This is a genomic window from Corallococcus macrosporus (genome assembly GCF_017302985.1).
Taxonomy (GTDB): domain Bacteria; phylum Myxococcota; class Myxococcia; order Myxococcales; family Myxococcaceae; genus Corallococcus; species Corallococcus macrosporus_A.
Map to the genome: position 1 here is coordinate 1310463 of NZ_JAFIMU010000007.1, position 458198 is coordinate 1768660.

Annotated in this window: 390 protein-coding genes, 1 tRNA gene and 2 pseudogenes (2 of these 393 cut by a window edge); 185 read left to right on the forward strand and 208 right to left on the reverse strand. The window is 70.7% G+C overall.

Features of this window, described 5'->3' with window-relative positions; genetic code table 11:
* The 6 genes in view from JYK02_RS17570 to JYK02_RS17595 are tightly spaced (at most 1 nt apart) and all read left to right on the forward strand, a layout consistent with a single transcriptional unit that may run on beyond the window.
* Positions 1-396: the 3' portion of a RidA family protein gene (locus JYK02_RS17570; RefSeq protein ID WP_014393721.1), read on the forward strand. 33 nt of this gene lie to the left of the window's left edge; only the last 396 of its 429 coding nucleotides appear in the window; its start codon lies beyond the left edge, outside the window; the stop codon is at positions 394-396.
* Between the two features lies 1 nt (position 397).
* Entirely contained in the window at positions 398-922 is a 525-nt protein-coding gene (nbaC, locus tag JYK02_RS17575) for a 3-hydroxyanthranilate 3,4-dioxygenase (RefSeq protein WP_207052496.1), read from the forward strand.
* Positions 919-1935: an amidohydrolase family protein gene (locus tag JYK02_RS17580; protein ID WP_207052497.1), complete on the forward strand. Its 1017-nt coding sequence runs from the start codon at positions 919-921 to the stop codon at positions 1933-1935. The genes nbaC and JYK02_RS17580 overlap by 4 nt, the downstream gene beginning before the upstream one ends.
* The gene (gene kynU / locus JYK02_RS17585; RefSeq protein ID WP_207052498.1) at positions 1932-3209 is read left to right on the forward strand and encodes a kynureninase; all 1278 of its coding nucleotides are present in this window, start codon (positions 1932-1934) and stop codon (positions 3207-3209) included. The genes JYK02_RS17580 and kynU overlap by 4 nt, the downstream gene beginning before the upstream one ends.
* Positions 3196-4587 carry an FAD-dependent oxidoreductase gene (locus tag JYK02_RS17590; RefSeq protein WP_207052499.1) on the forward strand — a complete coding sequence of 464 codons (1392 nt, stop codon included), beginning with the start codon at positions 3196-3198 and terminating at the stop codon, positions 4585-4587. The genes kynU and JYK02_RS17590 overlap by 14 nt, the downstream gene beginning before the upstream one ends.
* Positions 4565-5302: an SDR family oxidoreductase gene (locus JYK02_RS17595; RefSeq protein ID WP_207052500.1), complete on the forward strand. Its 738-nt coding sequence runs from the start codon at positions 4565-4567 to the stop codon at positions 5300-5302. The genes JYK02_RS17590 and JYK02_RS17595 overlap by 23 nt, the downstream gene beginning before the upstream one ends.
* Here the strand turns inward: JYK02_RS17595 and JYK02_RS17600 are convergent.
* A complete protein-coding gene (locus JYK02_RS17600) occupies positions 5299-5808 on the reverse strand; it encodes a hypothetical protein (protein ID WP_207052501.1) in 510 nt (169 codons plus the stop codon). The two genes, JYK02_RS17595 and JYK02_RS17600, sit on opposite strands and share 4 nt — an antisense overlap.
* Before the next feature lie 584 nt (positions 5809-6392).
* On the opposite strand from JYK02_RS17600, the gene JYK02_RS17605 reads away from it, so the two are divergent.
* Positions 6393-6974, forward strand: a complete 582-nt coding sequence (locus tag JYK02_RS17605) for a hypothetical protein (protein ID WP_207055366.1) — start codon at positions 6393-6395, stop codon at positions 6972-6974.
* Position 6975: 1 nt separating this feature from the next.
* On the opposite strand, the gene JYK02_RS17610 is transcribed toward JYK02_RS17605, so the two are convergent.
* Both JYK02_RS17610 and JYK02_RS17615 read right to left on the reverse strand, forming a co-directional pair.
* Positions 6976-7230: a hypothetical protein gene (locus JYK02_RS17610; protein ID WP_207052502.1), complete on the reverse strand. Its 255-nt coding sequence runs from the start codon at positions 7228-7230 to the stop codon at positions 6976-6978.
* Complete coding sequence (locus JYK02_RS17615) at positions 7212-7469, reverse strand: hypothetical protein (RefSeq protein ID WP_207052503.1); 258 nt, start codon at positions 7467-7469, stop codon at positions 7212-7214. The genes JYK02_RS17610 and JYK02_RS17615 overlap by 19 nt, the downstream gene beginning before the upstream one ends.
* Positions 7470-7694: 225 nt before the next feature.
* On the opposite strand from JYK02_RS17615, the gene JYK02_RS17620 reads away from it, so the two are divergent.
* Positions 7695-10859, forward strand: coding sequence for a TonB-dependent receptor (locus JYK02_RS17620; RefSeq protein WP_207055169.1), 3165 nt, complete (start codon positions 7695-7697; stop codon positions 10857-10859).
* A gap of 63 nt (positions 10860-10922) precedes the next feature.
* Positions 10923-11651, forward strand: a complete 729-nt coding sequence (locus JYK02_RS17625; RefSeq protein ID WP_347402516.1) for a hypothetical protein — start codon at positions 10923-10925, stop codon at positions 11649-11651.
* Here the strand turns inward: JYK02_RS17625 and JYK02_RS17630 are convergent.
* A complete protein-coding gene (locus JYK02_RS17630) occupies positions 11623-12336 on the reverse strand; it encodes an HAD family hydrolase (protein ID WP_207052507.1) in 714 nt (237 codons plus the stop codon). The genes JYK02_RS17625 and JYK02_RS17630 overlap by 29 nt on opposite strands.
* 213 nt (positions 12337-12549) lie before the next feature.
* Between JYK02_RS17630 and JYK02_RS17635 the strand changes: the two genes are divergently transcribed.
* From JYK02_RS17635 to JYK02_RS17650, 4 genes are all read left to right on the forward strand, one after another.
* Positions 12550-14190, forward strand: a complete 1641-nt coding sequence (locus JYK02_RS17635) for a sigma 54-interacting transcriptional regulator (RefSeq protein WP_207052508.1) — start codon at positions 12550-12552, stop codon at positions 14188-14190.
* 34 nt (positions 14191-14224) lie between these two features.
* The gene (locus tag JYK02_RS17640) at positions 14225-14584 is read left to right on the forward strand and encodes a hypothetical protein (protein WP_207052510.1); all 360 of its coding nucleotides are present in this window, start codon (positions 14225-14227) and stop codon (positions 14582-14584) included.
* Positions 14585-14722: 138 nt separating this feature from the next.
* Complete coding sequence (locus tag JYK02_RS17645) at positions 14723-15088, forward strand: hypothetical protein (protein WP_242588786.1); 366 nt, start codon at positions 14723-14725, stop codon at positions 15086-15088.
* Positions 15089-15176: 88 nt separating this feature from the next.
* Positions 15177-15524, forward strand: coding sequence for a hypothetical protein (locus JYK02_RS17650; RefSeq protein ID WP_207052514.1), 348 nt, complete (start codon positions 15177-15179; stop codon positions 15522-15524).
* Here JYK02_RS17650 and JYK02_RS17655 read toward each other — a convergent pair.
* The 11 genes from JYK02_RS17655 to JYK02_RS17705 form a co-directional block, all read right to left on the reverse strand.
* Complete coding sequence (locus tag JYK02_RS17655; RefSeq protein ID WP_207052516.1) at positions 15493-19023, reverse strand: protein kinase domain-containing protein; 3531 nt, start codon at positions 19021-19023, stop codon at positions 15493-15495. The two genes, JYK02_RS17650 and JYK02_RS17655, sit on opposite strands and share 32 nt — an antisense overlap.
* Before the next feature lie 129 nt (positions 19024-19152).
* Entirely contained in the window at positions 19153-22374 is a 3222-nt protein-coding gene (locus JYK02_RS17660) for a DUF4215 domain-containing protein (RefSeq protein ID WP_431603497.1), read from the reverse strand.
* A gap of 27 nt (positions 22375-22401) precedes the next feature.
* Positions 22402-24180 (reverse strand): OmpA family protein, encoded by a 1779-nt coding sequence (locus JYK02_RS17665; protein WP_207052520.1) that lies wholly within the window; start codon positions 24178-24180, stop codon positions 22402-22404.
* Between the two features lie 213 nt (positions 24181-24393).
* A complete protein-coding gene (rnk, locus tag JYK02_RS17670) occupies positions 24394-24810 on the reverse strand; it encodes a nucleoside diphosphate kinase regulator (protein ID WP_207052522.1) in 417 nt (138 codons plus the stop codon).
* Between the two features lie 364 nt (positions 24811-25174).
* Positions 25175-25756, reverse strand: a complete 582-nt coding sequence (locus JYK02_RS17675; protein ID WP_207052524.1) for an imm11 family protein — start codon at positions 25754-25756, stop codon at positions 25175-25177.
* A gap of 17 nt (positions 25757-25773) precedes the next feature.
* A complete protein-coding gene (locus JYK02_RS17680) occupies positions 25774-27069 on the reverse strand; it encodes an AHH domain-containing protein (protein WP_207052525.1) in 1296 nt (431 codons plus the stop codon).
* Between the two features lie 43 nt (positions 27070-27112).
* Positions 27113-28189, reverse strand: a complete 1077-nt coding sequence (locus JYK02_RS17685; RefSeq protein ID WP_207052527.1) for an NAD(P)H-dependent flavin oxidoreductase — start codon at positions 28187-28189, stop codon at positions 27113-27115.
* A gap of 16 nt (positions 28190-28205) precedes the next feature.
* Positions 28206-28625, reverse strand: coding sequence for a hypothetical protein (locus JYK02_RS17690; RefSeq protein ID WP_207052529.1), 420 nt, complete (start codon positions 28623-28625; stop codon positions 28206-28208).
* Between the two features lie 63 nt (positions 28626-28688).
* Entirely contained in the window at positions 28689-29633 is a 945-nt protein-coding gene (locus JYK02_RS17695; protein ID WP_207052531.1) for a serine hydrolase, read from the reverse strand.
* A 12-nt stretch (positions 29634-29645) separates the two neighbouring features.
* On the reverse strand, positions 29646-30848 hold the full coding sequence (locus tag JYK02_RS17700) for a DUF819 domain-containing protein (RefSeq protein ID WP_347402517.1): 1203 nt from the start codon (positions 30846-30848) through the stop codon (positions 29646-29648).
* Positions 30845-31864 carry a dipeptide epimerase gene (locus JYK02_RS17705; protein ID WP_207052533.1) on the reverse strand — a complete coding sequence of 340 codons (1020 nt, stop codon included), beginning with the start codon at positions 31862-31864 and terminating at the stop codon, positions 30845-30847. The genes JYK02_RS17700 and JYK02_RS17705 overlap by 4 nt, the downstream gene beginning before the upstream one ends.
* A 97-nt stretch (positions 31865-31961) precedes the next feature.
* On the opposite strand from JYK02_RS17705, the gene JYK02_RS17710 reads away from it, so the two are divergent.
* Positions 31962-33356, forward strand: coding sequence for a M20/M25/M40 family metallo-hydrolase (locus JYK02_RS17710; protein ID WP_207052535.1), 1395 nt, complete (start codon positions 31962-31964; stop codon positions 33354-33356).
* A 47-nt stretch (positions 33357-33403) separates the two neighbouring features.
* Here the strand turns inward: JYK02_RS17710 and JYK02_RS17715 are convergent, their stop codons facing one another.
* On the reverse strand, positions 33404-34021 hold the full coding sequence (locus JYK02_RS17715) for a TetR/AcrR family transcriptional regulator (RefSeq protein ID WP_207052536.1): 618 nt from the start codon (positions 34019-34021) through the stop codon (positions 33404-33406).
* 50 nt (positions 34022-34071) lie between these two features.
* Positions 34072-34845, reverse strand: a complete 774-nt coding sequence (locus JYK02_RS17720; protein ID WP_242588788.1) for a class I SAM-dependent methyltransferase — start codon at positions 34843-34845, stop codon at positions 34072-34074.
* A gap of 243 nt (positions 34846-35088) precedes the next feature.
* On the opposite strand from JYK02_RS17720, the gene JYK02_RS17725 reads away from it, so the two are divergent.
* Positions 35089-36117, forward strand: a complete 1029-nt coding sequence (locus JYK02_RS17725; RefSeq protein ID WP_207052538.1) for a linear amide C-N hydrolase — start codon at positions 35089-35091, stop codon at positions 36115-36117.
* Positions 36118-36121: 4 nt separating this feature from the next.
* Here JYK02_RS17725 and JYK02_RS17730 read toward each other — a convergent pair whose 3' ends face one another.
* The 5 genes from JYK02_RS17730 to JYK02_RS17750 all read right to left on the reverse strand — a co-directional run bounded on the left by JYK02_RS17730 (position 36122) and on the right by JYK02_RS17750 (position 44112).
* Entirely contained in the window at positions 36122-38998 is a 2877-nt protein-coding gene (locus JYK02_RS17730; RefSeq protein ID WP_207052540.1) for a HEAT repeat domain-containing protein, read from the reverse strand.
* Positions 38991-40208, reverse strand: a complete 1218-nt coding sequence (locus JYK02_RS17735; protein ID WP_207052541.1) for a VWA domain-containing protein — start codon at positions 40206-40208, stop codon at positions 38991-38993. Before JYK02_RS17735 ends, JYK02_RS17730 begins: the two co-directional genes overlap by 8 nt.
* Positions 40205-42523 carry a DUF5682 family protein gene (locus tag JYK02_RS17740; protein WP_207052542.1) on the reverse strand — a complete coding sequence of 773 codons (2319 nt, stop codon included), beginning with the start codon at positions 42521-42523 and terminating at the stop codon, positions 40205-40207. Before JYK02_RS17740 ends, JYK02_RS17735 begins: the two co-directional genes overlap by 4 nt.
* Complete coding sequence (locus JYK02_RS17745) at positions 42523-43608, reverse strand: ATP-binding protein (protein ID WP_207052543.1); 1086 nt, start codon at positions 43606-43608, stop codon at positions 42523-42525. Before JYK02_RS17745 ends, JYK02_RS17740 begins: the two co-directional genes overlap by 1 nt.
* A 105-nt stretch (positions 43609-43713) precedes the next feature.
* Positions 43714-44112 (reverse strand): VOC family protein, encoded by a 399-nt coding sequence (locus tag JYK02_RS17750; protein ID WP_207052544.1) that lies wholly within the window; start codon positions 44110-44112, stop codon positions 43714-43716.
* Between the two features lie 92 nt (positions 44113-44204).
* Between JYK02_RS17750 and JYK02_RS17755 the strand changes: the two genes are divergently transcribed.
* From JYK02_RS17755 to JYK02_RS17765, 3 genes are all read left to right on the forward strand, one after another.
* A complete protein-coding gene (locus JYK02_RS17755; protein ID WP_242588789.1) occupies positions 44205-45017 on the forward strand; it encodes a TetR/AcrR family transcriptional regulator C-terminal domain-containing protein in 813 nt (270 codons plus the stop codon).
* Between the two features lie 130 nt (positions 45018-45147).
* On the forward strand, positions 45148-46476 hold the full coding sequence (locus JYK02_RS17760; protein WP_207052545.1) for a ferritin-like domain-containing protein: 1329 nt from the start codon (positions 45148-45150) through the stop codon (positions 46474-46476).
* Positions 46477-46601: 125 nt separating this feature from the next.
* Positions 46602-47858 carry a hypothetical protein gene (locus tag JYK02_RS17765; protein ID WP_207052546.1) on the forward strand — a complete coding sequence of 419 codons (1257 nt, stop codon included), beginning with the start codon at positions 46602-46604 and terminating at the stop codon, positions 47856-47858.
* Positions 47859-47880: 22 nt separating this feature from the next.
* Here the strand turns inward: JYK02_RS17765 and JYK02_RS17770 are convergent, their stop codons facing one another.
* Positions 47881-48525 carry a hypothetical protein gene (locus tag JYK02_RS17770; RefSeq protein ID WP_207052547.1) on the reverse strand — a complete coding sequence of 215 codons (645 nt, stop codon included), beginning with the start codon at positions 48523-48525 and terminating at the stop codon, positions 47881-47883.
* Between the two features lie 173 nt (positions 48526-48698).
* Between JYK02_RS17770 and JYK02_RS17775 the strand changes: the two genes are divergently transcribed.
* Positions 48699-49958, forward strand: coding sequence for a C39 family peptidase (locus JYK02_RS17775; RefSeq protein ID WP_207052548.1), 1260 nt, complete (start codon positions 48699-48701; stop codon positions 49956-49958).
* Positions 49959-50197: 239 nt separating this feature from the next.
* Positions 50198-51637, forward strand: a complete 1440-nt coding sequence (locus JYK02_RS17780; protein ID WP_207052550.1) for a glutamine synthetase family protein — start codon at positions 50198-50200, stop codon at positions 51635-51637.
* Here the strand turns inward: JYK02_RS17780 and JYK02_RS17785 are convergent.
* The 4 genes from JYK02_RS17785 to JYK02_RS17800 all read right to left on the reverse strand — a co-directional run bounded on the left by JYK02_RS17785 (position 51634) and on the right by JYK02_RS17800 (position 55002).
* Positions 51634-52482, reverse strand: coding sequence for a DUF1206 domain-containing protein (locus JYK02_RS17785; RefSeq protein ID WP_207052552.1), 849 nt, complete (start codon positions 52480-52482; stop codon positions 51634-51636). The two genes, JYK02_RS17780 and JYK02_RS17785, sit on opposite strands and share 4 nt — an antisense overlap.
* A gap of 125 nt (positions 52483-52607) precedes the next feature.
* Positions 52608-53450, reverse strand: a complete 843-nt coding sequence (locus tag JYK02_RS17790) for an SDR family oxidoreductase (protein WP_207052554.1) — start codon at positions 53448-53450, stop codon at positions 52608-52610.
* 103 nt (positions 53451-53553) lie between these two features.
* Positions 53554-54183 carry a TetR/AcrR family transcriptional regulator gene (locus JYK02_RS17795; protein ID WP_120525593.1) on the reverse strand — a complete coding sequence of 210 codons (630 nt, stop codon included), beginning with the start codon at positions 54181-54183 and terminating at the stop codon, positions 53554-53556.
* Positions 54184-54195: 12 nt separating this feature from the next.
* A complete protein-coding gene (locus tag JYK02_RS17800; RefSeq protein ID WP_207052556.1) occupies positions 54196-55002 on the reverse strand; it encodes an alpha/beta hydrolase family protein in 807 nt (268 codons plus the stop codon).
* 88 nt (positions 55003-55090) lie between these two features.
* Here JYK02_RS17800 and JYK02_RS17805 point away from each other — a divergent pair, with 88 nt between their 5' ends.
* Complete coding sequence (locus tag JYK02_RS17805) at positions 55091-58585, forward strand: protein kinase domain-containing protein (protein ID WP_347402518.1); 3495 nt, start codon at positions 55091-55093, stop codon at positions 58583-58585.
* A gap of 337 nt (positions 58586-58922) precedes the next feature.
* Positions 58923-59402 carry a PaaI family thioesterase gene (locus JYK02_RS17810; protein ID WP_207052558.1) on the forward strand — a complete coding sequence of 160 codons (480 nt, stop codon included), beginning with the start codon at positions 58923-58925 and terminating at the stop codon, positions 59400-59402.
* Between the two features lie 48 nt (positions 59403-59450).
* Here JYK02_RS17810 and JYK02_RS17815 read toward each other — a convergent pair whose 3' ends face one another.
* On the reverse strand, positions 59451-59984 hold the full coding sequence (locus JYK02_RS17815; RefSeq protein WP_207052560.1) for a GrpB family protein: 534 nt from the start codon (positions 59982-59984) through the stop codon (positions 59451-59453).
* A gap of 52 nt (positions 59985-60036) precedes the next feature.
* On the reverse strand, positions 60037-60939 hold the full coding sequence (locus JYK02_RS17820; RefSeq protein WP_207052562.1) for an SDR family oxidoreductase: 903 nt from the start codon (positions 60937-60939) through the stop codon (positions 60037-60039).
* Between the two features lie 81 nt (positions 60940-61020).
* On the opposite strand from JYK02_RS17820, the gene JYK02_RS17825 reads away from it, so the two are divergent.
* Positions 61021-61650, forward strand: coding sequence for a TetR family transcriptional regulator (locus JYK02_RS17825; RefSeq protein ID WP_207052563.1), 630 nt, complete (start codon positions 61021-61023; stop codon positions 61648-61650).
* A gap of 11 nt (positions 61651-61661) precedes the next feature.
* On the opposite strand, the gene JYK02_RS17830 is transcribed toward JYK02_RS17825, so the two are convergent.
* From JYK02_RS17830 to JYK02_RS17840, 3 genes are all read right to left on the reverse strand, one after another.
* Positions 61662-62153, reverse strand: coding sequence for a hypothetical protein (locus JYK02_RS17830; RefSeq protein WP_207052565.1), 492 nt, complete (start codon positions 62151-62153; stop codon positions 61662-61664).
* Between the two features lie 78 nt (positions 62154-62231).
* The gene (locus tag JYK02_RS17835; RefSeq protein ID WP_207052567.1) at positions 62232-63962 is read right to left on the reverse strand and encodes a sigma 54-interacting transcriptional regulator; all 1731 of its coding nucleotides are present in this window, start codon (positions 63960-63962) and stop codon (positions 62232-62234) included.
* Positions 63963-63995: 33 nt separating this feature from the next.
* Positions 63996-64379, reverse strand: a complete 384-nt coding sequence (locus tag JYK02_RS17840) for a hypothetical protein (protein WP_207052569.1) — start codon at positions 64377-64379, stop codon at positions 63996-63998.
* 234 nt (positions 64380-64613) lie between these two features.
* Here JYK02_RS17840 and JYK02_RS17845 point away from each other — a divergent pair, with 234 nt between their 5' ends.
* Together JYK02_RS17845 and JYK02_RS17850 are read left to right on the forward strand one after the other, a co-directional pair.
* The gene (locus tag JYK02_RS17845) at positions 64614-65225 is read left to right on the forward strand and encodes a DUF2378 family protein (RefSeq protein WP_207052571.1); all 612 of its coding nucleotides are present in this window, start codon (positions 64614-64616) and stop codon (positions 65223-65225) included.
* A 20-nt stretch (positions 65226-65245) separates the two neighbouring features.
* Positions 65246-65647 carry a TonB family protein gene (locus JYK02_RS17850; protein WP_207052573.1) on the forward strand — a complete coding sequence of 134 codons (402 nt, stop codon included), beginning with the start codon at positions 65246-65248 and terminating at the stop codon, positions 65645-65647.
* Here the strand turns inward: JYK02_RS17850 and JYK02_RS17855 are convergent.
* The gene (locus JYK02_RS17855; RefSeq protein WP_207052575.1) at positions 65634-66647 is read right to left on the reverse strand and encodes a zinc-dependent alcohol dehydrogenase family protein; all 1014 of its coding nucleotides are present in this window, start codon (positions 66645-66647) and stop codon (positions 65634-65636) included. The two genes, JYK02_RS17850 and JYK02_RS17855, sit on opposite strands and share 14 nt — an antisense overlap.
* A gap of 47 nt (positions 66648-66694) precedes the next feature.
* Between JYK02_RS17855 and JYK02_RS17860 the strand changes: the two genes are divergently transcribed.
* Together JYK02_RS17860 and JYK02_RS17865 are read left to right on the forward strand one after the other, a co-directional pair.
* Positions 66695-67327, forward strand: coding sequence for a hypothetical protein (locus JYK02_RS17860; protein ID WP_207052578.1), 633 nt, complete (start codon positions 66695-66697; stop codon positions 67325-67327).
* A gap of 88 nt (positions 67328-67415) precedes the next feature.
* Positions 67416-68891, forward strand: coding sequence for a S28 family serine protease (locus tag JYK02_RS17865; protein WP_207052580.1), 1476 nt, complete (start codon positions 67416-67418; stop codon positions 68889-68891).
* Between the two features lie 3 nt (positions 68892-68894).
* Here the strand turns inward: JYK02_RS17865 and JYK02_RS17870 are convergent, their stop codons facing one another.
* A complete protein-coding gene (locus JYK02_RS17870; protein WP_207052582.1) occupies positions 68895-69800 on the reverse strand; it encodes a LysR family transcriptional regulator in 906 nt (301 codons plus the stop codon).
* 106 nt (positions 69801-69906) lie between these two features.
* Here JYK02_RS17870 and JYK02_RS17875 point away from each other — a divergent pair, with 106 nt between their 5' ends.
* On the forward strand, positions 69907-70953 hold the full coding sequence (locus JYK02_RS17875; RefSeq protein ID WP_207052584.1) for an NAD(P)-dependent alcohol dehydrogenase: 1047 nt from the start codon (positions 69907-69909) through the stop codon (positions 70951-70953).
* Positions 70954-71718: 765 nt separating this feature from the next.
* On the opposite strand, the pseudogene JYK02_RS40765 reads toward JYK02_RS17875, so the two are convergent.
* From JYK02_RS40765 to poxB, 5 genes and pseudogenes are all read right to left on the reverse strand, one after another.
* Positions 71719-71955, reverse strand: a pseudogene (locus JYK02_RS40765) (winged helix-turn-helix domain-containing protein); the annotation flags it as partial.
* A 161-nt stretch (positions 71956-72116) separates the two neighbouring features.
* On the reverse strand, positions 72117-72578 hold the full coding sequence (locus JYK02_RS17885; protein WP_207052586.1) for a DoxX family membrane protein: 462 nt from the start codon (positions 72576-72578) through the stop codon (positions 72117-72119).
* Positions 72579-72662: 84 nt separating this feature from the next.
* Positions 72663-73178, reverse strand: a complete 516-nt coding sequence (locus tag JYK02_RS17890) for a hypothetical protein (protein WP_207052588.1) — start codon at positions 73176-73178, stop codon at positions 72663-72665.
* A gap of 29 nt (positions 73179-73207) precedes the next feature.
* On the reverse strand, positions 73208-73726 hold the full coding sequence (locus JYK02_RS17895; RefSeq protein ID WP_207052590.1) for an RNA polymerase sigma factor: 519 nt from the start codon (positions 73724-73726) through the stop codon (positions 73208-73210).
* 92 nt (positions 73727-73818) lie between these two features.
* Positions 73819-75555, reverse strand: coding sequence for a ubiquinone-dependent pyruvate dehydrogenase (gene poxB / locus JYK02_RS17900; RefSeq protein ID WP_207052592.1), 1737 nt, complete (start codon positions 75553-75555; stop codon positions 73819-73821).
* Between the two features lie 218 nt (positions 75556-75773).
* Between poxB and JYK02_RS17905 the strand changes: the two genes are divergently transcribed.
* Positions 75774-77291 (forward strand): MBL fold metallo-hydrolase, encoded by a 1518-nt coding sequence (locus tag JYK02_RS17905; protein WP_207052594.1) that lies wholly within the window; start codon positions 75774-75776, stop codon positions 77289-77291.
* A gap of 998 nt (positions 77292-78289) precedes the next feature.
* The gene (locus tag JYK02_RS17910; protein WP_207052596.1) at positions 78290-79420 is read left to right on the forward strand and encodes a kelch repeat-containing protein; all 1131 of its coding nucleotides are present in this window, start codon (positions 78290-78292) and stop codon (positions 79418-79420) included.
* Positions 79421-79730: 310 nt separating this feature from the next.
* Here JYK02_RS17910 and JYK02_RS17915 read toward each other — a convergent pair whose 3' ends face one another.
* Genes JYK02_RS17915 through JYK02_RS17925 form a run of 3 tightly spaced genes read right to left on the reverse strand, consistent with a single transcriptional unit; the run spans position 79731 to position 82709 of the window.
* Positions 79731-80513 carry a LytR/AlgR family response regulator transcription factor gene (locus JYK02_RS17915; protein ID WP_207052598.1) on the reverse strand — a complete coding sequence of 261 codons (783 nt, stop codon included), beginning with the start codon at positions 80511-80513 and terminating at the stop codon, positions 79731-79733.
* A complete protein-coding gene (locus JYK02_RS40770) occupies positions 80506-81672 on the reverse strand; it encodes a histidine kinase (protein WP_207052600.1) in 1167 nt (388 codons plus the stop codon). Before JYK02_RS40770 ends, JYK02_RS17915 begins: the two co-directional genes overlap by 8 nt.
* A gap of 17 nt (positions 81673-81689) precedes the next feature.
* Positions 81690-82709: a zinc-binding alcohol dehydrogenase family protein gene (locus JYK02_RS17925; RefSeq protein WP_207052602.1), complete on the reverse strand. Its 1020-nt coding sequence runs from the start codon at positions 82707-82709 to the stop codon at positions 81690-81692.
* 87 nt (positions 82710-82796) lie between these two features.
* Between JYK02_RS17925 and JYK02_RS17930 the strand changes: the two genes are divergently transcribed.
* Positions 82797-83180, forward strand: a complete 384-nt coding sequence (locus tag JYK02_RS17930) for a winged helix-turn-helix transcriptional regulator (RefSeq protein WP_207052604.1) — start codon at positions 82797-82799, stop codon at positions 83178-83180.
* Positions 83181-83196: 16 nt separating this feature from the next.
* Here the strand turns inward: JYK02_RS17930 and JYK02_RS17935 are convergent, their stop codons facing one another.
* Positions 83197-83598 (reverse strand): hypothetical protein, encoded by a 402-nt coding sequence (locus JYK02_RS17935; protein ID WP_207052606.1) that lies wholly within the window; start codon positions 83596-83598, stop codon positions 83197-83199.
* A gap of 58 nt (positions 83599-83656) precedes the next feature.
* Complete coding sequence (trhA, locus tag JYK02_RS17940) at positions 83657-84319, reverse strand: PAQR family membrane homeostasis protein TrhA (protein WP_347402519.1); 663 nt, start codon at positions 84317-84319, stop codon at positions 83657-83659.
* A 122-nt stretch (positions 84320-84441) separates the two neighbouring features.
* Between trhA and JYK02_RS17945 the strand changes: the two genes are divergently transcribed.
* Together JYK02_RS17945 and JYK02_RS17950 are read left to right on the forward strand one after the other, a co-directional pair.
* Positions 84442-85080, forward strand: a complete 639-nt coding sequence (locus JYK02_RS17945) for a TetR/AcrR family transcriptional regulator (protein WP_242588790.1) — start codon at positions 84442-84444, stop codon at positions 85078-85080.
* A gap of 166 nt (positions 85081-85246) precedes the next feature.
* The gene (locus JYK02_RS17950; RefSeq protein WP_207052608.1) at positions 85247-87040 is read left to right on the forward strand and encodes a M4 family metallopeptidase; all 1794 of its coding nucleotides are present in this window, start codon (positions 85247-85249) and stop codon (positions 87038-87040) included.
* Positions 87041-87109: 69 nt separating this feature from the next.
* On the opposite strand, the gene JYK02_RS17955 is transcribed toward JYK02_RS17950, so the two are convergent.
* A complete protein-coding gene (locus tag JYK02_RS17955) occupies positions 87110-89023 on the reverse strand; it encodes a propionate--CoA ligase (RefSeq protein ID WP_207052610.1) in 1914 nt (637 codons plus the stop codon).
* Between the two features lie 145 nt (positions 89024-89168).
* Between JYK02_RS17955 and JYK02_RS17960 the strand changes: the two genes are divergently transcribed.
* Together JYK02_RS17960 and JYK02_RS17965 are read left to right on the forward strand one after the other, a co-directional pair.
* Positions 89169-89567 (forward strand): hypothetical protein, encoded by a 399-nt coding sequence (locus JYK02_RS17960; RefSeq protein WP_207052613.1) that lies wholly within the window; start codon positions 89169-89171, stop codon positions 89565-89567.
* A 34-nt stretch (positions 89568-89601) separates the two neighbouring features.
* Positions 89602-90126: a hypothetical protein gene (locus tag JYK02_RS17965; protein WP_207052615.1), complete on the forward strand. Its 525-nt coding sequence runs from the start codon at positions 89602-89604 to the stop codon at positions 90124-90126.
* A 3-nt stretch (positions 90127-90129) separates the two neighbouring features.
* On the opposite strand, the gene JYK02_RS17970 is transcribed toward JYK02_RS17965, so the two are convergent.
* A complete protein-coding gene (locus JYK02_RS17970) occupies positions 90130-90939 on the reverse strand; it encodes a hypothetical protein (RefSeq protein WP_207052617.1) in 810 nt (269 codons plus the stop codon).
* 154 nt (positions 90940-91093) lie between these two features.
* On the opposite strand from JYK02_RS17970, the gene JYK02_RS17975 reads away from it, so the two are divergent.
* The 12 genes from JYK02_RS17975 (at position 91094) to JYK02_RS18030 (ending at position 106394) form a co-directional block, all read left to right on the forward strand.
* Positions 91094-92443 carry a cytochrome P450 gene (locus tag JYK02_RS17975; RefSeq protein ID WP_207052619.1) on the forward strand — a complete coding sequence of 450 codons (1350 nt, stop codon included), beginning with the start codon at positions 91094-91096 and terminating at the stop codon, positions 92441-92443.
* A gap of 67 nt (positions 92444-92510) precedes the next feature.
* The gene (locus JYK02_RS17980) at positions 92511-93386 is read left to right on the forward strand and encodes an alpha/beta fold hydrolase (protein ID WP_207052621.1); all 876 of its coding nucleotides are present in this window, start codon (positions 92511-92513) and stop codon (positions 93384-93386) included.
* A gap of 171 nt (positions 93387-93557) precedes the next feature.
* A complete protein-coding gene (locus JYK02_RS17985) occupies positions 93558-94985 on the forward strand; it encodes a DUF2252 family protein (protein ID WP_207052623.1) in 1428 nt (475 codons plus the stop codon).
* Between the two features lie 79 nt (positions 94986-95064).
* Positions 95065-96303, forward strand: coding sequence for an AHH domain-containing protein (locus JYK02_RS17990; protein ID WP_207052625.1), 1239 nt, complete (start codon positions 95065-95067; stop codon positions 96301-96303).
* A 9-nt stretch (positions 96304-96312) separates the two neighbouring features.
* Positions 96313-96885: an imm11 family protein gene (locus tag JYK02_RS17995; RefSeq protein ID WP_207052627.1), complete on the forward strand. Its 573-nt coding sequence runs from the start codon at positions 96313-96315 to the stop codon at positions 96883-96885.
* Positions 96886-97114: 229 nt separating this feature from the next.
* Positions 97115-97588: a hypothetical protein gene (locus JYK02_RS18000; protein WP_207052629.1), complete on the forward strand. Its 474-nt coding sequence runs from the start codon at positions 97115-97117 to the stop codon at positions 97586-97588.
* A 148-nt stretch (positions 97589-97736) separates the two neighbouring features.
* Positions 97737-98984 (forward strand): AHH domain-containing protein, encoded by a 1248-nt coding sequence (locus tag JYK02_RS18005; RefSeq protein WP_207055177.1) that lies wholly within the window; start codon positions 97737-97739, stop codon positions 98982-98984.
* A gap of 1 nt (position 98985) precedes the next feature.
* Positions 98986-99567 (forward strand): imm11 family protein, encoded by a 582-nt coding sequence (locus JYK02_RS18010; RefSeq protein ID WP_207052631.1) that lies wholly within the window; start codon positions 98986-98988, stop codon positions 99565-99567.
* A 151-nt stretch (positions 99568-99718) separates the two neighbouring features.
* Positions 99719-101461 (forward strand): type I restriction-modification system subunit M, encoded by a 1743-nt coding sequence (locus JYK02_RS18015; protein WP_207052633.1) that lies wholly within the window; start codon positions 99719-99721, stop codon positions 101459-101461.
* A complete protein-coding gene (locus JYK02_RS18020) occupies positions 101458-102804 on the forward strand; it encodes a restriction endonuclease subunit S (protein ID WP_207052635.1) in 1347 nt (448 codons plus the stop codon). Before JYK02_RS18015 ends, JYK02_RS18020 begins: the two co-directional genes overlap by 4 nt.
* Positions 102801-105935, forward strand: a complete 3135-nt coding sequence (locus JYK02_RS18025) for a type I restriction endonuclease (protein WP_207052637.1) — start codon at positions 102801-102803, stop codon at positions 105933-105935. The genes JYK02_RS18020 and JYK02_RS18025 overlap by 4 nt, the downstream gene beginning before the upstream one ends.
* Positions 105936-106016: 81 nt before the next feature.
* Complete coding sequence (locus JYK02_RS18030) at positions 106017-106394, forward strand: DUF2019 domain-containing protein (protein ID WP_207052638.1); 378 nt, start codon at positions 106017-106019, stop codon at positions 106392-106394.
* Between the two features lie 6 nt (positions 106395-106400).
* Here JYK02_RS18030 and JYK02_RS18035 read toward each other — a convergent pair whose 3' ends face one another.
* From JYK02_RS18035 to JYK02_RS18085, 11 genes are read right to left on the reverse strand one after another with little or no spacing between them, the layout of a single operon-like run.
* Positions 106401-107294 carry a MerR family transcriptional regulator gene (locus JYK02_RS18035; protein ID WP_207052640.1) on the reverse strand — a complete coding sequence of 298 codons (894 nt, stop codon included), beginning with the start codon at positions 107292-107294 and terminating at the stop codon, positions 106401-106403.
* 12 nt (positions 107295-107306) lie between these two features.
* A complete protein-coding gene (locus JYK02_RS18040; protein WP_207052642.1) occupies positions 107307-108167 on the reverse strand; it encodes a MerR family transcriptional regulator in 861 nt (286 codons plus the stop codon).
* On the reverse strand, positions 108164-108841 hold the full coding sequence (locus tag JYK02_RS18045) for a lysophospholipid acyltransferase family protein (RefSeq protein WP_207052644.1): 678 nt from the start codon (positions 108839-108841) through the stop codon (positions 108164-108166). Before JYK02_RS18045 ends, JYK02_RS18040 begins: the two co-directional genes overlap by 4 nt.
* Positions 108838-109185 (reverse strand): lycopene cyclase domain-containing protein, encoded by a 348-nt coding sequence (locus JYK02_RS18050; RefSeq protein WP_207052645.1) that lies wholly within the window; start codon positions 109183-109185, stop codon positions 108838-108840. The genes JYK02_RS18045 and JYK02_RS18050 overlap by 4 nt, the downstream gene beginning before the upstream one ends.
* Complete coding sequence (locus JYK02_RS18055) at positions 109182-109565, reverse strand: lycopene cyclase domain-containing protein (protein ID WP_207052648.1); 384 nt, start codon at positions 109563-109565, stop codon at positions 109182-109184. The genes JYK02_RS18050 and JYK02_RS18055 overlap by 4 nt, the downstream gene beginning before the upstream one ends.
* Positions 109562-110680: a glycosyltransferase gene (locus JYK02_RS18060; protein WP_207052649.1), complete on the reverse strand. Its 1119-nt coding sequence runs from the start codon at positions 110678-110680 to the stop codon at positions 109562-109564. The genes JYK02_RS18055 and JYK02_RS18060 overlap by 4 nt, the downstream gene beginning before the upstream one ends.
* A complete protein-coding gene (locus JYK02_RS18065; RefSeq protein WP_207052650.1) occupies positions 110677-111636 on the reverse strand; it encodes a carotenoid 1,2-hydratase in 960 nt (319 codons plus the stop codon). Before JYK02_RS18065 ends, JYK02_RS18060 begins: the two co-directional genes overlap by 4 nt.
* Positions 111633-113084, reverse strand: coding sequence for a phytoene desaturase family protein (locus JYK02_RS18070; protein WP_207052651.1), 1452 nt, complete (start codon positions 113082-113084; stop codon positions 111633-111635). Before JYK02_RS18070 ends, JYK02_RS18065 begins: the two co-directional genes overlap by 4 nt.
* Positions 113081-114121 carry a phytoene/squalene synthase family protein gene (locus tag JYK02_RS18075; RefSeq protein WP_207052652.1) on the reverse strand — a complete coding sequence of 347 codons (1041 nt, stop codon included), beginning with the start codon at positions 114119-114121 and terminating at the stop codon, positions 113081-113083. Before JYK02_RS18075 ends, JYK02_RS18070 begins: the two co-directional genes overlap by 4 nt.
* A complete protein-coding gene (locus JYK02_RS18080) occupies positions 114118-115662 on the reverse strand; it encodes a phytoene desaturase family protein (RefSeq protein ID WP_207052653.1) in 1545 nt (514 codons plus the stop codon). Before JYK02_RS18080 ends, JYK02_RS18075 begins: the two co-directional genes overlap by 4 nt.
* A gap of 10 nt (positions 115663-115672) precedes the next feature.
* The gene (locus tag JYK02_RS18085; RefSeq protein ID WP_207052654.1) at positions 115673-116761 is read right to left on the reverse strand and encodes a polyprenyl synthetase family protein; all 1089 of its coding nucleotides are present in this window, start codon (positions 116759-116761) and stop codon (positions 115673-115675) included.
* A gap of 123 nt (positions 116762-116884) precedes the next feature.
* Between JYK02_RS18085 and JYK02_RS18090 the strand changes: the two genes are divergently transcribed.
* From JYK02_RS18090 to JYK02_RS18115, 6 genes are all read left to right on the forward strand, one after another.
* Positions 116885-117448: a peroxiredoxin family protein gene (locus tag JYK02_RS18090; protein WP_207052656.1), complete on the forward strand. Its 564-nt coding sequence runs from the start codon at positions 116885-116887 to the stop codon at positions 117446-117448.
* Complete coding sequence (locus JYK02_RS18095; RefSeq protein WP_207052658.1) at positions 117445-118353, forward strand: TIGR01777 family oxidoreductase; 909 nt, start codon at positions 117445-117447, stop codon at positions 118351-118353. Before JYK02_RS18090 ends, JYK02_RS18095 begins: the two co-directional genes overlap by 4 nt.
* Before the next feature lie 77 nt (positions 118354-118430).
* Positions 118431-119483 carry an alpha/beta hydrolase-fold protein gene (locus JYK02_RS18100; RefSeq protein WP_207052660.1) on the forward strand — a complete coding sequence of 351 codons (1053 nt, stop codon included), beginning with the start codon at positions 118431-118433 and terminating at the stop codon, positions 119481-119483.
* Between the two features lie 259 nt (positions 119484-119742).
* Entirely contained in the window at positions 119743-120345 is a 603-nt protein-coding gene (locus tag JYK02_RS18105) for a hypothetical protein (RefSeq protein ID WP_207052661.1), read from the forward strand.
* 99 nt (positions 120346-120444) lie between these two features.
* Positions 120445-121713 carry a metallophosphoesterase gene (locus JYK02_RS18110; RefSeq protein WP_207052663.1) on the forward strand — a complete coding sequence of 423 codons (1269 nt, stop codon included), beginning with the start codon at positions 120445-120447 and terminating at the stop codon, positions 121711-121713.
* 19 nt (positions 121714-121732) lie between these two features.
* Positions 121733-122377: a TetR/AcrR family transcriptional regulator gene (locus tag JYK02_RS18115; protein ID WP_207052664.1), complete on the forward strand. Its 645-nt coding sequence runs from the start codon at positions 121733-121735 to the stop codon at positions 122375-122377.
* Positions 122378-122474: 97 nt separating this feature from the next.
* Here JYK02_RS18115 and JYK02_RS18120 read toward each other — a convergent pair whose 3' ends face one another.
* On the reverse strand, positions 122475-127088 hold the full coding sequence (locus tag JYK02_RS18120; protein ID WP_207052665.1) for an amidohydrolase family protein: 4614 nt from the start codon (positions 127086-127088) through the stop codon (positions 122475-122477).
* 238 nt (positions 127089-127326) lie between these two features.
* Here JYK02_RS18120 and JYK02_RS18125 point away from each other — a divergent pair, with 238 nt between their 5' ends.
* The 3 genes from JYK02_RS18125 (at position 127327) to JYK02_RS18135 (ending at position 130493) form a co-directional block, all read left to right on the forward strand.
* Positions 127327-128934 (forward strand): serine/threonine-protein kinase, encoded by a 1608-nt coding sequence (locus tag JYK02_RS18125; protein WP_207052666.1) that lies wholly within the window; start codon positions 127327-127329, stop codon positions 128932-128934.
* Positions 128935-129012: 78 nt separating this feature from the next.
* On the forward strand, positions 129013-129867 hold the full coding sequence (locus tag JYK02_RS18130; RefSeq protein WP_207052667.1) for an ATP-grasp domain-containing protein: 855 nt from the start codon (positions 129013-129015) through the stop codon (positions 129865-129867).
* Between the two features lie 89 nt (positions 129868-129956).
* Positions 129957-130493, forward strand: coding sequence for an FHA domain-containing protein (locus tag JYK02_RS18135; RefSeq protein WP_207052668.1), 537 nt, complete (start codon positions 129957-129959; stop codon positions 130491-130493).
* A gap of 91 nt (positions 130494-130584) precedes the next feature.
* Here the strand turns inward: JYK02_RS18135 and JYK02_RS18140 are convergent, their stop codons facing one another.
* Positions 130585-131313 carry a tetratricopeptide repeat protein gene (locus tag JYK02_RS18140; RefSeq protein WP_207052669.1) on the reverse strand — a complete coding sequence of 243 codons (729 nt, stop codon included), beginning with the start codon at positions 131311-131313 and terminating at the stop codon, positions 130585-130587.
* Positions 131291-132811, reverse strand: a complete 1521-nt coding sequence (locus JYK02_RS18145; RefSeq protein WP_207052670.1) for a serine/threonine-protein kinase — start codon at positions 132809-132811, stop codon at positions 131291-131293. Before JYK02_RS18145 ends, JYK02_RS18140 begins: the two co-directional genes overlap by 23 nt.
* Before the next feature lie 404 nt (positions 132812-133215).
* Between JYK02_RS18145 and JYK02_RS18150 the strand changes: the two genes are divergently transcribed.
* The 3 genes from JYK02_RS18150 (at position 133216) to JYK02_RS18160 (ending at position 136250) form a co-directional block, all read left to right on the forward strand.
* Positions 133216-133653: a host attachment protein gene (locus JYK02_RS18150; RefSeq protein ID WP_207052672.1), complete on the forward strand. Its 438-nt coding sequence runs from the start codon at positions 133216-133218 to the stop codon at positions 133651-133653.
* 77 nt (positions 133654-133730) lie between these two features.
* On the forward strand, positions 133731-135623 hold the full coding sequence (locus tag JYK02_RS18155) for a methyl-accepting chemotaxis protein (RefSeq protein ID WP_207052673.1): 1893 nt from the start codon (positions 133731-133733) through the stop codon (positions 135621-135623).
* Positions 135624-135641: 18 nt separating this feature from the next.
* The gene (locus JYK02_RS18160; protein ID WP_207052675.1) at positions 135642-136250 is read left to right on the forward strand and encodes an HAD-IA family hydrolase; all 609 of its coding nucleotides are present in this window, start codon (positions 135642-135644) and stop codon (positions 136248-136250) included.
* A 1-nt stretch (position 136251) separates the two neighbouring features.
* On the opposite strand, the gene JYK02_RS18165 is transcribed toward JYK02_RS18160, so the two are convergent.
* A complete protein-coding gene (locus tag JYK02_RS18165) occupies positions 136252-136902 on the reverse strand; it encodes a glutathione S-transferase family protein (protein WP_207052678.1) in 651 nt (216 codons plus the stop codon).
* 38 nt (positions 136903-136940) lie between these two features.
* Positions 136941-137552: an adenylate/guanylate cyclase domain-containing protein gene (locus JYK02_RS18170; protein WP_207052680.1), complete on the reverse strand. Its 612-nt coding sequence runs from the start codon at positions 137550-137552 to the stop codon at positions 136941-136943.
* 306 nt (positions 137553-137858) lie between these two features.
* Here JYK02_RS18170 and JYK02_RS18175 point away from each other — a divergent pair, with 306 nt between their 5' ends.
* Positions 137859-138707 (forward strand): hypothetical protein, encoded by an 849-nt coding sequence (locus JYK02_RS18175; protein WP_207052682.1) that lies wholly within the window; start codon positions 137859-137861, stop codon positions 138705-138707.
* The gene (locus tag JYK02_RS18180; protein WP_207052684.1) at positions 138704-139576 is read left to right on the forward strand and encodes a hypothetical protein; all 873 of its coding nucleotides are present in this window, start codon (positions 138704-138706) and stop codon (positions 139574-139576) included. Before JYK02_RS18175 ends, JYK02_RS18180 begins: the two co-directional genes overlap by 4 nt.
* A gap of 96 nt (positions 139577-139672) precedes the next feature.
* Here JYK02_RS18180 and JYK02_RS18185 read toward each other — a convergent pair whose 3' ends face one another.
* A complete protein-coding gene (locus JYK02_RS18185; protein ID WP_207052686.1) occupies positions 139673-141751 on the reverse strand; it encodes a S46 family peptidase in 2079 nt (692 codons plus the stop codon).
* A gap of 130 nt (positions 141752-141881) precedes the next feature.
* On the opposite strand from JYK02_RS18185, the gene JYK02_RS18190 reads away from it, so the two are divergent.
* The 3 genes from JYK02_RS18190 to JYK02_RS18200 all read left to right on the forward strand — a co-directional run bounded on the left by JYK02_RS18190 (position 141882) and on the right by JYK02_RS18200 (position 144576).
* The gene (locus JYK02_RS18190; protein ID WP_207052688.1) at positions 141882-143024 is read left to right on the forward strand and encodes an esterase/lipase family protein; all 1143 of its coding nucleotides are present in this window, start codon (positions 141882-141884) and stop codon (positions 143022-143024) included.
* Positions 143025-143034: 10 nt separating this feature from the next.
* Positions 143035-143898: an N-acyl homoserine lactonase family protein gene (locus JYK02_RS18195; protein WP_207052691.1), complete on the forward strand. Its 864-nt coding sequence runs from the start codon at positions 143035-143037 to the stop codon at positions 143896-143898.
* A gap of 390 nt (positions 143899-144288) precedes the next feature.
* Complete coding sequence (locus JYK02_RS18200; protein ID WP_207052693.1) at positions 144289-144576, forward strand: hypothetical protein; 288 nt, start codon at positions 144289-144291, stop codon at positions 144574-144576.
* Positions 144577-144579: 3 nt separating this feature from the next.
* Here the strand turns inward: JYK02_RS18200 and JYK02_RS18205 are convergent, their stop codons facing one another.
* Positions 144580-146721: a BTAD domain-containing putative transcriptional regulator gene (locus JYK02_RS18205; protein WP_347402520.1), complete on the reverse strand. Its 2142-nt coding sequence runs from the start codon at positions 146719-146721 to the stop codon at positions 144580-144582.
* A 216-nt stretch (positions 146722-146937) separates the two neighbouring features.
* A complete protein-coding gene (locus tag JYK02_RS18210; protein WP_207052696.1) occupies positions 146938-147429 on the reverse strand; it encodes a DUF4442 domain-containing protein in 492 nt (163 codons plus the stop codon).
* A 79-nt stretch (positions 147430-147508) separates the two neighbouring features.
* Between JYK02_RS18210 and JYK02_RS18215 the strand changes: the two genes are divergently transcribed.
* The 10 genes from JYK02_RS18215 to JYK02_RS18260 all read left to right on the forward strand — a co-directional run bounded on the left by JYK02_RS18215 (position 147509) and on the right by JYK02_RS18260 (position 157984).
* Complete coding sequence (locus tag JYK02_RS18215) at positions 147509-148879, forward strand: flavin monoamine oxidase family protein (protein WP_207052698.1); 1371 nt, start codon at positions 147509-147511, stop codon at positions 148877-148879.
* Positions 148880-149033: 154 nt separating this feature from the next.
* Positions 149034-149597 carry a DNA starvation/stationary phase protection protein Dps gene (gene dps, locus JYK02_RS18220; protein WP_207052700.1) on the forward strand — a complete coding sequence of 188 codons (564 nt, stop codon included), beginning with the start codon at positions 149034-149036 and terminating at the stop codon, positions 149595-149597.
* A 101-nt stretch (positions 149598-149698) separates the two neighbouring features.
* Positions 149699-150571 (forward strand): SDR family oxidoreductase, encoded by an 873-nt coding sequence (locus JYK02_RS18225; RefSeq protein ID WP_207052702.1) that lies wholly within the window; start codon positions 149699-149701, stop codon positions 150569-150571.
* On the forward strand, positions 150568-151191 hold the full coding sequence (locus JYK02_RS18230) for a glutathione S-transferase family protein (RefSeq protein ID WP_207052704.1): 624 nt from the start codon (positions 150568-150570) through the stop codon (positions 151189-151191). The genes JYK02_RS18225 and JYK02_RS18230 overlap by 4 nt, the downstream gene beginning before the upstream one ends.
* An 18-nt stretch (positions 151192-151209) precedes the next feature.
* Positions 151210-152676 carry a protein adenylyltransferase SelO gene (locus JYK02_RS18235; protein ID WP_207052706.1) on the forward strand — a complete coding sequence of 489 codons (1467 nt, stop codon included), beginning with the start codon at positions 151210-151212 and terminating at the stop codon, positions 152674-152676.
* A gap of 84 nt (positions 152677-152760) precedes the next feature.
* Positions 152761-153261 carry a hypothetical protein gene (locus JYK02_RS18240; RefSeq protein ID WP_242588791.1) on the forward strand — a complete coding sequence of 167 codons (501 nt, stop codon included), beginning with the start codon at positions 152761-152763 and terminating at the stop codon, positions 153259-153261.
* A gap of 49 nt (positions 153262-153310) precedes the next feature.
* Complete coding sequence (locus tag JYK02_RS18245) at positions 153311-154264, forward strand: hypothetical protein (protein WP_207052707.1); 954 nt, start codon at positions 153311-153313, stop codon at positions 154262-154264.
* 87 nt (positions 154265-154351) lie between these two features.
* Entirely contained in the window at positions 154352-154891 is a 540-nt protein-coding gene (locus JYK02_RS18250; RefSeq protein ID WP_207052709.1) for an inorganic diphosphatase, read from the forward strand.
* Between the two features lie 6 nt (positions 154892-154897).
* A complete protein-coding gene (locus JYK02_RS18255; RefSeq protein WP_207052711.1) occupies positions 154898-155785 on the forward strand; it encodes a CHAD domain-containing protein in 888 nt (295 codons plus the stop codon).
* A gap of 75 nt (positions 155786-155860) precedes the next feature.
* Positions 155861-157984, forward strand: coding sequence for a DUF4114 domain-containing protein (locus JYK02_RS18260; RefSeq protein WP_207052713.1), 2124 nt, complete (start codon positions 155861-155863; stop codon positions 157982-157984).
* Here JYK02_RS18260 and JYK02_RS18265 read toward each other — a convergent pair.
* Positions 157981-158310, reverse strand: coding sequence for a hypothetical protein (locus tag JYK02_RS18265; RefSeq protein WP_207052715.1), 330 nt, complete (start codon positions 158308-158310; stop codon positions 157981-157983). The genes JYK02_RS18260 and JYK02_RS18265 overlap by 4 nt on opposite strands.
* Positions 158311-158646: 336 nt before the next feature.
* Here JYK02_RS18265 and JYK02_RS18270 point away from each other — a divergent pair, with 336 nt between their 5' ends.
* Positions 158647-159537, forward strand: coding sequence for an RNA polymerase factor sigma-32 (locus tag JYK02_RS18270; protein WP_207052718.1), 891 nt, complete (start codon positions 158647-158649; stop codon positions 159535-159537).
* A 104-nt stretch (positions 159538-159641) separates the two neighbouring features.
* On the opposite strand, the gene JYK02_RS18275 is transcribed toward JYK02_RS18270, so the two are convergent.
* The gene (locus tag JYK02_RS18275; protein WP_207052722.1) at positions 159642-160508 is read right to left on the reverse strand and encodes a hypothetical protein; all 867 of its coding nucleotides are present in this window, start codon (positions 160506-160508) and stop codon (positions 159642-159644) included.
* 159 nt (positions 160509-160667) lie between these two features.
* On the opposite strand from JYK02_RS18275, the gene JYK02_RS18280 reads away from it, so the two are divergent.
* The gene (locus JYK02_RS18280; RefSeq protein WP_207052724.1) at positions 160668-161924 is read left to right on the forward strand and encodes an Hsp70 family protein; all 1257 of its coding nucleotides are present in this window, start codon (positions 160668-160670) and stop codon (positions 161922-161924) included.
* 6 nt (positions 161925-161930) lie between these two features.
* Here the strand turns inward: JYK02_RS18280 and JYK02_RS18285 are convergent, their stop codons facing one another.
* The 7 genes from JYK02_RS18285 to JYK02_RS40435 all read right to left on the reverse strand — a co-directional run bounded on the left by JYK02_RS18285 (position 161931) and on the right by JYK02_RS40435 (position 171360).
* A complete protein-coding gene (locus JYK02_RS18285; RefSeq protein WP_207052726.1) occupies positions 161931-162446 on the reverse strand; it encodes a hypothetical protein in 516 nt (171 codons plus the stop codon).
* Between the two features lie 15 nt (positions 162447-162461).
* Positions 162462-163070: a hypothetical protein gene (locus JYK02_RS18290; RefSeq protein WP_207052728.1), complete on the reverse strand. Its 609-nt coding sequence runs from the start codon at positions 163068-163070 to the stop codon at positions 162462-162464.
* A 121-nt stretch (positions 163071-163191) separates the two neighbouring features.
* The gene (locus JYK02_RS18295; RefSeq protein WP_207052730.1) at positions 163192-164085 is read right to left on the reverse strand and encodes a hypothetical protein; all 894 of its coding nucleotides are present in this window, start codon (positions 164083-164085) and stop codon (positions 163192-163194) included.
* A 4-nt stretch (positions 164086-164089) separates the two neighbouring features.
* Entirely contained in the window at positions 164090-166711 is a 2622-nt protein-coding gene (locus JYK02_RS18300; RefSeq protein WP_207052732.1) for a TonB-dependent receptor domain-containing protein, read from the reverse strand.
* 30 nt (positions 166712-166741) lie between these two features.
* The gene (locus JYK02_RS18305) at positions 166742-167554 is read right to left on the reverse strand and encodes an OmpA/MotB family protein (protein ID WP_207052734.1); all 813 of its coding nucleotides are present in this window, start codon (positions 167552-167554) and stop codon (positions 166742-166744) included.
* A 117-nt stretch (positions 167555-167671) separates the two neighbouring features.
* Positions 167672-168268 carry a chalcone isomerase family protein gene (locus JYK02_RS18310; protein WP_242588792.1) on the reverse strand — a complete coding sequence of 199 codons (597 nt, stop codon included), beginning with the start codon at positions 168266-168268 and terminating at the stop codon, positions 167672-167674.
* Positions 168269-168354: 86 nt separating this feature from the next.
* Complete coding sequence (locus JYK02_RS40435) at positions 168355-171360, reverse strand: ATP-binding response regulator (protein WP_207052736.1); 3006 nt, start codon at positions 171358-171360, stop codon at positions 168355-168357.
* Between the two features lie 583 nt (positions 171361-171943).
* On the opposite strand from JYK02_RS40435, the gene JYK02_RS39720 reads away from it, so the two are divergent.
* Positions 171944-172360, forward strand: a complete 417-nt coding sequence (locus tag JYK02_RS39720; RefSeq protein ID WP_347402521.1) for an IS5 family transposase — start codon at positions 171944-171946, stop codon at positions 172358-172360.
* A complete protein-coding gene (locus JYK02_RS40910) occupies positions 172279-172755 on the forward strand; it encodes a transposase (RefSeq protein ID WP_431603498.1) in 477 nt (158 codons plus the stop codon). Before JYK02_RS39720 ends, JYK02_RS40910 begins: the two co-directional genes overlap by 82 nt.
* Here the strand turns inward: JYK02_RS40910 and JYK02_RS18325 are convergent.
* Positions 172743-175859: a DEAD/DEAH box helicase gene (locus JYK02_RS18325; RefSeq protein WP_207052738.1), complete on the reverse strand. Its 3117-nt coding sequence runs from the start codon at positions 175857-175859 to the stop codon at positions 172743-172745. The genes JYK02_RS40910 and JYK02_RS18325 overlap by 13 nt on opposite strands.
* On the reverse strand, positions 175849-176673 hold the full coding sequence (locus tag JYK02_RS18330) for a hypothetical protein (RefSeq protein ID WP_207052740.1): 825 nt from the start codon (positions 176671-176673) through the stop codon (positions 175849-175851). Before JYK02_RS18330 ends, JYK02_RS18325 begins: the two co-directional genes overlap by 11 nt.
* Before the next feature lie 282 nt (positions 176674-176955).
* Between JYK02_RS18330 and JYK02_RS18335 the strand changes: the two genes are divergently transcribed.
* The gene (locus JYK02_RS18335; RefSeq protein WP_207052742.1) at positions 176956-179142 is read left to right on the forward strand and encodes a molybdopterin oxidoreductase family protein; all 2187 of its coding nucleotides are present in this window, start codon (positions 176956-176958) and stop codon (positions 179140-179142) included.
* Between the two features lie 6 nt (positions 179143-179148).
* On the opposite strand, the gene JYK02_RS18340 is transcribed toward JYK02_RS18335, so the two are convergent.
* A complete protein-coding gene (locus JYK02_RS18340; protein ID WP_207052744.1) occupies positions 179149-180225 on the reverse strand; it encodes a lysylphosphatidylglycerol synthase domain-containing protein in 1077 nt (358 codons plus the stop codon).
* 280 nt (positions 180226-180505) lie between these two features.
* On the opposite strand from JYK02_RS18340, the gene JYK02_RS18345 reads away from it, so the two are divergent.
* Positions 180506-181492, forward strand: a complete 987-nt coding sequence (locus JYK02_RS18345; RefSeq protein WP_207052746.1) for a zinc-dependent alcohol dehydrogenase family protein — start codon at positions 180506-180508, stop codon at positions 181490-181492.
* A 33-nt stretch (positions 181493-181525) separates the two neighbouring features.
* Positions 181526-182293 carry a glucose 1-dehydrogenase gene (locus JYK02_RS18350; RefSeq protein WP_207052748.1) on the forward strand — a complete coding sequence of 256 codons (768 nt, stop codon included), beginning with the start codon at positions 181526-181528 and terminating at the stop codon, positions 182291-182293.
* Positions 182294-182326: 33 nt separating this feature from the next.
* On the opposite strand, the gene JYK02_RS18355 is transcribed toward JYK02_RS18350, so the two are convergent.
* Complete coding sequence (locus JYK02_RS18355; protein WP_207052750.1) at positions 182327-184876, reverse strand: hypothetical protein; 2550 nt, start codon at positions 184874-184876, stop codon at positions 182327-182329.
* A gap of 112 nt (positions 184877-184988) precedes the next feature.
* Here JYK02_RS18355 and JYK02_RS18360 point away from each other — a divergent pair, with 112 nt between their 5' ends.
* Positions 184989-185717, forward strand: coding sequence for an SDR family NAD(P)-dependent oxidoreductase (locus JYK02_RS18360; protein ID WP_207052751.1), 729 nt, complete (start codon positions 184989-184991; stop codon positions 185715-185717).
* Between the two features lie 153 nt (positions 185718-185870).
* Here JYK02_RS18360 and JYK02_RS18365 read toward each other — a convergent pair whose 3' ends face one another.
* Positions 185871-187982, reverse strand: coding sequence for a DUF4038 domain-containing protein (locus JYK02_RS18365; RefSeq protein ID WP_207052753.1), 2112 nt, complete (start codon positions 187980-187982; stop codon positions 185871-185873).
* Between the two features lie 165 nt (positions 187983-188147).
* Here JYK02_RS18365 and JYK02_RS18370 point away from each other — a divergent pair, with 165 nt between their 5' ends.
* The 3 genes from JYK02_RS18370 (at position 188148) to JYK02_RS18380 (ending at position 189482) form a co-directional block, all read left to right on the forward strand.
* On the forward strand, positions 188148-188417 hold the full coding sequence (locus tag JYK02_RS18370) for a hypothetical protein (RefSeq protein ID WP_242588793.1): 270 nt from the start codon (positions 188148-188150) through the stop codon (positions 188415-188417).
* A 97-nt stretch (positions 188418-188514) separates the two neighbouring features.
* Entirely contained in the window at positions 188515-188895 is a 381-nt protein-coding gene (locus tag JYK02_RS18375; RefSeq protein ID WP_207052755.1) for a hypothetical protein, read from the forward strand.
* Between the two features lie 29 nt (positions 188896-188924).
* Positions 188925-189482: a hypothetical protein gene (locus JYK02_RS18380; protein WP_207052757.1), complete on the forward strand. Its 558-nt coding sequence runs from the start codon at positions 188925-188927 to the stop codon at positions 189480-189482.
* A gap of 13 nt (positions 189483-189495) precedes the next feature.
* On the opposite strand, the gene JYK02_RS18385 is transcribed toward JYK02_RS18380, so the two are convergent.
* From JYK02_RS18385 to JYK02_RS39725, 3 genes are all read right to left on the reverse strand, one after another.
* Positions 189496-189981 carry a VOC family protein gene (locus JYK02_RS18385; protein ID WP_207052759.1) on the reverse strand — a complete coding sequence of 162 codons (486 nt, stop codon included), beginning with the start codon at positions 189979-189981 and terminating at the stop codon, positions 189496-189498.
* Between the two features lie 97 nt (positions 189982-190078).
* A complete protein-coding gene (locus JYK02_RS18390; RefSeq protein WP_242588794.1) occupies positions 190079-191179 on the reverse strand; it encodes a BMP family lipoprotein in 1101 nt (366 codons plus the stop codon).
* Between the two features lie 42 nt (positions 191180-191221).
* Positions 191222-191335 (reverse strand): immunity 70 family protein, encoded by a 114-nt coding sequence (locus JYK02_RS39725; RefSeq protein WP_242588795.1) that lies wholly within the window; start codon positions 191333-191335, stop codon positions 191222-191224.
* A gap of 168 nt (positions 191336-191503) precedes the next feature.
* On the opposite strand from JYK02_RS39725, the gene JYK02_RS18400 reads away from it, so the two are divergent.
* A complete protein-coding gene (locus JYK02_RS18400) occupies positions 191504-193180 on the forward strand; it encodes an amidase (protein ID WP_207052761.1) in 1677 nt (558 codons plus the stop codon).
* An 11-nt stretch (positions 193181-193191) separates the two neighbouring features.
* Here JYK02_RS18400 and JYK02_RS18405 read toward each other — a convergent pair whose 3' ends face one another.
* From JYK02_RS18405 to JYK02_RS18415, 3 genes are all read right to left on the reverse strand, one after another.
* Positions 193192-193602, reverse strand: a complete 411-nt coding sequence (locus JYK02_RS18405; protein WP_207052763.1) for an SET domain-containing protein — start codon at positions 193600-193602, stop codon at positions 193192-193194.
* Between the two features lie 54 nt (positions 193603-193656).
* Positions 193657-194058 carry a hypothetical protein gene (locus JYK02_RS18410; protein ID WP_207052765.1) on the reverse strand — a complete coding sequence of 134 codons (402 nt, stop codon included), beginning with the start codon at positions 194056-194058 and terminating at the stop codon, positions 193657-193659.
* Positions 194059-194193: 135 nt separating this feature from the next.
* The gene (locus tag JYK02_RS18415; RefSeq protein ID WP_207052767.1) at positions 194194-194727 is read right to left on the reverse strand and encodes a nuclear transport factor 2 family protein; all 534 of its coding nucleotides are present in this window, start codon (positions 194725-194727) and stop codon (positions 194194-194196) included.
* Positions 194728-194815: 88 nt separating this feature from the next.
* Here JYK02_RS18415 and JYK02_RS18420 point away from each other — a divergent pair, with 88 nt between their 5' ends.
* The 3 genes from JYK02_RS18420 to JYK02_RS18430 are packed head-to-tail and all read left to right on the forward strand — an operon-like array spanning position 194816 to position 197212.
* Positions 194816-195595, forward strand: coding sequence for an alpha/beta fold hydrolase (locus tag JYK02_RS18420; protein ID WP_207052769.1), 780 nt, complete (start codon positions 194816-194818; stop codon positions 195593-195595).
* Entirely contained in the window at positions 195595-196383 is a 789-nt protein-coding gene (locus JYK02_RS18425; RefSeq protein ID WP_207052771.1) for a ZIP family metal transporter, read from the forward strand. The genes JYK02_RS18420 and JYK02_RS18425 overlap by 1 nt, the downstream gene beginning before the upstream one ends.
* A 28-nt stretch (positions 196384-196411) precedes the next feature.
* A complete protein-coding gene (locus JYK02_RS18430) occupies positions 196412-197212 on the forward strand; it encodes an SDR family oxidoreductase (protein ID WP_207052773.1) in 801 nt (266 codons plus the stop codon).
* A gap of 2 nt (positions 197213-197214) precedes the next feature.
* Here the strand turns inward: JYK02_RS18430 and JYK02_RS18435 are convergent, their stop codons facing one another.
* The 4 genes from JYK02_RS18435 to JYK02_RS18450 form a co-directional block, all read right to left on the reverse strand.
* Positions 197215-199548 carry a hypothetical protein gene (locus JYK02_RS18435; protein ID WP_207052776.1) on the reverse strand — a complete coding sequence of 778 codons (2334 nt, stop codon included), beginning with the start codon at positions 199546-199548 and terminating at the stop codon, positions 197215-197217.
* Between the two features lie 147 nt (positions 199549-199695).
* Entirely contained in the window at positions 199696-200733 is a 1038-nt protein-coding gene (locus JYK02_RS18440) for a trypsin-like peptidase domain-containing protein (protein ID WP_207052778.1), read from the reverse strand.
* Between the two features lie 209 nt (positions 200734-200942).
* Complete coding sequence (locus JYK02_RS18445) at positions 200943-203306, reverse strand: alpha-2-macroglobulin family protein (protein WP_207052780.1); 2364 nt, start codon at positions 203304-203306, stop codon at positions 200943-200945.
* Complete coding sequence (locus JYK02_RS18450; protein ID WP_207052782.1) at positions 203303-206413, reverse strand: MG2 domain-containing protein; 3111 nt, start codon at positions 206411-206413, stop codon at positions 203303-203305. Before JYK02_RS18450 ends, JYK02_RS18445 begins: the two co-directional genes overlap by 4 nt.
* A gap of 104 nt (positions 206414-206517) precedes the next feature.
* Here JYK02_RS18450 and JYK02_RS40440 point away from each other — a divergent pair, with 104 nt between their 5' ends.
* Entirely contained in the window at positions 206518-207708 is a 1191-nt protein-coding gene (locus JYK02_RS40440; protein WP_207052784.1) for a hypothetical protein, read from the forward strand.
* A gap of 39 nt (positions 207709-207747) precedes the next feature.
* Here JYK02_RS40440 and JYK02_RS18460 read toward each other — a convergent pair whose 3' ends face one another.
* Together JYK02_RS18460 and JYK02_RS18465 are read right to left on the reverse strand one after the other, a co-directional pair.
* Positions 207748-208044, reverse strand: coding sequence for a hypothetical protein (locus JYK02_RS18460; protein ID WP_207052786.1), 297 nt, complete (start codon positions 208042-208044; stop codon positions 207748-207750).
* Entirely contained in the window at positions 208037-208279 is a 243-nt protein-coding gene (locus JYK02_RS18465) for a hypothetical protein (RefSeq protein ID WP_207052787.1), read from the reverse strand. Before JYK02_RS18465 ends, JYK02_RS18460 begins: the two co-directional genes overlap by 8 nt.
* Before the next feature lie 240 nt (positions 208280-208519).
* On the opposite strand from JYK02_RS18465, the gene JYK02_RS18470 reads away from it, so the two are divergent.
* Complete coding sequence (locus tag JYK02_RS18470; protein WP_207052788.1) at positions 208520-208729, forward strand: hypothetical protein; 210 nt, start codon at positions 208520-208522, stop codon at positions 208727-208729.
* A 33-nt stretch (positions 208730-208762) separates the two neighbouring features.
* Here JYK02_RS18470 and JYK02_RS18475 read toward each other — a convergent pair whose 3' ends face one another.
* Entirely contained in the window at positions 208763-209668 is a 906-nt protein-coding gene (locus JYK02_RS18475; protein WP_207055185.1) for an AEC family transporter, read from the reverse strand.
* 240 nt (positions 209669-209908) lie between these two features.
* On the opposite strand from JYK02_RS18475, the gene JYK02_RS18480 reads away from it, so the two are divergent.
* Entirely contained in the window at positions 209909-211162 is a 1254-nt protein-coding gene (locus JYK02_RS18480; protein WP_207052789.1) for an MDR family MFS transporter, read from the forward strand.
* Positions 211163-211172: 10 nt separating this feature from the next.
* Here JYK02_RS18480 and traC read toward each other — a convergent pair whose 3' ends face one another.
* The gene (gene traC, locus JYK02_RS18485) at positions 211173-212987 is read right to left on the reverse strand and encodes an outer membrane exchange accessory lipoprotein TraC (RefSeq protein ID WP_207052790.1); all 1815 of its coding nucleotides are present in this window, start codon (positions 212985-212987) and stop codon (positions 211173-211175) included.
* Positions 212988-213261: 274 nt separating this feature from the next.
* On the opposite strand from traC, the gene JYK02_RS18490 reads away from it, so the two are divergent.
* The gene (locus JYK02_RS18490; protein WP_120530553.1) at positions 213262-213498 is read left to right on the forward strand and encodes a hypothetical protein; all 237 of its coding nucleotides are present in this window, start codon (positions 213262-213264) and stop codon (positions 213496-213498) included.
* Positions 213499-213680: 182 nt separating this feature from the next.
* Positions 213681-214472, forward strand: a complete 792-nt coding sequence (locus JYK02_RS18495; protein ID WP_207052791.1) for an FRG domain-containing protein — start codon at positions 213681-213683, stop codon at positions 214470-214472.
* A gap of 510 nt (positions 214473-214982) precedes the next feature.
* Here JYK02_RS18495 and JYK02_RS18500 read toward each other — a convergent pair.
* Together JYK02_RS18500 and JYK02_RS18505 are read right to left on the reverse strand one after the other, a co-directional pair.
* Positions 214983-215606: a hypothetical protein gene (locus JYK02_RS18500; protein WP_207052792.1), complete on the reverse strand. Its 624-nt coding sequence runs from the start codon at positions 215604-215606 to the stop codon at positions 214983-214985.
* A 219-nt stretch (positions 215607-215825) separates the two neighbouring features.
* Positions 215826-216023, reverse strand: a complete 198-nt coding sequence (locus JYK02_RS18505) for a hypothetical protein (RefSeq protein WP_207052794.1) — start codon at positions 216021-216023, stop codon at positions 215826-215828.
* A gap of 359 nt (positions 216024-216382) precedes the next feature.
* Here JYK02_RS18505 and JYK02_RS18510 point away from each other — a divergent pair, with 359 nt between their 5' ends.
* The 3 genes from JYK02_RS18510 (at position 216383) to JYK02_RS18520 (ending at position 219924) form a co-directional block, all read left to right on the forward strand.
* A complete protein-coding gene (locus tag JYK02_RS18510) occupies positions 216383-218194 on the forward strand; it encodes an acyl-CoA dehydrogenase (RefSeq protein WP_207052796.1) in 1812 nt (603 codons plus the stop codon).
* Positions 218195-218197: 3 nt separating this feature from the next.
* Positions 218198-219007 (forward strand): hypothetical protein, encoded by an 810-nt coding sequence (locus JYK02_RS18515; RefSeq protein WP_207052798.1) that lies wholly within the window; start codon positions 218198-218200, stop codon positions 219005-219007.
* A 92-nt stretch (positions 219008-219099) separates the two neighbouring features.
* On the forward strand, positions 219100-219924 hold the full coding sequence (locus JYK02_RS18520) for a hypothetical protein (protein ID WP_242588796.1): 825 nt from the start codon (positions 219100-219102) through the stop codon (positions 219922-219924).
* Positions 219925-220043: 119 nt separating this feature from the next.
* On the opposite strand, the gene JYK02_RS18525 is transcribed toward JYK02_RS18520, so the two are convergent.
* A complete protein-coding gene (locus tag JYK02_RS18525) occupies positions 220044-222263 on the reverse strand; it encodes a M4 family metallopeptidase (protein WP_242588797.1) in 2220 nt (739 codons plus the stop codon).
* 258 nt (positions 222264-222521) lie between these two features.
* Between JYK02_RS18525 and JYK02_RS18530 the strand changes: the two genes are divergently transcribed.
* The gene (locus JYK02_RS18530; RefSeq protein WP_207052802.1) at positions 222522-223718 is read left to right on the forward strand and encodes a DUF1615 domain-containing protein; all 1197 of its coding nucleotides are present in this window, start codon (positions 222522-222524) and stop codon (positions 223716-223718) included.
* A gap of 22 nt (positions 223719-223740) precedes the next feature.
* Here JYK02_RS18530 and JYK02_RS18535 read toward each other — a convergent pair whose 3' ends face one another.
* The 4 genes from JYK02_RS18535 to JYK02_RS18550 all read right to left on the reverse strand — a co-directional run bounded on the left by JYK02_RS18535 (position 223741) and on the right by JYK02_RS18550 (position 229071).
* A complete protein-coding gene (locus JYK02_RS18535; RefSeq protein ID WP_207052804.1) occupies positions 223741-225363 on the reverse strand; it encodes a fibronectin type III domain-containing protein in 1623 nt (540 codons plus the stop codon).
* Between the two features lie 161 nt (positions 225364-225524).
* Positions 225525-227045, reverse strand: coding sequence for a M16 family metallopeptidase (locus JYK02_RS18540; protein ID WP_207052806.1), 1521 nt, complete (start codon positions 227043-227045; stop codon positions 225525-225527).
* Positions 227046-227056: 11 nt separating this feature from the next.
* On the reverse strand, positions 227057-228424 hold the full coding sequence (locus JYK02_RS18545; protein WP_207052808.1) for a M16 family metallopeptidase: 1368 nt from the start codon (positions 228422-228424) through the stop codon (positions 227057-227059).
* A 104-nt stretch (positions 228425-228528) separates the two neighbouring features.
* The gene (locus JYK02_RS18550) at positions 228529-229071 is read right to left on the reverse strand and encodes a hypothetical protein (RefSeq protein ID WP_207052810.1); all 543 of its coding nucleotides are present in this window, start codon (positions 229069-229071) and stop codon (positions 228529-228531) included.
* Positions 229072-229183: 112 nt separating this feature from the next.
* On the opposite strand from JYK02_RS18550, the gene JYK02_RS18555 reads away from it, so the two are divergent.
* Positions 229184-229525: a hypothetical protein gene (locus JYK02_RS18555; protein WP_207052812.1), complete on the forward strand. Its 342-nt coding sequence runs from the start codon at positions 229184-229186 to the stop codon at positions 229523-229525.
* 74 nt (positions 229526-229599) lie between these two features.
* Positions 229600-229851 (forward strand): hypothetical protein, encoded by a 252-nt coding sequence (locus JYK02_RS18560; RefSeq protein WP_207052814.1) that lies wholly within the window; start codon positions 229600-229602, stop codon positions 229849-229851.
* Between the two features lie 64 nt (positions 229852-229915).
* Here the strand turns inward: JYK02_RS18560 and JYK02_RS18565 are convergent.
* Together JYK02_RS18565 and JYK02_RS18570 are read right to left on the reverse strand one after the other, a co-directional pair.
* Positions 229916-229988: transfer RNA gene (locus tag JYK02_RS18565), tRNA-Phe, on the reverse strand.
* Between the two features lie 91 nt (positions 229989-230079).
* Positions 230080-230880 (reverse strand): sigma-70 family RNA polymerase sigma factor, encoded by an 801-nt coding sequence (locus tag JYK02_RS18570; protein ID WP_207052816.1) that lies wholly within the window; start codon positions 230878-230880, stop codon positions 230080-230082.
* 123 nt (positions 230881-231003) lie between these two features.
* Between JYK02_RS18570 and nhaR the strand changes: the two genes are divergently transcribed.
* Positions 231004-231903, forward strand: coding sequence for a transcriptional activator NhaR (gene nhaR / locus JYK02_RS18575; RefSeq protein ID WP_014393518.1), 900 nt, complete (start codon positions 231004-231006; stop codon positions 231901-231903).
* A gap of 3 nt (positions 231904-231906) precedes the next feature.
* Here nhaR and JYK02_RS18580 read toward each other — a convergent pair whose 3' ends face one another.
* Together JYK02_RS18580 and JYK02_RS18585 are read right to left on the reverse strand one after the other, a co-directional pair.
* Entirely contained in the window at positions 231907-233505 is a 1599-nt protein-coding gene (locus JYK02_RS18580) for an amidohydrolase (RefSeq protein ID WP_207052818.1), read from the reverse strand.
* 11 nt (positions 233506-233516) lie between these two features.
* The gene (locus JYK02_RS18585; protein ID WP_207052819.1) at positions 233517-233738 is read right to left on the reverse strand and encodes a hypothetical protein; all 222 of its coding nucleotides are present in this window, start codon (positions 233736-233738) and stop codon (positions 233517-233519) included.
* Between the two features lie 224 nt (positions 233739-233962).
* Between JYK02_RS18585 and JYK02_RS18590 the strand changes: the two genes are divergently transcribed.
* Positions 233963-235318 carry an NfeD family protein gene (locus JYK02_RS18590; protein WP_207052820.1) on the forward strand — a complete coding sequence of 452 codons (1356 nt, stop codon included), beginning with the start codon at positions 233963-233965 and terminating at the stop codon, positions 235316-235318.
* Positions 235315-236136 (forward strand): slipin family protein, encoded by an 822-nt coding sequence (locus tag JYK02_RS18595; protein ID WP_207052821.1) that lies wholly within the window; start codon positions 235315-235317, stop codon positions 236134-236136. Before JYK02_RS18590 ends, JYK02_RS18595 begins: the two co-directional genes overlap by 4 nt.
* Positions 236137-236202: 66 nt before the next feature.
* Here the strand turns inward: JYK02_RS18595 and JYK02_RS18600 are convergent, their stop codons facing one another.
* Both JYK02_RS18600 and JYK02_RS18605 read right to left on the reverse strand, forming a co-directional pair.
* Complete coding sequence (locus tag JYK02_RS18600) at positions 236203-236718, reverse strand: peptidylprolyl isomerase (RefSeq protein WP_207052822.1); 516 nt, start codon at positions 236716-236718, stop codon at positions 236203-236205.
* Positions 236719-236814: 96 nt separating this feature from the next.
* Complete coding sequence (locus JYK02_RS18605; RefSeq protein WP_207052823.1) at positions 236815-237306, reverse strand: DUF2721 domain-containing protein; 492 nt, start codon at positions 237304-237306, stop codon at positions 236815-236817.
* A gap of 117 nt (positions 237307-237423) precedes the next feature.
* On the opposite strand from JYK02_RS18605, the gene JYK02_RS18610 reads away from it, so the two are divergent.
* From JYK02_RS18610 to JYK02_RS18625, 4 genes are all read left to right on the forward strand, one after another.
* Positions 237424-237906, forward strand: a complete 483-nt coding sequence (locus JYK02_RS18610) for a MerR family transcriptional regulator (RefSeq protein ID WP_207052824.1) — start codon at positions 237424-237426, stop codon at positions 237904-237906.
* On the forward strand, positions 237903-240611 hold the full coding sequence (locus JYK02_RS18615; RefSeq protein WP_207052825.1) for a VIT domain-containing protein: 2709 nt from the start codon (positions 237903-237905) through the stop codon (positions 240609-240611). Before JYK02_RS18610 ends, JYK02_RS18615 begins: the two co-directional genes overlap by 4 nt.
* 101 nt (positions 240612-240712) lie before the next feature.
* Entirely contained in the window at positions 240713-241837 is a 1125-nt protein-coding gene (locus tag JYK02_RS18620) for a hypothetical protein (RefSeq protein ID WP_207052827.1), read from the forward strand.
* A gap of 41 nt (positions 241838-241878) precedes the next feature.
* Positions 241879-242514 carry a phospholipid scramblase-related protein gene (locus JYK02_RS18625; protein ID WP_207052829.1) on the forward strand — a complete coding sequence of 212 codons (636 nt, stop codon included), beginning with the start codon at positions 241879-241881 and terminating at the stop codon, positions 242512-242514.
* A gap of 3 nt (positions 242515-242517) precedes the next feature.
* On the opposite strand, the gene JYK02_RS18630 is transcribed toward JYK02_RS18625, so the two are convergent.
* Together JYK02_RS18630 and JYK02_RS18635 are read right to left on the reverse strand one after the other, a co-directional pair.
* Positions 242518-242811, reverse strand: a complete 294-nt coding sequence (locus tag JYK02_RS18630; RefSeq protein WP_207052831.1) for a YkvA family protein — start codon at positions 242809-242811, stop codon at positions 242518-242520.
* A gap of 93 nt (positions 242812-242904) precedes the next feature.
* Positions 242905-243960 carry an ABC transporter ATP-binding protein gene (locus tag JYK02_RS18635; RefSeq protein ID WP_207052833.1) on the reverse strand — a complete coding sequence of 352 codons (1056 nt, stop codon included), beginning with the start codon at positions 243958-243960 and terminating at the stop codon, positions 242905-242907.
* A gap of 500 nt (positions 243961-244460) precedes the next feature.
* On the opposite strand from JYK02_RS18635, the gene JYK02_RS18640 reads away from it, so the two are divergent.
* Positions 244461-245102: a nuclear transport factor 2 family protein gene (locus JYK02_RS18640; protein WP_207052835.1), complete on the forward strand. Its 642-nt coding sequence runs from the start codon at positions 244461-244463 to the stop codon at positions 245100-245102.
* Between the two features lie 70 nt (positions 245103-245172).
* On the opposite strand, the gene gyrA is transcribed toward JYK02_RS18640, so the two are convergent.
* From gyrA to JYK02_RS18655, 3 genes are all read right to left on the reverse strand, one after another.
* Positions 245173-247977, reverse strand: a complete 2805-nt coding sequence (gene gyrA / locus JYK02_RS18645; protein ID WP_207052837.1) for a DNA gyrase subunit A — start codon at positions 247975-247977, stop codon at positions 245173-245175.
* A 204-nt stretch (positions 247978-248181) separates the two neighbouring features.
* Positions 248182-248922: a tetratricopeptide repeat protein gene (locus JYK02_RS18650; RefSeq protein ID WP_207052839.1), complete on the reverse strand. Its 741-nt coding sequence runs from the start codon at positions 248920-248922 to the stop codon at positions 248182-248184.
* A 60-nt stretch (positions 248923-248982) separates the two neighbouring features.
* Positions 248983-249828, reverse strand: a complete 846-nt coding sequence (locus JYK02_RS18655) for a class I SAM-dependent methyltransferase (RefSeq protein WP_207052841.1) — start codon at positions 249826-249828, stop codon at positions 248983-248985.
* A 275-nt stretch (positions 249829-250103) separates the two neighbouring features.
* Here JYK02_RS18655 and JYK02_RS18660 point away from each other — a divergent pair, with 275 nt between their 5' ends.
* Positions 250104-251450 carry a M24 family metallopeptidase gene (locus JYK02_RS18660; protein WP_207052843.1) on the forward strand — a complete coding sequence of 449 codons (1347 nt, stop codon included), beginning with the start codon at positions 250104-250106 and terminating at the stop codon, positions 251448-251450.
* 138 nt (positions 251451-251588) lie between these two features.
* On the forward strand, positions 251589-251948 hold the full coding sequence (locus JYK02_RS18665; RefSeq protein ID WP_207052844.1) for a response regulator: 360 nt from the start codon (positions 251589-251591) through the stop codon (positions 251946-251948).
* Between the two features lie 21 nt (positions 251949-251969).
* On the opposite strand, the gene JYK02_RS18670 is transcribed toward JYK02_RS18665, so the two are convergent.
* The gene (locus JYK02_RS18670) at positions 251970-253172 is read right to left on the reverse strand and encodes a tetratricopeptide repeat protein (RefSeq protein WP_347402522.1); all 1203 of its coding nucleotides are present in this window, start codon (positions 253170-253172) and stop codon (positions 251970-251972) included.
* Between the two features lie 189 nt (positions 253173-253361).
* Here JYK02_RS18670 and JYK02_RS18675 point away from each other — a divergent pair, with 189 nt between their 5' ends.
* On the forward strand, positions 253362-254108 hold the full coding sequence (locus tag JYK02_RS18675) for an endonuclease/exonuclease/phosphatase family protein (RefSeq protein ID WP_207052846.1): 747 nt from the start codon (positions 253362-253364) through the stop codon (positions 254106-254108).
* Here JYK02_RS18675 and JYK02_RS18680 read toward each other — a convergent pair.
* Genes JYK02_RS18680 through JYK02_RS40445 form a run of 3 tightly spaced genes read right to left on the reverse strand, consistent with a single transcriptional unit; the run spans position 254084 to position 257522 of the window.
* Complete coding sequence (locus tag JYK02_RS18680; RefSeq protein WP_207052849.1) at positions 254084-254887, reverse strand: acyl-CoA thioesterase; 804 nt, start codon at positions 254885-254887, stop codon at positions 254084-254086. The genes JYK02_RS18675 and JYK02_RS18680 overlap by 25 nt on opposite strands.
* A gap of 60 nt (positions 254888-254947) precedes the next feature.
* Positions 254948-256159: a hypothetical protein gene (locus tag JYK02_RS18685; RefSeq protein ID WP_207052850.1), complete on the reverse strand. Its 1212-nt coding sequence runs from the start codon at positions 256157-256159 to the stop codon at positions 254948-254950.
* A gap of 13 nt (positions 256160-256172) precedes the next feature.
* Entirely contained in the window at positions 256173-257522 is a 1350-nt protein-coding gene (locus JYK02_RS40445; protein WP_207052852.1) for a TIM44-like domain-containing protein, read from the reverse strand.
* 34 nt (positions 257523-257556) lie between these two features.
* Between JYK02_RS40445 and JYK02_RS18695 the strand changes: the two genes are divergently transcribed.
* Positions 257557-257718: a hypothetical protein gene (locus tag JYK02_RS18695; RefSeq protein ID WP_207052854.1), complete on the forward strand. Its 162-nt coding sequence runs from the start codon at positions 257557-257559 to the stop codon at positions 257716-257718.
* 103 nt (positions 257719-257821) lie between these two features.
* Here JYK02_RS18695 and JYK02_RS18700 read toward each other — a convergent pair whose 3' ends face one another.
* Positions 257822-258451 (reverse strand): hypothetical protein, encoded by a 630-nt coding sequence (locus tag JYK02_RS18700; RefSeq protein WP_207052856.1) that lies wholly within the window; start codon positions 258449-258451, stop codon positions 257822-257824.
* A 40-nt stretch (positions 258452-258491) separates the two neighbouring features.
* On the reverse strand, positions 258492-259172 hold the full coding sequence (locus tag JYK02_RS18705; protein ID WP_207052858.1) for a uracil-DNA glycosylase: 681 nt from the start codon (positions 259170-259172) through the stop codon (positions 258492-258494).
* A 133-nt stretch (positions 259173-259305) separates the two neighbouring features.
* Between JYK02_RS18705 and JYK02_RS18710 the strand changes: the two genes are divergently transcribed.
* From JYK02_RS18710 to JYK02_RS18730, 5 genes are all read left to right on the forward strand, one after another.
* Positions 259306-261036, forward strand: a complete 1731-nt coding sequence (locus tag JYK02_RS18710) for a CpaF family protein (protein ID WP_207052860.1) — start codon at positions 259306-259308, stop codon at positions 261034-261036.
* A gap of 178 nt (positions 261037-261214) precedes the next feature.
* Positions 261215-262186, forward strand: a complete 972-nt coding sequence (locus JYK02_RS18715; RefSeq protein ID WP_207052861.1) for a hypothetical protein — start codon at positions 261215-261217, stop codon at positions 262184-262186.
* Positions 262187-262200: 14 nt separating this feature from the next.
* Positions 262201-263967, forward strand: coding sequence for a hypothetical protein (locus JYK02_RS40450; protein ID WP_207052863.1), 1767 nt, complete (start codon positions 262201-262203; stop codon positions 263965-263967).
* A gap of 139 nt (positions 263968-264106) precedes the next feature.
* Positions 264107-265798, forward strand: a complete 1692-nt coding sequence (locus JYK02_RS18725; protein WP_207052865.1) for a serine/threonine-protein kinase — start codon at positions 264107-264109, stop codon at positions 265796-265798.
* A gap of 13 nt (positions 265799-265811) precedes the next feature.
* A complete protein-coding gene (locus tag JYK02_RS18730) occupies positions 265812-266294 on the forward strand; it encodes a hypothetical protein (RefSeq protein ID WP_207052867.1) in 483 nt (160 codons plus the stop codon).
* 10 nt (positions 266295-266304) lie between these two features.
* Here the strand turns inward: JYK02_RS18730 and JYK02_RS18735 are convergent, their stop codons facing one another.
* The gene (locus JYK02_RS18735; protein ID WP_207052869.1) at positions 266305-267090 is read right to left on the reverse strand and encodes a transglycosylase domain-containing protein; all 786 of its coding nucleotides are present in this window, start codon (positions 267088-267090) and stop codon (positions 266305-266307) included.
* A 57-nt stretch (positions 267091-267147) separates the two neighbouring features.
* Here JYK02_RS18735 and JYK02_RS18740 point away from each other — a divergent pair, with 57 nt between their 5' ends.
* The gene (locus tag JYK02_RS18740; protein WP_207052871.1) at positions 267148-267840 is read left to right on the forward strand and encodes an NAD-binding oxidoreductase; all 693 of its coding nucleotides are present in this window, start codon (positions 267148-267150) and stop codon (positions 267838-267840) included.
* On the opposite strand, the gene JYK02_RS18745 is transcribed toward JYK02_RS18740, so the two are convergent.
* The 4 genes from JYK02_RS18745 to JYK02_RS18760 all read right to left on the reverse strand — a co-directional run bounded on the left by JYK02_RS18745 (position 267834) and on the right by JYK02_RS18760 (position 273510).
* Complete coding sequence (locus JYK02_RS18745) at positions 267834-269492, reverse strand: WD40 repeat domain-containing protein (RefSeq protein ID WP_207052872.1); 1659 nt, start codon at positions 269490-269492, stop codon at positions 267834-267836. The genes JYK02_RS18740 and JYK02_RS18745 overlap by 7 nt on opposite strands.
* Positions 269489-271633 carry a penicillin-binding protein activator gene (locus tag JYK02_RS18750; RefSeq protein ID WP_242588799.1) on the reverse strand — a complete coding sequence of 715 codons (2145 nt, stop codon included), beginning with the start codon at positions 271631-271633 and terminating at the stop codon, positions 269489-269491. Before JYK02_RS18750 ends, JYK02_RS18745 begins: the two co-directional genes overlap by 4 nt.
* 189 nt (positions 271634-271822) lie before the next feature.
* Positions 271823-272944 (reverse strand): molecular chaperone DnaJ, encoded by a 1122-nt coding sequence (gene dnaJ, locus JYK02_RS18755; RefSeq protein WP_207052874.1) that lies wholly within the window; start codon positions 272942-272944, stop codon positions 271823-271825.
* Between the two features lie 125 nt (positions 272945-273069).
* Positions 273070-273510, reverse strand: a complete 441-nt coding sequence (locus JYK02_RS18760) for a hypothetical protein (protein WP_120523638.1) — start codon at positions 273508-273510, stop codon at positions 273070-273072.
* 159 nt (positions 273511-273669) lie between these two features.
* On the opposite strand from JYK02_RS18760, the gene JYK02_RS18765 reads away from it, so the two are divergent.
* The 3 genes from JYK02_RS18765 to JYK02_RS18775 all read left to right on the forward strand — a co-directional run bounded on the left by JYK02_RS18765 (position 273670) and on the right by JYK02_RS18775 (position 277403).
* Positions 273670-275433, forward strand: a complete 1764-nt coding sequence (locus JYK02_RS18765; protein WP_207052875.1) for an ABC transporter transmembrane domain-containing protein — start codon at positions 273670-273672, stop codon at positions 275431-275433.
* A gap of 553 nt (positions 275434-275986) precedes the next feature.
* On the forward strand, positions 275987-276382 hold the full coding sequence (locus JYK02_RS18770) for a hypothetical protein (RefSeq protein ID WP_207052876.1): 396 nt from the start codon (positions 275987-275989) through the stop codon (positions 276380-276382).
* Positions 276383-276431: 49 nt separating this feature from the next.
* Positions 276432-277403 carry a hypothetical protein gene (locus JYK02_RS18775; protein ID WP_207052877.1) on the forward strand — a complete coding sequence of 324 codons (972 nt, stop codon included), beginning with the start codon at positions 276432-276434 and terminating at the stop codon, positions 277401-277403.
* On the opposite strand, the gene JYK02_RS18780 is transcribed toward JYK02_RS18775, so the two are convergent.
* On the reverse strand, positions 277372-278064 hold the full coding sequence (locus tag JYK02_RS18780; protein WP_242588800.1) for a hypothetical protein: 693 nt from the start codon (positions 278062-278064) through the stop codon (positions 277372-277374). The two genes, JYK02_RS18775 and JYK02_RS18780, sit on opposite strands and share 32 nt — an antisense overlap.
* A 143-nt stretch (positions 278065-278207) precedes the next feature.
* Here JYK02_RS18780 and JYK02_RS18785 point away from each other — a divergent pair, with 143 nt between their 5' ends.
* A complete protein-coding gene (locus JYK02_RS18785) occupies positions 278208-278969 on the forward strand; it encodes a hypothetical protein (protein ID WP_207052879.1) in 762 nt (253 codons plus the stop codon).
* 2 nt (positions 278970-278971) lie between these two features.
* Positions 278972-279526 (forward strand): hypothetical protein, encoded by a 555-nt coding sequence (locus JYK02_RS18790; protein WP_171435580.1) that lies wholly within the window; start codon positions 278972-278974, stop codon positions 279524-279526.
* On the opposite strand, the gene JYK02_RS18795 is transcribed toward JYK02_RS18790, so the two are convergent.
* The 5 genes from JYK02_RS18795 to JYK02_RS18815 form a co-directional block, all read right to left on the reverse strand.
* A complete protein-coding gene (locus JYK02_RS18795; protein WP_242588801.1) occupies positions 279527-280264 on the reverse strand; it encodes a hypothetical protein in 738 nt (245 codons plus the stop codon).
* A complete protein-coding gene (locus tag JYK02_RS18800) occupies positions 280261-281244 on the reverse strand; it encodes a hypothetical protein (protein WP_207052881.1) in 984 nt (327 codons plus the stop codon). Before JYK02_RS18800 ends, JYK02_RS18795 begins: the two co-directional genes overlap by 4 nt.
* Positions 281244-282785 carry a pilus assembly protein TadG-related protein gene (locus tag JYK02_RS18805; RefSeq protein ID WP_207052882.1) on the reverse strand — a complete coding sequence of 514 codons (1542 nt, stop codon included), beginning with the start codon at positions 282783-282785 and terminating at the stop codon, positions 281244-281246. Before JYK02_RS18805 ends, JYK02_RS18800 begins: the two co-directional genes overlap by 1 nt.
* Positions 282764-283510 carry a TadE/TadG family type IV pilus assembly protein gene (locus JYK02_RS18810; protein ID WP_431603484.1) on the reverse strand — a complete coding sequence of 249 codons (747 nt, stop codon included), beginning with the start codon at positions 283508-283510 and terminating at the stop codon, positions 282764-282766. The genes JYK02_RS18805 and JYK02_RS18810 overlap by 22 nt, the downstream gene beginning before the upstream one ends.
* Positions 283511-283663: 153 nt before the next feature.
* Entirely contained in the window at positions 283664-286711 is a 3048-nt protein-coding gene (locus JYK02_RS18815) for a helicase-related protein (protein ID WP_207052886.1), read from the reverse strand.
* Positions 286712-286998: 287 nt separating this feature from the next.
* Here JYK02_RS18815 and JYK02_RS18820 point away from each other — a divergent pair, with 287 nt between their 5' ends.
* From JYK02_RS18820 to JYK02_RS18860, 9 genes are all read left to right on the forward strand, one after another.
* The gene (locus JYK02_RS18820; RefSeq protein WP_207052888.1) at positions 286999-288855 is read left to right on the forward strand and encodes a sensor histidine kinase; all 1857 of its coding nucleotides are present in this window, start codon (positions 286999-287001) and stop codon (positions 288853-288855) included.
* 268 nt (positions 288856-289123) lie between these two features.
* Complete coding sequence (locus tag JYK02_RS18825; protein ID WP_207052890.1) at positions 289124-290992, forward strand: cytochrome c family protein; 1869 nt, start codon at positions 289124-289126, stop codon at positions 290990-290992.
* 27 nt (positions 290993-291019) lie between these two features.
* Positions 291020-292180, forward strand: a complete 1161-nt coding sequence (locus JYK02_RS18830) for an FIST signal transduction protein (protein WP_207052891.1) — start codon at positions 291020-291022, stop codon at positions 292178-292180.
* Between the two features lie 10 nt (positions 292181-292190).
* Complete coding sequence (locus JYK02_RS18835; RefSeq protein WP_207052892.1) at positions 292191-295157, forward strand: response regulator; 2967 nt, start codon at positions 292191-292193, stop codon at positions 295155-295157.
* Entirely contained in the window at positions 295150-295569 is a 420-nt protein-coding gene (locus JYK02_RS18840) for a response regulator (protein WP_207052893.1), read from the forward strand. Before JYK02_RS18835 ends, JYK02_RS18840 begins: the two co-directional genes overlap by 8 nt.
* 213 nt (positions 295570-295782) lie before the next feature.
* Positions 295783-297339: a tryptophan 2,3-dioxygenase family protein gene (locus tag JYK02_RS18845; protein WP_207052894.1), complete on the forward strand. Its 1557-nt coding sequence runs from the start codon at positions 295783-295785 to the stop codon at positions 297337-297339.
* A 2-nt stretch (positions 297340-297341) separates the two neighbouring features.
* Positions 297342-298481 carry an aminotransferase class V-fold PLP-dependent enzyme gene (locus JYK02_RS18850; protein ID WP_347402523.1) on the forward strand — a complete coding sequence of 380 codons (1140 nt, stop codon included), beginning with the start codon at positions 297342-297344 and terminating at the stop codon, positions 298479-298481.
* On the forward strand, positions 298478-299518 hold the full coding sequence (locus JYK02_RS18855) for a methyltransferase (RefSeq protein ID WP_207052896.1): 1041 nt from the start codon (positions 298478-298480) through the stop codon (positions 299516-299518). The genes JYK02_RS18850 and JYK02_RS18855 overlap by 4 nt, the downstream gene beginning before the upstream one ends.
* Positions 299519-299821: 303 nt before the next feature.
* Positions 299822-300484 carry a dienelactone hydrolase family protein gene (locus JYK02_RS18860; protein WP_207052897.1) on the forward strand — a complete coding sequence of 221 codons (663 nt, stop codon included), beginning with the start codon at positions 299822-299824 and terminating at the stop codon, positions 300482-300484.
* Positions 300485-300493: 9 nt separating this feature from the next.
* Here the strand turns inward: JYK02_RS18860 and JYK02_RS18865 are convergent, their stop codons facing one another.
* Entirely contained in the window at positions 300494-301183 is a 690-nt protein-coding gene (locus JYK02_RS18865) for a response regulator transcription factor (RefSeq protein ID WP_242588802.1), read from the reverse strand.
* 647 nt (positions 301184-301830) lie between these two features.
* Here JYK02_RS18865 and JYK02_RS18870 point away from each other — a divergent pair.
* Both JYK02_RS18870 and JYK02_RS18875 read left to right on the forward strand, forming a co-directional pair.
* On the forward strand, positions 301831-303768 hold the full coding sequence (locus JYK02_RS18870; protein ID WP_207052898.1) for a CheR family methyltransferase: 1938 nt from the start codon (positions 301831-301833) through the stop codon (positions 303766-303768).
* A complete protein-coding gene (locus JYK02_RS18875) occupies positions 303765-305042 on the forward strand; it encodes a sensor histidine kinase (RefSeq protein ID WP_207052900.1) in 1278 nt (425 codons plus the stop codon). Before JYK02_RS18870 ends, JYK02_RS18875 begins: the two co-directional genes overlap by 4 nt.
* A gap of 15 nt (positions 305043-305057) precedes the next feature.
* On the opposite strand, the gene JYK02_RS18880 is transcribed toward JYK02_RS18875, so the two are convergent.
* Positions 305058-306116 carry a chemotaxis protein CheB gene (locus JYK02_RS18880; protein ID WP_207052902.1) on the reverse strand — a complete coding sequence of 353 codons (1059 nt, stop codon included), beginning with the start codon at positions 306114-306116 and terminating at the stop codon, positions 305058-305060.
* A gap of 312 nt (positions 306117-306428) precedes the next feature.
* On the opposite strand from JYK02_RS18880, the gene JYK02_RS18885 reads away from it, so the two are divergent.
* Positions 306429-306824 carry a response regulator gene (locus tag JYK02_RS18885; RefSeq protein WP_207052904.1) on the forward strand — a complete coding sequence of 132 codons (396 nt, stop codon included), beginning with the start codon at positions 306429-306431 and terminating at the stop codon, positions 306822-306824.
* A gap of 23 nt (positions 306825-306847) precedes the next feature.
* Here the strand turns inward: JYK02_RS18885 and JYK02_RS18890 are convergent, their stop codons facing one another.
* The 4 genes from JYK02_RS18890 to JYK02_RS18905 form a co-directional block, all read right to left on the reverse strand.
* Positions 306848-308158 carry an ABC1 kinase family protein gene (locus JYK02_RS18890; RefSeq protein WP_207052906.1) on the reverse strand — a complete coding sequence of 437 codons (1311 nt, stop codon included), beginning with the start codon at positions 308156-308158 and terminating at the stop codon, positions 306848-306850.
* Between the two features lie 74 nt (positions 308159-308232).
* Positions 308233-310161 (reverse strand): protein kinase domain-containing protein, encoded by a 1929-nt coding sequence (locus JYK02_RS18895; RefSeq protein ID WP_207052908.1) that lies wholly within the window; start codon positions 310159-310161, stop codon positions 308233-308235.
* Between the two features lie 589 nt (positions 310162-310750).
* Positions 310751-311233, reverse strand: a complete 483-nt coding sequence (locus tag JYK02_RS18900) for an SMI1/KNR4 family protein (protein ID WP_207052910.1) — start codon at positions 311231-311233, stop codon at positions 310751-310753.
* A gap of 4 nt (positions 311234-311237) precedes the next feature.
* Positions 311238-311882 (reverse strand): hypothetical protein, encoded by a 645-nt coding sequence (locus tag JYK02_RS18905; protein WP_242588803.1) that lies wholly within the window; start codon positions 311880-311882, stop codon positions 311238-311240.
* A gap of 68 nt (positions 311883-311950) precedes the next feature.
* Here JYK02_RS18905 and JYK02_RS18910 point away from each other — a divergent pair, with 68 nt between their 5' ends.
* From JYK02_RS18910 to JYK02_RS18920, 3 genes are all read left to right on the forward strand, one after another.
* Positions 311951-312319, forward strand: a complete 369-nt coding sequence (locus tag JYK02_RS18910) for a hypothetical protein (protein ID WP_207052912.1) — start codon at positions 311951-311953, stop codon at positions 312317-312319.
* A gap of 170 nt (positions 312320-312489) precedes the next feature.
* The gene (gene adh / locus JYK02_RS18915) at positions 312490-314016 is read left to right on the forward strand and encodes an aldehyde dehydrogenase (RefSeq protein WP_207052914.1); all 1527 of its coding nucleotides are present in this window, start codon (positions 312490-312492) and stop codon (positions 314014-314016) included.
* A gap of 11 nt (positions 314017-314027) precedes the next feature.
* Entirely contained in the window at positions 314028-314417 is a 390-nt protein-coding gene (locus tag JYK02_RS18920) for a DUF779 domain-containing protein (RefSeq protein WP_207052915.1), read from the forward strand.
* Here the strand turns inward: JYK02_RS18920 and JYK02_RS18925 are convergent.
* The 8 genes from JYK02_RS18925 to JYK02_RS18960 form a co-directional block, all read right to left on the reverse strand.
* Complete coding sequence (locus JYK02_RS18925) at positions 314398-317358, reverse strand: GAF domain-containing protein (protein WP_242588804.1); 2961 nt, start codon at positions 317356-317358, stop codon at positions 314398-314400. The genes JYK02_RS18920 and JYK02_RS18925 overlap by 20 nt on opposite strands.
* Before the next feature lie 142 nt (positions 317359-317500).
* Positions 317501-318451 carry an aldo/keto reductase gene (locus tag JYK02_RS18930; RefSeq protein ID WP_207052916.1) on the reverse strand — a complete coding sequence of 317 codons (951 nt, stop codon included), beginning with the start codon at positions 318449-318451 and terminating at the stop codon, positions 317501-317503.
* 40 nt (positions 318452-318491) lie between these two features.
* Complete coding sequence (locus JYK02_RS18935) at positions 318492-318767, reverse strand: DUF5985 family protein (protein ID WP_207052917.1); 276 nt, start codon at positions 318765-318767, stop codon at positions 318492-318494.
* 12 nt (positions 318768-318779) lie between these two features.
* A complete protein-coding gene (locus JYK02_RS18940; protein ID WP_207052918.1) occupies positions 318780-319037 on the reverse strand; it encodes a DUF5985 family protein in 258 nt (85 codons plus the stop codon).
* Positions 319030-319440: a hypothetical protein gene (locus JYK02_RS18945; RefSeq protein WP_207052919.1), complete on the reverse strand. Its 411-nt coding sequence runs from the start codon at positions 319438-319440 to the stop codon at positions 319030-319032. Before JYK02_RS18945 ends, JYK02_RS18940 begins: the two co-directional genes overlap by 8 nt.
* Before the next feature lie 127 nt (positions 319441-319567).
* Positions 319568-320389, reverse strand: coding sequence for a hypothetical protein (locus JYK02_RS18950; RefSeq protein ID WP_207052920.1), 822 nt, complete (start codon positions 320387-320389; stop codon positions 319568-319570).
* A 28-nt stretch (positions 320390-320417) separates the two neighbouring features.
* Complete coding sequence (locus JYK02_RS18955; protein ID WP_207052922.1) at positions 320418-320807, reverse strand: response regulator; 390 nt, start codon at positions 320805-320807, stop codon at positions 320418-320420.
* A gap of 14 nt (positions 320808-320821) precedes the next feature.
* Entirely contained in the window at positions 320822-322294 is a 1473-nt protein-coding gene (locus JYK02_RS18960; protein WP_207052924.1) for an ATPase domain-containing protein, read from the reverse strand.
* A gap of 82 nt (positions 322295-322376) precedes the next feature.
* On the opposite strand from JYK02_RS18960, the gene JYK02_RS18965 reads away from it, so the two are divergent.
* From JYK02_RS18965 to JYK02_RS18980, 4 genes are all read left to right on the forward strand, one after another.
* Positions 322377-323723: a TIGR00366 family protein gene (locus JYK02_RS18965; RefSeq protein ID WP_207052926.1), complete on the forward strand. Its 1347-nt coding sequence runs from the start codon at positions 322377-322379 to the stop codon at positions 323721-323723.
* 125 nt (positions 323724-323848) lie between these two features.
* On the forward strand, positions 323849-324352 hold the full coding sequence (locus JYK02_RS18970) for a hypothetical protein (RefSeq protein WP_207052927.1): 504 nt from the start codon (positions 323849-323851) through the stop codon (positions 324350-324352).
* Positions 324353-324596: 244 nt separating this feature from the next.
* On the forward strand, positions 324597-326006 hold the full coding sequence (locus JYK02_RS18975; RefSeq protein WP_347402524.1) for a hypothetical protein: 1410 nt from the start codon (positions 324597-324599) through the stop codon (positions 326004-326006).
* A gap of 113 nt (positions 326007-326119) precedes the next feature.
* The gene (locus JYK02_RS18980) at positions 326120-328576 is read left to right on the forward strand and encodes a sodium-translocating pyrophosphatase (protein ID WP_431603499.1); all 2457 of its coding nucleotides are present in this window, start codon (positions 326120-326122) and stop codon (positions 328574-328576) included.
* Between the two features lie 9 nt (positions 328577-328585).
* Here the strand turns inward: JYK02_RS18980 and JYK02_RS18985 are convergent, their stop codons facing one another.
* Positions 328586-329140 carry a hypothetical protein gene (locus JYK02_RS18985; RefSeq protein ID WP_207052929.1) on the reverse strand — a complete coding sequence of 185 codons (555 nt, stop codon included), beginning with the start codon at positions 329138-329140 and terminating at the stop codon, positions 328586-328588.
* A gap of 281 nt (positions 329141-329421) precedes the next feature.
* Between JYK02_RS18985 and JYK02_RS18990 the strand changes: the two genes are divergently transcribed.
* Both JYK02_RS18990 and JYK02_RS18995 read left to right on the forward strand, forming a co-directional pair.
* Positions 329422-329628, forward strand: a complete 207-nt coding sequence (locus JYK02_RS18990; RefSeq protein WP_120526528.1) for a cold-shock protein — start codon at positions 329422-329424, stop codon at positions 329626-329628.
* Between the two features lie 263 nt (positions 329629-329891).
* A complete protein-coding gene (locus tag JYK02_RS18995) occupies positions 329892-330245 on the forward strand; it encodes a hypothetical protein (RefSeq protein WP_242588805.1) in 354 nt (117 codons plus the stop codon).
* A gap of 93 nt (positions 330246-330338) precedes the next feature.
* On the opposite strand, the gene JYK02_RS19000 is transcribed toward JYK02_RS18995, so the two are convergent.
* The 4 genes from JYK02_RS19000 to JYK02_RS19015 all read right to left on the reverse strand — a co-directional run bounded on the left by JYK02_RS19000 (position 330339) and on the right by JYK02_RS19015 (position 336148).
* Positions 330339-333458, reverse strand: a complete 3120-nt coding sequence (locus tag JYK02_RS19000) for an efflux RND transporter permease subunit (protein ID WP_207052930.1) — start codon at positions 333456-333458, stop codon at positions 330339-330341.
* A 65-nt stretch (positions 333459-333523) separates the two neighbouring features.
* A complete protein-coding gene (locus tag JYK02_RS19005) occupies positions 333524-334633 on the reverse strand; it encodes an efflux RND transporter periplasmic adaptor subunit (protein ID WP_207052931.1) in 1110 nt (369 codons plus the stop codon).
* Entirely contained in the window at positions 334630-335388 is a 759-nt protein-coding gene (locus tag JYK02_RS19010; protein ID WP_207052932.1) for a TetR/AcrR family transcriptional regulator, read from the reverse strand. Before JYK02_RS19010 ends, JYK02_RS19005 begins: the two co-directional genes overlap by 4 nt.
* 58 nt (positions 335389-335446) lie before the next feature.
* Positions 335447-336148, reverse strand: a complete 702-nt coding sequence (locus tag JYK02_RS19015) for a DUF2293 domain-containing protein (protein ID WP_207052933.1) — start codon at positions 336146-336148, stop codon at positions 335447-335449.
* A gap of 129 nt (positions 336149-336277) precedes the next feature.
* On the opposite strand from JYK02_RS19015, the gene rnz reads away from it, so the two are divergent.
* Entirely contained in the window at positions 336278-337201 is a 924-nt protein-coding gene (gene rnz, locus JYK02_RS19020; protein WP_207052934.1) for a ribonuclease Z, read from the forward strand.
* A gap of 38 nt (positions 337202-337239) precedes the next feature.
* On the opposite strand, the gene JYK02_RS19025 is transcribed toward rnz, so the two are convergent.
* Positions 337240-337764 (reverse strand): hypothetical protein, encoded by a 525-nt coding sequence (locus JYK02_RS19025; protein ID WP_207052936.1) that lies wholly within the window; start codon positions 337762-337764, stop codon positions 337240-337242.
* A gap of 217 nt (positions 337765-337981) precedes the next feature.
* Here JYK02_RS19025 and JYK02_RS19030 point away from each other — a divergent pair, with 217 nt between their 5' ends.
* Both JYK02_RS19030 and JYK02_RS19035 read left to right on the forward strand, forming a co-directional pair.
* Entirely contained in the window at positions 337982-338755 is a 774-nt protein-coding gene (locus JYK02_RS19030) for a rhomboid family intramembrane serine protease (RefSeq protein ID WP_207052938.1), read from the forward strand.
* 108 nt (positions 338756-338863) lie between these two features.
* Positions 338864-340267: an NAD(P)/FAD-dependent oxidoreductase gene (locus tag JYK02_RS19035; RefSeq protein ID WP_207052939.1), complete on the forward strand. Its 1404-nt coding sequence runs from the start codon at positions 338864-338866 to the stop codon at positions 340265-340267.
* Positions 340268-340280: 13 nt separating this feature from the next.
* Here JYK02_RS19035 and JYK02_RS19040 read toward each other — a convergent pair whose 3' ends face one another.
* A complete protein-coding gene (locus JYK02_RS19040) occupies positions 340281-340937 on the reverse strand; it encodes an HAD family hydrolase (RefSeq protein WP_242588806.1) in 657 nt (218 codons plus the stop codon).
* Between the two features lie 82 nt (positions 340938-341019).
* On the opposite strand from JYK02_RS19040, the gene JYK02_RS19045 reads away from it, so the two are divergent.
* The 3 genes from JYK02_RS19045 (at position 341020) to JYK02_RS19055 (ending at position 344484) form a co-directional block, all read left to right on the forward strand.
* Positions 341020-341901, forward strand: coding sequence for an AraC family transcriptional regulator (locus tag JYK02_RS19045; RefSeq protein ID WP_207052941.1), 882 nt, complete (start codon positions 341020-341022; stop codon positions 341899-341901).
* A 34-nt stretch (positions 341902-341935) separates the two neighbouring features.
* Positions 341936-342682, forward strand: coding sequence for a hypothetical protein (locus JYK02_RS19050; RefSeq protein ID WP_207052942.1), 747 nt, complete (start codon positions 341936-341938; stop codon positions 342680-342682).
* Between the two features lie 98 nt (positions 342683-342780).
* Complete coding sequence (locus JYK02_RS19055) at positions 342781-344484, forward strand: amidohydrolase (protein WP_207055200.1); 1704 nt, start codon at positions 342781-342783, stop codon at positions 344482-344484.
* Here JYK02_RS19055 and JYK02_RS19060 read toward each other — a convergent pair whose 3' ends face one another.
* The gene (locus JYK02_RS19060; RefSeq protein ID WP_207052943.1) at positions 344485-346506 is read right to left on the reverse strand and encodes a hypothetical protein; all 2022 of its coding nucleotides are present in this window, start codon (positions 346504-346506) and stop codon (positions 344485-344487) included. It abuts the gene before it with no gap.
* 125 nt (positions 346507-346631) lie between these two features.
* Here JYK02_RS19060 and sitA6 point away from each other — a divergent pair, with 125 nt between their 5' ends.
* From sitA6 to JYK02_RS19080, 4 genes are all read left to right on the forward strand, one after another.
* On the forward strand, positions 346632-347333 hold the full coding sequence (gene sitA6, locus JYK02_RS19065; protein WP_207052944.1) for a SitA6 family polymorphic toxin lipoprotein: 702 nt from the start codon (positions 346632-346634) through the stop codon (positions 347331-347333).
* A 3-nt stretch (positions 347334-347336) separates the two neighbouring features.
* The gene (gene sitI6, locus JYK02_RS19070; protein ID WP_207052945.1) at positions 347337-348056 is read left to right on the forward strand and encodes a SitI6 family double-CXXCG motif immunity protein; all 720 of its coding nucleotides are present in this window, start codon (positions 347337-347339) and stop codon (positions 348054-348056) included.
* Positions 348057-348094: 38 nt separating this feature from the next.
* Entirely contained in the window at positions 348095-349264 is a 1170-nt protein-coding gene (locus JYK02_RS19075; RefSeq protein ID WP_207052947.1) for a DUF6068 family protein, read from the forward strand.
* A gap of 62 nt (positions 349265-349326) precedes the next feature.
* Entirely contained in the window at positions 349327-350571 is a 1245-nt protein-coding gene (locus tag JYK02_RS19080) for a DUF6068 family protein (protein WP_207052949.1), read from the forward strand.
* Positions 350572-350573: 2 nt separating this feature from the next.
* On the opposite strand, the gene JYK02_RS19085 is transcribed toward JYK02_RS19080, so the two are convergent.
* On the reverse strand, positions 350574-352406 hold the full coding sequence (locus JYK02_RS19085; RefSeq protein ID WP_207052951.1) for a patatin-like phospholipase family protein: 1833 nt from the start codon (positions 352404-352406) through the stop codon (positions 350574-350576).
* A gap of 170 nt (positions 352407-352576) precedes the next feature.
* Between JYK02_RS19085 and JYK02_RS19090 the strand changes: the two genes are divergently transcribed.
* Positions 352577-353467, forward strand: a complete 891-nt coding sequence (locus tag JYK02_RS19090; RefSeq protein ID WP_207052953.1) for a bestrophin family protein — start codon at positions 352577-352579, stop codon at positions 353465-353467.
* Positions 353468-353471: 4 nt separating this feature from the next.
* Here JYK02_RS19090 and JYK02_RS19095 read toward each other — a convergent pair whose 3' ends face one another.
* Positions 353472-353915: an organic hydroperoxide resistance protein gene (locus JYK02_RS19095; protein WP_207052956.1), complete on the reverse strand. Its 444-nt coding sequence runs from the start codon at positions 353913-353915 to the stop codon at positions 353472-353474.
* Positions 353916-353964: 49 nt separating this feature from the next.
* The gene (locus JYK02_RS19100; protein ID WP_207052957.1) at positions 353965-354399 is read right to left on the reverse strand and encodes a MarR family winged helix-turn-helix transcriptional regulator; all 435 of its coding nucleotides are present in this window, start codon (positions 354397-354399) and stop codon (positions 353965-353967) included.
* 153 nt (positions 354400-354552) lie between these two features.
* Between JYK02_RS19100 and JYK02_RS19105 the strand changes: the two genes are divergently transcribed.
* The 3 genes from JYK02_RS19105 to JYK02_RS19115 all read left to right on the forward strand — a co-directional run bounded on the left by JYK02_RS19105 (position 354553) and on the right by JYK02_RS19115 (position 356832).
* Entirely contained in the window at positions 354553-355335 is a 783-nt protein-coding gene (locus tag JYK02_RS19105; RefSeq protein ID WP_207052959.1) for a HipA family kinase, read from the forward strand.
* Positions 355313-355711 (forward strand): DUF3037 domain-containing protein, encoded by a 399-nt coding sequence (locus tag JYK02_RS19110; protein WP_207052961.1) that lies wholly within the window; start codon positions 355313-355315, stop codon positions 355709-355711. The genes JYK02_RS19105 and JYK02_RS19110 overlap by 23 nt, the downstream gene beginning before the upstream one ends.
* A gap of 149 nt (positions 355712-355860) precedes the next feature.
* Positions 355861-356832, forward strand: coding sequence for an endonuclease/exonuclease/phosphatase family protein (locus JYK02_RS19115; protein ID WP_207052963.1), 972 nt, complete (start codon positions 355861-355863; stop codon positions 356830-356832).
* Here the strand turns inward: JYK02_RS19115 and JYK02_RS19120 are convergent.
* On the reverse strand, positions 356829-357578 hold the full coding sequence (locus JYK02_RS19120) for a DnaJ domain-containing protein (protein ID WP_207052965.1): 750 nt from the start codon (positions 357576-357578) through the stop codon (positions 356829-356831). The two genes, JYK02_RS19115 and JYK02_RS19120, sit on opposite strands and share 4 nt — an antisense overlap.
* A gap of 146 nt (positions 357579-357724) precedes the next feature.
* Between JYK02_RS19120 and JYK02_RS19125 the strand changes: the two genes are divergently transcribed.
* On the forward strand, positions 357725-360337 hold the full coding sequence (locus JYK02_RS19125; protein ID WP_207052967.1) for a M1 family aminopeptidase: 2613 nt from the start codon (positions 357725-357727) through the stop codon (positions 360335-360337).
* A 12-nt stretch (positions 360338-360349) separates the two neighbouring features.
* Here JYK02_RS19125 and JYK02_RS19130 read toward each other — a convergent pair whose 3' ends face one another.
* Complete coding sequence (locus JYK02_RS19130) at positions 360350-361063, reverse strand: alpha/beta hydrolase (RefSeq protein WP_207052969.1); 714 nt, start codon at positions 361061-361063, stop codon at positions 360350-360352.
* A gap of 224 nt (positions 361064-361287) precedes the next feature.
* Here JYK02_RS19130 and JYK02_RS19135 point away from each other — a divergent pair, with 224 nt between their 5' ends.
* Both JYK02_RS19135 and JYK02_RS19140 read left to right on the forward strand, forming a co-directional pair.
* Entirely contained in the window at positions 361288-363234 is a 1947-nt protein-coding gene (locus tag JYK02_RS19135) for a PAS domain-containing sensor histidine kinase (RefSeq protein ID WP_207052970.1), read from the forward strand.
* A 144-nt stretch (positions 363235-363378) separates the two neighbouring features.
* Complete coding sequence (locus tag JYK02_RS19140) at positions 363379-363561, forward strand: hypothetical protein (protein ID WP_207052972.1); 183 nt, start codon at positions 363379-363381, stop codon at positions 363559-363561.
* Positions 363562-363614: 53 nt separating this feature from the next.
* On the opposite strand, the gene JYK02_RS19145 is transcribed toward JYK02_RS19140, so the two are convergent.
* From JYK02_RS19145 to JYK02_RS19155, 3 genes are all read right to left on the reverse strand, one after another.
* Positions 363615-364145: a TspO/MBR family protein gene (locus JYK02_RS19145; RefSeq protein ID WP_207052973.1), complete on the reverse strand. Its 531-nt coding sequence runs from the start codon at positions 364143-364145 to the stop codon at positions 363615-363617.
* Between the two features lie 94 nt (positions 364146-364239).
* Positions 364240-365010 carry a ferritin-like domain-containing protein gene (locus tag JYK02_RS19150; protein WP_207052974.1) on the reverse strand — a complete coding sequence of 257 codons (771 nt, stop codon included), beginning with the start codon at positions 365008-365010 and terminating at the stop codon, positions 364240-364242.
* Complete coding sequence (locus JYK02_RS19155) at positions 365007-366212, reverse strand: hypothetical protein (RefSeq protein WP_207052975.1); 1206 nt, start codon at positions 366210-366212, stop codon at positions 365007-365009. The genes JYK02_RS19150 and JYK02_RS19155 overlap by 4 nt, the downstream gene beginning before the upstream one ends.
* A gap of 283 nt (positions 366213-366495) precedes the next feature.
* Between JYK02_RS19155 and JYK02_RS19160 the strand changes: the two genes are divergently transcribed.
* The 3 genes from JYK02_RS19160 to JYK02_RS19170 are packed head-to-tail and all read left to right on the forward strand — an operon-like array spanning position 366496 to position 370401.
* Entirely contained in the window at positions 366496-368835 is a 2340-nt protein-coding gene (locus tag JYK02_RS19160; protein WP_207052976.1) for a CHASE2 domain-containing protein, read from the forward strand.
* A gap of 28 nt (positions 368836-368863) precedes the next feature.
* Positions 368864-369421 carry an SH3 domain-containing protein gene (locus JYK02_RS19165; protein ID WP_207052977.1) on the forward strand — a complete coding sequence of 186 codons (558 nt, stop codon included), beginning with the start codon at positions 368864-368866 and terminating at the stop codon, positions 369419-369421.
* The gene (locus tag JYK02_RS19170; RefSeq protein ID WP_242588807.1) at positions 369421-370401 is read left to right on the forward strand and encodes a M48 family metallopeptidase; all 981 of its coding nucleotides are present in this window, start codon (positions 369421-369423) and stop codon (positions 370399-370401) included. Before JYK02_RS19165 ends, JYK02_RS19170 begins: the two co-directional genes overlap by 1 nt.
* A 9-nt stretch (positions 370402-370410) precedes the next feature.
* On the opposite strand, the gene JYK02_RS39745 is transcribed toward JYK02_RS19170, so the two are convergent.
* From JYK02_RS39745 to JYK02_RS19185, 3 genes are read right to left on the reverse strand one after another with little or no spacing between them, the layout of a single operon-like run.
* A complete protein-coding gene (locus JYK02_RS39745) occupies positions 370411-372129 on the reverse strand; it encodes a hypothetical protein (RefSeq protein WP_242588808.1) in 1719 nt (572 codons plus the stop codon).
* 9 nt (positions 372130-372138) lie between these two features.
* Positions 372139-373101, reverse strand: coding sequence for a ParA family protein (locus JYK02_RS19180; protein WP_207052979.1), 963 nt, complete (start codon positions 373099-373101; stop codon positions 372139-372141).
* 49 nt (positions 373102-373150) lie between these two features.
* Positions 373151-375334, reverse strand: a complete 2184-nt coding sequence (locus tag JYK02_RS19185) for a HEAT repeat domain-containing protein (RefSeq protein ID WP_207052980.1) — start codon at positions 375332-375334, stop codon at positions 373151-373153.
* A gap of 239 nt (positions 375335-375573) precedes the next feature.
* Here JYK02_RS19185 and JYK02_RS19190 point away from each other — a divergent pair, with 239 nt between their 5' ends.
* Both JYK02_RS19190 and JYK02_RS19195 read left to right on the forward strand, forming a co-directional pair.
* On the forward strand, positions 375574-376455 hold the full coding sequence (locus JYK02_RS19190) for an NAD(P)H-dependent flavin oxidoreductase (RefSeq protein WP_242588809.1): 882 nt from the start codon (positions 375574-375576) through the stop codon (positions 376453-376455).
* A gap of 440 nt (positions 376456-376895) precedes the next feature.
* Positions 376896-377270: a helix-turn-helix transcriptional regulator gene (locus JYK02_RS19195; RefSeq protein WP_014393392.1), complete on the forward strand. Its 375-nt coding sequence runs from the start codon at positions 376896-376898 to the stop codon at positions 377268-377270.
* Positions 377271-377274: 4 nt separating this feature from the next.
* Here the strand turns inward: JYK02_RS19195 and JYK02_RS19200 are convergent, their stop codons facing one another.
* Both JYK02_RS19200 and JYK02_RS19205 read right to left on the reverse strand, forming a co-directional pair.
* Positions 377275-378666: a sensor histidine kinase gene (locus tag JYK02_RS19200; protein ID WP_347402525.1), complete on the reverse strand. Its 1392-nt coding sequence runs from the start codon at positions 378664-378666 to the stop codon at positions 377275-377277.
* Positions 378667-378712: 46 nt separating this feature from the next.
* A complete protein-coding gene (locus tag JYK02_RS19205) occupies positions 378713-379342 on the reverse strand; it encodes a phospholipase D-like domain-containing protein (RefSeq protein WP_207052983.1) in 630 nt (209 codons plus the stop codon).
* Between the two features lie 122 nt (positions 379343-379464).
* Between JYK02_RS19205 and JYK02_RS19210 the strand changes: the two genes are divergently transcribed.
* The 4 genes from JYK02_RS19210 to JYK02_RS19225 are packed head-to-tail and all read left to right on the forward strand — an operon-like array spanning position 379465 to position 383417.
* Positions 379465-380139 carry a TetR/AcrR family transcriptional regulator gene (locus JYK02_RS19210; protein ID WP_207052985.1) on the forward strand — a complete coding sequence of 225 codons (675 nt, stop codon included), beginning with the start codon at positions 379465-379467 and terminating at the stop codon, positions 380137-380139.
* Between the two features lie 33 nt (positions 380140-380172).
* Positions 380173-381624 carry an aldehyde dehydrogenase family protein gene (locus JYK02_RS19215; protein WP_207052987.1) on the forward strand — a complete coding sequence of 484 codons (1452 nt, stop codon included), beginning with the start codon at positions 380173-380175 and terminating at the stop codon, positions 381622-381624.
* 27 nt (positions 381625-381651) lie between these two features.
* The gene (locus JYK02_RS19220; protein ID WP_207052989.1) at positions 381652-383091 is read left to right on the forward strand and encodes an aldehyde dehydrogenase family protein; all 1440 of its coding nucleotides are present in this window, start codon (positions 381652-381654) and stop codon (positions 383089-383091) included.
* A gap of 11 nt (positions 383092-383102) precedes the next feature.
* Complete coding sequence (locus JYK02_RS19225; protein ID WP_207052990.1) at positions 383103-383417, forward strand: hypothetical protein; 315 nt, start codon at positions 383103-383105, stop codon at positions 383415-383417.
* Between the two features lie 59 nt (positions 383418-383476).
* Here the strand turns inward: JYK02_RS19225 and JYK02_RS19230 are convergent, their stop codons facing one another.
* Both JYK02_RS19230 and JYK02_RS19235 read right to left on the reverse strand, forming a co-directional pair.
* Positions 383477-385099, reverse strand: coding sequence for an ABC-F family ATP-binding cassette domain-containing protein (locus tag JYK02_RS19230; RefSeq protein WP_207052992.1), 1623 nt, complete (start codon positions 385097-385099; stop codon positions 383477-383479).
* 170 nt (positions 385100-385269) lie between these two features.
* On the reverse strand, positions 385270-385632 hold the full coding sequence (locus JYK02_RS19235; RefSeq protein WP_207052994.1) for a cupin domain-containing protein: 363 nt from the start codon (positions 385630-385632) through the stop codon (positions 385270-385272).
* A gap of 75 nt (positions 385633-385707) precedes the next feature.
* Here JYK02_RS19235 and JYK02_RS19240 point away from each other — a divergent pair, with 75 nt between their 5' ends.
* On the forward strand, positions 385708-386334 hold the full coding sequence (locus JYK02_RS19240) for a phenylalanine--tRNA ligase beta subunit-related protein (RefSeq protein ID WP_207052996.1): 627 nt from the start codon (positions 385708-385710) through the stop codon (positions 386332-386334).
* 6 nt (positions 386335-386340) lie between these two features.
* Here JYK02_RS19240 and JYK02_RS19245 read toward each other — a convergent pair whose 3' ends face one another.
* Positions 386341-386835 (reverse strand): gluconokinase, encoded by a 495-nt coding sequence (locus JYK02_RS19245; RefSeq protein ID WP_207052998.1) that lies wholly within the window; start codon positions 386833-386835, stop codon positions 386341-386343.
* A 209-nt stretch (positions 386836-387044) separates the two neighbouring features.
* Between JYK02_RS19245 and JYK02_RS19250 the strand changes: the two genes are divergently transcribed.
* Positions 387045-387887, forward strand: a complete 843-nt coding sequence (locus tag JYK02_RS19250; RefSeq protein WP_347402526.1) for a hypothetical protein — start codon at positions 387045-387047, stop codon at positions 387885-387887.
* Positions 387888-387896: 9 nt separating this feature from the next.
* Here JYK02_RS19250 and JYK02_RS19255 read toward each other — a convergent pair whose 3' ends face one another.
* The 8 genes from JYK02_RS19255 to JYK02_RS19290 all read right to left on the reverse strand — a co-directional run bounded on the left by JYK02_RS19255 (position 387897) and on the right by JYK02_RS19290 (position 397297).
* Positions 387897-389981 (reverse strand): neutral/alkaline ceramidase, encoded by a 2085-nt coding sequence (locus JYK02_RS19255; RefSeq protein ID WP_207053001.1) that lies wholly within the window; start codon positions 389979-389981, stop codon positions 387897-387899.
* A gap of 217 nt (positions 389982-390198) precedes the next feature.
* Complete coding sequence (locus JYK02_RS19260; RefSeq protein ID WP_242588810.1) at positions 390199-392334, reverse strand: ATP-binding protein; 2136 nt, start codon at positions 392332-392334, stop codon at positions 390199-390201.
* 112 nt (positions 392335-392446) lie between these two features.
* Positions 392447-393115, reverse strand: coding sequence for a DapH/DapD/GlmU-related protein (locus JYK02_RS19265; protein ID WP_207053002.1), 669 nt, complete (start codon positions 393113-393115; stop codon positions 392447-392449).
* A 26-nt stretch (positions 393116-393141) separates the two neighbouring features.
* A complete protein-coding gene (locus JYK02_RS19270) occupies positions 393142-394911 on the reverse strand; it encodes a histone deacetylase family protein (RefSeq protein ID WP_207053003.1) in 1770 nt (589 codons plus the stop codon).
* A 103-nt stretch (positions 394912-395014) separates the two neighbouring features.
* Entirely contained in the window at positions 395015-395743 is a 729-nt protein-coding gene (locus JYK02_RS19275; RefSeq protein WP_207053004.1) for a phosphatase PAP2 family protein, read from the reverse strand.
* Positions 395744-395819: 76 nt separating this feature from the next.
* Entirely contained in the window at positions 395820-396251 is a 432-nt protein-coding gene (locus JYK02_RS19280) for an ExbD/TolR family protein (RefSeq protein ID WP_207053005.1), read from the reverse strand.
* A gap of 14 nt (positions 396252-396265) precedes the next feature.
* Positions 396266-396679 carry an ExbD/TolR family protein gene (locus tag JYK02_RS19285; RefSeq protein ID WP_207053006.1) on the reverse strand — a complete coding sequence of 138 codons (414 nt, stop codon included), beginning with the start codon at positions 396677-396679 and terminating at the stop codon, positions 396266-396268.
* 105 nt (positions 396680-396784) lie between these two features.
* Entirely contained in the window at positions 396785-397297 is a 513-nt protein-coding gene (locus tag JYK02_RS19290; protein WP_207053008.1) for a hypothetical protein, read from the reverse strand.
* 144 nt (positions 397298-397441) lie between these two features.
* On the opposite strand from JYK02_RS19290, the gene JYK02_RS19295 reads away from it, so the two are divergent.
* Positions 397442-398848: an NAD-dependent succinate-semialdehyde dehydrogenase gene (locus JYK02_RS19295; protein WP_207053009.1), complete on the forward strand. Its 1407-nt coding sequence runs from the start codon at positions 397442-397444 to the stop codon at positions 398846-398848.
* Between the two features lie 7 nt (positions 398849-398855).
* On the opposite strand, the gene JYK02_RS19300 is transcribed toward JYK02_RS19295, so the two are convergent.
* Positions 398856-399980, reverse strand: coding sequence for a hypothetical protein (locus JYK02_RS19300; protein ID WP_207053010.1), 1125 nt, complete (start codon positions 399978-399980; stop codon positions 398856-398858).
* A 147-nt stretch (positions 399981-400127) separates the two neighbouring features.
* Here JYK02_RS19300 and JYK02_RS19305 point away from each other — a divergent pair, with 147 nt between their 5' ends.
* The gene (locus JYK02_RS19305) at positions 400128-401102 is read left to right on the forward strand and encodes a COX15/CtaA family protein (protein ID WP_207053011.1); all 975 of its coding nucleotides are present in this window, start codon (positions 400128-400130) and stop codon (positions 401100-401102) included.
* 7 nt (positions 401103-401109) lie between these two features.
* On the opposite strand, the gene JYK02_RS19310 is transcribed toward JYK02_RS19305, so the two are convergent.
* The 11 genes from JYK02_RS19310 to JYK02_RS19360 form a co-directional block, all read right to left on the reverse strand.
* Positions 401110-402597, reverse strand: coding sequence for a glycine betaine ABC transporter substrate-binding protein (locus tag JYK02_RS19310; RefSeq protein ID WP_207053012.1), 1488 nt, complete (start codon positions 402595-402597; stop codon positions 401110-401112).
* Positions 402597-403346 (reverse strand): ATP-binding cassette domain-containing protein, encoded by a 750-nt coding sequence (locus tag JYK02_RS19315; RefSeq protein WP_207055205.1) that lies wholly within the window; start codon positions 403344-403346, stop codon positions 402597-402599. Before JYK02_RS19315 ends, JYK02_RS19310 begins: the two co-directional genes overlap by 1 nt.
* Before the next feature lie 15 nt (positions 403347-403361).
* Complete coding sequence (locus tag JYK02_RS19320) at positions 403362-404336, reverse strand: hypothetical protein (RefSeq protein ID WP_207053013.1); 975 nt, start codon at positions 404334-404336, stop codon at positions 403362-403364.
* Between the two features lie 79 nt (positions 404337-404415).
* Entirely contained in the window at positions 404416-405090 is a 675-nt protein-coding gene (locus JYK02_RS19325) for a DUF4142 domain-containing protein (RefSeq protein ID WP_207053014.1), read from the reverse strand.
* A 130-nt stretch (positions 405091-405220) separates the two neighbouring features.
* Positions 405221-406246, reverse strand: a complete 1026-nt coding sequence (locus JYK02_RS19330) for a hypothetical protein (protein WP_207053016.1) — start codon at positions 406244-406246, stop codon at positions 405221-405223.
* 227 nt (positions 406247-406473) lie between these two features.
* Positions 406474-408729, reverse strand: a complete 2256-nt coding sequence (locus tag JYK02_RS19335) for a hypothetical protein (protein WP_207053017.1) — start codon at positions 408727-408729, stop codon at positions 406474-406476.
* 3 nt (positions 408730-408732) lie between these two features.
* Positions 408733-413448 carry an MG2 domain-containing protein gene (locus JYK02_RS19340; RefSeq protein ID WP_207053018.1) on the reverse strand — a complete coding sequence of 1572 codons (4716 nt, stop codon included), beginning with the start codon at positions 413446-413448 and terminating at the stop codon, positions 408733-408735.
* On the reverse strand, positions 413445-415025 hold the full coding sequence (locus JYK02_RS19345; RefSeq protein ID WP_207053019.1) for a hypothetical protein: 1581 nt from the start codon (positions 415023-415025) through the stop codon (positions 413445-413447). Before JYK02_RS19345 ends, JYK02_RS19340 begins: the two co-directional genes overlap by 4 nt.
* The gene (locus tag JYK02_RS19350; protein WP_207055207.1) at positions 415022-415663 is read right to left on the reverse strand and encodes a DUF1175 family protein; all 642 of its coding nucleotides are present in this window, start codon (positions 415661-415663) and stop codon (positions 415022-415024) included. Before JYK02_RS19350 ends, JYK02_RS19345 begins: the two co-directional genes overlap by 4 nt.
* Before the next feature lie 22 nt (positions 415664-415685).
* Positions 415686-416591 carry a DUF2135 domain-containing protein gene (locus JYK02_RS19355; protein ID WP_207055209.1) on the reverse strand — a complete coding sequence of 302 codons (906 nt, stop codon included), beginning with the start codon at positions 416589-416591 and terminating at the stop codon, positions 415686-415688.
* A 249-nt stretch (positions 416592-416840) separates the two neighbouring features.
* The gene (locus tag JYK02_RS19360; RefSeq protein WP_207053020.1) at positions 416841-417251 is read right to left on the reverse strand and encodes a low molecular weight phosphatase family protein; all 411 of its coding nucleotides are present in this window, start codon (positions 417249-417251) and stop codon (positions 416841-416843) included.
* A gap of 210 nt (positions 417252-417461) precedes the next feature.
* Between JYK02_RS19360 and JYK02_RS19365 the strand changes: the two genes are divergently transcribed.
* Complete coding sequence (locus JYK02_RS19365; RefSeq protein WP_207053021.1) at positions 417462-418385, forward strand: TerC/Alx family metal homeostasis membrane protein; 924 nt, start codon at positions 417462-417464, stop codon at positions 418383-418385.
* A 5-nt stretch (positions 418386-418390) separates the two neighbouring features.
* Here the strand turns inward: JYK02_RS19365 and JYK02_RS19370 are convergent, their stop codons facing one another.
* Positions 418391-419206, reverse strand: a complete 816-nt coding sequence (locus JYK02_RS19370) for a hypothetical protein (RefSeq protein WP_207053022.1) — start codon at positions 419204-419206, stop codon at positions 418391-418393.
* Between the two features lie 98 nt (positions 419207-419304).
* Complete coding sequence (locus JYK02_RS19375; protein WP_242589069.1) at positions 419305-421599, reverse strand: PAS domain-containing sensor histidine kinase; 2295 nt, start codon at positions 421597-421599, stop codon at positions 419305-419307.
* A gap of 366 nt (positions 421600-421965) precedes the next feature.
* On the opposite strand from JYK02_RS19375, the gene JYK02_RS19380 reads away from it, so the two are divergent.
* Positions 421966-422673: a hypothetical protein gene (locus JYK02_RS19380; RefSeq protein ID WP_207055368.1), complete on the forward strand. Its 708-nt coding sequence runs from the start codon at positions 421966-421968 to the stop codon at positions 422671-422673.
* A 63-nt stretch (positions 422674-422736) separates the two neighbouring features.
* Here JYK02_RS19380 and JYK02_RS19385 read toward each other — a convergent pair.
* The 3 genes and pseudogenes from JYK02_RS19385 to JYK02_RS19395 all read right to left on the reverse strand — a co-directional run.
* Positions 422737-423177 (reverse strand): annotated as a pseudogene (locus JYK02_RS19385) (thermonuclease family protein); the annotation flags it as partial.
* On the reverse strand, positions 423174-424886 hold the full coding sequence (locus tag JYK02_RS19390; RefSeq protein ID WP_347402527.1) for a lamin tail domain-containing protein: 1713 nt from the start codon (positions 424884-424886) through the stop codon (positions 423174-423176). The gene JYK02_RS19390 and the pseudogene JYK02_RS19385, both read right to left, overlap by 4 nt.
* Before the next feature lie 42 nt (positions 424887-424928).
* The gene (locus JYK02_RS19395; RefSeq protein WP_207053023.1) at positions 424929-426947 is read right to left on the reverse strand and encodes a hypothetical protein; all 2019 of its coding nucleotides are present in this window, start codon (positions 426945-426947) and stop codon (positions 424929-424931) included.
* A gap of 195 nt (positions 426948-427142) precedes the next feature.
* On the opposite strand from JYK02_RS19395, the gene JYK02_RS19400 reads away from it, so the two are divergent.
* Complete coding sequence (locus tag JYK02_RS19400) at positions 427143-427916, forward strand: alpha/beta hydrolase (RefSeq protein ID WP_207053026.1); 774 nt, start codon at positions 427143-427145, stop codon at positions 427914-427916.
* Between the two features lie 10 nt (positions 427917-427926).
* The gene (locus tag JYK02_RS19405) at positions 427927-428505 is read left to right on the forward strand and encodes a DUF2378 family protein (RefSeq protein WP_347402528.1); all 579 of its coding nucleotides are present in this window, start codon (positions 427927-427929) and stop codon (positions 428503-428505) included.
* A 3-nt stretch (positions 428506-428508) separates the two neighbouring features.
* On the opposite strand, the gene JYK02_RS19410 is transcribed toward JYK02_RS19405, so the two are convergent.
* Positions 428509-429669 carry an ATP-grasp domain-containing protein gene (locus JYK02_RS19410; protein WP_207053027.1) on the reverse strand — a complete coding sequence of 387 codons (1161 nt, stop codon included), beginning with the start codon at positions 429667-429669 and terminating at the stop codon, positions 428509-428511.
* Positions 429670-429799: 130 nt separating this feature from the next.
* Between JYK02_RS19410 and JYK02_RS19415 the strand changes: the two genes are divergently transcribed.
* Positions 429800-429946: a hypothetical protein gene (locus JYK02_RS19415; protein WP_171414161.1), complete on the forward strand. Its 147-nt coding sequence runs from the start codon at positions 429800-429802 to the stop codon at positions 429944-429946.
* Between the two features lie 125 nt (positions 429947-430071).
* Here the strand turns inward: JYK02_RS19415 and JYK02_RS19420 are convergent, their stop codons facing one another.
* The 5 genes from JYK02_RS19420 to ettA form a co-directional block, all read right to left on the reverse strand.
* Entirely contained in the window at positions 430072-430368 is a 297-nt protein-coding gene (locus JYK02_RS19420; RefSeq protein WP_207053029.1) for a hypothetical protein, read from the reverse strand.
* 249 nt (positions 430369-430617) lie between these two features.
* Positions 430618-432102 (reverse strand): PLP-dependent aminotransferase family protein, encoded by a 1485-nt coding sequence (locus JYK02_RS19425; RefSeq protein WP_207053031.1) that lies wholly within the window; start codon positions 432100-432102, stop codon positions 430618-430620.
* 3 nt (positions 432103-432105) lie between these two features.
* Entirely contained in the window at positions 432106-432858 is a 753-nt protein-coding gene (locus JYK02_RS19430; protein ID WP_207053033.1) for a hypothetical protein, read from the reverse strand.
* Positions 432851-433936 (reverse strand): AAA family ATPase, encoded by a 1086-nt coding sequence (locus JYK02_RS19435; RefSeq protein ID WP_207053035.1) that lies wholly within the window; start codon positions 433934-433936, stop codon positions 432851-432853. The genes JYK02_RS19430 and JYK02_RS19435 overlap by 8 nt, the downstream gene beginning before the upstream one ends.
* Before the next feature lie 72 nt (positions 433937-434008).
* Positions 434009-435688, reverse strand: a complete 1680-nt coding sequence (ettA, locus tag JYK02_RS19440) for an energy-dependent translational throttle protein EttA (RefSeq protein ID WP_207053037.1) — start codon at positions 435686-435688, stop codon at positions 434009-434011.
* Positions 435689-435872: 184 nt separating this feature from the next.
* Here ettA and JYK02_RS19445 point away from each other — a divergent pair, with 184 nt between their 5' ends.
* From JYK02_RS19445 to JYK02_RS19460, 4 genes are all read left to right on the forward strand, one after another.
* Positions 435873-436814 (forward strand): ABC transporter ATP-binding protein, encoded by a 942-nt coding sequence (locus JYK02_RS19445; protein ID WP_207053039.1) that lies wholly within the window; start codon positions 435873-435875, stop codon positions 436812-436814.
* A gap of 27 nt (positions 436815-436841) precedes the next feature.
* Positions 436842-437603 (forward strand): ABC transporter permease, encoded by a 762-nt coding sequence (locus tag JYK02_RS19450; RefSeq protein ID WP_207053041.1) that lies wholly within the window; start codon positions 436842-436844, stop codon positions 437601-437603.
* A 130-nt stretch (positions 437604-437733) separates the two neighbouring features.
* Positions 437734-439356 carry a serine/threonine protein kinase gene (locus tag JYK02_RS19455; protein ID WP_207053042.1) on the forward strand — a complete coding sequence of 541 codons (1623 nt, stop codon included), beginning with the start codon at positions 437734-437736 and terminating at the stop codon, positions 439354-439356.
* A gap of 426 nt (positions 439357-439782) precedes the next feature.
* Positions 439783-440127, forward strand: coding sequence for a GNAT family N-acetyltransferase (locus JYK02_RS19460; protein WP_207053043.1), 345 nt, complete (start codon positions 439783-439785; stop codon positions 440125-440127).
* On the opposite strand, the gene JYK02_RS19465 is transcribed toward JYK02_RS19460, so the two are convergent.
* The 4 genes from JYK02_RS19465 to treZ all read right to left on the reverse strand — a co-directional run bounded on the left by JYK02_RS19465 (position 440082) and on the right by treZ (position 445391).
* Positions 440082-440501, reverse strand: coding sequence for a VOC family protein (locus JYK02_RS19465; protein WP_207053044.1), 420 nt, complete (start codon positions 440499-440501; stop codon positions 440082-440084). The genes JYK02_RS19460 and JYK02_RS19465 overlap by 46 nt on opposite strands.
* 63 nt (positions 440502-440564) lie before the next feature.
* Complete coding sequence (locus JYK02_RS19470; RefSeq protein WP_207053045.1) at positions 440565-441995, reverse strand: M20 family metallopeptidase; 1431 nt, start codon at positions 441993-441995, stop codon at positions 440565-440567.
* Between the two features lie 137 nt (positions 441996-442132).
* Positions 442133-443395, reverse strand: coding sequence for a discoidin domain-containing protein (locus tag JYK02_RS19475; protein WP_207053046.1), 1263 nt, complete (start codon positions 443393-443395; stop codon positions 442133-442135).
* A 148-nt stretch (positions 443396-443543) separates the two neighbouring features.
* A complete protein-coding gene (gene treZ, locus JYK02_RS19480; RefSeq protein ID WP_207053047.1) occupies positions 443544-445391 on the reverse strand; it encodes a malto-oligosyltrehalose trehalohydrolase in 1848 nt (615 codons plus the stop codon).
* A gap of 221 nt (positions 445392-445612) precedes the next feature.
* Between treZ and JYK02_RS19485 the strand changes: the two genes are divergently transcribed.
* Positions 445613-446761, forward strand: a complete 1149-nt coding sequence (locus JYK02_RS19485; RefSeq protein WP_207053048.1) for an AAA family ATPase — start codon at positions 445613-445615, stop codon at positions 446759-446761.
* A gap of 132 nt (positions 446762-446893) precedes the next feature.
* Positions 446894-447271: a DUF5335 family protein gene (locus JYK02_RS19490; protein WP_207053049.1), complete on the forward strand. Its 378-nt coding sequence runs from the start codon at positions 446894-446896 to the stop codon at positions 447269-447271.
* A gap of 72 nt (positions 447272-447343) precedes the next feature.
* Here the strand turns inward: JYK02_RS19490 and JYK02_RS19495 are convergent, their stop codons facing one another.
* From JYK02_RS19495 to JYK02_RS19525, 7 genes are all read right to left on the reverse strand, one after another.
* The gene (locus JYK02_RS19495) at positions 447344-448159 is read right to left on the reverse strand and encodes a matrixin family metalloprotease (protein WP_207053051.1); all 816 of its coding nucleotides are present in this window, start codon (positions 448157-448159) and stop codon (positions 447344-447346) included.
* A 287-nt stretch (positions 448160-448446) separates the two neighbouring features.
* The gene (locus tag JYK02_RS19500) at positions 448447-449841 is read right to left on the reverse strand and encodes an MBL fold metallo-hydrolase (protein WP_207053054.1); all 1395 of its coding nucleotides are present in this window, start codon (positions 449839-449841) and stop codon (positions 448447-448449) included.
* Positions 449842-450053: 212 nt separating this feature from the next.
* The gene (locus JYK02_RS19505) at positions 450054-454952 is read right to left on the reverse strand and encodes a DNA topoisomerase 3 (protein WP_207053056.1); all 4899 of its coding nucleotides are present in this window, start codon (positions 454950-454952) and stop codon (positions 450054-450056) included.
* Positions 454953-455204: 252 nt separating this feature from the next.
* A complete protein-coding gene (locus JYK02_RS19510; protein ID WP_347402529.1) occupies positions 455205-456533 on the reverse strand; it encodes an NAD(P)/FAD-dependent oxidoreductase in 1329 nt (442 codons plus the stop codon).
* Positions 456534-456664: 131 nt separating this feature from the next.
* Positions 456665-457099: a hypothetical protein gene (locus JYK02_RS19515; RefSeq protein ID WP_207053059.1), complete on the reverse strand. Its 435-nt coding sequence runs from the start codon at positions 457097-457099 to the stop codon at positions 456665-456667.
* 42 nt (positions 457100-457141) lie between these two features.
* Positions 457142-457633, reverse strand: a complete 492-nt coding sequence (locus tag JYK02_RS19520; protein ID WP_207053061.1) for a hypothetical protein — start codon at positions 457631-457633, stop codon at positions 457142-457144.
* 50 nt (positions 457634-457683) lie between these two features.
* Positions 457684-458198: the end of an NAD-dependent epimerase/dehydratase family protein gene (locus tag JYK02_RS19525; RefSeq protein ID WP_207053063.1), read on the reverse strand. It continues 655 nt past the right edge of the window; only the last 515 of its 1170 coding nucleotides appear in the window; the start codon falls outside the window, past its right edge; its stop codon occupies positions 457684-457686.

Genomic DNA, 458198 nt, shown 5'->3' on the forward strand with positions numbered 1-458198 from the left:
GCCCCGGAGCCGGTGGGGCTCTACCCCCACGCGCGCCGGGTGGGAAACCTCCTGTTCCTCTCCGGCGTGGGCCCGCGCGAGCGCGGCAGCAAGGCCATCCCGGGCGTGGAGCTGGACGCGGCGGGCAACATCGTCTCCTACGACATCGAGACGCAGTGCCACTCCGTGTTCCGCAACGTGCGCTACATCCTGGAGGACGCGGGCTCCTCGTGGGAGCGGCTGGTGGACGTGACGGTGTACCTCACGGACATGAAGCGGGACTTCCCCACGTACAACCGGCTGTGGGCGGAGTACTTCAAGGACAACCCGCCGTGCCGCACCACGCTCGAAATCAACGCGCTGCCCACGCCCATCGCCATCGAACTGAAGTGCATCGCCACCATTGGAGACGAGTGACATGGGACGACTGACCCCCATCAACTTCAAGAAGTGGATCGACGAGCACCGCCACCTGCTCAAGCCGCCCGTGGGCAACCAGCAGGTCTGGGCGGACCGGGACTTCATGGTCACCGTGGTGGGCGGGCCCAACTCGCGCACGGACTTCCACGTCAACGAGGGCGAGGAGTTCTTCTACCAGCTGGAGGGCGACATCACCCTGCGCGTCATCGACGAGGGGCAGGTGCAGGACGTCCCCATCCGCGAGGGCGAAATCTTCCTCCTGCCGCCCAAGGTGCCGCACTCGCCGCAGCGGCCCCCCAACACCATCGGGCTGGTGCTGGAGCGCCGCCGCCAGCCGCAGGAGCTGGACTCCTTCCTGTGGCTGTGCCCGAAGTGCGGCGAGAAGCTCTATGAGGAATCGCTGCACGTCACGAATCTGGTGACGCAGCTGCCGCCGGTGTTCGAGCACTTCTATGGCAACCCCGACAACTGCACGTGCAAGAAGTGCGGCACGAAGGTGGCGCGGGGTGGTGCGCCCAAGTGAAGGTCGACATCCACACGCACCTGCTCCCCCCGGAGTTTCCCCGCTTCGCCGAGCGCTTCGGCTACGGCGGCTTCATCACGCTGGACCACCACGCGCCCTGCCGCGCGCGGATGCTGCGGGATGACGGGAAGTTCTTCCGCGAGATTGAAAGCAACTGCTGGGACCCGAAGCAGCGCGTGACGGAGTGCGACGCGCACGGCGTCCAGGTGCAGGTGCTGTCCACGGTGCCGGTGCTGTTCAGCTACTGGGCCAAGCCGCAGGACGGCCTGGAGGTGGCGCGCTTCCTCAACGACCACCTGGCCGGCGCGGTGGCCTCCGCGCCGAAGCGCTTCGTGGGGCTGGGCACGGTGCCGCTCCAATCCACCGACCTGGCGGTCAAGGAATTGGAGCGCTGCGTGCGCACGCTCGGGTTCGCGGGCGTGCAGATTGGCAGCCACGTCAACGACCTGAACCTCTCCGACCCGGCCCTCTTCCCCTTCTTCCAGGCCGCGAGCGACCTGGGCGCGGCCGTCTTCGTGCACCCGTGGGACATGATGGGTGAGGCGAAGATGACGAAGTACTGGCTGCCGTGGCTGGTGGGGATGCCGGCGGAGGTGTCGCTGGCCATCTGCTCGCTCATCTTCGGCGGGGTGATGGAGCGGCTGCCGAAGCTGCGGCTCGCCTTCGCGCACGGCGGCGGCGCGTTCCCCGGCACGCTGGGCCGCATCCAGCACGGCTTCGAGGTGCGCCCGGACCTGGTGGCGGTGGACAACAAGGTCGCGCCGCGCGACTACCTGGGACGGTTCTGGGTGGACTCGCTGGTGCATGACGCGGAGACGCTGCGCGCCATCGTGAAGCTGTTCGGCGCGGACAAGGTCGCGCTGGGCAGTGACTACCCCTTCCCGCTGGGCGAGGAGCGGCCCGGCACGCTCATCGAGTCGCTGACGGACCTGGCGCCTTCCGTGCGCGAGCAACTGCTCTACCGCAACGCCCTGGAGTGGCTGGGGCGCTCGCACGAGGACTTCGCACCATGACGGCCCCTGTCTACGAGAACACCGACGCGTTCGCCTACGGCCTGGATGCGAAGGATCCGCTGCGCCCCCTGCGCGACGAGTTCCTCTTTCCCCCGGCCGCATCCGGCGCGCCGACCATCTACCTGGCGGGCAACTCGCTGGGATTGCAGCCGCGCAAGGCGCGCAAGTACGTGCAGATGGAGATGGAGGACTGGGAGCGGCTGGGCGTGGAGGGCCACGTGCACGGCCGCCACCCGTGGCTGCCCTACCACGAGCTGCTCACGGAGCAGGTGGCGCGCGTCGTGGGCGCGCAGCCCGTGGAAGTCGTGGTGATGAACACCCTGTCGGTGAACCTGCACCTGATGATGGTGTCGTTCTACCGGCCCACGCGCGAGCGCTTCAAAATCCTCATCGAAGGCGGCGCCTTCCCGTCGGACCAGTACGCGGTGGCGTCGCAGGCGCGCTTCCACGGCTACGACCCGAAGGAGGCCATCCTCCGGCTGACGCCCCGCGAGGGCGAGGACACGCTGCGCCCCGAGGACATCCTCGAGACCATCGAGCGGCACGGGAAGGAGATCGCGCTCGTCATGCTGGGCAGCGTGAACTACCTCACCGGCCAGGCGTTCGACCTGCGCGAGATCACGCGCGTGGCGCACGCGCAGGGCTGCAAGGTGGGCTTCGACCTGGCGCACGGCGCGGGCAACCTGAAGCTGTCGCTGCACGACGACGGGCCGGACTTCGCGGTGTGGTGCTCGTACAAGTACCTCAACGGCGGACCGGGCAGCCTGGGCGGCGTGTTCGTGCACGAGCGGCACGCGCACTCCCCGGAGCTGCCGCGCTTCGAGGGCTGGTGGGGCCACAACAAGGCCACGCGCTTCGAGATGGGCCCGACGTTCGACCCGCTGCCGGGCGCGGAGGGGTGGCAGCTGTCCAACCCGCCCATCTTCCAGTTGGCGGCGCTGCGCTCGTCGCTGGAGCTGTTCGACAAGGCGACCATGGCGGCCCTGCGCGCCAAGAGCGACCAGCTCACGGGCTACATGGAGTTCCTGCTGGACCGGCTGCCCGCGGGGTTCGTCACCATCACCACGCCGCGCGACCTGAAGCAGCGCGGCGCGCAGCTGTCCCTGCGCTTCAAGGGCGAGCCGAAGCGGCTGCTGCACCGGCTGGCCGCGGCCGGAATCATCTGCGACTTCCGCGAGCCGGACATCATCCGCGCCGCGCCCGCGCCCCTCTACAACACCTACCTGGACGTCTTCCGCTTCGTGAAGGCGCTGGAAGCCCATGCCCTCGAATGAGTCGAAGCTGACGGTGGTGGGAGCGGGCCTCGTGGGCTCGCTCCTGGCGCTGTACCTGGCCCGCCGGGGCCACACGGTGGAGGTGCTGGAGCGCCGGCCGGACATGCGCCGCGAGACGCTGGACGCGGGGCGCTCCATCAACCTGGCCATCTCCACGCGCGGCCTGCACGCCCTGCGGCAGGTGGGCCTGGAGGAGGAGGCGCTGAAGCACGCCATCCCCATGCGCGGGCGGGTCATCCACCCGGTGAAGGGCGAGCTGGCCTTCCAGCCGTATGGCAAGGACGACTCGCAGCACATCAACTCCCTGTCGCGCGGCTGGCTGAACAAGTTCCTGATGACGCGCGCGGAAGAGACGGGCCGCGTGTCCATCCGCTTCCGCCAGCGCGTGACGCACGCGGATCCGGCCGCGGGGGCGCTCACCGTGCTGGACGAGGCCACGGGCGAGACGCGCGAGCTGCGCGACGCGGTGGTGTTCGGCACGGATGGCTCCGGCTCGGCGGTGCGGCAGGCGCTGCAATCCCAGCCGGACTTCCGGGCGGACTCGGAGACGCTGGGGCACGGCTACAAGGAGCTGACCATTCCGCCGGGCGAGGGCGGGCGCTTCCAGATGGAGAAGCACGCGCTGCACATCTGGCCGCGCGGCACGTACATGCTCATCGCGCTGCCCAATGAAGACGGCAGCTTCACCTGCACGCTGTTCCTGCCGTGGGAGGGACCGGTGAGCTTCGCGTCGCTCCAGACGCCCGAGGCGCTGGAGGCGTTCTTCCAGGAGCAGTTCCCGGACGCGAAGGCGCTGATTCCCGGGCTGGTGGAGGAGTTCTTCTCCCGGCCCACCGGGCACATGGTGACGGTGAAGTGCGCGCCATGGCACGCGGGCGGGCGCACGCTGCTCCTGGGTGACGCGGCGCACGCCATCGTGCCGTTCTACGGGCAGGGGATGAACTGCGGCTTCGAGGACTGCGTGGCGCTGGACGCGCTCCTGGCGAAGCAGCCGGACCTGGGCCAGGCGTTCCGCGAGTTCGAGCGGCTGCGCAAGACGAACGCGGACGCCATCGCGGACATGGCGGTGGAGAACTTCATCGAGATGCGCGACAGCACGGCGGATCCGCGCTTCCTCTTGGAGAAGGGCGTGGAGAAGGTGCTGCTCAACGCCTTCCCGGGCGAGTTCGTCAGCCGCTACACGCTGGTGAGCTTCAGCCGCGTGCCCTACCGGCTGGCGTACGGCGTGGGCGCCATCGCGGGCGGCATCGTGTCCGAGCTGGCGAAGGACCTGAAGCGTCCGGAGGACGTGGACCTGGACCGGGCGGCGAAGCTGATTCGCGGCCGGCTGACCCCTTTCATGGAGGAGCACGCGGATGGATTTCGGCTTGAAGGGTAGGCGGGCGCTGGTGACGGGTGCGTCATCGGGGCTGGGGCGCGCCATCGCGGACACGCTGGTGAAGGAGCGCGCGACGGTGGCGGTGTCCTCGCGAGGCGGGGAGAAGCTCGAGAAGGCGGCGAAGGAGCTGGGCGCGGCGCTCGCGGTCCCGTGTGATTTGACCCAAGCCGGGGCCGCGCGCGGGCTGGTGCGCGAGGTGACGCAGAAGCTGGGCGGCCTGGACGTGCTGGTGGTGAACGCGGGAGGCCCGCCGTCCGGAGGCTTCGAGGCCATCACGGTGGAGCAATGGCAGACCGGGTTCCAGAGCCTGTGGCTGGCCACGGTGGATGCGATTCAAGAAGCGCTGCCGGGCATGAAGGCGCAGGGCTGGGGCCGCATCGTGCTGGTGACGTCCACGGCGGCGCGCGAGGCGATGAACAACCTCACGGTGTCCAACGGCCTGCGCGCGGGGTTGCTGGGGCTGGTGAAGAGCCTGAGCAATGAAGTGGCGCCCTACGGCATCACGGTGAACGCGGCGCTGCCGGGCTACCATGCGACGGACCGGATGAAGGACCTGGGCCTGTCGGACGAGAAGGTCGCGCCGAACATCCCCGCGAGGCGGCTGGGAAGGCCGGAGGAGTTCGCGGCGCTGGTGACGTTCCTCGCGTCGGAGCCGGCCGCGTACATCAGCGGCCAGTCCATCGCCTGTGACGGTGGAGCGCTGAAGGGTTTCTAGGACCCGGCGAACACCGCCAGCACGACCAGGAACGTGAGGACGGGCACGGAGACAACGATGCCCCACACGGCCTTCGAAGAGATGGCTCGCAGCAGTCCGTAGGCGCCCAGCAGCGCCGCGGACAGGAGCCATCCGCCGAGGAAGCTGGCCACGAACACGAGCGGTGCAATCGCGTAGGACACCTCGCAGCTCGAGCCCAGGCACTCGCCGATTGGCAGTGGCAGGTGGAGTTCGTCGAGGACGACAGCCGTCGTGCCAAGCCCCGAGAGCAGTGCCACCGCCAACGACAGCCACCGCCAGGCCGCTCCGGAGAGCGTGAAGGTGCCCTCGGTCCGCCAGCGCGGCGCACGGCGCAAGGTGACGATGACGAAGACCAGCAGCACCAGGCCCAGCCCCAGGGACACCGGGAGCGCGGCACCGCGGCTGAGCGCCGCCGCCAGCATCGACAGACCGAAGAGGACGGAGCCAAGAATCAGGGCCGCGAAGAGCGCGAGACGTGAGGTCATCAAGGGCTGTTTATATGCCGGTTCCGCCGCGTCTCTCATCGGACAGCCCATCCCCTGAGACGATGGAGCGTTGAGAGTGCCTTGCAGTGACGTCGGTGGCCTTCCGGGGGGAAGGCCATGGACGCGATAAAGCGGGCGGTATGCCTGGGGCTGCTCACGGGCTGCGCGACAGGCAGTGGAACCGTGGTGGAGGGAAGCCTCCAGCCCCGGCACTTCCGGTTCGTTACGGTCGTGAGCAAGACGGAACCAGGAGCCGGAGGCTGGCGGGAGGCCTGTCTTCATGTTCCGCTACGGCGTGACACGGGGGAGGTCTTCAGATGCACACTGGGTGTTGGGATGCCTGTGCATTCCACACGTTTTGGCGACATCCCGCTGGATCTGGCCCAGCGCATCTCAGCGGACTGCGCGAACCTGGCAGCCCAAACAGTATTCAGCTCTACCGCTCCGGTCACGGCGCTTGGATTGGCATGCACCGAGTTCAGGGATGCATTCTCGCTTGCGCTCGGCGGAGCCATTGAGGGCTCGCGGGTGAATCAGGCGTGCCACGCGGAGACCACACCTGTACGGCCTCGGATCCAGAAGCCATGACACCTTCAGCCGAGGAGTTGCTCACGATTGCTCGTCTCTACTGGGGTGCCGACGAAGCCTATCGCTTCCGTCAGGATCCCTCTCCCGAAGACCTCCGTTACGAGGCACTCTGGGCTGAGAAGACCAAGGAAAGGCCTCATTGGGGAGCCTTCGTCAGGAAGCTTCGCGAAGCGATCCCCAGCTGCGATGTCTGGGACTACGCGCCGGGCCTGGCGAACCCCAGCTTCGGCGCGCTCGTCTATCCCCACCACGAGAAGATCATGCGCCGTCCCCAGAAGGTATGGGTGGTCGCCGGGTATCTCAGCATCCTGGCCCCGGTCTACACGGTGCACTGCGTCCGCAAGGAGTACCTGGGGAATCAGCTCCGCAGTGCGAAGGCCTTCCTCGGCCCCATCCCACTGGAACTGCAAGGCATCACGGACACGGTCGCCCGGCACATCGAAGCCGAGTTCGGCGCCACCGCGCTGCCTCTTGAAGTCGCGCAGACGCCTGTTCCGCTCTACGTCAACCTCATGAAGCCGCCGGAGACCACGCTCTTCCACGCACTCTTCACTTCGGAACCCGGGAACATCCTCTGACTCAGCCCCCCAGCAGCATGAAGAGCACGAACCCGAAGACGGCCGTGCCCGCGAGCACGCCCTGCACGGCCACCGGCTTCAAGCCCTTCACCATGCCGACCGCCCCCAGCACCGCGGACGACACCAGCATCCCCAGCAGCAGCCCGGCCACGAAGGCCGCGGGCACGTAGAAGATGAGCAGCGCACAGCCGCCCTTGCCGCAGGTCGCCGGCGTGGAGAAGTACGCGAAGACCTGCATCACCGCCCAGAGGGCCACAGCAGCCCTCCACCAATCGATCCGCTCCACCAGGCCCCCGAGGAGAGCTGGAACACTCCCTGCCGCCGCCATTGAGACACCTGCTGGCGGACCGCGATGAGCAGCCCCAGCAAAGCCGCGGCCGGCACCAGTCCCAGCACGAACGCCCCACCCACGCCGCGCAGCCCCGCCAGGGCGCACGCCATGAGTGCGACAGCACAGGAGAGCAGGGCCGCGAACAGGACGAGTCGTGAAGTCATTCTGCGCAGCGTGACAAAGCCACCCCGTCCAGGACCACCCCGCCCCTGCCCCTCCGTGCCGACACAGTCCGCTGACGCAGCGGGTCGGGCGTTTTCCGCTCTGGCGGCAAGCCCTTTTTGATTTGGGCTGGCGGATTTCTCACGTTTTGCGACAAAGTTCGCCCCCTTCGCCGGAGGGGCGCGGACGTGCTCAGACGAATCTGTTTCATCCGTGGGCTGTGGCTCATGGTCGTGTTGTGGGGAGCCGGGGCGTGGGCCCAGGGCAACTCGGTCATCACCGGGACGGTCATCAGCGCGGATGACCGGCGGGCCCTGGCGGACGTGGTCGTCACCGCGACCTCGCCCCAGTTGCAGGGCGAGCGCACCGTCCTCACCGACAAGAGCGGCCTGTACCGCATCCCTCAACTGCCGCCGGGCACGTACATGCTCCGCTTCGACGCGAACGGCTTCACGCCCTACGCCCGGCCGGACATCCTGCTGCGCATCGACCGCACCATCCGCTTCAACGCGGAGCTGGTCCCGGACACGATGAACATCGACTACACGGTCGTCGGCTCGCCGCCCAGCGTGGACGTGGGCTCCAGCGCCGCGGGCGTCACCGTGGACCAGGAGTTCATCCGCAACATCGCCGTCATCCGCCCCGGCACCAAGGGCTCCGCGTCCCGCTCCTTCGAGGGCCTGGCCGAGCTGGCCCCCGGCGCCACCGAGGACCGCTACGGCGTGAGCATCAGCGGCAGCTCGTCCCCGGAGAGCCAGTACGTGGTGGACGGCCTGTCCGTGAACGACCCCGGCGTGGGCACCCTGGGCACGCCCCTGTCCGTGGAGTTCGTCAAGGAGGTCAACATCATCACCGGCGGCTACATGCCGGAGTACGGCCGCTCCACCGGCGGCGTGCTCAACGTCGTCACCAAGTCCGGCTCCAACGAGTTCCACGGCTCCGTGTTCGCGAACTACGCGCCCGGCGCGTTCCAGACGTCCGGCAAGGAAATCCTCCGCGAGGGCAGCGTCATCTCCGCGCAGGGCAGCGCCCACAACCTGGGCGACTTCGGCTTCGACCTGGGCGGCCCGCTGCTCAAGGACAAGCTCTGGTTCTACGTGGGCGTCGCGCCGTCCTTCAATCGCATCCAGGTGGACCGCCAGCTCAGCAGCTACGAGCTGTGCTCGGAGGTGGACCCCGCCAACGGCTGCACCGCCGTGGGCGCGCGCCGCAAGGACCCCACCACCGGCTTCTCCCAGGTGTCCCCCATCGAAGGCAGCCGCGTGTCCCGCTTCGCGGACGAGCGCAGCGTGCAGTACCTGGGCAAGCTCACCTACAACTTCAACCCGGACCACAGCCTGTCCGTGTCCGTGTTCGGCACGCCGCGCTCGTCCGGCGGCAGCGGCAAGTACTCCTTCAGCGACGACGGCGAGCCGGAGGTGTGCTCCAGCCTGTCGTGCACCAGCTACGTGCAGGGCGCGTATGAGGCCATCGCCACCCGCCGCAGCAACAGCGCCATGGACATCGTGGCGAAGCAGGCCTCGTCCTTCTTCGACAAGAAGCTGCTCGTGGACGCGACGCTCGGCTGGCACCACCAGGCGGACTCCATCCTCCCGTCGGACGGCTCGGGCCTGGGCTCCGGCGAGGGCCTGTCCGCGAAGTCCAACATCGCCTGGCGCCGCACCCGCAACCCGGGCCCCCACACCATCAACGAGTTCGAGACGCTCCCGAACGCGAACGACTGTGGCAGCACGCCCGAGGAGCAGCGGCTGCGCTGTCCGGTGACGGCCTACTCCACCGGCGGCCCCGGCACCATCAGCATCCAGCGGCTGGACCGCGTGCAGGGCAAGGTGATGGGCACGTACCTGCTGGAGGCCCTGGGCCACCACATCCTCAAGGCCGGCGCGGACATCGAGCGCATGAGCTTCTACAACAACCGCGCGCGCACGGGCCTCACGCCCTGGCAGGAGTGCACCGGCGGCGACTGCTTCTTCAGCCTCAACCAGTACGGCTACCTGGAGGGCCCGGACCAGCCGGTGTTCCTGGACAACAAGGAGGGCACCTCCACGTCCACCACCGTGGGCGGCTTCATCCAGGACAGCTGGTCCGTGCTGGACAAGGTCACCGTCAACGTGGGCCTGCGCTACGACGTGCAGACGCTCTACGGCCTGGACGGCGAGGTGGGCCTGCACCTGCCCAACCAGTGGTCCCCGCGCCTGGGCGTCATCTACGACCCGACGCAGAGCGGGCGCGCCAAGGTCTTCGCCAACTACGCGCGCTTCTTCGAGAACGTCCCCCTGGACATGGCGGACCTGTCCTTCCCGCAGCAGCAGCTGCTGTCCGCCACCTACGACGCGCCCCCGTGCAACCCGTCGCGCGAGGGCTCGCTGCTGGTGGACTGCACGCTGGACGCGAACCGACAGCCCATTGGCAACCGCGAGAGCCCCAACCAGCTCTGGGACGCGCAGGGCGGTGACCGCGTGCCGGTGGACCCCAAGATCCGCGCGCAGTCCGCGGACGAGTTCGTGGTGGGCGGTGAGTACGAGCTGTTCGCCGCGAGCCGCGTGGGCGCCACGTACACCCGGCGCTACCTCAACGACGTCATCGAGGACATGAGCCGCGACGACGGCAGCACCTTCTTCCTGGGCAACCCGGGCAAGGGCTACTCGACGGACTTCCCGCTGGCGAAGCGCGAGTACGACGCGGTCAACGTCTACTTCCAGCGTGCCTTCACCAGCGGCTGGCTGGCCCAGGCCAGCTACACCTGGTCCACGCTGCGCGGGAACTACTCCGGCCTGTTCCGCGCGGACACCGGCCAGCTGTCCCCCAACCTCACGCGCGACTTCGACCTGGTGTCGCTCACCATCAACCGCGAGGGCCAGCTGCCCGGGGACCGCACGCACGCGTTCAAGGTGTTCGCCGCGAAGGAGTTCATGCTGGGGTCGCGCACCAGCATCAACGTGGGCGGCAACTACCGCGCCCGCTCCGGCACGCCGCTCAACTACCTGGGCGCGCACCCGCGCCGCAGCGGTTCGGAGACGTTCATCCTGCCGCGCGGCAGCGCGGGCCGGCTGCCCTGGGTGCACGGCGTGGACGGGCACGTGGGCGTCAACCAGCGGCTGGTGAAGGACTACGTCCTCACGGTGTCCCTGGACGTGTTCAACCTCTTCAACTTCCAGCAGTACACGGACGTGGACCAGACCTTCAGCACCGCGCGCGTGTACGCCATCGAGCAGGGCGGCAAGCCGGACGACCTCACCGCCTGCCTCACCGCGAACAACCCCAACTGCAAGGTCATCTCCACCGCCACGGGGCTGCCCATCGCCGTGACGGACATCAACCCCAACTTCAAGCGGCCCACCGCCTACCAGGCCCCGCGCTCCATCCGCCTGGGCGCGAAGCTCAGCTTCTAGGCCACCGCCATGAGGACCCCCGCGATGAAGCTTCGTTGGATGGCAGTGAGTGCAGGAATCGCCGTGGCGGCCGTCGCCGTGGGCGCGTGCGGCAGCGAACCGGAAGCCGAGTGCGTGGTGGCGCGCGCCGTGTCGGACGGCTCCACCGGCTCGTTCGCCGCGAGCTACCAGCTCAAGCCCGGGCAGAACCCGGACACCGTCTGCGCGCGGCTCAAGCCGGAGCCGCTGGGCCTGCAGAAGTTCTTCAGCCCGGACCCGGCCGCGCCCGACACCGTGGGCGTGCGCAGCGCACGGCTGGGCAAGCTGCTGGAGGACTTCGCGTCCCGGCTGTCGGACGCGTCGAAGGACTCCGCCACGGCGGTGGGCCCCTTCGCGTCCGTGACGCCGGGGGCGGACCACTTCTGCTCGGTGCCGGAGCTCACGCCCACGCACCTGGAGGTGGCCGCGGGCCAGGCGCCCGACGGCGGCGCGCTGCCCGCGCAGGACTACGGCTATGCGTGGAGCAACCTGCGCATCTACAACACGCCGGAGATTCCGGGCACGCAGTTCACCGCGGACCTCGTCTACACGGAGAACGGCTGCGCCGCCGAGTACGCCGTGAAGGGCATCTGGCCGGTGGTGAAGTGCCAGAACACCAAGACGAAGCTGCCGGACGACACGCTGTGCGACCCGTACGCGGACTACGACGCGGGACGGCTGCGCGGCTCCGGCATCAACCCGCTGTTCCCCGTGAAGTGCGACCCGGACGCGCTCATCTGCGTGCTCACGGGTGAGGTGCCGTCGGCGCCGTGAGGCCGTGACTTCCGGGACGCAGCGCCTGCGGCAGGTCCCGGAAGTCCTTCACCAGCCAGTCCGGCCGCTCGCGCACCAGGACCTCGCGCGGGAACGACGTGGCGACGGCGACACACGCCGCGCCCGCGGCCCGCGCGGCCCTCAGCCCCACCACCGCGTCCTCGAACACCACGCACGCGTGCGGTGGCACGCCCAGCGCGGCGGCGGCCTTGAGGTAGACCTCCGGATCCGGCTTGCCCTGGGCGACGTCCGTGGACGTCACGCGCACGGGGAACAGGTGCTCCAGCCCCACGCGCTCCAGGGCCCGCTCCGCGTTCTGGGCCAGCGCGCTCGTGCCCAGGGCCCAGGGCACGCCCGCCTGCTTCAGGGACAGCAGGTAGGCGCCCACGCCAGGGACGGCGGACACCGGCTCGTGGTCGAGCAGCCGGTGGAACGCCAGCTCGCGGTCATCCGTGAGCGCGGCCACCTGCTCGTCGTCCAGCTCCGGGCCGAACCACGCCCGCAGCGTCTCTCCAGCCCGCCGGCCGTTGGTGGCCAGCAGCTCCTCCCGTGTGGGCACATAGCCCCGCTCACGGGCGAACTCCTCCCAGACGCGGTAGTGCAGCTCCGTCGTGTCGATGACGACGCCGTCCAGGTCGAAGAGGACGGCGCCGAAGGAAGTGATGTTCGAGGTCGATGGGGACATGAAGGTCGGGCTCTCTCGAAGATCCACACGGCACGCCTCTCAACACTATTCACGGGGTGGGGCGCGGGCGTGGCTTCTGGCCCCACTGTCGCCGCTCACCGTGCGAGCAGCCGTGGGACTGATTCCCGGCCAGGGGGATGGGAGGTAAGGAGGGGGTCCGCCTGTCAGGCCCAGGTGGGAGCCGCTTGCTGTAGGCTTTCTCAGAGATCCAAGATGACCAAGAACTCCACGGATTTCTCCACGACCGCCGTCCGTACGCAGGGGACGCCCTCGCAGGCCGCCCAGGTGATGCCGGCGCTGACGCTTCTCAGTCATGCCCAGCCCCAGCGCATCGGGGAGCGGCTGTTGCTGGAGGGGCTGCTGTCCGGTGAGCGCGCGGTGGCGCTGTCGCGCAACGCCCCGGACTTCAGCCGCCCGGGCGGCGTGCTGGCGCTGCCCCTGGGGGACCCGTTCCTCAGCCGCACGCCGGTGCGCTTCGAGGCGGGGGAGCGCGGCGGGGTGCGGCTGATGGTGCCGGAGGGCGGGACGCCGGTGTGGGTGGGCAGCGAGCCGGTGCGCGGCGGGCGCGAGTTCCCCGCGGCGGCGCTGATGGCCGGCGTGCCGCTGGTGCTCGCCGGGCGCGTGGCGCTGCTGCTGCACCAGGCCACCGTGCGCGGCGGTGGGGCTCCGGCGGAGCTGGCGGCGCTGGGCATGGTGGGCGACAGCGAGGGCGTCATCCGCGTGCGGGAGGACGTGCTGCGCGTGGCCGACCTCCAGGTCCCCGTGCTGGTGCGCGGCGAGACGGGCACGGGCAAGGAGCTGGTGGCGCGCGCGCTTCATGCGCGAAGCCCCCGCCGCGCGGGCCCCTTCGTCAGCGTCAACCTGGGCGCCCTGTCGAAGGACCTCATCGCGTCCGAGCTGTTCGGCGCCACGCGGGGCTCGTTCACCGGCGCCACGCGCGACCGGGAGGGCTTCTTCCGCGCCGCGCACGGCGGCACCCTCTTCCTGGACGAGGTGGCGGAGGCGCCCCCGGAGGTCCAGGCGGCGCTGCTGCGCGTGCTGGAGACGAGCGAGGTCTACCCCGTGGGTGCGCAGACCCCCGTGCGCGTGGACGTGCGGCTCGTCACCGCCACGGACGCGGACCTGGAGGCGCGCATCCGCGACGGCCACTTCAAGGCCCCGCTGCTGCACCGGCTGGCGGGCTTTGAAATCACCGTGCCGCCGCTGCGCGAGCGCCGCGAGGACATCGCGCCGCTGTTCCTCCACTTCGCCCGCCAGGAGCTGGAGTCCACGGGCGAGGCGGGGCGGCTGAGTTCCTCGGACGCGCGCGCGGAGCCGTGGCTGCCGGCGTCGCTCGCCGCGCGGCTGGTGCGCGCCGCGTGGCCGGGCAACGTGCGCCAGCTTCGCAACGTCGCGCGGCAGCTCGTCATTGGAAGCCGGGGCCTGCCCGGGCTGCGCGTGGATGCGCGGCTGGAGCAGTCGCTGGACGAAGGCGCGCTGCCCATCCCGGGCCAGCCCCTGACGGCGCAGGCGCCCTCCCCTGCCTCGGAGGACACCCCCGCGCCGTCGGAGGTCCGCGCCCCCGCGCGGCGCAAGCCCTCGGACGTGAGCGAGCAGGAGGTGCTGGAGGCCCTGCGCGCCTGCGCGTGGGACCTGAAGGCCACGGCGGACTGGCTGGGCATCCCGCGCTCGTCCGTGTACGTGCTCATCGACAAGAGCTCACTGTTGCGCACCGCGCGGGACCTGAGCCCGGAGGAGATCACCCGCTGCTTCCATGAGTGCGAGGGCGACCTGGACCGCATGGTGCAGAAGCTGGAGGTGTCCCGCCGCGCGCTCCAGCGCCGCGTGCGGGAGCTGGGGCTGGAAGCGAGCTGACGCTGGTACGGCGCCTGCAAATCCTCACGGCACCATGGCCAATCCCCCCATCACCATCGACGTCTCGACGACCCCCGTCAGCTACGACCCCAGCCCGGATGTGAAGCACGGCGATACGGTCGTGTTCACGTTGGGCGCCGCCATCCACGCGACGGCGACCATCTCGTTCACCCACGGCACCTGCCTCACGACGTCTGGCCCGTACACGCTGGGAGGCCCCACGCTGGCGACTGCGCCCCTGGTCGTGTCCCTGACGGCGGCGAAGGGGGTCTATGCCTTCGACGTGGACTTCAACAGCGGCCAGGAGTCCCAGGCTCGCAAGGGTCACGAGTGGGACCGGAAGAACGGTGGCATCGACGTGACCAGCGACCCGCCGGAAGAGGCCCGCCGGTAGGCCCCGGACACGTCAGCTCCCGGACGTGACACGCCATTGACGCGTCCGGGATGCGGTTCCTGTCGCCTCCGTGAAACCTCCAAGGCGTGCGTTCAGGACATGCGCTCTGGCCCGGGGGCTGCAATGCTGTGGGGACCTATGGCCTCCATCACAGTCAACCTCTCCACGGATCCCATCAGCTACGACCCCGGCCCGGAAGTGAAGCACGGCGACACGGTCGTCTTCTCGATGGGCAGCTACCCTTCGTCCTACACCGCCACCATCACGTTCCCGGACGGGACCTGCCTCACCACGTCCGGTCCGTACACGCTCGGGGGCGGCACGCTGACGACCTCCCCGAAGACCGTCTCGATGACGGCGCCGAAGGGCGTCTACGACTTCAACGCGCTCATCGACGATGGGACGCGCCCCAAGGAGGGCGCCGACCCTCGCGGTCCGGTGGAGCGCGACCGCAAGAACGGCGGCATCGACGTGACCAGCGACCCGCCGGAGGATCCGGTCTAGCGGTCGTCTGACGTCAGCCCCGGACCGTGACACGCCATTGACGCGTCCGGGGCGCGTTGGTCCAGGGCCTGCAATGACATGCGGGCCCATGGCCAACGTCACGGTGAACGTCGTCGCGATGCGGGGCGGATACAACCTCCGGAAGCAGGTGAACCACGGAGACACCGTGGTCTTCACGCTGGGCACCGCGTCCGTCGTCCCGAGTGCCTCCATCACGTTTCCCAAGGGGACCTGCTTCACCGAGTCGGGCCCGTTCCAGCTGGGCCTCGATAACGTGATGACCCACGAGCTGACCGTCTCCGACACCGCGAACAAGGGGGTCTATCTCTTCGAGGTGCGCATCCCCGGCGACAGTCCGTCCGAGGAGCCCCCGTCGGGCCGCAAGAACGGCGGCATCGAGGTGATCAGCGCTCCGCCGGTGGAGGGCCGCCCGTAGGAAGCTGCCCGGGCAGCAGTCCTTCCTTCACCTCGCGAGCCCGGATCCACCGGGGACGGGCCGCCACCACCGCGTCGGCCAGCTCCAGTCCGCGCTTCACGCTCGCCGTCGCGTCCTGCCCTTCATGCAGGCGCCACCGCGCCCAGGCACCGTGGAGGTCCGCCGCCGCGAGCCGGTACTCCAGCCTGGGGTCGAGCTTCATCGCTTCCTCGAAGGCCTGCGCCGCGCGCGTGAAGCCGCCCTCCGCCGCGCCATGCCCCTGCGCCAGCCAGCGCGCCCGGAGGCCCGTGGCTTCCGCCAGGTAGCGCCAGGCGTTGCCCAGCTTGGGGTTGAGCTCCCGTGCCCGGTTCAGCGCCGCCTCCGCCTTCGCGAGGTCCGCCGCCGGGTCGTGTGCCCGCGACAGCGTCCACGTCGCCTGGCGCACCCAGGCCTTGCCCAGGTTCGCCAGGAGGTCCGCGTCGTCCGGCAGCCGCTTCAGCGCCTCCGTGTAGTCGTCCACCGCGGCTCGCAGCGCGGCGCTGGGGTCCTCGCCCTTCTGAAGCTGGAGCTCGGCGCGGAAGACCTCCCACTCGCCCAGGTTGTTGAAGGCGAAGCCCTGCGCGGGCGCCAGCTCCCGGGCCTTCTCGAAGGACGCCCTCGCCTCGTCGAGCAGGGCCTTCGTGTCGCCGCCCTCCTCCGCGCGCAGCTCCGCCTGCCAGAACACCGCGGAGCCCAGCGCGTTGTGGAGCGCGGGCTGCTTCGCGTTGAGCGCCAATCCCTGCCGGTACAGCGACAGGGCCCGCTCCAGGTCCACGCTCACGTCCTCGCCCTTCAGGTAGCGGGCGCGCGCGAGCTGCTCCGCCACCTCCGCGCCGTTGAAGCACGCGCCGAAGTTGTCCGGGTTCAGCGACAGGGCCCGCGTCAGCGCGCTGTTCGCAAGGCGCAGGTCCCCCGCCGCATCCGGCGCGTTCGGCAGGTCCGCCCGCTTGCGGTACGCGACGCCCAGGTTGATCCACGAGTACGGCTGTTGCTCGCTCAGCTGGAGCGCCATCTTGTACGCGGCGATGGCCTTGTCCAGGAGCGGCACCGGATCTCCCCCGCGCGCCGCCTCCGCGTCCGCCTGCCCCTGCCACGCGAGGCCCAGGTTGGCGTGGAACGCGTAGTCGCGGTCCTCGGCGCGCAGCTGCTCGAACGAAGCAATCGCCAGCCTCAGATGTTCGCGCGGATCCTGCCCGTTCAGCTGCAGGTAGCGCGCCCACAGCCGGTGCACGAGGGCGCGCTCCAACGAGACACGATCGCTCGGCGTGGCCACGGCCTCCGCGGTGCGCAGCGCGGCCAGGGACTTCTCCAGCAGCGCCTCCACGCCCTCGCCGCCCTGGTTCGTGCGCTGCTCCGCCAGCCGGCGATGGAAGCGCGCCTCCAGCACCAGCGAACGGGCGTGGTCCGGCGCGGCGGCGAGCGCACGCGACAGCGCCGCCAGGCCCCGCTCGTAGTGCGGCAGGATGTTCCCCTCGCCGTACAGCTCCATCACCAGCGCGGCCAGCTCCAGCCGCCCCAGCACCGAGTGCACCACCGGCTGGCTCTCCGCCGTGGCGACCGCGGCGGCGTAGGCCTCACGGCTCAGCGCCAGGTCCGCCTGCGAACCCGCGCGGTCCCCGCCGTTCCAGCGGCGCATGGAGCGCGCCAGCAGGATGTCCCCGCGCAACAGCGGCGCTTCGTAGAACCACGGCGCCTGCGCGCCCGGCGCGTCCAGCAGCGCGAGCGCGTCCTCCGGCCGGTCCTCGTAGAACGCGAACAGGGCCTTCACGAACGACGGCGGCGCGGGGACGTCCGGCCCTTCCGCCTGGCGCAGGTACGCGAGCGCCGGGTCGCGGTAGCGCCCGTTCAGCTCCTTGAGCCGGGCCTCGCGCTGCGCGGGGGCACGGCGCTCCACGTCCAGCAGCAGCTGCTCGCGGTAGAGGTGGCCCAGCACCTGCGCCAGCGCCCACGCCACGCGCGGCTCGCGGTAGCCGTGCGTCCACGCGGACTCCAGCTTCCCTCGCGCGCCGTCCAGGTCGTCCAGCGCGAACAGGGCGCGGCCCAGCGCGTACTCCCCGGGTCCCACCGCCTGCTCGCCCGCGCGGGCGATGTCCGCCTCCAGCGCCGCCATGCTCGCGCGCAGCGCCTCGCGGTCCTTGCGCGTGTCGTGCAGGCGCGACAGCGCGGAGTAGCGCGCCGAGGACTCGATGCGCTCCACGCGCTCGGTGAACGCACGGGCCAGCCGCTCGCGTTCAGCCACTTCGCCGCGCGCGAGCCGCGCCTGCGTGAGCGCGCCGGCCACCACCACCGCCACCGTGCCGCCCAGCGCCAGCGCCGCGCGGTGCTTGCGGACCTTCTTGCCCAGCCAGTAGCGCGCGCCCCGGCGGGCCCGCACCGGCTCTCCCGCGAGGAAGCGCTCCAGGTCGTCGGTGAACGCGCGCACGGAGTCATAGCGGAGCGGCCGCTCCTTCTCCAGGCACTTGAGGACCACGGCCTCCAGGTCCTCCGGGATGTCCGGCTCCAGCAGGCGCGGGCGCGGAGGCGGCTCCGACTGGAGCTTCGCGAGCACCTCCTTCTCCGTGCCGCCGGTGAAGGGAGGCTGCCCCGTGAGCAGCGCGTACAGCGTCGCGCCCAGCGCGTAGACGTCCGCGCGGCGGTCCAGGCGGTGGCCTTCACCGCGGGCCTGCTCGGGCGGCATGTAGTGCGGCGTGCCCAGCACCGCGTTCGGGGTGGTGCTGTCCTCGCGCCAGTCGCGCGCGAGCCCGAAGTCCATCACGAACGGGAGGAAGCCGCCGTCCTCCGTGCGCTCCACCAGGATGTTGCCGGGCTTCAGGTCGCGGTGGACCAGCCCCACGCGGTGCGCGGCGTGCACGCCCTCGGCGGCCTGGCACAACACCCAGACACGCTGCTCCAGCGTGAGCGAGTTGGAGAGCTGCCCCAGCGACGGGCCCTCCACGTAGCGCATGGCGATGAAGGCGTGGCCGCGCACCTCGCCCACTTCGTAGACCTCGCACACGCGCTCGTGGCGCACGCGGGCCTGGGCGCGGGCCTCGGACAGGAAGCGGCGGGCCAGCTCCGGGTCCCCGTCGCGCACGAACTTGAGGGCCACGTTGCGGCGCAGCAGCGGATCATACGCCAGGAACACCTGCCCCATGCCGCCCTGCCCCAGGAAGCGCACGGGCTCGTAGCGGTCCCACCCGGGCACCGGAAAGGCGGGCACGCCTTCGATGGCCAGCGAGGCGGGGACCGCCGTGGACAGCGTGGCGGCCTCCTCGACGGGGGCACTGCCCCGGTCCGTGCGGCCTCGCACCAGGTCCTGCCGCAAGAGGTCCAGGGTGTTCTCCGTCAGCCGGCCCCGTTCCTTCAGCAGCTCCAGGGGCCCGCGGTGCAGGCGGAGGGCCTCCTCGCGCAGGGCGGCCGCCTCGTCAGAGGACAGCAGCCCCTCGTCCAGCGCGAGCAGGACCTCCTCCTCATAGAACTCTGGACGGCCTGCCCCGCTCACGGACGGGAGCATACGGGGAAGGCGGGGGAACGCGGGAGCGCCGCCGGAAGGGCGCCATGGGAGGGAGCGAGGGGGCGCTCCCGAAAAGGGGGAAGGCCAACCCCTCCGGCGGGCTCCGCGAGGTGAGGCTTAAGCGGTCCGGCGCTGACGGCGGCGCAGGCCCGGCACTCCCATCAGGCCCAGGAGGGCCAGCCAGGACGCATCCGGCGCGGTGCTGCAGCCGCCGCCCGCGAAGGCGCGCGAGCCCACCACCGTCCAGGTGTACTCCGCGGGGGTCTCATCCCGGTTGCCGCTGCCGTCCACCGCGCGCACTTCCAGGACATGGTCCCCGGTGCCGACGGTGTAGCGGTCCTGGCAGGGGCCCCACGCGCCACCGTCGAGGCGGCACTCGAACGTCGAGCCCGCTTCCGTGGAGTCGTACTCGAAGTCCGCCGTGTGGTTGGAGGAGGAGGACGGCGGCCCCTTCACGATGGAGGTGTCCGGAGCCTCGGTGTCCGGGCCCGGGCCCTGGGTGTTCACGGTGAAGGGCACCGCGGTCGACGCGGGGCTGGCGCTGCTCCCGGGCGTCTGGGCCGTGGCCGTCACGGAGTGCGCACCGTCCGGAAGCGCCGTCGTGGGCGTGCAGCTCCAGTTGCCGCTCGCGTCCACGGTGGCGGTGCAGAGCACGGTGGTGCCCTCGCGCACCGTCACCGTGGCGCCCGGCGTGCCGGTGCCGGTGATGGCGGGCGTGCCGGTGTTCACCGTGGAGTTCGCCACCGGGCCGGTGATGACCGGAGCGGGCGTCACCGGGGCCTGGGTGTTCACGGTGAAGGGGACGGTGGTGGACGGGAAGCTGGTGGCGCTCCCGGGCGACTGCGCGGTGGCCGTCACGGAGTGCGGACCTTCCGCCAGCGGCGTCGTGGGCGTGCAGGTCCAGTTGCCGTTCGCATCCACGGTGGCGGTGCAGACCACGGTGGTGCCCTCGCGCACCGTCACCGTGGCGCCCGGCTCGCCGGTGCCGGTGATGGGAGGCGTGCGGGTGGTCACCGTGGAGTTCGCCGCCGGGCCGGTGATGACCGGCGTGGGCGTCACGGTGCCGGGGTCCTGGGCCACGCACTTCTGGGTGGACGGGTCGCAGAACCCCTCGCAGACGTTGGACGCGTTGCAGGTCTGGCCCACCTCCAGCAGGCAGCGCGGCGAGCAGGTGTCACCGCCCACCAGGTTGCCGTCGTCGCACACCTCCGTGCCCGCGCGGATGCCGTCGCCGCACGTGGTGCCGCAGGCGCTGGGCGCACCGTTGCAGCTGTAGCCCGGCTCCACGGCGCAGGTGGTGCTGCAGCCGTCGCCGTTGACGGCGTTGGCGTCGTCACACTGCTCACCGGCGTCCAGCGCGCCGTTGCCGCAGGTCTTGAAGCACGTGTTGCCGGGCGCGGGGCAGCTGTAGCCCGGCTCCACGGCGCAGGTGGCGTTGCAGCCGTCGCCCACCGCGGTGTTGCCGTCGTCACACGCCTCGGCACCCGCGCGGAGGCCGTCGCCGCAGACGGTGACACAGGCGCTGGGCGCGCCGGAGCAGCTGTAGCCCGGCTCCACGCGGCAGCCGTTGGAGCAGCCGTCGTTGGAGTTGTCGTTGCCGTCGTCGCACGTCTCGTTCGCGTCCAGCGCCCCGTTGCCGCACGTCTGGGCGCACACGGAGGGGCCCGTGCTCGGCGTGGAGCAGGCGTAGCCGTCCTCGACGCGGCACTCGGTGGCGCAGCCGTCGCCGGACGTCAGGTTGCCGTCGTCGCACAGCTCGCCCGGGTCGACGGTGCCGTTGCCGCACGTCTTCGCGCAGGGCTGGCCCGGCGTGGCGCAGGAGTAGCCCAGCTCCAGGGTGCAGGCGTTGGAGCAGCCGTCGCCCAGGGCCGTGTTGCCGTCGTCGCACAGCTCGCCGGCGTTGAGCACGCCGTTGCCGCACAGCGGGGCGCAGACGGACGGGGCGCCGGAGCAGGTGTAGCCCGTCTCGATGCGGCACGCCGCGGAGCAGCCGTCGGAGCTGAACACGTTGCCGTCGTCGCACTGCTCACCCGCGTTGATGGCACCGTTGCCGCAGGTGGCCGTGCAGGCCTGGCCCGGCGTGGGGCAGGCGTAGCCGCTCTCCACGCGGCAGCTGGCGTTGCAGCCGTCGTTCGCGGCGGTGTTGCCGTCGTCGCACTGCTCGCCGGGGTTCAGGTTGCCGTTGCCGCACGTCCTGGCGCAGGCGCTGGGCGCGCCGGTGCAGCCGTAGCCGGGCTCGATGCCGCAGGTGGCGTTGCAGCCATCGCCCGCCGTGGTGTTGCCGTCGTCGCACTCCTCGCGCGGGGAGATGGCGCCGTCACCGCAGCGGTCGTCGTACGCGTCCACGAAGAGGTAGCGGAAGGCGTTTGGCTCGTTGCCGTCGTTCTCGTTGCACAGCTCGATGCGGTTGAGGCCTGGACGCCAGGCCGCGTTGGTGCCGAACTCGCGGAAGATGTTCTTCTGCCAGGGCTGGCCCGCGGGCTGGCTCACGATGACGGGCGTGATGGCCACGCCGTTCACTCTCGCGCCGTCGAACTGGTTGTCGTTGAACGTCGCCAAGCGCAGGCGGAACTGGCTGACCTTCGTCGTCGAGGGGAGGAGGAAGTCCTGGTACACGCACGTCTGGGCGCCCTGGGCCGCCATGAATCGAGCGGTCTGCATCTCCACGGGCCAGTCGTTCGCGTCGCGAGTACCGGTGGCCGCGCCGGTGGTGGTGCCGGCGTAGAACCAGTGCGGATCCACCCCGCCCGTGGGCAGGCGGCGGTTCTGCGCGTCGACGCCGGTGTTGAACACCGCCACGCCCGCGCGCACGCAGCGGCTGGGGGTGCCCGCGCAGGCGAAGCCGGGCTCCACCTCGCACTGCCGACTGCACCCGTCGCCCTCGAAGCGGTTGCCGTCGTCGCAGATCTCCTGCGCGTAGGACGGGTACTGCTGGTTGTTGAAGACGCCGTTGCCACACAGCGACAGGTCACAGGTGGCCGTACAGCCGTTGCCGGCCGTGCCGCCGTTGTCACACAGCTCGCCGGTGTTCACCGCGCCGTTGCCGCACAGGCTGGCCAGCGAGCACGCGTTGCCGGGCACGTTGCACAGGTAGCCCGCCTCCACGGTGCCGGTGGACGAACAGCCGTCGCCGCTCGCCGTGTTGCCGTCGTCACACTGCTCGCCGGGCTGGATCCGGCCATCTCCCACGAGCGACGAGGACTGGCTCGTGAGGACGGGCTGCGTGGTGGGGTCGGCCGACTCGCAGCCGGCCAGGAGGAACAGCGAACACAGGGCCAGCGCGTGGAAGCCCGCGCGCAGGGCCATGCGGGGTGACTCTCCCCGGAAGATGGCACTCATCTGGTTCATGAACATGAAAGGTCTGCCTTACGGCTTCTGGGTGTCGGGGGAAGAGGAGGAGGCCGGCGTCGTCTGCACGCCCTCGGCCTCTCCGACGATCTTGAACTCGACGCGGCGGTTCTTCGCGCGGCCGTCCGCCTTCGCGTTGTCCGCGATGGGCTGCGTGGGCCCGAAGCCCTTCGCCTCCAACCGCTCGCGCTGCACGCCCTTGCTCACGAGGTAGTCCACCACCGCCTCGGCGCGCCGCTGGGACAGGTCCAGGTTGTACGTGGCCTTGCCGGTGTTGTCGGTGTGGCCCTCCACGCGGACCTTCTCGATGTCCGGGTGGGACACGAGGATGGCCGCGACCTTGTCCAGCACCGCGTTGCTGCGCTTCTGGATGACGGCCTTGTTGTTCTCGAAGAACACGGCCTCCATGATCCGGATGCTGTTGCTGCCGGTGTCGATGCGCGCGACGGGCGCCTCCTTGCAGCCGCCGTTGGACTCGGTGCCCGGTTCGTCGGGGCAGTTGTCCAGGCGGTCCACGATGCCGTCACCGTCGCGGTCCGGCTCCACGTCCGGGCAGCCGTCCTGGTCCTTGTAGCGGTTGAACGTCTCCGGCTCCTTGGGGCACGCGTCCTTGGAGTCCACGATGCCGTCCCCGTCGGAGTCGGGGTCGTCCGGGCAGCCGTCCTCGTCCTGGAAGCCGTTCTTGTTCTCCGCCTGCGCGGGGCACTTGTCCGCCAGGTTGGGGATGCCGTCCTGGTCGTCGTCCTTGTCCGGGCAGCCCTGGAGCTGCGCCAGGCCCGCCGTCGTGGGGCACTGGTCGTCGCGGTTCTTCACGCCGTCGCCGTCGGAGTCCAGGTCGGGACACTCGGCGGCCACGTGGGGCTGGCCCGCGATACAGACGGGGCCCTTGGGCGCGGGCGGCGTGCCAAAGGACACACCGGCGAGAATGCGGAAGCGCGGCGTGCCCGGCGTCTGGCCAAAGCCCGGGCCGCCCATGACGTACACCTCGGTGCCGTCAGCGGTGGGGACGCGCAGGCCCAGCAGCGCCTCCAGCGAGCTGGGCGAGTCCTGCGTAGGCACGGTGCCGCGCACGAGGATTTCCTCGCGCAGGCCCCAGAGGCCGGCGGACAGGTTCACGCCGCCGTTGAGCTCCACGCCCATCTCGTCCTGGTACGGCTGCGTCTGCGGCGTCAGCGCGTACGTCTTCGTGCGCACGAGCGCGCCCACGTCCGCGCCCACGCGGAAGGTGCCGCCCAGTTGCTTGCCCAAGCCCAGGCGGGGGGAGAAGGTGAAGCCCTCGTCGCGGGTGAGGGCGGCCTTGTTGCCCAGGGGCAGCGCCGCGCCCAGGTGCAGGCCGAGGTCCAGGGGTCCGCCCCGGTTCTCGGAGAGGAAGCCCACGCGGGCCTGGAGCCACGGGGTGCCGAGCGCGCTGGTGGTGGGACGGGACACGCCGAGCTGGGCGGTCTCCGGGCCCCACTGGGAGACGATGGGCAGCTGGGCGCCCACCTCCAACCAGTTCGTGAAGGAGTACGCGGCGCTGATGTGCGCCGTCACGCGGTTGGAGATGACGTCCGCCTGGCGGTCGCCGTCCTCCACGAGGACGAGGGGACGGTTCTCGTAGTGCGCGGTCAGCCCGACGCGGAACTGCCCCGCGGGGAGCAGGTCGCCGGTGGACAGCACGAGGCTGTCGCGCATGCCGGGGTTGAGCTGCAGGCGCTCCAGTTCGATGCCCGGGATGGTGCTCTGGGCCTGGGCGCTGCTGAAGGCGCAGAGGACGGCCAGTCCTCCGAGCCCAAGGTGATGCCTTCGTGCGAACAAGCGTTCCTCCACATGTACTCGCGGGCACTAGGGATGCCCGCGCCCCCTCACTGGGGGTGCGCGGACATTTGCACGCGAGGGGCCAGGATGTGTTGGAAGAACGACTTTCAGTAAAGGCGCGGGGATGCGAGCCGGACCCGGGCCGGGCCCGGCGGCTGACGCGTCAGGGCAGGACGCGGACACGGCGCTGACGCGTCAGGGGCGGACGCGGGCCTACAGGTGGAAGTGGCCGGCGGCCTCCGGCTGGTAGGGCACGGCGATGATGCGCAGGCGCCGGGTGCGGCCGTTGGGGAGGGGCCACTCCACGGTCTGGCCCACGGACAGGCCGATGAGGGCACTGCCCACGGGGGCGAGGATGGAGATGCGGCCCTCGTCGCTGTTGGCGTCCTTGGGATAGACGAGGGTCACCTCGCGCGTCTCGCCGGCCGCTTCGTCCTCGAAGACGACGGTGCTGTTCATGGTGACGACGTCGCGGGGGATGGCGGTGGAGGCCGTGACGGTGGCGCGGGCGAGCTCGGACTCCAGCTGCTCCACGAGCTCCGCGTTGCGGGCGTTGCCGTACTGTTCGACGACGCGCTCCAGGCGCTGGAGGTCGGTGTCGGTGACGATGAGGGGGTGGTCGTGGGTCATGGCGATGGCCTCCTGCGTGGGAAGGGGAATGACGGTGGAACGCATTCCCGGAAGGCGGGAGCGCGTGACGTGGGGGTTCAGCGGGGGTGGAGCGGACGCCGTCCGTCGTGAGCTACGCGAGACGGGCGGCGTGGGTGACAAGCCAGGCGGTGGCTCGGCCATGCGCGGGCAGCGTCCGGCGGACGGACGTCCGTCGCGGAGCACGCTGCAGGCAGGCTGTGAGCGAAACCGTCATCTGACGAGGAACCCGGGGGCTGCGACTGCGGTGAAGTGCTGAATGTAGCCGTGCCGTCGGTGATTGCAACCGCCCCCCGGAGAACAAGCGGCCTGGCGAACAGCCGCCGTGACGCACGCAGGCGCGGAATCAGCCCAGCGGGGACACGTCCTTGAACTGGACCCCGGTGGCGCCAATGGCTTCCAGCGCGAGCTTGATGTCCTCGGGAATGACGAGGACCACTTCCCAGTGGAGGGGCCGGAAGACCCGGGCACTGCCAAGGCGTGTGGTGTCGATGCGCATGCCCCAGACGGAGATGTAGGTTCCGACCTTCTCCGCGATCCCGTTTCGGCGCGTCCAGTACCGCGCTTCCTCCGAGGCCTCGTCGTCGATGCAGTTCACCCGGCGGATGGCGTTCAGGATGAAGAAGTCATCGGACTGTCCCTCAATGCTCACGGGGAAGAGCTGGATGTCGTTCGGAGCCAGCCGCTCGAAGATAGAGGCAACCCGCGAGGTGACCACCGGAGTGCCGAACGCCGCGTGGGAGTAATCGAGAGCGTTGCCTGGGATGTCGATGGGGATGTGCAAGCGCCCTTCCCACGAGCTCGGCCGGCCTATCCGGAACTGCCAGGAGTCCTCCAGGTCCCGCCCCTGGTCGTCCTGTGGATGCCCCAGCTCCCAGCGGCCCTCCACGTACACGTCGTCAGCGAGGTCGAAATATCGCAAGGACATGGGTCGAGTTCCTGCACTCACTCTGTGCGGGTCACCAGCTTGTTGAGGAAGCTGCCCTTCTGGAGGATTTCATCCGCCAGGTCGCGTAGCGCGTCAATCAACGATACTCGGCATTGCTCGAGGGTCTTGCAGGTCGCCGTTGCCTGATCAAGCCGTCGATAAACCCTTTCATGATACTCGCGAGGATGTGGGCCGCGATGGCCGGGAACGTCCACCTGATTCTCCGGGTCGTTCAGTGACATCCCAGCCTTGTCGAAGATCCTCTGGTAGCGCGGGGTCCACGGGCCTCCGTTCGCGGTGGACGTGCTGAACTTGTCGGACGCGATGTGGTGCCTCGGTCCCGGCACGTCCACGGGTCCACCGGTCGTCACCGCACCCGGCGCAAGGCTGATCAGGATGTCACCCGTCGCGGACACGGCCACGGACCGCACCTGCGCGACCGCTCCCAGCCGGAAGCCTCCTTGTGCCACGCCCACGAGTGACGCCTGCGCCGAACCGGGCAGCGTGGGCACCTTCGCGGCCAGTGTCTCCGCGGTGCTGCCCAGTGCCGCCGTGGCCAGCATGACGAAGGCCCGCGCGGCGTTCTCTCCCATCACCCTGCCGTACTGCTCACCCGCGTCCCGGACTTCGTCAAAGGTCCTGGCGTCCGCCACCGCATCCGCGAGCAGCATCCATCCGTGGATGAGGCTCCACACCGTGTCGACACCCAGGTAGGCGATGAGTGCCGCCGTCAGGGTGGCGGCAACCCCCTTGGACACCGGCTCCGGCAACAGCCACAAGCCCAGGTACAGGGCGCTGGTCGTGACGATCATCGAGAGCACCGCCTCGCGATCCGTCATCCCGCGCAGCGCGCTCTCCGTTTCGTCCCACACCGAGTCCAACGCGATGGAGAAGGCCAGCGTGCGCTTGCCGTCCTCGTCCAGCGTGGCTCCTCGCTCCAGCAGGTGGAGGCAGTCACCAGAGAGCGCCTTGCGCTTGCACCACCGGCCATACGCCGCTGTCAGCTCCTCAGCGGGAGTATCGGTGAGCCGGAGATGTCCACGTCCTGGCTGCTGCACGGAGATGAGCCCCAGGCGTCCACGCACGTGGGCGTAGGGCACAGGCGCGGTGCGCACGAGGCTCGCGATCGCGGACACGAAGGTGTCTTCATCCAGCGCCACGGGCTGGACGTCCCGCTGTGGCGTGTGGACGCGGGTGGGTCCCCGGCCCGTGTCGAGCCGCACGGCCCGCGACGCCGCGCAGCCGGTCCCGACGAGCAGCAGCCACGCGATGACGACGGCGAGAGGGATACCCGGAATGTGGAGCCGTGGCATGGGCGTGAAGCCTACCCGGAGCCCCCTCCCCCTCCGTCCCAACTCAGCCGCGCACGGCGGCCAGCGCGGCGTCGGTCTCCGCCACCAGGGCCCTCACCAGGTCCGCCGCGGAACCCTCTCGCGACAGCCCGATACCCTGCCCTGCCCACAGGGCCATGAAGCGCGTGTCGTTCTGCTTCGACGCCGCGGCCCTCAGCGTGCGCGTGGCCCCGTGCTGCTGCGGGAACGGCATGATGGCTCCGGCCTCCTCCAGCGTGGTCGTCAGCTCGTTCGGAATCGCGCGGGCAGGACGGCCGGAGAAGGCGCGCGTGATGCGCGACGACTCATCCCGGGCCTCGCGCAGCAACGCCTTGTGCGCCGCCGCCGCGCTGGACTCCTGGCACCGCAGGAACGCCGTGCCCAGCTGCACGGCCGCCGCGCCCAGCATCCGCGCCGCCGCGATGCCGCGTCCGTCCATGATGCCGCCGCTGGCGATGACCGGCACCCGCACCGCATCCACCATCTGGGGCACGAGCGCCATCGTCCCCACCATGCCGCCATCGAACGACCCACCGAACGAGCCCCTGTGTCCGCCGGCCTCCGAGCCCTGCGCCACAATCGCATCCACGCCCGCGGCCTCCAGCGCCCGGGCCTCGCGCACGTTCGTCGCCGTGCCCACGACGAGGATGCCGCGCGACCGGAACGTCTCCAGCACCGGCGCGGGTGGAAGGCCGAAGGTGAAGCTGAACACCGTGGGCACCGCTTCGAGCACCGCCTCCACCTGCTTCGCGAAGTCCGGCATCGCGGCCGCCGGAATCACGGGAGGAGGCAGCCCCAGCGCCGCGTGGAAGCGCTCGAGGATGGCGAGCGTGGGCCCCGGGTCCGCAGGAGCCACCGCGGGCTGTGGCGCGAAGAGGTTGATGGCATACGGCCGCGACGTGAGGGAGCGCACCGCGCGGGCCTGCTGGACGATGTCCTCCGGCTGCACGTAGGCGGCGCCCAGCGAACCCAGCCCTCCGGCCTCCGATACCGCCGCGACCAGCTCCGGTGGCGTCAGACCGCCCGCCATCGGAGCCTGGATGAGCGGATGCTCCACCCCGAGCCGCTCCGCGAACCTGCGCCACGCCTGCGGATCCATCATGGCCACCCCTCCGGCGCTAGGTCCCGTACTTGCCCGTATCCAGGTAGGTACCGAGGGGACCGGTGGACGGCCGGCGCGAGTACCACCAGTTCGTGCCAGAGGGCTTCCTGAATTGCGACAGGGCCTTTCCGCCATCGTCCTGCGTCGCGGCCCGGAACTGTTCGTCGGATGCCGAGACCAGCCGCTTCAGCACGTCCGCGGAGGCCGGGGGACACTTCTCCATGACGACCTCCAGCGCATCCCGGTGCGTCAGCGCGTAGATGAAGTCATCGATGCCGCCCCGGTAGTCCCCAGCGGTCTCCGCGACCCGCTGCCACCGCAACAGCAGCTGCTCGACGGGCCAGCCGGGCCCCGTCCACACCGAGGTCCGCATGAACTCGGTCATCGTCTTGAGAACTTCCAACTCCGCTTCGGAACACCGGGGCAGGTTCGTCATGAGTTCACCAGCACTGCAAGAGCGTCAGGCTTCTGGACATCCAACAGCGTCTCTCGTCACACGTCATTCGCAGTCGTAATCCGGCGCGGGCGCCCCGGCTTCCAATACGACCGGCGCAGGGCCTCCGGCCTTCGCCAGGGCCTCTCCACAATCCAGCGCCGCGTCCTTCGCCAGGTGCCGGTACAGCACACACGACGCGCGCTCCACGAAGAACGCCTGCCTCGGCCAGTCCGGCCCACGCGAGGCCAGGATGGCCACCGCATACCGCCCTCCGTCCGGCAGCGTCACCAGCCCCACTTCATTGAGCACGTTGTAGCGCGCGTCATCGCCACAGCAGCCCGGCGGCAGCCACCCGCCCTTGTGCTGGAGGGACGCGCGGGCGCTCGCGGGCAGGCGCGTTCCCAGCCAACCGCCGCAGCCGTCCCGGGGCGTCAGCTCCATCCACTTCAGCAGCCGCGCCGTGGGCTCCGGCTCCAACAGCTCCCGCCGCTCCAGCCGCGCCAGGAAGGACACCATGTCGTCCGCGCAGAAGTAGTTGTCCCGCCCCATCACGCGCGGAGAGTTCGTCGCCCAGCGCTCCCGGCCGTAGTTCCACTTCGTCAGCGCCGTGTGCTTCAGCCCCCGCTTCTGGAGATAGACATTGATGGCATCCGGCCCTCCCACCAGGTCGATGACCTCTCCGGACGCCTCGTTGTCCGACGTGCGGAACACCTTCTCCGCGAGCGGCGTCACCGCCGCCAGGTCCCGCTGCTCCAGCGCCGCCGCCACCCAGAACACCTTCGCGGAGCTGGCGGAGATGTGCGGCTCCGTGCCGGAGACGCTCGCCGTCTCGCCCGTGCGCAGGTCCATCACCGCCAGCGACAGGTCCGTCCCGGGGGACAGGCGCGCGGCCTCGCTCGCCAGCGATTCCACCACGGCCTTCAGGGACTCCCGGGGCACGGGCGCGTCCTGCGTCGTCGCGCAACCGCCCGTCGCCACGAGCCCTGCCCAGAGCAGCGCTGTCCGCATCCGTGACTCCCTTCAGTGAATCAGCCGGTACACCTGCTCCAGCATCAGCGCCGTCACCAGCCCGCAGTACGTGCCCAGCACGTACCCCAGCACCGCGAGCAGCACGCCCACCGGCGCGAGCGCGGGATGGAAGGCCGCCGCCACCACCGACGCGGAGGCCGTCCCGCCCACGTTCGCCTGAGAGCCCACCGCCGCGAAGAACACCGGCGCCTTCAGCCAGCGCCGCGCGCCCATCGTCACCGCCGCGTGGATGCACATCCACACCGCCCCCACCGCCACCAGCGCGGGCGCGTCCCACAACCGACGGAACTCCGCCTGCGCGCCAATCGTCGCCACCAGCAGGTACAGGAACAGCGAGCCCAGGCGGCTCGCCCCCGCGCCCTCCAGCCTGCGCACCGGCGTGAACGACAGCACCACGCCCACCGTCGTCACCAGCAACACCACCCACGTGAAGCCCGTCACCACGTTGCCCAGGTCCGGCAGCCGCTTCGCCAGCGCCGTGCACGCCACCGTCACGCCGAACGCCACCGCCAGCATCGACAATAAATCCGACAGGCTCGCGGGCCGGGCGGAGGCGGCCTGGAGCCGCGCGGACTCCTCACGCACCCGGTCCAGCGCCGCGCGGTCCGCGCCAATCTTCGCGTCCATCGCCTTCTCGCGGCCGGCGAAGGACAACAGCACCGCCGTCCACACGTTGGACACGCCCACGTCCACCACCACCAGCATGCTCAACGTGCTGTCCAGCGCGCCCACGCTCTGGCCAATCGCCACGAAGTTCGCGCTGCCGCCAATCCACGACCCGCTGAGCGCCGCCAATCCCTTCCACGCCTGGTCCCCCAGCTCCGCCGGCACCAGCCACCCCAGCGCCAGATACGCGAGCGGCCCGCCCACCATGATGCCCAGCGTGCCCGCCAGGAACACGCCCACCGCGTTGCGCCCCAGCCTCGCGATGGCGGGCAGGTCCACCGACAGCACCAGCAGCACCAGGCTCGCGGGCAGCAGGTACACGCGCGTGAAGCGGTACAGCTCCGACTGCGTGGGGATGACGCCCGTGTTCGACAGCAGCGTGGGCACGAAGTACGCGAACACCAGCAGCGGCACGACGTTGAAGAAGCGCTCCACCGCCGGGTAGCGCTGCAGGGCATACAGCCCCGCCAGCACCGCCAGCAGCACGGCGAGCACCGCCATCGGGTCCTGGATGAGCGGTGGTGTCACCGGGGCTCCACGCCCAGGCCCGCGCCCGCTCCCAACTGGATGCGGCCCTGCACCACCGGGTGCGCGCGGTACGGGTCTTGCGCGAGCAGCAGGTTGCCGTCCAGGTCCACCCAGTCCACCAGCGGCGCCAGGTGCGCGCCCGCCGCGATGCCCAGGCCCGTCTCCACCATGCAGCCCAGCATCACCTTCAGGCCGCACGCGCGCGCCGTCTCGATGATGCGCAGCGCTTCGCGGATGCCGCCGCTCTTCTGGAGCTTCACGTTGATGCCGTGGAAGCCCTCCGCCAGCTTCGGCACGTCCGACGCCTTCGTCAGCGACTCGTCCGCCACCAGCGGCAGCGGCGAGCGCGCGCGCAGCCACTTCGCGCCCTCCACGTCCGCCGCGGGCAGCGGCTGCTCCACCAGCTCCACGCCCTGCGTGGACAGCCACTGGATGTGCGCCAGCGCCTCGTCCGGCTTCCAGGCCTCGTTCGCGTCCACGCGGATGGTCTGCGACGTGAGCGACCGCACCGTGCCGAACACCTCCTGCACGCGGTCCGCGCCCAGCTTCACCTTGAGCACCGGGAAGTCCGCCGCCTCGCGCACCTTCACCGCGAGCGTCTCCGGCACGTCGATGCCAATGGACATGGACGTCACCGGCTGGCGCGTGGGGTCCACGCCCAGCATCCGGTACAGCGGCACGCCCATCACCTTGCCCGCCCAGTCGTGCAGCGCCAGGTCCACCGCCGCCTTCGCCGCGGGGTTGTCCGGCAGCGCCGCGTCCACGGCGGCGGACACGTCGCGGAAGCAGCGCAGGTCGCGGCCCTCCAGCACCGGGGCCAGCTTGTGGAGCGCGGCCTCCACCGTCTCCCACGACTCGCCGTAGCGCACGTTGGGGGCGGCCTCGCCAAAGCCCACGTGCCCGCCGGAGCGCACCTCCACGAACACGTTGCGCTTCACCGTGCTCGTGCCCCGGGCAATGGTCCAGGCGTGACGCAGCGGCAGTTCCACGGTGCGAAAGCTCAACGGCGAGGCCATGGGCGGACTCCCTCCAGGGCTCCACCCTTAACACGGCACTCCCTGCAAACGCCGCTTCCGTTGCCTTCCAGGGCCGGAAGAGGCAAGCCTCCGCACCATGCGTCTCCTGCCCCTCCTCGCCGTGTTGTTCGCGCTGGGTCCAAGCCACGCCGCGTCATCCCGTCCCGCGCCGAAGGACGAGCTGCGGGCGCTGCTCGCGGAGCTCGTCGCCGCGGACACGTCCAACCCGCCCGGCAACGAGACGGCCGCGGCCCGGGTGGCGGCGAAGTGGCTGCGCGAGGCGGGCATCGAGTCGGAGCTCATCGAGCCCTCGCCCGGGCGCGGCAACCTCCTGGTGCGCTTGAAGGGCAGCGGCAAGGGCAGGCCGGTGCTCGTGCTCGCGCACCTGGACACGGTGCCGGCCGTGAAGGCCGAGTGGGCCACCGACCCGTGGACGCTCACGGAGAAGGACGGCCTGCTCTACGGGCGCGGCGTGCAGGACAACAAGGGCATGGCGGCGGCGAGCATCCTCGCGCTGCGCCGGCTGAAGCAGGAGGGCGGCGCGCGCTCTCGCGACATCCTGCTGTACCTGGGGGCGGACGAAGAGGTGGGCTCGGGGCAGGGGTTGGACTGGATGATGGAGCACCGCCCGGAACTCAAGGAGGCGGAGTTCGCGCTCAACGAGGGCGGCCTCACGGAGCTGTCGCCGGACCGCAAGGAGGTGCGCTTCGTGGCGCTCCAGGCCGCGGAGCGCGTGTCGCGCAACGTGACGCTCAAGGCGACGGGCCCCGGTGGCCACTCGTCCGCGCCGCCCGTGGACGCGGGGCCGCTGGTGCGCGTGGCCGCGGCCGTGGCGCGCGTGGGCGCCCTCACCTTCCCCGCGCACCTGACGCCCGCCGCGAAGCTCCACGTGCAGGGCCGGGCGCCGACGGCTCCAGGTGAGCTGGGCGAAGCGCTGCGCCGCATCGCCGCCGCGCCGGACGCGCCGCCAGAGGACGCGGTGACCGCCGTGGCGAAGCTGGACCCCGCGCTGGGCGCCGTGCTGCGCACCACCTGCGTGCCCACGGTGTTCAAGGCGGGCACGAAGTCCAACGTGATTCCCGCGACCGCCGAGGCCACCGTGAACTGCCGCCTGCTGCCGGACGCGGACGCGAAGGCCGTGCGCGAGCGCATCGTCGCGGCGGTGAACGACAAGGACATCGAGGTGGAGATGGACGTGTCACCGCCGGACTCGCCCATGTCGCCCGTGGGGGACAACGCGATGTTCCGCGCGGTGAAGGCCGCCGCGGCGAAGGTGTGGCCCAGGGCGCCGGTGATTCCCCGCATGTCCACCGGCACCACCGAGTCCGCCACGCTGCGCCGCGCGGGCATCCACGCGTATGGCATCGACCTCTTCGCGCTGACGCCAGACGACGCGCGCACCGCGCACGCGCCCAACGAGCGAGTCCCGGTGGCGTCGCTCCAGCCCGGCGCGGAGTTCGTCTATCTGACCCTGAAGCACCTGACGCGCTGACGCACCGGCACCCCCTCCTCCAGGGCCCAGGCGCCGCGCCCGCGCCCCTATTCTTCCGGAACCGGTGAGACTGCGTCACGCAGGCGCGCGGACGTCCCAGGCGCCTTGCGCGTGAGCGCTTCGATGCGGTGGATGACCGACGCGCGCATCTGGCTCGAGACCGTCCGATGCTCGAGCATGTCCGACATCCACAACCCGTCGATGGCCAGACGGCAGAGCGTGAGCTCCGGCGACTCCTGCTCCTGGGGGCTGAGCTGCGCCTCCCGCGCCTCGTCCCAGATGGAGCTCCAGAGCTCCCGGACCTCCGGGTCGAAGAGCATGAGCCCGATGAGCGAGCGCATGACGTGGGCCTCTCCGTCATCCGCGGGAGCGTTGACCGTCACCCGGAGGTACGCGCGCGTCCCCCGGCCGTTGGGGTCCGGATCCTTCGCCATCTCGTCGGCGACGGCCGCGGCGAAGCGTTGGGTCGCGTCGTCGAACAGCGCATCGAGCAGGATGGGCTTGGTCTGGAAATGCTCCAGCAGGTCCGCCTTCAGGACGCCTGCTCGCCTGGCGATGGCGTCGAGTGTCACCGCCTGAAGCCCTTGCGCCAGGATGAGGTCCGCCGCCGCCCGAAGAAGCTGCTCGCGCGTCACTCCCGGCTGATTCTTCCTCCGCTCGGTCATTTGCTTTCCCTCTCGCAACCGGAACGCCGCTGCCTGTCGCTCCCATCCAATCACGATTGACGTTGGACGGGCGGTGTCGTGAGAGGGCCCGGGCGGTATTCCTGAAGCCAGACCTTCTCGAAGCCCCAGGTGAAGAGCATCCAGTGGGAGGTGTGCCCATGGAATCCTTCAGCCTGGATGGGACGGGTGACGGTGATGATGCGCGTGCCAGGGGTGCACGTGCGCAGGTGGGCGACGAGCCGAGCCTTCGTCTCCGGGGTGAATGCCACCCAATTACAGAAGATGTGCGTCGCGTCCGCCAGGGGTTCACGGGTCATGTCACCCACGGTGAAGGTGATGCCCGCGGGACCCAGCCACGGGGTCACGCGCGCCACATGGTCCGCGAGCAGCTCCACGCCATGCGCGCTGGCGCCCCACCACCGCGCCGCGAGCAGCACGCGCCCCCGCCCCGCGCCCAGGTCCACCACCCGGCTGCTCCGCCCCACGCCCGCCTTCTTGAGGAACGCCAGCGCCGTCACCAGCGGAGTCTCGCCGTACATCAGCTCGCGGAACGACTGGCCCGTGGTCTGGAGCGCCCGCGCCATCTCGAAGGTGCGCCGCGCGCTGTAGGGCGTGCGCAGGATGCGCTGCCACCACAGTCCCAGGTACGGCTTCAGCAGCCGGGGGCGCGGCAGCAGCAGCAGCAGGTCGGTGACGCGCAGCACGACGGCGATGACGATGCCCTGCAGCTGCAATGACAGCCGCTCGAGGAACGGCATCTCGAACGGGTCCTCCGCGTCGGCGCGGCGAGGCGGGAGCTCGGGAGGCGGCGAGGGGTCCGTCATGCCGCGCGGAGGCTTGCCGGATTCCCGGCCCCACGCAATGCCTCGCGTCTGGCGGGAACGCGCCTGCCTCCCGTCCGGACGCGCCGGGGAGCCCTTCGCGCCGGGCCTCCACGCAATCCCCTTGAATTCAAAGGGTTCCGGCTTTCGCGGGGTGTTGGTGCGCACCGTGCAGAGGCATCCCGGCACCGTGGAACGCTCCCACCGTCGTGGGAGGAATGGGATGCCACGCAGTGAGGAACGCCCATGTGCACCGACTTCCTGATCACCGGCAATGACACCCGCGCCGCTTCCGGGCCCATCGCCGTCAATGGCCGCAGCATGGAGTTCGGGCTCGACCTGAACTCCCAGCTGATGGTCCACGCCACGGGCGAGTCCTTCCAGTCCATGGGCCCCGGCGGCAAGCCGGGCCTGGCGTGGACGTCGAAGTATGGCTTCGTGGGCCTCACCGCCCTCACGGACAAGGTCATCGTGGACGGCCTCAACACGCAGGGCCTGTCCGTGGGCGCGCTGTGGCTGCCGGGCTCGGCGTATCCGGGCGTGAGCCAGCCCTCGCAGGCCCTGGCGCTGGTGGACTTCGTGAGCTGGGCGCTGGGCACGTGCGGCAGCGTGCCGGACGTCCAGAGCGCGCTGGCCAGCGTGCAGGTCTGGGAGGGCGACCTGATGGCGAAGCTGCTCCCGCTGCACTTCCCCATCCACGACGCCAAGGGCAACAGCATCGTGGTGGAGTTCACCGGTGGGCAGCTCCACGTCTACGACAACCCCGTGGGCGTCTGCACCAACGACCCGCCGTTCCCCCAGCAGCTGCAGAACCTGGGCGGCTACGCGAACCTCACGCCCTGGGACGCGAAGCCCACGGAGCTGGGCTCCGGCTCCTTCGCGCCCGCCGGCCACGGCAGCGGCATGCGCGGCCTGCCCGGGGACTCGACGCCGCCCGCCCGCTTCGTGCGCGCCGCGTACCTCAAGCAGTACTCGCAGCCGCTCATCACGGCGGCGGACGCCACCACGCTCGCCTTCCACCTGCTCAACACGGTGGACATCCCGGCGGGCACCAGCCGCTCCACGAACAAGGAGGGCAAGGACGCGCTGGACTACACGCAGTGGGCCGTCGTGAAGGACCTGGTCGCCCAGACGCTGTCGGTGCGCTTCTACGCCAACCCCTGCGTGTACTCGGTGAACCTCAAGACGCTGGACTTCAGCGGCGCGGCCGGGAAGCCCTTCCCCGTGCCGGCCACCCCCACCAGCATCGACCTCACCTCGAAGCTGTCGAGCTAGCGCGTCACAGGAGCTTCTTCGCCGCCTTGGCCAGGGCCCTGTCGTCGGCCACGGTGGGGAGCTCCAGCAGGCGCGCGGCCACGACCTTGCCCACCGCGGGGTGCACGGCCGCGACCTTGAGGTACGCCTCCGCGCGCGTGCGCAGGTCCACGTGTCCACTGGACCTGAGCACGCGCTCGAGCAGCTCCTTCGCCAGGATGGGCGGGTCGAAGGCCTCGAAGAGGCCGCGCAGCGCCTGCCGCTCCAGCACCTCCGGACGCGTCTCCGCCAGGTTCAGCGCGGGCCGCAGCAGGGCCAGCCCCAGCGTGCGCATGGCCTCCGCCACGACGCCGGGCTTCCACCCGTCCGCGAACGCCAGCAGCAGGGCCTCCGCGCCGCGCACGTCGCCCAGCATGCCCAGCGCGTACACGGCGTGCTTCGCCTCCGTGTCGTCGTGGCCGCGGCCCTGCACCATGTCCACGAACCGGTCGAGCACGTCCGCGTCCCCCATCCGGGCCAGCGCCTCGGCCGCCTCGCGCCGCACCTCGCGCGCCGGGTCCGAGTGCAGCACCTGGCGCAGCACGGGCATCGCCACGGTGCCCAGGTCCGCCAGCATGGCCACCGCCGCCCCGCGCGCGTCCTTCGTCGTCTCCGACAGCGCGGCCTGCATCAGCGGCACCGCCTTGTCCTTGCGGCGCCGCGCCAGCTCCGCCACGGCCTTCTCCCCTGTCTCCCGGGCCTGCACGTCCTCCAGCGTCTCCCGGGCGAACAGGCGCAGGCCCATGTCGTGCCCCGCGCGCGTCAGCGCGTCCAGCTCGCGCCGGGCCTGCACGCCGCCCATCGCGCCCAGCACGCGGATGGCGGTGCGGCGCACCATGCGGCTGTGGCGCTCGTTCAGCGCGCCCCGCACGACCCCCAGCGCCTCCTCACCGCGCGCCGCCACCGCGCGAGCCACGAAGGCGCTCGCCGAGCCGTCGCTCCACGCCGGGTAGAGCTCCCGCATCAGCGCGTCCGGCCCCAGGCCCGCGTAGTAGCGCGCCGCGTGCGCCGCCGCCTCGTAGCGCGTCAGCTCCCCGCGCGCCCGGCGCACCATCGCCTCGCCCGGGCTCAGCACCGCTTCCGGGCGGTGCACGTGGATGCTCGGGTGCGTGGGCACGGACTCCAGTCCGGCCATGTCCACCTGCACCGCGCCTGCAAGCCGCACCAGCGCGATGCCCAGCACCTGGTAGACCTTGATGAAGTCATCCAGCCGCTCGGCGGCGTCCGCCCGCTGCGCCAGCGCCTCCAGCAGCGCGCCCGGCTTCTCCAGCCCCAGCTCCTTCAGCCGGGACACCAGCGGCTCCACCGTCCGCGGCCCCAGCGCCGCCAGGCCGCTGGCGAAGGCATCCGCCAATTCGTCGCGCACCTCCGCGAGCGCGATGGCCGCCCGCGACGCACCCGCCGCCCGCGCCGCGTCCGCCCACCCGCTGCGGGGCAGCGCGCTCGGCGTCGCGGGGGCCCGGACACGGTTGCGCCGCCGGGGCGCCACGGGCGCGTCCGAGGCGCGCGCCAGCGGACGCAGGTCCAGCCCTTCCGGCGTCCGCACCACGACTGCGGAGGGGAACAACGTCGGCAGCGCCGCCTCCAGGCCCACGTCCCCCAGCACCGCCAGGAGCTTCGCGTCCTCCAGCGCGCTGGCCAGCGGCTCCTCCAGCGACGGGTCCGCGGGCAGGAAGAGGCCGCGCCCCGTGCCGTCCACGAATTGCGAGCGGGCCCCGCTGGCGAGCAGCGTCTCCACCCGCACGGACACCGGCAGCAGGTCCGGCGCGAACACGTCCTTGCGGTGCTCCTGGAAGGCCGTCATCACCGCGCTCACGTCCGGCAGCGCCACCTCCACCAGCCGCTCCAGCGCCGCCCGGTCCACCGACGGCGCGTCCTTCCACGACTCCAGGTCCAGCCGGTGCGGGGCGAAGCCCGGGTACTGCCCGCCGTGCGCACCCTGGAGCACGGCGCCCGCGTGGCTGTTCTTCGGCGCCACCGTCTTGAGGCTGGCGGGGAGGATCTGCTTCTCGCTGTAGTGCCCGCCCGACCCCAGGTCCACGAAGCGGCTCTCGCGGACCATGAACCGGTCCGGCGTCACCCTGGAGGAGAACGCGTACTCCACCAGCCGGAGCCCCTCCACGGGCGCGCGGTCCTTCTTCGTCCACGTCTTGCCGATGAGCTCCTCGACGTGGCGGGGCTCCAGCGCCTCACCGCCCAGGTGCTTCTCCACCTTGCGCGCGGTGAGCAGCATGTCCGCCACCAGGTCCGCGTACACCGGCGCCTCGAAGGTGCCCGTGCGGGCCGCCGCCGCGTCCAGCAGGCCCGCCAGCTCCACCGCCCGTGCGGCCAGCCGCCGCAGGCCGTTGGCCCGGAGCGCCTCGCCCAGCGCGCGCACCTGCTCCGGCCGCTCGGCGCCCAGCGACGCCACGCCGGACAGGCCCAGCTCGCGCACCAGCGTGGACACCTGCGCCACGCCGGCCTTCATCAGGTCGCCGGTCTCCGCCTTGCCCTTCTTCACGCTCTTCCTGGCGCCGCCCGAGCCGGCCGGAGCCACCGGGGCCGACTCCGCCGTCACGAAGGCCTGCGGCGCCCGGGCCCACGCCACCAGCAGCGCCGCCGCGTGCTTGCAGAAGGGGCGCGAGCGCGCCGCCATGCACGAGCACCGCCCCTTCACGTCCGAGCGCGCCTCGCCGAACACCAGCGAGACCTTGTACGGCGTCGCCCCGGAGCCCGACGCGTCCGCGAAGAGCCGGTTCTCGTAGCGCGACAGATTGCTGAGCTGCTTGCCGTCGAACAGCTCCGCGCCCTTCGCCAGCTCCGCCTTGTCGCTGATGATCTCCGTCATTCCGCCCATCCCGATGACGGGCCGCACCTCAGCCATGACGCTCCCCCTTCTTGTCGTTGGACGCGAGCAGCGGCGCCAGGTCCTGGTTGCGCATCACGCGCTCCACCACGTCCACCAGCCTGCGGGGCGTGCACCCGAAGCACGGAATCCCCAGCGCGGTGAGCTGCTCCGCCATCGCGTGGTCGTATGACGGCCGGCCGCTGTCCGACAGCGCCAGCAGGCACAGCACCTTCGAGCGCGAGTCCACCAGTTGCCGCAGCCGGGCCACCAGCTCCTCCGCGTTGCCGCCCTCGTACAGGTCGGTGATGAGGATGAAGAGCGTCTTCTCCGGCCGGCGCACGTAGTGCTCCTGCGCGTAGGCCACCGCCCGGTTGATGTCCGTGCCGCCGCCCAGTTGCGCGGAGAAGAGCACCTCCACCGGATCCGCCAGCACGGGCGTCATGTCGACGATCTCCGTGTCGAACAGCACCAGGCTGGTCTTCAGCACGTCCAGCGACGCGAAGATGGCCGCCATCACGGAGCTGTACACCACGCTCTCCGCCATGGAGCCGGACTGGTCCACCACCAGCGTCACGTCCCACTCGTGGTGACGGCGCTGGTTGGGCCAGAAGTAGAAGCGCTCCGGGATGAGGCGCTTCCGCTCCGAGTCCCAGCCCTTCAGGTTGGAGCGGATGGTGCGGCGCCAGTCGATGTTGCGCGCGATGGGGATGGGGCTCGTCCGGTCGCGCCGGAGCGCGCCCAGCACCGCCGTGCGCAGCGGGGACTCCAGCTTCTTGCGCAGGTCCTCCACCACTTCGCGGATGATGGCGCGCGCGGTGTCCTTGGCCTGCTCCGGGATGAGCCCCCGGGCGCTCACCAGCGTCGTCACCAGCTCCAGGTTCTTGTCCAGGAAGGGCAGCGTCTCCGGCTCGAAGAGCAGCTGGGTGAGCCCCTTCTTCTCGATGGCGTCCTTCTGCACCAGCGCGATGACGTCGTCCTGGAAGAAGTCGCGCAGCGCGCCCAGCCACTTGGGCAGGTAGGGCTTGGAGCCGCCGCGCCCCGCGGAGCCCCCGCCGTAGACGAAGGAGAGCGCGTCATCCAGCCCCTCCAGGTCGTCGCCCTTCAGGTCCACCGTGTCCGCGCTGGCGCCCAGCGCGCTCAGGGAGGGACACGAGCCCGTCTTCTCCGCCTCCGGGCCCAGCGCCAGCCGCCAGCGCAGCAGCGCGTCGCGGTCCTTCGGGTCCAGGTCCTTGGGGTCCACGCTCATAGCAGGTCATCCAGGTCGTCGAGCGCCTTGCCCAGGTCCGCGCTCAGGTCCTTCAGCGTCGCCTTGTCCTTCTCCTCCAGCACCGCCTTCACCGCGCGGCCCTTGTCCTTCAACTGGCGCACGCCCATCACGTTCTCCATCAGGTAGCGGCGCTCCGTGGCCCCCAGCGCGCCCAGCGCCCGGCGCAGCACCGGCAGCGTCTGCCGGAAGCGCTCCGGCTCCACGCTGACGAGGAAGTCGTCCAGGGCCTTCACCACGTCGCGGCTCTTCACCAGCACCAGCGCGTTCACCTGGAGGAAGCCCTCCAGGTACGCCGCCGCGTCCGCGGGCTCCACCGCCTGCGACAGCCGCCGGCCCACCTCCAGCGCCACGTCCGCCTCCGCCAGCTCGCGCGCCAGGTACAGCAGGCCCGTGGCCAGCCCCGACGTGGCGGGGTGCACCGCGTGGCTCTCCATCACCCCGCGCGCCTCCACGAACCAGCCCGCCTTGTCCGCGCGCGGCTGGGACAGCGCCACCTCGTGCAGCGTGCGCAGCGCCTCCAGCACCGCGGGCACCGCCTCCGGAGCGCAGGCGCTGGCGTCGCGCACGCGCAGGAGCGCCCGGTTGAAGGTCTTCTCCCCCAGCGAGGCCACCGCCTCGTCGCCCACGTCCGAGTGCGCGCGCGAGGTGCCATAGGCCATCAGCCCCGACAGCGCCCGTGCCGCGGACGCGAGCGACGGCAGGTCCGCGTCCGTCGCCGCGTGCGCGTCACAGACCTTGAGCGCCTGGGCCACCGTCTGGGAGCAGCCGGTGATGACGGACTCCAGCAGCACGTCCGCCGCCTCGGCCGTCGTCCTCGCCTGGGTCAGCCGCTCCTGGAGCACGCGCGTCGTCACGGCCTCCAGCGAGTCGCCCAACACAATCTTCTCCACCAGCGCCACGTCCGTGGACGGCGTCCACTGCGCCTGCCACGCCTCGCGTACGCGGGTGAGCGCCGCGTAGCCGCCGGCCTCCGCCTCCCCGCCCTGCTTGCGCGACGAGCCCGTGCCGGACAGCGTGGCGTACGGGATGCCCGCCACGCGCAGCCGGTGGAGGAACACGGAGGAGCCCACCTCCACCGGGTTGTTGAGCCGCAGCGTGAACGTCTCCGGGCTGTCCGTGCGCGGCAGCCGCCGCTCGCCCACCTCACGCCAGAACTCCGCCTGGAGCGAGTTCTGCCCGATGCGGCTCGCCACCTGCCCCACTTCATGGCCGACGACGCTCTTCCACAGGAAGCCGTCCACGTGCGTCGCGTCCCCGCGGCACAGCGTGGCCACCGTCGCCTCCCGCAGCTCGTCCAGGCCCGGGGCGCTCTTCTCGCGCAGGTCCGACAGCGTCACCGCCAGCCGGTACGCCTCCAGCACGTCCGACAGCGACGCGGAGAAGCCGCGCATCCGCAGGTGCGCCGCGAAGTCCAGCAGCACCTCCAGCGTGGCCCGCCGGAAGTCGCAGTTCGCCTCGTGGGCCTTCTGGTAGAAGTGCGGCGCCCGGTTGCCCGCGCCGTATCCCAGTTGCTCCGCCAGCCGCGGGAAGCTGTACGGAATCACCGTCACCGCGCACGGCCCGGGCGCGGGCAGCTTCGCCTCCTCCTGGGGGTCCACGTCGCCCGCCAGGAACGCCGCGGTGTGCGCCGCGCCCGCGACGACGGCCACCTTCTCCGGCGCCACGCCGCCCGCCACCACCTCCAGCACCTTGCGCGCCATGAAGGCGTCGCGCTGGCGGTGGTAGGGCGACCGGGGCCCCGCGTTGACCACGTCCGCCCAGGCGATGAGCACCGGACGGAACTGCTCCGGGCTCCAGTCCGGCGCCTCGAAGGCCGCCTCCCAGAACTCCTCGAAGGAGCGGTGTCCCTGCGAGCGCGCGAACGCCTCCGTGAGCGGCACGGCCTCGTCGGGGACGGGCGTGCTCCCCTCCATGGACTCGGACTCCGACTCCACCCCCAGCGCGGGCGGCGCGCGGTCCACCGCGAGGCTGACGCCCACCGGGATGTCGATGAACTCCGCCCGCGCGCCGTTGGCCCGGGCCCACTTCAGCGCCTGGTACTCCGGCGAGTAGGCCGCGAAGGGCCACAGCGACGAGGACGGGGTGCCATCCGTGCGGTAGCCCAGGATGGCCACGGGCGGCCGGGTCTGCGCGTCGCACAGCACGTCCACCAGCCCGGTGGCGTCACAGGGTCCCTCCACCAGGACGACGGTGGGCTTCACCCGCTCCAGCCACTTCTGGAGCACCGCGGTGGTGCGCGGCGAGTGATGACGGACCGGGAAGTGCTGCACCCGGCGGAGCAGTTCCAGGTCCATCAGCCCCTCAAGAGCTTCTTGCTGGCGGTGTACAGCTCCTTCCACGGGCCCGTGCGGCCCTTGGCCACCGTCTCCATGTACTCGCGCAGGGCCTTCACGTCGTCCTCCTGCTCCTTCACCACCGCGCCCACCAGCGACGCCGCCAGCTCGTGCGACGTCACCGTCCCGGAGCCGAACTGCTGCGCGAGGATGGAGCTGTTGAACAGCACGCTGATGGCCTCCGCCGTGGACAGCACCGCTCCCGGCGTGCGCACCTTCGTCTTGCCGTCCTTCGTCACGCCCTTGCGCAGCTCATGGAAGAGCGTCAGCAGCACGCGCGACAGCTCCTCCGGCGGCGGCACGCCCACCTGGTAGTCCGTGCGCAGCTCCGCCTCGCGCTTGGTGACGATTTGAATCTCCTGCTCCAGGTCCTCCACCACCGGCACGGTGACGAAGTTGAAGCGGCGCTTGAGCGCGGCGCTCATCTCGTTGACGCCGCGGTCGCGCGTGTTCGCGGTGGCGATGAGGTTGAAGCCGCGCTGCGCGCTCGTGATCTCCCCCAGCTCCGGCACCGACACCTGCTTCTCCGACAGGATGGAGATGAGCGAGTCCTGAATCTCCGGCGACGTGCGCGTCACCTCTTCGAAGCGGGCGAACTTGCCCGTGCGCATGGCGCGCAGGATGGGCGACGGCACCAGCGCTTCCGGCGTGGGCCCCTGCGCGAGCAGCAGCGCGTAGTTCCACGAGTACTTGATGTGGTCCTCGCTGGTCCCCGCCGTGCCCTGCACGACGAGCGCGGACGTGCCGCTGATGGCCGCGGACAGGTGCTCCGACAGCCAGCTCTTCGCGGTGCCCGGCTCGCCCACGAGCATCAGCGCGCGGTCCGACGCGAGCGTCGCGATGCACACCTGGATGAGCCCCTTGTCGCCCACGTACTTGGGCGTGATGGCCACGCCGCCCACGGGTTTGGGGCTGCCCAGGATGTACGTCTCCACCGCGCGCGGCGACAGCGCCCAACCTGGTGGGCGGGGCTTGTCGTCATGCGCGGCGAGGGCGTCCAGCTCGTTCTTGTACTTCGCTTCGGCAGGCAGTCGGATGTCCGGCATGAGCTGCACGCTATCCACTCGGTCTGACATCCGGCAAACGTCCTGGCTGCCTTCCAGGTCGGCTTCCGGAACCGGGGACGGACCACCCGCCTGGACGCCCGCGGCTCAGGCCGTGGTGCCCGGCGCGTGCATCCATTGGACGAGCTGGACGATGACGCCGTTCGCGTCCGCGACCTGGAAGTAGCGCTCGCCCCACGCCTCCGTCTCGATGGGCGTCAGGATGTCCACGCCCTCCGCCTGGATGCGCGCGTATTCCGCATCGATGTCCTCCACGACGAACGCGACGATGAGCCCGTCCGCCCGGCGCGTCTTGAGCGACTCCGGCTTGAGCGTCTTCAGGCCCGTGCGCAGGTAGATGACGTTGAAGCCCACGTCGGGCCGGCTCAGCGACACGAAGCCGTCCGCGGCCATGGCCTCCGTGAAGCCGAAGTGGCGCTTCAGGAAGGCCGCGGAGGCCTCCACGTCAGCGACGTTCAGGGACACGGCGGAAGCGGTGACTCGCATGGACGGTTCCTCCCAACGGATTGGACGGCCTCAATCTACGTACGTCGTACGGAGTTGCACGTCAAGGTCGCGGCGTTGGAAGAATCCGGCGCATGGCATCGCACCGCAGCAGCATGGGAGACCCCACCCGGACGCTGGAGTTGTTGTGGCGGGAGTCCCTGCCCGCGAAGGGCCAGCGCGGTCCGAAGCAGACGCTCACCGTCACCGCCGTCGTCGAGGCGGCGGTGGCGCTGGCGGACGCGGAGGGGCTGGACGCGGTGACGATGCGGGCGCTGGCGGGGAAGCTGGGCATCGCGCCCATGGCCCTCTACACCTACGTGCCCGGGCGGGCGGAGCTCATCGACGTGATGCTCGACACGCTCTACGCGGGCATGGCCCGGCGCAAGCCGAAGGCCCGGGACTGGCGCTCCCGCCTGGAGGCCGTGGCGCACGACAACCGCGCCCTGTTCACCAAGCACCCGTGGCTCGCAGACGTGTCCACCACGCGCCCACCCCTGGGCCCGGGCCAGTTGGCCAAGTACGAATACGAGTTGCAGGCCCTGGAGGGCGTGGGCCTGGACGACGTGGCCCAGGACGCCGCGTTGACGTTCGTGCTGGGCTTCGTGGAGTCCTGCGCCCGCGCGGCGTCGGACCAGCGCGCCACGCGGCTGGAGTCACAAATGAGTGACGGGGCCTGGTGGGAGGCGAACGCGCCCCTGCTCTCGCGCATGTTCGATGCGGAGCGCTACCCCACCGCGTCCCGGGTGGGCTCCGCGGCGGGCTCGGCGCATGGTGCGGCGTACGACCCGGACCACGCCTATGCCTTCGGCCTGGAGCGCATCCTGGACGGGCTGGCCGTGCTCATCGAACGGCCGCGCGCGCCCCGGGCCCCGGTCCGGAAGACGCCCCGGAAGCGCGGCGGCTAGGTCCTGCCCCCTCAACTTTCCGAGTCCTTCTCAGCTTTCCGAGCGGCTCGGACAGGGGCCCCTCCTGGGGAGAGAGGCTGGCATCCGCATTGCTCAGGGCCCGGACACACCCTCTGCCTCGGAGTCGTCCGTGAACATCCATCGACTGCGCCGTCTCTTCTCGCGGGCCCTGCACGCGTCGCTCGCCACGCCCCTGGTGCTGGCGGGCTGTGGCACGGAAGGGGGCGTGAGCACGACGGACTATTCGGAGATTGAGTGCACGGACCGGGGTTTCGCCGTCAGCGACCTGACGCTGATCCCGGCGCCGGACTACGTGCAGCTCCGCTACGTCAGCCGCAACATGGGCCAGCCCCCCGACTCCTACACCCAGGCGTCGTCCTCCGGTCAGGCGTGCGCGACGGCCACCGACGTCCCCGCGTGCCAGGAGGCGCTGGAGAACGCGAGCGTCACCGAGGGCTTCCACCACGTCTGCCTGGACTTCTGCACGGACGCCTTCCTGGTGACGACCCGGGGCGACGAGGTGAAGACGCACGCGACGCTGGCGGAGCTCCAGCAGGTGCTGGGCACCATCGACACCGGGCAGGAGGCGGTGCTCAAGACCTTCGCTGCGGGCTACTCCCTCCTCTGCGGGAACAAGGAGCACGGCGCGGTGAAGCGCAACGACGACGGCAGCTTCAACGTCATCGCCACGAAGGGCTACGCGTGCGGGCCGGGCACGGAGCTGACGCAGCACGTGGTGAAGGTGACCGCCTCCGGCGAGGTCCAGGAGCTGGAGAAGCGCGTCCTGGAGAAGGGGGACCCCAACTGCAGCATCGGCCGGCGGCCGGTGGGGCTCCAGGTCGCGGAAGCCTGCGAGGCGCCCGAGGCGCTGGGGCGCTACTTCGCGGACGCGGCGCACCTGGAGGCGGCGTCGGTCCATGCGTTCCTGCGGCTGCGCGACGAGCTGGAGCTGCACGGCGCGGACGTGGGCCTCCAGGACGCGGCTCGCCGCAGCGCCATGGAGGAGGTCCAGCACGCCCGGGTGACGGACCGCCTGGCGCGGCGCTTCGGCGGCACGCCCCAGCGTCCGGTGGTGGAGGACCTGCCGCCGCGCTCGCTGGTGGAGGTGGCCCTGGAGAACGCCGTGGAGGGCTGCGTGCGGGAGACGTACGGCGCGCTGCTCGCGCACCACCAGGCGCTGCACGCGCGGGACCTGGAGGTGCGCGAGGCCATGGTCCGCATCGCGGAGGACGAGACGCGGCACGCGGCGCTGTCGTGGGACATCGACCAGTGGGCCCGCCCGCGCCTCTCCACCCAGGAGCGTGAGGCCCTGCGCGAGGCGCAGAAGCGCGCGGTGGCGCTCCTGCGGGAAGAGGTCCTGGTGCCGCTGGACGCGAGCATCATCACGGAGGCGGGCATGCCCACGCCCGAGGCGGCCCTGGCGCTGCTGGACACGCTGGAGCAGGACCTCTGGGCATGACGCGCAGGGGCCAGGACCTCCTGGGGTGAGTCCCCGGAATCCAAGGTTGGCGGGTCCGGCCAGGACGCTGCTACCCTGGCGCGGCGGCCGCCTCCCGCCCCGCCTTGTATGACAAAGGAATTCCGATGCCCGGCGACGTGCTTGTGATTCCAGTTCCCGTGGTGCCGGATCCCATCGTCTTCCCGGAAGACCCCTACTGGAGGGAGGCGGAAAGGCAGCAGCAGGAGGCCTGGCGGCTCGTCCAGAAGACGCTTCGCGAGACCGGCATGCTCCCCACGTGGGAGAAGCTCATGCGCAACCCCAAGTTCGCCGCGGCGGTGGCGGCGGAGGCGGAGCGCATCCTTGGCGAGGCCGCGGACGAGCTCGCGAAGCGGCGCGGCATCGAATACGGCATCCTGCTGCAGCTCCAGGCCTACTACGAGGCCCAGCGCAAGGCCCGCATCAAGAAGCTCCAGGCGGAGCCCCAGGGCCTGGGTGGCTTGCGCGGGGAGCACGCCACCGAGCAGTCGCAGAACACGACCTACGGCAAGGGCGCCGAGCTCCGGTCCAATCTCAAGCATTGGGCCAAGGGGCGGCGGACCGGGGACCGGCTCGTCATCGTGGGCACCCTGTCCGGCGCGGAGCTGAAGGAGGTGCTCAAGGCCTTTGATCCGCGCGTCAGCCTGAGTGAAATCAGGGACGATGCGACCTACGGCGGGGACCTGCTCGTCATTGGCCTGGAGACGCGCGACCCCCACCAGCGGCGGCTCTGGGGCCGGCACGAGCGGTACTCCTCCACCAAGACGGTGCAGATGAAGTGGGGTGAGACGACGGACCCCAACGGGATGCTCAAGATGATCACCTACGCGGGGATCCAGCTCGCCGGTCTACGTGACGAGCGGCCCGTGCCGGGAAGCCTCCGGGTCATCTCTGTCGGGGTCCTGAACCCCGCCCACCCCTGGAACACCCTGGATGGCACCTCCGCGGCCACGCTCATCCCCTATCTGGAGGGCGCTTTCGAGGGCGGCCAGAACCAGGGCTTCTCCGTGCCTCGCGAAGGGCTCCATGCGCACGTGGATCGCATCGTCATCCGCACCCAGAACTGGACCTTCCGCTTCGCCATCGAAGGCAACCGGATCTGCTTCGCCTCCGCGACCCATGCTCCCAATCAACACGCGAAGCTGCTCGCCGAGCCGCGGCCCGCCAAGAACATCGGCGGTGAGCGCCGGGGGATGTTGATCCTCGGCAGGGGCAAGGGAGGCGCCTTCATCCAGGTGACGGATGGAAAGGCGGGGCAGAAGACGTTCAAGGTCGACGTGCTCCCCGACGGGCTCAACCACCAGGACCCGGTCGTCTTCACGGTCGACCTGAAGGGCAAAGCGACGAACATTCGCAGGGCGTAGTGCGTGCGCCTGGCGGGCGTGGCTAGACGTCCCAGGGCGCGATCGGCTTCGCCTCGGGAGCAAAGGAGTTGGGCAGCTTTCCCCCGGAGCCCGCGTTGAAGCACCACCAGTCCTTGTCCGCGACCCCGCCACCGCCCCCCGTCGGGACGGGGTAGGCCGTGACGATGACGAGCTTGCCGGGCGCTTCTTTCTTGAGCGTGGGGCCCAGGGGACGCGCGGCGTCCACCAGCGTGACGACGACGTAGTCCACCTGGAAGGCATGGAACCGCTGCGTGTCGTTCTTCCGCTCGGAGGCGGAGGTGATGAGGGCCGCGGCGGTGCGGGAGTACAGGTTGATGCCTCCCGCCCTGCCCAGCAGATGGCCCAGCGCATCGGCGCCGGCTTCCGTGTTCAAGGCGGCGGTGATCGCCAGGATGGAGTCCTCCGGACTGTCGAACATGCTGTGGCCCTCCACGCGCTTGCCCCACTCGCCATAGAGGTGATCGTCCTGGGTCACATGGCCGAAGATGCGCTCGTTGCGCATGTGCTGCTCGGCATGGGACGCGCGCTCATGCTGGGTCACCTGGGTTTCGACCAGCGTCCCCAGCACGGAGGTGACCAGGGCCCCGGTCACCTCCCGGTTCAGTGCGAGGGTACGGAAATTCGCGATGGTTTCGTAGAAGGGCATGAGGGCACAAAGGCAAGCGCGTGTGTTCATTCCCTGTCAAGCGCGTGCCCATGCCATGCACCGGGATGCCAGACCGCGCGGAATCCCAATCCTGTTTCATCCTTGTTGACTCAACCGGACTTTCCAGGAATCCGCCTTGAGGGCCTACACCGGCCTTTGAGAGAATCCCGCGCGTGAACGCCCGCGCTCGCGTCCTCTCCGCCGTCCTGCTGGCCTCCTGCATCTGGGCCTGCGCCTCCTCGCCGCCGTCGGCCTCGCCGGATGCGTCTCCGGAGGCCGGCTCGCCCGCGCGCCTGTGGCAGAAGACGTCCGTGGCGGGGGACCTCGCGCGCTTCTCCCGGGACGGCACGCGCGTCACCGCCGAGGGCGCGCTGGAGCTGGACCCGTCCTCCTCCAAGGAGGGCACCGACCCGTTCCCCGCCGGCGGCTGGCTGGATGGCGGCAGCTTCTACAATGGCGGCGCCTTCCGCTTCGGCACCGCCACCTCCGAAGTCCAGTCCGTCCCCGGCGGCTTCGACAGCGTCGTGCCGTCCTTCGACGCGCAGACGCCTCCCGGCACCTGGGTGAAGCTCACCGTCGCCGCCCGCATCGAGGGCACCTGGACCCGGGACTACGAGCTGGGCGTCTGGGCCTTCGACACCGCCACCGTCGCCCGCCACAGCGTGGACGGCCAGGGCGACGCCGACGGCAACGTCCTCACCGACACCCTCAACCTCAAGCGCCGCGCGGACGCCCTGCGCGTCACCGTCCACCTCTTCTCCGACCGCGCGGACTCGAGCCCCCGCGTCCGGGCGCTCGCCGCCGCCGTCACCGACACGCGCCTCAAGCCCCAGGACGCCGCGTCCGACCGCGCCGCGTGGGGCGTCGTGCTCGACGTGCCGGGCTACTCGCAGATGATCTACCCCGACGGCGGCGAGGTCTGGTGCTCCCCCACGTCCACCACCATGCTGCTCGGCTACTGGAGCCGGAAGCTGGGCCGCGCGGACCTGCAACACCCCGTGCCCACCGCCGCCGCCCATACCTATGACTGGGTCTACAAGGGCACCGGCAACTGGAGCTTCAACACCGCCTACGCCTCCAACATGGCGGGCGGCGCGCTGCACGGGCTCGTCGCCCGCTTCGACTCCTTCGCCCCCGTGGAGCGCCTCGTCTCCGCTGGCATCCCCGTCAGCATCAGCATCGCCTACGAACCCGGTGAGCTCCCCGGCGGCGCCGCCCGCCGCACCGACGGCCACCTCATCGTCGTGAAGGGCTTCACCGATACAGGCGACGTCGTCGTCAACGACCCTGCTTTCGGCTCCAACGAAACCACCAGCGCCACCTACCCCCGCGCCGCGCTGTGGCGCGCCTGGCAGCACTCAAGGGGGGCCGCGTACGTGCTCTGGCCCGCCGGAACGCCCCTGCCCGCGCCGGGGCTGGTGCCCCTCCCGTAGCTCGCGTCCAGAGGCGAACACGCGGCCCACGCGGCCCGACGCGCAGTGTCCACTGGCCGGGGCAGCAGGCCGTCCGTCCCTTGACGTTTCGTCCCCTGTGAGCGACCCGACAAGCCCTTTAGCCTTCAGTCTTCAGAATTTAGGCTTGATTTCGGGTCGCGGAATGTAAATACCTGCGCCCGTGCATTTGATGTCTCCGCCGGTATTCCGGAACCGGGGACACGCCTGGAGGCAGGACCATGGAGCAGAAGCCGCTGCGGGACTTCCTGGAGATTCCCTACGACGAGCTGGAGGAGCTCAACCTCCGGGTGAAGGAACAGCGCCTCCGCCGCGAGTCGCCGGACAAGATTCGCGAGGAGCGGATCAAGTACCTGACCGACGAGAAGCGCATCAAGGCCGTGACCGTGTGCTTCACCGACCTGGAAGGTCGGCTGCACATGCTGGACTACGACAAGAAGTTCCTCCTCAAGAGCGCGGACAACCTCACCTTCGACGGCTCGTCCATCCGCGGCTTCTCCGCGCAGGCGGAGAGCGACCTGCGCCTGAACGTGGACTGGAGCGCGTTCTACTGGCTGCCCTCCGACATCTTCGGGCCCGGCAAGGTGCTGGCGTTCTGCGAAGTGCTGGAGCGCGACGGCACGCCGTACCACTCGGACATGCGCGGCCAGCTCAAGCGCGCCACCGAGCAGCTGTTCCAGAAGGACGGCACCGTGTTCCACGCGGCGCCGGAAATCGAGGGCTTCCTCTTCAAGAACCGTGACGCCGAGCGCCACTACCACGAAGAGGGCAAGTTCGAGTTCATCTCCATCGGCGGCTACTACCACGCGCTGCCGGGCGACGGGCTGCGCACCTTCATCGACAAGGCCGCGGAAGCGCAGCGCGCCATGGGCTTCCAGAACGAGAAGGACCACCCGGAGGTGGCGCCCTCGCAGTTCGAGATGAACTTCTCCTACAGCGAGGCGCTGGTCGCCGCCGACCAGATCCAGCTCTACAAGCTGCTCTGCCGCCAGGTCGCCGCGCAGCAGGGGCTGACGGCCAGCTTCCTGCCCAAGCCCGTCACGGGCGTGAACGGCAACGGCATGCACATCAACATGTCGCTGTCGAAGAACAACAAGAACCTGTTCTACGACAAGGGCGGCCAGGACGGCCTGTCGGCCATGGGCTGGGACTTCATCGACCGCATCCTGACCAACGCGAACGACATCTGCCTGGTGCTCAACTCCAGCGTGAACGCGTACCGCCGGTTGGATCCGCACTACGAGGCGCCCAACCAGATCAAGGCCTCCGCGAACAACCGCGGCGCCATGGTGCGCATCCCGTTCGGCAACGAGCGCAGCGCGCGCGTCGAGTGCCGCTCCGTGGCGCCGGACGCGAACCCGTACATGGTGCTCTTCACGCTCCTGAAGACGGGCCTGGAGGGGCCGCAGCCGCAGGAGGACGCGGAGACCAAGCGCAGCCGCACGCGCTTCCTGCCGGACAACATCTACGACGCGGTGCGCTTCTTCAAGGGCAGCCAGTTCGTCGCGCAGACGCTGGGTGAGCAGGTGCAGGGCAAGTACGCGGAGCTGAAGATTGCCTCCGCGGACCGCTGCCCCAAGCAGCTGGGCACCCGCGTGAAGGAGTCGGAGATCCAGTTCCATCACGAGGTGACCAACCAGTACCTCTGGAACCTCTTCTAGAGCTGGCGGTAGCGCGCCTGGAGGAACAGGTAGGCGGCGTAGGCCACCAGGCCCGCCGCCACCACCCCCAGGAGCACGTCGCCCGCGGGTTGGCGGGCGACGACGGCCAGGGCCTCTCCCAGGCCCTTGGCCTCACCGGGGTTCGCGTCCACGCCCGCGAGCACCAGGAACCCACCGATGACGGTGAACACCACGCCCCGCGCCGCGATGCCGAACTGGCACACGCGCTCGATGCGGTGCTGATGGCTCGCCGCCAGGCCCGTGAGCGTGAGCTTCTCCCGGAACTTCGCCTTCCACGCCGTGTGGAACTGCTTCAGCGCGAAGCCGATGATGCCCAGCCCCACCAGCACCACCAGGACGCGGCCGAAGGGCTGCTCCATCAGCGTCGCCGTCCAGCCCTGGGTGCCCTTGCCCTTGTCCTGTGAAGCGCCGATGACGGTCTTCACGGCGAACAGCGCCAGCGAGCCGTAGATGGCGCCGCTGATGAAGTACATGGCGCGCGCGGCGATGCCCTTCGCGTCCGAGCCCTTGTCCTCCGTGTCCGCGAACGCCTGCGCGAAGCGCCAGACGACGAAGCCGACCAGGCCCACCGCCAGCAGTGACAAGAGCGCGATGCCGAAGGGCCCGTGCGCCACGGTGGCCACCGCGCCGTGGCTGTCCGTCGCGCGGCCGCCCTCCCCCGCCGCGAGCTTCAGCGCCAGCACGCCGATGATGGCGTAGACCGCGCCCTTCGCCGCGTAGCCCATGCGGCCCAGCTTCTTCGCCCACGGGTGGTTCGCGGCATCCTTCGCGCCCCGCGACAGCCGCTCCATGCCCGGCCCACGCATCACGTCCATCGTCGCCATTCGGTCTGCTCCTCCCGGCCTCCTGGACCGAAGGACAGGGTGCGCATCCGGCGGGCCAAACGGATTCCAGCCGCCTCCCCGGTTCCCCGTCCGGCCGGGGAACGGAGGGCCCGGCTGGCTGGCCGCTAGGCGAAGGCGTCGCGGTGGCGCCGGGCCCAGGCCTCGAAGGTCCCGGGCGCGTGGCCCGTCAGCCGCGCCACCTCCGGCGTCGTGACCTCGCCCTTGCCGGAGCGGACCGCCGCCCAGAGCTCGCCCAGCCCCTCCACCAGCCACGAGGGCATCCCCGCCTTGCGCACGTTCGCGAGCGCGCCTTCGACGGGCACGTCCACGCACCGCAGCGGCCGGCCCAGCACGCGGGAGAGGATGGCCACCTGGTCGTGGGCGCTCAGCAGCTCCTCGCCGGTCAGCGCGTAGGCCTGTCCCTCGTGACCGTCCCGGGTGAGCGCCAGCGCCGCCACCTCCGCGATGTCCCGGGGGTCGATGGGCGCCATCCGTCCGGAGGCCGTCGGCGTGAAGATGGGCGTCCCCGCCTTCACGTTGCCCGCCCACTGGAGCGCGTTGGACATGAACATGCCGGGGCGCACGAAGGTCCACGCCATCCCGGAGTCGCGCAGCCGCTGCTCGCTGTCACGGTGCTTCCCGGCGATGCCGCTGTTGCCCGTGCCCAGCGAGGACAGCTTCACCACGTGCGTCACGCCCGCCCGCCGCGCCTCCTCCACGAGCACGGCCTCCGCGCGCCCCTCCACGTCATCCATCGGCGACACCAGGAACAGCCGCCGCACGCCGCGCACCGCCTGCTCCACCGTGGCGCGGTCGCGCAGGTCCCCCACCACGCGCTCGATGCCGGGCGGAAGCGCCGCCACCCTCTTCGCGTCGCGGGTGACGACCCGCAGCGGGACGCCCTCCGCGGACAGCCGCGCCACCACTTCCCTGCCGATGTTCCCTGTCGCTCCGGTCACCAGAATCATCACGGGCCTCCCGCCTTCGTGAACCAACGGGCGGATTAGTAATTGACCAATCAATTACCCACAACGCAAAGTGCGGACAGGTCCGGGGTGCATCGGGCGGCTCTCAGCGCTTCGCGCGGGCCGGTGGCGCGAGCCCTGCCCAGAGCGTGTCCACGACGCGGCGCACGTGCTCACGGGAAGGAGCTGAGCCCTTGCGGCCCGCGCCCACCACGGTGAGGAAGGCGTGGTGCCAGAGGGCGCCGACGAAGGTCTGCGCGAACACCTGGAAGTCGCCGTCGCGCACGCGGCCGAGCCGGGCCTCCTGGGCCAGGTAGTCGGCGATCTTCTCCACGCGCGCGGCGGCCCGGCCCGAGGCCCGCTCCAGGTCGGAGGGGGACGTCGCCTCACCGCCGGGCGTCTGGCGGTTGCTCCACGCCATCATCAGCGTGGGGATGAAGCGCTGGGACTTCTCCGCGAGCCCCAGGCCCAGCTCGACGAGGGTGTCCTCCACGCGTCCCTTGCCCACGCGCGCGTCCAGGTCCACGGGCAGGGGTGGCTCGGCGTCCACGGTCTGCGAGCCCATGGCCGCGCGGAACAGGGCCTCCTTGCTCTTGAAGCGCTTGAAGAGGATGCCGGGCGACACCTTCGCGCGCGCGGCGATCTCCGCGGTGGTGGCGCGCACGCCGCGCTCGAGGAACAGCTCTCGCGCCGCCTTGAGCAGCACGTCGTCCTGGATGGTGACGGGTCGGGCCATGAGGGGGAGGCTTCAGCGCAGGGTGCGCACGGCCTGTACCACGCGGGGCCACTCCTTGGAGCGCGGGTCGATGAGCTCGAAGTGGCCCGCGCCCTTCAGGGGGACCAGGTGCACGGGGTCCTTCTGCTGGACGCCCCGGGCGTGGAAGCCCTCGCTGACCTTCAGGGGGACGGTGTCGTCCTCGGTGCCGTGGATGAGGACCTGCGGCAGCTTCAGCGGCTGGAGGGCGGCGGGCGAGGCAACGGCGTAGCGCTCCGGGACCTGCTCCGGGGTGCCGCCCATGAAGGTCTTCACGATGCCCTTGCCCAGGTCCAGCGCCGCGCCCTGCGCGAGGTCCAGCACGCCGGCCAGGGACACCACGCCCCTCAGCTTCAGGGGTGCGTCGCGGTACAGCGCCTGCTTCGGCGTGAGGCGGTGCCGCGCGGCCAGCCACATGGCCAGGTGTCCGCCGGCGGAGTGGCCCATGGCCACGACGTTGGACAGGTCCAGGCCCAGGGACGGAGCCGCGTCCATCAGGTGGTCCGCCGCGGAGGCCACGTCCTCCAGGGTGCCGGGGAAGCCGCCGCCGTCCTGGCCCACGCGGCGGTACTCCAGGCTCCAGGTCGCGAAGCCGCGCTTCGTCAGGTCCGCGCACAGGTGGCCCGCGTGCTCCAGGCCGTACTCGGCGCGCCAGAAGCCGCCGTGGACGAAGAGGACCACCGGGTGCGGGCCCTTGCCCTTGGGCTTGCGCAGCTCGGTGAACTGCTGCGGGGCTTCGCCATAGGCGATGCGCGCGTCCGGCTTCGGCTGCGGCGTTTCCAGGACCCACATGGAGCTCATGCGCGCATCTTGAGAACGGGCGGGCGGGCACCGCAAGTCGCGCCACGCCGCCGTGCGTGGGGGATGGAGGGTCCAGTACGCTTCCGGCGTGCTTGAGGCGAACGAAGCAGAGCTGCGCATGGCCGTGGCCGAGGGCCTCCTCCCCCGCGAGGACCTGGAGGCCGTGCGCGAAGAGGCCGCGAGGCGCGGGGTCTCCCCGCTCCAGCTCCTCGTGGAGCAGGGGCGGATCTCCGCGGACTCGCTCGTGTCGCTGCGCAGGAGCATGGAGACAGCAGCGGAGACGCCCCCCCCGCACAAGGGCACGGGCGACGACACGCTGCCTCCGGGCGCCGTGCCGGCCGCCGTGACGGACGGGCCCGCGTTTCCAGTGCCGAACTGGACGCTCTACCGGCCCATCCGCTTCCTGGGACAGGGCGGCATGGGCCGCGTCTTCCTGGCCCGGGACCTGCGGCTGCACCGCGACGTGGCGCTGAAGTTCGTCCGCGACGAGGACCCGGAGCTGTCGCGCCGCTTCATCTCCGAGGCCCGCGCCCAGGCCCGCGTGGACCACGAGCGCGTCTGCCGCGTGTACGAGGTCGGCGAGGTCCAGGGCCGCGCGTACATCGCCATGCAGTACATCCCGGGAGCGCCACTGCACACCCTGGCCGGCACGCTGTCCGTGGAGCAGAAGGCGCTCGTGCTTCGCGACGCCACGCTGGGCGTGCACGCGGCCCACCTGGCCGGGCTGGTGCACCGCGACCTCAAGCCGTCCAACATCCTCGTGGAGCGCGGCGAGGACGGTGCCCTGCGCCCCTACGTCATGGACTTCGGTCTGGCGCGCGACTGGACCAGCGACGACGCCGCCACCGCCACCGGCACGGTGCTGGGTACGCCCCAGTACATGGCCCCCGAGCAGGCCCGGGGCGAGGTGTCCCGCCTGGACCGGCGCGCGGACGTCTACAGCCTGGGCGCCACGCTGTACCACCTGCTCACCGGCCAACCCCCTGTCACCGGTGCCAATGGATTGGAGGTGCTCGGCCGCATCGCCACCCAGGAGCCCCGCCGGCCGCGCGAGCTGGACGCGGAGATTCCGGCGGACCTGGAGGCCATCGTCCTCAAGTGCCTGGAGAAGGAGCGCTCGCGGCGCTACGGATCCGCGCGGGCGCTGGCGGACGACCTCACGCGGTTCCTCGAAGGCGACCGGGTGCTCGCGCGCACCGGCCCTGCGTACCGGGTGCGCAAGTGGGTGGGCCGTCACCGGGTCGCGGTCGTCATCGCGGGCATCACCGGGCTCGCGGTCGCGGGCACCGTGAGCCAGGCCGTGGTGGCCCGGCGCGAGGTCTCCCAACGCGAGGCCCTGACCCGCCGCTTCACCGAAGGCGTCGAACGCATCGAGGCCCAGGCCCGCTACTCCGGCCAGGCGCCCCTGCACGACACGCGGCCGGACCGCGAAGCGATGCGCGCTCGCATGCGCGACATCGAAGCCGCCATGCGGGATGCCGGTCCCGTCGCGGAGGGCCCGGGACACTACGCGCTGGGACGCGGGTTCCTCGCACTGGGAGACGAGGAGGCCGCGCGCACGCACCTGGAGGCCGCCTGGGCGAAGGGCTTCCGCGAGCCCCGCGTGGCGTATGCGCTCGCGCTCGTCCTGGGCCGCCGCTACCAGCGCGAGCGGCTGGAGGCGGACCGCAACCCGGACGCGGCCAGCCGCGAGACGAAGCGCCGCGAAGCCCAGACGCACTCACGCGATCCAGCGCTGGCGTTCCTGGAGCAGGGCCGTGGCGCGGAGGTGCCCGCCCCTGAATACGCGGAGGCCCTTCGCGCCTTTCACCAGGAGCGCTTCGAGGACGCGCTGAGGTCCCTGGACGCGCTGGGCACGCTGCTGCCGTGGTTCCACGAAGCGCCGCTGCTGCGGGGCGACGTCCTGCTCGCCCGCGCCGTGCGCCATGCCCTGGCGAGTGAGCGCGACGCGGCCCGGGACGACCTGGAGGCCGGACGCCGGGCCTACGAGGCGGCGGCGGAGATTGGCCGCAGCGTGTCCGCCGTGCACCGTGCGCGGGCGGAGCTGGAGCAGGAGGTCCTGCTGCTGGAGCTGTCCGGCAAGGGCGACGTGCTGCCCGCGTACACGCGAGGGATGGAGGCCGTGTCACGCGCGCGCACGGTGGCTCCCGATGAAGCGGATACGTGGGTGCTGGAGGCCCGGTTCCACCGGCGCCTCGCCCAGATGCGAGTGAGCAGCGGGGACGACGTGGAGCCGCTGCTCACGCGCACGCTCGACGCGGCGAAGGAGGCGCTGAGGCTCGAGCCTTCCAAGGTGGAGGCACGTCACGCGCTGGCCATGGGCTGGTGGCAGTGGGCCAGCTACCGGCAGGTCCGGAACGAGGATCCGCGCGAACAACTGCGCGCCGCCGTCGCCGCCTTCGAATCCATCCCGGCAACCGCGCGCGACTACGACTTCCACCTGGACCTGGGGCTCGTCTTCAAGGTGTGGGCGGACTCCGAGGACGGACGCGGCGGGGACTCACTGCCCTTCCGGCAGCAGGCCATCGCGTCCTACCGGCAGTCGTTGGCATTGGATGCGAAGCGGCCGGATGCGTGGATCAACCTGGGCACGGCGTACGTGAACCGCGCCAACCACCCGCGTGCGCCGTCGAAGGACGCGGACCTGGAGGAGGCGAGGATGGCGCTGGAGCGCGCGAGCACGCTCGACCCGGGCAATGTCGTCGCGTGGTTCTACCTGGCGGAGGTGCACCGTGCGCTCGCCCTGCGCCTGCGCGACCACGGCGGCGACGCGGGGCCGGGGCTCGCCCGCGCGCTGGAGGCCTACCGGCACGGCGTGACCATCAACCCGAAGCTGCCGCCGTTGCGGAACGGCGTGGGCACGGTGCTGCTCGACCAGGCCCGTGAGGCGTGGGACCGGGGAGACGCGCCGGAGCCCCTGCTGGACCAGGCGGAGCAGGCCTTCCTGGAGGCCATCGCCGTCGCGCCCAAGGTGGGCTTCGCGCACAACAACCTGGGAGAGGTGCGCATGTGGCGCGCGACCTGGCGGCTGCCGCGCGACCAGGACCCCAGCGCGAGCGCGAAGGAGGCCCAGGCCGAGCTCCAGCAAGCCACGGCGTTGCTGCCGGGACTCGCCGAGCCGTGGGCCAACCTGGGACAGGTGCATCACAGCGTCGCGGCCTACGCGCTGAAGCACGGGAAGGATCCACGCCCGGCGCTCGCCCAGGCCACGGAGGCGCTGGAGCACGCGCTGAAGCTCAACCCGTCACTCGCCCAGGCGTGGCGCTGGAGGGCCGAAGCCCGGGCGCTCCAGGCCCGCGACGAAGCCCGGCGGGGCCTGAAGCCAGAGGCGTCCTTCCAGGCCGCGGCGAGCGACTTCCAGAAGGCGCTGGAGCTGGAGCCCGAGAACCTGGACGCGCGCCTGGCCTACGGCGCCTTCCTGCGTGAGTGGGGCGCGACCGCTCTCGGCCCGGAAGCCCGCGCCCACCTCCAGCAGGGCCTGTCCCTCACCGAAGCCGTGCTCACCGCGCGCCCGAAGTGGAAGGACGCGAACGGGCTGCGCGAGGCCCTGCGGCGAGCCCTCGCGAAGCTGCCGCCGGACTGACCACAACTTCACGTCGGGTGAAGAGCCAAGAAGAACCCAACCCAGGCTCCAAGGCGCTCCGGGTCCACCGCGACGCCGCCAGCCTTCAGTGATGAGAAAGAGAGAGCCCACAGGGACTCCTCCGCGGGGCGAACCGGCCGAACTGGTCCGACAGTCGGACCAGTTTGGGAAGGACGCGGCCGGGGGGCTCCCGCTCCGGCCAAGCAGCGGAAACCTGTCCGACAGTCGGACAGGACTGCGCTCCGCCCTGAACACCGGAAGCCGTACCCGGTCAGTCACCTCCCGCACGACGGGGTAGCCTCGTACGCCCCGGACTCTTCCGGGCGGGAGCACTTCAATGAGCGCAGGCACGCCCCCTTTTGGCCCCCAGGTCTTCACCCCAGCGGACGCCGCTTACGAACAGCGCGTCCGCGACAGCTTCGCGCGCCAGCGTGTCATGAGCACCATCGGCGCGGCGCTGACCTCCGTGTCACCGGGCGAGGTCGTCATCGAGTTGCCGTTCCGGGAGGACCTCACGCAGCAGCACGGCTATCTACACGCGGCCATCGTCACGGCCATCGTCGACAGTGCCTGCGGCTACGCGGCGTTCTCGCTGATGCCCGTGGACGCCGCCGTGCTGACGGTGGAGTACAAGGTGAACTTCCTTGCGCCCGCCGCAGGCCGGAAGTTCATCGCCCAGGGCCGGGTGACGAAGCCCGGCCGGACGCTCACGGTCACCACGGGTGACGTGTTCGCGGAGACCGACGCGGGCCTCAAACCCATCGCGACCATGCTCGCGACGATGATGGCCGTGAGCCACCGGGAAACCTCGGGCTGAGCCGAGGCGCGACCTCAACCGCGACGCTCGCGGTTGCGTCGCTTTCATTCAAGGGGCGCCGAGGGCTGCCAGTGCTTCGGCCTCGACTCGCTTGATCCAGGATGCCTTGCAGTTGCCGTAGGCGTGGGAATCGTCGGGATGGAGGCGTTGGCATCGCGCCTTCTCATCGTTGTATTCGCGCGCGACGGTGGGATGCGTTCGAAGGTAGTCGCGAAAGGCGAGGTGCCGCGTGATCTCGGGCGACCCCTCGACGAAGCAGTGGAGTTGCACCACACGCTCGCGGGTCACGGGATCATGAAGGGTGCAGTAGCGCCGCCCGGGCAGGCCGAGCTCGCCCCACCACTCGTAGCCCATCGCCTCGAGCTCGCCCCGCCGTGCATCGAGCGCCTCCAGAGAAGCGACGACAGGGATGAGGTCGAGGATGGGCTTCGCGTGGATGCCTGGAACGGCCGTGGAGCCGATGTGGTGCACCTCGCGCACGTTGGCACCCAGCGCGCCTTTGAGTGCCTGACCGTGCGCGACGGCAGCGTCTGCCCAGCGCGGCTCGTGTGGGACGAGACAGACCTTGATGGGTGGAGGCATGGCGCCGAGCATCGTAGGGGACGCGGCTCGCGCCAGGCACTCCCCCTCGCGCTCACAGGTTCGAGCCAGCGTCCGCCGCGAAGTAGTGCGCGTCGTCCAGGTCCGCCAGGAGCCCGGGCCCTTCGGGACGCCAGCCGAGCAGCTCGCGCGTGCGGGCGCTCGACGCAGGGCCATCGAGCGCGAAGAACGTGCCCAGGATCCCCAGGAACGCACCCGCTTCCTCTGGCGCCTTCGAGACGACCGGCACTCCCAATCGGCGGCCGATGACGTTCGCGATCTCCCGGGTGGGCACGCCCTCGTCCGCGACGGCGTGGAGCCTTGAACCCGCGGGGGCCTTCTCCAGCGCGAGCCGGAAGAGCCGGGCCGCGTCCGACCGGTGCACGGCGGGCCAGCGGTTCGTCCCCTCTCCGACGTAGACGGCCATGCCATTCCGGCGCGCGGAAGCGATGAGGTACGGCACGAAGCCATGGTCCCCCTTGCCGTGGACCGACGGCGAGAGCCGCACGATGGACGAGCGCACGCCGCGCGCCGCGAGCGCGATCATCACCTCCTCCGACAGGCCGCGTCCCCGCGAGGCGGCCAGGTCGGTCTCCACGGAGGGCCGCCCCTGCGCGAGGCCAAATATCCCCGCGGCGATGACCAGGGGCCGCTGCGAGCCCTCGAGCTCCGCGCCCATGGCTTCAATCGCGCGCGTGTCGGCGCGCATGGAAGCTTCGTAGTTGGAGAAGTCGTGGATGAACGCCAGGTGGATGACCCCGTCCGCCTTCGCCGCGCCGGCGCGCAGGCTGTCCGGGTCCTCCAGCGAACCGCGATGCACCTGGGCCCCCGCCGCCTCCAGGGCCCGGGCTGAAGCCTCCGAGCGGGCAAGCCCCACCACCTGATGCCCCGCCCCCAGGAGTTCAGGGACGACGGCCGAGCCAATGAAGCCAGACGCACCGGTCACGAATACGCGCATGGAAAAGCCCCTTCATGTCAGTTGCTGACATCACTACTAACAAGTGATGTCAGTGACTGCAATCAGGTTATGCTTCCCGCCATGGGCCGCTGGGAACCCAACGCACGAGACCGGCTTGCACAGGCCGCGATGACCCTGTTCCAGGAGCACGGGTACGACCGGACGACGGTGCAGGACATCGCCGCGCGCGCGGGGCTCACGGAGCGGACGTTCTTCCGCTACTTCACCGACAAGAAGGAGGTCCTGTTCGGCGGCTCGGAGCTGATCCACGAGCGCATCGTCACCACCATCGCGGAGGCGCCCCCGGGGACCTCGCCGCTCGACGCGGTGGCCGCCGCGATGGAGGCCATGGCCCCCTTCTTCAAGGACCGCCGTGACCATTCCCGGGCGCGCCAGGCGCTGCTCGCCGCGCACGCCGAGCTTCGGGAGCGCGAGCTCATCAAGCTGGCCTCGATGGCCTCGGCCGCCGCGGAGACGCTGAGAAAGCGCGGCGTCACCGAGCCCACCGCGAGCCTGGCCGCCGAGGCGGGCATCGCGGTCTTCAAGGTCGCGTTCGAGCGCTGGCTCGAGGACCCGAAGGCGCAGGACTACTCCCGGCACCTCCAGCTCGGACTCGACGAGCTCCGAGCCCTCACGGCGAGCACCGGGACGGAGGCCCCGGCCGCGCCTCCCAAGCAGCCCGCGAAGCCGGTCAGGGCTCGCAAGCCCTGACGGGGCCTGGTTCAGTCCTCGCCGCGACCGGTGACCTCCAGCGTGCCGTTGATGGTCTCCTTGATGCCCTGCGGCGGCTTGGCGTCGGAGCAATCGCCCTTCGTCGGGCTGGACCACCACGGGCTCGACTTCGTCAGGTCCTTGCCGCGCACCCTCCACGAAGCGCTCCCGCATGCGGGGACCAGCAGCGGGTTGGGCGACTCTTTCTTCAGGAGCGCATCGTCCGACAGACCGACGCACCGGGCCTGATTCACCTGGGACACGAACGTCACCTTCTTACCGGCCGGCACCGTCACCAGGTCGCTGCTGAAGTGCACCTTGTCGTCCAGGAGGGTGATGTTCACCACCGTGCCGCCCTCGGTATCCGTGGGCGTGCTCGACGAGCAGGGCTGCACCGGGCCGGGGTCGCTCGACGCGGTTTCAGCGGGGGTGGCACGAGGGCCGCTGGCACAGGCCAGCAGCAGTCCGGTGAGGCACAGCGGGAAGATGACGCGGCTTCGCATGGGGAACCCTCCAAGGGGGATGAGCACTGACGGCGCAACGACTGAGCAGCAAGCGTGCCACGCGGCGCACCCGTCCGTTCACGTCCCCTTCGCCACCAACCCCAGCTCCTTCAGCCGCCGCCCCAGCGCGCGCTTCGACACCTCCAGCGTGCGCGCCATCGCGTCCAGGTCGCCGCCGCAGGCCTCGAAGCAGCGGGTGATTTCGTCCGCGCCCAGGTCTCCCGCCGTGCGCAGGTTCGGGCTCCGCTCGATGAGGTCGTAGACGGACGGGCGCGGGATGCCCAGCGCGTCCGCCGTGGCCTTCAGGTCCCACGCGCTCGCACGCAGCGCGGCCAGCAGCTCCGCCTCCGTCACCTGAGAGGGCTTGCGCCGGGGCACCGCCGCCTCGCGCGCATCCGGAGCACCCGGCCCTCGCGCCGGAGCCGTGGCGGAGCCCGCCGCTGTCGAGGCAGCACCCGTGCCCCATGCCGGCCCCATGGCGGAGCCCACCGCCGTCGCGGGAGCGCCCACGGGCAGCGCGGCGCCTGCTCCGGAAGCTCGCGCCGGGGCCGCCACCTCCGACACGCCCAGCAGCTCATCCAGCTGCGAGTCCGCCTGGAGCCGCGCCTGTCCCCGGCTTCCAATCACGAGCTGCCGCGTGAGGTTGCGAAGCTGCCGGATGTTGCCCGGCCACGCCGCGCGCACCAGCCTCGACGCCAGCGGCGCGGGCAGCCATGGCTCCGCGTGCGGATCCTCCGAGTCCAGCCGCGCCGCCTCCCCCAGCGCCGCCAGCTCCTCGCGCGCGAAGTGGAAGAACAGCCGGCCCACGTCCTCGCGCCGCTCGCGCAGCGCGGGCACGCGCAGGTCATAGCCCGCCAGCCGGTGCAGCAGCGGCGCCTTGAAGCGCCCGTCGCGGATCTGCTCCTCCAGGTGCGCGTCCGTCGCGGCGATGAGCCGCACGTCCACCGTCACCGGGTGGCTCGCGCCCACGGGGTACAGCTCCCCGGTCTCCAGCACGCGCAGGAGCATCACCTGCACCTCGGGGGGCGCCTCGCCCACCTCGTCCAGGAACAGCGTGCCCCCGTGCGCGGCGCGGAAGAAGCCCTCGCGGTCCCGCGTCGCCCCCGAGTACGCGCCCTTCTGCGAGCCGAACAACTCCGCCGCCGCCAGCTCCTTGGGGATGGCGCCCAGGTTGACGCTCACGAAGCGCCCCGCCTTGCGCGGTCCCAGCCGGTGGATGGCCTGCGCCACCAGCTCCTTGCCCGTGCCCGTCTCGCCGCGGATGAGCACCGACACGTCCAGGTCCGCCACCCGCTCGATGTGCTTGCGCAGCCGCCGCAGGCCCGCGCTCTCCCCCACCATGCCCAGCGTGTCCGCCGCGCCCTCGCCGTCCAGCTCCACCGGGTGCAGCAGCAGCACCACGCGGCCGGACAGCTCCAGCGCCACGCCGTCCCGCCACTCCGACGGCCCGAAGTCCCGCGTGCCCTGGACCAGCACGCCCGCCGCGACCACGTGCGTGCCGTCCTCCGGCACCGTCAGCCTCACGCCGCCGTCCGGCAGGGCGGAGAGCTCCAGCGGCTTGCGGCTCACGAACGGATCCGCCAGCGGCAGCCCCAGCGAGCTGCCCGGCGGAGCGAAGTCCGGGGCGTTGCGCGACAGGGCCACCGGACGCCCCGCCACCAGCGCGTCCAGCAGCCTCCGGTCCCCCACGCGCCGGGGCACCGGATGGGACACCACCGTCAGCGCGGGCACCACGCGGGGAGCCCCCCGGGAGGCTCCGCGCTCCTGCATCGCGGCCGTGGAGATGTCGGCGAGAGGGTCGTGCGGCATGGCCCACGACCCTACCGCACCCGCTTCCCGGCCTCAGCGGCGCGCCGACTTCGGCGCCAGGCTCACCGTCACGGTGTAGTAGCCCGTGCCCTGGTCGAACGACACCGCGGAGGAGATGTCGTAGTTGGTGCTCTTCGCGATGACGCCCGGGCCGGAGTCGTGCGACCAGCGGCTGTCCCACCACAGCACGAACTGGTCCGACGGGCTGGCGCCGCACGAGTACGTCACGGCACCCTCGTCTCCCATCAGCCCCCAGTTGGGCTCCGCGTTGAACAGGTTCTGCGTGCCCGACTGCGTCGTCACGTTGGGAGGCGTCGCCGGGTTGATGTAGCCGTGGTCGATGGTGGGGGTGCCGACGGGCAGCCAGTTGGCACCGCTGGTGTTGTTGGCGATGAACTTCACGGGATTGACGCCCATGGTCTTGCTCCTGAGGGGGTTGAGGTGATGCCTCCCCCTAGAGCAACCGCGATGCCACGCCCCCTTCCCTCGGAAGGCCCCTGCGCCACCCCCCTTTCGACGCGTCGAAATCCGTCGACCGACCCGTCGGCCCCCTTGCCGCACTGCGTTTTCGAACAATCCGCGACAAGTTCTTGAAGTCTGGGAACCTACCGGGTTGAGACAGCCCCGCTCACACGGGTAGCCTGGGAAGGCATGCCGAGTCTCGAACGCCTCGTGTTTCAGCAGAGCTTCGAAGGGCTGATTCGCGCCCTGGGTGACCACCTGGACGATTCCTGCGCGCGGCAGCTGCGCGAGGTCGGCATCGATCCACGGGGAAAGCTGTCGGTGGCCTATCCCCTGGACGTGTGGGTGGAGTCGCTGAAGCTGGCGGCGTCCGTGCTCGCGCCCGCGGCCACGCTGGATGACGGCGCGGAGGTGGTGGGCCGGCGCTTCCTGGAGGGCTACGGGGCCACGCTCATTGGCAGCGCGCTCCTGGCGGGCGTGCGGCTGTTGGGCCCGCACCGGATGCTGGAGCGGATGACGCGCAACCTGCGCACGGGCACCAACTACCTGGAGGCGCGGCTGGAGCAGACGGGCCCCACGCGCTACGTGCTCACCTGCCGCCCGGTGGTGGTGGCGGGCTTCTACCGGGGCTTGTTCGCCGCCGGCCTGGAGATGAGCGGCGCGCATGGCGCCTCCGTGGTGCTGATGCGCAGCGCGGGCGACGCGGCCGTGTACGACCTGTCCTGGCTGCCGGAGAAGGGCGCCAGCAAGCCGCCCGACGTGAAGGCGCCGCCAGCCCGGAGCCCCGAGCCGAGGAGCTGAGCGGGCCCTATATTCGGCCCATGCTCCGTCTGACGAAAACCGCCGTGGTGGTGCTCGCGCTGGCCCTCTCTTCCGGGGCGCTGGCCGCGGGCGGCAGTCCGCAGCTCCAGACCTACTTCCAGGGCTCGGTGGACAGCCCCGCCTACCAGCAGCAGGCCTTCCAGCGCGTCGCGAAGGCCTGGAAGCAGCCGGGCCCCAAGGGCACGCCGGCCCTGGGCAAGAAGACCATCGTGCAGGCCGTGCTCGACAAGGACGGCAAGCTGGTCTCCACCGCCATCCTCACGGAGTCCGGCGCCAAGGCATGGGATGCCGCCGCGCTGGCCGCGGTGAAGAAGGCGGCGCCCTTCCCGCCCCTGCCCAAGAGCACCACGGCCGCCACGGTGGAGGCGCACTTCCACTTCGCGTGGGTCAACTCACCTTGATGACAATCTTCCCGAAGTGCGCGCCCTGCTTCATGTGCTCGAAGGCGGCGCGCGCTTCCCCGAAGGGGAACACGCGGTCCACCACGGGGTGGATGTCATTGAGCGCGAACGCGCGGGTGAGGGCCTCGAAGGACTGACGGTGTCCCACGAACACGCCCTGCACGCGCAGGTTCTGCATCAGGATGGGGACGAGTGACACGGAGCCCGCCCCGCCGGACAGCACGCCGATGACGGACACGGTGCCGCCCACGCGCACCGCCTTGAGTGACTTCTCGAAGGTGCCCGCGCCGCCCACCTCCACCACGTGGTCCACGCCCACGCCTCCGGTGAGCGTGCGCGCCGCCTTCTCCCAGTCCGGCGTGGTGACGTAGTTGATGCCCTCCTGCGCGCCCAGCTTCAGGGCCCGCTCCAGCTTGTCGTCGCGGCTGGACGTGACGATGACGTGCGCGCCAAACAGCCGGGCAATCTGCAGCGCGAAGATGGACACGCCGCCCGTGCCCTGGACCAGCACGGTGTCGCCGGCCTTGAGCCCGCCCTGCGTGACGAGCGCGCTCCACGCCGTCACCGCCGCGCACGGCAGCGTGGCGGCCTCCTCGTCGGACAGGTACGCGGGCGTGGGCACCACGCCGTCCTCGTGCAGCAGCACCGTGTCCGCGAGCGCGCCGTCCAGCGGTCCGCCCAGCGTGGTGGCTGTGATGGCCTTCGTGGGCTCACCGGCCTGCCACCCTTGAGCGAACAGCGTCATCACCCGGTCACCGGCCTTCACGCGGGTGACGCCCGGCCCCACCGCGTCCACCACGCCCGCGCCGTCCGAGTTGGGCACCAGCGGCAGCTTCTGGCGAGGGTTGTAGCGCCCCTCCACCATCATCAGGTCCCGCGAGTTGAGGCTCGTGGCCTTCACGCGCACGCGCACCTGGAAGGGTCCAGGCGTGGGGTCCGGCCGCTCCGCGCGCACCAGGTTGTCCAGACCAAAGGCACCGCGAATCTCGTAGACGTTCATGGCCCACGACCTTAGAGGCAGGACTCCACACCGAACAGGGCCCCGCCATGTCACTGCTCCAGAAGTTGATGGAACACCCCTCGCTCCATGACCCCTGCGGGACGGCCGCGAAGCGGGCCCACCTCAAGGCCAGCCTTCCGCCCTCCGTCGCGACGAAGCAGGTGGACGACGACCTGAGGCTCTCCGAAGGTGAGGACCTCCTCGTCGAAGAGGGCCGCCTCCACGTGAAGGGGCACCTCCTCCTGGACGACCAGTCCCGCCTGCTGGTCGCGGGGGACCTGGTGGTGGAGGGCAACATCCTCCACGAAGGGTTCGACTACGCCCTGCTCTTCGCGGGCGGCTCCATCCAGGCGGACAACCTCCTCTTCCACGGAGAGCTGGTCGCGTTGGAAGGCCTCAGCCTGCGCGGCGCGGCCTGGACCTACTACAATGATTACTCCACCTACGCCGACACACTGACGGCCCGCGCGGTGGTGGCGGACGACCGCGCGGACGCCGTGGACCGGATCCACGCGGACACGCACCTCCAAGGTCACTCCCAAGTCATCGCCGCGGCGCTGGAGCAGTTGCTGCACCCCGAGGCGTGGGACAGGTACCAGGAGGGCGCCTACCCCGCGCTGGCGAAGCACCTGCGCCAGGGCCAGCCGCTGCTGCGCGATTCGCCTCCGCGACGCAAGTAATTGCCCAGGGCACCTGGGAAGTCCTTCTTCACGAAATGCGACCCCGGCATCTTCGTAGCGTCTTTCCAAGACAGGAGGCATTTCCCATATGACGCGTTTCTTTGGTCGTCCCCTGGTGCTCGCCTGCGCGCTGGCCCTGGGGCTGCAAGCGTGTGGCGGCAGTGAGCTTCCCTCGGAGGCGGCCACCCCGAGCGCGCCGGAAGTCCGGGCGCAATCCCTTGCACAGGACACGGCGCCGGACATCCTGGCCCAGTTGCAGGCGATTCCCGGCCTCACGGTGGTGCAGGAGCGGCCGGTGCCGGTGCCGGGCATCCGGTTCTTCGTGATGCGCTATGACCAGCCGGCGGACCACCTGCACCCGAACGGCACGCGCTTCCAGCAGCGGCTGACGCTGCTCTACCGGAGCGCGGAGGCCCCCACGGTGCTGGCCAGCACCGGCTATGGCATTGGCACGTCCCCCGGCCAGTGGGAGCCCACCTACCTGGTGCAGGGCAACCAGCTGACGGTGGAGCACCGCTTCTTCACGCCCTCCATCCCGCAGCCCGCGAACTGGAGGCTGCTCAGCATCGAGCAGGCGGCGGCGGACCACCACCGCATCGTCCAGGCGTTCAAGCCGCTCTTCCCCGGCAAGTGGATCAGCACCGGCGGCAGCAAGGGCGGCATGACGTCGCTCTACCACCGGGCGTTCTTCCCGCGCGACGTGGACGCCACGGTGGCCTACGTGGCGCCCAACAGCTACGGCACGCAGGACCCTCGCTACGTGAAGTTCCTGAGCAAGCTGGGCACGCCCGCGTGCCGTGAGAGCATCAAGACCTTCCAGCGCGAGGTGCTGGAGCGGCGCGCGGAGGTGGAGCCGCTCTTCCAGGCGACGGGCGCGGCGTATGGCCGGACCTATGACTTCCTGGGCGTGGACAAGGCGCTGGAGTTCACCACCCTCGAGTTCGCCTTCGCCTTCTGGCAGTACGGCGACGCGTCGCTGTGCGACGTGATTCCCCCGAAGGGTGGCTCCGCGCAGGCGCTGGTGGACACGCTGGATACGGTCGTGGGCATCACGTACATGAGCGACGCCGACCTGGACTACTACGCGCCCTACGACTTCCAGGCCGCGACGCAGCTGGGCAGCTACGCGTCCGAAGAGAGCCACCTGCGCGGCGTCCAGCACTATCCCCGGGGCTATGACCCGCGGGCGCTCGTGCCCTTCGACATGCGGCCGTACCCCTTCAACCCGTTCGCCATGCCGCTCGTGGAGGGCTGGGTGAAGGCGTTCGGCGAGCGCATCCTGCTGGTCTACGGAGAGAACGACCCGTGGTCCACGGGCGCGTTCAGCGTGAGCGCGCGCAATGACTCGTACCGGTTCTTCGAGCCGGGCGGCAACCACGGCGCCAGCATCACCGGACTGCCGGAGGCGGACCAGGCCGTGGCGCTGGAGCGGCTGCGCACCTGGGCCGGACTGCCCGCGGAGGACACCGCGTCCCTGGGCCTGCGCGCCCGGAGCGCGAAGGCCGCGGAGCTGCCCATCACCACGGGCGTGGTGGACCGCCGCCACGGCCCGCCGCGCGACTGACCTTCAGGCCCTTTCGGCCGTCACCTCGCGGGCCACGTCGAGGAAGGCGCGGAACGCGGGGGACACCTGGGCGCGGCTGGGGAAGTAGAGGAACAACCCCTCTTCCCACGCCGCGTACGGTTCCAGGACGAGTCTCAAGGTGCCGCGATTCAAGCGCGGCACGAGGGTGGGCTCAAAGGCATACATGAGGGCCACGCCCGCCTCCGCCATCTCCATCAGCACCCCTTCGTGGGTGGCGAGCACGGGCCCCCGCACCGGGATGCGCCACGTCTTCTTGCCGCGCTCCAGCTCCCACGCGTAGCGGGCTCCCGTGGAAGGCAGGCGGATGTTCAGGCAGTCATGGTCCAGCAGGTCCTCCGGGCGCTGCGGAGTGCCCTTGCGCTTGAGGTACGCGGGAGACCCGGCCACCACGTAGCGGAAGCGCTTCGACAGGCGGACCTGCACCATGTCCCGCTCGACGGCCTCGAACGGGCGGATGCCCGCGTCCAGGCCCTCCGCCACGACATCCACCAGCCGGTCCTCGATGCGCAGGTCCACCTCCACCTGGGGGTGGCGCTGGGCGAAGCGCAGCAGGATGGGCGTGACGACGGTGGACAGGGAGATGGTGGGCACGGACAGCCGCACGCGGCCCGTCACCTCACCCGCGCTGGCGGCGGCCGCCTCCAGGGCCTCCAGGGCCTGGTCCACGGAAGGACCGGCGCGCTCCAGCAGCCGCTGCCCCGCGTCCGTCAGCGCCACGCTGCGAGTCGTCCGGGTGAGCAGCGGCACGCCCAGCCGCGCCTCCAGCTGGCGCACCTGCTGGCTGAGCGCGGACGACGAGATGCCCAGCTCCACGGCCGCCGCCGCGAAGCTGCGCCGGCGTCCCACGGCGAGGAAGGCGTTCAGGGCATTGAGGGGAGTGGAGGCCATTCGGAAGTTTTCCGACATGCCGCGTGCGAATTCCATCCGTTTCGTGAGGAGGGCTTCCAGCGCATGTTTCCGGGCGTCACGCGACACCACCCCAGGAGCACTGCCCATGATTCCCGCTCGCGGCTACGCGGCCCCCGACGCCCGGTCCCCCCTCGCCCCCTTCTCCTTCGAGCGCCGCGAGCCCGGCCCTCGGGACGTGCAGCTGGAGATCCTCTACTGCGGCGTCTGCCACACGGACCTGCACATGGCCCGCAACGACTGGGGCTTCTCGCCGTACCCGCTGGTGCCGGGACACGAAATCGTGGGCCGCGTGGTGCGAGTGGGCCGAGACGTGAAGAAGTTCCAGCCGGGAGACCTGGCGGGCGTGGGCACGATGGTGGACTCGTGCCGAGCCTGCGCGGACTGCCAGGATGGGTACGAGCAGTACTGCAAGGTCCGAGGCGTGCTGACCTACGGCAGCCCGGAGCCGGAGGCGAAGTCCTTCACGCAGGGCGGGTACGCGGACAGCGTCGTGGTGGACGAGCACTTCGCGCTGAAGGTGCCCGCGAACCTGGACCCCGCGGCGGTGGCGCCGCTCCTGTGCGCGGGCATCACCACGTATTCACCGTTGCGGCACTGGAAGGTGGGGCCCGGTCAGAAGGTCGGAGTGGTGGGCCTGGGCGGGCTGGGGCACCTGGGCGTGAAGTTCGCGCTCGCGATGGGCGCGCACGTCACCGTGTTCAGCCACACCGACCGAAAGAAGCAGGACGCGCTGCGGCTGGGCGCGCACGAGGTGGTGGTGTCGTCGAGGCCAGAGGAGATGGCGGCGAAGGCGAACTCACTCGACTTCATCCTCGACACGGTCTCCGCGCCCCACGACGTCAACGCCTACCTGGGGCTGCTGCGGCGCGACGGGCACCTGGTGCTGGTGGGCTTCCCGGCGAAGCCGCTGGAGGTGGCCCCCGTCGCGCTGCTCTCCCGCCGCGCCAGCTTCTCCGGCTCCGGCACCGGCGGCCTGCCGGAGACGCAGGCGATGCTCGACTTCTGCGGCGAGCACGGCATCGTCTCCGACATCGAGCGCATTCCCATCCAGGCCATCAACGAAGCGTTCACGCGGTTGGAGCAGGGCGACGTGAGGTACCGCTTCGTCATCGACCTCCAGAGCCTGAAGTAGCGGCGGCATGCCGGAGGAGCCTTCGCCACTCACTTCGTCGTTGCGCACGGCCCCGTGGGCCTGGGGAGAACCGGTGTCCCAATCCGTCCGGCGGTCCCGTTCCGCGCATTCCCGTTCGGGCTCGCAGGAATCGGACTGAGAGGCTGCCGCGAAGCTGCCCGTCTCAATCGACGCGGTGGCTGACACGGGAGCACCGAGGTTGCACTCCTGAGCCTCAAGCGCCTCTGGAGACGCATCCTCCCGGGGAACAGGGGCGAACTGATCGAGCACCCGCTCATCACACGCCTTCAGCAACGCCGGCAGCTGATGCTGAAGCGCCTGCATGTCGCGCTCGCCCAGGGCATGCATCGCGCAACCAGCCCATTCGCCCAGCGGCTCGCCACCCATGAAAGGCAGCAGCGAGGCCGCAATGCCCCTGAAGGCTCGTTGCAGCGACTGGATGAGGAGCAGATGCCCTGGACGCGCAGCCGCCTGGGCCGCCAGCCGCAGCAACTCGAACTCCAGTTGGGCGCAGCGCGCTCCGGGGTACCAGCGCGCCGCGTCCCGGAGCGCGTAGCAGATGTCCCCCAACCGGCCCACCTGCGACTCAGAGGCATTCGCGCAGCAGTCGGCCAGGAGCTCCACCAGCACCTGCCGCTTGAGGCTGAAGAAGCCCTCCAGGAGCCGACGGCACTCCTCGGAGCGCGCGGCATGCAGCGCCAGGCCCAGGTTCTCCAGCGTCAGGGACTCGTCCAGAGCCACCGCCCGCGCCTGGCGTCCGGGGCGCTGCACAATCAGGCCCCGCGCGGCCAACCGTCGCAAGGCCTCGCGCACCGTGCCCCGGCTCACCCCCAAGCGGCGAGCCATCATCCGCTCCGAGGGGAACAGCCCGTTCCTCGGCAGTCGCCTCAGCGAAATGTCCTGCTCGAGCTGCTCCTCGACGTACGCGACCAACCCCACCCGCACCATCCGCGCTCCCCTCCCCGCCCATGCTTCGCCCATCCAACCAGACGGGTCTGACATGGACGTGGGCGGACTGCCGGGACAGCCCAGCCCCCGGCGGCGTGGGCCGCGAACTGGTCCGACAGTCGGACCAGTTGGGCGAGGACGGCTCCGGCAGGCGGGGCCTCGCGGGCGACTTCGGGTCGCGGGGCGGAACGACGAACCTCTCGCGACCTTGCTGTCTAGGAAGGCGTTGCCCGCATGGCGAGCATCGGGCGGTACACAGCCCGGTAGGACCAGGCCAGGAAGAGTTCCGCGGCCAGGAGCATCACCGCCATGCCCAGGCCCGCGGGCGCGAGCAGGGCGTGCGTCAGGAAGATGTTCACGATGACCGGCGCGATGATGGCCAGCGCCAGCGGGACGAAGCGGTTGGCCAGCAGCAGGAGCCCCGCCACCGTCTCCGTGCCCTTCACCAGCCAGAACAGGAAGCCCGTCGCCTTCATCGCGATGCCGAAGGCCACCGCCGGGTCCGCCGGGTTCAGGTCCTTGGGCGTGGGGATGAACTCCAGGAACCCGTTCAGGCCGAAGACGAAGAACACCAGCCCCATGAACACGCGGGCCGCCGTCGGCAGGTGACGGGCGAACGACTTCTTCTTCGGGGTGGCCTCCACCCCAGGGGTGGAGGAGGAGAGGGCGGTGTCCATGGCGTACTCCGTGGCAGGTAAGAGCGCGGGGCTTCTAGCTCCACGTCGAATCAGGGGCCCATCAATCGACACACGCCCCTCTTTTTATCGGTGCGGCAGCCCGCCTACATGGCCGTACGCCCGGGCGCGCAGCCGGAGGATCTGGTACGTGGCGCCGCAGAGGAACAGGCCCAGCAGCGTCGCCAGGGCCGCCTGCACCAGCGGGGACTGGAGGCTGTCGGCCAGGGGCTTGTCGGCGGGCAGGCGGGTGAGCGTCTCGTTGATGCCCGGCACCAGCAGCACCATGAAGCTGGCGGAGTACGTGAGGGTCCGCACGTACTCCGTGGCGCGGCCGAACACGCCCAGGCCCGGAGCCGCCGTGCCCACCGCCATGAGCAGCAGCGCCAGCAGTCCCAATCCGTGGCCGGGGTTGAAGCCGCCCGTGCTCGACAGGCCGAACGACGTCACCACCGACGTCACCATGCTGGCGACGTATGCCTTGCCGACGCGAGTCCCCGGGTCGATGCGCCCGTCGCGCACGAAGGCCCAGGCGCCGAAGACGATGGGAGGCACGCTCACGAGCGTGTGGATGATGCCCAGGATGGACAGGGGGTTCGCCATGGAAGGACTCCGATGAGAGGGTTTGGAATTCAGGCCAGCAGGTATTCGCGGATCATCACGCGGGCGCGGTGCAAGCGGCTCTTCACCGCCGCGGGCTCCAGCGACAGGCGCTCGGCCATCTCTCGGATGGACAGCGCTTCGAAGTCGCGCAGCACGACGACCTCCAGGTACTGCGGCGGCAGCGACTCCAGCGCGGACGCCAGGTCCAGCCGCAACGAGTCCGGCGTGTGCGCGGACATCCACTGGTCCGCCAGCGCCTCCTCGTAGGGGTCCTGCTCCAGCACTGTGCGGGCCAAGCGGCGGCACTCGCGCTGGACGATGCGGAACATCCACCCGGAGAACGACGCCAGCTTGCGCACGGCGGCCAGGTGGCGGGACATCACCAGCAGGGCCTCCTGGACCGCGTCGTCCACGTCGCTGATGCGGCAGCGCTTCTGTGCATAGCGCCGCAGGTTCGGCTGGTGTACCTGGAGCAGGTGCACCATCGCGTCGCGGTCACCGGCGTGGGCCGCGAGCAGCAACGCGTCAGGGGTGCGTGTCGTATCCATTCGCAGGATAAGAGGCGGCCACGGGCCGAATGGATTCGCGGCCCTGCTGATTTTTCTCTGTCCGCGCCCAACCCCTGAAAACAACAGGAGTTTCAGCGCCAGAGGTTGGTGCGCGCCAGCTCCAGCACCTCGGTGGTGCGGCCGTTGAGCAGGGCCTTGATGCCGAACAGGGTGAAGCCCGCGGCCATGGACGCGGTGATGCGCGGGGGCATCACCAGCTCCGCCTTGCTGACCACGGCGTCCACCAGCACGGGCCCTGGCGTCGCGAGCGCCTGCTGGACGGCTTCGTCCACCTGCCCCGGGTCCTCCACGCGCAGGCCCTTCATGCCCAGCGCTTCCGCCAGCTTCGCGAAGTTCGTGGGGTGCATCGCGGTGCCCACGTCGAGCATGCCGCCCACCTGCTGCTCCATGGCCACGAAGCCCAGGGAGCTGTTGTTGAACACGACGATCTTGATGGGCAGCGACAGCTGCACCAGCGTGAGGACGTCCCCCATCAGCATCGTGAAGCCGCCGTCTCCGGAGAAGGAGACGACCTGCCGGTCCGGGAAGGCCTTCTGCGCGCCAATCGCCTGCGCGAGCGCGCTGGCCATGGAGCCGTGGTTGAAGGAGCCCACCAACCTCCGGCCGCCCTTCATGGTCGCGTAGCGCGCGGCCCACACCGTGGGCAGGCCCACGTCACAGGTGAAGATGGCGTCGTCGGATGCCTGGAGGTCGAACGCTCGAGCCACCTGCGGCGGGTGGATGGGCTTGCGGCCCACCGTGCCCTGTCCCAGTGAATCCAGCTCCTCGCGCGTCTTGCGGTAGTGCTCGAGCGCGCGATGCAGGTGCTTCGTGTCGCTCCGGGCCTCCAGCCGGGGCAGGAGCGCGTGGAGCGTCGGGGCCACGCTGCCCACGACGCCCAGGTCCACGCGCGTGCGCTTGCCGATGTTCTCCGGGCGCACGTCCACCTGGATGACGCGTGTGTCCTCGCGGTCCGGGTAGAACTGCCGGTAGGGGAAGTCCGTGCCCAGCATCACCAGCACGTCGCAGTCGATCATCGCCCAGTAGCCGGACGCGTAGCCGATGAGCCCCGTGAGCCCCACGAAGTGGGGGTTGTCCTTCTCCACGAACTCCTTGCCCCGGAGGGCGGAGACGACGGGCGCCTGGAGCCGCTTCGCCAGCTCCACCACCTGCGGTCCCGCGTCCTCGCAACCCGCGCCGCACAGGAGCGTCACGCGGCCCCCGGTGTTGAGCAGCGCGGCCATCTGCTCCAGCGACGTGTTGGAGGGCATCACCTGGGGCTCGGAGAGCCGCAGGGACTCCGGCGTGGGCGGGCGGGCCTCCTCCTCCTTCTGCTGCGCGATGTCGCCGGGAATCACCACCACGGACACCCCTCGCTTGCCCAGGGCGTTGCGCACGGCGATCTCCGCGGTGCGCTGCATCTGGTTGGAGGCGGAGATGAGTTCGCAGTAGTGGCTGCACTCGCGGAAGAGGTTCTCCGGGTGGGTCTCCTGGAAGTAGCCGGTGCCCAGCTCCACGGAGGGGATCTGCGCCGCGATGGCCAGCACCGGCACCCGGCTGCGGTGGCAGTCATAGAGGCCGTTGATGAGGTGGGTGTTGCCGGGGCCGCAGCTGCCCGCGCACACCGCGAGCTGTCCGGTGAGGTGCGCCTCCGCGCCGGCCGCGAAGGCGGCGGCCTCCTCGCTGCGCATGGAGACCCATTCGATGTCGCCGCGCTTGCGCAGCGCCTCGGTGATGGCGTTGAGGCTGTCGCCCACCACCCCGTAGATGCGCTTCACCCCCGCGAGCGCGAGGATTTCCACGAACTGGTCCGCCGCCGTCCTCTTCATCGTCCACTCCTGGCCCTGAGCGCCTTCACCCGCGGCGAAGATGTGCACCGTCCCACCGCCCTGCGACCGGCCGTGCGGCCGGGCCCCGCGCAAGGCTGGCTGCCCTGGGCGGGAGTGCCTCCACCATTCGCCGCGCTCCGCTCACCGTTCGCCGCGCCGTTCGCGTCACTGGCGGCATGGCCTCCGAGGGCAGGCTCCGGCCGCGACATCCTGGGCCCATGCGAAACCCCTTGCCGCTGTCCACCGCCGCCGCGCTGCTGCTGTTGGCCCTGCCCACCTCCGCCGCCGAGGACCCCGGCCGCGCCCACGTCCGTGCCGCCGCCGAGGCCATGGGCGGCGAGGCCCGGCTCCGGGCACTCACGGGCCTGCGCATCCGGGGCGTGGGCCACTGGAACCTGCTGGAGCAGTCCGAGCGTCCCTCGCCGCCCTTCCTCGTCATGTACGAGCAGTTCGACGAGGTGCGCGACCTGCGCCGGGGCCGCCTGCGTCAGCAGTCCGAAGGGCGCGGGATGGTGATGGACGAGTGGAGGCGCGTGACGATGCTGCTGGCCGACGGCGTGGCGGCGGCGGAGGTCGAAGGGAAGTGGCGGCCCATGGGCAGCGCGCAGCTCCAGGACCTGCAGGAGCGGCTGGCCTTCGCGCCGGAGCACGTGCTGCTCGCGGCCCTGGACGCGAAGGACCTGCGTGCCCAGGCGGACACCGTGGCGCAGGAGGTGCCCCACCACGTCGTCGCCTTCCACCTGGACCGCGCGAGCGTGCGCCTGTTCCTCAATGCCCGCACGGGCCTGCCCACGGCGGTGGAGACGGTGGACGCGCATCCGGAAGACATGTTCTGGAGCGTCTGGGGGGACGTGCGCACCGTGCTGTCCTTCCAGGCGTGGTCCCTGGAGTCCGGCGGCCTGCGCTATCCGCGCCACTGGGAGTGGGCGCGCAACGGTCAGCCCCATCACTCCATCACGGTGACGGCGGTGACGGTGGACCCGCCGCTCGCGGACGCGGACTTCGCCGTGGCGGAGGACGTGAAGCAGGGCTTCGAGGCGCGCCGCGCGAGGAAGCTGGACGACACGCCCGTGCTCCGTCCGGACGCGCCGCCCGTGGAGCTGGCGCCCGGCGTGGTGCAGCTGCCGGGCGCGTGGAACGTGGCGCTGGTGGCGCAGGACGACGGTGTGGTGGTGGTGGAGGGGCCGACCGCCTCGGGCTATTCCGTGCGCGTGATGGAGGAGGCCGCGAAGCGCTTCCCGGGACTGAAGGTGAAGGCCGTGGTGTCCACCAGTGACGCCTGGCCACACATCGGTGGGCTGCGGGAGTACGTGGCTCGGGGCATCCCTGTGTACGTGCTGGACCTGAACCGCGCGCTGGTGGAGCGGCTGGTGGCGTCGCCTCGCACGTTGGTGCCGGATGCGCTCGCGCGGAAGCCTCGTGCCGCGAAGCTCCAGGTCGTGGACGGGCGGCGGGTGCTGGGCAGCGGGAAGAACCGGCTGGAGCTCGTGCCGGTGCGCACGGAGACGGGGGAGCGGATGGTGTTCGCGTGGCTGCCGGAGCACCGGCTGCTCTACACGTCGGACCTGGTGCAGCCCCGCCCGGACGGCACGTTCTTCAACGTGCAGCAGGTGGACGAGACGGTGGAGGTGGCCACGCGCGAGAAGCTACCGGTGGCGCGCGTGTTCGGCATGCACCTGAAGCCCATGGATTGGAGCGCACTCACCACCGCCGTGGAGAAGACCCGCGTGCCGTGAGGGCGCCTGTCATCCATGAGGGAAACCTCCCGTCTGTCACGGTGGTCCAAACCTGTTCGACGGTCGGGCAGGTTTGTGCGGAGCGCCACCGCTAGGACAATCCCCGGAGGGCTCCTACCCACTCAATCCATATGGACCAAATTCAGGTCCGGACGCTTAAAGCTGAATTCACTACCGGCAATCTCGAGTGCGCATTTCTCGGCCGGCGTTTTGATAGCTGGAGCAGCAGTCGCTGGTAATCTTGACCTGGTGCTCCCATAAGGAACTGAAATTTGGGACGGCACAACCCTGCCGCCGAAACCTCCTTTACAATCCCCACCAGCGCCCAACTGCTCACGAATATTCGTGTTAAGGCGAGACCGCTTCTGCTGCTTCGGACCGCCGCGCGTCGTTACCAACTGTTGCGAGGTCCAAACCATGAACTGCCGATGAGCACTGTTGCGCATCATCAAGCACGCATAGCCCTTTCTGGAAGAACAGAGTCCCACGTAGACGTCTGTCAGGGCGAAGTCACATCCGACCGCCGTGGAGTGGAACTGACCCAACCGCGCAATCACTCACGCCTTTGGCAGAAGCTCCAAATGGTCATTCATACTTTGTCCCCATAATAGGGACCATTCAAACGAACCGACCAATCCCCCGCGAAACCAAACCCCTCCAACCCGCGCCGGCTCCGACGACCGCGGCCCTGTGGCCTCTTTGAGTCAACCGGCCGCTTCGCCCCGTAAGTCTTTGTCCTGAGCAGCCTAGAGGCCACCCACGTTCTTGCGGATCCGCTTGAGCTGCTTCACCAGTGGTCCCGCTCGGTCGAGCCACCGGGAAGGTAGTCATTCGCCGCCCTGCGGCGTGACAAGCGAACCCTATTGGCGAAAGGATGTCTTTCTTGAAACGCCTGCGGATTAGGCCCGGCTCATGGATTGATCCCGCAGGGCCCAACAAGTTCACCATGACAAGGACTAGTAATGCCTATTGCAAAGCGGTTCCCATGCTTCGTCACCGTGCTGCTGCTCTCCTTCACCGCATGCAATGCTGAACCAGAGGAATCTGGTTCACCCTTGAGCATCGCCCAGGACCTGCGCGATGACAGCGACCAGCCCAGCGTCCTTGGCACATGGTCGTACGCGGGCATAATGAAAGCGGGGCGCAACGGCTCAACCGCCACCCTGCTCCCCTCTGGCAAAGTGCTCGTCGTAGGGGGCGTGAATCCCACCTCAGGCCTGCTCGGTTCGGCGGAACTCTACGACCCAGCCACCAACTCCTGGTCCGCTGCCAGCCCCCTCCTTACGCCTCGCAGTGGCCACACCGCCACCCTGCTCGCTTCCGGCAAGGTTCTCATCGCCGCAGGGGGGGGCGGGCTGAATACCCACCTCTCCTCGGCGGAGCTGTATGACCCGGCTACCAACTCGTGGTCCGCTGCTGGCTCCTTGTATACAGGCCGCGGTAGTCACACCGCGACGCTGCTCGCCTCCGGCAAGGTGCTCGTCACGGGGGGGACCGATGGCACCAATCGTCTCGCCTCGGCGGAGCTGTATGACCCGGCCACCAACTCCTGGTCCGCCACCGGCAGTATGATCTCCCCGCACATGAACTACGCTGCGGTTCTGCTCGCGTCCGGCCAAGTGCTCGTCGCGGGAGGCTACGGTCAACCCGCCGTCATCAATTCAGCGGAACTGTATGACCCGGTCACCGGCACCTGGTCCTCCACGGGCTCCATGATCCGTGCCCGCTACGCCCACTCCGCCACACTGCTCCCCTCTGGCAAGGTGCTTGTCACGGGGGGCGGCCCTGGCGTCGGCACCTACGCCGCGACAGAGCTATACGACCCGGCCACCGGCACTTGGTCTGCAGCCGCCAACATGAGCGTAGCCCGCATGTACCATTCCGCCATCCGGCTCGCTTCCGGCAAAGTGCTCGTCACTGGGGGGTTCTACGCCGGCTCCACTTCCAGTGGCTACCACGCCACGACAGAGGTGTATGACCCGATCTCCAACCTCTGGGCCTCCGCAGGTTCCATGACCTATGCACGTGTTGGTCACACGATGACCCTGCTCACCTCTGGCAAGGTGCTCGTCGAGGGGGGACACAACGGCACGACCTACCACACGGCCACCAGCCTCTACACCCCCTGACCGGTCCCCTTCGGATGCCGGCGGCCCCTGCGGTTTGAGGCGAACTCGGGCCACTCTCGTCCGTGATCTGTTTCCGACGTGGCGGTCGACCACGTCCTTGCGGCTCCGCTTTAGCCACTTCACCAGCAATTCCTCGCAGTGATGCGTGCCGTGGACCCTGCACAGACGTCTCGATCGCAAGGGCGCCTGCGTTTAGCAGGCGCCCTGCACTTCGTCGGCTGAGTATCCCAGGAGGCGCCGTACGTGCGAGGGAGATGCCGCACTTGTCAGTGAGTTCCAGAAGCTTGTCGGCGAGGTAGTGCCCATCGTGTCAGCGGGCCCGGCCCAGCCGCCGCTCCAGGTGTTCGCGGCGGCTGCGGCTCACTCGCAGGCGCTGGCCGCTTCGCAGCACCACCACCTGCTCCGTGGGCGAGGGCCGGTGCACCTCCTGGATGCACTCCACGTTGACGATGGCGGAGCGGTGGATGCGCACGAAGCGCTCCGCGTCCAACCGGGCCTCCAGCGCCGCCAGGCTCTCGCGCAGCACGTGGGCCTTGCCGTCCGCGTGCAGCGTGACGCAGTAGTCGTCCGCTTCAACCCACTCGATGTCCGCGACGGGGACGAGCACGGAGCGCAGGCCCACGCGCACCAGCAGCCGGTCCGCGGGGGGCTCGGCGGGCTTTGGCGCGGGGCCCGCGTCCGCCAGCAGCTCCGCGAGCCGCCGTCCCAGCTCCGCGGCCTCTCCCGCTCGCAATCGCTGGCGGGCTCGGGCCAGGGCCTCGTCGAAGCGCGCGTCGTCGAAGGGCTTCACCAGGTAGTCCACCGCGTGCACGGTGAAGGCCTTCACGGCGAAGGTGTCGAACGCGGTGATGAAGATGACGGCGGGCATGTGCTCCGCGCCCACCTCGCGCAGCACGCCGAAGCCATCCAGCTCCGGCATCTGCACGTCCAGCAGCACCAGGTGGGGCCGCTGGGCGCGGATGGCCTCCACCGCCTCCCGGCCATCACGGCACTCGCCGCACACCACTGCGTCCGGATGGCGTGCCAGGGCCTGCCGCAATCCCCTGCGGGCCCATGGCTCGTCATCCACCAGCAGCACCCGCAGGTCAGCCATGCGCCACCCCAGCGGTACCCTGCGTAAAGCGCCACGGCAGGAGGATGGTGGCGACGGTGCCCTGCCCCTCCGCGTTGGTGACTCGCAGCCGCCCTGCTTCACCGTAGAGCTGCGCCAGCCTCGCGCGCGTGTTCGACAGGCCGATTCCCCGGGCCGATTCCAGGTCGAAGCCCCCGGGCAGCCCCGGACCGTCGTCCTGCACGGTCAACTCCAGCGCGTCGCCCCGCCGCCTCGCGCCAATGCGCAGCACCCCGGCCGCGGTGCGCACGCCGATGCCGTGACGGAGCGCGTTCTCCGTGAGCGGCTGGAGCACCAGGTGGGGCACCCGGACCTCCAGCGCTTCCGGCTCCACGGCCCACTCCACGCGCAGCCGGTCCGCGAAGCGCAGTTGCTGGAGCTCCAGGTAGCGCGACAGCACCGCCACCTCGTCTCGCAGCGTCACCTCCTGGGTGGCGCCCTGCTGGAGCAACTGGCGGAGCAGGTCGCTCAGCAGCACCAGCATGCGCGCGGCCTCTTCCGTCTCCCGCTCGCGCACCAGCACGACGATGGCGTTGAGCGTGTTGAAGAGGAAGTGCGGCTGCAACTGCGTCTGGAGCGCGAGCAGCCGGGACTCGGTCAGCTGCACCGCGAGCGCCGCGGCCTGCCGCTCGCTGTCCCGCGCCCGCTCGGAGGCCCGGGTGGCCAGGGCCACCGCCAGCACCGTCGCGTAGGCCATGCCCACCATCGGCAGCCAGCCCCACCACACCTGCAGCCAGCGCGCGGCCCAGGCCCCGTCCCTTCCGGGCATGGGCATGAACGTGGCCGTCGTCGCCGTGTACACGCCAGCGAAGAGGGCCCCCATGCCCAGGCACGCCGCCAGGTGCACGAGCACCGGACGCGGACGCAGGGGGCTCAGGGGCTCGCGCGCCGCCAGCCGGGTGAGCCACGGCGTGAGCGGCAGCCACACGTACCAGGCGGGCATCTGCGCGGCGAGCGCCCGCCACAGCGCGGGCGGCTCGGGCGTGCCCCGGCTGAAGGTGTACATCTCCAGCGCGGAGAAGAGCGCGGGCGCGGACCACGCGGCGGCCCGCTTCGCCCAGGCCCGCCAGGCGCTTCCGGATGCGGCTTCCACGAAGTCCAAGAGGGCCGCGAGTCTACCGGCGGACGCGGCGGACTTCACGGCCTCCGCGAAGCGGCTCAGGGAATGCCGCTCAGGACAATCTTCCCCACCGTGCGGCCCGTCTCCACCGCCGCGTGCGCGCGCCGCAGGTTCGCCGCGGTGAGCGGACCGAAGTCCTGCGTCATCGTGGTGCGCAGCGTCCCGGCCTCCACCAGGTCCGCCACCGTGTCGAGCAGCCGCTGCTGGGAGAGCGGATCCGCGTCGTAGAGCGCGCGGGTGAACATCAGCTCCCAGTGCAGCGCCAGGCTCTTGCGCTTCATCGCGTTCACGTCGAGCGGCGTCTGCGGGTCGTCGATGATGCCCAGCTGCCCGAACGGGGCCATCAGCTCCACCAACTGCGCGAAGTGCTGCTCCGTCTGGGTGAGCGCCATCACGTAGCGCACGCCGCCCGGCACCAGCGCCTGCACCTGCGCGGCCAGCGGCTGGCGGTGGTCCACCACGTGGTGCGCGCCCAATGACTTGCACCACTCCACCGTCTCCGGCCGCGACGCCGTGGCGATGACCGTCAGGTCCGTCAGCTTGCTGGCGATCTGAATGGCCATGGACCCCACGCCGCCCGCGCCGCCCACCACGAGCAGCGCGTCCTTCGGGGTGCCCGTCCTGCGCTGGGGCACACCCAGGCGCTCGAAGAGCAGCTCCCACGCGGTGATGGAGGTGAGCGGCATCGCCGCCGCCTGCGTGAACGTCAGCCCCTTCGGCTTGCGGCCGACGATGCGCGCGTCCACGACGTGCAGCTCGGAGTCCGTGCCGGGCTTCGCGATGGAGCCCGCGTAGAAGACTTCATCCCCGGGACGGAAGCGCTTCACGTCCTTCCCCACCGCCTCCACCACACCCGCCGCGTCCCAGCCGAGCACGCGCGGTGAAGCCTCCACCTTGTCCTTGGGCGCGCGCACCTTCACGTCCACCGGGTTCACCGACACGGCGCGCACGCGCACCCGCAGGTCGCCAGGGCCGGGCGTAGGGTCGGGCAGCTCCACGTCGACGAAGGCCTCGGGGTGGTCACTGGGGAGATACTTCGTGAGGGCGACAGCTCGCATGGGGGGCTCCTTTGCGTGCAACATCGTCCCGAAGGTTGAATCGGACAAGTACGCAGGATTTCCGCCCATACGTACAAAAAGGGAACCATGGCCCGGCACAAGACCTACGACTGCTCCTCCGGTTGTCCGGTGTCCGCGACGCTGGATGTGATTGGGGGCAAGTGGAAGGGGCTCATCCTCCACCACCTGCTGGAAGGCACGCTGCGCTTCGGGGAGCTGCGCAAGCGCATCCCGGACGTCACGCAGCGGATGCTCACGCAGCACCTGCGCGAGCTGGAGGAGAGCGGGCTCGTGCACCGGCAGGTGTACGCGGAGGTCCCTCCGCGCGTGGAGTACAGCCTCACGCCGCAAGGACAGACACTGCGCGGCGTGATTGCCGCGCTCAAGTCCTGGGGAGAGACGTACCTGGGCCGGAAGACTCCGGAGCCCGCCGCCCCGAAGCGCCGGCTCGCCGTCGCCTCGGGACGCTGAAGAGAAGCGCCCGCCGCTACCGGAGCGTGAACTTCGGATTCGGGGTGGTGTCCGCGGGAGGCCCCTCCCAGCGGATGGCGTCGCCCCGGCACTCGTAGGACGTCCAGCACTCGAAGCGCACGCCGCCCTCGCCGCACGCGATGTTGGTGACGGCGTCGGCCTCGAGCCGCGCGGCCTCGCCCTTCAGCATCTCCTGGAGGGCCGCGGGCGAGTAGTTGGTCCGGTAGATGCCGCTGGTGCAGGTGGCCGCCTCCACCTCGCCCAGGAACTTGAACTTCCGCTGGGGCATCTCCTCCGCCTTGACGACGACGATGTTCGCCGCCCGCCGCCGCAGCTCCGGATCCCTCAGCGAATTGTGCGTAAAGCAGCCCTGCCCCATCGCCAGGACCGCGACCCACAGCACCCCACGAAGATGCATGGACATATCCCCTCCGGAGCGCTGCTCTAGCGCAGTCCGGCCGGGAAGGACAGACGCCCTACCCCGCCGCGCGCACCATGCGCAGCACCAGGATGAAGTGCAGCCCCGCCCCCACCAGCGTCATGGCGTGGAACACTTCGTGATAGCCGAAGACGCCCGGCCGGGGGTTGGGCCGCTTGAAGGCATACGCGAGCGCGCCCAGCGTGTACGCCAGCCCGCCGCCCAGGATGAGCACGATGGCGGAGGTGCCCAGCGCGCGGAAGACGTCGCCGAAGTACGGCATCATCGTCCACCCCACCCCGATGGCCAGCGCCGCCGTCACCCACTTGGGCGCGGCCACCCAGAACAGCGACTGCAGGATGCCCAGGAGCGCGCCCGCGTAGAGCCACGCCATCAGCGGGTTGCCCACCTCCGGCGGCAGCCCCAGCAGGATGACCGGCGTGTACGTCCCCGCGATGAGCAGGAAGATGGCCGCGTGGTCCGCCCGGCGCATCCACGCGCGGGCCTTCGGGGACCAGTTCACCCGGTGGTACGTCGCGCTGATGGTGAACAGCCCCACCAGGCTCAGCGCGTACAGCCCGGACGCCAGCATCGTGCGCGGCGTGGGCGCCATCGCAACCAGCACCACCCCCGCCCCCACCGCGAACGCCGCCGCCCACTGGTGCAGCACGCCCCGCAGCTTCGGCTTCTCCATTCCCAGCACCGCCGCGCTCACGCGCACCCCATGGCGGACTCGACACCCATCGAAACGAAGCATTTCATGACGGTGCCGGCTCCTCGCCATACCTACGGGATGGTAGGTTTCGGTCCGGTAAGTTACCGGTGGGTAGGTTCGAGGTCAACTTGAAGAAGAAACAGCGGCTGACGGGCGCCGAGCGCCGGGTCCAGTTGATGGAGATAGGCCGGGCGGTCTTCGCGTCGAAGGGCTACGAGGCGACCTCCATCGAGGAGGTTGCCCAGCAGGCAGGCGTGTCCAAGCCCATCGTGTACGAGCACTTCGGCGCGAAGGAGGGGCTGTACGCGGCCATCGTGGACCGGGAGATGGACGACCTGGTGGCGCGCGTGTCGGCGAGCATCGCGCAGGGCACGCCCCGGCAGCGCTTCGAGGACGCGGTGCTGGCGTTCATGGCCTACGTGAAGGACGAGCCCGCGGGCTTCGCGGTGCTCACGCGGGACTCGCCCACGGCGGCGGCGCGGCGCGGGCTGACGCGTGTCATTGACGACCTGGCCCAGCGCGTGGGGGACGTCTTCCGCAGCGAGTTCGAGCACGCCGGCTACCCGTCCAAGGTGGCGCCCATCTACGCCAACGCGCTCGTGGGCATGGTGACGCAGGTGGGACACTGGTGGGCCGCGGAGGGCAAGGCCTTCTCCACGGAGAACGTGGCCCGCCACGTGGCGGCGCTCGGATGGATGGGATTGCGGCACCTGCCCAAGGACCCCGTCCCGCCCGGCGCGAAGCGCGAGCCGAAGCGCCGGGCCTGAAACAGGGTGCGTGTCACCAGGACAGCGTGTGTGAACAGGAGCGCTCCAGCCCCGGCCGTGGCCGTTTCACGAGTCACCGAGTCTCCTGAATTGCCCAGGAATTTTACTTTCTGGGTGAAACCACACCCCTGGAACAAGCGCCCCTCACGCGCGCCGGAGCACCCCCATGCGCATCCGTCATTACGCCTCGCTCGCTTCCTTCCTGCTGCTGGGAAGCGCCTGCGGCCCGACCGACACCGTTGAAGACGCCTCGAAGGTGGAGGCACAGCAGGACAGCGCGCTGGCGGCGAAGCCCGTGCGTGGCGACGGTCTGCGCCGGCTCCAGGCGGAGCGCCCCGGCTTCGCCAAGGGCGCGGGAGAGCTGTCCACGCGGCGCTTCCACGTGGACGGGCGCGGCCAGGCGCATGAGCGCCTTGCGCAGACGTTCCAGGGCGTGCCTGTCTTTGGCGCCGCGGCCATCGTCCACCTGGACGCGAACGGCGCGGTCGCGGGCGTGACGGACAAGCTGGTGCGCAACCTCAAGGTGGAGACCACGCCCCGGCTCAAGGCGGACGAGGCCATCCAGCGCGCCGTCGCGAGCGTGGAGCAGGCGGGCGGCGTGCTCACGGGCGCGCCCCGCGCGGACCTGCAGATCCTCGCCGACCAGAAGGACACCCGCCTGACGTGGCGCGTGCAGTTGGCCACGATGGACGTGGACGGCCTGCCCTCCATGCCGAACGTCTTCATCGACGCGCGCACGGGCGACACCGTCTGGGGCTTCGACAACCTGCAGACCCACCGCAACCGCAAGACGTACACGGCGAAGAACCGCACCACGCTGCCGGGCACGCTGGTGCGCAGCGAGGGCCAGGGCCCGTCGGGTGACGCGCTGCTGGACCAGGCCCACGACAACGCGGGCTTCACGTATGACTTCTACGCCAACGTGTTCGGCCGGGACAGCTACGACGGGCTGGGCACGACGCTCACCTCCAGCGTCCACTACAGCAAGAACTACGTGAACGCGTTCTGGGACGGGACGCAGATGGTCTACGGCGACGGTGACGGCGTGCAGTCCAGCGCCCTCACGGTGCTGGACGTCGTGGGCCACGAGCTGACCCATGCCGTCACGGACACGTCCTCGGAGCTCATCTACGCCAACGAGTCCGGCGCGCTGAACGAGGCCATGTCCGACATCTTCGGCGCCTCCATCGAGGCGTACCGGGACGGCGCCGTCAGCGCCAACACCTGGAAGATTGGCGAGGAGTGCTGGACGCCGGCCACCGCGGGCGACGCCTTGCGCTACATGAACGACCCGGCCATCGCGGGGGACTACGACTACTACCCCACGCGCTACACCGGCACGTCCGACAGCGGCGGCGTGCACTGGAACTCCGGCATCGCGAACCTGGCGTTCCACCTGATGGTCAACGGCGGCACGCACCCGCGCGGCAAGACGAGCAACGTGGTGCCCGCGCTGGACAGCAACAGCTACGCCAGCATCCAGAAGGGCGCGGCCATCTTCTACCGCGCGAACACCGTCTACCTGACGCCGGGCAGCACCTTCTCCGACGCGCGAGGCGCCACCGTGCAGGCGGCCACCGACCTGTACGGCGCCAGCGCCGCCACGTCCGTCAACGAGGCCTGGACCGCCGTGGGCGTGGCCGCTCCTCCGAGCTGGACCACCATCGCGACGCTGACCAACGTCTCCGGCGCCCGCAACAGCAACACCAACCTGAGCTACGTGAAGCCGGCCGGCGCCACGTCCATGCGCTTCCAGCTCGCAGGCGGCACGGGTGACGCGGACCTGTACGTGAAGTTCGGCAGCGCGCCCACGACCACCAGCTACGACTGCCGCTCCGCGGGCGCCACCAGCGACGAGTCCTGCACCATCAACGCCGCGCAGTCGGGCACGTACTACGTGCTCATCCGCGCCTACAGCGCGTTCTCCGGCTCCACCTTCACGGTGAGCGCCGGGCAGTAAGCCATCCCTCCAAGGGCCCCCGGTGCGGTCGCCTCGGCCCAGGCGACCCTGCCGGGGGCTCTGCTGTTTTCAGGCCTTCGGAGGCCGCGCCTTCACCGCCGCCTGGATGCCCTCCAGGGCGCCCGGGTCCTCGATGGTGGTGAGGTCGCCCGGCTCCCGGTCCTCCGCCACCGCCTGGATGCTCCGGCGCAGCAGCTTGCCGGAGCGCGTCTTGGGCAGGTTCGCCACCACGTACACCGCCGCCGGGCGGGCCACGGCCCCCAGCGTGCGGCCCACCGTGTCCATCACCTCTTGCGCGAGCGCGTCGCGGTCCTGCTCGCGGTGCAGGCGCGCGGGGTCCCTGGGCACGGCGAAGGCCATCACCACCTGACCCTTGAGCTCGTCCTTCACGCCCACCACCGCCACCTCCGCGATGGCCGGGTGGCCGCTGATGGCCTCTTCAATCTCACGCGTGCCCAGCCGGTGGCCGGCCACGTTGATGACGTCGTCGGTGCGGCCCAGGATGAAGTAGTCCCCGTCCTCGTCGCGCGTGGCCCAGTCGAAGGTGTTGTAGAGGGGCGCATCGAAGCTGGTGAAGTACGTGGAGACGAAGCGCGCGTCGTCGCCCCACACCGTGGACAGACACCCCGGCGGCAGCGGCGGCTCGATGACAAGCACGCCCTTGTGGTTCGGCGCCGTCACCGCCTCCCCGCTCAGCCCGTCCACCAGCTTCACGCGGTAGCCGTAGATGGCCACGCCCGGTGAGCCCAGCTTGCGCTTGCGCGGCTCCACCCCGGGAACGGGCCCCAGGATGGGCCAGCCCGTCTCCGTCTGCCAGTAGTTGTCCAGCACCTGCGTGGCCGGCAGCGCGTCTGAAATCCACGCGTGCGTGGGCGCGTCCAGCGGCTCACCGGCGAGGAACAGGTAGCGCAGGCTGGAGGTGTCGTGGCGCTTGAGGAACGCGGCGTCCTGCTTCTTCAGGATGCGGATGGCGGTGGGCGACGTGAACATCACGCTCACCTGGTGCTGCTCGATGAGGCGCCACCAGACGGCGGCGTCCGGCCGGATGGGCAGGCCCTCGTAGAGCACCGTCGTCATGCCGTTCAGGAGCGGGCCATAGACGATGTACGAGTGGCCCACCACCCAGCCGATGTCGGAGGCGGTGAACATCACCTCGCCCGGCTGCCCCGTGTAGATGTGGCGCATGGACGCGGTCAGCGCCACCGCGTAGCCGCCCGTGTCGCGCTGCACGCCCTTGGGCTTCCCGGTGGTGCCGGACGTGTAGAGGATGTAGCTGGGCTCGGAGGACTCCAGCCACTCCACCGGCACCTGCGCCCCCTCGTGCCGCGCGCCCAGCGAGGCGAAGTCCACGTCGCGCCTCGGCGTGACGGGGCTGCCGGGCACGAGCCCCCGGTCCAACACCAGCACGTGCGCGGGCGGGTGCTTCGCCAGCGACAGGGCCTCGTCCACCAGCGGCTTGTAGGGGATGACCCGGCCCGCGCGCATGCCCGCATCCGCCGTCACCAGCAGGACCGGCTTCGCGTCGTCGATGCGCATGGCCAGGCTGTGCGCCGCGAAGCCGCCGAACACCACCGAGTGGATGGCCCCCAGCCGCGTGCAGGCGAGCAGCACGAAGACGGCCTCCGGCACCATGGGCATGTAGACGATGACGCGGTCGCCGCGCTTCACGCCCAGCGAGCGCAGCATGGCCGCCACCCGGTTCACCTCCGCGTGCAGTTGGGCGTACGTGTACTGGCGGCGCTGGTCGGTTTCGGAGGATTCGAAGACGAGCGCCGGTTGGTCCGCGCGGGTGGCCAGGTGCCGGTCCACGGCGTTGTGGCACAGGTTGGTGCGCCCGCCGACGAACCAGCGCGCGAACGGCGGGCGGGAGGCGTCCAGCACCTGGTCGAAGGGCCGCTCCCAGTCGATGAGCCGGGCCTGCTCCGCCCAGAACGCATCCGGCGCTTCAATGGAGCGGCGGTAGAAGTCCCGATAGCTGCCCATGTGGACGCTCCTTCAATGGGGGATGTCCCGGGACGATAGGTGCGGGCCCGCGCGGGTGGGAAGGACGCCGTCCGGAAACGGCGCGGGAATAAACGCTGTGGCGGGCGTAACCCCTTCAGCCATTTCCACTGAAGGGGGTTCCACCATGAAGCGATTCACGCAGGCGTTGGGGATGTCCGTCGCGCTGGTGCTGCTGGCCGTGCCCGTGGCGTACGCGGGTTCGAAGACGACGTTCAACCTCATCGTCAACGCGACGAGCCGTTACGCGGAGGGCTCGATGGGCTCCGCGCGCAACAGCGCCGACACCGTCCAGCGCGTCTACTGCCGCACCTTCGCCGACGCCACGTATGGCGAGTCCATGCGCTGCTACGCGACGAACTCCGCCAACGTCACGGTGACGTGTGGCTCCAGCTCACCGGTGCTCGTCCGCAGCGTGCAGGCCGCGGGGGATGAGTCCTACGTCGCCTTCAGTTGGGACGTGAACGGGGTCTGCCAGACCTTCGACGTGCTCAAGGGTTCGCACCTGGAGCCGAAGGCGCCGTAACCCCGCCATTGCGTCACGCCCCCGGAGACTCACGATGAAGACCTTCCTCCAGACACTCCTGTCACAGGTCCCGGGCATCGCGCTCGGCATCACCGGGGGCGTGGCGCTGACCTTCGCCACCCTGGAAGCCCGCGTGGAGCGGATGCTGGACCAGAAGCTGGAAGCGCAGTCCCGACAGCTGCGCGGACTCCATCCCCCCGCTCCCGCCTCCGCCCCGGTGCCCGTGGTGACGCAGGCGCCGGACACGCGCGAGGAGCTGCGGCTCATCCGTGAACAGCTCGCGGTGCTCGCGGCGAGGGAGCCCGCGGCGGCCCCGGCCGTGGAGTCACCCGCGGAGTCGCGTGCCGCCCCCACGCCCGAACAGGTGGAGGCCTCCCGCCAGGGGCAGCGGGTGCTGGATGACGCCATCGCGCGGGGCCGCTGGACGGAAGAGGACCAGCGGCGCTTCCACCAGGCCATCCACGCCGGCCCGCGTGAGGAGGTGGAGGCCCACGAGCGAAGCCTGACCCTGGCCATCAACAGCGGCAGGCTTCGCCCCGTCTTCGACGGCGAGCAATAGCGGCTAGCGCGCCTGGGCGCCGTCAGCGCGGGCGGTGGCCTCGTTCACGATGACGTAGCCGCCAGCGGAGCCCTTCACGTCGATGCCGGAGAAGTGACGGTAGGGGTACGCACCGTCGCCAATCTCCTCCACCAGCTCCAGGGTGTCACCGGTGAGCTGCTGGCCATCCACCTCGGTGGTGAAGGTCTTGCCCTTGAGGTTCATGCGCCAGGTGCAGGCGCCCGTCTCCGCCTGGGGCGCGGCGTTCTCACGCACGGCGAAGGGGAAGGGCAGGTGGCGGAAGTCGATGTCCGCGAAGCCCCAGGCCATGTACACGTTGCCGAACCAGTCCGTGAAGATGACGACGCGAGCGGCGGGTTCGTGGGTGCCGCCGCCCTGGAACACGCCGTCGCGGTACACGTTGACGCGGTAGCTGGAGCCACCGGGCGTCACGGTGAAGCTGGGGGCGATGGACAGCTGCGTTCCGGTCGCGTCCGGCGTGACGCTCAGCGAGCTGACCACCTGGTCGGAATCACGCGCCGCCAGCGAGAACTGGCCCTGGCCCGCGCCCAGGGTCATCCGCGCGGTCTGCTGCCAGCCCGACGCGTTGGAGAACCGGCTGGACACGCCGTCCGTCCGCGCGTTGGTGAGCCCGCGCACCTGGAGCCCCTCGTCCGTGGCGGCCAGCTGCGCGTTGCCGGTGGCACAGCTCTGGATGCCATTGAACCGCGACACACAGGCCTGCGCCTGTGACTCCTGCGCGCCCACGGGGGCCTGCGCGCCGTCCTCCGGCCCCTGGCAACCCGCCAGCGCCAGGAACGCCACCGCCGTCACGTGCACCCTCCGAGCCAGTAACCTGCGAAAACAAATGTTCCAGTTTCCGAAGTAAAAGCTGCTGACGCAGCAAGTCGCTGTAGCCCCGCATGTCACAGGTGTCTGGGTTTGTAGCGTGCACCGCCACTCTTCCACCCCGTCCAGGAGCCGCCGCATGCACGCCCCTTCCGCCGCCGAGGTCCTGCCTCCCGCGCTTCCCTCGGGGCTGCCGTGGGTGGGCCAGGGGCTGGAGTACCGGAGGGATCCGCTGGGCTTCTTCCTGCGCTACGCGGGCGCGGGCGCGGTGGTGCGGACGCGCTTCGTGGGGACGCCCATCTACCTGCTCAACACGTCGGACGCCATCGAGCACGTGCTGGTGAAGAACTTCCGCAACTACCCGAAGGACGCCTTCCAGAAGCGCGCCCTGGAGGCGGTGGTGGGACAGGGGTTGTTCACCAGCCACGGCGACGTCTGGATGCGGCGGCGGCGGATGATGCAGCCGGCCTTCCACAAGCAACTGCTGACCGCGCACGGGAGCGTGGCGGTGAAGGCGGCGAACACGTGGCTCGAGTCGCGACGTGAGGGAGCGTCCTTCGACGCGTATCCGGAGATGATGGCGCTGACGCTGGAGGTGGTGGCGGAGACGCTCTTCGGCGCGGACCTCTCCGCGCGGGCGCGAGAGCTGGGACGGGCCATGGAGGCGGTGATGCTGCACGCCCAGTTCCTCTTCGACACGCCCCTCCCGCTGCCCGCGTGGCTGCCCACGCCGGGACAGCGGCGGTTCCAGGCCGCGATGCGCGCGCTGCACGCCGTCGTGGACGACGTGGTGGAGCGACGGAGGAGGCAGGGAGGCACTGGAGACGACCTGCTGGGGCTGCTGCTGGAGGCGCAGGCCGGAGACGGCGAACCCCTGACGGACGCGCAGCTGCGCGACGAATGTCTGACATTGATGATCGCCGGGCATGAGACAACGGCCGTCGCGCTGACGCTCAGCCTGTGGTTGCTGGCGCGTCATCCGGAGGCGGAGGCCACGCTGCGGCGCGAGCTGGCCACGGTGCTGGGAGGCCGCGAGCCCACGGTGGCGGACCTGCCGTCGCTGCCGTACTGCGAGCAGGTGGTGAAGGAGTCGCTGCGGCTGTATCCGCCCGCGTGGGGAATGAGCCGGGTGGCGGAGGAGGACGACCGGATGGACGGCGTCCACGTCCCCGCCGGCACGGTGGTCGCGTGGTCGCAGTGGGCGCTGCACCGGGACGCTCACCACTTCCCGGAGCCGGAGGCCTTCCGTCCCGAGCGCTGGGCGGATGGCCTGGAGCGGCGCCTCCCGCGCTTCGCCTACTGCCCGTTCGGAGGAGGGTCCAGGCTCTGCATCGGCGCGGGCTCGGCGTTGATGGTGATCCGACTGGTGCTGGCCACGGTGCTCCAGCGCTTCCACTTCGACGCGGAGCCAGGGCCCGCGCCAGAGGTCCTCCCCGCCATCACGCTGCGCCCGAAGGGCGGCGTTCCGCTCACGCCAAGGAAGGTGTAGCCGGAAGGGTCCTCGCGTCGCGGGAATCCGCTGGACGCCCTGTCTGGCATTGCCCAGGCTTGCGCCCATGACGCTTGCATTGACGGCACCGGAGCGCAGTCACCACCTGGAGCGGGAGCACGGACGGCGGGTGGGCTGGACGGAATGGGGCGCGCCTGACGGCGTGCCAGTCCTCTTCTGCACCGGCGCGGCGACGAGCAGCTCGCTGGGCTTTGGCGCGGAGGCGGTGCGCGAGCTGGGAGTGCGGCTGCTCTGCGTGGACCGGGCGGGGCTGGGCCTGTCCCAGCCGGACCCCGACAAGGACTTCTCCCGCTGGACGGCGGACGTCGTGGCGGTGCTGGAGGCCACGGGCGTGTCGCGGCCTCCCGTGGTGGGGTTCTCCCAGGGTGCGCCGTTCGCGGTGGCCCTCGCGGGAGCGGGGCGCGTGTCCGCGATGGCGCTCGTGGCGGGACAGGACGAGCTGGCCCATCCCGCCACCCGGGCCCTGTTGCCGCCGCAGGTCGCGGGGATGGTTTCCGCCATCGAGGCGGATCGCGCGGGCTTCGAGGCCGGCTTCGCGGCGCGCGCGGACGCGGACGGCATGTGGGCGCTGGTCGACGGCATGAGCGGGCCGGAGGATCGCGCGCGCTACCGCGAGCCCGCCTTCGAAGCGGCGTATCGCCAAGCGCTGCGCGAGGGCTTCGCGCAAGGCGCCAGCGGCTACGCGCGCGACCTGACCCTGGCGATGGGCCCGTGGCCCTTCCCTCCCGAAGCCATCACCGTGCCCGTGCGGCTCTGGTACGGGGCGCTCGACACCAGCCCGGTGCATTCGCCGGATGGAGGCGCGCTGCTCGCCACGCGCTTCCCTCGCGCGGTCCGCCACTTCCTGCCGGACGAAGGCGGCTCGCTGCTGTGGACGCGCGCACGGGACATCCTCCGCGACCTGCTGGCCGCCGCGGAGTGAAGGGCGCTCGCGGGTGAACACTGCAACTGGCCCTGACTCCTGGGACGAGCGACTTTACGGAGCGTCCGGCTTCCGGTTCGCGGGACGCGGATCCACCTTTGGAGGTGAGGAGTCACACACCCCATGGATGCGGAAGGCACATCGGAGTTGGGAGCCGCGAAGGTTCCCCTCGTGTCCACCCAGAAGCAGCAGCGCACGCGGCGCGCGCCCCGGAAGCTGAAGCCCTCGCGGCTCCAGGCCGTGGACTTCCGCTCCGTGGAGGAGCGCATGGACGCCGGACGCGCCCTGCGCAAGCGCTGTCCCCGGAGCAGCCACGCCACGTGGAAGGCCTTCCGGGGACGCGACCCGCTCGCGCAGCTCAAGGAGTCCGACGCCACGCGGCTGCCGTGGCTGGTGCCCGTGCGCCATGAGCGCATGTCGGAGTCCCCCTTCGCCTTCCTGCGCGGCACACCCTTCGTCATGGCGCGCGACCTGGCGCACACGCCGCACAGCGGCCTGCGCACCCAGATCTGCGGCGACGCGCACCTGGCCAACTTCGGCCTGTTCGGCACGCCCGAGCGCAACCTCGTCTTCGACCTGAACGACTTCGACGAGACGCTGCCCGGCCCCTTCGAGTGGGACGTGAAGCGCCTGGCCGCGAGCTTCGTCATGGCGGCGAAGCAGAACGGCCTGGGCGCCCGCTGCGGGAGGAAGGCCGCGCGAAAGGCCGTGGAGTCCTACCGGCTCACGATGCGCGAGCTGACCACGAAGAGCCTGCTGGAGGTCTGGTCGCTGCACGTGGACGCGAAGGAGCTGAGGCGCTCGGACTCCGAGGACACCGCGAAGCTGGCCGCGGAGGCGGTGGAGAAGGCCAGGCGCCACACCAGCGCGCACGCGGTGGAGAAGCTCACCGTGGAGCGCAACGGCCAGCGCCACCTGGCCTACCAGCCGCCCCTGCTCTTCCCGCTCACGGCGGTGAAGATGGACGTGTCGCCGTCGGAGCTGGAGCGGCGCATCAAGCGGCTCACGGTGGGCTACCTGGCGTCCCTGGACGGCGCGGTGCGCGACCTGTGCCTGCGCTACCAGCGCAAGGAGTGGGGCTTCAAGGTCGTGGGCGTGGGGAGCGTGGGGCTCCAGGCCTACGTCGTGCTGTGTGAAGGCAACGGCGGGGAGGACCCGCTGGTGTTGCAGCTGAAGGAAGCGAAGGCGTCCGTCCTGGAGCCCTACCTGGGCCCCAGCGAGTTCCGCAGCGCCGGCGAGCGCGTGGTGGTGGGCCAGCGGCGCATGCAGGCCTTCTCCGACCTGTTCCTCGGCTGGACGGAGGTGGAGGGCATGGGCGCCTTCTACGTGCGCCAGCTGCGCGACATGAAGGGGTCCCTGGACGCGGAGAAGATGGACGCGCCGGTGTTCCAGGACTACGCGGACGCGTGTGGCGCGACGCTGGCGAGGGCCCACGCAAGGACAGGGGATGCCGCGCTCATCGCGGGATACCTGGGCAGCAACGACCACTTCGATGAAGCCATCGCGGAGTTCGCCTGCGCCTACGCGGACCAGGTGGAGTCCGACTACGGGAACTTCATCGACGCGCAGGCGAAGGCACTGGAAGCGCTGACGCACTGAACGGTCCGTTGAAGTCGCCGTGCCCCGAGGCCAGGATGCCGGGCCTCCCGACTCTCCGGGAGGCACCTTCGGGAACTCCATGCGCTTGGGTGTAGCCGTTTCCCTGCTGCTGCTCATGGCAGGATGTGCGACCTCCCGTGTCGTGGTCCAGCTCGAGACCGGGAACGGGCAACGGGTCGTCCACGATGCGGTGGACGTGGCCCCGGTCCAGGTGGACGAGGACGCATTCACGTCCGCCCTCACGCAGCTCATCCTGGACCTGCGCATGGACGTTGCGTTCCGTGAGACGGAAGCAGCGGATGCGCGAGGCTGGGTGCGCTCCAGGACGCTGCTCGCCTCCTCGGGGGGCATCGCGGACGACGGCCTGTCCCTGGTGGGAGGCACGGGGCTGACGCTTTCGCGCAAGGACCGGACGCTCATGGCGCTGTCCTTCGCGCTCGACAGCGTGTGGGAGGGCGTCGGGGCCGAGGTGGGCAAGCTGCTGAACCCGGCGGCGCTCAAGGCCATGGTGACGTCGGCCGCGCTGAGCCTGCTGCTCACGATGACGCTGCCCGAGCCTGTCACCAAGGCCATCGCCGTGGCGCTGACGGCGGCGACGGTGGCCTACCTGGGCATCGTGCCGGTCTGGGAGATGGGCCGGGGCTTCGTGCGGCTCTGGGACGAAGCGGGGACGGCGACGAGTGTCATTGAATTGCAGGACATCGGGCACCGCTTCGGAAGGGTGCTCGGCGCGAACGGCACGCGCGTCCTGGTGCTGCTCGTCACGGCGTCGCTCGGCGGCAAGAACGCGATGGCGGCCCAGGGTCCGAAGCTCCCGGGCTTCCCCCAGGCCGCGCTCCGAGCTGAAGCGGAGGCGGGTTTCCAGCTCGGGGCCGCCATGAGCGGCGGCGTGACGTCCATCTCGCTGCCCGCCGCAGGCGTGCTCAACGTGGCGCTCGCACCGGGTGCCGCCGCGACGCTCGCGATGTACTCGAACGGCCAGATTCCAGGTGACACCGAGGGGCCCGTTCACCACATCTGCACGAACAAGAACCCTGTCTCCGCCGCGACAGGCGGTCCCTGGACACCGGCGTGTGAGGAAATCTTCGAGAAGGCCGGCATGACCCTCGAGGACGCTGCAAACAAGGTGCGGCTCAAGGGGCACGAGGGGCCTCATCCTGAGCGCTATCACAGCCAGGTTGTGAACCGTCTACAGGAGGCCGTGAGGACTTGCCGAACCACGGAAACCTGTCGTGCGAAGCTGCTGAATGAGCTCGCCACCATCGCGAACGAATTGCTGACACCGGGCTCGAAATTGCGTGGCTACATCGTGAGATAGGAGGGCAGCGTGGAACGGAACTTCTATTGGGTGAACATCGCGGATGTGCCTCAGTGGTACATCACGACGCCCACGCCAGCGTCCGGTGGATCCTTCGATGAGCCGTGGATGTTCGGGGAGGGCCGCCTTCTTCCAGACCCTGGTGGCATCAAGGCGCGGGTCAGGAATCCAGGGCAGAAACGCGCTTTCGTGTTCGCAGGAGTTGAACGCTCACCCATCGTCAGCGCAGCCGTCGCGAACGTGTTCAGGACCTTCGCTCCAGCGGATGTACAGCTGTTCCCGGTGTCCATCGAGGGAGAAGCCGAGCCGTACTTCGTCGTCAATGCGAACCGAGTGGTGGATTGCATCGACGAGGTGCGATGCCTGGAAGTGCAGCACCATCCCGAGGGCTCGTTCCCTGAATATGCGGGGGAGTACCGCTGGATCGATGGCCTGCGGATCGACCCTTCGAAGACGGAGGGCGCGCAGGTCCTGCGGCCCATGAAGTTCAAAACCGCGTTCATCGTCTCCGAGGAGATCAAGGCCGCCCTCGAAGCGGTGGGCAACCTGGGAGTGTCTTTCGAGCGCGTGACGGGGCCGTAGGGAGCGGGGCGCTCGCGCTCTGAGAAATCGGGCGTTCCTGGTGTACAGCCACTCGTCCTGAAGTCTGTCATTGATTGACGGACGCGAGGGTCGGGCCCAGTTATTCCCTACCCTCTGGTTGTAACTCTTCACAACGCCCTCAACCCCCACCCGCCCGCGCGGGCCGGTGGAACCCGTCCTGGTGTCTCGGAGGGAGGGACGGTGTCCACCATCACGCGCACCCCCACCCATGACGACCCGTACGAACTGGCTGTCCGCCGCCGTGCTGACCGTGGCCCTCTACGTCGTGCCCGCTTCCGCGCAGTCCGCGCAGTGCGTGAACGCGGACTCCACCGAAGCCGTGGCCGTCACGGCCGTCACCACCGCTGTGAACGCGGCGCGCACCGCGGCGGACACCACCCGCAATGCCCTCGCTTCGCTGAACCTGTTCACCATCCTCGCGGCCACCCAGCAGAACACCTCCGCGCTCCTGGCGGTCGCCCAGGCTGAAGCGGCGGTGGCCATGCTGGCGCCCTCCGCCCTGACGACGGACCTCCGCGCTCCGCTCGCCACCGTGACCTCCGGCGTCAGCAACCTGCGCGACGCCACCAGCCTGCTGCTCGCGGGAAACCCCGGTGCCGCGCAGCAGGCTTTCACCGTGGCACTCGGACAGGTGGACTCGGCGGTGGGCCTGGCCCGCTCGCTGCCGCCGCTCTGCCAGTGACGCATGCGGGTGCTCAGCCCGCCAGTTGCGTCCAGTCCTCGTCGTGGGTGAAGGCCTGAGCAGCATCAGGGGTCCGTTGCAGTTGTGATTCCCCGAGGTCAGGATGCCGCGCCTCCTGAGTTCCCGGAAGGCAAACCTCGGGGAAGCCATGAGATGGTTTGTAGCCGTTCCCCTGCTGCTACTCATGGCAGGGTGTTCGACCTCCCGTGTTGTGGTCCATCTCGAGACCGGGAACGGTCAGCGCATCGTCCACGATGCGGTGGAGATGGCCCCGGTCCAGGTGGACGAGGACGCATTCACGTCCGCGCTCACGCAGCTCATCCTGGACCTGCGCATGGACGTTGCGCTCCGTGAGACGGAAGCAGCGGATGCGCGAGGCTGGGTGCGCTCCAGGACGCTGCTCGCCTCCTCGGGGGGCATCGCGGACGACGGTCTGTCCCTGGTGGGAGGCACGGGGCTGACGCTTTCGCGCAAGGACCGGACGCTCATGGCGCTGTCCTTCGCGCTCGACAGCGTGTGGGAGGGCGTCGGGGCCGAGGTGGGCAAGCTGCTGAACCCGGCGGCGCTCAAGGCCATGGTGACGTCGGCCGCGCTGAGCCTGCTGCTCACGATGACGCTGCCCGAGCCTGTCACCAAGGCCATCGCCGTGGCGCTGACGGCGGCGACGGTGGCCTACCTGGGCATCGTGCCGGTCTGGGAGATGGGCCGGGGCTTCGTGCGGCTCTGGGACGAAGCGGGGACGGCGACGAGTGTCATTGAATTGCAGGACATCGGGCACCGCTTCGGAAGGGTGCTCGGCGCGAACGGAACGCGCGTCCTCGTGCTGCTCGTCACGGCGTCGCTCGGCGGCAAGAACGCGATGGCGGCCCAGGGTCCGAAGCTCCCGGGCTTCCCCCAGGCCGCGCTCCGAGCTGAAGCGGAGGCGGGTTTCCAGCTCGGGGCCGCCATGAGCGGCGGCGTGACGTCCATCTCGCTGCCCGCCGCAGGCGTGCTCAACGTGGCGCTCGCACCGGGTGCCGCCGCGGCGCTCGCGATGTACTCGAACGGCCAGATTCCAGGTGACACCGAGGGGCCGGTTCACCACATCTGCACGAACAAGAACCTCATCTCGACTGTCACAGGCGGTCCTTGGACGCCGAGATGCGAAGATGTCTTCAAGAAGGCCGGCATGACCCTCGAAGACGCTTCCAACAAGGTGCATCTCAATGGTCATGAAGGACCACACCCGGAGCAGTATCACAACGCGGTTATGGTTCGTCTTGAACGTGCCGTTGCACGATGTAGGACGACGGAGACCTGCCGGGCCAGTTTGATGGAGGAACTCGCAAGGATCGCCAACGAACTTCTAACGCCGGGCTCTTCGTTGAGGAGTCTCATCGTGAAGGTGGAGGGCTGAGGTGGAGCGTCACTTCTACTGGCTGGGTATCGCTGACGTACCGCAGTGGGTGGTCATGACGCCTGCACCCGCAGGCGGTGGTGCGTTCGATGAGCCCTGGATGTTCGCGGACGGTCGCGTGCTTCCAGACCCTGGGCACATGAGAGCCCAGATTTCACATGCGGGTAGACAGCGCGCATTCGTGTTCTCTGGGATAGAGCAGGCCCCCATCGTCAGCGAAGCCGTCGCGAACGCCTTCAAGTCCATCGCGCCAGGCGATGTTCAACTATTTCCGGTGTCGATCGAGGGAGAAGCCGAGTCGTACTTCGTCGTCAATGCGACCCGTGTGATTGATTGCATTGACGAGGCACGATGCCGGGAGGTGCATCACTATGCCCCAGGCTCATTCCCTGAATACGAAGGGGAGTACCGCTGGATCTACGGCCTGCGGATCGACCCGACGAAGACGGAGGGCGCGCAGGTCTTTCGGCCCCTGAAGTTCAAGACCGCGTTCATCGTCTCCGAAGAGCTCAAGAGCGCCCTCGAAGCGGTGGGGAACCTGGGAGTGTCATTCGAACGCGTGACGGGGCTGCGCGCACCCTGAGTGAGGAGTGCTCCACGGCCTGGGGGCTTGACGCGCCTCTCTTGGAGATGGCCGTCCCTGAACGGCCGCTGCTACCATGACCGGCATTGCCCCGGAGCGGCATCCGCAACCCGCTCCCCCCTTCGCTCCGGGTGCTCGAAAGAATGCCTTCATGAGTGAGCCGAACCTCTCCTCCTTCATCTGGTCGGTCGCGGACCTGCTGCGCGGTGACTACAAGCAGTCTGAATACGGGAAGGTCATCCTCCCGTTCACGGTGCTGCGGCGCCTCGACTGTGTGCTCGAAGCGACGAAGCCCGCGGTCCTCGCGGAGAAGGTGGCCCGCGAGAAGGCGAAGCTCAACCCCGAGCCCTTCCTGCTCAAGAAGTCCGGCCAGCACTTCTTCAACACGTCGCCGCTCGACCTGAAGAAGCTCATGGGCGACCAGCACAACATCGCCGAGAACCTGCGCGCCTACGTGCAGGAGTTCTCACCGTCGGTGCGGGACATCTTCGAGCGCTTCGAGTTCCACACGCAGATCGACAGGCTTGCGAAGACCGGGCTGCTGTACCTGGTGACGGAGAAGTTCGCGAACATCGACCTGCACCCCGACGTCGTGAACAACGAGAAGATGGGCTCGGTGTTCGAGGAGCTGATCCGCAAATTCGCCGAACTGTCGAACGAGACCGCCGGAGAGCACTTTACGCCCCGCGAGGTCATCCGGCTCATGGTCAACCTCCTCTTCATCGAGGACGACGACGCACTCGTGAAGCCGGGCATTGTGCGCCACCTGTACGACCCGACGGCCGGCACGGGTGGCATGTTGAGTGTGGCTGGTGAGCACCTGGCCGAGCTGAATCCAGGTGCCCGTCTGGTCATGTACGGACAGGAGCTGAACCCCGAGTCGTACGCCATCTGCAAGGCGGACATGCTCATCAAGGGGCAGGACGTCGCCAACATCGTCTTCGGCAACACGCTCTCCGCGGACGGCCACCCCGGGAAGCACTTCGACTACATGCTGTCGAACCCGCCGTTCGGCGTGGAGTGGAAGAAGATCGAGAAGGAGGTCCGCAAGGAGGCCGAACAGCAGGGCTTCAATGGCCGCTTCGGCCCGGGCCTGCCGCGTGTGAGTGACGGCTCGCTGCTGTTCCTCCTGCACCTGGTGTCGAAGATGCGGCCGGAGAAGGACGGCGGAAGCCGCTTCGGCATCGTCCTCAACGGCTCGCCGCTCTTCACGGGTGGGGCGGGGTCGGGTGAGAGCGAAATCCGCCGCTACATGCTGGAGAACGACTTGGTGGAGGCCATCATCGGCCTGCCCACGGACATGTTCTACAACACGGGCATCAGCACCTATGTGTGGATCGTAAGCAACCGGAAGCCTGCCCAGCGCAAGGGCAAGGTGCAACTCATCGACGCGAGCAGCTTCTTCCAGAAGATGCGCAAGAGCCTCGGCAGCAAGCGCAAGGAATTGAGCCCTGAGCACATCACGGACATCACGCAAATCTTCGGCGCCTTCAGGAAGGTGACGCGGGCGGGGGTGCCCATCAGCCGCATCTTCAAGAACGAGGACTTCGGCTACCGCACCATCGCGGTCGAGCGTCCCGAGCGTGACGCGCAGGGCCGCCCGGTGCTGGGGACGAAGGGCAAGGGCAAGGGCAAGCCCGTGGCGGACGCGAACCTGCGCGACACGGAGAACGTCCCGCTGTCCGAGGATGTCGCTACGTACTTCCAACGCGAGGTGATCCCCCATGCGCCGGACGCTTGGATCGATCACGAGAAGACGAAGGTGGGCTACGAGATTCCCTTCAACCGGCACTTCTACATCTTCAAGCCGCCGCGTCCGCTCGCGGAGATTGATGCTGAGTTGAAGGGTGTTACCGACCGTATCGTCACGATGATTGGTGGGCTGTCGAAATGAGTTTCCCTCGCTACCCAAAGTACAAGGACAGCGGTGTCGAGTGGTTGGGGGAAGTGCCGACGCACTGGGAGCTTCGAAAGCTCAAGCACATCGCATCATTCGTGGGAGGGGGGACACCGAGTCGAGAGCGCCCTGACTATTGGAACGGCAATACTCCTTGGGTTTCCCCAAAGGATATGAAATCCGAGCGCATCACTGAGACTGAGGAGGCCATCACCATGGACGGCTTGGCCAATAGTACAGCCACGCTCATCCCGCCCCAGCAGGTCCTCATGGTGGTGCGGTCGGGAATCTTGAAGCATACGATTCCCGTCGCCATCAACGATGTGCCAGTGGCACTGAACCAAGATGTCAAAGCGATTTCCTTCCTCACGGATTTCTGCATTTCAAGCTACTTTCTTCGCTGGGTACAGGGCCTTAACGACAGCCTTCTGAATGCATGGGCAAAACAGGGGGCCACTGTCGAGAGTCTTGAGTCCGAGTATCTTACGAATACCGTTATCGCGCTTCCAACTCTCTCTGAGCAAAGCGCCATCACAGCGTTCCTTGATTGCGAAACCACGAAGATCGATGAGTTGGTGGCCGAGCAGGAACGATTGATCGAGCTACTGAAGGAAAAGCGCGGAGCCGTCATCTCCCACGCCGTCACCAAGGGGTTGAACCCCGACGCTCCCATGAAACCCTCGGGCGTCGAGTGGCTGGGCGAGGTGCCAGCGCATTGGGAGGTCAAAAAGCTAAAGCATGTCAGTCCCGAATTGACGGTGGGCATCGTGGTTGAGCCTTCAAAGCTATACGTTGACGAGGGCGTTCCGGCACTTCGCTCACTCAATGTCCGGGCTGGGGAAATCTCGTTGGACAACATGGTTTTCATCACCCATACGGGTCATAAAATCCATTCGAAGTCGAGACTGAGAGCAGGCGATATTGTCGCCGTTCGAACGGGCCAACCTGGGGCGGCGGCTGTGATTCCACTGGAACTTGACGGCTGCAACTGCATCGACCTTATTGTGATCCGGAAGCCAATTATCGGTTCCGAACGATTTCTGTGCTGGTACTTCGGCTCTGACTCGGCGTTGGGCCAGTTCGCGGTCGGCTCTGGCGGCGCGATCCAACAGCACTTCAACATCAGCACCGCTGCGGAACTCATTATTCCAGTGCCACCCGCTGCCGACCAAATCCGCATCGCAGCTTTCCTAGATGCGACGACCGCAAAGTTCGACGCCCTCACTGCGGAGGCCCAGCGCGCCATCGAACTCCTCCAAGAGCGCCGCACCGCCCTGATCTCCGCCGCTGTCACCGGCCAGATCGACGTCCGTGCCATCGCCGGAAGGGCCGCGGCGTGAGCCTCCACAAGGAAATCAGCTTCGAGTCCGAGATCTGCGCCCACCTCGCCTCTCAAGGTTGGCTCTACTCAGACAAAGACGCATCAGCCTACGACCGTTCCCGCGCGCTCTTCCCGCCCGATGTCCTCACCTGGGTCCAGGCCACCCAACCCAAGGCCTGGGAGACGCTGACGAAGAACCACGGCAGCAAGGCCGAAGAGACGCTGCTCAACCGCCTGCGCGACCAGCTTAATCAGCGTGGCACGCTCGATGTCCTGCGCCACGGCATCGAATTGCTGGGCCTCAAGCAGCCGCTCAAGCTCGCCGAGTTCAAGCCCGCGCTCGCCATCAACCCCGACATCTTCGCGCGCTACGAAGCCAACCGGCTGCGCGTGGTGCGGCAAGTGCGCTACTCCGTCCACAACGAGAACAGCATCGACTTGGTGCTCTTCCTCAATGGAGTGCCTGTCGCGACGGCCGAGCTGAAGACCGACTTCACCCAAAGCGTCACGGACGCCATCGACCAGTACCGTTTCGACCGACTGCCGCATCCCAAGGGCCAATCCCCTGAACCGCTGCTCTCCTTCCCGAGCGGTGCGCTGGTGCACTTCGCTGTGAGCAACCGCGAAGTCCACATGGTGACGCGCCTTGAAGGGCCGGCGACCGGCTTCCTTCCCTTCAACCAGGGCGACGACGGCGGCGCGGGCAACCCCGTGAATCCTTCCGGCGGCCACCGCACCGCGTACCTGTGGGAGCAGGTCTGGGCGCGCGAGAGCTGGCTCGAAATCCTGGGGCGCTACCTCATTGCCCAGCGCGACCCGAAGAAGCAGATCACCCGGCTCCTCTTCCCCCGTTACCACCAGCTGGACGTTACCCGGAAGCTCCAGGCCGCAGTGCTCGCGGATGGCCCCGGCACGAAGTACCTTGTGCAGCACTCAGCCGGTTCGGGGAAGACGAACTCCATTGCCTGGACGGCGCACTTCCTGGCCGAGCTGCACGACGCCCAGCACCAGAAGGTTTTCGACACGGTGCTGGTCGTCTCCGACCGCAACGTCATCGACACCCAGCTCCAGGAGGCCATCTTCGGTTTCGAGCGCACGACCGGCGTCGTGGCCACCATCACGAACAAGGACGGGAGCAAGAGCGGCAAGCTCGCCGAGGCGCTCTCCGGCAAGAAGAAGATCGTCGTCTGCACCGTCCAGACGTTCCCCTTCGCCATCGAGGAAGTGCGGCGGCTGGCTGCGACGCAAGGCAAGCGCTTCGCCGTCATCGCCGACGAGGCCCACAGCTCACAGACCGGTGAGACCGCCTCCAAGCTCAAGTCCGTCCTCTCCCCTGCGGAGCTGGCGGAGCTCAACGACGGTGGCGAGGTGAGCAGCGAGGACCTCCTCACGGCGCAGATGGAGTCACGCGCCAGTGACGCCGGCATCACGTTCGTTGCGTTCACGGCCACGCCGAAGAGCAAGACGATGGAGATCTTCGGCACCCGGCCGGATCCGTCGCGCAAGCCCGCGCCCGACAACATCCCGGTGCCCTTCCACGTCTATTCCATGCGGCAGGCCATCGAGGAGAAGTTCATCCTCGACGTGCTGAAGAACTACACGCCGTACAGCCTGGCCTTCAAGCTCGCCCATGAAGGCAAGGAGGTGGACGAGAAGGAGGTGGAGAAGAGCGCCGCGCTGAAGCGGATCATGGGCTGGGTCCGGCTCCATCCCTACAACATCGAGCAGAAGGTACGGGTCGTGGTGGAGCACTACCGAGCGCACGTCGCCCCGCTGCTGGCTGGACAGGCCAAGGCGATGGTCGTCGTCGCCAGCCGGGTGGAGGCCGTGCGCTGGCAGCTCGCCATCGAGAAGTACATCCAGGAGCACGGCTATAAGATGGGGACGCTCGTGGCGTTCTCCGGCGAGGTCGTGGACGGGAAGTCCGGACCGGAGCCGTTCACAGAGAACAGCAAGGCGCTGAACCCCCACCTGAAGGGACGCGACATCCGGGAGGCATTTAAGGGCGGCGAGTACCAGGTGCTGCTCGTCGCGAACAAGTTCCAGACCGGCTTCGACCAGCCCCTGCTCTGCGGCATGTACGTGGACAAGCGGTTGGCGGGCATCCAGGCGGTCCAGACGCTGTCGCGGCTGAACCGCGCGCATCCGGGCAAGGACACGACCTACATCGTGGACTTCGTCAATGACGCGGCGGACATCCTCACCGCGTTCAAGACGTACTACACGACCGCGGAGCTGTCGGCCACGACCGACCCGAACGTGGTGTTCAACCTGCGCGCCAAGCTTGACGGTGCGGGCCATTACGACGACTTCGAGGTCGAGCGTGTGGTGGAAGCAGAGCTCAACCCCAGGGCGAGGCAGAGTGACCTCGTGAAGGCCATCGAGCCGGTCGTGGACCGGCTCATGAAGCGCTTCAAGGCCGCGCAAGAGGCACTCAGAGCCGCCAACGAACGCGCTGACTCGAAGGCCCGGAAGGACGCGAAGGCTGAGCTGGATGCCCTCGCCCTCTTCAAGTCGGACATGGGGGCCTACCTCCGGCTCTACACGTTCCTCTCCCAGATTTTCGACTACGGCAGCACCGCCATCGAGAAGCGGGCCATTTTCTACAAACGCCTGCTCCCGCTGCTTGAGTTTGGACGCGAGCGCGAGGACATCGACCTGTCGAAGGTGAAGCTCACGCACTACACGCTCAGGGAGCATGCCAAGGTCCCGCTTCCGCTCTCCGTGGGAGAGAAGCCGACGCTCTTCCCCGCGACGGAGGCGGGCGGAGGCAGCGTGCAGGAGAAGGAGCGTGCAAGGCTCCAGGAGATCATTGAAAAGGTGAACACGCTGTTCGAAGGAGAGCTTTCGGACCAGGACAAGCTCGTCTACGTGAACAGTGTCTTGCTGGGAAAATTGCTGGAGTCCACCACGCTGGCCCAGCAGGCCGCGAACAACACCAAGGAGCAGTTCGCGAACTCGCCAGATCTCCGGGAAGAGATCATGAGTGCCATCATCGACGCGCTCGACGCGCATGCGCTGATGAGCAAACAGGCGCTGGACTCCGAGAGCGTCCGCAATGGCATCAAGGACATCCTGCTCAACCACGCGATGCTGTGGGAGGCCCTGCGATCCAAGGTGCGCACGGTTGGAGAGAATCCTCAGCGGTAGGTTCGCATGGTCAGGGAATGCGATTGGAGCTCCTGATGCGGCTTCCATGGCTGGTGCCGCCAAGGATTTCGGAGCCATCCCATGAGAGCACGTGACCTCAAGGTGCTGGGGACAGAGGAGTTGATTGCGCGTTTCCGCGAGGTTTCAGCCAGGCATGGACGCTTGCTGAATGCGCGCGACACCCGGGCTGCGAACAAGAACTACCTTCTCGCGGCAGCCGTCAGGAAGGAGCTGCGGACCCGTTGGCCCGATGCGGAGAAGGGCCTCCGGGGATTGCTGACCGATCCGGAGCCAGGAACGCGGTATTGGGCCGCGACGGCTGCCCTGGGCTTCGCACCCGGCGAGGCAGAACGTGCGCTTGCCCTGCTGGCGGAGCCGCCGCCGACACTGCTGAGTGTGAGTGCGGCAATGACCCTTGATGCGTGGAAGAACGGAACGCTTCCGCTGCTGGACGAGTAGAACCGCTCAGCCCGCCAGTTGCGTCCAGTCCTCCTCGTGGGTGAAGAGCTTCACCCCCAGGCGTTCGCAGATGTCCGCGTGCGCCTGGGCGGCGGGACCTCCCACCCAGAGCGGCAGTCCCTCCGGCAGCGCGTCCCGCAGGCGCGTGAGCACGTCCTCGAAGACCGTGGCGCCCCGGTTCGTCACCGCGGACAGGCCCACCACGTCTGGCTTTGCCCGGGCCACCGTCTCCCCCAGCCCCTCCGCCGGCACGCGCTGCCCCAGCAGCGTCACGCGCAGGCCCGCGTACCGCAACCGCAGCGCCGCTCCCAGGAGGCCAATCTCGTGCTCCTCCTCCGGGAAGCACGCCAGCACCGCGTGCCTGCGGCCTCCCCGGGGCGCCCCGTGCAGCAGGCTCACCAGCCGCTCGCGCACCACCTGCGTCACCAGGTGCTCCTGCGCCACCGTCAGGGTTCCCGCGTGCCAGCGCTCGCCCACCTCGCGCTGCACCGGCACCAGCACGTCCTCGAAGGCTTTCAAGGGCGGCAGCGCGGTCAGCACCTCGTCCAGGATGCGGGAGACGCGGGACTGATCATACGCCTCGGCCGCGGCCATCACCGCCGCGCGCCAGGCCTCCGGCTGTGCCCCGAGCCGCTCCTCCGTTCCTCCGGAAGCCGGCACGTCCAGCTCCGCGCGCAGCTGGGGCAGGAGCTTCGCGGCCTCGCTGATGGCCACGCCCTCGTCCGTCAGCGCCTTGAGCCGCTTGAGGAGCGCCACGTCGCGGTCGGTGTAGACGCGGTAGCCCGCCGGGGTGCGCTCGGGGACGAGCACCCCGTAACGGCGCTCCCAGGCGCGGATGAGCTCCACGCGGACCCCCGACAGCTCCGCGGCGATGTGGATGCGATAGGTGCGCTCAGCCATGGTGTGCTTGCTTCAAGGTCGGTTCTGCGCGTTTCGCGCCTGTTGCCAGACGGCGATGAGTTCCTCCGCGGACTCCGCGTACTGCGCGCCCAACGTGAAGAGGGTCTTCAGGTGCTCCCGCGCTCCGGGCCCGCCTACCACCAGCGGCGCCGGAGCGCACGCGTGCATCGCTTCGGACAACACGGTGACGAAGTCCTCCGAATCCCGGCGGCGGATGAAGGACAGCGCCACCACGTCCGGGTGCAACTGCATGCACGCGCCGTGCAGCGCCTCCGCGGGCGTGTCCGCCCCCAGCACCGTCACCCGCCAGCCCCTCGCCTTGAGGTGCACGCCCAGCGCGAGCAGGCCGCCCTCGTGGTGGTCCCTCGCCGGACACGCGAGGAGCCCCCGGGGCCCGTCGCCCACCCGCTCCATCCCCGCCAGCAGCATGCGCAGCCGCTGGCGCACCAGCGCGGACGCCATGTGCTCACGCGCCACGTCCAGACGGGAGGCCATCTCACGCAGCAACGGGATGAGGACGGTGTCGCAGTAGGTGGTGGGGCCCAGCCCCACCTGGGCCTCGGACAGGACGGCGTCCGCGGCCTCCGCGTCCAACGCCGTCACCGCCGACCAGAAGCGATCCATGCGCCGGGCTTCCGGAGGGATGGAGCGCGCGGGCTCGTCGCGCACCTGGGAGATGGCCTCGCTCACCGAGAGACCCTCCTCCATCAGCTTCGCCACCCGGCGGACGGCCTCCAGTTCGTCACGTGAGTAGACGCGGTAGTTGTTCTCGCTGCGCTCCGGGCGCGGGAAGCCGTAGCGGCGCTCCCATGCGCGCAGCGTGGCCTCGCGGATGCCGGTGAGCCGGGCGATGGTGCGGATGCGCAGGCTCATGGGCCCAGACCTCGCGCGCGGTCCCAGCGCTCCGCCACACCGTGCGCTCCCGACACCTTCCTCGTGAAGCCCTCCAGGCTCGTCGCCTCGGCTACCCGCCGCACCACCGTCTCCAGGCCACTCTGGAAGCGTGCGAGCGGTCCGGCCTCGTGCGGCGTGCCGACCTCCAGCAACACGTCCGGCCGCTCGTGCTCGAAGAACGCGTAGCGGATGGCGATGGGCACGCACTCCGCCTTCGCCGCGCGCGCGAGCAACTCCACGCCGCGCTCCAACTGGAGCGGGAGGACGCCGAAGGGGCGGTGCTCCCCTTCCGGAAAGACACACACGGCCGCGCCCGGCTTGCGCAGCAGCTCCTTCGCGTAGCGCAGCGAGGACAGGGACGACATCGCGTCCTGCTTGCGGATGCTGAACGCGCCCATCTTCGTGTGGAAGGGATAGCGGCGCAGGTTCTCCTCGTCCATGAGGCAGTAGCCGTCCCAGGCCGCCACCTGGCAGAGCTGGTGCAGCACGAAACCGTCCCACCAGTTGGCGTGGTTCAGGTACACGAGCCGGCCCACGCCGTCGGAGGGCAGCTCGCCGCGCACCCACAGGCCGCGGAACGTCGAGCGGACCTTCCACCCGATGTACCGGTCCACCGCCCACCCGAAGGGCCCACCCTTGGCCGCGCGAATCAAGACGCCCGAGCCTCCTTGAGCCGCAGGAGCGCCGTGAACAGCGCGAGTCCCAGCGACACCAGGATGCTGGTGATGAGGAAGAAGAGGATCTCCTCCAGCGGCACGGCGCCCACGTACACGCCCACGTGGCGCCCCTCGCCGAAGTTCCAGATGCCGGTGGAGATGGCCAGGTGGTCCGCGATGGACAGGTACACGCCCACGATCAGCGCGGGAGGCAGCACCGCGCGAAGCACCTCGCCCGAGCGGGACTTGTAGTGGTTCACGAGCACCGCCAGCTGGATGGCGATGACCGGCAGCGTCCACGCCAGCAGGTGGATGAGGTATGCCCAGCGCGTCTCCATCATGGCGACACCTCGCGGGGTTCCAGGGCCCGCTCCACGCGGGCGGGCTTCCGCGCTTGAGACACGGGTTGGGGCTTCTTCGCCAGCACGCGCTCCAGCCGGTCGCGCGCCCACAGGCCCACGAGCAGGGTCTGGAGGCCGAAGAAGAGGTACTCCTCCAGCGGCAGGTAGCCCAGCTTCACGCCCCAGATGCGCTCCGGGTCGAAGCCCCACAGGCCCCACTTCACGGCCATGTTGTCCCACGGCGACGTGGCCGCGTAGACGATGACGAGCAGCAAGCCCATGGGGGCCAGGCCCCGCCACGACAGCGTGCGGCGGTAGCGCACGAGCAGGAACAGGATGGGCAGCACGACGAAGATGCCCAGGAAGCGCGCGTAGGTCATCCCGGGCCTCCACTCCACTGCGGCGCCACGCGAACCATGCGTCCTCCGGACTCCAGCGCGTAGGTATGGCCGCGCCAGGTCACCCGTCCCTGCCGCGTCAGCGAGGCCGCGAAGGCCGCGAGCAGCAACAGCTCTCCCTGCATCCAGTCCGTCAGTGCGTGGCCCGTGTCCACTTCCTGGGGCACGCGGCTGAGCGCGGCGAGGCGCAGCGACAGCATCGTGCGCACGGCGACGAGGGCCGCCACCGCGAGCCACACGGCGGGCTCATGGAGCCACGCGGCCAGCAGCAGCAGCGGCACGGTGGGCGTGAAGAGCAGCGGCACGGTCGGGTACAGGCCGGGCCGGTGGCTCGCGAGCACCTGCATCCAGCGCGTGAAGCGCTCCAGGGGCACGCGCCAGGACGTCCCATGGGCGACGGGCACCCACGCGGGCGCGGGGCTCAGCGCCACGTCCAGGCCGCGCGCGTGCAGCCGCTTCGCCAGCTCCAGGTCCTCGCCGATGTGGTCCGACAGTCCGGCCAGCTCCTCCACCGCGCGCGGTGACAACCCGAGCGCCTTGCCGCACACGGCCTGCGCGCCCGCGCTCATCGCATGCAGCGCGCGGAAGCTGTGGTGCGTGTAGCGAAGCAGCCCCGCCATGGCACGGCCGGCCGCGTCCACCGCGCCCACGGGAGTGGGGGCAGCCGTGCTCAACGCGGCGCCGGCAGCGAGCGGAGCGGCCAGGCCCTCCACCAGCGCTCCCGTGACGGCCACGTCCGCGTCCACCGCGAGCACCACGCGTCCGCGCACGTCCAGCGTCTCCAGTGCATAGAGCAGGTGGCCCACCTTGCGGTTGGGGCACACCGGGTCGCTCGGAAGCCAGCGCACGCCTTCGGCGAGGCGCGGGCGGTAGGGCGACAGCACCACCTGCTCCAGTGGCCCGGCATAGTCGATGGGCAGCGCCAGGTTCTCCAGCTCCAGCGGCGTGGGAGCATCCACGGGGCGCAGGAGCAGCACGGAGGGCAGCGGGCCCACGGCCGTGACGGGAGCACGGCGATACAGCCGCGCCAGCGTCACCGCGCTGAAGCCCCCGGCCAGAGCGGTCCACCCGAGAGTGAGGAAGCCAAGCGTGTTCATGGCGTCCTCCCCACGCGCGTGCGGAAGTGCGCCATCCAGCGGATGAACGGGGAATGGAAGCGGCGGAAGTCCGCGACCTCTCCCATCGTGTCCAGCGTGTCGCGCCTCGACTCGAGCCGTGCGTAGAAGGGCGACGACTCCAGCAGGCGCGGTTCGCCCACCACGTCGTTGCCGGCGTGCAGCCTCGCGGGGACTCGCAGGCCCCAGCCCGTCAGGCTCGTCGGACGCGCCACGGGATTGGGGCCGCGCTCGCAGACCACGCCGTTGGGTCCCGCCATCATGCGCAGCGGCGCCACGCCGTCCGGCAGGTGGTAGTCCACCACCGTGTGGTTCTTGTGGTGCGTGCGCGCCCAGTGCCAGCCCGACAGCCTCGCGCCCAGCAGCTCCTGGCCGTGGTTCGTGTCGTGGTAGCCCAGCCCTTCCGCCTTCAGGCCCTCCGAGGACACCTCCAGCGTCGCCTCCGCGCGCGGCGCCAACGGCTGCCAGTAGTGCGGCAGGCCCGGCATGAGCTGCACCTCCGCGCCTCGCCCCGTCATCGGCCGCAATGTCAGGCTCGCGCGCACCGGGCGGCCCCACGGCGCCGTCCCGTCCTCCACGTCCATGTGCACCGTGCCGTCCACCGCGTGTGTCAACGTGGAGCGGCCGATGCGCAGCCGTCCCGGCCCTTGCAGCTCCACGCGCGGGTACTCGCTCAGCACCCACAACTTGCGCACACCCTGGTGGTAGAGCGCGAAGTTCACCGCGCTGTACGCCAGCGGATGCCCGCCGCGCTTCGCCGCCACCGAGTAGCGCGGCGAGAACAGCGACCCCAGCATGAAGATGCAGACCGCGCTGTACGGCCCGGCCGTCACGTCCGCGTAGAACCAGCGGTACGCCCCCGCGCTGTCCGGCAACGCGGGCAGCGCGTACGACTCCACCGCGCCGGACAAGACATTCTGCGCGAGCACGGACTTCATGCGCCCTCCTTCAGGTGCGCGGACGCCATCTGGGCCGCGAACCGGCCCGACAACATCACCAGCGGCACCCCGCCACCCGGATGCGTGCCGCCGCCCGCGAAGAACAGCCCCGGCGTGCCGCCCCGGATGCGCGGCCTGCGGAACGGACCGAAGCGGCCGTGCGGCAGGAAGCCATAGATGGAGCCGCCCGGAGCCCCACGCGCCGCCAGGTCCACCGGCGAGCGCTGCCCCACCACGCGCACGCGCCCCTTCACCGCCGGGTAGTACCGGGCGAGCTTCTCGAACATCTGCTCGCGCACGCGCTCCGCGCTGGACTCCCACTCGCGCCGCGCCTGCTCCGCCCGGCCCTCCTCCAGCGGCATGGCCGGCGCGTTCACCATCACGAACAGCCCCGTGTGGCCCAGCGGCGCCATGCCGGGGTCCGTGGCGGACGGGTTGCAGACGTACACCGTGGGGTCCGCGGCGAGCTGCCCGGCGAAGAGCTCATCGAACTCCTTCCGGTAGTCCCCGCCGAACATCACCGTGTGATGCGGAATCGACGGCCGCCCCTCCACGTCCAGCAGCAGCACGAAGCCGGACAGCGACAGCGGCTCCGACTCGCGGCGCAGCGACGCCAGCGGATCCGCGTTCACCACGACGCTGTCGAACAGCTCGCCCACCGGGTCCACGCGGTAGCCGCCGGAGACGCGCTCGAAGCGGGCGCGCGTGTCCAGGTGCACCGTCACGCCCAGCCGCCGCACCGCCTGCCCCAGCGCGTCCACCAGCGCGCCAATGCCGCCGCGCACGTGGTGCACGCCATACGCGTGCTCGATGTGCGGGATGAGCGCGAACGCGGCGCTGGACGCATAGGGCGACCCGCCCGCGTAGGTGGCGAAGCGGCCCACGTACTGCCGCAGGTGGTGCGTCTGGAAGTGCTTCGCCGCCAGCGTGTGAAGCGTGTCCAGCTTCATCCCCGCCAGCATCGCGCCGATGCCCCGGCGGGCCACGCGAGCCATGAAGCCGGCCATGCCCTCGAAGGGGGCCTCCAGGTAGGGCTCCCCCGCCGCGCGCCAGATGGCCGCGGCCTCCGCGTAGAAGGAGTGCACGCCCTTGCGCTCGATGGGGCGCAGCTCCGCGGCGCTCTCCGCCATGCGCTCCAGGTCCTTGTACGCCGTGAAGCCGCACCCATCCGAGAAGTGGTAGGTGCACTGCGGCTCCAGCTCCGTGAACGGCGGCAGCAGGTCCAGCGCGCCCAGTTGCTCGAAGGTGCTCCGCACCAGCGCCGGCAGCGTGAGCAGCGTGGGCCCCGTGTCCAGCGTGAGCCCCTCCAGTGTCACCGCCTGCGCCTTGCCGCCGAGCGACGGGCTGCCCTCGAACAGCGTCACCGCGTGGCCTTCCTTCGCAAGGAGGCCCGCGGCCGTCAGTCCGCCGATGCCGCCACCAATCACCGCCACGCGCGAGGCCTTCATCGCGGACCTCCCGTGCCCGTGGGCAAGAGCGGCACCGGCGCGGGCGACACCGGCAGCGCCAGCGGAGCCTCCGGCAAGGCGGCCCGAGGGTTGAGGAACACCTTCGCCGTCAGCGCCAGCTTGCGTCCCGTCGTCGTGTGCGCGCGGCCGCTGAAGACGTCGTCATCCCGTGCCTCGATGTCGCGCAGGATGTCGCCGTAGATGGCGCCCATCAGCCGCACCATGCGCTGGCTGCCGAAGCCGGTGAGGTAGTGCACGCCCGCCGCCGCTCGCGCGTAGTACGCCCGCGCGCGCTGGATTTGAAAGCGCATGAAGTCGCGCCACTTCGCGTCCACCCGGCCCGCGCGCAGGTCGTCCTCGGTGATGCCGAAGGCCGCCAGCTCCTCCGAGGGCAGGTACACCCGGCCGCGCTCCAGGTCCTCGCGCACGTCGCGCAGGATGTTGGTGAGCTGCATCGCGCGGCCCAGGTCCGCCGCCGGCTCCACCGCGCGCGAGTCCTCGCAGCCCAGCACCGGCGTCAGCATCAACCCGACCACCCCCGCGACCCGGTAGCAGTACAGGTCCAGCTCCGCCCAGGTGTCGTAGCGCTGCTTCGTCAGGTCCATCTCCATGCCGGAGATGAGGTCCTGGAAGGGCTGCTCCGGAATCCGGTAGTGGTGGATGGTGTGGCGCAGCGCCGCGAACTCGCTCGGCTCCCACGGCGAGGGCGCGTCCGCGGAGGGCTGGCGCGCGGACGGCGGGCCCAGCTCCTTCGACGCCAGCTCCGGCAGCGGCAGGTACACCTCCGCCACGCGCTCGCGCGCCCGGGCCAGCCGCGTGGCCAGGGACATGGGCGCCTCACCCGGCAGCGCGCTCTCGCCCGCGTCCACCAGGTCGTCCAGCCGCCGGCAGAAGGCATACAGCGCGAAGGCCGCCTTCCGCCGCTGTCCGAAGAGGAGATACGACGCGAAGAAGAAGCTCTTGGCGTGGTGGCGCGTGACGACCCGCGCGCGCTGGTAGCCCCGGGCGATGAGCTCCGGAGAAGCGGTGACGCTCATGCCGCCACCTCCACCGCGGAGGGAACACCCTCGCGCGGAGACAGCGCCACGCCCTGCTTGTGCGCCCACTCCATCAGCCGCTCGGTGACGAGCCGCGCGGAGATGAGCACCGTGGGCAGGCCCGTGCCCGGCTGCGTGGAGGCCCCCACGAAGAAGAGGTTCTTCACGCGAGGGTCCACGTTGGCCGGACGGAAGGGACCAATCTGGAAGAAGTTCTGCGCCAGCCCGAACGCGCTGCCGCGCGCCAGGTTGTACGTGCCCGCCCAGTCATCCGGGGTGAAGACGCGCTCCACCTCGATGTCCGCCTCCAGGTCCGGGTAGCCCAGCTCCGCCAGGCGCTGGAACACCTTCGCGCGGACCTTGGGGCCTTCCACCTTCCAGTCCAGGTTCGGGTGCTGGTGCGGCACCGGCACCAGTACGTAGAGCGAGTCCTTGCCCTCCGGCGCCAGCGAGGGGTCCGTGCGCGTGGGCACGTTGACGTAGAAGCTGGGGTCCTCCGGCACGCGGAAGCGCTGGAAGATGTCGTCGAACGAGCCCGCGTAGTCCCGGCCGAACATCACGTTGTGATGCAAGAGGCCCGGCACCCGCTTCTTCATGCCCAGGTAGAGCATGTAGCCGCTGGAGGTGAAGCGCAGCTTCTCCCCGCGCTTGAACGGCGCGTCCTTCGGGTCGAGCAGCTTCTCGTACGCGTACGGCAGGTCCGCGTTGCACAGCACGGCGTCCGCGGCCACCACCTCGCCGCCCTGAAGCCGCACGCCCGTGGTGCGCCCGCCCTCGGTGAGGATGCGCTCCACCGGCTGTCCGTAGTGCAGCGTCACGCCCTCCTCGCGCGCCAGCCGCTCCAGCGCGAGGGGAATGGCATACAGGCCGCCCTTGGGGAACCAGATGCCCACGCCCAGCTCGGTGAAGGGCAAGAGGCCATACACCGCGGGCGACTCGAAGGGAGACACGCCCAGGTACATGGTCTGGAACGTCATCGCCGCGCGCAGCCGGTCGTCCTGGAAGTAGCGGCTGACGTCCGCGTACATGCGGCGGTGCGCGCGCGCCTTGAAAATTTTCGCCAGCACCCCGGGCGAGAAGTAGTCGCTGACGCCGTTGAAGTTGCGGCCCACGAAGTGGTCCAGGCTGATGCGGTACTGCTCACGGCCCTGCGACATGAAGGCCAGGTAGCGCTGGAAGCTGCCCGGCTCCACGCGCTCCAGCTCGCGGCCCATGGTGCACAGCTCGGACGTGAAGGTGACGTCGGAGCCGTCCCGGAAGTGCACCCGGTAGTTCGGGTCGCAGCGCATGAGCGTGAGGTAGTCCTCGATGCGGCGGCCCAGCGCGCGGAAGGTCTCCTCGAACACCTCCGGCATCAACACGATGGTGGGGCCCACGTCCCAGGTGAAGCCGTCCACCTGGAGCTGGTTGCAGCGGCCGCCGGGGCCGTGCGTCTTCTCGAAGACCTGGACGTCGAAGCCCTGCCGCGCGAGCCTCGCCGCCGCGGCCAGTCCGCCCACTCCCGCGCCCACCACCACCACCCGCTTGCCCTGTGCGCTCATGACGGTGTCCTCACGAAGCGCGACGCGCGAGCCGGCCAATGAGGGCGTCCAGCAGGTCCCTCATGCCATGGGGGTTGGGCAGCGCCTGCAGGCTCCGCCGCGCCGCGCGCGACGCTCGATCCACCGCGCGCTCACACGCGGCCCGGCCACCAAAGTGCTCCACCAGCTCCCGGGCGCGGGCCAGCGCCGCGTCGTCCTTGAGCTCCACCGGCAGCGCCCACAGCCGCTCCAGTTCCTCGCGGCCCTCGGGCGTGGCGCGCACGTACGCGGCCACCACCGGGAAGGTGCGCTTGGCCTGCATGAAGTCGCCGTCGGACGCCTTGCCCGCCACGGAAGTGTCGCCAAACAGGCCGATGAGGTCGTCGCGCAGCTGGTACGCGAGCCCCACCGAGCGCCCCACCCGCTCCAGCCCCTGCTGGAGCAGCGGATCCGCGCCGCCCAGCATCGCGCCGCACACCAGCGGGGCGCAGAAGCCGTAGCGCGCCGTCTTGAGGTGCGCCACGCGCAGCGTCTGGAAGAGCGTCACCTCCGCCAGCGGCACGCGCGCCAGGTCCAGGTCCAGGTACTGACCGGCGGCCGTGTGCCGGCACACGCCCAGGTAGTAGCGCGCCACGCGCGACGCGCCCGGCATGCCCGACTCCAGCATCGCCTCCAGCGAGCGCGCGAAGAGGTGGTCCCCCATCACCACGGCCAGGTCCTCACCCGGACGGCCCGGGGCCAGCATCCGGTGCAGCACCGGCCCGCCCCGGCGCAGCTCCGCTTGATCCGCCACGTCGTCGTGGATGAGCAGGAACGTGTGCAAGAGCTCCAGCCCCGCGGCGAAGCGCCAGAGCCCCGGCGGCACCGACGTGCCTCCGCGCGCCAGCCCGTGCCCGGCCAGCACCAGCGCGGGCCTCAGCCGCTTCGCCGGCCGCAGCGCATAGGCCCGCGCCTGCACCTGGGCCTGTGTCCAACGTGCGTCCAGGCCCTGTTCGTCCGGCAGCTCGAAGAGCTGGGCGAGCGCGGCCTCCACCTGCGCCTGCACGAGCTGCAGCCAGGCGTGCTCGGGGTGTGCCGCTCCGGAGGAGGTCTGCTGCACGTTGGGAAGCGGGGTGGCCATACAGCGGATCTCCGAAGTCGGGAGCACGGCAGCAGCCTTTCCACCTAGAGGTAGCGTTTGCGTACAGAGATTGTCAAGGCTATGTCTAAGGTTTGCAAAAACCTTGTACACAGGAGGCTCCCGATGAAGGCGTGGATCACAGGTGCGTTGACGGTGACCCTGGCGGCGGGGAGCGCGAGCGGCGCCTCCCCGGATCCAGAGCCGGTGGACGCGACGTTAAGCACCTCGAAGGGGGAGCGCGTTCAGCTGGCCCGCTGGCGTGGGAAACCCGTCATCCTCTTCTACGAGGACAAGGACTCCACGACACTCAACGCCCCTCTGAAGGCGGAGTTGTTCGCTCGGGGACGGGAGCGGGGGCTCCTGCAGAGCGCCTTCGTGGTCGCCGTGGCCAACCTGGAAAAGTACGACTTCTTCCCCGCCCGGGAGATTGCCCTGTCGTACGTGCGTGACGAGGAGAAGAAGGCCGGCGTGCCCATCCTGGTGGACCTGAAGGGGACCCTGGGCCAGGCGCCGTTGAAGCTGCCCACCAAGACGTCCACGGTGATGCTGCTGGACGCGGAGGGCACGCTCGTCTTCCGGCACTCGGGCCGCATGAAGCCGGAGGACCAGGACCGCTTCTTCGCCACCCTGAGCGGGCTGGTGGGCCAGGACCTGACCGCCGAGCGGGACACGGAGGCCCATCCGTGAGGGTGACCTGCACGGGCGCCACCGGCTTCCTCGGTCCAGGCCTTGTCCAAGGTTTGTTGGAGGCCGGCCACACGGTGCACGTGCTCAGCCGGAACGTTGAACACGCGCTCGGCCGGCTGTCCTCCGGCGTGACGGGGTCCTACTTCGACGGCAGCACGCCGCTGTCGCCGGACGCGCTCGCGGGGGCGGAGGGGGTGGTGCACCTGGCCGGGGAGCCGGTGGACCAACGTTGGACACACGAGGCCAAGCACCGCATCCACCACAGCCGCGTGGAGGGCACGCGCGTGCTGGTGGAGGCCATGAAGCAGGCCGGGTGCGTGCGGCACTTCGTCTGCGCGTCGGCGGTGGGCTTCTACGGTGGCGCGCGGGCGGCGCAGCCGCTGACGGAGGAGGACGCGCCCGGCGACGACTTCCTCGCCCACGTGTGCCAGGGCTGGGAGGCGGAGGCCCTGCGCGCGCAGGAGGCGGGCATCCGCACGGTGCGGCTGCGCATTGGCGTGGTGCTGCACCCGGCGGGCGGCGTGCTGCACCGGATGCTGCCGGTGTTCCGCATGGGCGCGGGCGCGAAGGTGGGCAACGGCCAGCAGTACGTCAGCTGGGTGCACCGCGAGGACCTGCTCGGGCTGCTGCGCTTCGCGCTGGAGCACCCCACGCTGTCCGGCCCGGTGAACGCCACGTCGCCGGAGCCCGTCACCAACGCGGTCTTCGCGCACACGCTGGGCGCGGTGCTGGACCGGCCCGCGGCGCTGACGGTGCCGGGGCTGGTCCTCAAGGCGCGCTTTGGAGAGATGGCGCGCGTGGCGCTGGAGGGCCAGCGGGTGATGCCCCAGCGCGCGCTGGAGGCGGGCTTCCAGTTCCGCCACCCGGAGCTGGCCGGAGCGCTGCGCGACCTGCTGTGCTCCTGACGATGTCGGCGGGTGGACGGGACGCGCGCGCCTGTCCCCGGGCTTCGCGCGCACGGTGCGTACAGTGCGCGCCACGCATGGACGACATCCGGACGCTGGAAGCCCGCGCGCGCCGCGAGGGCACACCGCTCATCGACGGAGACACCGCCACCTTCGTGTGGAGGGGGCCCCGGCAGGTCTTCCTCCAGGGGGACTTCCAGGACTGGCGCGGCACGCCCCTGCCCCTGGAGCGCGTGGGCAAGGGGCTGTGGGCGCGTTCGCTGGCGCTGCCGGAGGACGCCTACGTCGAGTACGCGCTCCAGGACGCGAAGGGCCGCCGCGTGCGCGACGTCCTCAACCCGCGCCGCTCCGACAACGGCTTCGGCGACTTCAACCACTGCTTCTGGATGCCCAAGGGTGAAGCCACGCCACTGGGCCGGCGCATCCGCAACGTGCCGAAGGGCCGCGTGACGCGCCACCAACTGGAGACGCACGAGTGGGCCGTGGGGAAGAAGCGCGCGGTGGCCCTCTACGCGCCGCCGGTGAAGGGCCCCGTGCCGCTCCTGGTGGTGCTGGACGGCGACGACTACTTGAAGCGCGTGCAGCTGCCCACGCTGGTGGAGAACCTGGTCGCCGCGGGCCGCATGCGCCCGGTGGCCATGGCCTTCGTGGCCAACGGCGGTTCGGCCCGCACCACCGAGTACGCGTGCAGCGAGGCCACCGTGGCCTTCCTGGAGCAGCGCGTGCTGCCGCTGGCCCGCGAGCACCTGTCGCTGGTGGACGAGCAGCGCACGCCGGGCGCGCACGCGGTGCTGGGCTCGTCCCTGGGCGGCCTCATGGCCCTCTATGCCGCGCAGCGCCTGCCGCGCGTCTTCGGCCGAGTGCTGTCCCAGTCCGGCGCCTTCTCCATCGAGGGCACCGACATGGTCGTCTTCGACCTGGCCCGGCGCGCGAACCAGCCGCCCCTGCACGTCTGGATGGACTGCGGCCGCTTCGAGGGACTCCAGGACGGCAACCAGCGCCTGCTGCCCATCCTGGACGCGGCCGGCCACCGCGCCACGTACCGGCCCTACAGCGGGGGCCATAATTACCCCGCGTGGCAGACCAGCCTCCCGGCCGGCCTGGAAGAAATCTTCTCGCCGGTTGAGTGACGCGGCGCGGCGGAGAGCCGGATTTCCATCCTGGACGAAAGTCCCATGGATTCAAGGGCTTGGCTCCGGAGGAAGGCGGCCAAGGCCGGATGATCCAGGATTGGACAGGCCGTTTGACGCGGCAGGCGGGCAGCCGGGCGGGGCTTGTGGACTGGCAGGCCACGCAACCTGGGGGAAGGCCGATCCGATAACGGATGTAGGTGCGCAACCCGGCGCGAGTACCGCGACGGGCCCCTTCCCCCGCCCCTGGAGTCCCCTCATGTCTCGCGTCGATGGTGGCAACCGCCCGTCCCTTCCCCCGAAGCGCTCGGAGTTCGAGCGGTCCGAGCGGAGCGACGCCACGCGCGATGGCAAGACGGGGACGGCCCGGGGCAAGGCGCCCGCCAACGCCAACGTGCGCTCGTTCCAGGGCCGCAGCGACTTCGAGCCCGCGCGCCCCGCGCCCTCCCGCCCCACGCCCCCGCAGACGCCGGCCGTGAAGGCCCCGCCGTCGCCCGCGGAGGCGGAGTCCATTGCCCAGGCGGACATGGAGCTGGGCCTGCTGGCGGAGTTCCCGGACGCGGACGCGCAGAGCGGCATCGCGTCCGCCATGCTGCACGCGCACTCGGACGCGCCCGCGTCGCAGAACCGCATCGTGGAGCGGCTGAAGCAGGACGGCCGCCTGGAGACGCTCTTCGGCGAGGTGTTCCGCGAGGACAACCCGTACGTGGAGCAGCCGCACAAGAAGGCCATCGTGCAGGCGCTCGACACCGCGCTCAACCGGGGCACGGTGACCAGCGACGACCTGCGCGCCTTCTCCCGTGGCACCTACGCCCAGGAGTGGCAGCAGATTGGCGCCGCGCTGGGTGACGCCCGGAGGTAGCCGGCCGGGCTCCGGAGGCTCCGGAGCCGTCCGCGCTTCACGCTTCTTCACGCGCATGCCGGTTGCGCCTGGACGCGTGCGCGCCAGGATGGGCCTCCCATGGTGGAAAGCCCGTTGCGCATCATCCTGTTCATCCTCCTCGTCAGCGTCGCGTCGGTCTACGTCCACATCTATCTGTACCGGCGCCTCTTCCGCGACACGTCCACGAACCCCGCCTGGCGCACCGCCGGCAAGGTGCTGCTGACGGCGCTGTGCCTGCCGCTGCTCCTGTCCTGGGTGGTGACGCGCATCGTGCCCTCCGCGTTCATCGTCGCCGTGGCCGCGTGGACGTGGATGGGCGTGGCCGTGTACCTGCTGCTCGCGCTGGCCCTGCTGGGCGGCGTGCGCGGGCTCGTGGCGCGCACGCGCGGCCACCGGGGCGTCGCCGCGCCGCTCGCCACGCCCGCGCCGGATCCCGCCGCGCCGCCGTCCCTGGCGGATCTGGCCGTCAGCGTGCCGCCCCCGTCCTCCGCAGTGCCTCCGGTGCCGCCGGTGGACGAGGACCGGCGCCGGTTCCTCGCGCGGGCCACCGCGGGCGGCGCGGTGCTCGCGGCGGGCGGCCTCACGGGCTACGGCATGTGGAGCGCGTTCCATCCGCCCGTGGTCAACGAGGTCGCGGTGCGGCTGCCCGGCCTGCCCAAGGCGCTGGACGGCTTCACCCTCGTCCACATGAGCGACATCCACGTGGGCCCCATCATCCAGCGGCGCTTCATGGACGAGCTGGTGCGGCGGGCCAACGCGCTCAAGCCGGACCTCGTCGCCATCACCGGCGACCTGGTGGACGGCACGGTGGACGACCTGCGCCACTCCGTCGCCGCGCTCCAGAACCTCCAGGCCCGCGCGGGCACGCACTTCATCACCGGCAACCACGAGTACTACTGGAACGCGAGCAAGTGGGCGGACGCGCTCACCGGCCTGGGCGTCACCGTGTTGCGCAACCGTCACGTGACGGTGGGTGACGCGGGCGGCGCGTTCGACGTGGTGGGCGTGGACGACTGGTCCATGCGCAACGGTCCCAAGGGCTACAACCTGGACGCCGCGCTCGCGGGCCGCGACCCCGGCCGCGCGGCGGTGCTGCTCGCGCACCAGCCCTCCAACTGGGACGTCGCCGCGAAGGCGGGCATGGGGCTGCAACTGTCCGGGCACACCCACGGCGGACAGTTCTTCCCATTCACCATCGCCGTCTCCACCATCTGGAAGCACGACGCCGGCCTCTTCCAAGAGGGTGAGAATTCCCTCTACGTCAGCCGTGGCACCGGCTTCTGGGGCCCGCCCCTGCGCGTCGCCGCGCCTTCGGAAATCGTTAAGGTGACGCTACTGGCAGTGTGAGGTGTAGATTTACCCGGAAATGGGCAAGGAACCAGCGAAGCGCGAAATCAAACAGGAGCGGGCCGCGCGAACGCGGGTCGAAATCCTGGAGGCCGCCATCACGTTGTTCGCCCGGCGAGGCTACCTGTCGACGACGATGTCGGACCTGGCGAAAGCCATCCGGATGACGCCCGGCGCCCTGTACTGGCACTTCCCCACCAAGGAAGACCTGCTGCTGGCGGCCATCGAAGAGCTGCACAACCGCTACCTGATGGAGTTCGCGCCGCTGCTCGCCGAGCGCCGCATCCTGTCCGGCCGGGAGCAGCTGGTGTTCGTGGTGTCGCGCACGTCGCAGTTCCTGCGCTACCACCGCGAGTACGGCATCTTCTTCGGGATGCTGTCCGCCGAGTCCGCGGACTCCAACGACCGCGTGGCGGAGGCCCTGCGCGAGAAGATCTCCCTCTACGTGGCGGTGCTGTCGGGGATGATCCGCTACGGCCAGAAGCGCAATGAGTTCCGCCAGGAGGTGGACCCGGTGCACATGGCCCACACGATGATGGGCGGATACCTGGGCATCCTGCTGCACCACAACCTGTACCGCGCCACCGTGAACTACGACCCGCTGATGGCGTCGTTGGACATGATCCTCTCCGGCGGCCTCCACGTGCGCGGCCCGCTGGGCTGACGCGCGGAAGACACCGGGCCGGGATGCCCGGAACGAAAGACGCCCGGTCCCCCACGCGAGGGGACCGGGCGTTTTCATTGACAGCGGGAGGCCGTGACTACGGCTTCTCGATGGGGCTCGACGCGTTCTGCGGCTGGCGCACCGTGCGGGGCACGAAGTCCGACGCGTTGTTGTCGGAGTCGTAGCCGTTGCCCGCCTGCTCATCCGCGCCGCCCACGCCCATGGTCGCGGCGGTGGACGACGCCCGGGCCTTGCGCTCGAGGCTGCCACCCTTGCCCGCGGGCGCGGGGGCCGCGGCGCCTTCCACCACGGTGCGGCCGGTGCCGAAGCCCACCGTGTCCACCACGCCCGTGAGGACCGTGGGGTCCAGCGTCACGTCCGCCGTGCCCAGGCGGACGTTGCCCGTGGAGCCGGAGATGTCCGTGTTGCCCCACGTATGGTCCGCGGGGACCGTCGGCGTGGAGGTGGCGAAGCCGGTCGACGCGACCAGGTAGTAGCCGTGGGCCTTGATGGTCGCGGCGGGCAGCGTGGCCAGCACCGTGAAGTTCGTCGTCGTGCTGGTGGTGCTCGCCGTGCGGTAGAGCAGCTTCCAGCCGGTGATGTTCACATCGAAGTTCGTCGGGTTGTAGAGCTCGATGTAGTCGTCCGCGTTCACGTCGACGCCCTGGCCGGCGATCTCACTGATGACGACGTGGCCCTGCTCCTCGGCCACGGTGACCTCCGCCTGCTTCGTCACGCCCTGGTAGGACGCGGTGAACTGGCCGGTGCCCGGCGTCTGCGTGGCGGTGAAGACGACGGTGGCGGTCGTCTGGCCCTCCGGCACCGTCACCGTGGAGGCCGGCAGCGAGCCCAGCCCCGCGTCCGAGAACGCCACGTCCACGACCGCGCCGCCCACGGGGGCCTTGCGGGTCAGCGTGAGGGTGAACGTCTGCGTCCCGCCCACCGTCACCGTCGCCGTGTCCGGCGTGATGCTGGCGAGCTTCGCGGGCGGAGGCAGCACGGTCAGCGACGCCGAGCGCGTGATGCCGTTGAGCGAGGCGGACACCGTGCCCGCCCCCTCCCCTTCCGCGTCGGCGGTGAACGTCACCGTCGCCGTCGTCTCACCCGCGGCCACCGTCACCGCCGTGGCGGACAGCGCGCCATAGGGCGTGGCCGGAGGGGCCAGCGCCAGCAGCACCTGCACGGGCTGCGTCGGCGCGGACTCCAGCGTCACCGTGAACACCTGGGCCGCGCCCGCGTTCACCGTGGCGGTGGACGGGGTGAGGGACAACAGCCGGGGCACGTCCCTGATGGTGTTCACCGTGGCGCTCAGCGCGCCCAGCGTCACCGTGCCGGAGCCGGTGCTGTCGTCGGCCACGGTCAGGTCGAAGGTGGCCGTCAGCGCGTCCGTCGTCACGTTCCGGGCCGTGATGGTGCCGAAGCCCGCGGGCGTCACCACCGGGTCCAGCGTGGTGCCCGCCGGCACCGGCCGGTCGAACGTCACCGTGAAGCGCGCGGTGCCGCCCGGCGCCACACCCGTCGTCGCCGGGGTGAGGTCCGTGGCGGAGGCCGCCTCGTTCTCGCCCAGCACGCGCAGCGTGGCCGTCTGGGTGGAAGCGCCCAGCGTCGCGGTGAGGGTCACCGAGTCCGCCGGCGCCTTCGCCTCCAGCGCCACCGTGGCGCTCGTCCGGCCGGCGGGGATGACCACCTTCCCGTCCTTCGCGGTCAGCGCCGCCGTGTCACTCGAGGAGATGTTCACCGTCACGTCCAGCGGGTAGCCGAACGCCAGCGTCACCGTCAGGGCCTGCGGGATGGCCTGGGTGCCGCCCACGCGCGCGAAGCCGCCGGACGTGAACGCCGTCAGCGCCGGGAGCGGCAGGGCCATGTCGGCTCCGTTCCGGGGCAGCAGCTTGTGGTCGTTGAAGTTGAACGTGAGCACGCCGCGCAGCGCGATGTACTCGGTGCCCAGCACCTGCGTGGGATAGGCGAAGGCCTGGTCATCCACCATCAGGCCCGAGGACGCCGGGTTGCCGGTCTTGTTCTCGTCCACGATGAACTCGCGGTTGGCGTTCTCCAGGCGGGTGTTGAAGACGTTGCGGACCTCCACCAGCGCGCCCTCCAGCGCCTTCGCCCGGGGACCATTGGTGCGGATGTCCTCCGTGCGCACCACCTCCGGGGCCGGCAGCGGGTTGCCCACGCTGTTCTTCGTCACCTTGGAATCAATCACCTCCAGCAGGCCGAAGTACTCCTTCAGCGTGCCCTCCACGCGGATGTTGTCCCCCACCGCCACGTCGGACTTGAGGCTGTACATATAGAGGCCGGAGTCATCCACGCCCTTGCCCGCCGGGTAGTGGGCCACCTGCACCCAGTAGCCGCGCTCGGACTTCGTCGCGTCCACCGCGGTCACCACCACGTCGTCCAGCAGCACCTTGGTGCCCACCAGGGACTGGTTGCCGAAGCGGGGCGTCGCCTTCACGTCGTAGATGGTGGCGGGGCACGCGGCGCCGCCGGGGTTGGGCACCGGGCATGCGTCGCACGCGTCACCCACGCCGTCGTTGTCCGAGTCCTTCTGGTCCACGTTGGCCACGAGCGGGCAGTTGTCACCGGGAGCGGCGATGCCGTCGTAGTCGAAGTCGGACGGGTCCTCGACGGAGCACGAGGCCGCGTCCGCCGGGCAGCCGTCGCACGCGTCGCCCTTGCCGTCCTTGTCCGTGTCCTTCTGGTCCGCGTTGCCCACGAACGGGCAGTTGTCGCGCCAGGTGGGCACGCCGTCGCGGTCGTCGTCGTCGCCGCGGAAGGCCTGGCACGCGGTGGTGCCGGCCTCCAGGGGGCACGGGTCGCACGCGTCACCCACGCCGTCGCCGTCCGTGTCCAGCTGCCGCCCGTTGTCCATGGGGCGCACGGGGTTGAAGATGGTGGGGCAGTTGTCGTTCGCGGCCGGGATGCCGTCCGCGTCCGCGTCCTCCGCGCTCGCCACGCCCGAGTAGACGGTGGAGCCGTTGACGGCGGCCACCGGGAAGCTGGTGTTCACCGCGCTGCGCGCGGGCTCGCAGGAGGGCTCGTTGGCGGGGGTGCCGCACGCGAACAGCGGGTAGAGGTTCCGGGTGTCCGAGGAGCCCTGGAACTCCGCCAGCGTCATCTTGATCTCCGACTTCAAGCACGCGGACTTCTGGGTGCCGCACACGTCCAGCGCGTCGCAGGTGTCCTCACCCTTGAGGCCGTCCACCAGCGCCTGGTCGCCGTAGAGCGGCTTGCCGCCGCGCACCGTCAGCACCACGTCCTGCGGATCCGCGGCGATGACCGCGCGGAACGGCGAGCCCGCGTTCGTGCCCAGGCGGAAGATGGCCAGGTCCGCCATCCGGCCCGGCGCGATGCGGCCCACGCGCTCGTAGATGTCCACCGCGTCCGCGGCGTTGGCCGTCACCATGCGCCACAGGTCCTCGTCCGTGAAGGTCCTGGCGTAGCGCGTGGTGTTGAGGTGATCCGCGCAGCGCAGCTCGCGCAGCAGGTTCATGGAGCCGGAGCGGATCCAGTCCGTGCCCAGGGAGATGGGCACGCCCAGCCGCTTGAAGGTCGTCACCATCGCCGTGTCGCCGTACAGCGAGACGTTGGTGCGCGGCGACCAGACGAGGCCCGTGCCGTGCGCCGCCATCTCCGAAATCTCCCGCGCGGTGAGGCCCACGCCGTGGATGACGGCCGAGCGCGGGAACAGCACGTTGCCCGCGCCCGTGGACAGGCAGCGGAACTCGTTGAGCGCCGTGACCGCGATGCCCTCCGCGATGTGCGGCAGGTACGCGGACGTGCGCGAGGTGATGGTCGCCGACGACGGGAACGAGGCGTAGGAGCAGCCCTCCGCCAGCGTGGTGCCGGTGCTGTCACCCAGCGGGAAGGTGTCCGAGTCCGCGTACGGCTCCGACAGGCCCTCCTGGTTCGCGATGCCCGCCGTGCCGCCCGTGTCCAGGTTGCGCAGGAGCCCGGGCTGCCCGCCCGCGCCCGCGATGGAGGTGGTGCCCGCCATCACCTGGCGCAGCTCCGACCAGCTGATGGCCGCCGCCTTGGAGTTGGACGGGTTGCTCAGCCGGGTGTGGTTGTTCTTGCCCTCGCGCCAGTCGTGGCGGTGCTCGTAGCGCTCCACGCTGGTGCTGGCCAGCGGCGCGCCCGGGAAGGTGATGTGGTCATGCGGGTTGATGAGGCCCGGGGAGATGACGCCCGTGGGGCACGTCACCACCGTGGCCTCCGCGGCGCCGGCCGCCTTCGAGCAGTCGCACTCGGAGCAGGTGATGACGCCCTGGGCGTCCACCAGCACCTGGCCGCCCGCCAGCACCTGGCCGTCCTTGAGCACGGTGCCGACGAAGAGCTTGCCCGCCGTGCCCGCCTTCGTCACCTCGCAGGTGGCGCCGTTCGCCAGCGGCGCGGGAGGCGTGGCCCAACACTGCACGGTCTGGGTGGGCGTGACGGTACAGTCCGCCTCGCACCCGTCGCCGCTCACCGTGTTGCCGTCGTCGCACGCCTCGGTGGGCGCCTGCTTGCCGTCGCCACACTTCGCCCCGGGCAGCGTGCAGTTCGCCTCGCACGCGTCGCCGCCGGTGGTGTTGCCGTCATCGCACTGCTCGGCGCCTTCCTTCTTTCCGTCACCGCAGACCGCCACGACCTCTGGATCATCGGATCCGCAGGCACTGCCCAACAACAGGACCGCGCCCAGGGCGGCCAGCAATAAACGGGAGCTGCGCATGAAGCCTCCTGCCCGAAGGCAGTGCCGTGAAGGAAGAGACGGTGTGACGTGAAAGCCCCCCGTGCCTCGCACGCGGCGTAGGACGTGGGTGCAACATTTCAGCGATACCTGACCCGTGAAGTCCACTTCGTGGGGCTCCAAGGGCCTTCCGTGTGGCGGGAGGTGTGGTAGGAGCACACCCAACGTGTGGGGGAGCAGGCGGATGACGCGTCCTGCCACGTTCTAGAGTGGGGGGGACATGATCACCCGGAATCCATCCAGCACCGTGTCGCGCTTCCTGGACGCGCACCTGCGCCGCGACGCACAGACGCGCGAGCTGTCAGTGGCGCGTTTCATGAGCATCCTGTCCGCCATCTGCGTGGTGGTGGCCGCGGCGCTCGGCCCCGCGATGGGCTGGGACCTGACGTTCGCGTTGATGGGGCTGTCGACGGTGCTGTCGGGCTACTACGCGTGCATGTGGTGGGTCTTGCGCTCCGGCGCGTTCCACCCGGCCATCCCGTGGCTCAACGTCTTCATTGAAGTGAGCATCCCGGCGGTGGTGCTCACGTTCGACCTGCGCTACCAGGGCCCCGTCTACGCGCTCACCGCGCCCACGCTGGTCATCTGGGGCACGCTGGTGACGCTGGCGGGCCTGCGCAGCAACCCGCGCCTGGGGCTGGCGGCGGGCGCGCTGGTGGCGGCGGAGTACCTGGCGCTCTACTTCGGCTTCGTGCGGCCGCTGTTGCCGGATCAGCCGCTGGTGACGCTGGCGCCGCTGTTCATCTGCGTGCGCGCGTTCTTCTTCGTGGCCACGGGCGCGCTGACGGCCACGCTGGCGCGGCACTTCCTGGAGCGCACGCGCAGCGCGCTGGCGGCGCTGCGCGAGCAGGAGGTCATGGGCAAGTACGTGCTGCACGAACGGCTGGGCGCGGGCGGCATGGCGGAGGTGTACCGGGCCACGTACTCGCCGGAGGGCGGCTTCGAGAAGCAGGTGGCGCTCAAGCGCATCCTGCCGTCGTACGCGGACGACGCGGCCTTCGTGACGATGTTCCGGCGCGAGGCGGAGCTGTGCTCGTCGCTCTACCACCCCAACATCGTCCAGGTGTTCGACCTGGGCCGCCACGGCGGCACCTACTTCCTGGCCATGGAGTACGTGGACGGCCTGCCCCTGAGCGCGCTGCTCAGGCCGCGCAACCGCCGGCCGCTGCCCGTGTCCGCCGCGACCTTCCTGGCCGCGGAGCTGGCGTCCGCGCTGGACTACCTGCACCGTCGCACCAGCGCGGACGGCGTCCCGCTGCGGCTGGTCCACCGCGACCTGAACCCGCCCAACATCCTGGTGTCGCGCATCGGCGAGGTGAAGCTGTCGGACTTCGGCATCGCGCGCGACGCGGTCCGCGCGAACCTCACCGTGGCCGGCAGCGTGCGCGGCAAGCTGGGCTACATGGCGCCGGAGCAGGCCATGGGCAAGGACATCGACGGGCGGGCGGACCTCTTCGCCCTGGGGCTCACGCTGCATGAGGCCCTCACCGGCCGGCGCGCGCTGAGCGGCCACTCGGAGGAGGTGCTGCTGCGCGCGGCGGTGGACCAGGAGGTCGTCCCGCCCTCGCAGCTCAACCCCGCCGTGCCGCTGGCGCTGGACCTCATCGTCATGCAGCTGCTCCAGAAGGACCCGGCCCGGCGCACGCCCGACGGCGCGACGCTGCGTCAGCAGCTGCTGGCGCTGGACGGCCCCGCGGCCCCCTTCCCCCATGGCCAGGCGGAGCTGGCGCGGGTGGCGCGCGAGGCGAAGACGCTGGCGGAGCAGCTGAACGTGGACACCGTGGAGACGGTGGCCGTGGACAAGCCGGCCGTGGTGCGCTCGGCCTGACGTGGAAGGCACAGGCTGCGCGGGCCCCGGGAGCGCGTTAGAACGCGGCGCGTTTCCTCCTGCCGGGAGCCCTCCGCCTTGGACATCGCCGTCATCACCTACGCCGGACTGCCGCAACTCCACCCGCTGGACGCGCCGCTGGTGCCCGCGCTGCGGGCGCTGGGGCTGGACGCGCAGCCCATCCGCTGGGACGACCCGGACGTGGACTGGAGCCGCGTGCGCGCCGCGGTGGTGCGCAACGCCTGGGACAGCCACCTGCGCCGCGAGGAGTTCGTCGCCTGGGCGGACCGCGTGGGCAGCGTCACGCGGCTGTTCAACCCGGCGGACGTGCTCCGGTGGAACACGCACAAGGCCTACCTCAAGACGCTGGAGGCGCGCGGCCTGCCCCTGACGCCCACCGTCTGGGTGCCGCCCGGCGGCACGCTGGACGTGGCGGCGACGGCGCGCGAGCGCGGCTGGGACGCGGTGGTGCTCAAGCCCGCGGTGGCGGCGGGCGGGATGAAGACCTTCATCCTGCGGCGTGAGGAGTGGGACGCCGCGAGCGCGCAGGTGACGGAGCTGGCCAGGGAGGGGGACGTGATGGTGCAGCCCTACCTGCGCGCCTTCGAGACGGAGGGCGAGCGCTCGTACATCTTCTTCAACGGCGTCTTCAGCCACGCGGTGCGCCGCCCGCCCACGCTGACCACCGCGCCCCGGGGCTTCGCGGAGCCGCACGGCTTCACGCCGGAGGACGCGGCGGAGCAGCGGTTGGCGCACGACGTGATGGAGGCGTCCGGGGGCGCGCGGCTGCTGTACGCGCGCGTGGACGTGGCCACGGACAACGAGGGGCGCACGCGGCTGCAGGAGGTGGAGGTGACGGAGCCGTGCCTCTTCCTGCCCATGGACGCGGGCGCGCCGGAGCGGATGGCCCGGGCCGTGGTCGCCCGGTTGTAGGCAGTGGGCGGCCCCATTCGCCCACTCGTGGACACCTGGGAAGCCATCCGGGCGACGCGGGGGCGGCGGATGGGGTTATGACGGGAGATATGCGAGCCCTGTTGCTCTCGCTGCTCATCCGGCAGCACATGGCACTCCAGGAGAAGTTCAACGCCAAGTACCCGCACGCGTGGCTGGTGTGGGAGGCGGGCGCGTGGAACGTCCCCGAGGAGCAGAACGTGGCGGCCACGCGGCTGCCCATGATGGACCTGCGCGACTGTCTGCCCGCGGGCGACGCGCTGTGCTTCGAGCTGATGGGGGTGGCGGACCGCGGCCCCCTCAAGCTGGGGCGCGCGTCGCACAACACCTTCGTGGTCAACGACGCCACGGTGTCGCGCGAGCAGTTCGCCCTGCACCCCACGCCGGAAGGCGGCTGGAAGGTGGAGCGGCTGGCGCAGTCCCGGCCGGTGACGGTGAACGGCGAGCCGCTGGAGGCCGAGCAGCCGCGCCTCCTGAGCACGGGCGACGAGCTGAAGGTGGGCGACGTGCGCCTCACCTTCCACGACGCCCCGTCGTTCCACGCGCGCATCGGCCGCATCGCCGCGCAGGTGCTGGCGCAGGCCGCCGCCACACCGCCGCCGCGCTGAAGCCCCCGGCGCTGGCGCGCTGAAGCCGCCATGCTGGCGCCGGGGCACGTGCCGCCCCGGGCCGTGGCGTCAACGCGGCGCTCCGGGCGCCTTAACGCCCCACGGTGCCGAGCGTCGTGTCCCGGGGATTGGGCGCCGTGGCCATCCACACGGCGCCGCCCGCGAGCAGCGCCACCGCGCCCGCGCCCGCCCAGACGTACCAGCGGCGCGACCACGGCTTGGACGGGCTGGCCTCCGTCTTCACGGACGCCTCCGGCACCTGCATGGCCAGGGCCTCGGAGGCCCCGTTCCTCTCCGGCGCGGCGGCCGGGGTCGCCGTGGAGGCGAGCCTCGCCTCGTTGGCGCGGGCCTCCGCCAGCGCGGCCTGCTCCCGCGCCCGCTGCAGGTCGCGGTCCCGCGCGAAGCGCTCGCGCTCCCGGCGCTGCTCCTCCTGGACGCGCGCCTTCGTGTCCATCTCCGCGATGAGCTCGCGCACCACGTCCGCGTTCGCGGGCTCCCCCTGCGACAGCGCCAGGTAGCGCCGGTAGAAGAAGGCCGCGCGCGACGGGTTGTTCAGCTGCCGGTGGCACTGCGCGATGTTGAAGAGGAACGCGGGCAGCGGCTTGAGGCGGTACGCCTCGCTGAAGGCCTTGAGCGCCCGGTCGAACTCGCCCAGGTCGTAGGCCAGGTTGCCCTCGGAGAACTTCTCCCGCGCCTGGTCTTCCGACGCCGTGGCCGCCGTCGCGTCCGCCGCCTGCGCCACCGCCGGGAACGGCGTCCCCAGCGCGAGCACGAGCCCCAGGCTCAGCGCCCGGGACTCACTGCGACGAGAACGGATCAATGACCGCATCCCTGCTTCCTCCCTTGCGGCCCGGCGCGCGCGCGGGAGCGCGGCGCGGTCCCGCGCTCGCCTTCACGAGCGGCACGGTCAACTCGGCGGCGGCGGCACCCTGCTTCAGCTCCACCGCCCGCTCCAGCGGAACGTAGCCCGTCAGTTCGACGCGCAACTGTGGCGGCACCGCCTGCCGGGTCAGCGCCTTCGTCAGCGGCGTGGTGCCCAGCTCCTCGCCCGTGTCCACGCGGACCACCTTCGCGCCCGGCGGCGACGAGTGCACCGTCAGCGTCACCGCGTCCATCGCGCCCGCGACCGGCGCCGCGCCCGGAGCGGCCACCGCCACCGCCGCCGGAGCCTGCGCATCACTGGAAGCGCGCATCGAGCGCAGGCCCGTCCACGTCGTGATGCCGGACACCAGCGCGAGCGCCGCCAGCCCCACCGACACCTGGATGCGCCGGTCGCGCAGCATGCCCGGCACCTTCATGCGCAGGGTGGGCCGCTCGGCCTCCTCCACCAGCGCCTCCATGCGCGGCGCGGCGGCCGGAGCGGTGGGCATCAGCAGCAGCGACGTGGTGACCTCCGCCAGGTGCTGCGGCCGGGCTTCCGGCTCCTTCGCCAGGCAGCGCATCACCAGGTCCGCCAGCTCCGCGGGCACGCGCTCCCCGGACGGCAGGTGCGTGGGCAGCGGCGGCGGCGGCTGGGTGATGATCTGCACCACCAACTGCCCGAAGGCGGAGGCCTGGAAGGGCGGGTGGCCGCAGAGCATCTCGTAGAGGATGTTGCCCACCGCGTAGATGTCCGCGCGCGCGTCCACCGGCAGCCCCGCGGCCTGCTCCGGCGCCATGTACGCCGGCGTGCCGATGATGGTGCCGTCCAGCGTGCCCGTGAGGCTCACGCCCGTCTGCGTGGTGATGAGCTTCGCGACGCCGAAGTCCAGCACCTTCACGAAGTCCTGCTGCCCGGAGCGCTGCGTGACGAAGAGGTTGTCCGGCTTGATGTCCCGGTGCACCACGCCCACCTGATGGGCCGCGCCCAGCGCCGCGCACACCTGCACGCCCATGCGCTGCACGCGCTCCAGCGTCAGCCCCTCCTCCTTCAGGAGCGCCGCCAGGCTCTGCCCGCGAAGCAGCTCCATCACGCAGTAGACGTGCCCCCCGGGCGACTCGTCCACGAAGTCGAAGACCTCCACGATGTGCTCGTGGTTGATCTGATTGACGGTGCGCGCCTCCTGGAAGAAGCGCTGCACGAAGGAGCTGTCCCGCGCGTGCTCCGGCTTGAGCACCTTGAGCGCCACCTGGCGTCCCAGCCGCACGTGCCGCGCCTGGAAGACGCGCCCCATGGAGCCTTCGCCCAGCAGCTTCTCCAGCTGGTAGTTCCCCAGCACCATGCCCTCCTGGACCTCCTGTCCAGGGGGCGACATCACGGCCGGCATCCCGCCACTGTCGGTCACGGCATCACCCGAGTCAGACAGCACGGTGTGAGCGAGGAGGTCGTCGGTGCCCATGGGGGGATCAGGTTTCCATGGCGAGGCGACCCTGCAACCCACGGGAGGGCATCTATCGCGCGAGAGACGGAAAAACTTTCGGCACGTGACGATTCACCGGCCGTGCGGCACGTGGACAGGTGGCATGTGCGGCGACCGCGCACCTCTTGTCCACGGACATTGAAATACTTCTCCATACAGCCCACTCCCGTCCTGTTCCCCCGCGCGGATGGTCGCCGCTCGGATGCGGTTGGTCAACGTGGGCGGAGGTCGTCAGCACCGGGGGACAGGCGGAGTGTTCCCGGGCCGGAAGGGGGCGGCGGGCAGGCTGCCTGGACTCCGCGCGGCGGGGAGTCTGCTCGCTGGGGGAAGCTTGCCGGGGGCGGGGGGGGTCCGCACTCCTCAAGAGACAAGGAGGCGTGAAGATGGCGGACAAGAGGCTCTGGATCCTGGTGGCCAACGCGAGTCGCGCCCGGCTCTTCGCCACGGATGCGAAGGCGGAGAAGTGGGACCTCATCGAGCAGTTCCAGCATGACGAGAGCCGGGCCAAGCCCGTCGACCTGTTCAATCAGCCGGACAACCCCAACGCGGGCACGCTGCACCGCCCGGTGCCGGAGAACGAGCCGGATGGCCGGCGGCAACTGGAGCACGAGCGCTTCGCGCGCGAGCTCTCCGCGCGGCTGGACCGGGGCGTGGACTCGCACATGTTCGACCAGCTGGTCATCGCGGCGCCTCCGGGGTTCCTGGGGCTGCTGCGGGGGCTCTTGAGCACGCGCGTGAAGCAGCGGGTGCGGCTGGACCTGGACGCGGACTACTCCAACCTGCCCGCGCGGGACCTGCCTGACCGGGTGCCCGTGTTGTAGGCGGCCAGTCGGCCAGGGGGTTCGGGGCCCGGGTTCTGGTATAGGAACCCGGGTCCTCTTCTTCGCGCCGGCGTGCCATGCCTTCTTCCAAACTGCCGTCCCTGACGCTGCGTGGGCGGCTGCTGCTGTACATGACCCTGGTGTCGTGCGTGCCGCTGCTGGCGCTGACCGGGCTGCAGGACCGGCTGATGCGCCAGCAGACGGAGGCGCAGCTGGACGCCTCGCTGCGCATGGAGGCGGAGGGCTTCAAGGACCTGCTGGAGTCCACCCTGGCGGAGCGCGAGGCGAGCGCCCACAGCTGGGCGGAGGACCCCATTTTGCGCCAGGCGCTGCGCACGAAGGACGCCGCGGACAGCGACGCGACGCTGGCGCTCCTGCAGCGGCGCTACCTCACCCTCAACGGCATCGTGCTCTTCAGCGACGACGGCGCGGTGGTCTCCGCCAGCCGGCCCGACCTCAAGGCGGCGTACGGGGGGCGCGCGGAGGCCGTGCGGCAGGCGGCGTGGTTCCGTCAGGCGCAGGCCGGCGCCACCACCGCCGAGGGCGTGGAGCAGGTGGACCCCATCTACGACGTGCAGGTGCTGCCCCTGGCGGTGCCGGTGATGGACGAGCGCGGCCAGCGGCTGGGCGTGCTGCTCGCGGCGTTCGACTGGGGCCAGGTGGGGGAGCTGGTGAAGCCCGCGCTCGCCCGGGCCCAGCACCGCGGCCACCACACCTTCTCCCTGGAGCTGCAGCGCGCGGATGGCCGGACGCTGTTCGACACGCGCAAGGGCGAGCACGACGACACGGGCCGCGTGGCCGTGCTCGCGGTGAACGGCTCGGACGTGCGCGACGTGGGGGACGGCTGGAGGTTCCTGGCCCAGTTGGATCCGGACGAGGCCTACGCGCCCCTCAACCAGATGCGCCAGCTGGTGCTGGGGCTGGCCGCCCTGCTCGTGGCGGGGGTGGGGCTGGGCTCGTGGATGCTGGCGCGCGGCATCACCCGGCCGCTGCGCGCGCTCAGCGAAGTGGTCCGCCGCGTGGTGAAGGAAGGCGACCTCACGCAGGTGATGGAGGTCCAGGCGGGGCGCGACGAGGTGGGCGAGCTCACCCAGGCCTTCGGGCAGATGATGAAGAACCTGCGCGAGACGGCCACCAGCCTCCAGGAGGCCACCCACGTCCTCAGCGAGACGGTGGCGGAGCTCAACCTCGCCTCCGAGGTCCAGGAGCGCAACGTGGCCCGTCAGGCCGCCGCGCTCCAGGAGACGCAGGTGACGGCGCAGGAGATCAAGCAGACGTCGCTGCTGGCCGCGGAGAAGGCGGAGACGGTGCTGGGCGTGGCGGCGCGCGCGGAGGAGGTGGGCCGCGCGGGCGAGGTCGCCATCCGCGACAGCCTGGGCGGCTTCCAGGGCCTGCACGAGCAGTCCGGCGAGATGGCCATGCGCATCGTGCAGCTCAACGAGCGCACGCAGCAGATTGGCGGCATCACCCAGACGGTGAAGGACCTGGCGGACCAGTCCAACATGCTCGCGCTCAACGCGGCCATCGAGGCCGTGCGCTCCGGTGAGCACGGCAAGGGCTTCAGCGTGGTGGCGCGGGAGATCCGCAACCTGGCGGACCAGTCCATCCAGGCCACGGAGAAGGTGCGCGACATCCTGGGGGACCTGGGCCACGCCATCATCTCCACGGCGAAGATGACCGAGCAGAGCCACTCCAGCGTCGCGGAGGGCCTGGAGCAGGTGCGCACCAGCGGCGAGCATCTGAAGGAGCTGGCCACCATCGTCCAGGACAACGCCGCGGCGGCGCGGCAGATCGCCGGGGCGGTGAACCAGCAGAACGCGGGCATCGCGCAGATTTTCAGCGCGGTGACGGACCTGTCCTCCATGATGACGGAGACGCAGACCAGCCTGAAGTCCACCACCGGCGCGGCGAAGCGGCTGCAGGAAGTCGCGGGCCAGATGGAAGGCGTCGCGCGGTCCTACCGCATCTGAAACCGGGAGCGTCCCTTCGTGTCCGCCGTCCCCGCCGTGAAGGCCGTGCTGCTGGACCTGGGCAACGTGCTGGTGTTCCACGACAACGCGCTGCTCTTCGCGCGCCTCGCGGCGCGGGCGGGGCTGGAGCCGCAAGAGGCCTCCAGGCGGCTCACCGGCGCGGGGTGGACGGCGGCGAACCGGGGCCTGCTGGACGCGGAGGGCATCCGTCAGGACGTCTGCGGCGCGCTGGGCGTGGACCTGTCCATGGCGGAGTTCGCGCCCCTGTGGAGCAGCCACTTCGCGGTGCACGACGCGGTGCTGCCGCGCGTGGAGGGGCTGGCGGGCCGCGTGAGGTTGGTGCTGGTGTCCAACACCAACGCGCTGCACGTGGCCTATCTGAAGCCGCTGCTGCCCGTGCTCCAGCGCTTCGACGCGCTGGTGATGAGCTGTGAGGTGGGGCACGTGAAGCCGGAGCCGGCCATCTACCGGCTCGCGCTGGAGAAGGCCGGCTGCGCGCCGCAAGAGGCCGCCTTCTTCGACGACCTGCCGGAGTTCGTGGACGCGGCGCGGGCGCTGGGGCTGCGCGGGCACGTCTTCACGGACGCGCCCACGTTCGACACGCAGCTCAAGTCGCTGGGGCTGTGAGCTACCGGTAGCGCGCCAGGGGCGGCTCGGACCGGGCGGCCTCCGTCCACTTGAGCATCGCGGGCAGGCCCAGGACCGCGTCGCGGTACGCGGCGTTCTCCGGGCGGAACGGGACGCCGTAGGTGACGAAGCGGGTGATGACGGGCGCGTAGAACGCGTCCGCGATGCTGAAGGTGCCGAAGAGGAAGGGCCCGCCCTTTCCGTAGCGCTCGCGGCAGCCCGCCCACAGCCCCTGGATGCGCGCGATGTCCGCGTGCACGCCCGGCGCGTCCAGCCCCGGCACCGTCTTGCGCGCGCTGATGTCCATGGGGAGGTTCGTGCGCAGGGCCGTGAAGCCGGAGTGCATCTCCGACGTCACCGAGCGCGCCATCGCGCGCGCCGCGCGGTCCTCCGGCCACAGCTTCGCTTCCGGGAAGGCCTCCGCCACGTACTCGCAGATGGACAGCGAATCCCACACCACGGTGTCGCCGTGCTTGAGCACGGGCACCCGCCCGCTGGGCGAGTGCATGGCGATGAGCGCCGCCGTCTCCGGCGTGTCCAGCGGCACCACCACCTCGCGGAACGGCTGGCCGGTGTGGGCCAGGGCCAGGTAGGGGCGCAGCGACCACGAAGAGAAGTTCTTGGAACCAACGACCAGGGTGAGCTCGGACATGGCGCGGCACCTTACCGCCGCGCGCCCGGCCACGAACCTCAACCGTCCGCGGGAGCCCGCTTACGGCCCAGCAGTGAACGCACGCGCGACAGGAGCGCCCGCTCGTTGCGGCCCTCCTTCGGCGAGTCGATGCGGAACACCGCCACCGGCAGCCGGATGTTCTTCAGCTCGTTGCGGCCCAGGCGCACGGGCGGCGCCTTCAGGCGGCCCTCCAATTGCGCGGCCAGCGTCTCGCTGACGTAGACGGTGCCCGGACGCGCCAGGGACTCGATGCGGGCCGCCAGGTTGACGCCCTCGCCGAACACGTCGCCGTCGCGGTGCACCACCATGCCCAGGTGCGCGCCGGCGCGGACGGACACGCGCTGCTCGGTGGGCACGGCGCGGTTGCGCGCGTCCACGGCGGCGCGCCACTCCAGCGCGAACGCGACCGCGGGCAGGCCCGATTCGAACTCCAGGAGGAAGCCGCCCTCCTCCAGCCGCTTCACCTCGCGGCCACCGTGGCGCGCGAGCAACCCGCGCACCAGCTGACCGTGCTCCTCGTGCAGCGCTTGTTGTAGCGACTCATCCCGCCAGCGTTGACCTTCGGGGGCCTCCATGTCCGTGAACATGATGGCCGACATCGTCCGGGGCTCCGGAGCCTCCACCACCATCGTGCATCCTCCCTCCCCCCGGCGTGAGACGACCGTGATGCTACCGCACGACGGGCGCCGGCTCCCAACCACCCCGGGAAGGCGCCCGGACGGCGACGTTCCGGGGAACGCAACCGTGCGAAGACAGAGGCGGACTGAAGATCCGCACTCTCACGGTAGCGCCCTCCTGACGCGGCGCACCAAGCACCCACGAGGTTCTGGGTCGGGGTTGTCCTGCACCCGACGCGGGGTGTTGGGAGACGTCCAGTGCGCGTCAGGTGATGGGCGCACGCCACGTCCGCGCCGGCCACGGAGGGTCCGCGGACGATGATCCACTCAGACGAGAAGGTCCGGCAGATGGCGCGCTCGCTGCTGCCATCGAAGAACCGGGAGGCGTCGCGAGCCGCGCGAGCCCACATCCATCGTGCGGCCCGCAAGGAGGTCCGCCAGGAGCTGGCGCTGTGGTTGCGGTGCAACGACCTGGATGAGGACGTGCCGCCCTGCGCACCGTGGGAGGACGCGGCCATCCGCCGGCAGGTGAACTGGCGTCAGAGCGGTGACAAGGTGAAGCCCTTCATCCGCTGGGCCACCGCGCGCACGCGCCACCTGCCGCGCGAGCACCGCCGGAGCCACGTGCGGGGCCTGCTGCCCAAGAGCGTCATCGGCGAGCACGCGCTGGGCCACCTGGAGCGCACGCCCGCGTTCGAGGACCCCGTCGAAGCCGCGTGGCGCAATCGCTACTGGCTGCGCCAGCGTCAGCAACGCAAGGGCGCGCTGCTGGACCGGGGTGAACAGGCGCGACTCCTGCGCGCGCTCCTGCTGGAGCCCGAGGGCCACCGCACCTTCAACCGCTACCTGCGCGAGCGCTACACGGTGACGGGGACGCTGAACGGCGAATCCCCCGCGAACCGCAAGCTCGCGCAGGTGCCGTCGCACCGCCCGCTGCTCGGCGTGCACGACGTGGAGCCCTTCCTGGATTCGCTCCAGCCCAACGCGTGGGGTTCGCACTTCCACACGTGGGGCACGCTGACGCCACCGCTGGACTGGGTGCGCTGGTTCCTCCAGCGCTTCAAAGCCCACCGGGGTCACATCCCGTCCGTGCGCGCCGCGCTGGAGGCGGAAGGGCTGCTGAGGCGTGTCGTCACGGCGCGGCCACGAAAGACCCACGGGCGATGATCCACTCCGACGAGAAGGTCCGGCAGATGGCGCGCTCGCTGCTGCCGAGCACGAACCGCAAGGGCGCGCGCCGGGCTCGCGCGGGCATCCACCGTGCGGCGCGCAGGCAGGTCCAGCAGGAGCTGGACGCGTGGCTGAGCCACGGAGACCTGGAGCGGGACACGCCGCCCCTGGCCCCATGGGAGGGGGTGACGATCCACCGCCAGGTGTCCCGGCGGCGCTCGGCCGACAAGGTGAACCCGTTCATCCGCTGGGCCACGGCCCGCACGCGCGACCTCCCATGGGAAGCGCGCTGGGGCCATGTGCGCGGTATCCTTCCCCAGAGCGTCATCGGGGAGCACGCGCTGAGCCACCTGGAGAACACGGCCGCCTTCGAGGATCCGTTCGAAGCCGAGCAGCGCCAGCGCCTCCGGAAGTGCCTGGCCCGGCGCCACAAGGGAAGAGTGCGGGACCGGGGTGAGCAGGCCGGGCTGCTGCGCAGGCTGTTGGAACAACCCGATGGCCAGCGCACCTTCAACCGCTTCCTGCGCGAGCGGCACGCCTGGGCGGCCTCACCCCGCAATGTCGCGTCCCGGCCCCGCGACGGGATCCTTCCGCCGCACCGGCCGCTGCTGGGCGCGCACGACGTGCTCCCCTTCCTGGACACGCTGAAGCGGCATCCCTGGGGCAACGATGTCCGCGTCTGGGGGACGCTGGATCCGCCGGCGCACTGGGTGCGGCTGTTCCTCCAGCGCTTCAAGTCGCACCGGGGCCACATCCCTTCCGTGCGCGCCGCGCTGGAGGAGGAAGGGCTGCTGGGGCGTGACCCGCTGGCGGTCCTCGGCGGAAGGGCCGCGGCGGCCCGGGCACGCAAGCCCCTGGGACGCTGAGCCCTCCCGGCGGCGTCGCCCTGCCCGAACCTGTCCGACTGTCGGACAGGTTCGGGCCGCATGGAGCGGCGGTGGGCCGCCCCGGGTTCCCGGGGCCTAGCGGGCCGGAGCGGCGGACGCGGACTGCGCGCCCTTCAGCTCGTTGACCACGCGGGTGGCGCCGTAGACGTGCTCCAGCGCGGCCATGATGCCGTCGCCGTGCACCGCCACCGCGCGGTGCGTCTCCGGCACGTAGAGGTAGCGGCCGCCGAGCGACGGCAGGTTGCCGTCGAAGATGAGCCCCACCACCTGCCCGTCGCGGTTCACCACCGGCGAGCCCGAGTTGCCGCCGATGATGTCGTTGGTCGTCGCCATGTCCAGCGGCGTCGCGTCCGGCACCTTGCCCTTCGCCTTCACCCACGGCGCCGGCAGCTTGAAGGGCTCCTTGCCCGTGTCACGCCCGTACGCACCGCCGAACGTGGTCAGCGCGGGCACGGCCTTGCCGTTGTCGTCCCAGCCCTTCACCTGCCCGTAGTTGAGCCGCAGCGTGAACGTCGCGTCCGGTGCGCCCGCGGTGCCGTTCACCAGCAGGTACGCCTTCGCCAGCCGCTCGCCGTTGCGCTTGAGCACCGCCTCCACCGTGTCCTCGTAGCGCTTGCGCGACGCGCGCGTCTCCGCGTCCACCTTGCGCGCCAGGACGATCATCGGATCCTTCGACGCGGCCACCGCCGCCTTGCCGCCCTCCAGCAGCGCCTGGCGCACCTTCACGTCGCCCAGCTTCGAGCCCTTCACCAGCGCCTTCGCCAGGTCCGCCGGGGCCTCCTTCTCCAGCACCGTGCGCACGAACGGATCATCCGCGCCCAGCGTCTCGCGCAGCTTGTTGAAGCCGAACGTCAGCGTCAGCGCCTCCAGCTCCGCGGGAATGGGCGCCTCACGCAGCAGCCGCTGCTTCAGCGCCGGGAGCTGGCCGTCGGTGTACTCGCGCAGGCGCTCCCCGTTGGGCTTGGGCAGCTCGTCCGCCGCGCGCACCAGCGCCTGGGCGTAGGAGAACAGGTCGGAGCGGAACGCGTCCCCCGCGCCCTTCATCCGGTAGTCGTTCATCATCCGGCGCCACGCGTCCAGCGCCTGCGCCGTCTCCTCCCACATGCCCTGCGTCAGCGCCTTCGCCTGGGGGTTCGCGTCGATGCGCTTGCGCAGCTCCGCCTCCTCCTGCCGCTTGCGCGCGAGCACCGCGGGGTCCGCCAGCGTCTCCTGCCGGCCCTTCAGCGCCTTGAGCCCGTTCTCCACGCCGCGCAGGCTGGAGCGCGCCACGCGGTAGCGCTCCGGCGACGCGCTGGTGAACTCGCGCAGCGCGCCGCGCATCTCCGCCAGCTGGAGCAGCGTCTGGGGCAGCGCCACGTCGCGCTGGAACTCCAGCTCCGCCACCGTGCTCTTGCGCTCCGTGCCGCCCGGGTGGCCGGAGACGAAGACGAGGTCGCCCTCCTTCGCCCCCTCCTTCGCCCACGGCAGGAAGTCCGGGCTCTTCGCCGGCGCGTCGTCCTGCCACACGCGCACGAAGGACACGTCGTAGCCGTAGCGCGGGAAGTTGAAGTTGTCCGCGTCACCGCCAAAGGCGGCCATGGAGAACTCCGGCGCGAACACGAGCCGCACGTCCTGGAAGCGGCGGTACTTGTAGAGCTGGTACTTGCCGCCGTTGTAGAGCGTCACCACGTCGCAGCGCACGTCCGCGCCGGTGGTGCACGCGGCCTCCACCGCGGCCATCTCCTTCTTGAGCGCGGTGTTGAAGGCGGCGCCGGACAGGCCCTTCGTCGCCGTGTTCATCCGCTCGGTGACGTCCGTCATCTCCACCAGTTGGTTGGCTTCAATCTTGGGACAGCGCCGCTCCTCCTTCGCCGTCTTCGCCTGGAAGCCCTTCGCCAAGAGGTCGTCCTTCGCGGTCGTCAGCTCCTCGATGCAGCTGCGCACGCAGTGGTGGTTCGTCATCACCAGGCCGTCCGGCGACACGAAGCTCGCGGAGCAGCCGCCCGCGAGCCGCACGGAGCCCAGGCGCACCTTGTCCAGCCAGGCCTGCGTGGGCTCGAAGCCGTAGGCCTTCTTCACCTGGGCGGCGGGAAAGGCATCGTAGGTCCACATGCCCTCGTCCGCCGCGGCGGGGAGGGACGACAGCAGGCCAAGCGCGAGCAGTCTGCGGTACACGGGGAGTCTTCCTTCGTGGGTAGGGGAAACGGACGGCCGGTTTTGTCAACGCGGCCGGGCGCGCGTCAACCGCTCGGGACGCCGGGTATTCCAAGCCCATCCCGGGAGCGTGGGGTATGCTGGCGAGCCCATGTCCGTGAAGCACCACGTCTACCTCGTCCCCGGCTTCTTCGGGTTCACCAACCTGGGCGAGCTCCTCTACTTCGGCCACGCGTACGAGTTCCTGAAGCAGGACCTCGCCCGCCGGGGAGTCGACGCGGAGGTGGTGACGATCGTCTCCCACCCCACGGCCTCCATCCGCCAGCGCACCGCGGATCTGCTCAAGGCCGTGAGCGAGACGGCCTCCGGGGACGACGGCCCCATCCACCTGGTGGGCCACTCCACCGGCGGACTGGACGCCCGGCTCTTCGTCTCCCCCGGCGCGCAGGTGTCTGAGTCCCTGGAGCTGGAGCCCTTCGCGCGCCGCGTGCGCACGGTGGTGACGCTGTCCGCGCCCCACGCGGGCACGCCGCTGGCCACGTTCTTCCTGGGCCTCTTCGGCCAGCAGCTCCTGAAGCTCCTGTCGCTGTTCACCATGTACGTGCTGCGCTTCGGCCGGCTGCCCCTGAGCGTGGTGTTCCGCTTCGGGCACCTGATGGCGCGGGCGGATGATCAGCTGGGCTGGAAGGCGACGCTGCTGGATCAGCTCTTCGACCAGCTCCTGGGGGACTTCTCCAGCGAGCGGCGCGACGCGGTGACGAAGTTCCTGTGGGACGTGGGCCGTGACACGTCGCTCATCCCGCAGCTCACGCCGGAGGGCATCGACCTGTTCAATGGCGGCACGCATGACCGGCCCGGCGTGCGCTACGGCTCCGTGGTGACGCAGGCCCGGCCCCCGTCCCTGCGCACGCGCCTGGCCGCGGGCCTGGATCCGTACGCGCAGCTCACGCACACCATCTACGCGTTCGTGTACGGCCAGACGCAGCGGATGCCGCTCACGCAACTGCCCCTGCACACGCCCGCGCAGACGGCGGCGCTGGTGCAGGCCTATGGCGCCATGCCCGGCCCCACCGCGTGTGACGGCATCGTGCCCACGCGCTCGCAGGTGTACGGCCGCGTGCTGGCGGCGGTGCGCGCGGACCACCTGGATGCCATTGGCCACTTCGACCAGCCGGCGCACCAGCCCCCGCACGTGGACTGGCTCATCTCCGGCTCCGGCTTCCGCCGCCCCCAGTTCGAGGCGATGTGGAAGACCATTGGCGACTTCCTCATGGAAGAGGAGCCGGCGCGGTAGCCTCCGCGTCATGAAGACCCTTCGCCTGTGGTCCGCCTGTGTCGCGCTCACCGCCTGCGCCAGCACACCTCCCGCTGTGCAGACGTCCACGGCCGAGCCCGGCGTGAAGCTCTACGCCATCCACTGTGGCCGCGTGGAGCTGGGTGACTCCGGCTTCATGGCGGACGACGGTTCGCTGAAGGGCGTGCCCGCGGAGACCGTCGTCCCGTGCTACCTGATCCGCCACCCGAAGGGGGACCTGCTCTGGGACAGCGGCCTCTCCGAGAGCATCGCGGACCTGCCGGACGGCATGCGTCCGCAGGGGCAGCCCGTGCACTTCGTGGTGAAGAAGAAGCTCACGTCTTCGCTCGGTGAGCTGGGGCTCTCACCGGCGGACATCGAGTTCGTCTCCTTCTCCCACCTGCACTTCGACCACGCGGGCAACGCCAACCTGTTCGCGGGCTCGACGTGGCTCGTGGACGCGGAGGAGCGTGACAACGCCTTCTCCGAACAGGCCCACCGGCGCGGGGAGGTCCCCCACTACAGCGCCCTGGAGCACGCGAAGACCGTGCGCATCGAAGGCGACGCCGCCCACGACGTGTTCGGCGACGGCGCCGTCACCATCCACCAGGCCCCCGGGCACACGCCTGGACACACCGTGCTGCTGGTGAAGACGGCGAAGTCCGGTGCCGTCCTGCTGACCGGCGACCTGTGGCCCCTGCGCGAGTCCCGCGAGCGGCGGCTGGTGCCGGTCTACAATTCCAACCGCGAGCAGACGCTGGAGTCCATGAAGCGCGTGGAGGCCCTGGCCAGGGACACCCACGCGCGGATCATCCGCGAGCACGTGCCCGAGGACTTCGCCGCGCTGCCCGCGTTCCCCGCGCCGCTGGAGTAGGCCCAGCTTGAATGAGGTAAGCGGGTGGGCCACGCGACCGTGAATCGAGTGCCGCACCGCTTGGGGCTGACGCTAAAAAAGAGTCACTCCATCCAGTGCAGAGCGATAGCTCGGCCGTAGAGGCACTGCGCTGGCAGTACGCGTGGACCCTGCGGCGCGTGGTGGCCGAAGCGCTCGTCGAGGTGGACGAGACGGCTGCCGCACGGACATGACCCTCACGCATGGGCGCGCACCTCGCGGAGAGCGGTTGAAGGGCGAAGCCATCCCTTGCAATCGAGGCTGCGGCACGACGGTCATCGGCGCCCTGGCGCTTCAGGGCATCACTCCGTGGACAGGTTGCAGGACGAGTGGGTCCACGACTGCGACCTCGTCGGACAGGACATCACCACCATGAGCGCACAGTTCGTGGTGGCGGAGGGACATGGCCCGAACGCCACCCAGCGTCAGCAGGCGCTCGACCGGGGCGCGAAGGTGAAGGGCGCCGCCATTCCGCCCACGGCCGTGCTCACCCGCTCGCCGCTGGTGCGCGGCAGCGTCACCCTCTTCAACCTCCAGCGCGTGCAGGAGCTGCGCCCGCTGCTCCACGGGGAGCACCCGGTCATCCTGAGGGATCGCACCACGCTGAAGCTCAGCCGGGGCTACCGCGAGCGCCTGGACACGCTGCTGGCCCAGGGCTGATGGCTACCGCGTCCTCCCGGCAGGAGCCCGGGCGGACCAGGTCGGCTGGACGTGGGGGCCGGCGGCGGAGGCCTGGAGGCGGCAGCGCGCTTCGGCGGCCCGCGCCCGCACGGCGTCCTCCAACTGGCCCGTGGCCACCATGAGGGCGGCGGCCCGGGCGTAGTGGTCCGCCGCCTGCTCCGGTGGCAGCACCTGTTCATCGGAGTGCGCCGAGGCCAGCAGGTGCGGCAGTCCCCGCTCCACGCGCCCCGCTTCAATCCAGTGGTGGGCCAGGAGGATGGCGGGGGCCGCGTCCTCCTCCAGCGCCGTGGCGAGCCGGCCGTGCAGCGCCCGCTCCTCCCCGGGCAGCATCCCGGCCCGCACGGCCTCCATCACCAGGTCGTGGCTGAAGCGCTCTCCCAACAGGATCTGGGCCGACTCCAGCTCCACGAGCGCGTCGTGCGCGGCCGCCGCCGTCACCTGGAGCACCCGGGGCACGAGCGACGTGCGGAAGAAGGCGCCCGCCAGCGCCGCGAGCCGGGCGCACTGGAGCGCCAGCGCGGACAGCCGCTCCAGCCGCAATTGGATGAGGGGCCCCACCCGGTCCGGGGGCGGCAGCCGCTGGGGCCAGCCCCGGAGCAGCGAGTCCGTCTCCAGCAGGTGCTTCAGGGTCTCCACCACGTACAGGGGATTGCCGCCCGTGTAGCGCGTGAGGTTGTCCGCGTGCGCCTCCGCGCCGGGCAGCCCCATGGCCGCCACCATGTGCTTCACCTCCTCGCCCGTCAGCGCCTCCAGCTCCACGACACGCGCCAGCCCCGCGTCGAGGAGCCGCGCCACGTGGGCCCGCGTCTGGGCGGGCAGCTCACCCCGGCGGTAGCAGTCGATGAAGCGAAGGGGCTGGGCGCCCCTGGAGGCGGCTTCGAACATCCGGGGGAGCGCGAAGAAGAAGGACTTGGCGCTGGCCGCGTCCCAGTACTGCACGTCGTCCGCGATGCTGATGGCGTCGTGCTCGTGGAGCAGGTAGAGCGCCACCGCGCCCGCGTCGTAGAAGCGCAGCATCCCGGTCTCGGAGTCCAGCGGCGGCAGCAGCCGCGTCTCCCCCAGCTCCGGGAGGATGCGCGACAGCTCGGTGCGCACCCAGTCCGGCAGCTTCACGTCCGGCCAGCGCGCCAGCTGCGTGCGGAAGGCGCGCGCCTGCGAGGCGAACGGCACGTCGCTGTCTCCTTCCCGCCCCTCGACGCGTCCCCAGCGTCCCTTCGCGTTCGCGAACTCCTCCGCCAGCCGCGTCTTGCCGCTGCCGGGGGTGCCGGAGATGAACAGCATCTGGCCCGCCTCCCAGCCGGCCTCCAACTGCCGCCACGCGGCCTCCCGGCCCACCAGCACCGGCGGGCGCAGGACGGACAGGGGCAGCGCCGGGCGCGGGCTCGCCGTGGGGTGGGGGCGCTGCGTGCCCTTCTCCACCTCCCGCACCAGCGCGAGCGTCTCCGGCAGGGGCGTGACGCCCAGCTCGCGCTCGAGCACGCCGCGCAGTTGTTCGAAGGCCGCGAGCGCCGCGCCCCGGTCTCCCTGCAGGTAGAGCAGGCGGATGAGGTGACGTCCGGCCAGCTCGGACTCGGGCTCCTGGCGCGCCCAGGCCTGCGCGAGCCCCAGGGCAGCGCTCCAGTCGCCCCCGGACGTCAGGTGCCCGATTCGCGCCTCGCGCGCCTCGCGCACCCAGCCCTCGACGCCCGCGCGGGCCCCGTCCAGCCAGCGCGCGAGCTCCGGGCAGTCATCGAAGTCGAAGCCGTCCAGCAGCGTGCCGCCTTCGGCCCCGACGGACTCCAGCGCCTGGGCATAGGCCCGGGCCTCGGTGGTGGACTTCAGGCAGGCGACGTCCACGTTCGACGGCGCCACCAATGCCAGCCGCTCGGTGTCGCCCTCCACCAGGGCCTCCCCACCGCTGGCGAGCCGCAGGCGGCGCAGCAGCTGCCGCATGTTGTTGCGCGCCGTGGTGGGAGGGGAGTCCGGCCAGAGGAGGGACGCCAGGGCGTACTTGGACGAAGGGCCCTGCAACCCCAGCCACGCCAGCAGCGCCGCGGCGCGCCGCTCCAACCTCACTCCCTGGCCTTCAGGGCCCCACAGCTGCGCCAGCCCCAGCACCTGCACCCGCCATTGCGTCCCAGCCACCCGCCACCCTCCACGGTCTCGCGCCGTCATGCGGCTTCGTTGCGCCCCGGAGTCTACGGGGAGAATGCCCGGGCGATTTCCGCATACTGGGCCATCCGCGTTTTTCCAGCATGAGCGTCTGGCCACGGAACGGCTGGGACCGCGGGGCGCGGGGGCCGGCCTGCGGTTCAGGAAACCGCCGCTCCATCCAACCGAGCTACGGGGGAGGCGCGGTCGCTACCCGCGCTTGAAGACGGCCAGGAAGCGTGACTCCGCGACGCACTGGCCGTCGGTGCCCAGGAGGCGCACCGGAATCCACGCCTCCGCCTTGTCTCCCGTCGCGCGCAGCTCCGACGCGAGCTTCTGGAGCAGTTCCTCCGGGGGCTCGCACACCGCGCTCACCGCCGTCTTCGCCTTGGCGTGGAAGGCGACCTCCATGCGGTTGACCAGCATCTTGTATTGGCTGGGCGGGAAGCGGCGGAAGAGCATCACGCCCATCGTCAGCTCCATCACCGTCACCTGGGCGCCCAGGTACACGCTGCCCACGTGGTTCTTCGTCTTGCGGTCCAGCGGCACCGTCGCCTTCACGCGCGAGTCCGTCACCTCGTCGATGCGGTAGCCCATGGCCGAAGCCAGCGGGACGATGTTCTTCACCGCGAGCGTCGTCAGCGCATTCGCCACGCCCGGCGACACCTGCCGCACCTTCTCCACCAGCTCCAACGCGAACATCCGGTCCTCCACCCTTCCCGTCTGACGTCCCGCGCGCATCCTATCCACCCGGCGCTTCCGGCGTAGAGTCCGCGGCCCTATGGACGCAAGCGTGGACGTGGTCGTCATCGGCGCGGGCCTCGCGGGACTCACCGCGGCCCGGGACATCGCTCGCACCGGCGCCACCGTCGCCGTGCTGGAGGCGCGCGACCGCGTGGGCGGCCGCACCCTCACGCGCGACGTGGGTGGCGGCCTCGTGGACCTGGGCGGCCAGTGGGTGGGCCCCCGGCAGCGCCACGTGCTGAGGCTCGCGGACAGCCTGGGCCTCCAGCGCTTCCCCCAGCACCACCAGGGCACCAAGGTGCTGGAGGTGCGCGGCGAGCGCCGCACGTACCAGGGCAAGGTGCCCTCCCTGCCCCTGCTGTCGCTGCTGGACTTGCAGCGCATCGTCTGGAAGCTGGATGGCCTGGCGAAGCGCGTCCCCCGCGAACAGCCCGCCGCCGCGCCGAAGGCCGCCGAGTGGGACGCCCTCACCGTGGAGGAATGGAAGCAGCGCCACGTGCCCACCTGGGGCGCTCGCGCCGCGCTGGACATCGCCACGCGCGCGGTGTTCGCGGCGGAGCCCTCCGAGCTGTCCTTCCTGCACTTCCTCTCCTACGTGCACTCCAACGGCGGCCTCATGCCGCTCACCGAAATCGAAGGCGGTGCCCAGGCGGAGCGCTTCGTGGACGGCGCGCAATCCCTCTCACGGCGGCTGGCGGAAGGACTTCCCCCGGAGCGCGTCGTGCTCTCCGCGCCCGTGAAGGCCTTGATCCAGGATGCTCGCGGCGTCACCGCCACCACGGAGGACGGCCGCACCTTCCGCGCGCGCTACGCGGTGGTGGCCACGCCGCCCGCGCTCGCGGAGCGCATCGACTTTGGCGCGGACCTCCCCTCGGGCCGCCGCCGCGCGCACGCGGACATCCCCATGGGCAGCGTCATCAAGGTCGTGGCGACCTACGCCACGCCCTTCTGGCGCGAAGCGGGCCTGTCCGGCGAGGCCGTCAGCGACGTGGGCCCGGTGCGCCTGTGCTTCGACGACTGCGGCCCCGGCGGCCACCACCCCGCCCTCGTGGGCTTCCTCCTGGGCGACACCGCGCGCGCGTGGACGGGCCGGCCCGCGGAGGATCTCCACCGCGTGGCGCTGGCGGACTTCGCGCGCTTCTTCGGCCCCCAGGCCCTCACGCCCGTGGCCATCGCGGCGCTGGACTGGAAGCAGGAGGCGTTCAGCACCGGCTGCTACGTGGGCCTGCCCCGCCCCGGCACCCTCACCGCCATTGGTGACGCGCTCCGGGCACCGTTCGGCCGCGTGCACTGGGCGGGCACCGAGACGGCCATCGAGGGCTGCGGCTACCTGGACGGCGCGGTGGAGTCCGGCGAGCGCGCCGCAACTGAGGTCGCCGCCCGGCTGACCGCTCCGCACCTGGGTTGAGCTGCCTGTCCGCCTGTCCTGCAAGCCAGCCGTGCAGCCAGGCGTCGTACGCCGCGCCGTGGCCAAGGGCCCGGGCCATCCCCACCCTGTGGGAAGCGCCGAGACGTCATGCCGACGGCCTGCCGCGCGCAAACCACCACGAGGGATCCGGACCATGTACTCGACCAGCCACGTGAACCTTCCCCAGGATGCGCGCGAAGGGCTCATCGACATGCTCAACACGCTGCTCGCCAACGCCATCGATCTGCACTGGCAGGTGAAGCAGGCGCACTGGAACATCCGGGGCACGCACTTCTACAGCCGCCACCTGCTCTTCGACGAAGTGGCCAAGCATGCGCGCAAGCACGCGGACTCCTACGCCGAGCGCGCGGGCGCGCTGGGCGGCTACGCCCAGGGCACCATCCGCCTGGCCACCAACAACAGCGAGCTGCCGGAATACGACCTGCAGGCCGTGGACGGCGAGGCCCACATCCGCGCGCTCGTGGAGCGCGTGGGCCGCTACGCCGCCAGCCTCCGCGACGGCATCACCAAGTCCGACGACGTGAATGACCCGGTCACCGCGGACCTCCTCACCCAGACCCTGGGCGAGACCGAGGAGGACCTCTGGTTCCTGGAGAGCCACCTCAACGGCGACGCTCGCGCGGGAATGGTGATGCCCACCAAGGGCGGCAACCGCCGCGGCCGCCCCGCCGAGGACATCAGCCAGGTCACCACCTGACGTAAGCCAGCTCACGCTCCCCCTCCCCGGACAGGTTCTCCTGCGCCGGGAAGGGGCGGAGCGTATAGAACGCGTCCCCGGACTCCAGGAGGACGCGTTCCATGGCAGAGCTTCCCGCAGACCGTCTGGACGGCAAGGTGTGCCTCATCACCGGGGCCACCGGTGGCATTGGCCAGGAGACGGCGAAGGCGCTGGCGAAGCGCGGCGCCACGCTGGTGCTGTCCGGCAGGGACGCGGCCCGCACGGCGGCCACGGTCGCCGCGGTGCGGGAGGCCGCCCCCGGCGCGCAGGTGGAGTCGCTGCTCGCGGACCTGTCCTCGCTCCAGTCCGTGCGCGACCTGGCCCAGGCGTTCAAGGCCCGTCACTCGCGGCTGGACGTGCTCCTCAACAACGCGGGCCTCATCATCGACCGGCGCCAGGTGACGGTGGACGGCTACGAAGCCACGTTCGCCACGAACCACCTGTCCCACTTCCTCCTCACGCACCTGCTGCGCGACCTGCTGGTGGCCAGCGGCCCCGCGCGCATCATCAACGTGTCCTCCGAAGGGCACCGCCTGGCGCGCGCGGACTTCCTGGATGATCCGCAGACGGCGAACCGCCGCTATGAAGGCATCCGCGTCTACGGCAACGCCAAGCTCTCCAACATCCTCTTCTCGCGCGGGCTGACGAAGCGGCTGGCCGGCACGCAGGTGACCGCGAACGCGCTGCACCCCGGCGCGGTGGCCACGGGCTTCGGGCACAACAGCCAGGGCATCTTCAAGCACCTCATCAAGGTGGCCTCGCCCTTCATGCTCTCTCCGGAGAAGGGCGCGAGGACGTCCATCTACCTGGCGTCGTCGCCGGAGGTGGCGGGCGTCAGCGGCGAGTACTTCATCAAATGCCGCAAGGCGAAGCCGTCGTCCGCCGCCCGGGATGACACGCTCGCGGAGCGGCTCTGGCAGGTGAGCGAACAACTCACGGGAGTGAAGGCATGATCGACATCGACCTGTACACGTTCAAGACCCCCAACGGCCGCAAGATCTCCATCGCCCTGGAGGAGCTGGGCATCCCGTACAAGACGCACTCGGTGGACATCACCCAGGGGGAGCAGTTCAAGCCCGAGTTCCTGGCCATCAACCCCAACAACAAGATTCCCGCCATCGTGGACCACGACGCGCCGGGAGGCCGTCCCCTGGCCCTCTTCGAGTCCGGCGCCATCCTGTTGTACCTGGCGGAGAAGACGGGCTCGCTGATGCCCACCGACCCGCGCGGCAAGGCGGAGGTGACGCAGTGGCTGATGTTCCAGATGGGCGGCCTGGGGCCCATGCTCGGGCAGCTCAACCACTTCGGCCGCTTCGCCTCCACGAAGGTCCCCTACGCCATCGACCGCTTCCAGACGGAGGCGAAGCGCCTCCTGGGCGTGGTGGAGCAGCAACTGTCGTCGCGGGACTACCTGGCCACCACGTACTCCATCGCGGACATCGCCACGTACCCGTGGCTGAAGACCTCGCGGGACTTCTTCCCGGAGCTCTTCATCAGCACGCCCAACATCACCCAGTACCTGCACCGCGTGGGCAGCCGCCCCGCGGTCCAGCGGGGCATGCACATCCCCTGACCGTTGTTCCTCCAGACCATGGCCTCGCTCGAACAGCTCGTCTTCGACAACACCTACGCCCGCCTGCCCCCCGGGTTCGCCGCCCGGGTGGCGCCCGCGCCCTTCCCGGACGCGCACGTCGTGAGCGTGAGCCCGGCGGCCCTGCGGCTGCTGGGGTTGGACGCGGAAGAGGCCGCGCGCCCGGAGTTCGCGCGCGTGTTCGGCGGGGCCACGCCGCTGCCCGGCATGGAGCCGCTGGCCATGGTCTACGCGGGGCACCAGTTCGGCGTGTACGTGCCGCGCCTGGGAGACGGCCGCGCGCTGCTCCTGGGCGAGGTCCGCGCCCCGGACGGCCAGAAGTGGGACCTGCACCTGAAGGGCGGAGGGCCCACGCCCTTCTCGCGCGGCGGTGACGGACGCGCCGTGCTGCGCTCCACGGTGCGCGAGTACCTGGCCAGCGAGGCCCTGCACGCGCTGGGCATCCCCACCACCCGCGCCCTGTGCATCCTGGGCAGCCAGCGGCCGGTGTACCGCGAGGACGTGGAGACCGGCGCCATGCTGGTGCGCCTGGCCCCGTCCCACGTGCGCTTCGGCACCTTCGAGTACTTCCACCACACCGAGCAGCCGGGCCACGTGGCCACGCTCGCGGACCACGTCATCGCGGGGCACTTCCCGGAGTGGGTGGGCCAGGAGGGCCGCCACGCGCGCTTCTTCGCGGAGGTGGTGGAGCGCACCGCGCAGCTCGTCGCGAGGTGGCAGGCGGTGGGCTTCGCGCACGGCGTGATGAACACCGACAACATGTCCATCCTGGGGCTCACGCTGGACTACGGGCCCTATGGGTTCCTGGACGACTTCGACCCCGGCTTCATCTGCAACCACTCCGACCCGCAGGGCCGCTACGCGTTCGACCAGCAGCCGCGCGTCGCGCTGTGGAACCTGGCCTGCCTGGGGGAGGCGCTGCTCACGCTCATCAGCGAGGACGAGGCGCGCGCCACGCTGACCCTCTTCCAGCCCACGTTCGCCCGTCACTTCCTCGCGCGCATGCGGGAGAAGCTGGGCCTGATGGACGCGCGCGACGAGGACCGCGAGCTGGTGCAGGACCTGTTCGGGCTGATGGCCGGCTCGCACGTGGACTACACGCGCTTCTTCCGCGCGCTGAACCGGTTCGACTCCAGCGAGGGCGCGCGCAACGACGCGCTCCGCGACCATTTCCTGCCGCCCGAGGGCTTCGACACCTGGGCCGTGCGCTACCGCGAGCGGCTGGGGTCGGAAGGCAGCGTGGACGGCGAACGCCAGGCGCGCATGGACCGCGTGAATCCCAAGTACGTCCTGCGCAACTGGGTGGCGCAGCAGGCCATCGCCCGCGCGCAGGAGGGGGACTTCGCGGAGGTGGACCGCGTGCTCGCGCTGGTGTCCGCGCCGTTCGACGAACACCCCGGCCAGGAGTCCTACGCGGAGGCCCCGCCAACGTGGGGACGGCACCTCGTGGTGAGCTGCAGCTCCTGACGCAAGGGCACAACGGCCTGCCGGGCAGGCGGGCGGGCTGACCTGGGAGGGAATCCCCGCCACGCGGTGCCTAGCTTGGAGGGCATGATCGAACCTCCCGCTCCGCCCCGCATCGTGTTCCGAGCCCTGGGTCCCGGCCTCTACGGCGCCGCCGCGCTGACGCTGGTGCACGAGAGCGCCCGGCGCGTGTTGAAGCACCCGCCGCGCATGGACGTGCTGGGCATGCGCTCCCTGGAGAAGGGCATCCGCTTCTTCGGCGGCGTGCCCGCGAAGGGGCGCGAGCTGCACCGCCAGACGTTGGTGGGAGACATCCTGTCCAACGGCCTCTACTTCTCACTGGTGGCGCTGGGACGCCCCAAGCGCCCGTACCTGCGCGGCGCGATGCTGGGCCTGCTCGCCGGCCTGGGCGCGGTGGTGCTGCCCCCGAAGCTGGGGCTGGGCCGGGCGCCTTCACAGGCCCGTCCGTCCACGTCGCTGCTCACCGTGGCCTGGTACACGTTGGGAGGTCTGGCCGCCGCCCGCGCCACGCGCAAGCTGATGGCGCGCCGTCAGCCGGAGCTGCCCCTGGGCCGGCCCCTGCATTAGCGGCCGGTGACTGGAATGCGTTGCACGCGGTGGATTACAAATCCCCGCGATGCATTCCATCGACATCCCTGCCGGGGAGCTGAACGAGTTCGACCTGCCACCCATCTGCATCGTCACGGGTGAGCGGCAGGGCGTGGTCTTCAAGCCGGTGCATTTCTCCTGGTATCCGCGCTGGATTGGCATTCTCGCGATCCTCAACCTGCTCATCGCCATCATCGTCGCGTCCGTGATGACGAAGCGGGTGAAGGGCACCCTGCCCTTCACGGAGGAGGCCTGGAGCCGGTGGAGGCGTGGACAGGTCCTCATGGGCGTGTCGGTGGTGGTCGCGATCGCGCTGCTCATCCTGTCGTTCTCCCTGCTGGCGTCCGACGCGCCGGAGTGGCAGGGCCTGGTCGCGATGGCGTCGAGCGTGGCCCTCCCCGTGCTCGCCTGGGTGTTCCTCCTGCGCAACCGGGGGCCCCAGGTGCGGCGCATCGACAAGGACACCCTCTCGCTCGCCATCCCCAACGGCCTCGCCGCGCATGCCATCACGAGCCACTTCCTGACCGGGCTGCGCGCCCCGGCAGGGGATGAAGCGGCGGGCCTGGACGTGAACGACGCTCCGGCTCGAGCCGTCTGCGCGAGGCACGAAGGCATCGTCGCGAACCATGCGTGTCTCCGCTGCGGCACGTTCATGTGCCCGCGGTGTGAGCGCCGCAGCCGCCGGGAGGCGATGCCGATGTGCCCGGGCTGCTGGGAGCTGCGGATCCGCTCCATCGAGAAGCCCCCGGCCTCTGTCTTCACGGCACCGAACGTGGGCCTGCAGTTGGCGCTCGTGTCGCTCATCCCCTTCTGCGTCATCCTCCAGCCCGTGTCACTGGTGCTCAACGTCGTGAACCTGGTGAAGGCCCGGCGCGAGGGCGGATCCCGGGCCGACCAGCGCAAGGCCATTGCCAGCCTCATCCTCACCGGGCTGGGCACGATCCTGACCGTCGCGCTGTACGTCCTGGGCTCCCAGCCCTGACAGAAGCGCGGGCCAAGGTTGGCGAGTGAAAGCCCTGTCACGAGGGCACTTGCCGGGGACGGAAGGGCGACCCCAGCCTGAGGGTCAATGGCCACCGACTTCACCCGCCTGCCCCTGCGCGGCGAACAGGATGCGTTGCACGTCGTCGTCGAATCGCCCCGCGGTTCGACGGTGAAGCTGAAATACGACCCGAAGCTCCAGGCCTTCACGCTGTCCCGGCCGCTGACGCGCGGCTTCCGCTACCCGTTCGACTGGGGCTTCATCCCCAGCACGAAGGGGCCGGACGGGGACCCGCTGGACGCGCTGGTGTACTGGGACGTGCCCACCTGGCCCGGCGTGGTGCTGCCCTGCCGGGCGCTGGGCGTGCTGATGGTGGACCAGAAGCAGAAGGGGGCGAAGAACGGCGAGCGCGAGCGCAATGACCGGCTGCTGCTCGTGCCGGTCAACACCCTGCGTTCGGACCACCTCAATTCCTACCAGGACCTGTCCCGGCGCGAGCGCGAGGAGCTGGAGCACTTCTTCCTCGCGGTGGTGCACTTCGCGGACAAGGACGCGCGCATCCTCGGCTGGGAGGGCCCGGACGCCGCGGAGCGCATGGTCCAGCAATACGCCCTCAAGGAGGACTGACACGCGATGCCGCCTCCCACTCCCATCCGGGGCCTGGGCCCCGACACCGCGCTGGGCGACGCCGCCCGCCGCATCCTCGCCGGCCGGCTCGCGGACGTGCGTCACCCGGAGAGCCAGCTGGACGGAGAGCTGGACGAGGACGGCGTGCACGACATGCGCGTGGCCACCCGCCGCCTGCGCGCCGCGCTCCAGGTGTTCCAGGCCACCGGCAAGCTCTCCAAGCTGGAGGCGGACGTGAAGCGCCTCCAGGACGCGCTGGGCGACGTGCGCGACCTGCACGTCCAGGACAAGTGGCTGGACACCGCCGCGAAGGGCAAGAAGGACACGGGCAAGGCGCTGGCGGGCCTGCGCGAGTCCCACCTGTCCGGCCTGAAGGACAAGGAGAAGACGCTGCGCAAGGAATTGGAGCGCTGGACGGACCGCACCGTGCCGCGCCTCCTGAAGAAGCTGGACACGCTGGAGGACGCGCACCGCTTCGCCGGCAAGCGCGTGCGGGGCCACCTGCGCCAGCGCCTGCGCCGCGTGGAGAAGCGCCTGGAGCGCTACGCGGACGCGCCCGACGCCACGTCCGCGCACGCCCTGCGCAAGGACCTGAAGAAGCTGCGCTACGAGCTGGAGATCTTCCAGCCCGCCTTCCGCCGCACCGTGGGCGCGCTGCTGGAGGTCCTGGTGCCGCTCCAGGACGGCCTGGGCGAGCTGCACGACGCGGACGTGCGCCTGGAGCTCTTCGAGCGCGCCGCCGCGGAAGCTCCGCCCGGCCAGCGCAAGGCCGCGCGCAAGCTGCTGCCCCAGGCCCGCGACGAGCGCGCGGAGCGGTCCGCGGAGATCGCCCGCGAGGTGCAGCGCTGGCATGCGGAGGCCATTCCCAAGCGGCTGCGCAAGGCATTGACCTGACGCACTCCGAGGCGCTCCTCCGCTGTCAGGCCATTCTGGTAGACCCTGGGCCGTCCCATCCCCAGGAGTCTGTCCTTGCACCTCCATCGCGTCCGCCGCCTGGCCTTCATGGCCGGGGGCGTCTTGTCTGCCATTGCCCTGCCCCCTTCCGCCCACGCGCAGGTGACGCCCACGGCGGTCTACCTTCCGCCCCAGCTCACCCACGCCACGCAGTCCACGGCCACCGTCCACCCGGGTGAGACGGCATGGCTCCAGCTCCAGGCCACGGATCCGCAGGGCAGCCCGCTCACGTTCTCCTGGGGCGCCACCACGGGCATGCCCGGCACGCCGGTGTCGGATGCAAGCTCCAGCACCCTGGCGTGGACCGCGCCGCAGTGCCTGACGAACGGCACGCCCCAGGTGACGGGCTCCGTGACCAACGCCTACGGCCTGTCCACGCAGGCGCTGTTCGACTTCGGCTTCACGCAGTCCCTGGACTTCGACTACCAGCCGGACTTCACGCCCTCGGGCTTCGCCGGGCTCACCAACATGGTGGTCACGGATGAGCGCACGCTGCGCCTCAACCCGTACCTGGGACAGCTGAACGGCGAGCGCATCCTGTTCCCCGACGACCGGAACCTGAGCGTCACGTTCGTCCACGAGTCCGCGGGCGCCAGCCACTCGCTGGGCTACGTGTACTACGACGACCTCGTGACGCGCGGGTACGTGAACCCCATGACTGACACGCTACTGGATACCAATGGCAACGGCATCGCGGACCTGCACGAGGACCTCTACAACCTGGCCCCCACCACCGGTGCGCAGGCCCGCCCGTACATCGGGACGGCCCGCCGCTGTCCGGCCCGCCCCTTCACTTCACAGGGCATCACCTACAGCCAGCCCGAGCTGGCGCTCAACGCCTCCTGCGCGTCCGCCTTCGTCCGGCAGACCCTCCCGGACGCCCGGCCCGGCTCGCACCCGCCCATCGCCGTGGACGTCGTCGGCAACTCGCCCACGGAGACCACCGCGCCCAGCACCTCGGCCTGGTCGGACCTGGGCCTCTATCCGCGCATCCCCAACCTGCTGGAGCCCGCCCACGCGCTGAACAACCAGCGCGGCCTGGGGCACCTGGTGTTCCTCCTGGCGGACGACGACGACGACCGGACGACCTTCAACCAACTGGGCGTGGTCCCGGACACCGGCGACTTCACGGACGGCATCCCCGACTACGACGTCTCCCGGTACGACGCCAACGGCCTCATGCGCACCGTCAACCCGGATCCGGGCATCACGCCCAATGACCGCACCGTGGAGCTGGGCACCGTTCCGGCCAACAGGGAGCTCGTCTTCTTCCTGGTGACCCAGTACCAGTCCATCCACGACCTGGACAACGGCACCGTCTTCCCGTGCCTGCGCAAGGCGCCCGACGGCCAGTGCACGCTGCACCTGAAGGCGCCCATCCACGTCTTCTTCTCCAAGTCGAAGTGGAACCTGGACCAGGACCCCGTGGGCACGGTGCCCACCGCGCAGCGCAACATCGGCTGCGCCTACGACGACCAGTGCAACCCGGCCTATCCCCAGGGCTCCCCGACGGCCTGCACCGTGGCCACCTCCTCGCAGCGGCTGTGCGGGTGGCTGGACCCGGATGCGCTCATGCGCCTGCGGCAGCCCGCGTACGGCAACGTCTCCCTGCCCATGACCGCCGCCAGCGTCACCACGCCGGGCAACGGCAGCATGCCGCACCTGTTGATGACCACGCCCCCCACGAACCCCGGCCATTGGCTGATGGGCTTCGAGGACCTTCCCGGCGGCGCCGACCGCGACTTCAACGACGTCGTCTTCCTCCTGCGCGGCGTGACGGGGGGCAGCGTGCGCTCGCACGTGCTCAACCAGTACGACGCGCGCTGCCGGATGACCCAGGTGGCCTTCACCAAGTCCGACGCGATGGGACTGGAGTGTGACGCCACGGCCGCCATCCGCTACGAGCTGGCCACCGACTGCACCGTGTGCATGGGGGACGGCTGCTTCCCCAACCCCACGCCCACCTGGCACCCGATGATGCTGCCCGCGGGCCCGGCCAGCACCACCGTGGACGTCTCCGGCACGCCGGGCCAGCAGCTCTGCTGGAGGGCCCTCGTGGCGCAGGGGACGAACCCCACCTGCCTGCCGGAGATCCGCTCCGTGGACGTGGGCTACCTCTCCGAGCCCGTCACGCCCTAACGGCGTGAGGGGCTGCTCCTCGACGCGTTGTTCGACCGCTGCGCCGCGTTCGCCGCGGCCTGGATGACGGCGCCTGACGCCGCGGCGGTGCCCGACACCGCCGCGTTCGTTCCCGCCTCCGGCTTCGGCTCACACACGCAGCCGGAGGAGTTCATGATGATGACCACCGCGCTCAGCTTCATGCCGATCTGCTCGCAGAGCTGGCCACACTCCTGGGCCCGCTCCTTGGGCAGCGGAAGCTGTGTCGGGCTCGCCGTCGTCAGACAGGCCGAGAGCGGAACCACCAGGGACAGCGCCAGGAGGCGGGGCATGTGGGTCGTACGCATGGAGGGCAGCCTGCCATGCGTCATGAGCGGACACCTGCTTCCCCGGTCCCCTGGTGTGGGGGCCGGGCCGTGCCTACATCCCTGCTGGATGTGATCCGCCCTGTGCCCGGGTCGGAGGGCAGGCAACCCTCCCTTCAGGGCACCCGGAAGAAGTGTCGGAACCCCGCGCTGTAAAAACTGCCGGGTTCCGCCCTAAGCATTGAAGCCTTTTCGCGCAACGCCCTGAAATCATTGAGGTTGCCCGTCGGCTGGCATTGGCCCGTGCGTTGCTAAAGGTCTCCCCGTCGCAGCAAACGGCGGTCACACACACCGCCCTCTTCCCCGAGAGAGACCCCCATGCAGGCTTCCAACTCCTTCTCTTCCGCTGACTCGCTCTCCACGTACCTCTCGGAGATCAACCAGTACCCGCTGCTGAACCCGCAGGACGAGCAGTCGCTGTCCCGCGCCTTCCGCGCCGGCGACCTGTCCGCGGGTCACCGCCTGGTGACGAGCAACCTGCGCTTCGTGGTGAAGGTCGCCTACGAGTACCGCTCCTACGGCCTGAAGATGTCCGACCTCATCCAGGAGGCGAACATCGGCCTGATGAAGGCGGTCCAGAAGTTCGACCCGGAGAAGGGCATCCGCCTCATCTCCTACGCGGTGTGGTGGATCCGCGCGTACATCCAGAACTACGTGCTCCGCAACTGGAGCCTGGTGAAGCTGGGCACGACGCAGGCGCAGCGCCGCCTGTTCTTCAGCCTGGCCCGCACGCGCCGCGAGCTGGAGAAGCTGGGCGCCGGCGAGGGTGGCCACATCGTCAACGCGGACGAAATCGCCAAGAAGCTGAACGTGAAGCCCGCGGAAGTGCGTGAGATGGAGCAGCGCATGGGCGGCCGGGACCTGTCCCTGGACGCGCCGGTGGGCGAGGACGGCGACGCCACGCACCTGGACTTCGTGGAGTCTGAGTCGGCCTCTCACGCGGACGAGGTCGCGGACCGGCAGCAGGCGGGCCTCACCCGCACGCTGGTGCAGCGCGCGCTGATGCGCCTGGACCCCCGCGAGCGCTTCATCATCGAGCAGCGCGTGATGAGCGACTCCGAGATGACCCTGAGCGAGCTGGGCGAGCACTTCGGCTTCTCCCGTGAGCGCGCCCGTCAGCTGGAGATCCGCGCCAAGGACAAGCTGAAGGCGGAGCTGGCGAACCTGATGGCCGAGGCCGGTCTGGACCAGGCCGAGCTGGCCGCGTAACGAAGGACGGAAAAAGCGCCTTCACGGCTGCGACACTTCACGGCCCCGGACCCTCGCGTTGGGAAGCGCGAAGGCACGGGGCCGTGGCATGTCCGGCGTCTGTCTTACCGGGGCACGCCGGGCGAGGACTCGCCGCTCTCCGGCGCGGCGGGCGTGGCCGGCTGCGCGCGGGACGTGGCGTCGATGCGCAAGGCCTGCGGCTCGCCGCTGCTCGCGTCCGTGCGGTACGAGGCCCGGACCTGCGCGCCCTCCTGGATGTCCGCCGCGCTCGCGGCCCGGCCGTCCACCTGCACCTGCGTGCTGGGGCCCACCTTCAGGCGCAGCTGCGGCTCGCCGGCCTGGCTCACCAGCACCTCCTGGGCGCTCGCGCTCAGCACGTCACCGGAGATCTGCTGCTCCTGCTGCACGGCCTGCGTGTTCTGCGCGGGGGCGGCCTGCTGCGTGTTCCGGGCGATGGCGGCCTGCTGCGTGGCGGCGTTCTGGTTCGCGGCCTGCTGCTGCTGGGCGCTCTCCTGGGCGAGCTGCTGGTTCGCGGCGGCGTTCTCGTTGGAGGCCTGCTGCTGCTGGGAGGCGAAGTTCTGCTGCGCCCGGCGCTGGGCCTCCAGCGCGCTGGCCTGGGCCTGCTGGGCCACGGACTGGGCCTGCTGGGTGCGGGACTGCGCCTGCTGCTGGCTGGACTGGGCCTCCTGGGCCTCCTTCTGGGCCTTGGCCTGGGCCTCCTGCAGCTCCTGCTGCTTGCGCTGCACGTCCTCCTGGGCGCGGGCGGCCTCGCGCTGCTCGCTGGAGGCCTGCTTCTGCGCGTCGCGCGCGTCGTCGAAGGCCTTCTCCGACTGGGCCTGGGCCTGCTCCACCTGGTGTTCAGGGCTGTTGTCCGCCTTGTCCTGGCGGGAGCGGTCCTGGTCCTGGCAGGCGGTGGTACCCACCAGCAGTGCGGCGACTCCGGCACCCAGCCATGCTGCGCGCGATTTCATGGGGTTCTCCTGTCAAAGGGATGACAGGAGAAAGATGGCGGTGGCCCGTGGAGCGCCAAGCCGTGCCGCCGCGAGCCCCCGCTCGTCCGCCCGCCCTGCGGCAGGCGCTCACTTTGGGGCTACCGCGTCCGGAGGAATGGCGATAAGGGGCGCCCCCCCATGCGCGCCTGCGGACTCGACTTCGGAACCAGCAATACCGCCCTGGCCCTGCCGGACGGCACGGTGTTGCCGCTGCAGCCCCACACCCCGGAGCCCCGGCTGTTCCGCTCCGTGCTCTTCTTCGCGGAGGACGAGCGCGAGGTCTTCACGGGCGCGGACGCCATCCAGCGCTACCTGGAGGACAACAACGGCCGGTTCATCCAGTCCGTGAAGTCCTTCCTGCACAGCTCGTCCTTCCGGGCCACGCAGGTGAAGGGGCGCACGTTCACCATCGAGGACCTGGTGGCCATCCTCCTGCGCCGCGTGCGCGAGGCGGCCGGCGCCCACCTGGGCGAGGCGCCGGACGCGGTGGTGCTGGGCCGGCCCGCGGTCTTCACGCCGGATCCAGAAGCGGACGCACTGGCGGAGAAGCGGCTGCGCAAGGCGGCGGAGCTGGCGGGCTTCACGCACGTGCAGTTCCTGATTGAACCCATCGCGGCGGCGCTCGCGTACGAGGCGCGGCTGCAGAAGGACGAGCTGGTGCTGGTGGCGGACTTCGGCGCCGGCACGACGGACCTGACGCTGATGCGGCTGGGGCCGTCGCGGCGGGGGAACCTGGACCGGCGGCCGGACGTGGTGGGGTCCACGGGTGTGCGCATCGGTGGTGACCGCTTCGACGCGGAGATCATGCGGCACAAGCTGTTGCCGCGCTTCGGTGCGGGGTCCACGTACAAGGTGAAGGGTTTCAGCCACAAGCGGCTGCCCATTCCGCAGCACGTGCTGGCGAAGCTGCTCAACTGGCACGAGATGTCCTTCATCCGGGAGAAGTCCACGCAGGAGCTGCTGGAGGTGATGCTCGACACGAGCGACCACCCGGCGGAGATTCAAGCGCTCTACGACCTGGTGATGGACAACCTGGGCTACCGGCTGTTCCGGTCGATTGAAGCGGCGAAGGTGAAGCTGTCGAGCGAGGACCAGGCGACCATCGACTTCGACGAGGCGCGCATCCACCTGCACGAGCCGATGACGCGCGGGGAGTTCGAGACAGCGAGCCGCACGTTGCTGGATGAACTGTCGCAGTGCACGGAAGGGCTGTTGGCGAAGCACCCGGAGGCCAGGGACATTGACGCGGTCTTCCTGACGGGAGGTTCGTCGCAGATTCCGGCGGTGCGGGAGCTGTACGTGAAGCGCTTCGGAGAGGAGCGCGTGCGCACGGCGGACGCCTTCACCTCCGTGGCGGAGGGCCTGGGCCGCGCGTCCGCGTGGCTGACGGGGTGAAGTCGGCTACGGGGCTCCGCCATCCGGTGGGAGCCCCTCCACGCCTGCATCCAGTTCCGGAGGCACCAGCAAGGCTTCCGGTTCCGCCCCCACGCTGCGCCGCAGGATTCGGCCGTCCAGGCTGACCGCGTAGCGCGCGCCGGTGTCCACGCCGATGAAGGCGTCGCCACACGCGCCCGGGGCCTCGTGGATCAGGATGAAGAAGAGAGCTCCCTGAAGGATGACCCGGTAGCGATAAGCCTCCGGCGTTCCCCAGCACGGCGTGTCCTTGGACCGGGGAGGAAAGAAGTCCGCCATTGCGACCTGGACGGCATGAATCAACCGGCCGTCCAGTTCATAGGTCTTTCCGTCAGCGCCCACCTGCACCGCGGACTGCGCGTAGAACGATGGGAACGCGATGCTCCGGTCTCCCTCCCAGTCAGGAGGCCGGGTTCCCTGCCCGCGCAGGCACCCCATCAGCAACAGCGCGCCGCCCACCAGGGTCAGCCCTCCGCAACGCATCGCGCCTGTCAGTCGTGGCATCCGCGGTGCTCCTGCCTAGCGTGTCGGGACGAACCGGAACTCCGTCTCGCTGTCCCAGGTGACCGAGCCTGCCCGCGTCCGGCGCCAATGGCCTTCTGCATCGGGCGTCCATCGCACCACTTCCGTGCTTCCGTAGGTGTACTCGTAGAAGCCGTCGCAGCCCGCGGAGTTCCCTGAGGTTCCCTCGGAGAAGAAGGCGACGATTCCAATAGGAAGCCGTCCTGCCTTCGTTTCGACGTATCCCCCATGGATCCGCACCATCTTCGCCAACGCGGCGAGGTCGCGCTCCGAGAGATGGGTGGGCGTCGCGGGGTGGTCGTGGAGGAAGTAGAGGTACTTGAGGCTGTTGGGTGGATATCGCGAGTCCTCGACGAACGCGGGGGCACGGCAGCCCTGCTCGAACTGGCTCCGGGTGGCATCGGAGCTCTCCACCAGCTTGCTCAACGCATACCGGTCATCCGGGACGTAATACAGCCAGGCGCAACACTCCTTCGACATGCGCCAACGCACGTCGAAGTTCGCTGCCGCCGCGTTCCCCGCCGTGGCGTTGCGTTGGGACAGGATGAGGGGGCAGACCGCCAGGAGCGCATCCCAGGCACTCTCGAACAGCGGCGTCCCTGGCATCGGGCCTTCCAGCCTGGCCGGCATTCCCGAGGGGTCGAAGCGCACGACGCCGGGGGCGGCGGCGAAGCACACCCTCCCAGAAACAAGGCGCCCCACAACGCCCCCATGAAGGCCCGGTTCCTCAGGGCCCCACGTCCACCGTGCGCGTCGTCCAGTCCGTGCCGCCTCGGCCGTCGCGGGCCACCACCCAGAAGGTGATTCGCTCGGGGGTCCTGGCCGTCGTGTACTTCGTCGTCGGGTCTCCGGGCTTGCCGTCCACCGGCTCCAGCGAACGGAACGAACCCACCTCGCCCTCGCCTGTCGCGAACCAGCTGTAGAAGACCTGCTCCGTCCGCGTCCCGTCCTCCGTCGCGTAGGACTCCTCGCTGCCCTCCCCCAGCACCGGCGTGAACGTCACCTCCGTGTCCAGCGGCAGCGGCCCCGCCAGCGGCGCGTCGTTCCACAGCACGTCCTGCATCACCGGGTTCTGGTTCGGCGCGTCCGTCGAACGCAGCGTGATGCGCCGCACGCCCCGCTCCACGCCCCCCGGCGTCCCGCTGCCGTCCGTCGCCTCGTAGCCCACGAACAGCGGCAGCCCCACCCGCAGCGCCTCCTGCACCGCCGGGTCGTTGAAGTCGAACGTGCCGCCGTTCCCGCCGCCCGTGTTGCCCGTGGCCTTCTGGAAGGACTCGATGAGCAGCGCCTGCACCGCCGGGTCGCTCAGCGACAGCACGCCGTCCTGCAGCGCCACCCCGCTGTCCCCCGGACACGCCGTGTCCCCGTAGGGGTTCACGTCCGGCCGGCACAGCGCGTACGTCACCGTCACCGGCCTTGCGTCCGGCGTCACCGCCAGCGCGCTGAACGTCACCGGCGGCGGCAGCGTGGAGGCGTTCGGATCCAACGCCAGCTCCGGCGGCTCCGCCTTGATGGCCAGCACCCGCACGCTGCGAATCTCACTCTGGGCGTCGAAGTCGGCGCCACCGCACGCGCTCAACCCCAAGAAGGCAATGACACACACGAGGACGGGAGTGCGCATGGCGTCAGAAGGCTCCCTTCAGGCCGAGCACGGGCAGGATGGGCAGGCCCTTGAAGAACTCACGCTCGGAATAGTTGTAGTTGTAGGCCACGCCTTCAACCGACTGGTTGTTGTAGGCGTTCGTCAGGTCCAGGTAGACGTCCAGGTTCCACGTGTCGAAGACGAAGTTCTTGTCCACGCGGATGTCCAACTGGTTGAACGACGGCAGCCGCTGCGAATTGACCAGCCCGTAGTACGGGATGAACACGTCCGACGTGTCGTCGCGCTTCGCCCCCCGCACCGGCGTCGTCGGGTTGCCCGACGCGTAGCGGAACCGCGCGCCCACCTCCCAGCCCTTCGGCAGCTTGTAGCTGGCGATGGCCGTCAGCACGTGCGTCTGGTCGTTGTCGAACAGGCGCCAGCGCGCCCCCGGCGCGTCCCGGCGCTCGCTGCGGCTGAGCGTGTACGAAATCCAGCCGAACAGCCGGTCCGTCAGCGCGCGGCGCACCAGCAATTCAAAGCCGTAGATGCGCCCCACGCCGCCGTTCTTCAGGTTCTCCGGCACCGACTCGCCGTTGCGCACCACGCGCGCGTCCGAGCGCACGATGAGGTCGTCCAGGTCGTTGTAGAAGACCTCCGACCCCACGAACCACTCCGGCCGCGCCTGCCACTCCGCGCCCACGCTGTACTGCAGCGACCGCTTCGCCCCCAGGTCCGGGTTGCCGAACCCCGGCGACGGCTCATCCTGCACCGGAGGGCTGTGGTACACGCCCGCGCCGCCCTTCAAGGTCAGCGTCTCCGTGAGCGCGTAGCGCACCGCGAGCCGCGGGTTCACCGTGCGCTTCACCTCCTGCTGATCCGTGAAGACGTAGCTCTCCGTGCGCACGCCCGGCACCACCAGCAGGTCCTGGATGGGCCGCCACCGCACCTCCGCCCAGGCGGACGGGTAGTACTGGGTGAACTTCCCGTCGATGTTGATGAGGTCCTCCGCCACCAGCGGCGACGGCGGCTCGCCCTCGCGCGGCGGCTGCTGGATGCTGGCCCTCACATCCGCCAGGTTCGTCACCACGTCCAGGCCGCCCGCCACCGTCACGCTGTCGTTGAAGGCGTACTCAATCGTGGGCCGCAGGAACAGGTCCGTGGACGCGATGCGCAGCCCGCGCTCGCCAATCTGGAAGTCCAGGATCGTGTTGCCGATGAGCCCCTGCGTGTCGAGCGTCAGCTTGCCCTCGCGGAACTGGTGCCGCAGGCGCAGCTGGTTGAAGCCCGTCGTCACGTCCAGGTTGCCGTTGACGGACGGGTCGCCCTCCGCCGGCTGGTCCAACAGCAGCGCCAGCCGGTCGCGCGACGTCAGGCCCTGCAACGAGAAGGTGTTGCGGCTGTTGGGCTTCCACACCAGCTTCGCCTGCGCGTCGTAGTAGCGCGGCGCCACCTGGAGGCTGTCGTCGTCGAACGGCACCGCCTTGAGCACCAGGTCGATGTACGAGCGCCGGCCGCCGATGGCGAAGCTCAGCGTGTCCGTGATGGGGCCTTCAATCACCGCGTTGGATTCAATGAGGTTGATGCCCACCGTGGCGTGGAGCCGGTCCGTGCGGGGCTCGCGGCTGCGCACGTTGATGACGCCGCCGGTGATGTCGCCGTAGTACGCGGAGAAGTTGCCGGGCAGGTAGTCCACCGCCTCCAGCAGCTCCGAGTTGTACACGGAGGTGAGGCCACCGAAGTGGTACAGGATGGGGATGCGCAGGCCGTCCAGGAAGACGCCGGACTCCTGGGGGCTGGTGCCGCGGATGACCAGCGCGCCGCCGTTGAACGCGGGCCGCGCCACGCCCGGCAGGTTCTGCACCACCTTGAGCGTGTCACCCTGCGTGCCCGGAACGCGCTGCACCTCCGCCACGGTGATGGTCGTGCGCGTGACCTCCTTGCGCTCGCGGTCGCTGCGGACCACCGTCTCGTACTGGCTGAAGATGCGCTTCTGCACGTAGTACGTGGCCTGCGTGAGCTTGCCCTCTTCGATGGTCTCCTGCGTCTTGAAGCGGTCGTAGTTGCCCAGCACCACGACGACGGGGTGCGTGCCCACGGGGACGCCCCGGAAGCTGAAGCGCCCTTCGTTGTCCGTGACGGCGGAGCGGTCCAGCTCCGTGAGCACCACCTCCGCGCCCACCAGCGGCTTGCGCGTGCCGCGCTCCAGCGCCTGGCCGCTGAAGTTCACCGGCCCCTGCGGCTCCTGCACGCCGCCGTCCGCGGACGGGGCCTCCGGCGGCGCTTCCGGCGCGCGGAAGACGAACTGGTAGGCGTACTGGATGCGAACGGGCGCGGGGACGTGGTCCACCTCCGCGGGCTCGAACTGGAACTGCTTCACCGCCTCCACCGCGGCCTCGTCGAAGCCGTGGCCCGCGGGCTGGGTGATTTCGACGTTCGTGACGGCGCCCGTCTCCGAGATGTCGATGAACATCACCACCGTGCCCTCGAGCTGCTGGGCGGCGGCGTCCGGCGGGTAGGCCGCTTCGACCTGGCGCAGGAGCGCGGGCGGCTTCGTCAGCACGCCCGTGGGAGCGCCGGCATCGCCAGCGAGGGTTCCTGCGTCCGGAGCCTGTGCCACGGCTCCGGTCGCAAGCAATACACAGACGACGCAGAGGAGCGTTCTCATGACGGGTGCGCGGGTCTCCCGCGCACCGTCCTAGCGCCCTCCGAGGCTGGGAGCGAGCACGATCTCGATGCGCCGGTTCTGGCTCTTGTGCTCCGGCGTGTCGTTGGGGACCAGCGGCTGGTACTGCCCGTAGCCCGCCGCGGACAGCATCGTCGGGTCCACGCCCGAGTCCTGGAGCGAGCGCACCACCGCCATCGCGCGCGCCAGGCTCAGCTCCCAGTTGGTGGGGAACTGTCCGCCGCCGGTGGGCACGTCGTCCGTGTGGCCTTCCACGCGCACGATGCGGCCCTGCACCGTCTTGAGCGCGTCGGCGATCTTCACCAGCGCCTCCTGCCCTTCCTTGCCCACGCGCGCGGAGCCGGACGCGAAGAGGATCTTGTCCTTGAGCTGCACCGTCATGCGGCCCTTCATCTCCGACAGCTCGATCTTGCCGTCGGAGATCTCCTGCTTGAGCGACTGGGCCAGGTTCTCGTACTCGGAGCTCTTCTTCTCCAGCTCCTCCTTCGCCTGCGCCAGCTTCTTGGCGTTGCGCCCCAGCTCGTCGTTGAGCGCGGCCAACTGCGCGTTCTTCTCCTCCAGCGCGCGGCGCTCGGCCGCGGCGGAGGTGAGGCGGTTCTCGGAGGCGTCCAGGCGCGTCTGCAGCGCGGTCTTCTCCTGCTCCAGCGCGGCCTGCTTCTCCTCCAGCTCCTTGATCTTCGCCTCGGCCGCCGTGCGGGCCGCCTTCTCATCCGTGAGGTTCTTCGTCAGCCCTTCCGCCTCCAGGGCCTTCTCGTTGAACTTCCCCTGAGAGACGCAGCCCGTGGAGAGGGCGATGAGGGCAGCGAGAACCAGACGTGTCCGCATAGGTGCGATTCCTCCTGACAAGGATGGTGGTGGGTCTGAGAGTACCGCTCTCAGGCCCACCGGCTAGGAGAAACGCGCATCCAATTTGAGGCCAAACCTCCCCGCTGGACGAGCAGCCTACTTGGGGAAGATGGGGTGGGTGTCCAGCCAGGAGCTGAAGAGGGCGTCGGCGAAGGACTTGCCCGGGATGTGGACGCCGCCGGACGCGCCGCCGGAGACGTGGAGGCCGGAGCCGGGCAGGTAGGTGAGGACGAGGTCGTCGCCCTTGCGGACGTCATGGAGGGACGACAGGAGCTTCTCCAGGGACTGGCTGAGGGCGTCCTCGCGCATGGCCGGGTTCTGGCGCAGGCCTTCACGGAAGCTGCCGACGAGCTGGTCCTTGGTGATGGTGCGCAGGAAGCGGAAGTGCAGGCGTTTCAGGCTGTTGGACGCCACGGCCTCCTTGAAGCAGGAGGGCTCCTCTTCCATGTAGAGGCTCCAGACGTAGACATTGAAGAAGAGCTTCTTCTTCAGCTCCATGTGGGTGAGCGCCAGCGTGCGCCCCTCCACCTGGAGGGAATCCGGCATGTTGACCCCGCCCGCCTGTCCCGCATGGGCGGCAGCGCCCACGAGCAGGAGCATCCCCAGCGCGAACCCTCGCGCCCCCTTTTTCCACGCCGTCCCCGTCATCGCCTTCCCCTTCACCCCTGAGTCGGTGATCGCTACGGTGCGCATGCTCCTGAAAACCGCCACCGGCCGCGATCATTGGTTTGTGCACCATTGGACGGCAACGGACGGCTCAAGGCAAGGCTGTTGGGGGCTCAATTGACTCCCCGGTTGTCAAGTAGCCGGGGATGGATGGCGCGGGGCGTCACGGAACCCGTGCTCCGGGGCAGCAGCACCACGAAGCAGGCGCCTCCTCCTGGCGCGTCCTCCACGGAGATGCTCCCGCCGTGGGCGGTGACGATCTGCTTGGAGATGAAGAGGCCCAGGCCCAGGCCTCCCGTGTGGCGGTTCGCGAGGCCGCGGTCGAACCGGTCGAAGATGCTCTCCCGCTGCGCCTCCGGAACACCGGGGCCGTGGTCGCGCACCTCGATGCGCACCCCGTCTCCCTGCTCCTGCAACCGCACCACCAGCGGGCCGCCGGGCGCGTACCGCATCGCGTTCGTGATGAGGTTCGTCAGCACCTGCTCCAACCGGTGCAGGTCCACGTGCCACGGCAGCGCGTGCGGCGCGTCCAGCCGCGTCGGGCACCCCGTCTGCGTGAGCTGCCCGGACAGCCGCTCCAACACGTCCGAGGCCAGCTGCGCCAGGTCCACCTCCCGGACGTCGAGCGCGAACGTGCCCGTCCGGATGCGGGCCACGTCCAGCAGGTCCTCCACCAGGCGCGTCAGCCGGTCCACCTGGACCAGCGACACCTTCAGCGCTCGCGGCAGCCGCTCGGGGCTCACGACACGCCCCTCCGCCGGCTTCACGTACCGCTCCGCCATCTGCAATTGCAGCAGCAGGGAGGTGATGGGCGTCTTCAATTCATGGGAGGCGATGGAGAGGAATTCATCACGGGTCTTGAGCAGCGACTCCAACGCCTGCTGATGCTGTTCCAACTGCTTCGCGTGCGCGGCCTGCTCCGCCGCCCGCAGCCGCATGGCCGCCATGGTGAGCTGCGTCCGCACGCGGGCCAAGAGCTCCTTCGCCGCGAACGGCTTCGTCAGGTAGTCGTCCGCGCCCAGCTCCAGCCCGCTCGCCGTCTCCTCCTCGCCCGCGCGCGCGGACAGCAGGATGACCGGCAGCGTGCGCAGCGCTTCGTCCGCGCGCAGCTCGCGCACCAGTTGGACGCCGTCCATCACCGGCATCATCACGTCCGACAGCAGCAGGTCCGGCCGCGACTCCCGCGCCGAGCGGAGGGCCTCCGCCCCGTTCGCCACCGCCGTCACGTCGTAGCGCGAGGCCAGCAGGCGCCCGACGTAGTCGCGCATGTCCGCGTTGTCGTCCGCGAGCAGGATGCGCTGCCGGGGCCCCGGCTCCGTCACCGGCACTGGCGACGCCTCGGGGCCCGCCGACCAGTGCAGCGACTCCTCCACGAAGGCATCGATGCGCACGGGGTTGGCGGGCAGCCGCTCCGCGTCCTTCGGCGCGGCCACTCCCGCCCAGGCCCCCTTGCCGAACGGCACCCGGACGGAGAAGGAGGAGCCCTGCCCCTCCACGCTCTTCACCTCCACCGAGCCACCGTGGAGCTTCGCCAGGTCCTGCACGAGCGCGAGCCCGATGCCGCTGCCCTCGTGCGTGCGTCCCCGGGCCTCCTTCACCCGGTGGAAGCGCTGGAACACCTTCTCCAGCTCCTGCTCCGGAATGCCGATGCCCGTGTCCCGCACCGTCAGCCGCGCGAAGCCGCCGTCGCGCTTCAGCTCGACGCGGATCTCCCCGGCGTGCGTGAACTTGAACGCGTTCGACACGAGGTTGAGGACGATCTTCTCCCACATCTCCCGGTCCACGAAGACCGGCTCCTCCAGGGGCTCCGCGTCCACCACCAGCCGCATGCCCGCGCGCTCGAAGGCGGAGCGGAACGCGCTCGCCACGTCGCGGGTGAGGACGGACAGGTCCGTGGGCTCGACGTGCGCCTGGGCGCGGCCCGCCTCGATGCGGGAGAAGTCGAGCAGCGCGTTCACCAGCTTGAGCAGCCGCAAGGCATTGCGGTGCACGACCGCCAGCTCCCCGCGAGCCTCCTCCGGCAACGCCCCTCTCAATCCCGCCAGCAGGTCCTCCAGCGGCCCCAGCATCAGCGTGAGCGGCGTGCGGAACTCGTGGCTCACGTTGCTGAAGAAGGCCGTCTTCGCCTGATCAATCTCCAGCAGCGCCTCCGCCCGGCGCCGCTCCGCCTCGTAGGCCCGCGCGTTCCCGAGCGCCGCGTTCACCGCGCCGCTCAGCACCTCCACGAAGGTGCGGTAGGAGTCGTTGAGAGGGAGCCGCTGGCTCACCCCGATGACCAGGTACCCGATGGGCGCGTCCACGCCCGCCACGCGCACCGGGAGCACGAACGACGACTTCAGGGGCTCCGGGTACGGCCCCGCGACGACCAGCCCGAACCGGGCCTCCAGGTCCGTGACGGGCTCCGCCCGTCCGCTCCTCGCCGCGCGCGCCAGCGGCCACGTCCCCTCCTCCCCGGCGTCCTGGAGGCGGATGACGTCCGGCGCGAACGGCGCGCCCGCGGGCACTCCGCATTGCCCCTGGAGCCGGGCCTGGGTGCCGTCGGGAGCGGTCACATAGAGCAGCGCGAAGGGCAGGTCGAAGGCGTACTCGCCCAGCGTCGCGAGGAGCAGGCTGCACGCCTCGTCGAACATCAACGCCTGCCCCGCGCTGTCGGCGATGTCGCGCAGGGCCCGTGTCCGCCGCTCGGCGAGCATCGTGGCCGTCGTCTCCGTCACCGGATGGAAGAGGCCCACCACCTTGCCGGACCCGTCGCGGATGGGGCTCAGCGAGTAGGTGAAGAACGTCTCCTCCGGGTAGCCGTTGCGCTCGAGGAACATCCGCTCGTTCTCGAGAAAGGAGGTCTCCCCGGCGAGCGCCCGCTCGAACGGTTCACCAATCGCGGGCCAGGCCGACGCCCAGGTGACCCGGTAGCTCTCCCCCATCGCGCGAGGGTGCGCCGCGCCGCACACCACGCGGTAGCCGGCGTTGTAGATCTGGGTGTGACCCTCGCCCCAGATGATGTTGATGGGGAAGTTCGACGCGAGGCACAGGCTCACCGTCGTGCGCAGGCTCTGGGGCCACGACTCGATGGGCCCCAGCGGGGACTTCGACCAGTCGAGTGAGGCGATGAGGGCGGCCATCTCGCCCCCGCCTGCAAGCCATTCGAGCTTCCCGGGGAGCGGCGCCATCGTGAGGAGATAAGTACCCCGGTACGAGCCCTCAAGGAGAAAGACCGATTCCCGGGCATTTGGACCGTCCATCACCCAACGGTCCCCCACGCGGGGAAGCCGGCGTAGGCTCCCCACCCATGAGCACTCCCGGTCCGTCCCAGGTCCACTTCCGCACCTGCAACCTGTGTGAGGCCATGTGCGGCGTGCGCATCGAGGTGGCGGAGGCGGTGAGCGTCAAGGTAGTTGTCGCGTGAGCGGATACAACCGATGCGCTTCAGCTCATGCACTTCCCGTGAGGGGCTGAGGCGCACGGGGCCTGCTGACGTCCAGTCGCGGGTGTCGCGGCTCCAGCGCTCGGGGTGGCGGACACGAGCGCGCTGCTACACTTGGTGGCGCTGGGCGAGCAGCGCGGCGTCGCGGCCGAAGTGCCTTAGGGGCTGTCCTTGATCTCCAGCCCGAAAATCAACCTGGCGGATCGAACCTTGGGACTGGACCCAGCGCCGAAGCGGCTCTGGAGGTTTCCAGCCAGCGTCAGGCGTGATCAACGCTGGCTGTGCGCCGACATAAGCTGACCGATGCCGAATGGAGCCGCCTTGAGCCCCTCCTGGGCTCTCGCAGCGGACCACCTTCGAAGCGTGGGGACCGCGACTTCATCAACGCCGTCATCTGGCGGGTGAAGACGGGCGTGCAGTGGCGCGACCTGCCCGAGAGGTTCGGCCACTGGAAGACGGTCTACAACCGTTTCCACCGCTGGGTGCAGGCCGGCAGATGGGAAGCCATCTTCAAGGCCCTGCGACTGGAAGTGGATGAGCGCGGCTCGCTCGCGGATGCATCTGTCGTCCGAGCGCACCAGGACGCCTCGGGCGAAAAGGGGGCCGAAGAAATGCTCTGGGGCGTTTTCGAGGAGGTTTTTCAACGAAGGTTCATGCCGTCACAACGACGGGCGGTAAGCCGCTCCACATCGAGGTAACGCCCGGCCAGCAGCATGAGTCCACCATAGCGGAGGAGTTGCTGGTGCACGCCGAGGGCGACGCCTTCATTGCGGACACCGGCTATGACGCCGAGCGTATTCGCACCAATGCCGAGAAGGCGGGGATGACGCCTGTGATTCATCCCACCCCAGCAGAAAGCAGCCGCCTCCGCTGGACCGCGCCCTCTATCGGCTGCGCTACCGGGTGTAGTGCTTCTTCCACGACCTCAAGCGCTTTCGCGCTGCGGCTACCCGCTACGACAAGACGGCGACCTGCTACCTCGCCGTCCTCCACGTCGCATCCATGCTTCTCTGGCTGCGTTAATCAGGGACAGCCCCTAGTCTTCTCCAAGCCATACTCACCGACGACACCCACGATTCACTACGACGATTGAACAATCCCATCAAACACTCCTGCAAAGTAGGATGGGTACCTAAGAAGCACTTCACGCACCGCAGCATGTTCTTGGGACAGCGCCCACAACACTGCTTCCCGCGAATAGCACTCACCAATACATCCAGCAACCTCCTGCGCCAATTCCCTGTCAGCCAAACCAAGCTCATACACAAAAACAGAAGCCCCATCTGGCAGGCCGTACTTCACCCGAGCCTGGAGCGTACGCAGCGCCATTCCAAGCTGCTGCAAGTCAGGACGAACCAACCCTAGAGCCTCAGCCACGGCCCCCAGAGCAAGTGCACCCTCGAATCCCACACATCCCTCACACAACTCAACTAAATGCTCAACTCGAACAGCACGCCCGACCTCCCCATGAACAAAACGCGCCTGAACAAAGTCCACAACTTGAGAAATCTCCCCGAAAGAAAATCCATCAATCCACAAACTGGCCACATAAAAAAGAAAATCATTTGGTTCAAACTTATGAAAAGCATGCCCCCTAAACCGAGCAACCATCAACGGCCAAACAACCGACAACAGGCCAAACTCACCACCCGAGCCTTCCATTCGCTCAACATTGTCAACAACCCACAGATTAATTGAAACCGCCTCATCAACACCATACATCATCCTTGAGAACACGGGGCGCCGTTCAGATATCCCAATCTTCTCTTGAACATTCCTGGCCAACAACGCACACACTTCCACCAACCTGTCTCGCTCATCATCCTCAGCCAAGTAGAAAGCCAAGGTCTCGCCCACCACATCCAACAGGCGTGCATCCAAGTCTTCAGGCTCGCCGTCCTCAAGATGTGCCATCAGGAAGCTTTCCACAGCTGCAAAACTAGCCCACCTCTCCAGAAACTGTCGTTCTAAGCTGGGTATCGAAAACCCTATCTCAGCATGGGCCGAAGCCATTTCGAACGCCCACACAGCTCCAACTGAAGCGCCTGCAACGTACGACTCTGCAATTGAATACGGATCTACATCCAACTGAACACCAGGTTGATCGCCATCTAGAGGCAAAACCATTTTCAACAACGAGCTAGCACATGGGGCCGCCGACTCAAACCTCAACAAATCCTTAACCTCAGACCACAACCGCCTACCAGCATAACTCTTTCTCAGGTCGTATACTTCTGGATTCGAGAAGATGACACTACCTTCAGTGTGCATTCCCGATCTGCCGACACGCCCAATCAGGTTGTGAAAGTCTCTAGCAGTAACTTTCTCCGCCCCTTGCCACACACTCGAAACAATCAAATACCGTATTGGGAGATTCACCCCTTGCGCCAAGGTGGAGGTACATATCACCACCTTTGCGAGATTCATTTTCATTGCATACTCAACAGCTAGCCGAACACCGTGGGGAATATTGCCGTGGTGGCTAAAGACGCCGGCTCGCGCGCTAGCAGTCACAGCCGCATCCTCACCCATGTTGCTCGCAAACAAGTCTCCCAACAGGCGCACCTCAGCACTATCTGAGTGCACAGCCGGGGCAATCATTGGAACATTTCGCTCAAAAATATCCACCACGAGATCGCACATGGCCATTGCAACGGCCTTCGTTCCACAAAAGACCGCTACACTACCCTGGGCAGACAGCTTAATCCCCAGATACAATGCGATTGACGTTCCACTATCCTTATTGGGGAAATAGCGAACTGCTCGCTCGCGCGGCTTCAATTGAAGCTGCAATTCCTCAATCACACGCGGCACGAAAAACCGCTGCTGTTCAGGAGCAAGCGGCTCAACAAATTCGAGCCTCCCTAGCCTATCTTGCCAACTCGCAAAGGCAACTGTTCTTTCCGTAGGGAGCAAATCGCGCCCTGATACAACCCGCAGGCGCTCTCCGCCAAGCCAATCACCAATGCTTTCCGCGTTTGATATAACTGCGGAAATCATCACCACCTGAACATGACCAGGAAGCATTCGCTTCAGTGACGTTAGAAGCAATTCATACGTGACGCCGCGAACACCGGCATCGAACTGGTGCCCCTCATCAAAGAAGATCAAACCAACCTTATGGGCCAGTTCCGGCGCATGCCGCAGGACGTAAGCGAGTTTTTCTGGCGTCACAACAACTACGCCATACCCAGACGTTATCTCGTCGACATCAAGATCCATTCTAAAAACATCCGTCAATTCGTTAACGGAAACCAACTCGCCACGAAACGCCTCTGCTAGGTTGTCGCGGATCTCGTGACAAAGGGCGCGAAATGGAGCAACAACAACTGCCAGGGAGGCTCGTCCGCCCAAAAATGCAGCCCGAATAATAATTTCAATTGCCCGGCTCTTTCCGGCGCTTGTGGGCATTTGAATCACTGCGGAACCGCCCTTCAACACTCCTTGCTCTCCAATTAAGCGCTGAGCCGGCCAAAATTCTCGAATGAATTTCGGGTTGCTCAAAACATCTGCCCAAACTCCCTCTTCAAGACCTGAGTAGAGCGGCAGACAGCGCCAACTAGAGTTCTCACACTTACGCCGAACAACAGCAGCTATCACATCCGCAAAAAGCAACTCACGCGCAGTTCCAGCACTATACGCATAGGCTCGCAACCGACCCACTAAATCCAAAAGAAGCGACGTCTCACCGCCGCCAGACATATGCCCCACCAGCGCTCGACCAATCACATGGATCGACTCTTCATACCTACCGCGCCTAGCAACAGGAGGACTAATCAAGTCTCCCTGCAATACCCATGAAAGCAAAACCTCCAATCCATCTACCTCTAGCTCCAAATTATCCAAGTCGACTTCATCAACTAGAACTTTTGCACTCCCGGGCAACCCGCATAGATAGTACGCTGCGGCCCCAAGCACCAACAGATAGGTATCCAACGAGCCTGCAAGATGAGACTGCCTAAATGCATCAAAGTAGCGAGCCGCAAAGCGCAATGACTCTCCCGTTGGATTCTCGTCGCCACCCGAACCATTACTCTCTGCAGTCAAGTCACCTAAAATACCTATCGTAAGAACAAGCAGATCAGCGGGCCGTGAGGAGAGCTCAATATGCTCTCCAGCTGGAACTGCATATTCATACATCTTCGCCTTTGCCCTTGTCACACGCAGCAAGCCCAACGACTTTGCATCAGGCCTCATCTGCAGCCCTCCTGTACAGCTCATGCACCAAGGACATCAGATTGACGCCATGAACAACCAGGAGCTGCACATTAGCCCTTGCCGGATGTGCCGCCACATCGGTCAGCCTAATGACATTTCGATCAAAGGCATCCGACGAAATAACTGCCGCAGCACCGAATTTTTCTTTATACGGCCGAGCAACTAGGTCTTGAAACCTCGCCACTCTCTTAGCTTGACTTAGCGAGAGACTCCCCCCTTCAGCCACCAAGCGTTGCTTGATAGCGTTTAGCGACTCGGCCCGTCTCCTCAGGTCTTTTGCTGAATCATCGACCGCATCCTGTAGTCTGCTTGAGGGGGAGTCACTAGAAAGCCTTGCTTTAATCTCAAAAACCAACAACAAATCATCTACAGACTCTCGGCCAGCAGACACGACCTTAAACCCAACAACGTCACTTCCCTTCGGCGATTCATTTCGAACCATCTTGTCTGCATACCGGGTGCGCGGAACCCAGAAGCCAAGTAAATATTCAACATAATCGGCTATCAATATTTCCGCGAAATCTCCGGCCCGGATACTGGGACCTGGGGCAACGGCGGGATCAGGGAACTTCAAGGTATTAAGATACTCACCACGCGAATGGCCTGTCCCATCCCGCAGAATGTCGATTTTATTGTCCGCACAGTAGTGGCTTCGAAAATGACGAGCCCAGTCAGATAGGACGCCATCGTCATTCTCGTGTCTCAACTCCCAAACCGATATTTCGCAGCCATTAGCGCCCTGCAGCTTTTCGCCCGTATCAAACAGCCATCGAACCTGCAGCGGGGGGCGCACTTTGCTTCTAGAAGGCACAAACAAGCTCCAGTATCTATTGACCGTTTAAGCTCTGTGATGCCGCAATAGCAATCTAGCATACTGCCGCTGTGCCTTATGGAGAGCCACAGGCGTAACGCCGAGCCAAATTCCTTGAGCCTCTTGGTGTCCTTCACGACCCGGCGTCAACCCTTCACCGAAGGCCGCTGCGGTTAGGTTGCTGTACGGTTTCCTGAGTACTCACGCCCAGCCCAGTAAAACCGCAGCTTCGGCTCACTCATCAAATTGAGATAGGCTAAGTCAATGGCATTGCGCGCAATCTCAAGTCAGAATAACGTCCACTTCCGCACCTGCAACCTGTGTGAGGCCATGTGCGGCGTGCGCATCGAGGTGGCGGACGGGCGCATCACGTCCATCAAGGGCGACGCGGAGGACCCGTTCAGCCGAGGGCACATCTGTCCCAAGGCCGTGGCGCTGCGCGACCTGCACGAGGACCCGGACCGGCTGCGCCACCCCATGAAGCGCACCGCGTCCGGCTGGGAGCGCGTGTCCTGGGAGGACGCGTTCCGCGACATCAGCCAGCGGCTCCATGACCTCCAGAAGGAGCACGGACCGAACGCCGTGGGCGCGTACCTGGGCAACCCCAACGTGCACAACCTGGGCGCGATGATGTTCGGGCCCATGCTGCTTCGCGCGCTGCGCTCACGGAACCGGTTCTCCGCGACGTCTGTTGATCAGCTCCCCCACCAGCTCGCGGCCCACCTCATGTTCGGCCACCAGTTGCTGGTGCCCATCCCGGATATCGACCGCACCCGGTACATGCTCATGCTGGGCGCGAACCCGCTTGCGTCCAATGGCAGCCTGATGACGACGCCGGACGTGCGGGCCCGGCTGCGCGCCATCCAGGAGCGCGGCGGCAAGGTGGTGGTCATCGACCCGCGCCGCACGGAGACGGCGGGCATCGCGGACCAGCACGTCTTCATCCGTCCTGGCACGGACGCGCTCGCGCTGTTCTCCCTGCTGCACGTCGTCTTGGAAGGCAACGCGCACCGCATGGGCCGGCTCGCGGCGTTCGTGGACGGCTTGGACACCGTGGTGCCGCTCGTCCGGGACTTCGCTCCGGAGCGCACGGCCCTGCACACCGGCATCGCGCCGGAGGTGCTTCGCGGCATCGCGCGGGGCTTCCTCGCCGCGGATGGGGCCGTCTGCTACGGGCGCGTCGGCGTGTCCACGCAGCCGTTCGGCTCGCTCTGCCAGTGGCTCATCAACGTCCTCAACATCGTCACCGGCAACCTGGACCGGGAGGGCGGCGCGCTCTTCACCCTGCCCGCCTTCGACCTCATCGGCGGGCCTCGCGCGTTCGGCGTGGGCCCTGGCAGCCATGGCCGCTGGAAGAGCCGGGTCCGCGGCCTGCCGGAATCCTCCGGGGAGCTGCCCGTCGCGGCGCTCGCGGAGGAGATCCTCACTCCAGGCGAGGGACGCATCCGCGCGCTCATCACCGTGGCCGGCAACCCCGTGCTGTCCACGCCCAATGGCACGCAGCTGGACGCCGCGCTGGGGCAGCTCGACTTCATGGTGAGCGTGGATCCGTACCTCAACGAGACCACGCGCCACGCGCACTACATCCTGCCGCCCGCGTCGCTGCTGGAGCGCGGGCACTACGACCTCGTGTTCCACGTGCTCGCGGTGCGCAACACGGCGAAGTACTCGCCGCCGGTGTTCCAAGCGGGTCCGGACTCCTTGCAGGACTGGGAGATTGCCCTGGAGCTCCAGCACCGGCTGGAAACCCTGCGCAAGGGGCGGAGCGTTCGTGCCCGGCTCCAGCACCAGGCCCTCAAGCGGCTGGGGCCGGAGCGCATCCTCGACCTGGGCCTTCGCATGGGGCCGTATGGCACTCGCTTCCATCCGCTCAAGAAGCACGGCCTGTCGCTCGCGAAGCTTCGCGCCGCGCCGCATGGCATCGACCTGGGGCCGTTGAAGCCCAGCCTGCCCGGCCGGCTCCGCAACCGCTCCAAGCGCATCCAGTTGGCGCCGGAGCTGTTCGTCGCGGACGTGGCCCGGCTTCGCGCCGCGTTCCCGGACGACGCGGCCCCCCGCGAGGGCGAGCTGCTGCTCATCGGCCGGCGGCACCTGCGCGACAACAACTCCTGGATGCACAACGTGGCGGGACTGGTGAAGGGCCGCCCGCGCTGCACGCTGATGATCCACCCGGACGACGCCTCACGCATCGGGCTCACCGATGGCGTGAACGCCACCATCCGCTCGCGCGTGGGTGAAGTGACCGTGCCCGTCGCCGTCACCGCCGACGTGATGCCCGGCGTCGTCAGCCTGCCGCACGGCTACGGCCACCAGCGTCCGGGCATCCGCCAGCAGGTCGCCAGCGCGCATGCGGGCGCCAGCATCAACGACCTCACGGATGATCAAGCGCTGGACGTCGTCAGTGGCAACGCGGCCTTCAGCGGGACGCCCGTGCAGGTGCGTCCGGCCTGAGGCTCTTCAGCGGTACACGGGCGCGGGCAGCACGGGCGGCACCACCGGCGCGGCGGCCGCCACCTTCGCCTTCGCGCGCCACACCAGCGGCGTGAGCGCCCCCACCAGCACGAACACCGCCTGCACCGTGTGCGCGAGCAGCGCGATGGACATGGCCTTCGCGGCCGTGGTCCCCATCGCTCCCGCCGCCAGCGAGAACATGCCGTCCGTCACGCCCACCTGCCCGGGCACCAGCGAGCCCATCGCCAGCGCCACCAGGTAGAGCCCCTGCGTGAACAGCGCCTGCACCACCGTCGCGTCGATGCCCACCGCGTGCGCCAGCACCGCGTACTGCATCACCTGCAACACCCGGCTGCCCAGGAACGCCAGCATTGGCCGCCACGGACACAGCCCTCCGGCGCACACCGACGTCTGGAATGCCTCCGCGTGCGTGCCCCACTTCCCGCACCGCCTGCGCATCCACGCGCCCAGCCGCTTCGCCCGGAGCGCCGCGCGCACGCCCAGCGACGCGAGCAGCAACACGAAGCCGTGCACCAGCATCGCCACCGTGAACGCGCTCCAGCCCGTCATCACGTAGGCCGCCAGCGCGCACGGGAAGGAGATGAGCCCTCCGGCCCCCAGCGACGCCGACTGCGACGTGGCCGCCGCCGCCGCCGCCGCCGCGCCGCCAGTGTAGGGCGTCAACATCGTCGCCTTCGTCGCCTCCGCCGCCGTCCGGCCCGCGGGCGCCATGCTCGACACCGCGGTGCCAATCAATTGCGCCCTCACCAACACCGACAGGGGAACCTGCCCCGAGCGGGCGCCATAGGACAGGCGCGTCGCCGTGGCGTCGCAGGCCTGCCGTCCCATTTCGAGGAACACCACCCAGGGGAGCAGCGGCAGCGCGTCCGCGAGCGTCGCCTTCAGTTCCCCCGCGCCGGCCTTGTGCACCAGGGTGCCCAGCATGCCCAGGCCCCCCATCGCGAACAGGGGCTTGAGCACCGTGAGCAGCCTGCGTCTCCAGACGCACGGTGTGGTGGAAAGCCCCTCCCTGACGACGGCCCCCGGCCCGGCCAGGGCCCCTTCGTGGTGCACGTTGCTCACTCGCCCTCCTCGCCCGTCCCCACCCGCCCCACCGAGGGGTCCATTTCGGAACCTGTGCAGCCCCCACCTTCATGGCGAGGCCCGATCGTCGACGGCCGGTAGCCTCCTTCCTCTCGCGTCCTCGGGTGGACAGAGCACCGCGCCCCGCGGGCGACGAATGCAGGCCGGGCGGATCCATCCACTCGCGGATGCACACCGCGCGTGGAGTCACAGCGCACGCTCGGCAGCAGCGCGGAAGGCGGTTAGGGTGGCGCCGCCTTCACAGCGCGGGAGCAATGCCATGAAAGCAGTGCGCTTCTCGGCCTTCGGGCCGCCCCCCGATGTCGTCCAGGTGGTGGAGGAGCCGCCTGTGCCGCTGAAGCCCGGCGAGGCGCGGCTGGCCGTGCTGGCCACGCCCATCAACCCCTCGGACCTGCTCACCCTCTCCGGTGAGTACGGCGTGCTGCCCAAGCTGCCCGCCACGCCCGGCAACGAGGGCGTGGGCCGCGTGGTGGAGGTGGCCGGCACGGACGCCGTGAACGTGGGCGACCTCGTGTTCCTGCCGCTGGGCGCGGGCACCTGGCGTACCCACCTCACCGCGCCCGCCGCGCAGCTGTTGCCCGTGCCGCCGGGCCTGGACCTGCTCCAGGCGAGCATGCTGCTCATCAACCCGCCCACCGCCTACCTGATGCTGCGCCAGTTCGTGACGCTCCAGCCCGGCGAGTGGGTGGTGCAGAACGCCGCCAACTCCGCGGTGGGCCGCTACCTCATCACGCTGGCGCAGGTGATGGGCCTGAAGACCGCCAACGTCGTGCGCCGCCAGGAGCTGGCGGACGAGCTCAAGGCCCAGGGCGCGGACGCGGTGCTGCTGGACACGGATGAGCTGCCCAAGCAGCTGCGCGCGGCCACGGGCGGCGCGAAGGTGCGGCTGGGCATCGACGCGGTGGGCGGCGACTCCGCCCGCAGGGTGGGCGACTGTCTGGCCACGGGCGGCGTGCTGGTGAACTACGGCGCCATGAGCGGCAAGGGGCCCCAGCTGTCCGCGGCGGCCTCCATCTTCAAGGACGTCACCCTGCGCGGCTTCTGGCTGACGCGCTGGCTGCGCGACGCCCCGCGCGAGGAGCAGAACGCCACGCTCGCGCGGCTGGCGGAGCTGATGGGCGTGGGCACGCTCCAGGCGCCCGTGGACGGCACCTATCCGCTGGAGCGCATCCACGACGCGGTGAAGCGCGCGCTGGAGCCGGGCCGCAACGGGAAGATTCTCCTCACCCCCAACCCCGCGGCGTGAAGCACCCGCCGCTCACATGAAGGAACGACGACCATGAAGCGAGTCGAAGGCAAGGTGGCCCTGGTGACGGGCGGCGCGGGGGGCCTGGGTGCCGCGTCCGCGCGGCTGCTCGCGCGCGAGGGCGCGAAGGTGGTGGTGACCGACCGGCGCGAGGCGGAAGCTCGCGCGGTGGCGGAGGAACTGGGCGACGCGGGCCTGTTCGTCGCGCTGGACGTCACGCGCGAGGACCAGTGGGTGAGCGCGCTGGCGCGCACGGTGGAGAAGTTCGGACGGCTGGACGTGCTGGTGAACAACGCGGGCATGGGCATCGTGAAGGACATCGAGGAGATGTCCCTGGACGAGTGGAAGCTCGTGCACTCGGTCAACCTGGACGGCGTGTTCCTGGGCTGCAAGCACGGCATCCGCGTGATGCGGGAGACGAAGTCGCAGGGCGGCTCCATCATCAACATCTCCTCCATCGCGGGGCTCGTGGGCGTGCCGCAGTTCCCCGCGTACTGCTCCAGCAAGGCCGGCGTGCGCATGCTGTCCAAGTCCGTGGCGCTGCACTGCGCGTACAAGGGCTATGGCATCCGCTGCAACTCCATCCACCCGGGCTACGTGGAGACGGCCATGGTGGAGGCGCTGGCCCAGGCCGGCGGCCAGGCGGACAAGACGCGCGCGCGCATGCTCAAGGGCATCCCCGCGGGCCGCTTCGGTGAGCCGGACGACGTGGCCAACGCCGTGGTGTACCTGGCGTCGGACGAGTCCAAGCTGATGACCGGCGCGGAGATGGTCCTCGACGGCGGCGCCACCGCGCAGTAGCGCCCCGGGCCTTCACGGCGGCGCCCGGGGACGTCACTCCCAGGGCGCCGTCAGCAGCTCCCCGAAGCGCAGGGCCAGCTCCATGCGGCCCACCATCCGCTGGCCCCAGGCGTTCGCCTGCGCGGCCCAGGTGACGGGCGTGAGCCCCAGCGTGTCGAAGAGCTTCATCACGTCCGCGCCCCGCTGCATCGCGATGATCATCCGCGCGTAGTCCACGAGCGTGGGGAAGGCCGTCTCCGGGAAGACCACCTCCTGGTCCACGGGCTTGGGCGGCACGCGCGGCTGGAGCGTGGACAGCATCAACTGGGCCTGCACGCGGGCCTTCGTCTCCTGCTGCTCGCGTTCGATGGCCTGCTGGGCCTCGCGCGCCTCGGCGTCGCGGCGGGCAACCTCGGCGCGGCGCTCCTGGTCGCGGCGGCGGGACTCGGCCACCTGGCGGTCGATTTCGCGCCGGCGCTCGCGCTCCTCGTTCTCGCGTCTGCGCTCGCGGCGCTCCCGCATCATCCGCAGCGCGTCGTGCGTGTCGTCCAGGAAGTCGCGCTGGATGTCCGACTCCTCCGCCGGGGACGGCGTGGTGCGCACGCGCCGCTCGAAGGCGGGCAGCCACGCCTCGAAGTGGTCCAGCTCCGCGTCCAGCGCCGGGAGGACGGCCGCGTCGCGGGACTCCAGCCCGTTGCGCAGCGCCATGGCGCCCCTCGACACGGACAGGGACGCGGTGCGCGGGCGCATGACCACCAGTTCCTCCGCCGCGTCCCAGAGGGCGCGCAGCCGCCGGGGCAGCGCGTCCACCGGCGCGTCGTCCAGCAGCCATCGCGTCTGCTGGTAGAGCCCTTCGGGATCCACGCGCCACCAGGACTGGAAGCGCGCCAGCGGATCCGGCTCCACCTCGCACTGGTATTCCCAGAGGTGGTTGCGCCAGCCGGCGAAGGCGGTGAGCAGGGCACCGCGCTCCGCGGGATGGGATTGGAAGCGCCGCCAGACGGCCTCGACGAGCAGCTCCCGGCCGGAGAGGGCGCTCCAGGAGCGCACCACGCGCGACAGCGGCGTCACCAGGAGGTGCTGGCCCGGCCCCTCCCAGACGGCCATGAGCAGCCGGCCCGCGTGTCCCGGGTCGGGGTGCTTCTCTTCAATCCGGGTGTCCGGGACCAGGCCCATGCTCCGGGCCCGCGAGGGGAAGGTGATCAACGCTTCCAGCAGGGTGTTGCCGCTGTACGCATCGCGGGCCCAGTCGTTCAGCCGCCGCTGTTCGTCCACGCCCGAGTGGTGCAGGAAGCGCGCGAACGCGGTGTCCCCGAAGCACGCGATGCGCTCCTTCGTCGTGCCCCGGTCGATGGCGTGCACGGTCTCCTCCAGGAAGGCCCACATCGCCTCGGACTCCTCCTCTTCGGGAGCCTCGTCGTCGTCGCGGGGAGGCGTGGCGGCCCACTCGAAGAAGTCCAGCGCGGTCTCCGCGGGCAGGTCGCGCAGCACCGAGCGCGCCCAGCGGGCCCACTGCTGCTGACCCTCCACGCCCCAGGCGCGGAAGGAGAGCCGCTTCGCGAAGGAGAGCAGCTCACTCGCGAGCGACCCGACCGTGCGCAGCGACACGGTGAGCAGCGCCTCCAGCGCGCCCTCGGGCGGAGGCGAGGGCAGTTCGCGGAGGACCTCCTTCGCGAAGGCCGCGTCGCCGTCCTGCCGCAACCGCGCGAGCAGCCGGCGCGAGCCCCACTGGCTCAGGATGCGCCGCGCGAAGCGGGCGACGTCCGCGTCAGTGGAGTCCAGCGCCTGGGAGACCTCCATCTCGTCGTGGAGGCACAGGGCGCATTCGAAGCGGACGTCGGCGTCCTGGCCATACAGCCCCCGGTGCAGCGCGGCGGAGACGCTCTCCGGCGTCGCCTCCCGCGATACGCGCGACCACGCGACGGCGGCGCGCGAGGACAGCTCCGGTACGTCGAGCACGCCCAGGGCGAGGAGGCGGATCCGCTCGCGTTCCTCGGGACTCAGGCGCGGGGAGAGGCCGTTGCGCCAGCGCGTCAGGGCGAGCATGGCCTCCACCGCCATGCGCCCCTCGCCGTGCAGCAACTGGTTGCTCACGGAGAAGCGGGCCTCCCGCGACCCGTCGCCCTGGTGCACGCACGCGAGCGCGGCCAGCAGGCGCAGGGTCGGATCCGGAGACTTGTCCGCCAGCCACATCAGCGAGTCCGGCATGGGGCTGAAGGGCGCGAGCATCTCCTCCAGGGCCGTCTCTTCGATGGGCAGTATCAGCGCCCAGGCGTCCTCCAGCTCCCGCGTGAAGCCGCGCTGCACGAGGTGGGTCTCGATGCGCCGCGCGTCCTCGGCGAGTCGCAGCACCGCGCCCCACTGCCGTGCGTAGCGAGCCTCCAGCACCGCCACCTGTGAGGGCTCCAGCGCGGCGGTGCGGGCCGCCAGGGCGAAGCGATCCACTCCGGACTTCAGCAACGCCCGCGCGGAGCCATAGCGCTCCGGAGGGATGGCACCACACAGGCAATGCGGGCACGCGGCGTCAGCAGGGATGAAGCGGATGCATCCAGGGCAGCGCACCTCGGCGCCCGGGCGCACGCCGCTGTCGAGCAGGGCGGACATGCCGTGTGTCTACCCCGGTCCGGGGGCGTCGCGCACCGTCTGCTCCAGGCCCCTGGGAGAAAGAGCCAGACTGGTCCGCTCTCTTCGTATGTCTTTCCAAGGAGACACACACATGGGCGCATTGGACGGGAAGATCGCGGTCGTCACGGGCGGAAGCACGGGCATTGGCTTCGCCATCGCGGAGCGCTTCGCCAGGGAGGGCGCGGAGGTGGTCATCGCCGGACGCCGCCAGCAGCGCCTGGACGACGCGGCGGCGAAGATTGGCCGGGGCGCCCGGAGCGTCGTCACCGACGTAGGCGACGACGCGCAGGTGAAGCGGCTCATCGACTCCGTGCCTCGCGTGGACCTGCTGGTGACGTGCGCGGGCGGCGCCGTGTTCGGCGCGGTGGAGTCCGTGCCCTCGCAGTCGTGGCGGGCCCTCTTCAACGACCGCTTCTTCGGCCAGCTCTCCGCCTGCCATTACGCCGTCCCGAAGATGGCCCCGGGCAGCGCCATCCTTCTGTGCTCCGGCATCGCGGGCCACACGGCGCTGGTGAACTACGCGGGCGGCGCGGGCCTGTGCGGCGCGGTCAACGCCATGGGCCGCTCGCTGTCCGTGGAGCTCGCGCCCAAGGGCATCCGCGTCAACGTCCTCTCCCCCGGGCTCACCCGCGACACGGACATCGACTGGGGCGTCCCGCCCGACCAGGTCGGCGCGTTCCTGGACGCGCTCGTGAGCAACGTCCCGCTCAAGCGGCCAGGCACCGTGCACGACATGGCGGACGCGGCCTTCTTCCTCGCGACGTGCGCCTACGCCACGGGGCAGGTGCTCGACATCGACGGCGGCTGGACCGCGGGCTGAGCCGGAGCGCGACGCCGGGACCTCCGCACGCGGAGTGGGCGAGCATCCAACCTGGACCCTCGTCCCACTCCACCGCCAAGGGCAAGCCCGCCGGCAAGGCCCGAGCGAAGACCAGCGGACGCGCCGCGTCCAAGCGCGTCCACTGAGGCGCCGCTACTGCACCGTGAAGGTCGCGGCGCAGCCGTTCCACACGTACCAACTGGACCAGTCCCCGGTGGAGACACCGGTCGCCAGGCAGTAGCCGCCAGGGGCCAGCGTCGTCGGGACCGCGTAGTCCACCTGGAACGTGCGCGTCTGGCCCTGCGTGAACGCCTGGTTGGCCAGGGGGTTGCTGGCGACCGTGGTCGTGCCCGCCAGATTGCGCACGTCCAGCTTCACGTTCACGCCGCTCGCCGCGCCCGCCGCCTGGAAGGTGCTGGTGAGCCGCACCGTGCCGCCCCGCGCTACCGTCGTGGGTGACGTGGACGCGGACACGAGCGTGAAGCCCACCTGCGGCACTGGCGCGTTGGACACCGTGAACGACGCCGCGCAGTTGTCCCAGTAGAGCCAGGTCGCCCAGGTGGCATCCGCCACGCCCGACGTCAGGCAGTACGTCCCGTTGGCCAGGGTGGACGGAACCGCGTAGGCCATCGTGTAGGTCTTCAGCTCGCCCTGCGCGAACGCCTGGTTCGCGAACGGCACACCGGCCAGGTAGGTGCCCGCCGCATCCCGCACGTTGAGCTTCACGTTGCGGCCCGACGCCGCGCCCGCCGCATGGATGGACACCGACAGGTTCACCGTCTGCCCCGGCGCCACGGTGGAGGGCGACGCCGACGCGGACTGCGTGGCGTAGGCCTCGTTCACCGGCGGCGGCGTGCCGCCCGGCAGCGGGAAGTTGCGCGTGGTGTCGTCCAGCACCAGCACCCAGTCATTCCCTGCCCCGCTGCCAGGTGGCGTGAACTGCCGCGTGCCCGTGTTGGCGAAGGTGCCCGACACGCTCGCCGCGCCCGTGCGCGGGTTGTACCAGGTGGCGCGCACCGTCCCGCCGGTGAGCCGGCCCATGTTCACCGTGAAGGCCAGCCCGGACGCGCTGTAGACGAAGGCGTAGGCGCCGCTCGAGGAGCGCGTGGCCTGGATGCGCTGCGTGCCCGTCCCCGCGCTGGAGGCCAGCAGGGCCTGGTCCGGCGTGCGCTCCAGCATGGGCCGCGACTCGATGAGCCGGCGCAGGTGGCGCATCTGCCCCGCGCCCGCGTGGTTGAGCGCGTCGTACCAGTAGCTCAGCGGGCTGAACTGCGGCGAGCGGCCCGGCGCGTACATCTGCCAGACGGCGTTGTGCCCATAGGTGTGACCGAGCGCGCCCGCGAACACGCTCCAGTACGCGTACTTGCGCACCTCGTAGTCGTTGGAGAAACCGTTGGCGGCGTTGAAGCAGATAGGGAACTGTTCGTAGAGCGGCTCGCCATCCAGCGACGGCTTCGCGGGCGACAGGGCGTAATCGCTGGCCATGCGGTTGTAGACGTCCGTGTCCGTGCAGTGGCCGTTCTGCTGCATGTTGAAGTCCAGCCACGCCTCGTTGTGGAACCAGGTGGAGGACCTGGCGCCGCCCTTCGGGTGGAAGGTCATCAGCACCTGGCTGTAGTCCTCCGAACCCGACGCGCCGATGGCGATGCCCTTGGCCAGCGCGCGCCAGACGGACTCGTAGCCCGCGGGGCTCACGTCACCGCCGAGCACCCAGATGATGGAGCGGCCCGCGTACCGGCTGCCCAGGAACTGGCCATACGCCTGCGCGTTGGACAGCGTGAGATAGCCGTCCTGCACGAGCGTGCCCCACAGGGGCAGCAGCGCCACGTAGAGGCCGCGCGCCTCCGCCTGGTCGACGACGGAGTCGACGTGGTCCCAGAAGTCGTACTGGGTGGCATTGGCCGGGTCGCTGCCCGGCGTCACCGCGGGCGTCGTGAAGTTGTTGTTGAGGAAGGGCACGTCGCCCTGCGCGTTGGAGTACAGGCCGGTGAGCGGCCCCAGCACCACGGCCTGCACGACGGTGAAGCCCTGGTCCGCGCGGTTCTGGAGGTACGTCGCCGCCTGGTCGCGGTTGAGGTACGGGATGAGCTGCCAGGCCGTGTCCGCCATCCAGAAGAACGGCGTGCCGTCCGCCTTCACCAGGAAGCGGCCGTTGCTGCTCACGCGCAGCTTCGACAGGGTCAGGGGCGAGGACACGGTGACGGGAGCGGCCACCACGGGCTCCGGCCCGCACGCCGACAGGAGGGACAGGCACAGCAAGGACATCCAGGCGCGTCTCACGATGAGGTTCCTTGGAAGAAGGGGGAGCCGCGCGCCATAACACAGGCAGCAAGAAGGGAACTCCGATGAGCACGCCAGACGAAGCGCGTCGCGCGCTGGAGGCGCGAGCGGCCGACATCTCCGGCAGCCATGATTGGTGGCCCTGCCGCCGTGGCTGTGATCACTTCCCGAGTCGAAGCGCTGGCCCGGCAGGAGGCCTGCCGCGTCTATGCGCACCGGCCGCTGGCGTGCCGTTCGTATGGCTTCGCCGCCGCGCGCGATGGCGGCCTCTTCTGCCACTTCATCCTGGAGCTGGTGGGCCAGCACGGCGACGCGGACATCGTCTGGGCCAACCAGGACGCGCTGGAGGATGCGGTGGCGCGGCTGAGCGGCCCCACGCGCCCATTGCCCGAGTGGTTCACGCTCCCGGACTACACCTGAAAGCCTGGAAATCGTCAGCGCCCTGGCATATCCTCTCACGCGCCTGGAAACGCCTGGAGCGCCCAGGACAACCATTCATCCCGCAGGGGGAATCCACATGAAGAAGATGGGAATGATGTTCGGTCTGTGCCTCGCCATGGGTCTGTCCACCGCCAGCTTCGCCGGCAGCAAGGGCGGCTTTCCCGTCACCGTTGATACCGTGGGCCGCTTCTTCAGCGGGAGCATGGGGACGGCCCGCAACAGCACGGACAGCAATCAGAACCTGTATTGCTATACCAACTCGTCTGGCTACGGCGTGTGCTTCGCGACGGACTCGATTGGCACCAACGCGAGCTGTTACACCACCAATGCCAACCTGGTCTCGGTGATCCGCTCACTGAACTCGGATTCGTACCTGCAGGTCGCCTACGACAACACGGGCGCCTGCACCAGCATCATGGTGGGCACCGGTTCCCACCACGACCCCAAGCAGCCCTGAGCGTCGTTCGTTAGAGGCAGCCCCGCGCCATGTCTTCCTTCAGCCGCACGCTCGTCGTGCTCAACCTGATGTTCTTCGGCGCGGGGCTCGCCCTGTTCGTGCAGGGCCAGCGCGCCTCCGCCAGCTCCCAGGACCTGGAGGCCCGGCTGGAGCGGATGGAGGAGCGCCTCGACCAGTTGCTCGCGCAGCGCCAGGGCCCCGTGGCCGCGCTGCCCGGCGCACCGGCCCGGGCGCCCGAGCTGCCGGCGGACCTGGACGCGCGCCTGGAGCAGGCCGTGACCCGCGCGTTGCAGGCGCAGGCGGCGCAGGTGGCCCCGCAGGGGCCCGGGCCCCAGGACGACGGCCGGCCGCCCCAGGAGCCGCCGGTGCCGGAGGCGCAGAACGCCGCGGCGTGGGCGCACACCACCGACGTGGTGGACCGGGCCCTCTCCGCCCGCCGGTGGGGTGAGGCCCAGGCGCGCGAGCTGTCCGCGTCCGCGCCCTCCCTCACGATGCAGCAGCGCGAGGACCTGCTGCGCCGGCTCATCATGGCCATCAACCAGGGCCAGCTGAAGGTGGAGACGCGCGGGCCGCTCTTCGCGTTCTAGGCGGTCGCGGCGGCTACCGCGCCTCCGCCGCCCGCTTCAGCTCCGCGATGTCCAGCTTCACCATCTTCAGCATCGCGCGCATGACGCGGTCCCGCTTCGCCTCGTCCGGGTCCTGCATCACCTGCTGCATGTAGGTGGGGACGATCTGCCAGGACAACCCGAAGCGGTCCTTGAGCCAGCCGCACTGCACGGGCTTGCCTCCGCCCGCGAGGAGCTTGTCCCAGTACGCATCCAGCTCCTCCTGCGTGTCGCAGTCCACGCTCAGTGACACGGCGTCCGTGAAGGGAAGGCCGGGTCCGCCATTGAGCGCGATGAAGCGCTGTCCCGCGAGCTCGAAGTCGATGGTCAGCACCGTGCCCTTGGGCGCGGGGCCCGCGTCCGTGTACCGGCTGACGCTCAGGATCCTCGAGTCCTTGAAGACAGACGTGTAGAGGGCGACGGCCTCCTCCGCGTTGAAGTTGCACCACAGGCAGGTGACGATCTTCTGGGGACCGGACATGGGGACTCCTCCTGGGGCTACGGTGTACGCCGTGCCGGCCCCGGGCAGTAGCACGAAGCCAGGCCGCCCGTTCAGGGAGCGGGCTGCGTGGGGACCTTCAGCTCCCCGGAGACGATGCGCGCCCGGAGCGCGTCCACGGTGCGCAGCGCGTCCTGCTTGCCGGGGAAGTCCAGCCGCACGGGCGCCAGCCCCATGCCCCCTCCTTCAAACCCAGCGAGACGTTGCCGCCCTGGAGGCGCCCCTGGCGCTGCTCGCGGATGGCCTCGTAGACGACCAGGTCCACGTGCTTCACCACGGCGGACAGCACCGCCTTGGGCGCCAGGTGGGACGGGTCGGTGTCCACGCCAATGACATACACGGCCTTGCCCGCGTCGCTCGCCTCCTTCACCGCCTGGATGGCGCCCAAGCCGTCCACGCCGGCCGCCGCGAAGAGGACGTCCGTGTTCTTGAGCAGCAGGTCCTGCCCCACCTGCTTGCCCAGGGCGAAGTCCGTGAAGCTGCCGGTGTAGTTGACCAGCACCGTGGCGTTCGGGTTCGTCGCGGCCACGCCCGCCCGGAAGCCCGCCTCGTAGCGCTGCACCAGGGGAATCTTCATCCCGCCGACCATGCCCACCCGGCCCGTCCGGGTGGCCAGTCCGGCCAGGGCGCCCGCGAGGAAGCAGCCCTCCTCCTCGCGGAACACCACCGTGCGCACGTTGGGCAGCGTGATGACCTTGCCCTGCGCGTCCAGCAGCGGGCTGTCCACCAGCAGGAAGGGCAGCGACGGGTTGCGCCGCGCCACCGTCTCCACGGCGTTCTCCAGCATGAAGCCCACGCCCATGGCCATGGACACGTGCTGGTCCGCGAGCAATTGGAGGTTCGGCTCGTAGTCCTCCGCCACGCGGCTCTGGAGGACCACCGGCGTGATGCCCAGCGGGGCCAGCTCCTGCGCGCGCGAGGCGATGTCCGGGGCCATCGAGGCCTGCCGCTCCTGCGCGGAGGCCTCCTGGTAGCCGGCCTTCTCGTACTTCATCCCCGCGGACCACAGCTCCAGCCCGCGCAGGGCGGAGTCGTTGAACGCGTGGTCGCCCCGGCCTCCCAATCCCAGCACCAGGCCGATGGTGGGCCTGGGAGGCGCGGCCGGCGCCTCCTTCTTGCAGCCGGTGGCGGCGGCCAGCAGACACAGCGCGAAGGAGACGATTCGACGGTGTGGGCTCATCACACCGCCCTGTGTATCACGCCCGGCGAAGGCTCCCGCCGCTCACAGCCGCGTCAGCGTCGCGGGCCCGTGGCCCTGGTCGCGCAGGAACTCCAGGTTCTCCAGCAGCGCGTCGAACAGGTCACGGCCGGTGCTGGTGACGAAGTAGTTCGCCAACGAGGTGATGTCGGGCGAGAGGTTGTCGCCCCAGGACGGCCGGGCGTCGCGGTCCCGATGTCCCAGACCACCTGTCCCGGCTCCGTGGCGACATTGTCGATCATCAGCGCGATGCCCATGGAATCAACGCCAGCCCTTATCACAGGCGGCACGCTAGGCTTGCGTCCCATGACCTACCGACGCGCTCCGGTGAAGGCTCCGCGACTCTCTGGCATGCCCCTCAAGGCCATGGTGAACACGCTGGAGCGGGGCGGCGTGGGCCCGGCGCTGCTGGAGAAGTTGATGCGCGACAGCGGCATCGAGCAGTGGCGCGAGCTGTCCGCGGGCGATGCCCCGCCCATCCAGTACCCGCTGCCCCACGGAGCGCCTCCCGCCGAATCACAGACACCGGTGGAACAGGCCGCGCGCGCCGTCGCGGCGTCGCCCGTGGAGCCGAAGCGGGAGACGGTCGCGGCGTTCGCTCGGGCCTACCGCGACGGGAGCGCGGATCCGGTGGCCGTGGCCCGCCGGGCCCACGAAGCCATCGAGCGGCTGGATGGCGGCGCGGACCGATTGGGCCTCTTCATCGCTCGCAAGCCGGAGGAGGTCCTTCAGGCGGCGGAGGCGTCCTCGGCGCGGCTGCGCGCGGGGGCGCCCTTGAGCGTGCTCGACGGCGTGCCCGTCGTCATCAAGGACGAGCTGGACCTGGCGGGCTTCCCCACGACGCTGGGCACCACGTTCCGCACCGAGCCCGCGCGGACCGACTCCACCGTCGCGGCGCGCTTGAAGGCCGCGGGCGCCGTCATCCTGGGCAAGGCCAACATGCATGAAATTGGCATCAACCCCATCGGGTTGAACCCGCACCACGGCGCCGCGCGCAACCCGTGGAACCGGGGCCACATCACCGGCGGCAGCTCCAGCGGCTCCGGCGCCGTGGTGGCGGCGGGCCTGTGTCCGGCGAGCATCGGCGCGGACGGCGGCGGCTCCATCCGCATCCCCGCCGCGCTGTGCGGCGTCGTCGGGCTCAAGGCCACCTGGGGCCGCATCCCGGAGACGGGCGTGCCGCCGCTGTGCTGGAACGTGGCGCACGTGGGCCCCCTGGGCCTCACCGTGGATGACGTCGCGGCGGTGTATGCGATTGTCGCGGGGACGGACGGACTCGACGTCGCCTCCCGGCAGCAGCCGCCACATCACCTGTCAGGCTACGAGGACGGCACGCTCCAGGGCGTCCGGCTGGGCCTCTGCACGCCGTACTTCGAGGACGCGGATCCGGACGTGGTGGCGCGCTGCCGCGAGGCCGTGCGCGCCCTCACCGACGCGGGCGCCACGGTGGTGGAGCTCCCCGCGCCGGACCTCAACACGATTCTCTGGACGCACAGCTGCATCATCCTGAGCGAGATGGCGGAGGCGATGCTACCGCAGGTGAAGGCCCGCGCGTCGGTGTTCGGGCTCGACTCGCGCACCAACCTGGCGCTGGGGCGTCACTTCCGCGCCACGGACCTCATCCATGCGCTGCGGCACCGGCACCGGCTGACGCGGGAGCTGCTGTCGCTCATGGCGGACGTGGACGTCATCGTCACGCCGACGACGGCCAGCACCGCTCCCGCCATCCCCGAAGCGGCGCTCCCGGCGGGCGAGTCCAACCTGCCGGTGGTGGACGCGCTCATGCGCTTCATCCGCCTGGCGAACCTCACCGGCTGCCCTGCCCTCTCCGTCCCCGCGGGCTTCGACCGCGCGGGCCTGCCCGTGGGCGTGCACCTCATGGGGCGGCCCTACGAGGAGCACCTGCTCTTTCGCCTGGGGCGCGTGGTGGAGCGGGCGGCGGAGCGCCGCACGCCGGGCCTCCACGTCAACCTTCTGCCCTGAGGGACGCGCCGTCAGCGCGCGTCGAACCACGTGATGCCGTAGTCCAGACACAGCTCCTCGCCGGGCTGGATGTCACGCAGCGCCACGGCGGCGCCGGTGTCCGGCACCGGCCCGTCGATGAGCTCCACGTTCGGCGTCTTCGAGTGGTTGTAGAGCGCCAGCATGCCCCACGCGTACGCCTTCCCCCGCCCGGGCTCCGTGCCCCAGGTGAAGACGTGGTGGTGCGCCTGGCAGTCGCGGTGGTCCACCGGCTTCAGGTCGCTCGCGGGGAAGCGGCTGATGGGCGCCCACTCCACGAGCGTCCCCTTCGGCAGGAACCGGCGCGCGAAGACGCCTCGTCCCTTTCCGGCAACGAGGCGCCATTCAACATTGGGATGGAACTGGTTCTCGGAGATCAGGCGATCGAGTTCGGGATTGTTCATGATGAGCCCCTCCCGTGGGGAGGGGGCCTGCCCGAACTTAAGCACGCCCCGGATTTACGGGGAGGCGGGCGCCTGCTCCACGTCCCGCACGCGGTTGGGACGGCGCTCGGGGACGGGCGCGACGCCGCCCAGCCAGCTCCAGTCCTCACCGTTCCACAGCTGCTCGCACCAGCGCAGGTCCGTGGCCAGCTCCCGCGCCTTGGCGCCGTGAGGGACGAGCGCCCAGCCCATGCGGGACTGCTTGCACTCCCCGCTCTTGAACCGCAACAACCGGCGGTGCGTCTGGGCCTCGGCCCGCTCCGCGTCCCACAGCGCCTGGTTCTTCAGGCCGTCGCCCTGGGCGTCCACGCCGTTCCAATCACACCAGGCCAGCACGTCCTTCAGTCGGACCAGCTTCGATCCCCGAGAGAGTTCCGTCACGGCCGCGACGAGAAGGTCGGGGGTGATGACACGCATGGGTGGGGCCTCCGGTGCAGAGCGGCGAAGGACACCAACCTACAGCGTAGGAATTGGCGGAGGGCCTTATCTCCGCCATGCGTTTGTCATGGTTCTGTCATGAAGCGCGGCCATGACGCGTGCTGGCAATCGTGCTCAAGGCTTCTTGGCAGGCGGCTGCGCCGGGGCGGGCGGTGTGGCTGGCTTTGCCTTCGAGTACGTGGCGATGCGGTTCGTCACCTCGCCCATCAAGTCGTTGGGGATGGGGACGGAGAGGTTGTACTGGGCGATCTTCCAGCCGGCCGCGTCCTTCACCAGCACGCCGCTGCCGCGCGCGGGGCCCAGGTTGGGCGTGTCCAGCGCCTCGTCGAACCAGGCCACCTGTCCGTCCCTGGAGAAGAAGACGTTGCGGGACACGGACTTGAAGGACCACGCCTTGCCCTTGGAGAAGTAGGGCTTCGCCCACGCGCGGAACTGGTCCACCGTCCAGCGCTCCGTGCCGTCCGTGCCCATGAAGACCGCGTCCGGCGTGAAGAAGGAGAAGTAGCGCGGCTCGTTCGCGACGGCCGCCGCGCGGTGCCAGTCATCCAGCACCGTGGCCACCGCGACCTTCGGGTCCGCCGGAGCCGGGGCCGGGGCCGCGACGGGGTTTGCAGCAAGCGCCAGCAACAACCAGGAGACGGATGCCATCGGGTTCACCTCGACGCCAAGGGGGTTCGCGGTATGAAGCGGCAGGCGTGCCTCCAGGTCAAGGCATGCGACACAAGGCGGTGGTGGCGTGGTGCTCGAAAGTTTCCAGGTGGGCACGGGCGACGTGCCCACGGTGATGCTGCACGGCTTCCTCGGGACGGGGCGCAACCTGCGCTCACTGGCCGTCGCGTGGACGCAGGCGGATCCGCGCCGCCGCATCCTCCTGCCGGACCTCACCGGCCACGGCACCTCCCCGGCCCTGTCCCCGGACGCGGACCTGACCACGCTCGCGCGCGACGTGGTGGACACGCTCGAGGCGAAGGGCTTCACCGGCGCGGTGGACTGGGTGGGCCACTCGCTGGGCGGCCGCGTGTCCCTGGCCGCGAGCCTGGAGGCCTCCGAGCGTGTGGGCAGCGTGGCGCTGCTCGACATCGCGCCCGGCCCCGTGCCGTTGGATTTGTCGGAGAGCGGCTACGTGCTGGACATCCTCTTGAGGGCCCCGCCGCGCGCCGACAGCCGCAAGGACCTGCGCGCGAACCTCGTGGGCAACGGCCTGTCGGAGGGGCTGTCGGACTGGCTGCTGATGAACCTCACGCCCGACGGTGACGGCGTGCGCTGGCGCTTCGACCGCGACGCGCTCCAGCGGCTGCACCGGCGCGTCAACGGCGAGGACCTGTGGCCCGCGGTGGAGCGCCCCGTCCACCCGCCCCTGCGCTGCATCCGCGGCGGGCGCAGCCGGTACGTGTCGGAAGAGAGCGCGCGGCGGCTGGAGGCCGGCGGCTGCCCCGTGGCCCTGCTCCCCGATGCCGGCCACTTCGTGCACGTGGATGGTCCCCAGGCCGTGCTCGCGTGGCTGATGGCCCCCTGATGGATACACGGACCGTCCTGCTCGTCTTCATCGCGGTGGGGCTGGACGGCCTGGCCGGACTCGCGGGCGGCGTGCTGTCCGAGCGCTGGCTGCAGCGGCGGCTGCCCGCGCTGGTGGCCTTCGCCGCCGGCACGCTCTTGAGCACGGTGTTCCTGGAGGTGCTCCCGGAGGCGGTGGAGGCGCGGGGCGAGGCCGCCTTCGCGTGGGCCTTCGCCAGCTTCGTCGCGCTGGCGCTGATGGAGTGGGCGCTGGGCCATCACCACCATGACGCGGAGGCCGCCGCGGGACACGCGCACGGCCATCACCCGCATCATCATGGGCACCCCGGCGCGCCCACGCTCCCCGGCGCGCTGCTGGCGTCGGATGCGCTGCACAACGTGGGCGACGGCGCGGCGGTCGCGGCGGCCTTCCTCGTGTCGCCGCACGCGGGCTTCGCCACCGCGTTCGCGGTCATCGTCCACGAGCTGCCGCAGGAGGTGGGCGACTACGCGCTCCTGCGCGCCGCGGGCTGGTCGCGAGCGAAGGCGCTCGTCGCGCTGGGCGCGGTGCAGCTCACGGCCTTGGCGGGCGCGGTGGGCGTGCTCCTGGGCACGCGGTACCTGCCCTCGCTCCAGGGCACGGTGCTGGCCATCGCCGGCGGCTCGTTCCTCTACATCGGCGCGGTGGACCTGCTGCCGGAGCTGCGCCGGGGCCCGGACTCACGCCAGCGCGTGGTGGGCTTCCTCTGCGGGCTGCTGCTCATTGGCGGACTGCACTTCGCGGAGCGCTTCGCGGGAGGCCATGGCTGACGGGCCGCGCCCCTGAGAGGATGGGGCCATGCAAGGAAAGACCGTGATTGTCACCGGTGCCTCCGCGGGCATCGGCGAGGCGCTGGCGGTGGCCCTGGCCGGCCGGGGCGCGACCGTGGCGCTGGCGGCGCGGGATGCCCAGGCGCTGGAGCGCGTGAAGGCGCGCTGCGAGGCCGCGGGCGGCAAGGCGCTGGCGGTGCCCACCGACGTGGGCGACCCGGACGCGTGCCGCCGGCTGGTGGAGCGCACGGTGGAGGCGTTCGGCGGCGTGGACGTGCTCGTCAACAACGCGGGCATCACCATGCACTCGCGCTTCGAGGACGTGAAGGACCTGGGCCTCTACGAGCGCCTCATGCGCATCAACTACCTGGGCGCGGTGCACTGCACCTTCCACGCGCTGCCGTACATCAAGGCGCGCAAGGGGCTGCTCGTCGCCGTGTCGTCGCTGACGGGCAAGACAGGCGTGCCCATGCGCACCGGCTACGCGGCCAGCAAGCACGCCATGCAGGGCTTCTTCGATTCGCTGCGCATCGAACTGTTGGGCACCGGCACCGACGTGCTCGTGGTGTCGCCGGGCTTCGTGGCCACGGACATCCGCGCGCACGCGCTGGGCCCGGAGGGCCAGCCCCTGGGCAAGAGCCTCCGCGACGAGTCCGCCCCCACCATGGACGTGGACACCTGCGTGGCCCTCATCCTGCGCGGCATGGAGCGCCGCGAGCGGGAGGTCGTGATGACGCTCACCGGCCGCGTGGGACAGGTGCTCAAGCTGGTGGCGCCGGCGCTGGTGGACCGGCTGGCCGCGCGCGCCATCCGCGGCAAGCAGCCCTGACGCTACTTCTCCATCCGCGACACCATGCCCCACAGGCCGTCGAAGGTGGCGTTGCCCACCTGGTGCAGGCCGAAGCCCCAGAGGAAGGCGGTCATCCACGCGCCGGAGCCGCCCCACGTAGGCGCGAAGACGTCCAGCACCTGGAGCCCCAGCAGCACGGCGATGATGGACATCATCCCCAGCACCGCGAGCTCCACCTTCCACAGGTCGCGCGAGCGCGGCAGGGGGATCCAGTCCAGGCTCACCAGCACGTCGGTGCTCGCCTTCGTGGACGACGGCGGCAGCGGGGAGAGGTTCCCGCTGGCGGGCCCACCGGGCAGCGGCGACGGTGGCGCGGGTGACTGCGGCGCGGGCTGCGAGAACGGATCCAACGTCACGGCGGAGGGGACGTGCTCCAGGTCCATCCGGCCGCCCATGGCGACTGGGGGCGGCGGAGGCGTGACGTGGCGCGCGAAGTCGTCGCGGGCGGCGCGGTACTCCGGCGCCGCGAGGTTCGCCTCGCCCTTGTCCAGGTGCGCCCGGGCCGCGGCCAGCCGCGTGTCCACCTCCGTCTGCCAGTCCGCGCGGGCGTGCAGGTCACCGCCGGCCTGGGCCTGGAGCTGCGTCAGCGCCTGCTCCAGGGTGTCCACCAGCTCGCGCAGGTACAGCGCGTGCGCGGACTGGTAGTAGAGGAACGCCTCGTCCACGCTGGCGTGCATGCGGGCCCTCGCCCGGGCCAGCTGTTCGCCCACGCGCAGGCGCAGCTCCGCCCACGCCTCCTGCGTGAAGCCGCCGGGCAGCTCCTTCGCGGTGAGGGCGTCCTCCAGGTCCGTCAGGAGGATTTCGAGGAACGCCTCGCGCGCGGTCTCCACCAGACGGCGGGACGCCTCCAGGTCGGGGCCGGGCAACTGCTGACGCGCTCGCAGCACGTAGAGGGGCAGCTCGCCCTGGAGCCGGCGGCTCACCGGATCATCCCCGCGCTGCGAGGCCAGCGTCCGCGACTGCTGCTCCAGCTCCGCCAGCCGCGACTCCAGCACCGCGCGGGCCACCGCCTCCAGGTCGAGCGTGCGCATCATCTGCGCCTGTTCGGAGAAGTCCGCGGCCGTGGCCTGATCATTCTGGAGCAGCGTCTCCACCGCCTTGAGCTTGCGCTCCGCGTCCAGCAGCGCCACGCCCTTGAGTCCCTCCAGCTGCCGCAGCAGCACGGACCAGAGGGAGAAGAGCTGGAGGCGCGCCTCGAAGAGGGTGAGCACGGAGTCCTGCACCACGAGCCCGCTCAGCGGCCGTTGGATCTCCGCGAGGAGCGCGTCTATCTGACGTCGCAGCGACGCGACCACGGCGGCCTCGCGCTCCAGCGGACGGGCGGGCACCAGCGATTGCAGCTTCTGGCGCGCGGCCTCCGCCCGGCTGCGCAGGTTCACGCGCGGGCGCACGCGCTGCACGTAGAAGCGCACGGCCGCGGACGTCACCACGCCCAGGAAGATGAGGAACGCGCCGAACATCGCGGGCGTCTTCACCCAGACGGTGAAGGCCTGCTCCACCGCCCCGCCCTCCGGCACGAGCAGCCGCACGGTGCCGGTGTACTCGCCGGACTCCGGCAGGTCGCCCACGTCCAGGCTCAGCAGGCCGGTGCCATACGCGGGCACCTGGAGGACGCCTTCCCTGCCCGGTCCCAGCGGCTGGCCGTCCGGTCCCCGGAAGAACCACTTCGCGTCCTGCGCCTGCACGGGCGCCGCGCCATCCCCGGCGCCACCGGCCTTGCGGTCCAGCTGCACCACCGCCGGAGGCCCCACCGCGCCGCCCACGCCCGCCGTCTCCCGGAAGGTGAGCCGCACCGTGGCCTTGCCGGAGAACGGCCCCAGCGTCCAGCCGCGCGCGGGCGCCACCGGATAGAACTGCACCGTGGGCGCGGACGCCACGCGCTGCACGACGAGCGGAGTGACCTCCCGCGCGCCATCGCCCAGGAGCACCACGCGTCCCTGGTAGTCACCGGGTGCCGGCAGGTCCGCGGACAGCGTCACCGTCACGGGTTGCCGCACGGAGATGGGGACCTCCATCGCGCTCCGCTCCGTCCCCACGCTCACCGTCACGGGCACCTGCGTGCCGTCCGCCGCGAGCAGCGGATCCACCAGCACCGTCACCCGCGTGTCCTCCATGCCCGCGTCCGGGGACGTGGGCAGCAGGTCCACGCGCAGCACCGTCTCCAGGTGCGGGGTGGACGTGCGCAGGCGCACCTCGTTGTTCGAGGACAGGCCCGCGAGTCCGAAGCGCGGCGCGGCGCTCGCGAGCACGGGCAGCAGGCAGAGCATGGCGCAGGTCAGTGGCATGCCCGTGTGGACCCAGACCTTCGCGGCCATGAAGCTTCGAGCGGGAAGGCTCATGCGCGAGGACGATAGCAGCCCCCTCCCCTGCGCTCGCATGCGCGTCCACTCGCGCGGATCCGAAGCCCGGTCACAGGGGTGTAGCACTCGCGCTTCGGCGCTCAGGCCGAGCCCCTGATGCGCTCAGCCCCAGCCGAGGCGGCGCAGCACGCTGGTGGACAGGCTGGCGCGGATGGTGTCCAGGGGGATGCCTTCGTCGTCCTCGGCGGACTCGTGGCCCGGGCGTGGGTCTCCGCTGTGGTGCAGCGCGACCAGGTCCAGGTCCGGCGTGAAGCACGGTGAGCCCGATGAACCCGGATGCGTGTTCGTGCAGTACGTGACGCGCGTCTGCGACCGGTTGACCGCCTGGAACGTGTCCAGCGCCACCGTCATGGGCCGGCCCTTGGGGTGCTGCACCACCAGCGCCAGCGCGCCTGGCGTGAACGCCGTGGGCACGGACGGCGCCAGCGGGATGAAGCCTCGCGGCCGGTTCCCCAACTGGTCCTCTCCCGGGGCGTCCTGGATCTGCAGGAAGGCGTAGTCCAGCTCGTCGCGCGTGGCCTCGCGCGGACGCGGGTGCATCAGGTCCGCCGGGCTGTGCGGACTCTGCGCCAGGCATGCCGTCACCGCGTACACCCGGCCCGGGTGCACCGCGATGCGGTCCGGCAGCACCTTCAAATCAAAGCGCACGCGCAGCGCCTCCAGCAGCCGGTTCTCGATGACGTGCGAGTTCGTCAGCACCACGTCCGGCGCCACCAGGAAGCCCGTGCCCAGCGCGCGCCCCCCTTCCAGCTCCACGCGGCACACGCGCCGCGACAGCGTGGTCAGCCGGTCGCGCCAGGCCTCCGGCGTCAGCGCCAACCGGGACTGCTGGACGATGCGCGCCAGCGCGCTGCCAGACACACTGCGTTGCACGGAGGACAGGTAGCTCTGGAGGAAGCGGCGGATGCGCGGATGGCCCGGCGCCGCCGCGTGCGCGCCGCGCACCAGCACGTCCGTCCACCCTTCCGCCTCCGCGGTGCGCACGAGCGCCCGAGCCCGCGCCGCCCCCTCCCGCTCGACGGGGGGCACCAGGCTGCGGCCGCATTTCGCCTCCACCATCCGGTGGAGGTCCTCCACCGAGGCGAACGCGCCCAGGAGGGCGTGGGTCAGTTCCTCCTGTTCGGAGCCTTCAAGCTCCATCCGTTTCCTCTCGCAGCCGCGCGATGTTCACACCCGTCGTGTGACTTGCAGTGTACGCATGCGGGCAGCGATTGCACCGGGCGTGGAGCGCCTGGCGGGCCGGGCCCCTGCCGCGCTTCCGGCGCGCATTCCACTCGCACCGGCGGCCAGACGGAAGGGGCCTGCACCGGCGCCGTGAGTGGAGAATGACCCCACGGCGCCAGCGTGCGTCAGCGCACCGCCCAGGTGGACGGCGGCAGTGACGCGGTGATGTCCGGACGGCCGGGCACGCCCAGCCGCGCCGCGCCCGCCTGCAACGTCCCGCCGAGCGTGGGGAGCACGCGGAACTCCACCTGCACCGGCGCGCCCTGCTCGCGGGGGGCGAGGCTCAGGCTCAGCGCGCCGTCCTGCACGTCCCACTCCGTCACCTGGCCGGAGGACACCAGCGCGTCCAGGCTGGCGGGATCCACCTGCACGCCCGCGGGCAGGTCCTGCTGGAAGCGCAGCGGCAGCGAGGACGGCGCGCCCACCTGGACGCGCACGCTCGTCAGCTGCCCCACGCGCGCCTCCTTGGGCCCCGTCACCGCCAGTTGCAGGCCGCCCTTCGCCTCGCCCTTCCACGGCACCGCCGCGGACAGCGCCAGCGAGAAGCCCAGCCCCGGCACCGCGGGCTCCGCGCGCACGGTCCACGCGTGCGTCCCCGCCGAGCCCGGCGCGGCGGCCTCCAGCGACAGCACCTCGCGCAGCGCCTTGGTGTCGTAGGTGCCCTCGGTGACGACCTGTCCGTCGCGCGCCACCGTCACGCGCACCTGCGCGGGCAGCGGGGCCTTGAAGAGGGCCAGCGCCGCGCGAAGGCCCACGCGGTTCGCCTGCCCATCCCCCCAGCCCAGGCCCGGCGTGTAGTGCGCGAGCAGCCAGGCGCCCAGGTCCGGAAGCGGCGCCTTCGCATCACCCTGAAGGGCGAGCACCGCCATCGCCGTGGCCTCCGCCTCCGAGGGCCTCTGGCCGTCCGCGCGCACCGTGTCCGGCTCCACCGGCAGCCACGCGGTGCCGTCCGCGCCGGACTTCAGCGCTTCACGCACGCGAGCGCGCAGGGTTTCCGCCACGCTGCCCTCCGCGCCGCCCTCCGCCAGCAGCACCGCCGCCGTGTAGCCGTCCTTCACCTGCGGCAGGTAGCGCTCGACGACGCCCGACGCGCGCACGGTGAAGGCCGCCGCGCGCTGCTTGCCTTCGGAAGTGCCCTGCGCCGCTCGCACCACGCGGGTGCAGTCCGCCGTCGCCACCAGCAGGCGCTGGAGCGTCCAGCCCTCACCGCCCTGGCAGGTGCCGTCCGGCCGCTGCGCCTGGGCCACCTGCGCCACCAGCCGCTCGCCCAGCCGCGCGAGCACCGGGTTGTCCGGGTGGGCCAGCGCGCCCTCCGCAAGCCGCGTCGCCACGTCCACCGTCGGCGCCCGCGCCGCGCGCAGCACCCGCTGCGTGGACACCAGCGCCAGCGCCTTGAACGTCGCGGGGTCGGCCGTCTCGCCCAGCGCCTTCAGCAGCTCCGGCGCCTGGCCCGCGAGCAGCAGCGCGTACGCGTCCCCGGCCACGTCCACCGGCCGGCGCTCCACCGCCGCCAGCTCCGCGCGCACCACGCCCAGCGCGCCCGGGTAGACCTGCAGGCGCAGCCGCTCGCTGCCTGCCTGCGCATCCACTGGGCCCGTCAGGGACAGCGTGCGCGGTGCCGCCAGCGAACCGCCGCGCGTCTGGACCACGGGCTGCCCGGTGGCCCACACGTCGAAGTCGCGCACCACCGCGTCCGTGTCCCCCAGCGAGGCGCGCACCGTCACCGGCCCCGCGCCTCCGGCCTTGACCGTCACCAGCCCCACCACGCTGCCGCGCGCGGGCACGCGCACCGTGCGCGTGCCGGCCTCCACCTGCGCGCCCTTCACGTCCACCTTCAGCGCCGCTTCCACGGCCTTGTCGGTGGTGTTCACCACCTGCACCGGCAGGCGCACGGTGTCGCCCGCGCGCAGGAAGGGCGGCAGCACCGGATCCACGTACGTGGGCAGCGTGCCCGCGAAGGACGTCACCGCTCCCGCCTGCGCGCCGGAGCGCGAGTGCGCCAGCGCCAGCACCCGCCACTGCGTCAGCCGGTCCGGCACGCGCACCGGCACCGTCGCCTGGCCGTTCGCGTCCGTCACCACCAGGGGCTCGAAGAGGAACGTCTCCGGGAACCACGCGCGGGTGGGCGCGGCCGCCGCGCCGTCCTTGCCACCGACGGCGTCCCCCGGCGCCTCCTCCATCTCCGGCTCCGGAGGCGCCGCCATCTCGGCCACGGGCGCCGCGGCGGGCATCGGTGGAGGCTCGGCCCGGCCACCGCCTCCGCGCGACGCGCCCTCGTCGTCGTACGCGTTCGCGGAGCCGAAGTTCGCCATCTTCTTGCGCGCCAGGGAGTTCGACGCCATGCCGTCCGAGTCCCCCGCGAGCGCGGCGGCGGAGCTCCCCGAAAGGCGGCGGATCATGTCCCCCGCCACCAGCGCGAGCGTCATCCCGCCCAGCACGAATCCCACCCCGAGGCCCACGGCCCCGGACATCCACGAGCGCTGCTTCATGGCGCCTCCTGGGCGACCCACGCGCCCCAGTTCACGACGTCCTCCGGCAACCGCGTTCCATTCACCACCACCGCGCGCGGATCCGTCAGGGCCAGCAGGTCCTCCGGCAGCCGCGACAGCCGCAGCTTGCGGCCGAACGCATCCGTCACCTTCTGCCCGCGCTGCTCACAGGCGGCCAGCGACTCCGCCCACAGCCGCGCCAGCCCCGCCGGGTCCAACGTCTCACCCGCGGGCGCGGTCTCCTCCCACTTGCGCGTGCGCGCGTGCAGCTCCGTCAGCACCGCGTAGAACGGCTCCGTCAGCTCCGCGTCCGGCGAGAAGGGGCTCGTGGCGCTCGCCATCAGCGGCGTCTCCAGCGCCTCCCGCGCGGGCACCTCCGTCACGCGCAAGAGCGCCGCCGCCGCCGCGTTCGCGCCCCGGATGCGGCCCATGGCCAGGGCCTGTCCATCCAGCACGCCAAATGCCGGCGTGGCCACCGACGGAGCGGGCCGCAGCCCGTCCAGCGCATCCGCGCCCGGCAGCGGCGCCAGCTGGGCGAGCGTCTCATCCACGCCGAAGAGGCCCACCGCCGCCTCCCCTTCCTTCCCGTCCACGCGCGTGTGGATCTGGAGGTGCGCCAGCTCCCCGGGTGCGTACGCGGGCTTGTCCGGCGACACCTCCACCGACAGCGCCGCGCGCGGTGCCACGTACACGCGCGCGGACGCGTCCACGCCCTCCACCTCCGCCCAGCCCTCGAAGTCCGGGGGCAGCGTGAAGCGCGCGGAGCGCGTGGCCGGATCCACCGTTTCCTTGAGCCGCGCCTGTCCCGCCACCAGCACCAGCGTCTTGGGCAGCTCGCCCTGGAAGCCGGGGCCGCGCAGCAGGTCCACCTTCACGGACTCGCCCGCCTTCGCCAGCACCGGCGTCGCGCGCAGGCGCAGCGGCGGCAGGCTCGCGGGGCGCAGCACGAACTTCGTCTCGCCCATGTCCTGGCCGTCCCACTTCGCCCGGACCTTCAGCTCGTAGCCCAGGAACACGGTGGGCTGCGGCGGACGCGGCACGCCGTTGCCGCCATACGTGGGCTGCGCGGTGAAGCGCACCACGCCCATGGCCTCCGCCGGCCGCCGTCCCGCCAGCAGCTCCGCCTGCGTCGCGGCCGGCACGCGGATGCGCGCGATGCGCTCCTGCACGCACGCCAGCGCCGTCGCGGGGAGCGCGTCGTCCCCCGCGGCCTCCCGCACCCAGGACAGCGCCAGCTCCGGCCGGTCCGCCCACCGCCGCCACGTCAGCACGGCGGGCACCGTCGCGACGCGGTCCAGCGCGGGAGGCAGGCACGCCCGCGCATCCAGCGCGGCGACCGTCAGCCCTTCGTCCACGCCGCGCTCCTCACCCGAGGCGGCCTGGGTGCTCCACCTCAGCGAGGGCAGGCCCGCATCCATCACCTGGAAGCGCAGCTGGAGCATCCGCTCCCGGCCCGCGGGCAGTCCCTTCGCGCGCACCGCGGACGCCATGCACGCGTCCAGCCCGTCCTCCGCGCCGGCCACGTCCTGCACCTGCCCGGACGCGCCCACCCGCACCGCGAACTCCGCCATGGAGGCGCTGGAGTTCGGCGCGACGAAGCGCGCGCACGGATGCAGGGCGGGCAGCAGCCGCTCCAGCGCGACCTGGTCCTCGAGCGACGCCTGCCCCCCCTGCGCGCCCAGCAGGTCGCGGGACGACACCAGCGACACGGACGGCGGACGCGGCTGCACGCGCACCGGCAGGGGCGGCACCACCACGTTCACCGCGGGGCCGGGGTCCAGTTGGAAGGCGGCCACGCCATCCTCGTCCGCCACCGCGCTCACGCCCTTGTCGCGAGGGTCCCACGCGCGCGTCACCGTCACCTCCGCGCCCGGCAGCACCTGGCCGGAAGCGGTGGTGGCGCGCAGGTAGACGCGGTTGCTGAAGCCCGCCACCAGCCCGTCCTCCAGCTCCGTCACGGAGGACACGGCCAGCGCGTCCTCGGACAGGAGGAGCGACACGGCGCCGCGCACCGGCTCGCCCGTGGGGTCCTTCGCCTCCACGCTCGCGCTCAACGTGGCCTGGCCGCGCAGGTCCTGGGGCACGCGCGGCAGCGTCACGCGGAAGCGGCCGGATGCATCCGTGCGCGCCTTCGTCGGCAGCTCACCGCGCAGCCACTCCGTCGGCGGTGGCCATGCGCCCGCGTGGCTCCACGCCAGCGTCACGTCCGTGTCCGCCACCGGCGCGCCGGACGCGTACGACACCTGCCCCGTCACCTCCGGCGTGTCGTTGGCGCGCCAGAAGGGCCGGGGGCTCCTCGCCTCCAGCCGCAGGCGCGGCAGCGTGAAGGGCTCCACGGTGAAGGACTCGGAGCCGGACGCGCCGCCGCTCGTCCACGCCACCGTCCACGTGCCCGTGGGCGCGCCCCGGTCCAGCGGGAACTCCCCGGCCACCACGCCCCAGTTGCCCGCGGGCGCGCGCTCCTCCAGCACCACCTCGCCGTCGGGGTCGGTCACCTTCCACGTCCCCGGCCGTCCGTCGAGCGGCGACAGGTCCTTCGCGCGCAGGGCCACCGCGCGGAAGCGCACCCGGTGCCCGGGCTCGTAGAGGGGCCGGTCCGTCAGCACGCGCACCCGCGCGGGCGCATAGAGGGGCAGCGCCGCGTCCACCACGTCGGTGCCCAGCGGGGTGGTGACGCGCGCGCGCAGCCGGTAGTCGCCGTCCGGCACCTGGGGCAGCGTCACCGGCGCGGTCATGGGGCCGTAGCCGTCACGCTCCCAGCGGCCCTTGGCGTCCAGCGGCAGCGGCGTCTCCTTGCCGTCCGCATCCACCAGGAACAGCGCCGCGGTGCCCCGTCCCACGACGGACTGGAACACATTGCCCTTCGCGTCGACGCCGTGCGCCTGGGCCCAGACATGCACCTGGCTGGAGGCATTTCGCGCCAGGCCCTGGGCGGACACGCCCACCGTCTGGCGGAACTCGCCGTCCGGACACATGGACACGTCCACGCCCTGGAACATCCAGGCGGACAGACACCGCCCGGAAGCCACGAAGGCCAGGCCTCCCCCCAGAAGCAACAGCCCGAGCCCCCCGGCCACCCATCGCCGGCGCTGGATGCCACCTGTCATGCGTTTTCTCCCCGTCTGTCCACTGTACGCCGGAAAGCCGGGAGCCGGTCCCCACCTCCCCCCGTTGACGTATCCGTGGGGTGGCTGGGCTAGGGTGGCGCGCCATGGCCGTGCCGCCGAAGAACCGCCCTCCGCAGGATGCCCTGCCGCCCCGCCTCGATGCCCTGCTCGAGGCCCTGATGGACCGCGACTTCGCGGCGCGGCTGCGCAAGGTCTACCAGGCGGCCGCCGTCGCCATCGACCGGCTGGGGCACCTGAGCATCGTGAAGTACGAGCCCACCACCGCCGAGCCCGACGACGCCGCGGACCTGTCGCTGTGGGAGACGATGGCGCCCGCCATCGGCGAGACGCTGGTGGACGTGAACCGGCTGGTGGTCGCCATCCGCGACGCCTTCCCCCCGCCCGCGCGCCCCGCCACGTCGAACGACGGCGGCTGGGCCCCGCCCCCCGCGAGCTCCGACGAGCGCCTGTCGCAAGAAGCGGAGGCCGTGCTGCACGCCAGCGCGGAGCGCCTGTCCAGGCGCGTGCAGGAGCTGGGCGTGCAGATGCGCCGGCCGGAGGTGGTGAGCGACCGCTGGACGCTGATGTCGGAATTGGCCGCGTCGCGCGCGGACTTCCGCAACCGCATCGGCGACCTCGTGTACCTCACCGCCGCGGCCTTCGCGGACGTGCGCCGCGAGGACGTGGTGCCCGGCTACGCGAACCAGGTGGGCGCGCGCGTCGCCCTGCGTGGCGCGGCGGCGGACCTGCGCCGCTCACTGACGGGCCGGCTGGAGCGCGCCGCGAAGGCGACGGACGCGCAGCGCCCCGCGCTGGCGAGGCAGGCCGAGGAGAGCCTGGCCGCGTTCGTGTCCCTGCCGGCGTCACTCGCGCTGAAGACGCCCACCAAGCGCGAAATCGTCGCGGCGCGGGGCCGGCTGCGCGAAGCGGGCACGCAGGCCGCGCTGGGGCCGGAGGTGCTGCCGGGGCTCGTGGAGCCCTTCCTCGCGCTGCTGGAAGAGGCGATGGAGGAGCTGACGCGCACGTGGCTCACCGTGCATGACCGCGCCGTGTGGGCCGCGAGCGGCGTCCGGCTGGAGCAGGTGGACATGCACCTGGAGCTGGGCTCCCCGGGCGCGGCGCGTGTGTTGGAGGAGGCGGTGGCGGCCGCGGGCGCGCTCTCGGGCCGCTCGGCGCCCTTCGACGTGTTCCTGCGCAAGGGCCGTCAGGAGGCCGCGGAAGGGCTCAACGAGGCGGGCGCACGCGACCTGCTCGCCCGCTTCCGCGAGCGCCTGGCCAGCCTGCCGTTCAGCTGACGGGCCAGGGCTTCACCGCCGGAGCTCAACGCCGCGGCTTCAGGGCTTCGTGGGCGACGCCGGCGTCGGCGCGGGCAGCACGGGGACTTCCTTCTTCGGAGGCAGCACGCGCAGCTCCTCGAAGCGCGCCGCCAGCGTGTCCGGAGTCATCTCCTCCTGCCACTGCTTGGGGTTGGTGTTCCACCCGAAGTCGGCCGGCACCTTGCCGCCGCCCTGGCTGCTGTACCCGATGGTGTCCGGGAACTGCGCGGACCAGCGGCCACCGGGATCCGGCTCCTTGGTCACGTGCTGCCGGTTGGGGAGGATGAAGGGCTTCGTCTTGGGAGCATCACTCATGCAACCAAGCCTCTCCGAAAGAGACCTCGTTGTGTAGGGGCAAGCTGGGCTGCCGCCGCCTTCGCGCATGGTTCTTGGGAGGCAGCACGCTCGGCCCCAGCTCGAACACCGCGGCGAAGTAGCGCGCCTGGGATTCGCTGCGGTACCGGAAGCGCCGGACGAAGCCCTCATGGGCCACCTCCACCCGCCAGCCCTTCGAGTCGCACATCACCGTCACTGTGTCCCCTGAACCCATCCACCCCTCCCCCGTCCCGTTGTCGTCCGGGGGAGTGCGATCTCCGTGCCATTGCCTGCACGCCTGCCCAACGGGTTGCGGTGTCAGCGGGTGAGCAGTCGGAGGGGGACCGGTAACGTTTGCAGCCTGCCCTGGGGGGCCGGCTTCTGTCCCGGAAAGGCGGGGCGGGGTGCCCGACGGGTCCTCGCGGGGCGATGCCGGTCTGCTTGTGTCGCGCGGATCCTGCGTTAACTCAATGGCATGACCCAATTCGAGACCCAGAACGGAGAGCGGTTCGCGGACTTCGATCTTCCCGAGGGCTGCATGATGTGTGGCGGCGCGGTCTCCATCCGGGCCACGCCAGCGGGCGCGCACGGCTACTGCGCCCACTGCCACGTGCTGTCCCGCCCGCAGATGCGGGTGAAGCCCAACGGCGTCGAGCTCTCTTTCGAGACCACCGCGCTCGCCTGAAACGCGAGCGCTTCACCCCTGGTGCGCTGAGCGTCAGTGCACCAGGGACAGCAGCAGCGGCGCGCTGAAGAACGACAGCGGAATGCCCACGCCCACCATCAGCACCGCCAGCTCTGGATCCAGGTCGTGCTCGGCGGCGAGGATGGCCGCCGTCACCATGGGCGCCATCGCGATTTGCAGCACCGTGGCCTGCCTCACCACCAGCGCCAGCCCCGGCATGAACGTCAGCAGGCCCAGCACCGCCAGCGGCGCGAGCACCAGCTTGTAGGACAGCCCCAGCGCGAGCGCAGGGACGCGCGGACGCAGGCCCTGCAGCCGCAGCTGGAACCCCACGATGAACAGCGCCAGCGGCGTGAGCAGGTCCCCCAGCCGCTGCAGCACCGACTCCAGCCAGTCCGGGAAGCCAAAGGGGCGCAGCACCAGCGCCACCACCAGCGCCTGGAACGGCGGGAACACCAGCACCTTGCGCACGAGCGTCCGCACGGACACCGCGGATTGGGCGCTGGCCCTCGCCGCCGTCAGCGTGCCGAGCGTGGCCATCACCAGGAACGACCCCAGCTGATCCGCCACCACCGCCACCGGCACGCTGGAGGGGCCCAGGAGCGCGGTGGCCATGGGCAGGCCCACGAAGGCCGTGTTGCCCAGCCCCGCGGTGAGGATGAGCGCCGTCACGGACGGGCGCGACAGGCCCAGCCGCGGCCCGAGCAGGCGCAGGTACAGCACCGCCCCCACGAACAGCAGCCACGGCGCCACGGCGGCCACCAGCAGGCCGGGCTGGAACTCCAGCCGGTGCATGGAGCGCAGCACCAGCGCGGGCAGGGACACGTTGAGGAGGAAGGCGTTGAACGCGGGCGCCGTCCCTTCGGGGAACCGGCCGCTCCTGCGCGCCAGCACGCCCAGCACCAGGCACACCCCCAGGAGTCCGATGACCTGCCCCATGCCCGCCTCGCGCCCGCCTTCCCAGGTGTGGATTGGCGCGGCAACCTGGAGGAGCCCGTCAGCGATGTCCAGCGCCATCAGGGCACGCGCGGGGAAGTCGCGTTTCGCGCGCGGCTGGAATGCGTGAGGCTCCAACCAGCACGCCGTGACGGGGCGGCCATGGAAACGCGCGGGGCGTGGGCGCATGCTCGCGGGTGCCCGCGGTCAGACCTTCCTCCCCACGTCCGTCGGGCATCCGCCATGAATCCCGTTGCCACGGTGTTGAGAGCGCTGGGCGGGGGTGGCCTGCCACGGACGTACTGGGTCCTGTGGGTGGGCACCTTCGTGAACCGGCTGGGGTCGTTCGTCGCGCCCTTCCTGGCGCTCTACCTCACGCGTGAGCGCGGCTTCAGCATCGAGCAGACGGGCTTCATCGTGTCCCTCAACGGCCTGGGCGCGGTGCTGGCGGCGCCGCTGGGCGGGATGCTCGCGGACCGGGTGGGGCGCAGGCTGACGCTCGCGGGAGGCCTGTGGCTGGGGGCCGGGGCCATGCTGTTCATCGGCTTCTCGGAGACGCCGGGGCGCATCGCGGCGGCGGCCTTCCTCCTGGGCATCCTGGGGGACCTGTACCGGCCGGCGGTGTCCGCGGCGGTGGCGGACGTGGTGCCACCCCGGGACCGGGCGCGCGCGTACGGGCTGCTCTACTGGGTCATCAACCTGGGCTTCGCCATCGCGCTGCCCCTCGCGGGCCTCCTGGCGGGGCTGGGCTACCGGCTGCTCTTCATCGCGGACGCGGTGACCACGTTCCTCTACGGCTGCTGCGTCTGGGCGTTCGTGCCGGAGACGCGGCCCCCGGAAGCGCGAGCGGCCCACGCGTCCCACTCCCCGCTGGGCGCGGTGCTGTCCCCCTTCCGCGACAGCGTGTACCTGGCCTTCTGCCTGCCGGTGTTCGCGCTGGCCCTGCTCTTCCACCAGAGCTTCATGAGCCTGCCGGTGACGCTGACCCAGCAGGGACTGACGCCCGCCGAGTACGGCCTGGTGATGTCCGTCAACGGCGTGCTCATCGTCGCGCTCCAGCCGTTCGTCGTGCGCGGGGTGGGCCGGGTGCGGCGCTCCACCGCGCTGGCGGTGGCGGGCGTGCTCACCGGCGTGGGCTTCGGGCTGCACGCGCTGCCGGCGAGCGTGCCGCTGGCGATGGCCGCCGTGACGGTGTGGACGCTGGGAGAAATCGTCCACTCGCCCGTGGCGCCGTCGGTGGTGGCGGACCTGGCGCCCGCGGAGCTGCGCGGCAGTTACCAGGGCGCGTACCACATGATGTGGGGGCTCGCGTCCAGCATCGCCCCGGCGCTGGGCGGCGCGATGCTGGGCCACGCGGGCGCCACCGCGCTGTGGGCGGGCTGCTTCTGCGTGGGCCTGGCCGCGGCCCTGTGGCACCTCACCATCGCCGGAGCGCGCCGGCGCCGCGTGGAGACGCTGCGCCTGGAGCGCCCGGAGATGAGCGCCAGCCTGGACTGAAAGCAGCGGCCTACTTCCCGAGTCCCAGCAGGGCCTCGGGCTTCGTGAGGCCGCGCGCGCGGGCGACGGGCTGGAGGATGTCCTGCGGGGGCGCGTCCGCGGTGAGCAGCAGCGCGCGCACGGCGGTCTCCACCACGTCCTCGGCGCCGGGGCGCACCATGCCGCGCCGGGCGTCCTCCACGCGCTTGCCGCGGTACAGGTCGAAGCGCTCCTTCACGTGCTTCGCCACGTCCGCCACGGCCTTGTCGCCCGCGTCCACGCGCAGCTCCAGCTCGTTGCGCAGCTGCACGGGGTCCGCGAGCACGCCGTAGCGGTCATAGCCCTTGTGCGCCAGGTCCTCGTGCAGCACCGCGTAGTCCTGCGTGTTGGGCGCGGCCACCTGCTGCGGCGCCAGGAGGTCGCGCATCACCGCCGTCACGGTGGCCGTCACGGTGAGCCGGTGCAGCTGCACGTCGTAGACAAAGTCCGAGTACATGGGCTCCTCCACGGTGATGGGCTCGCGGAAGACGGCGTCGCGGTTGCGCTGCACCTCGGCGCGCTGCAGCTCCGCCTTGTCCAGCGCCGCCTGCACCGCCAGCTCCAGCACGCGCGCCGCCTTGGCCTTCTGCACCATCAGGCCTTCATCCTGCGTGCACTGCCCCGAGCACCGCTCCGGGTCGCACTCGCTGGGCATCTTGCCGGGGCTCTTCGCGTCGCGGGCCTCTTCACCACACTCCTGGATGGCCTCGCGGCACTCGCGCTTCTCCCGCTCGCGGCAGCGCTCGGCGGCGTCGCGCAGCGTGCCCAGCTCCACCTGGGCGCGCAGGTACTCGCGCAGCACGGCGGCCTGCTTGCGCTCCACCGATTCCAGGGTGCGCTCCGTCTCCAGGAGCTTCTTCTCGAAGTCGCCGCGCTTGGGGTTGGGCACGGAGCGGTTGCCCGCGAGGTAGCGCTGGCTCTTCTGCGAGTCCTCCACCGCCTTGAGCGGCAGCACGCGCTCCAGCGCCAGGTCCAGCTTCACGCCCACGCGGCCCGGGGGGGCCTCCGTCACGACCTTCAGGGGCAGCTTCGTGGGGAGCGCCGCGGCCAGCCGTCCCGCGCTCAGCCGCTGGGCCACGTCGGGGGCCTGGGCGTTGTCCTCCACGGGCGTGGCCACCACCAGGAAGGCCACCTCGTCGCGCAGCCGCTGCCGCACGGCCTCCGCGCGCTCCCGGGCGGCGGTGGCGCCCACGCGCTCCTGGTCCGCGCGCACGTACGCCACCAGCGCGTTGCCCAGCTTGCCGGCCTTCTCCAGCGTGTCCGCGCTGGCGAAGAAGCGCTTCGCCCATGCCACCTGCACCGCGTCCACGCCCTTGCGGGCGTTCACGTGGTCCGGCGACACGGCCAGCACCGCGTCCAGCTCCGCGCGGGCGTCCTGGAGCTTCTCCTCCTTGAGCAGCCCCAGGGCCACGCCCACGCGCGCCTCCAGCGTCTGGGCGAGCAGCGCGCGAGCCCCCTCGTGGTCGGGGTCCAGCTCCAGCACGCGCACCAGCAGCTTGGTGGCGGACGGCAGGTCCCCGGACGAATGGGCGGCGCCGGCCTCCTGGTACACCTCCGCGCCCCACTCCTTGCGCACCGCGCGCAGCTTCACGGTGATTTCGGAGGCCTCCGGGTCCGCGGCCAGGGCGCGCAGGTAGGCCGCTTCGGCCTCCGCCCAGTGGCGCTCCTTCACGGCGCCGTCGCCCTCGCGCACCGCGCGGGAGAAGGCGGAACAGCCGCTGAGCAGCACCAGGGACAGCAGGGCCAGGGCGCTCAGCCAGCGGGAGGGGGCGGGGGGGATTCGGGCGGGGGAGCTCACGCGCCGCATTCTCGCGGGAAAGCACGCCGGGCGTGAAGATTCCGACGGCCCGCCCGGCCGGTTGCTCCGCGTGAAGGCAGACATCCTGGTGGGTCGGGCCAGGGGCGCCCGTCGTCATTAGGCTGTTGTGCCTTTTGGATGTTTCACACCCACACAGTCTTCTGCTGGCAGCGATGAGACGGGGTGCAGGCGTTCAGTGTCCGGGCAGCGGCACTCCGGGAATGACGCGACGCACCAGTCAGTAGAGGGAATCAGCACCCACGAGGGGGGCTAGAGGAATCCAATGCCTTGTCCACAGCCGCGTCCCACCAAGTTCCACCTCCCGCTGCGGGCCGACTCGTTCTCCATCGAGGAGTACCGCAACGTCCACTGCCGCTTCTACGGCGGCTGCATCGACGTGGCGGTCCGTCAGGACTGGGAGAGCTTCACCTGCGCCAAGTGCCCCCTGTTCCAGCAGGACAAGGCGCCGGGCGCCAGCTCGTATGCCTTCACGCAGCCCGCGAACTTCGGGCAGCCTTGAGGCGTCTCCTGTTTCAAGTCTGTGATTGAGACGGCCGGGCGTCCTGCCCGCTTCCGCGCCTCTTTGCTGGCAGGGGGAGCAGGCTGGAGGGGCGCCCGTCGTCCGGTCCCGCGTCTTGTACCTCCGGACACTGCGTCCCTGAAGGACAGGGGACACCTTGTCAGGCCGTGGGGGAACAGCGGATGCAGGAGCGGCGTGTCACATCCTGGCTGGAGCTGCAGGACCTGCTCTTCGCGGGCTCATGGAATGAGCCGCTGGGCCGGTTCCGCACGAGCTTCGTGTTCCGGGGCGTCCCGGACGCGAAGCTGGATTTGACGGCGACGCTCAACCGCCAGGGTGCCTTCGTGCGGCACGAGCGCGACCTGCTGCGGGCCTTCCGCAAGTACGCCAGGGGCGTGCCGGGCACGGAGCGGCTGACGTCCATCTGGGACTGGCTGGCGCTGGCGCAGCACCACGGGATGCCCACGCGGCTGCTGGACTGGACGTTCAGCCCGTACGTGGCGCTGCACTTCATGACGGAGCGCATGGACCTGCTGGAGCAGGACGGCGCGGTCTGGTGCGTGGACTACCACCAGACGAACCAGCAGTTGCCCAGGCCGCTGCGTGAGCAACTGCGGCTGGAGGGCGCGGACGTGTTCACGGCGGAGATGCTGGCGTCGGTGGCGGGGGACCTGGCGACGTTCGACGGGCTGGGGGCGGAGCCCTTCGTGTTGTTCTTCGAGCCGCCGTCGCTGGATGCGCGCATCGTGAACCAGTTCGCGCTGTTCTCGGTGATGAACGGGCCGGACCTGAGCCTCAACGACTTCCTGGGGCACCAGCACCAAGGGGTGCGAAGGCTGGTGGTGCCGGCGAAGCTCAAGTGGGAGGTCCGGGACAAGCTCGACCAGGCGAACATCACCGAGCGGGTCCTCTTCCCCGGCCTGGACGGCCTCAGCCGCTGGCTCCGCCGCTACTACGCCCCGCGTCCCCGGTAGGTACAGGTCCGTTCGCGGGCGCTTCGGGAGCAGGCGGTGGGGCATCCTGTGGTGGGGGCGGCGTCACAGGAGGCTGGGGGTCCGGAGCCGGTGATGGAGCTTCTCCTGGCCCCAGCGGATCCTTGGCGACGACCTGTCCTTGAGGGGTGACGGCATAGACGTCCCACCCATCCAGGATGCGAAAGCGTGGCCCGCGACATCGGACGAAGTCGTGGATCACCCTCACGTAGTAGAGCCCTTCCGTCGGTCCCGTGAAGACCACGGCTACCAGCCCCTGCTCCGGGCTCGAGCAGCCGTCGAACAGGCGTGGATAGGGGTTGGTGCGGATCAACTCGCGGATGGCACCCGCGGCCGCGAGAACGGCCCCAGCCTCCATGGGCTGTCCCACCAGTTTCGCGGACTGCTCATCGGGCCATTCAACGGTTCCCTTCCAGGCAGGAGCCCGGGCGGCGCATCCCGTCACCATCGCCACGACACCGAACAGCGCGCAGACGTTCCTCATCCCAGTTCCTATTCGGGAAGCAGTTGGATTGCTCCGTCCCGGCACAGCGGGGCGGAGCTGTAACGGGTGTTCGTCGGGACGCAGGTGCCCAGGAGCCGCCAGCGCCGCTCCCGCTGGCTCCACTGTTCAATCTCGCCCGTGGGAAAGTAGCGCAGGAAGACGCGTGAACCGTCCTTCTGCACCGCGACGAGGGCGGAGGCCATCAACAGAGCCTGTCCCTTGAATGTCGCTGGCGCGGGGTTGCCCGGAATCATCCGGAACTCCGCCATCGCGGGCCTCCCAGCGAATGCATCCGTCGGCCACACGGTGAGATCGAGAGTGGAGGGTGGAGTTCCGCATGGATGATTGTGGATGTAGCCGACGATCCAAACGTGGTCCGAGGGATGGTCGCTGTCCGTCACATCCGAGGACGGCTGGCATCCGTTATAGGACCCGCGTAGCGGCTTCGTGACCCTCCAGGACAGGGCTTCATCCGTCCCGGCGACGTACACCGTCGAGCAGTACTCCATCGACATGCCCACGATGGGCCGCTGACTGACGGGATCGCAAGCCTTCGCGCCAGGCAGCTTGAGCAATGCGTCGGCGACGTCCTTGAGCAAATCAATGGGGAGGGTGACATCGCCTGTGGGCATTTCGAACGAGGCGACTTCCGACCAAGGCCCTCGAACGGGTTCGCCCCTCCCGGGTTCGGTGTAACGCTCATTCGAAGCGGGCGCGCTCGCACAAGCAGTCACGAGCAGGAGCCATGGCCAGAGGCGTGTCATTGGGGCTCCGCTCCACCGTCGCGGCTCATTCCATCGTCCGCCAGCGGAGCACCCTAGCCGCACGCCTCTTCGGCTCCAATACCGTGTTCACGCGTGCACGGGCTCTCCACCCATGGGCCCGGACCTGTCCCGGTCTCGCCGCGTTGCGCGCTCGGCGTCTTCCCTGGCCCAGCGTGCGACATCGTCGCGCGCGTTCTTGTGCGCGAGCGCACCTCCGACGATGACCCCGCCAATCACCAACATCATCACCAGGATTCCCACCACGAGCGCGCCGACGATGAGCATGTGAGCTCCTCCACTGCCAACGGTGCATCGCGCCCGCCCCTCCCGCAGGCCCGGGGCGGCGTGCGCTGCGGGACCCTGCCTCCCCGTCCGTTCCCCCCGCCTGGCAATGGACAGCCATGGGACACACCTTCGTCTCAGCGCCACCGGAACGCCCCACATGGAGGTGCGCCAATGCAAGACGCTGGCACCGGGCGACACGACACCCCACCCCCTTCCTGGAAACCCAGGCCCTCGCTGCCCCCGCCTGCTCCCCGCCCCCCCTCCTCCCACCCGGACTCCGCCCCTCCCCCGTCCGGCGGTGGATGCCCGCCGCACGACGACTTCGACGGCCCCATCGCGTCCTGGTAGGGAACCAGGGCATGAGCGTGCCCCGCCCCAATCCCCTGCTGTCGGACCGCGACGTGGACTTCCAGCTCTACGAAGCGCTGGACACCGCCGCCCTCTGCGCGCTGCCCGCCTTCCAGGAGCACTCGCGCGACACCTTCGCGCTCCTGCTCGACAGCACCCGCCGCTTCGCCCGCGAGGTGCTCGCGCCCACCTACCGGCCCATGGACGCCGCCCCGCCCGTCTTCGAGCACGGCCGCGTGCGCGTGCATCCCGCCATGCGCTCGCTCTACGCCGGCATGGTCGACCTGGGCCTGCTCACCGCCACCCGCCCCCCGGACGTCGGCGGCCAGCAGCTCCCCCTCACCGTGCACGCCGTGGCCAGCGCCTACCTCATGGCCGCCAACCTGAGCGCCTATGGCTACCTGGGCCTCACGCTCGGCGCCGCGCACCTGCTGGAGGTCTTCGGCACGCCCTTCCTGCGCGACACCTTCATGGCGCGGCTGTACCGCGGTGAGTGGACCGGCACCATGGCCCTCACCGAGCCCCAGGCCGGCAGCAGCCTCGCGGACGTGAAGACGCGCGCCACGCCCGCGCCGGACGGCTCCTTCCGCCTCCAGGGCTCCAAGATCTTCATCAGCGGCGGCGACCAGGACTTCACCGACAACGTCGTGCACCTCACCCTCGCCCGCATCGAGGGCGCGGAGGGCGGCACGCGCGGCGTGTCCCTCTTCGCCGTGCCCGCGAAGAGGCCGCAGGCAGACACGCTGGTCCCCAACGACGTCCAGGTGGCCGGCGTCATCCACAAGATTGGCTGGCGCGGCCTGCCCAGCCTCGTGCTCAACTTCGGCGAGGCCAATGACTGTCATGGCTGGCTCGTGGGCCAGCCCGGACGCGGGCTCGCGTGCATGTTCCAGATGATGAACGAGGCGCGCATCATGGTGGGCCTCAACGGCGTGTCCACCGCCGCCGTCGCCTACCAGGAATCGCTCTCCTACGCGCGCGAGCGCCCCCAGGGCCGGCCCGCCGGCATCCGCGACACCACGCGCGCCCAGTCCCCCATCATCGAGCACGCCGACGTGCGCCGCATGCTGCTGCGCCAGAAGGCCATCGTGGAGGGCGGCCTCGCGCTGCTGCTCACCACCTCCACGCAGGCGGACCTCGCGAACCACGCCCCGGACGAGCCCACGCGCAAGCGCGCGCACCTGCTCCTGGACCTGCTCACGCCCATCGCCAAGACGTTCCCCGCGGAGAAGGGCTTCGAGGCCAACGCGCTCGCGCTGCAGATCCACGGCGGCTACGGCTACTCCAGCGAGTACCTCCCGGAGGCGTGGCTGCGCGACCAGAAGCTCAACAGCATCCACGAGGGCACCACCGGCATCCAGGGCCTGGACCTGCTCGGGCGCAAGGCGGTGGCGGAAGGGGGCGCCGCGCTCCAGGCGCTCGACGAGGAGGTGCGGGCCACCACCGCGCGCGCCCGCGCCGCCGGCGTGGAGCCCGCGTGGAGCGACGCGCTGGAGGACGCGCTCGGACAGGCCACCGCCCTCACGCTGGAGCTGGGCGCGCGAGGCATGGCGGGTGAAGTGGACGTGATGCTCCGTCACAGCACGGACTTCCTGGAGCTGTTCAGCGTGGTGACCGTGGCGTGGCGCTGGCTGGCGCAGGCCGCCGCCGCGAAGGAGGGCCTGGCGCGCACGGCGAGCGCGGAGGACACCGGCTTCTACGAGGGCAAGCTCGCCGCCGCGCAGTACTGGTTCGCGGTGGAGGTGCCGCGCGTGCCGCTGCTCGCCCACCTGTGCCGCACGGGCGAGGACTCCTACGCACGCATGCGTCCGGACTGGTTCTAGGAGATGTCCGTCTCCTTCCACCTGTGCCAGCCCGGCAGGGGCGCCTCGTGCGGCGCCTGCTGCGGCCTCTACAACTTCCGCGACCACTCCCGCGCGGCGCTGACCCGGCGGCTCACGGCGCAGACGGAGCGGCTGTCCCGCACGCCGCACACGCCCGAGGCCTACGGCGAGGCCGCGCGAGAGCTCACCGCGAACCGGGACGCGCCCGCGCTCTTCCCCATCGTGCGGGTGTGTCCCCTGCTGGGCTTCCTGGACGCGGAGCACCAGCGCGTGGGCTGCCTGGGCCATCCCCTGGTGACGGGCGGCACGGACCTGCGCGACTGCGGCGTCTACCGCGCCGAAGTCTGCGAGACGTTCACCTGTCCGTCCTTCGGCTGGCTCACCGACGCGCAGGCCCGGCTGGTCCAGGCCGCGTGCGCGGACTGGTACCTCTACGGGCTGGTCATCACCGACGTGGAGTTCGTGCGCGGCTGCCTGAAGCTCCTGGAGTGGGAGCTGGGCGGCCCCGCGTCCCCGGACGTCCTGCGCGAGCGCCCCGAGTCGCTCGCCGCCATGCGCCGCCTCTTCGCCCTCAAGGAGACGGCCCCTGGCCGCGACGGACAGGCGACGGTGTTCGGCCGCTTCGCCCATGACACGGAAGGCGAACCCACTCCGCGCTCGCTCGACTACGCGGTGCTGGGCACGCGCGCCGCCCCCGAGGACGACGTGGTGCTGTGCCTGGGCTACACGCCCGCCGACGCACCGGCGCTGCTGGCCGCGCGCGCCCTGGTGCGCGAGCACGTGCACGCCGTGGCCGTCACCTTCCCCGCGTAGCCCTCGCATCCAGAAGCCAACACCCTTCCGGATGCATGACGCTTGCAACGGCAGGGGGTCGTCCGCAGGTTCGCCTGCGGGAGGGTTGGCGGATGGGTGGACGGTGGATGTGGTTGGGGATGGTGGGGCTGTGCTCGCTTGCTTCCGGCTGTCAGGAGCACGACACCGCGGACACGGTGATGACGGAGACGCCGACGGCCATGCAGGCCCGGGACTCCGCGACCGGTGGGCTGATGGTGCCCGCCACGCCGGCGCTGGCGCGGAGCACAGTGGACGGCGACCGTTCCCTGAGCGGTGACGCGCTGCCGGCGGCGAACGCGCAGGTGCCCGCGGACACGGCACCGCCTCCACCCGGCGCCCGGCCCCTTCCCGGCCCCCGGGTGAACGAGCCCGCGCAAGGCACCACGGCGCAGGCTCCCGCGACCACGCCGGCCCGTCAGCGCACGGCGGCACCGAACACGAATGCCCAGCGGCAGGCCCAGGCGAACCCGAACGCGAACGCCCAGCAGGCCCCGGCGAACGCGAACGGCGCTCCCGCGACACAGGCGCCCGCCGAGGGCCGGGTGATGATTGGCGCACAGGCCGTGCAGGCCAGCGACGACGAGGCCTGGTACGAGGGCGCGGCCAAGGCGGCTCAAGCGGCGGTCACGGACAACTCCTCCAACCGCCCGCTGGAGCAGGTCATCATCGCGTCCAGCACGGTGAACGGCCGCGTGACGCGCGTGGGCAAGGACACCCTGCACGTGCGCGACGGCGAGGGCACCGTCTACGAGCTCCAGCTCGACCAGCGCAGCCGGGGCCTGCGCCAGGGCCAGCGCGTGCCGCTCAAGGAGCTCCAGGAGGGCACCCCGGTGCGCGCGCAGTTCGTCCTCATGGGAGGCCGCACCGTCGCGCGCGACGTGCAGGTGCGCAAGTAGCCTGGCCCCAACGCAGTCCTGAAACGACGACACCCGGGAAGCCATGGCGGCTCCCCGGGTGCCTGTCTTCATCCCGGACTCCCCTCACGCGAGAGGAGCCGGGCTGGAAGCGGGTGCGACTAGTAGACGGCCTTGAGCGTCACGCCCGAGTAGGCCGTGTAGCCGCGGACCTTCACGTAGTACTTGCCCGCGGTCGTCTTGGTGAGGGTGCAGGTCTCCGTGTTGCCGGACAGGTACGGACGGCAGTCGTACGCGGTCGTCGTCGGCGAGGAGCCGAAGCGCACGTACAGGTCCGCGTCACCCGTGCCACCGGAGGTGGTGATGGTGACCGTCTTGTTCGCCGGCACGTCCAGGGTGATCCACTCGTTGGTGAAGGAGCCGGAGGCACCGGAGACGCCCGTCACCGGCACGTTGCTCTGCAGCACGTTGCCGCCACCGCCACCGCCGGGGGTGTAGGAGCCCTTCAGCGACACGTTCGAGTACGAGGCGTAGGCGTTCAGCATCACGTAGTACGTGCCCGCCTGGATGTTCGTGATGGTGCACGTCTCCGCGTTGCCACCGACGTACGGACGGCAGTCGTAGGTGGACAGGTCCGGCGCGGCGCCGAAGCGCACGTACAGGTCCGCGTCACCCGTGCCACCGGAGATGGTGAACGTCAGCGCCGTGGCGCCCGAGGGGACGACCAGCGAGTAGTACTTGCTGTTGCCCGTGCTGTCGGACACCGTCACCGCGGTGCCGTTGGTCAGCGGGGTGGAGGTCGGAGGAGGCGTCACGACGCCCACGCCCACCGCTTCCCAGGCCGCCTTCACCGCGTCCTGCGTGGCCTGGTCGTAGCCCAGGTCCGCCGCCGCCTGGATGGTCAGCGTCTTCGCCTGCGCGAAGTTCGTGCTCGCGCCGTACAGGTCGGTGTTGGCCTTGTACCAGATGCGGCCGGCCTTCTCGACGCCGATGGCCGGCACGTTGATGGTGCTGCGGCCGCGCGGGTGCACGCCACCCTTGGAGAGCAGCGCGAACGCCAGGTTCGGCACGCCGGAGCTGTAGTGCACGTCCGTGCCGGACGTCACGTTGGCCGCCCAGTCCTTGGACACGCCGTCCTTCGCCGGGTCGTCCATGTAGCGGAGCGCGTCGTTCGCCGTGCCCGGCGTCCAGACGTCCTCGCCCACCATCCAGATGGCCGCCGCGGTGCTCCACGTGCCGGACTGCCAGCTCTCGCAGATGGCGCCGAACGTGTCGGACATGGCCTCGTTGAGGCCGCCGGACTGGCCGGAGTACGTGAGGTTGGACTCGTTCTCCGTCACCGCGTGGGTCAGCTCGTGGACCGTGACGTCCGCGTCCTTGCCCAGCTCGATGGAGTTCACGCCGTCGCCATCGCCGTACACCATCTGGGTGCCGTCCCAGTAGGCGTTCACGTAGTTGGTGCTGTAGTGCACCGTGCTGATGAGCGCCGTGCCCGCGTTGTTCAGCGAGTCGCGGTTGAACAGCGTCTTGTAGCAGTTGTAGGTGTAGCCCAGCATGTCGTAGTTCATGTCGACATGCGAGTCACCGGTGGCCGCCTGGCCCTCGCTGCGCTTGAGCGTGCCCGGGGTGCTGGTGCCGTTGTTCGCGCTGTAGACCTTGCGGTTGAGCGCGGTGTGGATTTCCGGCGCGCGCAGCACGATGGAGCCGTCCACCGCGCTCACGTAGACGCGGTCGCGCAGGGGCATCAGGTCGTTCTCGCCCGTGACCTTCACCTCGTACGCCAGGCGCAGCGCGCCGTCCTCGGTGCGCACGTACACCAGGCGGGGAGCACCCTGGGCCTGCAGGCCCGTGCCCACCGTCGCGCTCAGCGCCGCGTCACGCGCGGAGGCCGCCGCGATGCGGGGCAGCGCGGAGACGTTCACGCCGTCACGCGCGGAGCCGTTGGCGCGGAACACCGTGCCGTCCGGGCGCACGTGCACCACCAGCTCACCGCCGACGACCTCCAGGCCGTTCTTCGTCTGCGTGAAGCGCAGGTGCTGGTTGCCCTGCTCGTCGATGTTCGACTTGCGCAGCACCAGGTCGTCCGGGTTCAGCCGGAACGCCTTCGCCACGCCCGAGACCGCCTGGCGGCTCGCGGCCAGCGTGTTCAGCGTCCGCTCCATCCGGCCCAGCTCGCCCTGGATGTTGTCCGGGATGCCGTCCGCGTGCAGGCCCACCACCTGGGCGCTGGCCAGCGCGTTCAGCGAAGTCTGGATGTCCTCGCCCGACTTCTCCTGCTCAGGCGCCTGCGTCTCCTCCCCCGTGGAACCCTGCGTACCGCACGCCGTCAGAGCCACGCCGAGCCAGGCCGCGCCAATCGTCTTCAACAGTCGATGAGCCAACGCGATACCTCCATGAAGAAACAGCGGGATGATACGTGACACACTCGAATTCATCAGGGCAACTACTTTTTGGAGAAAGTGCGTTTAGTCACTTTCCCCCACCCTGCGGACCAAGCCAGGAGAACCTGATTTACCGCTTAAGCAAGCATCCTCCTGCTTCCGCTTCTTCAGCGGGTCTGTGGAGGGAACGGACGTGTGCCGGGGATGTCTCAAAAAATGTTTCATGAGACGGGGGGCAGCATGCACGGGGAGGCTGACATGACGCCAGGGCCCGGCCGCCGGTGGACGGGGGCGCTGTGCGTGGGGGTACTGCTGACGCTCACGGCATGCGCGTCGCGGGCGCCGGTGGCGGCGCAGGTGCCGGCGGTGCCCACGCTGTCGGTGGCGCAGGTGGCGCGCCTGCTGCCAGCGAAGGTGAAGGGCACGGAGCGCGAGGGCTGGGCGCGCGACGTGCTGGCGGCGCTGGACGCGGAGGAGGTTCCTCCTTCAGCGCCGGTGGTCTGTCAGGTGCTGGCCATCATCGAGCAGGAGTCCGGCTTCCAGGCGGATCCCGCGGTGCCGGGCCTGTCCAAGATGGTGCGTCAGAAGCTCGACAGCACCGCCGGACGGCTGGGCCCCCTGGGGCGGCGTTTGCTGGAGGACGTCCTCGCGGCGAAGGCGAAGGGGGCGAAGCGCAGCTTCGGCGCGCGGCTGGACGCCCTGCGCACGGAGCGGGACCTGGACCGGCTCTTCCGGGACATGCTGGCGTACTACGAGGAGGAGCACCCGGCGGCGTACGCGGCCGCGGACCTGGCCAGCTCGCTGTTCGGTCCGTCCTCGTTCGCGGGGCAGAACCCCGTCACCACCGCGGGCTCCATGCAGGTCAGCGTGCGCTACGCGGAGGAGAAGGCGGGGCCGGACGCGGATCCGGTGGCGGTGCGCGAGTCGCTCTACACGCGCGCGGGCGGCGTGCGCTACGGCACCGCGCGGCTTTTGGGCTTCGAGGCCGCGTACGACGCCCCGCTCTACCGCTTCGCGGACTACAACGCCGGCGTCTACAGCTCCCGCAACGCGGCCCTGCAGGCCCAGGTCAGCCGGCTCACCGGCGTGGCGCTCGCGACGGACGGCGACCTGCAACTGTATGACAAGGACGGCGAGCCGCGTGGCGAGGACAGTCAGACCCTCAAGGCGCTGCTCCTCTTCCGTCAGCGCTACGCGCCGGACCTGAGCGAGCGCCGGGTGCGCCGGGACGTGGAGGAGGAGAAGACGGCGGACTTCGAGAAGACGGACACGTATCTCGCCGTGAAGCGCGTCTACGCGAACCAGACGGGAGAGGCGCCCGCCTACGCCCAGCTCCCGCAGGTGACGCTCAAGAGCGTGAAGCTGAGCGGGGAGCGCTCCACCGCATGGTTCGCGAAGTCGGTGGACGCCCGCTACCAGCACTGCATGGCCCGCCACCGCCAGGCTGCGCGGTAGCGGGCCGGACCCACGACGGGGACTACGGCGTGGTGAAGACGGCGCTGAACGTGTCCGCGCTGACCGCGGGCAGCAGCTCCGCGGTGACGTACGGCGCGCGCGAGGGCTCGTAGTACGGCGAGTCATCCGCCGTCACGCGCACGTAGTAGCTCGTCCCGGGCAGCAGCAGGCCCGGCGGCAGGCGGACCTGCGTCCGGTCACCGGGCACGTAGAAGCGCAGCGTCGGCGTGGCGGTGAAGGTGCTGATCAACTGGAGGACGGACACCACGTAGTTGCGGGGCGCGCGCAGCGCGGGAGCCCGCCAGCTGATGACCGGCTGGTTGGTGCCCACCACGCGCGGCACGTAGGCGTCCACGCCGTCGATGCGCAGCTCCCGCGGCGGCGAGATGCCCGGCTGGATGGGGCTGGCGATGAGGTGGTCCATCCGGTCGGTGATGAAGATGTTGCCGCTGGGGTAGTGGGCGCGGGTCCCCACGATGACGGGCGTCGGAGACCGGAACGAGTAGCTGATGGTGCCCACCACGCCCCAGCTCGACGGATAGGGATTGCCGTAGGCGAACCGGTTCGTGATGACGCCGTCCTCACCGCGCGGCAGCCACAGGTTGAACAGCTCGCCCTGGTAGCCCACCCAGCCGTGCTGGTAGCCGAACGGAATGGGCAGCAGCGACATCGAGGCCAGGTTGATGGTGCCGGTGGGGTTCGAGTCCGTGCGCCAGCGGGAGAACTCGTTCAGGCGCCACTCCAGCGAGAAGGGCGTCTGGCGCACGGGGGTCATCGTGGCCGCCAGCGGCAGCGCCGTGGTGCCGTCCGGCGTGAACGAGAACGACGGCAGGTGCGCGCTGCTCACCAGCGTCTGGTACGCCAGGGTCCCGCCGCTCGGCAGCGTTCCCACCGCCACGGAGTTGAGCTGGTTCACGTAGAGGCGGTCGCCCTTCGCCTGGTCCAGGGCGGCCAACCCGTAGCCGTTGCTGGAGAACGCATAGGCGTACGGGTCGACGATGGACGTCGCACCGACCGCCAGTTCCTCGCTGGAGGAGAACGAGCTGTACGCGTCCACGTCCGCGCTGATGAGCTGCACGGCGCTGCCCGGCTCGGCGCTGGAGGACCACTGCTGCCAGGGCTCCAGGTTGAAGAGCTCCGCCGACACGGGGGTCTCGTTGAGGGACGTGTAGACCGCGTCCGGACGGCCGATGCGGTTGACGCCCAGGTCGAAGTGGCGCTCCCGCGTCAGGTAGTAGAACCGGTTCGAGCGCAGGAAGTACTCGCCGTCCGGCACGTTGTCGAAGCGCAGGCCCCCCGCCACCGGCGTGCCCGTGCGCCGGTCGAAGTCGATGCCGTTGGGGATGAGGATTTCGACGTCGCGGCCGGACAGGTCCTGCGGCACCACCGTCACCCCGGCGTTGGAGTGGAAGCGCGTGTCCGCCGTCACCAGCACGGAGGTGCCCGCGTCCACCGGCCCGGTGCCGGCGTCCATCTCTCCGCAGCCCGGCAGCACGTCCTCGTTGGAGATGACCGCCGTGCCCTCACGGGGGTCCATCACGATGGGGGAAGGGGTCTGCTCCTCGGAGGGGAGGGGCGCTTCTCCGCAGCCCAGCCAGGCCGCGCAGGCGGGAACGAGCAACAAAGACAGACGACGCAAGGACATGATGGGCCCAGGTGACAAGCGATGAATGGCTGTCCGGTCCCGGCCCAAACCCGACGCCGCCTCTATACGCGAAGCGCGCCAGGGGTTTGCTGGATATTTGCGTTTTGATGGGTACTTCAGGTGGGCGCGGATGGAGGCTTGCGCCCACCTGGGTCTGTCTTTCAGCGGGCGGGCGCCGCCGGCGGGGCAAAGCGCTTGTCGGAGATCTTCATCTCCGTGACGGGGCCGTACTTGCGGGCCACGTCGCGCAGGGCCTCCGCCTTGCCGATGAGGACGAACGTCAGGTCCTCCGGGGCGGGCAGGACGCGCTGGAGCACGGTGCGCACGCTGTCGCGGGTGGCGGCGGACACGGCGCCCGCGAACCCGTTCACGTCCTGGGCGTCCAGTTCGTAGAAGGCCAGCTCCGACAGCTTCATGGCCAGCTGGTCCCCCGTCTCCAGTGTCGGGGGGAACTGCCCCAGCACGTAGGCCTGGGCGGAGGCGAGCGTGGCGTCGTCCATGCCGTCCTGGCGGTAGCGCGCGAGCACGTCCAGCGCCAGGTCGATGGCGCGGCCCGTGGTGGCCGTCTGCGTATAGGAGGTGAGGACGACGGTGTAGGGCTGACGGGCCTGCTGCATGGCGGAGCGCGCGCCGTAGGTGAGGCCCGTCTTCACGCGCAGCTCGGTGTTGAGCAGCGAGGTGAAGCGGCCGCCGAGCACGGTGTTCCCCAGCTCCGCCACGACGCGGTCCGGGTCCGTGCGGCGGATGCCGGTGTTGCCGATGGCGAAGTACGTCTGGGTGGCGTCCGGCTTGTCCACCAGCAGCACGTGCCGGCCCTTCGTGGGCGCGGTTGCGGGCACGGCGGGGAGCTTCTGTCCCGCGGGGGCCCAAGCGCCCAGGGCGGCCTCCAGCTTCGCGGCCAGCTGCTTCGCGTCGAAGTCCCCCACCACGGAGAGGATGAGCCGGTCCCCGCCCAGGTTCGCCTTCGCCCAGCCGAGCACGTCGGCCCGGCCAATCATGGGCAGCGACGCCTCACTGCCCACCGAGGACAAGCCGTACGGGTGCGAGGGGAAGTGGAAGGCATTGAAGTACACGCCGATGAGCGCGCGCGGATCGCCGTCCTTGGCGGAGGCGATCTCCGACACGCGCAGCGCGCGGGCCTTCTCCAGCTCCTGCGCGTCGAAGCGCGGGCGCACGAGCATGTCCGACAGCAGCTCCACCATCAGCGCGGTGTCGCGGGCCTGGAAGCTGCCGTTGAGGATGAGGGCCTCGCGGGCCGGCACGACCTCCAGCTCGCCGCCCACGCCGTCCACGGCCTCCGCGAACTGCTGGGCGTTGCGGGAGCCGGCGCCCTTCTGGAGCAGCTCGGCGGTGAGCGCGGCCAGGCCCTCCTTGCCAGCGGGGTCGGTGACGGAGCCGCCCTTGAGCCACGCGCTGAAGGACACCAGCGGCAGCTCGTGCTTCTCCACCAGCAGCAGCCGCACGCCGTTCTTCAGCGTGACGGTGGTCGCCTCCGGCAGCGTCACGCCCTTCGTGGACAGCGGCGCGGTGGGGGCCGGGGTGGCCGGAGCCTTCGCCGGGGCCTCCGGTGCCGGCGGCGGCTGCACGGGCGCGGCGTCGGGAGCGGGCGCCTGCGTGGTCGCGCACGCGGAGACGAACAGCAGCGCGGCGAGGGTGGAGCGCAGCGGACGGGGGGTCAGCATCGGGTGGGCACTCATCGCGCGGCCTCCTTGCGGGCCGGGGTGGCGGACTCAGTGGTGGGGACGAGCCAGCCCACCGTGCGGTGGTCGGGGTTGAAGATGCGGGCGGCCAGCGCCTTCACGCCGTCGCGGGTGACCTTCTCGTAGCGCGAGGGCGCGTCGAGCAGGGCCTTCCAGTCGCCGCGGAAGGTGGCGGCGCTGCCCAGCTCGCGGGCGCGGCCGTCGTTGGTCTCCAGCTTGCGCCAGAAGGTGGCCAGGGCGACGTTGCGCGCCTTCTGCAGCTCCGCGTCGGTGACGCCGTCCTTCACCACGCGGTGGAGCTCCGCGGTGAGCAGCGCTTCCGTCTTCGCCAGGTCGCCGCCCGGCGGCAGGTCCACGTAGAACCAGGAGAGCGTCGGGTCGAAGCCGCCGGCGGTGGTGCCGCGCACGCGGATGGCCACGCGGGCCTCGTCCACCAGCTTGCGGTGCAGGCGCGACGAGTCTCCGTGCGTGAGGATGAGGCCCAGCAGCTCCAGCGTCTCCGCGTCCGGGTCGTTGGCGGCGAGGCCGTGGTAGGCGACCTGGAGCAGCGGGGACTGGGCCAGCCGCTTCACGACGATGCGCCGCTCGCCCTGCTGCTCGGGCTCCTTCGTGCGCACGGGCTCCGGCGCGGGCTGCGAGGGGATGGTGCCGAGCGTGGCCTCCACCTGCTCGAAGACGCGGGCCGGCTCCACGTCGCCCGCGATGACGAGCGTGGCGTTGTTGGGGGCGTAGTACGTCTTGAAGTAGCGCTGGAGGTCCTCCATGCGCCAGGACTCGATGTCGGACGGCCAGCCGATGACGGGGATCTGATACGGGTGCGCGACGAAGGCGGTGGACTGCATCTGCTCCTGCAGCGCGCCGCCGTTGTCGTTGTCCACGCCGGAGCGGCGCTCGGAGTAGACGACGCCGCGCTCGGACTCGATGACCTTGGGGTCGAAGGCGAGCGACTGGAGCCGGTCCTGCTCCAGGTCCAGGATGAGGGGCAGCGCGGAGGACGGGAACCAGTCCAGGTAGACGGTGACGTCCTCGGAGGTGAAGGCGTTGTTGGCGCCGCCGTTGGCCTCCATGACGCGGTCGAACTCACCGGGGCCGTACTTCTTCGCGCCGTTGAACATCATGTGCTCGAAGAAGTGGGACAGGCCGGTGATGCCGGGGCGCTCGTTGCGGCTGCCCACGCGGAACCAGTTGGCGAGCGCCACGTTGGGGATGTCGTGGTCCGGCCAGACGATGACGGTGAGCCCGTTCTTCAGCGTGCGGGCCTGGATGTCGGAGCCCAGCTTCGCGGCGGGGGTGGAGGCCCCGGCCTGGGGCGCACCCAGGAGGGCCAGACAGGCGAACCACGACAACGGCGGACGGAACATCCTTGCTCCTGGGGAGGGACCACGGCGGCGCCCGGGAACGGGCGGCAGCGCACCCTATTCCAGAAACGCCGCCAGGGTGCCCCCCGAGGAGCGTCCGGCGAGCCTCAGGCGCCCAGCACCTGCCGCAGCACGGACTGGAAGTAGTTCGTGCTGCCGATGTGGCCCGCGTGCAGCTTGGCGGACTGGTGGAGCCGCTGGGCGACGGCCTCGAACTCCGCCTGGCTGACGTCGCGCAGGGACAGGTACAGGCGGGCGGCGGCGCGCAGGTAGGAGAAGAGGGGGTTCTTGTGGTGGCCGTCGGGCCGGCGCGCGAGGTGCCGGTAGAGCTGGGAGAACTCCTGGTCCACTTCCGCGTGGCGGGTGTCGCGGCAGAAGCCGGCGGCGGTGGCCTCGACGAGGAAGAAGAACGGCTCGTACTCGGGGAAGGGGGGCCGGGTGAAGTCCGGGGGCTGCTTGTTCCCGGTCCACAGCGCGGCGATGGGCTGCAGGCGCACGTGGGCGGTGACGTCGCCGAAGCGCACGGGGACCTCGTCGCCCACGGGCTTCACCTGGCCCTGTTCGTCCCGTTCCACGGGGATGAACAGGCGCATGGGGTCCTCCACCTTCACGCCCGCCTTCTCCAGCTCCGCCACCACGTTCGCGTCCATTGCGTTGATGAACCTCCGGGTCCCCGATCTACCGCGTCGCGCCCGGATGTGCACCCGGTAGAATCACCAAGGATACTGGCGATATCGCCAATAAAATTGGTAAATCATCTTCGTGCTCGACGAGGGTTCTCAGCTCTTTGGTACCTCAACTCGGACCGTGGTGCTCGTGGCCATCCGTCTGCTCGAAGGAACCTATCCCAGTGAGTTGGCGGCGCTGATTGGCGTACGCCTCTACACCGTCCAATCCATTCTGGTGTCGCTCGAACGGGAAGCAGTCATTGTCAGTCGGCTGCTGGGACGAACACGGATGGTTTCACTGAACCCCCGATACTTCGCGCATACCGAACTCAGTGCCCTGCTCTGGAAACTCGGGGAGCGCGACATGGACCTGCAGGCCAGGCTTGCCGCGCGGCGGCGCCGTCCCCGTCGTGCTGGCAAGCCGGGACTCTTGTGATCGGGCCCACTTCATCGCTGACGGATATTGTTTTCGCCGTGTGCACAGCACTGGACCGCAATGGATTCAATGCAGTGATCAAGAGCTGGAGCACTGTCCGTCGTGACGACGAGGTGCTGTACGTCTTGTCACCGACTGACTCATGCCGTGACCGGCTCGCTTCCTTCCTCTTCTGGAACGACTTCAGCGGCTTGGAGCAGGCCCTCGCTGTCTTCCATGCTCGAAGCAAGGAAGTGGACCTGAACCTCATCGAGGACTGGTGCCGACGAGAGCGTCACAGCCAGAAGTTCGGCCTGTTCGCATCACGCATTGGCGCCGCGAAGTAAGCGCGCAAAAAGCAGAAGGGCGCCGGACCGGAGTCCGACGCCCTTCAGGTTCTTCGTACTGGTGTGCCCAAGGGCGGAATCGAACCACCGACACGGGGATTTTCAGTCCCCTGCTCTACCGACTGAGCTACTTGGGCGAACCGCGCACCGCGAGCGGCAGCGCCGATTTACGGTCACTTGCCCGCGCCGTCAACCTCTTTCCGCCAACCCCTCCCCCTCGCCCGACACTCAGGCCGCCAGCCGGGGCGATTCGCTGTCCCAGGCCGTGCACCCCGCCGTCAGCCGCTGGCGCAGCTTCTGGCGCAGCCCCTGCTCGATCTGCCGGATGCGCACCGCCGTCACCCCGAAGCGCTTCGCCAGGAACTCCGCGCTCACCCCGTCCTCCGCCAGCATCCGCTCCTTCACCAGCGCCCGCTCCCTCGCGTCCAGCTCCGGCCACGCCTCCGCCACGCTCTGGTGCAGCTTCTCCGCCCAGGCCCCCCGGTCCGCCAGCTCCTCCGCCGAGTCGTCCTCCGACTCGAGCATGTCCAGCCGCGTCACATCCCCCTCCCACCCCAGCGGCGCGTTCAGCGACACGTCCTTCGCCAGGGCGTCCGTCCCCCGCGCCACCTCCTCCTCCCGCTTGCCCAGCGCCTCGGCCAGCCGCTTCGTCACTTCCGGGTGGCCCTCGCCCCACCGGGCCTCCAGCCGCGCACGCTCGCGCCGCAGCTGGAAGACGATCCACGGCGCGCGGCCCCCCGCCACACTCCAGGTGCGGGACACGTACGCCCGGATGCGCGCGCGGATCCACTGCTGCGCGTAGGCGCCGAACGGCACACCCCGCTCCTCGAACCGGCGCGCCGCCTCCACCAGGCCGACGTTGCCCTCCGCCATCAGCTCCTCCAGCGACAGGCCCGTCCAGCGGTACTTCCAGGCCAGCCGGCGGACCAGCTCCAGGTGCCCCCGCACCCGCATCTCCACTTCCGCGGAGTCCACCTCGGACTCGACAAACTCGACCGTGGACTCGCGCTCCTCGTAGATGGCTTCCATGACGCAACCTCCCCAATCAGTCCCCCGCGCATCCATCGCGCGGTGACGGGGGTAGAGATAAGCGGGAGCGACTCTTAAAAAAATGAGCTAGTTTGGATGAAACCCTTCGGTTAAACCTAAGTCATGGCGTGGCTCAACTACCACCATCTCCTGTATTTCTGGACGGTTGCGCGGGCGGGCAGCATCGCCAAGGCGAGCGAGGAGCTACACCTCGCGCAGCCCACCATCAGCGCGCAGATCAAGCTGCTGGAGGAGTCGCTGGGCCACCAGCTGTTCGAGCGCAAGGGCCGCAAGCTCGTCCTGTCCGACGTGGGCCGCACCGTCATGCGCTACGCGGATGAGATCTTCCGCCTGGGCAACGAGCTGAAGAACGTCGTCTCCGGCCTGCCCACCGGCCAGCAGCTGCGCCTCAACGTGGGCGTGCTCGACGTCATCCCCAAGCTCGTCGCCGAGCAGTTGCTCAAGCCCGCGCTGGACGCGGGCCCCTCGCTGCGCATCATCTGCCGCGAGAGCCCCCTGCCCCAATTGCTTGCACAGCTGGCGCTGCATGAGCTGGACGTGGTGCTCGCGGACGCGCCCGGCTCCGAGCCCGTCAGCGTCCGGTCCTTCAACCACCTGCTGGGCAAGTGCGGCGTGACGTTCTTCGCGGCCCAGCCGCTGGCGCACCTGCGCAAGGACTTCCCGCGCTCACTGGACGGCGCGCCCATGCTGCTGCCGTCGGAGGAGTCCTCGGTGCGCCGCTCGCTGGACCTGTGGTTCGAGCGGCTGGGCATCCGGCCCCTCATCGCGGGCGACTTCGACGACAGCGCGCTGCTCCAGGCCTTCGGACAGAAGGGGCACGGCATCTTCGCCATGCCCTCCATCATCGACGCGGAGGTGCAACGGCAGTTCAACGTCACCGCCATCGGGCACACCGACGAAATCGAGCAGTGCTTCTACGCCATCACCGTGGAGCGCCGCCTGCGCCACCCCGCCGTCGTCGCCATCGCCGAGGCCGCGCGCTCGCACATCTTCGGCGGCTGAGCCTCACTCCGCCGCCCGGAACACCTCCGCGCCCGCCACCACCGTGGCCAGCACGCGCGCGTGCACCAGCGCGGCCGCGGGCCCCTCCAGCGGATCCTCCGACAGCGCGACGAAGTCCGCGTCCAGGCCGGGCTTCAGCCTGCCGCGCCGCGCCTCCTCGAAGGACGCCCACGCGGGCCCCACCGTGAAGCCCTCCAGCGCTTCCGCCGCGCTCAGGCGCTCTTCCGGATACCAGCCACCCTCCGGCCAGCCCTTCGCGTCCTGCCGCGTGCGCGCCGCGTAGAGCCCCGCGAGCACGTCCGGGTTCTCGATGGGGAAGTCACTGCCCAGCGCGATGTGCGCGCCCGCGTCCTTCAGCGTGCGCCAGGCGTAGGCGCCCTTGAGCCGCTCGCGCCCCAGCCGCGTCTCCGCCCAGGGCATGTCGCTGGTCGCGTGCGTGGGCTGCACGCTGGCCACCAGCCCCGCCGCGCCCAGCCTCCGGATGTCCTCCAGCCGCAGAATCTGGGCGTGCTCCACGCGGTGGCGCAGGGCCTGCGTGCCCGTGCGCTCCGCGCCCTTGAGGAGCACGTCCACGACCAATGTATTGGCACGGTCTCCAATGGCGTGGATGCACACCTGGAAGCCCTTCGCCATGAAGGCCTGGGCGCGAGCCTCGAGTTCTTCCGGCGCCAGGAGCAGCAGGCCGCGCTGGCCGGGCTCGTCGCTGTAGTCCTCGTGGAGCGCCGCGCCCCGGCTTCCCAGCGCGCCGTCCGCGAGGAACTTCACCGAGCGCATCGCCAGGTGGCGCCCCTGCCACGGGCCCTGCTCCAGATAGGCGTGGCGCTGCTCACCCTGCCCCGCCGCCATCGCGTACACGCGCAGGGGCAGCGTCCCCGCCGCGTCCCACGCCTGCAACGTGCGGAAGGACTGCAGGTCCATGCCTGCGTCGTGCACGCCCGTGAGCCCGACCCGAGCGCACCGCTCCAGGGCGGCTCGCAGCCGCGTCTCCAGTTGCTCGCGCGTGGGCGCGGGGATGGCGGCCTCCACCACGTCCATCGCGTTGTCCACGAGGACGCCGGTGGGCTCGCCCTTCGCGTCCCGGAGGATGCGGCCGCCTTGCGGATCCGGCGTATCCCGCGTGATGCCCGCGCGGCGCAGCGCCTCGCCGTTCACCCAGGCCGCGTGGTGATCCACGCGCGTGAGGAACACCGGCGTCTTGGGGAAGCGCGCATCCAGTTCCGCGCGGCCGGGGAACGCGGCGCCGGGCCACTCGTTCTGGTCCCAGCCCTTTCCGAGCAACCAGTCCCCCTGGAAGCTCGACGCGGGCGCCTTCGCCAGCCGCTGGACCACGTCCTCCACCGAGGGCGCCTTCTCCAGGCGCACCGTGGTCAGGCTCTTGCCCAGACCATGGATGTGCGCGTGCGCGTCCACCAGGCCGGGCACCACCGTGGCCCGGCCCAGGTCCACCTCGCGCGCGCCAGGTCCCGCGGCGGCGCGCACTTCCGCGAGCGTGCCCACCGCGAGCACGCGCCCGTCACGCACCGCCAATGCTTCCGCGCGCGGACGCTCCGCATCGAGCGTCCACACGCGCTGCGCCCTGTAGATCGAGGTCTCCGCCGTCATGGCGCGGAAGACTACCCGCCACCTTCAGGGAAGCCACCGTCCACGCCGGGCGCCTGAATGGGGCCCGCGGGGCCGCCCTGCTCGTTGGGCACGTTCTGGATGGGCTCGCGGGCCGTGTCCGGACCCTGGATGGGCCGCTGGTCCTCCGCCCCAGGAGGCTGGGTGGTCTTGCAGGCCACCGCTCCAACAGCGGACAGGCCCAGAGCAGCGATGATCAGCACGGCACGGCGCATGAAACCTCCTGGGAGAAAATCGAGAGGCCGACACTAGGGAGGTGCGTCGTCCTCCAACAACGCGCATCCCCTGCAACGTCCAAGATTGGATGCACGCGCAGGACACCGGCCCCTTCCTGCCCGCATGCCCTCCAGCCCCCCGGCTTCACGCGCCGGTCATCCCGAGGCGCAGTGCACATCGTTGTCCGAGTGCGTGTGCGCGAGGGGCGCGCACCGGGGGCGACATGCGGGAACACGTCGACAGGAGGCGCTTGCGCCGTCACGTCCTGTGGGGCTGGCTCCTGGCGTTGCTCTTCACGGGCCTCGTCGCTCCGGCGGCTCCCGCGTCGCCTGCCTTCGTCGCGCGATGCGAACTGGAGGGCGTGGTGGATGCCGGGTCGGGTGCCTACCTCGCGGACTGCGTGAAGCGCGCGGAGGACGGTGGGGCCACGGCGCTGCTCGTGCGGTTGGACACGCCGGGCGGCTCGCTGGAGGCCACCCGCGCCGTGGTGCGAGCGTTCCTGGGCTCGCGCGTTCCCGTGCTCGTGTGGGTGGGGCCTTCCGGCGCGCGGGCAGGCAGCGCGGGCGTGTTCATCTCGCTGGCCTCGAACGTCAGCGCCATGGCGCCGGGGACGAACATCGGCGCGGCGCACCCCGTGGGGCTGGGGGGCGAGGACGTGGAAGAGAGCGGCGGCGAGCAGCTTGCCCGGAAGGTGGAGAACGACACCGTCGCCTTCGCGGAGGGCATCGCACGGCAGCGGGGCCGCAATCCGGAGTGGGCCGCGTCCGCCGTGCGCGACAGCGCCAGCGTCCCCGCGGACCGCGCCGTGGAGCTTCGCGTGGTGGAGCTCGTCGCTCCCACCGAGACCGCGTTCCTCGATGCCGTGGATGGCCGCCGCGTGGAGGTGGCCGGGGGTGACACCGTGACGCTCGCCACCCGCGATGCGCACGTGGTGTCCCTGGAGCCGGGGCTGTCACAGCAGGTGGTGCATGCGCTGGCGCAGCCCTCCCTCATCTACCTGCTGTTCCTCACCGCGGCGCTGGGCCTGGTGGTGGAGCTGTCCCATCCGGGCGCGGTGGCGCCGGGGCTCATCGGCTGTGTGGCGCTGGTGCTGGCGTTGATGGCGTCCGCGACGCTGCCGGTGCGCACGGGCGCGCTGGTGTTGATGCTCGTGGGCGTGGGGCTCATCCTCGCGGAGCTGTTCGTCACCAGTGGCCTGCTGGGAGCCTCGGGCACGGGCCTGTTGATACTGGGTGGCGTGTTCCTGGTGGACCGCTTCGAGCCGGGCTGGTTCGTGGAGCCGTCCTTCCGCCTGTCGTGGGGCGTGCTGCTGCCGACGGCGCTCGTGTTCGCGGGGACCGCGGCCTTCATCGCGTACCGCAGCGCCCAGACGCGCAAGCTGCCACAGCGGGGCGGCGACGCGGGGCTCGTCGGCGAGGCGGGCACGGCGCTGGGCCCCGTCACCCCTTCGGGCGGCGAGGTGTTCGTCCACGGCGAGCGCTGGCGCGCCGTCTCCTTCACTCCCATCCGCGAAGGCGCGCAGGTCGTGGTGCGCGCCGTGGAAGGGCTCACCCTCACCGTCGCGGAGTCGATGCCATGAACGAGCTGTTCGGAGCCCTGGGGCTGCTCATCCCCGTGGGGCTGCTGTTCCTCCTCTTCATCTCCGGCGTGCGCATCGTCACCGAGTACCAGAACGGCGTCGTGTTCCGGCTGGGCCGCTACGTGGGCCTCAAGCGCGCGGGCTTCCGCTGGCTCATCCCCTTCATCGAGCGCATGGTGATCATCGACCTGCGCACCGTCGCGCGCGACGTGCCTCCGCAGGACGTCATCACCAAGGACAACGTCAGCGTGAAGGTCAACGCCGTCGTCTACTTCCGCGTCATCCAGGCGGACAAGGCCGTGCTCCAGGTGGAGGACTACCTCTACGCCACCAGCCAGATTGCCCAGACCACGCTGCGCGCCATCCTGGGCCAGGTGGAGCTGGACGAGCTGCTGTCCCAGCGCGAGCGCATCAACCACGAGCTGCAACAGGTGCTCGACGCGCGCACCGACCCGTGGGGCGTGAAGGTGTCCAACGTGGAGGTGAAGCACATCGACCTGCCGCTGGAGATGCAGCGGGCCATCGCGCGGCAGGCCGAGGCCGAGCGCGAGCGCCGCGCGAAGATCATCGCCGCGGAGGGCGAGCACCAGGCCGCGGAGAAGCTGTCCCAGGCCGCGGACGTGCTCAGCCGCAACCCCGCCACGCTCCAGCTGCGCTACCTGCAGACGCTGGTGGAGATCACCGGCGGTGGCAACCACACCATCCTGCCCATCCCCCTGGAGCTGCTGCGCGCGTTCGGCGCCATCCCCGCGCGGCCCTCACGGCCGGAGGAGACGCGCGAGGAGGAGGACGAGGACGCGTCCCACGGCCTGTCCTGAAACGACGAAGGCCCACCCGCGCGATGCACGGATGAGCCTTCGGGGTGAGACGAAGCGACGGCGGGATTACAGCTGGCCGCTGTCCTCGATCTTCACGGGCTGGCGCGTCGCGCCGGACTGGCTGCCCACGGCCTCGATCTTCTTCACCACGTCCATGCCCTCGACGACCTTGCCGAAGACGACGTGCTTGCCGTCCAGCCACGGGGTGGAGACGGTGGTGAGGAAGAACTGCGAGCCGTTGGTGTTGGGGCCGGCGTTCGCCATGGAGAGGAAGCCCGGGGCGGTGTGCTTGTGCTTGAAGTTCTCGTCCGCGAACTTCTCACCGTAGATGGACTCGCCGCCGTAGCCGTTGCCGAGCGTGATGTCGCCGCCCTGGCACATGAACTGCGGGATGACGCGGTGGAACGGCGTGCCCTTGAAGTGCAGCGGCTTGCCACTCTTGCCGGTGCCCTTCTCACCCGTGCACAGGGCGCGGAAGTTCTCGGCGGTCTTGGGAACGTCGTCGGAGAACAGCTCCATCACGATGCGGCCGGCGGGCTGGCCACCAATCGACATGTCGAAGAAGACCTTGGCGTTTGCCATGTTCACGTGCTCCACGGTGAGGGTTGGGCGGGACGTACCAGACCCGCGCGTCTCGGAGGCACCCGCTAGCACCTTCGCGTGCGCTGCGGAACAAATTCAGGGCGCCGGTGGCTCGCCCGGCCGCCCGTCGCGGAAGAGCTCCGCGCCCTCCAGCGTGATGGCCCGGCGGCTCAGCCGCAGCGACGCCAGGGCCAGCACCGCCGTGGACCCCAGGAGCCCCACGCCCAGGGAGAAGGACACCACCGGCAATCCCTCCGGCACCGCGACGCTGCGGCGCAGCAGGTACAAGAGCGACGTCACCACGAAGGACAACAGCGCCGCGTAGGTGAAGCCGATGGCCCGGGCGAGGATGGCGTGGCGGCGGTCCATGATGGCCACCTCCTCGCGAAGCAGCGAGCGGCGCGCGTGGCCCTCCGGCAGCGTGCGCCATTCCCGGACCATGTCCCGCATGCGCGCGGTGATGCGCGAGATCTGATTGTCCAGGCCGGTGGCCAGGATGCCGCACCCGGACACCATCACCGCGGGCGTCACCGCCGTGCCGATGAGCTGGATGGACGAGGGGTCCAGGCCTTCCACGCCGACGTTCATGCCCCCTTCTGTCCCACCGCCCGCCCGGCCGCCACCTCCGGAGTATCCCGACACCCCCACTGACGAATTACCACCGACGTCTTGACACAACGACTGTCACAACCTACTGTCAGGTTCGTGAGCACGCCCAAGACACAGACGGAGTGGAAGCTGACCGCGCTGGCGGAGGAGGTGGGCGTCTCGCCTCGCACGGTCCGCTATTACGTCCAGCGGGGCCTCCTGCCCGCGCCGCCCTTCAAGGGGCCGGACACGGTCTACGGAGAGGAGCACCGGGTGCGGCTCAAGGCCATCCGGGTGCTCCAGGCGAGATTCCTGCCGCTGGACGCCATCCAGGCGGAGCTGTTGCGGCTGTCGCCGGAGGAGCTGCGCCGGCTGGCGGAGACGCCGGTGGGCCCGGGGACGCTGCCGGAGGAGCCGGTCCGGATGCCTCCGAAGCGGCCGGGAAAAGACCCGACGGTGGAGGTGGCGCGTTACCAGCGCTGGCTCCTGGCGCCGGGGTTGGAATTGCACGTGTCGGAGCAGGCGGAAGCGAAGGTCCGGGCGCTGGCGGAGCGGGTGCGCGCCCTCATCGAGGAGTCCCAGGAAGGAACGCCGTCATGAACGAGCAGGCGAAGTGTGGGCTGTTCACGCGTGAGGGGGCCCAGGTGCCCCTGCAGGGAGTTGAGGTCTCCGGTGAGCTGCTCGGGGGGCACGCGCGGGTGCGCGTGGCGCAGCGCTACCGCAACGACGAGAAGACGCCGGTGGAGGCCGTCTACACCTTCCCCCTGCCCTCCGACGCGACGCTCAGCGCCTTCTCCATGACGTGCGCGGGCCGCCGCGTGGCCGGCGTGGTGAAGGAGCGCGAGGCCGCCTTCCGCGCCTACGACGACGCCATCACGGAAGGCCACGGCGCGGCGCTCCTGGACCAGGAGCGCGCCAACGTCTTCACCGCGCAGGTGGGCAACCTGCTGCCGGGTGAGGAGACGCTGGTGGAGGTGGAGTTCCTCCAGACGCTCACCTCCGAGGAGGGCAGCGTGCGCTGGATGCTGCCCACGCTGGTGGCGCCCCGGTACATCCCCGGCCCGGTGCACGGCGACCGCACGGGCCACGGCAGCGCGGCCCCGACGACGCGGGTGCCGGACGCGGACCGCATCTCTCCGCCGCAGGGCCCGGTGGACTACGGCCTGCGCATGGACCTGCTCATCGACGTGGGCCGTGACGTGGTGGTGGAGAGCCCGTCCCACCGGCTCACCGTCACGAAGGAGGGCGCGCGCACGCGGGTGAGCCTCCAGCGCGACTCGCTGTTCAAGAGCCTGGCGGGCGACGAGGTGGAGCTGAACCGGGACGTGGTGCTCACGCTGCGCAACGCCAACCCGGACGTGATGCTCACGCCCGTCGTCACCCACCGCAAGGCGGAAGGGCCGGGCACGTTCGCGCTCACGGTGGTGCCGGACCTGCTGAACCTGGCGGCGGCGCCGCCCCGGCAGGAGGTGGTGTTCGTGGTGGACACGTCCGGCTCCATGGCCGGGGACAGCCTGCCCCAGGCCCAGGCCGCGCTCCGGCTGTGCCTGCGCCACCTGCGCGAGGGGGACCGCTTCAACGTCATCGCGTTCGAGAACTCCTTCCGTTCGTTCTCCGCGCAGACGGTGCCGTTCACCCAGCGCACGCTGGAGCAGGCGGACGCGTGGGTGGCGGGGCTGAAGGCCTACGGCGGCACGGAGCTCTTGGAGCCCATGGTCACCGCGATGAAGGCCGCGCCGGACGGCGTGGTGGTGCTGCTGACGGACGGCCAGGTGGGCAACGAGGAGGAGATCCTCAACGCGGTGCTCGCGGCGCGGGGGACGGGGCGGGTGTTCTCGTTCGGCATCGGAACCAACGTGAGCGATGCGCTGTTGCGCGACCTGGCGCGGCGCACGGACGGCGCGGTGGAGTTCATCCACCCCGGGGAGCGCATCGACGAGAAGGTGGTGGCGCAGTTCTCGCGGGCGCTCGCGCCGCGCGTCACCGACCTGGAGGTGCGCTTCGACGGTGTGGAGGCCAGCGAGCTGGCTCCGGCCACGCTGCCGCCGCTGGTGGACGGCACGCCGTGGACGCTCTTCGGGCGCTATGCGCAGGCGGGCACGGGCAGCGTGACGCTGAAGGGGAAGTCGGGCCGGGAGCCCTTCTCCCTCACGGTGCGGCTGGACCTGCCCGCGCTGTCGGACCGGCCGGTGGTGGAGAAGTTGTGGGCCGCCGAGCGCATCCGGGGCTGGATGGACGCGGGGCTGGTGGGCCGGCGCGCGGAGGCGATGAAGGAGCGCATCGTGCGGCTCGCCGTCGAGCACCAGCTGGCCACGCAGTACACGTCCTTCGTGGTGGTGGAGGAGCGCCAGGGCGACCGTCGCGCGTCGGGCACTCCGGAGACGCGCGTGGTGCCGGTGAACGCGCCCGCGGGCTGGAGCATGTTCAGCGATGCCCCGGGGGACGCGGACGACGAGGCGGAGGGCATGCTCGTGCAGGCTCGCCCTGGAGCGCGGATGCCCATGGAGAAGATGAAGCGGATGGCCTCGAAGCCGGTGTCCGCGGGGGCGCCAGCCCGTTCCCGGGGCGGCGCGGTGCCTCCGCCTCCTCCCGCGAGCATGTCCGTGCCCGCGCCCGCCCCCGCGCTGGCGCCGGAGCCCCCCACCGGCTCTTCCTTCCAGGTGGGGTCCGCACAGGGTGCCGGGGCCATGGGGCCGGGTGCCGCATCCAAGGAGCGCAGGGAGCAGGAGCCCGCGAAGAAGGCGAAGGGCGGTCTCTTCGACCGGCTGATGTCCGCCTCGTCGAAGCTGCTCACGGCCCCCGAGCTGGAGGGGCGGCCCTCCTCCCAGGCCGTGCCGAGCCCGCGGAAGGACAAGGCGGAGGCGTTCTACGAGCAGGAGGAGGCCGTACTGCCGTTCGTCGCGGAGGCGCCCATCGCCGCCGAGGACGTGGGCGTCCTGCTGGGCCAGCAGCTCGCGAACGGGCTGTGGGCCGGCGCGGGTGAAGGGCCGGAGCCGGTGCGCCAGGCCCGCGCCACCGCGCGGGTGCTGCTGGTGCTCCTGCGCGAGGGCATCACCAGCAGCCATCCGCTGCACGGCGCGCAGGTGAAGAAGGCCGTGGACGCGCTGCTCGCGCTGGCCGCGCAGCTCACCCAGGCGCCGGACGTGGCGGAGCTGGCGCTGGGCGTCGCGTGGCTGGTGGCGGCGGGACCGCGCACCCGGGGCCGCATCGAGCAGGCCGCGAAGCCCCTCCCCGGCCTGGACGGGCGGCTGGGGGACTCGGCCGCGCTCCGGCAGCACATGGAGACGCTGCTGGCGACCCGGTAGGCCGCCGCATGGCGTCACCCGGGCCCCGTGCCTCCTTTCGGGGAGGACCGGGGTCCCGGGTCTCCCGTCTTTTCACGGGGGTCGACTAGGGTTGCGCCCGCATGCTCCTCGCGCCCTTCGTCCTGGCTGTTCTCATTGCCGCACAGCCCGGTCCCGCCCCTGGCTCCGCTCCCCCCACGCCTCCGGATGTCGTATCCGCGCCGCCGCTGGTGGCGAGTGACGAGGCCTGCGCCGCCGAGTCCGACTACGCGGCGGGCTTCGACGCGCTGGTGCGTGGCGAGGACGCGCGGGCGCTGGAGTCGCTGGAGCGGGTGCTGCTGGTGTGTCCCCGCCATCCGTACGCGCCGGAGCTGGCGCGGCTGGCGCGGACGCGGCTGGAGCCCGGCGCTCGGCTGGCGCAGGACACGCTGGCGCGGCCGGTGGAGTCTTCCGTGGAGGTCCCGTCGAAGGGAGCTCGGGCGTCGCTGACCATCGTGCAGACGCTGCACGGCATCACGCAGGGCATCCTGCTGTGTGAAATCTCCAACTGCCAGGACACGCGCGCGTACGTGGCGGTGTCGCTGCTGGGCGGCGGCGCGGGGGCGGCCCTCTCCCTGCTCGCCACGCGGAGCGGGCTGACGCAGGGGCAGGCGGCGGCCATCAACTCCGGCACGGTGTGGGGCTTCGGGTATGGCCTCGCGTCCATTGGCTCGCTCGACCTGGACGGCGATGCGTCCACCGGGGCGGTGATGGCGGGGGCGCTGGGCTTCACGGGGCTGGGCATCCTGGTGGCGGAGCTGGCGCGGCCCACCGCCGGTCAGGTGTCGCTGGCGAACTCCGGCGGCCTGTGGTCGGGCGTGGTGGCGGGGCTCATCCTGGGCACGCAGGACAACGGCGACACGCGCGCGTTCTTCGGCATCGAGCAGGGCGTGGTGGGCGCGGGGCTGATCACCTTCGCGCTGGTGTCGCGCAACCTGGACATCTCCCGGGGCCGGGTGCTGCTCATCGACGCGGGCGGCCTGCTGGGCGGGCTGGTGGGGCTGAGCGCTCTGTTCCTCGCGTTCGACGACGACCACGGGGACGCCCTGCTGGTGGGCACCGCCGTGGGCGTGGTGGCCGGCCTGGGGACCGCGACCGTCCTCACGCGCGACTTCGACGGGCCCGATGATGCCCCGGCCGTCTCCGTCGTCCCGGCGACGATGGGACGCCACGGCGGCATGGGCCTGGCGGTGCTGGGCCAGTTCTAGCCTTAAGCTGCCCGCATCGTTCCGCCGTCCCGGAGCCGCCCATGCCCGTCGAGTCCCAGGCCCTGACCCTCTTGCGTGACGAGCACGCGCTGCGTGTGCGGCAGGTGAAGGAGTGGGGCGAAATCCTCACCGGCTTCGAGGGCCGCAACCGCTACGAGGTGGTGGGCAACGACGGAGGCCCGCTCTTCTTCGCGGGCGAGGTGGGCAGCGGCGTGGGGCTGTTCCTCCTGCGCAGCTTCCTCAAGGCGAAGCGGCCCTTCACCATGGAGCTCAAGTCCGCGAGCGGGCAGACGCTGCTGCGGCTGCGCCGCCCGTGGCGCTTCTGGCTGTCACGGATGGAGGTGGAGGACGGCGAAGGGCGGCACCTGGGCGCCATCCAGCAGCGCTTTCGCTTCTTCACCCGCGCCTACGAAGTGTTGGGGCCCCGCGACGAGGAGCTGGCCCTGCTGAGCGGGCCGTTCTTCCGGCCGTGGACGTTCAACGTGGAGCAGCAGGGCCGCGAGGTGGGCACCATCGCGAAGCGGTGGAGCGGATTCGGCAAGGAGATGTTCACGGACGCCGACAACTTCGGCGTCCGGTTCGACGGCCTGCACGACCCGCACGTGCGGACGTTGGTGCTGGCCGCGACGTTCCTCATCGACTTCGTGCACTTCGAGAACCGTCGCGGCAGTGAGTGACGGCTAGGAGTGCCGGCGCAGCGTGGGCACGCGCGGCTGGCCCTGTTCGTCACGCGGGAGTCCGTCGAACGCCGGCTCCCCGGACGGCGTACCGGGGCGCCAGCGCTGGACCTCGCGCACCATGAAGAAGGCCGCGGCGGACAGCACGCCCAGGTCGTCCAGCCAGCCGACCACCGGGATGAAGTCCGGGATCGCGTCCACGGGCGACACGAAGTACAGGACGGCCAGCAGCCCGGCCAGCTTGCGCCACGTCGCGACCTTGGGGTCACGGACGTAGTGGAAGAAGCGGGTTCCCATTCCTCGAAGGCCTGCGATGTTCATACCGCTCCTTACGCATGGGGGACGCGGGTGATTGCATCATCCGTGCCCGGTGCTCGCACGCCTGGTGCCCTAGCGGGCCGGTCCGGATGTCTCCTCCAGCACGTCCGCGCGGCCCGCGACCTCCAGGCGGGCGCGGCCGCCCTCGCGAAACGGGGCGGAGGGGGCGGTGCGCACCACCAGCGCCATGCCCGCGCAGGACACGGTGAGGTCCACGTGCGCGCCACGGAAGGCGCGCTCCAGCACCTCCGCGCGCAGCGCTCCGCCCACCGCGACGCCATCCGTGTCGGGCACGAGCCGCAGCGCCTCCGGGCGCAGGGAGAGCATCACCTCGCCGCGCGCATCGGAGTTCAACGGCAGGTTGCCCAGGGCCGTGCGCGCGACGCGGCCGAAGGCGGAGCCGGGCAGCAGGTTGGTGCCGCCCAGGAAGTACGCGGCGAAGGCGCTGCGCGGTGATTCGTAGACGGACTCGGGCGTGCCCTGCTGTTCCACCGTGCCGGCGCGCAGCAGCACCAGCCGGTCCGCGAAGGCCAGCGCGTCCGCCACGTCGTGCGTGGCGAAGAGCACGGCGCTGCCTCGCGCCTTGAGCACCCGGCGCAGCTCCCCGAGGATGGTCGCGCGCAGGCCCGCGTCGATTCCGGCGAAGGGCTCATCCAGCACCAGCAGCTTCGTGCCGGAGGCCAGCGCGCGGGCCAGCAGCACGCGCTGCCGCTGTCCCCGGGAGAGCGTGCCGCAGGTGCGTGACTCCAGGTCTTCCAGCTGGAACAGCGCCAGCAGGCCGCGTGCGTGCGCCAGGCCTTCGCCCTTGGGCTGCACGCTCAGCACCACGTCGCGCACGGTGAGGCCGGACTCGAGCTCGGCGTCGTGGAGGACGCGGCGCAGGGGGCGCTGCTCCGGGGGCACGAACGTGTCCGGTCCGGCGACGACGCGGCCATCCAGGGTGATGGTGCCGGACGTCGGCTGCTCCAGGCCCGCCACCAGCCGCAAGAGCGCGGTCTTCCCGGAGCCGGAGGTGCCCATCAGCGCCACCGCGTCCCCTGGCTCCAGCGCCAGCGACACGTCCCGCACCGCCGGGGCGGCAGCGCCGAGGAACTTCAGGGTGAGGGCATCGAGCGAGAGGAAGGCCATGACGCAGGCACACTACGGTGCGGCACCGGCCGGGCCAAGCACCGGCGCCCGTGGCTGGGCACTGCCGGACGCCCGGCGGACGCAGCCTCACCGGTCCCGCGCAGGCAGCGGAAATCGCGGGGAGCCGCTGCCCGCGCCTGAACGGACGCGTTACGAACAGCTGCTCTCCCAGCCGGGACAGCCACACAAGCACAGCTCATGGCGTGCCCAGCACGCCTGCTCTTCGGCGAGGTTGCCAGCGGCCGCGTTGAGGCAGGTGATGTTTCGCTGGATGCAGTTCTGCGAGCAGCGGTCGCCTTGCGCAGTGACGTCCGAAGACTCACCGGCCACCGGCTGGGCCTCATCCCCGACGGTTCCACCACAGCCTGACAACACGCCAACGAGCATCATTCCGGCAATGATTGCCACTCGCATTCAATCCCTCCGGGTCCAGCGAGTTGGACTGCCTTGCAAGTCTACCATTGCCGTGGTCCGCTCTTCCCCTCTTTCCGGGAGTCCCCATGTCGCGCCTGCTCATCGCTTGTGCCGTCCTGCTGGGAGCCACGTCCTTCGCCCAGGCCCCCGCCGCCCCTCCGTCGCCGCCCAAGGCCGCGACCGCTCCGGCGGCTCCCGCCGCTCCGGCGAAGCCCAACCCGCTGAAGGCCGCCGCGGAGCGCACCCAGGCCGCGCTCGCGCAGGTGCCCAAGGCGAAGCCCGAGGACGTGAAGTCCCAGGACGCCATCCTCAAGGCCCTCTACGACGTCATCAGCGGACCGGCGGGGACGCCTCGCGACTGGCAGCGCTTCCGCTCCCTCTTCTACCCGGGCGCCCAGCTCATCCCGCTGGTGAAGCCCCCGGGCGCCACCACGGTCGCCGCCCGCCCCATCACCCCGGAGGACTACGTGACGTGGGGCCAGGAGAGCACCGCGACGCATGGCTTCTTCGAGAAGGAGACCGCGCGTCAGACGCACGCCTTCGGCGCGCTGGTGCAGGTCATGAGCACCTATGAGGCGCGCGGAACGCAGGATGGGCCGCTCATCGCCAAGGGCGTCAACAGCATCCAGCTCTTCAACGACGGCCAGCGCTGGTGGGTCATGAACATCTTCTGGATCGACGAGAACACCGCCGGCCTCAAGGTGCCCAAGGACCTGACCCAGAAGTAGTCCTCGCGCACAAACGAAGAGGGCCGGGTCACCGACCCGGCCCTCCCGTGTTTCAACCTACGGCCCCGACTCAGCCTTCCGAGCCGGGCTCGCCTTCCGCATCCGCAGCACCCTCGGAGCCAGCCTCGTCCGCCGGAGCCTCGGAAGCAGGCGACTCCGCGCCCTCGGCGCTGGCCCCCTCCACCGGCGACGTGGCCTCCGTCTCCTCCTCGGACTCCTCGCCCTCGGGGAGCTTGGAGATGGCCATGACCTTCTCCTCGCCGTTCTCCAGCGCGATGAGGCGCACGCCCTGCGTGTTGCGGCCGATGACGGAGATCTCCTTCACCTTCATGCGGATGAGCATGCCGCCGTTGGTGACGAGCATCACCTCGTCGCTGTCCTTCACCTGCACCACGCCCACCACGCGGCCGTTCCGCTCGGTGGTCTTGATGTCGATGATGCCCTTGCCGCCACGGCCCTGCTGCCGGTACTCGCCGCCCTGCGTGCGCTTGCCGTAGCCGTTCTCCGTCACGGTGAGGATGGCGCTGCCCTGCTCCGCCGTCTCCTGGCCCTCCTCCGGCTCCTTGTCCAGGAGGTCCGCGCCCACCACCTCGTCGCCGTCCTCCAGCGTGATGCCCTTCACGCCGTAGGCCTGACGGCCCATGGAGCGCACGTCCTCTTCCTTGAAGCGGATGCTCATGCCCGTGGCCGTGGACAGGAGGATGTCCTTGGTGCCGTCGGTGATCATCACGCCCACCAGCTCGTCGCCCTCGTCGATGCCCAGCGCGATGATGCCGCTGGCGCGGACGCTCTCGAACGCGCTCAGGTCCGTGCGCTTCACCACGCCCTTCTTCGTGACGAAGAAGACGTAGCGGTTCTCCGGGAAGTCGCGCGTGACCAGCACCTGCGCCAGCCGCTCCCCTTCCCCGAACTGCACCAGGTTCACGATGGCCTTGCCGCGCGACGTGCGGCTGCCCTGCGGAATCTGGTGCACCTTCAGCGAGTACAGCTTGCCCTTGGTGGTGATGGGCATGAGGTACGCGTGCGTGCTGGCCACGAACACCTTGGTGACGAAGTCGTCCTCCTTCGTCCCCGCGCCCGTCTTGCCGCGCCCGCCGCGCTTCTGCGCGCGGTACTCCGACAGGGGCGAGCGCTTCACGTAGCCCGTGTGCGACAGCGTGACCACCATCGTCTCCTCGGCGATGAGGTCCTCGCTGGTGAGGTCATCCACCGCGCCGGTGATCTCCGTGCGGCGCTTGTCACCGTAGCGCTCACGGATCTCCATCAGCTCCGCCTTGATGACGGAGAGCAGGCTCTGCTCGTTGGCGAGGATGTCGCGCAGGCGCGCGATGTCGCGCACGAGGCCGATGAGTTCCTTGAAGAGCTCCTCGCGCTGCAGGCCGGTGAGGCGCTGCAGGCGCATCTCCAGGATGTTCTGCGCCTGGTCCTCGCTGAAGCCCGCGCCCTCGTACTTGTGCTCCAGGCCGCCGTAGGCCGGCTCCTCGTTGCGCGCGCGGCTGACCAGGAGCTCCATCTGCGCCTTGGCCTTCGCGTAGTCGATGCGCTCCAGGTTCTGGAAGCGCTCGCGCGTGTACAGCTCCGGCGACAGGATGTGCATGAGGCCCCAGCGCGCTTCATCCGGGTCGCGCGACGCGCGGATGAGGCTGACCACCAGGTCGATGAGGTCCTGCGCGACGAGCAGGCCTTCCACGATGTGCATGCGCGAGAGCGCCTTGCGCAGTTCGTAGCGCGAGCGGCGCGTCACCACGTCACGGCGGTGGGCGACGAAGCGGTCCAGCAGCTCCTTCAGGTTGAGCGTGCGCGGCTGCCCGCCGTCGATGGCCAGCATCACCGCGCCGAACGTCGTCTCCATCTGCGTCATGGAGAAGAGGTTGTTGAGCACCACCTGGGAGATGGCGTCGCGCTTCAGCTCGATGACGATGCGCATGCCCTGACGGTCGCTCTCGTCACGGATGTCGCTGATGCCCTCCAGCTTCTTCTCCCGCACCAGCTCGGCGATCTTCTCGATGAGCCGGGCCTTGTTCACCTGGTAGGGGATCTCCGTGACGATGATGGCCTCACGGTCGCCCTTCTTGTTCTGTTCAATCTCCGTGCGCGCACGGATGGTCATGGACCCACGGCCCGTCTCGTAGGCGCGGCGGATGCCCTCGCGGCCGGTGATGATGGCGGCGGTGGGGAAGTCCGGCCCCTCGATGAACTCCATCAGGTCCAGGACGGTGCAGCCCGGATTGTCGATGAGGTGCAGCGTGCCGCTGATGACCTCCGTCATGTTGTGCGGCGGGATGTTGGTGGTCATGCCCACCGCGATGCCGCTGCTGCCGTTGACGAGGAGGTTGGGGAACTTGGCCGGCAGGACGAGCGGCTCTTCCAGCGAGTCGTCGTAGTTGGGACCGAACTCGACGGTCTCCTTGTCGATGTCGGCGAGCAGGTCCTCCGCCAGCCGCTCCATGCGCACTTCCGTGTAACGCATGGCCGCCGGCGAGTCGCCGTCCACCGAGCCGAAGTTGCCCTGGCCGTCCACCAGCAGGTAGCGGAGGCTCCACTCCTGGGCCAGGCGCACCATGGCGTCGTACACGGACGAGTCGCCGTGCGGGTGGTACTTACCGATGACGTCACCCACCACGCGCGCGCTCTTCTTGTAGGCGCGGTTGTGGAGGTTGCCCAGGTCGTTCATCGCGAAGAGGACGCGGCGGTGGACGGGCTTCAGGCCGTCGCGCACGTCCGGCAGCGCGCGGCCGATGATGACGGACATCGAGTAGTCGAGATACGAGCGGCGCATCTCGTCTTCGATGTTGATGGGAATGAGCTCTCCGGCGCCGCTCGACGGAGGAGGCGCGGGGGGCGTTGCCGGCGTGTCGGTGGTGTCGTCAGCCATGGGCTCTGGAAGGTGCGGACGGGCCCCTCACGTGGGGGGCTCCGCCCGATGGGAGAGTGTTCGTAACCCCCGGATTTCCCTCAGTCAATAAGGGAAACAGGGGCATTTCGCCACGGCTGCCCGCCCGCCCGGTTCCAGGGGTCGGAAGAGGCCTTTCCGGGGCACCCGGATGGAACATCCGGGAGGTGCGTTTTCAGCCCGTTTTCAGGCCTTCGGGCGGAGGTTCGCGGCCAGCCGTTCGGCCTCCGCGCCCACGCCGCCCTCGGGGTCCTTCGCCTTCGCGGTTTCGAACGCGGCGAGCGCCCCTTCGCGGTCCCCGCGGAGCCGCAGCGCCACGCCCACGTTGAGGTGCGCGGAGGCGTTGTCGCGGTCCATGGCGAGCGCCTCGCGGAACAGCGTGAGCGCCTGGTCCACGTCACCCGACAGGAGCGCCTCGCGGCCCGCCTGGACGCGCTTGTCGGCGTCGTTGACCAGCTCCACCTCGAACACGCTCTTGCCCACGACGTTGGCCACGAGCACGCGCAGGATGCCGCCCCAGTAGAACGACAGGCCCTCCGCGGCGACGACGGCGGCCAGGGGCAGGTCGGGCAGCAGCTGCTTGCCCCGGAACTTGAAGCGGACCTTGGTGTAGCGGCCCTTGTTGGTCCAGTGGACCAGCTCTCCGCGGAGCTTCTTGAAGCCGGCCTCCAGTTGGGCCGGGTCGATTTCGAAGGGCAGCACGCGGCCCTGCGGCTCGCCCGCGGGCAGGCTCTTGGGGGCGGCCTCCTCGAAGACGGGCTCGGCCTCCAGCACGGGGGGCCTGGGGGACGACGTGGAGGCGCGGCGGGGCTCCACCTTCTCCACATTCGCCTTCACCGGCCGGGCCGGAGCCTTCGCGGGCGCGGCGGAGCGCGCGGGCTGCTTCTTCACCTTCGCCGGGGACTTGCGGGGTGCCGTCTTTGCCATGGGGCCACTCTAAGCGACCCACTCCCCCGCCGCTCGTGAAGTCGTGCGAAGACGCGGCGCTCAGACGGGGCCTGGCCGGTGGCCCCAGGCGCCCACCATGAGGCTGGGCACCAGCACGCCGTCGTTGGCGCGCAGCTCGGCGGCGAGGCGGGCGGCCAGCGTGTCGATGTCCACCTCCATGGCCAGCGCCACGCCCAGCCGCTCCATGTGGGGCAGGAGCGTGCGCACCGTCTCCACCAGGGCCTGCGCGGCGTCCGAGTCCGGCGTCACGCCCAGCCGCCCGCTCACCACGCCGTCATCCACCACCAGCCCGGCCCGGCGCAGCGTGGAGGCCAGCTCCAGGCCCATGTGGAGCTTGATGCCCAGGCGCTCACAGGTGGGCAGCATCCAGCCCCAGACGCGGGAGAACAGCGGCAGCTTCGGGTGTGTCAGGCCCATGGCCGCCAGCTCCAGCTCATGCAGCGCCATCACGCCTCCGGGGCGCAGGTGCTCCGCCATGCGCCGCACGAACGACAGGGGGTCCGGCTGGTACATCAGCACCAGCCGGCAGACGATGGCGTCGAAGGCGCCTTCGACGGGCAGGGACTCCAGGCTGCTCTGCCGGAAGCGCACCTGGGAGAGGCCCTGCGCCTCGGCGCGGCGCTGGGCGCAGGCGAGGACACGGGGCTCGCGGTCCACGCCCACCACCTCGCCCTTGGGGCCCACCAGCGCCGCGGCGAGGAAGGACACGTCCCCCACGCCGCAGCCCACGTCCAGCACCCGCATGCCGGGCTTGAGCCCCGCCCCGCGCAGCACGCCTTCGGTGAGCGGGGCGTACACCTTCGCCTGGAGCATCAAGCGCTGCAGCTCCCGGTCCTCGTGGCCCATGACGTAGTTCGCGGCGGCTTGGGTTTCCTCAACGCGCATGGACGGCCTCGGGGTTGGAGACAGCGCGCACGGTCGCAAGCCCTGGCGGCCTTCGCGCCCTCCCGGCGGTCCCGTCGCAATGACAGACAGCCATCCGCGCCCGCGACCCGGGGGCAGGGCCGCGTCCCGCGCCGGACAGTCCCACCTCCCGGCCACAGCGCTTGATTCCGGGACTACCCGGTGAAGCGGCCGCGCGGTGCACCGCGTGTGGGTTGTCGCGCGGCGTGGCCGTGAAACAATCCGCGCGCTCTCCCACCCGAAGGAACGCCCTTCCCATGACGACGCGCGTCCGGCCCGTGCTCCTCTCCGCCCTGCTGTTTGCCTCTTCCGCCCATGCGGCCCCCGCCGTGCCCGCCGCGGAGGGCGCGTGGCCTCGCGTGCGCAAGGAGCGGCTCCAGAAGCTGCTGCCCCAGGCCATGGCCCGCGCGGGCGTGGATGCGTGGGTGGTGCTGTGCCGCGAGAACGACAACGACCCGCTCGCCGCCCATGTCGGCGGGGAGAACGCGGGCGGCACCGCCGCGTTCCTGTTCCTGCGCGACGGCGACTCGCTGCGCTCCACCGCCCTCTCCCCCGAAGGTGAAGCCACCGCCCTCCGCGACATGGCCGTGGTGGACGAGGTGGTGGCCTTCGAGCGTGGCGCGGACGTGAACGCGCTCGTCGCCGCGCGGCTGTCCAAGGCGAAGGTGACGAAGGTGGCCATCAACTCGTCGGAGCGGATGTCCATCGCGGACGGGATGTCCGCCACGCAGCGCGCGAAGCTGGAGGCGGCGCTGTCCCCCGCGCTGCGCAAGAAGCTGGTGTCCTCCGAGGACCTCGTCTCCGAGTGGCTGTCCGTGAAGACGCCCGAGGAGGTGGACATCATGCGCAAGGCCGCGGACATCACCGCGAAGCTGGAGGAGGAGGCGTACCGCACGGTGGTGCCGGGCAAGACGCGCGACTCGGACGTGGCTCGCTTCCTCAAGAAGCGCATCGCGGAGCTGGGCGTGGGCGACGGGTGGCAGCCGGACCAGAACCCCAACGTGAACAGCGGCCCCACGCGCGGACACTCGAACGCCACCGACCGCGTCATCCGGCCGGGGGACTTCATCCAGACGGACTTCGGCATCCGCGTGGGCGGCACCTGGGTGACGGACATCCAGCGCTTCGCCTACGTGCTGGCCCCGGGTGAGAAGCAGCCGCCCGCGGAGGCGCTGGCGAAGTGGGAGAAGTCGAAGAAGGGCAGCCGCATCGCGCTCGCGGCGATGAAGCCCGGCGTGCGCGGCTACGACGTGGACAAGGCCCAGCGCGACTGGATGCGCGAAGCGGGCTCCGAGCCCGTGATGTGGGGCACCGGACATCCCGTGGGCTACTGGGCCCACGACGCCGGCCCGGCCCTGTCCGGCGCGGCGTCCGGCAAGCCGCCCACCGGCTCCGCGCTGCGCAAGCTCCAGCCCGGCCAGGTGTTCGCCTTCGACGGCTTCTTCGCGTGGAAGGACGGCAGCAGCCCAGACGCGCTGCGCATCCTGTCCGTGGAGGAGATGGCCGTCGTCACCGACACCGGCGCCGAGTACCTCAACCCACCCCAGGAGCAGCTCATCCTCATCCCGTCCCCGGCCACGGCCGCGACGCCCGCGAAGCCCTGAACGCTCTCCGCGCCCACACCCTCCGACGTGGGTGAACCCCACCCCGGAAACCCGGCCGGAGGGTGTGACGCGCGGACGCGCGGGCTCGGATACACTCGGCGGAATCGCCGCGCCGGTCAGGCGCTGGAGGACGCGCCCATGTCTACCGTGCTGGTCATCGACGATGACCTCTTCGTGCTCGCGACCGTGGGGGATGTCCTGCGGAGCGCGGGCTTCACGGTGCTCACGGTGCAGTCCCCCGCCGAGGCCTTCCACCTGGACCTCTCCGGCGTCGCGGCCATCCTGTGCGACTACAACATGCCGGAGATGAACGGCTCGGACGTGCTCGTCGCCATGCGCGAGCTGCAGGAGTGCCGCGCGCCGTTCATCTTCCTCACCGGCCACTCGGAGCTGGATGACCTGCTGCCCGTGGCCATTCGCTACGGCGCGGAGCTGCTGCCCAAGCCGGTGGACCCTTCCGAGCTGACGCGGCTGTTGAGCAAGCAGATCGCCGCCTGAGCCCCAGCGGCGCGCGGACGCTCAGCCCAGCTCGGTGAGCAGGGCCTGCGCGTGCTCGCGCCACTCGGGCTCCAGCGAGGGCTCGCGCAGCAGCGTCGTCAGCCGCGCCTTCGCGGCGTCCCGCGCGCCCATGCGGGCCTCCACGCGGGCCAGGGACAGCACGGGCTCCGGCTGGCGGGGCGCGCGGCGGTGGGCCTCCGCCAGGAACTCCCGCGCGGGGGCAGCGGCCTCCGGGGGCCCGGACTCCACCTGACGCAGGAGCAGCAGGCCCAGGCGCCACGCGGGCATCCAGTCGTCCGGGGACAGCCGCACGGCCTCGTGCCACGCGGCGAGCGCGCGCTCCACGTCCGGGGGCTCCTGCGACTCGAAGACGAGCGCCTCCGCGGAGCGGCTGAGGCCGGTGGACAGGCCTCGCGCCTCCAGTTGATGACACAGCTCCAGGGCCTCCAGGAAGCGCCGCTCCGTCACGCGCAGGCGGGCCAGGTGCCCCAGCGCCGCCACGCCCTCGGGCTCCACGCGCACGCGCGCCTCCGCCGCGGACACGGCGCCGCGCACGTTGCCGCGCGCGAGCCGCACGTCCGACAGCGCCTTGAGCAGGCCCACGTCGTCCGGCACCGCCTTCTGGCCCTGGCGCAGCAGGTCCTCCGCCGCCTCCAGCTCCCCGCCCGCCTCCAGCGCGCGTGCGAACACGAGGTAGCTGGGCGCGTGCCATGGGTCCAGGCGCAGGGACTGCTCCAGGTGCGAGAAGGCCTCCTCCAGCCGGTCGAGCAGGAACAGGGCGCGCGCGAGCTGGAAGTGGTGCAACGCCACGCGCGGCTCGCGCGCCACGGCCTGGGCCAGCGCGGGGTGCGCGGCGGTCGCGTCCCCCTGCTCCATCCACACGTACCCCAGGCCGAAGAAGGCCTCGGTGGGCGCCTCGGGCTCGTGCGTGAGCGCTTCGTATAGGGCCAGGGCCTGGGGCCACTCGCCGCGCCGCGTGTGCAGCGCCGCGCTCACCAGCCGGGACTCGGGGCGAGCAGCCGCGCCGACCCGGGTGACCGCCCGCAGCAGGGACTCCGCGAGCGCGTCCTCTCCGTCCACCAGGGCCAGCCGCGCCAGCATGAGCATCGCGCGCCAGTCGGAGGCATCGCGCTCCTGTGCCAGCAGGGCCTCGCGACGGGCTCCCTCCAGGTCACCCGCCTTGAACAGCGTTTCATGGCGTGGAACAGGATTCAGGACGGACACTCCCCTTGGAAGATGCTCAACCCCACCGGGCGATGCATACGAGGCCCCTTCACGTCGTGCGGCGCCACCCCCGGGCCCTGCGTGGTCATCAGACTAGCAGACAGGCGGGCAGCCCTCCTCCCGCGCTCCTGGTTCCGCCCGCCGGAGCGCCCTTGCCCGGACCCGGGAGTCCGTGGTCCCTCTGGGCGCGTGCGACTCAAGGTCCTCACCCTCAACGTGGCCCACGGTGCGCCGTTCGCCATGCCCATGCCCTTCCTGCGCCGGAGGTCCGCGCTGCTGGGCACGCTGGACCGGGTGGCGGCGCTGCTCTCCCGCGAGGCCGCGGACGTGGTGGCGTTGCAGGAGGCGGACCGGTCCAGCCTCTTCAGCGGGCGGGTGGATCAGGTGGCGCGCATCGCGGAGCAGGCGGGCTATCCGCACGTGCATCACGGCGTGCACTCCGGCGTGCCCGGACTGTTCGCGCAGGGCACCGCGCTGCTGTGCCGGCATCCGCTGGAGTCGCGCCACACGGCGCACTTCGGCCGCGACCGGCGGATGGACAAGGGCTACGTGGTCGCCACGCTCGCGGGAGCGCACGGGCCGGAGGTCGTGTCGCTGCACCTGGATCCGTTCTCCGCGGCGGTGCGGCGACGGCAGGTGAACCAGCTCATCCACGCCCTGCGCCAGCGGCCGGAGCGGCACCGCGTGGTGATGGGTGACTTCAACGCGGAGGATGCGGACGGCCCCGTGGACCGCCTGTGCGCGGAGCTGGGGCTGCACACGCCGGCGGACCGCGAGCCCACCTACCCTGTTCCGGAGGCACGCCAGCGATTGGACGGCGTGCTCATCTCCCACGCCCTGCGCTTCACGCGCTACGCGCGCCTGCCCGACACCGTCTCCGACCACCACGCCGTGGTGGCCGAGCTGACGCTTCAGCCGAGCACGGCGACGAGCTGACGGCACTGCGCGAGCAGCGTGCCGTCCCGGGTCCAGAGCCGCTGCGTCTCCTCCGTGTAGCCATCCGCGGCGTGGCGCGAGCGGCCGGTGCGCAGGTAGTGCGCGTCCGGCGCGATGCCCTTCACCGGGAACGTCTGGAAGAACTGCACGCTGAAGTCCACCGACGCCGCCGCGCGGAAGCCGTCCATCCGCGACAGCACGGACGGCGGATACGCGTCCATCAATCCCACGCACAGCGCCGTGTCCAGCGCCGTGGGGACGCGAGGCCGCAGCCAGCCGCCCACCTCCGCCTCGGGCCCGCCCGAGTACGGCGGCGAGCCCACGCAGTAGCGGTACTCGAAGAAGCGGCAGAAGTCCGGCATGGGCGTGTCCTCGGGGACGGGCCCGATCGTCTCCGGCGCGGGAACCTCCGGCATGACGAAGTCCATGTACTCGGGGGCTCCGCCGCGAGCGGCACCGAAGGTCGCCGTGGCGACGGCCACCACCGCGCCGCCGCTCTCCACCCGCGCGGTGGCGTGGGTGACGAACTTGCCGGCGCGCTCGATGCGCGTGTGCAGGTCCGCCACGCCCTCGGCCGCGGGCGAGCAGAAGTGCACGGTGAACGAGCGCACCGCCCGCTGCGCGTCGTTCAGGTGGTGCTCCAGCGCGCGCAGCACCTGCCCCGCCACCACGCCGCCGTACGCGCCCCGGCCCTGATACCAGGCCGCCTCGTAGCGCGAGCGGTAGTGTCCGGGTTCCAGCGGTTCAACGACGGTGGCGGCGAGGAAGGGCGAAGTCATGATGCGCCGCATCCTAGACCTCCCGGCGGAGATGTCCCGGGGAGATGCGGGGCCCTGGCGCTACTCGAGGACCAGCTCGCGCAGCGTGGTGGCCTGCTTGAGGGGCACCCAGTTGAAGACGCCCCTGCTCAACCGGGGGTACAGGCTCCCGGGCTCGGCCAGATAGAGGGAGCTGAAGACGGTAGCGCCAGGACGCTGCTCCGTGGTGGAGACGAGCGTCTCCTGCCCCTTCCCATCGCTGTCGGAGAACACGACCGTGACCGCCGCCAGCGCCGAGGGCGGCTCCACGTCACCGTCATGGACGGTGACGCCCTCGCGCGGCTTGGGAACCCACCCGCTCACGGGAAGGTCCACCTCGAACCGGCCGGGCGCGGTCCACCGGAGCGCGGGGAGCGCCTTGCTCTTGCGGCCGGGAGGCTGGAACCACGTGGCGACGGGCTTGCCCTCCGCGGTGCGCGCCACGCCCAGTTGCACCGCGCGCGTGGACTCCCCGTTCGGTTCGCTCCACCACAGCTCCAGGTGATCCGCGGCGAGGATGGCCTTCGCGCTGGCATCCGTGGCGGGCACGGGCTGGTCGTCCTGGAGCGTCGCGATGAGCGTCACCGTGCTGTCCTTGCGCAGCCACTGCGCCTTCAGGCCCGCGTCCGCGTCGCCGCTCCAGTTCTTCTTCCCCCAGCTCACCCAGACCGGCGCGGCCGGCGCGGGCGCTTGCGTCCCGGAGGCGAGCATCGCGGCGGACCGGGCCGGGACAGGGTCCTCGGTCTGCGCTTCCGAGTACTCGTAGGACGAAAGTTCCGTCCGTTGGGAGATCAGATCCATCCACCACGCGTGGTACCGGTCACCGGTCTCGCCGCCCACCAGCAGCGGGCCCTTCCTGTCGAACCGCAGGGACACCGCCCCCGCGTAGCCCGTCAGACCATTGCCCCCGAGGTGGAGGCTGCCCGGCCGGTCCTTCGGCTTCGATGACGGCGCGCTGGGACACCCGACGTAGGCAATCGGGCCCAGCCCGTCGCCGCGCATGGCGAAGCGCTCCCCGGTGGCCAGCCCCACCAGGATGACGGGGGGCGTGGTGCCGGGCCCTTCCGGCGCCTTGAAGTCGTAACAGGCGACGTCGTCCTCCTGGCCGTCCCCATCCAGGTCCTGTTGGAAGCGCTCGCGGACCTCCGGCTTCTCCGCCTTCACGCGCGCATCGAACCAGGCGCCAAAGGGCTGGGGAGCCGGAGTGGCCGTGACGAGGAGACCGAGCAGCGCGAACCCAGGGAACGTGTGCATGAGGGACCGTGGCTCAGCCCTGGTAGGACTCGTCCTGCTCGATGCGGCTGAGCACCCAGTCGAACTCGCCGGACGTCACCCGTGCCTGGCAGTGGGTGCAGTGGCCGGCCATGTTGATGGACAGCGGGGCGCCGCACGACGGGCACTGCTTCTGCGTGGAGGGCTTGCCGTGCACGCCCCGGCCGCGGATGAGCGTCCAGTACTCGCTGTAGGCGCGCTCGCGGTTACGGCTGCCGCCCACGACCTGCCCGTCTCCGTCCCGCACCGTGTAGTCCAGGCTGACGGCGTACACGCGCAGGGTGACGGCGTCGAAGTACGCATCCCGCGTCACGCGCGCGAGCACCATGTTGGTGATGCGCGCGTTCTCCGTGATGTTGCGCAGGCCCGCCTGGCGGTAGGCGTTGATCCAGTACAGCTGCGTCTGGAAGAGGTTGTCGCTGAGGAAGGGGCGCATGCCCTGCCACTCGCGCTTCGCCCACGCCGTCTGCATCTCGTGGAAGATGAACTCCAGGCGCTTGCGCAGCGCCAGCGGCGTCGCTTCCGGGTCGTCGTGCAGGAGCGCGTTCAACCGCTCCTGCGCGCGCGAGTCCTTCACGGTGGGCAGCTCCGTGCCCTGCTCCTCCGTGGTGCCGGTGAGCTGGGGACCGCGCCGCTCGCGCTCCTGCGACACCACGCGCGTCACCACCCAGTCGAACTCGCCGGTGTTCACCACCGTGTCGCAGTACGAGCACTTGTGGCCCTGCACGGACTCCAGCGGCGCGCCGCAGTTGGGGCACTTGAAGGCGCGCACGTCCTCGGGCGCCCGGGACTTCGCGGACGCGGCGCGCTCCAGCCGCCACTCCTCCGCGACGTACCAGCTCTGCTCGGAGCCGGAGGCCTCCGTGTAGTTGGCCTCGAAGCGCAGCACGACGTGGACGCGCCGGCTGTTCGGACCCACGCCCTTCACGTCCTCGTACGTGACGGCGCCCACCACCACGGCCTTCACCGTGTCCGGCGTGCCCAGCGCGCGCAGCGACGCGATGGCCTCGTCGGACAGCCAGCCGCCCAGCGTGTCCAGGCGGTCGCCGCCGCGCGCCTCGTGCACGCGGGCGAAGAGCGAGTAGACGAAGTCCTCGAAGAGGACGATGGAGAACTCCGGGTCCAACGGCTGCATCGACCCGTCCGACCCCTTGGGCCCGATGCGGGCCAGGCCCGCGAGCTTCGTGCGCAGCGAGCCCTGGCGCTGGGGCGGCGGCGGGGCTTGCGGCGCCAGGGTGCTCCAGTCCTTCTGCTCCGAGCCCTTGTTCACGCTCATGAGCACGAGCACGCCCACGCCCACGACGACGAGGAGCAGGCAGAAGCCGCCGAACTGCCCTTCACTCACCTCCGGGCCGTAGTACGTCCCGCCGCCGGAACCGGTGGAGCGGCTGCCGGAGCTGTACGAGGACCGGCTGCTGCTGGAGCCGAAGGAGGAGGACGACGAGCTGCGGCTGGAGGAGCTGCGGCTGCTGCTCGAAGAACTGCGGCTGCCCGAGGAGCTGCGGCTGCTGCTCGAAGAACTGCGGCTGGAGCCGCGGTAGGTGCTGCCACCGCCGGGGCGCGCTTCCGCTTCGGGGAGCGAGGCGACGCTCAGTCCCAGGAACAGCGCGACGCCGAGGAGCAGGAGGACGGAGCGGGAGCGCCTCACGCCACGGCTCCGGGCATGTCCGGCAGTTCGTTCACGTCATCCTCCAGGCGGGGCAGCGCGCGCGACAGCGGTGCCTGGAGGCGGCGCAGGGCCTGGAAGAAGGGCTCGGGCTCGGTGGACGTGGCCACCGCGGCGGACAGCTGCGTGAGCGCGTCCTGCCACTCCGCGCCCATGAGCGAGGGGTCCACGCCGTAGTCGGTGACGACCTCCACGCGGCGCTCCAGGACGGAGACGAACACCAGGATGCCGGTGCGGCGCGACGTGTGAGACACGCCCAGCTCCGTGAAGGCGGCGCGCGCGGCGGTGCGCACCGCGGCTTCCTGACGTTTGCGCGAGGTGAGCGAGCGGCGCAGCGACGGCAGCGCGCGGCCCAGGAGCACGCCGCCGAAGTAGGACAGCGCCACCACGGGCGGGAAGGCGAGGAGGTGGATGTCCTGCGGGATGAACAGCAGGACCATCAGGTTGACGTAGGCGACGCACGCGCCCAGCCACGCATCGGTGTGGGCGTAGTCGCCGGACGCGCGGCGCACGGCCACGACGACCTCGGCGGCCGTCTGGGATTCAATGGCCGCGACGGCTTCCGCGGCCTGGGTGCGTGCGGCGTCTTCGAGGAGGGTCTTGGCCATCGTGGGCGGGCACTATAGCCAACCCACCGGCGACCCGTTTCTACGAGGGCAGCTCCCAGTCGATGGTGCGCTGGCCGTGCTTCTTCAGCGCGGCGTTGGTGGTGCTGTAGGGCTTGCTCCCGAAGAACCCCTTGCTGGCGGACAGCGGCGAGGGGTGCACGCCCTCCAGGATGATGTGGCGGTCGCCGTCGATGAGGGCCTTCTTCTTCTGCGCGGGCTTGCCCCAGAGCAGGAAGACGACGGCGTCTTCCTTGGCGCTGACGGCGCGGATGACGGCGTCGGTGAAGGGCTCCCAGCCGTGCTTCGCGTGGCTGTTGGGCGAGGCCTGGCGCACGGTGAGCACGGTGTTGAGCAGGAGCACGCCCTGCTTCGCCCACGGGATGAGCGACCCGTCGCGCGGCTTCGGCGCGCCCACGTCGCTCTGGAGCTCCTTGAACATGTTCACGAGCGAGGGCGGAGGCGGCACGCCGGGCTGCACGGAGAAGGCGAGGCCGTGGGCCTGTCCCGGGCCGTGGTAGGGGTCCTGGCCGAGCAGCAGCACGCGCACGTCCGCGTAGGGCGTGAGGCGGAACGCGGAGAACAGGTCCGCCTCCGACGGGAACACGGTGTGCTCCTTGCGTTCCTGCTTCAGGAACTTCTCCAGCTCCTTGAACGACGGCGCGTTGATGGCGTCATGCAGCACCTGCTTCCAGTCCTCGGGCAACCCGTCCGCCAGGCTCATTGCGACCCTCCGTGGGGGCAACACCCTAGACCAGAGCGCGCGTCCTGAGGCGGCCCGCCACACCGGAAAGCGAGCAGGCAGTCAGGGCGGGAGCTTGGGGCCCGGGCCGGGGCGCGCTAGCCTCGCGCCCGCCATGACGATGTACACCGAGTCACTCCGCGCCTTCCTCAAGCCCGTCCTGCCCTACCTGGACGACGAGTCGGTGTCGGAAATCATGATCAACGGCCCCACCGACGTGTGGATCGAACGCAAGGGCCGGCTGATCAAGACGGATGCCTCCTTCTCCGAAGAAGGCCTGATTGGCGCCGCGCGCAACATGGCCCAGTTCGTGGGCCGTCCCCTCTCCGAGGAGCGCCCCCGCCTGGACGCGCGCCTGCCCGACGGCAGCCGCATCCACGTGGTGATTCCGCCCATCGCGCGCAACGGCACCACCATCTCCATCCGCAAGTTCTTCAAGGACAAGCTGAGCATCGACTCGCTGTTGAAGTTCAAGTCGCTGACCAAGCCCATGGCGCGCCTCATCGAGGCCGGCATCGCCACCAAGCTCAACATGCTGGTGGCCGGCGGCACGGGCTCCGGCAAGACGACGCTGCTCAACATCGTCTCGTCCCTCATCCCGGACGAGGAGCGCATCCTCACCATCGAGGACTCCGCCGAGCTCCAGCTCAACCAGTCCCACATCGTGGCCTTCGAGTCCCGCCCCGCCGACAAGTTCGGCAAGGGCGCCGTGGACATGGGTGACCTGCTGCACTCCGCGCTGCGTCTGCGCCCGGACCGCATCGTGGTGGGCGAGGTGCGCGGCGGCGAGGCCTTCCACCTCATGCAGGCCATGAACACCGGCCACGGCGGCTCGCTGGCCACCACGCACGCGAACACGCCCACGGACACGCTGCGCCGCATCGAGTCCCTGTGCCTCATGTCGTCCGTGGAGCTGCCCATGGTCGCCGTGCGCGCCCAGGTGGCCAGCGCCATCAACTTCATCATCTGCTGCGAGCGCCTCCACGACGGCAGCCGCAAGACGATTGCCCTGTCGGAGGTGCTGCCCCTCAACGAGAAGGGCGAGTACCGCACCCAGGACATCTTCGTCTTCACGCCCGTCGCCAAGGACGAGCACGAGAACATCCTGGGCTACCACGCGCCCACCGGCATCATCCCCAACTTCATCCAGAAGGCGCGCGCGTACGGCTTCACCGACCTGGACGACGCCTTCTTCGACCCGGCCACCTACGGCGTGCCGCCCCCGCCCAGCTTCCACGTGGGCGAGGCGTACACGCTGCGCTGGGCCCCCTCGCTGAAGCACCGCGAGCAGGGACTGCCAGACCCCGCGCACTTCAAGGAGGACTGGGAGCGCTTCGAACAGGTGCTGCGCAACGCGGCTCCGGACGGTCCGGTCTCCGGCCCCAAGCCCGCGGCCACCCCGCCCAAGCCCGCCGCGCCGCCGGCTCCGCCGCCCGCGAAGGCCGCGCCCGCGCTGCGCCCCTCGCTGCCGCCGCGCCCGCCGCCTCCGCAGGACGACGACAAGACGCCGCCGCCCACGCGCAACCCGTTCGCGGAGCAGGAGGACACCCGCGCCTCCGCCGCCTCGGAGCCGCTGGTGCAGGTGTCCGAGGACCTGCTCGCGGAGGCCCCGCCCGCGCGCAACACGCCGCCGCCGCGCCGTCCGCCGCCCGCGCCCGCTCGGCCTGGCGCGCCGCCGTCCAACACGCTGCGCGCGGGTGCGACGCCCACGCGCCGTCCGCCGGGTCCGCCGCCACCGCCCTCCGACGACCTGGACGAGGACGAGGACGACGACCGGCCGAAGACGGAGCTGAACACGTCCGAGAAGACGCAGATCCGCCCCGCGCCGGAGCGTCCGCGCCGCTAGCCCGAGCCGTGCGCGGGGACCTTCCGGGTCCTTCGCGCACCGGCGACGTGATGCATCCGCGTGGGGCGCCCGGCGCCGGACACCGGTGTCGCCCCCGGGTGGGTGGGGCCCTGTCCCACCACGCGGGTCGGCGAATCCTGACCTTGCGAGGAGGACGGGTCAGGGAGAAAGTGCTCCCGTGTTGATCCCCTTCCTCGCCGCGCTCACCCTGGTGGTCGCTCAGGCGCCCGCACCCGCCTCCTCCGCGAAGCCCGTCACCGTGTTGCTGGCGCCGACGGACGCGGCGCGCGGAACGCCGCGCTACCTCATCGGAATCGCCCAGGAGCACGTGGCCGAGCAGCTCAAGGCCCGGGGCCTGGAGGTGATCCGCGTGGAGGACGTGACGCGCACCCTGACGAAGAAGCAGCGCACGGCGATGATGCGCTGCAAGCGCACGCAGCCGGCGTGCATCGCGTCGCTGGGCGCGGCGGCGAAGACGGACGTGGTGATGGTGACGGAGGTGCTGCCGTACCTCAACGGCTACAAGGCCGGCGTGCGCGTGTACACGGCACAGGACGGCGCGCCCCTCACGGAGCACTCGGTGCCGGAGGTGAAGAAGGACCAGGTGATGGACGCGCTGACGCGGTCCCTGGATGAAGTGGTGCCCATCACGATGCGGGTGCTGCGTCCGGAGCCGGTGGCGCCGCCGCCGGTGACGCCGCCCGTGGCGCAGGTGACGCCGCAGGTGACGCCGGGGGAGAAGCAGCCCTTGCCGGGGCCGGACCTGACGCCGGGCGTGCAGCCGCCCACGGACCTGGGGCTGAGTGACACGCCGAAGGTGGAGACGCCGGGACGGCGCAAGTGGGCCTGGGTGCCGGCGGCGGGCGGCGTGGTGCTGGCGGGCGTGGGGACGGTGTTCTACGTGCAGTCGCGCGGGAAGCTCAGCGACCTGAACAACAACGAGTTTCCCACGCTGGCGGAGGCGGAAAAGGTCCGCGACTCCGGCAAGCGTTCCCAGACGATTGGCGTGGTGGGCATCGGCGTGGGCGCGGCGGCCATCGCGGCGGGCGCGTTGATGTACTTCCTGCCGGTGAAGCAGACGAACGTTCAGCCGTCCGTGACGCTCACGCCGCAGGGCGGTGGATTGAGCTTCGCTGGGACGTGGCAGTGAGCACGGGGAAAGCCATGCGGAACCTCTGGAAGGTCGGCGCGCTGAGCGCGGTGTTCGGTGCGGTGCTCGGCATGGGCGGCTGCAGTGATTTCCAAGCCGCCTATGAAGGCTGCCAGGACGCGGGCCGCTGCGGACCGCAGGCCAACGAGGACGGAGGCAGCGACGCCGGTGATGCGGGCGACGGCGGCGAGGTCGTTGAGCCGGAGCCGACCTGCACTCCCGTCTCTGACACGGATGAGCCTGACCCCAAAGCCCAGGACCTGAACTGCGACGGCGTCGACGGCATGGCGGACGCCGGCTACTTCGTGGATCCGATTCGCGGCAAGGACACGGATGACGGCACCCAGAAAGCACCTCTGCTGACCCTGCACAGGGCGCTGGAGTTGATTCAGGCCGCCGGTCCCACCGCTACGCGTACGCACGTGTACCTGGGCGTCGGTACGTACAACGAGCCAGAGACCGTGGTGACCACACCGGTGTCACTGCACGGTGGCTACCGGTGGAACGGACCGGGTGACCGTTACTGGAGCCGCTTCAAGAGCACCACTCCCACGCTGGTGAATGGTGGCACGCTGGCGTTCACGGTGCGTGGTGTGACGGGCGTCCTCCTGGACTCGTTGTACATCGTATCCTCGAGCACAAGCACTGACGGCGGAGCCTCGGTGGTGCTCAAGGTCTTGAACAGCGCGGACACAACCTTGCGCGGCACCCGCCTTGAGTCAGGTTCCGGCGGCACCGGTGCATCGGGTTCTGCTGGAGGAGTCGGAGCCACCGGAGGGGTCGGTGTCATGGGCCAGGATGGAGGGGTTGACCAAGCTGGCAGCAGCAGGGGTGGTGGCGCGACGACCTGCGCGGTGGGGGGTGCCCGAACGGGTGGATCCAGCGGTGCAGGAGTCACGATTGGAGATGGTCAGGCTGGGTTCAAGGGCTTTCCCTTGGACCGCGGTGGTGTCGGAGGACAGGGCGGTGACGCAGGAGTCTTCGAATGTCCCAACGGAGCTTTCTGTTACTGCTTCGTCTCGAACGGAGCCGCTGGTGACAATGGACTGGATGCGAATGATGCAGGCGTATCAGGCAGAGCCGGCATCGCGGCATTGGGACAATTGGATGCGCTCACTGGCAGCTGGGCCTGGGGACCTGACGCACTGATACATGGTCAGGGGGGTGGAATCGGTCCTGCTGGTGGAGGCGGAGGCGGTGGAGGCGGCGGTGGCGCATGTGCCGCGACTGCCTCACCAACTGTGCCCAATGGCTCGGCCGCAGGCTCCGGTTCTGGCGGCAGTGGTGGCGCGGGCGGATGTGGCGGTCTCCCAGGCAGCGGTGGCCTCAATGGAGGTGCCTCCATCGCGCTCGTCGTGATCAACTCCCGTGTCACACTGACAGGAATGTCCCAGGTCCAGGCTGGTCCGGGAGGCACTGGCGGCGACGGCAAGGAAGGCGGCCTTGGCGGCGAAGGTGGTGACGGCGGGGTCGGCGGTACCGGGGTGAGCACCACCTTCAAGGTGGACAACAAGGATCCGCTCTACACGGTTTATAGCGGCACGGGTGGAGTCGGAGGCAAGGGTGGGCAAGGGGGCCGCGGTGGTGCAGGTGGAGGTGGCGCTGGAGGCCCGTCCGTGGGGGTCTGGTGCAAGGGAGACGCTGGGATAACGCTCATCGACAGCCAGGTCATGAAGGGCGCAGGAGGCCAAGGTGGAGCGAGTAACGGCGGAAACAATGGCCCCCCCGGGCTCGCTCAGGACTTCGTCGACTGCACCTTCGTCGACGCCGGGACGCCCTGACCCACTGCATCGCCTGCTGCTGGACAGCGGCGGGTGAGAAAACGAGACCCGGGGGCAGGTGCCTGTTTGCTTGCCCTGCATCCACGGGCCGTGACTTCGCTTCCCGGGATTTCACCTGTTACGCTCTCCCGCGGTGGAGATGTCATCCGAGCTGATCTGCGAAACCTGCGGCCTCACCGTTCCGTCCGAGACGGCGGTGTGCCCTCGCGATGGCACCGTCGTGCTGTCGTCGTTCCAGCCGACTCCACCGGAACCGAAGGTCATCGTGGAGCACTCCGGTAACGAAGCCTCCGCCCTCTCCGATCCCCTCATCGGCCTGAAGCTGGGCGAGTACGAACTGCGCTCACGCATCGGCGTCGGCGGCATGGGGCTCGTCTACGACGGCATCCAGCCCCTCATCGGCAAGCGCGTCGCCGTGAAGGTGCTGCGCCCCGAACTGGCGCACTCGTCCGAACAGGTGGCCCGCCTCCTCGCGGAGGCCCGCGCCGTCAACGCCATCCGCCACCGCGGCATCATCGACATCTTCGGCTTCGGCCAGCTCCCCGACGGTCGCCAGTACATCGTCATGGAGTACCTCGAAGGCCAGCCGCTCGACGCCATCCTCGCGGAGAAGGGCCGCATCCCCGTCCCGGAGGCGCTGTCCCTCCTGGATGAAGTGCTCGCCGCCCTGGGCGCCGCGCACGGTGCGGGCGTGGTGCACCGCGACCTCAAGCCCAGCAACATCTTCCTCGTGCGCCAGCCGGACGGCTCGCGCTACGTGAAGCTGCTGGACTTCGGGCTCGCCAAGCGCGGCGAGGGCCCCACCGGCCGCACCGCGCAGACGCGCACCGACATGGTCGTCGGCACCCCGGAGTACATGGCGCCCGAGCAGGCCCGCGGCCAGTCCGTGGGCCCCATGACGGACCTGTACGCCATGGGCGTCGTCACCTTCGAGATCATCACCGGCCGGCTGCCCTTCATCGGCAGCTCCCCGGTGGACCTGCTCATGAAGCACGTGGAGGCCCGCCCTCCCCGGCCGTCGGAGTTCGTCCCCGACCTGCCGCCCGCCGTGGACGCCTTCATCCTGCAGATGCTCACCAAGGACCCGGAGACGCGCCCCAACTCCGCGGATGTCCTGCGTCAGCACCTGGCCAAGCTGCGCCGCACCCTGCGCGCCACGCGCACCAACCCCACCGCGCCCGCCCCTGTCGAGCCCGCGCCGCCCAAGCCGGCCCCCGCCGTCGCCGTCAGCGACGTGGACGCGCGCCGCCCCACCACCCAGGTTCCGCCGCCGGTCCCGCCCGAGGACCTGATGGTGCCGCAGGAAGAGCCCCCGTCGCTGCGGCGCTTCGTGCCCATCGCCTTGGGCGCGGCCGTGCTGCTCACCGCCGTGGGCGTCGTCGTCGCCACGCGCCGTGGCGGTGAGACGCCTCCGCCCGTCGTCGCCGTCGCGGCGCCGCCTCCCGCGCCGAAGCTCGAACCCGCGCCGCTGCCTCCCGCGCCGAAGTTCGAACCCGCGCCCGCGCAGGAAGCGGCCACTCCGCCCGCGCCTGTCGCGGAGGCCCCGCCGAAGCAGGCGGAGCCTGGCCCCAAGGTCGCGGCGAAGGCCACGCCTTCCGGGACGGGCCGCTCGGTGCCCCGTGGCAACCGGACTCCGTCCGAGGAGGAACTGCTGGCGGAGATCCGCTCGGTCGCGGCCCGGATCAAGAACAACACCCGGCTGGGCGAGGCGGAACGAAAGCGCTTCGTCGGGTTCCTCTATCAGCTCCAGCAGGACGCCGAGGAATCCACCGCCGCGGACCGGCTTCGCATCGTGAAGGACCTCAACGACGTGAAGCAGGAAGCGCTCTAGCCCTCCCGCCGCCATGACCGCGCCCCCAGGTCCTGCGCTGCTCGCGGTGGACCTGGGACTGCGCAGCGGGCTCGCGCGCTTCGGCGCGGACGGGCGGCTGCAGTGGTACCGCTCGCAGAACTTCGGCACGCACGCGCGGCTCAAGCGCGCGGTGCCCGCCGTGCTCCAGGACGCGTCCCCGCTCGCGTGGCTCGTGCTGGAGGGCGGTGGCCCCATCGCGGACGTCTGGGAGCGCGAGGCCCTGCGCCGCGCCCTGCCCGTGCTGCGCGTGGCCGCCGAGGACTGGCGCCACCGGCTGCTCTACGCGCGCGAGCAGCGCAGCGGCGCACTGGCGAAGGACGCCGCGGATGGACTCGCGCGGCGGGTCATCGACTGGTCCCACGCGCCCCGCCCCACCTCGCTGCGCCACGACGCCGCGGAGGCCATCCTGCTGGGCCTGTGGGGCGCGCTGGAGGTGGGCTGGCTTGCGCAGGTCCCCGCGGAGGTGCGGCGCTGAGGACGGCCCGCTACTTCACCGACAGGCACGCCACCGGCTGCGCGATGGCGTTGCGCGCGCGCTCCTCGCTCACCAGCGCGTAGCCCGCCAGGTCCTGCAGCAGCAGGTCGCGGTTCTGCCGGATGAGGCTCGCGTTCTTGCAGGCCTTGAGGTCGCCGTAGAACCCGTACGGCGGCAGCGCGAGCTGCAGCTCCGCCAGCTCCGACAACTGGAGCTCGCCCAGCTCCCGGCCGAAGAGCTTGCGGGCCGCGTCCTCCACGCCGATGACGCCGCGCTCGAAGCGGATGGTGGACAGGTCGTAGGCGACGAGCTGGTCCTTCTGGAAGAAGGCGTGCAGCCGGTGCGCCGCCACGGACAGCGGCAGCTCGCCCTCGATGCCAATCTGCCGCGCGATGCGCATGGCCAGGTGGCGCTCGCAGGAGCCGTCCCCGGGAGGCGCCGTGCCCAGCGTCACGCCGGCGAACAGGCGCCACGCCCACGCGCGGCCGTCCTCGCGCGGCGTCTGGAAGTACGTGGGGCAGTCCATCTGGCGGATGTAGAGCGCCACCAGGTCCTTGGGCATCCGCGAGAAGTCCGGCCGCGTGAAGGTCACCGCCGCGCGCTCCCGGCCGCCCTGGTCCATCCGGCCGGCCAGCACGCTCATCCGGTCGCCCTCGATGCGGTGGCGCAGCTGGCTCTCGACGTCGAACTCGCTCTCCAGACGCGGCAGCTTGCTGGCCGTGTACAGGTACGTGAGCGGAATCACCACGCCGGCCAGGCCGACCAGGAACATGAACAGCCAGAAAACGGTCTTCACGGGGCCGACTCTAGCAGGGGGAGGCACGCGCCAGGAGGACCGGTTAGAAAGCCACCCATGAGCGACTGGCACACCGCCACCGTCACCGCCCGGAAGCCCGCGGCGGATGGACTCACCGACTGGGTGCTCGACATCGGCGGGACGCCGCTGGTGGGCTCGCACGCCCACCCGGGGCAGTACGTCCAGCTGCGCCTTCCCGGTGGGGAGCCGGGCATGTTCGCCATCGCCTCGCCGCCGGCCCCCCATGGCACGCGGTGGGAGTTCCTGCTCAAGGACGACGGCTCGCTGCCCGCCGCGCTGCTGCGCCTGCCCGTGGGCGCGAGCGTGGAGGTGAAGCGTCCGGAGGGCCCCGGCTTCCCCATGGAGAAGGCGCGCGGCCGCGACCTGCTGCTGTTCGCCAGCGGCTCCGGCATCTCCGCCATCCGCCCCGTCATCGCCGCCGTGCGACAGGAGCGCGGCGCATATGGCCAGGTGACGCTGTACTTCGGCGCGCGCACGGCGGGCGGCTTCGCGTACCAGCATGAGCTGGAGCAATGGCAGGCGGACGGCGTGCGCGTGCTGTGCACCGTGAGCCGCCCCGGCGCCAGCGGCTGGCAGGGCCTTGTCGGCTACGTGCAGGCCCACCTGGGCGAGGAGCGGCTGGAGCAGGCCATCGCCTTCGTGTGCGGCCCGTCCGACATGGTGCAGGACGTGATGGCCCAGCTGGCCCGGCGCGGCGTTCCCAGGAACGCCGTGTTCCTCAACTACTGAGCCGCCGGAGCGGCCGGAGCCGCTCGCGGCTCCACCGTGGGAGACGCGTAGCGCACGCCCACCACCACCGCCGCCGGGTCGCTCTCCTGGCTGCCGGTGGCCTTCTGCGGCGTCCACGCGGCCACGCCCACCTGGCGCCCATCCGGCGCGAAGCGCACGCGCCGCACGGACCAGCCGAACTCCAGCTCGCCCTTCGCTTCCGGCGCGCCGTCGACGAAGAGGTACACGCGCCGGTCCCACCCGCCCGTCGCCAGCGAGCGCCCATCCGGGGAGATGGCCGCGGTGGACACCACGCCGTGGTGCAGCTCCCACTTGTGCAGCACCTGGCCGGAGGCCGCGTTCACCAGTGCGCCCGCGTTCCACGGGCCCTGGGGCTCCTCGATGCCCTTGCGCTCGCGCTCGTAGACGGTGCGGTTGCGCTCCGCCTTCTCCTGGCTGAAGGCCACGCCCAGGCGCTGGCCGCGCGCGTCCACGGTGACGTCGTTGACATGCGCCGGGAAGGTGAAGTCCAGGCGCGGCGTGAGCGCTCGCGCCGTCCCGGAAGGAGCCCCTTCCGGCGGGCCGCCCTTGAGCGTGAGCACCGCCTCCGCCGTCGTCTCGTCGAAGACCGTGTCCACGCGCTCGCTGAAGGGCGCGCCCAGCACGCCCTGGCTGCCCTGCGGCACGCACGCGTCGCACACCGCCACGTCCACGCCCGGCAGCGTCATGGCCTTGAAGCGCAGCGTGCGTCCGCGCGCCAGCCGCGCCACGGTGTTGCCCAGCGCGCCCGGCACGGTGACGGTGTCCTTCAGGAACGCCACGTCGATGCCGGACGCCGCCGCCGCCGCGGTGGTGAGCACCACCACCGGCGTGCGCGAGTCCAGCGCCAGCACCACCGGCGGCCCGCTGTCCACGCGCCCCTGCACCGCCGCGAAGCCGCCGCGCCGCTCGAAGTGCGTGCGCGCCACGTCCGGCTTGAGCGCCTGCTCCGGCGTGTCCGACGCGCGCACGTGCTTGTCCCAGCCGCCCGAGTACAGCGTCCCGTCCGCCGCGAACGCCAGCGCGCTCACCGGCCCCATGTGCAGCCGCGCCTCCGCGCCGAACGTCAGCTCCGGCACGGACAGCAGGGACACCAGCCCCTGCGCGCTGCCCACCGCCAGCCACCGGCCATCCGGATGGAAGGCCACCGACACCAGCGGCTCCTCCGTGGCGAGCGCCCCCACCTGCGCGCCCGTCGTCGCGTCGAAGAGCTGCACCGCGCCGCTGCGGCTCACCGTGGCCACCCTCGCGCCGTCCGGTGAGAAGGCCACGCCCTCCAGGTCGTACTGCTGAACGTTGACCTGCGGATCCGCGAGCATCACCGGCGCGCCAGCGTCACCCGCCTTCGAGGCGGAGGGCGCCAGGTCCCAGATGGACACGTGGTACGCCTTGTCGCCCAGGCGCGTGTACGCCACGCGGTGGCCGCTCGGCGCGAAGTCCAGCGCCCAGATGAAGTCCTTGCGGTTGAGGACGGCGGGCTCCCCGTCGAAGCCCTCCACCGCGCCGGAGAGGAAGCCTCCGGGCGTGGACGCCAGCCGCGTCGCCGTGTCCGGAGACAGACCCGCGGCCGTGTGCGCGCAGCCCGTGAGCGCAAGCGCGCCCGCGAGGACGAAGCCCCCGGTACGCAGGCTCATGAACCCGAGCCGCGGACGGCGGCCTTCTCCTTCTCCACGTTGATCTCGTTCACGCCCTTGCTGTCCACGGACAGGAGGAACAGCTGCTTGTCCGCTTCCCGCTTGTCGTTGAACGACGTGCGGCCCGTGGCGCCGTCGAAGTCCTTCAGCCCCGCCAGCGCCTCGCGCATCGCCGCGCGCGAGTTGGGACGCTGCTTGTCGATGACCTGCCGCACCATGCGCGCCGAGTCGTAGCCGATGGCCTCCAGCAGGCCCGGGTCACGGCCCAGCTCCCTGTACGCGTCGCGGTAGGTCTTCACGAACTTCTGCGTCGCGGGGCGCTGCGAGTCCACGAAGAAGCCGTCCACGTACACCGAGCAGGTGACGAACTTGCCGCCGCGCTCCAGCAGCTCCGGCAGGCCCGAGCGGCCCTTGGGGCTGGACCACTGGTTGGTGCCGAAGAGCGTGACGGTCTTCAGGTCCTTCTTGCCCGTCGTCTTGCGGATGCGCTCCAGGTCGCGCGGGTCGCACGCGTTGGTGACGATGTCCTCCACCGCGAGCGCGGGCGTCACCAGGCTCACCCGGCGCCAGTCGTCCGGGATGAAGAGGCCCTCGAAGTCGATGATGGGTTCCACGCCGCTCTTCGCCTTCTCCATCGCCTTGCGGCGGCGGTACGCGTCCGTGATCTTCTCACCCTGCACGTCGCGCACGGCCTCCGCCCAGTCGCCGCGGTCCTCCAGGTAGTAGCGGCCCACCAGGCGCTTGGCCTCGCCGGTGAACGTCGTCTGGTCGTAGGAGTAGGACTCCGCGCCGCGCACCGCGCCACCGCGCGACACCACGTCGTCCCAGAACTCGTTCGCCAGCTCCACGCCGTAGGGGATGTTCGGGTAGAGCACCGCGAAGCGCTTGTAGCCCTTCACGTTCATCGCGTAGTCCGCGATGGCGCGCGCCTGCGCGGAGTTCGTCAGCATGTTGCGGAAGACGTACGGGCCGATGTCCGTGATGCCCTCCTGACGGCTCAGCGTCAGCAGCGGCACCTGGAGCTCTTCGGCCAGCAGCGCCGCGCGCTTGGTGTCGTCCACCAGCAGCGGCCCCAGCGCCGCGATGGCGCCGTCGTCGAACGCGAGCTGCTCCATCGCGGTGCCCGTCTTGTTGACGTCGCCCTGCGTGTCCTTCACCACCAGCTCGATGTCGCTGCCCTGCAGCGCCAGCTTCACGCCGCGCAGCACCGCCTCACCGATGGGCTGGTAGCGGCCCGTCATGGGCAGCAGCACCGCCACCGTGCGCGGACGCACCTCCACGCGGCGGGTGGCGCGCGCGAGCAGGTCCTTCGCCTGCGGCGCGAAGGCGCTGTTGGGCGCCTCACGCAGGTACGTCTGGAGCGTCTCCTCCAGGCGGGTCCAGTCACGCAGGTGGTAGTAGATGCGCGCCAGCTTGAACTGGAGCACCGGCCACGCGGGGTTGGACGGGGACAGCCCCTCCTGCACGCGCGCGATGTCCAGGAAGCTGGCGCGGCCCTCCACCAACTGCTCCACCTTCTGCACCGCCGCCGTCTTCTCCTCCGGCGTCTGCGCGTCGCCGGCTTCCTTCACCGCGGACGACAGCGCCTGCGAGTAAAGGCCCGCGCCCTCCGCCGCGCGCGCGGCCTCCTTCAAGAGCTGCTCCTTCTCCTCCCCGGACGCGCGCTCCGCCAGGCTGGTGAGCGTCTGGTACGCGTCGCGGTAGGCGCCCACCTCCATGGCGGAGACGGCCAGCTTGTGCTTGGCGTCCTCGGCCTGGGCGTAGAGGGGGTTCTCGAAGAGCAGCTCGTTGAAGGCCTTGCGCGCGTTCGCGTAGTCCTTCGCCTCGAAGTAGAGGACGCCCGCGTTGTAGAGCGCGTCCTGGCCGGCGGTGGTGGCGGGGTACGCCTTGCGCACGGACAGGTAGGCCTCCGCGGCCTGCTTCTTGTCCGGGTTCGACTGCGCCTGCGTGCGGGCCTGCGCGAGCGCGGCGTTCGCGGTGGCGTCCTGCTTCGCCTCCACGCGCGGGCGGTTGTTCTGGGTGGTGTCCCCCCCGGAGGTGTCGTCCCGGCTGTCGGTGCGGGAGGGCGACTTGGGGCAGGCGGTCAACGTCAGGGCCAGCGCGGCGACGAGCGCGCGGCGCGATGCGGAGAGGACTTCCATGGCGAGGTGCATAGCAGCGCGGGTGCGGCTCCGTCGACACTTGAGCGGGGGGAAGATTCCCCTGGAACGTCCGCTTCAGTGCACCGCGCGTGCCCGCGTGCGTCACCGAGGGGGAGCTGGCTCCCCTCCCCCACCGCGTGCGGCCCCGGAGCCACGCCTTCGCGCGGCCCCGGACGCACGCCCGGCCTCCTAGCCGAAGAGCTCCTTCACCTTGTCGAAGAAGGTCTTCGACTGGGGATGGGTCTCCTCGCCGGACACCTCCGCGAAGCGCTCCAGCAGCTCGCGCTGCTTGGACGTCAGCTCCGTGGGCGTTTCGATGATGACGCGCACGTGCTGGTCGCCCCGCTGCTGGCTGTGCAGGTGCGGGATGCCCTTGCCGCGCAGCCGGAACACCTTCCCGGACTGGGTCCCCTGCGGGATGGTCATCTTCACCTTGCCGTCCAGCGTGGGCACGTCGATCTTCGCGCCCAGCGCCGCCTGCGTGAAGGACACCGGCACCTCGCAGAAGACCTCGTACTCCTCGCGCTGGAAGAGCGGGTGCTCGCGCACGATGACCGTCACGTACAGGTCGCCCGGAGGCCCGCCCCGGTCACCCGGCTCGCCCATGCCGCCCAGCCGCACGCGCGTGCCGTTGTCCACGCCGCCCGGGATGGCGACCTCGATGACCTCTTCGGACGGAATCTTCCCGGAGCCCCGGCACTTGCCGCACGGATCCGGGATGGTGGCGCCCGAGCCGCCGCAGTCACCGCACGGCCGCGACACCGCGAAGAAGCCCTGCGAGTAGCGCAGCTCCCCGCTGCCGCCGCACGCCGCGCAGGGCCGGGGGGCCGCGCCGCTCTTGCTGCCGGAGCCGGAGCAGGTGTCGCACTTCTTCGGACGGGGGATGGTCACCTTCGGACGGCAGCCGAACGCGGCCTCCTCGAAGCTGATCTCCAGGTTGTAGCGCAGGTCCGCGCCCCGGCTGTTGCGCTGCCGGCCACGCCCGCCGCCACCCCCGAAGATGTCGCCGAAGATCTCTCCGAAGATGTCGTTGATGTTGACGCCCTGGAAGCCGCCGCCCGCGTCCCCGAAGGGGTTGCCCGCGTGTCCGAAGCGGTCGTACTTCGTGCGCCGGTCCGGATCGCTCAGGACCTCATAGGCTTCCGAGGCCTCCTTGAACTTCTCCTCGGCCTCGTGGTTCCCGGGGTTGCGGTCCGGGTGGTACTGCAACGCGACCTTCCGGAACGCGCTCTTCAGGTCCTGCGCCGAGACATTCTTCTGGACGCCCAGGACCTCGTAGTAGTCGCGCTTCTGCCCTGCGGCCCCTGCCATTGAATCGAACCCCTGGAAATTGCTGGCGTTTTCAAGCTGCGTAGAGAATCGGAGTCACTATAACGCAGCGAAACTCGCCAGCAATCCAGGCCCGGTCCAACCCTCCGTGCGGCAGTGAGCCGTGCTTACACGGTCCAGACGCGGTTCACGGTCAGCTCCATGCGAGCGAGCCGGCGCTTGAGGGCCGGGTCCACGGGGCCGTTGATGGACCACTTGGGGACCACGAAGTGCAGCTCCGCGTTGTAGAGCTTCGCGGCGCTGGCCAGGAGGCTCCAGCGGTTCTCCGCGGTCGGATCATCCACCATGCCCGGGGTGACGATCTCCAGGATGATGGGCGTGCGGGCGGAGTCGGACTGGCGGCAGGTGAAGTCCGGCCGGTGATCCTCGATGGTGCCGGAGAGCACGGGCGGCGGCATGAAGCCAGGGAGCCGGGCCTTGATGTCCGAGTAACCGATGGTGCGGAAGTACTCGGCCATCAGCCAGAGCAGACGGCGGCGCTCTTCATCATCCACGACCGACTCGCAGCCGGGATTGAACAGGACTTCTTTCTCGGAGTTGGTTTCCATGGCGCCTCTCAAGCTGTCCGCATGTGTGGGATGCGGCAACGCAGGCGGGCGCGAGCGCTCCCTGACCGGCCGTGGGGCAGGCGGCCATGCACGCCCGCTTCCCATGTCCCTTTGGCTTGGACGCCACCGTCGCCTCGGTGACAGAGTGCGCCCCCTCCCGTGGCCCCCCGTCCCTCCGCGCACGTCTATCGCCGGCTCCTGGGCTACCTGAGCCCGTACCGCCGGTTGCTCCTCGCGGGCACGCTGGCCTCGCTCACCGCCGCGGCCGCTACCGCCGCGTACGCCTGGATCGTCGGACCGCTGCTGCGCGCCGTCCTCACCGGCGCCCCCGTCACCGTCGCGGGGATGACCCTGTCACCGGAAGCCCTGCTGTCCCGCCTGCCCCTGCTGGTGGTCGCGGTGGCGCTGGTGAAGGCCACCGCCCAGTTCCTCCAGGGCGGCCTGATGCAGCGCTTGGGCCAGCGTGTGATGGCCGACCTGAGGGGCTTTCTCTACGGCCGCCTGCTCGCCCAGCCGCCTTCTTTCTTCGAGCAGCGGCACTCGGGAGAACTTGTCTCCCGGTTCACCTCGGACGTACCCCTGGTGGAGTTCTCCGTCACCCAGGCCTTGTCATCGTACGTAAGGGATGGGCTGCAGATCGTCTCACTGCTGGCGACCTGCTTCCTCATCGACGCGAAACTCTTTCTCTTCACGTTCGTCGTCGTGCCGGTGACGGTGTTGCCGGTGAACCGGTTCGCGCGTTCGCTGAAGAAGGTGGCGACCCGCTCGCAGGCGAACCTGGGCGCGCTCAGCGCCATCACCGCCGAGCAGCTCCAGAACCTCCCGGTGGTGCAGGCCTACGGCACGGTGCCGCGCGCGCTGGAGTCCTTCGACCAGGAGGCGGAGGCGTACCTGTCGGAGATGCGCCGCTCGCTCTTCATCCGCGGCGCGTTCAGCCCCACGGTGGAGCTCTTGGGCATCGTGGGCGTGGCGGCGGCGGTGGCGTGGGGCGCCCGCGCGGTGTCCATGGATCCGTCGCTGGCGGGGCGGCTGCTGTCCTTCATGGCGGCGGCGCTGCTGCTCTACCAGCCGGTGAAGTCGCTGAGCGGCACGCTGTCCCAGGTGCTGACGGGGCTGGCGGCGGCGGAGCGCCTCTTCGCGCTCGCGGACGCGCCGGTGCCGCCGGACGTGGGCGCGGAGGCTCCGCCCCTGTCTCGCGCCCTGGAGCTGTCCGGCGTGCGCGCCACCTACGCGGACGGCCGGGAAGCGCTCAAGGGCGTGGACCTGACGATTGCCGCGGGCTCGCGCGTGGCGCTGGTGGGCCCGTCCGGCGCGGGCAAGACGACGCTGTTCTCCGTGCTGCTGGGCTTCCTGCCCCCCAGCGGCGGCGAGGTGAAGTGGGACGGCCTGCCGCTGTCCTCGCTGAAGGCGTCCAGCGTGCGCGGCCAGGTGGCGTGGGTGCCGCAGGAGCCGGTGCTCTTCTCCGGCACCGTGCGCCACAACCTGCGCCTGGGCCAGCCGGACGCGACGGACGACGCGCTGTGGGAGGCGCTGCGGCTGGCGCACGCGGAGGACTTCGTGCGCGCGCTGCCCGGCGGCCTGGATGAGCCCGTGGGCGAGCGGGGCAGCCGGCTGTCCGGCGGACAACGCCAGCGGCTGGCCCTGGCGCGAGCCTTCCTGTGCCGCCCCTCCCTGCTGCTGCTGGATGAGCCCACGAGCGCCCTGGACGCCACCAGTGAGGCGGCGGTGGGCGCGGGGCTCCAGGCGCTGATGAAGGGCCGCACGGTGCTGGTCATCGCGCACCGCCTGAGCACCGTGCGCGACGCGGACCTCATCGCCGTGGTGGAGGGCGGACAGGTGGTGGAGGCCGGCACGCACGAGCAGTTGCTCGCGCTGCGCGGCCGCTACGCGCGGCTCCTGGGCGAAGGCGCCGTCGCCGCCTGAGCATGCGCCATGCCGCCCCACGGTCGGGACGGCGCGAGCGTGGGAGGACCGCCCTGGCCGCACGCACCGCCTGAACTGGTCTGACTATCGGACCAGTTGGGACTGGCCCCGTCCGCACGCACTGCCTGAACTGGTCCGATTGTCGGACCAGTTGGGAACGCCTCGGGCCCGCTCCGTCCGCACGCACCGCCTGAACTGGTCCGACTGTCGGACCAGTTGGGAGCGCGCCGGGCCCACTCCATCCGCACGCACCGCCTGAACTGGTCCGACTGTCGGACCAGTTGGGACTGGCCCCGTCCGCACGCACCGCTTGAACTGGTCCGACTGTCGGACCAGTTGGGCGCGTGGCGGGACCGCCCCCCTTCCGCACGCACCGCCTGAACTGGTCCGACTGTCGGACCAGTTGGGCGTGCACCGGGCGCGAGGGTCCGGCCGGGAGGCCCATGACCTGGAGGGCCATGCCCTCCGACCCGGGGCCGGTGTCCGCTCGCGCCGTGCCCCCATTCCCGGCCTTGCGCGGCCGGGCACGCCCTGCGACCCTTCCGCCCTGGCCATGCCTCCGACGCCGCCGCCCCGCGAACGAGAGCCGCTGTCGCTCAACGCGCTTCTGCTGGTGCCTGCCCTGCTGCTGGCCGCGGGCGCCTGCGTCGCGGTGGCCGCCCGGCACTTCGCGCTGGCCGCGTCCTTCACCGTCACGCTCGTCCTCGTCCCGCTCGTCTTCCGGCTGTGGACGCGGCCCTGGTACCGGGGGCTCGTGCTGCGCGGGCTGGGCCTGTTCATCGCCGGCATGCACGTGCCCATGCTCGCGGGCGGCGTGCTCGCCTACGGCCGCATCGGCTGCGACGGTCCTGACTGCAGCCAGACACTCCTCTGGGGAATCGTGCTGGCTCCCATCGCCGGCGCCGCCTGCTCTGTCGTGTACTGGCTCGTGGGTCGTCCCCCCGTCTGAATTACCAGGAATCGATGACACCCTATTCTTACTGGAAATGCTTGTTCCAGTGAGACCCCACGTCGCGCCCGGACTGTTCGTCGTGGCGCTGGCCGTCCCCGCCACGGTGTGCGTGTTGGGGGGCACGCTGCCCGCGTTGCTGGGCAGTCCCTCCGGCCTGTTGAGCGTGGTGACCTCCGCGGGGCCCTTCGCGGTGCTGCTGGGGTTCGCGCTGCTGGTGGAGGTGCCGCTGCTCACCTTCGCGGCGGGGTCCACGCTGCTGGGCCGCACGGTGCCACTGGCGGTCATGGTGGGCATGGCGACGGTGCCCTGGACGCTGGGCCTGCTGGGCACGGAGGTGCTGCTGGAGCAGATGCAGGCGGCGCTGCCCTTCGTGTCCGCCACCGACGCGGGCGTCGCGCTGACGTCGGGGATGGGCAAGGCGATGGCTCCCCGGCTGCTCGGCGCCTGGACGAGCGCGGTGCTGCTGGGCGCGCTGTCGGTGGCGCTGGGCATGGCGCGCCTCAGCCGCGCAAGCGCGGGTCAGGACGACAACACGCGCCGCAGCCTGCTGCTGGGCAGCCTGGTGTCCGCGGCGCTGGCGGGCATGGCGGTGGTGGGCACGCTGGAGGCGCACCAGCTCTTCACGCTGCTGTCGCGACTGTCACGGGCCCCGGGCGCGCTGCGTCCCGACCTGATGGCGGAGGGCATGGCGCAGGCGGCGCGGCTGCGCACGGTGCGCTGGAGCTGCTTCTCCTGCCTGCTGGTGCTGGGCATCACCTGGCTGACGACGTACCGCGCGCGCGAGGCCCGGCGCACGCGCGCGCTGGAGTGGGTGGGCGGCCTGGTGCTCACCGTCGCGGTGGCCGTCCTGCTGGTGCTGGACGCGCATCCGCTGCACACGACGCTGGGCCCGGAGCGCGTCACCGCCGGACGCCGCACGTCCACCGGCCCCGTGCCCACCGACGCGGACGTGACGCACCTGATGGGCGAGCACTCGCCCGTGCGCCTCAGCTTCCCCGCATCAGCACGTACAGGATGAAGAGCCCGACCACGACGGCAACGCCAAATACGGCCACCATCACGAGCCCCTCCGAGCGGCGCACCACCGGAGGCAGGACCTCGTTGGGCAGCGGCTGGCCGTAGCGCAGCACGGGCGGCTCCGGCTCCTCCCGCGGCGCCGGGGCGGCTTGCGGCCCGGGCTCCGGCGCGGCGGCGGGGGCGGCCTCCCTGGGCGTCGGCGCCACCGGCGTGAAGGTCACGGTCCGGGTGGGCACGGTGTCCCGCGTCGCGCCAGGGTCCCGGCCCATCAGCTCCGGCGTCGTGACGCTGGACATCTCCAGCCCCTCGCGCGCCAGGGCCAGCACGCGCTGCATGTGCAGGATGTAACGGTCCTGCCCCGCGTAGGTGGCGAGGGCCTGCGCGGCGCGCACCAGCCGCTGCGGCACCAGCTCCGGGTCCGCGCGAACCTCCGTGGAGACGGGGCGTGCCTCGCCGCCCTCCACCCGGCCCGTGCGCACGCCCTGGCCGCTGGCCCAGATGCAGTGCTCATCCAGCAGCGTGAGCTCCTGGCGGCGCACCCGGCCGTCCTCGTCCACCAGCGACATCAGCTCCGCGCCCTGGGGAGACAGGTGCCAGACGGTGCGCAGGCCGTTCTCCCCCAGGGGACCCTCCACCGCGCGCGCGCGATAGAGTTCCTGCATCGCGGATTTCAGGGAGTCGGACGAAGGTTCCACGGCCATGACTGCCGCAGAGTAGGGGCGCCCGGCCCGAAACGGAAGCCGCGCCGTCCGGCGTGAATGCCCCGTGCGCGGATGCCCGCCTTGTGCCTACCGTCCATTTCACGATGAGCCGCTCCAAGAACCGAGCCCCCGACTTCGTCCGCCAGTTCGAGGGTGTACAGACGCTCGACGGACTGCTGGAGCTGGCCGGCAGTCCCTGCGACACCGCCGCCGTGCTCGAGCGCATGCGCGAGGCGCGCGCGGACGGCGCCGACCACACCGAGGTGATTCCCACCCTCTTCGACGGGGAGCCCCGCTTCCGGGACCCCGACCTGGCGCGCCGCCTGTACCAGAACCTGCTGGGCCTCTGGGACCTGGTGCTGGAGGGCAAGGAGGTGCGGCTGGATGACGGCCCCCGCCCGCCGCGCCCCAAGAAGGAGCGGCTGCAGCCGCCCGCGCCCTTCCATCCCGGCGAGCCCTCGGGCGAATTCGTGGAGGCGGCCTGGCGTTATCTGGAGGACGACGACAAGGCGCGCACGCGGCTGATGCATGCCTATGAGAACCGGCAGGACGGCTTGCTGGGTGCGCTTGACGCCGCTGGCCTCACGGATGAAGGTTACGGGGTCGCCCGCCACCTGCTCTTCGAGCTGCACGCCATGCTGGAGCTGGGCTGGCCGCCGGGGCTCGGGGCCGTGGATGCCAGGGCCCTGGACAGGGAACCGGATGCGCCGCCCGCGCCGGACACCCTCCAGGAATACGTGACGGAAGCGCTGTTCGAGGCGGAGCAGGACGAGGAGCACCCCCTCGCCCCCGAGGAGCTGGCGCAGGTGCGCACCCTCGTCCGGCGGGGACTGGCGGCGCTGTGGCGCGCCCGCAAGGGGAGATGAAGATGGCCCGAGACGACAACGACGGTGGTGGCTTCACCGGCAAGCGCAACAAGTCCTACCGCGAGCTGGACGCGCAGCGCGGCAAGAGCAAGTACCACTCGCGCCAGGATGACCCGGCGCAGCAGAAGCTGGAGCGCAGTGCCAGCTACCAGAAATACAAGACGGCGGCGGACGCCCTCTTCACCGGCGGCGAGCTGCCCGAAGGCCTGGCGAAGACGTTCGACCCCGAAGGCAAGCGCAAGGCCCAGAAGGACGCGCTGCGCAAGGTGCAGGAGTCGGAGACGCGCGCGGACTGGGTGAAGGGCGTCGTCGACTACCTGGAGAAGTACCCGGACATGCCCGAGGACGCGTACTTCCTCGACAGCCTGCTGGACCACCCGCGCGAGCGCATCGTGGACAAGGCGCTGGCGAAGCTGGAGGCGCTCCAGGAGGCGGGCACGCTGCAGAAGAAGCTGCCCAAGAGCCTGGATCAGCGGCTGAAGTCCATCGAGCTCACCGGCCTGGACCCCGACATGCAGGGCCGCGCGAAGGCGCTGCGCGAGAAGCTGCGCGCCTGATCAGCGCGCACGCTGTTGGTACACGAGCACCACGCCGCGCTGCCCGTCCTTGCCGGGCTGGTGCGTGAGCCGCAGCTCCGCGCCGGGCCGTGAGTACAGCCCGGCCTCGTCGCCGCGCTTCCACCCGGCCTTCGCCAGCGCGTCGTCGTAGAAGGCCTGGACCTCCGGCCCCGTGAGCGGCACCTGGAACGTGAGCGTGCGCGACCCTTCCGCGTTCACGCGCAGCACGCCGTTCGCGCGAGGCGGCAGCGGCGCGAAGTCCCCCGCGACCTCCGGCGGACGCGCCAGCGCGTGGTTCGCCTCGCCCAGGTACAGCGTGGTGGTGCCGTCCTGCTGCGGCATCATCACCACCGTGTAGGTGATGCGTCGCTTCGGATCCAACGCGGTGAGCATGGCCGCGTTGTTCGCGTACTGCGCCTGCTCCTTTCCGGGCGGCACGTAGAGCCCGCCGTCGCGGAACGCGTCCGCGAAGCGCTGCACCAGCTCCCGGATGTTCTCCTTCACGTGCACCGCGCGCAGCGCCACGGGGATGCCGCCCGCCTCCACGATGTCGCTGGACTCCACGTGCGCGATGACCTGCAGCCGGGGCCACGCGAAGCGCGGCGCTTCCGCCAGGCCCGCGTCCGGTGCGCCCGCGTCCGGCACGCCCGCGTCACGGGCCTGGGCCCCGGCGGACAGCGCCACCAGCAGCGCCAGCGCTCCGCCCCCCACGCGCCCGCGCACACCGGCCCGGCTCAATGCGGCACGCCTCCCAGCCACTTGTTGCGCCGGCCCTCGCTCCGGTAGTTGGGCGTGACGTTGGGCGCCACGAAGGGGGTCGTCTCCCAGACGGTCTGGTTGCCCGCGTGCGACGCGCCGATGCTCTGCTCGTAGTTGCTCTCCGCGCCGCGGAAGCTCATGAAGAACTGGTCCTCGTTCACGGCGCCCTCCGCGCCCACGCCCGCCATCAGCGCGGTGCCGGCGTTCCCGCCGCCGCCGTTCTCGCGGTACACCCGCTCCGCCCAGCCGTAGTAGTCCACGTTCGCGCAGGGGCCGCCGGTGTTGGTGCTGAGCGGGCACTCGCGCCCCTCCGCCACGCCCGCCAGGCCCCAGTCGTCCAGCAGCATGAAGAAGCGCCGCGTGCAGCGCCCGCCGGACGCGCGCCCGGCGGCGCACACGCGGAACTGGTCGCTGGCCAGCCGGTGCGACACCTTGAAGAACTCCGGCTCCATGAAGGTGCCCAGCCGCTCCGCGCGCAGCGAGGTGGACGCGTTGCAGGAGATACCGTCGGACTGGGTGATCATGGCCAGCCCCAGCGCCGCGGAGCCTGGATCCGCGTCCTCCGGACGGGTGCCCAGGATGCCCACGGGGCTGCCCGCGGGGCGCGTGGACTCACAGTCCACCTGCACCCGCGTGGCGCGCGCGATGGCCAGCTGGAAGGTCATCCTGCCGCTCGTCTGGCTGGCCCGGCCGTCGAAGTCCTGGTAGCGCCCGGAGGCCTCCGACGACGCCAGCGCCTCCGCGTTGGAGCGCTGGAAGACGCCGTTCTCCGGGTTGTGCATCACGTGCCCGGTGGCCTCCCACAGCGCGAAGTTGGCGGCCTCCTGCACCTTGAGCGTCAGCGCGCCCACCTCCGCGAAGTAGATGCCGAAGAGCAGGATGGTGACGAACACCATGGATCCGAGCGCCGTCTCGACGAGCGCCTGTCCCCGGCGCGACCTGGAAGCGCGCGCGCGCATCAGTACCTCCCGCCCGTGCTGCTGGCGCCCCGGTAGCCGGCGTCGTCCAGCCGGCGCAGCGCGTCCGCGTGCTCGGAGAAGCCCGCCTGGTCCAGGCGGTTCGCGGGCTTGTCGTCGCGAGCGCCCTCGGTGCTCACCAGCGTGGCGCGCCAGAAGGGGTTGAGGAAGTTGGGCGGCTCCTCCCAGCCTCCGCCCGCCGCCGCCGGCCGGGGCCGGTGGTAGTAGGCGAGCCCCGCGGCCAGCGCCACCTGGTTGCGCTGCACGTCCTCGCGGCCCGTGGGCTGGATGCGGCCCAGCGGCGCGGCGTTGTCGAACTCCGTCTCCTGGTTCGCGAACTTGAAGGTGAACAGCAGGTTCCACGGATCCGGCTTCGCGCGGCGCGAGTCGCTGGCGTAGTCGCGCAGGAGCATCGCGTACAGCTTGGGCTGGCCGTAGTCGTTCTCATCCGCGTTGCCGTGCAGGAGCGCCGCGTTGAAGCCCACCGAGTAGGGCCAGATGCCGGGGCACACCACGCAGGCGCCCAGCGTGTGGCGCTCGTCCACGGTGGTGTTGTTCTCCTCGCCCTGGCCGGGCGGCGGGCTGTTCGCGCCGTAGACGTGCTGGTCCTCGTTGGACTGGCGCTCGTCGGACATCACCCACGCGTCCGTCGCCACCGAGGTGATGGGGGTGCCGTCCGGGCAGGTCTCCGTGACGGCGCGGCCGTGGTCGTGCGCCCACGAGTTGCGGCCGGAGATGGTCGTGTACGTGGAGGAGTCCATCGCGGACGCGCTGGCGTAGTGCTGGAAGCCCGGGTTGTGCGCGGCCGCGCCCGAGCCGAAGCCCGCGCTGCCGCTGGGCCGGTTGTGCACCCAGGTCCAGCCCAGGCTGCCCATGGTGGCGTTGCGCGTGGCGTTGCCCTGGCCGCCGCCGGTGGGCATCACCGCGCCGGAGGTCTCCGGCACCGTGCCGGTCTTCTCCTGCTGCATCAGGTCGTCATAGCTGGAGCCGGCCGCCGCGCCGCCAGACACCTCCGCCAGCGACTTGTTGGCGCCCTCGGGCGGAGCGAAGAGCTCCGGGTTGACCTGCTTGGCGATGAGGTTCGTCAGGCCCTGGTTCGCCAGGTGCGTGCCGATGAGGTGGTTGTAGATGGCCAGCGACGAGCGGAACATGTCGCCCGCGCGTCCCTGCAGGGACAGCGTCTGCATGGCCGCCGCCTGGTCCAGGCCGGACCACGCCGGGTCGGGCAGGGGGCACGGGGACGACTTGCGCGCGGCGTACATCTGGCTGCCGTAGCTGATCATCGACTGCGTGCCCGCCATGGCCACCATGTGGGCAATCTGCGCGCGGTTCATCACCGCGATGGCGTTGAACGTGCGCGCCGTGGACACCGCCTGGCTGTAGGCCGCCGCGTCCGCGGCCATCTGGATTTCGACGCGCTCCTTCGCGCGCATGCCGAAGCCCAGCGTGAGCAGCACCATCAGCGTCAGGAGCAGGAACGTCAGCGAGAACAGCACCAGCGCCTGACCGCGCGCGCCGGACTTCAGAAGCCGTGCAGGCTGCATCCGGCACCTCCATTGAAGTTCGACGCCTTCACCGGGGTCATCATCCGCATGGCCGCGTGGACCTGGATGGGGAACAGGTAGTGGCCCTGCGCGTTCCAGCGCAGCATCCGCTCGCCCAAATCGCCGCCGGGCCAGTCATCCGGCCCCAGCTCCACGTCGGTGTCCGCCCACCAGTCGGACTTCTTCTGCGCGGGGTTGAGCGGGTTCGCGTCCGTGTAGTTCTTCAGGTGGAACTGGGCCAGGAACATGCGGCTCATCACCCAGTCCGCGAACGGGATGCGCATGTAGTACCAGGCCACCATGCGGATCTCGAGCGTGCGCCGCTGCAGCTCCGCCGCCGAGTCCGTGGGCGCGTCGAACATCAGGTCCTCGTCGCCCGCGAGGCTGCGCACCCAGCCCACGTCCGGCGACTCGCGGACGATTTCGACCATGGGCCCTTCGGTGAAGAGCGTGCCCTTGGAGCCGCGCACGCGCAGGTAGTTGCGCTTGCGCTCGTCGAAGGCATTGGCCAGCTGCGCGGGCGTGCGGGTGTGCTCCACCGTGGGCAGCATCGTCACCAGCGCCGCGTGCGTCATCGCCTCGCAGCTGCCGTGGTTGAGGCTGCCCGCGCGCACCGCGCGGTACACCGCCACCTGCGCCAGGATGCGGCCCTGCAGCAGCATGAAGAGCTGCAGCGAGCCCAGCACCATGAACACCACCAGCGGCATGCACAACGCCGCTTCCACGGCGGCCTGACCGGACTCGTGCTGCCGACGTTGGGGACGGGGGAAGGCCATAGAGGGGGAGGCTGCCTTCCTCCTAGATTCTCGATGATTGGGGAATCGGTCAAATGGCCGGAGCCGCCCCGTGTCCCATTCCATTACAACAGGACTGTTTGGTCACTTGTTGAGCGTGAAGCCGCAGGCCGCGTCGAGCGCCACCTTCGCCCCGGCGAGCGCCCCGAGCAGGCGTTCATAGTGATGGCGCTCCGCGTCAACCTGGGCCTCCACCTCTTCCGGGGGCAGGCCCTGGTGGGAGAGGGAGAGGCGCAGGCGGTGGGCGGCGGCGTCGCGCTCCGCCTCGATGGCGGCCCGGGCCTTCTTCGCGGACCGGGCCAGCTCCGCCTCGGCGGCGGCCTGGGCCACGGGCAGCGCGGCGTCCACGAAGGCGCCGAAGCCGGGGAAGGCCTGGTGGACCTCATCCCCCTTCAGCGCCTTGCCGTCGGATTCCAGAGCCGCGAGTACGGAAGCGTCCGCCACGGGGCCCTGCGGGCCGTCCACCACGGCGACGGGCAGGAGGGTGCGCGCGAGGAAGCGCGCCAATTGGCGGCTGGGCACGCGGGCGCCGGGGGACGTGTCCTGGGGCTCCGGGAGCTGCACGTGGAAGAGCAGCTCCAGGCCGCGCACGGGCTTCTTCACCGAGCGCTTCTCGATGTGGCGGAAGCCGCTGCGGCCGTAGGGGCCGTCCTTGAGGAAGCCGAAGAGCGCCTCCACCAGCGGGTGGCCGGTGGCGAAGTACTCCAGCTCCTCCGCCTCCACGGCGGTGTCGCGCCAGAAGGTGCCCAGCACGGTGCGGTCCTGCATCACGTCGATGCCGGGCAGGCCCTCCACGTTGAGCGCGTGGCCGAACTGGAAGGCCACCTGGAAGGCCTCCACCTGTTCGTCGGTGTCCACGCCGATGCCCACGCGGCGCGCCAGCTCCGTGACGGTCTCCTCCAGGCGCTCGTCCAGGTCGCGCGCCACGCTCCACAGCCCGTCCTCCAGCGGCGGAGCCTCCTCGTCGGAGTCCTCGTCCGGAGGTTCCTCGCCCATGCGTTCCTGCGCGCGCGCCACCAGCCGGGCCACGGCGGGCTTGTCGAAGCTGCGCACGTCCAGCAGCGGGTCGTACGCGCGCTTCACCTGCTCACGCGCGGACTCCACGCGGGTCTTCAGCTCCGCGGCGTAGTCGACGCGCGCCTCGCGGGGCAGCAGGGCCAGGTCCGCGATGCGGTCCTCCACCTCCTCCAGCACCGCGTCCAGGCCGCCCACCGTCTCACCGAAGACGCCCACGGCGTCCGCCAGCAGCATCAGCACGTCCGACGCCAGCGTGCCCGCGGGGTCGAAGACGTGGATCTCCACCGGGTGCGTCTGGCCAATGCGGTCCAGGCGGCCGATGCGCTGCTCCACCGTGGAGGGGCTCCACGGCAGGTCGTAGTGGACCAGGTGGTGCGCGAACTGGAAGTTGCGGCCCTCGCCGCCCACCTCCGTGCAGAGCAGGACCTGGGGGCCCTCCGGGTCGCGGAAGCGCGCCACCTGCCGGTCGCGCTCCACGAGCGGCAGGTCGCCGTGGTAGCCCAGCGCCTCCACGCCCTCGCGCGACAGCTCCGACTGGAGCGACTCCAGCGTGTCGCGGCTCTCCGTGAACACGAGCACCTTCGCGCGCGGCTCCGCCTTCCAGATGCCGCGCAGCACGCCCACGAACGCGATGAGCTTCGCGTCGCGGCCGGTCAGCTTGAGGTCCGCGCCCTTGAGCGCCGGGTTGGACTTCACCGCGCCCGTGAACGCCGCGGGGCTGGACTCCAGGCGGCGCAGCACGTTGGCCAGCGGCGCGCCGCGAAGCGTGCCCTTCGCCAGCGTGGCCAGGGCCGCATCGCGCGCCTTCAGCTCCTCCGGCGTGAGTTGCACCGGGTGCCGGTGGAGCCTGCGCGTGGAGAAGCCGCCCACCACCGCGCGCCGGTTGCGCACCAGCCGGTCCGACAGGCTGTACGTCTCCGCCAGGTGCGCAAGCAACGCCTCCTTGTCCTTCAGCGTCTGCAGCCGCGCGTCCTCCGGGAAGCGCTTCGCCAGCGAGGCCACGGCGGCCTTCGCGTCCTGGCCTTCCATCAACGCGCGCACCGCGGTGGACAGCTCCTCCTGGCGCTGGAGCCGCGCCTCGAAGCCCTTCACGGACGGCGCGGTCGCCGCGTCGATGAGGGTGAGCAGGCCGTGGTACTCCGCAGGGTCCAGCTGCATGGGCGTGGCGGTGAGCAGCAGCAGGCCCCACGAGTTCGCGGCCAGCCCCTTCGCGGCGGCGAAGGCCTTCTCGCCCTTGAGGTGGTGCGCCTCGTCGATGATGACCAGGTCCCAGAAGGCGTCCTCGGCCGAGACCTCCTCGCGGTGCTCGCGGGTGCGGCTGAGCAGCTCCAGGCTGGTCACCACCAGCGGGAAGCGCTCCCACGGGGAGACGTCCGGCGCCTCCTTCAGCGACTGCTCGTAGCGGTCCGAGTCCATCAGCGTGAAGAGCTGGTTGAACTTGTGGAACAGCTCCACCAGCCACTGCACGGTGAGGTGGCTGGGCGCCACCACGAGGCACCGCCGCGCCAGGCCCACCAGCCGCAGCGCGCTGAACACCATGCCCGCTTCAATCGTCTTGCCCAGGCCCACTTCATCCGCCAGCACGAAGCGCGGGCGGCGCGCGGACAGCACTCGCTGCACCACGCCCACCTGGTGCGGCTTCACCATCACCCGGCTGGCCAGGAGCGCGCCCAGCGCGTCACCGCGGCGCTCGTCGTCCAGCACCAGCGCCTGCTTGCGCAGCATGAACGCCTTCGCGTCCCCCACCCGCCCGTCGCGCAGCGTGGACAGCAGGTCGGAGCGCGGCGCCAGCGCGCGGACCTCCGACTCCGGCAGCTCGTCCTCCTCGCCCGTGTCCTCGAAGCGCACCACGTAGCGGCGCAGACCGCGCGCGCCCGGCTCCTCGCCCAGGATGGTGGCCTTGCGCCCCTTCGGCGTCTGGATGGGCTCGCCCCTGGGCAACTGGTACGGCACCAGCGCGCCGCCGCGCGTGGACACCAGCACCGGCGCGTCCTCGCGGGACGGGAAGGCGATGAGGGCCTTGGCCCCCTGCTCCTGCAGCGACACCAGATGCCCCACGCCCCATTCGGGCTGCGGGAGGTAGCGGACCTTCAGACCTTCGACGAGAGACGCCATATGCGTGCAACACCCGATGCGAGGAGGGGGGCGCTCCATAACGTCCCGGCGCCCCGAAGGCCATTTCGCGAGCACCTCCCCGCCCCACCCGCGGACGGCCTGCCACGTCCTGCCCGCCCGGGACTTGCCTTCCTGCCAGGTAGGCTCCATGATTCCATGACAAACAGGTAAAAACCGGGTTATAGGATACCCTGCCCGGCAGTGCGATGTCGCTCACCCCACCTTTTCGGTGATGTTGAGGGTCCTTCTGCACAGAAGCGCTCGGTGCCGTCGGGGGGGAGTGCCACATGTTGCGACGTTGGACCTTCGCGCAGAGGGTAGGTGCGGGTCTGTCCGCGTGCCTTCTGGCCGGACTCATCCTGCTCGCCACCCTGGTGTCCGCGACCCACACGCTGGCCGTGGACGATGGGGCCTTCCTCCATCACGTCTCCGACATCCTCGTCGGCCTGCTGGGCCTGGGCGCCCTCATCGCGCTGGTGATGGTGCTGCGCAACGCGCTGGGCCCCATGCACGAGGAGGCCCTGCGGAGTGAACAGCGGTTGCACCTGTTCATGGATGGCGTGAGCGACTACGCGCTGTGCTTCCTGGAGCCGGACGGCAAGGTGTCCTGCTGGAGCACGGGCGCGGAGCGGCTCACCGGCTGGACGTCCTCCGACATCGTGGGCCAGCGCGCGGAGGTGCTGCACGTGCCGGACGCGGTGACGCACGGCCTGCCCGCGTCCCACCGCGAGCGGGCCGCGCGCGAGCGGCGCCTGCAGTCGGAGGGCTGGCGGCTGCGCAAGGACGGCTCGCGCTTCTGGGCGGAGACGCTGCTCACCGCGCTGTACGCGGAGGGCGGCACGCTGCAGGGCTACGCGGAGGTGACGCGCGACATCACCGAGCGCAAGCGCACCGAGCGCATGCAGGCGCTGCTCGCCGAAGCGGGCCGCGTGCTCCAGCCCCAGGCCGGCGCCAAGGAGCTGGGCGCGGCGCTCACCCGCCTGTGCGTGCCGGAGATCGCGGACGCGTGCGTGCTCTACCTCCCGGACGGCAGCGGCGACGTGCGCCCCGGTGCGGTGACGTGCGCGGACGCGGCCACCCAGACGCGGCTGTGGGAGCCCCTGATGCGCCGGCCGTCGCTGGATGAGCCCGGCCCCGCGCGCGTCGTCCACACCGGCCGCGCCGAGCGCTTCGCGGAAGTGGATCCGGACCGGCTGCCCCCTTCCGTCAGCGACAGCGCCTCCGCGGAGCTGTGGCGCGCGCTGGGCGTGCGCTCCGCGCTGAGCGTGCCGCTCGTCGTGGACAACCGCGTGCTGGGCGCGCTGTGCCTGCTGTCCACGCGGCCGCACCGCCACTACGGCGCGGTGGACCAGGCCTTCCTGGAGGAGCTGTCCGCGCGCGCCGCGCTGGCGCTGGACAACGCCCGCCTGATGGCCGCGACGCAGAACGCGCTGGAGCTCATTGGCGTGGCGGCGCATGACCTGGGCACCCCGCTGAGCTCGCTGCAGCTGCGCCTGCGCCGCGTGCGCCTGCAGTGCGCGCCCGCCCACACGGACGACACGCGCCTGCGCGAGGGGCTGCTCCTGGCCGAGGAGGAGACGAAGCGGCTGGGGCGGCTGGTGCACAACCTGCTGGACCTGTCGCGCCTGTCCGGCGGCCGGTTGGTGCTGGAGGCCCAGCCCATGGACCTGGCGGAGCTGGCGCACGAGGTGGCCTCCCGCCACGAGGACCAGGCCGCCGCCGCCGGCTGCGCCCTCACCGTCCACGCCCCCAGCGGCGCCCGCGGCCGCTGGGACCGCCAGCGCCTGGACCGCGTCCTCACCAACCTGGTTTCCAACGCCCTCAAGTTCGGCCGCGGGCAGCCGGTGGAGGTGCATGTGGATGTGGACGAAGACGCACACCGCATCCGGATGTCGGTGCGGGACCACGGCGCCGGCATCCCACAGGAAGCCCAGCAGCGCCTGTTCACCCGCTTCGAGCGGGTCACAACGGACAGCCGTGCGCCGGGCTTCGGACTGGGCCTCTACATCGTCCGGCAGCTCGTGGAGGCCCACGGCGGCACCATCCGCGTCCACTCGAGGCTGGGAGAGGGCGCGGAGTTCACGGTCGAACTCCCTTTCACCCCGGAAACCCCGGCAGAAGTCGTTTCCTCGATTCGCGCATGACCCTCCCGGGTGGGTTGCGCCCCAGCACCCCTTCCCATCCAGTCATAAACATTCGGGATTCGCCTCTGAGTAGAATTATTCTCAGAAGTTGAACCCGTCTGTTGATTGTGGATATTCTCCGTGCGGCTAGAACCGCTCGTTTCCGGCAAAAGCCGGGTTTGAGCGCGACCCTCCGCCAGCGTCCCCCCGACGCAAGGGCACCCGGGTCCACTGGCCGCGACGCTGCTCCGGCAGCCGTCCGCACATACGCGTTCGGAGGAGTCCCCTCATGGGTGGAGCAGACACGATTCAGCAGCGGTCTACGCGCACGTCCCCCCGCCTGTTCACGGCGGCGGGCCGCGCGAGCCTGCTGGCCACGCTGGCCAGCCTGACGGTGGCGTGCGGCGGTCCGGAGACCCTGGACGGGGCGTCCTCCACGGACCTGGCGCAGCCGGAGCTGGTGGCGCAGGACCAGGCGCTCTCCGACAACGCGTCCCTCAAGGGTGGCAACAGCGCCTCCGCTCCCGTGGGCCTGGCCCTGGAGGTGGACAACGGCGAGGGCGTGCCCCTGAAGGTGAAGGCCGGGCAGAGCTTCTTCGTGAACCAGATCGACCTGCGCGCCTCCATCTTCGCCACGAAGGACGAGGGCGTGGACGGCCTGCGCCAGAACAGCGACTTCCTGGCCATCGGGTGGGGCGGTGTGCGCCTGGCGGACCAGGAGTTCGTGGGCCTGTCGAACCCGGACGGCACCTTCACCCGCCGCCGCTTCTACCGTGACGCCGCGTGGATGAAGGCGACCAGCCTCTTCACGGTGGAGCCGGTGGACGCCCACGGCCGGCTGACGGGCGCGCCGGTGCTGCTGAACATCGGCAGCGACGACACCCGCCGCACGGAGCGTGACGACTTCTTCATCCGCCGCATGCGCGCCATCCAGTGGACGCGCGACTGCCGCTCGCTCACGGACTGCTCGGGCGCCCAGGCGTACGAGGAAGAGGCCCTGGTGGAGCTGCGCAACGCGTACGACCACGCGAAGAAGCAGACGCTCACCTTCACCTCCCGCACGGTGGGTCTGCGCCTGCGCTGGAGCCTGCGCCCGTTCGCCCCGTACTACATCCCTGTCACGCAGGTTTCCAAGCCGGAGTACGCCTACGGGTTCGGCATCGACATCAAGCCCCTGACGGCGCCCCGCAAGGACGGCACGTACGCCCCCGGGTCGGACGTCACCTTCCAGATGACCCTGAAGGACGGCAAGGGCAAGCGCCTGCACCCGGCCGGGAGCCTCCCAACCTACAATGAGGTCGCACCTCCGGGCGCCCCCGGCAATCCGGCGGGGATCCAGTACTATCAGGCCTTCTTCAACCCCACGACGACCTACTACCGCCGCAAGCACCAGGAACGGATGATGATGACGCAGCTCATCGGGCCGGCGCAGGACATCCAGCCCATCCGGAGCATCGTCGACCTGGAGGCCTTCCTGGATGACTCGCAGGACGTGCAGACCATCGCCACCCCGGAGCGCGACGGCGTCTATGCGCAGTTCATGACCTTCCCCCCGTCGAACAAGCTCTTCGGCGGCGCCTTCTTCCCCAACGAGGGCCGCTGGGACGCGCCCGTGAGCGACACCTGGACCTACCGCCTGCCCGCGAACGCGAAGCCCGGCACCTACCTGGTGACCGCCAAGGCGCGCCGCGTGTACCTGGGCGAGGACCGGCCGGCGTCGCGCACCATCGAAATCCAGGTGGGGACCCAGACGCACACGGAGGCGGTGCTGACCACCGGCCCCTGCAACACCTGCCACAGCAAGGGCGGCGAGCTGAGCGAAGTGCTGCATGCGAACGACAACCGCGCCGCGTGCGCGTCGTGCCATGCTCCGCTGGGCTTCGAACTGGAAGGTCCCATCTTCGTGCGCACGCACTTCATCCACTCGCGCTCCAACCGCTTCGACGCGCCCCTGGAGAAGTGCTCCTCCTGCCACCTGAAGCAGGAGACCACGCAGCGCACCAGCAAGGCCGCCTGCCTGTCGTGCCACAAGAGCTACCCTGAGAGCCACGTGGCGAAGTTCGGTCCCGTCGAGAGCATGTACGTCGGCGGCGGCCGCGAGTCGTTCCAGCAGTGCACCGGCAGTTGTCACAAGACACACCCCGGCGCCGGCTTCTAGCCGCCGCCGGTTCGCACGGAGGTCCTCATGGCGCACGTGAAGATGCAGACGGCTCGTTCCACCCTCACGGATCCGGTCGCCGTCGCCGAGGACCTCCTGCGCCAGTTACACGGCCCCCCGCCGAAGCTGGTGACGCTGTTCGCGTCCCGTCAGAGGGATCAGCGCGCGCTCAACCGCGCGGTGCGCGAGCGGCTGCCGAAGGACACCCGGCTGGTGGGCGCCACCACCGCCGGGGAGCTGGACAACAACGGCATCCACGAGAACAGCGTGGTGCTGGGCGCGCTCTCCGGTGACTTCGAGGTGGGCCTGGGCCTGGGAAGCGGCCTCACCGGGGACGCCATCGCCGCGGGCGCGCAGGCCATCAAGCGCGCGTGCGAGGAGCTGGGCGTGCGCCAGCAGGACCTGGACGCGCGCCGGTACGTGGGCCTCGTGATTGACGACGGCTTCCGTTACAAGAAGGAAGAGCTGCTGCTGGGCATCCTGGAGAAGAACCAGACCCTGGTGCTCGTGGGCGGCGGCGCCAGCGATTCGGAGACGGACCCCGCGCGCCAGTCCGCCCTCATCCACGTGGATGGTGAAGTGGCCGGTGACGGCGTGCTGGTGGCGCTGTTCAAGACGAACGCCCCCTGGGCCGCGCTGCGCTCGCACTGGTACGTGCCCACCGGCGAGCGGCTCACCATCACCAAGGTGGATGAGACGCACACGCGCGCGCTCGAAATCGACGGGCAGCCCGCGGCCAAGCGCTACGCGGAGATTCTGGGCGTGGCGCCGGCGGACCTGGAGTTCGGGCGGCCGGGCGGCTTCGCGCTGCGCCCCACCGCGCTCAAGGTGGGCCGCGAGTACTTCATCCGCGCCGCGTGGCGGCCCCTGGACGACGGCTCCATCCTGTTCGCCAACCTCCTGGAGGAGGGCAGCGAGCTGGACCTGATGAAGGCCGGTGACCTGGCGGGCATGACGCGGGACTTCTTCCAGGAGGAGCTGCCCAGGCGGGTTCAGAACCCCCAGGCCGCCCTCCTGTTCCACTGCAGCGGACGGCTATGGTACGCGCAGGCCCAGGGCATGGTGCCGAAGCTCTCCGAGGCCATGAAGCTCGCGCCGTCCGCGGCGGGAATGAACGTGCAGTTCGAGATCTACTCGGGGTTCCACATCAACACCACGCTGACCGTGCTCGCGTTCGGTTCCAACTAAGTCCCAGACCATGGCCCAGCACCCGTTCGACGCGGCCCAGGCGGAAGCGCCCCTTGGTTACACCCTGTCCCTGCTCCTGGTGGGCAGCGAGCGTGAGACGCGCGCCATGCGCGACGCGCTGGAGAAGGAGGACATCCTCTCCATGCTCACGCTGGAGCCCGTCAGTACGAGGGAGGCCCTGGAGCAGGCGCTGGAGCGCCCCTGGGCGCTGGTGCTGGTGGGCTCGGAGCTCCCCGGCATGTCCTGGGAGGACGTCCAGGCGGAGTGGGTGAAGCGCGGCCGGGAGACGGCCTTCGTGGTGAGCGCGCCCACCTGGAGCGCGGAGGCGCTGGGCGCCGTGATGCGCGCCGGCGCGCGCGACTACGTCACCGAGGACCGCTACGGCCACCTGCCCTTCGTCGTCGCGCGCGAGCTGCGCCTGCACGCCGAGCGCGCCCAGCACCAGATGACGGGCGTGGAGCTCAAGCGCACCAACTACCTGCTCAGCAACATCATCGACGCGCTGCCCTTCGTGCTGTTCGTGAAGGACGCGGAGACGCGCCGGCTGGTGGTGGTGAACAAGACGTTCGCGGACGCCTTCAAGGTCACCAAGGAGTGGTTGCTGGGGAAGCTGGACCACGACTACTTCCCCAAGGAGCAGGCCGACTCGTTCATCGCCATCGACACGGAGATCCTCGAGACGCGCCGCATGAAGACGTTCGAGGAGGTGGCCCGCGCGGACGGCGTGGACCGCATCTTCGCCACGCGCAAGATTCCGCTCCTGGACGACCAGGGCATCGCGCGCTTCGTGATGGGCGTCACGGAGGACATCTCCGACCGCAAGCAGAACGAGGAGGCCCTGCGCGCCTCGCGTGACGAGCTGGAGGCCGCCAACAAGCAGCTGGCCGCCAGCCTGGAGGAGATCAAGAAGACGCGTGCGGTGTCCGCCCGCTCCCTCGCGAGCTACCAGCAGCGCGCGCTCCAGATGGAGATCATCCGCCAGCAGAACGAGGACCTGGACCGGCTGGCCCAGGAGCTCTCCGTCGCCAAGCGCAACGAGGAAGAGCGCGCCCGCGAGGCGGAAGGCGCCGTGCGCCTCAAGAGCGAGTTCCTGGCGAACTTCAGCCATGAGATCCGCACGCCGCTCAACGGCATCATCGGCTACTGCGACCTCCTGATGCGCGAGGAGGGCAACCGCCTGACGCCGCACGGCCGGCGCGACCTCAACGTGGTGAAGACGAACGCCAAGACGCTGCTGGCGCTCATCAACGACATCCTGGACCTGTCCAAGATCGAAGCGGGCCGCGTGGAGGTCGTCACCGAGCCGGTGGACGTCGAGGAGCTGGCCGACGAGTGCATGGCCACGGTGAAGGAGTACCTGAAGGGCAAGGACGTGGCCCTCACCGTGAACGTGGACCCCGAAGCGAAGGAGATCCGCACCGACGCGCTGAAGCTGCGGCAGATCATGCTCAACCTCCTGAGCAACGCGGCCAAGTTCACCGACACGGGCGAGGTGGCGCTCACGGTGGTGCCCGCGGGCTCTGGCGAGCTGCTGATGACGGTGGAGGACACCGGCGTGGGCATCCCGTCGGATCAGCTCCCCTTCATCTTCGAGAAGTTCCGCCAGGTGGACGGCACCACCACGCGCAAGGTGGGCGGCACGGGGCTGGGCCTGGCCATCGTGCGCGAGCTGACCCGCGTGCTGGGCGGCACGGTGGACGTGAAGAGCACGCTGGGCCGCGGCTCCACCTTCACGGTGCGGCTGCCGGACGTGCTGGCGACGACGGTGGGCGCGGACAGCCCGCACGCCACGGAGCGCCTGGTGCCCGTGCAGGACGTGGCCCAGCGGCTGGCGCCCATGGCGCGGCCGGGCAGCACCGTGCTGGTGGTGGACGACGACGTGCTCATCCAGCAGCTCGTCACCGGCCAGTTGGAGCCCGCGGGCTTCAAGGTCGTGACGGCGAATGACGGGCTGGCCGCGCTGAAGCTGGCCCGCGAGGTGAAGCCGCAGGCCATCCTGCTGGACATCCACCTGCCGCGCATGGACGGCTGGTCCGTGCTGAGCCAGCTCAAGAGCGACCCGGCGCTGGCGGCCATCCCGGTCATCCTGGTCTCCGTGGAGGAGCAGCGCGCGCGCGGCTTCAGCCTGGGCGCGTGCGAGTACCTGGTGAAGCCGGTGGAGCCGGAGCGCCTGGTGGACGTGGTGCAGAAGAGCCTGGCGTCCGCGGGCGCTTCCGCCTCCACGGGCGACGTGCTGGTGGTGGACGACGACGCGGCCACGCGCGAGCTGGTCAGCCGCAACCTGCGCCGCGCGGGCTTCAGCACCAACGAGGCGCGCAACGGCGAGGACGCGCTGCTCAAGGCGCGCGTGTCGCCGCCGTCCCTGGTGGTGCTGGACCTGATGATGCCGAACCTGGACGGCTTCGAGGTCCTGCGCCGGCTGCGCGCGGAGAAGCTGTCCGTGCCGGTGGTGGTGCTCACCGGCAAGACGCTCTCCAATGATGAAGAGGCCCTGTTGCGCGACGGCTTCGCCGGCTTCGTGCGCAAGGGCGGCCACGCGCTGGAGGACGTCATCGCGCAGGCCAAGGGGCTGCTCATGTCCCAGCGGGCGGCCAGCGCGGGCAAGCTGCCCCGCGTGCTGTACGTGGAGGACAGCGAGCAGAACCGTGACATCGTCCGCCGCTACCTGGGCGGGCTGTATGACCTCATCGAGGCGGAGGACGGCGAGCAGGGGCTGGAGCGGGCCCGCAACGACGCGCCGGACCTCATCCTCATGGACCTGTCCCTGCCGCGGCTCGACGGCTGGGAAGTGACCCGCAGGCTCCGCGCGTTGCCGGATGGGCAGAATGTGCCCGTCATCGCCGTGACGGCGCACGCGGGTCGCGAGTACCAGGACAAGGCTCAGGCGGCCGGTTGCACGGCCTATATGACCAAGCCCCTGGACCGCGATCAGCTCATCGAGACGATTCGTCAGTACCTAGGGAGAAGCCATGGCTGAAGCAAAACCGCGCGTCCTTGTCGTGGACGACGATCCGGACCTGCTCGACCTCGTGCAGCGCTCGCTGAGCGCGTACGGGTTCGATGTGCAGACCCACACGTCCGCCCTGGGCGTGTCCAACATCGTGCGCGCCTCCGAGCCGGACTTCGTGCTCATCGACGTGAACTTCCCCGCCCTCAAGGGGGACAAGGTCGTGGGGCTGGCGCGCCAGTACGCGCCCCCGGGCACCCGCTTCATCCTCTACTCCGCCTCCGACGAGGCCAAGCTGCGCTCGCTGGCCATCGCGTCCGGCGCGGACGGATACATCTCCAAGAGTGTCCAGGGCGCCGACCTGGCCCAGAAGCTCCACGCCATGCGCCTGAAGCCGCGGCCGGCGTCCTCCAACCGGAATCCCTCACCGGTTGAGAGCTGACTCACCCCCTGGGTAAGCCCGACCCCTCGGGCTTCCCCTCCCTCCGGAACGATGGGAATCTCAAAAATCGATAACCTGCAACCCTGGTATGACTTGAAGTTCACCAAAAGGGCTGTAAGGTAGTCGCTTCTAGAGATTTACGCGCTCACTGTTCTTCCCTGACTGGGGCGCGCCTCACCCACCACGAACTGCCTGCGTCCCCCCGGAGGCACCTTGCATACGTCGACCGATTACAGCCACGCGGAAAAGCTGAAGCATGAGCTGACTCAGCCCCTGTTCAACGTCATGTTGAAGAAGTGGGTGGGCAAGGGCGAGCTGGACTACGAGCGCTACCTGCACACGGATACCCTGCTGGCGCTGCAGTCTCCGGAAGGCGAGCTGGTGTCGCACGACGAGCTGATGTTCCAGATCGTCCACCAGTCCCAGGAGCTGTACCTGAAGCTGGCGTCGCGGGAGATGGTGGAGGTGGTGGCGGAGATGGACCGCGACGCGCTGTGGGCGGTGGTGGCCCGGCTGGCGCGCGTGCAGAAGATCCTGGCGGGCATCAGCTCCGAGATGGCGATCCTGGAGACGATGACGCCGGCGGAGTACCAGGTGATCCGCCGCAGCCTGGGCAACGGCAGCGGGCAGGAGTCGCCGGGCTACAACACCCTGCGCCACGCGGCGGACGGGCTGGAGTCCGCGATGGAGCGCATGCTGGAGCGCCGCGGGCTGACGATGTTCCAGGTCTATTCGGCTGGGGGGCCGAAGGACCTGCAGCACGTCTGCGAGCAGCTGCTCACGGTGGATGAGACGTTCCAGGGATGGCTGTACGCGCACTACCAACTGGTGCGCCGCACGATTGGTATCGACCGCACGGTGAAGGCGCTGGACGGCCTGCCGTCGCAGGTGCTGCAGGCGCGCATGACGCTGCCGCTGTTCCGCGCGCTGTGGGACGTGCGCGTGGAGCTGACCGCCGGCTGGAAGCGCGAGGGTGGCTACGCGCCGGGTGAGTCGCGCACCGGCGGTGGCTGCCCGATGGCGGCGATCAACGCGATGAACGACGCGGCGGTGCACGCCCCGACGGCCCACGCGCACCACGCGCCGATGGCTCACGCGCAGCACGCCGCGGCGGCGCACGCGTCCCCGGGGCATGAAGCGCGCACCGGTGGCGGCTGCCCGATGGCCGCGATGCACGGTCAGCACGCCTCGGTCGCTCACGCGGCGGCGGCTCACGCGCCCGTGGCTCATGCGGCGCACGCCTCGGCGGCTCACGCGCCCGTGGCTCATGCATCGCACGCCTCGATCGCTCACGCGGCCGCGGCTCACGCTCAGCACGCCTCGGCGGCTCACGCGCCCGTGGCTCATGCATCGCACGCCTCGATCGCTCACGCGGCGGCGGCCCACACGCAGCCGGCTCCGGCTCACGTGGCGGCTCACGCACAGCCTGTTCCCGCCCACGTGACGCACACGGCGGCGGCGCATGCTCCTCACGCTCCGGCGCACGCGGCGGCGGCCCATGCTCCTCACGTGGCGGCTCACGCTCCTCACGCTCCGGCCCATGTGGCGGCGCACGCCGCGGTGGCTCACGCTCCGGTGGCGCACCCGGCGGCGGCTCATGCCCAGCCGGCTCCGGCCCACGTGGCGGCGCATGCTCCGGTGGCTCACGCCCAGCCGGCTCCGGCGCACGCGGCGGTTCACGCTCCGACGCCTCATGGGCCTCACGGACATTCGCACGCCGCGCATGCTTCGGCGTACGCCCACGCCCAGGAGCTGCGGAGACTGCCGTGACCGTGGCGGCACTCCCGGGAGCCCTGCGCGCGGAGTACCCGCTGCTCCAGACCTGCACGTACCTCAACAGCAACTCCACCGGGGCCCTGCCCCGGGCGGCCGAGGGCGTGCTGGCGCAGTACTGGAACACGATGCGCGCGTGGCGCGATGACACCTGGGACACATGGCTGTCCCAGATGCAGGCGTACGCGGACGGCGTGGCGGGCCTCATCGGCGCGCCCGCCGGCTCCGTGGCGCTGGACACCAACCTGAGCGCGCACCTGTCGCGCCTGGCCTCGTGCCTGGAGTTCACCGGAGAGCGCCGCCGCGTCGTCGTCACCGACCTGGAGTTCCCCACCGTCCCCTTCATCTGGAAGGGCTTCGCGCGCTACGGAGCGGAACTCGTCGTCGTCCCATCGAAGGACGGCCGCGTGGATGAAGCCGCCCTGGAGGCGGCCATCGACGCGCGCACCCGCATCGTCTGCGTCGCCCACGGCGCCTTCGCCACCGGCGCGGTGCTGGACGTCGCGCGCATCGCGAAGGCGGCACACGCGGCCGGGGCCCTCATCGCCACGGACGCGTACCAGACCGTGGGCACCGTCCCCATCGACGTGCGTGCGCTCGATGTGGACTTCCTCATGGGCGGCGCGCACAAGTGGCTGGGCGGATCCGAAGCGGCCTTCATGTATGTGCGCCCGGACCTGCTCCCCTCGCTCCGCCCCGCCGCCACCGGGTGGCTGGCCGGCGCGTCCCCGCTCGGCTTCCAGCAGACGACGGACTACGCCCCGGATGCCCGCCGCCTCATGGGCGGCACGCCCGCGCCCCTCATGGTGCTGCTGTCCCGCCCGGGCCTGGAGCTGCTCAAGGGCGTGGGCATCCACGCCGTGCGCGAGCACTCGCTGAAGCTCACGGACCGGCTGATGGCCCGCGCGGACGAAGCCGGCCTGCACGTCGTCACCCCGCGTGAGCCGCACCGCCGCGGCGGCGTGGTGGCGATGCGCTTCCCGGGCGACGCCCAGGTGACGCAGCGGCTGGTGGCGCGCGGCTTCATCTGCAGCCACCGCGGATACCTGCGCGCCGCGCCGCACTTCTACAATTCGCCCGAGGAAGTCGACGCCTTCATGGACGCGCTCATCGCGGAGCAGCGCCAGGAGTCCGCATGAGCACGGCCCCCATCACCCGCGAGGCGCCGTCGCCCCGCGCCCTGCTGCACCTGCTGTTCAACGGCGCCCGCGCGCTGGACGTCGTGCAGACGGCCCTCGACCTGGGCCTGCTGGACGCGCTGGAGCCCGGGCCCGTGACGCTGGGCGAGCTGTCCGCGAAGCACGGCCTGGTGCCCAAGCGGCTCTACAAGTTCCTCGACTGCCTGGAGAGCCTGGGCCTGGTGCAGCGCGAGCAGACCCAGGACGCGCTGGAGGCGGCCCGCTACCGCGGCGTCCCCGGCCTGCGCGCGGCGGCGGAGGCCGTGCTGGGCGCGAACTCGCTGGAGCGCGACCGCGAGAAGTACGACTGGAAGGCCCTGCACGGCCGGCTGCCGGAGACGCTGCGCGGTGAGCACTCCATGTCCGCCACGTCCTTCGACTGGCCCCCGCGCACGCCCGAGCAGGTGGAGGGCTTCGAGGCCAGCATGGCCGCGGGCCTGGGCCCCATCCTGGAGACGTTCCGCACGCACGCGGGCGCGCTGTGGCCCTCCGGAGCGCGGCTGCTGGACGTGGGCGGCGGAGACGGCACGCTCGCGGAGCACCTGCTGCGCCAGCACCCGGCGCTCGCCGTGGACGTCTACAACCTGCCCGCCACCGAAGCGCTCGTCACGCGCACGCGCGAGCGCGCGGGCCTGTCCGACAAGCGCATGGGCTTCGTCGGCGGCGACTTCCTGAAGGAGCCCCTGCCCACGGGCTACGACGCGCTGTCGTTCGTGCGCGTGCTGCATGACTGGCCCGCGGAGGTGGCGCGCTCGCTCATGCAGGCCGCCTTCACCGCCCTGCCCTCCGGCGGGCGCGTGCTCATCTGCGAGGAGTTCCGCACCCCGGAGCGGCTGGCGGCCCAGTTCTTCTGGTCCTACTTCCTCATCGGCGTGGACACCTGCGTGAGCCGCCTGCGCGAGGTGGAGTTCTACCTGGAGGCGCTCACCGCCTCCGGCTTCACGGACGCGAAGGTGCTGCCCGGTCCCTTCGAGCTGGTGGTGGCGACGAAGCCCTGAGGTCCCGTGAGTGCGGCAGGACGTCCCCCACCCCGGGCGTCCTCCCCCGCGTCCGTGTCCGTGTCCTACGCTGGACACCCTGGACCTTCCGACAGGTCACAGGGAGGGCCAGCATGCGCAGACTGTCCCTCAGCCAGACGCTGTAACCAGCCAAACGCAGACGGGAGGAGCCGTATGACGGGTCCCCGGTCACGAACGGGGTTGAAGGCGGTAGGGCAGGACCACGGGTGGGAAGAAGCGCGGGAGTCGCAAGCGCAGCGTGGTGGCAGATCGGCGGCGCGCACGCATCTGGAGCGCGAGGTGATGGTGCCGGTCGATGACGCCGTCCTCGTCCGAGGGCGGTTGGCGGTGCCCGCGGGGGCCCGGGGCGTGGTGGTGCTGGCGCGCGGCAGCGACAGCAGCCTCCAGAGTCCACGGCTCGCGCAGACCTCGCGCCTGTTCCAGGCGATGGGGCTGGGCACCCTGCTGATGGACTTGCTGACCAGCGAGGAGATGGAGGAGCGCCGCACGCGGCAGCTGCGCTTCAACGTGGGCCTGCTGGGCATGCGCATGGCGGGAGCCGCCCGGTGGCTCCAGCGCGAGGGCCTCACGCAGGGCCTGCGCGTGGGCTACTTCGGCGCGCACACCGGCGCGGGCGCGGCGCTGTCGGCGGCGGCCTTCCGGCCTGATCAGGTGGAGGCCGTCGTGTCGCGCGGCGGCCGTCCGGACCTGGCTGGCGCGGTGCTGCCCAAGGTGCAGGCACCCACGCTGCTGCTCGTGGGCGGCGCGGACACGCTGGGCCTGGACATCAACCGCCGGGCCTACGAAGCGCTCCGCACCGACAAGCGCATGGACATCATCCCGGGCGCCACGCACCACTTCCAGGAGGACTCGGAGCTGGAGCAGGTGGCGGAGCTCGCCGGGGAGTGGTTCCTCCAGCACCTGGGCCGGCCCCGGGATGCCGCGGAAGAAGCCGCGGCGCCCTGAGGCAGGGACTCAGGCCAGCACGGGGCGGGTGACGCCCAGCTCGCAGGCCAGCACCGCGAGCTGGGCGCGGTTCTCCGGCCCCAGCTTGCGGTAGATGCTGGTGAGGTGGGCCTTCACCGTGCGCTCGGTGATGCCCAGGTGCGCGGCGATCTTCAGGTTGTCCGCGCCCGCCGCCACGTACCCCAGCACCTCGCGCTCCCGCAAGGTGAGCCGCGACAGGGCCGGAGCCGTGGAGGACAGCTCATTCAGCTGCAAGGCATGGGGGTTGAGCATCTCCACGGGCAGCAGCCGCTCGCCCCGGGCCACGCGGCGCACCGCCTGGATGAGCTCATCACAGCTCACGTTGAGCTTGCACAGGTAGCCCGCCGCGCCCGCCTGGAAGCAGCTCTCCACCGTGGCCGGCTCCTGCATGCCCGACAGCACCAGCGACCGGATGTGGGGATGGAAGTCATGCAGGTACTTCAGCACCGCGAGGCCGTCTTCCGCTTCGCTCCGGCCCACGTGCTCCAGCCGGAGGTCCACGAGGGCGACGTGGGGAGCGGCACTGCGCATCTGGGACAGGAACGAACCACTGTCCGCGCAACGGGACACGACCTTCATTCCCGCGCCTTCCAGCAAGGTCACCAGGCTCTCCCGGAAGATCAGCTGATCCTCCAGCATGGCCACGCGTATCTCCGACCCCATCGAACTCATATCCATGATGCCAGCCTCGTGTTTCCGGGGAGCGGCTGCCGTCCTCACCCGGCGAATGGCTTCACCCAATTGGGTTTGATGACAGTCCCCCGTGAGCCGGCTCCCCCCCGGGAGCGCGGCCTCCCAAGGGCAGGAAAGCCCCGGCAGAGGACATGCATAGCAGCCGTTTCACGGAGCGGGAACTCTCACCGCCTCCGCGGGCTCCAAAAAGCAACGCTCGAGCTGACGCATTTAGTCGCGGCCCCCACCCGGACAACCACCCGCCCGAGTGCATGGACCCTCAGCCCTCCCGCGTCCTGGTCCCTCCGGACCCGGACGCAGCACCCTTCCGTGTAGAAGCGCCAGCCCTCCGCGTCCGCCTGGGCCAGGTGTGCCCAGCGAGGGTCTTCCGGGGGCCATGACGCCGCGGCCTCCGCCAGCCGCATCAATCTCAACCGGATCGCAAGCCGGGGCCTGCGAGGAAAGCCTTCCAGTTGTGCCATCAGCTCCGGAGGAATGTGGATGGTGTCTGGAGACATGGGGAGACAGCTCCTGGATTGAAACCTTGGGAGCTGCCCGGGTTCACGGAATTGGACTCGCGACCAATGGGTGATGCCCGCGCCCCGAGGATGCGGGTCTTGCTGGACCAGGGGGGCTGCGCTACTTCGTGGGTCATGGCGTCCAAGCCCCCCCGCGACAGCGAGCTCGAAGCCATCCTGGAGAAGGTGCGGGAGGTGCGGAACTTCGACTTCCGTCAGTACAAGCGGGCCACGCTGCAGCGGCGTATCGAGCGGCGGATGCAGGCCACCCGCTGCCGGACCCGCGCGGCCTACCTGGCGCTGCTGGAGCGGGACCCCGTGGAGGTCACCACCCTGGTGTCTTCCATGCTCATCAAGCTGACCAGCTTCTTCCGCGACAAGGAGGTCTGGCAGACGCTGGAGCAGTCCCTGGTGCAGCTCATCCAGCAGCGGCCGGACAAGGAGCTGCGCATCTGGAGCGCGGGCTGCGCCACGGGTGAGGAGGCGTACTCGCTGGCCATCGCCGCGGCGGAGGCCCTGGGACCGGGGCACCCCGGCCCGGAGCTGAAGGTGTTCGGCACGGACGTGGACGAGGACGCCATCGCCGCGGCCCGGCGCGGCGTCTATGCCCCCGAGCAGCTGGAGAACGTGTCCAAGGAGCGGCTGGAGCGCTTCTTCGTGCGCACCGGCAACAGCTTCACCGTGCGCAAGGAGATCCGCCGCGCGGTGGTGTTCGGGGTGAACAACCTGGTGTCGGACGCGCCGGTGTCGCGCATCGACCTGCTGTTGTGCCGCAACGTCTTCATCTACCTGGACTCGGACCTGCAGAAGCGGGTGCTGGCGCGCTTCCAGTTCGCCCTGCGGCGCAACGGCCTGATGGTGCTGGGCCGCTCGGAGCTCATCCCCTTCGCGGCGCGGCTCTTCCGGCCGGTGGACCTGTCGCGGCGCATCTACCGCAAGGACGGCCTGGCGGAGCTGGCGGCCACGACGCAGGACCGGCTGCCCCTGGAGCCGCTGCCCCCGCCGCGCCTCATCGAGCCCGCGCTCATCGACCCGGAGCGGCCCTTCCTGCGCAACCTCGTGGACTCGCAGCCCTGCCCGGTCATCACGACGGACAACGAGGGCACGGTGACGCTGTGGAACCGCGCGGCGGCGCGGATGTGGAACCGCAACGAGGGGGACGTCCTGGGCAAGAAGCTGACATCGCTGGGGCTGGGCGGGCTGGGCGGGGACCTGCTCATCGAACAGAGCAGCCGCGTGCGCTCCGGCCGCTCCGAGCGCGAGTCCGCCGACGGCCTCATGGAGGGCCCCGGTGGAGAGTCCCTCACGGTGCGCACGCAGGTGGTCCCCCTGCGCGACCGGGGCGGCACGCGCCAGGGCCTGGTGTACGTCACCCACGACATGACCCACGTGCGCGGGCTGGAGCAGGCCCTGCAGACGGCGCAGGAGGAGCTGCAGTCCATCAACCTGCGGATGCAGTCCTCCACCGAGGAGCTGCGCGCCTCCAACGAGGAGCTGGAGACGACCAACGAGGAGCTCCAGTCCGCGAACGAGGAGCTGCAGACGACCAACGAGGAGCTCCAGTCCACCAACGAGGAGCTGGAGACGACCAACGAGGAGCTCCAGTCCGCCAACTCGGAGCTGGACGCCACCAACCGCGAGCTGGCGCACCGCACGCTGGAGATGGACTCGCTGGCCTTCTGCCAGCGCACCATCATCCGCACGCTCTCCGCGGCGGTGCTCGTGCTGGAGGGCGACGGCCGCATCACCACCTGGAACCTGGCGGCGGAGCGGCTGCTGGGCCTCACCGAGCGCGAGGCCGTGGGCCAGACGCTGTGGTCCCTGCACGTGCCCGCCCTCAAGCGCACCCTGCTGCTGAAGCTGCGCCGGCACCTGCAGGAGAACCGCTCCCTGCGGATGGAGGGCATCCCCTACCAACTGCCCCACGGCGGCAAGGGCAGCGCCACCATGGTGGCCACACCGCTGGTCACCGACACGACCGTGCTGGGCTCCATCATCCTCTTCGAGGACACCACCCGCGCCACCGCGCTGCTGGAGGAGAACCGGCGGCTCAAGAGCCGGGGCAAGTCATGAGGGCCCGCCGCGCTCCACCGCAGCCGCCGGAGCCGCCGGAGCCGCCGGAGGCCGCGCCCGTGGAGCGCCCGGGCCTCATGCGCAAGTACCGGGAGCTGCTGACGAAGCACACCGCGCTGGTGCGCAAGCTGGAGGAGCGCACCACGCTGCACGTCAGCACCTTCAAGCTGTCCAGCTGGGCGCTGGAGACCAGCGAGAGCGCGCTGGCGGTGGCGCGCACGGGACGGGTCATCCTGGCCAACTCGCGCTGGCATGCGCTGTGCCGCGTGAAGGGGCCCTGGCGGCTCCTTGGCCCCCACGGGCCCACGGGCCCGGAGCATGTCTCCCTGCGCGAGCTGACCCTGGCGGAGGCGGAGGGCGTGCTGTCCCAGGTGGAAGAGGGGGCGCGGCTCACACGCTACCGCCGGTCCCACGCGGACGTGCCCCGGGTGCTGGAGCTCCGGACCGAGCGCGTCGCCGGTCCCGTGGGCGGAGAGGTCCTGCTGCTCGCCCAAGACATCACGGTCCAGGTGGAGGCGGAGGAGGAGCTGGTGCGCGCTCGCGCCGTGGGCGTGGAGCGCGCGCAGATCCGCGCCCTGGGCGAGCTGGCCGCGGGCATCGCGCATGACCTGCGCAACACGCTCAACGCCATGCGCCTGCGGCTGGAGATGCTCCAGCGCGACACGGTCATCGCGGAGAACAGCCAGCGCCACCTGGACGCGCTGACGCACATCGTGTCCGACGCGAGCGGCCGCGTGGGGCGCCTCCAGGACTTCACGCGCCAGAAGCCCACGGGCGGCGTCGAGCACGTGCAGCTCGTGGAGGTGGTCCGGGACGCGGTGGACATCGCGCGCGGGGGCATCGAGCACCGCGCCCAGCGCACCAGCGCTCCGCTCGTCCTGGAGCTGGCGCTGCCGGATGCGCTTCCGCGGGTGGCGGGCTCCGCCATGGAGCTGCGCTACGTCGTCATCAACCTGCTCATCAACGCGCGCGACGCGATGCCTCACGGCGGGACCATCCGCGTGAGCGCGGGCCACCGCGCGAAGACCGTGTGGCTCAAGGTGGAGGACGAGGGCACCGGCATCCCGGAGGAGCACCTGCCGAACCTCTTCCAGCCGTTCTTCACCACCAAGGGCGACAAGGGCACGGGCCTGGGCCTGTCCATGGCCCACGGCGTGGTGACGCGCGCGGGCGGCAAGCTCAGCGCGGCCAACCGCTCCAAGGGGGGCGCGGTGTTCCACATCACCTTTCCGGCGCTCAAGCCTCCCGCGCGCCGCAAGGCCGGAGCCCGCTGACGCGAGGGGCGGCGCTCAGCCGGTCTGCTCCGGTCCGTCCGCGGCCTCGGCCTCGGCGGGCATCGCGGAGGGCGCCGGCCCGGTCACCACCGCCTGGCGCAAGAGCTCCACCTGGGCCTCGGCGGCACGGGCGCGTTCGTCGAAGCGATCCGCGGAGCGGAGGTGGTTGCGCTCCCGGGCGCGGGCGGCCATGCGGCGCGACAGCGAGGCGCTCTCCTCCAGCGCGCGCAGGGCGGCCCACAGCGCGGCGTCCAGGTGGTGCTGCTGGCTGCCCGCCAGCGCCTCGCCGGTGTAGGCATGGCCCGTCCTGCACCGGAAGCGCAGGAGCCCCTCCTCCTCCAGCTCGAAGAGGACGCCGCCGCAGTCGGGGCAGGAGAAGTGGGACGGCTTCGCGTACTCCAGCGGCGCGGGCGGATCCTCCATGGAGGGGATGTCCACCTTCATCACCTTCACCTCGTTCTCCACCTGGCGCGAACGCTTGCGCGCCCGCGCGGGCACGGGCCGCGAGACCAGCTGCGTCAGCAGGGGCGCCATCTCGTCCATGGACACGCAGTGGTCCACCGCCACGAACTCCAGCGCGCTGCGGGGCATGTCCGGGCAGAACGCGTCGCGGGGGTCCTGCACCACGGCCACTCCGCCCTCCTTCTTCACCGCGAGCAGCCCGGACGTGCCGCAGTCCAGCGCCCCGGTGAGCACCACCCCCACCACACGCGGCCCGTAGGCACTGGCGGCCGAGCGGAACAGCGGATCCACCGCCGGCCGGTGCCCGTTCTCCTTGGGCCCCTTCACCACCCGTACGCACCCGGACTCCACCAGCAGGTGTCTGTCATTGGGTGCCACGTAGATGCGGCCCTGCTCCAGGCGCTCCCCGTCCTGGGGATGGTGGGCCGGCAGGGGCCCGGAGCGGGTCAATATCTCCGGCAGGTAGCTGCGGTGCTGGGAGGACACGTGCAGCACCACCATCACGGTGGCGGCCAGATCCCTCGGCAGGTGCCGGACCAGCAGGCTCAGGGCCTCCACGCCTCCCGTCGAGGCACCGATAACGAGGATGTCGTGGTTTTGCGCGAGCCTCACACCGCCTCCAACCGCCACGCACCCGCCTCCGGTCCGCCACCCTGGACCTGCATCAGGCGGCTCCTGGCTTGGAGGCTTGCCACCCTCCTGGCGCACTCGTGTCTCTCAAGGCTAGGGACGGCTTCACACATTGCCCACCCGGGGGGCGACGCGCGGTGTGATTTCCCGCAGAAGAAACCCGTAAAATTCCAGGGAGGCTGGCCAGCAGGGAGGGGGGTGGGTGATAATCCGGGCGTGCCCGGGTCACTTTTGTTCCTTGGGGCGGCATCGTGCCGGCCGGGGCACCCAACGTCGGTTCCAGGGGGAGCCACCATGTCGGAGTCGAAGATTCGCGTCCTCATCGTGGACGATGACCCGGACCAGCTCGCGCTGACGGAGCGCTCGTTGTCCTCGTACAACTTCGAGGTGCGCACCCACCGCTCGTCGCTGGGGGTCTCCAACCTGGTGCGCACCACGGCGCCGGACATCGTGCTGCTGGACGTGAACATCCCCGCGCTGAGCGGAGACAAGGTGCTGGCGCTGGCGCGGCAGCAGGCGCCGGAGCACACGCGCTTCGTCCTCTACTCCGCCTCCGACGAGTCGAAGCTGCGCGCGCTGGCCCTGCAGGCCGGCGCGGACGGCTACCTCTCCAAGAGCACCCAGGGCGCGGACCTGGCGCGCAAGCTGGAGCGGCTGCACAAGCGCCCGCGCGCCGCCGCCGGCACTTAAGGCCAGCGCTGCCCGGGCGAGGCCTACTCGCCCACGAGCGCGCCGACCTCCAGGAACACCTGCCGGAAGTCACCGGCGGCGCCCACGAGGCGCAGGTTCTGCGCCAGCCCGCCGGTGGCGCGGAAGAACATCATCGCCTCCGGGGGCGGCCGGATGCGCATCATGCGCGCGGCGTTCTTCGTGAAGTGGTTGCGCATGTCGCGGTTGATGTCGCAGGTGCCGTAGTCATACGGCGCGCTGCGCATGGGCCGCCCGGCGATGTGCAGCACCTCGCGCAGCAGCACCTCCGCTTCCGCCTCCGCCAGCTCCACGGAGAAGCCCACCTCGCGGCACAGCCCCAGCACGTCCAGCGTCTCCAGCCGCAGCGCCTGCTGGAACATACGGCGGTTGGCCGCGACGAAGCCCGGGGTGAAGCGCTTGATGGAGCCGAAGTCCAGCAGCCCCATGCGCCCGTCCGGCATCACCATGAAGTTGCCGGGGTGCGGGTCCGCGTGGATTTCCCCCGCGTCCAGGAACGGCCCGTAGGTGGCGCGGATGAGCTGGCGCGCGACGCGGAAGCGCGCCTCGTTGTCCGGCGACGTCGTCACCCAGTCCTTGAGCGTCTGGCCTTCCAACAGCTCCAGCGTGAGCACGCGGTGGGAGCTGCGCTCCTCGATGACCTGGGGCACGTACAGGTCCGGCAGCCGCGCCACGCTCTTCGCGAAGCCCTGGGCCAGCTTCGCCTCGCGGCGGTAGTCCAGCTCCAGCATGAGCTCGTCGCGGAACTCCTGGAAGTAGGCGGTGCCGTCCATCATCCGCGACGTCTTGGACACCGTCTTCACGACGAGGCCCAGGTTGTCCATGTCGTGGCCCATGGACGCGTCGATGCCGGGGTACTGCACCTTCACCGCGACCTTGCGGCCGTCGTGCAGCACCGCGCGGTGCACCTGGCCCAGCGACGCGGCGGCGAGCGCCTCCGGGGAGAACTCCTGGAACAGCGCCTCCGGCGGCGCGCCCAGCTCCTGTTGAATCACGCGCGACACCTGCGCGTAGGACATGGCCGGGGCCTGGTTCTGCAGCCGGGCCAGCATCTGCCGCACCTCGGGCGTGAGCAGGTCCGGGTCCATGGAGAGCGCCTGGCCCAGCTTCATGGCCGCGCCCTTCATCTCCCCCAGCGTGGCCACCAGCTTCTCCGCGGTGCCCAGGCTGAGCAGGTCCGTGGGGCTGCTGCCGGAGAGCTGTTTGGCGCCCGCTTTGAGCACCTCCGTGCCCACGTGCATGGAGAGGCCGGCCAGCTTGCGCAGGCGGTTGAAGCGCCCCTGGGGCGGCAGCTTGTCGTCGGGTTCGGAAGCCATGGGAGAGGAGGAGTTAACGGGGACTGCTCTCCCATACGCAAGACGACCCCCGGATGGATGCGAGCCCGGCTCCCCTACCGGGGGGCGGCCGAGCCGCGCACCCGGGCCCGGAGGAAGCGCCAGCGCTTGAGCCCCTCCAGGTCCAGGGGGTCCGCGCGGACAGCCAGCTCGTAGGCGGCGAGCGCCTCCTCCAGCCGGCCCACGGACGCCAGCGCGTCACCGGACAGCCGGTGCACGGCGGCGCGGCCCTCGCGGCCGGTGTTGCCCGCGAGGAAGCGGCGGCGGCACTGCTCCAGCATGGTGGCGGTGAGGCCCGCGGCCAGGCACCGCTCGATGCCCTCCACGTTGCCCAGCGTGGCGTCGTACTCCACGCGCCGCTCCACGTGCCCCAGCGTGTGCAGCGCCCCGGCCACGCGCTCCAGCGCGCGGTCCACCTGGGCGCGCTGCCCTTCCGACAGCGGGCGGGCCTTGAGCAGCTCCAGCGCCCCGCGGGCGCGCTGGGCGGCGGTGCGCACGGACTCCAGCGTGGCGTCGCGCGGCAGCTCCAGCACGGCGTACGGGTCCCCGGCGAGCCGCCGGCGGAAGCCCTGGAGCACCGCCTCCGCCTGCGCGTCCTCCGGCGTGGGGATGGCGGCGGTGGTGGCCGTGGGCGCCGGGCGGGCGCCGTTGCGAAGCTGGGCCAGCTGGGCCTGGAAGGCGGGGCTGGCGTCGCGCAGCTGCACGCCGAAGCCCGGGGACATGTTCCACGCCTGTGCCTGCTCGGCGGTGACGTGGCGCACCACCTGCGCGGTGCACGGCAGCTCGCCGCCGGGCAGCCGGAGCACCAGCGACACGTCCGACAGCAGCGCCGGAGGCTGGGTGGCCAGCTGGAAGAAGAGGCCGGAGCGGCCCACCCACTCGCCCTTGAGCTCCACGCCGGCCTGGGTGCCCTTGCCGCGCAGGAGCGCGGTGAGCGGCGGCGCGGTGGGCGCGGGCGGCGGCGCGAGCGATGCCTCCAGGGCCGAGCGCAGCTCCGCGGCCGAGGCGAACCGGTGCTCGGGCCGCTTGGCCAGCGCGCGCAGCAGGACGCGGGACAGGGCCTCCGGCACGGCGGGGTTCAGCTCGTGCGGCGGGACGGGCTCCTTCTGCAGGTGGCCCACCAGGATTTCGGCGGCGGTGCGGCCGTAGAAGGGCACCTGGCCGGTGAGCAGCAGGTAGGCGAGCACGCCGGCCGCGTACAGGTCGCTGCGCGCGTCCACGATGCCGTCGCCGCACTGCTCGGGGGCCATGAACTCCGGCGTGCCCAGGAGGACGCCCACTTCGGTGGTCATCTCCCCGGCGGGGCGGGACAGCAGCTTGGCGATGCCGAAGTCGAGCAGCTTCACGCGCTGCTTGCCGCTGGGGCTGGGGACGAGGAAGACGTTGGCGGGCTTGAGGTCGCGGTGGACGATGCCGTGCGCGTGCGCGGCGCCCAGGGCGTCACACACCTGCGTCATCAGGTCCACCACCAGCGCCGGGGCCATGGGGCCGCGGGCGAAGTTGGCCAGGCTGTCGCCCTCCAGGTACTCCATGACGAGGTACGGGCGCCCGTCGCGCGAGTCCAGGTCGTAGAGGGTGACCACGTTCTCGTGCTGCACCAGCGTGAGCGTGCGGGCTTCCGACAGGAAGCGGGCGACGAGCTCCGGGGCCTGGGCCAGGTGCGCGTGGAGCACCTTGATGGCCACGCGCTTCTGGATGAGCGTGTGCTCCGCGAGGAACACGGTGCCCATGCCGCCGCGGCCCAATTCGCGCACGACGCGGAAGCGGCCGAACTCCTGGCCCACGAGGGACGGAACCACGGGCGTGGGAGACGACATGGGCGAGGGCGTGGCGGGCTGCAGCGCGGAAGCCGGTCCCGGCGGCGGCGTGCCGGCGTAGAGCATCGTGCCGCCGTTGAGGTCCAGCCCCCGCATCAGCGTGGGGCACGGCTCCGCGCTGGAGTGGAGCTGACCGCAGGAACAGGAGAGAGGCGACTGGGCGAGCACGGGGTCCGGAACCTGGAAAGGCGAAGCGGGGGTGAGGACAGCGTCAGCGGCCGATGCGAGCGGTGTGCCAGCAGTCGGGATTTTCCGGCTTGCGTGGGCGGCCACGCCAACCGGTTGATCCGCTTCGCTTTTGCGACACTCGGATGCGGCCTGGGTCCCAGCTCATCAGCAGACACCCCTCGCTTTCGGGGAGTTTTTACAGCCCCGAGACGGAAACGTTTTCCGCCCTGCACATCCCAATACGTTCGGTCCTCAAGACCTTGGGCCACTTGTGCCCACTCCCGACAACATTCCTGCCGCACCGCACAGTCCCTTGAAGATGACAGCACGCCGTGCGGGTTTCCAGTGCGCAGCGACATGAACATCCCCGCTGGAAAACATCCCGTTCACTCTCGAAGAAAGCCGCGATTGCGCCTCTCTCTGCGGGAGCCGGGAAGGCACTGCGTCACCGCGAGGGAGCGCGGATCCACGCGCTGTTGAACCCGCGACAAATCGGCCCCGGATGAAGCGGCCTGCAAGGATGGCAGGGGTTTCCGGGCTTCTGGTGGGACGCCGCTGCGTGCGGCGGGAACGCGGTCCTGAGGCCCGGTCAGCGCTCGTCCTGCATGAGCTTCTTCAGCCAGAACCAGCGTCCGTTGGAGCGGAGCGCGCCCGCCAGGAACTCAGAGAAGGAGCTGGCGATTTCGGGGCACTGCGTCGGATCCGGGAAGCCTTCACGGAAGCCGTCGCGCAACGGATACCGGCCATCGTGCTGCTGTCCCACGTCAAGCAGGACGTAGTTCCCATCCCGGACCTCGCAGAGGGCGTACCAGGACGCGGGGCCTGCCTTGTCCGTGTCGTCCTGGCTCATGACGACGCGCGCACGGCGGAGCTCGGACAGTGGCGGGAAGGAGAACGCGGGGTCGACGCGGTCGAACAGGTCCGCGCCGTCACAGTGCAGGTAGAAGGCACGGAGGTCAGCGTCCAACCGCCATCCGACGCGCTGCTCGAAGGCGTCAAGCTGCGCGAGCGTCGCGGGAGGGCGTGCGTGGTGGAGGCGGGAGACCTCTTCGAGCAGGGCGCTCATCGGCATGGGGTTACTCGCCATAGGGATAACTCGGGCCCACGCTGGTCCATGGGGGCTCGTTCGCGTAGCACTGAGCATAGAGCCCGTTCAGCGTCTGGTGGATGTCCTTGGGGAACGGGATGACGTTGTCCCAGTCCGTGGGATTGCCACCATGGCTGAGGTCCCGGATGTGGTGTCCCTGGTAGGGCTTCCCGTTGGCTTCAGTGGGCCAGGCCCCAAAGCGCTCGGCCCATCGCCCTCGGAATCCATCGCGGATGTTGTCCCAACGGTCACGGGCCGCGGCGTTCTGGGCTGCGGTGAGCGTCCCGTAGTTGCAGCAACAGTGCGTCATGCCGAACCGGCTTCCTGCCCGCACGATGGTTCCCTCGAAATCCATCTTCACGTCAGCGAGCCACATGCAACCCTGGAGGACATGACCGCTGCCGGAACACTTCTCCCGGCAGTAGTCCATGAGCTGGGCGCTGCACTGCCATGGGCCGTAGTGGATGACGGTGCGGAACTGCCCGCCCCCTGGCACGTTCACCAACGGGCCGACCCACTTCCGGGCAGTGCTGGTGGGAGTGGGCGTTGGTCCTTCGGCACATGAGGCGAGGAGCAAGGCGCTCACCAGCAGGAACCTGAACTGCCAGGCGTGTTCGTTGTTCTTGAGTGTCATCGACACACCCTATGCCGAGGCCGGGCGACGGCAGTGCGCCACCGCCTCCTCCCTGGTACGGAGGAGGCATGCACCTCCAAGATGCAGGGAACTTCCGTGAGCTCGGTCTCGGATCCGACGAGGCCCCTTCCATCGTGGAAGCGCGCGGGAAGATTCCGGAGGCAGAGCGCTCGCAGATCGGGCGCTATCTCGCGACGGGCACCGTCTTCGCGGTCAGTTCGGGGACGTTGAGTGACTGGTTCACCGGCGAGAAGAACATCGCGCCCCATCACTCGCAGACGGATGGCGTCTGGCACTGGCGGGCCGACCTTCCGTATTACGTCCTGCGCTACGGCGTCGCGCTTCCGGACGCGTTCCTCCAGCGAATGCGGGACCTGAACTGGAAGTGCCCGGTCCTGTCGCAGCGGGAGCTGCTGGCGTTCGTGGAGCGGTTCTGAAGTAGCTCGCCTGTCTGGGTATGCCCTTTCGGCACCCGGGCCGGACAACAACCATTAACAGACATTTGGATTGGACTCCCTGCACATAACGCGGAGCGTTACCTGCCTATCGTCTGTTCCGCGTCAAAACCCCGCACGTGCGCGTCTAAACCCAACGCAGGGAGTCCCCCATGTCGAAGGTCTATGAAGCTCCGGGTCAGAAGGGCAGCAAGGTCGAGTACAAGAGCCGCTACGGCAACTACATCGGCGGTGAGTTCGTCCCCCCCGTGAAGGGCCAGTACTTCGAGAACATCTCCCCCGTCACCGGCCGCCCCTTCTGCGAGATCCCCCGCTCCACCGCCGAGGACATCGAGAAGGCACTCGATGCCGCGCACAAGGCGAAGGACGCCTGGGGCAAGACCGCCGCCGGTGAGCGCGCCAACGTCCTGCTCAAGATCGCCGACCGCATGGAGCAGAACCTGGAGATGCTCGCCGTCTCCGAGACGTGGGACAACGGCAAGCCCATCCGCGAAACCCTCGCCGCGGACCTGCCGCTCGCCATCGACCACTTCCGCTACTTCGCCGGTTGTATCCGCGCGCAGGAAGGCTCGCTCAGCCAGCTGGATGACAACACCGTCGCCTACCACTTCAACGAACCGCTGGGCGTCGTCGGGCAGATCATCCCGTGGAACTTCCCGCTGCTCATGGCCGCGTGGAAGCTGGCCCCCGCGCTCGCCGCCGGCAACTGCGTCGTCCTCAAGCCCGCGGAGCAGACCCCCGTCACCATCCTCAAGTTCGCGGAGCTGGTGGGCGACCTGCTGCCTCCCGGCGTGCTCAACATCGTGAACGGCTTCGGCATCGAGGCTGGCAAGCCGCTCGCCAGCAACAAGCGCATCGCCAAGATTGCGTTCACGGGTGAGACGACCACCGGCCGCCTCATCATGCAGTACGCCTCCGAGAACATCATCCCCGTCACCCTGGAGCTGGGCGGCAAGTCCCCCAACATCTTCTTCGAGGACGTCTTCGCCAGGGACGACGACTTCGCCCAGAAGGCGCTCGAAGGCTTCGCGATGTTCGCCCTCAACCAGGGCGAGGTCTGCACCTGCCCCTCGCGCTCGCTCGTCGCCGAGCGCTTCTACGACGAGTTCATCGCCCGGGCCGTGGAGCGCACGAAGCGCATCGTGCAGGGCAACCCGCTGGACGTCTCCACGCAGATTGGCGCGCAGGCGTCCAACGACCAGTTGGAGAAGATCCTCTCCTACCTGGACATCGGCAAGAAGGAGGGCGCGAAGGTGCTCACCGGCGGCGGCCGCAAGGCGCTGCCCGGCGCGCTGGCGGAGGGCTACTACGTGGAGCCCACCATCTTCGAGGGCACCAACAAGATGCGCGTGTTCCAGGAGGAGATCTTCGGCCCCGTCGTCGCGGTGACGAAGTTCAAGGACGCCGAGGACGCGCTCGCGCTGGCCAATGACACGCTCTACGGCCTGGGCGCCGGCGTGTGGACGCGTGACACCAACACCGCGTACCGCATGGGCCGCGGCATCCAGGCGGGCCGCGTCTGGGTGAACTGCTACCACCTGTACCCCGCGCACGCGGCGTTCGGCGGCTACAAGCAGTCCGGCATCGGCCGCGAGACGCACAAGATGATGCTCAATCACTACCAGCAGACGAAGAACATGCTCGTCAGCTACGACCCGCAGCCCATGGGCTTCTTCTAGGACGTCCGCCCATGCCCGTGCCGCGCGTCGAGGTCACGCCGGCCGCCGAGGCCCTGCTCCACAAGATGCAGGGCCTTCACGGCCCGCTCCTCTTCCACCAGTCCGGCGGCTGCTGCGACGGCAGCGCGCCCATGTGCTTTCCGCGCGGCGACTTCCGCGTGGGGCAGGAGGACGTGTACCTGGGTGAAATCGTCGGCACGCCCTTCTACATCTCCGGCCCGCAGTTCCAGCTCTGGCGCCACACCCACCTCACCGTGGACGTGGTGCCCGGTCGCGGCAGCGGCTTCTCCGTGGAAGCCCCCGAAGGCGTGCGCTTCCTCATCCGCTCACGCCTGTTCACCGACGACGAGTACCGCGCGCTGGAACAGGAAGGGCCCCCGCTCAAGGGGCCGCAACACTGAGGGACGCCATCCGGGGCAGCCGCAGCGTGAAGGTGGCGCCCTGCCCCGGCTGGCTGTCCACGTCGATGCGGCCGCCCAGCGCCTCGACGATTTGGCGGCTGATGTAGAGCCCCAGCCCCATGCCGCCGTAGTGCCGCTCGCTCACGGCGCGCTCGAAGCGGCCGAAGAGGCGCGGCAGCGCGTCCGCTTCGATGCCGATGCCCTCGTCGCGCACCTCCAGCCAGACCTCGTCGCTGGCGTCCACGCCCGCGCGCACCGTCACCGGGTGGCCCGCGCCGTACTTCGCCGCGTTGGTGAGCAGGTTCACCAGCACCTGGTCCAGGCGCAGCGAGTCCCACTGCCCCGTCAGCGTGCGCGGCAGCTCCAGCGTCAGCGGGCAGCGCGCCTGGGCGAACACGTCCTCCAGGCGCTCCACCGCGTCGCGCGTCAGCTGCGCCAGGTCCACCTCCGCGCGCTCCAGCGCCAGCTTGCCCAATGACAGACGGCTCACGTCCAGCAGGTTGTCCACCAGCGCCGTCAGCCGCAGCACCTGCCGCTGCGCGGTGTTGAGCCGCCCCGTCACGGGCCCCTGCGTGCCCGCGTTCTCCAGCGCGCGGCCAATGAGGTTGTGCTGGAGGATGAGGCTGGTGAGCGGCGTCTTCAGCTCGTGGCTCGCCACGGAGAGGAACTCGTCGCGCAGCCGCACCGCGGCCTGGGCGTCGTGGAACAGGCGCGCGTTCTCCAGCGCCACGCTCACGCGCAGCGCCAGCTCCTCCGCCATCGTCACGTCCGCGGCCACCAGCGTGCGCTGGGGCTCCGAGGTGAACAGCGTGATGACGCCCAGCGTGCGGCCCCGCGCGCGCAGCGGCACCGACAGCACCGACGTGGGCTCCAGGCTGTCCACCAGCGCGCGGTGCGCGTCGCTCGTGGAGACGCCATCGCAGCGCTGCTTGAAGTCCAGGCGCGACACGAAGCGGACCTCGCCGGAGCGGAAGCACTGGAGCGCCGGGTGCTCGGGCCCCCGGTCCGTTCCCCCCAGCGCCTGCTGGAGCCGCGCGGCGTGCGCGGCGTCACGGTGCGCCGCCGTCACCCGCCGCAGGGTGCCGTCCGGCGCGGCCAGGTCCACCAGGCAGCCGGTGGCCACGTGGTCCACCACCAGCCGCGCCACCTCCGGCAGCGCCTCCTCCACGTCGTCCAGGCGCAGCGCCAGCACGCGGCTGGCGTCCAGCAGCAATTGCAGACGCTCCTCGGCCTCCTTGCGCCGGGTGATGTCCGCCATCGCGCCGGTGAGCTCCGTCACCTTCCCGTCCGGTCCGGCGATGGACTGCCCCACGCTGTGCATCCAGCGCGCACCGTCGCGGCGCAGGACGCGGAACTCCGATTCGAAGAAGCCCGGCGCCTCGCGCAGGTGGCGCTGGAACTCCGCCTCCACGTGTGGCCGGTCCTCCGGGTGCAGCTGCTCCAGCAGGCTCCCCACCGGCAGCACCGAGTCCACCGCCGGCAGGCCCAGCATGTGGTTGAGCGCCGCGTCGCGCAGCTCCCGGTTGCGCACCAGGTCCACGCGCCAGGTGCCCATGTCGCCCGTCACCAGCGCCTGCCGCAGCCGCTCCGTGCGCTCGCGCAGCGCTTCGTAGAGCGCGGCCCGCTCCAGCGCCTGCGAGCACTGGTGCGCCAGCGCCTCCAGGAACGCGCGCTCCGCCGCCGGGAAGACACGCGACTCCGGCCACGCGAGCAGCAGCAGTCCGCGCACCCGCGTCTCACCCCACAGCGGCACCACCGCGCGCGCCCCGGGTCCCTGGCGGCGCGCGAGCTCCGCGTCCTGGGGGTAGCGCGCGACGAACTCCTCCAGCGAGGCGAACCACCCCGCTTCGCGGCGGATCTCCGGGAACCCCTGGGACGCGGGCCGATCCGGCGGGCGGGTGAAAGCAGCCAGCGCCTCCTCGGAGTAGCCCAGCACCCGCAGCGGGCGCGTCACGCCGTCCTCTTCCAGCGCCAGCACCGCGACGCGCGTGGCGCCGCTCGCCTCCCACACCTCGCGCGCCAGCACCTGCGCCACCGCGTCCTCGGAGGCCGCGCGGGACAGGGCCGCCGTCACCGCCTGCAAACGCGCCGTGCGCGCCTGGGCCTGACGGGCCTCGCCGTACAGGAGCGCGTTGTCCAGCGACAGCGCCGCCCTGCGGGCCAGCTCACGCGCCAGCTCCAGGTCGCACTCGCCGAAGCGGCCGGCGGTGCCGGCCATCAATGACAGACACCCCAGCACCCGCCCGCGCGCCTCCAGCGGCACCAGCATCACGGAGCGGCAGCCCAGGCGCCACGCCTCCGCCAGGGCCGGGCGTGTCCGCGCCGCCTCCTGGAACTGCTGCTCGGAGACGTCCGGGATGAAGTGGTGCTGGCCGGTGCGCAGCACGTGGGCCACGCCCTGGGAGCCGTTCTCCTCCAGGCGCCAGTGCTCGGCAATGGCATACACGGTGGACACGAGCGCGGGGTCCCGGTGCGCCGCGGCCCGGCGCACCACCTTGCCGGAGGGCGTGAGGGCGTCCACCGCGCACCAGTCCGCCAGCGCCGGCACCACCAGCCGGGCCAGCTGGCCCAGCACCGTGGGCTCGTCCAGCGACGACCCCAGCACCTCGCCCGCGCGGGCCAGGAACGCGAAGCGGCCCGTCTCCGAGCCCGTCTCCGAGGAAGCGGAGGGCTCGCCCGTCCGCGGCGGGACCTCCTTCGCGGCCTCCGGGGTGCTCAGGACATTGACGGCCGCTCCGCCCTGCGTCCCCGGCGACACGGCCTCCAGGACGGAGTTGGCGGCCTCGGTCGTGACGGCGGGAACGCCCGCCTGCCCCGCGCTGACGGGCGCGTCCACGCCACCGGGTGGCGGGGCGCAGGCCGCGTCGTGGGTCAGCACGGCGGACGGCGGCGGTGGCTCACCGGCGGGCTCGGTCGAAGGCTCGAGGGAGGATTCGGGCATGGAGCGCGGGCCAGGGCGTCATGGGGACGACGCCCCACCAAAGGGACGCTCCGATAATGACGGTCCCCCATGACCCACAAGCCTCCATGGTCCCGGCATTCCAGGCGAGTGTCCGGCAGACAACCCGAGCGTGCCCGGCGCCTCAGCCCGCCGTGACCTCCGGTGAAGGCGGGTTCCACCACACCGCGCCCTTGTCCTGGATGGCCACGCGCGCCCGGTCCCGCACCGCCTGGAGCCCCGCCGCGTCCAGGGGCTGGAAGGCCGCGGCCGCCTGGAGCGCGGCGTCCTGTTCGTTCGGGAAGCTCATCCCCATCAGCATCACGTCCGGCGCCAGGGTGAGCGTGTAGCGCACGCACTCCTCCACCGACAGGTGCGGCAGCAGCGGCGTGCCCGGCGCCTCACCGCCGGAGCTGACCTTGCCGCGCGGCCGCGCCTGGAGCGGCCGGCCGTAACCCTCCGAGTCCCCCAGCAGCTTGCCCGCGCCGAACGTCTTGAAGGACACCACGCCCACGCCGTGCGCCCGCGCCAGCGGCAGCACCTCGTCCACGTAGCGCGCGTCCACGAACGGCCCCAGGGGGAACATCACCACGTCGCACCGGCCGGAGCGCACCGCCGCCACCAGCGCGTCCGGGTGGTGGCAGGAGATGCCCTTGAAGCGCGCCTGCCCCTTCGCCACGCAGGCCTCTAACTGCGCCAGCGCGCCGCCCGGCCGGGCCACGGCCTCCCACTCCGCCAGCGTCTTCACCGCGTGCAGCGCGAACAGGTCCACCGACGGCAGGCCCAGCCGCCGCAGGGATTCCTCCACCTGCGGCGCCACCGGCGCGTCCAGCACGTCCACCTTGTCGATGACGAACACGCCCTCGCGCCGGCCGCGCAGGGCCTCGCCCACCACCTCCTCGCTCAGGCCGTCCTCGTAGCCGGGCGCGGTGTCGATGACGTTGAGCCCCGCGTCCAACGCGCGCACGAGCGTGGCGACCAGCCTCTCGCGAGGCACCGTGCGGTCCGCCAGGTCGCCAATGCCCACCGCCGTCGCGGTGAAGCCCGTGCGCCCCAGCGGGCGGCGCGGGGTGAAGCGGGGAAGCGAAGTCGTCATGAGGGAGTCCTCCCGCGGGCCCGGCGGAAAAACCAGCCTTTTACCGAGGGCTCCGCCTCGCGCGGTTCTTGTCCCAGATGGCCCCCAGGATGAGCAGGTAGGCCACCAGCCGCACGACGTACAGGTAGTGCAGGCGCTCGGCGTCCAGGGTGGGCGCCACCAGCGTCCCCAGCAGGTTGTGCACGCCCATCAGCGTGAAGGCCAATGAGAACAGCGCGAACAGCCGATCCTTCGACTGGACGTAGAAGCGCAGGAAGAACAGGGCGCACGCGAGGTACGCCATCATCACCGCGCCATCGAGCAGGGTCTTGAACATGGTGTCCCCCCCTTAGGACACGTCCCAGATGAGGCCGTAGAGCAGCACCGCGGCGCCCGTGAGCGACGTGGCGGTGCGCGCCAGCGACAGGTCCCCGGCCGGGATGAGCACCAGGTCCACGAAGAGCAGCACGTTGTTCACCGTGAAGGCAGAGAAGCACAGGCCGCTGTAGAGCAGCAGCTTCATCCGCGTGCGCCGCCAGGCCCTCAACAGCAGCACCGCGCACGCCGCGCTCGTCAACGCACACAGGATGTAGACCGCCTCAGCCATGTCCGTTGCCGTCCTTGTCCTTGTCCTGCTTGAACACGAACGCGTCCGCGAAGCCCCTCACCCGGTCCATGGGGCGTGAGAAGATGAACGAAATCACACTCACGCGGCGCGCCGCGTACGCGCTCGCCAGCTCCGCGGTGGACTGCACGTCGTCCGACCGGCTGGGGCTGAACCGGTAGGCGTCCGCTGCCCCATCCTCGAGCAGCAGCCCTCCTGTCCGCAGCTCCGCCATGCGGCGGGCCGCGGAGGCTTCGGTGATGCGCAGCTCCAGGGCCACCGCCGACGCCGACCACGCCCGGTCCGTCCGGGCGCGAAGCAGGAGGAGCACCTCCAGCTTCTCGATGGAATCGATGTGCGTCGTGATGAAGCGCTGGACCCGTGAAGAAAGGCCGGCGTCAGTCACGTCTCCACCTATGGACCTAGATACTTTGTGAATCAACCTTTTCGGTAAGGGCGGCTGTTCACAGCCTCACACGAGCTGGCCCCCTGCTCGGTCCGGGTGCGTCACGGCAGGGGGTGCCTGATTCCGCCTAGTTGCGAACGCGGGGGGCGGGGGCGCGCACGCGGACGTCCATGCGGGCGTCGCCGGCCACCATGCTGCTGATGGCCTCCGGCTGGGCCGGGGACAGTCGGGCCACGGCGCGCAGGGCGGCCACCAGGATGAGGGCCTCCAGGCTGGAGGGCACCGCCAGTCCCTGGGGCCCGGCCTTCACGGGCAGGGGCAGCCGGGGCAGCCGGCCGGCGGCGGACAGCGCCTCCACGGCGTAGGCGGGGCGGCCCTCCAGCGACACGGTGATGGCGGGCAGCGCCTTCGCTTCCGCTTCCGCGCCGTGCACCTGGAGCTCCAGCAGCCGCCCCAGCGCGCCGGGGGCCAGGTAGAGGGCCAGGCCGGAGGGGCCCTCGTCGTCGCCGTGGAAGACGCAGCCCTCGTAGGTGTGCTCGTGCGCGCCCGTCACGTCCACGACGAAGGCCTGGCTGTCGTCCCAGTGCGTCCAGGGCCGGGCCTCCCAGAACTCGGTGGCGGCCTGGACGAAGAGCAGCGCCTTGTCGCTGCCCAGCCCGGACACGCCCAGTTGCCCCCACGCGAGGAACGTGGCGATGGCCGCCCGAGCGGAGAGCGCCGCGGGGGACGGGGGCGCCACGGCCAGGCCCAGCTCGGCGGCGGCGTCCGCCAGCGCGGGCTCGCAGGACACCTGGGACGGCTCCAGCCCGGCGGTGAGGGCGCGCAGGCCGGCGGCGTCCGTCTGTTCGAAGACGGGGGCGGACGGCTCGCCCGTCTCTCCAATGCGCAGGTAGACACCGGTGGTGCCCACGGAGAGGGGCACCGGACCCAGCTTCAGCAGGTGATACATGGCGGACCCTCCGGGCACGCGCGGCGCCTCACCCTCCCCGGGCGCGAGGGTTCGCGTCCAGGGACTTGCGGACCAGCTTCATCAGGGCGCGGATGTCGAACGGCTTCTGGAGGAATTCCATGGCCGGGTGCAGGCGCTTGAGGCCGTTGACGTCCACGGCGCTCATGCCCAGCACGGGGATGTGGCGCAGCGTCGGGTCCTGGAGGATGCGCTCGATCAGCGCGGGGCCATCCAGCACGGGCATCATCCAGTCCGTCAGCACCAGGTCCGGCTTCACCTCCGCCATGCGCTCCAGGGCCTCGCGGCCATGGGACGCCGTGAGGACGCGGTAGCCCTCCTCCCTCAGGAGGTCCGCGAGCGCCTCCAGGATGCCCTGTTCGTCGTCCACCACCAGCACGGTCTCGGTCGCGGGAACCACGGGTCCTCTGGGGGTCAGGAGTGGTTGCCCGGAAAGCGGGCGATGCCGGTGAGCAGCAACTCAGGCGACGGCTGGAACGGCGGCTGGATCTCGATTCCCTGGGAGGTGATGAGGAACTCGCGCAGCGTCGGGTCGTAGTCCGCGTCGCGCAGCTTGAAGATGGAGAGCAGCCGCCGCAGGCGGCCGTTGAGTTCCAGGTGGCGCATGAACAGCAGGTTCTCCGCCACGCCGGACAGTCCGGTGCCCAGGGGCACGTCCATGTCCGGCCCGAAGAGGCGCGGCGTCTCCAGCGTGAAGACGGTCGTCACCCCGTGGCGTCGCAGCTCCTGCGTCAGCGCGGCGAAGAAGGGGCTGATGCGCGCCGGCTCGTTGGTGGTCTCCACCATGGCGCTCAGGCCGTCCACGAACAGGCGCTTCACGCCGCGCTTGCGCACGTCCTCCAGCATGTTGTGCGCCACCAGGTCCAGGTTGCACTCGGCGGGCATGTTCCACTGGAGCACCAGCCGGCCGTCCTTCACCCCGCTGGCCAGCGACAGCCCCACGTTGGCGGCCTTGTGCAGCAGCCGGTCCGGCCCCTCGTAGAAGCTCACCATCAGGCCGGGCTCGCCCAGGCGCAGCCCTTCCGCCAGGTGGCTCGAGCCCAGGATGGTCTTGCCGCAGCCCGGCGGCCCCATCACCAGCGTGGTGGACGCCGCGGCGATGCCCTCCGGAATCATGGCGTCCAGCGTGGGCACGCCAAAGCGCACCCGCTGCGTGCCCCAGTCCGGAGGCTGCGTGCGGCTGGCCATGGACTCCAGGCGGGGGAACACCTCCAGCCCGGCCTCGGAGATGCGGAAGTGGTGCGAGCCATTGAGGCTGGCGCTGCCCCGGAACTTGCGCACCTGGATTTCACGCCACGAGCGCATGGCCGCCGTGCGCTCGCGCAGCTCCAGGATGCCGTCCACCATCGTGTACTCCGGGTGCACGGTGGGGCCCACGCTGCTCGTGAGCAGCAGCGCGGTGAAGCGCGACAGGCCGGCGGACACCTGGAGCTCGTGGATGAACTTCTTGAAGTCGCGGCTGCTGCCCGCCGCCTCCTGCGCCTGCACCAGCCCGTCCAGCACCAGGATGCCCGCGCCGTGGTTGCGCATCTCCCGGCGCAAGAGCTCCAGGAGCCCCGGCAGCCCCTGCTCCTCCAGCATGCGGAAGCCGCTGACGTAGTAGATGCGCTGCGGGAGCTGGGAGGCGTCGAAGAACGCCATGCTCCGCAGGTTCGCCAGCATGCGCGAGTGCGACTCCGCCAGCAGCGTCACGTACAGACAGCGGGTGCCTTGCTGCGCCTGCGAGTAGCAGAGCTGGTTGGCGAAGATGGTCTTCCCCGCGCCGGGTTCCCCCACGACGATGTAGACGCCTGAGGCCACCAGGCCACCACCCAGGATGGGATCCAGCCCGGGCACGCCTGTCGCGATTCGCTCGAAGGCGGGAGGGTGCTGCTCGCTAGGGGACATGGCGACCGCTCATACCGTAAAACCCGGGGTGTCGCCCTGGGAGATTCATGCCGGGGCCTCCTGACCGCCTGGAGCCCTCACCGTGGAAACCCTCGTCCGGTTCGCCGAAGGCCTGGGACGCTTCTCCGCGCGCTTCGTCCCCAGCGCCTTCGCCATCGCCGTGCTGCTCACCCTGCTCACCATGGCGCTCGCCCTGGGCTGGGTGGGGGCCGCGCCGCCGGTGGTGCTGGACGCGTGGGGCGGCGGCTTCTGGGAGCTGCTCACCTTCTCCATGCAGATGGCCCTGGTGATGTTCACCGGCTACCTGCTCGCGCTCACCGCGCCCGTCAAGGCGCTGCTGGAGCGGGTCGCCCGCCTGCCCCAAAGCCCCCGGGGCGCCACCGCGCTGATGGCGGCGGTGTCCATGGCGCTCGCGTACTTCAACTGGGGCCTGTCGCTCGTCGCCAGCGCCATGCTGGTGCGCTTCATCGCGCGCAGGCGCCCGGACGTGGACTACCGGCTGCTGGTGGCGTGCGCCTACTTCGGGCTGGGCGCCACGTGGCACGCGGGCCTGTCCGCCTCCGCCCCGCTGCTGGTCGCGACGCCGGGGCACTTCCTGGAGAAGCAGCTGGGGGTCATCCCCATCGACCGGACGCTGTTCTCCCCCTTCAACGTGGGGCTCACGCTGGCCGCGGTGGCGCTGCTCACGGGGCTCGCGTGGGCGCTGCACCCGTCCCCCGAGCGCACCGTGCGCGTGGAGCCCGCGGTGCTGGAGAAGCTGGCGGACTTCGTCCCGCCAGAGAAGCCCCAGGGCCGGTTGAGCCCCGCGGAGTGGCTGGATCACGCGTGGCTGCTCAACGCCATCTTCGGCGTGCTGGGCCTGGTGTGGTTCGCGCGGCACCTGTGGCTCCACGGCGGCTGGAAGGCGCTGAACCTGAATGTTGTGAACTTCACGTTCCTGACGCTCGCGGTGCTGCTGCACGGCACGCCCGCCCGGCTGCTCAAGGCGAGCGAGGAGGCCGCCAGCGTGCTGCACGGCATCGTGCTGCAGTTCCCGCTGTACGCGGGCATCTACGGCATCTTCAAGGCCACGGGGCTCACGGACCGCATCGGGGAGCTCTTCGTGTCGCTGTCCACGCGGGAGACCTTCCCGGCCATCGTGTACCTGTACAGCGGCGTGGTGAACTACTTCGTGCCTTCCGGAGGCTCCAAGTGGGCCATCGAGGCGCCCTACCTGCTGGATGCGGCGGGACGGCTGGGCGTGGCGCCGGAGAAGGTGGTGCTGGCGTACGCCTGGGGGGACATGGCCACCGACCTCATCCAGCCCTTCTGGGCGCTGCCGCTGCTGGCCGTGGCGCGGTTGGAGTTCAAGGACATCCTTGGCTTCCTCCTGGTGGCCTTCCTCGCGTACCTGCCGCTGGTGACGCTGGGCTTCTTCCTCTTCGGGTAGGGCGGCGCGGCATGCCCGGTTTCCGGGACTCGGGGGCTGACCGGGGGTGTTTCATGGTAGACAGGCACACCAAGGGGCCGGACGTGGGCCGGCTGCCTTCAACATCAACGAGGGGACCCCAAGACATGAAGAGCGTGTTCAACGGAAGCGTGCTGTGCGCGGTGCTGGGTGTGGCGTCGGTCGCGGGAGCGCAGGAGGCGGCGGCCCCGGCGGCGGAGTCCGTGAAGGCCCCCAGCGCGGACGCGGTGCGCGACACCTGGAACTTCTTCTACAAGGGCCAGGGCCAGGGCCCCGTGCTGGTGGAGGCCAAGCTGTGCACGGAGGTGGCCAAGGAAGGCCCCAACAAGTTCGAGTGCACCGCCGAGGTGGGCCCCGAGGGCGTCAAGGCGGGCACCTCCGTGATGCTGTGGCAGAGCTACCTGGTGCCCCAGGGTGACGCCATCGACGACCTCACGGTGCAGGTGAAGCAGGGCAACACCGTGCGCGAGACGAAGGACGTGAAGGTGAAGGGCGACGGCTGGCGCGCGCGTCAGTGGACCGGCGTGAAGCTGGCCAAGCCCGGCAGCTGGACCGTGGTGGTGATGCGCGGCGACCAGGTGCTCAAGGAAGTGCCGGTGAAGGTGCTGTAGTCCTTCCGCCGCGTCCACAATCAAACGCATACATCGACGCCCGCCGGGGAGACCCGCGCGGGCGTCTTTCTTTACCGGCCTCCCTCCCCCCGGTCGGCAGGAATTACTGGCCGTCAGACAGACACCCCGCCCTTCGGGTCCGCTCTCCGCGTCCTTCCCCGAGGGAACACCTTGTCCTCATCACGTTGGCCGCGCGCTTGCAGAAGGGTCTGGGCGCGGTTGAAGGGCGGGGGAGTCGGGGTTGGTGGTGCGAGACCGGGACGGGGTGGCGGCGGTGGCGTGGTTTCGGATGGCGGTGTGCGTGGGGGGGCTCTTCCTCGTGGGGTGCGAGGAAGCCCGAGCTACGGCACCGCGCATCCCGGTGCTCGGCGAGGTGGGTGGACAGGTCGTGCAGGAGGGCGTGGAGGCCCATGCGTGGTCGCGGACCCTGATGGTGGGGGACCCTCAGGCTCCGCACGCGGTAGTGACCTCCAACGGGGACGTCCTCGTGGCTGCGACCTATCAAGAGCCCATCGACCTGGGGGCGGGGCCCCTGCCCTTCAATCGCAACGTCGTGGCGCCCCATCTGATGGTGGCGCGGTATTCGCCGGACGGCACGCTCCAGTGGGCGCGGGGCTGGACGCCGCGGCAGGCGGTGCGGGCCCGCGTGGGCGGCCTGGCGGTGGACGCCTCCGGCCACATCTTCCTCACAGGACTTTCCGCGGGCTTCACCCGCGACGGCGTCACGCTGCCGGAGGGGCCGTTCCTGGCCCGGCTGGATGGCGGTGGCGCGCTGGACTGGGTTCGCTCATTGCCGGGACAGGGGGCCGTGGCGGTGAACGGCGTCACGTCCGACCATGAGGGTGGCGCGGTGCTGGTGGGGGACTTCTCCGGCGCGCGCGACCTGGGCGAGGGTTTGAAGACAGCACCCAATGGCAGACATGCGGGCTTCGCGCTGCGCGTGGGACCGAAGGGTGAGCAGCGCTGGAGCCGCGTGTGGATGCCCTCGGGCGAGGGCGAGGTCTCCGCGCGCGCGGTGGCGGTGGATGTCTTTGGCGACGTGCACGTGGTGGGCGGCTACGCGGGGTCGGTGTCCTTTGGCGACGCCACCTTCGTCACCGTGCGCCAGCACACGCCCTTCGTGGTGAAGCTCACGCGCGACGGCGACCACGTCTGGAGCCACGACGTGCGCGGCACGGACGGCACCGCGGTGTCCGTGGCCGTGGGGGCGGACCGCGTCTTCGTGGGCGGCGGCTTCAGCGGCCGGCTCTACTTCAAGAACACCTTCCACCGCGCGGACTCGCGCGACGGCTTCCTGCTGTCCTACGACGCGCGCGGCGGCCAGCAGTGGGCGCGCACCGTCCCCACCGGCGCTCCCCTGGTCACCACCGACGAGGCGGGCCAGGTGACGGTGGCGGGCGGCCATGACGGCGGGCTGGCCCTGGGCGGGGGGAGCCTGCCTCCCGGGCTGTATGTCGCGAAGCTGCTGCCGGAAGAGGGCACGTCGCTGTGGGTTCGCGGCTTCGCGAGCCCCGGCACCGTGGCCCAGGCCCGCGCCGTGAGCGTGGACGCGTCCGGCGGCGTGCTCCTGGCCGGCGGCTTCAACCGGCCCGAGCAGGAGGACGGTCCGACGCGGCGGCTGCAGGACGGCTTCCTCTTCAAGTTCAACCCCTGACACGCCCCTCCGGCCCGGAGACCATCCCTTCACGGGCCGGACTGTGAGAGGGGTTGCGGCCCATGCCCCTTCCCGGTTCACGGCGGGTTCGTCCCAAGCAGCGTGTCACCGGCATGGCGTGCCGGGTCCTCGGGCTCCTGGCGTTGTCCGGAGCCACGCCCGCGAGCGCGAGCGAGGCGGACCTCGAGCTCCCCGACTTCCACTCCATCACCTTCATCGCGGGCCTGGACGGACGGCAGCTGCTGATGTCCGGCATCGCCGTCTGCGTGCTGGGGCTCGTCTTCGGTGTCCTGCAGTACGCGAGCCTCCAGAAGCGGGAGGTGCACCGGGCGATGCTCGAGATCTCCGAGCTCATCTACGAGACGTGCAAGACGTACCTGCTGACGCAGCTGAAGTTCATTGGCGTCCTCTGGGCGCTCATCGCGGCGGTGATGGTGGGCTACTTCGGCGTGCTCCAGCGGATGGAGCCCGGCCGGGTGGCCCTCATCCTGTTCGCCAGCCTCGTGGGCATCGCGGGCAGTTGTGGCGTGGCGTGGTTCGGCATCCGGGTGAACACCTTCGCCAACAGCCGCACCGCGTTCGCGTCGCTGCGCGGCAAGCCCTACCCCACGTATGCCATTCCGCTCCAGGCGGGCATGTCCATCGGGATGGTGCTCATCAGCACGGAGCTGCTGCTGATGCTGTGCATCCTGCTGTTCATCCCGCCGGACTTCGCGGGCGCGTGTTTCATCGGCTTCGCCATCGGTGAGTCGCTGGGCGCCTCCGCGCTGCGCATCGCGGGCGGCATCTTCACGAAGATCGCCGACATCGGGTCGGACCTGATGAAGATCGTCTTCCGCATCAAGGAGGACGACGCGCGCAACCCGGGCGTCATCGCGGACTGCACCGGCGACAACGCGGGCGACAGCGTGGGCCCCTCCGCGGACGGCTTCGAGACCTACGGCGTCACCGGCGTGGCGCTCATCACGTTCATCCTCCTGGCGGTGGAGCCCCAGTACCGGGTGCAGCTGCTGGTGTGGATCTTCATGATGCGCATCGTGATGGTGGTGGCGTCGCTGGCGTCGTACGGCATCAACAACGCCCTCCAGTCCGCGCGCTACGGCAACGCGGACCGCATGAACTTCGAGGCGCCCCTCACCTTCCTGGTGTGGCTGACGTCCGGGGTGTCCGTGGCGCTGACGTTCCTCGTCAGCTACCTGCTCATCCCGGACATCGGCGGGGACGGCACCCTCTGGGTGAAGCTGTCCGCCATCATCACCTGCGGCACGCTGGCGGGCGCCATCATCCCGGAGGCCATCAAGGTCTTCACCTCCACGGAGAGCCGCCACGTGCGCGAGGTGGTGACGGCCAGCCGCGAGGGCGGCGCGTCCCTCAACGTCATCTCCGGCCTGGTCGCGGGCAACTTCTCCGCGTACTGGATGGGCCTGGTCATCGCGGGGCTGATGGCGCTGGCGTATGGGTTCAGCACCCTGGGCGTGGGCGAGCTGATGATTGCCCCGGCGGTGTTCGCCTTCGGGCTGGTGGCGTTCGGCTTCCTGGGCATGGGCCCGGTCACCATCGCCGTGGACTCCTACGGCCCGGTGACGGACAACGCGCAGAGCGTCTACGAGCTGTCCCTCATCGAGGAAGTCCCCGACGTGAAGGAGCAGGTGAGGAAGGACTTCGGCTTCACGCCGGACTTCGACAAGGGCAAGCAGTTCCTGGAGGAGAACGACGGCGCGGGCAACACGTTCAAGGCCACCGCGAAGCCGGTGCTCATTGGCACGGCGGTGGTGGGCGCCACGACGATGATCTTCTCCATCATCGTGCTGCTGGTGGGCATCACGCGCGCCCCCAACGGCCAGCAGGTGCTCAACGCGGTCAACGCGCAGAACCTGTCGCTCCTGCACGCGCCCTTCCTGCTGGGCCTCATCACCGGCGGCGCCATCGTCTACTGGTTCTCCGGCGCCTCCATGCAGGCGGTGTCCACGGGCGCCTGGCGCGCGGTGGAGTTCATCAAGGCCCACATCCAGTTGGAGGGCGCGCAGAAGGCCAGCGTGTCGGACTCCAAGAAGGTCGTGGCCATCTGCACCTGGTACGCGCAGAAGGGGATGATCAACATCTTCCTGGTGGTGTTCTTCAGCACGCTCGCGTTCGCGTGCCTGGAGCCCTACTTCTTCGTGGGCTACCTCATCTCCATCGCTGTCTTCGGGTTGTATCAAGCCGTGTTCATGGCCAACGCCGGCGGCGCCTGGGACAACGCGAAGAAGCTGGTGGAGACGGAGCTCAAGGCCAAGGGCACGGAGCTGCACGCCGCCACCGTGGTGGGCGACACGGTGGGTGACCCGTTCAAGGACACCTCGTCCGTCGCGCTCAACCCGGTCATCAAGTTCACCACGCTGTTCGGCCTGCTCGCGGTGGAGCTGTCCGTGGAGCTGGAGGCCGCAGGACAGGGCACGCTCCTGCGCATCCTGTCCGCGGTGTTCTTCGCCCTGTCCGCGGCGTTCGTCTACCGCAGCTTCTACGGCATGCGCATCCAGCGCGAGGGCCCCACGAAGCGGGTGCCCAGCGCGCGGGTGAAACACGCCTGAGACAACGGCTCAGGCCCCGATGCCCTCGGGGTCCGTGGCCAGCTCCCCGCCCAGGTGCATGCCCGTCTGGCAGCGGTAGTCCGTCACCAGCGACGCGGCCAGCACCTTCACGCCCAGCAGCACGTGCAGCGCGGCCGCCACCGGCGAGCGCTTCGCGTACCCCAGCACGAAGGGCGCCAGCACCGCGCCCAGGCCGTAGGCGTAGTCCGCGATTTCATGCGCCTCGATGGGGATGAGCTTCGTGAGGCTCAGCCGGTAGTCCGTGAAGAGCGACACGCCCAGCGCGGCGCCGCCCAGGGCCCAGCCGGCCGCCTTCGCCGCGCGGTCACCGGACGCGTTCCCCACCGCCACCAGCGCCGCCCCACCCACGTAGTCCAGCACCGAGTGGATGTCCTGCGGCACCCAACGGCGCAGCGGCAGCCGGCCGAACAGGGGACGCGACAGGATGCCCGCCGCCGCGCTGTGGTCGCGCATGCGGCGCCACTCGCGGCGCACGGCGCCCTCCGAGCGCGGGGGGACAGGGGGCAGCACTGGCGCGGGCTCCAGGCCTCGGACCTCGTACATGACGTGACTCCTCTCCTGGCCGTCGTGGCCTTGTCCGGAACGGTAGCCACGCCTCCAGGCCCGGGCGCCGGGCCTGCCCCTCCCCCTTGCCCGCCTGCCTGCGACCACATGGGTAGGAAGCCTGACCACCCATTGAACTGTTGGCTGCCGGGCAAGGGGGCTTCCACCCACCCTGCCCCGCCGGGCAGACTTGTCTCCGCACTCAGGCCCTCACATTTCGAGAGGGCGGGCCGCCTTCGGGCGGTGGGTGCCGCGCCCCACCAACAAAGAGAAGACGATTCATGGCTACTGGTACGGTGAAGTGGTTCAACGATGCGAAGGGCTTTGGCTTCATCACGCAGGATGGCGGTGGTGAGGACGTGTTCTGCCACCACAGCGCCATCAACATGGACGGGTTCCGCACCCTGGCCGAGGGCCAGAAGGTGGAGTTCGAGGTGACCCGCGGCCCCAAGGGTCTCCAGGCACAGAACGTCCGCGCAGCGGGTTGATCCAACCCCGCTCCGGGTCCATCCGGAGTCATGGAAGCCCGGTCACGCGCATGCGGACCGGGCTTCTTCATTTTTACACCGGGCTCAGAAGGAAAAACGCGCAATCCCTTTCAAACCTTCCACCCTCCGAAGAATGCGGGGGGGGCTGGTGAAAGTCCGAAAGACGTCTGTTAGTCTTTGCGCCTGCGAGGGAGGGCGCACCTATGTTCGAAGTCACCAACGATGTCAGCCGTCGGACCATCACTGCCCGCATGAGCGGTTTCATGCGGCCGAACGAAATGAAGGAGTACGTGGCCGTCTACAAGAAGGCCACGGACAGCTACGGCGGAGGGCGGCACCTGGTTCTGGCCGACATGCGGGGTCTGCGCCCGCTGGAGCCTGAATCCGCGAAGCTGTTCTCCGAGATCGTCGACCACGGGCGCAAGAACGGCTGCGCGATGTGCGCGCACGTGTCGGACTCCACCATCGCGCGCCTGCAGACGGCCCGCGTGGCCTCGGAAGCATCCCCCAACGACGACATCACGGTGGACTGTGTGTCGCTGGAGGAAGCGCAGAACCAGCTCGCCAAGGCGCGCGTTCGCCTGCTGAACGGCGAGGGCATGTCGGCTTCGCGCTAGCTGCTTGTTTCATCCCCCTTGTTTCAAATGAAAGGCGCGGGTGACGACATCGTCACCCGCGCCTTCTTGTTTCAAGCCGTGAGGCTTTGAGGGTCAGGCCGCGCGGTCGTGCGCGGCGGGCGAGTCCACGGGCGGCGCCGTGAGCGTCCCCTCCTGGCGGGGCTGGCGCTTCTTGAAGGACAGCTTCTCCATGGCCGCGAACACCACCGGCACCACCAGCAGCGTGAGGAAGGTGGAGGTGATGACGCCGCCGATGACGGAGATGGCCATGGGGGCGCGGAACTCGGAGCCGGTGCCCGTGCCCACGGCGGTGGGCACCATGCCAATGGCCATCGCCGCGCTCGTCATGAGGATGGGGCGCAGGCGGCGCGGGCCGGCCTTGAGCAGGGCCTCGTCCACGGAGTCGCCTTCACGCAGGTGGTGGAGCGCGCCGTCGATGAGGAGGATGGCGTTCTTCGTCACGAGGCCCATCAGCAGGATGACGCCAATCATCGCGCCCATGCTGACGTGGTAGTTCGTGACGACGAGTCCCAGCAGCGCGCCCACGAGCGCCAGCGGCAGCGACACCATGATGGTGAAGGGGTGCTTGAAGGACTCGAACTGGCTGGCGAGCACCATGTAGATGAAGACGAAGGCCAGACCGAACGCGATGCCGAACGCGTCGTTCTGCTCATCCAGGCTCTTCATCTGGCCGTCGTAGACGATGGCGTAGCCGGGCGGCAGGGGCTTCTGGGCGATGGCGGCCTTGAGCTTCGTGGCCACGTCACCCAGCGCGGCGCCCTTGGCCAACTGGGACACGACGGCCACCTGGCGCTCGCGGTTCTCGTGCTCGATGACGCTGGGGCCGTCCTTGAGCGACACCTCCGCCACGTCCGTCACCTGGTGCAGCCCCTTGGGCGTGGCCACCATGAGCTGGCGCACGCGCTCCGGCGTGGCGCGGTCCTGCTCGCGCAGGCGCACGCGGATGTCCGTCTCGTCCGTGCCCTCGCGCAGCTTGGCCGTCACGTCACCGTCGATGGCCAGGCGCAGCTGCATGGCGAGTGCCGCGGCGGACAGGTCCATGTCCGCGGCGCGCGCGCGGTCGATTTGAATCTGGAGCTCCGGCTTGGCCGGGTTGGAGTCCACGCGCACGTCGGAGGTGCCCAGCGTGCGCAGGATGCCGGCGACGCGCTCGGCCTCCTCGTTGATGCGCTTCAGGTCCGGGCCCACCACGCGGACCATGATGGGATACCAGTCGCCCAGGCCTTCGATGGCCGGCGGGTCCGACAGGGTGATGGCGGTGGAGACCAGGTTGGGGACCAGCAGCGCGCGGGCCTCCTCCTTGAGGGTGCCGATGCTCTTCGTGCGCTGCTCCTTGCCCACCGTGAGCACGCGCATGCGCGCCTTGTAGACGTCTCCGTTGGGACCGACGGTGGTGTAGATGTCGGTAATCTCCGGGATCTTCTTGAGGAGGACCTCGGCCTCCGCGGCGCGCTCCGCGGTCTGCGCGAGGTTGGCGGAGTCCGGCAGCTGCAATTCGACGATGAGCTGCGAGCGGTCCTCCGCGCTCATGAACTCCACGCCCAGGCGGCTGGCGGCGCCGAAGGACAGCACCAGCGCCAGCAGGGTGAGGCCCGCGGTGGCCCACTTGTGGCGCAGCACCCAGCCCAGGATGCGCGCGTAGGTGTTCTCCGTGGCCTCCAGGAAGCGGCGCAGCGCGCGGAACACGGCGGGCTCGTGGTGCACCTCTCCCGGCTTGCGCGCCTTGGCGAAGCGCGCGGACAGCATGGGGTCCAGGGTGAAGGAGATGAACAGCGAGATGAGCACCGCCACGGAGATGGTGATGCCGAACTGCTTGAAGAACTGGCCCACGATGCCGGGCATGAAGGCCACGGGGATGAACACCGCCACCAGGGACAGCGTGGTGGCGAGCACCGCCAGGCCCACGTCCCGCGTGCCGTTGGACGCGGCGCTCATGGGGTCCTCGCCCTGCTCCAGCCGGTGGGTGATGGCCTCACGCACCACCACCGCGTCGTCGATGAGCAGACCGATGGCCAGCGACAGCGACAAGAGCGTCATCTGGTTGAGCGAGTAGCCCAGCACGTACATCACGAAGAACGTGCCGATGACGGACGTGGGCAGCGCGAGCGCGGAGATGAACGTGCCGCGCGGGTCCAGGAGGAACATCAGGATGATGAGGACCGCCATGAGACCGCCGAAGATGAGGGCGATCCACACCTCGTGGGTGTTGGCGCGGATGAGGTCCGACTGGTCGATGAGCAGCGTGGCCTGGAAGCCCTGCCCCACCACCGGCCCCATCTGCGCGAGCGTCTTCTTCACCGCGTCGCTGACGCTCACGGTGTTGGAGCCCGGCTGCTTCACGATCTCCAGCACCACGGCGTCGCGGGCGTTGAGGCGCGCGGTGGTGCGGCGCTCGGCGACGCCGTCCGTGACGGTGGCGATCTCCTCCAGGCGCACCTGCGCGCCGGTGGTGCTCCGCGCGATGGGCAGCTGGCGCAGGTCGTCCACGTTGGTGAACTCACCCATGGCGCGCACGGTCAGCTCGTTGGGGCCCAGCTTCAGACGGCCCGCGGGCAGGTTGAGGTTCTCCGAGCCGATGCGCTGGGCCACCTGGGACGGCGTGATGCCCACCGCGCGGGCCTTGTCCAGGTCGATGTCGACCTGGATTTCACGCGTGTCGCCGCCGGTGATGCGCACCTCCGCCACGCCGGCCAGCTGCGCGAGCGCGGGCTTGATGCGGTCATCCAAGAGCTTGCGCAGCGCCTGGGACGTCATGTCCGCGGACACCGCGTAGGTGAGGATGGGCGCGGCGGACAGGTCCACGCGGCTGACGATGGGCGCGTCCGCGTCCGTGGGCAGCTTGTTGACGGCCTGCCCCACCTTGTCGCGCACGTCCTGGACGGCGGTGTCCAGGGCGGTGCCCAGCGTGAAGGACACCACCACGGTGCCCACGTTCTCGCGGCTGAAGGAGTGGATCTTGTCCACGCCGCTGATGCCGGCGACCGCGTCCTCCAGGGGCTTGATGACCTGGGTCTCGATTTCGCCCGGGCCCGCGCCCTTGTAGAGCGTGTTGACCACCACCACGGGGAAGCTGACGTCCGGGTAGAGGTCGGTGCCCAGGCGCTTGAGGCCCATCACGCCCAGCACGATGAGCAGCAGGGACAGCATGGCCGTGAACACCGGCCGTCGGATGGAGACGTCACTGAGAATCATGGGAAGAGCTCACGCACGCGGCGACCGCCCGGGGGCGGCCACTGCCAAGAGGGGCGGCCTTGCGGCTACTTCACGGAGACGCGGGTGCCGGGGGTCAGGGAGGGCGTGGGGAAGTCCACCACCTGCTGGAGGACGGCGGCGGCGCGCACCACCACCTCGCGGTCGCGGCGCTCCAGCACCTGCACGTCCACGCGCTGGAGGGCGCCGTCGCTGACGACGAGGACGTGGTCCCCGTTGGAGGAGGACAGCGCCGTCGTGGGCACGAGCTGCGCGTCCTGCGCCTCGCCCAGCTTCAGCATCGCGCGCGCCAGGGTGTGGGCCACGAAGCGGCCGTCCGCGTTGGGCACGGCGATCTCCACCGGGATGCGGCGGGTGGTGGGGTCCGCGGAGGGCAGGATGGTGCGCACCACGGCCTCGTCGGTGGACGCGCCGTTGCCCAGCGCCGCCACGCGCACCTTCACGCCCGGCTTGAGCAGCGCGCGCGCCCCTTCCGCCACGGTGGTGCGGAAGATGAGCGTGTCCAGTTGCTCCAGCGTGAACAGCGGCGAGCCCGGCCCCACCGTGGCGCCCGTCTGGTCCGGGGATTCAATCAGCGTGCCCGCGAAGGGCGCCTTCAGGTCGTGCCGGCGGCGCGACGCGCGGGCCTGCGCCAGCTGCGCCTTGGCGGCCATCACCTGGGCCTGGGCCTGCGCGGCGGCGGCGACGGCGTTCTTGTGCTGCTGGTCACTGACGCCTCCGCCGGTGCTGAGCTTCTGGGTGCGCTCGGCGGCGTCCTGCGCCATGGAGGCGGCGGCCTCCGCGGCGGCGACGGCGGCCTGCGCGCCGGCCACCTGCGCGTCCACGATCTCGGAGTTGAGCTGGGCGAGCGTGTCGCCCTTCTTCACGGCCTGCCCCTTCTTGACGCGGACCTCCTCCAGCCGGCCGCCCACCTCGAAGCCGACCTGGAGGCCCTGGGCGGGGTACAGCGTGCCCGTGACCTCCTCCGACTGGGAGGCCTGCACGCCGCGCGCGGAGACGACCTTCACGGCCGGCGCGGGCTTGTCCTGGCCAGGGGCCGCGGCGGCGGCGGGCGGCGCGGACGCATCCGCCTTGTCGCAGCCGGTGAGCGCGAGCGCGGCGGCCATGCCCATGGCGGCGAGGGCGCGGGGGGCGAAGGGCTTCGTGGAGGATTTCACGGGCGTTTCCTTGGCGGACGGTGCGGGTTGGCCGCGCGGGCGTGGCGCCGGCGCGTGGAAGGCGGAGAGGAGGGCCGCGCGTAGGCGACGGCCGGGGGCACGGGCTCGCGGGGCAGCGAGCCTTCGTGCATGAGGCGCTGGAGGCCCACGGCCCAGGCGGCCAGGTCCGGCTTCTGCGTCAGCCGGCCCATGCGCCGGGCCAGCAGCAGGTACGTGCCCACGACGAACGAGCCGAAGAGGCTGGGGTCCACGTCCGGGGTGTCCGGCTGCTCGCCGCGCAGGTGGTGGAACTCCCGCGCGATGCGGTCCACCTCGCGGTCCACCACGTCCCACATGACGGACTCGAACGCGGTGCCCTGGCTGCCCACGATGAGCGCGGTGACCAGCTCCCGCTGCTCCCACATGAGCTCCAGCATCTCCACGTCCAGCGCGGCCTCCAGGCGCAGGAAGGCGCGGTAGCGCTCCGAGCGCGTGGCGACGTCACCGGGGCCCGGCATCCCGTGGTCGGCGCGGAAGCACTCCATGCGCGAGATGCGCTCGGTGGCCAGCCGCTCCAGCTCCTCCAGGAAGCGCTGCACCAGCGCCGCGAAGAGGGACTCCTTCGAGGGGAAGTGCAGGTAGAAGGCGCCCTTGGACAGGCCGCTGGCGGCGGTGATGTCGCTGATGCGCGCGCCCTTCACGCCCCGCTTCGCGAACTCCGCCCGCGCGGACGCGATGAGCGCGCTGCGGGCTTTGGGGTCGGCGTGACGGGGCATGGCGGGGGCATTCCTAACCCGCCGGTCAGAAATAAAACAGTCGTTGCTGAACGCCGGGTCAGGAATCCGAGGGGCGTGTCGGCGGAGGGCGCATGAGGGCGGAGCAGAGCGGACACGCGGGGGGGGCGTGGGGGGCGTCCCGGCGGTGCAGGTCCAGGATGGCGCGGGAGACCTCCGCCAGCTCGCGGCGCACCTCGCGGCGGGCGCCCTTCACGCGGGCGATGCGCATGTCGTCGTAGCCGGTGGTCTGGTGGCGCATCCAGGCGATGACGGCCGCCTCCGCGCGCCGCTCGATGGGGATGCGCTCCGTGCGGGCCACGGTGCCGCTGCCCACGGGGGTGGCGTGGCCCGCGACGAGCACGGCCAGGCGCTTGGCGTGGGGGAGCCACGCGGGGCTGAAGGCGAGGAAGCGCAGGACGGCGTTGGCGAAGTCGACCTCGTACTCCTCCTGCTCCTTGGCGCGGCGCTCGCGGCCCTGGGCCAGCTTCCTGGCGTAGGCGGGGGTGGCGCGCTCCTCCTCCAGGGCGGCCTTCGCGTGGACGATGTGGGCCTCCGGCGCCCACACGCCCCGGGAGAAGAGCTTGCGGCCCACCTTCTCCACGACGGTCCAGGAGGGGCCGGCGGCCTTCACGCGGCGGGTGAGGCCGGCGTCGCCGGGGGGAAGCAGGGCCCAGCCGTCCGGCACGGAGAGGAGGCGGCCGTCCTGGGCTTTCACTCGGCGGGGGTCGGCCGTGGGGCCGACCGTCAGGGAATCAGGCATGGGGTCGGGTCCGAAAGGGCCGGCTGCATAGCACGCCCCCTCGCACCCTGGTAAATGCCCCCGGAACGCGCGCGCGAAGGCAGACTCCGTGCGTGCGAGGAGGTCACTCTCGACGTGGGAAGCGCCGGCATGTCCCTACTGAGGCTCACCTTCCTGGGCACCTCCGCCGCTCAGCCCACCTTGCATCGCGGCCTGTCCGGCCTGGCGGTGAAGGCGGACGCGGACCTGCTCCTGTTCGACTGCGGCGAGGGCAGCCAGCGGCAGATGGTGCGCTTTGGCACGGGCTTCACCGTGGAAGCGGCGTTCTTCACGCACTTCCACGCGGACCACTACCTGGGGATCATCGGCTTCCTGCGCACGCTGGGGATGATGGGCCGCACCGAGCCCATGCACCTCTACGGGCCGCCTCCGGCGCGCCGGCTGTTGCACCAGGCCGTGCACCTGGGGCTGGAGTCCACGGCCTTCCCGGTGGAGATCCACGAACTGAAGGACGGAGACGTGGTGCGCCGCAACGGCTACTCCGTGCAGGCGGTGGGCGTGGACCACCGCATCCACGCGCTGGGCTACGTGCTAGCGGAGGACGGGCGTCCAGGGCGCTTCCACCTGGAGAAGGCGCGCGAATTGGGCGTGCCGGAGGGGCCGTCCTTCGGGAAGCTCCAGAAGGGCGAGTCCGTCACGCTGCCGGACGGGCGCGTGGTGAAGCCGGAGGACGTGCTGGGCGAGTCGCGGGCCGGACGGCGGCTGGTGATTTCCGGCGACACGCGGCCCTGCTCCGCGCTGGTGCAGGCGGCGAAGGACGCGGACCTGCTGGTGCACGAGTCCACCTTCTCCGACGACGAGCAGGCGCGCGCCATCGAGACGCGGCACTCCACCGCGCGGGAGGCGGGCCAGGTGGCGAAGGAGGCGGGCGCGAAGCGGCTCATCCTCACCCACCTGTCCAGCCGCCACGACACCGACCCCGGGCGGCTGCTCACGCAGGCGCGCGAGGCCTTCAAGGGGCCGGTGGAGGTGGCCCACGACGGCCTCACCGTGGAGCTGCCGCTGCGCGATTGAGGTTCGCTTCGCGCGCGGCAGCCCCCGGGAGTGCGGGACTACTCGACCTTCTTCGCCTCGGCCTGGAGGGCGGAGGCGGCGTCCGGGTCCACCTTCTGGAGCAGCTCCCACTCCAGCTCGGAGTCACGGCGCATCTGGGAGTTGCCGGCGCCCACCGCGGACTCGCCCGTCTCCTTGGCGCGGCCGTCGGTGCTGTCGGCGGCGCGGGACTCGGAGCGGTCCTGGCGGCGGATCTCCACGGAGCACTGGCCGGGGCCGCGCTCGGTGCCGCGCACGTGGTAGCGCGCGTAGGCGGTGCCCAGCGAGGACGGGGCGCTGGTCATGAGCCACTCCGTCGTCGCCTCGAAGCCCTGCTGGCCCTTCATCAGCGAGTAGCCCTTCTCCTGGAGGAGGGCGACGGCCGCCGGCCACACCTCCGCGATGGGCTTGCGGTAGACGTGCCCCATGGCCTTGTCCTCCAGGTACGCCTGCTGCCGGCGCGCGGCACAGCCGCTGCTGAAGGCGAGGGCGAGGACGGACACCACGAGCAGCGCCGAGGCGCGGGACGATTTCGAGGGGTTCATTGCTCCGGACTCCATGAAAGGGAAAGACGGTTGCGGAACATCGCGCGGGGCGGCCCCGGAAGCCAAGTCCGGGCCCGTGCGCGATGGGGTTACCCTCATCAGGCAACCTTCGTTTGGTAGGAGCCCCCCTGCCTCCCGGTGATGCGTCCGGCGCCGCACATCCGCGTGCACGAAGCCGTCCGCGCCCCCGGCGGGAGGGCCATGCTGGCGGGCGGACATGATTCCCATCAGCGACGACAACCCGACCCTGCGCACCCCGGTGATGACGTACCTGCTGCTCGCGGCCCTGGGGCTCACCTGGGTGTTCTTCCAGGGCGCGGGCTTCAACGTGGTGGCGCTGGCCACCAGCATCTGCGAGCTGGGGCTGGTGCCCGGGGAGCTCTCCGGCCGCGCGCCGCTGGGTCAGGCGGTGCCGCTGGGAGACGGGCTGGCGTGCGTGGTGGACAACGAGGCCATCAACCGCCTCACGCCGCTCACGTCCATGTTCCTGCACGGAAGCTGGGGGCACCTCCTGGGCAACGTGCTGTTCTTCTGGGTCTTCGGCAACAACATCGAGGACAGCATGGGGCGCTTCCGCTTCCTCGTGTTCTACCTCCTGTGCGGGCTGGTGGCGGCGGCGGCGCACGTGGCGGTGGACCCCACGTCGCCGGTGCCCACGGTGGGCGCGTCCGGCGCCATCGCGGGCGTGCTGGGCGCGTACCTGGTGCTCTACCCGCGCGTGCGGGTGAACATGCTGTTCATCCTCTTCATCTTCATCCGCGTCTTCCCCATCCCCGCGTGGGCCGTGCTGGTGTGGTGGTTCGTGCTCCAGGTCATCACCGGCCTGCCCCAGTTGATGACGCTGCGGCCGGAGGTGTCCGGCGGCGTCGCCGTCTGGGCGCACATCGGCGGGTTCGTGGCGGGCATGGTGCTCATCAAGTTCTTCGAGAACCCCCGCTACACGACCCAGCGCACGACGTGGCGGCACCGCATGCACCCGAACCACCCGTAGCGCCCGCCCGGCGAGCGGGGGGACAGGCCCCCGCTGGCCTCAGGTGCGGACGCGAAGGAGCGCCCTGACATTGGGGGGTGGTGTTCTTCGCGTGACGAGGAGACGGGCATGGGGGCGCATGAGAAGTCGGAAGGGCTCTGCGTGGAGACACCGCCGCGCAAGCGGGTGCTCATCCTGGGGGGCGGCTTCGCGGGCATGTACGCGGCGCTGCACCTGGAGCGGCAGCTGGGCGGGCGGGACGACGTGGAGGTGACGCTCGTCAGCCGCGACAACTTCTTCCTCTTCACGCCCATGCTCCACGAGGTGGCGGCCAGCGACCTGAACGCGACCGCCATCGTCATCTCGCTGCGCAAGCTGCTGCCGCGCCTGACGTTCGTGGAGGGCGACGTCAGCGGGCTGGACCTGGAGGCGAAGAAGGTCACCGTGGCGCACGGCGGGCTGGACGGCCACAGCCACACGCTGTCGTTCGACTACGTGGTGCTGGCCATGGGCTCGGAAACGAACTTCTTCGGCAAGCCGGGCCCGCGTGACTACACGCTGACCATGAAGACGCTGGGCGACGCAATGCTCCTGCGCAACTGCCTCATCGACCGGCTGGAGGAGGCGGACGCGGACTGCGTGACGGCGGGCAAGCGCGACGCCATCGTCACCTTCGTGGTGGTGGGCGGCGGCTTCGCGGGCGTGGAGACGGCGGGCGCCATCAACGACTTCATCCACGGCGCCCTGCCCTTCTACCCGAACATCCAGCACGCCAACGTGCGCGTGATGCTGGTGCACGGCGGCAAGGAGGTGCTGCCGGAATTGGGCGAGGAGCTGGGCGCGTACGCGCGCAAGAAGCTCATCGAGCACGGCGTGGAGGTGCGCACCGGCATCCACGTGAAGGACGTGACGGAGGCCGGCGTGGAGCTGCCGGACGGCACGGTGGTGCCCACCAAGACGGTGGTGTGGACCGCGGGCGTCACGCCGCCGTCCCTCCTGGAGACGCTGCCGTGCGAGAAGGAGCGCGGCCGGCTCAAGGTGAACGCACAGATGGAGGTGCCCGGCTTCCCGGGCGTGTGGGCGCTGGGCGACTGCGCGTCGGTGCCGGACGTCACCAATGGGGGCAAGCCCTGCCCACCCACCGCGCAGCACGCGATGCGCCAGGGGCTGGTGGCGGCGCGCAACGTGTGCGCGGCGCTGAAGGGTCAGCCGGGCAAGGCGTTCCGCTACAAGATGCTGGGACAGCTGGCGGCGATTGGCCGGCGCGCGGGCGTGGCGCGCATCCTGGGGCTGAAGTTCTCCGGCACCTTCGCGTGGGTGCTGTGGCGCACCGTCTACCTGTTCAAGCTGCCGAAGCTGGAGACGAAGGTGCGCGTGGCCATGGGCTGGACGCTGGACCTGATCTTCCGCAAGGACGTGGTGCAGCTCATCGGCCCGCGCGAGTTGGATCAGCTCACGCTGCCGGCCCTGCCGCTCAACAGCCGTCAGCAGGTGCGGCAGGTGCAGGCGCTCCAGCCGCGCACGCAGCACTGAAGCGCCGTGCGCTTCACCCGAGCGGTGGCAGGTGGTGCAGCAGCCGCTCCAGGTCGGGCTGGAGTTCGTCCGGCGCGGCGGTGGCCAGCTCGTCCTGCGCGTGCGTGCCCCAGGTGACGGCGTAGGTCTTGAGGCCCGCGGCCCGGCCCGCGCGCAGGTCCAGCGTGGTGTCGCCCACCATCCACAGCCCGCCGGTGCCCAGCGCCTTCAGGGCGTGGTGGATGACGTCCGGCGCGGGCTTGTGCGGGAAGCCGTCCGTGCCCTGCACGTGGTGCAGCAGGCCGCCCAATCCCATCGCATCCACGAAGCGCCGCGCCATGTCGCCGCGCTTGGTGGTGGCGACGGCGAGCAGGTAGCCCCGCTCGCGCAGGGTGCGCAGCACGCGCTCGACGCCGGGGAAGGGCCGGGAGCGGCGGTGGAAGTTCAGCGGGTAGTGCTCGCGGTAGGCCGCGCAGAGCGTGACGGCGTGCTCGGGCGCGAAGCGCGTGTACATGTCCTCCAGCGGCTGACCGATGAGCGCCCGCACCTCCGCGACGGAGGGCACGGGCAGGCCGTGGTGCGTGAAGCCATGGAGGAAGCTGTCGATGATGTCCGGCAGCGAGTCCACCAGCGTGCCGTCCAGGTCGAAACAGATGCCGCGAGGAGTGACAGTGCTCACGCGCCATTCCATACGCCTTCCGGCGCCGCGTGTCCCTATGCTTGCGCCCGCCGTGCGCTCCCTTCCCTGGAGGGGTGCGCCACCGGGGGGCGACATGCGACGCGCGAAGCAAGAGAACGGCTTCTGGGTGGCCCCGGAGGTGCCCGGGCTGGAGCTGCACCGGGCGGCGTACACCCGGTGGGCCTTTCCGAAACACTCGCATGATGTCTTCTCCCTGGTCGCCTACGACGCGGGCGCGCAGTCGATGCAACTGCAGGGGCAGCGGGTGCTGGCCTCGGTGGGCAGCCTCCTCGCCGTGTCGACGGGGGAGATGCACGAGGGCCGCGCCGCGGACTCCACCATCGGATGGGCCTACCGCATCCTCTACGTCCCGCCCGCGTTGCTCATCCGCGCGGCGGAGGAGACGGGAGCGCCCGCGGGCACCCTGCCCGGCTTCGCGTCGCCCATGCTCCAGGACGCGGTGCTGATGGAGCGCTTCACCGTGACGTTCGACGCGCTGAAGGACGGCGCCGTGTCCCTGCTGGAGCGTGAAGAACGGCTCCTGGGATTGCTGGTGGCGCTGCTGCGCCGGCACTCGGGTCTGCCGTACCGGAGGCGGGCGACCGCGTGCGAGCGGGGCGTGAAGCGGGCGCGCGAGCTGCTGGAGGCCCACCCCACGCGCAACCTGTCGCTGGAGGCGCTCGCGCGCGTCGCGGGGCTCAGCCCGTGGCACCTGGTGCGCGCGTTCCACCGGCAGTTCGGCCAGACGCCGCAGGTGTTCCAGCGGGCGCTGCGGCTGCGGCTGGCGCAGGAGCTGCTGGCGGGGCCATTGCCCATGGTGGAGGTGGCGCTCGCGGCGGGCTTCACGGACCAGAGCCACCTCATCAAGCACTTCGGCCGCACGCTGGGGGTGACGCCCGGCGAGTACCGGGCCGCGGCGCTCGCGGGGCGTGGACCGCGCAAGCACGTACAATCCCAGACGCCCGCGCGTCCGTAGGTTGGAGCCCTCTTGAGACAGGAGGGGTCCACACATGCAGCGAAGCATCATCGCGGTGGCGGTGCTCACGGGATGGCTCATGGGCTGCGCGCCGGAGCCGACGGCGGACGAAGCGGTGCCCGCGACCACGTCTTCCGAAGAAGCGTTGGACGCACGGCCCGGGGGCGCGGTGGTGCTGCCTCCGGGAGCGCGCGTGTACGGCCGCCCCATCAGCGCGTGGGCGAAGGAGTGGTACCGCTGGCACTTCCGCGTGCCCGCGGACCGCAGCCCCATGCTGCGGCTGGAGCAGGACTGCGACGAGGACCAGGACGGCCCCGTCTACTTCGTGCCCACGTACGACCTGGACACCACGTACCAGCGCACGTGCCGCGTCCCCCGGAACAAGCCCGTGCTGGTGCCGCTGTGGGTCATCATCAATGACTATCCGTGCCCCGACCCGTCCTTCGAACCGGCGCCGGGCCAGACGCTGGAGGACTTCCTGCGCCAGGGCGCGCTCGACTTCAACAATGGCACGCAGGACCTGGTGGTCACCGTGGACGGCCGGCGCGTGGACACCCGCCCCCACCGCCACACCAGCGGCCTGTTCACGTTCGATGCGGACCCCAGCCTCGTGGGGAAGATTCCCGACCCGTGCCTCGTGGGCGGAGAGCAGCGCGGCGTGACGGACGGGTGGTGGCTGATGCTCCAGCTCTCCCCGGGCGAGCACGTGGTGAACGTGCGGGCCCTGGCGCCCTTCGGCGCGCCCGTGGATTACACATACACGCTGCGCGTCGGTCGCTGATCGCCAGACTGGCCGTCGCGCGGGGCGTGCGTCAGAGTGCCGCGCGCGATGTCCCGGGAAGCCTTCCCGGGCGAACGGTCATGGCGGGTGCGCGAATGATGCGAGGACGTCTCGGTTGGATGCTGGGGGCGCTGGTCCTGTGGGTGGGCGCTACGGGCTGCTCACGGCGCGTGCCGGAGGGCACGCCCGCGGAACAGGCGGTCGAGGACGCGCCCACGGTGTACGTGGCCAGACGCATCCGCACGCTGGATGCCGCGAAGCCGGAGGCCCAGGCGCTCGCCGTGCGCGACGGCAAGGTGCTGGCCGTGGGCACGCGCGAGGAGGTGCTCGCCGCCGCGGGGAAGACCGCGCGCGTGGTGGAGCTGGGCGACGCGACGGTGGTGCCCGGCCTCACGGACGCGCACGGGCACCTGGCCGGGCTGGGCCAGGCGCTCGCGAGCGTGCGGCTGGAGGGCACCACGTCGCTGGAGGAGGTGCGCCAGCGGCTGGAGAAGGCCCCGGCCACCGCGTACCAGGGGGACTGGCTGGTGGGTCAGGGCTGGGACCAGAACGACTGGGACACGCCGCGCTTCCCCACCCTCATGGACATGGGCGAGCACCTGAAGGACACGCCCGTGGCGCTGTGGCGCATCGACGGGCACGCGCTGTGGCTCAACGGCGCGGCCCTGAAGCGCGCGAACATCACCCGCGACACGAAGGACCCGGAGGGCGGCAGCATCCTGCGCCTGCCGGGGGGCGACCCCAGCGGCGTGCTCATCGACAACGCCATGGACCTGGCGATGAAGGTGCTGCCCCCGCCCACCCGTGAGCAGCACGAAGCGCACCTGCGCACCGCCCTGGAGCACTGCGCGCGCGTGGGCCTCACCGGCGTGCACGACGCGGGCATGGACCTGCGGACCTTCCGCCTGCTCCAGGCCTGGGACAAGGCGGGCACCCTCCCCCTGCGCGTCTACGCCATGGCGGATGGCCAGTCGGACGACCGCGTGCAGTACCTGAAGGACGGCCCCTTCCAGGGGAAGCTCCTGACGATGCGCGCGGTGAAGCTCCTCCTGGACGGCGCGCTGGGCAGCCGAGGCGCGGCGATGGGCGCGGCCTACAGCGACGAGCCCGGCCACCGCGGCCTGCTGCTGCTGCCACCGGAGGAGTACGCCGCGCGCGTGCACGCCTTCGTGGGCCGCGGCTTCCAGGTGGCGACGCATGCGATTGGTGACCGCGCCAACACGCTGGTGCTGGACACGGTCCTGCGTGAGCTGGCGGCCCAGGGGACGAAGGACGCGCGTCCCCGCGTGGAGCACGCGCAGATCATGACGGACGAGGACATCCGGCGGCTGGGCGCGAACGGCTTCATCGCGAGCGTGCAGCCCACGCACGCCACCAGCGACATGCCCTGGGCGGAGAAGCGCGTGGGCCCGGAGCGCATCCAGGGCGCCTATGCGTGGCAGAAGCTGAAGGCCGCGGGCGCGGTGCTGGCGCTGGGCAGTGACTTCCCGGTGGAGCGTCCGGACGTGCTCGCGGGGCTGTACGCGGCGCGCACGCGGCAGGACGCCAGCGGCCAGCCGCCGGGCGGGTGGCAGCCGGAGCAGCGCCTGAGCGGCGAGGAGGCGCTGGAGGGCTTCACGGTGGGCGCGGCCTACGCGTCCTTCGCGGAAGGGCAGCGCGGCCGGCTGAAGCCGGGCCAGGACGCGGACTTCGTGGCGCTGTCCGTGGATCCGGTGGACGCGCCCCCGGCGGACCTGCTCACCGGGCAGGTCCGGCTGACGGTGGTCGCGGGCCGCGAGGTGTTCCGCGCGGCCGCGAAGTAGCTACAGGTCGGCCTCGTAGGAGAGCGACTCGATGCGCTGGTTCGCTTCCGTCTGCAGACGGGTGCGCTCCTGCTCGAGTCGCTCCAGTTCCCGGCCGATGCTCTCCAGCCGGTCCTCCTGCGCGTTGAGCTTGGTGACGAAGCGCTCCACCAGCTCACGCTGGGACGCGCCGCTCTTGAGCGAGTCGATGTTGGAGCGGATCCGCTCCTGGTCCCGGAAGAGCTGGGTGCGCTCCTCGTCCAGCCGCTGCACGTCGCGGGTGACCTGCGACAGCTTCTCGCGCATGGCCACCACGTCGCGCAGCGCCTGGGCGACGCGCGGGTCGATGTAGTGCGAGTCGAGGAAGAACGTCACCTCCTCCAGTCCCACGTTGCCCAGGTAGTACTGGCGATGACCGCGGGTGCGCTCGGTGATGACGAGCGTGTCGGTGGTGCCCGGGGCCAGCTCGCGCTTGAAGCGCCAGAAGCCGTCCGTCGTCTCCGCGGGGGCGGCGGTGTCCTTCAGTTCCCAGCCGGTGCGCGGGTGCTCCACGTAGAGCGTCTGGGGGCGCTTCGCCTTGTTGCGCGCGAGGACCTTCGTGCGGCGCTGGTGGAAGAACTCCACGATGAGCGTGCCCCGGCCCAGCCGCGCGCGGAACACCGGACCGTCCTCCAGGTCCTCCTCCACGGACACGGTGCAGGACAGCTCCACGGCGTAGGGGACGAAGCGCACGTCGTCGGGCTTGAGGGTGTCGAGCATCGCCTCGCCCACGTAGGTCTCGTCCTCGGTGATGGTGACGGGGCCGCCCTCCAGCGTGAGGCCGGTGGTGTTCTTGAACTCGATGCAGGCCATCGGGTTCTTCTCGCGCGTGGCGCGGTTGTAGAGCAGCACGCGGCGGCCCTCGAAGGGGCGGTGCAGGATGGGGACGAGCGCGCTCTGGTTGCGGTGCACGGTGACGGGGCGGTCCACGCCGTACTCGAAGAGGTCGCCCACCTCCTTCGTCAGCGTCGTCACGGCGGTGCTCTGCTCCAGCATCGCGCGCATGTCGCGTCCGCCGCCGCCAATCATGGGGCCGCCCTTGGCGCGCATGACGGGGGCCGGGGGCGGCGCGGCCATGGGCATGATGCTGGCGGCGGGGGCGGCGCCCGCGCTGCCAAAGGACTCATCGTCCGCGGCCATGTCCATGGAGGGCTCGAAGGCGCTCTCGTGGGCCTCCTGGGGGATGACGGGCGCGACGCCGGTCTCCGAGCGCACCTCCACGACGGGACGGCGCAGGTAGCGAGGGTTGTACAGGTCGTGGACGAAGGACACGGGCAGGCCGGCGATGAGGGACAGCTCCACGTCCACCCAGTCCTCGTCGCCGGTGTTGTCCACCAGGGCCCAGCCCTGCAGGAGCGGCGGCTGTCCTTCATCCAGGAGGATGCGGTAGCTGGTCTTCCACACGGGGGACTCCAGCACGTAGCTGACGAACAGCTCGCGCGAGCCCTCTCCGGCGGTGAGGATGGACAGCCGCTTCGAGTCCTTCTTGTACGAGGACATGACGGTGGCCAGGTAGAACTCCAGGTCCTTGCGCACGGCCTCGTCGAGGAACTCCAGCTCGCCCAATTCCAGCACGTCGAAGGTGCGCAGCGACGCGCCGACGAGCAGCGTGAGGAAGGGGCGCACGACGCTGGCCTCGCCCTGCACGACGGGGAGGGATTCGAGGCCGACGATGGCGCCTTCCACCTGGGCACCGCCGACGCGGGCGCGCACGCGAGCGCCCTTCACCTGGCCGAGCAGCGCGGTGAGGCTGCCGTGTTCGGGGATGCGGATGGTGGCTTCGGAGAGGAGCTGCTCCAGGGGCTTGGTGGAGTCATAGCTCACGGCGGACACCGAGCCGCCGTTCAAGTCCAGCACGGTCATGGACTTGAGGACGTCGTTCATGTCGCGCGCCTTGAAGTCCAGGTGCGCGGTCTCGCTGCCGGTCACCTTCCCCCGGCGCTCGAAGTAGCCGACGCCGTGCTTGTAGAGGACGACACGGCGGATGGACAGGGGCGAAGGCATGCGCGGGGCTCCGGGTGCGGTGTGGACCTGGGGGGCTGGTCTAGCAGTGCCAGGGGACAGGGTTCCACTCCGGGTGGGGGCAACGGCCCTGGCATGCTGCACGGAGCGTCATTCCCGGGAGATGCATGCGCGCGCTGTGTTGGCTGTGGGTCGGGCTGCTCTGGAGCTGTGCGTCGACGCCGTCCACGCCAGCGTTCTCGCCGGAGGTCTTCTGGGCGGAGGCGGAGACCGGAAGTGAGTGCGCGGACGGGGACGAGGACCAATGCCTCGCGCCCCTGTGCGTGGATGGATCCTGCGCGCTGTTCCGGTGCGAGGACCTGGAGCCGGGCCGCGTGGTGCATACGCGCGCGGCGCTCGCGCCGCCAGTGTTCGTGGCTCCGGGCAGTGGGCCGCAGCGGACGTGGGGCAGCGCCCAGGGTCTTCCGGGTGATGCGACGCCGGTCATGGTGTTCCGCTGGTATCCGCGCGAGAAGCTGCCCAGCGAGGTGAAGCGGCAGAAGGCGCTGGAGGAGTGGGCGAAGCGGCCCAAGGAGCGGCACCACATCTTCCCGCAGGCGTTCAAGGACCACTTCGATTCCAAGCAGATCAATATCCACCAGTACGTGATCGCCATCGATGCGGACCTGCACAAACGTATCCACCGTGGAGCGGACGGAGGTCCATGGAACCAGGACTGGCTGCGCTACATCCGGATGAAGGGCCTCAACGAACTCGCTCCCGCGCACTTCGAACAGGCCTCCTACCTGATTCAGAAGTACGGTCTCTTTGGTTTGAGCATGACCTACTGGCAACAGGTTGACCTTGCGCCCATACCGGTAGAGGACTGACAGGTGCGCTACTTCGAATTGACCGAATCAGACGACCTGGACTCCCGGCACTGGAGTGGGTCCTATCGCGCGGAACGCCAATGGTATCTGCCCAGCGTCCTCTGCCCACGATGTGACGCCTGGGGAGGCATGACGGCATATCCGTCGGTGGACCTCTCCGCCCTCCCCGAGAAGGATGACCTGAAGAGCGTCTGGCCGCAGACTCGCGAGGAGTACGAGAGGCGCGCGGCCCTGGTGCGCGCCTTCGCCCCCCCGGAGATTCAGCTCGAACCGGGATGCAGGTTCGGTCCCCTCGTGGGCACGGCGATGGGCCGGTTCGGCCCCATCACGGCGATGCCTTCGTGGCAGGTCCTCGTGCGTGAGGACACGCTCACAGCGATTCAAGACGCAGGACTGAAAGGCATCATCCCAGTCCGGGCGGAGCTGCGGAACCGCCGCACGAAAGAGCTCCCGCAGTACGAACTGGAGGCACGTCCGCTGGCGAAGCTGCATCCCGCGTGCATCCAGGACCGGGACCGGGTGCCTCCCTGTCTCGAGTCCTGTGGGAACAACGGCTTCTCGCTCCCACCGGAGCGCTGGCTATACGGTGAGTCGCTCCCCGCGGACCTGGACCTCTTCGGCGTGGCAGGCACCACCCGCATCGTCGTCTCCGAACGCTTCGTTGACACCGTGAACCGGCTGGGCCCCAGTGACGTGGTCTACCGGGAGATCACCGTGGAGTAACAATGCAACGACTGTCTTTCCGCCAGGGATTCGTTGGGGTGGCCCTGGTCCTGCTCATGGGCTGCGGGACTTCCCGGCCCAGGGGCTTCTTCAGCGTGACGGAGTCCCCTCCCGGGAGTTCCACGGAGGAAGCCCCCAGGTCCTGGCAGGACGCTCGCGTGGGAGACCGCGTGGAGTATGTCTTCAACGCGACCGTCTCCGGCTCGAACTGGGGAGGCAGTTCCTCGGCGGGCCAGCTCTTCGTGGAGGTCGTCGCCGTCCAGGCTCCCTGGGTCTGGCTCTCCATCCGCATCACGCGGAACGACGGCCAACCCCATCCGAATCCGTTCCTGAGCCATGACTTCGTGCTGCCCATGCGAATGGGTCAGGCCCCACCAAATCTCCCCGACCCCATCAAGGACGGCAGCACCCGCATCACCCGCCTCTGGGCCTTTGCCGCAGGTCAACATTGGAGCGCACGGCAGTTCGCCCGTGACGACTCCGTGGGAGATGGCCCCATGCAGCAAAGGCTCTATGCCACGACTCCCGGACCTCTCTATCTCACCAACGGCCTGCTCAGGATCTACTTCGGCGCGGTCAGCCCCGGCGATTACGCCATTCACTCGCTCACGCTCGTGTCCTTCCAGCGGGGCTCCGGTGCCCCCCAGGGAACGCCTCCCGCAATGGACCATCCCTGGGGCCCCGGCACCTGGTACGAGACACGGGAGCAGTCCAGTCGAGGCATTTTCGAGAGGCAGGTCTGCCTGGGCGCTGAACAGGGCTACCTCTTGCGGAAGATCTGGCCCCGACCGCAGGCCGGAAAGCGGTGCGGGGACTTCCAGGGAGCCGCGGTCCTTTCGCTGGAGGACGCACTGCTCAACCTCGTCAACAAGTCCGTGGGCGTGTCCATCTGGCCGCCTCGCGCCCCCGGTGCTCCGCTCTCGCGGCAGGGCCACCTCCAGTTGGGGCGGGACTCCTTGCCTGTCTGGTTCCACGAGGAACCGGATCCCATGACGGATGAAAGCCTCAAGGTGAACGTCCATGGCTTCGCCATCGACGTCTGGAGCCCGGTGCTCCGGGGGCTCCCCATGGAGGCCCGTTTCAATGCGTTGTCAGTGGAAACGGTCTGGCAACCCTGGGCAGGCGTGCACCATTTCAACGCGAGTTCCCGGCTCTCCAGCTGGGGCACATGGCTGGAGCCCTCCGAGCTGTCGACCAGCGCACGTTGACCCGAAACACGGAGCCACCGTGCACGCGGATCCATGCGGGGCTCCGTGTATCTAGCGGCCGCATGCGACGCCCCCTCTTCCGCGCTCCCCTCCTGCTGTGCTCCGCGCTCCTGCTGAGCACCGGCTGCGAGAGCATGAAGCCCCGTGCCGTCTCCCCCTCCGACGGCACCACCGCCACTGAACCGCCCGACGCCTCCGTCCCCATCCAGGCCTCCGTTCCGGATGCCGGCGCCCCCACTCCTGAAGACACCCCCGCCACGCTGTCCCCATGGCAGCGTGCCCGCGTGGGCGACCGCGTGGAGTACGCCTTCTCCGCCCACCGGGGCCGCCCGGGCTCGGACGCCGGCGTCGGCGTGGCGGGCCATGTCGCGCTGGAGGTCGTCGCCGTCCAGGCGCCGTGGGCGTGGCTCACCGTCACCTTCACGGATGATCAGGGCAAGCCCCTGGCCCACCCTCGCCTCTCCCAGCCTCGCGTGCTGCCCATGCGCCTGGAGGAGACACAGCCCCGGAAGGCGGAACACCGCGGCCAGCGCTCCACCGAACAGACCACCGCCGCCGGCCGCACCTGGGACGCGAGCCGCTTCCTGGACGACCGCCGCCCCAGCGACGGCCCCCTCCAGAACCGCCTCTACGCCACCGAGCCCGGACCGCTGTACCTCACCCATGGCCTGCTCGACGCCAGCACCACGCTCTCCGGCTTCGGCGCCAGCGGCAGCCAGCAGCTCACGCTCGTGTCCTTCCGCCAGGGCAGCGACGGCGAGGGCACCGTGCCCGTGCTCGACCACGCGTGGGGCCCGGGCACCTGGTACGACGTGCGCCAGGACCTCTCCGGCACATCCTCCGTGCGCCGCGTCTGCCTGGGCGCGGAAGGGGGCTTCGTGCTGCGCAAGGAGCTGACCGGCCCCTCCGGCGATGCGCCGTGCGCGGACTTCCAGGACGCCGAAACCACGCCCCTGGAAGAGGCCGTCCTCCACGCCGTCAGCGAGGCCGTCAGCCAGCCGCAGCAGTGGCCCCCCATCACCGCCGGCACCGCGCCGTCACGCCGCGACACCTTCACCGTCGGCCAGCACCCCGTCCCCGCCACCGTCTTCGAAGCCCCCGCGGGCGAGGGCGCCGAGCGCCGCGTCCAGGTCACCTATTACGCCGCCGAGCCGTGGGGCGCCGCGCTCCAGGGGCTCGCGGACGAGGCCCGCTTCACCCCGCTCTCCGACGCCGTCTTCCGCGCCCCGCCCAAGGGCAAGCGCGTGGCCGAGGACGCCACCGCGCTCGCGGGCTGGGGCAAGTGGGTCAAGGACGGCGCGAAGTAGCGTCAGTCACACGTGCGGCGCTCCGGCTTGTCCGCGCGGCACTGGGCCACGGACGGGAGCGCCTCACGCGCCTCGTCCGCCACCTCCACCAGCGGGCGCGCGCACTCCCTCGCCGCCAGGGTGCCCTGGACGCCGAACAGGGACATCACCTCCGCGCAGCGCTTCTGCAGGGACTCCACGCCCGCCACGAACAGCGGCTGCATCACCTCCGGCGTGAAGGAGTAGCCGCTCGCCGTGGCCAGGCCCGTCTCCGGCTTGAACATCCACGCGCTGCGCCAGCTGGTGGCCACCTGGTCGAAGCGCGCGGAGCCCATCCACACCGCCTGCCCCGCCCCCGGCCCCAGCGCGGGCGGCTGGAAGCCCGGGCCCTTGCGGCGGCAGAACTCCTCCGTCGCGCCACGCAACGTGCAGACGTTGTACTCACCCATCCGCCGCGTCACCGCGAGCAGCTCCGCCTGCTGCACCTCGCCCACGCGCGGCTGCGCCACGAACAAATCAATGGTGCGCATCAGCACGCTCATCGCGTTCTTCGGGTCCCCCGCTGGCGACGGGTTCACCCCGCCCGTGGAAATCACCAGCACGCGCTCCGCCCCGCGCTGCACCGCCTGCAGCAGCGGCAGCCCCGAGCGCACCCCGCCGTCGTAGTACGTCCCCGTGCGGTCGCCCGCCGCCGACGGCAGCACGCCCACCGGGTTGGACAGCACCGGCTCCGCGATGGACGCCACGATGGCGTTCGTCATCCCGCCCTTGCGCAGCTTGTCCGACGCGCCCGGCCGGAAGTCCGCCGGGTCCTGGTCGCTCACGCCGAACACGTCGCCCGTCTGGAAGTCCACCGACACCGACACCAGCTCCGTGCCGTTGTGCAGCATCTCCGGCTGGACGAACGCGTCCAGCTTGGAGAACACGCCGTCGAAGCGCACCAGCCCCCGCGTGTCGTCCGCCAGGTTCCACAGCCACGTGGAGTTCACGCAGTACAGGTCCGACTCCACCGTGCACGTGTAGTTGCCCAGCAGCTGCTTGCGCGCGTTCGCCTCCTGGCCCGGCGTGTGGAACAGGTCCACCAGCGTGCTGATGAGCGCGCCCGTGCTCGTGCCCGCCGCCAGGTCGATTCGCGCGTCCCCGCAGCCCTCCGGCGCGGGCTTGCCCCGGCACTGCTCCAGGATGCCCAGCAGCCGCCAGATGGCCCCCGCGCTGAACGCGCCGTTGGCCCCGCCGCCGCTCAGCACCACCGCGTTGCTGGGCCGCTGCAAATCCCTGCGCCACGAGCGCGCCCGCACGTACGCGGCCGCGGACGCCGCGCCCCGCTGGATGCCCTGCGCCAGCACCTCGCGCGTGAGCGGCACCTCCAGCGACTGCTGCAGCGCCGCCAGCGACGGGCCAATCCCCATCGCGTTCGCGAGGAAGCGCTGCGCGTCCACCTCCTCCACGGGCGGCGCGGACACGGAGAAGGACTGCACCGGAGCCGAGACGCCCCACGCCGCCGCCTTCACCGTGCGGTCCACGTAGCCCGTGCGCTCGGCGTTCTCATAGCAGGACGCCGTGTCGTTGCCCGCGTGCTGGACCAGACACGCCGTCATGTCCAGCACCGCCTCCGGGGCCGCGCCCAGCGCCTCCATCCACGCGCCCGTGCGCGCAGGGTCCACGTAGGAGTCCATCAACTGCGCGCGCGTCAGCCCCGCCACGCGCTCCACCGCCGGCACGCGGGACGGCATGTCCTTGGGCGGCGACGCGTCCGGAGCGTTGAGCGTGTCCAGCAGCACGTCCGTGCGCATGAAGCTGCAACCGCCCGCGGTGGCGGCGAGGAACATCAGCAGCGGCGTGAGGTGACGGCGCATGGAGACACCTCCATCAGGAGAGGAAACGGACCTTCCTCCTCCTTAGCCGATGCCCCCGACGCCCGGCCATCACCCGAAACGTCAGGCATCCGCAATCTCGCAAAGCCCCGCTCGCGACGCGTCGCGGTGCGGTTAGCATGCGCGCCCCCGACCCGGAGGATGGACCCCACATGGTTGAGTATGACCCGCATCGCTGGTGGAGCTACTTCCACTACCTGCGCGGTTCGATGGTGAAGGAGATCGTCGGCCGCGTGTTGATGTGCGTCGTCTGGTCCGCGGCCGTGGTGGGCTTCTCACAGCACGTGCGCAACGTGGGCGTGGCCCCGACGGTGCACACGCTGGCGGGCATCTCGCTGAGCCTGCTGCTCGTGTTCCGCACCAACGCCTCCTATGACCGCTTCTGGGAGGGACGCAAGCTGTGGGGCGGCATCGTCAACGAGACGCGCAACCTGGTCCGCGCCTCGGAGGTCTTCCTGGGCAAGACTCCCCTCTACGCCCCGCTGGTGCACTGGACGGCCGCGTTCCCCTTCGCCACCGCCGCGTGGCTGCGCGGCCAGCAGCGGCATGTGGGGCCGCGCACGGAACCCCTGCCCCAGGGGGAGGTGACGGAGGTCCTCAAGGCCCAGCACGTGCCGCTCGCCGTGGCCCGCCGCATGACGGCCGTCCTGGATGAAGGCCGCCGGCAGGGGCTGTATCCGGAGTACGTCCAGATGCAGCTGGACCAGAACGTCCAGTTGCTCGTGGACTACCTGGGCGGTTGTGAGCGCATCCACCGCACGCCCATGCCCTTCGCGTACATGGTGCACCTGCGCCGCGCCCTCATCCTCTACTGCTTCACCCTGCCCTTCGCGCTGGTGGACACCTTCGGCTGGGTGACAGTGGTCGCGACCTTCGTCGTGGCGTATGTCTTCTTTGGCATCGAGGAGATCGGCGTCGAGATCGAAGACCCCTTCGGCACGGACGACAACGACCTGCCGCTCGACACCATCTGCCAGAACATCCAGAACAACCTCCTCGCGCTCTTGCCGGGCCCTCCCTCCAGGGAGAGCCCGGGTCCGTGAAGGACTACTCCGCGACGGAGAGCTTCACCTCGATGTTGCCGCGCGTGGCGTTGGAGTACGGGCACACCTGGTGGGCCGCCTCCATCAGCTTCTGCGCTTCTTCACGGGAGACGCCGGGGAGGATGCCCGTGAGCTCCACCGCCAGGCCGAAGCCGCCCTCCGGCGTCTTGCCGATGGTGACGGCGGCCTTCACGCCGGTCTTCTCATCCAGCTTCTTGCCGGCCTTGCCCGCGACGAGGCGCAGCGCGCTCTCGAAGCAGGAGGAGTAGCCCGCGGCGAAGAGCTGCTCGGGGTTGGTGGCCGACTCCTTGCCGGAGCCGCCCAACTGCTTCGGCATGGCCAGCTCCAGGCCGTTCAGCGGGCTGTTCTCGAGCGCAAGCTTGCCGTTGCGGCCACCGTGCGTGATGGCGGTGGTGGAGTAGAGGGGAGAGATCTGGACCGGGGCCATGGGGGTGCTCCTTCGTGACGTCGTGAGTGAAAACCGCGTGTCTTCAGCACTACTTTGAAAGCTTCTCGAACAGCTTGAGGACGTCCCGGCGCAGCCGCGACAGCTCCTCCAGCGTCAAACCCGTGCGGCAGACGATGGCCTCCGGGACGGACGCGGCCTTGCGGCGCAGCGCCTTTCCCTGCGCGGTGAGCGACGCCGTCACCGACCGCGCGTCCTCCTGGGAGCGCTCGCGGCGCACGAAGCCCAGCGTCTCCAGCCGCTTGAGCAGCGGCGTGAGCGTCCCCGAGTCCAGGAACAGCTTCTCCCCCAGCTCCTTCACCGTCACGCCATCCGTCTCCCACAGCACCAGCATCACCAGGTACTGCGGGTACGTGAGCCCCAGCTTCGCCAGGAGCGGCGTGTAGGCCTGCACCATCGCTCGCGACGCCGCGTAGAGCGGGAAGCACAGCTGCAGGTCCAACCGGAGCAGGTCATCCGTCGACATGGAGAATATGTAGTGCGCAATTCAATTGCGCGCAACTGAATCTGGGCGACCCCATGGGAAGCGAGGTCAGGTGGAGGGTGTTTCCCCCGTCGGGCAGGGCCGTGTGGTACAGCCGCCACCCCCGGAGTGCCCGGGAACTGTCGAGGACGAGGGATGCTCAGGACGGTCACCGCCACGCGCTACGTGACGCCCTTGCGCGAAGGGGGCTCGCTGCCCGCCATCGTGGAGGCGAACGACGCGGGGCTCTATGTCGTGAAGTTTCGTGGGGCGGGCCAGGGGGCCAAGGCGCTCATCGCGGAGCTGCTGGCCGGAGAGCTGGCGCGCGTGCTGGGCCTGCGCGTTCCGGAGCTGGTGTTCGTGGAGCTGGACGTGTCGCTGGGCCGCAACGAGCCTGACAGCGAGATCCGCGAGCTGCTCAAGTCGAGCGCGGGGCTGAACCTGGCGCTGGACTACCTGCCGCGCTCGGTGACGTTCGACCCGCTGGCGGTGCCGGTGCCGGAGACGCAGGTGGCGTCCGCCATCGTGGCGTTCGACGCGTTCGTCACGAACGTGGACCGCACGCCGAAGAACCCCAACCTCCTGGTGTGGCACCGCAACCTCTGGCTCATCGACCACGGGGCGGCGATGTACTTCCACCACTCCTGGGACGGCTGGGAGGAGCGCAGCCAGACGCGCTTCGCGCCCATCAAGGACCACGTGCTCCTGCCGTGGGCGCACGGGCTGGCGGAGGCCGGGGACCTGCTGCGCGAGCGGGTGACGCGCGAGGTGGTGGAGCGCATCGTCGGGGCCATCCCGGAGGCGTGGCTGGGCCAGGAGCCCGCGTTCGCGTCCACGGCGGAGCACCGCGCGGCGTACGTGACGTGGCTGCTGCGCCGGCTGGAAGCGGCGCCGGCGTTCATCGAGGAGGCGACGCGTGCCCACGCCCAGCTCGTTTGACTACGCCATCATCCGGCTGGTGCCTCGCGTGGAGCGCGAGGAGTTCATCAACGTGGGCGTCGTCCTCTTCTGCGTGCAGCACCGCTACCTGGGCGCGCGCGTGGAGCTGGACGTGGCGCGGCTGAAGGCGCTGTCACCGGACGCGGACGTGGAGCTGCTCGGCGGCCACCTGGAGAGCTTCCGCCGCGTGTGCGTGGGTGGGAAGGACGCGGGGCCCATTGGCCGGCTGCCGCAGAAGGAGCGCTGGCACTGGCTGGTGGCGCCCCGCAGCACGATGCTCCAGACGGGCCCGGTGCACGCGGGCCTGTGTGACGACCCGGACCGCGCGCTGGAGCACCTGCTGGACACGATGGTGCGGGTGAAGCCCGCTCCGTGAGCAGGCGGACGGGCGGGCGCTTCGTCCGCTTGTCGGCACATCGCGGATGGCGGCGGCGCATCCCAACGTGAAGAGAGTGGGGAGGCCTGGACGTTCGCGCCGGGGCTTCCCATTTTTCGTCGCGAGGCCTGGGGAGGTGGCGAGCCGCAATGGAGCCGTCAGCGTTACGCATCGTCACGTACAACGTCCGCTACTTCGGGCACATGCTGCGGGGGCTCGCGAGCACCGTGGGGCCCAAGCGCCGGGTGGCCGCCGCGCTGGCCACGTTGGACCCCCTGCCGGACATCGTGTGCCTCCAGGAGGTGGAGACCGCGTCGCTGCGCAGCAACATCGCCCACCGGCAGGTCCGCCCGGGTGAGACGCAGCTGGAGGCGTTCATGGCGCGCGTGGAGGAGACGTTCGCCCTCCAGGGGCGCGACATGCCCTACGAGGCGTTCTACTTCCGCGCGCACCACTACAAGCTGCGGGAGGTGTCGCTGTACACGACGGGGCTGGCGATGCTCGTCAACACGCGCACGCTCCAGGTGGACCGGCACAACGTGGAGGCGCCGGAGCACATCACGCACCACCACGTGCAGGGGCTCAAGGAGCGCAAGCAGAGCCGCATCTGCGCGCACATGCGCGTCATCCGCCGCGCGGACCAGCGCGCGTTCCACATCTTCAACACGCACCTGAGCCTGCCCACGCCGTTCGCCCGCGAGTTCTGGGCCACGCGCGACAAGATGGGCTGCGGCGTGAACCAGTTGCACGAGGCGAAGAAGCTCACGGGCTTCATCGGGCTGCACGCGAAGGAGGAGCCGTTCGTGGTGTGCGGGGACTTCAACTCGCCGCCGTCGTCGCCTGTGTACCGCTACCTCACGGGGGACGCGCACCTGACGTGCGCGCAGGCTGCGGTGGGGCAGATCAACCCGGCCCTGTCCCGCGCGTTCCCCACCGCGGGCTTCATGCACATGCGCATGCACCTGGACCACCTGTTCTCCGGCGGCGGCGTGAGCTGGCTGGACACGGATGAGACGCGGCCCTTCGGAGACCTCAACAGTCGCTTCCACGGCCTGTCAGACCACGTGCCGCTCATCGCGCGCTTCCGGCTGGAGACGCCGGCGCCGGTGCTGCTGACCTAGTCCCCGTCGCGCTCCAGCGCCTCCCACGCGTCCAGGATTTCGCGCGTACGGCGCTCCGCGAGCGCGTGGAACTCCGGCGCCAGGTGGGCCACCTTGTCCGGGTGGTATTGCGCGATGAGCGCGCGGAACGCCTTGCGCGCTTCATCCCTGGGCGTGCCCCGCTCGATGCCCAGCACCGTCCACGGGTCCTTCGCCTCGGGCGCGGCGGGCGGTGGGTTCACGGCACGACGGCCTCGCGGGGGCGTGGCTTCATCGCTCGCGGACTCGTAGCGCGGCGGTGTTCGGGGTGTGGGCTCCGGACGGCGGTGGCCGGGGCGCTTCGCCGGGTCCGGCGCGGGGATGGCCGTCGTCAGGCGGCTCAGGGCCTCCTGGAGGAACCACAGGTCCTCGGTGGGGCTCGCGTGCTTGCGCACCACCGCGCGCGGCCGGCCGTCCTCCAGCAGCACGTAGCCCGTGGCCGCCGCGTAGGCTCGCTTCTTGTCGTCCGGATGGAGCCGGTCGCCCAGGTCCCCCAGGGGGTCGCGCCACATGCCCGCCGTCGTGCCCTCGTCCGCCACGATGACCTGCGACAGCACGTGCCCGAACAGGTCCTCCAGCGCGGCGAAGGGCTCGCGCGCCTGCGGCGGCCGCGTCATGCCCGCGCCGTGGCGCACCCCCGCCACCAGCAGCAGCCCCTGCGCCGCGTCCACGAAGGCGAAGAGCTTCTCGCGGACCTGCTTGTCGGAGAAGTAGAGAACGGCCTGCACGGTCCTCCCATCCTGGGGAAGCCCCCGCCGTTTCTCAACCTCCGCCGCACCGCCCGCCTCCCCCGTCCACTTCCTGGAATTCCGGCAAGGCGTGGTTCAAAGCGACTCGACCCGGGGGCGGGCTTGCGAAAGAGTCACCCCCCTCTATGCGCTGCTGCCACCGCCACGCCCCCGCCGCCGCCGGGTCCTCCGACCCGCATCCGTTCAGCCTCCCCGGCGCCACCGAGCACTACGCCGCGCCGCGCCCCGTGCGCGCCGAGCACGTGCGCATCGAGCTGGACCTGGACTTCGCCCAGCGCACCCTGGCCGGCATCTGCACCACCCGCGTGTCCGCGGTCCGCACCGTGTCCACCGTCACCTTCGACGCCGTGGACCTGGACGTCACCGGCGCGCGCGTGGACGGCCACCCGGCGGTCTTCTCCAACTCCGGCGCCCACGTGCGCGTGGAGCTGCCGCGCGCGCTGGAGGCGGGCCAGGCGTGCGACATCGCGCTCACCTACCGCGCCCGTCCCCGCCGCGGCCTCTACTTCTGGGGCCCGGACGCGGGCTATCCGGACCGCCCGCTCCAGGCGTGGACGCAGGGGCAGGACATCGACGCGAGATGCTGGTTCCCCTGCCTGGACACGCCCGCGCAGAAGGCCACGTCGGAGGTCGTCGCCACCTTCCCGGCGAACATGACGTCGCTGTCCAACGGCGTGCTCGTCAGCGACGTCACCACCGGCGAGCGGCGCACCCAGCACCACCGCATGGCGCAGCCGCACGCGCCCTACCTCGTCACGCTGGTGGTGGGCGAGTTCGACGAGGCCACCGACACCGCCGGCACCACGCCGCTGCGCTACCTGTTCCCCAAGGGCCGCCGCGAGGACGCGCTCCGGTGCGTGGCGCGCACGCCGAAGATGATCGCCGCGTATGAAGCCCTCACCGGTGAGCCCTACCCGTGGAGCGGCTACGCGCAGGTGTTCGTCACGGAGTTCATCCTGGGCGGCATGGAGCACACCACCGCCACCACGCTGGTGGACACGGTGCTGCACGATGCTCGGGCGCACCTGGACTACAACGCCGAACCGCTCATCTCCCATGAGCTGGCGCACCAGTGGTTCGGCGACCTGCTCACCTGCCGCGACTGGCCCCACGGCTGGCTCAACGAGGGCTTCGCCACCTACTTCGAGGTGCTCTGGAAGGAGCGCGGGGACAACCGGGACGAGGCGGACCACCACCGCGCGCTCGACCTGGAGGCGTACCTGTCCGAGACGCGCGAGCGCTACGCGCGCCCCATCGTCGCGCGGAAGTTCCAGGCGCCCATGGACCTCTTCGACCGCCACCTCTACGAGAAGGGCGGGCTGGTGCTCCACGAGCTGCGCCGCCGCGTGGGGGACGACCTCTTCGTGCGCGCGCTGCGCCACTACGTCGCGTCCCACCGCCACGGCGTGGTGGAGACGGTGGACCTGGCGCGCGCCTTCGAGGAGGCCACCGGCCACAACCTGGACCCCGTCTTCGACCAGTACGTCTTCTCCCCCGGCCACCCGGAGCTGAAGGTGGAGGTCCGCTACGAGGCGGACGACGCGCGCCTGCGCATCAGCGTGCGCCAGACGCAGCGCACGGACTCGGGCACGCCCGTGTTCCGCCTGCCGCTGGAGGTGGCCGTCACCGTGAACGGCGAGGACACGCACCACCGGCTGGAGCTCACGGACGCGGAGCACCGCTTCCACCTGCCCTGCCCCGCCGCGCCCACGCAGGTGCGCGTGGATCCGCGCCGCGACGTGCTGGGCACGCTGGACGTGGACAAGGCCGTGGGTCTGTGGCGCGAGGAGCTGGAGAAGGCACCGGAGGCCCGCGCGCGCACGGAGGCCGCGCACGCGCTGGGCAAGGACGGCGGGCTGCGTTCAGTGGAGGCGCTCGGCCGTGCGCTGAGAGATGTGAAGCTGTTCTGGGCCACCCGCGCCGCGTGCGCGAAGGCGCTGGGCCGCATCCGCACGCCGGAGGCCCGCGCGCTGCTCCTGGACGCGGCCGTCACCGAGCACCCGCGCGTGCGCCGCGCCGTCATCGCCGCGCTGGGAGAGTTCCGCCACGACGTGGAGGTGGCCACGCGCCTGCGCGCGCTGCTGAAAGCCGGGGACGCCAGCTACTTCGTGGAGGCGGAGGCCGCGCGGGCCCTGGGCCGCGTGCGTGCGCCGGACGCGCTGCCCCTGCTGGAGGCCGTGGCCGCGAGGCCGTCGTTCCAGGACGTCATCGGCGCGGGCGCGATGGACGGGCTCGCGGAGACACAGGACGCGGCGGCGTTCCCGGTGGCCGTGGCGCGCACGGAGTACGGGCAGCCCCCGTTCCTGCGCCGCGCGGCGGTGAGCGCGGTGGCGAAGCTGGCGGAGGTGGCCCACCGCAAGCGTGAAGCGGTGGACCTGTTCGCGCAGCTCTTGCGCGACCCGCAGTTCCGCGTGCAACTGGCGGTCTGCGACGCGGCCGCCACGCTGGGCGACCGGCGCCTGCTGCCCGCGCTGGAGGGCACGACCTTCAGCGACCCGCGCACCCGGCGCTACGCCCGCGAGGCCGTGCGCTCCCTGCGCGAGGGCGCCCCCCAGGCCCGCGAGGTCGCGTCGCTGCGCGAGGAACTGGACGCGCTCAAGCAGGAGACGCGCACCCTGCGCGAGAAGCTGGAGACGCTCACGCTGAACACCCGGCCCGCCGCCACGGTGGGGAAGCCTCCGCGCAAGAAGGCCGCTCCCAAGCGCGGCCGCACGCCGCCCCCCAAGCGCAAGCGCTGATCCGCGGGGGCTTCAGTCCACGGGCCCTTGCAGCGCCTGGCGCAGGAACGCGCGCCAGTCCTCGAGCAACGCGGGCGACAGGTCGTGGCCCAGGTCCGGGTAGGTCCGCAGGACGATGGGCACACCCCGGTCCTTCAGCGCCGCGACCCGCTCGCGCGTCCGCTGGACGGGGATGATGGCGTCCTGCTCTCCCTGGAGCACCCGGACCCGGTGCGGCAACGCCCCCGTGGGCTCTCCCAGCAGCCGCGTCCCCATGGGCACCGCCGCGTCCACCAGCTCCGGGTGCCGGAGGGCCAGCATCCAGGCGAGGTCCCCGCCATAGGAGAACCCCGTCACCACCACGCGGCGGACCTCCGGGTGCGCCGCCCGGACCTCGCGAATCAGCTCCGCCAGCCGCGCGGCCATGCGCTCCACGTCCTCCGTCCTTCCCTCCTGCGTCTTCGCCTCGTGGTCCGCCTGGAACCACGTGAAGCCGTCGCGGCGGGGCCTCGGGCCCTGGGGCAGCAGCGTGCGCACCGGGATGCCCAGCGACTGGACATGCTCGTCCCAGAACGCGGGCGTGGACCCGGAGGAGTGCAGGGCCACCAGCAGCGCTTCCGGGTTCGGAGCGCCCACCGCCTCGCTCCGGTGGACGAGCGGGACTCCAGCGGCACCCCGGGTGCCGGCACAGGCCCCTCCCAGCAACGGCACGGCGAGCAACAGGGCAAGGGTCCGGAGTTCACGCATGCCCCCTGCTCTACCCGCCCGCCTGCTCATCCTCCAGGGGGGCTGACAGCATCCGGGTATCCAGGTTCGCCGCGCCGTTCGAGCTCGCAGTGTGTACCTGTAGTCAAAGGGAAACGCGCACGGGCGCCAAGACGCGCGCCCGCCAACGCCGGGGAGCCCCCATGTCCCGGCCAGGGACGGCCTCACGCGAGGGACGTGGGGCCGGCCCCCACCAGGAGCAAGGCATGGCTGGAGGAGCCGCACGGGAGCTGGAGGCCATCTTGGACGCGGCGATAGACCCCATCGTCGCGTGCGGTGCCGACGAGTGCATCCTGTACGTCAACGCGGCGACGGAGCGGCTGCTCGGCTGGGACCGGGAGCAGCTCATTGGCAGGCCCGTCGCCGACCTGTTCCCGCCCCGCCTGCACCACTTCCACGGCGTCTCCCTGCCCCGCTACCTGCTCTCGCGCCGCAAGATGCTCGGAGGCCGGCCCACTCGCATCTTCGCCCGGCGGCGCGACGGCGTGGAGCTGCAGGTGGAGCTGACGGTGGGCGCCATCGGGGTGGACTCGCAGGAGCGCATCGTCCTCACCATGCGCCGGCTGCATGAGGTCATCGACTCGCTGGAGGAGCCGGTCGAGCACGTCCCCGGCGGCCCCGGCGCGGCGGCGCACCACCAGGAGACGGCGGACCGGCTCTACCGGCTGGTCGTGGAGAACGCCCCCCTGGGCATCTTCCACTTCGACCGCGCCCCCATCATCACCGCGTGCAACGACCGCTTCGCCCACATCATCAGCACGTCGAAGCGCAACCTGGTGGGCCTGCACCTCTACACGCTGAGCGACGAGCGCATCATGGCCTGCGTGCGCGACGCGCTGGCCGGCCACAACTGCGACTTCGAGGGCAGCTACCGCGCGCTCACCACCGGCAAGGTGACGCCCGTGCGCATCCGCTTCGCCCCCTGCTACTCCGAGGACGGCTCCGTGGAGGGCGGCGTCGGCATCGTGGAGGACATCTCCGACCGCCGCCGCGTGGAGGCCGCGCGCGAGGAGAACCTGGCCCAGCTGGACCTGCTCGTCCGCGGCGCGCCCGTGGGCATCGGCTTCCTGGACGCGGACCTGCGCTACGTGCGCGTCAACGAAACGCTCGCGCGCATCAACGGCGTGCCCGCGGAGGCGCACGTCGGCCACACGCTGCCGGAGCTGCTGGGGGAGGCGGGCGCCATCGCCGAGCAGGGTCCCCGGCACGTGCTGCGCACCGGCGAGCCCCTGGTGAACAAGGAGTCCACCTCCGACGAGGACCTGCACCTGCCCGGCCCCCGGCGCAACTTCCTGGGGAACTTCTACCCGGTGCGCACGCCCGACGGCCGCGTGCTGGGCGTGGGCGTCCTGGTGGAGGACATCACCGAGCGCAAGCGCGCGGAGGAGGAGCGCGCGCACCTGTACCGCGAGGCCCAGGAGGCCGTGCGCGTGCGCGACGACTTCCTCTCCATCGCCTCGCACGAGCTGAAGACGCCGCTCACGCCCCTGAGCCTGCGCCTGGCCACGCTGGAGCGCCGCCTGGAGCGCGGCGAGAACCTGGACCCCAGCGTGCTGCGCCACGCGCGCCATCAACTCACGCGCCTCACCGGCCTCATCAACGACCTGCTGGACGCGTCCCGCATCGAGGCCGGCCGGCTGGCCCTGCACCCGGAGGCCACCCGCTTCGACCTGCTCGTGGAGCACACGCTCGCCAGCATGGAGGGCCAGAAGGGCAACCACGCCTTCGACTTCGAGACACCCCCGGAGCCCATTTCCGTCCACGGCGACGCGTACCGGCTGGAGCAGGTGGTCTCCAACCTGCTGGAGAACGCGCTCAAGTACAGCCCGGACGGCGGCACCATCCGCGTGCGGCTGACCCTCAACGAGGACGTCGCCGTGCTGTCCGTGACGGACCCGGGCATCGGCATCCCGGAGGACCAGCAGCAGCAGCTCTTCGACCGCTACTTCCGCGCGCGCAACGCCTCCACCCGCTCCTACGGCGGGCTGGGCCTGGGCCTCTACATCAGCCGCGACATCGTGGAGCGCCACGGCGGCCGCATCTGGGTGGAGAGCGAAGCGGGCCGCGGGTCGACCTTCTACGTCGCGCTGCCGACACTCTCCGCCGCGCGGCCCGCCCTCCCGCTCGCCTGGCCCGATCGCCACCTCCACTGAAGCCCGCGCGCGCCCCCGCTGAAAGAACTTCAGCTCCGCCTCCCCGCCCCCGACGAAGGCCTCATGCAAAGGGCTGGAATCCCACGCTTTCCAGCCCTGGCACGCCCCCTGCTCTAGGTGGGTGCACGGGAGGGAGAGACACCCATGGAAAACATGACGATGAAGAGCGAGTCCCCTGTCAGCCGCGACAACGACGGTTGGATTGTCAGGGTGAAGGTCGGCGGACGCATCCAGGAGGTGCGCTGCACGTCGGAGAACCAGGCGCGCTACTTCGCGGCCGTGCTGTCCTTCAACAACGCGGTCCCCCCCTCGCGCATCCGCAACTAGCGCGAGAGGAGGAGGTGGAAACGCCCGGCGCTAGTCATCGCCGGGCGATGCACTCAGGTGTTGCGCCGGGCGATGTCCGTCGACAGCACGTTGGCGAAGGACACCCAGCCCAGATAGGGCGCCATGAACCACGGCGCCTTGCGGTCCACGCTGCTGGCGGCGGCGGTGTACGCCGCGATGCTGCCCAGCAGCGCCCAGTTCTCCACCGCCGCGGCCTTCAGCTGGCGCTTGCGGAAGAACAGGTGGGACCACGCGGCGTTGAGCCCCAACTGCACGAACCACAGGCCCAGCGCGCGCGAGCGCCGCGCGCCCGCCGGTGAGCCCCAGATGCGCCAGCCGGAGACGGCGATGAGGCCATAGAGCGCCGTCCATACGGGCGCGAAGGCCTGGCGCGGCGGCTGATAAGGCGGCTTCTTCAGGCGCTTGTACCAGCCCTGCTGGACGGCCTCGCGCGTGCTCTTCGCGTTGAGGAAGACCGCGCCCGCGGTGAGGGCACCGAAGGCGCCCAGCGCCACCATGGACTCACGGTTGAGCGTGGCGTTGTGTTCCAGGCCCTCGGAGCCTCCCAGCTCACTGAGCTGCATGTCATCCCTCCAGACGTAGGAAAGCCGTTGTGCGAAGCCACAAGCTGGGGCTTCACACAACGGCCTGCCACCCTTGCCTGCCTGCCCGGTCGCCTCAGGGCTGCGCGGGCAATCCCGCGGACTCCATCGGGGCGCGGGCCTCCGTGGCCAGCCCCGCCGCGAGCCAGCCCTTCACCAGCGCCAGGTGCTCGGCCTCGGCGTCCAGCGCCAGCTGGAAGCGGTCCGCCAGCGAGTCATGGCCCAGGCCGCGCGCCAGCTCGATGAGCAGCTCCCAGCTCGCGTTGTCCGTCAGCTCCGCCACCAGCAGCGCCTGCACGGCCTGGCGCAGGTTGGTGCGCGCGTCGGAGATGGCCGCGGGCACGCCCATGGAGATGACCGACGTGAGGTTCGCGGACGGCGTCACCGCCGTGGGGTCCGCGCCCATCTTCTCCATGGCCTCCACCAGCAGGGCGAAGTGGCCCAGCTCGTCGTCCATGATCTTCGTCAGCAGCTCACGTGACGGGCCCCCTTCCCAGCTGCCGAAGACATCCAGCTTGGAGAGCGCGCCCTCGTAGAGCCGGACGCCGGAGCGCTCGAAGGCGAGCCGTTCCCCCAGCTTGTCGATGAACACGGTGGGCTTGCCGCCCTTGAGCATGTCCACCGCGGTCTTCGCCATGCCCTTCAAACTGGAAGGCGGCGGCACGCGGCCCAGGCCGTCACCGGACTCGCGCATGTACTGCTTGCGCACGTCCGCGATGGCCTGCGCGTCGCCCAGGCTGCTGGGCTGCGCGCGCTCCGCCTCCGCGATGATGTCCTTGCTGTCCACGGGCGACGTCTTGATGCCGGTGCGGTTCATGCCCACGTCGGCGATGGTGTCCTTGCTCATTGCAGCCTCCTCCCCTCCAGCACCGAGCCCATGCGCTCCGCCTTCGCGGCGAGCTCCGTGCCGGGCCTCCATTTGTATCCAGCCGCCGCCGTCTCCGAGGGCGACCCTTCCGAGTTCATCTGCGCCTGGTACAGCAGCGTGCGGTGGTCCGGCGGCAGCTGCGACTTGTCCACGTACTCGGTGCCGTCGGAGCGCATGTCCACCTCCTGCGAGAGGACCTTGCGCACGAACTCACGGTGCTCCTTGAACGCGATGGGCTCCGGCAGCTCGCGGGGCAGCACCTCCGCGGGGTCGCGGCGCTCCAGGTTCTTGAACAGCTCCATCACGTAGTGGAGGTGGCCCAGCTCGTAGTCCACGAACCGCTGCCACACCTCCTTGATGCGCGGGTTCGACTCGTACGCGAGGCACGAGTAGTAGTTGTAGACCTCCATGGCCTCGTGGAGCATCCACTGCTCCAGCATGGACTCGTCCGGGTCGATGAGCGAACCGTACTGGGTGACGTGCTGCTCCTCGATGGAGGCGATCTCCGCGTAGAGCTGGCGCGCGACGGGGTCCGTGAACGTGGGGCCCACGGTCATGTAGTAGTCGTGCGTCTGGAACTCGGACGCGGTGATGGTCAGCGCGTGCAGCTTGGACAGCGGGGCCGCCGTCTTCGCGTCGTACGGGCGGCGCAGGTCATCCAGCGGATGGCGGTGCTCCACGACGGTGGGGCGGCCCGGGATGATGTCCGTATAGGACTGGGTGATGTTGTTGGGGTCCTGCCCCTCCAGCCGGTCGTAGAGCGCGGAGTAGCGGTACAGGTGGTCGAAGTCCTCCAGCATCCCGAACCGGTACGTCTGCGCCAGATAGGGGTCGGGCTCGTGGATGGCCACGCTGGCCGTCACCTCGATGGCGAGCTGCTCGAAGCCCAGGGTGGTCTCGATGACCTTCTGGTCCGGAGGGGTGAGCCAGTTGACCAGCGTCTGCTGGTGGTGCTCGGCGCGGCGCACCAGCGCCAGGTGCGGGCGCAGGTCCCGGCTGCGGCGCGCGAAGATGTGCTTCATGCGCAGCGCGTCCGCCTCGATGCCGTTCATCAGGATGACGCGCGTCCGGGTGAAGGCGTCGTCGTCCAGCTTGCTGTAGGGCCGCCGCACCAGGTCCTTCCAGGTGAAGGATTGGCGCTCGACGGGAGTGCCTTTTTCTTTGAAGAGGTCCAAGGCCACGAGGTGACTCCTTCTGGGCGGGGACAGGGCGTTGAAACGAGGGCGGTGGACACCACCCCCTCGGGTCCCGATGTCCTGAAGGTCCGGTGGCCATCCACCAACGGCAACAGACGTGCAGGCGCCGGTCGGCGGACGCGAGGGGCTGCGACGGCTCGCCGGGTCCCCTGCTTCGCGGGCCTCTCCGGCCTCTCTTGGATGAAGGTCCAATACCCGCGGTGCGCGCGCGTGCCCGTGGGACTTGTCCCGGGGTAGCGTGACGGCACCGACCTCCCGGGGAGGGGCCGTGGCGGGTGAGACGTGGAAGACCATCCAGGAGCGCTGGCGCCATCACCGGCTCCAGATGATCGGCATCGCGCTGGTGGCCGCGCTCATCGCGTGGGCGTGCGAGCGGACAGGGGTCCTGGAGAGCACGGAGCACATCGCCTACGACGAGGCCCTGGTGCGGTACACGGGGGGCCGGGAGAAGTCCCAGCAGGTGGTCGTGGTGGCCATCGACCAGTCCACCCTCGACCGCATCAGCCAGGACCCGCAGCTGCAGCTCAACTTCGGCAACTGGCCGTACACGCGCACGCTGTGGGCGCGCATCGCGCAGGAGATGAAGGCCGCGGGCGCCAGGGCCGTGCTGTTCGACGCGGTGATGGACGAGCGGACGGCCGACGAGTCCGCCGACCTGGGCTTCGCGCAGGTGCTGCGTGAGACGGGCCTCCCCTTCTACGTGGGCATGGCGAGCAGCGGCACCGCGAAGCCGCTGGCGCGCGCGGACTTCACGGCCCCCGTGCCGCTGAAGGCCCCCGAGCCCGCGCCCACTCCCGAGCCGCCGGGCGATACCTTCCCCGAGGAGTTCGAGGACGCCGCCGCCCCCGCCACACCCGTGCTGACGGACCAGGCCCTGGCGCGGGCGCTCGCCTTCCCCGCGCGCTGGACGGATGGGAAGGCGTTGCCCCGGCTCGGGGACACGCCATCGCGGAAGGCATCGCCTCCCCGCTACCCGGTGCCTCCGACGCCCGCGCTGGTGGGCGCGGTGAACGGGGTGGGACTGGTGGATATGGAGGCGGACGGGGACGGCTCCATCCGCCGCACGGCCTTCGCGTACACGGACGGCACCAACACCTACGTGACGCTGCCGGTGCGCATGATGGCGGACCTGCTGGGCGCGAAGGAGGTCACGCTCTCCGGCCGCACCCTCCGCCTGGGCGAGCGCACCTGGCGCGTGAACGACGACGGCAGCGCCGCGCTGGACTACGGCGGTCCGCTGGAAGAGCGCTTCAAGACGGTGCTCCTCTTCGACGTGCTGGACGACTGGATCCGCCGTTCCAAGGGTCGAGAGCCGGGCCTGGCCGCGGACACGTTCCGGGACAAGGTCGTCGTCATCGGCGGCACGGCGGTGGGGCTCAACGACATCAAGGCCACGCCCTTCTCCCCCATGCAGCCCGGGCTGGTGAAGCAGGCCACGGTGGTGGACACGCTGCTGTCGGGCGCGTTCATCACCCGCGCACCGGAGGGCGTGGACCTGGGCCTGACGTTCCTCGTGGCGCTGGTGTCCGCGGTGCTGCTGATGACGGCGCGCTGGACGATGCTGGAGGTGGTCTGGCCGCTGGCGCTGGTGCAGGGGCTGTTCGTGCTCACGGGCCTGCTGCTCAAGACCACGCACACGCACGTGCTGATGGCGATGCCCGCGCTGGCGGGCGTGGGCGCCAGCGTGGGGGCGCTGGCGTTCAACCACCTGGTGGCCAACCGCGAGACGCAGTTCATCCGGCAGGCGTTCCACCGCTTCATGGAGCCGAAGCTGGTGGAGCAGATGATCCGCTCGCGGCAACTGCCGCGCCTGGATGGAGAGAACAAGGAGATCACCGCGTTCTTCAGCGACATCCGCGGCTTCTCCACCTTCAGCGAGCGCTTCAAGGAGGACCCGCGCCAGTTGGTGCGCATCCTCAACACGTACCTCACAGCGGTGAGCGGGGCGCTCTTGCGCGAGGGCGGGTGCCTGGACAAGTACATCGGCGACGCGGTGGTGTGCCTCTTCGGCGCGCCCATGGCCCAGGAGGACCACGCCGTGCGCGCGTGCCGGGGCGCGCTGGCGGCGAAGGCGGCCGTGGAGGCGCTGCGCGTGGACTTCCGCGAGAAGGGCTTCCCGGACGTGTACACGCGCATCGGCGTGAACAGCGCGGTGAACTTCGTGGGCAACTTCGGCAGCGACCAGCTCTTCAGCTACACGGCCATTGGCGACGGCATGAACCTGGCCGCGCGCCTGGAGGGCGCGAACAAGGCCTACGGCTCCGTCATCATGATTGGCCCGCGCACGTATGAGCTGGCGCGCGAGCACATCGAAGTGCGCGAGCTGGACCGGGTGCGGGTGGCGGGCAAGACGGAGGCCGTCACGGTGTATGAGCTGCTGGCGCTCAGGGGGCAGCTGGACGCGTCCACCCGTCAGACGGTGGCGCGCTACCACCAGGCCCTGGGGCTGTACCGCGAGGCGCGCTTCGCGGAAGCCGCGGCGGTGCTGGAGGCGGAGGCCGCGCGGTCGCCGGAGGACGGGCCCACGGGCAAGCTGCTGGAGCGCTGCCGCGAGTATCTGGAGTCACTCCCGGAGAATTTCGATGGCGTCGCGAATCTGGAGAAGTGACGGCGTATCAGGGTTGGGGAGCACGACGATGAGACGATGGACCTGGGGCATCCTGCTGCTGTCGCTGGGAGTGCCGGTGACGGCCGCGTGGGCGGTGAAGAAGGACGAGAAGCTCTACGTGAAGGCGCGCAACACGCGCGTGCTCAAGAGCGCGGTGCCCACGGCGGACGTGGTGGCGGTGCTCCAGCCCGGGCAGCAGGTGACGTGGAAGGGCGCGGACCCGAAGAATGCCCAGTGGCACCAGGTGACGGAGCCCGGCGGCAAGCCCGGCTACGTGTTCCAGACGAACCTGTCCACGAAGCCGCCCAACATGGAGCTGGTGTCCAAGGACGGCAAGACGCGCACCATCGACCCGGCTGCCTTCGTGTCCAGCGGCGCGGCGGTGAAGGCGCTGAGCCCGGGCGCGGAGAAGTACGGCAACGACAAGGGCGGCGACTACAAGGCCGCGGTGGCGCAGCTCCAGAAGCTGGAGGGGCTGGCGAAGGCGGTGACGCCCGTGCAGATCGACAAGCACGTGAAGCAGGCCGGGCTGTTCCCGGTGGTGGCGCCCAACACGAAGCTGGGTCCCCAGAAGGGGGGCAGGTGATGCGCTCGCGCGTGGGAGTCCTGGTGGCGGTGGGCCTGGGCCTGACGTCCTGTGCCCAGGTGACGAAGGAGCTGAAGAAGGCGAACCTGGGCAGTGACGTGAACCGGGTGGTGGCCGCGTCGGAGAAGGTGCAGTCCTGCGACAAGCTGAAGGTGGAGCCGGCCATCCAGGAGGAGTACGCGCTGGGCAGCGCGCTGGCCATCCACTGGGCGCAGCAGGGCGGCGGGCTGATGCTGGGCAACCCCGCGGAGGAGGCGCTGAGCACCTACGTCAACACGGTGGGCCGCAACCTGGCGATGCAGTCCCCCCGGCCGGAGCTGGGCTGGACGTTCGGCGTGCTCAAGGACGTGAAGCGCTTCAACGCGCTGTCCGCGCCCGCCGGCTACGTGTTCGTCACACAGGGGCTGCTCCAGGGCGTGGAGAACGAGGCGCAGCTCGCGGGCGTGCTGTCGCATGAGATTGCCCACGTCGTGCTCAAGCACGCGCTGCACCAGTACGTCTCCGTGAAGGTGAAGACCTGCAAGGGCGCGGCGGTGACGGGCGCCGTGATGTCGGCGGTCGCCTCGAAGGTGGTGGGCGCGAGCCGGTCGGACGGCCGCCTGGACCTGGACTCGGACACGGGGCTGATGGGGGAGATGGTCGAAGGGACCGTGGACGTCTTCGGCAAGGGCAACCGCCGCGACGAGGAGCTGGCGGCGGATGCGCTCGCGGTGGAGCTGATGCTGTCCGCGGGCTACGACCCCCGGGAGTTCTCGCGCCTGCTCGACCGGACGTCCGGGGGCGGCGGATTCTGGGAGAACCACCCGAGCAAGAGGGACCGCCAGGAGCAGATTGCCGACCTGCTCGACGCGCGGCGGAAGGACGCGGATCCGCTCGCGCGGCTGGACGTGGCGTCGCTCCAGCGCCCTGCCCTGCCCGCGGCCTTCGCCATCGTGGGGGCCGGGAAGAAGCCCACGGGCATGGCGAAGGACGCGAAGTAGGACGGCGTTTCAGCGCACCGTGGCCTGGCTGAGGGCGCGGTGCACGGACTCCAGGGCCTTGCGCGCCTCCAGCAGCTCGGCGCGCTCGGCGGTGAGGGACGCGACCTGCTGGGCCAGCACGTCGCGTTCGCCCTGGAGCGTCTCCACGGCGCGGCGCAGGGAGGCGGACTCGTCCTTGGCGCCCTCCAGCTCCACGGCGAGGCGCTCCTCCTCCGCGAGGCTGTCGGCCAGGGCCAGCTTGCCCTTGTTCACGACCTGCTCCAGCGCGTCGTGCTCCTTCGCGGCGGCCTGGAGGGCCTGGCGGGACTCCTGGAGGGACAGGAGCGCTTCGTCGCGCTCGCCCTCCAGCGCGGCCAGCTCCCGCTCCAGGTCCGCGAGCAGCTTCACGCGGCCCTCCATCTCCGCGGACAGGCGGCGGGCCTCGTCCATGCGCAGACGGGCTTCCTCGGTGGCCTTCTCCGCCTGACGGCGGGCGACCTCCAGGTCCTGGGTGAGCGTGAGGTTGAGCGCCTTGACCTTGGTGAGCTCCGCCTGGAGGTGGGTGATGCGCTCCACGGCGCGCTGGCCGGCTTCGGCGACGGTGGCGGGCAGCGGCTCCGGGCGCGGGTTCTCGCGCACGGCCTTGAGGCGGGCCTTGAGGCGCTCGCGGCGGGATTCGGAGTCCAGCTCCTCACGGGGAGGCGCGGGCGTCTGCACCTCGACGGGGGCGGGCGCGGCTTCCTGTCGGGCCACCGTCTCGGTGGTGGTGACGGTGGAGGCCTGGACGGCAGCGTACGTCGTCATGGGCTCGGCCTCGGAAGGCATGCGGAGGGCCTGAACGCCCATCCGTCCATCGAACTGTACTCCGGGCGGAGGGCCCGCGAAGGTGGCCGGAGCCGCCCGGGGGGCTTCGGCCTGGGCCATCACCGGAGGCGGCGAGGCGAACGTCACCGGAGCGCTCCGCGTGTCAGCCGGAGCCGAGGCGCGAGGGGCCTCGGCGCGCAGCGCTTCGGTGTGCGTCACGGAGTGGGCCAGGGGCGCCACCCGCGTCGGATCCACGTGCGTGGCGGCTTCCGGCCGTGCCGTCAGCGCGTCCCAGCGCGCGGCGGGCGGCGCGGGCGGCTCCACGTGCGTGGGCGTCGGCTCGGCGCCCAGGGACTCCTGGCTGAAGGCCTCGACGGCGGTCTCCCGCTGCTGCGCGACGTGCGCGGCGGACAGGTTCCACGCGGACGCGGCGACGGCCTCCGCCACCTCCCGGTGCGACACCGGCGGCACGGCGTCCGCGTCCCAGACGGACTCCTCCGGCGCGGGCGCCTGCGCCACGTTCCAGTCCGGCGCGGTCTCCTGCGATTCCGGGTTCTGCCACGGCGCGGACTCCTCCTCGTGCCGGGCCTCCGGGGACACCAGCGCGGACAGCGCGTGGGACACCGGCGAGAAGCTCGGCGCCGTCACCGCGGGCAGGCCCTGCGCGGCCGGGGGCGGTGCGGCGTGCTTCGGCGGAGCGTTCAGCGCGGCCTCCATCGCCTCGGCGGCGGTGGGACGCGGGCCGGCGCGGCGCTCGATGCGGGCGCGCACCTCGGAGGACAGGTCCGGGCCTTCCGCGACGGGCGCGGGCGCTTCCGGCGCGGCGGGCTCCGGGTTCGCGGCGGCGGTCCCCGTGGGGTCGGACGGGTCGAGGGCACCGGTCAGCGCCCCCAGGCGGAGGCGCGGCTTCGCGCGGGACACGTTCTGTTCGAAGGCTTTCTTCATGGGGAAATCTCAGCCGGCTTTCGTCGCGGTGCCGGCCTTCACCGCCGCGGCGTGCGCGGCCACCAGGCGCGGCAGCACGTTGTCCAGCATGGCCTGGATGTCATTGGCCCCCTTGGACGTCGGGTCCGCCACGAACACCGGGCGGCCCTCGCTGGAGGCCTGCGCGAACTTGGTGCACTGCCGGATGATGGTGGGCAGCAGGTACTCGGGGTAGTGCGTCTGGAGCGCCTCCAGCGCCTCCTTCGCCAGCTTGAAGGTGGCGTTGAAGGAGTTCACCACGATGAACACGTGGTCCAGCACGTGGTTCAGGTCCTCCTCCAGGCTCTGCACCGTTTCGAACAGCAGCTTGAGGCCGTGGAAGGACAGGAAGTCCGCGAGCACCGGCACGAACAGGTCGTTCGCGGCCATCAGCGCGTTCAGGTTGAGCAGGCCGAAGGACGGGGGCGCGTCGAAGACGATGAAGTCGTACTGCGCCTCCACGTCCTTGAGCGCGTTGCGCAGCTTGAACTCACGGCCCGCCATGGGCATCAGCGCCAGGTCCACCGTGGACATGCTCAGGTTGGACGGGATGAAGTCCAGGTTGGGCAGGGTGGACTTCTGCACCACCTGCGCGAGCGGCGTCTTGCGGACCAGCACGTCCAGGAGCGTCTTCTCGAAGTCCTCGCCCTCGTAGCCCAGGCACTTGGTGGCATGGCCCTGGCTGTCCAGGTCGATGAGGAGGACGGCGTAGCCCAGCTCCGCCAGGCGCCACGCGTAGGACGTGGAGAGGGACGTCTTGCCGGTGCCGCCCTTGAAGTTGAGGAAGAGCTGTTTGCGCAGGCCCGCGGTGGGGGGGAACTTGTTGAGCGTCGTGCGCAGCTCCCACACGTCATCCGGGCCGTAGGCGTCCTTGCGCAGCTCCGACGGGATGGACTTCGGAGTCACGCCGAGCATCTCGGCTACCTGCTTCGAGCTGTACGTCGGCGCTTCCATGAACGACCCTTCGGATGACGTGTGAGGCCCGGCTGCGGTGCACCTTGCCTCAAGCGGCGAAGTATTTGTGCCCCCTTCGCACGATGGCCCCTCGGGCCACCAGCAGGGCAACGGCCTCCTGGGCCAGCTCCGCCGGGGCGGACAGCCCGGACGTCAGCTCGGCGAGCGAGCGGCCACGGACGGCGACCCGCACCTCCTGCAACATCGCCCCACACAGCGCTTCCACGGGAGACGGGCCGCGCTTGGGAGGAACCGGCGGCGCGGCGGAAGGCGCGGGAGCCCGGGCGGGAGGAGGCGCGCCCATGGCGACCAGCGCGGCCTGCACGGGAGTCCGGCGCGCCGCGGGCTGCGCGGGCGCGGGCGGCACCGGGGCCACGGGGCGCGACGGAGGTGCGGAAGGGCCTGAAGCGAAGGACACGTGCCCGCCGTTCGCGACGCGGGCAGGAGCGGGAGGAGCCCCGTGCATCACGGCCGGCGCGGAACGGGCCGCGCCCACCGTGGCGACCGCGAGCACGGGGGCGGCCATCGGAGCAGCGGTCCACTGCGAGGTGTTCACGGCGACGTCCGCGAGCGACACCGGCACCGCGTGCGCGGGAATCGAAGGGATGGGCGGCTGCGCGGCGACCGGGACGTTCACCTGCTGAGCGTCGTGCGCGATGACCTGGGCGCCCACCTGCTGCGCAACCGTCGCGCCCTGCGCCGCCACGGGCTGCACCTGAGCCATGGCCGCGTGCTGCACGGTGGCCACCGGCTGCGCGGCATTCACGGCCACGGGCTGCACGCCGGCCACGGACTGCGCACCATGCACCGCCACGGGCTGCGCGCCAGCCACGGCCTGCGCGCCCTGCCCCACTGCCTGCGCCACCTCCGTGGCCACGGGCGCCACACGCACGGGCTCCACGGGCTTTGCTTCCAGCGTCGCGCGAACAGGCTTCACGGGGAGCGTCGCCAGCCGGCGGATCTCCCGGCGCCGGTGCGCATCATCCAGCGCGACCACCGCGGACACGTCGTGGCCCAGGATGCGCGACAGGCTCTGCGCCGCCGCCTTGCGCACGCGCGCCTCGCTGTCGTCCAGCGCGCCCAAGAGCAGCGTCCGCGCGTTCTCGCCCCGGCCCGCGCCCAGCGCAAGCGCCGCCAGCGCTCGGACCTCCGGATCCGTGTCGTGGATCGCGTCCTCGCCCAGCCGCCGCGCCGTCTCTCCCTCCAACCCCAGGGCCAGCAGCGACGCCCGCCGGCGCACCGACCGGTCCGAGTCCTTCATCGCCTGCGCCAGGTGCGGCGCCGCGTCCTTCGGCGCCAGCACCAGCAGCGCCTTCAACGCCGCGATGCGCACCTCCGGCACCGGCGAAGACAGGAGCGGCGACACCACCGACGCGCCCTCCTCCCGGCACAGCCCCGCGAATGCCTGCACCAGCGCCACCTGCGCCGTCGCGTCCGTCTCCGCATGCAGCGCCGCCGCCAGCGCGGGCGCCGCCGCCGGGTGCGCCAGCGCCTTCAGCCGCTCCGCCGCCCGCACCCGCGCCGCCGCGTCCGCCGCCGACAGCTCCCGCACGGAGAACCCGAACAGCGTCTCGTCCGTGGTGCTGCCCGCGTGCCCCGACAGCTCCGCCATCTGCTCCGCGCTCACCCGCAGACGACCCTCGCTGTGCAGCCGCTGCGCCTCGCGCGCCACCGGCGACAGCCCGGACTCCGCCGCGCTCGACGAGGCCGACGGCGCCCGGGGCGGGATGGGCGCGGGAGGACGCTCCGTCCACGGCACGGCCGGCTCCGCGGACTTCAGCGGCACCGCGGGCCCGCTGTACGGCGTGCGCACCGCGGGCACGTCCCCGCGGAGGATCACCTCGCTGCGCAGCTGCGAGATGAACGACGCCAGGTCGAACCCCAGCTCGTCGGCATCGTCGTCCGCCACCGCGCGCGCCTGCCCCGAGGAGTGGATCCGGCTCGCGTCCAGCAGCTTCGCCATCAACTGGTCGCGCTCCAGCCGCAGCGCGTGGTTGACCCGGTTCAGCTCCTCGCGCTCCGTCTGCGCGCGGCCGCTCTTGACCTCCAGCTCGGCCAGCTCCCGGCGCAGGTCCAGCTCGCGCTGGTGCGCCTCCGCCAGGTCTTCCTTGAGGTGCGTCAGCTCGTCGCGCGCGGACGCCAGCTCGCCATGCAACTGCTGCGCACGGGCCTCGAAGTAGACGATCTTTTCGAGTGCGCTCTTGAGCAGCGCGTCCGGACGCTCGTCACTCACGACTGGCTCTGGCCTCCCCGCGAAGGCGCTCGGCGGCGCTCCCCGGTTCGCGACACCGAAGGGACTCCCCGGTTTCCCGACTCGGCGTCGGGGCGGGCACCTTATGTCAGCCCTACGTGCTACGTAAACCACGGAAACACCAGGGGTTTTCCCCCGCCGGGACACGCTGTGATTGACAACGCCGCCCAGGCCGATTTTTCGGCCTCGCGCTCGCGTGCACGCATGCTCCAATGCGCGTCATGGCCCCTTCGCGCATCGAGACGGACGTCACCCGGATGTTGGGCATCCGCTATCCCATCATCGCCGCCCCCATGTTCCTGGTGTCCAACGCTGGGCTGCTGGAGGCCGCCGGACGCGCGGGCGCCATCGGCGCGGTGCCGTCGCTCAACTACCGCACCGCGCAGGCGTACCGGGACTTCCTGGACACGTTCCCGAAGGACGTGCCCTTCGGCGTGAACCTCATCCTCAAGTGGGCCGAGCGCCTGGAGGAGGACGTGGCCGCGACGGTGGAGCGCCAGGTGCCGCTGGTCATCACCAGCCTGGGCGACCCCACGCCCATCGTGGAGCGCGTGCACGCGTACGGCGGCAAGGTGTGGAGCGACGTGATTTCGCTGCGCCACGCGGAGAAGGCCGTGAAGGCCGGCGTGGACGCGCTGGTCGCGGTGGGCAGCGGCGCGGGCGGCCACGCGGGCAACCTGAGCCCCATGGTGCTGGGCCCGTGGCTCAAGGCGGAGCTGGGCGTGCCCGTGGTGCTCGCGGGCGCGCTGTCCACGGGGCGCCACCTGGCCGCGACGCTCGCGCTGGGCATGGATGGCGCGTACGTGGGCACGCGCTTCCTGGCCACGGAAGAGGCCGGCGCCGCGCCCGACTACAAGCAGGCGCTGGTGGACTCCGGGCCCGAGGACCTCGAGTACACGAAGGAGGTGACGGGCGTGCACGGCAACTTCATCAAGAGCGCGCTGGAGCGCTTCCGCGCGGGCCAGGGCAAGGCGTGGAAGGACACGTGGAGCGCGGGCCAGGGCGTGGCCTTCGTGAAGGACGTGCTGCCCGCCGCCACCGTCGTGGAGCGCATGGTGCGCGAGTACTCGGAAGCGCGCGCCGCACTGCCGTCCGAATCCTGAAGCAGCGCTGAAGCAGCACCGGAGCCACTTCGGGTCGCAGCGCCCCGCTTCCGGCCGCCCACCGCCGGAAGCGCGCGGTCTCCCCGGACCCTCGCGAAACCGTCTCCCAGCCCACGAAGCAACCTGGCACGTCGGGCGACCTCGCACGGCCTTCCCGTGACGTCATGGGAGGGGCGGAGGCGTGCCCGCCTACCACCCCGGTTCGACGCGCATCACACGCGCGAAAAAATCACCCGGGAAGCCTTGCGAAACGCGCGCGAGAGAACGGCGGAAACAGCGGATTGTCGCGGGTTTGCGGGCCCTGTCCGCACGCCCGGAGATGTCAGACCCCGCTCGTAATCTGTGTCTCACGAGGTCACGCATAGCAGCGACTTCTTCCCGGTACCTCTCCGTCTGAAAAGCGGGGGGAGAAGCTCCTCTTTCGACAGGTTTTCCACGCCATGGAACAACGACTGGCAACCCTCATTGGAAACGCGGTGCGAGTGGCCCGGCAGCGCCTGGAGCTGACGCAGGCCGATGTCGCCGAGCGCGTCGGCATCGCCACCGAGGTGTACGGGCGGCTGGAGCGCGGGCACATGCTGCCCAGCGTGCGGACGTTGAGGAAGTTGTGCCTGGTGCTCAGCTGCTCGTCGGATGTGCTGCTCGGGTTGAGCGCGACGGCGGCGGTGACCGAGGACGGCGCGCCGCAGCTCGCGGAGGATCCGCCGGAGTACCGCGAGCGTCCGGAAGTGCGCCGCCTGATGCGCACCGTGCGCAAGCTGGACTCCCCGCGCCTGCGCCTGTTGGGGCAGGTCGCGCACGCGCTGGAGCGATGAGGCGCTACTCCGCCGCGGGCTCCGCGTTCGCGTCCACGGCGGCGGGGGGCTCCCGGTGGACAGGGGGGGATGAAGTCCCGGCGACGGGCAGCCGGAGGATGAAGCGCGCACCGCCTTCCGCGCGGTTCTCCGCCTCCAGGGTGCCGCCCGCGCGCGCCACGTAGTCGCGGCAGAGCGCCAGGCCCAGGCCGGTGCCCTTGCCGGGCGGCTTGGTGGTGAAGAAGGGCTCGAAGAGGCGCGGCAGCGCGGCCTCCGGGATGCCCGGCCCGTTGTCCTCCACCTCCACCCGCACGCGGCCGTCGTCCATGCGCGCGCGCAGCGTCACGTGCGCGGGCTTGCTGGAGCGCGAGCCCTCCAGCGCGTCCGCGGCGTTGAGCAGCAGGTTCACCAGCACCTGCACCAGGTGGCGGGCCGTGACGCGCGCGGGGGCCAGCCCCGGCGCCACGTCGCGCTCCACCACGCCCAGACTCCGCAGCCGCACCGAGGCCAGCCGCTGCGCCTCGGCCAGCGTCTCCGCGACGTCGCAGGACTCCGCGCCGTCGGGGGCCTCGCGGGAGAACAGGCGCAGGTCGGTGACGATTTGCTGGATGCGCAGCACGCCCTGCTGCGTCTCCTCCAGCACGCGCCGCACGTCCTCCAGGTCGTCGGGCGCGCCGTGGGCCCATTCCTCCTGGAGGTAGTGCAGGTTCGACTTCACGTACGCGAGCGGGTTGTTCACCTCGTGGGCCACGCCCGCGGCCAATTGCCCCACCACCACCAGCCGCTCCACCTCCGCGCGCTGGCGCTCCACGCGCGCGCGGCGCGACTCGCTCTCCGCCAGCTGGCGCAGGGCCTCCACGCGCTCCAGGTGCGCGGTGCGCTCCGCGGCGCGCAGCTTGCGGAAGGCCTCCGCGCCGTGCGCGGACACCGCGAACACGAAGAGCAGGCTGATGCACTGGCTGACGAACGTCGCCCACGGCACGTGGGACAGCCACGTCATCACCACCACCGCCACCAGCGTGCCGCCGATGGCGAACCACACCGGCAGCCGCTGGCCCGGGACGAAGACGGTGACGAAGAGGGGCACCGTGTAGAAGGCGGGGAACAGCGGGCTGGACAGGCCCCCGGTGAGCTGGATGCACACGGTGAGCGCCGCCAGGCTGACGATGCCGGACGCGATGCCGCTGAACGGAGGCCTCAGCCACCCCGCGCCCACCAGGGCCCCCAGCACGAGGAACGACCCGGCCCACAGCAGGTGCACCGCCAGGAAGTCCGCGCGGAAGCCGCCCAGCACCAGCGGGTGCGCCAGCGAGCCCAGCGCGATGAGCAGCGCGCACAGCCAATACGTGCGCCGCCGGACCCGCTGACGGGCCCGGACATCCGCGTCGTCCCACGCGCTGGCGGCCAGAGGCGTCACTCCGAGCGGGTCCGCCCGTGCACGCCGCGAGGCGCGAAGTACGGCTTCATGTGGATTTCTCCCGGGGACGGCTCAAGCGCCGGGACTTCCCCAACCGCACCGCGTCCCGTCCCCGTTTCTTCGCCTGTCCGCCGCCGGAGGGCAAGATGGGGTCCGGACACACCGCGCGCAGCCGACAGCCGCGGCACTCGGCGCCGCTCCACACCGCGTCAAAGAGGGCGGTCGTCCGGTCGATGGTGTCGAAGTCCTCGGTCACGAAGCCCAGCTCGAAGTTGCGGACGTCATCGCCCTTGGCGCCCAGTCCCGCGCCGGTGAGGTTGGCGCTTCCCAGGTAGACCCAGGCGCCATCCACCACCACCGCCTTGAAGTGCACGCGCGGGCACACCTTCAGTTCCAGCCCCCCCTTCACCAGCCGGGAGCGGGCGTCGAACGCGGCCCGGAACGGCCGGCTGGGCAGCTCCGCGTGCAGGAGCCGCAGCGCCACGCCCCGGGCGGCCAGCCCGTCCAGCACCTCCAGCAGCGGCACGAACGCCCCCTTCGAGCGCTCCACGTACATGGCCTTCACGTTGGCGGTGGCCATCCACACCGACTCGCGCGCGTGGGCCAGCTTGCGCAGCACGACCTCCCGGTACAGCGCGCTCCCCGACAGCAGCTCCGCGTCGATGGGCCTTGTCATGTCACCCAGCGTCGCACACAGGATTACACGACGCCATCCCCCGCCGCCCGGGACCGTCCTGCGGTGGATGCGGCCCCCCGTGGCGACTTGACCGGTGACCGGCGGTCATTTAACTCCGGGTCATGGCGGGAGCACTGGCCGCGAAGCGCGTCGTGGCGCCGCGGGCGCGGCGGGACGAGGACAAGGAAGCGCGGCGGCGGGAGCTGCTGGACGCGGCGCGCGAGCTGTTCGAGGCCACGTCGTTCGCCCAGGTGAAGATGGCGGACGTCGCGGCGCGCACGGGCCTGGCGAAGGGGACGGTGTTCCTCTACTTCCCGACGAAGGAGGCGCTGTTCCTGGCGCTCCTGGACGACCTGCTCACCGCGTGGTTCGCGAAGCTGAACGGCCAGCTGTCCTCCCAGGGCGGCACGTGGACGGGCCACCAGCTGGCGCGCACGTTGGCCGCGTCGCTGGAGGGGGAAGAGACCTTCACGCGGCTCCTGGCGCTGATGCAGACGGTGCTGGAGCAGAACGTGACCGTGGCCCAGACGCAGGCGTTCAAGGAGCGCGTGCTGATGGCCATGGGGACGACGGCGGCGCTGCTCCAGGCGCGGCTGCCCTTCCTCACGCCGGAGACCGCGGGCCAGGTCATCCGCCACGTGCACGCGCTGATGACGGGCCTGCGGCAGATGGCGGACATCGCGCCCGTGGCGCGCGAGGTGCTGACGCTGCCGCACATGGCGCCCCTGCGCGTGGACTTCACCGCCGAGCTGACGGCGGCCATCACCACCCTTCTTCGCGGGCTCGAGCCCCGCTGACCCTTTGCGCATTTCCTGAAACGGAGCTCCGTCATGCTGGAAGCCGTCGCGTCCCTCCTTCCCCAGACCTCGGTTGAAGTGGACCGCATCCGCGCGGTGTTCGAAGCGCAGCGCGCGAACCGCTGGAACCTGTCGCGCAGCACCGCGGCGGAGCGCATCGCGCGGCTGCGCAAGCTGCGCGAGGCCATCATCGCGCGGCGCGAGCAGCTGGCGGAGGCCATCCACCAGGACTTCCGCAAGCCGGCGATGGAGGTGGAGCTGACGGAGATCCATCCGACGCTGGAGGAGCTGAACCACACGGTGAAGCACCTCAAGTCGTGGATGAAGCCCAAGCGCGTGGCGACGCCGCTGACGCTCAAGGGCGCGTCCAGCCACGTGCGCTTCGAGGCGAAGGGCGTGGTGGTCATCCTGTCGCCGTGGAACTACCCGTTCCAGCTCCTGGCGGCGCCGCTCATCGCGGCCATCGCCGCGGGCAACGCGGTGATGCTCAAGCCCAGTGAGAAGACGCCGCACACGTCGCGCTTCCTGGCGAAGCTGGTGCGGGACGTGTACCCGGAGAACGAGGTGGCGGTGTTCGAGGGCGGCGCGGAGGTGGCGGAGGCGCTGCTCCAGCACCCGTTCGACCACTTCTTCTTCACGGGCAACCCGAACATCGGCCGCAAGGTGATGATGGCGGCGACGAAGTTCCTCTCCAGCGTGACGCTGGAATTGGGCGGCAAGTCGCCGGTCATCATTGATGAATCCGCGAACCTGAAGGCGGCGGCGGAGGCGCTGGCGTGGGGCAAGTTCGTCAACGCGGGCCAGACGTGCGTGGCGCCGGACTACATCTACGTGCCGGCGTCGAAGCAGCAGGCCTTCCTGGAGGCCTTCAAGGCGGTGCTGACGCGCTTCTACGGTGAGACGGAGGCCGAGCGTCAGGCGAGCCCGGACTTCGCTCGCGTGGTGGACCCGGCGGCGTGGAGGCGGCTCAAGGAGGTGCTCGACCGCACGGTCGCCGCGGGAGCGAAGGTGGAGGCCGGCGGGACGGCGGACGGACCGTCGCGCTACCTGTCACCCACGGTGTTGTCCGGGGTGACGACGAAGAGCCCCATCATGGAGGGTGAAATCTTCGGGCCGGTGTTGCCGGTGCTGACGTACGAGCGGCGCGAGGAGATCTACGCGCACATCAACGAAGGCGGGAAGCCGCTGGCGCTCTACGTGTTCTCCCAGGACTCGAAGATGGTGGAGGAGGTGCTCCAGCACACGACGTCGGGCGGGGTGGTGGTGAACAACGTGCTCATCCACGTGGCGAACCCGAACCTGCCGTTTGGCGGGGTGGGGATGAGCGGGTTGGGGAACTACCACGGGCACTACGGCTTCAAGACGTTCAGCCACGAGCGGGCCGTGATGGTCCAGTGGATGAAGTCGCTGGCCGCGGTGTTCTTCCCGCCGTATCGCGGAAAGGCCCAGGAATGGGCCTCCCGCGCGACCCGGATGCTGGAGTAGGTCCCGGGGTTGGAGAGAGGAACCGGCATGCGCGTGGTGTCAGTGGAGGAGGCCCTGGTCCCGGGTGACCTGCAGGCGGTGTTCGACCGCCTCCAGGCGCGCCGCTGGGAGCTGGCGAAGACGGGGCCGAAGGAGCGCCTCGCGCGGCTGGAGAAGCTCAAGGCGCTGCTCTTGGAGCGGCGCGAGGAGCTGGCGGACGCGCTGCACGAGGACTTCCACAAGCCGCCCGCGGAGGTGGAGGCGACGGAAATCCTCCCCGTGCTGCTGGAGCTGGCGCACGTGCAGAAGCACCTGAAGGCGTGGATGAAGCCGCGCAAGGTGGGGGCGCCGCTGCTGCTCGCGGGCACGAAGAGCGAGGTGCATCCGGAGCCCAAGGGCGTGGTGCTCATCCTCGCGCCGTGGAACTACCCCTTCCACCTGCTGGTGTCGCCGCTGGTGGCGGCGGTGGCGGCGGGCAACGCCGTCGTGTGCAAGCCCAGTGAGAAGACGCCGGGCACGGCGCGCTTCATCGCCCAGCTGCTGCGGGACGTGTTTCCGCAGGACGAAGTCGCGCTGGTGGAGGGCGGACCGGAGGTGGGCGAGGCGCTGCTGCGGCTGCCCTTCGACCACTTCTTCTTCACGGGCGGGCCGCGCGTGGGCCGCCGCGTGATGGAGGCGGCGGCGCGGCACCTGGCGGGCGTGACGCTGGAGTTGGGCGGCAAGTCACCGGTCATCGTGGATGCGTCCGCGGACGTGGACGCGGCGGCGGAGCGCATCGTCTGGGGGAAGTTCCTCAACGCGGGGCAGACGTGCATCGCGCCGGACCACGTCTGGGTGCACGCGTCGAAGGAGGAGGCGCTGCTGGCGGGGATGAAGGCCGCGCTGGAGCGCTTCTACGGCAAGACGGAGGAGGCGCGGCGGGCGACGCCGGACTTCTGCCGGATGGTGGATGACGGCGCGTTCAAGCGCGTGAGAGGCCTGCTGGACGAATCCGTGACGCAGGGAGCGCGCGTGGTGGCGGGAGGCGGCGTGCACGCGGAGACGCGCTACATCGCGCCCACGGTGCTGGCGGACGTGACGCCGGAGTCGGCGGTGATGGACGAGGAGATCTTCGGGCCGCTGTTGCCGGTGCTGCGCTTCGAGTCACTCGACGAGGTGGTGACGCACGTGCGCGCGGGCGGCAAGCCGCTGGCCATGTATGTCTTCAGCCACGAAGAGGCCACGGTGGAGCGCCTGCTCAAGGAGACGAGCGCGGGCGGCACCGTGGTGAACAACGTGGTGTTGCACAACGTGAACCCGCACCTGCCCTTCGGAGGCATCGGGCAGAGCGGGCTGGGCGCGTATCACGGCGAGGCGGGCTTCAAGGCCTTCAGCCACGAGCGCGCGGTCGTGCGGCAGGGCCGCACGGCCTTCACGAACCTCTTCTTCCCGCCGTACCGGGGCAAGGCCCAGCGCCTGGCCCGGCTCGCGAGCAAGCTGTTCGAATAACCTCCTCGAGCATGAGCTGGAATGCCATCCCCCTGCGCGGTGCCGCGAGCATCTCGAGGGTCGCCAACATCTACGAAGTGCAGGACCTCCGCGCCCCGAGCACCCGGTACAGGATCAAGGTGCTGGAGCGGGCCCTCGGCGACTTTCTCGCGGTGCCGAACCTGTGCGTGAAGACGCGGACCGGAGAACCGGACTGGATTGCGGGGCTCGGCCGGACAGAGCTGGAGGCGCTAGAGGACGCGATAGCGCGCATGGGCGAGGCCCTGGGCGCCGCGGAGCGCCTGACCCCGGACGACTTCGAGTGGAGTGACCCGCACGACTTCTAAAGGGCCGTGGACCGGCAGGACGCGGGGAGACGGGCGTCTCCCCTGCCCTCCGACTCCTGCTAGCTGCGCAGACCCGGGGCTTCGTGGCCCGTGCGTGCGACGTACTCGGTGTAGCCGCCGCCGTACTTGTGGATGCCGTCCGGCGTCAGCTCCAGCACGCGGTTGGAGAGGGCGCCCAGGAAGTGCCGGTCGTGGGACACGAAGAGCATCGTGCCCTCGTAGCGCGACAGCGCGGTGATCAGCATCTCCTTCGTGCCCATGTCCAGGTGGTTCGTGGGCTCGTCCAGCACCAGGAAGTTCGGCGGGTCGTAGAGCATCTGCGCCATCACCAGACGCGCCTTCTCACCACCCGACAGCACCCGGCACTTCTTCTCCACCTCGTCGCCGCTGAAGCCGAAGCAGCCCGCCAGCGCGCGCAGCGAACCCTGGCCCGCGCGGGGGAACGCGTCGGAGAGCTGCTCGAAGACTGTCTTCTCTCCGTCCAGCAGGTCCATGGCGTGCTGCGCGAAGTAGCCCATCTTCACGCTGCCACCCAGCGCCACCGTGCCCTCATCCGGCTGCGTCGTGCCCGTCACCAGCTTGAGCAGCGTGGACTTGCCCGCGCCGTTCACGCCCATCACGCACCAGCGCTCCGCGCGGCGCACCAGGAAGTCCAGACCGTCGTAGATGGTCCGCTTGCCGTAGCCCTTGCAGACGTTCTTCAGGTTCACCACGTCGTCACCGGAGCGCGGCGGCGGCTGGAACTCGAAGAGCACCGTGGAGCGGCGCTTGGGCGGCTCCACCTTTTCAATCTTCTCCAGCTTCTTCACCCGGCTCTGCACCTGCGCGGCGTGCGACGCGCGGGCCTTGAAGCGCTCGATGAACTTGATCTCCTTCGCGAGCATCGCCTGCTGGCGCTCGTACTGCGCCTGCTGCTGCGCCTCGTTCTGCGCGCGCTGGCCCTCGTAGAAGTCGTAGTTGCCCGAGTACGTCGTCAGCGAGCCGCCGTCGATCTCGACCACCTTCGTCACGATGCGGTTCATGAACTCGCGGTCGTGCGACGTCATCAGGAGCGCGCCCTCGTACCCCTTGAGGAAGCCCTCCAGCCAGATGAGCGACTCCAGGTCCAGGTGGTTGGAGGGCTCGTCCAGGAACATGGCGTCCGGGCGCATCAGGAGGATGCGGGCCAGGGCCACGCGCATCTTCCAACCGCCGGACAGCTTGCCCACGTCGCCGTCCATCATCTCCTCGCTGAAGCCCAGGCCCGCGAGGATTTCGCGCGCGCGGCCCTCCAGCGCGTACCCGCCCAGCTCCTCGAAGCGGCCCTGCGCGACGCCGTAGCGCTCGACGAGCTTCTCCATGTTGTCCGCCTGGTCCGGGTCACCCATGGCGGCTTCCAGCTCCTTCATCTCCGCCGCGACGGTGCTCACCGGGCCCGCGCCGTCCATGACCTCGGTCACGGCGCTGCGGCCGTCCATCTCACCGACGTCCTGGCTGAAGTAGCCAATGGTGACGCCACGGTCGATGGAGACCTGTCCCTCGTCCGGGTACTCCTGGCCGGTCATCATCCGGAACAGCGTCGTCTTGCCCGCGCCGTTCGGGCCCACCAGGCCCACCTTTTCGCCCTTGTGGAGCGCGGCCGACGCCTCGATGAAGAGGATCTGCTGACCGTGTTGCTTGCCAATGTTGTCGAGACGGATCATGTGCGTACCGAAAGGGCCCGGGGAATCAGGCGGCGCGCCCTTATGCCACGAGCCGCCCGCCGGAGGGATGCTTCCGAACCCCCATCCACCCCCGTTCCATCCACGCACCCAGGCAGGCAGGCCCCTGTCCGGGATTCCGCCCGGCTTGGAACCACGAGGCTCGGCGCTCCTCAGGCGTCCCGGTGCACGGTGCCCGGGGAGAACGCCGGGGTGCAGATGGCCACGTACTCCGCGCCCTCCTCCTCGGGGGTGCTGTAGCGGACCCACTCGCCGGGCTCGCACACCACGGTCTGGCCGGCGTGCACGTCCATCACCCCGCCCTTGTGCTCCACGCGCAGCATGCCCGCGAGCACCAGGGTGATTTCACGGAACTCGGGCGTCTGACCCGGCTCCTCCCAGCCGCCCGGGCTGCGCATGTGCGCCACGCTGATGTTGGACGTCTTGGAGTTCACCCTGCCGACGTACTCGTCGATGAGCTTCGGCTTGTTGCCCACCGCCGTCACACGGATGGGCTTCGGGATGAGCGTGGGCATGCGAAAGGCTCCAGGCGGACGAAGGGGGAACAGCGCGCATCCCTACCCTACCAGCGCGTGGCGTAGAGTGCCGCCGTGCTGACCGTCGACAACCATCCCCTCCTCGACCTCATCGCCTTCACCTCCTCCTTTCCCGCCCCCCTGGGAGACCTGCCCGCGCCCGACTGGCTGCAGGCCCTGCTGAAGCCGGGCGCCACCGCGCCCCTCCAGAGCGACGACGCCGTGCGGGGCGCCGTGCGCGACCTGCTCCGCCACGGCGGCTACAAGCCCACGGGCCGGGGCAAGCCCGCGTCCGAGTACCTGGTGCGCGCCTCCGGTGACGGCACCCTGGGCACCATCAACGCCGCGGTGGACGCGTGCAATGCCGTGTCGCTGCACAGCGGCCTGCCCATCAGCGTGGTGGACCTGGACAAGGCCCAAGCGCCCTTCCGCGTCTCCACCGCCATCCAGGGCGACCACTACGTCTTCAACGCCTCGGGGCAGACCATCGACCTGGAGGGGCTCCTGTGCCTCTTCGACGCGCAGGGCCCGTGCGCCAACGCGGTGAAGGACGCCCAGCGCACCAAGACGGACGCCACCACGCGCCGCACCCTCACGCTGCTGTGGGGCACGAAGGAATTGAAGGGCCACACCGAGCGCGCCTTCACCTGGTACCGCGAGCTGCTGGAGCGCCTGGGCGCCACCGTCGAGCCCGTGCGCTGACCCGGACTAGCGGGGCTTCAACCCCAGCCCGTCCAGGACGCGCTGGACCACGACGTCCGGCGGGTCGGTCACGTCCACGGTGAACGCGTCCTCGGGCACCTCCAGCGTCTCCAGCTGGCTCCGCAGCAGCGACGCGGGCATGAAGTGTCCCAGGCGCTTCTGGAGCCGCTCGCGGATGAGGGACTCGGACGCGGTCAGGTACACCCAGCGCTCGCGCGCGGCGTCCACGGTGAGCCTGGCGCGGTAGAGCTGCTTGAGGCCGGAGAACGCCAGCACCAGGTCCTCGTGCTGATCCAGCGCCTTCTCCATCCGCGCGCGCAACAGCTCCAGCCACGGCTGCCGGTCCACGTCCGTCAGCGCCGTGCCCGCGGCCATCTTCCGGCGGTTCTCCACCGAGTGCAGGTCGTCCGCGTCCACGAACGTCCACCCCAGCCGGTCCGCGAGCGCCCGGCCCACCGTGGACTTCCCGGTCCCTGAAACGCCCATGACGATGACCACCATGCCGTTGCCGCCTCCCTCGGGCTCGCTCGGTCCCCATGCTGTGGCCTTCCCGCTTCCGGCGCCACGCGAGATGCATGTCCGGTGACACACCGGACATCCCGGGATACCGCGGGGTGAGCGTCCGCTGTCCAACGCCCTCGAGCCCGCGGCCACCATGCCTTCCACTTCGCGGCGGAGGAACCGCTACCCTCCTTCGCATCATGACTTCCGTGGGAGCCCCCCCTGGCCGGACGCTCGTCCGGCTCCTCCTGTGCAGCGGACTGCTGACCCTGGTGACCCTGGCCGCCTGCCGCGACCCCGCCGCCGCGTCCGGTACCGCCCTCTTCGTCACCACCGAGTTCGAGCCCTCGATGGGCCTCACCCGGCTGCGCGTCTCCGGTACGGCGGACGGCTCGGAGGTCCCCACCACGCTCCTGCCGGAGGACTCCAGCCGCGAGCTCCAGAGCGGTGAGACCTTCCGCGTCCTCCTGGACGGCGCCGCCAACGGCACCCAGGCCACCGTCCGCGTGGAGGGCCTGAACGGCGACGCCCTGGTCGCCACGGGCGAGGCCACCGCCAGCGTGCGCGACGGCTACGAGGTGGAGGTCACCGTGCGGCTGACGACCTCCGGCCCCAAGCCGGATGGTGGCACCGACGGCGGCACCGACACCTTCTGCCTGGACTGCCCGGATGGCTGCTGCCGCGAGGGCATCTGCACGGCGCGCACCTTCCGCACCTGCGGCGTGGGCGGCGGCGCGTGTGAAATCTGCGACGCGGACCGCGCCAACACCTGCACCGACCGGGGCACCTGCGGCTGCGGCAACGGCCCGGCCTGTGACATCAACGCCAACCGCTGCGCCGGGGGCAAGTGCGTCTGCGGCCTCTCGAACAACGCGTGCGGCCCGGGCCTGGCGTGCATTGGCGGCTTCTGTCGCTGCGACCCGTCCACCTGCAACGGCTGCTGCGAAGGCAACAGCTGCATCCCCGACACGAACAAGAACCAGTGCGGCAAGGGCGGCGCGGCCTGCAAGAAGTGCGACAAGAAGTGCAACCCGGACGGCACCTGCGACTGACGCCGCCCGCTACCGCACGGTGAACGGGCGCGAGTTCCCCGAGTACGGGTGCACGCGCCCGTCCCAGCCGGACTTCCAGTTGCCCTCGTGCACCAGCCGGTAGGTGCCCGGCGGCGTGTCCGGCGGGATGGGCCAGTCGATGCGCACCTTCGAGCACGCGAGCGTGGGCACGCAGTACTCGCGCTGCCAGTGGTACAGCGCGCCGCCCTCCCCGTCGTGCGCCACGTCCCGCCACACGCCGTCCGCCTGCCTCCGCTGCACGCGCAGGTAGGTGCCGCCCAGCTTCAGGTCATTGCGCGGATGGCCGCCCCAGAAGGTGACGCTCGCGGTGTCGCCGCGCGCGTAGGACGCCTTCGCCTCCTCCGCCACGGCGCCGAAGTCCACCCACAGCAGCTTGTCGTCGAACACCACGCCGGGCTGCAGCCCCACCACCGCCTTGCGCAGGTCGCGCGGCGTGGGCCCGGGCGCCACGGGCGCCCCTTCGCGCAGGCGGGTCGCGAGCCCCGTGAAGGACTGCTGTAGCGCCGCCAGCGTCCACGGGCCGAAGTGCGTGGACGCGCCCTCGTAGTCCTGGCGCGCGTACTCCTCGCGCGTAGCCACGTAGCCCGAGTAGTCATTGGCCGGCCCCGCGATGACCACGTCCGTCACGCCCGCGCCCTGCAGCTGCGCGCGCACCGTGTCGCGCAGCCGCCGGCCCGCCATGGTGGTCATCTCGAAGGGCACCGCCACCAGGGCCAGCGGTCCCACCGTCACCAGCTGCAGCGGCAGCACCTCCGGCGACCACGGGTAGGGCTTCATCGCGCCCATCTCCAGGACGATGGGCTTCTCCCCCTGGCAGGGCGTGGTGACGGCGGCGCAGGTGAACTGGGTCCACACGTCGTGCACGGACTCGCACGTCGCCCCTTCCGAACCGAAGCCGGGCCCGTCCTCCGCGCCCGCGATCATGGACAGGCCGATGGCCGCGGGGCAGGTGCGGTGCGCGGTGCCATCCGCGAACGTGGGCGCGACGTCCACCGCGTCCATCTTCACGTAGGCGTGCCGGTAGTCCACGCCACCCATCACGGGCATCGCGGCGGTGGCCCACAGGTGCGCGGCGAAGTCGTACTGCTTCTTCGCGGAGAGGGCCGCGTCCTCGAAGTCGTTCGCGCCGCCGCCGTTGGTGCCGCCCAGGATGTTGGGCGTGACGTCGCCTTCATTCGAGTTGGCGAACGCCGCGACGAAGCTGTCCGGGCCTCCAGGCGTCAGCCCGCCCTGCCCCACCTCGAACGCGTGCGCCGCGAGCCCCTTGTTGTCGCCGCTGATGTAGTGGTTCGTGTTGCCGAAGGACGTGGCGTGCACCGCGAACCAGTTGACGAGCCCCAGCTCGCGCCCGTCCGCGCCCGTCATCCGCAGCAGCGTCATGCGGGTGTCCACGTTGTCGGGATAGCGGGCGCGCTCGGCCTCCGGGTTGCGCAGGTAGGCCTCCGGTGAGCGGTTGGCGCTGGCGCCGCGCAGGTCGCCCGAGGCCAGCCGCAGCGAGCCCTCGGCCAGCCGGGCGTTCGCGCGCAGGATGGAGTCCGTGATGCCGGAGACGATGGCCTCGAAGTTCTGGGGCACGAAGCCGAAGGTGGTCAGGTTGTAGAGCGTGTAGTGGCTGAAGCCGCCCGGCCCGGAGTGCGTGTGCGTGGCGCTGAGCAGCACGTTGTCGTCGGAGAACGTGTCCCCCAGCTTCGCGCGCAGCCGCTCCACCACCTGCTGCTTCACCGCCTGGAACACCATGCCCAGGTCCGCGCTGACAAAGGCCACGCGCCGGCCGTTGCACGGCGAGGCGATGACGAACGCGCGCGAGTACAGCCGCAGGTGGATGCCCTCCGTCTTCTGGCCCACCTGCGCGTAGCCCATCATCCCCACCTCCGCCGCGGGGCCGGTGATGTCCGAGCGCGCCGCGCCGATGAGGAAGTTCGCGGAGTTCGCGCACGCGTTCGCCGCGGGCCCGGCGGGCATTTCGGCCGCGTCCGCCGTGGGCAGCCTCGGGGAAGCCCCCGGCCCCAGCGCCAGCACGGTGCCCAGCAGCAGCCCGAGCACGGGGACAAGGCGAGCGTTCAGCGTGCGCATGGCGTCCTCCACGGCCTCCGGAAAGAATGGGGCCCGGCGGCAAGGCAACCCCAGGGTGTCGCCATCATTTCCGCGAGGGCAGCACACACCGGGGCAGGCCGTCCGGCGCTCCACACTCGAACATGGGGGCGCGGCGGCTTCAGTCCAGTTCGCGGCAGCACGAGGCGCCGGGCACGCTCGGCCCGCTACCCCTGGCGGACGCGGAATGCGGGCTTCGTCAGGCCGCGCGTGAAGGCCGCGAGGCGTGCAGGGTGACGCGGAAGGTGGCGCCGTGGCCCGGCGTGGACTCCGCCGCGATGCTGCCGCCCAGCGCGCGCACGATGGTGTCGCAGATGGACAGGCCCAGGCCGGTGCCCTGGCCCGGTGCCTTGGTGGTGAAGAAGGGGTCGAAGATGCGGCGCAGCAGCTCCGGCGCGATGCCCCGGCCCGTGTCGCGCACGTCCACCAGGATGCGGCCGTCGTCGTCCACGCGGGTGATGAGCCGGATCTCGTGCTCGTCCGTGAAGCCTTCCGGAATGGCGTGCGCGGCGTTGATGACCAGGTTGAGGAACACCTGGAACAGCTTGCCCTCGTTGGCGCGCACCGTCGGCACGGTGCCGTACTGCTTCACCAGCCGGGCGCGCGGGCGGATCTCACTCGCGGCCATCTGCGCCACGGAGTCGAGCACGCGGTGCACGTCCACCGCCTCCTCGTGCGCGTCGTCCACGCGGGAGAAGACCTTGAGCTGGCGGACGATCTGCCGCATCCGCTCGGAGCCCTCGCGCGCGTCGTCCAGCACCTGCTGGTACTCCAGCAGCTCCTCGGTGCCCAGGGGCCGGGGCATGGGGCCCAGCGCGCGGTGCAGGAACTCCAGGTTGGAGAGCACGTAGGACAGCGGGTTGTTCAGCTCGTGCGCGATGCCCGCGGCCAGCATGCCCATGGAGGCCAGGCGGTCCCCCAGCATGAGCTGCGCCTGCATGCGCTTGCGCTCGGTGAAGTCGCGCGCCACCGTCACGCGCGCGGGCACGCCGTCGAAGAGCACGCCCAGCGTCACCAGGTCCGCGCTCACCACCTGCCCGTCGCGGCGCACCAGGGGCACCTCGTGCGAGCGGGCCGCCAGCGCTCCGTCCTGCGCCTCCTCCAGGTGGCGGCGCGCCACCTCCTGGTCCTCGCGGCGCACCAGGCCCAGCAGGTGCCGGCCCAGCAGCTCCGCCGGGTCCTGGTAGCCCAGGTAGTTGGCCATGGCCGGGTTCACCGACAGGAGCATGCCGTCCGTCGTGTGCACCACCACGGGGTCCGGGAAGCCTTCGATGAGCAGGTGGAAGCCCGCCTCCGTGCGGCGCAGCGCCGTCTCCGTGCGCATGCGCAGCGCGTCCGTGGTGTGCTGCTCCAGCGCCAGCGACAGCGCGCCGGCCGCGCCGGAGAGCAGCTTCACCTCCACGTGCGACCAGGGCCGCGCGTCGTCGCAGTTGTCGAAGCCGATGAAGCCGAACGGCTCGCCGTGCACCACCAGGGGCAGCACCAGCAGCGAGCGGATGCCCTGCGCCACCAGCACCCGCGCGTTGTCCGCGCCGAAGTCCTCCGGCTTGCCCTGCACGGCCTCGCCCCGGTGCAGCTGCTCCAGCTGTTGCAGCACGAAGGCCTGATCCACCGGCCACGCCTGCGTGTCCGGGTTGTCCAGCTCGCGCGAGATGCCGGGCGCGCACCACTCCGCGCGCTGGGACTGGAGCATCCGGCCGGAGGCGTCGCGGTGGAACTCGAAGACGTAGGCGCGGCTGGCGCCCGCGACGCGGCCCAGCGGCTCCAGGATGGAGTTGTAGAGGTCCGCGGCGGCCTCCGGCGCGAGCAGCCGCCGCTGCACCTCCACCATCGCGCCCAGGTAGCGCTCACGCGTGGCGGCGGCCTCTTCCGCCAGCCTGCGCGGCGTGACGTCCACCAGCGTGCCCAGCACGCCGCCCAGGTGCTCCGGGTCACCCGTCGCGGACAGCTCCACCCAGCGCGGCTGGGGGCCGCCCGACGACAGCCGCAGCTCCAGCCGCGAGGGCACGTCCGTGCGCGCGCTCGCCGTGCGCAGCAGCGCGCGCGCCTGGTCGCGGTCCTCCGGGTGGAACAGCTCCACCAGGGCGCGGCCGGTCCACGCGTGCACGGGTGCGCCCACCAGGCGCTCCCAGGCGGGGCTCGCCAGGATGAGGCGGCCCGCGGCGTCCAGCTCGAAGAGCACCTCGCGAAGAAGGGAGCCCGCTCGCAGGAAGCGACGGGTGTCCACGAGGTCGCTCGCCACGGAGGACTGCCCCGGCGCGGCGACGTTTCCCGTCTCGCGTTGCTCCTGCGACACCGCGGCCTCCTTCAGCACGAATGAAACGGACTCAGCCATGAACGCGAGGATTCCCACCCGGTGCGTCCGGGGCCGGGTCCTCTCTCCGTCTCACCGCGGGCTGAAGCATAAGTCGGTCGAATGTTTCAAAGTCAATGGACCCACCGGGGACTCAAGGGTTTCCCTCGGAGTCAGGGGGCTCCCAGCCCCCGGGGATTCCGGAACGCGGGCGTTGACGCCGGTCTCCAAGCAGGCGGGCAGGCACTCCACCGACGATGGCCCACGGGGGCACGTCGCGGGTGACGACAGCGCCCATTCCAATCACCGCGTGGTCACCCACGGTGACGCCGTCGGTGATGCCCGCGTTGGCGCCCACCCAGACGTCCTGGCCGATCACGATGCCCTTCGACGTGACGGGCTGCTCCCGCACGGGGCGGTCCGGCGCCAGCCCGTGGTCGAAGGCGTAGAGCGTCGCGCCGGTGGCGATGCGGCTGCCCTCGCCGATGCGGATGCCGCACGCGCCGCCGTCCAGGCTGACGCGCGCGTTGAGGCTGACGCGCGGCCCCAGCACCACCGGCCCGTGCACGAAGGCATCCGCGCCAATGCTGCACCCCGGTCCAATGCGCACCGTGCGGCCGGGCTCCGCGAAGATGCGCGCCTCCGGAGCAATGAAACATCCTTCGGCGATTTCAACCGTCTCCAGCGCGCGCAGGCGGTCCTGCACCTCGCGCTGCCAGGCCTCGGCCCACTCGCGGTGGCGCGGCTTGAGACTGAAGTAGAGCCACGGCATCCACGACAGCCGCAGCTTGTGCTGTTCACGGCGTTGCGCTTCCAGGTCCACGCCGGATGACTACCACGGGCGCGGCGTCAGCCGGGCTGCCCTGACGGCGCCACCGTGAAGTGGCAGCGCTCGCGCTCGGCGGCCACGGCCTCCGCGTCCAGGGAGACGGGGGACAGGCGGCAGAGCATGTCGTCCGGCTCCCATGCGTAGGGCCGGCCGTCCAGGCGCACGCGCCCTTCGGCCACGGCGCGCGTGGCCTCCACCAGCGACAGCGTGGACAGGTCGCGCATCAGCGCCTCGAAGCGGCCCTGCCGCTCGGAGGTGGAGAAGTGGAAGCGGCCGCGCGCGACGACGGCCAGGTGGTACCACATGGGCCGGAAGGCCACGCCGGCCAGGCCCAGGCGCTGGGCCATGGTGAGCAGCAGCTCCGTCGTCTCGCGGGACAGGCCCAGGCCGGGCACCTCCTGGCCGGGCAGCTGCGGCCGCTTGTCGCTGAAGCGAGCGCGCGGGTGGCGCAGGGACAGCCAGTTGGCGAAGAGGAACGTCTCCCCGTGGAGGACCTTCTTCTCCAGCACGGAGTCCGACAGCAGGTGCTCGCGGCCGCCCGCGTGGCCCAGCACCATGATGCGGTCGCCGGTGCCGCCGGTGGAGGCCACCTGCACGCGCAGGCGGCTGTAGCCCAGGCGCTCCACGTACGACAGCATGCCGTAGCGGAAGAGGGCGTACTCGATGCCCTGCGCCGTGTAGTGGCCCAGCACGCGCGGCTGCACCTCCGGCCCCAGCCGCAGCGGGCCCTCCAGGTCCTCCAGCGAGAAGGGCGCCCACTCCGGCGTCTTGCCCGCGGTGTCCGCCTTCTTCTCCGGATCCAGCAGGTGCGCGATGCGCTGGAAGCGCGCGCTCAGCGGGTCGTAGCGCGCGGTGATGCGCTGGTGGCCCAGGCCCGCGAGCACCAGCACGGTGCCCGCGAACAGCTTCCACGACTCCGGGTGGTAGCCGCCGCCGGGCAGCCACACGCTGGCCTTGCCGCGCAGCGCGCCCGCGATGGCCACGTCGCGCTTGCGCGCGCCTTGAAGCGTGATGCCCACGCGCCCGAAGCGGTCCCCGGACAGCACGTCCCCGCCCGCGATGATGAAGGTGATGTCCGACGGCGGCATGCGCGCCAGCAGGTCCTTCACCTTCTGCACGTAGGTGACGTCGTCGCAGCCGTCGGGCACGCGCGTCTCGTCCACGCCGGGGGGCAGCAGGCCCCAGTCACTGCCGGACACGGAGCCGATCCACACCTTCGGATGGCCCGCGAGGCACGCGGCGGTGCCGTCCGGCGGGTGCGCGTCCAGGTCCAGCACGGCCACGGAGCCGTCGAAGCCGGAGGCGCGCAGGTCCGCCACGGCCACGGCGATGTCGTTGACGGTGCAGAAGCCGCCGCCCTTGTCCGGGCGCGCGTGGTGGAAGCCGCCCGCCATGTTGACCACGGGCCCCTGCCGCGCGAGCGCCAGCCGGGCCGCGCCCAGCGTCCCGCCACACACGAGCCGCACGCTGTCCAGGAGCGCGTCCACGGGGACCTCGGACGGGTCGGTGGCGTAGATGCGCGCGAGCGTCTCCGGGTCGGAGAGGGACTCCAGGTAGCGGGCGTCGTGCACGCGCGCGAGCTGCGCGTAGGAGACGGGCACGGGGTGGCGCACGTCCGCGGCGCGCACCACGCCGGACTCCAGCAGGTACCAGGTGGTGAAGTCGGTGCCGCGCGGCTCGATGCCCACGGAGGACTCGATGCCGGAGAGCGGCAGGCGGTAGGCCTCGTCGTAGAAGACGTGCACCCGGCCGCGTCCCAGCCCCAGCCGCCACAGCCACGCCTGGATCATCCGCGCCTCGCGGGCGGCTGGGGACGGCGGGCGTTCACGGGGGCGCGGGACATGGTGGAGGTGCAGACCCCTTCATCCTGCGTAGGGGGCGTGAGCGCAAGGCTCATTCCACGGGGCGCTGGGCCTCCTCGCGCAGGGCGGGGCTGCGGCGGCGCACGGTGCGGGCGGCGACGGTGACGAAGAGGGCCCACGCGAGCCCGGCCACCCAGCCGCCGAGCACGTCCGAGGGGTAGTGCACGCCCAGGTACACGCGGGTGCAGCCCACGAGCACGGACAGAATCAGGGCCACGGTGAGGAGGTACACCTTCACGCGGCGGTGCTCGGCGAACTGGGCCAGCAGCGCGCCCAGCGTGAGGTAGGTGATGGCGGACAGCATCGCGTGGCCGCTGGGGAAGCTGGTGGACATGGTCTCGGTGAGGTGGGGCACCACCGAGGGGCGCGGGCGGTGGAACAGGTTCTTGAGCAGCGCGTTGAGGATCCACCCGCCGACGATGGAGGCCAGGACGAACAGGCTGGTGCGGTAGCGGCGGGCCACGACCAGGAAGCCGCACACGGCCGCGGTGAGCAGCGACAGCACGGGGAAGCCGCCCAGCGACGTCACGTCGCGAGCGGTCTCCGCCAGCCACCACGGCCCGCGAGGCAGCGCGGGGTCCTCCTCACGGCGCAGGGAGCGCACGATGCGCTCGTCGATGTCCTGCGTGTCGCCCTCATGCACCTCGTCCGACAGGACGACGAAGCCCAGGACGCACGCGACCACCAGCAACAGCAACCCCAGGGGCCGCGTCACCATCGCATCCCAACCCGACAACCACCGCCAAGGCCCTCGTGACATGGCCGTGACTTAAGGCAGCGGGTGCGGGCTGGCCACGGGCTTTTCGCCGCGAGTGTCCGGCAGGCTCCAGGTGCGCTCAGGGATGTTCGACGGACAGGCCCAGGGCTTCCGCGCCCGCGGCCTTCGCGCCGTCGAGGGCGCGGATGAGCTGTGCATATGGGGCGCGGGCGTCCGGCTGGAAGAACAGGCCGCGCTGTCCCTGGGGACGGGCCTCCAGGAAGGCCTTCAGGCGCGCGACATACTCCGCCTCGCTCACGGGCTGGCCCTCCAGCAGGAGCGTGCCGTCCGCGGTGAGGCGCACGAGGCCGGGGGCCAGCTCCTTCGTGGCCGGGGCTTCGGCGGTCGCGGGCTCCTGGGAGGGGAGCTGGAGGGCGAACTCGCCGCGCATGAGTGGGGTGACGACCATGAAGATGATCAGCAGCACGAGCACCACGTCCACGAGCGGCGTGACGTTGATGTCCGACTGGAGTCCGGACTGGGGCTTCACGATGGAGCGTCTGGAGCGCATGGTGGGTTCTCCCTTCAGTTCTTCTTCATGGAGACGCCGAGGGACACCTTGCGAGCGCCGGCATCGCGCGACTGCTGGAGGACGCCGAGCACGTCGCCGCAGGTCAGCGCCTCATCCGCCTTGAGCAGCAGCTTGCGTTCGGGCTGGGCGCGCAGCTCCTGCTGGACGCGTTCCTGGAAGGAGGCCGCGTCCGGGAAGGCGTCGGTGTCGACGAACAGCGCCTTGTCGGCGGTGAGGGAGAACACGAGCGGCTCGGGCTTGTCGCGATGTTCTCCTTCAGCGGCGGTGGGCAGGGTGACGTCCTTGCCCTGCTGGGTCATCGGGGTGACGACCATGAAGATGATGAGCAGCACCAGCACCACGTCCACGAGCGGCGTGACGTTGATGTCTGCCTTCACTCCGCCCCTGCTTCCCACGGCCATTCCCATGCAAGACCTCCGCGAGTCCGACGCCATGGGACCACGGCTCCGGGGAGCCGTTGGCCGTGGGCACCCGGTGGTTCGGTCATGGTTCGGTCACGGGCGCCGCGTTCGTCAGACGTCCTGATAGGCGTAGGGCACGTCGGGGAAGTGGGGCCTCGCCTGGCCTTCAATGAATACGTCTGGACCGACCATGCGTGCCGCACCGACGGTGTTGAGAACGAAGCCAGGGCCCGTGGGGACGCCGTCGTCGAACCAGTGCAGCAGCAACTCGTGAGCGAAGAAGTCGAGGACAGGTGGGGCCGTCAACGGATCCGCAAGCGCGCGTGCCGGCTCGGGCCAGTCCAGGGCACGCAATGCCTGATCCAATGGATCCTCTGGCGCCGGAAAGCGCTGATGGTCCTCAACCAGGCCGGCCCAATGCTGCTCGAGCAGCGCCACGGCGTAGGCGCCAGGCAGAATGACTTCATAGCGAACCTCAACGATGCCGGGTGTCCTCCAGTGCTGGCTGAAGTTCAGGGTGCGAACGCGCAATGCGTCGACCCCCACAGGGCGTCCCTCCACGATGTAGCTCGACTTGTGGTGCACCCCGGAGAAGCGGGGCCGCCACTCGTTCTGGTAGGCCATGGATCCTCCTGCCGTACGATACGGGAGTGGGATGGCCGACTGCTGAAGCGGCGTACGCCCCTGGACGCTCTGCCCCGGGAGGCATTGTCAGGGGTGCGTGGCCTGTTATCACCCGGAGTCGTTCGCCCCGGGAGGCACCCGCACATGGCCATCGCCACCATCAGCCCCACCACCGGCAAGACGCTGCGCACCTTCGACGTGCTGTCGTCCCAGGAGCTGGAGCGCAAGCTGCAACGGGCCGCGGACACGTTCCGCTCCTACCGCGAGACGTCCTTCGCCGACCGCGCCCGCTGGATGCGCCGCGCCGCTGAAATCCTCGAGGTCGAGGCCGACCGCTTCGGCCGCATGATGACGGAGGAGATGGGCAAGCCCCTGGAGGCAGCCAAGGCGGAGTCCATCAAGAGCGCCACCGCGTGCCGCTACTACGTCACCCGCGCGGAGAAGCTCCTGCGCGACACGCCCATCGACGTGGATGGCGACACCGCCTTCGTGCGCTACCAGCCGCTGGGGCCCGTGCTGGCCATCATGCCGTGGAACTTCCCCTTCTGGCAGGTCGTGCGCTTCGCCGCCCCCGCCCTCATGGCCGGCAACGTGGGCCTGCTCAAGCACGCCAGCAACGTGCCCCAGTGCGCCCTCGCACTCGAAGAGATCTTCCGCACCGCCGGCTTCCCCGAGGGCGCCTTCCAGTCCCTGTTCATCGAGACGTCGGAGGTGAACCGCGTCATCGAGGATCCGCGCGTGAAGGCCGTCACCCTCACCGGCAGCGAGGGCGCGGGCCGCGCGGTCGGCGCCGCCGCGGGCCGGGCCATCAAGAAGGTCGTCCTGGAGCTGGGCGGCAGCGACCCGTTCATCGTCATGCCCAGCGCGGACCTGGACAAGGCCGTGCACACCGCCGTCTCCGCGCGCCTCATCAACAACGGCCAGTCCTGCATCGCCGCCAAGCGCTTCATCGTCGCGGATCCCATCGCGCAGGAGTTCGAGCGCCGCTTCGTGGAGCGCATGAAGACCATGGTGGTCGGCGACCCCATGGACCCGAAGACGGACGTCGGTCCGCTCGCCACGCCCGGCATCCTGGAAGGGCTGCACGCGCAGGTGCAGGAGAGCGTGAAGGCCGGCACCCGGCTGCTGCTGGGCGGCAAGCCCCAGGGCGGCCCCGGCAACTTCTACCCGCCCACCGTCCTGGCGGATCCGCCGCCCAAGGCACCCGCGTTCCACGACGAGCTCTTCGGCCCCGTGGCCACGCTGCTGCGCGCCCGCGACCTGGAGCACGCCATCGAGCTGGCCAACGCGACGCCCTTCGGCCTGGGCGCCAGCGTGTGGACGCAGGACGCGAACGAGCAGCGCCGGTTCATCGACGGCATCGACGCCGGCATGGTGTTCGTCAACGCGCTCGTCGCGTCCGACGCGCGCCTGCCCTTCGGCGGCGTGAAGCACTCCGGCCACGGCCGCGAGCTGGCCGACCTGGGCATCCGCGAGTTCGTCAACGCGAAGACCGTGCGCATCACCAGCGCGTCCGGCGCACCGCCGCCGTCCAAGCACGCGGGCGAGTAACGCGGCTTCAGCGCGTGCGCACCCGGCCGTCCATGGGCGCGCCATGCACCTCTTCCAGCGCGGACGTGACGGCGTCCACCTCCGCGCCCAGTTGCTCCACGCTGTGGCGCAGGCCCGCGCCCGCCACGTCCGCGTCCGCCGCGTCCGCCGAGCGCACCCGAAGCACCTGCGCGTAGAGGTTCTCCAGCGTGTACGCCAGCCGCGTGAACTCGGCCTCCAGCCGGTCCGCGGCCCGGGTCAGCTCCGCGCGCTGGCGCACCTGTTCATCCAGCACCTGCAACGCCGCGCGCAGCCGGTCGCGCACCACCGCGTCCTCTTCCGAGGCCCAGCGCGTCTCCAGCTTCTTGCGCTCGTCCGCCAACCGCTGCACGTCCTCCGGCGGCGCCACCGTGCGCAGCTCGCGCTCGCGGCGGACCAATTCATGGCAGCTCTTGCGCAGGTCCTGCACGGTGCGCTCCGGAGAGCGCACCATCTCCTGCAACACGCCCTTGCCCGCGCGCAGCTCCGCGAGCAGCTTCTCGCAGACGGCGTCCACGCGCGTCAGGCGCGGATCCGCGGGAGCCTCCGGCACCTTCTCCCGCGGCAGCACCGGCGCGGGCGGCTCCTCCACGCGCGTGAGCAGCGGGTTGTTGGCCGGGCGCAGGTGCTTCGCCGCGCCCTTGAAGAACCCGAGCGCCACGAACACGAGCCACCAGTACTGCTGCGGCAGCCGCAGCACCGTGACGATGCACGCGAACGCGACGATGAGCATCCCCACGCCCACCACCGGGTTGCGCGAGGCCTCCTCCCGCGCCGCCCGCTCCGCGCGCTTGGCGTCCCGGTGCGCCTGCTGCTGGGCGATGTACGCGTCGCGCTTGGCCTGCCGCTCCGCGCGGCGCAGGGCGTCCTTGGACTCACGCTCCCACTGCTTCTCCCACCGCTGGCGCTCCCGCTCCGCGCCGCGCTCCCACTCCCGCTCCCAGCGGTCGCGCTCCTTCTCGGTGGGCAGGCGGCCCATGCGGCGCACCCACCCCTCCAGGGCCGCGTCCTTGCGCGCCCGGCCCTCCTCGATGGCCAGCTCCAGCCGTCGCAGGCGCTCGGCCGCGTCGTGGGGGGGCGAGGAGGCAGGCGGCGCTTCGCGATCTCGGGGCACGGGGTGACGCTAACAACTTCTCCCCCCCTTGGGGACTGTCGCACGCGGCCCCATAAGCCCAGGTGTTGAGCCATTGGCGCGCGGCGGCCAGGCGGACGCAGGGGCGCGGTGGTCCCCCGGGAAGGGATGCGGTAGTGGGAGGGCACGATGACCCTTCCCACCGCCGCCACCCGCCGCTTCCAGTGGTTCAGCCAGGGCGTGCTCCTCTACACCCTGGGCGTCATCCTCTGGGGCGCGTTCGTGCGGGCCACCGGCTCCGGCGCGGGCTGCGGCGACCACTGGCCCGTCTGCAACGGCGAGGTGGTGCCCCGCGCGCCCTCCCTCCAGACCCTCATCGAGTACACGCACCGGCTCACCAGCGGCCTGGCCACGGTGCTGGCCGTCGCGCTCTACGTGTGGGGCCGGCGCGAGTTCCCCAAGGGCCACCCGGGCCGCCGCGCGGCGTTCTGGGCGCTGGTGTTCATGCTCACGGAAGGCCTGGTGGGCGCGGGCATCGTGCTGCTCAAGTACGTGGCGCAGGACGCGCGCCTGGGCCGCGCGGTGTGGATGGGCGTGCACCTGACCAACACCTTCCTCCTGGTGGGCGCGCAGACCCTGGTGGTGTGGGCGTCCAGGGGCCGCGCGCGCATGGTGCTGCGGGGCCAGGGCTCGGCGGGCGCGGTGCTGGGCGCGAGCATCCTCGGCATGCTGGTGCTGGGCGTCAGCGGCGCGGTGGCCGCGCTGGGCGACACGCTGTTCCCCGCCACCAGCCTCGCGCACGGCTTCGAGCAGGACCTGTCGGAGGCGGCGCACGTGCTGCTGCGGCTGCGCGTGTTCCACCCCATCATCGCGGTGGGCATGGGCGCGCTGCTGGTGTTCGGCGGCCGCTGGGTGGCGCGGGTGCGGCCCTCGCCGGACGTGCGGCGCGCTTCCACGCTGCTCACCGCCGTGTACGTCGCGCAGCTGGGCGCGGGCGTCGTGAACCTGGTGCTGCTGGCGCCGGTGGCGATGCAGTTGGTGCACCTGCTGCTCGCGGACTGCGTGTGGATGTGCGTGGTGCGGCTGTGCGCGGCGGGGCTCGCGGAGGACGCGCCGCGCCTGGAGCCCTCGGCCGATCCTGCGTCCCGCGTGGAGCCGGTGTAGCGCGGTTTCAGCCGCGCAGGCCCCGGGGCACCAGCACGCGGGCCACTGCTTCGAAGAGGCCGCTGACGGCGAGCGCGAGCACCGCCGCGGGCACCGCGCCCTCCAGGATGAGCCCCACGTCGTCCAGGCGGATGCCGGTGAGGATGGGCTGGCCGTAGCCGCCCGCGCCCACCAGCGCGCCCAGCGTGGCCGTCCCCACGTTGATGACCGCCGCCGTCTGGATGCCCGCGAGGATGGACGCCGCCGCCATGGGCAGCTCGACGCGCCACAGCCTCGCGCCGGACGGCAGGCCCAGCGCCTCCGCGGACTCGCGCACCTCCCACGGGATGCCCTGGAGCCCCGCCGCCGTGTTCCGCACGATGGGCAGCAGGCTGTAGAGGAACAGCGCCGCGATGGCCGGCTTCGAGCCGATGCCCAAGAGCGGAATCATGAACACCAGCAGCGCCAGCGACGGCACCGTCTGGATGACGCTGGAGAGCCCCAGCACGCCCTGCCCCAGGCGCGGACGGCGCGCGGCCACCACGCCCAGCGGGATGGCCAGCGCGATGGCCGCCAGCAGCGACAGCCCCACGAGGAACAGGTGCTCGCGCGTGCGCTGCCAGACGCGGGACGCCCGCCCGTCCGTGCGCACCTCCGCCGTCAGCCCCAGCGACGCCTGGAGGAAGTCCGCGGCCACCTGCGCCTCCGGCACGTGCTCCAGCCGCGCGCGGGCGTTGAGCTGGACCATCTTCGCCTCCGACAGCGAGCCCTCCAGCCGGCCCAGCGCCCGGACCACTTCGGGCGTGCGCGTCTCCAGGTCCGCGCGGTAGAGGAGCACGGCGTCGTACGCGGGGAAGTGGTGCCGGTCGTCCTCCAGCACGCGCAAGCCATAGGCGGCCACTTCCGCGTCCGTGGAGTACAGGTCCGTGAGCTGGATGGCGCCGCTCTCCATGCCCCGGTACGCCAGGTCGTGGTCCAGGCCGCGCACGTCGCGCTGGGGCAGGCCGTATGCGTCGCGCAGCGCGGGCCAGCCGTCGCCCCGCTGCATGAACTCGTTGCTGAAGCCCACGCGCAGCTCCGGGTGGGCCGTCAGGTCGGAGATGCGCCGGATGCCCAGCCGCTGGGCCTCCGCTTCCTTCATGCCCAGCGCGTACGTGTTGTTGAAACCCAATGGCGCGCTCATCCGCAGGCCCTCGCCCGCGAGCGCCTTCATCAACGCCACGTCGTCCGGCAGCGCGCGCCCCACGAGCAGCTCCTGGCGCAGCGTCCCGGTGTACTCGGGGTAGACGTCCAGCTCGCCCCGGCGCAACGCTTCCCAGAGCACCGTGGTGCCGCCCAGCTCGCGCCGGTGCGAGGCCCGCGCGCCGGCGTCCTTCGCCACCTGCGCCACCATCTCCCCGAGGATGACGGACTCGGTGAACTTCTTGGACCCCACGCGCACCTGGGGGCCCCCGCCGTCGGTGCGCGTGCACGCGACGCCGGACAGCAGCAGACACACCAGCGCCAGCGCGCGCATCACCCGGACCTCCGCAGGGGCAGCGGGCGCTGGGCCTGGATGAACCGCGTGACGAACGGCTCCGAGGGCCGCGTCTCCAGTGCGTCCAGCGTGCCCTCCTGCACCACCTGGCCCTCGCGCATCAGCACGATGCCGTCGCCCAGGAAGGCGGCCTCCGCCAGGTCGTGGGTGACGAGCACCACCGTCTTGCCCAGGCGCTCGAAGATGCCGCGCAGGTCCGTCTGGAGGTCGTGGCGCACCAGCGGATCCAACGCGCCCAGCGGTTCGTCCAGGAGCAGCACGTCCGGGTCCAGCATCAACGCGCGCATCAGCGCCACGCGCTGCCGCTGGCCTCCGGAGAGCTCGCCGGGAAAGCGCTCCAGCGCGTCCGCCGGCAATCGCGTCAGGTCCATCAACTGCGCCAGCCGCTCGCGGATCCGCGCCTCCGGCCAGCGCAGGTGCCGCGCCATCAGCGTGACGTTCCGCGCGCCGGTGAGGTGCGGGAACAGGCCTCCGCCCTGGAGCGCGTAGCCCACGCGGCGGCGCACGGCGAGCAGCGCGTCCGCGTCCCGTGGCAGGGGCTGTCCGTCGAAGAGCACGCGCCCCGTGTCGGGACGGAGCAGGCCGTTGAGCAGCCGCAGCAGCGTGGACTTCCCGCAGCCGCTGGGGCCGATGAGCACCGTGGTGGCGCCCTTTGGCAGCGTCAGGCTCAGCGGGTGCAGGGCCTGCGCGGCACCGAAGCGCTTGGAGACTTCTTCCAGGAGGAACACGGACGCCACGTCCCTTCAGCGCGGAGCGAACACGCCGTTGCAGGCGGTCGGCAGGGGGAAGGAAGCGCTCGCCGGAAGGCTGCACGCCGCGAACAGGCCCCAGCCGCTCCGGTCCACGCCGCCGGCCCAGACCTGGACGTCGCCCCCCGGACCGGGCGCGGTGAAGTGGAGGCAGCGCGTGGCCAGGCCCTCCACGTAGCAGTCGCGCACCTCCACCGGACCGGCGCCCGGGAGCGCGTCACGCAGCTCCTCCACGCTCCGGTCGCGCCACCGCTCCACCTGGGCCGCGCTCGGATGTGCCGGGAAGAAGACGCTCCAGGAGAAGGTGGACGCGGCACAGCGGATCCTCCCCGCGCGCGTCGTCGAGTCCGCGAGCTCGCAGCCCTCCGGCAGATACAGCAACCGCCACGGCAGGCGCGGCGGCGTGATGAGCGACGAGGGCGCCAGCACGTCGCCTTCCGGGTTGCCCCGCGTGGCCAGGTACGCGAACAGCTCCAGGCACCGGCCCAGCCCCGAGCGGACGGGCTCGCGCGCCACGCAGCCCAGCTGCCGCACGTGGCCCGCGGAGGGCGTCACCGCCGCGACGTATCCGCCCACGGGGCATGGCCCTTCGCCCTTCGCACCGGCGCACTGCTCGAAGCGCAGGGACGGGTGCGGATGTCCCGCGAGCGGCAGCTCTCCCCGGACCTCCGTGAGCACCGGGCCCAGGCGCGCATGGACGCGGGCGCGTCCCGACTCCACCGCCTGCGCCTCGCTCAGCCCGGGCTGTTCATGCAGCCACACGGAGAGCGCGCCGCAGCGGTACGTGCGCGACGTGGCGCTGTCCGGGACGGGGACGCAGCCCTCGAAGAGGGAACGCGCGTCGTCGACGAAGGGGCCCGCGGGTGTCGCTCCCACGGGCGGGACGGCGGGGACCACCGGCATGGACGCCTGACACGCGCCCAGCAGCCCCGCGAGCATCCCCCCCACCGCCGACAGTGCCGTGCGCATTCGCGAGGGATTAGGCGCCGGACCCGGCCGAGTCAACCGGCCCGTCGGCCCGACGCCCACCGCGCTACACACGCGACTGCTACTTCTTCATCTGCTTCTCGAGGTCCTTCGCCTGCATCTCGTTGTTGCTGACGACGGTCTCGGTGTCGCTCAGGAGCGCCAGGAAGGTGCCGTCGTTCTTGTACTCCTTGCGGCCCTCCTTGAGGATCTCCTTGCCCTTCTTCTGGTCCTCCGCGATGCGCGACAGGAAGGCCTTGTCGAATTCGGGGCCCTGCTTGGACTGGAGCTTGGTGATCTCCTCGTTCGTCTTGTCCATGGCCTTGCCCAGCTTCTCGTCGGCGCCCTTCATCTTCTTGTCGTAGCCCTCCTGCACGCCGGAGCCGCCCGTGCCCTCCTCGGAGGTCTGGCGGCTGTCGTTGAGCGCGCTGATCTGCATCTGCTGGTGCTGGGCCCAGGTGCGCAGCGACTCCTGGCTCTTCTCGTGGTCCTCGCGCAGCTTGGTGGCGAACTCCTTCACGCGCGGATCCGACGCCTGCTGCTCCGCGAGCCGCGCCATCTCGATCTGGCGGTTGTTGAAGACAGCCAGCTTGCCCACGTACTGCACGCGCTTGCCGGCCGCTTCGCCCACGGCCTTGCCCTGCTTCATCTCCTGCTTGGCCTGCTTGGACTCGTCGTTGGCGTGGGCCGCGAAGCCCATCAGCCCCGTCACGACCGCCACCGTCACCGCCCGCGCCTTCCAGTTCGTCTTGACCATGGTTCCAGCCTCCCCGCCTCCGCGGATGAAAGATCGACGGAAGCAAGGTGGGGCCGGGACCGCGCGGTGCCAGGGCCGCCCGGCCGAGCGCCCCGCCCTCGCGGACGAGGCCCCGGGGAAGGACGCCGCGTCACTCCATGGACAGCAGGCCGCGCACCACCGCGCCGCGCCCCGGCGCCGTGGCCTGGGCCCAGCCGCGCAGCAGCGCCAGCACCTCCGTGGAGAAGCCCGGCGTGTCGAGCAGCGTGACGGTGGTGGACGTCCCGCCCGTCTGCGCCTGCTCGAAGCGCGCGGTGAGCCAGCACGTCCCGGCGTTCGCGCCCTCGGGCACCGTGCGCGACACCTCCAGCTCCAGCAGCGCGGAGGGACACAGCCAGGCTTCCGCCCAGCGCAGCCGCCGCTCCAGCAGCGCGCCCAGGGACGCGTTCGCGGCGGTGGCCTCCAGCGCCAGGGGCATGCCGTCGCCGGACGGCGGCAGGTACACCTCGCGCAGGAAGGGCGGCTCGCGGGTCAGCGCGTGCGCCGTCGCGCGCAGCCACAGGCGGCAGTCGCGCAGCACCTCCGCCGTGGGCGCCTCGAAGGGGGGCAGCGGGTGGCGCGTCGCGGAGCGGCGGCTGCTCTTGCGGTCCGCCTCCACCTCCACGAAGGGGGACACGCGCGCGCGGCCCTCCACCGCGCCCTCCACCTCCAGGCCCAGCCGCTCCAGCCGCGAGCCCCGGCCCAGGCCGCGCCACAGGTCCACGAAGGCCGCCGCCAGCGGCGCCGCGTTCGCGACCGAGTACGGCCGCCACTCCACGCGCTGGCACACCACGCGCGCCGAAGGCACCCGCGCGCCCGGAGGCCCCAGGCCCAGCGTCAGGTCTTCGCCGCCCACCGCCACGCGCGCGGACAGCACGTGCCGCACCGGGCCCTCCAGAAGCCACACCCGCAGGGCCCCGCGCGGCACCGCGCCCTCCACGTAGCGAGCCCCCAACAGCCACAGCTCGCCCTGGATGAGCACGTCCTCGCCCCGGGGCGCGTGCAGGTTCGGCTTCGAGTCCTGACAGCCCAGGACCCAGGCCCCGCGGCCCTCCTGGACCCAGCGCACCCGAAGGCCCTCCGGCAACGCCTCCAACGCGCGCCGCGTGGCCTCCGCCTCGCTCATTCCCTCCGCCATTGGGCCCCTCGCACCAAACAGCGCTACGGTATTCTTCCGTAATAGCTGTGATTAGGGGCACCTGTCAGCACGTTTTTCGCGGTTTCCCGGATGGGTAATGGGAAACCCTGTAGGCCTGGGTAGGGATGGCAAGGGCCGCCCTCCGGAGCCGGAGCGCCTCAACTGGTCCGACAGTCGGACCAGTTGGGCGGCAGCCGCTCCCGGGTGGGGGCCCTGCCGGTTTCCCGTCAGGGGGACCGGGGGCCGCCCCGGGCTCCGAAAGCGCGCTCCAGGAGGGCGTCGCTGGAGAGGCCGGGACTGGCCTTGGCGGCTTCGACGTCCAGGCCCTCGCCGTGGCCCCGGCCCTGGCCTTCGAAGCGGACCTGGGGGCCGTCGAAGGAGGCGCGCTGGGGGCAGGATGGGAGCTGGAGGCCGGCGCGCAGCGTGTCGCACGGGAGGGAGCGCGCGTCCTCGTAGGGGGCGCTGGGGGTGCCTTCGGTGCGCAGGTAGCGCACGCGGCCGGACTCGAAGCGCAGGGAGACGAGGTGGGTGCCCAGCAGGGACTCCACCTGGGCGCGGGTGCGGACTTCGCTCCAGGGGGTGGAGCCCCCCTGCGAGAAGGTGAGCCACGCGTCCCACTTCAGCGGCGGGAGCTGGAGGGCGCGGGACTCTTCCGGGCGGATGCGCACGGTGCCCCGGAAGGCCTGGCAGTGGGTGGTGTCGCAGAGGGCGCGGCCGGGGTGGCGCGTGTCGGCGTGGCGCTCGTTGTGCGCGGCCACGCGGGCCAGCGCGACGCGGGCCTCGCCCTGGAGCGTGACGTCCTCGGCGGCGACGACGCCGGCGGTGTACTGCACGCGCGTGGTGCGGAACACGAAGTCGGAGCCGCGCCGGGCCTTGAGCGCGCTGGGCGTGGTGGGCACGCCGGGCGGTGGGCGGTACGGCGGAGGCGTGGACCAGGTGAAGACGCCCGCGTAGTCGCGGCCACCGTCGGGGCCGTCCGGGAAGCGCACGCGCCAGGGGCTGCCCAGGCAGACGGCGGGGCCCTTCGAGGTGAGCGCGTCCAGGCGCGAGAAGTCCGTCGGTGCGGCGCGCGGCGTGCCGCCATCGACGGAGAAGCCCGCGCCCGCGCAGCGGGCCTCCACGGTGGCGGAGGGCAGCAGGCCGAGCACCTGCACACGCGCGGCGTCCAGGCCGCCCTGTCGTCTCACGCGGGTGAGGAGCGCGGGGAGTTCATCCACGAAGTGCCTGGGCATCTTGCCGGGCCGCACGATGACGGCGACGAGGTCCGCGTCCACGGCGGCGATCCATCCGAACTGGGGGCGGCTCGCGGCATCGCGCACGGTGCCTGTCTTCGTGGCCACGCCCTTGAGCGCCTTCGACGTGGAGAGGCCGCTGAGCGTGCCTTCGTCCACGTTGCCGGTGAGGAGCGCGAGCACGTCCGGCCGCGCCTCCGCGAGCAGCCGGTACGCCTGCGCCATGCCCCACGGAGACAGGCCATGCGCGGAGCGAAGCCCGATGGCCTCGGTCATGTCCGAGGGCAGCCCGGTGAGGCCCACAGCGGAGAGCACCGGGCCCCAGACACCAAAGGCCCTGGGAGCACGGCCCGTGGCCTCCCAGTCCAGGAACCAGCCGTTGCAGGAGCGCAGCAGCGCGAGCCGCGCATCCACCTTCGGAGGCAGGCCCGCGCCGCACGCCCACTCCTGCACGCCCGGACGCGGAGGAAGCAGTGGCGGCGCGTTGGCTTCCGGAGCGCTCCCGGTTCCCGCCGCGTACAGGAACGGCTTGAGCGCGGAGCCGTAGGGCACCGCGCGCCTCACGTCTCCTTCCGCGAGCAGCACTTCTCCGGAGTGCCGGCTCACCACCACCGTGGCCGCTTCGGGCGCGAGCACCGCCACGTCCGCCAGCTCCTCCACCGTCAGCGGCGCCGCCCACCGCGCTCCGTCGTGACACTGGCGCAGCCTGCGGGTCAGCGCGGCCGGAAACCCCGTGTGCTCGCCGAGGATCCGCGCCAGTCCCCTCCTCGCTCGCGGCGTGTCCACCGCGGGCGCGCTCGCCACCTCCTTCGCCGCGCGTGACAGCGATTGATAGGGGCCCTCGCGCCACGCGGGCAGCTCGCCGCTCACGGTCAGCGCGAAGGCTTCGTGGAAGAGCCGGTCCTCGCTGGATGCGGGACAGGCCCACCAGAGCAACTGGTGCGCGAGCTCATGCCGCAGCGCCGTGCGCAGCCTCGCGTCCAGCACACCGGGCGCGTTCTGCCGCAGCTCCACGACGCCGGGCCGGCCCTGCGCGTTGCGCTCGGGCGCGAGCGATGCGCCCTTCTGGAGCGTCACGGTGGCGGGGGCCCTCGTGGGAAGGCCGCCCGCCTGCGCCGCGTACTGCGTCTCCAGCGCCGTCCAGGCGGCCTGGGCCTCCCGGCGCAGGTCCGCTTCCGGCGTCACATCCCCCCGCGTGACGAACGTGGGCGAAGCCGACAACAGCACGGCGACGGCGACGGCCCACCCCATGGGCTACAGGTCGCTCACGGACGTCTTCGAGGGCACCACCTTCAACACGTCCGACGCCGTGCGGCCCCGGATGCGCGCCGAGTACATGTCCTCGATGGTCGCGGGCGGCGCCGCGAACGTGCCCGCGAACTGCGCGCGCATCACGTAGCCCACCGTGCGCGGGCTGTTGCTCCACCACGCCGGCTCCTCGAAGAAGAACGTCGCGTGCGAGGGGTCCAGCTGCCGGCGCTTGAGCGCCTCCGGAGCCAGCGGCAGCGAGTGCGGCGGCCCGCGGAAGCCCTTGTCCTCCAGGAGCGGAACGAAGCCCGCCGGCACCGCGTCCTCCACCACGTAGTACGCCGAGCGCGCCCGGTTCTCCCCGCGCGCGTCCAGCGTCAGCTCCACGTAGACGTCCTCGCCCTGGGACACCTGCGTGCCCGCGTCCAGCTTCACCTTCCCGCCCTCGCGCAGCACGTAGTACGCGCGCTCCACGGACATGCCGTTCACGCGCGGCTGCACGTCCTTGAGCGGCGTCATCGCGGCGGCGCGCAGCGTGGCCACGCCGTCGAAGCCGCCCACGTCCACCGTGCGGGTCCCCGCCGGCAGCGTGGCCACCAGGCCCATGCCGCGCGACGCGAACTTCACCGGCGCCGAAGCCCCCTTCACCTCCGGAGGCGCCATGCCCTTGAACGCCTTCGCGTCACGCTCCACCAGCCAGAGCGAGTGCAACAGCGCCGTGCTCCGGTCGAACGTGGACAGGCCCGGCTCGCTCAGCATCTCCAGGATGCGCTTGCGCGCGCGCGTGACATCCAGCGAGCCGAACGATGCCGCGTGCGCGGTGATGGCGGTGAGGCCCACGCGCCGCAGCGGGAAGCGGTAGAACGCCTCGGGCATCTCCGCCTCGCTCTTGAGCCCCGCGAGCTTCACGAAGCCCTCGCCGCTCTGCTTCACCAGCGACTGGATGCGCTCCTGGAGGCCGGGCTCCTTCATCACGCCCGCCTTCTCCGCGGCCAGCACCGCGAGCGCCAGCGGGTACAGGTCCCCCGGCTTCGCGGCCTCCACCAGCGCGCGCACCCGCGCCGCCTGACGCGGGCCCTGGAGCCGCGCCAGCACGTACGCGCGCGTGGCGTCGTACTCCAGCGGCAGGCCCTCCTGCGCCTCCAGCCACTTCGCGCTCTCCTGGATGCGCGCGTCGTCGCGGTCCACCAGCCCCGCCTCGGACGCGTACGCCAGGCCGTCCAGCGCGATGAGCGTGAGCGGCAGGCTGGGCTCGCTGTAGCCACCGAACCACGTGAAGCCGCCGCCCTTCACCGCGAGCCCCAGGATGCGGGCCGTGCCCTGCACGGAGCGGCTGCGCGCCTCCGCCAGCAGCGCCTGCGACTCCGGGTCCAGCTTGTCCAGCGCGCCCGCCTTCTGGAGCACCTGGTACACCGCCACGTTGGGCACCGTCGTGGAGACGAGCTGCTCCAGGCAGCCGTACGGATACGTGAGCAGCTCGCGCACGTTGGTGAGCGCCGCGTCCACCGTGGACGGCTGGAGCACCAGCTCCACGCGCGTCAGCGCCGACTTCTCCGGGGCCTCCAGCGACAGCGCCCCGCCGCCCCACGCGCTCACCTGCACCGCGTCCTCCACCGCGGCCGGCGCCACGTCGAAGCGCTTCAGGTCGCGCAAGGGGTCCTTGCCGCCCACGACGTCCACCGCGAGCTGCGCCGGGCCCGTCTTCGCCGCGCGCAGCGTCACCGGCACCACCTGCTCACCGCCCTGCCCCAGTTCCACCTTGCGCTGGAGCGCTTCCGCCTGGAGCGCGCCGCCCGGCCGCAGGCTGACGTCCAGCAACTGGCTGCCCTTGGACTTCTCACCGGCGGCCAGGCGCACCGACGCGAGCGCCTCGTCGCCCTCGCGCAGGAACTGCGGCAGCGCCGCGTAGAGGTTCAACCCGCCGCGCGTGGCGAACTCCGCCGTGCCCTCACCGAAGCGGCCGGACGTGTCCGCCGCCACCGCCGTCACCACCCACAGCGTCTGGTTGGAGGGCAGCGTGAAGCGCACCGTCGCGCGCCCGTCCCGGTCCGTCACCACCGCCGGGTCCCAGTGCGCCGTGTCCTTCTCCAGGTCCTTCGCGTTGCGCGTGGGCGGCTTGATGGACGCGAACGCATGGTCCGGCAGCCCCGCCATCTTGCGCGCCAGCTGCTCGCCGTAGCCGTAGCCCTGGAACTCCGCCGAGTAGAAGCTCGTCACGTTGTCGCGCGCGGGCGGATAGAAGAAGTCCAGCACACCGGGGCGGAACTCGGACTGGATGGCGTAGACGGCCTTGTCCACCACGCCCACGGACAGCTGCGCGGACACGCCGTTGCCGTCGCTGTCGGTGACGCGCACGTCGATGGCCTGCTCCGTCAGCGGCAGCGCCTCCGCGCGGCGCGGCTGCAGCGCCACCGTGAGCGTGCGCTCCTTGGGCACCACGCGGAACGCCACCGTGCGCTCCTCCCAGCGGCCCGTCGCCGTGGGGTACGCCACGGACGCGTACACCGCGCTGCCGAAGCGCTTCTCCACCGGGAAGGCGTGCACCAGCGTGCGGCCCGTGAGCTTCACCACCGAGGTGCCGTACAGGCCCGCGCCCGTCAGCGTCACCCACACGGGCCCCGCGTCCTTGCCGCCCTGGCCCCAGCCATCCGGCATCAGCGCCACCAGCTTCGCGCTGTCCCCCGGCGCCAGCGTGCCGGACAGCGACGCGAGCGTGAGGTTGGGCACCTGCGCCACGGGCTCGTCCGCGCCGCCGATGACGAGCAGCGACTCCTCGCCCTCCCACGTCTCGCCCTTCTTGTCCTTCACCGTCACGCTCGCGACCACCCGGCCCACGTCCGTGGTGGGCACCTTCAGGCGGGACGTGCCGTCCTGCTGCGTGGTGAAGCTCTGCGTGCCCAGCTCCTTCTCGCTGCCGTCCGCGCGGACCAGCGTGAAGTCCACCTGCCCCGTGGTGACGCCGTAGGGCTTGCCGGACAGCGTGGTGGCGCGCACGGACAACTGTGCTTCCGCGCCCTTCTGCACCACCGCGTCGGAATAGCGCGCCACGCCCAGCACCTCCACCTTCGACAGGAAGAAGGCGGCGGTGCCGGTGGCGAACGTCTGCTGATCATCCCGCGCGCGCACGGTAAGGCTGTAGCGGTACGGCAGATCCTCGTCGCCCGGATTGAGCGCGGGCACGGCGACCTCCACCTGGGCTTCACCCTCCGCGTTGAACTCGCTGGCGGTGGACCACGGGTCGTCCGTGGCCTGGCGCTCCGCGACGGAGGAGTACAGCCGCTCCGGTACGCTCAGCTTGCCCTCGGTGCTGGAGGTGGTGCCGTACGTCACCGCGCTGCCCTGGCCGCCGCGGCCGGAGTCGTCCACCCACGCGGGCGCGTCCAGCAAGGAACGGTAGAGGAACACCTCGTACTTCGCGCCCTTGGGCACACCGCCCGCGTAGCGGCGCGCGCGCACCGTCACGCTCACCGTGGAGCCCGGCACCACCGTCTCCGAAGCGGGTTGCACCTCCAGGTAGAACGTGGGCTTCACGTAGTCCTGCACGCGCGCCTCGCCCTGGTAGGGGTTCTGGTCCAGGTCCGCCTCGATGCGCAGCACGCCCGTGCCCAGGTCGTCCGGCACCTTGAGCGTGCCGTTGAACGCGCCGAACTCATCCACCGCCGCGCGCGTGATGATCTCGCGGCCCTCCTGCGACACCAGCTTCACGCGCACGTCGCGCTTCTTCGGCGTGAAGAGGCGCGCCAGGAACGTGTCCGGCTGACGCACGAGCCCGCGGAACTTCACCTCGTTGCCCGGCTTGTAGATGGGCCGGTCGCTGTAGATGAACACGTCCGGCGCCACCGCCAGCGTGGAGTAGAAGTCCGTGTCCACGATGGCCGTGTCCTGCCCGGCCGTCACCGTCGCGATGATGCGCGGCTCCGTCACCGCGAGCGTCACCTCGCCCTTCTCATCCGTCGTGCCCGAGGGCCCCTTGCCCGTGGGCAGGTACACCTGCACCTGCGCGCCCGCGCGCGGCTGCTGGTCGCGTCCCGCCGCGCGCACCAGCACCTGGCCGTCGGTCTGCTTGAGCTGCACGGTGACGTCGCTGACGACGAGCACCACCTGCCCCTCCACCCGGCCCTGCACCAGTTGGAGCACGTACGTGCCCGCGGGCAGCGGCGCGAGCAGCACGCGGCGCTCCTGGAAGCCGCTGCTGCGGTTGCCCGTGTCGAAGCCCGGCACGTTGAAGTCCCGGTCCTCGCCGCCCAGGTCCAGGTTGAGCCACTGGCTGCGCACCACGGAGAACCCCGGCGGCGTGCCCACCAGCTTCTCCGGCCCTTCGGCCACCTTCGCCAGCGGCTCGCTGGAAGAAGACTCCGCCGGCGGCTTCGGCAGCGTCTTCCCCACCTCCTGGCGGAACGCGGGCGACAGCGCCTCCATCAGCACGATGCCCGGCGAGCGCACCGCGTTGAGGCCCCGGCTCAGGCCGCGGCCCGGGTTGGCCAGCGTGGGCGGCGTCTCGTACGCGCGCCGCAGGTCGCCCTGCGCGCGGATGAACGCGTCCAGGTTCGCGGGCTTGAGCACGCGCAGCTCGACGGGGCCCTTGTCCTCGAAGGCGACGTCCACCGCCACCGGCTCGCCGCTGCCGTAGGAGCGCGGGACGGTGATGTAGAGCGGCTTGGCCAGCGCCACGCCGGACAGCAGGAGCGCGGCCAGCGCCGCGAAACGCAGGGAGGTCTTCATGTCCCGAACCCTTCCGACAGCATGACGTAGCCCTGCACGTTGCCCCGGAAGCCCAGGTACGGCAGGGCCTCCAGGTCGCGGCGGGCCGCTTCGATTTCCGGGGGAACCACCGTGGCGCGCGGCGCGTAGCCGTCCATCGCGAGTCCGCCGAGCAGCCGCCCCATGTTGACGCCCAGCACCACCGAGGAGGGCGCGCGCAGCCCCGCGACCACCGGCCCCGCGGCGTTGAGCATGTTGGGGGCGCGGCCCTCGCAGGCCTTCTGGAGCCGCTCGACCTCCTGCGCGCTCGTGGCCAGCACCACGTGCTTGCACAGCGTGGCGCGCGTCAGCGTCCGGGCGCCGCCGGAGAACAGCGCGGCCAGGCCCTCCGCGTCCTTCTCATCCCCCCACAACAGCGCCAGCTCCGGCTCCAGCGACGTGCTGCCGCGCGGCGTCCACACCAGGGCCACCTGGCGCGTGCGCACCCGGGGCTGGCCCTCGTTCTTCCAGAAGGCGTTGAGCTGCGCGGGCTCCAGCGACTCCGGCAGCGTGAGCTGGAACGCGAACAGCACCGGCGTGTCCTCCGGGACCAGCTTGAGCAGGTCGTCGGAGAGGGGCTTGCCATCGTTGGCGTGTCCGTCCGGGCGCAGCTTCCCGGCGATGCCCTTCGCCACCAGCCGGTCGCCGTCCACGCGCAACTGGAGCCGCGTGTCCTCGCCCAGGCCCAGCACGTGGGTGAAGAGCTGCACCTCGCGGCCGTAGGCGTTCGGGTCGAAGCCCACCTCCACGTCCACGCCGTCCTCGGCCTCCAGCTCCGGCAGCGCCGTGCACAGCGCCTGGAGCACCACCACCGGGTGGCGCGCCAGCACCAGCCGGTCCTCCGTGCGCGCGGCCCACAGCGTCTGCTCGGCGACGAGCCAGCGCGACAGGTGGAAGCCGTCCTTGGGCACCGTCCCGTCCATCCCGGACGGGCAGGTGTCCGCGAGCATCCCGCCGCGCTTCGCCACCGCGTCCAGCGCGTCCCACGCGGCCAGCGACGTCTTGTTCGCCTTGGGGACCAGGAGCGCGGGCGTGCCCACGCGCGCGTCACCGCTGAACCACACGGTGCGGAACGGCGCGTCGAGCAACTGCCCCGCGACGACGTCCAGCACCGCGCCCTTGAAGGACGCCTTCAGGTCGTTGCCGGTGGAGCCCAGGAACGCGGCCCAGCCGCTCACGAAGCCCTGGCCCAGCGGCTTGTCCCACTGCGACTTCAGCCACGCGTTGCGCGCCAGCGCGTCGCGCACCTTCGCGGGCGAGTGCACGTCCACCCAGATGGCGGCGGTGGCGGCCGCGCCGGGCACCTCCATCTTCGAGGGCTCGGAGGGCACGTCCGGCATGCCCTCCACGGTGGCGCCCGCGGTCGGCGGGCCCTTGGGTTCACCCGAGGAGAAGGCGGGGCCGGAGCCGCCGCCCCCGCCGCTCTTGCGGCCGATGACGAAGGCCCCCACGCCGACGCCCACGACGAGGGCGCCGATGAGCGCGATGCGCACGGCGGAGGAAGGGCCCTTGCCACCGCCTCCAGCGGGGGGCGGCGGCGGGCTCACGGGAGACGTCATGACATCCACTCCTTGAAGCGGAAGAAGCCGAGGAAGGCGGTGTTGCCCGGCACGGGGCGCCACTCCAGCGGCGCATCGGTGGCGAGCGAGTCCAGGATGCCGGTGCGCACGGGGGCGCCGGCCTCACCGGGGTGGTAGACGACGCGCGCGGGCGCATGGGCCCGGTCCTCCGGGCGCACCACGAGCATCAGGTGGAAGACGGGCCCCGCGTCGTGCTCCTGGCGGAAGGCCAGCACGTCCCCGGTGCGCAGCGCGGCGAGCACGTCCGCGCCCCGGCCCAGCGGAACGAAGCTGCGGGTGAGCAGCGTCTCCGCGTCCGCGAAGTCGGAAGGGTTGCCGCGCGTGTCCCGCCACAATGGCGAGGCCAGGCGCTCCGAGGCCACGCGCCGGTACGCCGTGCGGTACGCGTAGCGGATGAGGCCCGCGCAGTCTCGCTGCGCCGGCTGCCACGCCGCGTCCGGGGCCTTGAGCTGCGCGAGCGCCACCTGCGCGACCTCGCGGCGCAAGAGCCGCGCGCGAGTCTCCGGAGCGACCGGCTCCGCCGCGATGACCGCGCCCTCACGATTGGCGGACACGGGGGCCGTCCCGGACGGAGGCGGGCCCGCGTGCAGCAACAGCGTGAGCATCAGGACGCGCATGGCTTCGGCCGTGCCGGGCGCTTCAGTAGCCGCCTTCGTCGCCGCCGCCGCTGTCCCCACTCTGCTGGAGTTCCTTCAGCGCCTCCTCCAGGTTCGTGGGCCAGCCCTTCCCCTTCGGCTTCGGATCCGCGGACGGCACGTACACCTCCGCCTGCCCGTCGCCCAGGATGTTCACCCACGCGAGCACGCGCGTCGTGCCGGGCGTCGCCAGCGGGATGCGCACGCGGCGGCGGAGCTCTCCCGGCGTGCCCTCGAAGAGCGCCAGGTTGAGCGTGGCCACCGTGTGCGCCTTGTCCCCGCTGGGCCAGTAGTTCGTCGCCACCAGGTACACGCCCTTCGGCGGCGCGCGGTGGATGTAGAGGTACGGGCCGTACGCCGGCTGGTCGAAGTCGCCGCCCTGCTCGTTGAGGAAGAACGTGCCGCCGGACGGGCTCGCCGTGTTCGCCCAGTACACGTGCGCCATCGCGCTCACGGACAGCGTGTCGTCCGAGCTGCTCCCGTCCGTGGGCTCGTAGATGTGCAGGTCCGTGTAGACGCCGTCCGTGTCGCTCGTGAGGATGGCCTTGAGCGGCACCGGGGGCACCTGCGCGTAGCTCGTCGCCTGCGTGCGCCCCGTGCCGCCCTTGTTCGTCGCCGTCACCGTGACGACGTTCTTGCCGCTGGCCGCGGGGAACTTGCGGCTGAAGCGGCCCCCCTGGGTGCGCATCAGGTAGCGGTCGCCGTTGATGGACACGACCACCGGATCCACCGTCGCGTCGCTCACCGTGCCTTCAATCAGCATCATCCGGTCCACCGTCCAACCGCCGGACGGCGCGCTCAACACCACCGTGGGCACCTTGTCCCCCCGGCCCATGGGCACACCCTGCTGGCGAGCGGACACCGACGGCGCCGTCTGCGACAGCAGCCCGGCGAGAAGGACGGAGAGCATCATGGAGCCTGGGGACCTGGACGTGGGTTGCGCGAACCGCGTGTCCGCGAAAGGACACAGCGTGCGGCAAGCTCCTGCCCGTTTTCAAGCCACCCACCCCCGGCCAGCACCCCGGCCCGGGAGGCCCCCCCCACCGCGACGCCACGAAGGCGCGCGGGTTCCACACCTTCCTCGCGTGTCCGTCCGTCCACCCTCGGGCCCGGACACCCACGGTCACGCGTCAGAAGGGTGCTGCCTCCCACACCCTGCCTACTGCGGGCGTTCCCAGCCGTTGCGGTTCACGAAGTCCGACACGATGGCGGCGGTCATGTCGCGGATCTTCTCCACCTCCGCCGCGGACTTGCCCGCCGTGTCCTCGATCATGGGCCAGTCCTCGCGCTTCTGGTCCGCCACCACCGGCACGTCCGGCAGTCCGCCCAGCGTCACCACAATCTGCGCGCTCTTCACCAGCTCCGGCGTCAGCCGCTGCGGCTTCGCGTCTCCCAGGTCCACGCCCATCTCCTTCATGGTCGCGAGCACTTCGGGATGCAGACGCTCGGCCGGCTGCGTCCCCGCGGAGATCGCGCGCGCCTTCGCCGGGTCCGCCAGCAGGTTGAAGAAGGCCGCTGCGATCTGCGAGCGACCCGCGTTCTGCGTACAAGCGAAGATGACCGTGTTCATCGCACCGCCTTTGGAGTGTTGAGAATCATGAGGTTCCTGGGCTTCCCCGGAAGTATCACATCCTGAGCGCGGAAGAGGACAACGCTCGCCCGGCCCCATCCCCATTCCGCCCGGCCCGGGGCGTCACGCACCGGGATATGGGTAGGATTTGACTCCGCGCGAAGGCTTTGTGCGAGCGGATGCCGGGGGCGTGCCTAGCTTGGAGGGGTCATGCAAAGCACCCCTTCCTGGGCCTGGATCGTCTTCTGGGCGCTGCTGCTGGCGCTGCTGGTGGTGGACCTGCTCGCGCACCGGGGCGGGCGGGGGCAGTCGCGCCGCGCGGCAATCCTCTGGAGCCTGGCCTGGGTGGGGCTGGGGCTGGGCTTCTGCGGCTTCGTGTGGGTGACGCTGGGCAGCCAGCGGGGCCACGAGTACCTGGCGGCCTGGCTCATCGAGAAGAGCCTCAGCCTGGACAACGTCTTCGTCTTCCTCGTCATCTTCCGCAGCCTGAACGTGCCCCAGCGCTACCAGCACGAGGTGCTCTTCCTGGGCATCTTCGGCGCGCTGGTGTTCCGCGCCCTGTTCATCTTCGTGGGCGCGGCGGCGCTGGAGCGCTGGGGCTGGGTGTCGTACGTCTTCGGCGCCATCCTGCTCGTGACCGCGTGGCGCGTCTTGCGCGAGGACCCGTCGAAGCAGGAGGACAACCGCGTCGTCAGCTGGCTGTCGAAGAAGCTGCCGGTGACGGACCAGGTGGAGGGGCCGCACTTCCTGGTGAAGCACCAGGGCCGCAGGCTGGCCACGCCGCTCCTGCTGGCGCTGGTGGGCCTGGAGGTGACGGACATCCTGTTCGCGGTGGACTCGGTGCCGGCGGCGTTTTCCGTCACCACGGACACGTTCATCCTCTACAGCTCCAACGCCTTCGCCATCCTGGGGCTGCGCGCGCTCTACCTCGTCATCGCCGGGGCCGTGGGGCAGTTGAAGTACCTGCACTACGGCCTGGCGGGGGTGCTGGCGTTCGCGGGCGTGAAGATGGTGCTGGAGCAGTGGGTGCACATCCCGCCGCTCTTGTCGGTGGCCGTCATCCTCGCGGTGATTGGCGGCGCGGTGGCAGCCAGCCTCGTGCACCGGCGCTCCGGGCGTCAGGTGGAGGCCTGACGGCTTCAGGGCGTGGGCAGGCCCGCGGTGCCGGGGGCCTCCAGCGGCTTCGTCAACAGCTCGTCGAAGGTGGGGTTCGCCGCCTTCGCGATGCGCTCCGCGTGCTTCTTCAGGAGCGCGGCGTTGGCGTCCTTCACGTCCTTGCCCGAGGAGAGCTCCAGCTGGGTGATGTACTTGCGCAGCCCGGCGCGGCGCTGCTCCAGTTGCAGCCGCTCGGCCTCGGAGAGCTTCGGGTCCTCCAGCTGCGGCCCCAGCGCGGCGAGCTGCGCCTCCAGCTGCGCGAGGTTCGTCGGGTCCGACGCCTGGGACACCGCCGCCACGCCCGCGTCCGGCGCGGCCCCGGGCGCCGGATAGACCACGGCGGTGAGGCGGCGGAACTCCTGGGGCGACATGCGCTGGGCCTCCAGGTTCTGCAGGAGCACGGTCTGGGCCTTGCCCATGATGCGCATGGAGGCGCCCGCGGCCTGGAGCATCGCGCGCCGGCCGCCGCGGTTGATCTCCTGGCCGTGCGTCCGCATGTACTCGAGCGACTCCTTCTCCATCGCCTGGTAGGCGGGCAGGGTCGCTTCGCGCACCGCGAGGTAGGTCTCCAGCCGCGCCTCCTCCAGCTTCAGCACCTTGCCCGCGGGGGGCGGCTGGAAGGGATAGCGGGCGTTGAGGTCCGCGGTCCGCTGGGCCCGGGCCTGGGTCTGCGCCAGGGCCTCCATGCCGCCGCCGCCCATCGCGCCGTCCGCCCAGTACCCTGTCGCGACCAGCCCTCCGCCCACCAGGAGCAGCCCGCCGACACCCAGCCCCACCCCGAGGATCCACTTCTTGTTCATGGCGCCGCTCTCCTTCCGCGGAGGGCAGGGCCCGCCGTCGAAGCCCCTTTGCTACCCGGGCCGTCCCTCCAGGGCAAGCGCGCCCCGGGAGCGCCGCCTCAGTCCCGGGGCGGCGGCCGGCGCGGCAGCTGGACGAGGAAGGTGGTGCCGTCCTGGAGCGTGGAGCGCACGCGCAGCCGGCCGCCGTGCGCGTCCACGATGTGCTTCACGATGAAGAGCCCCAGCCCCAGCCCGTGCGCGGGGCGTCCGCCCTCGCGGGCCTCCGCGCGCTTGAGGGGCTCGAAGAGGTGCGGCAGCAGGTCCTGCGGAATGGGGTGCCCCTGGTTCTTCACCGCGAGCGTCACCGACCCCGGCGTGCCGCGCAGCCGCACGCGCACCGGGCAGAAGGCGTCGCCGTAGGCGAGCGCGTTGTTCACCAGGTTGGTGATGACCTGCGCCAGCCGGTCCGGGTCGCACCACAGCCGGGCATCCCCCCGTCCGTCCACCTCCAGGCGCCGGTCCGGGTGGGCCTGCTGCACCTCGTCCATCACCTGGCGCACCAGCTCCAGCAGGTCCACGTCGCGCGGGGCCATGGGGATGCCGCCGCCCAGCCGCGCCTGGGTGAAGTCCAGCACGTCGCGCAGCATGCGGTGCGCGCGCTCGGCGCTGGAGAGGATGCGGGCCACGGCCTTCTGGTCGCGCGGGTCGGCGTCCTCGCGCTTCGCCAGTGTGGTGGCCGCCATGGTGATGGCGGAGATGGGGTTGCGCAGGTCGTGGCCCACGATGCCGATGAGCAGCTGCTCGAACTCCGCGCGGCGCTTCGCCTCCGCCTCCGCCTCGTGCCGGCCGGTGACGTCCTGCATGGCGCCCACCATGCGCACCGGGCGGCCCTGGAGGTCCTTCACCACGCGGCCGCGGTCCTCGACGAAGGCCCAGGTCCCGTCGCCCCGCCGGAGCCGGTACTCGGCCATCCAGTGGCCCTCCGGGCTGTCGAGCGCCTGCTGGAGCCCCCGCACCACCCGTTCGCGCTCGTCGGGGTGCAGGCTGTCCGTCCACCAGGCCACGTCCATGACGGGCGGCCCCCGGGTCGGGTCCAGCCGGAGGATGCGCGGCGCCATGTCGCTCCAGTGGACTTCATCCGTCACCAGGTCCCAGTCCCAGATGATGTCGCGGGTGGCCTGGGTGGCCAGCCGGTAGCGGGTCTCCGACGCGCGCAGCTCCTGCTCCGCCCGGCGCCGCTCGGTGATGTCCAGCGACACGCCCGACACGCTGACCACGCGCCCGCCGGGGTCGAACACCGGCAGCAGGCGGACCTCGAACCACACGCCCATGAGGTACAGCTCCGTGGACAGCCGCTCCCCGGCCAGCGCGCGCAGGATGACCTCCAGCACGTCGCGCCGGTCCCGGAAGACCTCGAAGACGGAGCGCCCGCGCATAACCTGGGCGGGCACGGCCGTGGACGTCACGCCCTCGCCCTCGAAGAGGGTGAACACGCCCTGCGTGTCGAAGGCCCACAGCACGACGGGCAGTTGGGTGAGCACGCGCTGGAGCTGCTCGCGGGCCTCGTCGCGCTCCTGGCGCAGCGTGCGCGTGGTGGTGATGTCCGTGGACACGCCGCAGAGCGCCCACGGCTCCCCTTCCGCGACGCTGGGCAGGGGGAACTTCATCGTGTGGTAGAGGTGCGGCCCGTCGGGCTGGAGCACCTCCTCGTCGAACACCAGCGGCGCCTTCGCCGCCAGCACGCGGCGGTCGTTGTGCCGGAAGCGCTCCGCCGTCTCCTGGGGGAACAGCTCCAGGTCCGAGCGCCCCAGCACCGCCGCGCGCTCGTGGCCGGAGATGGACTCGAAGGGGCGGTTGATGAAGAGGTACCGCCCGAGCGCGTCCTTCGCGTAGATGGCGGCCGGGGCGTGGTCGAGGATCTCCTGCAGCCGCAGCTCCCGGCCGCGCAGCGCCTGCTCGTGTTCGTGGACGTAGTGCGCCACCGCCTCCGTCAGGCTGCGGTCCAGCGCGCGCCAGAGGGTGCGCAGCTCGTCCGTGCCGAGCGGCGGGTGGGACGCATCCAGCACCTCCAGGATGGCCTCGCGCAGGAAGCTGTACTCCTGCACCAGCGTCTCCACGCGGGCACCGGACTGGAAGCGCCGCAGCCCAATCTCCCGGGCATGCGCCCAGACCTCCCCCTGGGCCCACGTCTCCACGGGCCCCTGGCGGAGGACGAGCACGAGCGCGTCCACCAGCTTGAGCATCCCCTCCAGCCGGTCCTGGAACTCCACGGACATGCCCGGCGGGGCCGGCTCCAGCCGCGCGCCCCAGCGCCGGAGGATGTCCTCGCGCCGCCCCTCCACGAGGTCCGCGAGCGAGTTCGTCGTGGACGTGACGGGGTTCATGCCCGCGCCCCGGAGACACGGGTCGGACAAGGCAGGCCGCCTGCTGTCGGAAGAGTGAAGGTCACCGTTCCCCTGCTCCCTGGACATGGCCGGAGTGGAGAGAAGATGGGCACGGCGCGCCGTGGGATGGATGGGGCGTGCGGGAGGGGGTGGGGTGGGTTGCCCACCTCTGGGATGGGACCCCGGGGGGTGGCAGGCGGCCATGGCGGGCCATTGCGAACCGCTGGGTCCCACCCGGGACCTGGGGGAGACTGGCGCCCAGGCACACGGGAGGCAGCAGGCCATGGCATTCGCGGAACGCAGCATCGGAGGGCAGGGCGCGGACGCGCCGTCGACGGGGCGGTTGCCCCCGGGGACGGTCCTCCAGGGGCAGGCCCTGGCCGGGGAGGGCCGGTCATGATGACGCCCAAGCTGGTGGATCCGCTGGAGTCGCTGGCCCGGGGCCCCGTGCGCAGCCCCTGGGAGGTGCTGGAAGCCCTGAGCATCCTCATGCGGCGCTACAACGAGGGCCTGCCGTTGAACCTGCCGCAGGTGACGCTGTTCCTGCGCAGCGGCCGCGAGGTCATCGGGCTCGTCCGCGAGTACGGCGAGTTCCGCCAGGGCCGGGGCGTGCTGCTCATCACCACCGGCGGCTACGGCTCGCACGGGGAAGGCCTGGACGTGACGTTCGTGCCGGACGGGGTCATCGAGGCGCTCACGCTGCACGACGCCACGGTGCTGGACGCGCCCGCGAAGTCGATGCCCGAGTCCTCGCCCATGCACCTGCGCCGGCACCTGCCCGCGATGGCCGACACGCTGTCCAGCGCCTGGGGCACGAAGGTGACGGCGGAGTTCGGCACGGCCACGGAGCTGGAGCCGGACGCCAACATCCAGCCCCTGGCGTGGCTCGTCGAGCGCACCGGCGAGGTGCTGAGCAGGCTGGCCTCGACGCCCGACGTGGGTGACGTGCTCCGGGACAAGGTGCGCAAGGTGCGGCTGTCCGTGGGTGAGTCCTTCGGGGTGAAGCTCGCGAACGGCACGCTGGACCTCACCACGTCGCGCCGTCCGCCGGCCTGGCCGCTGGACTCGGAGCTGGCCCAGGCGGTGATGGACACGCTGCCGTAGCGTGGACGCTGGCGGGCGCTGGCCCCGGGGGCATGGCGCCGGGCAGCGGCCCCACAGGCCCCTGCGGGAGCGCCGGGCCTCCTGCTCCAGGGCCTCGAACTCGCCGCGCCGGGAGGCACCGGCCGGCGGGATGAAGAGCGTGCACGCGTAGCCCCGCTGCACGAGCAGCGCGTTCACGTCCTGGCCGTCCACGGACACGTAGGCGAGCCGCCGTCCGAAGCGGTCCGTGCACGCCTCCGCGTCCCGCAGCCGCACCGTGCGGCCCTCCACGAGCGAGCGGTTGAACGCCGCGGCCTCTTCCCCGAAGCAGTCGTCGTGGCCCCGGGTCGTCTCCGGGGTGTCGGCGAGCAGGTAGCGGATCCGCTCGCCGTCCTGGAGCACCACGGTGTCCCCGTCGATGACCTTCGTCACCACACCCGTGGCCGGTCCGCACTCCCCTTCCCCGCCGCCACAGGCGGACAGGACGGTGAGCCACAGCAGCCATCCCAGTCCCCACGTCCTCATGGCGCGCACGTCCGGTTCTCCCGGCCCGGGGTGCCCAGGTCGCCCACGCCATAGGTCACACCGGCGGGAGTGAGGCAGAAGGCCCCGGCCGCGTCGTTGCGTGTGGCGTCCCGTACACGTGCATCCAACTGCGACGACACACCGGGGCTGGCGGCGTTCGTGAAGGCCACCGCGTCCAGGACGGCTCCCTGCGCTGACAGCTTGAGCACATGGGCTCCCGCGCCGTTGCCCAGGCCGAACCCGAACGTGCCGAGCACGGCGGGCAACCCGCCGTTGAGCGAAGCGTCCTCGCCGCGCGCGAGGACCGCGAAGCCTCCGGCCTTCAGCGAAAGACAGAGGGGAGACTCCAGGACGGCGCTGCCCGCCTCGTTGGCGAGCGTCACCCCGTTGAGGTCCACCTCGCGCAGCGCGAGCACCTCCACCCATTCCCCCAGCGCATCCGGGACGGCGACGGGATCCGCCATGAACTCGGTGATCACCAGCGAGCCCACGGAGGGAGCGCGAAGCGCACGGGGCTGTCCCGTCGTCCGGTCAATGCAACCCGCCTGCGCCGCGCCCGCGTCCGTCCCGGTGCAGGTGCGGTTGCCGCGCCCCGGTGTGCCCAGGTTGCCCTTGTCACCGTAGGGTTCCGTGGCCGCGCACCAGGACGCCGCGACGTCGTTGCCCTTCGCATCGGCGGTGAGCGGCGCGGACACCTGGATGGCCACGCCATCCTGGGCCGGGCCATACAGCGCGCTGTCGATGAGCACGCCTCCCGCGCGCACGGCGACCCCTCCGCCCGCGTTGCGCAGGTCCACGGAGAACGTGGCCAGGGGCTCCGGCAGGCCTCCGTTCACCTCCGGCTCCTTCCTGCGCGCGAGCAGCGCGGACTCTCCAGCAGCCAGGGACAGACAGCGCTCCGACTCCAGCCGTGTGCCCTGGGTGTCCGTCCCCACCGTCAGCCCATTGAGGTCCACGGGCGCGGTGGCACGGACCTCCAGCCACTCGCCCACCGTGTCGTCGCCTCGTGGGTTGGCCATCACCTCGGTGATGATCAGCTCGCCGGGACGCGGGGGTTGGACCTCCCGGGGAGAGACAGCGCCCGGCGGCAGGCACGTCGTGACGCCGGAAGGCACCCCGCCATCCGCCAGCGCGGGACACGGGGCGTTCGCGCTCCCCGGACTGCCCCGGGTTGCATCCGGCGCATCACACCAGCGTGACGGGTCGTCATTACCCTCCGCATCGGGAACGAGCCGGCCGTCATAGGTCCGCGCCACGCCCGACTTCGCCGGTGCGCCGAGCACCACTGTGTCGAGCACGCGCGTCCCGCACCGAAGGCCCAGCAACCCCGCGCTGTTCCCCAGCGCACCGAGCGCATCCCCATAGGTCTGGTCCACGTGCTCGGGCAGTGCCCCCTCGCGCACGTCGCCCAGCACGACGAAGGCCCCCGCATCCACTGGCAGGCCCGTGGTGAACGTGTAGACCCGCTCCTGTGCCGCCTCGTCGCGCGCGGTGAAGAGCGTCACGCCCAACAGGTCCACGGTCCCTCGCGTGGGGTTGTGCAGCTCCACGTACTCCCTGCCCGTGTCCGCTCCCGTGGGGTCGTTGAGGTACTCGGTGATGACCACGTCCCCCGGCAGCAGCGCTGCACAGGCTTGCGGCTCCTCCTCCCACGCCGACAGTCCGCACGCGCCCATCCATCCCACCAGACAACCCAATCCCAGCCTCACGCCCCATCCCCGCACTGCCCAAGCCGCCACACTCCGCTCCCTTCAGAACCGCGTCTCCACTTCCAGCGCGAACAGGTGCCGGGGCGCATCCGGCGGCGTCCGGGCACCTCGCGCGTCCTTCAAGTCGACGACCCACGCGTACCGGGCCCGCGTCGTCACCGCGTCGGCCGCCGTCCAGCTCGCATCGAGCGTGGCCCGGAAGGACTGCTCCAGCCGGTTGCGCGTCGACAGGTCCTCGTCCTTCCACACGGCGCGGCCGCGCAGCCGGACGGCCTCGCAAGGCCGCACCTGGGTCTCCACCACCGCCTGCGCGTCCTGCCGCACGCCGCGGTTCACCGGATCATCCACACGTGCATGCGCGTACTGCGCGGCCACGGACACGGCCTCGTGAAGCTCCGTCTTCACGCGGGCCGTCACCCGCAGGAGCGAACCCGAGCAGGGCTCCTCCCCCGAACCGTCGAAGCAGTCCCCCGCCACGCCGACGTCCTTGTCCCGGTACTCGCCCCACAGCGACGGCTGGAACAGGGCATGGGCCCGCCAGTCCACCCGGGCCGAGGCCCGCAGGTTCACCGTGCCGGCACTGCCCACCGCCGCACCGTCGGAAGGCAGCGTCCACGCATCCACCTCCCCGCGCAGCCGCAGCGCGTCCTCCCACCGGTGCAGGTAGCGGGCGCGTGCGCCCACCTCGTTTCGGGCTCGTGAGCCCTCCAGCTCGTCCGGCCCGGACATCGCGCCCGTGTAGGGATTGGCGAAGCCGCGACCGTAGGCACGCAGCGACAGCTCCAGCTCCTTCGACGTGCCCGCCACCACCGTGCGCTGGAGCACGCCGAACCCGCCGCCTCCGTCCGGCGCCGCATCGAACGTGCGCGCCACCTCCACGAAGAGGTCCACGGGCCCCGTGCCCCACGCGCCATCAAGGCCCACCGCGCCGAAAGCACCGCCCGCCGGGTAGCCCGCCGTGGAGCGGAAATCGAGCGCCGCTCCCTCCACGCTCCACACCGGCCGCGCGCCCCACGCCGTCATTCCGGCCTGGGCTCGCGAGGTCCATGCGATCGCCGCATGGCCCCCGCCCGCCCACTCATGGAACACGCCGGGCAGCGAGCGCGACACCACGCGTGCGTCCCTGCCCGCGAGCCACACCGCTGGCGCCTTGCAGGCAGCACCTTCACAGGGGCCCTGCTCCCTCAGCGCATGCGAGAGCAGTGAACGGGATTGATACGAACCAAAGCCTGTCACCGACACCGCCGGGGAGCTCCGCACCGTGCCCACCACGCCCCGGAAGCCTTCGTCCCACTGGAAGTCCGGCGTCACGTCCGCGGCGCGCTCCTCGGGCGCGCAGGCCCCCTCTCCCAGGAAGCACCAGCGCTCCACGCCACCCGGTGCACGCACGGTGTCGTCGGGCAGGAAGCCATCCGGCGTGGGCAGCCCGGTGGTGTCCAGCGTCAGCCGCTGACCGAACCCCAGCCGGTACGAGCCCACCAGCACGGAAGCCCGCTCGCCCGACCACTGACCGTGGAACTTGGGTACGGCCACCGACACACCGGGCGCCTCCGCCACCAGCGTCCGCCGGCTCGCATCCCGGTGCACCGCGCCCAACCGCCTCCGGGTCAGCGACGTGAGCAGCCCCACGCGCCAGCCCTCTGGCCCCGCCACGCGAACCTGGAGCGCCAGCGGAGGGAGCACCGGATCCGACGCGGCGAACGCCGTCAGCAGCCGCGCATCCCCCGACACCCGCTCCGGCGTCGACGTCACCAGGAAGGGCGACAGCCTGCGCCGCTCCTCCGGCGTCAGTCCCCCGGAAGCCTCGAGCCCATCCACGCGCGCGTACGTCAGTCCCGGCAACGCATAGAGCCCCGCACGCGACGCATGCGCCGGATCCACGCCCGAGCGCCGCAGCACCAGGAGCGCCGCCAGCGTCTCAGCCTTGATGGCGCCGTCCTCCCTCAGCGCGAACAGCGCCTGCTCACCACTGTCCTCGGGTTCCACCTCGTAGGAGGCCGCGAGCGACGCGATGGGCAGCACCAGGAGCAACAGCCACACGGCAGCAAGGACGGAGCGCACGCGGCGGGCCCTCTGCACGAGCGGGACCACCCTTCCCTACAGAGCAGTCCTGACGAAGCGTCTGTCCCTTCCCCGGACCCTGCGTCCAGGCAAGGGACGGCGGGCCAATCCCATCCACGTGGGCGTCGGGCGGTGCGGCTATGCTGTGGCCACATCCTCGCGAGGGCCGGCCCCGTCCGGCCCCAAGAACAGTGCATGGGCCACGTCCACATCCTTCGCCACTTCCCCTCTCCCCAGGAGGGATTCAACCGCACCGTCCGCATCTACACGCCGGACAACTACGACGCCTGGCGCGACCACCGCTTCCCGGTGCTCTACATGCACGACGGGCAGAACGTCTTCGCGCATCCGGAGTCCGCCGTCTTCGACACGTGGTGCGCCAACCGCGTCGCGGCGGAGGGCGTGAACGCGGGACGGATGGAGCCGTGGCTCATCGTCGCGGTGGACTCCGGTCCCGGCCGCTTCCAGGAGTACTCGCCGTGGGACGAGCCGCGCAACGGTGTCTCCGCGCGCGGTGAGGCCTACGGGCGCTTCCTCGTGGAGGAGCTGAAGCCATACATCGACCGGACGTACCGCACGCGCCAGGGCAGCGAGTGGACTGGCGTCATGGGCTCCTCGCTGGGCGGGCTCATCTCGCTGTATCTGGGATGGAAGTTCCCACGGGTGTTCGGCCGCATCGGCGCGCTGTCGCCCACGGTGATGTGGAGCCAGGGCCGCCTGTTCGACGCGTGGCGTGAACACAGCCGGCGCTGGACGCGCATCTACCTGGACGCGGGCGACACCGAGTTCATCCACGCGGGTGGCATCCCCCTGGACTACGGCCAGGGCACGCGCGACTTCTTCCACCACCTCAAGGGCCTGGGCTACGGCGACCACGAGGTGTCCCTGGTGCTGGAGCCCGGCGGCGAGCACCACGAGAAGGACTGGCAGCGCCGGCTGCCGGGAGCCATGCAATGGCTGCTCGGGTGAGCGCCCGCCCGTGACACGCCGTCCCCGGTCGGTGCCGCCCGAGCAGCGGCAGGTCTACGTGCAGGTCGTGGAGGGCCTGCTCCAGCACGGCCTGAAGGGCCAGGTGTCTCCCCGCTTGCGTGAACGGCTGCGCCAGGCGGGCGTGGACCTGGACCGGCCGCTCCTGCCGCTCTACCCCGTGCCGCTCTGGGAGCGGTGCATGGAGATCGTCGTCGAGGAGGTCTATCCGGGCATGCCCCGGGTGGAGGGCTTCACCCGGCTCGCCCGCGCGCACGTGGAGGGCTACGGGGCCACGCTGCTGGGGCGCGCGGTGATGGGCGTGATGCGCATGCTGGGCCCCCGGCGCATGGTGCACCGGCTGCCAGAGGTCCTGCGCGGCACGGACAACTACACGGAGGCGACGCTCACGGAGCGGGGCCCCGCGCACTTCGAATTGCACCTCAACTCGAGCCTCGGCGCGCCCGGCTACGTGGAGGCCCTCTTCGAGGCCATGCTGACCACGGGCGGCGCGAAGGCGCCTCGCGTGACGAAGGTGCACGACGACGGGGCGAGCTCCACGTACGTGCTCACCTGGACGCCGGAGCCCTGAGCCTCACGTCGCCTGGATGAAGCGCACCGCGTCCTGCATGGACTCCAGGTCCGCGTGGCGCGTGAGGTACATCTCCTCGCCCAGCAGCGAGTGGTAGATGGGCGGCAGCTCGCGGTGCACGAGCAGCGAGCTGCCCAGCCGCTCCACGATTTGCGAGTGATTGTGTTTGTAGCGCCGGCCGTGACGGCGGGCGCTGTGGCAGACGTGGTGGCGAGGCGTGTACTGGAAGCCCGCCACCGGGTCGCCCGTCACGACGCGGGCATAGAGCCGGTACACGTCGATGTCGCACGTGTAGTTCATCATGTCCGTCATGAAGCCGCCGGGCGGGCGCAGGTTGGCCTCGAGCACGACGAAGCGGCCATCCGGCAGGCGGAAGAACTCCAGGTGGAACCAGCGCTCGCGCAGGCCGAACGCGGCGACGACCTGGCGGCCCAGCACGTCGAGCGCGGCGGGAATGTGCTGGAGGCTCCAGAAGGAGATGTCGCGGCGCTCGGTGACGGTCTCCATGCCGCCGTCGCTGTATTCGTGGCTGAGCTTGAAGACGATGACGCCGTGGCGGTCCACGATGCCGTCGTAGGTGACGATGGTGCCGCGCACGAAGGGCTGGGCCACGTAGGACGTGGGCAGCGGGTGGGCGAGCGCCGCGTCCACCTCCGCGTCGCTGGCGACCTTGAACGTGTGGGCGGCGCCCACGCCCACGTCGGGCTTGAGCACGAGCGGGTAGCCCACGCGCGCGGCGAACTCCTTCACCTGGTCCGCGTCTCGCACGCGCAGGAGGTCCGGGTGGGGGACGCCGGAGGCGTGGAAGACCTCGGCCATGCCGGACTTGGAGCGCAGCTTGAGGATGTCCGAGGGCTGGAGGCCGGGGACGTGGAAGTCCTCGCGCAGGCGGGCTTCGACTTCGAGCCAGGACTCGTTGAGGGACTCGATGCGGTCCATGCGGCCGTGGCGCCAGGTGAGGTAGCCGGTGGCGCGCAGGAGGGCGTCGTAGTCGGTGAGGCTGGGGACGAAGAAGTATTCCCGCAGGGACTCGCGCAGCTCCTGGCGCAGGGACTCGTAGGGCGTGTCACCGATGCCCAGCACGGACACGCCGCGCTCGCGCAGCGCGGTGGCGAAGTGGAAGTACTGGGAGGGGAAGTGGGGAGAGATGAAGACGAAGTTCATGGCTCCTGGCGGGCGAGTCCTCCGCTGGGGTGGGACCATAGCGGCCCCGCCCCCGCCCTAGAAGCCCGGTGGGGAACAGTGTCCACCAGCGGCACTCGTACGGAGGGCTTGCACCGGGAACACTCGCGGCATGGCGGAGGATTCCAAGGGGTTCACCCAGGCGAGAGAGGCGATGGGGAGGCACACCATCCCGGAGCTCATCGACCTGCTGGAGAGCGACGACGTCCGCACGAGGTTCCTGGCGGAGATGTGCCTGAGGGACGCGACGTCCACCTGACTCCACTTCCAGCCCGCGGGTCCGCGGGCCGAAAGAGAAGCCGCGGTGAAGGAGTGGCGCGACTGGTGGGCCGCGCACCGGGACACGTTCAAGAAGCGCTGGAGCGACCGGGCCTGACCCTCCCTCTACCCCGGGTCAGGCCGAAGGTCGCTGGCCCTGCCGGTCTGAACGATTTCCTGGATGGCAGCCGCGATGCGCTCCCGCGTGACGGCAGCGACGACCACGAGATTGCGCTCAAGAAACACGCTGCCGCCCTTCAGCGCCTCGTGAACATCCTGGGTCAAGCGAGCCGGGTCGTACACGGTGAGCGTGTACCGATGCCCCTGAATCACCGCGACGACTCCGGGGAGCCAGCCTTTCGCCTCGACCTCCCGCTCGTAGTCCTCAAACCCGGGAGGGAACTCCAGAACGATGTTGCTCATCGGTCTGACACTCGCATCTAGCTGCCAGGCCCATCCAGTAGCCCCCGAGGAAGCAAGCCAGGGATTCTGGCTTCGAAGGCTCGAACATCCTTGACGAGCTGCTGGACAGACGCGTCGCGCAGTTGCCCTTGGTATGCCAGGGTGTCTTCACACCGGAGAAGCAACCACTCGACATCCCCAAAAGGGGCGTCTGGCCTTTTCAAGAGCCCGTGAAGAACTCCGGACAGGTCGCGGGCCCATGCGTCTTTTTCACTGCCCACCATCTCGTCCCCTATCCGTGAGCATCCCCTCAAGCGCGCGGGCCATGCGACGCACGGCTTCGCGCAGTTCGTCCTCTTGGAGCGAGGTAAAGCACAGTCGCAGCGCGTTCAGAGGCGCACGGTCGAAGGTGTAGTGACCACCGTGCATGAAGCCGACGCCCTCGCGCAGGCCCCGCTCGGTCCAGCGGGCGGCGTCAACGCCGGGAGCGCAGCGTGCCCACAGGGTCATGCCGCCCGCGGGCACGGTGAAGTCGAGCGTGGAGTTCAACGACGCACGCAGCGCATCCACCAGCGCATCGCGGCGGGAGCGGTACACCGAGCGCATCTTGCGGACGTGGCGCTGGACCTCCCCCTCCTCTAGCAGCTCAGCGACAGCGGCCTCGGTGACACCGTCGCCTTGCCGGTCCACGGCCGCGCGCACGGAGGCCGCACGGGTGATGAACGGAGCAGGCGCGGCGAGGAAGCCCAGCCGCAAGCCCGGCGCGAGCACCTTGGACAGCGTTCCCACGTAGAGCACGAGTCCGTCCCGGTCCTGGCTCGCGAGCGGCAGCACGGGAGGACCGTCAAAGTGGAACTCGTGGTCGTAGTCGTCCTCGATGAGCGCGACGCGCGAGGCCCGGGCCCATGCGAGGAGCCGCTGTCGGCGCTCGGCGGAGAGCGTGACGGTGGTGGGATACTGGTGATGCGGCGTGAGGTAGACGGCGCGCACCGCCCCCAACTGCTCCAGCACGTCCACGCGAAGCCCCTCGGAGTCCACGGGAACGGGCACCACGTTCGCACCGGTGAGACGGAAGGCATCCCACGCGGGCAGGTAGCCCGGAGACTCCACGGCCACGGTGTCCCCAGGCCGAAGCAGCGTGCGCGCCGCGAGGTCCAGCGCGCCCTGACTGCCCCGGGTGATGAGCAGCGTGTCAGCAGTGACGGCCATACCGCGAAGCGAAGCCAGCATCCCGGCCAAGGCCTCACGCAGCCCGGCATGGCCCAGGGGCGCGGCATAGTCGAGCAGCCGCTGTCCCCCGCGCTTCAGCGCACGCCGGTACGCACGCGCGAGCACCTCCGAAGGAAGCAGCCGCACATCCGGGCTACCAGTCAGCAACGACAACATGCCGCGAGGCGCCGCGGGCCCACGAGGCAGCGCACGCGTCTCCACGGCGGGAGGCATCACGAAGCCCACATCCGGAGCCACCTGCACGGAAGGCGCAGCGGACGCATCCTCCGGAGCCGTCTCCGCGACGAAGGTGCCCAGCCCCGGAGTAGTGACAATCCACCCCTGGGCCTCCAGCTCTTGGTACGCAGCAAGCACGGTGTTGCGGTGCACGCCCAGCGACACCGCGAGCGCGCGGCTCCCAGGAAGCGGCTCCCCGGGACGCAGCCGCCCGCGCCGCACGTCCTCCGCCAGCGCCCGCGCGATCTGCACGAAGCGCGGCGTCGGTGACTGCGAATCCAGCGGAACCGTCAGCGTCCAGCGCGCCATGGGTCAGGTTTGTGGCGACCTGTTATCCATCACTTGAACCAACCGCTCCCTGACTTCCGTCAGGAACTGCGTCAACCCTACGCGCTCGCCGCGTTCTCGTAGCGTGTCCAAGGAAGTGTCGCGCAGACATTCGAACTCCCGCTCCAGATCTCCGGACGTGAGCTCTTCCAGCGCCTTCTTGGCGTCGTTCTTCGCACCGTGCTCACTCGCGGTCAGTCGGTGTGCGTCTCGAATGGGATGGAAGGAGAGTCGCTGCTCGAGATTGCTGACTGCTTCTTCTTCGTGGGCCTTCGCCTCGAAGCCGGTGAGGACCCAGCACTCCCGCTTGGGCTCGGCGACACCGATGACGACTTCGAAGGGCCAGGGCTTGTCTCCGCGAGCCTGCTCCAACCCGATGCACCGACGGTCGTCGGCATCGCTGTCTCGAACCAGCATCACCGCTTGCGGCTTCGTGTCCGAGTCCACGAACAGCAAGAGGGCGCGTCGAGCCACAAGGGCATCAGGCTCACCGGGCTTGTCTCCAAAGTGTCCAAAGAGACCTTTGAGCCCAGCCTTCTTTGCTTCTTCTCGTACGGAGGCCCACCGCAGGAAGGGCTCAGAAGGCGTCAGCCCGCGCCAACGGCGCTGGGTGTCGAGCATCTCCTCGTCGAGCCAAGGGATGGCCTCCACCAGCACACGGTCGGCTAGCACGCAGGCCGTGTCCCGGTCCGCACGGGCTTCACAGACCACGCCAAAGTCGTACGCGGGCTCACTCATGCGGCGCGGACGCGGGCACCTTGCCAATCCAGCTCTCGCCCACGGTGCTCCAGAACTCGCCGGGGCTCATCAGGCCCTTCCACTTCTCGAACTCGGGATGAGCCGTGAGCTTCTCGCAACGAGCAAACCCGTTCTCCGCCAGGAAGGTCATCCGGATCTCCTCCGGCTGCAGGTAGTTCAGGATGAAGGGCGAGTGACTCGTCGCCACGATCTGCAACTCTGGATCGTTCTTCTGGATGGCGCGCAGGACCGCGATGAGCTTTCCCTGCGCCACGGGATGAAGCGCGAGCTCAATGTCGTCCAATAAAAGGAGCTTGGGTCGCTGGGGTCCGAGCAGCACCGTCAGAAGGCCCAGTGCCATCAATGTGCCTTCGCCTACAGAATCCGCAGGCACGCCCTTAGCGCCCTGCATGTCCAGCACGAGCCGATTCCCCCAAAGCGTCCTTTTCTCCGCCACATGGGTTGCCTGGTCATCCAACGCAATCGTTCTCAAGCTGCTCTGTTCGACCGAGGCACGTTCAACGCGAATCTTCCGCACCGTCGGCACAACCTGCTTCAGCGCGGATTCAATCTCGCCGAACAAGTCCTCATGACTCAATTTGAGAAACGCAATCGTAGAGGCCAACCCTGTGCCATCACTTGCAACCGTGGGCACCTGTTCTTCGCTGTATGAGGCGTCCGCCAACTTTCTTGACTCAAACCTCAACAAGCTCGCAGCAAGCAGTCCTGCATATAGCGCACTATTGGCCCGCCCAATTCTTTGGCGAGTCTCATGATCTACTTCTCCGTAGAGGTTACTAGGAAGGTTATTTCCCCCAGAGCTGAGAACCACTTCGGCAAATGTCCCCCCTACACGCCCTTGGTAAACCAGACTGACTGATTGGCTCGTGCCGAATGATCGATACTGCTCTGGGATGGCGTGTGCTCGGAGTGGCCCGATCATGGCCGGCATCCGCAAACCATCCAGCAGTGTCGTCTTGCCAGAAGCATTGGGCCCCACCAGCACGGTGAAGGGCTCCAGGTCCAGGTCGAGTGAGCGATACGCCTTGAAGTTGCGGAACTGCACCTTCTCGATCACGCGTGCACCCTCCTCCCGACGACGACTCCGCCCCGGAATCACTCACAGGGCGGAGCACAGCACCACCGTGTCTCAGTTCTTCTGCAGCGGGCGGTAGCGGATGCGGTGCGGCTCCAGGGCGTCCGGGCCCAGGCGCTTCTTCTTGTCCGCTTCGTAGTCCTCGAAGTTGCCCTCGAAGAAGAACGCCTTGCTGTCACCCTCGAATGCCAGGATGTGCGTGGCGATGCGGTCCAGGAACCAGCGGTCGTGGCTGATGACCACCGCGCAGCCCGCGAAGTTGAGCAGCGCGTCCTCCAGGCTCCGCAGCGTCTCCACGTCCAGGTCGTTCGTGGGCTCGTCCAGGAGCAGCAGGTTGCCGCCCTCCTTCAGCATCTTCGCCAGGTGCACCCGGTTGCGCTCGCCGCCGGACAGGTCCTTCACCCGCTTCTGCTGGTCCTGCCCCTTGAACGCGAAGCCCGCCAGGTACGCGCGGCTGGGCATCTGGCCCGCACGGCCCAGGTCCAGGTGGTCCAGGCCACCACTCACCTCCTGGAACACCGTATGGTCACCGTTCAGCGCGTCGCGGCTCTGGTCCACGTAGGCCATCTTCACGGTCTCGCCCACGCGCAGCTCGCCCGCGTCCGGCTTCTCCGCGCCCGTCAGCATCCGGAACAACGTCGTCTTGCCCGCGCCGTTCGGACCAATCACGCCCACGATGCCGCCCGGCGGCAGCTTGAAGTTCAGGTCGTCGATGAGCAGCCGGTCCCCGTACGCCTTGCGCAGCCCCTTCGCCTCCACCACCAGACCGCCCAGCTTCTCGCCCGGCGGAATCACAACCTCGCCCGTCGGCTCGCGCTTCTCCTGCGACTGGTTGAGCAGGTCCTCGTACGCCGCGATGCGCGCCTTGCTCTTCGCCTGACGCGCCTTCGGAGACGCACGCACCCACTCCAGCTCGCGCTTGAGCGTCTTCTGGCGGTGGCTCTCCGACTTCTCCTCCAGCTCCAGCCGCTTCTGCTTCTGGTCCAGCCAGCTGGAGTAGTTCCCCTTCCAGGGCACCCCCTCGCCGCGGTCCAGCTCCAGGATCCACTCCGCCACGTTGTCCAGGAAGTACCGGTCGTGCGTGATGCACACGATGGTCCCCGTGTAGGCCTTCAGCGCCTGCTCCAGCCAAGCGACGCTCTCCGCGTCCAGGTGGTTGGTGGGCTCGTCCAGGAGCAGCAGGTCCGGCTTCTCCAGCAGGATGCGGCAGAGCGCCACGCGGCGCTTCTCACCGCCGGACAGCTTCGTCACGTCCGCGTCGCCCGGGGGCAGGCGCAGGGCGTCCATCGCCATCTCCAGCGTGCGGTCCAGCTCCCAGCCGTTGTTCGCGTCGATGAAGTCCTGCAGCTTCGCCTGCTCGGCGAGCAGCTTCTCCATGGCCGCGTCGTCCATGGGCTCCGAGAACTTCGCGCTGACCTCATTGAAGCGGTCCAGGGCGTTGCGGATCTCCTTCAGACCCAGCTCCACGTTCCCCTTCACATCCAGCTTCGTGTCGAGCTGCGGCTCCTGCGCCAGGTAGCCCACCTTCACCGTGGGGTCCGGCTTCGCGATGCCGAAGAACTCCGTGTCCACCCCCGCCATGATGCGCAGGAGCGTGGACTTGCCGGAGCCGTTGGGGCCAATCACGCCAATCTTCGCGCCCGGGAAGAAGGACAGGTAGATGCCCTTGAGGATGTCCTTGCCGTTCTTGACCTTGCGCAGGTCCTGCATCGTGAAGATGAAATTCTGGGCCATGGCGGCCTCCTCGGGATTCGCTGAAACGTAAGCGGTGCCAGCGGATAGCAGGGAGCCCCATCCGGCTCAAGGCGCCTGCACCGGCCCCGTGTCCGGTTGGACGGGGCGCGTCACGCGTCCAGGAGCGAAAACGCCTGCTCGCTGACCAGCGAACCCGTTTCGAAGGTGTTAGAGGAAGCGCCCCATGTCCGAGCCCACGACCCCCGCCCTGGAGCTGAAGGGCCTCTCCAAGGCCTACGGCAAGTTCACCGCCCTGCACGCGGTGGACCTCACCATCCGCCCCGGCGAAATCTTCGCCCTCCTGGGCCCCAACGGCGCCGGCAAGACGACCCTCATCGGCAGCGTGTGCGGCCTGGTGAAGAAGTCCGCCGGCACCATGAAGGTCTTCGGCAAGGACCTGGACCAGGACCCCACCGGGCCCCGCTACCAGGTGGGCCTCGTCCCGCAGGAGATCAACTTCGACCCGTTCTTCTCCGTCGCCGAGTCGCTGCGCATCCAGCAGGGCTACTACGGCCAGCCCCGCGACGACGCGCGCATCGATGAAGTCCTCACCGCGCTCAACCTCCAGGCCAAGAAGGACTCGCTCACGCGCGCGCTGTCGGGCGGCATGAAGCGCCGGCTGCTCATCGCCAAGGCGCTGGTGCACAAGCCGAAGCTGGTGTTCCTGGACGAGCCCACCGCGGGCGTGGACGTGGAGCTGCGGCGCGACCTGTGGACGTACGTGAAGAAGATCGCCAGCGAGGGCACCACCATCGTCCTCACCACGCACTACCTGGAAGAGGCCGAGGAGCTGGCGGACCGCGTGGGCATCATCAACGAGGGCCGCCTGCTCATGACCGAGGACAAGGCCGCGCTCCTGCGCCGCTTCGGTGAGAAGCGCCTGGTCGTCACCTTCTCCGAGCCGCAGGCCGCCATGCCCGCCGCGGGCGTGCGCTTCGCCGCGAGCCTGTCCGCCGACGGCCGCACGCTCACCTACGTGGAGCGCGACAACTGCGCGCCGTCCGGGGAGCTGCTCCGCTCGCTCTACGCGGACGGGCTGCCCATCGCGGAAGTGGAGACGCGGCGCTCGCGCCTGGAAGACGTGCTCATCGAAATCCTCCGTGGCCGCCCCTCGCAGGCCGCCTGAACACCCAGCCTCTTCGAAAAACACCCCATGAACGTCCTCGGGATGCAGACGCTGTTCGCGAAGGAGGTCCGGCGCTTCATGCGCGTGCCGGGCCAGACCGTCCTGTCGCCCCTCATCAGCACCACGCTGTACTTCATCGTCTTCGGCTACTCGATTTCCGGCCGCATCCACGAGGTGGAGGGCCACCCGTACCTGCACTTCATCGTGCCGGGCCTCGTGTTCCTGGGCATCGCGAACAACGCGTTCCTCAACAGCTCCTCGTCGCTGTTCATCACCAAGATCCAGGGCACGGTGGTGGACCTGCTGGTGGCGCCGCTGGGGCCCGGTGAGCTGATGGTGGGCTTCATCGGCGGCGCCATGGTGCGCGGCCTGGTGGTGGGCCTGCTCACGTGGATGGTGGCGGCGGTGTTCTCCGGCTTCAGCCTGGAGCACCCGCTGGCGACGCTCTACTTCCTGCTCTTGTCCAGCTACGTGTTCAGCGTGCTGGGCATGCTGGCCGCCGTGTGGGCGGAGAAGTTCGAGCAGATCAACTTCTTCCCGACCTTCGTCATGCTGCCGCTCACGTTCCTGGGCGGCGTCTTCTACTCGGTGCGCGAGCTGCCCTCGCCGTGGAACCACATCAGCCTCTTCAACCCCATGGTCTACATGGTGGAGGGGCTTCGCTACGGCATGCTCGGCAGCAGCCTGTTCTCACCGCTCGTGGGCGGCGCCATCCTCGCCGTCACCGCGGCGGTCGCGACGGGCGTCACGTACGCGGTGCTGCGGTCCGGCTACAAGATGAAGGCCTAGTCCTCAGTAGCCCGCCTGCCTCCTTCACGGGTAGGAAGGCGGGCCCCTCCCTGGCGGACAGGACTTCTGTCTTTTTGGAGGTCGGCTGTTTCCCGCCCGCTGAGAAAGCGCGGTATCCTCCCGGACACCCATGGCGGTCGGTTTCGGGAAATACGAGCTGCTTCGAAAAATCGCTTCCGGCGGCATGGGACAGGTGTTCCTCGCCCGGGAGCACGGGACGGGCTTCGAGCGGCTGGTCGTCCTCAAGCTCATCTTGCCGCACCTCGCCGAGGACGAAGAGTTCCTGGAGATGTTCCTGGACGAGGCGCGGCTGGTGGCGCGGCTGTCGCACCCGAACCTCATCACCATCCTGGACCTCACGGAGATTGAAGGCCGGCACTGCCTGGCCATGGAGTACGTGCAGGGCGAGGACGTGCGCCGGCTGGACCGCTTCGCGCGCAAGCAGGAGCGCCCGCTGCCGGTGGGACTGGTGGTGCGCATCATCGCGGACGCGGCGGCGGGATTGTCCTACGCGCACGGTGCGCGGGACGGGCACGGCCAGCCGCTGAAGCTGGTGCACCGGGACGTGTCGCCGCAGAACGTGCTGGTCGGGTTCGACGGCGGCGTGAAGGTCATCGACTTTGGCGTGGCGAAGGCGGCCACCAGCGGACAGCAGACGGCGACGGGCGTGCTCAAGGGCAAGTACCCGTACATGTCGCCGGAGCAGGCCAACGGGATGTCGGTGGACGGCCGGAGCGACCAGTTCGCGCTGGGCGTCGTGATGTGGGAGCTGCTGACGGGCAAGCGGCTCTTCAAGGGCGACACGGACCTGATGACGCTGCGGCTGGTGCGGGACTGCCAGGTGCCGCCGCCGTCGCAGTTGAACCCGAAGCTGCCGCCGGGCCTGGACGAGATTGTCCTCAAGGCGTTGGCCCCCACGCCGGAGGGCCGCTACGCGGACTGCGCCGCGTTCCGGCTGGCGCTGGAGGACTGGGCGCTCAACCTGCGCCTGCCGTCCAGCAGCGCGCACCTGGCCGCGTACCTGCGGGAGCTGTACGCGGACCGCATCGCCACGGAGGCGGATCCGGCGAAGCTGGACCAGCTGGCCGAGGACGTGGACCTGGACTCGCAGTCCAACTCCTCGCGGGACGGGATGCCCACGTCGGGAGCGCGGGGGCAGGCGTCCTCGCGAGCGTCGAAGCTGGTGGGGCCTCCGTCCCGTCCGCCCACGCGCGTGGAGCCGGAGAAGACGCGCAACACCGCGGCCCTGGCGCCGGAGCCTCCGAAGCGTCGCGCGTGGCTGCCCTTCGTGGTGGGCGGCGTGGCGCTGGTGGTAGGTGGCGCGGCGGTGGTGCTGGTGCGCGGTGGCACGGAGGCGGTGACACCGCCCCCGGTCGTGACGACGCGGCCTCCGGATGCCGTGCAGGGCCGCACGCCGGACACGGCCACGCGGCCCACGCCGACGGAGCCGCCCGCGCAGAACACCGTGCCCCAGCCGGTACGCCTGATGGTGACGAGCGAGCCGCCCGGCGCCATGGTGCAGGTGGCGGGTGAAGAGCGAGGCGTTACGCCGGTAGCCTTGCCGCTGGTGCCTGGGGAGCCGTCGGTAGCGGTGACGCTCGCGCTCAACGGCTATGAGCCGGTGACGCGGAATGTGTCCGCGGCGGACGCGCCGTCGGTGGCGGTGGCGCTCCAGAAGCGGGTGACGAAGCCGGCGACCCAGCCAAAGAAGCCGCCGTCCGCGTCGTCGCTGGGCATCAAGACGGGTCGCTGAGGCGCCTCCTCGTGCCGCCGGTCCGGCGGACAAGCGACGAATGGCTGGAGTGTGCGTGAAGGCGCGAGGACTCCCGCGCGTGCACGCGACTCCGTGAGCCGCGCCCACGCGTGACCGAAACGCGTCCGTGCCGTTCCCGCACGGCGCCCCCGGCACCTCACGCCCTGCGCGGCCCAAACCTGTCCGACTGTCGGACAGGTTTTCGCGGCTCGGATGGGCGGGCCCTCCCGCGCGCGCCGGCTGGTCCCAACGGGTCCGACTGTCGGACCAGTTCGTACGGCGCGCCGCTGACGGGCGGCCTCCACCGGAGTTCTCGTCTTCTCATCCATGGCGATGGAACCGCTTGGGACGGCGCGTGGGCTTGTGCGGCCGTGCCGTTCGCGCTCGGGCCTTGCGGCTCGGCTTCGTGGGCGCCAGAACAGCCCCATGCTTGTGATTGAGCCGGCGCGGTTTCCGGAGGACCTGGCGTTGGTGCGGACGCTGTGGCGCGAGTACGCCGCAGGGCTGGGCATCGACCTGGGATTCCAGGACTTCGAAGCCGAACTCGCGGGCCTTCCCGGCAAGTACGCGCCTCCCGGGGGACGGCTGCTGCTCGCCCGGCGTGGTTCGGAGGAGCTGGGGTGCGTGGCGCTGCGGCCCCTCACCGAGGGGGCCTGTGAGATGAAGCGGCTCTATGTCCGGCCCGCCGCTCGCGGCGAACAGCTGTTCCTGGGACTGGAGCTGAATCAGGCCCGCTTGGCCCGCGACTCCGCGGCCACCACCACGACGTAGCCGTCCGGGTCCTTCGCCCAGAACTCCCAGCGGCGCGAGTTCGGGTTCACGTGCGGCTCCTCCACCCACTCCACCTTCAGCGCCCGCGCAGCCTCCTCGCACGCGTCGAAGTCCGTGGTCTCGAACCAGAGCAGCACGCCGTGGCCTCGCGGCGCCGAGTCCGGCCCCATCAGGTTCGCGTGCTCGTCCAGGTCCCATGCGTGGAGCTGGAGCACGAGCTCGCCGTTGTTCAGCAACATCTCGTACTCGGGCCCGCCGTGCCCGCTCTCGCAGCCGAGCACCTTCTGGTACCACCGGCTGCTCGCCTCCACGTCGCGCACCGCGATGAGGGGCTGCGACCGGACGTGGCCGGTGCGGCGGGGCTTGCTCGGCATGAGGGCTCCAGGAGGTCCGCGAAGGACGGGGCGCTCAAGGCCCCGTCCTCCGGTGATGCATGACTACCGCTTGAAGTGATCCGCGACGACGCTGGCCACCGCGGCGGTCAGCTTCTTGCCCGTGGGGATGTGCAGGAACTCGTTGGGCCCGTGCGCGTTGCTGCCCGGCCCCAGCAGGCCCGTGATGAGGAACTGCGCCTCCGGGAAACGCTCACCCAGCATGCCCATGAACGGGATGGTGCCACCCTCGCCCATCGCCATCGCGGGGTTGCCGAAGCAGGCCTTGGACGCGGACTCCACCGCGCGCGACAGCCAGCCGGCCAGGGGCGGCGCGTCCCAGCCCACCGACGCCTTGTCCCCGTCGAACGACACCTTCGCGCCGTACGGCGGATCCTTCTCCAGCGTCTCCTTCAGCGCCTTCGCGGCCGCCTTCGGGTCCACGCGCGGCGGGATGCGCATGGACAGCTTCCACGTCGTGAAGGGGCGCAGCACGTTGCCCGCGCTCGCCAGCCCCGGCACGCCGTCCACGCCCGTCAGCGCCAGCGCCGGACGCCAGGTGCGGTTGAGCACCAGCTCCGTGCCGTCCGTCGTCACCGGGCGCGCGCCCTCCACCCAGGGGAACTTCGAGTGCAGCTCGTCGCCCAGGGTCTCCGCGGCGGCCTTCGCCTGCTGGCGGCGGCCTTCCGGAATCTCCGTGTGCAGCTCCTTCACCTTGATGTGGCCCGTGGACTCGTCCTCCACGCGCGACAGGAGCTGCCGCATGATGCGCATGGAAGAGGCCACCACGCCCGTCGCGTCGCCGGAGTGCACGCCCTCCGTGAGGATGTCCACGCGCAGGTTGCCGGCCACCATGCCGCGCAGGCTGGTGGTCATCCAGAGCTGGTCGTAGTTCGCGCAGCCCGAGTCCAGGCACACCACCAGCGACGGCTTGCCGATGCGCGGCGCCAGCGCCTCGATGTACGCGGGCAGGTCGTAGCTGCCGCTTTCCTCGCACGCCTCGATGACGATGGCGCAGCGGGCGTGCGGAACGTTCTGCTCCTTCAACAGCCGCAGCGCGGACAGCGACGCGAACGCGGAGTAGCCGTCATCCGCGCCGCCGCGGCCGTAGAGCTTGTCGCCCTCGCGCACGGGGGTCCACGGCGTCAGGCCCTCGCGCCAGCCGGTCATCTCCGGCTGCTTGTCCAGGTGTCCGTACAGCAGCACGGTGTCGTCACCGCGCGTGCCAGGCACTTCCATGTAGATGACCGGCGTGCGGTCCTTGCCGTCCGCCGTCTTCAGCCGCACCACCTCCACCGTGAGCCCCGGCAGGTGCGCGGCCTGCGCGCGGCACCAGTCCGAGATGAGCTGCACGGCCTTCTCCATGTGGCCGGTCTTCACCCAGTCCGGATCGAACGAGGGCGACTTGTTGGGGATGCGGATGTAGCGCTCCAGCGCCGGGAGGATCTCCTGCTCCCAGATGCGCTCGGACGAGGCGAGGGCTTGGTCGACGTTCATGGCGGCGCCATGCTGCCCAGCCCCGCGCTCGCTGTCGATGGAAAGCCCCGCCTCCCGAGGCCCGGGACACCCCACCCCGGGCCCGCCCGCCCGGCGCGCGGCCTGCCGTCCTGCGTCAGACCGCGAGCGAGCCCGGGTCAGGGCTGGATTTCGCGAACACTCAGCCACTTGAAGTCCACGTCCGTGGCGTTGTCCCAGCGGAACACCGCGAGGGGGCCGCCCCAGGTGATGGGCATGCCCGCCACGGCGCCGCCGCAGTGTCCAGCGTCTCCGCCCCACTTGCCCGCGTCGGTGTATTCGGAGGCCTTCTTCCACGTCACCCGGTCCGCGTTCTCGTTGACGTACAGCTCCAGCTTCACGGCGGGCTGGCCGCTGACGGTGACGTTGCGCATGACGGCCTTGAAGCCCACCCAGCGGCCCTTGAGCGCGGAGGTGGCCGTGACGTACGGCGTCTGTTCGTAGGAGACGTGCCACGTCTCCTTCTCCCAGCGCGCGCGGCCGTCGTAGTGCAGGCCCGCCTTGTAGCTGCTGCCCTCGCAGCCGGAGTGGTCGTCGTTGTGCTTCCCACCGCGCGCGTACCAAGCGAAGTTGTCCTTCACGTCGCCCACCGCGTTGACCTTCACGAAGCCGGTCATCTCGATGTTCTTCCAGTCGTTCGGCGCCTGCATGTAGCCACGGCTCGCGAGCACGTCCCGGTCGTAGGTGGGAATCTTCCGGTCGTCATAGCCCGTGGACGTGAAGACGCTCATCCGCACCTGCTTGTCCCTCATCTTCCAGGAGCCGTCGCTGTTGCGCGTGATGGAGTCCTGCGGGTCGAAGCGCGCGTCCGCCAGCGCGTTGTCCGCCAGCGTCCACGCCTCGCCTCCGGACTTGGAGGGATAGAGCTGGGTGACGCCGAAGCGGTCCTTGCCAGCCGTGGGCGTGGCGGGGCCCGTGAGGGCGGCCCACTCCGCGATGCTGGCCCAGGTGTTGACGGAGTTGCCGTTGACGGTGACGCGCACGTAGCGGGCGTTGCGCGCGGTGAAGCTGTAGCGCTCGAAGTTGGCGGTGGTGCCGGACGACGTTCGGGAGACGGCGGTGGACCAGGTGCTGCCGTCCGTGGACGTGGCGATGACGAACGTGTTGGTGCGCTCGTCGCCCCGGTGCCAGGCGATGTCCACCGCGGACAGCGACTTCACGCTGCCCAGGTCGCCCCGGAGCCACTGCCCCACGCCGTCGCTGGACCAGCGCGTGGTGAGGTTGCCGTCGATGGTGGCGGACGGAAGGTTGCCGTCGTTCCCGCTGGCGGTGACGGCGGTGAAGCCCGACGCGGCGAGCGCCGGCGCCGAAGCCCCGAAGAAGAGGAGCGCGCTCGCGGTGCGGACGTGACGCTTCCACGGCGATGGATGAGCTGGCGACAAGGTGTTTCCTCCTGGCGGCCGAGTACCGGCCTGCCTCCGAGGGCATTCCTTGTCGTTGCCTGTTTCACGGATGGAAGAAGCGGCGGCCCGCCTCCCTGCTCACGGGAAACGGGCCGCGCGTGAAACCGTGTCTGTCCTTGCGTGCGGGCTACTCGCGCAGCTTCACCACCGCCGCGGACGGGCCCTCCAGACGCACGACGTTGCCGGTGAGCGGAGAGCCCTCCACGGTGCCGCCGTAGCGCGGGTTCTCACTCCACGCGACGATGCCCGCGCTCGCGTGCGGGGGCAGCGTGTGCACCAGCGAGCCCCGGAGGTTCACGATGACGAGCAGCGTGTCCCCTTCCGCGCGGCGCTCCAGCACGAACGCGTCCGGGCCCAGCGCTCTCGCGTCGTGCGTGCCCTGCTTGCTGGTGAGCACGGGCTCCGTGGCGCGCAGGCGCAGGAGTTCCTTGTAGAGTGTGTGCACGCCCCGGGCATCCACGCCGTCCAGCTCGTCCCAGTCCAGCGTGGAGCGGGTGAAGGTGTCACGGGCCTGCGGGTCCGGCACCTCCTCGCCCTTGAAGCGGGAGAAGCCGGCGAACTCCTTGCGGCGCCCTTCGGTGACGAGCTTGCCCAGCTCCGCGTTGTGGTCCGTGAAGTAGAGGAACGGCGTGCGCGCGTTCCACTCCTGGCCCATGAAGAGCAGCGGCGTGAAGGGCGACAGGAGCAAGAGCGTGCTCATGGCGCGGTAGGCGGCCGGGGACACGTCCTCCGCCAGGCGGTTTCCGAAGGGCCGGTTGCCCACCTGGTCGTGGTTCTGGATGCAGTGGACGAAGTGCCACGGCCCCAGCCCCTTCGGGTCCGTGCCGCGCGCGTGGCCCAGGTTCTTCGACTTCTGGCCCGTGTAGAACCAGCCCTGCCGCAGCGTCGCGGCCAGGTCCTCCGCGCTGCCGGTGTAGTCCTGGTAGTAGCCCTCGTGGTCGCCCGCGAAGGCGCGCCGCAGCTGGTGGTGCAGGTCATCCGCCCAGACGCCGTCCAGGCCATAGCCGCCCTCGGACGCGGGCGTGACGAGCTTGCGCTCGTTGCGCTCATCCTCCGCGATGACGACGACGCGGCGGCCGGAACCCGCGGCGTGGGCGCGCTCGACAATCTCCGCCAGCAGGTGCGGCTGGCCGTCATCCACGATGGCGTGCGCGGCGTCCAGGCGCAGGCCGTCCGCGTGGTAGTCGCGGATCCACATCTCCACGTTGGAGAGCACCAGCGAGCGCACGAAGCGGCTGCCCTCGCTGTCGTAGTTCACCGCGTCGCCCCAGGGCGTGTGGTGCTTGCCGGTGAAGTAGTGCGGCGAGTACGCGCGCAGGTAGTTCCCGTCCGGCCCGAAGTGGTTGTAGACGGCGTCGATGAGCACCGCGAGCCCGTGCGCGTGCGCCGCGTCGATGAGCTTGCGCAGCCCCTTGGGTCCGCCGTAGGTGGCCTGCGGCGCGAAGAGGTCCACGCCGTCGTAGCCCCAGTTGCGGGCGCCCGGGAAGCTGGCCAGCGGCAGGAGCTCCAGCGTGTTCACGCCCAGCTCGCGCAGGTGGGCCAGCTTCGGGATGAACGCCTCGAAGGTGCCCTCCGGCGTGGCGGTGCCCACGTGCACCTCGTAGATGACCAGCGCTTGCGGATCCGGCCCCTTCCAGTGCGAGTCCGTCCAGCCGTGGTCCGCGCTGACGACCTCCGACGGGCCGTGCACGCCCTTGGGTTGCGAGCGCGACCACGGGTCGGGGAACGGGTCTCCGCCGTCCACGCTGAGCTTGTAGCGCGCGCCCTCGCCCAGGTCCGGCAGCGCGGCGCCGAAGCAGCCGTCCGCCTCCGGGGTGAGCGGCAGCTTGCGCAGCACGCGGTCCTCCGCGTCGTAGAGCACCACGTCCACGCCCTTGTGGCCCGGCGCCCAGACGCGCCAGCGCACCGTGGAACCACCCTCCACCCACGCGCCCAGCCGGGGCGCCTGGGACCGTCCTTCAGTCGTATGAGCCATGTCGTGTCCCTGTTAATCCCCCAGCGTGGACACGGGGAGCACCCCCTGGACCGGAGTCCCACCGCTGTTCACGGGCCGACCTCTGGGGGGCCACGAGTGCGGACCGGCGGACGGAGGGCCGCATGCCCTGCGCCGAGCGGGGATGGCTTGTGGCGCCCGGGCACGTCCCGGATGATGGGGCGCCCCCGCCGAAGCCTGGCCCGCTCCTGGAGCCCACCGCGATGTCTCCCCGTTCCGGCGTCGAACCCTCCGCCTTCCCCGAAGGCCCGCCCATCCAGGAGCGCGTGTCCTCGCTGGAGGTGCTGTCGCCGAAGGAGATCGACGCGCGCCTGGGAGACCTGGGCTACCGGGGCCAGCCCGAGGCCCGCCGCGCGGCGTCCGTGCTCGCGTACCGCCACCTGCGCCGCATCCGCCGGCTGTACCTGGAGGGGCTGGAGCCGGAGCCCGGCACCCGCGAGAACGCCCTCTTCCTGGGCCCCACCGGCTCCGGCAAGACGTTCCTCGTGGAGCTGATGTTCCGCGAAATCCTCGGCGTGCCCACCGTGCTCGCGGACGCCACCCAGTTCTCCGAAACGGGCTACGTGGGCGACGACGTGAGCACGCTGCTCTCCCGCCTCTACGAGGCCGCGGAGCGCGACGCGGAGTGGGCCTCCTGCGGCGTCATCTGCATGGACGAGTTCGACAAGCTCGCCACCAGCCGCTCCGACAGCCGCTTCTCCGGCCAGCAGACCACCAAGGACGTGAGCGGCTTTGGCGTGCAGCGCAGCCTCTTGCACCTGCTGTCCGCGGCCCAGGCCACCTTCCCGCCGGACTTCGGCTTCACCAGCCGGATCCGCTCCGAATCCCTGGACATGGGCTGCATCACCTTCATCGCCTGCGGCGCCTTCAGCGGCTTCCGGGGCACCGCGGAGACCATGGCCCACGTGGAGCGCGTGGGCTTCGGCCGCGAGCCGGGCAAGGGCGGGCAGAAGGACCTGGAGTCCATCGCCACGCGCATCACCGAGGAGCACCTGGAGAACACGACGGCATTCTCCCGCTACGGCTTCATCCCGGAGCTCATCGGCCGCTTCAACCGGCTGGTGTCCTTCGCGCCGCTGGACGCGGCCACGCTGGGGGACATCCTCCAGGACAACGTGCTGCGCACCTGGGAGCGCGAGTTCGCCCACGAGGGCCTCCAGCTCTCCGTGGACCCCGCCGTGCGCGAGTGGATCGTCGCCCGCGCCATCAAGCGCGAGACGGGCGCCCGCGGCCTGCGCACCGCCCTGGCCCCCGCGCTGGAGCAGGCCGCGTACGAACACTTCGGCCACGGCAAGGCCGCCACGGTGCGCCTGGTCCTGAAGGACGATGCCGTGACGACCGTGCGCGACTGAGCCGGAGCAGCAGCCGACGTGCCGGGGCCCGGTCCGCGGGGTCCCCGGAGCGTCGTTCAGCCGGGCCCGTCCTTCACCCGCGAGTCAGACGCCTTACGGTTGAGGCACACGACAGGCACGCGGAGGCGGCCCATGGCGCACATCAACCAGGAAATCCCCCGGGAGCAGTGGGCGAGCTACCTCGCCGGCATCAGCAAGCAGTCCGCGACGCAGTGGGTGCGCGTGGAGTCCATCGACGCGGACACGGGCGACCAGCCCCTGGCCGACCGCCTGCCCCTGGTGGACATCTCCCTGGAGACGAAGGGCAGCGACTCCGGCGCGGTGCAGATCATCGTGGGCCGCGAGGACGAGCGCATCACCCACCGCATCCTCGAACCGGACCTGCTCGTCGCGGAGCTGGACAGCCAGAGCGGCGCGCTGGAGTGCCTGGAGATTGGCGAGCGCGGCGGCAAGACGCTCATCTTCTTCGAGCGCCCCTCCGAGGTCGACGAGGTCAGCGCCCGCTTCTAGAAACGGCACGGGGCCAGCGGGAGCGCGTTGACGCCCCCACCAGCCCCTGCCCCCTCAAGGGTGCTGCTCAGCTCACGGGTACAGCGCGCGGGCGCCCTGCTTGTCCAGGGTCGTCAGCACGAGGTCGCCCGTCTGGGTGCCGTTGCACTGCGGGTAGTGCATGACCGAGGCGCGGTCGTAGGTGGAGGTCAGCGCACGCCACTGGCTGTCCTCGTAGCAGCCGCTCGCGGTGGAGCGGGTGTGCTCGTGGCGGAAGCCCAGCGTGTGGCCCAGCTCGTGGCGCAGGATGCCCGTCAGGGTCCAGGGCGACAGGTTGCCGAAGGCGCTGCTGTCCACCAGGACGTTGCGGCCGGAGCGGCTGGAGTTCGGGAAGAACGCGCGCGCCACGTAGGACTGGCCGGACACCGGACGGATGTCGAACAGCACGCCCGTCTGGGACGCGGTGCAGGACGCGTCGTACTGGGACAGGTAGGTGAAGTTGACGCTCGCGGTGGCCTCCCAGGCCGCCGTCGCGCTCGCCATCGCGTTCACCATCTTGGTCTTGTTGGTGCCGAAGTTGTTGCTGATGCAGTAGGTCAGGTTCAGCTTCTGGGTGCTGCTCCACTTGATGTCGCCGCCGATGTAGTACACGGCCAGGCCATCCTGGGACTTGCCCAGCTGCGCCTCGACGACGTTGTGGAAGTAGGCCTTGAGCTCCTCCTCGGAATCCAGCGCCTCGTCACCGTTGACGATGATCTTCCCGCCCTCCCACGGCTCGCGGTAGGCGTTCGCCTGGAACTCCTCCCACGTGGGCTTGACCTCGGACTCCTGCGCCGCCTCGGGACCACCACACGCGGCACCGAGCAGCGAGACACCGGCCAGCATCGCAACAGAGCGGAACTTGAGCATCGGGAACTCTTCCTGTGTGCTTCGGGGGATGCGCGGCTACCGCCTGGCCTTCCCGCCAGCCGCGGGCCGCGCGCCGGGCCATTCAGCAACTGCCGGGCCAACGGCGTTTCACAGGAGAAAAACAGGAAACGCGGGGATCTCTGGAGCACCCCCGCTCCAGCCCGTTCCTCGTCAACCGTCACTTGACGTGACGTTCACAATTCCAAGCCCGGGAAAGGATTAGGCTTTCCCGGGAGGAGGCCCGCTGTCCGAGAAAGGGACAGCGGGGTGTCCTGATTCAGGTCACCCTAGAGGATGGCCCGGCGCATCTTCCAGTAGGTCTCCTTGGCCATGCGGAAGGTGTTGGAGCCGGGGGGCAGGAGCGTGCGCAGCAGCTCCGCGGACTGAATCTGGAGGGGGCGCACGCAGTGGGCATCCAGTTGGTGGCGCAGGTAGCCCACCATGTCGCGGCTCTTGTACTCGTTGAAGTAGTTGCGCAGCTCCGCCGCGGTGCGGGCCTTGCCGTTGTCCGCGTACTTGGCGACGTAGGGGCTGAAGTCCGGATAGAGGCTGCCCTTGCCGAAGCCGCCGTGCACGGTGGTCTTCATGAAGTTGCCGATGAGCAGGTCGTCGAACACCTGGTACTTCACGGCGGTCATCAGCGAGTTGCGGGGCGCCTCGAAGGTGATGCCCTTGTGGAAGCGGCGCTTGTTGAACTCGATGACGTGCTCCTTGCCGCCCACGCGGAAGCGCAGGAAGTCCAGCACGGTGCCCAGGTGCTCGACGGCGCGGAAGTACTGCTCCAGCTCTTTCGCCTCGTCCGCGTCCAGGCACTCGCTCCAGTCATCCCCGTACGCCTTGGGGTCCACCGGCTTGATGGCGCGCTCCTTGGGGTTGATGGAGACGGAGGAGTCGTTGGTGAAGTCGTGGCGCAGGAAGGCCGGGAGCATCTCGCAGGTGTTGGAGGCGAAGCCCCGCGCGTAGTCCGGCAGCGTGGTGGTGTACTCGGAGCACCAGACGCTGTCCGCGCGCTGGTACTTGTGCATGGAGCTGAAGGGGACGAAGTAGCGCACGCCGTACGTCTCCGCCATGCGCGCAATCGTTTGTCCCACGGGCGTCTTCGCCGCGGCGTACGGGAGGATGCGGTTCCCGTCCTCGGTGAAGAAGTTCATCATGTCCGCGTCGCCGTAGCCGGACAGGGCCAGCAGGTACGTCTCGCTGTACTCCTTGATGACCCGGCGCACGAAGCGGCCCTGGCCGCGGTCCCCGGCGTCGTTGAGGTTGACGATGAGCCGCCCGCCCACCTCCACGAGCAGCACCGCGTCCTGGTTCACGTCCGGCAGGCACAGCACGCGAATGCGCGGGGACAGGCGCGTCCACTGACGGTCCTGGAGCACCTGGACGCGGAAGCCCGCCTCGCGCAGGTCATCCCGGATGCGGCCGCCCACGTGGTTGGGGACGAGCAGCGTGCGCGTGCGCAGCTTCTCCAGCGACGCCATGCTCAGGTGGTCCGGGTGGCCGTGCGACAGCCACACGTAGGGGCAGTCGATGATGGCCTGGCGCTGCGCGTCCGGAACCTCATGGGACAGCGTCCAGCTGCCGAAGTACGCGTCCCCGTCCGTCCAGGGGTCGGTCACCAGCACCGGACCGTTGTCGTGACAGATGAGTGTGGCGTTGCCAATCGTCTCGAAGCCCAGCTCCATTGCGCGCCCCCTTGAACCCCCACGCCCATCCCAATGCGCGTGTGGACGAGAAGGTGGCACCCGGACTTTTGCCTACAAGCTTGGGAAACAAGCTTCCCTGCCCGGTTGGTTGCCCTCCGCGCCTGCGACCCAGGAAAGGGCTTTCCCTTGTCAGGCGGTTCGAGGCGGATCCGCGAGCGCCCCGTGTCCACCGCGAGACACGGGGCGGCCCTTTAGCGGCGGGACACGAGCGAGAGGATCTGCGGACCGTAGCGCTCCGTGAGCGCGGGGCCCACGCCGTGGATGGACATGAGCTCCGCGCCGCTGGAGGGCCGCGCGCTGGCGATGGCGTCCAGCACGCGGTCGGTGAGGATGCGGAAGGCGGGCACCTTGCGCTTGCGGGCTTCCGTGAGGCGCCAGGCCTTGAGGGACTCCACCAGGGCGGGGGACGCCGGGGGCAGCGCGTAGCCCGGCTCCGGCGGCGCGGCGCGGGACGCGTTCCACGACGCCCGGGCGCCGGAGCCCCCCAAGCTCGGCGGTGACTCGGACGCGGCGCGGGCCCGCCAGCCGCCACGGGCCGGAGGGGGTGCGTCCGTGGGGAACGCTTCCTGGCTGAAGTCCGCGTCGGGGGTGGGTTCGCGCGGCGTCCAGGAGTCGGTGCCACGGCGGCTCTTGCCACGCGCCCGGGGCGCGGCCTCCTTGCTGGCCGCGCGCTTGCGGGTCGTGCGCTTCGTGCCGCCGGCGGCCGTGCGGCCCTTGCGCTTCTTGGAGGGCACCTCGCGCGCCTGGGGGAGCACCACCTGCCCGGGGGCGATGACGCGCGCGCGGCGGCCGGTGTCCGTCAGGGACAGCCGCTGGAAGAGGATGACCTGGCCGTCCTTGTCGAACGAGTCCGAGTCCAGGCGCACCAGCCCCGAGCGCACCAGTCCGCCCACGAGCCGCTCGAAGTCGCGGCGGTGGAGCTGTTCTCCGAAGAGCTCCCGGTGGAGCCGTCCGGTGGCCTGGCCGTCGCGCGCGTGCAGGGCCTCCAGGATGCGGCCCAGCGCGTGGGCCTCCATGGCGGAGGGCTCCTCGAAGCGGACCACCTCGCAGGACTCGGGGGCGCAGACGTCGCACAGGCCGCAGGCGGCGCCGGAGTCCTGCACGTCGCCGAAGTGCGCCACCAGGTGCCGCATGCGGCAGTCGTGCGCTTCCGCGTACCGGCCCATCTGCTCCAGGTGCAGCTGCTTGCGCTCGCGCTGCGCGATGTACGCCACGGCCCAGCCCGCGCGGCCGCGGCGCACGTCCTCGTCGGGCGTCATCTCCACGCCGCCGTGGATCCACAGCTGCTCCAGGGCCTTGTCGAAGGCCTCGGGGTCGCCGCGCACGCGGGCCTGGATGGAGGCCTTGGGCTCCAGTTCGTTGGAGGTGGCCTGGTAGATGCGCTCCAGGACGGAGGGGTCCGGGTAGTCGCGGCGGTGGAAGAACTCGTGGGTGCGCCGGTCCACGAAGGCGTGGAGCAGCACCGCGCGCGAATCCTTACCGTCGCGGCCCGCGCGGCCCAGCTCCTGGTAGTAGCCCTCCAGGCTCGCGGGCAGCGCCGCGTGGATGACGGTGCGCACGTCCGGCTTGTCGATGCCCATGCCGAACGCGGTCGTCGCGACGATGACCTCCAGGTGGCCCTTGAGGAACGCGGCCTGGATGCGGTCGCGCTCCTGGGGCTGGAGGCCCGCGTGGTACGGCGCGGTGTGGAAGTCGTGCGCGAGCAGGTCCGCGTACTGCTCGGCGTGCTTGCGCGTGGACGCGTAGACGATGGCGGGCCGGTGCTCGGGGTTCTTCAGCAGCGACAGGATGGCGTCGCCGCGCGCGCCCGGGTTCAGCTCGCGCACCTCGATGGCGATGTTGGTGCGGCGGAAGCCGTGGATGAAGGTGTGCGCGGCGCCGCCCCGGGAGCCGCGCAGGCCGAGTTGCTGGACGATGTCCTTCTGCACGTCCGGCGTGGCGGTGGCGGTGAGGGCCACCACGGGCGCGGGGCGCAACAGCGGCAGGCGCGAGCCCAGCAGCCGGTAGTCCGGACGGAAGTCATGGCCCCACTGCGAGATGCAGTGTGCCTCGTCGATGGCGATGAGCGACGGCGTGCGGCGGGCGAGCAGCTCCACGAAGCCGGGGACGCCCAGGCGCTCCGGAGCGATGAAGAGGAAGTCCAGGCGGCCTTCCAGGTATTCGGCGCAGACCTGCCGGGAGGTGGCGCGGTCGCGGCCGGAGTGGATGCGGTCCGCGGCGAAGCCCAGGGACTGGAGCCGCAGCACCTGGTCCTCCATCAGCGCGATGAGCGGGCTGACGACGACGGTGGTGCCCGCGCGAGCGAGGCCCGGGAGCTGGTAGCAGAGGGACTTGCCCGCGCCCGTGGGCATGACGAGGAGCAGGTCCTCACCGGACGTGGCCGCGCGGCAGACCTCTTCCTGGTACGGGCGGAAGTCGTTGAAGCCGAAGGCCTCCTTGAGGAGGCCACGCAGCTTGTCCGGAGGCGTGGGCGCGCGGTGGACGCGCTCCGGCCGGCCGCTGCCCATGTTCACGGCCTGGGGCTGGCGCTTCGCCCGGCCGAAGCCTTCGGAGGAGGCCTGCACGAACGCGGAGCGCACCTCCGCGGGAGGAATGTTGGGCGCGTTCCGGGCCGTGTTCCATCCACCCGTGTCTCCGTGGGGGCCGTGAGCCGGAGCGCCCGTCGCGGGACGCATGGGTCCTGTGTGCGCGTCGGATCCACCGTGGGCACCGTGACGAGCGTCGCTGACGGGGGCTCCTGCTCCGAATGCACCCGTGTGACGCGCATCGCTGACAGGAGCGCCTGCTCCGGATGCGCCCATGGCGCGGCGTGCATCGCCTGCCGCGCCGTGGCCGAATGCGGAGCCCGCTCCCGCGTGCGGCATGCTCGCGGCGGCACCGACCTCGTTGCGCGCGGTGTTGGCTCGGGCCGCGCTCCGCACGGTGGCGGTCGCGGCCTCACGGGTCCGGAAGAGTTCCTCCGCGGGCGCCTGCGCGGGATGCGGCCGGCTCGATTCAAAGCGTCCACTCGCGGGCGCGGGGCCACCACTCCGGGCCGTGGCCGGCGTGGGCGGCAGCGATGTGGGCGCCTGGCCCACGACCTCCCGCACATAGGCCTCGATGCCGCTCATGAACGCGTCCAGCGCGCCCTGCCCACGCTCGATGCGCTGGAGCCACGCCTCCCACTGCCCCGTCATCACGGGCGACTTCACGTCCGGGTGCACCACCTGGATGAGGTGGATGCCCTTCTCCGTGGCCACCAGCCGCTTGCCCTCGCGGGTCAGGTACTCGCGCTCGAGCAGCAGCTCGATGGTCGCGGCGCGCGTCGCGGGCGTGCCCAGCCCCGTGTCGCGCATCGCGTCCACCAGCTCCTTCTCATCCAGCGTGCGCCCGGCGGACTCCATCGCCGTCAGCAGCGTCGCCTCCGTGAAGCGCGGCGGGGGACGCGTGCGCTTCTTCACCGCCTCCACGTCCGCCACCGTCTGCGCCTGCCCGCGCGCGAGCCCCGGCGGCAGGTCCTGCGGCTCGTCGTCCGGCTCGTCTTCCTTGTCCTTGTCCGCGCCCTTCTTGCCCTCCGGCTTGAGGCGCGGCGCCTTCTGCCCGCCCCCCACGTCCAGGACCTTCCAGCCCACCTTCTCCACCTGCGTGCCCGCGCTGTGGAAGCGGTCCACCACCGGCCCCGCGTCCCCCTTCGACGTCACCGCGGTGATGACCGTGGTCACCTTCCAGACGTGGTCCTCGTGCCACGCCTGGAGCAGCCGGCGGCACACCAGGTCATAGAGGCGCTGCTCGTCCGGCGACAGCCGCACGCCCGACGCGGGCATCGGCGTGGGGATGATGGCGTGGTGGTCCGTCACCTTCGCGTCGTCCACGTAGCGCTTGCCCAGCGGACGCTCGCCCGTGCCCGGCGCCAGGTCCTCGTGGTAGGGCGCCTGGATGGCGCGCACCACCTCCGGCAGCGTGTCCGCCACCGTCTGCGACAGGTGCCGGCTGGCCGTGCGCGGGTAGCTCAGGAGCTTGTGCTTCTCATAGAGCGCCTGCGCCACCTCCAACGTGCGCTGCGCGCTGAAGCCGAACAGCCGGTTCGCGTGGCGCTGCAGCTCCGTCAGGTCGTAGAGCAGCGGCGGCGGCATCCGCTTCGTCTCCGCGTCCAGCGACTCCACCGCCGCGCTGCCGCCGCGCACCCGGTCGATGACCCGGCCCGCCTCCACGCCGTCCGCGTCCAGCCGGCGCGCCTCGCGCACGGAGTCGTAGCCCGGCGGAATCACCGGCTTGCCGTCCGGCCCCGAGCGGAACCAGGTACCCTGGTATTTCGCCCCCGCCGGCGCGCCCTTGCCGCGAGGCACGAAGGTGGCGACGACCTCCAGGTAGTCCCGGGGCACGAAGTCGCGGATGGCCAGCTCGCGCTCCACCACCATGGCCAGCGTGGGCGTCTGCACGCGTCCCACGGACAGCATGCTGCCGTAGGTCCCGCTCGCCAGCGTGTAGAGGCGGGACAGGTTCATGCCCACGAGCCAGTCCGCGCGGCTGCGCCCCATGGCGGCGTCCGCCAGCGGTGCGTAGGCCTTGCCGTCCTTGAGCTGCTGGAAGCCGTCGCGGATGGCGCGCTCGGTGAGCGACGACACCCACAGCCGCCGCACCGGCTTGCGGCATCCGGCGGCGTCGTAGATGTACCGGAAGATGAGCTCGCCCTCGCGCCCCGCGTCCGTGGCGCACACCACGGCGGACACCTCCGGCGCGTTCATCACCCGGCGGACGACCTCGAACTGGCTCTTCGTCGAGTCCGACACCACCAGCGGCCAGTCCGCCGGCAGCATGGGCAGGTGCGAGCGGTGCCACTTCTTCCATTCCGGGCGAATCTCATGCGGCTGCGCCAGGCCCACCAGGTGGCCGATGGCCCACGTCACGACGTAGCCGTTGCCGCGAAGGAAGCCCTCGCCGCGCTCGTTGGCGCCCAGGACGCGGGCGATGTCGCGCGCCACGGCGGGCTTCTCCGCCACCACCGCGAGGACGGATCCCCGTCCACCGCGAGCCGTCCCACCATCCACGCTCCCGTCCCGCGACACCGTCCTGTCCCATCCGGGCGCTTCGCCCATCTCATCCCACCTCATGGCCTGTCCCCTCCCCGCCCCGGCCGCCCACCCGCGGGGTCGGGCCCCCCGCAGTGCGCAGCCCTACCCTTCCCTATCGCGGCAGGCTGACATGGCCAGGGGCCACCTGTCCCGCTCCGTCACGCCCGCATGCCCTCCAGGGAGGCAGCGGCCGGAACCGGAACGCGGCGAGGGGTCCCGATCAAAACGGAAATCGCCCCGGCGCCAGCGCGGCACCGGGGCGACCTTCACCACTTCGCACGTCCTGCGGCTTCAGTGCACCGGCGCAGGCTGCGACGCCGGCAGCTCCGGCCGCGCGGAGGGCGGGAGGACGGGGCCCTGCGCGGAGGGCGCCAGGGCGGGCAGGCGGGTCGCCACCTTGCCGGTGATGAGCCGCATGTCGCGGCCGCCCTTGGTGAAGAACGTGTACGCCCAGTTGAGCATCACGGAGGCGCGGTTGCGGAAGCCGATGAGGTAGGCCACGTGCACGCCCGCCCATACCAGCCACGCGGGCAGCCCCTTCATGCTCCACTTGTCGAAGAGCAAGCCCACCGCGTAGCCGCGGCCAATCACCGCGAAGCTGCCCTTGTCGTGGTAGCGGAACGGGCTCAGCGGCTTCTGCTGCAGCCGGTCGCGGATGGTCTTCGCCACGTGCCGCCCCATCTGCATCGCCGCCGGCGCGATGCCCGGCACGGGCTTGCCGTTCTGCTCCACCGCGGCCACGTCGCCAATCACATACACGTCGTTCAGGCCCGGCGCCGTGAGCTGCGGAGACACCTTCACGCGCCCCGCGCGGTCCAGGGGCACCTCCAGCGAACGCACCAGCGGCGACGCCGCCACGCCCGCGCCCCACAGCACCGTGCGCGTGGCGATGTGCTCGTCCCCGAACGTGACGCCCTCCTCGTCGATGCCCGTCACCATGGCGCCGGTGCGCACCTCGACGTGCAGCGCCTCCAGGTCCTTCTTCGCCGCTTCCGACAGCTCCTCCGGATAGGCGTTGAGCACGCGCGGCAGCCCCTCCAGCAGAATCACCCGCGCCTCGCGCGTGTCGATGCGCCGGAAGTCCTTCGGCAGCGCGTGCCGCGTCATGTACGAGAGCGCCCCCGCCAGCTCCACGCCCGTGGGCCCCGCGCCGATGATGACGAAGGTCATCCACTGCCGCTGGCGCACGGGGTCGGACTCGCGCTCCGCGGCCTCGAAGGCCGTGAGCACGCGCTCGCGGATGCGCACCGCGTCCTCCAGCGTCTTCAGGCCGGGCGCCACCTGCGCCCACTCCGGGTGCTTGAAGTACGAGTGCGTCGCGCCCGTGGCCAGCACCAGCGAGTCGTAGGGAATCTCCCCGCCCTCCACGACCAGCACCTTGCGGCGCGCGTCCACCGACTTCGCCTCCGCCAGCAGCACCTCCGTGTTGCGCGAGTGCAGCACGCTGCGGATGGGCGCGGAGATGTCCGCCGGGTTCAGCACCGCCGTCGCCACCTGGTACAGGAGCGGCTGGAAGAGGTGGTGGTTGTAGCGGTCCACCACCGTCACCCGCACGGTGTCCGCCTTGCCCAAAGCCTTCGCGGCCTGAAGCCCGCCAAAGCCCGCCCCCACGATGACCACGTGATGCCTGCTGTCCCGGTCGCGTTCCATGGCGGGAAGGTGCGGACGCATGACGCGGGCGGCCAGCATCCATTGTTCCCCGCCTGCCCGGCGGGCCGCCCTCGCACGCCCGGCCGCCCTCCGGCCAGGCGTCAGGCGCCCGCCGGCGGCGTCACGGACACCAGCAGCAGCTGCCGGTGGATGCGCTCCACGTGCAGCAGCATCGCGCCCAGGTTCGCGGTGTCCTTCACCCACGGCAGGATGGCCGCGCGCAGCTCGCCCAGGACTCCCGTGCCCGTGGGACCCGTGGTGCTCCAGGCCGCCGCCACCTCCTGACGCGCGGACTCCGGCAGGTCCGCGTTGCGCGGCTCCTTCGGGATGAAGCGCCCGGAGGCCTTCACCAGGCTGGCCAGCAGCGCGGCCACGGCCTCCGGCTTCGTGCCCTCCAGCTTCAGCCGGTGGGCCATGCCCAGCGAGTGCAGGCCGTTGAGCCCCTCGCGCGGCTTGCCCTCCGGGGACAGCAGTCCCTCGCGCAGGTACTCCGCGGGCCGGGTGGCCGACAGGTCGACGTTCTCGCCGTTCGCCATGGATTTCACCCACCAGGGGGAAGAGGTGCCGCCCCCATCACATCACGGCAGCGCCGCGAGCGCGTCCCGCACGTGCTTCTCCAGGGCGGGGCGCTCGTGGTCCGTCCACTTGGGGCCGGACCAGGGAAGGCCGTGCAGCGCGGCCAGCAGCGCCTCCAACCTTGCCCGCGCGTCCCCGGTGCCCGCGTCGGCGTCCACCAGCGCCTTCACCTCGCGGGCCACCCGGCCCTCCAGGGTGTCGCGCAGGCAGCAGACGTAGACGTCCTCTTCCGGCAGCCGGGAACCCGGCGGTGCGGCGCGGCCCGCCTGGAGCACGCGCTCGTGCGCGGCCACCACGCCGGGCAGCAGCGACACGAGCGGCGCCGGCTGGGCCAGCAGCGCCGCCAGGTCCCGGTAGCCCTGCTGGAACGCGGGGTTCACCTTCTCCAGGCGCTGGTAGCACCCGGCCGCGTTGGGATTGAACGGCGTCACGGCGGCCCCCGGAGCCGGGGACCGGCTGCACCCCGACAGCAGGCTCCAGAGCGCCCCCAGCATCAGGAGCGCTCCGAACCGCGAGGGGAAAGACGGCCGCCGCGCCATTCCACTCAGCCCGCCTTGGCCGTGCCCTTCGCCTGGTGCCAGGCGGCGAGCACTTCCTTCTCCCGCTCCGCGGACAGGCCCGAGCGCAGCTTCTCCTGGCGCTCCGGCGGCAGGCCGTGGAACCAGGTCAGCGTGTCACGCACGGTGTCCGCCAGCGGGCGGGTGGTGAGCCCCGCCTGCGTGGCGCGGGTGATGCTCACCGCGCCGATGCCGCTCTCCGGGCCGGTGCGCGGCACCCACGCGGGCATGTCCGCGAAGGCCGTCACCTTCTGCTGGTCCAGGAAGGCCGTGTCCACCCAGGTGAAGCGCGCGTCGCTGCCGGTGGCCTTCTGGATGTCCTCCAGCATGCCCTTCATGTTCATGGGCTTCAGCGGGCCGGTGACGTTGAAGATGCCCGCGGTGCGGCGCTCCACGTTGCGGATGATGAACGCGGCCAGGTCGCGCGCGTCGATGATCTGCACCGGGTCCTCGCCGTCGCCGGGGGCCAGCACCTCGCCGCCCTTCGCCACGCGCAGCGGCC

Excerpts from the sequence above, each read along its gene's own strand:
- JYK02_RS18075 (WP_207052652.1), bottom strand. The coding sequence starts at position 114,121 with ATGAGCGTCACCGCTTCTCCGGAGCTCATCGCCCGGGGCTACCAGCGC.
- JYK02_RS18250 (WP_207052709.1), top strand. The coding sequence starts at position 154,352 with ATGGCCACCGACTTCACCCGCCTGCCCCTGCGCGGCGAACAGGATGCG.
- JYK02_RS19490 (WP_207053049.1), top strand. The coding sequence starts at position 446,894 with ATGGCGCACATCAACCAGGAAATCCCCCGGGAGCAGTGGGCGAGCTAC.
- JYK02_RS19030 (WP_207052938.1), top strand. The coding sequence starts at position 337,982 with ATGATTCCCATCAGCGACGACAACCCGACCCTGCGCACCCCGGTGATG.
- JYK02_RS18505 (WP_207052794.1), bottom strand. The coding sequence starts at position 216,023 with ATGCTCATCGTCGGCGCGCTCGTGGTGGGAATCCTGGTGATGATGTTG.
- JYK02_RS17885 (WP_207052586.1), bottom strand. The coding sequence starts at position 72,578 with ATGGACACCGCCCTCTCCTCCTCCACCCCTGGGGTGGAGGCCACCCCG.
- JYK02_RS18235 (WP_207052706.1), top strand. The coding sequence starts at position 151,210 with ATGGCCTCGCTCGAACAGCTCGTCTTCGACAACACCTACGCCCGCCTG.
- JYK02_RS17640 (WP_207052510.1), top strand. The coding sequence starts at position 14,225 with ATGGCCAATCCCCCCATCACCATCGACGTCTCGACGACCCCCGTCAGC.
- adh (WP_207052914.1), top strand. The coding sequence starts at position 312,490 with ATGTCGAAGGTCTATGAAGCTCCGGGTCAGAAGGGCAGCAAGGTCGAG.
- JYK02_RS19245 (WP_207052998.1), bottom strand. The coding sequence starts at position 386,835 with ATGGTGGTCATCGTCATGGGCGTTTCAGGGACCGGGAAGTCCACGGTG.
- JYK02_RS17630 (WP_207052507.1), bottom strand. The coding sequence starts at position 12,336 with ATGTCCCCATCGACCTCGAACATCACTTCCTTCGGCGCCGTCCTCTTC.
- JYK02_RS17660 (WP_431603497.1), bottom strand. The coding sequence starts at position 22,374 with ATGAGTGCCATCTTCCGGGGAGAGTCACCCCGCATGGCCCTGCGCGCG.
- JYK02_RS18380 (WP_207052757.1), top strand. The coding sequence starts at position 188,925 with ATGTCTTCCTTCAGCCGCACGCTCGTCGTGCTCAACCTGATGTTCTTC.
- JYK02_RS19355 (WP_207055209.1), bottom strand. The coding sequence starts at position 416,591 with ATGCTCTCCGTCCTTCTCGCCGGGCTGCTGTCGCAGACGGCGCCGTCG.
- JYK02_RS18640 (WP_207052835.1), top strand. The coding sequence starts at position 244,461 with ATGTCGCGCCTGCTCATCGCTTGTGCCGTCCTGCTGGGAGCCACGTCC.
- JYK02_RS19425 (WP_207053031.1), bottom strand. The coding sequence starts at position 432,102 with ATGGCGCGCTGGACGCTGACGGTTCCGCTGGATTCGCAGTCACCGACG.
- JYK02_RS18410 (WP_207052765.1), bottom strand. The coding sequence starts at position 194,058 with ATGCGTGTCATCACCCCCGACCTTCTCGTCGCGGCCGTGACGGAACTC.
- JYK02_RS19260 (WP_242588810.1), bottom strand. The coding sequence starts at position 392,334 with ATGGCTGAGTCCGTTTCATTCGTGCTGAAGGAGGCCGCGGTGTCGCAG.
- JYK02_RS17915 (WP_207052598.1), bottom strand. The coding sequence starts at position 80,513 with ATGGCTGACCTGCGGGTGCTGCTGGTGGATGACGAGCCATGGGCCCGC.
- JYK02_RS19180 (WP_207052979.1), bottom strand. The coding sequence starts at position 373,101 with ATGGAAGCGCCGACGTACAGCTCGAAGCAGGTAGCCGAGATGCTCGGC.
- JYK02_RS18870 (WP_207052898.1), top strand. The coding sequence starts at position 301,831 with ATGGCGTCCAAGCCCCCCCGCGACAGCGAGCTCGAAGCCATCCTGGAG.
- JYK02_RS19335 (WP_207053017.1), bottom strand. The coding sequence starts at position 408,729 with ATGGGGTGGGCCGTCGCCGTCGCCGTGCTGTTGTCGGCTTCGCCCACG.
- JYK02_RS17845 (WP_207052571.1), top strand. The coding sequence starts at position 64,614 with ATGCCGAGTCTCGAACGCCTCGTGTTTCAGCAGAGCTTCGAAGGGCTG.
- JYK02_RS18460 (WP_207052786.1), bottom strand. The coding sequence starts at position 208,044 with ATGAGTGATGCTCCCAAGACGAAGCCCTTCATCCTCCCCAACCGGCAG.
- JYK02_RS18685 (WP_207052850.1), bottom strand. The coding sequence starts at position 256,159 with ATGCACACGTTCCCTGGGTTCGCGCTGCTCGGTCTCCTCGTCACGGCC.
- JYK02_RS18105 (WP_207052661.1), top strand. The coding sequence starts at position 119,743 with ATGTCTCGCGTCGATGGTGGCAACCGCCCGTCCCTTCCCCCGAAGCGC.
- JYK02_RS18680 (WP_207052849.1), bottom strand. The coding sequence starts at position 254,887 with ATGACTTCGCCCTTCCTCGCCGCCACCGTCGTTGAACCGCTGGAACCC.
- JYK02_RS17615 (WP_207052503.1), bottom strand. The coding sequence starts at position 7,469 with ATGACTTCACGACTCGTCCTGTTCGCGGCCCTGCTCTCCTGTGCTGTC.
- JYK02_RS18280 (WP_207052724.1), top strand. The coding sequence starts at position 160,668 with ATGCGCGCCTGCGGACTCGACTTCGGAACCAGCAATACCGCCCTGGCC.
- JYK02_RS19500 (WP_207053054.1), bottom strand. The coding sequence starts at position 449,841 with ATGGAGCTGGGCTTCGAGACGATTGGCAACGCCACACTCATCTGTCAC.
- JYK02_RS19205 (WP_207052983.1), bottom strand. The coding sequence starts at position 379,342 with ATGACAAGGCCCATCGACGCGGAGCTGCTGTCGGGGAGCGCGCTGTAC.
- JYK02_RS18490 (WP_120530553.1), top strand. The coding sequence starts at position 213,262 with ATGCCTTGTCCACAGCCGCGTCCCACCAAGTTCCACCTCCCGCTGCGG.
- JYK02_RS18705 (WP_207052858.1), bottom strand. The coding sequence starts at position 259,172 with ATGAGCCTGGCGGACGGGTTGCCCGAGGACTGGAAGCAGGTGCTGCAT.
- JYK02_RS18625 (WP_207052829.1), top strand. The coding sequence starts at position 241,879 with ATGCCCGTCGAGTCCCAGGCCCTGACCCTCTTGCGTGACGAGCACGCG.
- JYK02_RS17855 (WP_207052575.1), bottom strand. The coding sequence starts at position 66,647 with ATGAACGTCTACGAGATTCGCGGTGCCTTTGGTCTGGACAACCTGGTG.
- JYK02_RS18375 (WP_207052755.1), top strand. The coding sequence starts at position 188,515 with ATGAAGAAGATGGGAATGATGTTCGGTCTGTGCCTCGCCATGGGTCTG.
- JYK02_RS17925 (WP_207052602.1), bottom strand. The coding sequence starts at position 82,709 with ATGCGAGCTGTCGCCCTCACGAAGTATCTCCCCAGTGACCACCCCGAG.
- JYK02_RS18835 (WP_207052892.1), top strand. The coding sequence starts at position 292,191 with ATGGCCCAGCACCCGTTCGACGCGGCCCAGGCGGAAGCGCCCCTTGGT.
- JYK02_RS18935 (WP_207052917.1), bottom strand. The coding sequence starts at position 318,767 with ATGTTCAAGACCCTGCTCGATGGCGCGGTGATGATGGCGTACCTCGCG.
- JYK02_RS18700 (WP_207052856.1), bottom strand. The coding sequence starts at position 258,451 with ATGGCCAAGACCCTCCTCGAAGACGCCGCACGCACCCAGGCCGCGGAA.
- JYK02_RS18660 (WP_207052843.1), top strand. The coding sequence starts at position 250,104 with ATGACGACGCGCGTCCGGCCCGTGCTCCTCTCCGCCCTGCTGTTTGCC.
- JYK02_RS18345 (WP_207052746.1), top strand. The coding sequence starts at position 180,506 with ATGAAAGCAGTGCGCTTCTCGGCCTTCGGGCCGCCCCCCGATGTCGTC.
- JYK02_RS18195 (WP_207052691.1), top strand. The coding sequence starts at position 143,035 with ATGAAGACCCTTCGCCTGTGGTCCGCCTGTGTCGCGCTCACCGCCTGC.
- JYK02_RS17815 (WP_207052560.1), bottom strand. The coding sequence starts at position 59,984 with ATGCCTCCACCCATCAAGGTCTGTCTCGTCCCACACGAGCCGCGCTGG.
- JYK02_RS17935 (WP_207052606.1), bottom strand. The coding sequence starts at position 83,598 with ATGCATCTTCGTGGGGTGCTGTGGGTCGCGGTCCTGGCGATGGGGCAG.
- JYK02_RS18655 (WP_207052841.1), bottom strand. The coding sequence starts at position 249,828 with ATGCGCGTTGAGGAAACCCAAGCCGCCGCGAACTACGTCATGGGCCAC.
- JYK02_RS18890 (WP_207052906.1), bottom strand. The coding sequence starts at position 308,158 with ATGGCTTCCGAACCCGACGACAAGCTGCCGCCCCAGGGGCGCTTCAAC.
- JYK02_RS18415 (WP_207052767.1), bottom strand. The coding sequence starts at position 194,727 with ATGGCATCCGTCTCCTGGTTGTTGCTGGCGCTTGCTGCAAACCCCGTC.
- JYK02_RS18015 (WP_207052633.1), top strand. The coding sequence starts at position 99,719 with ATGAGTGAGCCGAACCTCTCCTCCTTCATCTGGTCGGTCGCGGACCTG.
- JYK02_RS19235 (WP_207052994.1), bottom strand. The coding sequence starts at position 385,632 with ATGCCCACGCTCATCCCGAAGCCCATCCGTGTGACGGCGGTGGGCAAC.
- JYK02_RS17745 (WP_207052543.1), bottom strand. The coding sequence starts at position 43,608 with ATGCCGGACATCCGACTGCCTGCCGAAGCGAAGTACAAGAACGAGCTG.
- JYK02_RS18065 (WP_207052650.1), bottom strand. The coding sequence starts at position 111,636 with ATGAAGTCCGTGCTCGCGCAGAATGTCTTGTCCGGCGCGGTGGAGTCG.
- JYK02_RS18275 (WP_207052722.1), bottom strand. The coding sequence starts at position 160,508 with ATGAAATCGCGCGCAGCATGGCTGGGTGCCGGAGTCGCCGCACTGCTG.
- dnaJ (WP_207052874.1), bottom strand. The coding sequence starts at position 272,944 with ATGGCAGGGGCCGCAGGGCAGAAGCGCGACTACTACGAGGTCCTGGGC.
- JYK02_RS17965 (WP_207052615.1), top strand. The coding sequence starts at position 89,602 with ATGAAGACCTTCCTCCAGACACTCCTGTCACAGGTCCCGGGCATCGCG.
- JYK02_RS18750 (WP_242588799.1), bottom strand. The coding sequence starts at position 271,633 with ATGGAAGTCCTCTCCGCATCGCGCCGCGCGCTCGTCGCCGCGCTGGCC.
- JYK02_RS18085 (WP_207052654.1), bottom strand. The coding sequence starts at position 116,761 with ATGGCCACCCCGCTTCCCAACGTGCAGCAGACCTCCTCCGGAGCGGCA.
- JYK02_RS18980 (WP_431603499.1), top strand. The coding sequence starts at position 326,120 with ATGGCGTGCCGGGTCCTCGGGCTCCTGGCGTTGTCCGGAGCCACGCCC.
- JYK02_RS18820 (WP_207052888.1), top strand. The coding sequence starts at position 286,999 with ATGTTGCGACGTTGGACCTTCGCGCAGAGGGTAGGTGCGGGTCTGTCC.
- JYK02_RS17690 (WP_207052529.1), bottom strand. The coding sequence starts at position 28,625 with ATGACGAACCTGCCCCGGTGTTCCGAAGCGGAGTTGGAAGTTCTCAAG.
- JYK02_RS17890 (WP_207052588.1), bottom strand. The coding sequence starts at position 73,178 with ATGGCGAACCCCCTGTCCATCCTGGGCATCATCCACACGCTCGTGAGC.
- JYK02_RS17800 (WP_207052556.1), bottom strand. The coding sequence starts at position 55,002 with ATGAGCTCCATGTGGGTCCTGGAAACGCCGCAGCCGAAGCCGGACGCG.
- JYK02_RS18940 (WP_207052918.1), bottom strand. The coding sequence starts at position 319,037 with ATGGCTGAGGCGGTCTACATCCTGTGTGCGTTGACGAGCGCGGCGTGC.
- JYK02_RS19040 (WP_242588806.1), bottom strand. The coding sequence starts at position 340,937 with ATGGAATGGCGCGTGAGCACTGTCACTCCTCGCGGCATCTGTTTCGAC.
- JYK02_RS18920 (WP_207052915.1), top strand. The coding sequence starts at position 314,028 with ATGCCCGTGCCGCGCGTCGAGGTCACGCCGGCCGCCGAGGCCCTGCTC.
- JYK02_RS17790 (WP_207052554.1), bottom strand. The coding sequence starts at position 53,450 with ATGATTCTGGTGACCGGAGCGACAGGGAACATCGGCAGGGAAGTGGTG.
- JYK02_RS18805 (WP_207052882.1), bottom strand. The coding sequence starts at position 282,785 with ATGCAGCCTGCACGGCTTCTGAAGTCCGGCGCGCGCGGTCAGGCGCTG.
- JYK02_RS17735 (WP_207052541.1), bottom strand. The coding sequence starts at position 40,208 with ATGAGCGTGGACCCCAAGGACCTGGACCCGAAGGACCGCGACGCGCTG.
- JYK02_RS18745 (WP_207052872.1), bottom strand. The coding sequence starts at position 269,492 with ATGAGCCTGCGTACCGGGGGCTTCGTCCTCGCGGGCGCGCTTGCGCTC.
- JYK02_RS17770 (WP_207052547.1), bottom strand. The coding sequence starts at position 48,525 with ATGCCCTTCTACGAAACCATCGCGAATTTCCGTACCCTCGCACTGAAC.
- JYK02_RS18145 (WP_207052670.1), bottom strand. The coding sequence starts at position 132,811 with ATGGGCACCGACGACCTCCTCGCTCACACCGTGCTGTCTGACTCGGGT.
- JYK02_RS18595 (WP_207052821.1), top strand. The coding sequence starts at position 235,315 with ATGAACGAGCTGTTCGGAGCCCTGGGGCTGCTCATCCCCGTGGGGCTG.
- JYK02_RS18585 (WP_207052819.1), bottom strand. The coding sequence starts at position 233,738 with ATGCGCCGTGCCGTGCTGATCATCGCTGCTCTGGGCCTGTCCGCTGTT.
- JYK02_RS18600 (WP_207052822.1), bottom strand. The coding sequence starts at position 236,718 with ATGGCAAACGCCAAGGTCTTCTTCGACATGTCGATTGGTGGCCAGCCC.
- JYK02_RS18475 (WP_207055185.1), bottom strand. The coding sequence starts at position 209,668 with ATGGGGCAGGTCATCGGACTCCTGGGGGTGTGCCTGGTGCTGGGCGTG.
- JYK02_RS18385 (WP_207052759.1), bottom strand. The coding sequence starts at position 189,981 with ATGTCCGGTCCCCAGAAGATCGTCACCTGCCTGTGGTGCAACTTCAAC.
- JYK02_RS18545 (WP_207052808.1), bottom strand. The coding sequence starts at position 228,424 with ATGTTCCGTCCGCCGTTGTCGTGGTTCGCCTGTCTGGCCCTCCTGGGT.
- JYK02_RS18635 (WP_207052833.1), bottom strand. The coding sequence starts at position 243,960 with ATGGCCTTCCTCTCGCTCGATGCCCTCACCCTGAAGTTCCTCGGCGCT.
- gyrA (WP_207052837.1), bottom strand. The coding sequence starts at position 247,977 with ATGGCTGACGACACCACCGACACGCCGGCAACGCCCCCCGCGCCTCCT.
- JYK02_RS18135 (WP_207052668.1), top strand. The coding sequence starts at position 129,957 with ATGCGAGCCCTGTTGCTCTCGCTGCTCATCCGGCAGCACATGGCACTC.
- JYK02_RS17675 (WP_207052524.1), bottom strand. The coding sequence starts at position 25,756 with ATGTCCTTGCGATATTTCGACCTCGCTGACGACGTGTACGTGGAGGGC.
- JYK02_RS18435 (WP_207052776.1), bottom strand. The coding sequence starts at position 199,548 with ATGGCCGCGAAGGTCTGGGTCCACACGGGCATGCCACTGACCTGCGCC.
- JYK02_RS19025 (WP_207052936.1), bottom strand. The coding sequence starts at position 337,764 with ATGAACCCCTCGAAATCGTCCCGCGCCTCGGCGCTGCTCGTGGTGTCC.
- JYK02_RS40440 (WP_207052784.1), top strand. The coding sequence starts at position 206,518 with ATGGCCGTGCCGCCGAAGAACCGCCCTCCGCAGGATGCCCTGCCGCCC.
- JYK02_RS17680 (WP_207052525.1), bottom strand. The coding sequence starts at position 27,069 with ATGCCACGGCTCCACATTCCGGGTATCCCTCTCGCCGTCGTCATCGCG.
- JYK02_RS18520 (WP_242588796.1), top strand. The coding sequence starts at position 219,100 with ATGGGTGGACGGTGGATGTGGTTGGGGATGGTGGGGCTGTGCTCGCTT.
- JYK02_RS17860 (WP_207052578.1), top strand. The coding sequence starts at position 66,695 with ATGTCACTGCTCCAGAAGTTGATGGAACACCCCTCGCTCCATGACCCC.
- dps (WP_207052700.1), top strand. The coding sequence starts at position 149,034 with ATGTACTCGACCAGCCACGTGAACCTTCCCCAGGATGCGCGCGAAGGG.
- JYK02_RS19285 (WP_207053006.1), bottom strand. The coding sequence starts at position 396,679 with ATGGGAATGGCCGTGGGAAGCAGGGGCGGAGTGAAGGCAGACATCAAC.
- JYK02_RS19430 (WP_207053033.1), bottom strand. The coding sequence starts at position 432,858 with ATGAGTGAGCCCGCGTACGACTTTGGCGTGGTCTGTGAAGCCCGTGCG.
- JYK02_RS19220 (WP_207052989.1), top strand. The coding sequence starts at position 381,652 with ATGCGCGTGGTGTCAGTGGAGGAGGCCCTGGTCCCGGGTGACCTGCAG.
- JYK02_RS19450 (WP_207053041.1), top strand. The coding sequence starts at position 436,842 with ATGAACGTCCTCGGGATGCAGACGCTGTTCGCGAAGGAGGTCCGGCGC.
- JYK02_RS18840 (WP_207052893.1), top strand. The coding sequence starts at position 295,150 with ATGGCTGAAGCAAAACCGCGCGTCCTTGTCGTGGACGACGATCCGGAC.
- JYK02_RS18110 (WP_207052663.1), top strand. The coding sequence starts at position 120,445 with ATGGTGGAAAGCCCGTTGCGCATCATCCTGTTCATCCTCCTCGTCAGC.
- JYK02_RS18570 (WP_207052816.1), bottom strand. The coding sequence starts at position 230,880 with ATGGAAGCCATCTACGAGGAGCGCGAGTCCACGGTCGAGTTTGTCGAG.
- JYK02_RS19420 (WP_207053029.1), bottom strand. The coding sequence starts at position 430,368 with ATGAGCAACATCGTTCTGGAGTTCCCTCCCGGGTTTGAGGACTACGAG.
- JYK02_RS18510 (WP_207052796.1), top strand. The coding sequence starts at position 216,383 with ATGAGCGTGCCCCGCCCCAATCCCCTGCTGTCGGACCGCGACGTGGAC.
- JYK02_RS19515 (WP_207053059.1), bottom strand. The coding sequence starts at position 457,099 with ATGGCGAACGGCGAGAACGTCGACCTGTCGGCCACCCGGCCCGCGGAG.
- JYK02_RS17930 (WP_207052604.1), top strand. The coding sequence starts at position 82,797 with ATGGCCCGGCACAAGACCTACGACTGCTCCTCCGGTTGTCCGGTGTCC.
- JYK02_RS19340 (WP_207053018.1), bottom strand. The coding sequence starts at position 413,448 with ATGAAGACCTCCCTGCGTTTCGCGGCGCTGGCCGCGCTCCTGCTGTCC.
- JYK02_RS19165 (WP_207052977.1), top strand. The coding sequence starts at position 368,864 with ATGAGACGATGGACCTGGGGCATCCTGCTGCTGTCGCTGGGAGTGCCG.
- JYK02_RS19150 (WP_207052974.1), bottom strand. The coding sequence starts at position 365,010 with ATGAGCAAGGACACCATCGCCGACGTGGGCATGAACCGCACCGGCATC.
- JYK02_RS17810 (WP_207052558.1), top strand. The coding sequence starts at position 58,923 with ATGAGCGCAGGCACGCCCCCTTTTGGCCCCCAGGTCTTCACCCCAGCG.
- JYK02_RS19045 (WP_207052941.1), top strand. The coding sequence starts at position 341,020 with ATGCGACGCGCGAAGCAAGAGAACGGCTTCTGGGTGGCCCCGGAGGTG.
- JYK02_RS19360 (WP_207053020.1), bottom strand. The coding sequence starts at position 417,251 with ATGAACACGGTCATCTTCGCTTGTACGCAGAACGCGGGTCGCTCGCAG.
- JYK02_RS19115 (WP_207052963.1), top strand. The coding sequence starts at position 355,861 with ATGGAGCCGTCAGCGTTACGCATCGTCACGTACAACGTCCGCTACTTC.
- JYK02_RS18005 (WP_207055177.1), top strand. The coding sequence starts at position 97,737 with ATGAGATGGTTTGTAGCCGTTCCCCTGCTGCTACTCATGGCAGGGTGT.
- JYK02_RS17895 (WP_207052590.1), bottom strand. The coding sequence starts at position 73,726 with ATGGATACGACACGCACCCCTGACGCGTTGCTGCTCGCGGCCCACGCC.
- JYK02_RS18970 (WP_207052927.1), top strand. The coding sequence starts at position 323,849 with ATGAAGAGCGTGTTCAACGGAAGCGTGCTGTGCGCGGTGCTGGGTGTG.
- JYK02_RS18815 (WP_207052886.1), bottom strand. The coding sequence starts at position 286,711 with ATGGCGTCTCTCGTCGAAGGTCTGAAGGTCCGCTACCTCCCGCAGCCC.
- JYK02_RS17975 (WP_207052619.1), top strand. The coding sequence starts at position 91,094 with ATGCACGCCCCTTCCGCCGCCGAGGTCCTGCCTCCCGCGCTTCCCTCG.
- JYK02_RS18790 (WP_171435580.1), top strand. The coding sequence starts at position 278,972 with ATGGCCCGAGACGACAACGACGGTGGTGGCTTCACCGGCAAGCGCAAC.
- JYK02_RS18465 (WP_207052787.1), bottom strand. The coding sequence starts at position 208,279 with ATGGGTTCAGGGGACACAGTGACGGTGATGTGCGACTCGAAGGGCTGG.
- JYK02_RS18020 (WP_207052635.1), top strand. The coding sequence starts at position 101,458 with ATGAGTTTCCCTCGCTACCCAAAGTACAAGGACAGCGGTGTCGAGTGG.
- treZ (WP_207053047.1), bottom strand. The coding sequence starts at position 445,391 with ATGGCTCATACGACTGAAGGACGGTCCCAGGCGCCCCGGCTGGGCGCG.
- JYK02_RS18155 (WP_207052673.1), top strand. The coding sequence starts at position 133,731 with ATGCCTTCTTCCAAACTGCCGTCCCTGACGCTGCGTGGGCGGCTGCTG.
- JYK02_RS18440 (WP_207052778.1), bottom strand. The coding sequence starts at position 200,733 with ATGGAGCTTGAAGGCTCCGAACAGGAGGAACTGACCCACGCCCTCCTG.
- JYK02_RS19445 (WP_207053039.1), top strand. The coding sequence starts at position 435,873 with ATGTCCGAGCCCACGACCCCCGCCCTGGAGCTGAAGGGCCTCTCCAAG.
- JYK02_RS18985 (WP_207052929.1), bottom strand. The coding sequence starts at position 329,140 with ATGTACGAGGTCCGAGGCCTGGAGCCCGCGCCAGTGCTGCCCCCTGTC.
- JYK02_RS18050 (WP_207052645.1), bottom strand. The coding sequence starts at position 109,185 with ATGATGGAGACGCGCTGGGCATACCTCATCCACCTGCTGGCGTGGACG.
- JYK02_RS18115 (WP_207052664.1), top strand. The coding sequence starts at position 121,733 with ATGGGCAAGGAACCAGCGAAGCGCGAAATCAAACAGGAGCGGGCCGCG.
- JYK02_RS17825 (WP_207052563.1), top strand. The coding sequence starts at position 61,021 with ATGGGCCGCTGGGAACCCAACGCACGAGACCGGCTTGCACAGGCCGCG.
- JYK02_RS17725 (WP_207052538.1), top strand. The coding sequence starts at position 35,089 with ATGTGCACCGACTTCCTGATCACCGGCAATGACACCCGCGCCGCTTCC.
- JYK02_RS18350 (WP_207052748.1), top strand. The coding sequence starts at position 181,526 with ATGAAGCGAGTCGAAGGCAAGGTGGCCCTGGTGACGGGCGGCGCGGGG.
- JYK02_RS18430 (WP_207052773.1), top strand. The coding sequence starts at position 196,412 with ATGCAAGGAAAGACCGTGATTGTCACCGGTGCCTCCGCGGGCATCGGC.
- JYK02_RS18080 (WP_207052653.1), bottom strand. The coding sequence starts at position 115,662 with ATGAGCGCACAGGGCAAGCGGGTGGTGGTGGTGGGCGCGGGAGTGGGC.
- JYK02_RS17850 (WP_207052573.1), top strand. The coding sequence starts at position 65,246 with ATGCTCCGTCTGACGAAAACCGCCGTGGTGGTGCTCGCGCTGGCCCTC.
- JYK02_RS19295 (WP_207053009.1), top strand. The coding sequence starts at position 397,442 with ATGGCCATCGCCACCATCAGCCCCACCACCGGCAAGACGCTGCGCACC.
- JYK02_RS18495 (WP_207052791.1), top strand. The coding sequence starts at position 213,681 with ATGCAGGAGCGGCGTGTCACATCCTGGCTGGAGCTGCAGGACCTGCTC.
- JYK02_RS17750 (WP_207052544.1), bottom strand. The coding sequence starts at position 44,112 with ATGCGAGTCACCGCTTCCGCCGTGTCCCTGAACGTCGCTGACGTGGAG.
- JYK02_RS19125 (WP_207052967.1), top strand. The coding sequence starts at position 357,725 with ATGCGCTGCTGCCACCGCCACGCCCCCGCCGCCGCCGGGTCCTCCGAC.
- JYK02_RS40435 (WP_207052736.1), bottom strand. The coding sequence starts at position 171,360 with ATGGCCGCCCTCATCGCCTCACTCGACTGGTCGAAGTCCCCGCTGGGG.
- JYK02_RS18150 (WP_207052672.1), top strand. The coding sequence starts at position 133,216 with ATGGCGGACAAGAGGCTCTGGATCCTGGTGGCCAACGCGAGTCGCGCC.
- JYK02_RS19130 (WP_207052969.1), bottom strand. The coding sequence starts at position 361,063 with ATGCGTGAACTCCGGACCCTTGCCCTGTTGCTCGCCGTGCCGTTGCTG.
- JYK02_RS18470 (WP_207052788.1), top strand. The coding sequence starts at position 208,520 with ATGACCCAATTCGAGACCCAGAACGGAGAGCGGTTCGCGGACTTCGAT.
- JYK02_RS18265 (WP_207052715.1), bottom strand. The coding sequence starts at position 158,310 with ATGCGTACGACCCACATGCCCCGCCTCCTGGCGCTGTCCCTGGTGGTT.
- JYK02_RS18580 (WP_207052818.1), bottom strand. The coding sequence starts at position 233,505 with ATGACGGCGGAGACCTCGATCTACAGGGCGCAGCGCGTGTGGACGCTC.
- JYK02_RS18800 (WP_207052881.1), bottom strand. The coding sequence starts at position 281,244 with ATGCGCGCGCGCGCTTCCAGGTCGCGCCGGGGACAGGCGCTCGTCGAG.
- JYK02_RS18930 (WP_207052916.1), bottom strand. The coding sequence starts at position 318,451 with ATGACGACTTCGCTTCCCCGCTTCACCCCGCGCCGCCCGCTGGGGCGC.
- JYK02_RS18215 (WP_207052698.1), top strand. The coding sequence starts at position 147,509 with ATGGACGCAAGCGTGGACGTGGTCGTCATCGGCGCGGGCCTCGCGGGA.
- JYK02_RS18785 (WP_207052879.1), top strand. The coding sequence starts at position 278,208 with ATGAGCCGCTCCAAGAACCGAGCCCCCGACTTCGTCCGCCAGTTCGAG.
- JYK02_RS17765 (WP_207052546.1), top strand. The coding sequence starts at position 46,602 with ATGCCCGGCGACGTGCTTGTGATTCCAGTTCCCGTGGTGCCGGATCCC.
- JYK02_RS18535 (WP_207052804.1), bottom strand. The coding sequence starts at position 225,363 with ATGTCCTTGCGTCGTCTGTCTTTGTTGCTCGTTCCCGCCTGCGCGGCC.
- JYK02_RS18285 (WP_207052726.1), bottom strand. The coding sequence starts at position 162,446 with ATGCCACGACTGACAGGCGCGATGCGTTGCGGAGGGCTGACCCTGGTG.
- JYK02_RS19400 (WP_207053026.1), top strand. The coding sequence starts at position 427,143 with ATGGGCCACGTCCACATCCTTCGCCACTTCCCCTCTCCCCAGGAGGGA.
- JYK02_RS18730 (WP_207052867.1), top strand. The coding sequence starts at position 265,812 with ATGACCGCGCCCCCAGGTCCTGCGCTGCTCGCGGTGGACCTGGGACTG.
- JYK02_RS19225 (WP_207052990.1), top strand. The coding sequence starts at position 383,103 with ATGAGCTGGAATGCCATCCCCCTGCGCGGTGCCGCGAGCATCTCGAGG.
- JYK02_RS19320 (WP_207053013.1), bottom strand. The coding sequence starts at position 404,336 with ATGCGCACGGCACTGTCGGCGGTGGGGGGGATGCTCGCGGGGCTGCTG.
- JYK02_RS19145 (WP_207052973.1), bottom strand. The coding sequence starts at position 364,145 with ATGCAGCTCAGTGAGCTGGGAGGCTCCGAGGGCCTGGAACACAACGCC.
- JYK02_RS17795 (WP_120525593.1), bottom strand. The coding sequence starts at position 54,183 with ATGGCCCGACCCGTCACCATCCAGGACGACGTGCTGCTCAAGGCGGCG.
- JYK02_RS18650 (WP_207052839.1), bottom strand. The coding sequence starts at position 248,922 with ATGGCAAAGACGGCACCCCGCAAGTCCCCGGCGAAGGTGAAGAAGCAG.
- JYK02_RS18100 (WP_207052660.1), top strand. The coding sequence starts at position 118,431 with ATGGACGACATCCGGACGCTGGAAGCCCGCGCGCGCCGCGAGGGCACA.
- JYK02_RS18210 (WP_207052696.1), bottom strand. The coding sequence starts at position 147,429 with ATGTTCGCGTTGGAGCTGGTGGAGAAGGTGCGGCAGGTGTCGCCGGGC.
- traC (WP_207052790.1), bottom strand. The coding sequence starts at position 212,987 with ATGCGGCGCGTGAGCTCCCCCGCCCGAATCCCCCCCGCCCCCTCCCGC.
- JYK02_RS19035 (WP_207052939.1), top strand. The coding sequence starts at position 338,864 with ATGGGGGCGCATGAGAAGTCGGAAGGGCTCTGCGTGGAGACACCGCCG.
- JYK02_RS19095 (WP_207052956.1), bottom strand. The coding sequence starts at position 353,915 with ATGGCCCCGGTCCAGATCTCTCCCCTCTACTCCACCACCGCCATCACG.
- JYK02_RS18615 (WP_207052825.1), top strand. The coding sequence starts at position 237,903 with ATGAACGAGCAGGCGAAGTGTGGGCTGTTCACGCGTGAGGGGGCCCAG.
- JYK02_RS18445 (WP_207052780.1), bottom strand. The coding sequence starts at position 203,306 with ATGAAGCAGCGCTCGTGGATGTCCGGGGCCGTGGGCCTCGGGGTGGGA.
- JYK02_RS19485 (WP_207053048.1), top strand. The coding sequence starts at position 445,613 with ATGTCTCCCCGTTCCGGCGTCGAACCCTCCGCCTTCCCCGAAGGCCCG.
- JYK02_RS17650 (WP_207052514.1), top strand. The coding sequence starts at position 15,177 with ATGGCCAACGTCACGGTGAACGTCGTCGCGATGCGGGGCGGATACAAC.
- JYK02_RS17830 (WP_207052565.1), bottom strand. The coding sequence starts at position 62,153 with ATGCGAAGCCGCGTCATCTTCCCGCTGTGCCTCACCGGACTGCTGCTG.
- JYK02_RS19190 (WP_242588809.1), top strand. The coding sequence starts at position 375,574 with ATGGCCCCTTCGCGCATCGAGACGGACGTCACCCGGATGTTGGGCATC.
- JYK02_RS18400 (WP_207052761.1), top strand. The coding sequence starts at position 191,504 with ATGACCTACCGACGCGCTCCGGTGAAGGCTCCGCGACTCTCTGGCATG.
- JYK02_RS17635 (WP_207052508.1), top strand. The coding sequence starts at position 12,550 with ATGACCAAGAACTCCACGGATTTCTCCACGACCGCCGTCCGTACGCAG.
- JYK02_RS18200 (WP_207052693.1), top strand. The coding sequence starts at position 144,289 with ATGAGCGCACAGTTCGTGGTGGCGGAGGGACATGGCCCGAACGCCACC.
- JYK02_RS19085 (WP_207052951.1), bottom strand. The coding sequence starts at position 352,406 with ATGCGCCGTCACCTCACGCCGCTGCTGATGTTCCTCGCCGCCACCGCG.
- JYK02_RS18225 (WP_207052702.1), top strand. The coding sequence starts at position 149,699 with ATGGCAGAGCTTCCCGCAGACCGTCTGGACGGCAAGGTGTGCCTCATC.
- JYK02_RS19310 (WP_207053012.1), bottom strand. The coding sequence starts at position 402,597 with ATGCGCGCGCTGGCGCTGGTGTGTCTGCTGCTGTCCGGCGTCGCGTGC.
- JYK02_RS18995 (WP_242588805.1), top strand. The coding sequence starts at position 329,892 with ATGCGGCCGAACGAAATGAAGGAGTACGTGGCCGTCTACAAGAAGGCC.
- JYK02_RS17605 (WP_207055366.1), top strand. The coding sequence starts at position 6,393 with ATGACACCTTCAGCCGAGGAGTTGCTCACGATTGCTCGTCTCTACTGG.
- JYK02_RS19455 (WP_207053042.1), top strand. The coding sequence starts at position 437,734 with ATGGCGGTCGGTTTCGGGAAATACGAGCTGCTTCGAAAAATCGCTTCC.
- JYK02_RS18500 (WP_207052792.1), bottom strand. The coding sequence starts at position 215,606 with ATGCCCACAGGCGATGTCACCCTCCCCATTGATTTGCTCAAGGACGTC.
- JYK02_RS18170 (WP_207052680.1), bottom strand. The coding sequence starts at position 137,552 with ATGGTGGTGGAGGCTCCGGAGCCCCGGACGATGTCGGCCATCATGTTC.
- JYK02_RS18515 (WP_207052798.1), top strand. The coding sequence starts at position 218,198 with ATGTCCGTCTCCTTCCACCTGTGCCAGCCCGGCAGGGGCGCCTCGTGC.
- JYK02_RS19230 (WP_207052992.1), bottom strand. The coding sequence starts at position 385,099 with ATGATCCGTCTCGACAACATTGGCAAGCAACACGGTCAGCAGATCCTC.
- JYK02_RS17960 (WP_207052613.1), top strand. The coding sequence starts at position 89,169 with ATGAAGCGATTCACGCAGGCGTTGGGGATGTCCGTCGCGCTGGTGCTG.
- JYK02_RS18990 (WP_120526528.1), top strand. The coding sequence starts at position 329,422 with ATGGCTACTGGTACGGTGAAGTGGTTCAACGATGCGAAGGGCTTTGGC.
- JYK02_RS18245 (WP_207052707.1), top strand. The coding sequence starts at position 153,311 with ATGCATTCCATCGACATCCCTGCCGGGGAGCTGAACGAGTTCGACCTG.
- JYK02_RS18480 (WP_207052789.1), top strand. The coding sequence starts at position 209,909 with ATGAATCCCGTTGCCACGGTGTTGAGAGCGCTGGGCGGGGGTGGCCTG.
- JYK02_RS17705 (WP_207052533.1), bottom strand. The coding sequence starts at position 31,864 with ATGGCCTCGCCGTTGAGCTTTCGCACCGTGGAACTGCCGCTGCGTCAC.
- JYK02_RS19255 (WP_207053001.1), bottom strand. The coding sequence starts at position 389,981 with ATGCGCACGCTGAACGCTCGCCTTGTCCCCGTGCTCGGGCTGCTGCTG.
- JYK02_RS19495 (WP_207053051.1), bottom strand. The coding sequence starts at position 448,159 with ATGCTCAAGTTCCGCTCTGTTGCGATGCTGGCCGGTGTCTCGCTGCTC.
- JYK02_RS18825 (WP_207052890.1), top strand. The coding sequence starts at position 289,124 with ATGGGTGGAGCAGACACGATTCAGCAGCGGTCTACGCGCACGTCCCCC.
- JYK02_RS18090 (WP_207052656.1), top strand. The coding sequence starts at position 116,885 with ATGAAGGCGTGGATCACAGGTGCGTTGACGGTGACCCTGGCGGCGGGG.
- JYK02_RS17980 (WP_207052621.1), top strand. The coding sequence starts at position 92,511 with ATGACGCTTGCATTGACGGCACCGGAGCGCAGTCACCACCTGGAGCGG.
- JYK02_RS18365 (WP_207052753.1), bottom strand. The coding sequence starts at position 187,982 with ATGTCCTTGCTGTGCCTGTCCCTCCTGTCGGCGTGCGGGCCGGAGCCC.
- JYK02_RS18070 (WP_207052651.1), bottom strand. The coding sequence starts at position 113,084 with ATGAAGGCCTCGCGCGTGGCGGTGATTGGTGGCGGCATCGGCGGACTG.
- nhaR (WP_014393518.1), top strand. The coding sequence starts at position 231,004 with ATGGCGTGGCTCAACTACCACCATCTCCTGTATTTCTGGACGGTTGCG.
- JYK02_RS17955 (WP_207052610.1), bottom strand. The coding sequence starts at position 89,023 with ATGGGCAGCTATCGGGACTTCTACCGCCGCTCCATTGAAGCGCCGGAT.
- JYK02_RS19000 (WP_207052930.1), bottom strand. The coding sequence starts at position 333,458 with ATGATTCTCAGTGACGTCTCCATCCGACGGCCGGTGTTCACGGCCATG.
- JYK02_RS18900 (WP_207052910.1), bottom strand. The coding sequence starts at position 311,233 with ATGCCGATGAGCGCCCTGCTCGAAGAGGTCTCCCGCCTCCACCACGCA.
- rnz (WP_207052934.1), top strand. The coding sequence starts at position 336,278 with ATGTCCCTACTGAGGCTCACCTTCCTGGGCACCTCCGCCGCTCAGCCC.
- JYK02_RS18855 (WP_207052896.1), top strand. The coding sequence starts at position 298,478 with ATGAGCACGGCCCCCATCACCCGCGAGGCGCCGTCGCCCCGCGCCCTG.
- JYK02_RS19270 (WP_207053003.1), bottom strand. The coding sequence starts at position 394,911 with ATGATCCAGGCGTGGCTGTGGCGGCTGGGGCTGGGACGCGGCCGGGTG.
- JYK02_RS18035 (WP_207052640.1), bottom strand. The coding sequence starts at position 107,294 with ATGGCTGAGCGCACCTATCGCATCCACATCGCCGCGGAGCTGTCGGGG.
- JYK02_RS18550 (WP_207052810.1), bottom strand. The coding sequence starts at position 229,071 with ATGGACGCGAACGTGGTGGCGGAGCTGGAGAAGGCGGGCGTGAAGGTG.
- JYK02_RS19410 (WP_207053027.1), bottom strand. The coding sequence starts at position 429,669 with ATGAACTTCGTCTTCATCTCTCCCCACTTCCCCTCCCAGTACTTCCAC.
- JYK02_RS17695 (WP_207052531.1), bottom strand. The coding sequence starts at position 29,633 with ATGCGGACAGCGCTGCTCTGGGCAGGGCTCGTGGCGACGGGCGGTTGC.
- JYK02_RS18405 (WP_207052763.1), bottom strand. The coding sequence starts at position 193,602 with ATGAACAATCCCGAACTCGATCGCCTGATCTCCGAGAACCAGTTCCAT.
- JYK02_RS19050 (WP_207052942.1), top strand. The coding sequence starts at position 341,936 with ATGCAGCGAAGCATCATCGCGGTGGCGGTGCTCACGGGATGGCTCATG.
- JYK02_RS18055 (WP_207052648.1), bottom strand. The coding sequence starts at position 109,565 with ATGACCTACGCGCGCTTCCTGGGCATCTTCGTCGTGCTGCCCATCCTG.
- JYK02_RS19060 (WP_207052943.1), bottom strand. The coding sequence starts at position 346,506 with ATGCCTTCGCCCCTGTCCATCCGCCGTGTCGTCCTCTACAAGCACGGC.
- JYK02_RS18425 (WP_207052771.1), top strand. The coding sequence starts at position 195,595 with ATGGATACACGGACCGTCCTGCTCGTCTTCATCGCGGTGGGGCTGGAC.
- JYK02_RS18000 (WP_207052629.1), top strand. The coding sequence starts at position 97,115 with ATGACGACCCGTACGAACTGGCTGTCCGCCGCCGTGCTGACCGTGGCC.
- JYK02_RS18360 (WP_207052751.1), top strand. The coding sequence starts at position 184,989 with ATGGGCGCATTGGACGGGAAGATCGCGGTCGTCACGGGCGGAAGCACG.
- JYK02_RS19015 (WP_207052933.1), bottom strand. The coding sequence starts at position 336,148 with ATGCCTGATTCCCTGACGGTCGGCCCCACGGCCGACCCCCGCCGAGTG.
- kynU (WP_207052498.1), top strand. The coding sequence starts at position 1,932 with ATGACGGCCCCTGTCTACGAGAACACCGACGCGTTCGCCTACGGCCTG.
- rnk (WP_207052522.1), bottom strand. The coding sequence starts at position 24,810 with ATGACCCACGACCACCCCCTCATCGTCACCGACACCGACCTCCAGCGC.
- JYK02_RS17720 (WP_242588788.1), bottom strand. The coding sequence starts at position 34,845 with ATGACGGACCCCTCGCCGCCTCCCGAGCTCCCGCCTCGCCGCGCCGAC.
- JYK02_RS18910 (WP_207052912.1), top strand. The coding sequence starts at position 311,951 with ATGCACCTCCAAGATGCAGGGAACTTCCGTGAGCTCGGTCTCGGATCC.
- JYK02_RS19465 (WP_207053044.1), bottom strand. The coding sequence starts at position 440,501 with ATGCCGAGCAAGCCCCGCCGCACCGGCCACGTCCGGTCGCAGCCCCTC.
- JYK02_RS19305 (WP_207053011.1), top strand. The coding sequence starts at position 400,128 with ATGACCCTTCCCACCGCCGCCACCCGCCGCTTCCAGTGGTTCAGCCAG.
- JYK02_RS19080 (WP_207052949.1), top strand. The coding sequence starts at position 349,327 with ATGCGACGCCCCCTCTTCCGCGCTCCCCTCCTGCTGTGCTCCGCGCTC.
- JYK02_RS39745 (WP_242588808.1), bottom strand. The coding sequence starts at position 372,129 with ATGAAGAAAGCCTTCGAACAGAACGTGTCCCGCGCGAAGCCGCGCCTC.
- JYK02_RS18120 (WP_207052665.1), bottom strand. The coding sequence starts at position 127,088 with ATGCGCAGCTCCCGTTTATTGCTGGCCGCCCTGGGCGCGGTCCTGTTG.
- JYK02_RS18125 (WP_207052666.1), top strand. The coding sequence starts at position 127,327 with ATGATCACCCGGAATCCATCCAGCACCGTGTCGCGCTTCCTGGACGCG.
- JYK02_RS18950 (WP_207052920.1), bottom strand. The coding sequence starts at position 320,389 with ATGTATCACCTGCTGAAGCTGGGTCCGGTGCCCCTCTCCGTGGGCACC.
- JYK02_RS17740 (WP_207052542.1), bottom strand. The coding sequence starts at position 42,523 with ATGGACCTGGAACTGCTCCGCCGGGTGCAGCACTTCCCGGTCCGTCAT.
- JYK02_RS17780 (WP_207052550.1), top strand. The coding sequence starts at position 50,198 with ATGGAGCAGAAGCCGCTGCGGGACTTCCTGGAGATTCCCTACGACGAG.
- JYK02_RS18760 (WP_120523638.1), bottom strand. The coding sequence starts at position 273,510 with ATGGAAACCAACTCCGAGAAAGAAGTCCTGTTCAATCCCGGCTGCGAG.
- JYK02_RS18295 (WP_207052730.1), bottom strand. The coding sequence starts at position 164,085 with ATGCGCACTCCCGTCCTCGTGTGTGTCATTGCCTTCTTGGGGTTGAGC.
- JYK02_RS18605 (WP_207052823.1), bottom strand. The coding sequence starts at position 237,306 with ATGAACGTCGGCGTGGAAGGCCTGGACCCCTCGTCCATCCAGCTCATC.
- JYK02_RS19520 (WP_207053061.1), bottom strand. The coding sequence starts at position 457,633 with ATGCTGGGGGCGCTCTGGAGCCTGCTGTCGGGGTGCAGCCGGTCCCCG.
- JYK02_RS17620 (WP_207055169.1), top strand. The coding sequence starts at position 7,695 with ATGGTCGTGTTGTGGGGAGCCGGGGCGTGGGCCCAGGGCAACTCGGTC.
- JYK02_RS19215 (WP_207052987.1), top strand. The coding sequence starts at position 380,173 with ATGCTGGAAGCCGTCGCGTCCCTCCTTCCCCAGACCTCGGTTGAAGTG.
- JYK02_RS18885 (WP_207052904.1), top strand. The coding sequence starts at position 306,429 with ATGTCGGAGTCGAAGATTCGCGTCCTCATCGTGGACGATGACCCGGAC.
- JYK02_RS18240 (WP_242588791.1), top strand. The coding sequence starts at position 152,761 with ATGATCGAACCTCCCGCTCCGCCCCGCATCGTGTTCCGAGCCCTGGGT.
- poxB (WP_207052592.1), bottom strand. The coding sequence starts at position 75,555 with ATGAAGAGGACGGCGGCGGACCAGTTCGTGGAAATCCTCGCGCTCGCG.
- JYK02_RS19010 (WP_207052932.1), bottom strand. The coding sequence starts at position 335,388 with ATGCCCCGTCACGCCGACCCCAAAGCCCGCAGCGCGCTCATCGCGTCC.
- JYK02_RS18780 (WP_242588800.1), bottom strand. The coding sequence starts at position 278,064 with ATGCAGGAACTCTATCGCGCGCGCGCGGTGGAGGGTCCCCTGGGGGAG.
- JYK02_RS17835 (WP_207052567.1), bottom strand. The coding sequence starts at position 63,962 with ATGCCGCACGACCCTCTCGCCGACATCTCCACGGCCGCGATGCAGGAG.
- JYK02_RS18290 (WP_207052728.1), bottom strand. The coding sequence starts at position 163,070 with ATGCCAGGGACGCCGCTGTTCGAGAGTGCCTGGGATGCGCTCCTGGCG.
- JYK02_RS19370 (WP_207053022.1), bottom strand. The coding sequence starts at position 419,206 with ATGAACAAGAAGTGGATCCTCGGGGTGGGGCTGGGTGTCGGCGGGCTG.
- JYK02_RS19195 (WP_014393392.1), top strand. The coding sequence starts at position 376,896 with ATGGAACAACGACTGGCAACCCTCATTGGAAACGCGGTGCGAGTGGCC.
- JYK02_RS19170 (WP_242588807.1), top strand. The coding sequence starts at position 369,421 with ATGCGCTCGCGCGTGGGAGTCCTGGTGGCGGTGGGCCTGGGCCTGACG.
- JYK02_RS18830 (WP_207052891.1), top strand. The coding sequence starts at position 291,020 with ATGGCGCACGTGAAGATGCAGACGGCTCGTTCCACCCTCACGGATCCG.
- JYK02_RS17755 (WP_242588789.1), top strand. The coding sequence starts at position 44,205 with ATGGCATCGCACCGCAGCAGCATGGGAGACCCCACCCGGACGCTGGAG.
- ettA (WP_207053037.1), bottom strand. The coding sequence starts at position 435,688 with ATGGCCCAGAATTTCATCTTCACGATGCAGGACCTGCGCAAGGTCAAG.
- JYK02_RS19505 (WP_207053056.1), bottom strand. The coding sequence starts at position 454,952 with ATGAGGTGGGATGAGATGGGCGAAGCGCCCGGATGGGACAGGACGGTG.
- JYK02_RS17905 (WP_207052594.1), top strand. The coding sequence starts at position 75,774 with ATGCGAAACCCCTTGCCGCTGTCCACCGCCGCCGCGCTGCTGCTGTTG.
- JYK02_RS19330 (WP_207053016.1), bottom strand. The coding sequence starts at position 406,246 with ATGGCGGAGGGAATGAGCGAGGCGGAGGCCACGCGGCGCGCGTTGGAG.
- JYK02_RS18450 (WP_207052782.1), bottom strand. The coding sequence starts at position 206,413 with ATGACAGGTGGCATCCAGCGCCGGCGATGGGTGGCCGGGGGGCTCGGG.
- JYK02_RS18255 (WP_207052711.1), top strand. The coding sequence starts at position 154,898 with ATGCCGCCTCCCACTCCCATCCGGGGCCTGGGCCCCGACACCGCGCTG.
- JYK02_RS18175 (WP_207052682.1), top strand. The coding sequence starts at position 137,859 with ATGATCCACTCAGACGAGAAGGTCCGGCAGATGGCGCGCTCGCTGCTG.
- JYK02_RS18335 (WP_207052742.1), top strand. The coding sequence starts at position 176,956 with ATGGCATTGCGCGCAATCTCAAGTCAGAATAACGTCCACTTCCGCACC.
- JYK02_RS18180 (WP_207052684.1), top strand. The coding sequence starts at position 138,704 with ATGATCCACTCCGACGAGAAGGTCCGGCAGATGGCGCGCTCGCTGCTG.
- JYK02_RS18310 (WP_242588792.1), bottom strand. The coding sequence starts at position 168,268 with ATGCGCACCGTAGCGATCACCGACTCAGGGGTGAAGGGGAAGGCGATG.
- JYK02_RS18355 (WP_207052750.1), bottom strand. The coding sequence starts at position 184,876 with ATGTCCGCCCTGCTCGACAGCGGCGTGCGCCCGGGCGCCGAGGTGCGC.
- JYK02_RS18740 (WP_207052871.1), top strand. The coding sequence starts at position 267,148 with ATGAGCGACTGGCACACCGCCACCGTCACCGCCCGGAAGCCCGCGGCG.
- JYK02_RS18040 (WP_207052642.1), bottom strand. The coding sequence starts at position 108,167 with ATGAGCCTGCGCATCCGCACCATCGCCCGGCTCACCGGCATCCGCGAG.
- JYK02_RS19290 (WP_207053008.1), bottom strand. The coding sequence starts at position 397,297 with ATGGCCTACCAGAACGAGTGGCGGCCCCGCTTCTCCGGGGTGCACCAC.
- JYK02_RS18230 (WP_207052704.1), top strand. The coding sequence starts at position 150,568 with ATGATCGACATCGACCTGTACACGTTCAAGACCCCCAACGGCCGCAAG.
- JYK02_RS17950 (WP_207052608.1), top strand. The coding sequence starts at position 85,247 with ATGCGCATCCGTCATTACGCCTCGCTCGCTTCCTTCCTGCTGCTGGGA.
- JYK02_RS18925 (WP_242588804.1), bottom strand. The coding sequence starts at position 317,358 with ATGCCCGAATCCTCCCTCGAGCCTTCGACCGAGCCCGCCGGTGAGCCA.
- JYK02_RS17645 (WP_242588786.1), top strand. The coding sequence starts at position 14,723 with ATGGCCTCCATCACAGTCAACCTCTCCACGGATCCCATCAGCTACGAC.
- JYK02_RS18590 (WP_207052820.1), top strand. The coding sequence starts at position 233,963 with ATGCGGGAACACGTCGACAGGAGGCGCTTGCGCCGTCACGTCCTGTGG.
- JYK02_RS19470 (WP_207053045.1), bottom strand. The coding sequence starts at position 441,995 with ATGAACGTCGACCAAGCCCTCGCCTCGTCCGAGCGCATCTGGGAGCAG.
- JYK02_RS19055 (WP_207055200.1), top strand. The coding sequence starts at position 342,781 with ATGCGAGGACGTCTCGGTTGGATGCTGGGGGCGCTGGTCCTGTGGGTG.
- JYK02_RS17595 (WP_207052500.1), top strand. The coding sequence starts at position 4,565 with ATGGATTTCGGCTTGAAGGGTAGGCGGGCGCTGGTGACGGGTGCGTCA.
- JYK02_RS17840 (WP_207052569.1), bottom strand. The coding sequence starts at position 64,379 with ATGGGCGTCAATCCCGTGAAGTTCATCGCCAACAACACCAGCGGTGCC.
- JYK02_RS19325 (WP_207053014.1), bottom strand. The coding sequence starts at position 405,090 with ATGGTCAAGACGAACTGGAAGGCGCGGGCGGTGACGGTGGCGGTCGTG.
- JYK02_RS18620 (WP_207052827.1), top strand. The coding sequence starts at position 240,713 with ATGCTCCTCGCGCCCTTCGTCCTGGCTGTTCTCATTGCCGCACAGCCC.
- JYK02_RS17990 (WP_207052625.1), top strand. The coding sequence starts at position 95,065 with ATGCGCTTGGGTGTAGCCGTTTCCCTGCTGCTGCTCATGGCAGGATGT.
- JYK02_RS18305 (WP_207052734.1), bottom strand. The coding sequence starts at position 167,554 with ATGCGGACACGTCTGGTTCTCGCTGCCCTCATCGCCCTCTCCACGGGC.
- JYK02_RS18905 (WP_242588803.1), bottom strand. The coding sequence starts at position 311,882 with ATGACACTCAAGAACAACGAACACGCCTGGCAGTTCAGGTTCCTGCTG.
- JYK02_RS19100 (WP_207052957.1), bottom strand. The coding sequence starts at position 354,399 with ATGTCGACGGATGACCTGCTCCGGTTGGACCTGCAGCTGTGCTTCCCG.
- JYK02_RS18390 (WP_242588794.1), bottom strand. The coding sequence starts at position 191,179 with ATGAGCCCACACCGTCGAATCGTCTCCTTCGCGCTGTGTCTGCTGGCC.
- JYK02_RS17875 (WP_207052584.1), top strand. The coding sequence starts at position 69,907 with ATGATTCCCGCTCGCGGCTACGCGGCCCCCGACGCCCGGTCCCCCCTC.
- JYK02_RS17870 (WP_207052582.1), bottom strand. The coding sequence starts at position 69,800 with ATGGCCTCCACTCCCCTCAATGCCCTGAACGCCTTCCTCGCCGTGGGA.
- JYK02_RS19275 (WP_207053004.1), bottom strand. The coding sequence starts at position 395,743 with ATGTCACGAGGGCCTTGGCGGTGGTTGTCGGGTTGGGATGCGATGGTG.
- JYK02_RS17865 (WP_207052580.1), top strand. The coding sequence starts at position 67,416 with ATGACGCGTTTCTTTGGTCGTCCCCTGGTGCTCGCCTGCGCGCTGGCC.
- JYK02_RS17820 (WP_207052562.1), bottom strand. The coding sequence starts at position 60,939 with ATGCGCGTATTCGTGACCGGTGCGTCTGGCTTCATTGGCTCGGCCGTC.
- JYK02_RS19345 (WP_207053019.1), bottom strand. The coding sequence starts at position 415,025 with ATGACGTCTCCCGTGAGCCCGCCGCCGCCCCCCGCTGGAGGCGGTGGC.
- JYK02_RS18325 (WP_207052738.1), bottom strand. The coding sequence starts at position 175,859 with ATGAGGCCTGATGCAAAGTCGTTGGGCTTGCTGCGTGTGACAAGGGCA.
- sitA6 (WP_207052944.1), top strand. The coding sequence starts at position 346,632 with ATGCGCGCGCTGTGTTGGCTGTGGGTCGGGCTGCTCTGGAGCTGTGCG.
- JYK02_RS18300 (WP_207052732.1), bottom strand. The coding sequence starts at position 166,711 with ATGAGAACGCTCCTCTGCGTCGTCTGTGTATTGCTTGCGACCGGAGCC.
- JYK02_RS19460 (WP_207053043.1), top strand. The coding sequence starts at position 439,783 with ATGCTTGTGATTGAGCCGGCGCGGTTTCCGGAGGACCTGGCGTTGGTG.
- JYK02_RS18860 (WP_207052897.1), top strand. The coding sequence starts at position 299,822 with ATGGTGCCGGTCGATGACGCCGTCCTCGTCCGAGGGCGGTTGGCGGTG.
- JYK02_RS18540 (WP_207052806.1), bottom strand. The coding sequence starts at position 227,045 with ATGCTGACCCCCCGTCCGCTGCGCTCCACCCTCGCCGCGCTGCTGTTC.
- JYK02_RS17685 (WP_207052527.1), bottom strand. The coding sequence starts at position 28,189 with ATGATGGATCCGCAGGCGTGGCGCAGGTTCGCGGAGCGGCTCGGGGTG.
- JYK02_RS19415 (WP_171414161.1), top strand. The coding sequence starts at position 429,800 with ATGGCGGAGGATTCCAAGGGGTTCACCCAGGCGAGAGAGGCGATGGGG.
- JYK02_RS18875 (WP_207052900.1), top strand. The coding sequence starts at position 303,765 with ATGAGGGCCCGCCGCGCTCCACCGCAGCCGCCGGAGCCGCCGGAGCCG.
- JYK02_RS19140 (WP_207052972.1), top strand. The coding sequence starts at position 363,379 with ATGGAAAACATGACGATGAAGAGCGAGTCCCCTGTCAGCCGCGACAAC.
- JYK02_RS18530 (WP_207052802.1), top strand. The coding sequence starts at position 222,522 with ATGACGCCAGGGCCCGGCCGCCGGTGGACGGGGGCGCTGTGCGTGGGG.
- JYK02_RS19105 (WP_207052959.1), top strand. The coding sequence starts at position 354,553 with ATGCTCAGGACGGTCACCGCCACGCGCTACGTGACGCCCTTGCGCGAA.
- JYK02_RS18190 (WP_207052688.1), top strand. The coding sequence starts at position 141,882 with ATGTCCGTGAAGCACCACGTCTACCTCGTCCCCGGCTTCTTCGGGTTC.
- JYK02_RS19365 (WP_207053021.1), top strand. The coding sequence starts at position 417,462 with ATGCAAAGCACCCCTTCCTGGGCCTGGATCGTCTTCTGGGCGCTGCTG.
- JYK02_RS17600 (WP_207052501.1), bottom strand. The coding sequence starts at position 5,808 with ATGACCTCACGTCTCGCGCTCTTCGCGGCCCTGATTCTTGGCTCCGTC.
- JYK02_RS17730 (WP_207052540.1), bottom strand. The coding sequence starts at position 38,998 with ATGGCTGAGGTGCGGCCCGTCATCGGGATGGGCGGAATGACGGAGATC.
- JYK02_RS18165 (WP_207052678.1), bottom strand. The coding sequence starts at position 136,902 with ATGTCCGAGCTCACCCTGGTCGTTGGTTCCAAGAACTTCTCTTCGTGG.
- JYK02_RS18030 (WP_207052638.1), top strand. The coding sequence starts at position 106,017 with ATGAGAGCACGTGACCTCAAGGTGCTGGGGACAGAGGAGTTGATTGCG.
- JYK02_RS18630 (WP_207052831.1), bottom strand. The coding sequence starts at position 242,811 with ATGGGAACCCGCTTCTTCCACTACGTCCGTGACCCCAAGGTCGCGACG.
- JYK02_RS18960 (WP_207052924.1), bottom strand. The coding sequence starts at position 322,294 with ATGTCCCCTAGCGAGCAGCACCCTCCCGCCTTCGAGCGAATCGCGACA.
- JYK02_RS19090 (WP_207052953.1), top strand. The coding sequence starts at position 352,577 with ATGGTTGAGTATGACCCGCATCGCTGGTGGAGCTACTTCCACTACCTG.
- JYK02_RS17715 (WP_207052536.1), bottom strand. The coding sequence starts at position 34,021 with ATGACCGAGCGGAGGAAGAATCAGCCGGGAGTGACGCGCGAGCAGCTT.
- JYK02_RS18725 (WP_207052865.1), top strand. The coding sequence starts at position 264,107 with ATGTCATCCGAGCTGATCTGCGAAACCTGCGGCCTCACCGTTCCGTCC.
- nbaC (WP_207052496.1), top strand. The coding sequence starts at position 398 with ATGGGACGACTGACCCCCATCAACTTCAAGAAGTGGATCGACGAGCAC.
- JYK02_RS40450 (WP_207052863.1), top strand. The coding sequence starts at position 262,201 with ATGCGGAACCTCTGGAAGGTCGGCGCGCTGAGCGCGGTGTTCGGTGCG.
- JYK02_RS19280 (WP_207053005.1), bottom strand. The coding sequence starts at position 396,251 with ATGCGCTCCAGACGCTCCATCGTGAAGCCCCAGTCCGGACTCCAGTCG.
- JYK02_RS18270 (WP_207052718.1), top strand. The coding sequence starts at position 158,647 with ATGCAGGCTTCCAACTCCTTCTCTTCCGCTGACTCGCTCTCCACGTAC.
- JYK02_RS19135 (WP_207052970.1), top strand. The coding sequence starts at position 361,288 with ATGGCTGGAGGAGCCGCACGGGAGCTGGAGGCCATCTTGGACGCGGCG.
- JYK02_RS17710 (WP_207052535.1), top strand. The coding sequence starts at position 31,962 with ATGCGTCTCCTGCCCCTCCTCGCCGTGTTGTTCGCGCTGGGTCCAAGC.
- JYK02_RS18710 (WP_207052860.1), top strand. The coding sequence starts at position 259,306 with ATGACGATGTACACCGAGTCACTCCGCGCCTTCCTCAAGCCCGTCCTG.
- JYK02_RS17590 (WP_207052499.1), top strand. The coding sequence starts at position 3,196 with ATGCCCTCGAATGAGTCGAAGCTGACGGTGGTGGGAGCGGGCCTCGTG.
- JYK02_RS18865 (WP_242588802.1), bottom strand. The coding sequence starts at position 301,183 with ATGGATATGAGTTCGATGGGGTCGGAGATACGCGTGGCCATGCTGGAG.
- JYK02_RS17785 (WP_207052552.1), bottom strand. The coding sequence starts at position 52,482 with ATGGCGACGATGGACGTGATGCGTGGGCCGGGCATGGAGCGGCTGTCG.
- JYK02_RS18770 (WP_207052876.1), top strand. The coding sequence starts at position 275,987 with ATGCCTCCGACGCCGCCGCCCCGCGAACGAGAGCCGCTGTCGCTCAAC.
- JYK02_RS18665 (WP_207052844.1), top strand. The coding sequence starts at position 251,589 with ATGTCTACCGTGCTGGTCATCGACGATGACCTCTTCGTGCTCGCGACC.
- JYK02_RS19210 (WP_207052985.1), top strand. The coding sequence starts at position 379,465 with ATGGCGGGAGCACTGGCCGCGAAGCGCGTCGTGGCGCCGCGGGCGCGG.
- JYK02_RS19350 (WP_207055207.1), bottom strand. The coding sequence starts at position 415,663 with ATGCGCGTCCTGATGCTCACGCTGTTGCTGCACGCGGGCCCGCCTCCG.
- JYK02_RS18060 (WP_207052649.1), bottom strand. The coding sequence starts at position 110,680 with ATGAACACGCTTGGCTTCCTCACTCTCGGGTGGACCGCTCTGGCCGGG.
- JYK02_RS19380 (WP_207055368.1), top strand. The coding sequence starts at position 421,966 with ATGATGACGCCCAAGCTGGTGGATCCGCTGGAGTCGCTGGCCCGGGGC.